This window comes from Sorangium sp. So ce363, from assembly GCF_051520435.1.
Lineage (GTDB): Bacteria > Myxococcota_A > Polyangia > Polyangiales > Polyangiaceae > Sorangium > Sorangium cellulosum_B.
In genome coordinates this window covers 3,072,672-3,485,000 of the sequence record NZ_CP150333.1, presented here as the reverse complement: position 1 = coordinate 3,485,000, position 412,329 = coordinate 3,072,672, and the positions used below count along the sequence as shown (strand labels likewise).

302 protein-coding genes, 3 tRNA genes and 3 pseudogenes (2 of these 308 running past the window's edge) are annotated in these 412,329 nt (G+C 71.8%); 174 read left to right on the top strand and 134 right to left on the bottom strand.

The features are described 5' to 3' along the window. From WMF12_RS13480 to WMF12_RS13455, 6 genes are all read right to left on the bottom strand, one after another. On the bottom strand, nt 1-391 hold the beginning of the coding sequence (locus WMF12_RS13480) for a peptidylprolyl isomerase (protein WP_437871616.1). Its footprint begins 473 nt before the window's first position; 391 of the gene's 864 nt are visible here — the first part of the coding sequence; it begins with the start codon at nt 389-391; the stop codon falls past the left edge of the window. Nucleotides 392-507: 116 nt separating this feature from the next. Beyond that, a complete protein-coding gene (locus tag WMF12_RS13475) occupies nt 508-690 on the bottom strand; it encodes a hypothetical protein (RefSeq protein WP_437871615.1) in 183 nt (60 codons plus the stop codon). 94 nt (nt 691-784) lie between these two features. Further along, nucleotides 785-1,627 (bottom strand): hypothetical protein, encoded by an 843-nt coding sequence (locus WMF12_RS13470; protein ID WP_437871614.1) that lies wholly within the window; start codon nt 1,625-1,627, stop codon nt 785-787. A 9-nt stretch (nt 1,628-1,636) separates the two neighbouring features. Further along, on the bottom strand, nt 1,637-2,488 hold the full coding sequence (ttcA, locus tag WMF12_RS13465; protein WP_437746019.1) for a tRNA 2-thiocytidine(32) synthetase TtcA: 852 nt from the start codon (nt 2,486-2,488) through the stop codon (nt 1,637-1,639). A 3-nt stretch (nt 2,489-2,491) separates the two neighbouring features. Next, on the bottom strand, nt 2,492-3,976 hold the full coding sequence (locus tag WMF12_RS13460; RefSeq protein WP_437871612.1) for a leucyl aminopeptidase: 1,485 nt from the start codon (nt 3,974-3,976) through the stop codon (nt 2,492-2,494). Between the two features lie 301 nt (nt 3,977-4,277). Continuing rightward, nucleotides 4,278-5,204: a class I fructose-bisphosphate aldolase gene (locus tag WMF12_RS13455; protein ID WP_437746017.1), complete on the bottom strand. Its 927-nt coding sequence runs from the start codon at nt 5,202-5,204 to the stop codon at nt 4,278-4,280. Nucleotides 5,205-5,513: 309 nt separating this feature from the next. Between WMF12_RS13455 and fbp the strand changes: the two genes are divergently transcribed. Next, nucleotides 5,514-6,557 (top strand): class 1 fructose-bisphosphatase, encoded by a 1,044-nt coding sequence (gene fbp, locus WMF12_RS13450; RefSeq protein WP_437746016.1) that lies wholly within the window; start codon nt 5,514-5,516, stop codon nt 6,555-6,557. Between the two features lie 64 nt (nt 6,558-6,621). Here the strand turns inward: fbp and WMF12_RS13445 are convergent, their stop codons facing one another. From WMF12_RS13445 to nadC, 3 genes are all read right to left on the bottom strand, one after another. Next, a complete protein-coding gene (locus WMF12_RS13445; protein WP_012235209.1) occupies nt 6,622-7,275 on the bottom strand; it encodes a radical SAM protein in 654 nt (217 codons plus the stop codon). Between the two features lie 117 nt (nt 7,276-7,392). Next, nucleotides 7,393-8,214, bottom strand: coding sequence for a biotin--[acetyl-CoA-carboxylase] ligase (locus tag WMF12_RS13440; protein WP_437871611.1), 822 nt, complete (start codon nt 8,212-8,214; stop codon nt 7,393-7,395). Continuing rightward, on the bottom strand, nt 8,211-9,062 hold the full coding sequence (nadC, locus tag WMF12_RS13435; RefSeq protein WP_437873852.1) for a carboxylating nicotinate-nucleotide diphosphorylase: 852 nt from the start codon (nt 9,060-9,062) through the stop codon (nt 8,211-8,213). Before nadC ends, WMF12_RS13440 begins: the two co-directional genes overlap by 4 nt. A 326-nt stretch (nt 9,063-9,388) precedes the next feature. Between nadC and WMF12_RS13430 the strand changes: the two genes are divergently transcribed. Further along, nucleotides 9,389-11,476 carry a protein kinase domain-containing protein gene (locus tag WMF12_RS13430; RefSeq protein ID WP_437871608.1) on the top strand — a complete coding sequence of 696 codons (2,088 nt, stop codon included), beginning with the start codon at nt 9,389-9,391 and terminating at the stop codon, nt 11,474-11,476. 471 nt (nt 11,477-11,947) lie between these two features. On the opposite strand, the gene WMF12_RS13425 is transcribed toward WMF12_RS13430, so the two are convergent. Continuing rightward, entirely contained in the window at nt 11,948-12,436 is a 489-nt protein-coding gene (locus WMF12_RS13425; RefSeq protein ID WP_437871605.1) for a hypothetical protein, read from the bottom strand. A 183-nt stretch (nt 12,437-12,619) separates the two neighbouring features. Between WMF12_RS13425 and WMF12_RS13420 the strand changes: the two genes are divergently transcribed. Further along, nucleotides 12,620-12,823 (top strand): hypothetical protein, encoded by a 204-nt coding sequence (locus WMF12_RS13420; RefSeq protein ID WP_012235204.1) that lies wholly within the window; start codon nt 12,620-12,622, stop codon nt 12,821-12,823. 45 nt (nt 12,824-12,868) lie between these two features. On the opposite strand, the gene uvrA is transcribed toward WMF12_RS13420, so the two are convergent. The 3 genes from uvrA to WMF12_RS13405 form a co-directional block, all read right to left on the bottom strand. Next, complete coding sequence (uvrA, locus tag WMF12_RS13415; protein WP_437871604.1) at nt 12,869-18,211, bottom strand: excinuclease ABC subunit UvrA; 5,343 nt, start codon at nt 18,209-18,211, stop codon at nt 12,869-12,871. Nucleotides 18,212-18,460: 249 nt separating this feature from the next. Further along, nucleotides 18,461-19,987, bottom strand: a complete 1,527-nt coding sequence (locus WMF12_RS13410) for a collagen-like protein (RefSeq protein ID WP_437871602.1) — start codon at nt 19,985-19,987, stop codon at nt 18,461-18,463. Nucleotides 19,988-20,027: 40 nt separating this feature from the next. Continuing rightward, nucleotides 20,028-20,420 (bottom strand): hypothetical protein, encoded by a 393-nt coding sequence (locus WMF12_RS13405; RefSeq protein WP_437871600.1) that lies wholly within the window; start codon nt 20,418-20,420, stop codon nt 20,028-20,030. A 189-nt stretch (nt 20,421-20,609) separates the two neighbouring features. Here WMF12_RS13405 and smpB (WMF12_RS13400) point away from each other — a divergent pair, with 189 nt between their 5' ends. The 3 genes from smpB (WMF12_RS13400) to WMF12_RS13390 all read left to right on the top strand — a co-directional run bounded on the left by smpB (WMF12_RS13400) (nt 20,610) and on the right by WMF12_RS13390 (nt 23,079). Continuing rightward, nucleotides 20,610-21,134: an SsrA-binding protein SmpB gene (gene smpB / locus WMF12_RS13400; RefSeq protein ID WP_437535436.1), complete on the top strand. Its 525-nt coding sequence runs from the start codon at nt 20,610-20,612 to the stop codon at nt 21,132-21,134. Next, nucleotides 21,131-21,433, top strand: a complete 303-nt coding sequence (locus WMF12_RS13395; protein ID WP_437871599.1) for a hypothetical protein — start codon at nt 21,131-21,133, stop codon at nt 21,431-21,433. Before smpB (WMF12_RS13400) ends, WMF12_RS13395 begins: the two co-directional genes overlap by 4 nt. A gap of 191 nt (nt 21,434-21,624) precedes the next feature. Next, nucleotides 21,625-23,079 (top strand): DUF362 domain-containing protein, encoded by a 1,455-nt coding sequence (locus WMF12_RS13390; RefSeq protein ID WP_437746008.1) that lies wholly within the window; start codon nt 21,625-21,627, stop codon nt 23,077-23,079. On the opposite strand, the gene WMF12_RS13385 is transcribed toward WMF12_RS13390, so the two are convergent. The 7 genes from WMF12_RS13385 to WMF12_RS13355 form a co-directional block, all read right to left on the bottom strand. Continuing rightward, a complete protein-coding gene (locus WMF12_RS13385; protein ID WP_437871598.1) occupies nt 23,057-23,599 on the bottom strand; it encodes a hypothetical protein in 543 nt (180 codons plus the stop codon). The genes WMF12_RS13390 and WMF12_RS13385 overlap by 23 nt on opposite strands. 41 nt (nt 23,600-23,640) lie before the next feature. Then, nucleotides 23,641-24,060, bottom strand: a complete 420-nt coding sequence (locus tag WMF12_RS13380; RefSeq protein ID WP_272103474.1) for a hypothetical protein — start codon at nt 24,058-24,060, stop codon at nt 23,641-23,643. A 125-nt stretch (nt 24,061-24,185) separates the two neighbouring features. After that, entirely contained in the window at nt 24,186-24,950 is a 765-nt protein-coding gene (locus tag WMF12_RS13375) for a hypothetical protein (RefSeq protein ID WP_437871597.1), read from the bottom strand. Further along, a complete protein-coding gene (locus WMF12_RS13370; protein WP_437871594.1) occupies nt 24,940-26,229 on the bottom strand; it encodes an ABC transporter ATP-binding protein in 1,290 nt (429 codons plus the stop codon). Before WMF12_RS13370 ends, WMF12_RS13375 begins: the two co-directional genes overlap by 11 nt. Continuing rightward, nucleotides 26,226-26,966, bottom strand: a complete 741-nt coding sequence (locus WMF12_RS13365; RefSeq protein WP_437871592.1) for a hypothetical protein — start codon at nt 26,964-26,966, stop codon at nt 26,226-26,228. Before WMF12_RS13365 ends, WMF12_RS13370 begins: the two co-directional genes overlap by 4 nt. Before the next feature lie 194 nt (nt 26,967-27,160). Further along, nucleotides 27,161-28,453: a formylglycine-generating enzyme family protein gene (locus tag WMF12_RS13360; protein WP_437871587.1), complete on the bottom strand. Its 1,293-nt coding sequence runs from the start codon at nt 28,451-28,453 to the stop codon at nt 27,161-27,163. A gap of 4 nt (nt 28,454-28,457) precedes the next feature. Next, entirely contained in the window at nt 28,458-29,903 is a 1,446-nt protein-coding gene (locus tag WMF12_RS13355; protein ID WP_437747976.1) for a sigma-54-dependent transcriptional regulator, read from the bottom strand. Nucleotides 29,904-30,288: 385 nt separating this feature from the next. On the opposite strand from WMF12_RS13355, the gene WMF12_RS13350 reads away from it, so the two are divergent. From WMF12_RS13350 to cyaY, 12 genes are all read left to right on the top strand, one after another. After that, nucleotides 30,289-31,068: a tetratricopeptide repeat protein gene (locus WMF12_RS13350; protein ID WP_437871579.1), complete on the top strand. Its 780-nt coding sequence runs from the start codon at nt 30,289-30,291 to the stop codon at nt 31,066-31,068. Between the two features lie 154 nt (nt 31,069-31,222). Then, nucleotides 31,223-32,437 carry a hypothetical protein gene (locus WMF12_RS13345; protein WP_437871574.1) on the top strand — a complete coding sequence of 405 codons (1,215 nt, stop codon included), beginning with the start codon at nt 31,223-31,225 and terminating at the stop codon, nt 32,435-32,437. Then, nucleotides 32,434-33,690 carry a hypothetical protein gene (locus tag WMF12_RS13340; RefSeq protein WP_437871570.1) on the top strand — a complete coding sequence of 419 codons (1,257 nt, stop codon included), beginning with the start codon at nt 32,434-32,436 and terminating at the stop codon, nt 33,688-33,690. Before WMF12_RS13345 ends, WMF12_RS13340 begins: the two co-directional genes overlap by 4 nt. A gap of 11 nt (nt 33,691-33,701) precedes the next feature. After that, nucleotides 33,702-34,286, top strand: a complete 585-nt coding sequence (locus tag WMF12_RS13335; RefSeq protein ID WP_437871567.1) for a hypothetical protein — start codon at nt 33,702-33,704, stop codon at nt 34,284-34,286. A 128-nt stretch (nt 34,287-34,414) separates the two neighbouring features. Next, nucleotides 34,415-35,116: a winged helix-turn-helix domain-containing protein gene (locus WMF12_RS13330; RefSeq protein ID WP_437871562.1), complete on the top strand. Its 702-nt coding sequence runs from the start codon at nt 34,415-34,417 to the stop codon at nt 35,114-35,116. A 3-nt stretch (nt 35,117-35,119) separates the two neighbouring features. After that, complete coding sequence (locus WMF12_RS13325) at nt 35,120-36,496, top strand: histidine kinase dimerization/phospho-acceptor domain-containing protein (protein ID WP_437871557.1); 1,377 nt, start codon at nt 35,120-35,122, stop codon at nt 36,494-36,496. Between the two features lie 291 nt (nt 36,497-36,787). Continuing rightward, complete coding sequence (gene uppS / locus WMF12_RS13320; protein WP_437745996.1) at nt 36,788-37,528, top strand: polyprenyl diphosphate synthase; 741 nt, start codon at nt 36,788-36,790, stop codon at nt 37,526-37,528. A gap of 112 nt (nt 37,529-37,640) precedes the next feature. Next, a tRNA-Arg gene (locus WMF12_RS13315) sits at nt 37,641-37,714 on the top strand. A 64-nt stretch (nt 37,715-37,778) separates the two neighbouring features. Then, nucleotides 37,779-38,060, top strand: a complete 282-nt coding sequence (locus WMF12_RS13310; RefSeq protein WP_012235184.1) for a hypothetical protein — start codon at nt 37,779-37,781, stop codon at nt 38,058-38,060. Between the two features lie 100 nt (nt 38,061-38,160). Continuing rightward, nucleotides 38,161-39,450 (top strand): phosphonoacetate hydrolase, encoded by a 1,290-nt coding sequence (gene phnA / locus WMF12_RS13305; protein ID WP_437871546.1) that lies wholly within the window; start codon nt 38,161-38,163, stop codon nt 39,448-39,450. A gap of 34 nt (nt 39,451-39,484) precedes the next feature. After that, nucleotides 39,485-40,933: a phosphonoacetaldehyde dehydrogenase gene (gene phnY / locus WMF12_RS13300; RefSeq protein WP_437871541.1), complete on the top strand. Its 1,449-nt coding sequence runs from the start codon at nt 39,485-39,487 to the stop codon at nt 40,931-40,933. Nucleotides 40,934-40,990: 57 nt separating this feature from the next. Next, nucleotides 40,991-41,329: an iron donor protein CyaY gene (gene cyaY / locus WMF12_RS13295; protein ID WP_437871536.1), complete on the top strand. Its 339-nt coding sequence runs from the start codon at nt 40,991-40,993 to the stop codon at nt 41,327-41,329. A 27-nt stretch (nt 41,330-41,356) separates the two neighbouring features. Here the strand turns inward: cyaY and WMF12_RS13290 are convergent, their stop codons facing one another. After that, nucleotides 41,357-43,021, bottom strand: a complete 1,665-nt coding sequence (locus WMF12_RS13290; RefSeq protein ID WP_437871529.1) for a hypothetical protein — start codon at nt 43,019-43,021, stop codon at nt 41,357-41,359. Nucleotides 43,022-43,452: 431 nt separating this feature from the next. Between WMF12_RS13290 and WMF12_RS13285 the strand changes: the two genes are divergently transcribed. The 8 genes from WMF12_RS13285 to WMF12_RS13250 all read left to right on the top strand — a co-directional run bounded on the left by WMF12_RS13285 (nt 43,453) and on the right by WMF12_RS13250 (nt 57,402). Beyond that, complete coding sequence (locus tag WMF12_RS13285) at nt 43,453-45,660, top strand: pseudouridine synthase (protein WP_437871526.1); 2,208 nt, start codon at nt 43,453-43,455, stop codon at nt 45,658-45,660. Between the two features lie 111 nt (nt 45,661-45,771). Next, nucleotides 45,772-47,259 (top strand): HD domain-containing phosphohydrolase, encoded by a 1,488-nt coding sequence (locus tag WMF12_RS13280; protein ID WP_437745990.1) that lies wholly within the window; start codon nt 45,772-45,774, stop codon nt 47,257-47,259. A 2-nt stretch (nt 47,260-47,261) separates the two neighbouring features. Further along, nucleotides 47,262-48,110, top strand: coding sequence for a lipoyl(octanoyl) transferase LipB (gene lipB, locus WMF12_RS13275; RefSeq protein ID WP_437871517.1), 849 nt, complete (start codon nt 47,262-47,264; stop codon nt 48,108-48,110). A gap of 148 nt (nt 48,111-48,258) precedes the next feature. Continuing rightward, nucleotides 48,259-50,508, top strand: a complete 2,250-nt coding sequence (locus tag WMF12_RS13270) for a hypothetical protein (protein ID WP_437871513.1) — start codon at nt 48,259-48,261, stop codon at nt 50,506-50,508. Nucleotides 50,509-50,672: 164 nt separating this feature from the next. Beyond that, complete coding sequence (locus WMF12_RS13265; RefSeq protein ID WP_437871509.1) at nt 50,673-51,371, top strand: hypothetical protein; 699 nt, start codon at nt 50,673-50,675, stop codon at nt 51,369-51,371. A gap of 126 nt (nt 51,372-51,497) precedes the next feature. Beyond that, nucleotides 51,498-52,049: a hypothetical protein gene (locus WMF12_RS13260; RefSeq protein WP_437745986.1), complete on the top strand. Its 552-nt coding sequence runs from the start codon at nt 51,498-51,500 to the stop codon at nt 52,047-52,049. 161 nt (nt 52,050-52,210) lie between these two features. After that, on the top strand, nt 52,211-55,243 hold the full coding sequence (locus WMF12_RS13255) for a hypothetical protein (RefSeq protein ID WP_437871504.1): 3,033 nt from the start codon (nt 52,211-52,213) through the stop codon (nt 55,241-55,243). A gap of 65 nt (nt 55,244-55,308) precedes the next feature. Then, complete coding sequence (locus WMF12_RS13250) at nt 55,309-57,402, top strand: S9 family peptidase (protein ID WP_437871501.1); 2,094 nt, start codon at nt 55,309-55,311, stop codon at nt 57,400-57,402. Between the two features lie 78 nt (nt 57,403-57,480). Here WMF12_RS13250 and WMF12_RS13245 read toward each other — a convergent pair whose 3' ends face one another. Beyond that, entirely contained in the window at nt 57,481-58,206 is a 726-nt protein-coding gene (locus WMF12_RS13245; protein ID WP_437871495.1) for a hypothetical protein, read from the bottom strand. A gap of 119 nt (nt 58,207-58,325) precedes the next feature. Here WMF12_RS13245 and WMF12_RS13240 point away from each other — a divergent pair, with 119 nt between their 5' ends. Then, on the top strand, nt 58,326-58,691 hold the full coding sequence (locus WMF12_RS13240) for a hypothetical protein (RefSeq protein ID WP_437871492.1): 366 nt from the start codon (nt 58,326-58,328) through the stop codon (nt 58,689-58,691). On the opposite strand, the gene WMF12_RS13235 is transcribed toward WMF12_RS13240, so the two are convergent. The 4 genes from WMF12_RS13235 to WMF12_RS13220 form a co-directional block, all read right to left on the bottom strand. Continuing rightward, the gene (locus WMF12_RS13235) at nt 58,675-59,970 is read right to left on the bottom strand and encodes a hypothetical protein (protein ID WP_437871490.1); all 1,296 of its coding nucleotides are present in this window, start codon (nt 59,968-59,970) and stop codon (nt 58,675-58,677) included. The genes WMF12_RS13240 and WMF12_RS13235 overlap by 17 nt on opposite strands. Further along, entirely contained in the window at nt 59,967-60,632 is a 666-nt protein-coding gene (locus WMF12_RS13230; RefSeq protein WP_437871488.1) for an RNA polymerase sigma factor, read from the bottom strand. The genes WMF12_RS13235 and WMF12_RS13230 overlap by 4 nt, the downstream gene beginning before the upstream one ends. Before the next feature lie 801 nt (nt 60,633-61,433). Then, nucleotides 61,434-62,447, bottom strand: coding sequence for an alpha/beta hydrolase family esterase (locus tag WMF12_RS13225; protein ID WP_437871485.1), 1,014 nt, complete (start codon nt 62,445-62,447; stop codon nt 61,434-61,436). Between the two features lie 144 nt (nt 62,448-62,591). Beyond that, nucleotides 62,592-63,866, bottom strand: a complete 1,275-nt coding sequence (locus WMF12_RS13220; RefSeq protein ID WP_437871478.1) for a leucine-rich repeat domain-containing protein — start codon at nt 63,864-63,866, stop codon at nt 62,592-62,594. A 345-nt stretch (nt 63,867-64,211) separates the two neighbouring features. Here WMF12_RS13220 and WMF12_RS13215 point away from each other — a divergent pair. The 3 genes from WMF12_RS13215 (at nt 64,212) to WMF12_RS13205 (ending at nt 66,485) form a co-directional block, all read left to right on the top strand. Continuing rightward, a tRNA-Arg gene (locus WMF12_RS13215) sits at nt 64,212-64,349 on the top strand. Nucleotides 64,350-64,514: 165 nt separating this feature from the next. Continuing rightward, complete coding sequence (locus WMF12_RS13210; RefSeq protein ID WP_437871474.1) at nt 64,515-66,146, top strand: TROVE domain-containing protein; 1,632 nt, start codon at nt 64,515-64,517, stop codon at nt 66,144-66,146. 171 nt (nt 66,147-66,317) lie between these two features. Next, nucleotides 66,318-66,485 carry a hypothetical protein gene (locus tag WMF12_RS13205; RefSeq protein ID WP_437871467.1) on the top strand — a complete coding sequence of 56 codons (168 nt, stop codon included), beginning with the start codon at nt 66,318-66,320 and terminating at the stop codon, nt 66,483-66,485. A gap of 577 nt (nt 66,486-67,062) precedes the next feature. Here WMF12_RS13205 and WMF12_RS13200 read toward each other — a convergent pair. Next, nucleotides 67,063-68,310 carry an aspartate kinase gene (locus tag WMF12_RS13200; RefSeq protein WP_437745977.1) on the bottom strand — a complete coding sequence of 416 codons (1,248 nt, stop codon included), beginning with the start codon at nt 68,308-68,310 and terminating at the stop codon, nt 67,063-67,065. Nucleotides 68,311-68,687: 377 nt separating this feature from the next. Between WMF12_RS13200 and WMF12_RS13195 the strand changes: the two genes are divergently transcribed. The 10 genes from WMF12_RS13195 to WMF12_RS13150 all read left to right on the top strand — a co-directional run bounded on the left by WMF12_RS13195 (nt 68,688) and on the right by WMF12_RS13150 (nt 81,571). Beyond that, a complete protein-coding gene (locus WMF12_RS13195; RefSeq protein WP_437871461.1) occupies nt 68,688-69,875 on the top strand; it encodes an ATP-binding cassette domain-containing protein in 1,188 nt (395 codons plus the stop codon). A 5-nt stretch (nt 69,876-69,880) separates the two neighbouring features. Then, entirely contained in the window at nt 69,881-70,615 is a 735-nt protein-coding gene (locus tag WMF12_RS13190; protein ID WP_437535377.1) for an ABC transporter permease, read from the top strand. Between the two features lie 9 nt (nt 70,616-70,624). Beyond that, the gene (locus tag WMF12_RS13185) at nt 70,625-72,469 is read left to right on the top strand and encodes a GldG family protein (protein ID WP_437745975.1); all 1,845 of its coding nucleotides are present in this window, start codon (nt 70,625-70,627) and stop codon (nt 72,467-72,469) included. A 27-nt stretch (nt 72,470-72,496) separates the two neighbouring features. Then, on the top strand, nt 72,497-73,573 hold the full coding sequence (locus WMF12_RS13180; RefSeq protein ID WP_437871449.1) for a DUF4340 domain-containing protein: 1,077 nt from the start codon (nt 72,497-72,499) through the stop codon (nt 73,571-73,573). Nucleotides 73,574-74,165: 592 nt separating this feature from the next. Next, nucleotides 74,166-75,998 carry a fatty acyl-AMP ligase gene (locus tag WMF12_RS13175; RefSeq protein WP_437871445.1) on the top strand — a complete coding sequence of 611 codons (1,833 nt, stop codon included), beginning with the start codon at nt 74,166-74,168 and terminating at the stop codon, nt 75,996-75,998. Beyond that, complete coding sequence (locus WMF12_RS13170) at nt 75,985-76,869, top strand: class I SAM-dependent methyltransferase (RefSeq protein WP_437871439.1); 885 nt, start codon at nt 75,985-75,987, stop codon at nt 76,867-76,869. The genes WMF12_RS13175 and WMF12_RS13170 overlap by 14 nt, the downstream gene beginning before the upstream one ends. A 3-nt stretch (nt 76,870-76,872) precedes the next feature. Next, nucleotides 76,873-77,124, top strand: a complete 252-nt coding sequence (locus WMF12_RS13165) for an acyl carrier protein (RefSeq protein ID WP_012235160.1) — start codon at nt 76,873-76,875, stop codon at nt 77,122-77,124. After that, on the top strand, nt 77,121-77,996 hold the full coding sequence (locus WMF12_RS13160) for an acyl-ACP desaturase (RefSeq protein WP_437871431.1): 876 nt from the start codon (nt 77,121-77,123) through the stop codon (nt 77,994-77,996). Before WMF12_RS13165 ends, WMF12_RS13160 begins: the two co-directional genes overlap by 4 nt. A gap of 36 nt (nt 77,997-78,032) precedes the next feature. Then, nucleotides 78,033-79,361: a beta-ketoacyl-[acyl-carrier-protein] synthase family protein gene (locus tag WMF12_RS13155; protein ID WP_437871427.1), complete on the top strand. Its 1,329-nt coding sequence runs from the start codon at nt 78,033-78,035 to the stop codon at nt 79,359-79,361. Between the two features lie 59 nt (nt 79,362-79,420). Next, on the top strand, nt 79,421-81,571 hold the full coding sequence (locus WMF12_RS13150) for a thioredoxin domain-containing protein (RefSeq protein ID WP_437871421.1): 2,151 nt from the start codon (nt 79,421-79,423) through the stop codon (nt 81,569-81,571). A gap of 278 nt (nt 81,572-81,849) precedes the next feature. Here WMF12_RS13150 and WMF12_RS13145 read toward each other — a convergent pair whose 3' ends face one another. After that, entirely contained in the window at nt 81,850-83,535 is a 1,686-nt protein-coding gene (locus tag WMF12_RS13145) for an OmpA family protein (RefSeq protein WP_437871415.1), read from the bottom strand. 341 nt (nt 83,536-83,876) lie between these two features. Between WMF12_RS13145 and rpmH the strand changes: the two genes are divergently transcribed. The 13 genes from rpmH (at nt 83,877) to WMF12_RS13080 (ending at nt 101,869) form a co-directional block, all read left to right on the top strand. Then, nucleotides 83,877-84,026, top strand: coding sequence for a 50S ribosomal protein L34 (rpmH, locus tag WMF12_RS13140; RefSeq protein WP_012235155.1), 150 nt, complete (start codon nt 83,877-83,879; stop codon nt 84,024-84,026). 10 nt (nt 84,027-84,036) lie between these two features. Continuing rightward, on the top strand, nt 84,037-84,600 hold the full coding sequence (gene rnpA, locus WMF12_RS13135; protein ID WP_437871407.1) for a ribonuclease P protein component: 564 nt from the start codon (nt 84,037-84,039) through the stop codon (nt 84,598-84,600). A 71-nt stretch (nt 84,601-84,671) separates the two neighbouring features. Beyond that, nucleotides 84,672-85,055 (top strand): membrane protein insertion efficiency factor YidD, encoded by a 384-nt coding sequence (yidD, locus tag WMF12_RS13130; RefSeq protein ID WP_276598071.1) that lies wholly within the window; start codon nt 84,672-84,674, stop codon nt 85,053-85,055. A 156-nt stretch (nt 85,056-85,211) separates the two neighbouring features. Then, complete coding sequence (yidC, locus tag WMF12_RS13125; RefSeq protein ID WP_437871398.1) at nt 85,212-86,996, top strand: membrane protein insertase YidC; 1,785 nt, start codon at nt 85,212-85,214, stop codon at nt 86,994-86,996. Continuing rightward, nucleotides 86,989-87,546, top strand: coding sequence for a protein jag (locus tag WMF12_RS13120; protein WP_437745965.1), 558 nt, complete (start codon nt 86,989-86,991; stop codon nt 87,544-87,546). Before yidC ends, WMF12_RS13120 begins: the two co-directional genes overlap by 8 nt. Nucleotides 87,547-87,881: 335 nt before the next feature. Next, nucleotides 87,882-88,235 (top strand): 50S ribosomal protein L19, encoded by a 354-nt coding sequence (gene rplS / locus WMF12_RS13115; protein ID WP_012235149.1) that lies wholly within the window; start codon nt 87,882-87,884, stop codon nt 88,233-88,235. Nucleotides 88,236-88,514: 279 nt separating this feature from the next. Continuing rightward, nucleotides 88,515-89,681 carry an FHA domain-containing protein gene (locus WMF12_RS13110; RefSeq protein ID WP_437871388.1) on the top strand — a complete coding sequence of 389 codons (1,167 nt, stop codon included), beginning with the start codon at nt 88,515-88,517 and terminating at the stop codon, nt 89,679-89,681. A 228-nt stretch (nt 89,682-89,909) separates the two neighbouring features. Continuing rightward, nucleotides 89,910-92,051, top strand: coding sequence for an FHA domain-containing protein (locus WMF12_RS13105; RefSeq protein ID WP_437871380.1), 2,142 nt, complete (start codon nt 89,910-89,912; stop codon nt 92,049-92,051). Between the two features lie 42 nt (nt 92,052-92,093). Then, nucleotides 92,094-94,283, top strand: coding sequence for a protein phosphatase 2C domain-containing protein (locus WMF12_RS13100; RefSeq protein WP_437871375.1), 2,190 nt, complete (start codon nt 92,094-92,096; stop codon nt 94,281-94,283). Nucleotides 94,284-94,492: 209 nt separating this feature from the next. Then, complete coding sequence (locus WMF12_RS13095; protein ID WP_437745961.1) at nt 94,493-94,630, top strand: hypothetical protein; 138 nt, start codon at nt 94,493-94,495, stop codon at nt 94,628-94,630. 220 nt (nt 94,631-94,850) lie between these two features. Further along, nucleotides 94,851-97,922 (top strand): FHA domain-containing protein, encoded by a 3,072-nt coding sequence (locus WMF12_RS13090; protein ID WP_437871373.1) that lies wholly within the window; start codon nt 94,851-94,853, stop codon nt 97,920-97,922. A gap of 4 nt (nt 97,923-97,926) precedes the next feature. After that, nucleotides 97,927-100,734, top strand: a complete 2,808-nt coding sequence (locus tag WMF12_RS13085; protein ID WP_437871371.1) for a TonB-dependent receptor domain-containing protein — start codon at nt 97,927-97,929, stop codon at nt 100,732-100,734. 1 nt (nt 100,735) lies between these two features. Beyond that, a complete protein-coding gene (locus tag WMF12_RS13080; RefSeq protein ID WP_437871370.1) occupies nt 100,736-101,869 on the top strand; it encodes a hypothetical protein in 1,134 nt (377 codons plus the stop codon). Between the two features lie 27 nt (nt 101,870-101,896). Here WMF12_RS13080 and WMF12_RS13075 read toward each other — a convergent pair whose 3' ends face one another. The 3 genes from WMF12_RS13075 to WMF12_RS13065 all read right to left on the bottom strand — a co-directional run bounded on the left by WMF12_RS13075 (nt 101,897) and on the right by WMF12_RS13065 (nt 106,814). Then, on the bottom strand, nt 101,897-102,766 hold the full coding sequence (locus tag WMF12_RS13075; RefSeq protein ID WP_437871369.1) for a PTS sugar transporter subunit IIA: 870 nt from the start codon (nt 102,764-102,766) through the stop codon (nt 101,897-101,899). Between the two features lie 6 nt (nt 102,767-102,772). After that, the gene (locus WMF12_RS13070; protein ID WP_437745956.1) at nt 102,773-104,968 is read right to left on the bottom strand and encodes a cation:proton antiporter domain-containing protein; all 2,196 of its coding nucleotides are present in this window, start codon (nt 104,966-104,968) and stop codon (nt 102,773-102,775) included. A gap of 256 nt (nt 104,969-105,224) precedes the next feature. Beyond that, nucleotides 105,225-106,814 (bottom strand): SDR family NAD(P)-dependent oxidoreductase, encoded by a 1,590-nt coding sequence (locus tag WMF12_RS13065; protein WP_437745955.1) that lies wholly within the window; start codon nt 106,812-106,814, stop codon nt 105,225-105,227. A 273-nt stretch (nt 106,815-107,087) separates the two neighbouring features. Here WMF12_RS13065 and WMF12_RS13060 point away from each other — a divergent pair, with 273 nt between their 5' ends. Next, nucleotides 107,088-108,599 (top strand): PAS domain-containing sensor histidine kinase, encoded by a 1,512-nt coding sequence (locus tag WMF12_RS13060; RefSeq protein WP_437871366.1) that lies wholly within the window; start codon nt 107,088-107,090, stop codon nt 108,597-108,599. Nucleotides 108,600-108,608: 9 nt separating this feature from the next. Beyond that, nucleotides 108,609-108,962, top strand: coding sequence for a response regulator (locus WMF12_RS13055; RefSeq protein WP_012235137.1), 354 nt, complete (start codon nt 108,609-108,611; stop codon nt 108,960-108,962). Nucleotides 108,963-108,989: 27 nt separating this feature from the next. On the opposite strand, the gene WMF12_RS13050 is transcribed toward WMF12_RS13055, so the two are convergent. From WMF12_RS13050 to WMF12_RS13035, 4 genes are all read right to left on the bottom strand, one after another. Beyond that, nucleotides 108,990-109,538 carry a hypothetical protein gene (locus WMF12_RS13050; RefSeq protein ID WP_437871363.1) on the bottom strand — a complete coding sequence of 183 codons (549 nt, stop codon included), beginning with the start codon at nt 109,536-109,538 and terminating at the stop codon, nt 108,990-108,992. Between the two features lie 126 nt (nt 109,539-109,664). After that, nucleotides 109,665-112,742 (bottom strand): DEAD/DEAH box helicase, encoded by a 3,078-nt coding sequence (locus WMF12_RS13045; RefSeq protein ID WP_437871362.1) that lies wholly within the window; start codon nt 112,740-112,742, stop codon nt 109,665-109,667. A gap of 220 nt (nt 112,743-112,962) precedes the next feature. Further along, nucleotides 112,963-113,814 carry a hypothetical protein gene (locus WMF12_RS13040; protein WP_437871360.1) on the bottom strand — a complete coding sequence of 284 codons (852 nt, stop codon included), beginning with the start codon at nt 113,812-113,814 and terminating at the stop codon, nt 112,963-112,965. Nucleotides 113,815-114,659: 845 nt separating this feature from the next. Continuing rightward, on the bottom strand, nt 114,660-114,884 hold the full coding sequence (locus WMF12_RS13035; protein ID WP_437871359.1) for a hypothetical protein: 225 nt from the start codon (nt 114,882-114,884) through the stop codon (nt 114,660-114,662). Between WMF12_RS13035 and WMF12_RS13030 the strand changes: the two genes are divergently transcribed. The 7 genes from WMF12_RS13030 to WMF12_RS13000 all read left to right on the top strand — a co-directional run bounded on the left by WMF12_RS13030 (nt 114,883) and on the right by WMF12_RS13000 (nt 123,331). Beyond that, complete coding sequence (locus WMF12_RS13030) at nt 114,883-115,503, top strand: hypothetical protein (protein ID WP_437871358.1); 621 nt, start codon at nt 114,883-114,885, stop codon at nt 115,501-115,503. The genes WMF12_RS13035 and WMF12_RS13030 overlap by 2 nt on opposite strands. A gap of 555 nt (nt 115,504-116,058) precedes the next feature. Then, on the top strand, nt 116,059-116,556 hold the full coding sequence (locus WMF12_RS13025; RefSeq protein ID WP_437552330.1) for a hypothetical protein: 498 nt from the start codon (nt 116,059-116,061) through the stop codon (nt 116,554-116,556). A 278-nt stretch (nt 116,557-116,834) separates the two neighbouring features. Then, complete coding sequence (locus tag WMF12_RS13020; protein ID WP_437871356.1) at nt 116,835-117,764, top strand: hypothetical protein; 930 nt, start codon at nt 116,835-116,837, stop codon at nt 117,762-117,764. Nucleotides 117,765-117,810: 46 nt separating this feature from the next. Beyond that, the gene (locus WMF12_RS13015; RefSeq protein WP_437871355.1) at nt 117,811-119,169 is read left to right on the top strand and encodes an RNA polymerase sigma factor; all 1,359 of its coding nucleotides are present in this window, start codon (nt 117,811-117,813) and stop codon (nt 119,167-119,169) included. 479 nt (nt 119,170-119,648) lie between these two features. Beyond that, on the top strand, nt 119,649-120,443 hold the full coding sequence (locus WMF12_RS13010) for an RNA polymerase sigma factor (RefSeq protein ID WP_437745947.1): 795 nt from the start codon (nt 119,649-119,651) through the stop codon (nt 120,441-120,443). A 238-nt stretch (nt 120,444-120,681) separates the two neighbouring features. Continuing rightward, a complete protein-coding gene (locus tag WMF12_RS13005; RefSeq protein WP_437871353.1) occupies nt 120,682-121,749 on the top strand; it encodes a 3-deoxy-7-phosphoheptulonate synthase in 1,068 nt (355 codons plus the stop codon). Between the two features lie 205 nt (nt 121,750-121,954). Continuing rightward, nucleotides 121,955-123,331, top strand: a complete 1,377-nt coding sequence (locus tag WMF12_RS13000) for a hemolysin family protein (RefSeq protein WP_437745945.1) — start codon at nt 121,955-121,957, stop codon at nt 123,329-123,331. A gap of 14 nt (nt 123,332-123,345) precedes the next feature. Here WMF12_RS13000 and WMF12_RS12995 read toward each other — a convergent pair whose 3' ends face one another. After that, nucleotides 123,346-124,752 (bottom strand): POT family MFS transporter, encoded by a 1,407-nt coding sequence (locus WMF12_RS12995; protein WP_437871352.1) that lies wholly within the window; start codon nt 124,750-124,752, stop codon nt 123,346-123,348. 315 nt (nt 124,753-125,067) lie between these two features. Between WMF12_RS12995 and WMF12_RS12990 the strand changes: the two genes are divergently transcribed. Beyond that, nucleotides 125,068-126,867 carry an MXAN_6577-like cysteine-rich protein gene (locus WMF12_RS12990; RefSeq protein ID WP_437871350.1) on the top strand — a complete coding sequence of 600 codons (1,800 nt, stop codon included), beginning with the start codon at nt 125,068-125,070 and terminating at the stop codon, nt 126,865-126,867. 47 nt (nt 126,868-126,914) lie between these two features. Further along, nucleotides 126,915-127,871 carry a YheT family hydrolase gene (locus tag WMF12_RS12985; RefSeq protein WP_437871349.1) on the top strand — a complete coding sequence of 319 codons (957 nt, stop codon included), beginning with the start codon at nt 126,915-126,917 and terminating at the stop codon, nt 127,869-127,871. A gap of 110 nt (nt 127,872-127,981) precedes the next feature. Here WMF12_RS12985 and WMF12_RS12980 read toward each other — a convergent pair whose 3' ends face one another. Further along, a complete protein-coding gene (locus tag WMF12_RS12980) occupies nt 127,982-128,725 on the bottom strand; it encodes a YqjF family protein (protein ID WP_437745941.1) in 744 nt (247 codons plus the stop codon). Between the two features lie 106 nt (nt 128,726-128,831). On the opposite strand from WMF12_RS12980, the gene dhaK reads away from it, so the two are divergent. From dhaK to ptsP, 3 genes are read left to right on the top strand one after another with little or no spacing between them, the layout of a single operon-like run. Further along, nucleotides 128,832-129,833, top strand: coding sequence for a dihydroxyacetone kinase subunit DhaK (gene dhaK / locus WMF12_RS12975; protein ID WP_437871348.1), 1,002 nt, complete (start codon nt 128,832-128,834; stop codon nt 129,831-129,833). Between the two features lie 3 nt (nt 129,834-129,836). Further along, entirely contained in the window at nt 129,837-130,496 is a 660-nt protein-coding gene (dhaL, locus tag WMF12_RS12970) for a dihydroxyacetone kinase subunit DhaL (protein WP_437745939.1), read from the top strand. Continuing rightward, the gene (gene ptsP, locus WMF12_RS12965) at nt 130,493-133,039 is read left to right on the top strand and encodes a phosphoenolpyruvate--protein phosphotransferase (protein WP_437871346.1); all 2,547 of its coding nucleotides are present in this window, start codon (nt 130,493-130,495) and stop codon (nt 133,037-133,039) included. The genes dhaL and ptsP overlap by 4 nt, the downstream gene beginning before the upstream one ends. 114 nt (nt 133,040-133,153) lie before the next feature. On the opposite strand, the gene WMF12_RS12960 is transcribed toward ptsP, so the two are convergent. The 7 genes from WMF12_RS12960 to WMF12_RS12930 form a co-directional block, all read right to left on the bottom strand. Continuing rightward, nucleotides 133,154-134,791: a pentapeptide repeat-containing protein gene (locus tag WMF12_RS12960; RefSeq protein WP_437871345.1), complete on the bottom strand. Its 1,638-nt coding sequence runs from the start codon at nt 134,789-134,791 to the stop codon at nt 133,154-133,156. Between the two features lie 11 nt (nt 134,792-134,802). After that, nucleotides 134,803-135,423, bottom strand: coding sequence for a pilin (locus tag WMF12_RS12955; RefSeq protein WP_437871343.1), 621 nt, complete (start codon nt 135,421-135,423; stop codon nt 134,803-134,805). 263 nt (nt 135,424-135,686) lie between these two features. Beyond that, nucleotides 135,687-136,805 carry a non-hydrolyzing UDP-N-acetylglucosamine 2-epimerase gene (gene wecB / locus WMF12_RS12950; RefSeq protein WP_437535334.1) on the bottom strand — a complete coding sequence of 373 codons (1,119 nt, stop codon included), beginning with the start codon at nt 136,803-136,805 and terminating at the stop codon, nt 135,687-135,689. A 116-nt stretch (nt 136,806-136,921) separates the two neighbouring features. Beyond that, nucleotides 136,922-139,759 (bottom strand): cation-translocating P-type ATPase, encoded by a 2,838-nt coding sequence (locus WMF12_RS12945; protein ID WP_437871342.1) that lies wholly within the window; start codon nt 139,757-139,759, stop codon nt 136,922-136,924. A 288-nt stretch (nt 139,760-140,047) separates the two neighbouring features. Next, on the bottom strand, nt 140,048-140,773 hold the full coding sequence (locus WMF12_RS12940; protein ID WP_437871339.1) for a class I SAM-dependent methyltransferase: 726 nt from the start codon (nt 140,771-140,773) through the stop codon (nt 140,048-140,050). A 42-nt stretch (nt 140,774-140,815) separates the two neighbouring features. After that, a complete protein-coding gene (locus WMF12_RS12935) occupies nt 140,816-141,766 on the bottom strand; it encodes a glycosyltransferase family 2 protein (RefSeq protein WP_437745932.1) in 951 nt (316 codons plus the stop codon). A gap of 171 nt (nt 141,767-141,937) precedes the next feature. After that, entirely contained in the window at nt 141,938-143,239 is a 1,302-nt protein-coding gene (locus WMF12_RS12930; protein ID WP_437871335.1) for a glycosyltransferase, read from the bottom strand. A gap of 86 nt (nt 143,240-143,325) precedes the next feature. On the opposite strand from WMF12_RS12930, the gene WMF12_RS12925 reads away from it, so the two are divergent. Both WMF12_RS12925 and WMF12_RS12920 read left to right on the top strand, forming a co-directional pair. Beyond that, a complete protein-coding gene (locus WMF12_RS12925; RefSeq protein WP_437871330.1) occupies nt 143,326-144,933 on the top strand; it encodes an oligosaccharide flippase family protein in 1,608 nt (535 codons plus the stop codon). Between the two features lie 225 nt (nt 144,934-145,158). Then, the gene (locus tag WMF12_RS12920) at nt 145,159-146,082 is read left to right on the top strand and encodes a DUF4123 domain-containing protein (RefSeq protein ID WP_437871324.1); all 924 of its coding nucleotides are present in this window, start codon (nt 145,159-145,161) and stop codon (nt 146,080-146,082) included. Nucleotides 146,083-146,114: 32 nt separating this feature from the next. Here WMF12_RS12920 and WMF12_RS12915 read toward each other — a convergent pair whose 3' ends face one another. From WMF12_RS12915 to xseA, 3 genes are read right to left on the bottom strand one after another with little or no spacing between them, the layout of a single operon-like run. Further along, nucleotides 146,115-148,304 (bottom strand): amylo-alpha-1,6-glucosidase, encoded by a 2,190-nt coding sequence (locus tag WMF12_RS12915; RefSeq protein ID WP_437871320.1) that lies wholly within the window; start codon nt 148,302-148,304, stop codon nt 146,115-146,117. After that, the gene (locus WMF12_RS12910) at nt 148,301-149,287 is read right to left on the bottom strand and encodes a shikimate dehydrogenase family protein (RefSeq protein WP_437871314.1); all 987 of its coding nucleotides are present in this window, start codon (nt 149,285-149,287) and stop codon (nt 148,301-148,303) included. Before WMF12_RS12910 ends, WMF12_RS12915 begins: the two co-directional genes overlap by 4 nt. Then, nucleotides 149,274-150,998, bottom strand: coding sequence for an exodeoxyribonuclease VII large subunit (gene xseA, locus WMF12_RS12905; RefSeq protein ID WP_437871308.1), 1,725 nt, complete (start codon nt 150,996-150,998; stop codon nt 149,274-149,276). The genes WMF12_RS12910 and xseA overlap by 14 nt, the downstream gene beginning before the upstream one ends. Before the next feature lie 157 nt (nt 150,999-151,155). Here xseA and WMF12_RS12900 point away from each other — a divergent pair, with 157 nt between their 5' ends. The 4 genes from WMF12_RS12900 (at nt 151,156) to WMF12_RS12885 (ending at nt 154,776) form a co-directional block, all read left to right on the top strand. Further along, complete coding sequence (locus WMF12_RS12900) at nt 151,156-151,482, top strand: biotin carboxylase N-terminal domain-containing protein (RefSeq protein WP_437871302.1); 327 nt, start codon at nt 151,156-151,158, stop codon at nt 151,480-151,482. A gap of 213 nt (nt 151,483-151,695) precedes the next feature. Further along, nucleotides 151,696-152,853: an IMP dehydrogenase gene (locus WMF12_RS12895; protein ID WP_437871295.1), complete on the top strand. Its 1,158-nt coding sequence runs from the start codon at nt 151,696-151,698 to the stop codon at nt 152,851-152,853. A gap of 199 nt (nt 152,854-153,052) precedes the next feature. Next, complete coding sequence (locus WMF12_RS12890) at nt 153,053-153,397, top strand: SCP2 sterol-binding domain-containing protein (protein WP_012235105.1); 345 nt, start codon at nt 153,053-153,055, stop codon at nt 153,395-153,397. Between the two features lie 191 nt (nt 153,398-153,588). After that, nucleotides 153,589-154,776 carry a CaiB/BaiF CoA transferase family protein gene (locus WMF12_RS12885; RefSeq protein ID WP_437871284.1) on the top strand — a complete coding sequence of 396 codons (1,188 nt, stop codon included), beginning with the start codon at nt 153,589-153,591 and terminating at the stop codon, nt 154,774-154,776. A gap of 84 nt (nt 154,777-154,860) precedes the next feature. Here WMF12_RS12885 and WMF12_RS12880 read toward each other — a convergent pair whose 3' ends face one another. Further along, the gene (locus tag WMF12_RS12880; RefSeq protein WP_437871280.1) at nt 154,861-156,429 is read right to left on the bottom strand and encodes a hypothetical protein; all 1,569 of its coding nucleotides are present in this window, start codon (nt 156,427-156,429) and stop codon (nt 154,861-154,863) included. A 141-nt stretch (nt 156,430-156,570) separates the two neighbouring features. Between WMF12_RS12880 and WMF12_RS12875 the strand changes: the two genes are divergently transcribed. Both WMF12_RS12875 and WMF12_RS12870 read left to right on the top strand, forming a co-directional pair. After that, on the top strand, nt 156,571-159,408 hold the full coding sequence (locus WMF12_RS12875) for a protein kinase domain-containing protein (RefSeq protein ID WP_437745921.1): 2,838 nt from the start codon (nt 156,571-156,573) through the stop codon (nt 159,406-159,408). 10 nt (nt 159,409-159,418) lie between these two features. After that, nucleotides 159,419-160,498 (top strand): hypothetical protein, encoded by a 1,080-nt coding sequence (locus WMF12_RS12870; protein WP_437745920.1) that lies wholly within the window; start codon nt 159,419-159,421, stop codon nt 160,496-160,498. Between the two features lie 37 nt (nt 160,499-160,535). Here WMF12_RS12870 and WMF12_RS12865 read toward each other — a convergent pair whose 3' ends face one another. After that, nucleotides 160,536-161,351 (bottom strand): uracil phosphoribosyltransferase, encoded by an 816-nt coding sequence (locus WMF12_RS12865; protein WP_012235100.1) that lies wholly within the window; start codon nt 161,349-161,351, stop codon nt 160,536-160,538. A 146-nt stretch (nt 161,352-161,497) separates the two neighbouring features. Between WMF12_RS12865 and WMF12_RS12860 the strand changes: the two genes are divergently transcribed. Beyond that, entirely contained in the window at nt 161,498-162,082 is a 585-nt protein-coding gene (locus tag WMF12_RS12860; protein ID WP_437871278.1) for an SMI1/KNR4 family protein, read from the top strand. A 57-nt stretch (nt 162,083-162,139) separates the two neighbouring features. Next, nucleotides 162,140-164,077 carry a protein kinase domain-containing protein gene (locus WMF12_RS12855; protein WP_437871277.1) on the top strand — a complete coding sequence of 646 codons (1,938 nt, stop codon included), beginning with the start codon at nt 162,140-162,142 and terminating at the stop codon, nt 164,075-164,077. Between the two features lie 14 nt (nt 164,078-164,091). Here the strand turns inward: WMF12_RS12855 and WMF12_RS12850 are convergent, their stop codons facing one another. Then, on the bottom strand, nt 164,092-165,084 hold the full coding sequence (locus WMF12_RS12850) for a hypothetical protein (RefSeq protein ID WP_437745917.1): 993 nt from the start codon (nt 165,082-165,084) through the stop codon (nt 164,092-164,094). 194 nt (nt 165,085-165,278) lie between these two features. Here WMF12_RS12850 and hisD point away from each other — a divergent pair, with 194 nt between their 5' ends. Next, nucleotides 165,279-166,661, top strand: a complete 1,383-nt coding sequence (gene hisD / locus WMF12_RS12845; RefSeq protein WP_437871276.1) for a histidinol dehydrogenase — start codon at nt 165,279-165,281, stop codon at nt 166,659-166,661. A 167-nt stretch (nt 166,662-166,828) separates the two neighbouring features. On the opposite strand, the gene WMF12_RS12840 is transcribed toward hisD, so the two are convergent. After that, a complete protein-coding gene (locus WMF12_RS12840) occupies nt 166,829-167,758 on the bottom strand; it encodes a DUF4388 domain-containing protein (RefSeq protein WP_272103306.1) in 930 nt (309 codons plus the stop codon). A 362-nt stretch (nt 167,759-168,120) separates the two neighbouring features. On the opposite strand from WMF12_RS12840, the gene WMF12_RS12835 reads away from it, so the two are divergent. Then, nucleotides 168,121-169,203: an L-erythro-3,5-diaminohexanoate dehydrogenase gene (locus tag WMF12_RS12835; RefSeq protein ID WP_437871275.1), complete on the top strand. Its 1,083-nt coding sequence runs from the start codon at nt 168,121-168,123 to the stop codon at nt 169,201-169,203. A 72-nt stretch (nt 169,204-169,275) separates the two neighbouring features. Here WMF12_RS12835 and WMF12_RS12830 read toward each other — a convergent pair whose 3' ends face one another. The 6 genes from WMF12_RS12830 to WMF12_RS12805 all read right to left on the bottom strand — a co-directional run bounded on the left by WMF12_RS12830 (nt 169,276) and on the right by WMF12_RS12805 (nt 177,903). Further along, nucleotides 169,276-171,492, bottom strand: a complete 2,217-nt coding sequence (locus WMF12_RS12830; protein ID WP_437871274.1) for an ATP-binding protein — start codon at nt 171,490-171,492, stop codon at nt 169,276-169,278. Between the two features lie 107 nt (nt 171,493-171,599). After that, nucleotides 171,600-171,974 (bottom strand): hypothetical protein, encoded by a 375-nt coding sequence (locus tag WMF12_RS12825; protein ID WP_437871272.1) that lies wholly within the window; start codon nt 171,972-171,974, stop codon nt 171,600-171,602. A gap of 4 nt (nt 171,975-171,978) precedes the next feature. After that, nucleotides 171,979-175,494: a sigma 54-interacting transcriptional regulator gene (locus WMF12_RS12820; RefSeq protein WP_437871271.1), complete on the bottom strand. Its 3,516-nt coding sequence runs from the start codon at nt 175,492-175,494 to the stop codon at nt 171,979-171,981. Nucleotides 175,495-175,764: 270 nt separating this feature from the next. After that, a complete protein-coding gene (locus WMF12_RS12815; protein WP_437871270.1) occupies nt 175,765-176,643 on the bottom strand; it encodes a DUF2520 domain-containing protein in 879 nt (292 codons plus the stop codon). Next, the gene (nadD, locus tag WMF12_RS12810) at nt 176,640-177,302 is read right to left on the bottom strand and encodes a nicotinate (nicotinamide) nucleotide adenylyltransferase (RefSeq protein WP_437871269.1); all 663 of its coding nucleotides are present in this window, start codon (nt 177,300-177,302) and stop codon (nt 176,640-176,642) included. The genes WMF12_RS12815 and nadD overlap by 4 nt, the downstream gene beginning before the upstream one ends. Further along, complete coding sequence (locus WMF12_RS12805) at nt 177,286-177,903, bottom strand: hypothetical protein (protein WP_231864811.1); 618 nt, start codon at nt 177,901-177,903, stop codon at nt 177,286-177,288. The genes nadD and WMF12_RS12805 overlap by 17 nt, the downstream gene beginning before the upstream one ends. A gap of 296 nt (nt 177,904-178,199) precedes the next feature. Between WMF12_RS12805 and WMF12_RS12800 the strand changes: the two genes are divergently transcribed. Next, nucleotides 178,200-179,474, top strand: coding sequence for a (2Fe-2S)-binding protein (locus tag WMF12_RS12800; RefSeq protein WP_437871268.1), 1,275 nt, complete (start codon nt 178,200-178,202; stop codon nt 179,472-179,474). A gap of 40 nt (nt 179,475-179,514) precedes the next feature. Here the strand turns inward: WMF12_RS12800 and WMF12_RS12795 are convergent, their stop codons facing one another. From WMF12_RS12795 to WMF12_RS12785, 3 genes are all read right to left on the bottom strand, one after another. Continuing rightward, nucleotides 179,515-180,246 carry a heme exporter protein CcmB gene (locus WMF12_RS12795; protein ID WP_437745909.1) on the bottom strand — a complete coding sequence of 244 codons (732 nt, stop codon included), beginning with the start codon at nt 180,244-180,246 and terminating at the stop codon, nt 179,515-179,517. Further along, entirely contained in the window at nt 180,243-182,186 is a 1,944-nt protein-coding gene (gene speA, locus WMF12_RS12790) for a biosynthetic arginine decarboxylase (protein WP_437871267.1), read from the bottom strand. The genes WMF12_RS12795 and speA overlap by 4 nt, the downstream gene beginning before the upstream one ends. Nucleotides 182,187-182,414: 228 nt before the next feature. Then, nucleotides 182,415-182,783, bottom strand: a complete 369-nt coding sequence (locus tag WMF12_RS12785; RefSeq protein ID WP_012235084.1) for a hypothetical protein — start codon at nt 182,781-182,783, stop codon at nt 182,415-182,417. Nucleotides 182,784-182,990: 207 nt separating this feature from the next. On the opposite strand from WMF12_RS12785, the gene WMF12_RS12780 reads away from it, so the two are divergent. Beyond that, nucleotides 182,991-184,004: a CPBP family glutamic-type intramembrane protease gene (locus tag WMF12_RS12780; protein ID WP_437871266.1), complete on the top strand. Its 1,014-nt coding sequence runs from the start codon at nt 182,991-182,993 to the stop codon at nt 184,002-184,004. Between the two features lie 64 nt (nt 184,005-184,068). Here WMF12_RS12780 and WMF12_RS12775 read toward each other — a convergent pair whose 3' ends face one another. Continuing rightward, nucleotides 184,069-184,554: a hypothetical protein gene (locus WMF12_RS12775; RefSeq protein WP_272103287.1), complete on the bottom strand. Its 486-nt coding sequence runs from the start codon at nt 184,552-184,554 to the stop codon at nt 184,069-184,071. 207 nt (nt 184,555-184,761) lie between these two features. On the opposite strand from WMF12_RS12775, the gene WMF12_RS12770 reads away from it, so the two are divergent. Then, the gene (locus tag WMF12_RS12770) at nt 184,762-185,466 is read left to right on the top strand and encodes a transglycosylase SLT domain-containing protein (RefSeq protein ID WP_437745905.1); all 705 of its coding nucleotides are present in this window, start codon (nt 184,762-184,764) and stop codon (nt 185,464-185,466) included. A 211-nt stretch (nt 185,467-185,677) separates the two neighbouring features. Beyond that, complete coding sequence (locus WMF12_RS12765; protein ID WP_437871264.1) at nt 185,678-187,063, top strand: KamA family radical SAM protein; 1,386 nt, start codon at nt 185,678-185,680, stop codon at nt 187,061-187,063. Nucleotides 187,064-187,117: 54 nt separating this feature from the next. Here WMF12_RS12765 and WMF12_RS12760 read toward each other — a convergent pair whose 3' ends face one another. The 4 genes from WMF12_RS12760 to WMF12_RS12745 all read right to left on the bottom strand — a co-directional run bounded on the left by WMF12_RS12760 (nt 187,118) and on the right by WMF12_RS12745 (nt 193,683). Then, nucleotides 187,118-188,572: a WYL domain-containing protein gene (locus WMF12_RS12760; RefSeq protein WP_437871262.1), complete on the bottom strand. Its 1,455-nt coding sequence runs from the start codon at nt 188,570-188,572 to the stop codon at nt 187,118-187,120. A gap of 237 nt (nt 188,573-188,809) precedes the next feature. Next, nucleotides 188,810-189,454 carry a hypothetical protein gene (locus tag WMF12_RS12755; protein ID WP_437871257.1) on the bottom strand — a complete coding sequence of 215 codons (645 nt, stop codon included), beginning with the start codon at nt 189,452-189,454 and terminating at the stop codon, nt 188,810-188,812. A gap of 269 nt (nt 189,455-189,723) precedes the next feature. After that, complete coding sequence (locus WMF12_RS12750) at nt 189,724-191,721, bottom strand: MopE-related protein (protein ID WP_437871254.1); 1,998 nt, start codon at nt 191,719-191,721, stop codon at nt 189,724-189,726. Nucleotides 191,722-192,015: 294 nt separating this feature from the next. Then, nucleotides 192,016-193,683 (bottom strand): hypothetical protein, encoded by a 1,668-nt coding sequence (locus WMF12_RS12745; protein WP_437871250.1) that lies wholly within the window; start codon nt 193,681-193,683, stop codon nt 192,016-192,018. Nucleotides 193,684-193,894: 211 nt separating this feature from the next. Between WMF12_RS12745 and WMF12_RS12740 the strand changes: the two genes are divergently transcribed. Together WMF12_RS12740 and WMF12_RS12735 are read left to right on the top strand one after the other, a co-directional pair. After that, nucleotides 193,895-195,232 carry a porin gene (locus WMF12_RS12740; RefSeq protein WP_437871244.1) on the top strand — a complete coding sequence of 446 codons (1,338 nt, stop codon included), beginning with the start codon at nt 193,895-193,897 and terminating at the stop codon, nt 195,230-195,232. 11 nt (nt 195,233-195,243) lie between these two features. Next, nucleotides 195,244-198,882: a PHP domain-containing protein gene (locus WMF12_RS12735; RefSeq protein WP_437871239.1), complete on the top strand. Its 3,639-nt coding sequence runs from the start codon at nt 195,244-195,246 to the stop codon at nt 198,880-198,882. A 162-nt stretch (nt 198,883-199,044) separates the two neighbouring features. Here the strand turns inward: WMF12_RS12735 and WMF12_RS12730 are convergent, their stop codons facing one another. After that, entirely contained in the window at nt 199,045-200,775 is a 1,731-nt protein-coding gene (locus WMF12_RS12730) for an OmpA family protein (RefSeq protein ID WP_437873851.1), read from the bottom strand. A 316-nt stretch (nt 200,776-201,091) separates the two neighbouring features. Between WMF12_RS12730 and WMF12_RS12725 the strand changes: the two genes are divergently transcribed. Then, on the top strand, nt 201,092-201,907 hold the full coding sequence (locus WMF12_RS12725) for an SUMF1/EgtB/PvdO family nonheme iron enzyme (RefSeq protein WP_437871236.1): 816 nt from the start codon (nt 201,092-201,094) through the stop codon (nt 201,905-201,907). 170 nt (nt 201,908-202,077) lie between these two features. Here the strand turns inward: WMF12_RS12725 and WMF12_RS12720 are convergent, their stop codons facing one another. The 3 genes from WMF12_RS12720 to WMF12_RS12710 form a co-directional block, all read right to left on the bottom strand. Then, entirely contained in the window at nt 202,078-203,919 is a 1,842-nt protein-coding gene (locus WMF12_RS12720) for an IgGFc-binding protein (RefSeq protein WP_437871232.1), read from the bottom strand. A 301-nt stretch (nt 203,920-204,220) separates the two neighbouring features. Continuing rightward, the gene (locus WMF12_RS12715; protein ID WP_437871228.1) at nt 204,221-205,249 is read right to left on the bottom strand and encodes a cytochrome d ubiquinol oxidase subunit II; all 1,029 of its coding nucleotides are present in this window, start codon (nt 205,247-205,249) and stop codon (nt 204,221-204,223) included. Further along, nucleotides 205,239-206,594 (bottom strand): cytochrome ubiquinol oxidase subunit I, encoded by a 1,356-nt coding sequence (locus tag WMF12_RS12710; protein ID WP_437871223.1) that lies wholly within the window; start codon nt 206,592-206,594, stop codon nt 205,239-205,241. Before WMF12_RS12710 ends, WMF12_RS12715 begins: the two co-directional genes overlap by 11 nt. 146 nt (nt 206,595-206,740) lie before the next feature. Here WMF12_RS12710 and WMF12_RS12705 point away from each other — a divergent pair, with 146 nt between their 5' ends. The 3 genes from WMF12_RS12705 (at nt 206,741) to WMF12_RS12695 (ending at nt 209,897) form a co-directional block, all read left to right on the top strand. After that, a complete protein-coding gene (locus WMF12_RS12705; protein WP_437871218.1) occupies nt 206,741-208,051 on the top strand; it encodes a thymidine phosphorylase in 1,311 nt (436 codons plus the stop codon). A gap of 69 nt (nt 208,052-208,120) precedes the next feature. Next, nucleotides 208,121-209,143, top strand: a complete 1,023-nt coding sequence (locus WMF12_RS12700) for a sensor histidine kinase (protein ID WP_437871214.1) — start codon at nt 208,121-208,123, stop codon at nt 209,141-209,143. A gap of 49 nt (nt 209,144-209,192) precedes the next feature. Further along, entirely contained in the window at nt 209,193-209,897 is a 705-nt protein-coding gene (locus WMF12_RS12695; RefSeq protein ID WP_437871204.1) for a response regulator transcription factor, read from the top strand. Between the two features lie 83 nt (nt 209,898-209,980). On the opposite strand, the gene WMF12_RS12690 is transcribed toward WMF12_RS12695, so the two are convergent. Next, entirely contained in the window at nt 209,981-210,421 is a 441-nt protein-coding gene (locus WMF12_RS12690) for a hypothetical protein (protein WP_437299476.1), read from the bottom strand. Nucleotides 210,422-210,550: 129 nt separating this feature from the next. Beyond that, on the bottom strand, nt 210,551-211,018 hold the full coding sequence (locus WMF12_RS12685; RefSeq protein WP_012235064.1) for a DUF3293 domain-containing protein: 468 nt from the start codon (nt 211,016-211,018) through the stop codon (nt 210,551-210,553). Nucleotides 211,019-211,302: 284 nt separating this feature from the next. On the opposite strand from WMF12_RS12685, the gene WMF12_RS12680 reads away from it, so the two are divergent. The 7 genes from WMF12_RS12680 (at nt 211,303) to WMF12_RS12650 (ending at nt 219,313) form a co-directional block, all read left to right on the top strand. After that, a complete protein-coding gene (locus WMF12_RS12680) occupies nt 211,303-212,382 on the top strand; it encodes an ABC transporter ATP-binding protein (protein ID WP_437745892.1) in 1,080 nt (359 codons plus the stop codon). Next, on the top strand, nt 212,379-213,125 hold the full coding sequence (locus tag WMF12_RS12675) for an ABC transporter permease (protein WP_012235062.1): 747 nt from the start codon (nt 212,379-212,381) through the stop codon (nt 213,123-213,125). Before WMF12_RS12680 ends, WMF12_RS12675 begins: the two co-directional genes overlap by 4 nt. Further along, the gene (locus WMF12_RS12670) at nt 213,125-214,813 is read left to right on the top strand and encodes a GldG family protein (RefSeq protein ID WP_437871189.1); all 1,689 of its coding nucleotides are present in this window, start codon (nt 213,125-213,127) and stop codon (nt 214,811-214,813) included. The genes WMF12_RS12675 and WMF12_RS12670 overlap by 1 nt, the downstream gene beginning before the upstream one ends. After that, a complete protein-coding gene (locus tag WMF12_RS12665; RefSeq protein ID WP_437871188.1) occupies nt 214,813-217,152 on the top strand; it encodes a DUF4340 domain-containing protein in 2,340 nt (779 codons plus the stop codon). Before WMF12_RS12670 ends, WMF12_RS12665 begins: the two co-directional genes overlap by 1 nt. 70 nt (nt 217,153-217,222) lie before the next feature. Further along, nucleotides 217,223-218,137 carry an SH3 domain-containing protein gene (locus WMF12_RS12660; RefSeq protein ID WP_437871186.1) on the top strand — a complete coding sequence of 305 codons (915 nt, stop codon included), beginning with the start codon at nt 217,223-217,225 and terminating at the stop codon, nt 218,135-218,137. A 112-nt stretch (nt 218,138-218,249) separates the two neighbouring features. Continuing rightward, a complete protein-coding gene (locus WMF12_RS12655) occupies nt 218,250-218,831 on the top strand; it encodes a hypothetical protein (protein WP_437871183.1) in 582 nt (193 codons plus the stop codon). A gap of 143 nt (nt 218,832-218,974) precedes the next feature. Next, complete coding sequence (locus WMF12_RS12650; protein WP_437745887.1) at nt 218,975-219,313, top strand: hypothetical protein; 339 nt, start codon at nt 218,975-218,977, stop codon at nt 219,311-219,313. A 231-nt stretch (nt 219,314-219,544) separates the two neighbouring features. Here the strand turns inward: WMF12_RS12650 and WMF12_RS12645 are convergent, their stop codons facing one another. The 10 genes from WMF12_RS12645 to WMF12_RS12600 all read right to left on the bottom strand — a co-directional run bounded on the left by WMF12_RS12645 (nt 219,545) and on the right by WMF12_RS12600 (nt 231,315). Further along, entirely contained in the window at nt 219,545-220,030 is a 486-nt protein-coding gene (locus WMF12_RS12645; RefSeq protein ID WP_437871180.1) for a response regulator, read from the bottom strand. Nucleotides 220,031-220,365: 335 nt separating this feature from the next. Then, a tRNA-Phe gene (locus WMF12_RS12640) sits at nt 220,366-220,438 on the bottom strand. A gap of 275 nt (nt 220,439-220,713) precedes the next feature. Further along, nucleotides 220,714-221,673 carry a hypothetical protein gene (locus tag WMF12_RS12635; RefSeq protein ID WP_437871178.1) on the bottom strand — a complete coding sequence of 320 codons (960 nt, stop codon included), beginning with the start codon at nt 221,671-221,673 and terminating at the stop codon, nt 220,714-220,716. Beyond that, nucleotides 221,670-223,697, bottom strand: a complete 2,028-nt coding sequence (locus WMF12_RS12630) for a M1 family metallopeptidase (RefSeq protein WP_437871177.1) — start codon at nt 223,695-223,697, stop codon at nt 221,670-221,672. The genes WMF12_RS12635 and WMF12_RS12630 overlap by 4 nt, the downstream gene beginning before the upstream one ends. Nucleotides 223,698-223,803: 106 nt before the next feature. Beyond that, nucleotides 223,804-225,138 carry a hypothetical protein gene (locus WMF12_RS12625; RefSeq protein WP_437871170.1) on the bottom strand — a complete coding sequence of 445 codons (1,335 nt, stop codon included), beginning with the start codon at nt 225,136-225,138 and terminating at the stop codon, nt 223,804-223,806. Between the two features lie 34 nt (nt 225,139-225,172). Next, on the bottom strand, nt 225,173-227,002 hold the full coding sequence (gene dnaK, locus WMF12_RS12620) for a molecular chaperone DnaK (RefSeq protein ID WP_272103249.1): 1,830 nt from the start codon (nt 227,000-227,002) through the stop codon (nt 225,173-225,175). A 160-nt stretch (nt 227,003-227,162) separates the two neighbouring features. Continuing rightward, nucleotides 227,163-228,977: a DnaJ domain-containing protein gene (locus WMF12_RS12615; RefSeq protein ID WP_437871158.1), complete on the bottom strand. Its 1,815-nt coding sequence runs from the start codon at nt 228,975-228,977 to the stop codon at nt 227,163-227,165. Between the two features lie 84 nt (nt 228,978-229,061). Then, nucleotides 229,062-229,664, bottom strand: a complete 603-nt coding sequence (locus WMF12_RS12610; RefSeq protein WP_437871150.1) for a hypothetical protein — start codon at nt 229,662-229,664, stop codon at nt 229,062-229,064. Further along, nucleotides 229,664-230,518 carry a hypothetical protein gene (locus tag WMF12_RS12605; protein ID WP_437745881.1) on the bottom strand — a complete coding sequence of 285 codons (855 nt, stop codon included), beginning with the start codon at nt 230,516-230,518 and terminating at the stop codon, nt 229,664-229,666. The genes WMF12_RS12610 and WMF12_RS12605 overlap by 1 nt, the downstream gene beginning before the upstream one ends. After that, a complete protein-coding gene (locus tag WMF12_RS12600; protein WP_437871146.1) occupies nt 230,515-231,315 on the bottom strand; it encodes an RNA polymerase sigma factor in 801 nt (266 codons plus the stop codon). Before WMF12_RS12600 ends, WMF12_RS12605 begins: the two co-directional genes overlap by 4 nt. A 172-nt stretch (nt 231,316-231,487) precedes the next feature. On the opposite strand from WMF12_RS12600, the gene WMF12_RS12595 reads away from it, so the two are divergent. The 3 genes from WMF12_RS12595 (at nt 231,488) to WMF12_RS12585 (ending at nt 234,719) form a co-directional block, all read left to right on the top strand. Continuing rightward, the gene (locus WMF12_RS12595; protein ID WP_437871138.1) at nt 231,488-232,492 is read left to right on the top strand and encodes a rhomboid family intramembrane serine protease; all 1,005 of its coding nucleotides are present in this window, start codon (nt 231,488-231,490) and stop codon (nt 232,490-232,492) included. A gap of 93 nt (nt 232,493-232,585) precedes the next feature. Continuing rightward, complete coding sequence (locus WMF12_RS12590) at nt 232,586-233,287, top strand: PA14 domain-containing protein (protein ID WP_437745878.1); 702 nt, start codon at nt 232,586-232,588, stop codon at nt 233,285-233,287. A gap of 130 nt (nt 233,288-233,417) precedes the next feature. Then, on the top strand, nt 233,418-234,719 hold the full coding sequence (locus WMF12_RS12585; protein ID WP_437871128.1) for an ADP-ribosylation factor-like protein: 1,302 nt from the start codon (nt 233,418-233,420) through the stop codon (nt 234,717-234,719). A 36-nt stretch (nt 234,720-234,755) separates the two neighbouring features. Here the strand turns inward: WMF12_RS12585 and rodA are convergent, their stop codons facing one another. From rodA to WMF12_RS12545, 8 genes are all read right to left on the bottom strand, one after another. After that, on the bottom strand, nt 234,756-235,892 hold the full coding sequence (rodA, locus tag WMF12_RS12580; protein WP_437745876.1) for a rod shape-determining protein RodA: 1,137 nt from the start codon (nt 235,890-235,892) through the stop codon (nt 234,756-234,758). Then, nucleotides 235,889-237,844 carry a penicillin-binding protein 2 gene (gene mrdA / locus WMF12_RS12575; RefSeq protein ID WP_437871118.1) on the bottom strand — a complete coding sequence of 652 codons (1,956 nt, stop codon included), beginning with the start codon at nt 237,842-237,844 and terminating at the stop codon, nt 235,889-235,891. Before mrdA ends, rodA begins: the two co-directional genes overlap by 4 nt. Beyond that, nucleotides 237,841-238,365, bottom strand: a complete 525-nt coding sequence (locus tag WMF12_RS12570; protein WP_272103239.1) for a hypothetical protein — start codon at nt 238,363-238,365, stop codon at nt 237,841-237,843. Before WMF12_RS12570 ends, mrdA begins: the two co-directional genes overlap by 4 nt. A 4-nt stretch (nt 238,366-238,369) precedes the next feature. Further along, entirely contained in the window at nt 238,370-239,227 is an 858-nt protein-coding gene (gene mreC / locus WMF12_RS12565) for a rod shape-determining protein MreC (RefSeq protein WP_437535265.1), read from the bottom strand. A 149-nt stretch (nt 239,228-239,376) separates the two neighbouring features. Further along, nucleotides 239,377-240,411, bottom strand: a complete 1,035-nt coding sequence (locus WMF12_RS12560) for a rod shape-determining protein (RefSeq protein WP_276598056.1) — start codon at nt 240,409-240,411, stop codon at nt 239,377-239,379. A 113-nt stretch (nt 240,412-240,524) separates the two neighbouring features. Then, nucleotides 240,525-240,686, bottom strand: a complete 162-nt coding sequence (rpmG, locus tag WMF12_RS12555) for a 50S ribosomal protein L33 (protein ID WP_012235039.1) — start codon at nt 240,684-240,686, stop codon at nt 240,525-240,527. A 195-nt stretch (nt 240,687-240,881) separates the two neighbouring features. Continuing rightward, the gene (locus tag WMF12_RS12550; RefSeq protein WP_437871110.1) at nt 240,882-241,814 is read right to left on the bottom strand and encodes an RNA recognition motif domain-containing protein; all 933 of its coding nucleotides are present in this window, start codon (nt 241,812-241,814) and stop codon (nt 240,882-240,884) included. 507 nt (nt 241,815-242,321) lie between these two features. Continuing rightward, nucleotides 242,322-243,275 carry a prolipoprotein diacylglyceryl transferase gene (locus WMF12_RS12545; RefSeq protein ID WP_012235037.1) on the bottom strand — a complete coding sequence of 318 codons (954 nt, stop codon included), beginning with the start codon at nt 243,273-243,275 and terminating at the stop codon, nt 242,322-242,324. A gap of 255 nt (nt 243,276-243,530) precedes the next feature. Here WMF12_RS12545 and WMF12_RS12540 point away from each other — a divergent pair, with 255 nt between their 5' ends. The 5 genes from WMF12_RS12540 to carB all read left to right on the top strand — a co-directional run bounded on the left by WMF12_RS12540 (nt 243,531) and on the right by carB (nt 251,962). Continuing rightward, complete coding sequence (locus tag WMF12_RS12540; protein ID WP_437745871.1) at nt 243,531-244,067, top strand: MogA/MoaB family molybdenum cofactor biosynthesis protein; 537 nt, start codon at nt 243,531-243,533, stop codon at nt 244,065-244,067. Continuing rightward, nucleotides 244,064-245,281 (top strand): molybdopterin molybdotransferase MoeA, encoded by a 1,218-nt coding sequence (locus WMF12_RS12535; RefSeq protein ID WP_437871099.1) that lies wholly within the window; start codon nt 244,064-244,066, stop codon nt 245,279-245,281. Before WMF12_RS12540 ends, WMF12_RS12535 begins: the two co-directional genes overlap by 4 nt. 162 nt (nt 245,282-245,443) lie before the next feature. Then, entirely contained in the window at nt 245,444-247,162 is a 1,719-nt protein-coding gene (locus WMF12_RS12530; RefSeq protein WP_437871094.1) for a carbamoyltransferase family protein, read from the top strand. 357 nt (nt 247,163-247,519) lie between these two features. Then, the gene (carA, locus tag WMF12_RS12525) at nt 247,520-248,686 is read left to right on the top strand and encodes a glutamine-hydrolyzing carbamoyl-phosphate synthase small subunit (protein ID WP_437745868.1); all 1,167 of its coding nucleotides are present in this window, start codon (nt 247,520-247,522) and stop codon (nt 248,684-248,686) included. A 3-nt stretch (nt 248,687-248,689) separates the two neighbouring features. Beyond that, the gene (carB, locus tag WMF12_RS12520; protein ID WP_437871082.1) at nt 248,690-251,962 is read left to right on the top strand and encodes a carbamoyl-phosphate synthase (glutamine-hydrolyzing) large subunit; all 3,273 of its coding nucleotides are present in this window, start codon (nt 248,690-248,692) and stop codon (nt 251,960-251,962) included. A 221-nt stretch (nt 251,963-252,183) separates the two neighbouring features. Here the strand turns inward: carB and WMF12_RS12515 are convergent, their stop codons facing one another. The 9 genes from WMF12_RS12515 to treY all read right to left on the bottom strand — a co-directional run bounded on the left by WMF12_RS12515 (nt 252,184) and on the right by treY (nt 267,335). Then, entirely contained in the window at nt 252,184-253,431 is a 1,248-nt protein-coding gene (locus tag WMF12_RS12515; RefSeq protein WP_437871077.1) for a collagen-like protein, read from the bottom strand. Then, entirely contained in the window at nt 253,428-253,604 is a 177-nt protein-coding gene (locus WMF12_RS12510; protein ID WP_437299446.1) for a hypothetical protein, read from the bottom strand. The genes WMF12_RS12515 and WMF12_RS12510 overlap by 4 nt, the downstream gene beginning before the upstream one ends. A 736-nt stretch (nt 253,605-254,340) precedes the next feature. After that, nucleotides 254,341-254,955 carry an HMA2 domain-containing protein gene (locus WMF12_RS12505; protein WP_437871072.1) on the bottom strand — a complete coding sequence of 205 codons (615 nt, stop codon included), beginning with the start codon at nt 254,953-254,955 and terminating at the stop codon, nt 254,341-254,343. Next, nucleotides 254,952-255,236, bottom strand: a complete 285-nt coding sequence (locus WMF12_RS12500; protein WP_437745864.1) for a hypothetical protein — start codon at nt 255,234-255,236, stop codon at nt 254,952-254,954. Before WMF12_RS12500 ends, WMF12_RS12505 begins: the two co-directional genes overlap by 4 nt. Continuing rightward, the gene (locus WMF12_RS12495; protein WP_437871067.1) at nt 255,233-258,685 is read right to left on the bottom strand and encodes an HAD-IC family P-type ATPase; all 3,453 of its coding nucleotides are present in this window, start codon (nt 258,683-258,685) and stop codon (nt 255,233-255,235) included. Before WMF12_RS12495 ends, WMF12_RS12500 begins: the two co-directional genes overlap by 4 nt. 183 nt (nt 258,686-258,868) lie before the next feature. Further along, complete coding sequence (locus WMF12_RS12490; protein ID WP_437871066.1) at nt 258,869-261,265, bottom strand: PAS domain S-box protein; 2,397 nt, start codon at nt 261,263-261,265, stop codon at nt 258,869-258,871. A 238-nt stretch (nt 261,266-261,503) separates the two neighbouring features. Beyond that, nucleotides 261,504-262,313, bottom strand: a complete 810-nt coding sequence (gene tsaA, locus WMF12_RS12485) for a tRNA (N6-threonylcarbamoyladenosine(37)-N6)-methyltransferase TrmO (protein ID WP_437745861.1) — start codon at nt 262,311-262,313, stop codon at nt 261,504-261,506. After that, nucleotides 262,307-264,151, bottom strand: a complete 1,845-nt coding sequence (gene treZ / locus WMF12_RS12480) for a malto-oligosyltrehalose trehalohydrolase (RefSeq protein WP_437871064.1) — start codon at nt 264,149-264,151, stop codon at nt 262,307-262,309. Before treZ ends, tsaA begins: the two co-directional genes overlap by 7 nt. A 1-nt stretch (nt 264,152) precedes the next feature. Beyond that, a complete protein-coding gene (treY, locus tag WMF12_RS12475; RefSeq protein ID WP_437871062.1) occupies nt 264,153-267,335 on the bottom strand; it encodes a malto-oligosyltrehalose synthase in 3,183 nt (1,060 codons plus the stop codon). A gap of 707 nt (nt 267,336-268,042) precedes the next feature. Between treY and WMF12_RS12470 the strand changes: the two genes are divergently transcribed. The 7 genes and pseudogenes from WMF12_RS12470 to WMF12_RS12440 all read left to right on the top strand — a co-directional run bounded on the left by WMF12_RS12470 (nt 268,043) and on the right by WMF12_RS12440 (nt 286,853). Beyond that, on the top strand, nt 268,043-269,017 hold the full coding sequence (locus WMF12_RS12470; RefSeq protein ID WP_437871060.1) for a Gfo/Idh/MocA family protein: 975 nt from the start codon (nt 268,043-268,045) through the stop codon (nt 269,015-269,017). 170 nt (nt 269,018-269,187) lie between these two features. Beyond that, nucleotides 269,188-270,144: a 2,3-diaminopropionate biosynthesis protein SbnA gene (gene sbnA, locus WMF12_RS12465; RefSeq protein WP_437871057.1), complete on the top strand. Its 957-nt coding sequence runs from the start codon at nt 269,188-269,190 to the stop codon at nt 270,142-270,144. Nucleotides 270,145-270,329: 185 nt separating this feature from the next. Beyond that, nucleotides 270,330-271,337, top strand: a complete 1,008-nt coding sequence (gene sbnB, locus WMF12_RS12460; RefSeq protein ID WP_437871056.1) for a 2,3-diaminopropionate biosynthesis protein SbnB — start codon at nt 270,330-270,332, stop codon at nt 271,335-271,337. 121 nt (nt 271,338-271,458) lie between these two features. Beyond that, a pseudogene (locus WMF12_RS12455) lies at nt 271,459-281,757 on the top strand (amino acid adenylation domain-containing protein); the annotation flags it as partial. Nucleotides 281,758-281,939: 182 nt separating this feature from the next. Beyond that, nucleotides 281,940-283,178, top strand: a complete 1,239-nt coding sequence (locus WMF12_RS12450; protein ID WP_437871055.1) for a peptidogalycan biosysnthesis protein — start codon at nt 281,940-281,942, stop codon at nt 283,176-283,178. A 62-nt stretch (nt 283,179-283,240) separates the two neighbouring features. Then, nucleotides 283,241-285,658, top strand: a complete 2,418-nt coding sequence (locus WMF12_RS12445; RefSeq protein WP_437871052.1) for a lantibiotic dehydratase — start codon at nt 283,241-283,243, stop codon at nt 285,656-285,658. 10 nt (nt 285,659-285,668) lie between these two features. Next, nucleotides 285,669-286,853 (top strand): M20 aminoacylase family protein, encoded by a 1,185-nt coding sequence (locus WMF12_RS12440; RefSeq protein WP_437871051.1) that lies wholly within the window; start codon nt 285,669-285,671, stop codon nt 286,851-286,853. Between the two features lie 281 nt (nt 286,854-287,134). Here the strand turns inward: WMF12_RS12440 and WMF12_RS12435 are convergent, their stop codons facing one another. Beyond that, nucleotides 287,135-287,695 carry a dihydrofolate reductase family protein gene (locus tag WMF12_RS12435; protein ID WP_437871046.1) on the bottom strand — a complete coding sequence of 187 codons (561 nt, stop codon included), beginning with the start codon at nt 287,693-287,695 and terminating at the stop codon, nt 287,135-287,137. Between the two features lie 88 nt (nt 287,696-287,783). Between WMF12_RS12435 and WMF12_RS12430 the strand changes: the two genes are divergently transcribed. Further along, on the top strand, nt 287,784-288,434 hold the full coding sequence (locus WMF12_RS12430; RefSeq protein WP_437871045.1) for a winged helix-turn-helix transcriptional regulator: 651 nt from the start codon (nt 287,784-287,786) through the stop codon (nt 288,432-288,434). A gap of 84 nt (nt 288,435-288,518) precedes the next feature. Here WMF12_RS12430 and WMF12_RS12425 read toward each other — a convergent pair whose 3' ends face one another. Next, on the bottom strand, nt 288,519-290,084 hold the full coding sequence (locus tag WMF12_RS12425) for a serine/threonine-protein kinase (protein ID WP_437871043.1): 1,566 nt from the start codon (nt 290,082-290,084) through the stop codon (nt 288,519-288,521). 440 nt (nt 290,085-290,524) lie between these two features. On the opposite strand from WMF12_RS12425, the gene WMF12_RS12420 reads away from it, so the two are divergent. Beyond that, nucleotides 290,525-292,714, top strand: coding sequence for a peptidase M19 (locus WMF12_RS12420; RefSeq protein WP_437871042.1), 2,190 nt, complete (start codon nt 290,525-290,527; stop codon nt 292,712-292,714). Between the two features lie 365 nt (nt 292,715-293,079). Here WMF12_RS12420 and glgX read toward each other — a convergent pair whose 3' ends face one another. Continuing rightward, a complete protein-coding gene (gene glgX, locus WMF12_RS12415; protein WP_437871040.1) occupies nt 293,080-295,419 on the bottom strand; it encodes a glycogen debranching protein GlgX in 2,340 nt (779 codons plus the stop codon). Between the two features lie 300 nt (nt 295,420-295,719). Here glgX and WMF12_RS12410 point away from each other — a divergent pair, with 300 nt between their 5' ends. Beyond that, nucleotides 295,720-297,372: a 4-alpha-glucanotransferase gene (locus tag WMF12_RS12410; protein WP_437871038.1), complete on the top strand. Its 1,653-nt coding sequence runs from the start codon at nt 295,720-295,722 to the stop codon at nt 297,370-297,372. A gap of 180 nt (nt 297,373-297,552) precedes the next feature. Further along, nucleotides 297,553-298,860 carry an ammonium transporter gene (locus WMF12_RS12405; RefSeq protein ID WP_437745847.1) on the top strand — a complete coding sequence of 436 codons (1,308 nt, stop codon included), beginning with the start codon at nt 297,553-297,555 and terminating at the stop codon, nt 298,858-298,860. A gap of 102 nt (nt 298,861-298,962) precedes the next feature. Here WMF12_RS12405 and WMF12_RS12400 read toward each other — a convergent pair whose 3' ends face one another. Continuing rightward, nucleotides 298,963-299,673, bottom strand: coding sequence for a hypothetical protein (locus tag WMF12_RS12400; protein WP_437871037.1), 711 nt, complete (start codon nt 299,671-299,673; stop codon nt 298,963-298,965). A 385-nt stretch (nt 299,674-300,058) separates the two neighbouring features. Beyond that, entirely contained in the window at nt 300,059-302,239 is a 2,181-nt protein-coding gene (locus WMF12_RS12395) for a substrate-binding domain-containing protein (protein WP_437871036.1), read from the bottom strand. 229 nt (nt 302,240-302,468) lie between these two features. On the opposite strand from WMF12_RS12395, the gene WMF12_RS12390 reads away from it, so the two are divergent. Genes WMF12_RS12390 through WMF12_RS12380 form a run of 3 tightly spaced genes read left to right on the top strand, consistent with a single transcriptional unit; the run spans nt 302,469 to nt 304,908 of the window. Beyond that, complete coding sequence (locus WMF12_RS12390) at nt 302,469-303,560, top strand: hypothetical protein (RefSeq protein WP_437871035.1); 1,092 nt, start codon at nt 302,469-302,471, stop codon at nt 303,558-303,560. Then, a complete protein-coding gene (locus WMF12_RS12385; RefSeq protein WP_437871034.1) occupies nt 303,560-304,165 on the top strand; it encodes an RNA polymerase sigma factor in 606 nt (201 codons plus the stop codon). The genes WMF12_RS12390 and WMF12_RS12385 overlap by 1 nt, the downstream gene beginning before the upstream one ends. Beyond that, entirely contained in the window at nt 304,162-304,908 is a 747-nt protein-coding gene (locus WMF12_RS12380; protein WP_437871032.1) for a hypothetical protein, read from the top strand. Before WMF12_RS12385 ends, WMF12_RS12380 begins: the two co-directional genes overlap by 4 nt. A gap of 294 nt (nt 304,909-305,202) precedes the next feature. On the opposite strand, the gene WMF12_RS12375 is transcribed toward WMF12_RS12380, so the two are convergent. Next, entirely contained in the window at nt 305,203-305,415 is a 213-nt protein-coding gene (locus tag WMF12_RS12375; protein WP_437871030.1) for a hypothetical protein, read from the bottom strand. 31 nt (nt 305,416-305,446) lie between these two features. On the opposite strand from WMF12_RS12375, the gene WMF12_RS12370 reads away from it, so the two are divergent. The 4 genes from WMF12_RS12370 to WMF12_RS12355 all read left to right on the top strand — a co-directional run bounded on the left by WMF12_RS12370 (nt 305,447) and on the right by WMF12_RS12355 (nt 310,167). Further along, nucleotides 305,447-307,441 (top strand): hypothetical protein, encoded by a 1,995-nt coding sequence (locus WMF12_RS12370; protein WP_437871029.1) that lies wholly within the window; start codon nt 305,447-305,449, stop codon nt 307,439-307,441. Nucleotides 307,442-307,670: 229 nt separating this feature from the next. Next, nucleotides 307,671-308,237: an NADPH-dependent FMN reductase gene (gene ssuE, locus WMF12_RS12365; RefSeq protein ID WP_437871028.1), complete on the top strand. Its 567-nt coding sequence runs from the start codon at nt 307,671-307,673 to the stop codon at nt 308,235-308,237. A 14-nt stretch (nt 308,238-308,251) separates the two neighbouring features. Continuing rightward, nucleotides 308,252-309,385, top strand: a complete 1,134-nt coding sequence (locus WMF12_RS12360; RefSeq protein WP_437871025.1) for a sigma 54-interacting transcriptional regulator — start codon at nt 308,252-308,254, stop codon at nt 309,383-309,385. 302 nt (nt 309,386-309,687) lie between these two features. Then, entirely contained in the window at nt 309,688-310,167 is a 480-nt protein-coding gene (locus WMF12_RS12355; RefSeq protein ID WP_437871022.1) for a hypothetical protein, read from the top strand. 49 nt (nt 310,168-310,216) lie between these two features. Here the strand turns inward: WMF12_RS12355 and WMF12_RS12350 are convergent, their stop codons facing one another. Further along, nucleotides 310,217-310,720 (bottom strand): hypothetical protein, encoded by a 504-nt coding sequence (locus tag WMF12_RS12350; protein ID WP_437871019.1) that lies wholly within the window; start codon nt 310,718-310,720, stop codon nt 310,217-310,219. Between the two features lie 302 nt (nt 310,721-311,022). Here WMF12_RS12350 and WMF12_RS12345 point away from each other — a divergent pair, with 302 nt between their 5' ends. From WMF12_RS12345 to trxA, 8 genes are all read left to right on the top strand, one after another. Next, the gene (locus tag WMF12_RS12345; protein ID WP_437871015.1) at nt 311,023-313,365 is read left to right on the top strand and encodes a DUF2169 family type VI secretion system accessory protein; all 2,343 of its coding nucleotides are present in this window, start codon (nt 311,023-311,025) and stop codon (nt 313,363-313,365) included. Between the two features lie 97 nt (nt 313,366-313,462). Continuing rightward, complete coding sequence (locus WMF12_RS12340) at nt 313,463-315,886, top strand: type VI secretion system Vgr family protein (protein ID WP_437871011.1); 2,424 nt, start codon at nt 313,463-313,465, stop codon at nt 315,884-315,886. A 110-nt stretch (nt 315,887-315,996) separates the two neighbouring features. Further along, nucleotides 315,997-318,672, top strand: a complete 2,676-nt coding sequence (locus WMF12_RS12335) for a DUF2169 domain-containing protein (protein WP_437871002.1) — start codon at nt 315,997-315,999, stop codon at nt 318,670-318,672. Then, nucleotides 318,669-319,712, top strand: a complete 1,044-nt coding sequence (locus WMF12_RS12330; protein ID WP_437870998.1) for a pentapeptide repeat-containing protein — start codon at nt 318,669-318,671, stop codon at nt 319,710-319,712. The genes WMF12_RS12335 and WMF12_RS12330 overlap by 4 nt, the downstream gene beginning before the upstream one ends. A gap of 33 nt (nt 319,713-319,745) precedes the next feature. Then, the gene (locus tag WMF12_RS12325; protein ID WP_437870996.1) at nt 319,746-320,396 is read left to right on the top strand and encodes a DUF3540 domain-containing protein; all 651 of its coding nucleotides are present in this window, start codon (nt 319,746-319,748) and stop codon (nt 320,394-320,396) included. A 12-nt stretch (nt 320,397-320,408) separates the two neighbouring features. Beyond that, nucleotides 320,409-320,798: a DUF4150 domain-containing protein gene (locus WMF12_RS12320; RefSeq protein ID WP_437745805.1), complete on the top strand. Its 390-nt coding sequence runs from the start codon at nt 320,409-320,411 to the stop codon at nt 320,796-320,798. Nucleotides 320,799-320,805: 7 nt separating this feature from the next. After that, nucleotides 320,806-321,252: a hypothetical protein gene (locus tag WMF12_RS12315; RefSeq protein ID WP_437745804.1), complete on the top strand. Its 447-nt coding sequence runs from the start codon at nt 320,806-320,808 to the stop codon at nt 321,250-321,252. 63 nt (nt 321,253-321,315) lie between these two features. Then, entirely contained in the window at nt 321,316-321,717 is a 402-nt protein-coding gene (gene trxA, locus WMF12_RS12310; protein WP_437745803.1) for a thioredoxin, read from the top strand. 110 nt (nt 321,718-321,827) lie between these two features. On the opposite strand, the gene WMF12_RS12305 is transcribed toward trxA, so the two are convergent. The 5 genes from WMF12_RS12305 to WMF12_RS12285 form a co-directional block, all read right to left on the bottom strand. Further along, the gene (locus WMF12_RS12305; RefSeq protein WP_437870994.1) at nt 321,828-322,244 is read right to left on the bottom strand and encodes a GFA family protein; all 417 of its coding nucleotides are present in this window, start codon (nt 322,242-322,244) and stop codon (nt 321,828-321,830) included. 96 nt (nt 322,245-322,340) lie between these two features. Next, the gene (locus tag WMF12_RS12300) at nt 322,341-322,733 is read right to left on the bottom strand and encodes a DUF2809 domain-containing protein (RefSeq protein ID WP_437870992.1); all 393 of its coding nucleotides are present in this window, start codon (nt 322,731-322,733) and stop codon (nt 322,341-322,343) included. 222 nt (nt 322,734-322,955) lie between these two features. Further along, complete coding sequence (locus WMF12_RS12295; RefSeq protein ID WP_437870991.1) at nt 322,956-323,501, bottom strand: hypothetical protein; 546 nt, start codon at nt 323,499-323,501, stop codon at nt 322,956-322,958. Next, nucleotides 323,491-323,997, bottom strand: a complete 507-nt coding sequence (locus WMF12_RS12290; RefSeq protein WP_437870990.1) for an RNA polymerase sigma factor — start codon at nt 323,995-323,997, stop codon at nt 323,491-323,493. Before WMF12_RS12290 ends, WMF12_RS12295 begins: the two co-directional genes overlap by 11 nt. 49 nt (nt 323,998-324,046) lie before the next feature. Beyond that, nucleotides 324,047-324,178: a hypothetical protein gene (locus tag WMF12_RS12285; RefSeq protein WP_269454239.1), complete on the bottom strand. Its 132-nt coding sequence runs from the start codon at nt 324,176-324,178 to the stop codon at nt 324,047-324,049. A gap of 230 nt (nt 324,179-324,408) precedes the next feature. Here WMF12_RS12285 and WMF12_RS12280 point away from each other — a divergent pair, with 230 nt between their 5' ends. Beyond that, nucleotides 324,409-325,911, top strand: a complete 1,503-nt coding sequence (locus WMF12_RS12280; protein WP_437870989.1) for a L,D-transpeptidase — start codon at nt 324,409-324,411, stop codon at nt 325,909-325,911. 71 nt (nt 325,912-325,982) lie between these two features. Here the strand turns inward: WMF12_RS12280 and WMF12_RS12275 are convergent, their stop codons facing one another. Continuing rightward, nucleotides 325,983-326,858: an STAS domain-containing protein gene (locus WMF12_RS12275; protein ID WP_437870988.1), complete on the bottom strand. Its 876-nt coding sequence runs from the start codon at nt 326,856-326,858 to the stop codon at nt 325,983-325,985. A gap of 322 nt (nt 326,859-327,180) precedes the next feature. Between WMF12_RS12275 and WMF12_RS12270 the strand changes: the two genes are divergently transcribed. The 5 genes from WMF12_RS12270 (at nt 327,181) to WMF12_RS12250 (ending at nt 333,224) form a co-directional block, all read left to right on the top strand. Further along, a complete protein-coding gene (locus WMF12_RS12270; RefSeq protein ID WP_437299385.1) occupies nt 327,181-327,870 on the top strand; it encodes an NUDIX hydrolase in 690 nt (229 codons plus the stop codon). A 498-nt stretch (nt 327,871-328,368) separates the two neighbouring features. After that, entirely contained in the window at nt 328,369-329,229 is an 861-nt protein-coding gene (locus WMF12_RS12265; protein WP_437870985.1) for a protein phosphatase 2C domain-containing protein, read from the top strand. 93 nt (nt 329,230-329,322) lie between these two features. Further along, complete coding sequence (locus WMF12_RS12260) at nt 329,323-331,284, top strand: hypothetical protein (protein WP_437870982.1); 1,962 nt, start codon at nt 329,323-329,325, stop codon at nt 331,282-331,284. 54 nt (nt 331,285-331,338) lie between these two features. Continuing rightward, nucleotides 331,339-332,385, top strand: coding sequence for a nicotinamidase (locus WMF12_RS12255; RefSeq protein ID WP_437870980.1), 1,047 nt, complete (start codon nt 331,339-331,341; stop codon nt 332,383-332,385). Nucleotides 332,386-332,399: 14 nt separating this feature from the next. Then, nucleotides 332,400-333,224, top strand: coding sequence for a hypothetical protein (locus tag WMF12_RS12250; RefSeq protein WP_437745793.1), 825 nt, complete (start codon nt 332,400-332,402; stop codon nt 333,222-333,224). 85 nt (nt 333,225-333,309) lie between these two features. On the opposite strand, the gene WMF12_RS12245 is transcribed toward WMF12_RS12250, so the two are convergent. After that, the gene (locus tag WMF12_RS12245; protein WP_437870979.1) at nt 333,310-334,278 is read right to left on the bottom strand and encodes a hypothetical protein; all 969 of its coding nucleotides are present in this window, start codon (nt 334,276-334,278) and stop codon (nt 333,310-333,312) included. A gap of 97 nt (nt 334,279-334,375) precedes the next feature. On the opposite strand from WMF12_RS12245, the gene WMF12_RS12240 reads away from it, so the two are divergent. After that, a complete protein-coding gene (locus tag WMF12_RS12240; RefSeq protein WP_437717309.1) occupies nt 334,376-334,921 on the top strand; it encodes an NUDIX hydrolase in 546 nt (181 codons plus the stop codon). 86 nt (nt 334,922-335,007) lie between these two features. Beyond that, entirely contained in the window at nt 335,008-335,961 is a 954-nt protein-coding gene (locus WMF12_RS12235; RefSeq protein ID WP_437870976.1) for a Uma2 family endonuclease, read from the top strand. Between the two features lie 53 nt (nt 335,962-336,014). Here WMF12_RS12235 and arfB read toward each other — a convergent pair whose 3' ends face one another. Next, complete coding sequence (arfB, locus tag WMF12_RS12230) at nt 336,015-336,446, bottom strand: alternative ribosome rescue aminoacyl-tRNA hydrolase ArfB (protein WP_012234976.1); 432 nt, start codon at nt 336,444-336,446, stop codon at nt 336,015-336,017. Between the two features lie 135 nt (nt 336,447-336,581). On the opposite strand from arfB, the gene WMF12_RS12225 reads away from it, so the two are divergent. From WMF12_RS12225 to WMF12_RS12215, 3 genes are all read left to right on the top strand, one after another. Continuing rightward, a complete protein-coding gene (locus WMF12_RS12225) occupies nt 336,582-338,141 on the top strand; it encodes an SLC13 family permease (protein WP_437870975.1) in 1,560 nt (519 codons plus the stop codon). 163 nt (nt 338,142-338,304) lie between these two features. Then, nucleotides 338,305-339,492 (top strand): FIST signal transduction protein, encoded by a 1,188-nt coding sequence (locus tag WMF12_RS12220; protein ID WP_437870974.1) that lies wholly within the window; start codon nt 338,305-338,307, stop codon nt 339,490-339,492. A 6-nt stretch (nt 339,493-339,498) separates the two neighbouring features. Continuing rightward, the gene (locus WMF12_RS12215; RefSeq protein ID WP_437870972.1) at nt 339,499-340,482 is read left to right on the top strand and encodes an STAS domain-containing protein; all 984 of its coding nucleotides are present in this window, start codon (nt 339,499-339,501) and stop codon (nt 340,480-340,482) included. A 118-nt stretch (nt 340,483-340,600) separates the two neighbouring features. Here the strand turns inward: WMF12_RS12215 and WMF12_RS12210 are convergent, their stop codons facing one another. The 5 genes from WMF12_RS12210 to WMF12_RS12190 all read right to left on the bottom strand — a co-directional run bounded on the left by WMF12_RS12210 (nt 340,601) and on the right by WMF12_RS12190 (nt 344,211). After that, nucleotides 340,601-341,005, bottom strand: coding sequence for a hypothetical protein (locus tag WMF12_RS12210; protein WP_437870969.1), 405 nt, complete (start codon nt 341,003-341,005; stop codon nt 340,601-340,603). 224 nt (nt 341,006-341,229) lie between these two features. After that, nucleotides 341,230-342,048, bottom strand: a complete 819-nt coding sequence (locus WMF12_RS12205; RefSeq protein WP_437870968.1) for an SRPBCC family protein — start codon at nt 342,046-342,048, stop codon at nt 341,230-341,232. Continuing rightward, nucleotides 342,039-342,653 (bottom strand): helix-turn-helix domain-containing protein, encoded by a 615-nt coding sequence (locus WMF12_RS12200; protein ID WP_437870965.1) that lies wholly within the window; start codon nt 342,651-342,653, stop codon nt 342,039-342,041. The genes WMF12_RS12205 and WMF12_RS12200 overlap by 10 nt, the downstream gene beginning before the upstream one ends. Before the next feature lie 112 nt (nt 342,654-342,765). Then, on the bottom strand, nt 342,766-343,584 hold the full coding sequence (locus WMF12_RS12195; protein ID WP_437870963.1) for an N-formylglutamate amidohydrolase: 819 nt from the start codon (nt 343,582-343,584) through the stop codon (nt 342,766-342,768). A 90-nt stretch (nt 343,585-343,674) separates the two neighbouring features. Beyond that, a complete protein-coding gene (locus tag WMF12_RS12190) occupies nt 343,675-344,211 on the bottom strand; it encodes an RNA polymerase sigma factor (RefSeq protein ID WP_437870961.1) in 537 nt (178 codons plus the stop codon). Nucleotides 344,212-344,311: 100 nt separating this feature from the next. On the opposite strand from WMF12_RS12190, the gene WMF12_RS12185 reads away from it, so the two are divergent. Continuing rightward, the gene (locus WMF12_RS12185) at nt 344,312-344,683 is read left to right on the top strand and encodes a thioredoxin family protein (RefSeq protein ID WP_437870960.1); all 372 of its coding nucleotides are present in this window, start codon (nt 344,312-344,314) and stop codon (nt 344,681-344,683) included. A gap of 100 nt (nt 344,684-344,783) precedes the next feature. On the opposite strand, the gene WMF12_RS12180 is transcribed toward WMF12_RS12185, so the two are convergent. Continuing rightward, a complete protein-coding gene (locus WMF12_RS12180) occupies nt 344,784-345,131 on the bottom strand; it encodes a hypothetical protein (RefSeq protein ID WP_437870957.1) in 348 nt (115 codons plus the stop codon). Nucleotides 345,132-345,466: 335 nt separating this feature from the next. Between WMF12_RS12180 and rarD the strand changes: the two genes are divergently transcribed. The 3 genes and pseudogenes from rarD (at nt 345,467) to WMF12_RS12165 (ending at nt 348,113) form a co-directional block, all read left to right on the top strand. Beyond that, nucleotides 345,467-346,393, top strand: a complete 927-nt coding sequence (gene rarD, locus WMF12_RS12175) for an EamA family transporter RarD (protein ID WP_437870956.1) — start codon at nt 345,467-345,469, stop codon at nt 346,391-346,393. Between the two features lie 59 nt (nt 346,394-346,452). Next, nucleotides 346,453-346,830, top strand: a pseudogene (locus tag WMF12_RS12170) (TauD/TfdA family dioxygenase); the annotation flags it as partial. A 218-nt stretch (nt 346,831-347,048) separates the two neighbouring features. Further along, the gene (locus WMF12_RS12165; RefSeq protein WP_437870953.1) at nt 347,049-348,113 is read left to right on the top strand and encodes a lysylphosphatidylglycerol synthase domain-containing protein; all 1,065 of its coding nucleotides are present in this window, start codon (nt 347,049-347,051) and stop codon (nt 348,111-348,113) included. A 49-nt stretch (nt 348,114-348,162) separates the two neighbouring features. Here the strand turns inward: WMF12_RS12165 and WMF12_RS12160 are convergent, their stop codons facing one another. Then, nucleotides 348,163-348,822: a Uma2 family endonuclease gene (locus tag WMF12_RS12160; protein ID WP_437870952.1), complete on the bottom strand. Its 660-nt coding sequence runs from the start codon at nt 348,820-348,822 to the stop codon at nt 348,163-348,165. A gap of 375 nt (nt 348,823-349,197) precedes the next feature. On the opposite strand from WMF12_RS12160, the gene pepN reads away from it, so the two are divergent. Further along, on the top strand, nt 349,198-351,813 hold the full coding sequence (gene pepN / locus WMF12_RS12155) for an aminopeptidase N (RefSeq protein WP_437870951.1): 2,616 nt from the start codon (nt 349,198-349,200) through the stop codon (nt 351,811-351,813). Between the two features lie 35 nt (nt 351,814-351,848). Further along, nucleotides 351,849-352,496 (top strand): class I SAM-dependent methyltransferase, encoded by a 648-nt coding sequence (locus WMF12_RS12150; protein ID WP_437745773.1) that lies wholly within the window; start codon nt 351,849-351,851, stop codon nt 352,494-352,496. 90 nt (nt 352,497-352,586) lie between these two features. Here WMF12_RS12150 and WMF12_RS12145 read toward each other — a convergent pair whose 3' ends face one another. Beyond that, a complete protein-coding gene (locus WMF12_RS12145) occupies nt 352,587-353,201 on the bottom strand; it encodes a hypothetical protein (protein ID WP_437870948.1) in 615 nt (204 codons plus the stop codon). Between the two features lie 762 nt (nt 353,202-353,963). On the opposite strand from WMF12_RS12145, the gene WMF12_RS12140 reads away from it, so the two are divergent. From WMF12_RS12140 to WMF12_RS12125, 4 genes are all read left to right on the top strand, one after another. Then, nucleotides 353,964-355,769 (top strand): hypothetical protein, encoded by a 1,806-nt coding sequence (locus WMF12_RS12140; RefSeq protein ID WP_437870946.1) that lies wholly within the window; start codon nt 353,964-353,966, stop codon nt 355,767-355,769. A 34-nt stretch (nt 355,770-355,803) separates the two neighbouring features. Then, nucleotides 355,804-357,003 (top strand): phosphatidylserine decarboxylase, encoded by a 1,200-nt coding sequence (locus tag WMF12_RS12135; protein WP_437870945.1) that lies wholly within the window; start codon nt 355,804-355,806, stop codon nt 357,001-357,003. A 231-nt stretch (nt 357,004-357,234) separates the two neighbouring features. Continuing rightward, a complete protein-coding gene (locus tag WMF12_RS12130; protein WP_437870943.1) occupies nt 357,235-357,765 on the top strand; it encodes a hypothetical protein in 531 nt (176 codons plus the stop codon). Nucleotides 357,766-357,851: 86 nt separating this feature from the next. Further along, nucleotides 357,852-359,480 carry a tyrosinase family protein gene (locus tag WMF12_RS12125; RefSeq protein ID WP_437870941.1) on the top strand — a complete coding sequence of 543 codons (1,629 nt, stop codon included), beginning with the start codon at nt 357,852-357,854 and terminating at the stop codon, nt 359,478-359,480. Between the two features lie 322 nt (nt 359,481-359,802). Here WMF12_RS12125 and WMF12_RS12120 read toward each other — a convergent pair whose 3' ends face one another. Beyond that, complete coding sequence (locus WMF12_RS12120; RefSeq protein ID WP_437870939.1) at nt 359,803-360,243, bottom strand: CBS domain-containing protein; 441 nt, start codon at nt 360,241-360,243, stop codon at nt 359,803-359,805. A gap of 203 nt (nt 360,244-360,446) precedes the next feature. Between WMF12_RS12120 and WMF12_RS12115 the strand changes: the two genes are divergently transcribed. Next, the gene (locus tag WMF12_RS12115) at nt 360,447-360,977 is read left to right on the top strand and encodes an N-acetyltransferase family protein (protein ID WP_437870937.1); all 531 of its coding nucleotides are present in this window, start codon (nt 360,447-360,449) and stop codon (nt 360,975-360,977) included. A 76-nt stretch (nt 360,978-361,053) separates the two neighbouring features. Here the strand turns inward: WMF12_RS12115 and WMF12_RS12110 are convergent, their stop codons facing one another. Then, entirely contained in the window at nt 361,054-361,473 is a 420-nt protein-coding gene (locus WMF12_RS12110; RefSeq protein ID WP_437745766.1) for a hypothetical protein, read from the bottom strand. A gap of 468 nt (nt 361,474-361,941) precedes the next feature. Between WMF12_RS12110 and WMF12_RS12105 the strand changes: the two genes are divergently transcribed. Continuing rightward, nucleotides 361,942-365,988 carry a serine/threonine-protein kinase gene (locus WMF12_RS12105; RefSeq protein WP_437870935.1) on the top strand — a complete coding sequence of 1,349 codons (4,047 nt, stop codon included), beginning with the start codon at nt 361,942-361,944 and terminating at the stop codon, nt 365,986-365,988. 21 nt (nt 365,989-366,009) lie between these two features. On the opposite strand, the gene WMF12_RS12100 is transcribed toward WMF12_RS12105, so the two are convergent. Continuing rightward, nucleotides 366,010-369,072, bottom strand: coding sequence for a PQQ-dependent sugar dehydrogenase (locus WMF12_RS12100; RefSeq protein WP_437870933.1), 3,063 nt, complete (start codon nt 369,070-369,072; stop codon nt 366,010-366,012). Between the two features lie 485 nt (nt 369,073-369,557). Here WMF12_RS12100 and WMF12_RS12095 point away from each other — a divergent pair, with 485 nt between their 5' ends. The 3 genes from WMF12_RS12095 to WMF12_RS12085 are packed head-to-tail and all read left to right on the top strand — an operon-like array spanning nt 369,558 to nt 372,917. Beyond that, the gene (locus WMF12_RS12095) at nt 369,558-370,082 is read left to right on the top strand and encodes a hypothetical protein (RefSeq protein WP_437745763.1); all 525 of its coding nucleotides are present in this window, start codon (nt 369,558-369,560) and stop codon (nt 370,080-370,082) included. After that, nucleotides 370,063-370,440 (top strand): hypothetical protein, encoded by a 378-nt coding sequence (locus WMF12_RS12090; protein ID WP_012234954.1) that lies wholly within the window; start codon nt 370,063-370,065, stop codon nt 370,438-370,440. Before WMF12_RS12095 ends, WMF12_RS12090 begins: the two co-directional genes overlap by 20 nt. Before the next feature lie 17 nt (nt 370,441-370,457). After that, nucleotides 370,458-372,917 (top strand): SpoIIE family protein phosphatase, encoded by a 2,460-nt coding sequence (locus WMF12_RS12085; RefSeq protein ID WP_437870931.1) that lies wholly within the window; start codon nt 370,458-370,460, stop codon nt 372,915-372,917. A 19-nt stretch (nt 372,918-372,936) separates the two neighbouring features. On the opposite strand, the gene WMF12_RS12080 is transcribed toward WMF12_RS12085, so the two are convergent. Beyond that, nucleotides 372,937-375,105, bottom strand: coding sequence for a serine/threonine protein kinase (locus tag WMF12_RS12080; protein ID WP_437870929.1), 2,169 nt, complete (start codon nt 375,103-375,105; stop codon nt 372,937-372,939). Here WMF12_RS12080 and WMF12_RS12075 point away from each other — a divergent pair, their 5' ends adjacent. The 4 genes from WMF12_RS12075 to WMF12_RS12060 all read left to right on the top strand — a co-directional run bounded on the left by WMF12_RS12075 (nt 375,106) and on the right by WMF12_RS12060 (nt 378,029). Next, nucleotides 375,106-375,252 (top strand): hypothetical protein, encoded by a 147-nt coding sequence (locus WMF12_RS12075; protein WP_437870928.1) that lies wholly within the window; start codon nt 375,106-375,108, stop codon nt 375,250-375,252. A gap of 30 nt (nt 375,253-375,282) precedes the next feature. Next, entirely contained in the window at nt 375,283-376,206 is a 924-nt protein-coding gene (locus WMF12_RS12070; protein WP_437870926.1) for an SIMPL domain-containing protein, read from the top strand. 150 nt (nt 376,207-376,356) lie between these two features. After that, the gene (locus WMF12_RS12065) at nt 376,357-377,055 is read left to right on the top strand and encodes a hypothetical protein (protein WP_437870925.1); all 699 of its coding nucleotides are present in this window, start codon (nt 376,357-376,359) and stop codon (nt 377,053-377,055) included. Between the two features lie 92 nt (nt 377,056-377,147). Next, nucleotides 377,148-378,029 (top strand): tRNA1(Val) (adenine(37)-N6)-methyltransferase, encoded by an 882-nt coding sequence (locus WMF12_RS12060; RefSeq protein WP_437745757.1) that lies wholly within the window; start codon nt 377,148-377,150, stop codon nt 378,027-378,029. 118 nt (nt 378,030-378,147) lie between these two features. Here WMF12_RS12060 and WMF12_RS12055 read toward each other — a convergent pair whose 3' ends face one another. Beyond that, nucleotides 378,148-378,843, bottom strand: coding sequence for a hypothetical protein (locus WMF12_RS12055; RefSeq protein ID WP_437870923.1), 696 nt, complete (start codon nt 378,841-378,843; stop codon nt 378,148-378,150). Between the two features lie 215 nt (nt 378,844-379,058). On the opposite strand from WMF12_RS12055, the gene WMF12_RS12050 reads away from it, so the two are divergent. Next, the gene (locus WMF12_RS12050) at nt 379,059-379,496 is read left to right on the top strand and encodes a nucleotide triphosphate diphosphatase NUDT15 (protein WP_437745755.1); all 438 of its coding nucleotides are present in this window, start codon (nt 379,059-379,061) and stop codon (nt 379,494-379,496) included. A gap of 8 nt (nt 379,497-379,504) precedes the next feature. On the opposite strand, the gene WMF12_RS12045 is transcribed toward WMF12_RS12050, so the two are convergent. Further along, complete coding sequence (locus WMF12_RS12045; RefSeq protein ID WP_437870917.1) at nt 379,505-379,912, bottom strand: type VI immunity family protein; 408 nt, start codon at nt 379,910-379,912, stop codon at nt 379,505-379,507. Between the two features lie 86 nt (nt 379,913-379,998). After that, complete coding sequence (locus WMF12_RS12040) at nt 379,999-380,355, bottom strand: hypothetical protein (protein WP_437870911.1); 357 nt, start codon at nt 380,353-380,355, stop codon at nt 379,999-380,001. A gap of 958 nt (nt 380,356-381,313) precedes the next feature. Between WMF12_RS12040 and WMF12_RS12035 the strand changes: the two genes are divergently transcribed. After that, on the top strand, nt 381,314-386,779 hold the full coding sequence (locus WMF12_RS12035) for an AAA family ATPase (protein ID WP_437870907.1): 5,466 nt from the start codon (nt 381,314-381,316) through the stop codon (nt 386,777-386,779). Here the strand turns inward: WMF12_RS12035 and WMF12_RS12030 are convergent. Continuing rightward, nucleotides 386,748-387,119 carry a response regulator gene (locus WMF12_RS12030; RefSeq protein WP_437870903.1) on the bottom strand — a complete coding sequence of 124 codons (372 nt, stop codon included), beginning with the start codon at nt 387,117-387,119 and terminating at the stop codon, nt 386,748-386,750. The genes WMF12_RS12035 and WMF12_RS12030 overlap by 32 nt on opposite strands. Before the next feature lie 881 nt (nt 387,120-388,000). Here WMF12_RS12030 and WMF12_RS12025 point away from each other — a divergent pair. The 5 genes from WMF12_RS12025 to WMF12_RS12005 all read left to right on the top strand — a co-directional run bounded on the left by WMF12_RS12025 (nt 388,001) and on the right by WMF12_RS12005 (nt 397,397). Then, entirely contained in the window at nt 388,001-389,503 is a 1,503-nt protein-coding gene (locus tag WMF12_RS12025; protein WP_437870893.1) for a protein kinase domain-containing protein, read from the top strand. Between the two features lie 124 nt (nt 389,504-389,627). After that, the gene (locus WMF12_RS12020) at nt 389,628-390,857 is read left to right on the top strand and encodes an ATP-binding protein (protein WP_437870884.1); all 1,230 of its coding nucleotides are present in this window, start codon (nt 389,628-389,630) and stop codon (nt 390,855-390,857) included. Between the two features lie 495 nt (nt 390,858-391,352). Further along, complete coding sequence (locus WMF12_RS12015) at nt 391,353-394,646, top strand: beta-propeller domain-containing protein (RefSeq protein WP_437870875.1); 3,294 nt, start codon at nt 391,353-391,355, stop codon at nt 394,644-394,646. 198 nt (nt 394,647-394,844) lie between these two features. Then, the gene (locus WMF12_RS12010) at nt 394,845-395,939 is read left to right on the top strand and encodes a hypothetical protein (RefSeq protein ID WP_437870869.1); all 1,095 of its coding nucleotides are present in this window, start codon (nt 394,845-394,847) and stop codon (nt 395,937-395,939) included. A gap of 441 nt (nt 395,940-396,380) precedes the next feature. After that, the gene (locus tag WMF12_RS12005) at nt 396,381-397,397 is read left to right on the top strand and encodes a sugar-binding protein (protein WP_437870865.1); all 1,017 of its coding nucleotides are present in this window, start codon (nt 396,381-396,383) and stop codon (nt 397,395-397,397) included. 48 nt (nt 397,398-397,445) lie between these two features. Here the strand turns inward: WMF12_RS12005 and WMF12_RS12000 are convergent, their stop codons facing one another. From WMF12_RS12000 to WMF12_RS11990, 3 genes are all read right to left on the bottom strand, one after another. After that, nucleotides 397,446-400,004: a substrate-binding domain-containing protein gene (locus tag WMF12_RS12000; RefSeq protein ID WP_437870860.1), complete on the bottom strand. Its 2,559-nt coding sequence runs from the start codon at nt 400,002-400,004 to the stop codon at nt 397,446-397,448. Nucleotides 400,005-400,151: 147 nt separating this feature from the next. Continuing rightward, a complete protein-coding gene (locus WMF12_RS11995; protein ID WP_437870855.1) occupies nt 400,152-400,853 on the bottom strand; it encodes a DUF4336 domain-containing protein in 702 nt (233 codons plus the stop codon). Nucleotides 400,854-400,908: 55 nt separating this feature from the next. Next, a complete protein-coding gene (locus WMF12_RS11990; protein WP_437870850.1) occupies nt 400,909-401,808 on the bottom strand; it encodes a hypothetical protein in 900 nt (299 codons plus the stop codon). A 27-nt stretch (nt 401,809-401,835) separates the two neighbouring features. Here WMF12_RS11990 and WMF12_RS11985 point away from each other — a divergent pair, with 27 nt between their 5' ends. From WMF12_RS11985 to WMF12_RS11955, 7 genes are all read left to right on the top strand, one after another. Continuing rightward, nucleotides 401,836-402,060, top strand: a complete 225-nt coding sequence (locus WMF12_RS11985; RefSeq protein WP_437870846.1) for a pyrroline-5-carboxylate reductase dimerization domain-containing protein — start codon at nt 401,836-401,838, stop codon at nt 402,058-402,060. Between the two features lie 12 nt (nt 402,061-402,072). Continuing rightward, nucleotides 402,073-402,444, top strand: coding sequence for a cupredoxin domain-containing protein (locus tag WMF12_RS11980; RefSeq protein ID WP_437870839.1), 372 nt, complete (start codon nt 402,073-402,075; stop codon nt 402,442-402,444). A gap of 286 nt (nt 402,445-402,730) precedes the next feature. Continuing rightward, nucleotides 402,731-403,573, top strand: a complete 843-nt coding sequence (locus WMF12_RS11975) for a BPTI/Kunitz domain-containing protein (protein ID WP_437870833.1) — start codon at nt 402,731-402,733, stop codon at nt 403,571-403,573. Between the two features lie 307 nt (nt 403,574-403,880). Beyond that, entirely contained in the window at nt 403,881-404,777 is an 897-nt protein-coding gene (locus tag WMF12_RS11970; protein ID WP_437870831.1) for an STAS domain-containing protein, read from the top strand. Between the two features lie 1,142 nt (nt 404,778-405,919). After that, nucleotides 405,920-406,408, top strand: coding sequence for an SsrA-binding protein SmpB (smpB, locus tag WMF12_RS11965; RefSeq protein ID WP_437870829.1), 489 nt, complete (start codon nt 405,920-405,922; stop codon nt 406,406-406,408). A 161-nt stretch (nt 406,409-406,569) separates the two neighbouring features. Then, entirely contained in the window at nt 406,570-408,081 is a 1,512-nt protein-coding gene (locus WMF12_RS11960; protein WP_437870825.1) for a pyridoxal phosphate-dependent decarboxylase family protein, read from the top strand. 162 nt (nt 408,082-408,243) lie between these two features. Beyond that, complete coding sequence (locus tag WMF12_RS11955; protein WP_437870824.1) at nt 408,244-409,125, top strand: hypothetical protein; 882 nt, start codon at nt 408,244-408,246, stop codon at nt 409,123-409,125. An 8-nt stretch (nt 409,126-409,133) separates the two neighbouring features. On the opposite strand, the gene WMF12_RS11950 is transcribed toward WMF12_RS11955, so the two are convergent. Together WMF12_RS11950 and WMF12_RS11945 are read right to left on the bottom strand one after the other, a co-directional pair. After that, nucleotides 409,134-411,140 carry an amylo-alpha-1,6-glucosidase gene (locus WMF12_RS11950; protein ID WP_437870823.1) on the bottom strand — a complete coding sequence of 669 codons (2,007 nt, stop codon included), beginning with the start codon at nt 411,138-411,140 and terminating at the stop codon, nt 409,134-409,136. A 651-nt stretch (nt 411,141-411,791) separates the two neighbouring features. Beyond that, a pseudogene (locus tag WMF12_RS11945) lies at nt 411,792-412,329 on the bottom strand (ferritin-like domain-containing protein); its annotated part runs 572 nt beyond the window's last position; the annotation flags it as partial.

Below are 412,329 nucleotides of genomic sequence, written 5' to 3'. Positions count from 1 at the left end.
ACACGGCCGTCCGGATGGCGTCGGCGATCGCCTTCGCCCTGTCACGGGTAGCCTCGCCAGCGTCTTCCGAGAGCTTCACGACGGCGTGCACGGTGCGGTACCCCTCGGGACGATCGAGATCGAGCCAGTGGCGCTCGGTGGCGACGCGCAGCTCGTCGTCGGTCACCAGGCCGGCGTTCGCCGCCTCTTCTTTCAGGCGGTGGAGCATGCGACGGGCGAGCAGCAGGCTGATCTCGCGCCGCACGTCGGGCTCCTGTTCGAGGCCGCGAGCTCTTGCCTCGGCGGCCCAGAGCGCGTCGCGGACCGCCGCGTCCCGGGCCTGCGCAGGCGGGATCTGCTGCGCCGCCGCGATGCGGGCTACCGAGTCGACGGCGATGTCGCTCGTGCCCACGCGGGCCGCCACGTCGGGCGGCAGCGGCGCCGCCCCCCTCGCGGACGTCGATAGAGCAGCCCATGCCGCGCACGCGCACAGACACGCGACGGCCGCGATCGCTCGGCGCCCAGGGCTCACGCGCTACCCCCGCGGGGACGAAGGATCTCCGTGGACGCCTTGAGCGAGAGGCCGCCGATCACGAGGAGGTAGATCGCCTTGAAATCCTGGCGATCACCGAGCGCGTGAACCCCGAAGGCAAAGGAGAACGCTGCGGCGGCGAGGAGCAGAACCGCGAACACATCGACTGCGCGGGACACGCCCATGAGTGTAACGCGATTTGGTGAGGAACCGGCGGGGATGCGGGGACACCGGGGAGCGGCGGCAGCCGGGAGGCCACGGCCGCGCCGCCGCTCACCGCAGCGTCATCGCCACCGCCCCCAGGACCGCAAAGACGATCAGGACCACCAGGTGCCGAACGGCTCGGTGGGGGAGCCGCCGTCCGCCGCCCGTGTGCCGGCGGCCACGAGCCACCGCGACGCCGGACGCCGCCGTGATCAGCGCGACAGCGCAGGCCACCGCGACGGCCTGGGCCAAGAGGGCGCGCTCCGGGTCCCGGATGCGCCAGGCGAGCACGAGGATCGCGAGGCTCACGAGCGCTCCGAACGCGACGATCGCCGTCGCGAGCGGAGGGAGGTGGGCTCGGGCCTGCAGGAGCGGGGCGTCTGGTTCCGGCTCCGGCTGGCGCCGCACATACCAGCGATCGCGCCAGGAAAGCGCGAAGATGCCCCAGGCGATCGCGCCGATCGCCGCGCGGACCGGGTCGAGGCGGGATGGCTGAAGGGAAGGAGAAGCCAGCAGCCAGGTCAGCGTGACCAGCGCGAGGAAGACGGAGATGCCGAGGTGCCGGGCGACCCGGCGGTGCGTGGCGGCGAGCAGCGGCGCAGCGACGCCGCACAGGAAGGCGAGCGTGGCGGCGATGCTGGCGACCACGGGCGCGCCACGACCGAAACCCGCGGGCGCGACCGTGATCATCCAGGCGACGACCGCGGCGAGCAACGCCTGCGGGGCGCGCCCGCCGCCCGGACCCAGGTCGAAGCGCGCCGCCCCCGGCAGCGGCGCCTCCGGGTGGTCCGAGCCTGACGCCCCGTCGACCCCGCGCGTCAACGCACCGCCGCGACCGACGAAGGCCGACGCGGTGGACTCCTCTTCGCGCGGAGCGCCGATCGAGATGGCGCCGGGGGCATCCGTGCTCATGAGCGAGCGCTAGGCCAGGTTTCTCAGGAGGTTGCCCACGGGCAGCACGTCCGGCGCTGGCGCACCCACGCCCGCCTGGTCGCCTGCGCTCCCCTCTTCCCGGGCGACCTCGAGCCCGAGCCGCTTCCAAAGGCCCGTGTCGAAGAGGTGGCTCGGGCGCACATTGCCGAGGGCTGCGAGCATGTTCTGCCGCGTCCCGGGGTGGCGCGCGTCGAGATCCGCGAGGAGCTGGCTCACCGCCTTGCGCTGGAGGTTGTCCTGGGACCCGCACAGGTCGCAGGGGATGATCGGGAACCGCTCCTCCGCGGCGAACGCGGCGAGCTCGGCCTCGGCGCAGTAGATCAGCGGACGGATCACGATGTTGTCGCCGTCGTCGGAGATGAGCTTCGGCGGCATCGATTTCAGCTGCCCCGCGAAGATCAGGTTCAGCAGCAGCGTCGTCACGGCGTCGTCACGGTGGTGGCCGAGGGCGATCTTCGAGCAGCCGAGCTCGCGCGCGATGCGGTACAGGATGCCCCGGCGCAGGCGGGAGCAGAGGGAGCAGTACGTCTTGTTCTCGGGGATCTTCTCGGTGACGATCGAGTAGGTGTCCTCGGAGATCATCCGGAACTCGTGGCCGCCCGCCGCCATGTAGTCGGTGAGGAGGTGTCCCGGGTAGCCAGGGTGCCCCTGGTCGATGTTGACCGCGATCACGCTGAACCGGACCGGCGCGCGCCGCGCGAGGTCGACGAGCAGCGCGTGCATCGCGTAGCTGTCCTTGCCCCCCGAGACAGCACAGAGGATCCGATCGCCGTCGGCGATCATGTCGAAGTCGGTGATGGCGCGCCCCATGGCGCGCGCGAGCTTGCGGCGGAGTTGCACGGTTTAGCCGGTGAAGCCTTCGATGAGGCGGAGGAAGGTAAGCACGCCGTGGCCCGTCCCGCCCTTGGAGAAGATGCCGTACGGCTTGTTCGCCATGGATGGGCCAGCGATATCCACGTGAACCCAGGGGACATCCCCCACGAACTCGCGCAGGAACAAGGCCGCGGTGATGGCCCCTCCCCAGCGGTCGGCCGTGTGCTTGATGTCGGCCCAGTCGCTCTTGAGGCCGTCGCGGAGCTCTTCGATGAGCGGGAGCTGCCACATCGACTCGCCCGCGGCCTTCGCGGCGCTCCGCAGGCGCTCCGCGAGCTCCTCGCGGTTCGAGAAGAAGCCGGACACGGTCGGCCCGAGGGCCACGACGCACGCGCCCGTGAGGGTCGCGTTATCGACGATGAGGTCCGGCTTCAGCGCGCGCGCATAGGCGAGGCAGTCGGCGAGGACCAGGCGCCCCTCGGCGTCGGTGTTGATGATCTCCACCGTCCTGCCGTCCAGAGAGCCGAAGATGTCGCCGGGCCGGTATGCCGCGCCGTCGGGCATGTTCTCTGCCGCGCCGATGACGCCGTGCACCTCGACGTTCGGCTTGGCGGCCGCGACGGCGGCCATCAGCGCGATCACGTTCGCGGCGCCGCCCATGTCGCCCTTCATTTCTTCCATGCCCGGAGCTGGCTTGATGCAGAGCCCGCCGCTGTCGAAGGTGAGCCCCTTGCCCACGAAGACGAGCTTCCCCTTCGGCTTCCCGGGAGGAGCGTAGACCATGTGGACCAGCCGAGGCTCCCTCGCGCTCCCCTGCCCCACCGCAATGATGAGCTTCATGCCCCGCTTGGTGAGCGCGGCCTTGTCGAGCACCGTCACCTTGAGCTGGTGCTGCTTGCCCACGTCCACCGCGACACGCGCGAGCGCCTCCGGATAAACCTCGTTCGGCGGCTCGTTGACGAGGTCGCGCGCGACGCAGATCGCCTCGCCGACCTGCTGGCCGAGCGCGACGGCATCGCGCGCCGCCTTGCCCCCCTTGCCCTCGATGACCACGGTGCCGCGGGAGAGCTCGACCTTGGGCAGACGATCGCCCGTGAAGTAGCGGGTGAACCGGTAGGCCCCGAGCACGAGCCCCTCCGCGGCAGCCCGCTCCGCGCGCTCGACGCCGGGAGGCACCACGACCGCGACGCTCTCGGCGCGCACGCCGTTCGCGAAGCGCGCCCCCTTCGCCGCGAGCAGCCGGCACTCGACGTCGGTGACCTTGCCCGACCCGAGCCCGAGCAACAGCACCCGGCCGGGCTTCAACGCGCCGTGCGTCGCGAAATCGATGCTCTGATCCCTCTTCCCCGTGAAGTCGTCACGCTTGACCTGGTGAGTCACCGACTCGCCCAGCGCCGCCACGAGCCTCGCCAGCACGCCCTCACCCGTCGAAGCGCCTTCAGGCACGCCGATGACGACGACGTCGACGGCGATGCTCAGCGGGTCGGACGAGGCGAGGTTCACTTTGATCGGCATGCGGTCTCCTGAGCCCGGGATGTGGAGGGTGTCCAGCGCGGCATCTAAACACGAAGGGCTAACCCCGTCGACGTGGACGATGCCCGCAGGCGGTCGGCCCGAGGTGCGGGCGGGAGAGCGCTCCCGCTCCCAGGCGCGTAGTCCCGCACGGTCCCGCACGGTCCCGCACGGTCCCGCACGGTTCCGCGCGGCTCCACGCAGGCTTCGCGCTCGGCGGCCCGCCGTCGGAGCGCCTCGCGCGACGCTGCCCTCCGGACTGCGGGTCCGAGCCGGCCCGGCCCGGGCGCCGGATCCAGCGGCGTCAGCGCGCCGACCCGTAGATCTGGATCACGTCGGCGAGGAGCCGCAGCGCCTCGGCGCGAGGGCGCTGGAACGCGTTGCGCCCCATGATCGACCCGAAGGAGCCGCCTGCGGCCATCTCGCGCACCTCCTCCAGGACGGCGTCGGTCGCCTTGGACTCGCCGCCAGAGAAGATCACCACCCGCTTGCCGCCGAACGTCGCCTGCACGACGTGCCGGGTCCGGTCGGCGAGCGTCTGGATGGGAATGTTGTATTTCTCGTACATCTTTTTCGCCTCCTCCTGCTCGATATGAGCGGTCGGCGGCTTGACCTTGATGATGTGTGCGCCGAGCTGGGCCGCAATCGTCGCCGCATAGGCGCAGACATCGATGGCCGTCTCGCCCTGCTTCGACAGTCCGGCGCCGCGCGGATAACTCCAGACGATGACGACCAGGCCCCTGCGCTTGGCCTCGAGGGCGATCTCGCGAAGGTCCTCGTACATCCTGTTTCTCGCGCCGGACCCCGGGTAGATCGTGTAGCCGACGCCGACGCAGCCGAGGCGGAGCGCGTCCTCGACCGAGCCGGTCACCGCCGACACGGGCTGCTCCACCTTCGCCAGCGTGTCGCTGTTGTTCAGCTTCAGGATCAGGGGCACCTGCCCCGCGAACCTGGCCGCGCCCGCCTCCAGCGATCCGAGCGGCGCCGCGTAGGCGTTGCACCCGGCGTCGATCGCGAGCTGAAAGTGGTAATCGGGGTCGTAGGCCTCGGGGTTCGGAGCGAACGATCGCACCGGACCGTGCTCGAAGCCCTGGTCCACCGGCAGGATCACCATCTTTCCGGTGCCCGCGAGCGCGCCATGGTTGAGCAGCCGGACGAGGTTCGTCAGCGTGCCTGGGTTCTCGGAGGCGTACCAGGAGAGGATCTGCTCTACACGGGTGGTGAGCGCCATGAATCACTCCGTCGAAGGTGCTGCTGCGCCAGGAAGCGCGTGGCCCGCCCGGGGCGTGAACCCACCCCGTCATGCCCGCGGCGCCGTGCCAGGGTGCTCGGGCGAGCGGGCTCGGGCCGCATCTTCAGGACTTGGACGAACGTATCGAGCCCAACGCGCGGGCGGTCCAGCGCCCCGAGGATGTTGTACGAAGCCATCGGATACGCAATTCTCGAAACTGCGCCGGTCCGCCCTCGGGGCCACAGCGGCGGACGCGAGCGCGAGCACGTGGCGGGGCGGTAACGTCCTCGCCGACAACGCGGAGGGATCATGTCGGACCAACGGGATCTGAGCTGGAAGCCGCCGGAGGCGCCGTCACGCATCGGGATCACGCTCGAGACATACATCCTCGAAGGAATGCTCGGGTTCCCCGCGGCGACAGGGGCGTTCACCTCCCTCCTGAACCAGTTCGGCCTGGTGGCGAAGCTCGTGACGTCCAAGGTCCGGCGGGCCGGCCTCGCCAACGTCCTCGGATACACGGGACAGACCAACGTCCAGGGCGAGGTCGTGCAGAAGCTCGACGAGGTCGCCAACGAGACGCTGCTCAGCGTGCTCGGAAGGCGCGGGCACTGCGCGGCCGTGGTGAGCGAGGAGCTCGGTGAAATGAGGCTCCTCTCCACGGACCCACGAGCGAAGTACATCGTCGTCGTGGACCCGCTCGACGGCTCGTCCAACATCGACGTGAACATCTCGATCGGCACGATCTTCGGTGTGCTCCGAAAGAGCGACGCCAAGATGGGCGCCGATCCCTCGGACTTCCTTCGCCCCGGCCGCGATCTGGTCGCGGCCGGCTACGTGCTCTACGGCTCATCGACGCTGCTCGTCATCACGACCGGCCTCGGCGGCGTGCACGGCTTCACCTACGACCCGACCGTGGGAGAGTTCTTTCTCTCTCACGAGAACATCCGGATCCCCGAGCGCGGCTCGACGTACTCCATCAACGAAGGCCACAGCGCGCGATGGCCGGAGGACGTGCGCCGCTGGAACGCGTGGATCAAGGAGGACAGCAAGCACGAGGGGCGGCCGTACGGCGCGCGCTACGTGGGCTCGCTGGTCGCGGACGCGCACCGGACGCTGCTCAAGGGCGGCATCTTCGCGTACCCCGCCGATCGAGGCGGCCAGGGCAAGCTGCGGCTGCTCTACGAGGCGAACCCGTTCGCGTTCATCTTCGAGGCCGCGGGCGGAAAGGCGAGCACGGGAGCCGAGCGCATCCTCGACAAGGTCCCGAGGTCGCTCCACGAGCGCGTGCCGCTCGTCCTCGGCTCGCCCCGCGACGTCGAAGATTTCGAGCAGTTTGTGCGCGGCGAGCGCTGAGGCTGCGAGAGAAGGGCGCCGTCCTCACCGGCACGAGCCGCAGCGCCGGGGGGCGACCGGCGGGTCAGACCCCCTGCGCGTCTGCTCCCCAGATCACCTTGTGGAGCTGGACCTGCACGCGGACGCGGAGGCCATCGTCGAGCACCCACTGGACGAGCTCCTTCGGCGACAGCTTGCCCCACACGCACGAGGCGAGCAGCGTCACGCCGCGCGCGTCGAGGCGCCGCTCGCGGATGGTGTCCCGCATCCACGCATAGTCCGCCCGATCGGCGAGCACGAACTTGATCTCGTCGCGCGGCGTGAGGTGATCCAGGTTCGACCAGCGGTTCCGGTGGGATTCCCCCGAGCCAGGCGCCTTCAGGTCCATGATCTTGTGCACGCGCGGATCGACGCGCGACACGTCTGCCTCGCCGCTGGTCTCGACGAGGACCGTCCGGCCCGCGTCGCAGAGCTCCGCGAGGAGCGGGAACGATCCGGGCTGAAGGAGAGGCTCGCCCCCCGTGAGCTCGACGAGCGGCGTGCCGAGGGCCAGCGCGCGCTCGAGGACCTCGCCGCGGCGGATCCGCTTGCCGCCGTAGAAAGCCTGCGACGTGTCGCACCAGGCGCAGCGCAGGTTGCACCCGGTGAGCCTGACGAAGGTGCACGGCAGCCCGGCGAACGTCGATTCGCCCTGCACGCTGGCGTAGATTTCGTGGACGACGAGGGTGTCTTCTTTCAAGGAAGCGACGCCTCCGAGGAGCCTCGGTCGGCCTCGGCGGCGCAATGCCGCCGGCGACCCGAAGTGGGGCGGGAGCTTTGGCCGCGCCGAGCGCGCAACGCAAGCGGCGCGGGGCGCTCAGCTGGAGATGACGCTGACCTCGCCCGCCGCCACCGCTCGAAGGATGCCGTCCGCGCCGCGGACCAGCAGGTGCCCCTCCGGATCGATCCCCGCCGCGACGCCGACCACGCCGCCGACCTCGACGCGGCGGCCGCGCAGCCAGTCCATCCGGGCGAGATCCTCCGCGAAGGGCGCGAGCCCTCCTGCCTCGAACCTCGCCGCCGCGTCGCCGATCGCCTGGAGCAGCTCCGCGGCGAGGCGCTCGCGCGGGACGTCGTCGATCCCGAGCATCGCGAGCGACGTGGCCCGCGCCGACAGATCCGGCGGGAAGCTCGACGCATGGACGTTGAGCCCGACGCCGACGATCACGCTGCTCACCGACTCGCCGCGCAGCTGGGCCTCGACGAGGATCCCCGCCAGCTTGCGGGCCCCGGCGAGCACGTCGTTGGGCCACTTGAGCCGCACCTCGACGGCGGAGCCGCCGCTCGACGCGCCGCGGGACGGAAGAGGCGCGAGCCGTCGCTCGATGACGGACGCGACGGCGAGCCCCATGACGAGCGCGATGGGGGCCACTCGGCTCGCCGGCAGGCTCGGGCGCAACACCACCGACAGGTAGAGGTTCTCGCCGGGCGGAGAGTGCCAGGAGCGCCCGCCGCGCCCCCGACCCTGGGTCTGCGCGTCGGCCAGGAACGCAGCCCCGTGCGGCGCGCCGGCTGCGGCCGCGCTCCGCGCGTCGTCGTTCGTCGACGCGGTCTCGGCCGCCACGGCGAGCGGCCGCCCGAACGACGCGCCCAGCCGTGAGAGCTCGCGCTCCATCGCCTCCCCGTCGAGCCGCCTCACAGCGAGAGATCCAGCGCGATGTCGGCGGCGCGCGCCGAATGCGTCAGCGCCCCGACGCTGATGACGTCGATGCCCGCCGCGACGAGCTCGGGGATGCGCTCCAGCGTGATGCCGCCGGAGACCTCGAGGAGAGGCCGGCCGTGCTGCGCCGACCGCACGCGCGCGGACGCGGCCTTGACATCGGCCAGCGTGAAGTTGTCGAGCATGATGATGTCCGCGCCGGCGGCCAGCGCCTGATCGAGCTCCTGCAGCGAGGCCACCTCGACCTCGACCTTCGTCGTGTGCGGGGCACGCGCCCGCGCGCGGGCGATGGCGGTCGTGATGCCGCCCGCCGCGACGATGTGGTTGTCCTTGATGAGCACGGCGCTCCCGAGGCTGTCGCGGTGGTTGTGCGCGCCGCCCACGCGCACCGCGTAGCGCTCCAGCCCACGGAGACCGGGCGTCGTCTTGCGGGTGTCGGTGATGCGCACGCTCGACCCAGCCGGGATCGCCTCGGCGTAGCGGCGCGCCTCGGAGGCGACGCCGCTCATCCGCTGCGCGAGGTTGAGCGCGGTGCGCTCCGCGCTGAGGAGCGAGCGCGCGCGGCCACGCACCGTCCACAGCGCCGTGCCGGCGCCGACGGCGGTGCCGTCCGCGACGAGCACCTCGCCCTCCACCTGCCGATCCAGGCGCTGAAAGACGCGCAGGAACACGTCGCCCCCGCACGCGACGAGCGGCTTGCGCGCGACCGCCTTCGCGGTCGCGCGCGCGGAGGCCTCGACACAAGCCTCGGTGGTGAGATCGCCTCCCGCGAGGTCTTCCTCCAGAGAGCGATCGATCAGGGCATCGAGCAACGGCGCAGCCAGCACGGGCATCTCCTCGGCGCCGCTCCCACGCGGCGCTCCCAGGTATACTCGGTCCCGCACGCGCGCATCAGCGCTGTCGCGCCCACACGAAGCGCAACAACGCATTGCGTCATCGCGAATCCTTGTGGTGGCACGTGCACCCTGGTGCGTGCGACCTCAGCCGTATGGGCGCCCTGGACGGGACGCGGGCGGAAATGGATGGGGCTCGCTGCGCCGAAAAGCAGGGCGGTTCGCGATCATCGCGACGCTGTGTCGCACAAATGGGGCTGACGTTCGTCTACCAGCCTGTGAGACTCTCCGAGCAACTCCAGCGCCCTCAACGGAGATCGATGCGTCCGCAGGCAGGCCAGGTCATCAACAACAAGTACCGACTCGTGCGCCTCATCGGCGATGGCGGCATGGGGAGCGTCTACGAAGCCAGCCACGAGGTGCTGGGGACGACGGTCGCCCTCAAGTTTCTCCACCCCGAGCTGTCCCGCCGCTCCGGCCTGGTGCAGCGCTTCCTTCAGGAGGCGCGCGTCTCCGCGCAGATCCAGAGCGCGCACGTGGTTCGCGTCAGCGACGTCGACCAGACGGCGTCCGGCCTGGCGTTCATCGTGATGGAGTACCTGGAGGGGAAGACGCTCCAGACCCTGTACGAGGAGCTCTACCGGGCAGGCATTCGTCTCGGGTACCCCGACGCGCTCGAGTACACGATGCAGATGCTGGAGGGCGTCGAGGCCGCCCATCGCGCGGGCGTCGTCCACCGGGACCTGAAGCCGGACAACGTGATCATCACGAAGTCCGCCAAGGGAGAGCCGCTCATCAAGCTGCTCGACTTCGGCATCGCCAAGCTGAAGGTCACGGGGGAGCTCGATCGCGGGTTGACGCGCCCCGGCGTGATCATGGGCACCCCCGAGTACATGGCGCCCGAGCAGGCCTACTCCGCGGACTCCGTGGACGCGCGCGCCGACATCTTCTCGCTGGGCGTCATCATCTTCGAGATGCTGGCCGGCCGCCGGCCGGTCGGCGGCGATGAGCCCCAGCAGATCGCGGGAGCCTACCTTTCGGGCCAGATCTCGCAGCTCTCCGACCTGGCGCCGGAGCTCGCGCCCGGCCTCTGCGCCGCCGTCCACCGCGCCATGGCGGCCTCGCCGCCGGATCGCTTCGCGACCACCGCCGAGCTCCGCAGCGCCCTGGAGCCGTTCGCCCGAGCCGCCCGCGCCCCGTCGGCGCTCACCCCCGCGCCGTCCGAGGTCAGCCTGGCGCGGTCGTCCGGGGCCGCCCTGGCGGCAGCCCTCGCGGCGCCCGGGATGCTCGCGCCCTCCGCGGCGGCGCCCGCGACCAACGCGATGGGGGACGGTCGCGCCAGCTCCGTTCCCAAGACGATTCCGCCGGAGGACGGCGGCGCGCAGCACGCGTCCAGCGGCCCCCCGGGCGGCCTCGGGCCCTCGACCCCCATGGGCGGCTTTTCCTCGGATTCCCGAGGTCCCTCGGCGTCAGCTCCAGGGTTCACGCCGAGGCCGGAGCCCTCCTCAGGCCCGTACTTCGCCCAAGGGGGCTATCCCCAACAAGGTGGGTATCCCCAGATCGCGCAGCCGGCGACCGTGAGCGCCGCCCCCTACGCTCTCCCCCAGGGGGTGCCCGCCACGAGCCACGAGCCGGGACCCTTCGATGTGTCGCCGCGCCCGGGAGGGACGGCGGTCGGAGGCGCGCCGTTCATGGACAGGAGCGCGGCCCCGGGCGGCGGATTCAACGGCGGCCCAGCGCCCGGGTATGGCGGCGCGTATGGCGGCGGCGCGCAGGGCTACATCCCTGGGACGGCGCCGATGGATCCGCTGCCGAGGATCTCGCAGAGCGCCTCGGCGCACGGCGCGCAGCGGCCCGCGCGAGGCGGGACGTCGCTGTTCGCCATCCTGCTGCTCGCCACGGGGATCACGGGGGCCGTCGTCGGCGGTCTGTACATCGCCAACGAGCTGAGCCGGAAGGAGCAGGCCGACGTGGCGCCGGCCCTGCCGACCCTCCAGCCGGCCAACACGGTGCCTTCGGATCCCAGCCCGCCCGCGACGACGCCGCCCGCCGTGACGCCCCCGGCGGTGACGCCACCTCCTGTCGAGCCGCCCGTGGTCGCCAAGCCGCAGCCCCGGCCGACCACGACGGCGAAGCCGCCGGCGACGCCGAGCACGACGGCGCCGACAACCACGACGGCGCCGACGACACGCCCCAGCGGGACGACGATCATCCCCCAGCTTCCCTGGGTCATCCCGTCGACGCTGCCGCCGTTCCCGTTCCCCGCGCCGCCCAGCGGACAGCCGCCGGCCAACCCACAACCGAACACGACGAGCCCGCCGACGACGAGCCCGCCGACGACGAGCCCGACCACCACCACGCCGTCGGACAGGCCTCGACGGCGCGTGATCATCGTACCCAACAACTGACGCGCCCAGCGCCTACGGTAGGTAGGATGCGATCTCGATGAGCAACCAGAATAGCGGTCCGCCGCCGGGATGGCCTGCGCCCCCGAGCGGCATGTACGGCCCTGGCAAGACAGTGCCCGGCGAGCCTCCGCTCGCAGGGCTCAACTCGCCGCAGGGCGCCTTTCCCGTGCCGCCCGGCACCGCGCCGCACGATCCGAACGCCGCTGGCGCAGCCGTCCCGCGGACCCTCGTCGAAGGCGGGACCAACAGCGCACCTCCCGGAACGCCCGGCCCTTACGGCGCTCCCGCTGGCCCGTACGGCGCGCCGCCACCTGGTGTACCCGGCCCGTACGGGCCCGGTGCGACAGCGAATTACGGCGGGCCACCTGGAGCAGGAGGCGCTTACGGGCAGCCGCCCCAGCCTCCCAGCCCGTACGGCGGCTCGCCGTTCGGGGCCCCAGGTGGCCCCGGGGCCGCCGGAGCGCCGGGGTTTCACGCCGGCGGCGCTCCCCAGCCGCCGGGCAGCGGTGCGCTGTACCCGGCGCCGATCCCCGCGCGGCCTCGCGCGAAGAGCTCCGGCGCGACGCTCGCGCTGATCGGGATCGGCGCGTTCGTGCTCATCGGCGGGCTGACGACCGTCTTCTTCGTGATGCGCAGCCGAGGATCGTCCGAAGATGCTGCAGCGCTGACGCCCATCGAGGCGCCCCCGGCGCCTGCATCGGTCGCCGGCGATCCGGCGCCTCCCCCTCCGACGGCCGCCACCCCCGCGGCGACCGCGCCGGAGCCGCCCGCGCCTGCCCCGGCGGCAGCCCCGAAGCCGACGGCGCAAGCACAACCCAAGCCGACGGCGACGGCCCCTGCGCCCACCGCCACGGGGACGACCCCTGCGCCCACCGCCACGGGGACGACCCCTGCGCCCACCGCCACGGGGACGACCCCTGCACCCACCGCCACGGGGACGACCCCTGCGCCCACCGCCACGGGGACGACCCCTGCGCCGACCCCTTCTACGTCCTCGACGGGCCGTCGAAGGATCGTCTTACCGGGCAGCCACTGAGCTGTCCTGCGCCGCCCGCTGTGCCGCTGGAAGCGGCGCGGCGGGTCCGTGCCGAGGTTCCCCCAGCCCGCTTGACAGGGCGGTCACGGTGATCAGGTTCCGATGCCATGAGCAAATCCGGGATCGCCGCAGTGCTTTCGTTCCTTATTCCGGGCGTTGGGCAGCTCTACAACGGCGCGTTCCTGCGCTGCATTTTCTGGCTGATCGTCACCCCCGGCCTGTGGATCGGCTCGGGCGGCTGGCTCGGCTGGATCTGCCACCTGATCTCCGCCTACACCGCGTACCAGTACGCGAAGCGCGCCGGCGGCTGAGCCGCGCTCCCCGGGACAGCGCGCCGGTTCGCGCGGCGCGCCCGCTCACGTAGCCTTCGCGAAGATCCGCTTCAGCACCTCGCCCGTCGCCGTCGGCTGACGCGCCACCTCGCGCGGGGTGCCCTCCGCCACGATGCGCCCGCCGCCGGAGCCGCCCTCCGGGCCGAGCTCCACCACGTGATCCGCGCACGCGATGACCGCCGGGTGGTGCTCGATGATCACCAGCGTGTCGCCGCGCTCGACGAGACGATCGAGCACGCGGACCAGGCGCGTCACGTCCGCCAGATGCAAGCCGGTCGTGGGCTCATCGAGCACATAGAGCGTGGGCTTCGGCCGCGCGCCGGCCGTCAGCTCCGCCGCGAGCTTGAGCCGCTGGGCTTCGCCGCCCGAGAGCGTGTGCGACCCCTGGCCGATGTGGAGGTAGCCGACGCCGAGATCGCACATCGTCGAGAGCGGGGCGCGGATCTTCGGGTGGGCCGCGAAGACCTCGACAGCCTCCTCCGCGGTGAGGTCCAGGAGCTCGCCGACGGACAGACCGAGGTAGCGCACGTCGAGCGTCGCCGGCTCGAAGCGCGCGCCGCCGCACGCCTCGCACGGCGTGGTCACGTCCGGCAAGAACGACATCTCGTGCGCGATGACGCCCTGCCCCTCGCACGCGGGGCACCGCCCGCCGGAGGCCGTGTTGAAGGAGAACCGCGCAGGGCCGTAGCCGCGCACCTGCGCGTCGGGGCAGGCAGCGTAGAGCTTGCGGACCTCGTCCCAGACGCCCAGGAACGTCGCGGGGATCGAGCGCGGCGTCCGCCCGATGGGCGACTGATCGACGGCCACCGCCCGCAGGATGCTCTTCGGAAGCCGGAGCGCCTTGTGCGGGCCCGGCTCGGGCGCCTCCAGCTTCAGCGCACGGCGCGCGGCGGGGTAGAGCACCTTCTGGATCAGCGTGCTCTTCCCCGAGCCGGACACGCCGGCGACCACCGTCATCCGGCCCGCGGGGATCCGGAGGGTGTCCCCCTGGAGGTTGTGCGCGCGGGCGCCGAGGAGCTCGATGTGCTCGCGCACGGGAGGGCGCGCCGGGCGAGCGCTGAGCAGCGCATCCTCGCCGGCGAGCGCCCGGGCGGTCGGCGAGTCGGGGTTCGCGAGCACCGCGCGCGACGGCCCCGCCGCGACGATCCGGCCGCCTTTACGCCCGCCCGAGGGGCCGAGGTCGATCAGGTGATCCGCCGCGCGGATCGTGTCGGCGTCGTGCTCCACCATCAGCACGGTGCTCCCCATCCCGGCGAGCCTCCGGAGGTTGCCGAGCAGCCGGTCGGTGTCGCGCGGGTGCAGGCCGATGGTCGGCTCGTCGAGGACGTACAGCGCCCCGGTGAGGCCGCTGCCGAGCTGCGCCGCGAGCCGCAGGCGCTGCATCTCGCCGCCCGAGAGGGTGGCCGCGCGCCGATCGAGCGTGAGGTACCCGAGGCCCACCTCGCAGACGAAGTCGAGCCGGCGGCAGAGCTCCTTGTGCGGCGCCTCGGCGATCAGCGCGCGGTCGCCCGTGAACTGTAGCCCCCTCGCCCACGCGGCCGCGGCCGCGACCGACCGGCCCGACGCCTGGTGGTAACGCTCTCCCGCGAGCCGGACCGCCCGCGGGATCGGCGCGAGGCGCGAGCCGCCGCAGGCCTCGCACGGGTCGGGCGTCGCGAGCGCGTCGTCGTCGAAATCCGAGGCGCCCGTCCCCTCGCAAGACTCACACCGGCCCTGCTTCGTGTTGAAAGAGAACCAGCGGGGATCGAGCTCCGGGACACCGACGCCGCAGCGCGGGCAGGTGCGCGTCGTGGAGAGCAGCTGCTCACCGCCGCGGCCGCCGACGAGCTTGACCGCCCCCCGCCCGAACGCGAGGGCGCGATCGAAGAGGGCGCGATCCAGCCCGTCCATGCGCCCCTCGTACATCACGAGATCGATCGAGTGCTCGCGGCGCTTGTCGAGGCGGGGAGGGCTGTCGGTCGCGCACGGCTCGCCGTCGGCGAGCGCGCGGGTGATGCCGGCCCGGGCGGCGGCGGTGAAGACGTCGAGGTACGTCCCCTTGCGCGCCACGACGGCGGGGGCGAGGAGCGTCCGCGCGCCGCGCGTCGAGACGAGCGAGCGGTACACCTCGTCCGGCGAGCGCGCCTCGATCGGCACGTCGCAGTCCGGGCAGCGCGCCTCGCCGACCTTGGCGTAGAGCAGCCGCAGGTAGTGCGCGATCTCGGTCACGGTCGCGACGGTCGAGTTGGCGCCGGAGCGCGTGGTGCGCTGCTCGAGCGCGATCGAGGGGGGGACGCCGGTGACGCGATCGACGTCCGGCCGCGGCAGCGTGGGGAGGAACTGGCGCGCGTAGGGGGTCAGCGTCTCGAGGAAGCGCCGCTGGCCCTCGGCGAAGACCACGTCGAACGCGAGCGTGCTCTTGCCAGAGCCGCTCGGGCCGGTGATGACGACGATCTCGCCGTGCGGGATCACGGTCGAAACCTCGGCGAGGTTGTGCTCGCGGGCGCCCTCGACCTCGATCCGCCCGCGGTCGAGCGACGCGCGCGCGCCACCGCCGCGCTTGCCGGGCTTCAGGGCGGCAGGCGCCGCTGCCGCACCGCGCCGCGGGCGCCGAGCGCCGCCGTCGCCCCGCTGCGCGAACCACTCGGCCAGCGAGACGCCGGTCCGCGTCGCCGTCCGGGCCACCTCCTCGGGCGTCCCCTCCGCGACGACGCTCCCGCCCTCGCTGCCTGCGCCCGGGCCGAGATCGACGACCCAATCCGCCGCCGCGATGACGTCGAGGTCGTGATCGACGACGATCACGGAGGCGCCCTCGGCCACGAGCACGGAGAGCGCGGCGTTGAGGTGCGTCACCTCCGCGGGGTGCAGGCCGGCGCTCGGCTCGTCGAGGAGGAAGATCGCGCCCGCGCAGGGCTCGCCGAGCGCGCGCGCGATCTTCAGCCGCTGCGCCTCACCGCCCGAGAGCGTCGAGAGCGGCTGCCCCAGCGTGAGGTAGCCGAGGCCGAGCTGCTTGAGCGGCGCGAGCGCCCGCCGGATCGCGGGCTGCCCCACGAAGACCTCGAACGCCTCGTCGATCGAGAGGTCGAGCACGTCGGCGACCGAGCGGCCGTCGAGCTTCACCTCGAGCACCTCGTCGCGGAACCGCTTGCCCTTGCAGGTCGGGCAGGTCAGCGACACGTCGGCGAGGAACTGCATCTCGATCGTCTCGCTCCCCTCGCCCGCGCACGCCTCGCAGCGCCCGAGCGCGACGTTGAACGAGAAGTGGCCGGGCCCGAGATCCCGCGCCGACGCCTCCGGCTGCTCGGCGAAGAGCGCGCGGATGCGGTTCCATGCGCCGGTGTAGGTCGCAGGGTTGCCCCGCGAGGTGCGCCCCAGCGGCGCCTGGTCGACGAGCGTGACGGTGCGGATGTCGGCCGTGCCCTCGATGCGCCTGTACAGGCCGGGCGCCTCGACGTCCTTGTAGCCGCGCGCCCTCGCGATGTGCCGGTAGAGCACGTCGTTCACCAGCGTGCTCTTGCCCGAGCCGCTCGGCCCCGTGATCGCCACGACGACGCCGAGCGGCACGTCGACCGTGACGTCGCGGAGGTTGTTCTCGCGCGCGCCGTGGATCGCGATCTTCCCGCTCGGCGCCCGGCGCTCCGCGCGCGCCGACGCCAGCGGGCCGCGCGCGGCGAGCCCGTCGGGCGGGCCGTCGAAGGTGACGCGCCCGCCCTGCTTGCCCGCGCCGGGGCCCAGCTCGACGACGCGATCGCTCGCCCGGATGACGAGGGGCTCGTGCTCGATGACGAGCACGGCGTTGCCGCGATCAGCGAGCTCGCGCATGGCCGCGATGAGCGGCGGGATGTCCGTCGGGTGCAGGCCGACCGTCGGCTCGTCGAGCACGAAGAGCGCGCCCGTCAGCGACGTGCCGAGCGCCGCGGTGAGCGCGACGCGCTGCGCCTCGCCGCCCGAGAGCGTGCGCGCCTGGCGGGCGAGCGAGAGGTATCCCAGCCCGACCCGCTCGAGGTACCCGAGCCGCGCGATGAGCTCGCGACGCGCCATCTCCCCCTGGCCTGTCTGGGGGCGCTCGGCCTCGAGGCGCGCGCGGGCGTCGCGGAGCTCGAGCTCGTGCCACGCGGCGAGATCCAGGCCGCCGACGCGGTAGAGGAGCGACTCGGGGGCGAGCCGCTTGCCGTTGCACGCGCCGCACACGTCGTAGGTGCGGTAACGCGCGAGCAGCACGCGGACGTGCATCTTGTAGGTGCGCGTCTCGAGCCAGCGGAACCAGGCCTTCACGCCGGGGTACTTCCCCTGGGTCCACGAGCCCTCCCCCTCGAGCACGAGCGCGCGCTGCGCGTCGGAGAGGTCGCGCCACGGCTTGTCGGTGCGGATGCCTTTCCGCTCACAGAACGCGCGGAGCAGCTTCCGCTCCCACGTCGTCGAGCGGCCGTTCCAGGGCCGGATCGCGCCGCCTGCGATCGACTTCGAGGGGTCCGGGATCACCTTGTCGTAGTCGATGCCGAGGGTGCGGCCGAAGCCGCGGCACGAGGGGCACGCGCCGGTGGGGGACTGGTACGAGAACAGCCCGGGGCGCGGCGGATCGAAGGCGCGCGCGCACGAGGGGCAGGCGAGCCCGCGCACGAGCCGGAGCCGCGTGGGCCCCGCCCCCTGGCCGCCCTGCTCATCGGCCTTGCGATGCAGGTGGAGCGAGGCGTCGCCCCCGCTGCCCTTCCACGCCTCCTCGATGGCGGCGCCGAGGCGCCGGCGCTCCCGGGGGGCGACCCGGACGCGATCGACGATGACCTCGACCTTGTCCGCGCCGCTCATCGCCTCGGACGGCGCCACGGTGTCGATGTCGCGCGCCTCGCCGCGGACGAGGAGGCGCCGGTAGCCGGCGGCGAGCAGCGACTCGCGCACGTCGAGGAACCGCTCGGTTCCAGCGACCGCGATCGGGTACGTGACGAGCGCTGTCGCCCCCTCGTGCGCGCTCGCGGCGAGGTCGGCCGCGCGCGCCGGGTCCGTCCGCGCGGCCGGCGCCTCGCAGGACGGGCAGACAGGCACCGCCTCGCGCGCGAAGAGCGCACAGAAATACGGCTCGAGGTCGGCCATCGTGGCGACGGTCGACCGCGAGCTCTTGACCGGCGCGCGTCGATCGACGGCGACGCCGGCCGCCACCGGCTCGAGCGCGTCGATCGGCGGCCGCTCGAGCCGCTCGAGGAACTGGCGAGCGTACGGGCTGAAGCTCTCGACGAACCGGCGCTGTCCCTCGGAATAGAGCGTGTCGAGCGCGAGCGACGACTTGCCAGCGCCCGAGACGCCGGCGATGGCCACGAGCTCGCCAGGCCGGAAATCGAGGTCGATGCCCTGGAGGTTGTGCGTGCGGGCGCCGCGGAGACAGATCGAGTGCATAGGACGCGCGGTAGGGTGAACCCGCGGGACGCCGTCCGGAGTGGACACGGCCGCGTGAAAACCGCGAGTGTTTAGCCCCCTTTCAGCCCATCGTCGCGAACGATCGTACGTGGGCGGCGTGCCGACCCAGCGTGCTGCGGCATTGCGTTCCGCGTCGTCGAATTATCACGGTCCGTGGCGAGGGGTGCGCACGACGCTCGGGCGACCCGGCAAGCCGAGCGCGGCGGGCGCGCCCGGCAGGCGCGGCGGCTAGCCGTTGACGAGGAGGATCGAGAGGTAGCCGTAATCGTTGCTGGTCCAGTTCGGGCTCAAGGTCTGGCCGCACATCCCGATGTTGTAGGTGCCCGCGGTGAGATTGGTGATGACGGCGCTGAGCCCGAAGGGGACGCGGGTATCCGCGGGGACCCGGCCGCCGGCCATCCCGAGGCCGACCGCCTGGACCTCGTCGAGCACCGTGCCAGACGGCCCGGAACGAACCCGCTGGTAGCACATGTAGAGCTTGAGGCTGTCCGCAGGCGAGCCGTCCGTGCCCAGGTACCGATGCGCGGTCGCATAGATCGACTGGCTCGTCGACGAGACCGCCACCAACGCTGTCGGCCCGAAAAAGTCGACAGGCCTCCCGACCGGCAGCGCGGCGTGCGGCCCGACGCCCTGGACCGTCAACGTCAGCACGACCCCCTGGGGCCCGGTCGGACCAGCGGGGCCGGTAAACCCGCGTGGCCCCTGCGGACCGGTAGGGCCCACTGGCCCCTGCGGACCGGTAGGGCCCACTGGTCCCATGGGACCGACCGGCCCCTCTGGCCCGAGCGGCCCCATCGGGCCCTCCGGACCGATCGCGCCCACCGGGCCTTCTGGTCCCCTCGGGCCCTCCGGACCGATCGCGCCCACCGGGCCTTCTGGTCCCCTCGGGCCCATCGGGCCCTCCGGTCCGGTCGCGCCCGTCGGGCCCTCTGGTCCCGTCGGGCCCATCGAACCGTCTGGTCCCATCGGGCCCTCCGGCCCGATTGCGCCCACCGGGCCTTCTGGCCCCATGGGTCCTGCCGCGCCTGCGGGCCCTGCCGGGCCCTCCGGCCCCCTAGGTCCAGCCACGCCTTCCGGCCCCGTGGGCCCGGTGGGGCCTGCGGCGCCCGTCGGCCCGATCGCTCCGATCGGCCCGGCCGGCCCTGTCGGACCAGCAGCGCCCGCAGGCCCAGTCGCACCGACCCTCCCCTCCGGCCCCGTCGCACCGGCCGGACCGATCGGTCCAGGCAGCCCCTGTGGGCCCTGAAGTCCCGTCGGCGAGCCGACCCACTCGCCGTTCTCGTCGATCACGAGGACGCCGTTCACGATGACCCCACGCTCGCCGAGCACCAGCGTGTTGCCGCTCGTGGTGTTCACCGTGACCGAGGTCGGCGTGATGTCGCCGTTCACATTGCCGGCGAGCAGCGCGTACGGCACGCTCGCGACCGTCGCGCGCGGCTCCAGCTCGACATCGTCGCCCACGGTGATGCCGAGGTACCGCTCGGCGCCGTCGAAGATCGCCTGCTCGAACGGGACGATCGAGCCGAGGCGCACCGAGAAGAAGCCGTCCTCGAACGTGATCGAATGGACCTCGCTCCACAGGGGCGTCGAAGCGTCGCGCTCGTCGTAAAGGGCGAACACGACATCGAGCGTCGCGCTGATGGGCACATCGCGCTCGTCGTAGAGCCGGCCTTGATGGGTGACGGTCGCCGGGACCGCCGCAGCCGCGGTCCCCGCGAGCACGACCGCGCCCACCGCCAGGGCGGATGCCGTCATGCATCGCGCGATCATCGATGTCCTCATCGCCAGCTCCTCGTCATGGCAAGCTCCCGTCGGCTCCGATGAGCCCTCCTCGCATCCGCACCTTGGGTGAGGTCGACGTCCCCTGGTTCTGCGTCGGCTGCCCGAGCGTGAACACCATGCGGTAGCGCGAGCTCCTCGCGACCTCGCCAGCCGTCACCGTCTCGGTCGCCCCGACGCGCCTGGGAGTCGGCGCGCCCCCGCCGTGCCCATCGCCGCCCTGCCCGCCGCTGCCCTGCCCGCCGCCGCCGTGCCCATCGCCGCCCTGCCCGCCGCCGCCCCACCCCCCATCGCCGTCCACCGTGCCGGAGTCCGTGGCGACGCCGCAGCTGCAGCTGCACGCGGGGAGCAGCGCAGAGCTCACCACCATCGCCCCGAGCCAGGCCGAAAAGCGCAGTCCGCGATTCACTGAGTCCTCCAGGCCGACGGCAGGTCGTGCGAAAGGACCATTGGACGAGCGGCGGCGATCGGCGTCAAGCGAGGACGCCGCCACTGCAGCGGGGCGCGCCGCGCGAGCGGCGCGCAGCAGCAGCGCCGGCGCCGGCGCCGCCCTGTGAAGCGGTGTGGACAGGCGGCGGCGCGCGCGCTATGCGGCCGCGTGAGCCGCGCTGGCAAAGAGAAGGAGCGAGAGGGGGAGAAGCTCATCGTGCGCAACAAGCGCGCGACGTTCGACTACACCCTCGACGATCGGTTCGAGGCAGGGTTGGTGCTGCTCGGCAGCGAGGTGAAGATGCTCCGCGACGGCGCGGCCGAGCTCACCGACAGCTGGTGCGCCATCGAGAACGGAGAGGTGTTCCTGAAAGGGGTCAACATCCCCGTGATGTCCGGCGCTGCCTTCGGGCACGAGGCGAAGCGCCCGCGCAAGCTGCTGCTGCACGAGAGCGAGATCGAGACGATCCGCAAGAGCGTGGAGCGGGAGGGCATGACGGTGATCGCGACGCGCCTCTACTTCAAGAACGGCCGCGTGAAGGCCGAGATCGCCCTCGCGAAGGGGAAGAAGACCGTCGACAAGCGCGAGAGCCTGAAAGAGAAGGACGCCGCCCGCGAAGCCCGCGCGGCGATCGAGCGGGCCCGCGGCGGCGCCGCCCGCGGGCGGAGCGCCGGCCTGCGGAGGCCGGAATGACGTCGCACATCACCTGGTCCAAGGGCGGCGAGGCGGAGCTCGTCGAGATCGACGGCGATCGCGTGCGGCTCCACTCGACCGCCTCCTCGGCGCCCGGAGCGCGCGTGGAGGGCTCGCTGCAAGCGACGGGGACGGCGATCCGGGTGAAGGTCGCCCGGTGCCGCCTGCGCACACCCACCGAGCCCAACGACGCGGCGCCCGGTGAGCGCACCTACGAGCTCGAAGGCCGGCTCATCGATGCGACGCGCGAGGTCCGCGCCGAGCTGGCGCGGCTCGTCGGCGGCGAACGCACGGGCTGAGCCACGACGATCCGTCCAACAGCGAACGCCCAGGCTGTTCTGCAGCGGTAGCGCGGCGCGGCTCGTCCGGCGGCGAGTGTTGCGATGGCTCAGCGCGACCCATACGCTGGCTTTCTATGAAAATTACGTCGCGCCCTCGTGTAATTCTGCGCCGCTGCTCGACGTATGACGTTGCGAAGATCCGCAGCATCGTGCGCAGCGGTCTCGAAGAGCTCTCGCTGCGCCCGCACGGCCGGACGCTCATCAAGCCCAACGTCGTCGCGTCGGGAACGCACTTTCCGCACGCGTACACGCGGCCCGAGTTCGTCGAGGGGGTGATCGGCGCGCTCAAGGATCGCGACGACGGGCGCGTGAGAGAGCTCGCCGTCGGGGAGCGGTGCGGCATCACGCTCCCGACCCGCATGACGTACGAGAGCGCCGGCTACTACCCGATGTTCCGCCGGACCGGGGTCAAGCACTACCACTTCGAGGAAGAGCAGCAGGTCGAGATCCCGCTCACGCACGAGGGCCGGCTGCGCGACTACGTGTTCACGCCGGAGCCCGTCGCGAAGGCCGACTTCTTCGTGAACTGCCCCAAGTTCAAGTCGCATCCCTGGACCACCGTGACCTTCTCGATGAAGAACTACATCGGGATCCAGGACGATCGGCACAGGCTCATCGATCACGATCACCGGCTGAACGAGAAGGTCGCCGATCTGCAGTACATCGTGCAGCCGCAGTTCATCGCGATCGACGCCATCACCGCGGGCGAGGGGCGGATGCTCACGCCCTCGCCGTTCGACCTGGGCCTCATCATCATGGGGAACAACCAGGTCGCGTTCGACTCGGTCTGCTGCCAGATCATCGGCGTCGATCCGAGGAGCGTCGAGCACATCCGCCTGGCGTCGGAGCGCGGCTTCGGCCCGATGGACCTCGGCGAGATCGAGATCACGGGGGACGTGACGCTCGACGAGGCGAAGCACAAGGCCAAGGGGTTCAAGGTGGGCCTCGTCCGCGTCGAGAAGTACTTCGAGGGCACGAACATCACGGCCTACGCGGGCTCGCCGCCCGAGCCCGAGCACACCGATTACTGCTGGGGCGGCTGTCCAGGGGCCATCGAGGAGGCGATCGAGATCCTGCGCGAGTACGACAAGGAGTGCGACGCGAAGATGCCGCGGATGCACGTCGTGTTCGGCGCCTACGAGGGCCCCATCGACGCGAAGCCGGGCGAGAAGGTGATCTTCATCGGCGACTGCGCGACGTACAAGGGGAAGATCGGCGATCAGCTGGTCAGCATCGAGAGCCTGTACCGGGAGCGGAGCGCGCGGGACCCCTACACCGCGAAGCACGATGACGTCCTCGCGAAGATGGTGAAGGTGACGACCAAGCTCGCGATGGCCCGGAACGAGACCGCCCTCCGGCTCGAGGGCTGCCCCGTGAGCGTGGCGGAGCAGGTGCTCACGCTGGTCACGCTGGGCAAGACGAAGAACCCGTACTTCGCCCCTGACCAGCTGCTCGACTTCAACAAGGCGTACGTCGCCTGGCGCGGGGCTTCGCTCGCGAAGCGGCTCGCCGGCAAGCCCTACCAGGTCCACGGCGCCTGCTCGCGCGGCGACGCGGCGCCCGAGCTCCCGTCCGAGCCGCCTAGCCCGCCGGACGCAGAGTGAGCTCGAAGAGGATGTCGAGCTCGTCCCGCACCTTGAAGGCGCCGAGCGGCCCCTTGACCTCGCGCACGCCGAGCGCAGCCATCGACAGCTGACAGGTTCCCGTCACCCCGATCGCGCCGTCGCCGCGATCGCGCGAGGAGAGCCGCGCCACCAGCGAGGCGCTCCCCGAGGCGACCTGGACGCGCACCTCGGCGCGGTCACGCGTGGCCCCCGAGGCGCGCACCGCCACGATCTCGGTCCCCGCGAGCACCTCGCCGCGCAGGCGCCGCTCGATGTCGCCGCGATCTCCCGCGGAGAGCGCGTCGGGATCGACGCGATCGCCGCGCAGGACCCCCGCGACGGAGAGTTTGGCCACGGGGACCTCGAGCTCGGCGCTCCATGACTCGCCGTCGAGCCGCGCCCGACCGCGCAGCTCGGACGCCGTGATCTCGAGGTCGTGCGCCAGGCGCGCGAGCATCCCTACGGCTCGGGTGTGGATCGTCAGGCGGGACGCGTTCGGATCGAGGTGCAGCTCGCTCATCGGATGGAGCTCCTTTTCATCATCATGCAAGGGCGCGCCGGTCAGCGACGCTTGGAGCGGCGGGGACCGTCGGGCACGAGCACGTAACGGCTCGACGACGGCTCGGGCTGCCGGAGGAGCTCGGCTCGGAGCAGCGCCTCCGCGAGCCGCGCCTCGATGACCTCGTCCGTGACGCCTGGCTCGAGGGTCACCACCGCGGCCTGGATGTCGCGCGCCAGGGCGTCGAACTCCGCGCTGTCGAAGGCGTAGATGTCGTCGGGGAACAGGAGCGCGAGCGGCTTCCGCTCCACGGCCGTGTTCGTCAGCGCCGCCAGGTCGCTCTCGACGATGAGCATGACGCGAGCCCGCAGGCACATCCCCCTGCAGCGCGCCGCCAGCGCCTCGGACGAGCCGACGAGCAGGACCGATCGAGGCGCGTTGACCGCCTTGGTGGCCTCGTCGTCCCCGTGCTCCTGAGTCATTCCCTGAAGAGTACGTGAACGAGCGGATGAAGCCATCCCTCTTGCGCCGCTCACGCCATCGCGGTGGACGTCAAGCAGCCGGTCGGGGCAAGGCGAGCCGAGCCACCGCGGCCCCGGCCCGCGCGCTACTCCCTGCAGCGAGCCGCCGCGACGAGCGCGAGGACGAGGGCGCTCGACGCGAGCAGGGCGGCGCTCGCGGCCTGCCCGAGCCCGAGCGGCGGCGGACCGCCGAGGAGGTTGACGGCGTTGCCCCGGGGCAACAGTGCGCCGATCACCCCGGCCGAGCCACCGAGCAGGAGATCGGCCGCGAGCGGCACGAAGCGGCCGAGGCCGCGCCGGAGAAAGGTCGCACCGAGCGAGAACCAGCCAGCGTAGGCGGCTCCGGTGAGCGCGCCGATCCACCCACTGACGAGCATGTCTCGGACGAATGGCGCAGCGCCAGGACCATGGGCGGCGGCGACGACGACGACGGCGAGCAGCGCTCCCACGAGGGCGGAAGCGAGGGCCGTGGCCAGGGCGATGCCGAGCGCGACATGGTGGGACGAGGCGCCGAAGCGGGCCGCCGGCCAGGCCGCGTCGCGCAGCGTGGTGCGATCGGCGGCGTCGGCGGCGAGGGCGAAGATCGTGAGCGGCGTGGCGAGGCGGAACGTGGAGAGCAGCGCCCGGTCCACGGCCCCGGAAGGCCCGAACGCGATCTCGATGACCGCGGCCGCGACCGCGAGCGCGGCGCCGAGCCCCAACGCCAGCAGCGGACGCCGCGCTCGGAGGCGGCTCAGGGTCATCTCCATCCCGAGGCGGACGCCCGTCAGCGCGCGCCCGCCCCGCTCGACCCCCCCTTCCGCGGGAGGAAGCGGCCGCGCTGCGGCGCTCGATGCGCTCTCACCCACCATCGTGGCGTCCTGTCTCCGTGGCGCGCGGCGAACCGTCGGCCCCCGGCGGGTCGGCCCCGATCCGTCCGCCGGCAGCGGCATCGCCGTGCGCCGACAGCGGCTCACCAGCGGGCGCGGACGGACCGTCCGACGGCCGGCTGAGCGGCGCTGCCGGGCCGAGCGGCGTCGGTGCGTCGAACGCCGCCACCGCAAACGGCCCTTCGGGCGCGCCCGGCAGCGGGGCAGCGCCCTCGCTCGCGGGTGCGCCGAAGGGCCGGCGCGAGCGAACGGCGGCCAGGTGCAGCGCGGTCGCCGCCCGCACGTCGTGCATCGACGGGGGCGGCGAGGAGATCGCGAGGAGCGTGACGTCCTCCCTCGCGGCCGCATCCAGGATCGCGAGCGCGGCCGCCTCCCTGTCCGCGGCCCGGATCCGCAGCGTCGACGACGCCTCCGCCGGCCCCTGCTCCCACGCGCCCGCGCGCACGGCGGGAGCGCTCGCGAACGCCGCGGCGAGCGCGCGAGCGCCGGGCGCGTCGGGCGCCCGCTCGTGGACGAGCACGTGGATCTCGACCTCGGGCCGCCCCGCGCCCGGCGGGTCCGCGCCCGGGGCAGCGGCGAGGTGGTCGCCGGCGCCAGGCTCGGTTCGCGCGATGACGCCGCGATCGAGCACGTGGATGCGGTCGGCCAGGGCGCTCGCGTCGACGGTCGAGGACGTGACGAGCACGACGCAGGCGCCAGCTGCAGCGAGGGCGCGCAGGCGCTCTCGAACCGGCTCCGGAGACGGCACGGCGACGTCGGCGAACGGCTCGACGAGGCAGAGCAGGAGCGGCCGCGGCACCCCGAGGGCGAGCGACAGCTCGACCGCCCGGGCCTCGGAGAAGCTCAGCGAGGCCGCGCGGCGGGCGAGGAGCGGCGCGACGCCGAGCGGCTCGAGGAGCGCCGCGGCGCCGCCCGCGGGCGCGCCGCGGGCCCGGAGCGCGACCGACATGCACGACGCCACCGACGCGCCGTCGGGCAGCTCCGGGGTGGCGGCGAGGACGCCGATCCGCGCCCGCGTCGCCGCGCTCCGGCGCGGGTCGCGCCCCGCCACGAGGACGCGGCCGGCGAGGGGGGCTGCGCGCCCTGCGAGCACCTCCGCGAGGGCGAGCGTCCCGTCCTCCGGGGCGCCGAGCACCGCGTGCACGCCCGGGCCGAGCGCCAAGGACAGGCCCGAGAGGCCCCCCCGAGGGCGCCCCTCTTCACCGGCGCCGTCGCGCGCGCGCACGCCCTCGAGCACCACGACAGGAGCGCCCGGGCTCATCCTGCAGGGCCTCCCGCCGAGCGGGCCGCGAAGGAGAGGAACGCGCCGAGCGCTCCCGGGATCGACCACCTCGAGTCGCCGGCGAGATCGGCGAGCCCCCAGGGGACGAGGGTCAGCACCAGGAACAGGGCGCGCCCTCGCGCCCCGGCGACGCGGCCGCTCGCCGCGGCGAGGCCGCCGAGCGTCACACCGGAGACCACGCCGAACAGGGCGAGCGCGGCGCCGTACGCGAGGTGCTGGAGGCCGAGCAGCAGCGAGCCGGAGAGGAGCGCCGCGAGCACCGAGAGCGCGGCCAGCGGGAGCGCGACGACGCGCGCGACCTCGAGCATCGCGGCGAGGCTGCGCACGCCGTGGAGCGAGGCCCGCGAGATCCCCCGCGCGGCGGCGAGCGCCTCGATGCCGTCGCGGCGGTCGGCCCCCGGGCGATCGTGCGCCGCGGCGAGGGCGATGGGGCCAGCGGCCGCCCACGCGAGCCCGCGCGCCGCGGACCCGAGCAGCGCCTCCAGCGAGGTCGTCCCGTCGTCCAGCCGGAGCACGAGCGCCATGACGCCGCACCCCAGCGAGATGAGCGCCGCCATGGCGAGGCCGAGCCGCCCGCCGCGCGCGCCGCGGAGCCGCGCGCAGCCGAGCGCGACGGCTGCGCGCAGCGAGCGCCGCGCGGCCGCGCGCCGCCGCGCGGGATCATCCGGACGCTTGCTCGGCGCGTCGCGCGGTTCGGGGTCGTGCGGGCGGGTCATCGGAGGGAGCGTGCGGACGGCGCGGCGGCGACGCGCGCTGCTAGCGCTGCCCTTCCAGGCGCCCGGGCGCAAGGCGAATGTGCCGCGGACCGGAGCGCGCCGCCGGAATGTGGTGCCGCCGTGCGCCAGCGCCACCCGTTACGACGGCGTCGCGACCGCGAGCCCCTGCGCGCTCGTCGCGACGCCGAGGGGACTCAGTCGTACGAGAGCCCGCGGCGGCCCTTGTGCTTGCGCTTGCGCTCCTTGTCGGCGACGCCGATCTTGCCCCACTCGTAGGTGATTCGACGGCGGAAGGCGCCCAGCGCATCGCCGCCGTACAGGAAGAGCTCGCGCGGCGAGTCCGTCTCGCCGATCGTGGGCTCCCAGAGATCCGACGGGACGAACGCGAGCAGCGCCGGCGCGCTCATGCGCATCCGGCCGATGAGGAGCCCGCACGTCGTCCCGTCGCCCGGGCGCGCCCGCTTCGCGCGCTTGCCGCGGCCGCGCGGCGCCCCGTTCACCCCGGCCGGCCGCGCGCAGCCGCCGCCGAGCACGAGCTCCTCGTTGCCCCGGGGGTGCCAGGTCCACATGCGCTCCACGCTGAACGCCCCCTCGGCCGACCCGGCCCGGGACGCGTTGCGCACCTCCTCCGGCGCGAGCGCCGCGAGCTGCGCCGCCGCGCGCGCGTCGACGAGTGGCTCCAGCCGGAGCGGGCGATCGCGCGTCACCTCGAGCACCACCTCGAAGCTGTTCACCTCGCCGGCACAGCAGCGGACGCCGACCTCGGGGCGGCGCATGTCCGGCTTGGCGCCGCGCCCGTGGGCGCATCGCCCCACGAGCTCGCCCGTCGGCCCGTTGCCTCCGCGCAGCGTGACGAGCCCCGACTTGCCGCTGTCCCGCTGCCACTGGCTCGAGGTCCATGTCCATACGCCGCCATGGAGATCGTGCACCCCGAACGCGCTCACGCACCCGGCGTTCACCCCGTTGGGCGTCAGGACCCGGCTCTGCCCGGTCGCGCAGACCGGCGCCTTGTACGTGTCGCCGTACTCGTACGTGGTGTTGTCCGGCCCCTTGCAGGCCCGCTCGATCTCGAGCTCCGTGCAGAGGCGCTTGCCCTGCGCCTCGCACAGCGCGCGCGCCTCGTCCTGCGCGATGTTCGTGGTCGGGATCGCGCCGACCTCGTTGGGGTACGAGAAGATGTCGATGTAGAAGCCGTGCATCACGACCTGCGCGCCCGCCATCTCCTCGTCGGCGATGCGCGGCAGCCGGTCCGGCGGCGTGCCCGCGATGAGCACGCCCTTCGGGATCCACGCCATGCCGGGGCGCGGCTCCGGCTCGGTCTGGCTCACGTCCCAGGGCGGGGCGGCGTCGAGATCGGCGTCCGTGCCCGGCGAGGCGCCGCCGCGATCGCAGCCGGGAGCGGCCGCGAGGAGGCCTGCGAGCGAGGCGGCGGCGGCGAGGGCCTTCCCCCCCGGCGCGCGGACGGAGCGCTGCTCGCCGAGGCCCACAGGCTCACTCGGCGTCGCGCTCGCGGAGGTTCAGCTCCTTCATCTTGAGCTGGAGCCCCTTGCGCGAGATCTTGAGGAGCCGCGCGGCGTGGGTGACGTTGCCGTGCGTCTGCTTGAGGGCGCGCTCGATGAGGTCGCGCTCGAGCTTGCTCATCGCCGCCTTCACCTGCTCCTTGAGGCCGTCGGGCGTCGACGGCGCGGCGGAGGTGTCCGCGGCGGCGGCCGCGAGCGGCAGCGACGCGCCGGGCGCCGACGTGGCGCCGCCGCGGATCTCCTCCGGCAGGTCGTCGAGGCGGATGCGCGCGCCGTCGGCGAAGAGCAGCGCCCGCTCGACGACGTTCTCGAGCTCGCGGATGTTCCCCGGCCAGGCGTGCGAGGCCAGGCGCTCGAGCGCCTCGGGCTCGATGCTCTCGATGCTCTTCTTGAGGCGCGCGTTGAACTTCGCGACGAAGTGGGTGCAGAGGTGGGGGATGTCGCTCCTCCGGTCGCGCAGCGCGGGGAGCGCGATCGGGACGACGTTGAGCCGATAGAAGAGGTCTTCCCGGAACGTGCCCGCCGCGATCTCCCGCTTGAGGTCGCGGTTGGTGGCGGCGACGAGCCGGACGTCGACGTGGATGGTCTTGATGCCCCCGACCCGCTCGAACTCGCTCTCCTGCAGGACGCGCAGGAGCTTCACCTGCATCTCGTTCGGGATCTCGCCGATCTCGTCGAGGAAGAGCGTCCCGCCGGAGGCGAGCTCGAAGCGCCCCGGCTTGGAGGCGACCGCGCCGGTGAAGGCCCCGCGCTCGTAGCCGAAGAGCTCCGACTCCATGAGGTCCTTCGGGATGGCCGCGCAGTTGACCTTGATGAACGGCCGGTCGCGACGGCCGGAGTTCTCGTGCAGCGCCCGCGCGACGAGCTCCTTCCCGGTGCCGCTCTCGCCGCTGATGAGCACCGTGGTCGGCGTGTCGGCGACCCGCTCGAGGATCGCGTAGAGCTCCTGGATGGGCGGGCTCTCGCCGATGATGCCGAACCGGTCGGAGCCCCCCCGGGGCTGCGCCGCGGAGACGTCCCGCGTCGCGTCCGCGCTCGCGAGATCGCGGGTGCGGAGGGCCTTCTTCACGACGACGCGCACCTCGTTCTGATCGAACGGCTTCGTGATGTAGTCGAACGCGCCCGTCTTGAGCGCCTCGACGGCGTTGTCGACGGTCCCGTGCGCCGTGAGCAGCACCACAGGCCGCGACGGGTCGTCGCGGAGCGCGGCGCGGAGCAGGTCCATGCCGTCGACCTTGGGCATCCGGAGATCGGTGATGACCAGATCGATGTGGTGCTCCTTCAGGAACGCGAGCCCCTCCTCGCCGTCTTCCGCGGTGTGGACCTCGTAGCCATCCCGGCCGAGCTGGGCGCTGAGGACCCGCCGGAGGTTCGCCTCGTCATCCACGACGAGGATCTGCTTCTTTTCGGGGAGCATCACCGGGCGAGACTAGCAGAACCGGAAACCAAGCAAGCGCCGGGACCGTCTCTCGACGCTCCGGCCGGCCGCCCTCGCGCCGCGCGGGCGCGCCGGCGGCGTTCCCGTCCCGCTCCCGCGGCCTCGCTCAGCGCTCCCATGCCGTCCCCCGGCCGTCGCTTCGCTCGGCGCTCCCGTCCCGCTCCCCTGGCCGCCGCTTCGCTCGGCGCTCGCCACGCCGGTCGGCAGGCCGAACGCATTGCCTCGAGGTCCGCAACACTTCCTTTTTCTCGCTGCCGGCGAAGCGGATCAGTATGCTGCGGCCACTTCTCGGAGGGCGGCTCGGATGCGTGTGCTTCGGACTTGGCTGGTCGGTCTCGGCGCGGGGATATTCCTCGCCGCGGGGTTGGCCTTAGCAGGAGATCCGGCCATCGAGTACCCCGAGTGCTACCGCACGGCGACCCCCGCCGACCTGGAAGGCGCCAAGGGGGCGCACAAGGCCGCCACCCAGTTCTACGAGCGCGCTGACTACGATCGCGCCATCCAGTACTGGAAGGACGCTTACCAGCTCGACTGCTCGGCGCACGGCGTGCTGATCAACATCGCCAACGCCTACGAGAAGAAGGGCGAGCGGGCCGAGGCGGTCACGGCGCTGGAGACCTACCTGGCCCGCACGCCGGAAGCGAGCGACGCGCAGACGATCCAGGACAAGATCCAGAACCTCAAGAACGCCCTCCGGCCGGCGCCGAGCGCCAGCGCGAGCGCGTCCGCGTCGGCGCCGGCGGTGCTCCCGACGGCCCCCACCGCCTCGGCGATCCCGGACCGCCCCAAGGAGGAGCCTCCGCCGCAGCCTCCTTACGGCTATTCGCCGTGGGTCGCGACGGGCGCCGGGGTCGTCACGCTGCTGGTCGGCGGGATCCTGACCTCGAGCGGCTTCGCGGACATCGGCGCCGCCGAGGACCGTTGCCCGTCGCGCAAGGGCTGCACGGAGGAGGTGGCCGAGCGGGGCAATCAGGGGCGCACGCACGCGACGGTCGGCGGCGTGCTGCTCGGGTTGGGCGCCGCTGGCGTCGCCGGTGGCCTCATCTGGGAGCTCGGGTTCAACCAGCCCTGGCCCAGCAAGATCCAGCTGACACCGGTCGCTGGACCGGGCGCGGCCGGGCTCGGCATGGCCGGCCGCTTCTGAGGGCCGGCTTCCTGGCGACCCGCTGCCTTTCGCCGGGCGCGACGGCGACGGGGTCGGGCGCCCCGACGGCGCGAAACGGCGGGGAGGCAGAGGCTGGCAAGAGAGCGCCGCCTCGCGAGCGGGCGCTCACCGGCGCATCGTCTACTCTCCTGTCGTGCGTCTCAGCTCCTACGCCCGCTCGCCCCTGACACGGCGCCGTCTGCACAGGATCGCGCTCCCCTGCGCGTTGCTCGCCGCGCTGACGGGCACGATGACGGCGGTGCTCGCTGATGGCGACGCCCCTGCGCCCGCGATCTCGCGGGTCGGCCGTCTCCTCGTGCCCACGGCCGTCGCGGCGCCCGCCGATCCCTCCGCGCCACTCAGCGTCGCGATCCTCGCGACGCCTCCGGGGGCGGCCCGGACCACGCTCCACATCGCGCCGATCGGCGGAGCCAAGGCCGGTCCCGCGCTCGCCACGCTCCGGCACCTGAGCGACGCCGTGGTCCGCGCCCGCGTCGTCCCGCGAACGCGGCTCGTGGTCGCGACCGCCGAGACGAGCCCGTCCAGCGACCGCTCGTTCAACGCGAGCCTCTTCCGGATCCAGCCGGGCGCAGAGCCCGTCGCGCTCTGCGACGGCGTGGTCCACGCGAGCCGCCCGCTCGTCACCGCCGAGGGGCGCGTCTTCGTCTCACGCGGCGTCGCCGGCCCGGAGCCGCAGCCCGACAACGACCCCGCGCAGCTCCGGGTCGATGCGCTCACCATCGACGAGGTCGACCTCGCCACCGGCGCGATCCGCACCGTGCACCGACACACCGGCCACCTCGCCTTCCTCGCCGGCGCGTGGAACGGCGAGCTCGTCCTCTACCGCGTCTCCCCGGCGTCGGCCGACATCGTGCTCGTGGACCCCGACTCCGGCGCGACGCGGGCGATCGCCCCGTCGATCCCGCCGTTCGCGCGCGATTTCTCGATCGACGCCGCGGCGGGCGCGCTCGTGTTCCAGGAGCGACACGAGACCGACCCTGGCATGTGGGTCATCGATCGGATCGATCTCGCCCGGGGCAAGCGCACCCGGCTCGAGGCGAGCGCGAGCCACGGCCTCGCCCCGTACGCCTGGCCGGGCGGCGGGCTCGCGTACACGCCCGAGCGCGCCACCGGCTTATTCGTCGTCGGCGCGCGCGCCACGGTCCGCAGCCCGCTCGGCCCCGGCATCGACGCCATCCAGGCCGTCTCGCAGGACGCGGCGTGGGTGGCGGCGCTGCACACGAACCCGTCCGCGTTCGCCGTCCCCTTCGCGATCCGGGTGGAGAGCGGCGAGGTCGCCGCGATCCCTGCGCCACCCGGAGCGCGCATCGCGGTCGCCGGCTTCACCGCCGCGAAGGAGGAGCCGTGACGGGCCGCCTTCTCCTGATCCCGGCGGCGCTCTCCGCGGCCGCGCTGGTCGCGCCGGCCGCGCGCGCCGCGTACTGCCCCTGCTTCACCGCGTCGAGCGCGTACAACGATCGCGGCTGCGCGATCGAGGCCGTGCCCGGGATCAACCCCTCCGTCGCGGAGTGGAACGCCATCTTCGACCGCGTCTCGCGGGGTCCCGAGGCCTGGGGTGAGGCCGGCCCGCCGGCCTTCAACCTCGGTCAGGGCTGCGACCTGCCCGAGGCGCGGCGCGACGTTCCCGCCACGTTCCCCTGCGAGCTGCTCAAGGCGATCGCCATGCAGGAGTCGGGGTGGCAGCAGTTCTGCGCGCCGGACCGGCCCATGGACCAGGCGGGGGAGAGCTCGCGGACGATCATCTCCTTCGATTGCGGCTACGGCGCCTCGCAGATCACGAGCGGCATGCGGAGCGGCGACAGCCCGGATTTCGATCCGCGCCGCGTGGCCGCGGAGCCGACCTACAACGCGGCCACCGGCACCCAGATCCTGGCCTCGAAGTGGAGGGCCACGCGCTGCGTCGGCGACCGGCAACCCGCGTTCATCGAGCACTGGTACAGCGCCGTGTGGGCCTACAACGGGCTCGCGTACGTCAACAACCCGAACAACCCCAACTACGACGCGGGCCGCGGCGTCTACGACCCGGCGATCGGCGGCGCCGTTCCGTACCAGGAGCGGGTGTTCGGCTGGATGGAGCACACCGCGGGGCGCTGGGAGAGGACCGAGGTCGCCTACCCTGACCTGGGCGAGATCGGCGGCACAGGCGCGCCGCCCGCGCTCTCCGATCCCCGCTGCGCGTCGCCGACGGACTGCACGCGCAAACGTCCCCTCCATCTCACGCGCTGCGCGGACGACGGTGGCGAGACGGGCGGCGGCGGCGCAGGCGGGAGCGGCGGCGCAGGCAGCGGCGGCGGCGCAGGCGGGAGCGGCGGTGAAGGCGGCGGCACGGGCGGCAGCGGCGGCGCAGACGGGAGCGGCGGCGACGCCGGTGACGCCGGCGGCGCGCCCATCACGACCGCAGGCCACGGAGGCGCTGGAGCCCCGCTGGGCAACGACGACGACCACGACGACGAGACGACGGTCGGCATCTACGGCCGATGCTCCTGCGACGCGCCCGGGAACGGCGCGGCCGCGGGTGCGGCGTCCTGGCTCTCGCTCGGCGCCGGGGCGCTCGCGGTCGCATGGCGCCGGAGACTTCCGAGGCGACGCCGCGCCGACTAACCTCGCCATCCATGCCGCCTCCGCTGGGATCCGAGCACATCGCGGCGTGGGCTGCCCGGCGCGGCCTCGCCTTCACCGCGCGCCCCGACGAGGCCTGGTTCCGCCGCTGGGAGCCCTACGACACGATCGCGCCGCCCTCCGCGTACCTCTCCGCGTGCACGTGGACGGCGAACCCCGGGCACGCGGTGATCGCCGAGCCCTGGTACGCCGAGGGCGAAGCCGAGCCCCTCGAGCGGACGCTGCTCGGCTTCGCGGCGCACCCGGCGCTCCAGCGCCGCGCCTCGATGCGCGTCGGCGAGCATTTCCTGACGCGCGTCGCCTTCATCGAGAGCGCTCCCCCGCCCCGGGTCACCCTCGACGATGCGCTCTGGGACGCCCACGTGACGACCTTCGCCGCCTCCCAGCGCGAGGCCGCCGGCGCGTTCCATCCGCGGCTGCGCAAGCTCCTCGCCCGCCGCGGTTTCCAGGGGCACCTCGAGCTCCGCCCTGGCGGCCTCGTGGTCCACTGCGCCGGCCTGCGGCCCATCCCGGAGCACTACGAGCGGCTGCTCGGCGTCGTGCGCGAGCTCGTCAACGCGGCGATCCCGCACGCCTGAGCGCGCACGAACGCGGCGATCGCGACGCCCGCGAGCCCCCGCAGGGGCGGGGCCGGCCAGGTCCGCTGACCAGCCCCGCCGACCAGCCCTGTCGACGCGTCCGCCGCGCCGTTCTAGGCTCACCGACCATGGCCAAGGTCCTGGTCGTCGAGGATGAGCCGGCCATCGCCGAGTCGATCGCCTACTTCCTGCGCCGCGACGGGTTCGCGGCCACCGTCACCACCACGCTCGCGGCCGCGGAGCGGGAGATCGACAAGGCCGACCTCATCATCCTCGATCTCATGCTCCCCGACGGCAGCGGCTTCGACCTGATCGGCCAGGCGCGGCGGAGCGCGGCGCGCGCCGCGATCATCGTCCTGTCGAGCCGCGACAGCGAGGCCGACCGCGTCGCCGCGCTCGAGACCGGCGCCGACGACTACGTGACCAAGCCGTTCTCCCCCCGGGAGATCGTGGCGCGGGTGCGGGCCGTCCTGCGCCGCGCCGCGCGGCCCTCGCCGTCCGCCGCCGCGCCCGCGCCGCTGCCGCTCGTGGTCGACGAGGCCACGCGGCGCGCGTACGTGAGCGGCCAGAAGGTCGACCTCACCCGCGTCGAGTTCGATCTGCTCGCCTGCATGCTCGCCGCGCCGGGCAGGGTCTTCACGCGCGCGCAGCTCATCGATCGCGTCTGGGGCGACGGGTTCGCGATCACCGACCGGACCATCGACTCGCACGTGAAGGGGCTCCGGAAGAAGGTCGTCGAGGCCGGCGGCGACGCCGACCTCATCGAGACGGTGCGCGGCGTCGGCTACCGCGTCGCGGACAAGCCGGGCCCCGCGGAAGGCGGCGGTTGACGCATGCTGCGCCTCGTCGTCACCGCGGCGGCGGCGGTCTCGCTCATCCTGCTCGTCGCGCTGTTCGCCTCGCGCCTCGTCCGCGCCCGGACGGCGGGGATGAGCATCCGGATGCAGATCTTCATCGCGCTCGGCGGCATCGTCGGCGCGTTTGCGTTCGGGCTCGGGCTGCTCGTAATCGATCGCATCGAGGCGCGCGCGACGCTGCTCGCCGAGGGCAGCGCGCGCGACGAGGCGGCCGCGTTCGCCGCCGTGGCCGCGATGGAGATGGAGGTGCGCGGCGTCGATCTCGCGGCGGTGCGCGCGCTCGACGGCGAGGCCGAGGGCCCGACCGCCCAGAGCATCGCGCTGCTCGATCCCGAGGGCCGCGTGCTCCGGGCGCGCGGCGCCTCGCCGGGCGAGCCCGGGACCGTCTTCGTGACCGCGCCCATCCAGGTCCGCGGCCAGCGCGTCGGCAGCGTGCAGGTCGTGAAGCCGACCATCGTCGTGCAGCGGATGGTCGCCGACTTCGCCCCGCCAATCCTCGTGCTCAGCACGGTGCTCGGCGCCGCGGCGGCGATCTCGTCGTTCCTGATCGGCCGCACCATCGCGACGCCGATCGAGGCGCTCACCGAGTTCGCGGTGCGCGTGAGCGAGGGCGAGGTGCGCGCGGCGACGCCGCCGGCGCAGGGCCGCGAGGTCCAGCGGCTGACGCGCGCCATCGACTCGATGCGGCGCCAGATCGAGGGCCGCCCCTTCGTCGAGACGTTCGCCGCGGATCTCTCGCACGAGCTCAAGAACCCCGTCGCCGCGATCCGCGCGAGCGCCGAGGTGCTCTCCGAGGGCGCGCTCGACGACGCCGAGGAGGCCGCCCGCTTCGTCGCGCGCATCCGCGAGGCGACCACGCGGATCGAGGCGCTCCTCGGGGAGCTGCTGTCGCTCGCGCGCCTCGAGGCGCGCGGCGTGGAGCACGCCGCGGTGCTCGACCTGGTCGCGATCGCAGAGGCCGCCGCGGCGCGGGCGCGAGAGCGCGGCAGCCGCGTCGAGCTCGACGCGCCGAGCTCGGCGACGGTGCGCGGCGACGAGCAGTGGCTCTCGCGCGCCGTCGACAACCTGCTCGACAACGCGCACACGCACGGCGACGCCGCAGCCCCCGTCCAGATCGCCGTGTCTCGCGTGGGCGGACAGGTCGCGATCTCGATCCGCAACCGCGGCGAGATCGGGAGGCACGTCGCGGGCCGCCTTTTCCGCCGTTTCGTGACGACCCGCGCCGACCGGGGCGGCACCGGCCTGGGCCTCGCGATCGTCAAGGCGATCGCCGAGGCCCACAGCGGCTCGGCCGAGTGCACCCACCGCGGGCCGCCCGAGGTCGAGTTCAAGCTCTCGCTGCCGGGGGCCTGATCCTGTGAAAGGATGAGCTCTCTCGCCATGCCGCTCCTCCCGGCGACCCTTTTGGTTTCCGGGAGGTTTCCTCGGTTTGACGGCGCACCGGATCGGTGGTGCGAAGGCGCGGCGGTGGTCTTCGGGCGAGCGAGCGCGTGCCAAAGAGCTCGCGCACCCGTCAGCGGCCAGAGCGCCTTGAGCTCTCCCGCGCCATCCTCCACAGAACCTCCACGATCGCACCACCGTCGGCCCCCCTGCCGCGCTCATGCTCGGCGCAGAGTCCGTCGTCGTCCCCACCCAGGAAAGCCCATGACGTCCAGCAATCTCCCCAAGCACGTCGCGATCATCCTCGATGGCAATGGCCGCTGGGCGGCGGCGCGGGGGCTCCCCCGCATGCGGGGGCACCAGCACGGGGCGCAGGCCGTGCGCACCTCGGTGCGCGCTTGCCGCGATCGCGGCATCCCGTACCTCACGCTCTACGCGTTCAGCGTGGCGAACTGGTCGAGGCCCAAGGACGAGATCGACGCGCTGATGCGCATCTGCCAGGAGTTCGCCGAGGGGGAGCACGACGAGCTGATCCGTCGAGGGATCGCGGTTCAGGTGGTCGGCGATCTCGAGGACATCCCGACGCCGACGCGGCGCGCGATGGAGAAGCTCGTGGAGGACACCGCCGGGGGCACCGAGATGACCCTGGCGCTCGCGCTGAGCTACGGCGGTCGCCGCGACATGGCGAACGCCATGCGCGCGCTCGCGGTCCGCGCGCGGGCCGGGCTGGTCATTCCGGAGGAGATCAACGAGAAGTCGCTCCGGAACTTCCTGACGACCAGCGCGATGCCGGATCCCGATCTCATCATCCGCACCGGCGGAGAGAAGCGCCTCAGCGACTTCCTGCTCTTCGAGGCCGCGTACGCGGAGCTGTTCTTCACCGACACGCTCTGGCCCGATTTCACCGAGGCGACCTTCGACGAGGCGGTCGCGACCTACAGCCGGCGACAGCGGCGTTACGGCCGGACCGGCGAGCAGGTCCGCCGCCTGGCCGCGTCGACCTGAGCGGACGTCGCCGGGGCGCTCGCCGCGCCCACGGCGCTGGCGACGCTCGTAACGCTCGTAACGCTCGATTCCGCGTCCGCGATGCAGTACGAGAGATGCGCTTGTCGTCCAAGCGCCCGTAGCTCAGCTGGATAGAGCAGCGGCCTTCTAAGCCGCGGGTCGCAGGTTCGAATCCTGCCGGGCGTGCCGAACGTCCTCGGTGCGTCGCTTGACGGTGCTGCCCGGCGCGGACCACCATGTCCCTGACGCCATGGACAAGAGGGTCGTGCTCGTGCTGGGCGGTCTGGTGCTGGGCGCGGCCGTCGCGCTCGCGGCGGGGCGGGTGCGCGCCCAGGGGCTCACGCCGAGCGTCCCCGCGCCGCGGTGGGAGCAGGACTGCGAGCAGGCGCACGGCGTGGACGAGGCCCGCGCCATCGCGAAGGCGCGGGGCGAGGGCGGCTGGGAGCTCGTGGCGCTCGACGCCGGTGTGATGTGCTTCAAGCGGCCGGTCCCGGCGCCTCCGAAGCCGGCCGATCCCTGGCCGGGCTACTGACGCACCGCCGCTCCCCTGCCCGCCGTTCGAGGCGGAGGAGCGCCCGAGGCGGCGCAGCGACGGCCCTTCTCGGCCGGCGCGCTGCGTGTCAGCGTTCGGCATGATCGAACTCGGCGACCGGCGCTATGCGCTGCCCGCGCGCAAGACGGTGGTGTTCTGCGTCGACGGGTGCGGGCCGGAGTACCTCGACCAGGCGCTCGCGGACGGGCTGATGCCGCGGCTCGCGGGCACGCTCGCCGCCGGCGGCCTGTACGTGCGCGGTCGAGGCCAGATCCCGAGCTTCACGAACCCGAACAACGTGTCGATTGTCACCGGCCAGCCGGCGCGCGTGCACGGCATCTCGGGCAACTATTACCTCGACGCCGCCACGGGGGAGGAGGTGCCGATGAACGATCCTCGGTTCCTGCGCGTCCCGACGCTCTTCGAGAAGATGGAGCAGGCGGGCGTCAGGACCCTCTGCGTCACGGCCAAGGACAAGCTCCGCGCGCTCCTCGGCGCCTGCCGCGAGGGGGGCCCTCGCCCGATCTCGCTGTCGGCGGAGAAGGCGCACGAGCAGGCCATCCCGGAGCACGGGATCGGCTCGATCACCGCCGCGGTCGGCCGCGAGAGCCCGTCGATCTACGACTGGGACATCTCCCACTACGCCATGGAGATGGGCCTCGCGCTGCACGAGCGGCTCTCGGCCACGCTGCTCTACGTGTCGCTGACCGACTACGTGCAGCACAAGGAGCCGCCGCGCGGGCCGATGTCCGATCGGTTCTACGCCCGCTTCGACGCCCTCTTCGGCGAGTACCTCGACGCCGGCTTCGTCTGCGGCATCACCGCGGATCACGGCATGAACGACAAGACCGCGCAGGACGGCTCACCGAACGTGCGCTATCTGGACGACGCGCTGCGCGAGGCCGGCCTCTCGGGCTTCCGCGTGCTCCTGCCGATCACCGACCCGTACGTCGTGCACCACGGCGCGCTCGGGTCGTACGCGACCGTGTACCTCGGCGCGCCGGACGACGGCGCGCGCGCCGCGCAGGTCCTCGAGCGGCTCCCGGGCGTGGAGCTCGTCCTGACCCGGGAGGAGGCCGCGCGGCGCTTCGCGCTGCCGCCGGATCGGATCGGCGACCTCGTCGTCCTCGGCGATCGGAGCACGGTGCTCGGCAAGAGCGCGGCCTACCACGACCTCTCCGCCGTGCAGCGCGGGCTCAGGTCCCACGGCGGCCTGCACGAGGCGGAGGTGCCGATCCTCGCGAGCCACCCGCTCCGGCCCGGGGAGCGCGCCTGGCTCCTCGGCGCGGAGGCAGCCGACGCCGACGCCGCGCGGGGCCGGCCGAGCGCGCTGTCGAACGCGGACGTCTTCGATCTGGTGCTCAACCGACTCTCGACCGCCATGGCCTAGCGCCGACGATCGAGCGCCTGAAGGGGGGACAGGGATGGGCTCGATGCTCTCAATCGATCGACCAGCGTTCCATTTTCCGTGCCTGATCGGGGGAAGACCGGTGAACCGGGACGAGGTCATCCTCGTGCGCTACCCGTTCACGGGGGAGGTGATCGGCAGCGTGCCGAGGCTCGACGAGGGGGCGGTGCTGGAGGCGCTCGCGAGCGCCTCCTCCGGCCCGCCGCGGCTCTCTCGCCACGAGCGCAGCGAGATCCTGCTCCGCGCCGCGGCGCACATCGAGGCGCAGGCGGGGGCGGTGGCGCGGCTCATCACGTGGGAGAGCGGGCTCTGCCTCAAGGACACGGCCTATGAGGTGCGGCGCGCGCTCGACGTGCTCCGCTTCTCCGCGTACGAAGCGCTCCGCGACGACGGCCAGTGCCTCGCGTTCGACATCTCGGCGAACGGCAAGCCCCGGCGGGGGTACACGCTGCGCGAGCCGCTCCGCCTGGTGACGGCGATCACCCCGTTCAACCACCCGCTCAACCAGGTCGCCCACAAGGTCGCGCCGAGCGTCGCGAGCGGCAGCTCCATGGTGCTCAAGCCGTCGGAGAAGACGCCCCTCTCCGCGATCTACCTCGCGGCCGTGCTGCACGAGTCGGGGCTGCCGCCCGGCATGCTCAGCGTCGTGACCGGCGATCCGGCGGAGATCGGGCGCGCGCTCGTGACCCACCCGGCCGTGGAGCTCGTGAGCTTCACCGGCGGGGTCGAGATCGGCAAGCGCATCGCCGGACTGCTCGGCTACCGGCGCGCGGTGCTCGAGCTCGGCGGCAACGACCCGCTCATCGTGCTCGACGACGCCGATCTCGACGAGGCCGTGCGGCTCGCGGCGTACGGCTGTTACAGGAACTCGGGGCAGCGCTGCACGGCGGTGAAGCGGCTCATCGTGAGCGAGCGCGTCGCCGACGAGTTCGCCGGCCGCCTCGCGGCCGCGTCGGCGCAGATCAAGGTGGGCGATCCGCTCGATCCGGCGACCGACATGGGGACGGTGATCTCCGAGGCCGCGGCGCGGCAGCTCGAGGCGGCGGCCGAGGACACGCTCGCGCGCGGCGCCCGGCTGCTGTTCGGAAACGAGCGCCGCGGGGCCCTGTACGGCCCCACCGTGATGGATCATGTCCCGCGGGACGCCCCCTCCGTGCAGCACGAGACCTTCGGCCCGCACGCGCCCATCCTGCGGGTGAGGGACATCGATGAGGCGATCGCGGTGGCGAACGGGACGAGCTACGGCCTCTCCGCCGGCGTCTGCACGAACGACCTGGGGCGCGTCCATAGGCTCGTGCGGGAGCTCCGCTGCGGCACGGTGAACGTGCGCGAGGTGCCGGGGTACCGGTCCGAGCTGTCGCCGTTCGGGGGGATCAAGGACAGCGGCATCGGGATCAAGGAGGGCGTCGTCGAGGCGATGAAGGCGATGACCAACGTGAAGCTCTACACGGTCCCCTGGGAGTGAGGGGGCGCCGGCGCTTCCCCGTACCGCCTCGGCGCGCGCCGTTGTAAGCGGATCGGCATGAGCGGAGAGCCCCTATCGGAGCGAGAGTTCGACGACGTGGCCGATCGGTCGCTGCGCGCGCTGGATCGAGCGATCAACGAGATCCCCGACGGCGTCGAGGCCGACCTGCAGAGCGGCATCCTCACCCTGGAGTTCGAGGACGGCATCAAGTACGTCATCAACAGCCACCGCGCGGCGCGGCAGATCTGGATGGCCGCCGAGCGGGCCGCGTGGCACTTCGACTACCGGCCGTCCGAGGACCGCTGGGTGGCCCAGAAGTCGGGCGAAGACCTCTGGAGCACGCTCGATGCCGTGCTGTCCCGGAAGCTCGGCCGCGCCGTGAAGCTCGCTCGCTGAGCCGCGCGGTCCGCGGCGCGAGGTGCATCACAGGGCGAAGCGGATGCCGAGCCCTCCGAGCAGGCCCGTCACGGAGGCGCCGACCCGGAGGTCGAACGCGACGCGGTCCCACGGGCGAAGCGCGAGCCCGATCTCGGGCAGGACGAGCCACGGATAGACGAGCGGCCGCAGGCCTTGAGGCCGCCCCTTGGGACGGGTGAACCAGCTCGGCTCGACATAGCCTGGGTAGTGATCCGCGTCGTAATCGAGCTCGTTGCAGTACCGGAAGCTCCCGATCGGATTGTTGGGTCCGCGGCATTTCACATAGCGGTACGGGTCCCCCGGCACGAAGGAGCCCGGGTCGCCAGGCACCGCGTCGCCGGGATATGCCTGGGTCCGGTAGAGGTCGCCCATGAACGTCCAGCCCACCCCAAGGCCGGCCCCGACGCGGAAGGCGAACAGCTCGTCTCGATCGAGCGGGATGTTCCAGACCAGGCGGACCCCCGCCTGGAGCGCCTGGAGATCGCTCTCGACGATCTCGTAGTCGGTGTCCGGGTGTCCCTTCGGCTTGAACGGCGTCTCGTCCATCCAGAAGCGCGCGTAGGCGACCGAGAAGACGAGATCGAACCGCCGCCCGAGCCGCGTGGACAGCGAGATGTCTCCGCCGGGGACGAGGACGTCCCGCCCCCCTTCCCCGAGGAGCCCGAACATGAGCTGAGGGATGAAGAAGCCCTGGAATCCTGCGCCGAGCCACACGTCGCGCTGCCTGCGCGGGCTGGGCGGCGTGGGCTCGGGCATCTCGACGGCGGGCTTCGGCCTCTCGTCGGGGCCCGTCGCGACGCGCGGCTTGTCCTCGGCCGGCTTCTCGGCGGCGCGAGGCGGCTTCTTCGCGACCGGCTTCTCGGCGGCGCGAGGCGGCTTCTTCGCGACCGGCTTCTCGGCGGCGCGAGGCGGCTTCTTCGCGACCGGCTTCTCGGCGGCGCGAGGCGGCTTCTTCGCGACCGGCTTCTCGGCGGCGCGAGGCGGCTTCTTCTCCGGCGGCTTCTTCGCGACCGGCTTCTTCGCGACCGGCTTCTCCGCGACCGGCTTCTCCGGCGGCGGCTTCTCCGGTGGCTTCTTCGCGACCGGCTTCTCCGGCGGCTTCTTCCCCCCGGGCTTCGGCTTGAGGCGCAGCTTGATCTCGCGCCGCTGCTTCTCTTTCAGCGTGATCTTCTGCGACGTCTCCTCGTGGCCCTCGGCCCTGGCGACGATCACCAGCACCTCGCCCGGATCGAACCGGTGCGCCGCCGACGGCTCGCTGATCACCTCCCCGTCGATCTCGACCACCAGCCCCTCGTACGGCTCCGCCGGCGTGACGACGAGCGTCGGGATGCGCGCATCGAGCTGAGCTGCCTTCTTCTTGGCCGATGTGATGGCCGCGACATCCCGCGCGTTGTAGCCGGGCGCCTTCTTCTCGCTCGCGACCTTGTGATAGATCTCGCTGGCCTTCAGCAGCTCGCCCTGCTTGACGTAGCAGTCGGCGAGCGGAACCGCCGAGCTCGGGCGATGCCGCTGGCTCTCGGCGGACTCGAGCAGCGGGATCGCCCGCTTGCAGAAGCCGCCTCTGGCTGCGTTCATGCCCTGGTTCGCCTCCTTGTCGCCGGGTCCGGCGAACACCGGAGGGGCGAGCAGCACAGCCAGGAGGCCGAAGAGAGAAGCGATCGGAAGACGCAAGAGGCGCTCAGTCTACCACTGCCCCCCGCGAGGCGCGCGGGACGGACCGGGCGCTGCGACGCTACGACCGCGGATGTCGCGAACGGCGCGGCCCGAGGTAAGGAGCAGCGCCAGGGATCGCCCACATTGGCCCCTGCGTTGCCTGGCGGCTGGCTCGACGGAGCGAGCGGGGCCTGGACCGCCCACCGTCCGGGCAGATAGCGCAGACCCCGGCGAAAGCGCGGGATCTCGTCAGGATCCAAGAGCGCTCCCCGGCGCGCCGAGCGCCGCAGACGAAAAGCTCGACGGATTCCGCTTTACACCTTCGACGCTGGCCGAGAGCCCCTGTAAGCTCCCCCGGAATGGCTTCCGGCGCAGGTATCGAAGGACCGCACGGGCTGGGCGAGAGCACCAGCGCAGAGGGATCGGGCGGCGGTGTTTTGTCCGGGCCCGTGCGACGCACATTGAAGGCGGGCGAGATCCCGAACACGCTGATCGAGTGCACGCACTCGGTCGAGTGCGCGGGCTGTCCGCTCATCGCGGGTGATTACGCGGAGCAGCTCGGCACCAAGCGTGCTCGGGTCGTGTCCGCAGCCGCGCACTACCCATCGCTCGGGCTGCTCCAGACGAGCTCGGTCATCCCGGCCGATCCGATCACCGGCTATCGCGGTCGAGCCAAGCTCATCGTCGCCCCCTCCGGCGCGATCGGGCTGTACGGCCGCACGGGACATCACGAGGTCGTCGACATCCCGGGCTGCCGGGTCCTCACCCCGGCCCTCGCCGCGGTCACCTCGCGGCTGCGCGAGCTGATCGCGTCGCCGCCGCCGGAGGTCCGGCCGCTGCTCCTCCCGTACGACCCGGCGAGGGGCGGCGTGCTCCGCGCCCTCGATCTGCGCGAGGTCCACCTCGCGCCCGGGACGCCGCTCTTCGCGGAGGCGGGAGCGACAGAGGACAACCCGGCGTTCGTGCTGGTCACGTTCGTCCTGCAGCGCGAGCGCGCGTGCACGCGCGACGAGCTGCGGGAGGCCGGCCGCGCCATCCGCCCGATGCTCCCGCGCGTCATCGGCGTCGCGGCGAACTTCCACGACGCGGAGGCGCCGCAGATCCTCGGGCCCGAGACGATCGTGCTCGACGGCGCCGCGCACGCGGAGGACCGGATCGGGCAGACCTACCACATCGCCGCGTTCGGCTCGTTCGTGCAGGCGCACCGCGCGCAGGCCGCGCGCGTGCACGCCCTCCTGCTCCGCGAGATCGCGTCGCTCGAGAACGACGGGCCCGTCATCGAGGGAGAGGCCGCGCTCGGCCCCGCCTCCCGGCGCAAGGAGCCGCCGCGCATCCTGGATCTGTACGGCGGCTCGGGCGCGATCTCGCTCGCCCTCGCGCAGGGCGGCAACCGGGTCCTCATGGTCGAGTCCTTCGCGCCCGCGGCGGCGAACGCCCGCGCCGCGGCCGAGGCCCAGGGCCTCAGCCAGCGCGTGGAGGTGCGCACCGGCGACGTCGCGGAGATCGTCAGCTCCCTCGTCAACAGCTCGGAGAAGTTCGACGGCATCGTGGTCAACCCGCCGCGCCGCGGCGTCTCCCCGACGGCGCGCGAGGCGATCGCGCGCCTCGGCGCGCCGCTGCTCGTCTACGTCTCGTGTGATCCCGACACGCTCGCGCGCGACCTCGATCACTTCTGCCGCCTCGGGTACTCGTCGACGGAGCTCACGCCGCTCGACATGATCCCGCTCACGGAGGAGATCGAGACGATCGCCGCGCTCCGCCGGACGCCCCCGCCCGCGCCGAAGGTCATCTACGACGACGACGGCGTGCTGGTCGTCGAGAAGGGCCCCCACGAGCCGGTGGCCACGCAGCCGGAGTACCTCGGCTCGCTGCTCGCCCGGTGCGCCCGCATCCCGGGCAGCACGACGACGCCCATCATCGTGCACCCGCTGGATCCGGGCACGAGCGGCCTGGTCATGCTCGCGCGGAGCGAGGAGGCGGCCGCGCGCTGGGGCGAGGCGCTCGCGAAGACGGGGCGCCTCATCTACCTCGCCGCGGCCAAGGGCGTCACGCCGGGCAAGGGCGCGATCACCCGCGATCTCCGCGAAGGGACGCGCACGTACACGGCGCGCACGCGGTACCGCCGCCTCGCGGTCGCCTCGGGCCACTCGATCCTCCGCGTCATCCCGGACGGCGGGCGCACGCACCAGATCCGGCGGCACCTCGCCGCGATCGGGCACCCGATCCTCGGCGACGAGCGATACGGTCACGTGCCCACGAACCGGTACTTCGAGGAGAAGCACGGGCTCGATCGCTCGTTCGTGCACCTCGTGCGCATCGAGATCGAGCACCCCCGCACCGGGGTGAAGATGATCATCGAGTCGACGCTGCCCGGCGATCTGCGCTCCGCGCTGGAGCGCTCGACCGGCCCCTCGGTCCTCCGCTTCCTCGAGCAGAAGCACGCACTCGGCGAGCAGCGCGCCGTGCCCGTCCTGACGACCGCGAGCGACGAGCCCGCGCCGAGCAGCAGGATGATCCCGCTCCGCCCCGAGGACGCGGAGTCCGCGCCTCCTCCCTCCATCCGCAGCCCCGGGCCCATCTCGATCCGCGTCCCGGATCTGGACGAGTCGCCCCGGACCATCCGGCACCCCATCATCTCGACCGGCGACGAGGACTGAGCGGCGCGCGCCGCCGCTCGGCCACCCCGGCGAGGCGGGTCCGCTCCTGTGCCCGACCCGCCCACCTTGGTGCGATGCGCTGCGAGCGGATCTGGTAGGCTTACCGGCCGCATGTCCACGTTTCCAGAAGACCGCCCTCGCATCCTCGTCGTGGACGACGAGAAGGTGATCCGCGACATGCTGGCCGACTTCCTCGGCATGGAGGGCTACTACGTCCGCACGGCGGAGGACGGCTCCAGCGCGCTGAACGAGCTCACGAAGGGTCACTACGATCTCGTGATCAGCGATCTCAAGATGCCGCGGATGGGCGGCATCGCGCTGCTGGACGAGATCGGCAAGACGGCGCCGAACGCGCTCACGGTCATCATGACGGGCTTCGGCACCGTCGAGACCGCGATCGACGCGATGAAGCGCGGCGCCTACGACTACGTGCTCAAGCCGTTCAAGCTGGACGAGGTGGTGCACGTCGTCCAGCGCGGGATCGAGAAGCAACGGATGGCTGCCGAGAACATCCGGCTGCGCGAGGCGGTGTCGCTCTACAAGGTGAGCGAGGCCATCGCGGCGAGCCTCTCGCTCGACCAGGTGCTGGAGACCGTCGCCGACAGCTGCCTCCACGAGGTGTGCGGCGATCTCATCTCGACCTGGCTCGACGACGGCGAGGGCGGCTTCTTCGAGCGCCAGCACCTCCGCGGCCCCTCCATCCCGGCGGGCGCCGACCTCGGGCGGCTCGACCCCGCGCTCGTGCTCGATCACTTCCGGCCCGACGCGCAGCTCCTCGAGCAGGGCATGAAGGGGCTCAGGTTCTTCGCGGCGGAGCCGGCGCTCCCGCTCCAGTCGCTCGTCGCCGTGCCGCTCCGCATCCAGAAGCGGCTCATGGGCTTCCTCGCCGTCGCGTCGTTCACGCGGACGAGGCGCTTCGACGAGGGGCAGCGCAAGCTGCTCAGCATCATCGGCTCGCGCGCCGCCGCGGCGATCGAGAACGCGCGCCTTTACCAGGATCTCCAGGCGACGTTCCAGCAGACGATCGAGGGCCTCGCCAAGGCGATCGACAAGATGGACCGCTACACCTCGGGCCACTCGGATCGGGTCGCCGTCTACGCCGTGCTGCTGGCGCAGCGGCTCGGCCTCGGCCCGCACGAGATCGAGATCGTCCGGCAGAGCGCGCTCATGCACGACATCGGCAAGATCGGGTGCGTGCTCAACCTGAACAAGCCGGGCAAGCTCACGAACGACGAGTACGAGGTGTTCAAGCGGCACCCCGCCTACGGGCGCGACATCCTCGACCCGATCAAGTTCCTGCACCCGCTCATCCCCGGCGTGCACCTGCACCACGAGCGCTGGGACGGGCGCGGCTACCCGCTCCGGATGCGGGGTAACGAGATCCCGATCATCGCGCGCATCATCTCCGTGGCCGACACGTACGACGCCATGACGAGCGACCGCTCGTACCGCCGCGCGCTCCCCCACGAGGTCGCGGTGACCGAGATCGAGCGGTGCTCGGGCTCGCAGTTCGACCCCGAGATCGCGGCCACCTTCACGACGCACATCGAGGCCTACCGCGAGGAGCGGCGGGCGCGAGGCGAGAAGGTCCCGGAGTAGCCATGCCGACCACCTCGCTCCGCGACCTCCTCCAGCCCGCGAACGGCCAGACGACGGCCGTCGAGGCGCCCCGGCCGAGGCGCGCGCGCGCCGTGTGGATCGGCCGGCGCCGCTATGCCCCGATCCACGATCTGCAGAAGCAGCTCGTCGAGGCGCGCGCGCAGGGGCGGATCGGCGACACGATCCTGCTCCTCGAGCACGATCCCGTGATCACGCTCGGCCCGCGAGCGAACCCCGAGAACGTGCTCCTCGACGCCCGCGCGCTGGACGAGCGCGACATCGACCTCGTCGCGACGGGGCGCGGGGGCGACGTCACCTACCACGGCCCCGGCCAGCTCGTGTGCTACCCGCTGCTCGATCTCAGGCCGGACCGCTGCGACGTGCGCAGGTACGTGCGCTCGCTCGCGGAGGTGATGATCCTGCTCGCGCGCGAGCACCACGTCGAGGGCGGCGTGGTCGACGGCATGATCGGCGTCTGGGTCGATCGCGCCGCCCCGGAGGCGTGGGGCGGCGCCGAGTGGGCGCGCGAGATCGCGAAGCTCGGCGCGATCGGCGTGCGCCTGTCGCGATGGCTCACGATGCACGGCTTCGCGTTCAACATCGCGGTGGACCTCAAGGCGTTCGAGCTGATCGTGCCCTGCGGCATCCGAGAGCACGGCGTGACGTCGCTCCACCAGCTCACCGGGCGGAAGCTCACCGTCGCCGAGGTCGCCCTCGCCAGCGCGCCGCTGCTCACCCGCGGGCTCGAGCTCGACGTCGCCTGCGTCGAGGATCTGTCGGCGGTCACGGATCTCGCGGGCGCGCTCCTCGCCCCGGAGGCCGGCGCCGCCGAGGGCCGGAGCGCGCCCTAGGCGCGCGCCGGCCTCCGGGGCGAGAGCGCGCCGACGTTGCGCGTCGCACGGCGCGCGCTCCGCGGCTGACGCCGGCGCGCGGGACGTGGAGCACGCTGCGTCGCGGAGGCAGTGTCGCTCGGCCGTGCCGTGGGCTAAAAGCCGTCCCGTGTGCGCGCAGCCCACCCCACGGCCCCGTGAGCGCGACGGGAGCTCCTCGCTCCACCGCGACGCATCGACCGCGCGGCCGCCCTGGCGGCGCCCCCTCGCCCTGGCGCTCGCGGCGGCGGCCGTGGCCGTGCCCGCGCTCGCTCTCCTTGGCCTTGTCGCGGCGATCCTCGTGGGCACGCGCACCGCCGCCGCGTGCCTCGCCTCGATCGAGGCGCCGCGCGGCCCGGCGCTGCCCGACTGCAGGCCCGAGATCCGCTGGTTCGCGCTGCCGTCACGGCTGCCCTGGACCCACAGGGCGGCGAGCGCGCTGGCCGAGGAGCTCGGCGTGCGCGCAGCGATCGCGGACTACACCGACGCCGCGGTCGGCCGGCCGGATGGCGCGGCGCTCGTCGGCGCGACCGAGGCGGTGGCGACGGCCCAGGCCACGGTCGCCGCCGGGACCGGGCGCGTCACGTTCGATGAGCTCGGGCCCGCCTGCGGCGCGCCGAGCCTCGGCCGCGAGGCGGCGAGGCTCGGCGATCGCCGCACGCTCCTCTCGCAGCCGGACCGCTGGACCGACTGGCACGTGCGCGTGCACACCCTCCGGGCGGCGCTCACCGAGGGCGACCTGCAGCGCGCGCTCGCGATCGCCAAGGAGTACGCGGCGATGGAGCCCCGCGACGAGGATCTGCGCACGACCACCGGCGCGATCCTCTGCCTCGGCGCGAGCGCCGAAGCGAAGCGCGGCATCGAGCTCCTGACGCTCAACCAGGACGACCGGGCATCGAGGCGCTACGCCGGCATGGCGCGCAACTGGGGCGAGGTCCGCGCCGTCCTCGTCGCCTGCGCCGCCCGGGCCGGCGTGGAGCCTCCGCCGATGCCAGAAGCCCCCGAGGCCGGCGTGGCCGACGCCGTGGAGGTGCGGCTCGCGCAGCGCGCCCGCCTCGCCGCCGCCCGGAAGGACGCCGCCGAGGCGACGCAGCGCGCGACGCGCGCGATCCGCGACCTGCTCGGCACCTCGGCCGCGCTCGATCCCGAGGCCCGCGGCGATCTGCTCGCCGTCGTGCTGGCGAAGGACGAGGCGCTCGACGCGGCCGAAGCCGCCGCGCTCGCGCGGCCGGACGACGATAGGGACGAGCCCGCGGCCGGAGAGGCAAGCCTCGATGGCGCCCCGGCGCGCGCGGAGCCCCGCGCGCCGACGGCGTTGCCTGCGAGCTCGCTGCGCGCGCTCGACTGGCTCCCGGAGCGTGGGCTCGCGAGGCCCGTGATCGCCGGGTCGTTGCGCGCGCGCGCCGCCGCGCGCGCCGCCGAGCTGGCCGCCGCCCCCCAGCTCTCGCCGTCCCAGGCCGACGCGCTGCGCGCGGCCGCGGGCGCGCTCGCGCTGCGCGCCGCCCGCGAGCTCGCGCTCGAAGGCGACGCGCCTCGGGCGGTCGACGCGCTGGATCGCCTTGGCCCGCTCGCGCCGGAGGCGGCCCGCGCGCTCGCGCGATCGAGCGCGTGGGCCCTCGTCGGCGAGCGCGATCGCGCGCTCGACCTCGTCGAGCGCGTCGATCTCGCCGCCGCGCCGCCAGCGCTCCGCGCGGCCGTGCTCCTGCAGCGCGCCGAGCTCCTCGCCTCGAGCGGGCGCCGGCGCGACGCCGCGCGCGCGGCCGTGCTCGCCGACGAGGAGGCCGCCGCGGCGCGCGCGGCGGTGCCCGCCGGCGAGGCGATGCCTGCCGGCGCGGAGCTCGCCCTGCTCGACGCGCGATCGCGGTGGACCCGGCTCTCCCTCGCGCTCCCTCCGGGCGACTCGCCGCTCCGACAGGGCAGCCCGCCCGCCCAGCTGACCGCGGACCACGCCGCCGCCTGGCCGTGGGTCGGCTTCGCGAGCCTCGACGCACCCTGGGCGCGCGGCGACCAGCCGGCGCTCTCGCGCGCGCTCTCCGCCTGGAGCGCCGCGCGCGACGCGCCGCCGCCCACGCGCCGCGCGCTCCGCTACACCGCCCTCCGCCGGCGCGGCGACGCGCCGCCCGCGCTCGTCCCGTACGCCGCGCTGTCGGCCCAGCTGCTCGGCGACGGCGAGGGCGATCCCGAGGTGTGGCTCGACGCCTTCCTCGCGCTCGACGCCTCGCGCTTCTCTCTCCGGCGCTATGCATTCGCCCGCGCCGAGGCGGCGCGATGGCGTGGAGATGAAGGCAGCGCGGCCGCATGGCAACGCCGGTACGACGCCCTGCGCGCCGTGGCCTCCGACCCGGCCCGCGCCGAGATCGCGCGCTACCTCGGAATCTGACGCTGACCGACGCTGACCGACGCTGACCGACGCCAACCGACGCCGACCCGCGCGGCGGGACCGCGAAAAACCTGGAGATCCCGCGGTCGCACACCTGGCGGCGGAGGGGCTTCATTCCTACGCTACGGCCTGGCTCGCGACGATCTGCTCGCGGGGGAGTCCTCATGTGTCCTCACTGCGGAAAGAACGCGCCCGTCATCCACCGCGGGCTCGCCGCGTACTGCACCGCGTGCGGTCGGGAGCGCCTGCCGTTCGCGGGCAAATCGGTCAGCCTGGCGGGGCAGCCGTCCAGGGTCGGCGGCGCGGTCGCCGGCGTGCTCGGCTGGCTGGTCCTGGTCGGCGGGACCGCGCTGGCGCTCCTCCTCGGGCTGGGCGCGGCCGCGCTGTTCCCGGGGTCGATCGCCGGCCTCGCGATCGGCCTGCCGATCGGCTTCGTCGCCCTCGCCTTCGGCCTGCTCCTCCTGCTGGGCGGACGGAAGCTCTCTCGCTCCGGGGCGAAGGCCTCGCGCGACGCACAGGTTCAGGCGATCTTCTCGCTCGCGTCGCACCGCCGCCGCCCGCTCACGGCGCAGGAGGTCGGCGTCGCGCTCGACCTGCCGGCCCCGGAGGCGGACGCCCTGCTCACCGAGCTCGCCAAGGAGCGCCCCGGCGACGTGGGCGTCGAGATCGGCGAGCGCGGCGAGATCCTCTACACCTTCCCCGGGATCTCGGGGGCGTCCGCCGTCCGCTTTCCCCGGCCGTCGCTCCGCATCGATCCGGGCGAGGGCGCGGCCGACCCCGCGGCGCGCATCTACGCCGACGAGTTCGAGGAGGAGGACGCGGGGGCGTCGCGGGCCCCGCGTCGGCGCGAGCAGCTCCGCTGAACATGTCCTGCGGCGCGCGTGCTAGCCTCGGCCGCGCGCGCCCATCGAGCGCCCGGCGCGCGCCGTCGTCGCCCTCGATCCATGGTTCGCCGCGGGGGCGCTCCGGGCTGCTCGCCGCAACCGACCATGAGATGCTCCCCTGTCGCCCTGCTGACCTCCGCCGCGCTCGCGCTCCTCGCGCTCCTCGCCCCTTCGCGGGCCGACGCCTTTGAACGGCAATGGCATGCCGGCGCCGGCGTCGGGTACGCGCTCCTCGCGGACGGCGGGACGTACCCGGGGATCGGCGGCAGCCTGCACCTCGCCTACGGGCTCACGGACGCCTTCAACGCGGTCGCCGAGGTCAACACCGCGTCCCACCCGGGGGGCGATCTCATGCTCCTCGGCGCATCCGCCGGCGCCACGTACGTCATCGATATTCTGCAGTGGGTCCCCTACGTCGGCCTCATGACCGGCGCATACGACAGTGTGCGCCTCGCGCCCTGCGGCTCGTCTGGCCAGCCGGGCTGCCACCGGGGGCAGTTCGGGGTCTCCATCCCGTTCGGCATCGACTACGCGTTCAATCGCGAGTTCGCCGCCGGCTTCGCCGGCAAGTACACGCTGCTCCTCCCTGGCGCGGGCGACGGTCCGGGGAGCTATTTCACGGCGTTCGCCCGCGCGGAGTTCCTCTGGGGATACTAGAGCAGGGTGCAGGCTCGTAGGATACGGGCTCAGCCGCGAGGCAGGCGAGCGAGGCGTACGAAAGTACGCCGCAGCGAGCCGAACGACGCGGATGATCCCGTAGCGCACGACGATGCGCCCCGCTCTGGGCCGTGTGCGCCTGGAGAGAGGAGGAGCGGACCGTGGAACAGCTCTGGCAGCGCATTTCCGAGGGCCGGCACACGGCCTTGCTGAACATCGTCCCCGGGGATCCGCCGGCACAACTCGGGCTGCGGATCGTGCGCGTGCGCTGCGACGTCCCCGAGATGACGCTCGGACCGCTGCGCGACGCGCGGACCCAGATCGAGCGCCTCGCCGGCGGGGCGCAGCCGACGCTCGATCAGGCGCGCAGCCGCGCCGCCTCGGGGCTCCGGCGCCGCCTCCTCGGCGACGTGCACGAGCTGATGGTGGACGCCGAGTTCATCGAGACCGCCAACCGCCTCGCGCAGCGGGCGGATCGCACGTGGGCCATCGTGTTCGACGCGGTCGAGCACGCCGATCCTGCCACGCTCGACGTGCTGCGCCGGGTGGTGTCCCGCCCCGACGCGCTCCGCGTCGCGCTCGTCCTCTCCTTCCGCCTGCACGCGCCGACCGGCCCCGCAGGCGGCCTGGTCGACGCGATGCGCGCCGCCTGCGGAGCCGACGCGCTCCTCCGGCCGGCCGACGGCGCGATCACGCTGACGAGCGCGACCACGCCCCCGCCGCCGCCGCAGGTCGCGGTGCGCGAGCTGCCCGGCGAGGTGCTCCGGGTGCTCCGAGCCGGCGCGATCGTCGGCTCGGGGTTCGAGAGCGAGCTCGTCGCCGCGCTCCTCCGCGTGGACGCGCTCGACGTGCTCGAGGCGCTGCAGCGCGCCGCGGACGCGGGTGTTCCGGTCGAGGACCGCGGCGACGGGCGCTTCCATCTCCCGCAGGAGACCGTCGATACGCTCCGCGGATCGATCCTCCCGTCGCTCGCCCGCGTGTGGCACCGGCGGCTCGCGACGCTGCTCAGCGAGGAGCGGACCGAGCCGGACGCCCCGGCCGCGCGCGAGCCGCGCGCCGCGCTGGGCGTCGTCGCGGCCGATCACCAGGCGACCCATGCCGCGGCGGCGCCGGCCCATGCCGCGGCGCCGCCGGCTCATGCCGCGGCGCCGCCGACCCAGAGCGCGGCCATCCTCACGTCGACCGTCGAGCGGCACGTCATCGGCGGAGCGAACCTCGGCGTGCCTCGCGGCGACGACCCGACCACGAGGGCCGCCGCTGCGCAGGCAAAGGCCGGGGCGCCGCCGCTCTCGACGGCGCCGCCGTCCGCGTCGTCGCCCGCCATGGCGACGCCGCGCACGATGGCCGCCGCGCCCCCGCCAGCGGGCCCGTGGCCGTCGACGGCGTCACCAGCGGCCGCTTCACCCGGCGTGCCCGTCGCCGGCGGGCCGACCCCCGAGGCCGGCGGCGCGGCGACCGCCGATGAGTGGGAGAAGACCGCCGACCCCACGCTCTCGGTGGTGCGCGGCGGGGTGCCGCGGGCGGCCGAGACGCTGAGGCCGCCGCCAGCCATGGCCCATACGGGCGGTGCGTCCATGAGCAACACGCGCCGCGCGCCGCCGCGCGTCACCCAGGACAGGCCCGCGCCGATGACTTCCGCAGAGCCCGGCAATCCTGCGTGGCCCTACGCCGATCTGTTCCACCGCAGCCCCGAGAGCCGCCGCGTCTCGGAGCCACCCGAGTCCATCATGTTCGACGCCCCGCCCGACTCGCTCGACGCGCCCATCCCGGGGCCGATGCGGGTGCCCCGCGATCTCGCGTCCCTCGGCGGCGCCTTCCCGGACGAGCCGAGCCGCTCGGCCCGCGGGGCCTCGCTGCGCGTCCCTGCCGCGCTGTCCGAGCGATCGTCTTCCGGATCCCGCCACGCCTTCTCCTGGCCGGCAGCGGCCGACTCTGTCGCCGGGCGCGCCGCGGCCGAGTCCCTGCGCGCCGCGGCGCCGCTCGGCGTGTCCATGTACCCGGCGCCCGCGGCGCCCGATCGCGCCGAGGCAGCGGGCGCCGCGGGCGCGGCGGCGCACGGCGCTGGACGCCACCTTCACGACGTCCGCGCGGCGGCGCACCTGACCGAGGCGGGCGAGCACGAGGAAGCGGCGCGGCGCTACTGCGCGGCCGCGGTCGAGGCGGCGGACATGGGCGCGTACGCCCAGGCGCTGAGCTACGGGCGGAAGGCGCTCTCCCTGCTCGACGGCATGCCGGCCACGCCCGCGCGCCGCCGGCTCCGCATCGGCGCGCTCGCGGGCATCGCTCGGGTTCAATGGCAGGCGGCCGGCCCGGACCCCGCCAGCACGCTCGCGGGCGCGCTCGAGGTGCTCGACGCCGCGCGCGCGCTCCTCGCGCAGGGCGACCCGCCGGAGCTGCACGCCGAGGTCGCCACGCTCATCGCCGGCGTCTGTTACGACATGGGCGACGCGCGCTCGCTGGAGCGCGCGCTGGAGGAGCTCGCGACCGCGAGCCGCCAGCTGCTCGACGCCGGGGACGCGCTCGGCGCGGCCCGGCTGCTCAACGATCAGGCGGCGGTCCACGTGCGCATGGGCGATCCCGTCCGCGCGACGCACCTCCTGATCGAGTCGCGCCGGACCTTCGAGGAGCGGGCCCGGGTCGATCCGTCGGCGCGCGTCGAGCTCGCCGAGACCGACCACCTCTTCGCGCGGATCCCGCTCCACGTCCCCGCCCGCCCCGGGCGCGAGTCCGACGCGCTGTCGATGGGCCTCGACCACGCGCTCGCCGCGGAGCGCGCCTACAAGCAGCTCGGCGACACCCGGGAGCTCGCCCGGGTGTGGGAGACGATCGGCCGGCTGGAGCTCCGCAACGGCCGCCTCGACCGCGCGACGCAGCGCCTGACCGCGGCGATCGAGGCCGAGGAGGCGCTCGGCGACCTGCTCGGCCTGGCCCGCTCGACGGCCGCGCTCGCGGAGGTGCTCTCGGCGAAGGGGTTGCACCGGGAGGCGTTGGCGGTGCTGGCCGAGTCGATGGTGATGAACCTCGAGAAGGGCTCGCCGCTCGGGCTCGCGTACAACCGCCGCGCCCTGAACGCGCTCGTCCCGAACATCTCGCTCCAGGGCGAGGAAGCCGAGGAGCTGCGGAAGCTCGCGGCGCAGCTGGCGGCGGCGGAAGCGGCCCTCGGCCGCGCGAAGCTCCCCGGCGAGCCCGACTGAGGCGGGCCCGCGCCCCGCGGCCTTTGACCTTGCCGGCATGCGCCCGCTCCGGCGAAATGCGCCGCATGTCGTCCTCCTCGACGCAGCGCAGGCGCCATGGCGCCGCGCGGCGCTCCTTGCTCGGCTTGCTCGGCTCCCTCGCCCTCTCCGCGGCGTGCGCGCCGGCCCCGCCGGTCCCTCCGGCGGCTGCGCCTCGGCCTGCCGCGTCCGCGCCTCCGGCGCCGCCTTCGCCCGCAGGACCGCCGCGGTCTACGCCCGCGCCGGAGCGGCCCGGGTACGTGGGGCACGGCGCGGCGAGCGTCTCTCCGGAGATCCTGGCGCGCTACGCGCCGCCTCCGCTCCCGGACGACGTCTCGCGCCGGATCCAGGCCATGCTCGACGTGCGCGCTCCTTCCGGAGGCGTCCTCGGGCCGGATGGCAGGGCGCTCTACTTCACGTGGACGATCACGGGGACGAGGCAGGTCTTCCGGCTCGACGGGCCGCAGCGCTTCCCGCTGCAGCTGACAGGCGGCGAGGATCCGACCGTTGTGGCGGACGTCACGCCGGACGGCGCGCGCCTCGTCCTCTCGCGCGACCGCAAGGGCGAGGAGAACCCCGGGCTCTACCTACAGGACGCGAAGGGCGGCCCGCTCGTCGCCATCCAGCACATGCCCGGCGTGCAGACGCAGCTCCAGTTCGTCTCCGACGACGGGCGGCACGTTTACTATCGGGCCAACGACGTCAAGAAGGACGCGTACGTCATCTACCGGTACGACATCGCGTCGAGGCAGCGAGAGGTCGTGTTCGATCGCGAGGGCATCTGGCGCGCCGTGGACGCCACGGGCGACGGCCGCCTGCTGCTCGCGAAGGACGTGGGCTCCAACATGAGCGAGTTCTTCGAGTGGGCGCCTGGCGCGAAGGCCGCTCCGGGCGCCGACGCGCTGACTCCCCTCTTCGGGCAGGGCGAGCGCGAGGACTACAAGGCCCTGTACGGCGCGGCGCCCGGCGAGATCCTCGTGCTCACGCCGCGCCTCGGGGAGCACCGCCGGCTCTACAGCTGGAAGGCGGGGAAGCTCACGCCGATCTCGCCGGAGATCCCGTTCGACGTCAGCGCGTTCTCCATCGATCGGGCGAGGAAGAGGATCCTCTACACGGTGAACGAGCGGGGCTACACGCGGCTCCGCGCGCTCGACGCGAGGTCGCACCGCGAGATCAAGCTGCCCGCGCTCCCGGCGGCGGATCATGTGACCCCGGTCTCGACGACGCGGGACGGCCGGTTCACGACGCTGCTCCTGGAGACCTCGACGTCCCCGGCGACGGCGCATGTCCTCGACTGGACGACTGGCAAGCTTTCGCAGTGGCACGCTCCGAGCATGCCCGAGATGGCGCCGGGCGCGTTCTCGGCGGCCACGCTGGAGTCCTATCCAGCGCGCGACGGGGCGCAGATCCCGATGTTCGTGCGCCGCCCTGCGCGGTGCGAGCGGCCTTGTCCAGTGATCGTCCATTTCCACGGCGGCCCGGAGGTCCAGACCAGGGCTGGGTTCAGCGCGCGGGCGCAGATCTTCGTGGACGCCGGGTTCGTGTTCGTCGAGCCGAACGTCCGCGGGAGCGACGGTTACGGCAAGACGTGGCTGCACGCCGACGACGGCGCGAAGCGGCTCGACGTCATCACGGACATCGAGGACGCCGCGAAGTTCGTCAAGGCGAGCTTCGGCCACGAGGGCCGGCCGCCGAAGGTCGGCATCTTCGGCGGCAGTTATGGCGGCTATTCTTCGCTGATCGGCATGACCATGTTCGCCGGCGCGTACGACGCGGGCGCGGCCGTCGTCGGGATGAGCAACCTCGTGACGTTCCTCCAGAACACGGCGCCTTACCGGCGCATCCTCCGGATCTCCGAGTACGGTGATCCCGAGAAGGATCGGGACGCGTTGCTCAAGCTCTCGCCGATCACGTACCTCGATCGGGTGAAGGCGCCTCTGCTGATCGTGCAGGGCGTGTCGGATCCGCGGGTCCCTGCGGGTGAGTCGGTGCAGATCCAGCAGGCGCTGGAGGCAAGGAAGATCCCGTCCGAGCTCATCCTGTTCGCCGACGAGGGGCACGGCGCGCAGAAGCGGGACAACCAGGTGCTCCAGTATGGGCACCTCGTGCGTTTCTTCCGGGCGCACCTCGGGGGCGGGTAGGAACGACCGTATTCCGGGTGGCCCGGCCCGAGGCCACGTGTCGGCGCGGGTCGAGCTCCGGCGTGAGCAGCGGAATCGTCACGCGTGCGCGGGCGCGCTGGCCGGCGGGCGTCGCGCGGCGGTAGCCACGGCGGCGGCGCGGGGGGCGCGCGGGAGATCGCCGAAGATCTCCGGCATCAACGACGTCTTGCCGTGGAGCCGGAGCACACACTCCACGAGGAGCTTCGCCGCGCGATAGGTGTTGATCCACTCGTCGCGCGCGGCCTTCATCTCCGGGGTCACGGTGCGGCGCGCGAGCCGGGTCTTGCGCACGCTCCGGATGAGCGGCTCGAGGGCGTCCCGGGAGCGCTCGAGGTCGGTCGTCCATGCCTCGCGCTCGGGCAGCTGCCCCTCGTGCTGATCGAGCACCTCGATCGCGTGCGTCAGCGCCGCGGCGAGCGCCGCGGGGCGGCGGCGCAGCACGGTGGCGAGCGTCTGGCCGTGGAGGAGCTCGCGGGCCAGCGCGACCCCGTTGGGCCGCGAGGCGGCGTGCTCCACGAGGCGGCGCAGCAGGCCGCGGCCCGCCGCGACCGGATTGGCCCGGCCGCCCCTCGATCCGCGGGACGCGCCGGGAGACACGGGAGCGGCCGTCGCGTCCAGCTTCGCCTTGCGCAGGGCCTCGGTCGCGGCGTCGAGGCGCGCCGTGACGGTGCGCAGCGCCGTCACGAACCCCGCGTCGACCGGCAGGACCAGCTTCTGTATCTGCGACGCGGTGAGGCGGCCGTACGTCTCGATGTCACGCTGGTAGATGTAGGGTTCGGGCATGAGAGCGACTCCACGGCGCGCGGGCGCGTTCAGGGCGGGCGCCATCATACCTGTCCCCGGCGTTGACGAAAGGAGTCGACCTCGCGAGAGTGGGAACGACGGGGCGGTCGACGACGGCGATGATCACGAAACAGCTCAAGAGCCTGCTGATGATCCCGTCGCCGAACGCGCCGCGACCCCGGCCTGTCGCGCCGACCTCGGCGGCGGCGGCGCGCGCCCCCTCGGACGCAGCCGGCGCTGCTCGCGCGGAGGCGCCTGCGCCGCCCGAGCCGAGCGAGGCGCACGCGCCGCGGCCGACCGGCGAGCCGGCCGCGAGCCGCGCGCCGGCGGTGCCGAGCTACCTGCGCGCAGCGACGGACGCGCCCTCGCCCGCCGCCGCGTCGATTTCACCCGCGGCCGCGTCGCTCTCGCTCGTGCCGGAGGGGATGCGGAACTTCAAGCTCCGCCAGGCAGGCCCGCGACCGCTGCTCACGGGCAGCAGGTGAAGAGCGCGCTCGTGTCGTGCGCCTCGGGGCAGATCGCGGTGCCGGAGTTGTACCAGATGCGGAAGATCCGCTGCCCGACGTCTGCGCACATGGCGCTGGCTTCTTCACCGAGCGTCGACTGCGCCTGGCACACGTCCCCGTGGTCGATCTTGGTCGTCCAGCACAGGCGCGACGGAAGCGGCTCCGCCGCCGGGCAGCACGCATAGACGGCCCCTGTCGTCTCGCTGGGCCCGCACCCAGGGACACCCCGGTCGTACGTGAATTCGGTGAGATCCGCTCCCTGGTTGCTGCACGTGATGTAGGCCTGATCCTTCAGATCGCCGCTGTCATGACAGGTGAGGCCGTCGCCGAGCCGGCCGCGCCAGCACTCGGTCGGCTCGCCGTTGACGCACGTGTGCTCGACGCCGCGGTAGCCGCCGTCTCTGCAGCGATCGAGCAGCTTGACGTCGCCGAGGAGGAGGCCCTGCGCGTCGCACATCGCCTCGACCTCGCTCGTCAAATCCTCCGCCGTCCGGCAGACCGCCTCTTCCTGCGGACCCGTCGGCTTCTCGCGGGGCTCCCCGGTCGCCGCGCCGTCCGCCCCCTCGGCGCTGCTCTCGGCGCTTCGCTCGCCCTTTTGCCCAGCCACCTCCACCGGAGCGCTGGCGCCGCCGGAGCCTCGGCTCCACGCGGGGAGCGGTCCGCGCGACGCGTGGAGCGGCGCCCGTTCCAGGGGGTCGACCCACCCCGGGCTCGGCGGGAGCGCGACGGCCGGCGGCTGGGCGCGCGCGCGCGACGGCGGGGCTGGGGTGCGGCCTTCGGGGAGCTCGCCGCGGCGCTCGTCTACGGGCGCGTCGCGCGCGTCCGGCGGCGCTGCCGAGCTGTGCGGCGCGGGGGGCGAGGTCTTCGGCGGCGGAGCGAGCCGGCGGGGCGGCTCCCGGAGGAGCGGGGCGAGGATCCGGGGCGGCGCCGGTGGGTGGCCCTCGGCCGGCGTGCGCTCCGGGATCCCGCCGTCCGCGCGGGAGCGATCGCCGACGATCCCGATCGCGGGCTCGACGGCCGGGCTTCGCGCGGAGACCTCGGGGGTCGCGGGGCGCTGGAGGGCGGCGCCGAGGGCGACCGCGGCCGTTCCGGCGGCGAGGGCCAGCGCGAGCGGGCGCCCCACGCGCCTGGCGAGGGACGGGCGTTCCCCGCGGAGCCGCGCGCCGAGGCGCGCCGCGAGCCGGGGCGATGGCGTCACCGCCGCGAGCCGCTCGTCGACCTCGCGCAGCAGCGCGAGCAGGTCGCGGTCTCGCGTCATGGCCCCACCTCCCACCCGGCCTCGCGGAGCCGCGCGACGGCCCTTTGAATCAGCTTGCACACGTACCCTTTGGAGTGGCCAAGGACGCTCCCGATCTCCTCCTGCTCCTTGCCGTCGAGATAGAACATCGAGAACGCCACCTGCTCCTTGGGAGGCAGCGTGCCCAGCGCCTTGAACGCCCGACGCAGATCGTCGCGCGCGATGGCCACCTCCTCCAGCATCGGGCGCGGATCGGCCTCGTCCTGCCCGAGCAGCCAGCGGAAGGGCGCGAGGTCGAGGAACCGGTCGCGGCGCAGGCGGTTCAGGCAGCGATTCGAGGTCGCCCGGTACAGCCATCCTTCGAGGTTGTCTCGATCGGTCAGCGTCGCGAGCGCTTTCATGAGGTCGAGAAACACGTCCTGCGTCACATCCTCTGCCCAGGCCACGTTGCCGCGGCCGTAACGGAGGGCCAGGCGGTACACCAGGGGATGGTGGCGGCGGTACAGCGCCTCGGCGTCCAGCGCCGCTGCGGCCGAGGCCCGCACCCTGGACGCCGGGAGGTCCTGGGACGACATGGGAGCGATGTGCTCGGGCGGGTCGTACCGCTCGCCATCCGCGGGACGGGGGAGCAGCTCCTCGGCCCCGGCCTGCGGGCCGAGCCGGGATCGCGCGGCAAGGTTCACGGGAGCCTCGGCGCGAGGGACCCGTCCGCCGCGATGCACCATGAGCCGACCACGAGCGCCGTCATCTCGCACTCTACACAACCGAGATCGCCGCCGGTTTCCTCTCCGCGCGCCGGCGGTGACGATCGCGCCGCCGAACCCCGGGGACGCTCGCGGCGCGCGCCCCGCCGCGGAGCGCGCCTCCGCCTCGCAGCAGCTGACGCCACCCATGGCTCAACCGTCGGCCCGATCGCCGCAACCGCCAAGGTCTCGACCTGGTCGAGCCCTCATCTCTCTCCTGAGCCAGAGGCCTCGACCTGACCAGCCTCTCGTGTCCGACCTGCCGCCAAGATCGCGATCTGGCCGAGCCCTCCTCTGCCGGCCGCCGCCAAGGTCGCGATCTGGCCGAGCCTTCCTCGGCCAGCTGCCGCCGAGGTCGCGATCTGGCCGAGCCCTCCTCTGCACACCTGCCGCCAAGGTCTCGTCCTCGCGGAATCCTCCTCTCGGACCCGCCCCAGAGGTCTCGACCTCCCCGGGACACGCGCCACGACGCAACCCCCAGGTCTGGATCAGGGCGTTGCTTCAAAATTCTACCAAACCCCAGATCGTGACCCTCTCACGCCCACGGTGATGAGCGCCCGCCACGGTCGCGACGTTCCGGATCCCCGCTCTGCACTCGGGCGATGCAGCGCTGGTTCTGGAGCTCCTGCCCGACGCAGCTGACGCCCCCTCCGCACGCGCTCCGATCCCTGCGTCGTGATGCTGTGCGCGCCCCCTGCATCACGCCCCCGCGAGCTCGCCCCAGCAATCGACACAGTGGAGCTACGGCGCAGCAAGCAGAAACTCCCAGATCGTTCTCTGTGAGTCCTCAGGAAGCGTATGACCGAGCTCGTGCTGCCACCACCACGTCGGCCTGGTGCAGCCTTCGTAGGCGACGCACGAGCCCGAGCCTGCGGGCGCAGTGCCGGCCTCGCATTGGTTCAAGGCCACGAACTTGTCCCGGCTCTGGATGCCGGAGTCGAGCGGCTCGGCGGCGTCCGCCGCGCCGTGGACGATGAGAGCGCTCACCGGTCCGGCGCACGTACCTTCGGGCGGCCCGCCTGCGCCCGAGACCAGCGCGCGCACCTGATCGCCCAACGCGCAGCCCGCCTGGGCCGACATCCAGCCACCCCAGCTGAAGCCCACCAGAAAGACGCGCGAACGATCGATGCAGTGCGACTCCGCGGCCTCGTCGATGAGCGCCTTGGTGAACGCGACGTCGGGGGACGTCGTGCTGCGGTTGTCCCATCCCACGGCATCGCCGTACCAATCCTGCGGCACGCCGTCGGGGAACATCAGGACGGCTTGTCCCTCCGTGGTGTCGCGCAAGCCGAAGGTGGACACGTCTCCCTGGCCCGTGCCGCTGTGCCCGTGAAAGCTGATGACGAGCGGCGCGGGCGACTTCGTCGTTGCGGGAACGAGATAGTAGCGGCGGGTCGCGCCGCCCACCTCGATCGACCTGTAACCTTCGGTTGCCTGGTCCGGCGTCGCGCAGCCGTCGCTCGGGTCGCCGCCGCCAGCGCCCGTCGCCGGGCCGCTGCCGGCGCTGCCACCCGAGCCCGTCGAGCCACCGGTCGACGTCCCTTGGCCGCCCGAGCTGCCGTCGCTGCCGCCGCCGCTCTGGCTGCCAGAGCCGCCCTCCGCCCCCGAAGTCCCTCCGGAGGTCGAGCCCCCGCCACCAGCCTCGCCGTCGCCGGCGCTCGCGCCGCCGCTTCCGCTGCACCCGGCCACGCAACCGCCGATGACGGCAGCCAGCGCGATCGCCGAAACGACGCCATCACGACGCTGGTACTTCAAGAGCCACCTCGCCCCTTCCACACGGTGGACATGCCTCGCATCACCCGCAGGCTGCGGAGTGTACCACTGTCCATTCGATGGGGGCCCTGACGTGCGAGGCGGCCGGAGCTCGGCGCCTGGGTCAGCTCCGTCGAGCCGAGGCGCTCAATCGCAGCCCAGGTTCGCGCAAGGGTCGCAAACAGCGGGCAGGCAATAGCCGTCGACCACGACATTCCTCGCGCAGAGGGCGTCCAGCACGCTGCCGAACGAGCTTTCACCGGGGTTCCCCGAGAGAGAGACCTGCGCGCAGTGGTTGAATACGACGTCGTTCAGCGGAGACGCGTCCTCGATCAGGTTGTCCGACAGATCCAGCGTGACGATGAGCGGCACGCCCAGGAGGGGCGTGAGGTCGGTGATGGAGTCGGAGCGCGCCTCGATCCGCTCGAGGCCCGCGAGCCCCGTGACCCAGCTCAGATCCGCGCCGTTCGCTCCGATCTCGCTGATCGTCACCCCCCTCAGCTGCGGGTAGGCGGCGAGCAGGGACGTGTCCGTCAGCGGGTTGCGAGCGAGCCCCAGGTGCTGCAGGCTGGGCACGCTCGCGGGATCGAGCCCTGCGATCGACGCGATGTGATTGCCGCTCAGGTGCAGGTTCGCGAGGGCCGGAAGGACCGCGCCGAGGCTCACGTCCTCGACCTCCGCGTCATCCAGGATCAGCGTCGTCAGGGAGTGGAGGCCCGGCAGCGTCGCGAGGCTCGTCACCTTGGTGTCGGTGAAGTCCGCGTTGTTCAGGCGCGGAAACCTGGAGAGGCTCGAGAGCTCGGCGACGTCGGTGTGGTCAACCGAGAGATGGTACAGGGCGTGTGTACCGTCCAGCCCTTCGAGGGCCTCGAGCGGATTGCCCGACAAGATCAGGTTCTGAAGCTCCGCAAGGTCCTTGAGGTCTCTCGTCGACGAGACGAGATTGTCCTTCGCGTACAGCGAAAAGAGCGCCGGGTGCCCGGAGAGCGCGCCCAGCGAGACGATCCGATTCCCGTTCAGGTGCAGGTTGTAGAGCCGCGGCAGGCGCGCGAGGACCGAGATGTCCTCGATCTGATTGCCCTGGAGGAACAGCTGCTCGACCGATTTGGCGCACTCGAGGCCGCTCAGGTTCTCGATGCCAAGGCCGGCGAGGTCGAGCACTTCAGGCGCGGCGGCGACCGCCGCCCCCGGGATCGGTTCGCCGGCGCCGAGGCCGAGCTGCTCTCGCAAGCCCGCGGCGAGCGCTGGATCTGGCACCTCCAGATACCCGTTGCAGCCCTCCGGAGCTGGCCTGGCGTCGACGCTCGCGCCGCCCGGAGCACCCGTGTCGCTCGACGCGTCCCCATCGTCGACGACGCTGGCACAGCCGAAGAGGGGAAGGCACATGGCCCAGACGAAGGAGCTCCGCATTCTGGTGAGCATGAGGCGGCTCCAGCAAACCCGGTGCCGCCGCCGAGCACAGCCAATTCTGGCCGATCTGGCTCATCGGCCCGCCAAATGAGCCATCCTGCGCCATCTACCCTGTGCCAAGTCGCGTCCTGCTCGCTCGACGGGCGCGTTCCTCGACGGCGCGCCCCTTTCTGACGCGAGGACCACGGCGAGCGCCCCGGCCTATCGGCTCATCTAGGATTTTATCTCATGGGATAGGTCACGTACCGACGGGAGACGTCAGCGGCCCTCGCTCGCGCCCGTTCCCCCGGGGTTTCTGCGGTCGGCCCCGGCCGAGACCACCTTGGCATCCGCCCTGCAATACCCCCCAGCGTCCACGCCAGAGTAGCTCAGCGGTTAGAGCGCGAAAACAACTCCGGACGGTGTTCTCCGGCGCGATGAGCGCCGGCAGTGAGATCCGGGGTTACTTCCCTTCTAAGGACGAGGTCGCGGGTTCGAGTCCCGCCTCTGGCACCAGGGCGCAGCGCGGCAGTGAGCGTCACGGCTCCTTCGTTTGAACACGACCAACCCCGTGACCACCATCCTCCGCGCTGCGCCCGCTTTCTCGAGCGGGGCGCCCCTTCAACCTGCGCCCCGCTCTCGACCCCTCGCCGCGCGTGCGTCGAGGATGGAGGTGTCATCATGGCGTTCTTTCAGCATCTCAAGCGTCAGGACAAGCGCAGCGCCGACTCGCACCTGAACTGGATGGGCGGCCGCTCCTACGACATCGCCGATCCGCTGAAGCGCCTCCGCCTCGCGGCCTCGTCGTGCTTCTTCGGCGAGCCCATGTACTACCACCTCGACCCTGCGGATCCGCGCCCGGCGAAGGCCGTGAACGCGGCGAAGACGAAGGTGTCGGCGAAGGCCGCGAAGAAGGCGGCCGCCCGCGCGCGCCTCTCGGACGCCGAGGTGCGGCGCCTGCGCGAGACGCTCGGCGCCGTGGACCCGGCCGAGTGGCGCAAGCTCTCGCCGGCGGCGCTGATCGAGAAGGCCATCGACGAGGCGCTCGCGGCCGATCCGGAGGCGACGCTCGCCGAGGCGGCGCGGCTGCGCGAGGAGGAGCATATGCGCACGACGCCCCAGGTCATCCTGGTGCGCGCGGCGAACACCGCTTCCGTGCGCGGGACGGGCCTCGTGCGCAGCTACGCGCCGCGCATCCTGAAGCGCGCGGACGAGCCGGCGGTCGCCCTCGCGTACCAGCTCTACCGCTTCGGCAAGCCGGTGCCGAATGCGCTGAAGCGCGCGCTGCGCGACGCCCTCGAGCGCTTCGATGATCACGCCCTCGCGAAGTACCGGCTCGAGGGCAAGGGGAGCAAGACCGTGGACGTCATGAACCTCGTGCACCCGAAGAGCCCCAGCGTGGACCGCCTCGCGAAGGGCGCGCTCCGCGCGACGGGCCGCACCTGGGAGGCGATCGTCTCGGCGCGCGGCTCGAACCGGTGCGCGTGGCGCAAGGCGCTGCCGGTCATGGGCCACATGGCCCTGCTGCGCAACCTGCGCAACCTGATCGAGGCGGGCGTGCCGTTCGACCAGTTCCTGCCGAAGCTCGTCGAGACGGCCGCCGAGGGCAAGCAGCTGCCGTTCCGGTACTACAGCGCTTACCGCGCCGTGAAGGGCTGCGCGCCGGGCGCCGTGCTCGACGCGGTGGAGAAGTGCCTGAACCGATCGCTCGGCCAGGTGCCGTACTTCCCCGGCCGCGTGATGGTGCTCTGCGACAACAGCGGCTCCGCGCAGGGCACGACCACGAGCAGCCTCGGGACGATGCAGATCTCCACGATCGCGAACCTCACGGGGGTCGTGGCCGGGATGCGCGCGAGCGACGGGCACCTCGGCGTGTTCGGCGACCGGCTGGAGACCTTCGCGGTGCGCAAGCAGGAGAGCGTGTTCTCGCAGCTCGAGAAGGCGGAGCACCTCGCCCGCACGATCGGGACGGCGACCGAGAACGGCGTGTGGCTCTTCTGGGATCGCGCGATCCGCGAGCGGCAGCGCTGGGACTCGGTGTTCGTGATGAGCGACATGCAGGCCGGCCACGGCGGCCTGTACGGTACGCGGCCGAAGGACTACGCGGACTTCGCCTGGAACGGGCACTACATCGACGTGGCGAAGCTCGTGGCGACGTACCGCGCGCGGGTGAACCGCGACGTGCGCGTGTTCCTTGTCCAGGTCGCCGGGTACCAGGACACGCTCGTGCCCGAGTTCTACGACCGCACGTACATCCTCGGCGGCTGGGGCGAGGGGCTGCTGCGCTTCGCCGCGGCGATGGCGCAGGACTAGCGTCCCGTCCCTGGAGAGCGCGAACCCAAGGAGCGCAGCAGCGGGCGCCGAGTCCGCTGCTGCGCCAAGGACGGCCGATGGATCTGGGCGTCGGGCGACGACGCGGAGCGCACGGTCACGGCGGCTGACGGCACAACGCATCGCGGGCGCGCCTTCGCGCTCCTCGACGTGGTGAGCCTCGTGGCCTCGCTGTCGCCGGCGAGCGCCGCCTCGGGCTCGCGGGGGGCCCGCCCTTCCCCTCCGGGCCTGCGCCAGCCCGAGACGATCCTCGATCCGGCAGGCGCCGATCAGAAGCTCAAGGCGTTCGTCGCCCGCATCGCGCGCGACGTGCGGCGGTGAAGGTCGGCGCGGGCTGCGCCGTCACTCGCACGCGTAGCCAACTCCGCTGCAGTCGTTCGGGCGCTCGTCGCACGGCACATCGCTTCGATCAACGCTGCGACACACCGCCCCTCGCCTCTCCCGCCGTCGCCGAGCCGGACGCGCGTCGCACAATGGTAACGCGCCGCCCGTGCGGCTCCGCGATCGCACGAGTCCCGTTCCGCGCGAGCGATGTCCGCGCGCTTGTTCGCCGGCTGCAAGCTCAGGATACAGAAGTTGTTTTGAACGAAGCGATCGACCAGCGTGAACACGATATCCACGCTCGAGGAGATCGGCCCCTCGTGCCAGGCGCTCGGCGCTCCGCCCATGGACTAGCCCTTGTTTACCACCCGCGCAGGGCCGCCCTGGAGGTGGACGTTTCCACAGGTGCCGACGGCAACGTCGCTCGGCCCGATGAGCTCATCGCTCGCATGGAGCGACGCCGTGCACCCCTGACGGAGCGATCGCGACACCATAACGCAACGCGCCGCGAGCCGGCTCACCGACCGAGTCGGGGGCCGCTCACGGCGAGCGCGTTACGACGGTAGCGCGGGCTTCGTCAGGCCTTGGCGCCGAGCCCGAAGCCATCGTGCAGCGCACGGACGGCGAGCTCGGCATACTTCGTCGAGACGAGGCACGAGATCTTGATCTCGCTCGTGGAGATCGCCTGGATGTTGATCCCCTCCGCCGCGAGCAGCTGGAACATCCGCGCCGCCACGCCCGCGTGCGTCCGCATCCCGAGGCCGACGATCGACACCTTCACGATGTCCTCCTCGTAACGAATGCTCACGGCGCGCACGCCGCTGGAGACCTTCTCCATCACGAGCTTCGCCCGCGGGAGATCCGCCTTGCCGACGGTGAACGTGACGTCGGCCTTCACCTCGCCGGAGGCGCCGCGCGCCTCCAGGCCGTAGCTCGGCGCGTTCTGGATGATCATGTCGACGCTGATGTTCTCTTCGGCCAGCGCGCCGAAGATCTGCGCCACGACGCCCGGCTTGTCGTCGACGCCGACGAGCATCACCCGCGCCTCGTTCCGGTCGAGCGCCACGCCCGTCACCGTCACGCTCTCGAGAGACTGCTCCTCGCTGACGACCCACGTGCCCGGCACGTCCGAGAACGACGACCGCACATGCACCGGGACACCGTACTTCATCGCAACCTCCACGCTCCGTATCTGAAGGACCTTCGCTCCCAGCGAGGCGAGCTCCAGCATCTCTTCGTAGCTGATCCGCTCGATCTTCCGCGCCGTCTTGCAGATGTTCGGGTCCGTTGTGTAAACGCCGTCGACGTCCGTGTAGATCTCGCACTCGGCGCCCACCGCCGCCGCGATCGCCACGGCGCTCGTGTCGCTGCCGCCTCGGCCGAGCGTCGTGATGTTGCCCGCGTCGTCCACGCCCTGGAACCCGGCGACCACCGCGATCTTCCCCCCGGCCAGCGCCTCGTGCAGCCGCTGGGCGTCGATCGCCTTGATCCGCGCCTTCGTATAGGCGCTGTCGGTCAGGATCTTCAGCTGGTGGCCAAGGAAGCTCCGCGCCTTGCCCCCCTGCGCCTGGATCGCCATCGCCATCAGCGCGGCCGAGACCTGCTCGCCGGTCGCCGCCAGCGCGTCCATCTCCCGCGCGTCGGGCACGGGCGCGATGTCTGACGCCAGCTTGAGCAGCCGGTTCGTCTCGCCGGCCATCGCGCTGACGATGACCACGACGTCATGACCGGCCTGCTGTGTGGCGAGCGCCCGCGCGGCCGCCCGCTGGATGCGCTCGATGGACCCGACGGACGTGCCGCCGAACTTCTGGACGATGAGGCTCACGCGAGGTGTGGCCAACTAGTCCAACACAGACGCCCAGGTCAAGGAGAAATTCGACCGCCGCGCGCGCCCGGCGAGCCCGTCCTGCGCACGACATCTCGCGGAGAAACCGCTGCGACCCCGCCAAACCGGGGACAGCCCGGACAACCGTGCCCGGAGCAGCCCCGATCGCCGGGAATAAACCCCAGGTTCAACCGCTTCGGGTCGGCGCTGTTGACAGAGATCCACCCGCCGCTACGATGGCGCCGCCTTTCGCCTGGGTAATGGGTGATCCAGGGTGCTACAACGGCGCGCCCGCCGGCCATGGCGGGGGGGATCGCCAGGGGCGAACGACGGAGCCGGGCGCTCCGCTTCTCAAGGAACCATCTAAGGAGGTCATTTTGGCTAGCGATGTGATGATCGAGGCGAGCTCGCTGACCAAGCGCTATGGGTCGCTGCGCGCGCTCGACAAGGTGAGCTTCGAGGTCCATCGCGGCGAGGTCGTCGGCTTCCTGGGACCGAACGGGGCCGGCAAGTCGACGACAATGCGCATCCTCACCTGCTTCCTCTCGGCGTCGGCCGGGACGGCGCGGGTCCACGGGTACGACGTCTTCGACGACCCGCTCGATGTCCGGCGCAAGCTCGGGTACCTGCCCCAGCGCGCCCCGCTCTACGGCGAGATGAACGTCTGGGAATACCTCTCGTTCGTCGCCGACATGCGCGGCCTCGATCACTCGCTCTTCAAGAAGCGGATGAAGGGGATCGTCGAGGTGTGCGGCCTCGCCCAGGTGCTCGGCAAGGACATCGGCACGCTCTCCCACGGCTATCGCCAGCGCGTCGGCCTCGGCCAGGCGCTCGTCCACGACCCCCCGATCCTCATCCTCGACGAGCCGACGAGCGATCTCGACCCGAACGAGAAGGCGGAGGTCATCCGCTACATCAAGGAGATCGGCAAGGAGCGGACGATCCTCCTCTCCACCCACAACCTGTCCGAGGTCGAGGCCGCCTGTGCCCGCGCCATCGTCGTCTCCAAGGGGCGCGTCGTCGCCGACGGCCCGCTCGACGACATCCGCGCCAAGAGCGGCAAGGTCCGGTACGTCATCACCGTCCACGAGAAGAAGGTCTTCGAGGGCGGCGACGGTTACCGGTCGGGCGCGCGCAAGCCCCCGACGGCCCAGGAGGTCCAGGAGGCGCTCTCCGGTCTGCCCGGGGTGACCAGCGTCACCGAGCTGCCGACCGGCGACAGCGCCCACAGCTTCCAGCTGCTCGGCGCGCTCGGCGGCGACATCCGGCCCGAGCTCTTCCAGCTCGTCGTGCAGAAGGGCTGGCTCCTCCTCGAGATGCGGCGCGACTCGCAGAGCCTCGAGGACGTGTTCAAGGCGCTCACGCGCGGCGACGAGCGCAAGGACCGCGGCCGCAAGCTGATCACCGACGACCTCGAGGACGAGGACGAGGCGAGCGCGCCGGCCGACGACGAGGACGACGAGGAAGAGGACGACGACAGCGCCGGCGACGAAGCCAAGGACGGCGGCGACGGCGACGAGGACGAAGGCGCAGAGGAAGAAGCGCCCGCCAAGAAGAAGGGCTGAACGGTATGAGCACCACCCTGACCATCGCGAAGCGGGAGTTCCGCTCCAACTTCGATTCCCCCCTGGCCTATGTCGTGATCTGCTTCGGGCTGATCGCGCTCGGCGTCATCTTCTTCCTGATGAACGGCGGCTTCTGGCAGGCGGACCGCGCCTCGCTCGTGCAGCTGTTCAGCTGGGCGCCGATAGGCCTCTCCTTCCTCATCATCCCCGTCATCACGATGCGGCTCCTCGCCGAGGAGAAGCGGAGCGGCACGCTGGAGATGCTGATCACCCTGCCCGTGCAGGATCACGAGGTCGTCCTCGGCAAGTTCCTCGGCGCGTGGGGGCTCGTCCTCGTGCTCGTCTTCTCGACGATCCTCTACCCGCTGATGATGTTCGTGTGGCCCTGGCACCTCGGCGCGCTCGACAGCGGGCCGGTGCTCTCGGGGTACATCGGCCTCGTGCTCTACAGCGCGGCGGCGGTGTCGATCGGCCTCCTCATCTCGTCGCTGACCGACAGCCAGGTGATCGCGTTCTTCATCACCTTCCTGGTGCTCGGCTTCCTGCACGGCGTGGACAACCTCGCCGACTACGCCCCGTCGCTCATCCGCGACGTCCTCTCCTTCATCAGCTTCGACACCCGCCTCACGCCGTTCGCGCGCGGCATGGTGTCCACCCGAGACATCGTCTTCTTCCTCTCGATCACAGCGGGCTGCCTCATGGCCTCGTTCAGGGCGCTCGAGCGCAGGAAGTGGGCGTAAGGACCAACCATGGAACGGAAAGCCAAAGCCGCGACGCAGACAGGCGTCTACCTGGCCATCGTTGCCGCCATCCTCGTGGCGGCCAACGTCATCTCGTACGGCGCCTACAAGCGCTTCGACATGACGAAGACCGAGAGGTTCACCCTCTCGAAGGGCTCGGCCCACCTCGTCCGCGAGGGGCTCAAGCAGGATCTCCAGATCGACGTCTACGTCACCCGGGGGCTCCCGAAGCACGAGGCGTTCATCCAGGACCTCACCGACCTCATGAACGAGTACGAGCAGGCCTCGAACGGCAAGCTCCACTACGCGATCATCGAGGCGAAGACGGACGAGCAGCGCGCCGCCGCCAAGGAGGCGGGCCTGCAGGAGGCCGCCTTCGGCGAGGGGAGCGAGACCGGCCAGGATCAGGCCACGATCACCCGCGGGTTCATGGGCATCGCCTTCAAGTACGGCAGCGAGAAGGAGGCGATCCCGATGCTCTCGCCGGACCAGGCGCAGGGCCTCGAGTTCTGGATCACGAACACCATCCGCGAGATCCGCGACAAGGCGGACGCCATCGACACCAAGATCGGCGTCGTGACCGGCAAGGATGAGATCAAGCTGACGGACCCGAACCTCGTCGCGTCGCAGGGCGGCCGGGGCGGCGGCCCGTCGATGCGCGCGCTGCTCGAGCACCACTTCCCGTTCTACAAGTTCGAGGACGTCGATCTGAAGGGCGGCGACAGCGAGATCAACAAGGAGCTCGCCGGCCTCGTGATCACGCAGCCGGGCAAGGAGTTCACCGAGAAGGAGCTGCGCCGCATCGACCAGTTCATGATGCTGGGCAACAAGGCGCTCGCCGTGTTCGCCGGCGCGGTGAACCTCAAGGCGTCCGACCCGGCGATGAAGGCGTCGCTCAACACCTGGGGCCTCGAGAAGCTGCTCGACGGCTACGGCGTCGAGATGAAGAAGGAGGCGATCCTCGACTGGAGCCGCTCGATGGCCATCCCGGTGCAGACGCAGTCGGGCCAGATGATGTGGTTCCGCGCGCCGGGCATCCTCCAGCTCCAGGAGGACAGCCGCTTCGACGAGAAGGAGCAGATCCTCGACTCGTCGTTCCCCGGCTTCTTCCGCCTCCCCGAGCTCGCCTTCCCCTTCCCGTCGACCCTCGTGCCGCACCCGGAGAAGCAGCCCGAGGCGACGATGAAGGTCGTCGCGCGCTCGACGCCGAAGACGACGGTCGACGTGTCCGAGGCCATCGACATGAAGTTCTCGGCCGACTGGAAGCCGAAGGGCGAGTACGCGCAGCGCGCGATCGCGGTGACGGTCGAGGGCAAGCTCAAGAGCGCCTTCGGCGGCCAGGAGGGGCTCGGCATCAGCGCGCCCGCGGAGAGCGCGGACAAGGGCCGGATCCTCGTGCTCTCGGCGTCGCAGTTCCTCGCGAACCCGTTCGCCCGCTCCGGCAACCCGCCCCCCATGCCGCCGCAGATGGCGATGATGGGCGGGATGGGCGGCGACGAGGATCTCCTGATGCTCTCGCAGCCGTACGCGCAGAAGTACCTGACCGCCACCATCCTGGCGTTCAAGAACACCCTCGACTGGATGGCGGGGGACAGCACGCTGCTCGCCGCGACCGCGAAGATGTTCGGCGAGACGAACCTGACCTACGCGGGCATCGAGAAGCCGAAGCAGGAGGCCACGGACGATGAGGCCACCCTGGCCAAGAAGGCCGAGGAGTACCGGGCGGAGCGCAAGACCGTGCAGCAGCGCGTGCAGTGGACGCTGACGCTCCTGCCGGCGGCGCTCTTCGCCGTGTTCGGCCTCATCCGGTGGCGGCGTCGCGAGAACGCCCGCGAGAACATCACGCTCGACTGAGCCAGAGCCCCATCGGGTGAAAGAGCCATGAAGACCGAGCACAGAATCTACATCGCCCTCGCCGTCCTCGCGCTCCTCGGCCTCGGCGTGTACTTCACGCAGAAGAAGCAGAAGGACGAGCTCGCCGCGCACTCGGCGACCGCCGCCACGGCGGATCTGCCGAAGGTGGGGGTCTCGAAGGAAGACGTCGAGAAGGTCACGAAGATCGCGATCAAGAACGCCGACAAGTCCGACGTGACGCTCGAGAAAAAGGGCGACACGTGGGAGGTCACGAAGCCCGTCAACGCCAAGGCGAACGCGGCGAACGTGCGGAGCCTCCTCGACAACCTGAAGGAGCTCAAGCTGAAGGAGGTCATCGACCGGACGAGCGGCACGTACCCTCAGTACGAGCTCACGGACGAGAAGGCGGTCCATGTCGTCGCGTACAAGGGCGAGGAGAAGGCGCTCGACCTGTACCTCGGCAAGAGCGGCTCGCGCGGGCAGATGGCGCGCGTCGACGGGCAGGACGGCGTCTACGTCGCGGGCGGCTACTCGAGCTACCTCTACACGCGGGAGCCCAAGAACTGGCGCGAGACGTCGATCCTCAAGTTCGAGGACGAGAACGCTATCCAGGTCTCGGTCGAGAACAAGAACGGCCTGTTCAGCTTCTCGAAGAACGGCGACAAGTGGGCCGGCACGTTCGCTCAGCGCGACAAGGGCGGCAAGCTGGGCGCGGCCTCCGCGAAGTGGGAGAAGTTCGACGAGGCCAAGGTGAAGGACCTGCTGCGCGCCTACAAGAACCTCGGCGCGGAGGACTTCGGCGACGAGAAGTCGGACACGGGGCTCGACGCGGCGGCCTCGAACGGCGGCATCATCACGATCAAGCTGAAGGACAACGCGGGCGACTTCACCGTCAAGGTGGGCAAGACCGCGAAGGGCTCGAGCCGCTACGCCACGAAGGAAGGCGGCGACGGCACGATCTACGTGCTGTCGTCGTGGTCGGCCGACTGGGCCATCGCAGAGCCGAAGAGGTTCGAGAAGGCGGAGAAGAAGGACGACAAGAAGGGCGAAGACGCCCATGACGATGAGGCGGCGGGCCACATGGGCCTGGACGACGCCGAGTAGCAGACGACGTCGCGCATGAGAGCGGGAGGCGCTGGGAGACCGGCGCCTCCTTGCATTTTGTGCGCCCGCCTCCCGAAGCCACGTCGGCGTCTCAGCGGCCCAACCAGACACCCTCAACCTGGGTCGGCGCTGGCAACCTCAACCTGGGTCGGCGCTGGCAACCTCAACCTCGGCACCCTCAACCTGGGTCGGCGCTGGCAACCTCAACCTCGGCACCCTCAACCTGGGTCGGCGCCGGCAACCTCAACCTGGGTCGGCGCCGGCAACCTCAACCTGGGTCGGCGCCGGCAACCTCAACCTGGGTCGGTGCAATCGGCCCGGTGTGGCTCTCGAGCCACGCGAACCTCGATTCGCACTCAGGGGCCGATGTGACGAATATTCGACGCACTCTGCGCACGATTTTTCGTCACCTATGACCATGGCGCCCGGTGGGATCAGAGGCGTTCACGGCGGAATCAAGCCCAAACCCTGGATTCCCGTGTTTTCTGTTTGCCCTGGCTCGATTTTCGCTTATGGCTGCGCTCACTCAGGCCCCCGTTGTCCTTATCGGACGGATCACGACATCCGGCCGACCTGAGCCGCCAGAGAGCCTATGCGCACGTTCGTCGAAGTCCTTCAGCAGAATTCGGTGCACGCCGACCGCGCAGTCACGTTCGTTCGCAGCTCCGGGGAGGAGCGAGCGATCAGCTACGCCGAGCTCTGGGTCGAGGCGAGGCGCCGGGCCTACGCCCTTCGCAAGCTCGGGCTCCGCAAGGGCGACCGCGTCGCGCTGATCCTGACGGAGGCCGACGAGTTCGTCCTGACCTTCGTGGGCGCGCTGACGGCAGGCATCGTCGCCGTCCCGATGTACCCGCCGCAGTCGCTGGCCAAGCTCGAGGCGTACGGCGAGACGGTGCAGCACATCCTCGAGGCGTCAGGCGCCAGCGTGCTCGTCACGAACGAGCAGCTCAAGGAGATGATCGACGCCTACCTCGCGGCGAACGGAGAGAGCCGCGAGGCCCTGCCAGGCCTGCGCGTCGTCCTCGAGCGCGACCTGCGCGCGCGCGATGGGTTGGACGCGTTCGACGCATCCGACGCACCGCACGCGGCCGAGCCCTGGCGCGTGTCCCTCGACGACCTCGCGTTCCTGCAGTTCACGTCGGGGAGCACCTCGCGGCCGAAGGGCGTGATGGTGACCCACCGCAACCTGACGGTGAACAGCCACGCCATCATGTTCGACGGGCTGCGCTCCACGCCGGAAGATCGCGGCGTCAGCTGGCTGCCCCTCTACCACGACATGGGGCTCATCGGCTTCGTCATCGCGCCGCTCTACGCGCTCGTGCCGGTGATGTTCCTGCCGACGACGGCGTTCATCCGCCGCCCGTCGCTCTGGCTCGACGCGATCCACAGGTTCCGCGGCACGATCACCTTTGCCCCGAACTTCGCCTTCGCCCTCGCCACGCGCGCCGTCACCGAGGCGCAGGCGGGCAGCTGGGACCTCTCCTGCGTGCGCGCGCTCGGGTGCGGCGCCGAGCCGATCCAGGCCGACGTGCTCCGCGCGTTCCTCCGCCGCTTCAGCGAGCGGGGGCTCCGCCCGGAGAGCATCCTTCCCTCGTACGGCATGGCCGAGGCCACGCTGGCGATCACGTTCAGCGACCTCAAGGCCCCGCTCACCACCGATCGCGTGGACGCGAAGGCGATGCAGGCCGGCAAGGCGTGGCCCACGAACGGCGGCGCGTCGCTGGAGCTCGTCTCCTGCGGTCGCCCCCTCCCCTGCCACGAGCTCATCATCGCGGGCCCTGACGGATCGCCGCTCGGCCCGCGTGAGGTCGGGGAGATCTGGGTGCGCGGCCCGAGCGTCGCCGCCGGCTACTTCAACGAGCCAGAGGCGACCGAGGCGGCGTTCGGAGGGGGCTGGCTGCGGACAGGCGATCTCGGCTATACCGTCGCCGGCGAAGTGTACCTGTGCGGTCGCTCCAAAGACCTCATCATCCTGGGCGGCAAGAACTACTTCCCCCAGGACATCGAGCGCATCGCGTCCTCCGTCGAGGGGGTGCGCGACGGCCACTGCGTCGCGTTCTCGTGCCTCACCGCCGAGGGGGCCGAGCGCGCGATCGTCGTCGCCGAGGCCAGGCGGAGCGTGGCCGGCGTCGCGCAGGCGATCACCCAGGCCGTGCGTGCCCAGCTCGGCGTGCAGCTGTCCGAGGTCGCGCTGATCAAGCGGGGGACGCTGGCGAAGACGTCGAGCGGCAAGGTGCGGCGCCGCGAGATGAAGCGGCGCTTCGAGGCCGGCGAGCTCGAGGTCGCCTCGGATATTGACGAGGGCGCGACGCCCTCTCCCCATGGCGACGCGATCCGCGCGAGCGGACCGGCGTCGCGAACCGAAGGGGGTCGCGCGGGCGGCGCCCCGGCACGTGTCGAAGGAGTCATCGATGGGATCCAGTAAGGCCGAGGTCGAGGTCAGCTACGACGTCTCGAACGAGTTCTTCAGGCTCTGGCTCGACGAGCGCATGAACTACACCTGCGCCGTCTACGAGTCCCCCGAGCAGTCGCTAGAGGCCGCGCAGCTGAACAAGCTCCGGATCCTGTCGGACTTCGCCAAGGCGGGGCCCGGGAGGAAGGTGCTCGACATCGGCTGCGGCTGGGGCGCGGCGCTCGAGTACGTGGCGACGGCGCGCGGCGTGACGCGCGCGGTCGGCGTCACCCTGTCCACCGCGCAGGCCGCCGAGGTGAACGCCCGCAAGATCCCCGGCGTCGAGGTGGTCGGCGGCGACTTCCGGACCTTCGCGACGGCCGAGCGGTTCGACAGCCTCATCTCGATCTGCATGATCGATCACCTGTGCTCGCCGGAGGAGGCGCGCCAGGGCAAGGCGATCGACATCTATCGGGCTTACTTCAAGAAGGCCTGGGAGCTCACGAACAAGGGCGCCTGGTTCGGCCTCCAGACCATCCTCCGCAACCGGACGCCGCGGATGACGCCCTGGGGCGGGCTCCCCGCCGGCACGAGGAAAGAGCTGGAGGACATCTACTTCGTCACGCGGGAGATCTTCCCCGGCGGCCTGAACCCTCGGCTCGAGGACATCATCCAGGCGGCGAACCCCTACTGGGAGGTGATGCAGGTGAACACGCGGCGCGAGCACTACCAGCGCACCACCGCGGAGTGGCTCCGCCGGCTCAGGCTGAACGAGAAGACCATCCGGTCGACGTGGGGGGACAAGGTCTTCGACGACTACGATCGTTACCTGTCGACGTGCGTGAACGCGTTCGACAAGCACTACAGCTCCCTCGCTCAATACGAGCTTCGCAGGATCGACTGAACCATGACGGACAAGACCAATCTGCTCGAGATTTTCAAGACGGTTGCCGCCCGGGTGGACAAGCGCGAGTTCCCCAATGTCACCGCGACGTCTGTGATCACGGAGCTCGGCATCGACTCGCTCTCGATGATGCAGATCGTGGGAGAGATGGAGACCGAGCTCGGGATCATGATTCCGGACGAGGATCTGGTCGAGCTCATCACCGTGGGCGACCTCTGCAAGAAGGTCGGAGAGCGGCTGGAGGCGACCGTATGAGCCAGCTGGAGGAGAAGATCTTCCAGGAGTACATGACGTTCTTCGAGAAGGCGGAGCGCGAGCGCCGCTGGAACGTCTTCCAGGACATCCCGTGGGAGCGCGTGAACAAGGACGCGAGCGAGGAGCTCGCCCTGTGCGCGGAGACCTTCTGCTCGGTCGAGATGTACCTGCCCGACTACGTGGCGAACGGCATCAACCTCGTGCGGAAGTATTTCGGCCAGGCGTGGTTCCAGGCCAACTGGGCCTATGAAGAGTCGAAGCACTCGCTCACGCTGATGCAGTACCTCCTGCGCTCCGGCAAGCGCACGGAGGAGCAGCTCAGCGATCTGCAGCACCAGATCTTCGCGAAGAAGTGGGACCTCCCGTTCCACACGCCGCGGCAGATGACGTTCTACGGCTGCGTGCAGGAGATGGCGACGTTCGTCATCTACGTGAAGCACCGGGAGCGGGCCGCGACGGAGGGCGACGAGTGCCTGCGGACGATCTACGACTACATCGCCCGCGACGAGATCGCCCATTGCCGCTTCTACCAGAGCGTCATCAAGGTGCTGCTCGAGGAGGACCGGCCGGGGACGCTCACGGACATGGCGCACGTGTTCGCGAACTTCGAGATGCCGGGCGTCGGGATCGTCCCCGACTACGACTCGCGCATCCTGAAGATGCGCGAGGCCGGCGTCGACCGGAACGTGTTCATCCAGAAGGTCTACATGCCGATCCTCAAGTACCTCGGCGTGAACCGGCACGAGATGCTTGCCGCCCAGCGCACCGCGCTCGATCTTCGCCGCGGCGGTGAGCGCCGTGACCCCTCGATCGAGGGCCTCGCAAGCGCTCCCAACCTGGACAAGACTGCGCCCCAGGCGCTGTCCGCCTGAACCTTCCACCTCCCCCCAACGAGCAAGAGCAGTCCGATGCGAAGGCGCGTCGTCGTGACCGGGATCGGAGCCGTTTGCCCGCTGGGCAACGACGTCGCGACCACCTGGCAAAACCTCCTCGCCGGCAGATCCGGCGTGGACTACATCCGCGATTTCCCCGTCGACAGGCTCCGCAGCGACATCGCAGCCAGCGTGAAGGGGTTCGATGTCGGGAGGTACCTGTCGCCCAAGGAGGCGGAGATCTATGGCCGCGTGACCCACTTCAGCCTCGCGGCCGCGGTGGAGGCGCTGCGCGAGGCCGGCATCGTGCCGATCGAGCGCGCCTCTGGCGCGGAGGACGAGGCGGCGGAGCGCGCGGGCGCGCGGGCACAGGGCGCGCCGCCGCTCGCCGCCGCAGCGCCGGCGAGCGGCATCGACCGGACCCGCGTCGGGTGCCTGATGTCCACGGGCATGGGGTCGGTCGAGATCTTTGAAGAGCAGGTCGGCAGGAGCGCGGCGCGCGGCCCGCGGGCCGTGTCGCCCTACTTCATCCCGGGGGTCATGCCGAACGGCGCGGCGGCGCTCATCTCCATGCGATACGGGCTCATGGGGCCGTCGTACAACCTCGCGAGCGCGTGCGCGACGGGCACGCACTCGATCGCGACCTCGGCCCTCATGATCGAGGCGGGCGAGGCCGACGTGATGGTCGCGGGTGGCGCCGAGGCCGCGACGCGGCTCAACACCGTCGCGGGGTTCGGCAATGCGAAGGCGCTCGCCAGGGCCGTCGACGGCGACCCGGCGCGCGCGAGCCGCCCGTTCGACCGGCGCCGCCAGGGCTTCGTGATGGGCGAGGGAGCAGGCGCGCTCGTGCTCGAGGAGGAGCAGCACGCGCTCGCGCGCGGCGCGAAGCCGCTCGCCGTCGTGGCCGGCTTCGGGATGACCACGGACGCGGAGCACCTCACGCGGCCACACTCGGGGGGGCTCGGGCTCGCGCTCGCGCTGGAGCGCGCCCTCGCCAGGGCGGGCACGGCGCCGGAGGCGATCGGCTACATCAACCCGCACGCGACCTCGACGCCGCAGGGCGACGCCGCCGAGGTGCTCGCGCTGCGGCGCGTCTTTGGCGAGCGCCTCGCGCGCATCCCGATCTCGGCGACCAAGTCGATGATCGGGCACCTGCTCGGCGGCGCCGGCGCCGTCGAGACGATCGCGGTCGTGTGCTCGCTGCGCGACCAGCTGCTGCACCCGTCGATCAACGTGGATGAGCTCGATCCGGAGTGCTCCCTGGACGTCGTGAGGGAGCGGCGGGCGGTCGATCTGCGTCACGCGGTGAAGTGCTCGGCGGGCTTCGGCGGGCACAACTGCGCGCTGGTGCTGGAGCGGGCGTAGCGCCGGCGACCGCCGCGGGACGGCTGGCGGCCCCACGCGCCCGGCTCTACGTGGGGCTCATGGCAGCCCACAAGAACAGGCTCGCGAGCGAGTCGTCGCCGTACCTCCTGCAGCACGCGCACAACCCGGTCGCGTGGTACCCGTGGGGCGCCGAGGCCCTCGATCTCGCTCGCCGAGAGGACAAGCCGATCCTCCTGTCCATCGGCTACGCCGCCTGCCACTGGTGCCACGTGATGGAGCGCGAGTCGTTCGAGGACGAGGCGATCGCCCGGCACATGAACGACCTCTTCGTGAACATCAAGGTCGACCGGGAAGAGCGGCCCGATCTCGACCACATCTACCAGCTCGTCGTGCAGCTCATGGGCCGGAGCGGCGGCTGGCCGCTGACGGTGTTCCTCACCCCGGATCAGCGCCCCTTCTTCGCGGGCACGTACTTCCCGCCGAAGGACGCGCTCGGCATGCCCGGCTTCCCGAAGGTGCTCGACAAGATCGCCGACGCCTTCAGGAACCGGCGCGACGACGTCGAGCAGCAGGCGCAGGAGATCACCGATGCCATCGAGCGCGCTCAGCGCGCGCCGGCGCGCGCTGCAGGCGTCGTCGCGCCCGCGTCGTCCGATCTGCTCCGGCGCGCGTCGCGGCAGCTGCTCGCGCGCCTCGACCCCCGCCACGGCGGCATCGGATCGCGGCCGAAGTTCCCGAACACGATGGCGCTCGACGTGCTGCTCCGCCGCGGCGTGCTGGAGGGCGATCGCGTCGCGGCGGAGGGCGTCGAGCTCACGCTGGACAGGATGCGGGACGGCGGCATCTGGGATCACCTGCGCGGCGGCTTCCACCGCTACTCGACGGACGAGCGCTGGCTCGTGCCCCACTTCGAGAAGATGCTCTACGACAACGCGCTGCTCCTGCGCCTCTACGCCGACGGGTTCCGCGCGTTCAGGAAGCCGATCTACGCCGAGACGGCGCGCGAGATCGTCGGCTACCTGTTCGCCGAGATGCGCGACCCGGAGGGCGGCTTCTACGCGTCGCAGGACGCCGACTCGGAGGGGCGCGAGGGCAAGTTCTTCGTGTGGACGCTCGAGCAGCTCCGCGACGCCGTCGGCGAGGATCAGCTCGCGTACGACGTGGCCCGCCTCGTCTTCGGCATCAGCGAGGAGGGCAACTTCGAGGACAGCGGCGCGACGGTGCTCTCGCAGCACCGCACGCTCGAGCAGGCCGCGGCGGTCATCGACGACGGCGCGGGAGGTGGCTCCTCGACCCACCTCGATCGGTGCCGCGATGCGCTCGCGCGCGCCAGGGTCGCGATGCTCGCGGCGCGCGACGCGAGGCCTCGGCCGGCGCGCGACGACAAGGTGCTCGCGAGCTGGAACGGGCTGCTCATCGGGGCGCTCGCCGACGCCGGGCGCGCGCTGGACGAGCCCGCCTGGGTCGACGCCGCGGCGCGCGCCTTCGCGCTGCTCGAGCGGAAGCTCATCCGCGGCGGCCGCGTCGGCCGTTATCTCAAGGACGGCGCGCCTGCAGGCGCGAAGAGCGAGCAAGGCGGCTCCGGGGCGGCCGTGGGCGACGTCCGGCCAGGGTTCCTCGACGACCAAGCGTACCTCGGGAACGCGGCCCTCGACCTGTACGAGGCCACCTCCGACCCGCGCTACGTCGACGTCGCGCGCGCGATCGCCGACGCGATGATCGCGCACCACTGGGACGAGGCCGCGCCCGGGTTCTTCTTCACGCCGGACGACGGCGACGCGCTGATCGCGCGCACGCAGGACATCTACGACCAGGCCGCGCCCTCGGCCGCCTCGATGGCGGCGCTCCTCTGCCTGCGCCTCTCCGAGATCGCCGACGAGCGTTACCTCTCACCGGCAGAGCGGCAGCTGGACGTCCTCGCGCCGACGGCGCTCGAGAACTCGTTCGGTCTCGGCCAGACCGTGTGCGTTCTCGACCGCCTGACGCGCGGTGCAGTAACGGTCGTGGTGGTCGGCGAGGCGGGCTCGGCGTCGGCGGCCGAGCTCGCGCGCGAGGCGTTCAAGGCGTACCTGCCGAACCGGGCGATCGTGCTCGTGGATCCGGCTCGGCCGAAGAGCGCCGCGGCGGTGAAGGTCGTCGCCGAAGGCAAGCCCGCGCGCCCTGACGGGGCGGTCGCCTACGCATGTCGCGGGCGGACGTGCTCGGCGCCTGTCACGACGGCGGCCGATCTCAAGGCGCTGCTGGCGTAACGCGGCACGCGCTGAGCTCGCACGGGCCGCGATCCGGGGCGCCTCCGCAGGTGCATCCGGACACCGGGCCCGGAGCGTGGGTCTGCGCGCATCCACGTCCGACGCCTTCGGCGCGGGCGTCGCTCGGAGCGCAGACCTCCACGTCGAGCCTCGAGTCGTCGTCGAAGTCCGTGACGAAGGTGCAGCTGCAGCGGTATGGCGTGCCCTGCTCAGGGCGGCACGCCGGCGAGAGCACCACGCACAGCAGGGCTCCCGCGCGCGCCGTCCGGATGGGCCACCTACGGCGTGACGGTACCGCCACCCTTGTCGCCGCCAGCCTTGTTCCCGCCCGTGTTGCTCTCGCGGATGTGGAACTCGACGCGCCGGTTCTTCTGGCGCCCAGCCTCGGTGTTGTTGTCGTCGATCGGCCGCTTCGGACCAAAGCCCGCCGCCGTGAGCCGGGCGGGATCGATGCCACCCCGCTCGATCAGGTACGTCCTGACCGAGTGAGCGCGATCGTTCGAGAGCTTCTCGTTGAGCTGGTCCGAGCCCCGGTTGTCGGTGTGGCCCTCGATCGCGACGAGCGTGATCTCGGGGTTCACCTTCAAGAGCCGGACGACCTCGTCCAGGATGCTGTAGCTGTTCTGCAGGATCCTCGCGCTGCCGGTCGCGAACTGCACCTGCTTCAGGATCTGGATCTCGCTCGACCCCGTGATGCGACGGATGAACTGCGGGCAGCCGTTCTTCGTCGGCTCGGGGCTCGGCTGGCCCGGCTCCTTGGGGCAGGCGTCCTTCGCGTCCGCGATGCTGTCCTCGTCGGCGTCGTCCTCCGGGCAGCCGTCGGCGTCGTTGATCTTGTCGAAGTCCTCGGGCTGATCCGGGCACTTGTCGCTGATATCGGGGATGCCGTCGCCGTCGCGATCGGGCAGCGCCGGGCAGCCGTCGTCGGGGTTCGGCGGCTTGCCGTCCTCGGGATCGGTCGGGCAGAGATCGATGTCGTCCGGGAGCCCGTCCTTGTCCGTATCCGCGGCGCGCGGCGGGACCGCCTGGAAGCGCCTGCCAGGAGACACAGGCTCGACATCCTTGATGCCGAACGAGTAGCCGACGACCGCGACCATCCGGAAATCCGGCGCGTAGCCGCCCGACAGCCGCGTTCCGGCGCCGACCCCGAGCCACCCCTTCTTCCGCTGATCGAGCGCAAGCCGCCCCTCGGCCATCCACTCCAGCGGCGTGTTGTCGCCGGTGAACGTCGTGCCGCGGCCGAGGCCCGTCGATCCGAAGATCTGCGCGCCGAGCCGCAGCGCCCCGTTCCGCAGCGGGAGGAAGCCGCCGATCCCCCACCTCCACTCGTTCGTCACGGCGAAGTCGTTGAGCGATGAGTACGGACGGAAGTGCACCCCGGTGTTCAGGACGAAGAACATCGACTTGAGATCGATCTCGCCCGAGAGCCCGATCATCGCGCTCGCCGCGTTGTCGCCCGAGAACGAGAGCTTGCTGCCGGTCGGCACCCACGCCGTCGCGTTGGCGCCCAGCTTGAAGAAGCGATCCTCGGTGCGGTACAGGATCGCCCGCCCGTCGAGCCGGATGTCCATGAGCGCGGCGGTCGACGGGCTCGCCGCGTCCTCTGCGCCGGCGACGCTCGGGTCGTTCGTCGGGTTGCTCGTCTGGAGGGCGATGATCGGCAGCCCCACCTGGAACGAGAAGCGGTCGAGCAGCTCGACGCCCCCGTTGAAGTAGCCGATGAGCTGCGAGGACACCGGCGAGCCGTGTTCCCTGCTGAACCGCCCCGCGGCCTGGTCGTCATTCAGCATGTTCTCGACCCGGAAGGGATTGAGGCCGAGGCCGAGCCCGAACTGCCCGAAGAAGCGCGTCTCCGGCGCCACCTGCGGTCGCCAGAGCGCGATCGAGTCGTCGGGAGCACCGGCCATGTAGAGCCGGTCCAGGTAGAACGTCCTCGTCTGCGCGCTCACAGGGAGCGCGCTCAAGAACAAGGCTCCCGCCGCAGCAGCCGCCAGCGCGCGTCGCTTGACGCCCCGTGCGGGCGCGTGCTGCTTTTCCCCCTCATGTCCTCCGGTGCGCGTCAAATTCCCTCCTGTGACCCGCTCTTGAACGACCGTTGCGGTCGATCGGAGGCTACACGCTAACCCAGGCCTCTAGAAAGGTGAGAGAGAACGGCGAACCTGGGCAAGGCGCGTAACCGCGCGCAACCGCGCGTCACCACGTCGTCTGGTGTTGACCTGGGCCAAATGCCGTGCTTTCTTGCGCGCCCGCTTGACGTGCGGCCAGGATGCCGCCGTTCGCGGTCCAGACCGAGGGACCACCAGCCATGAAGCGCACCTACCAGCCCCATAACACCCGCCGCGCCCGGACCCACGGCTTCCGTGCGCGTATGGCGACCGCCGGCGGTCGCAAGGTCATCAACAACCGCCGCCGCAAGGGCCGCGCCCGGCTCGCGCCCACCATCTACAAGAAGTAACGCGGCGGTGATGGCGCCAGCGCGACCGCGCTCGTCGGCGTCCTCCTCCTCGTTCCCGCGCGAGCGCCGCATTCGCAGGCGGGCAGAATTCGTCCGCATCCAGAACGGTGGTCATCGCGTCAGCACCCGCCACCTGCTGTTCCTCGTCGCGGCCCCCACCGAGGGCGCTGCTCACGGCGGGGTCCCCCGCGGCACGAAGAGCGCTGCCGCGCCTGTCCCATCCAGGGCGCCTCGCCTGGGCCTCGTCGCCTCGCGCAAGGTGGGCGGCGCTGTGGCGCGCAACCGCGCGAAGCGCCTGCTCAGGGAGGCGTTCCGGAGATTCCCGGAGCTCTTCCCGGAGCGCGTCGACATCGTGGTGATCCTCCGCACTGGCGCCGGCTCGCTCGGCCTCGATGACGTCCTGGCGGAGCTTCGTGGCGTGGTTCCGGTGCTCCGCCGCCGGGCGAAGGAGGCGCTCACCGCCGCGCCACGCGCGCGAACGGAGGTCATGGCCGAGCGCAGCGCAAGCGATCCACCTGCGCCCGCGCCAGACCAGACTGGCCCGACCGACCCAACCGACCCAACCGACAGCTAGAAGATGGCGCGGCATACCTTGCGCCGTGGTGCGCTGGGCCCCAAGCTCCTCGCTCTCTCACGGCTCACCGCATGCTGGCGACGCTCCTCCTCGCGCTGATCCGCGCCTACCAGATGACGCTCTCCAGGCTCATCGTGGCGTTGATGGGCCCGGTCTGTCGGTTCGAGCCCTCCTGCTCGCGCTACGCCGCCGCCTGCATCGTGGACCACGGGGCGCTCCGGGGGAGCTTGCTTTCGCTCAAGCGACTGTGTAGGTGTCACCCGTTTCATCCAGGCGGGTTCGACCCTCCGCCACCACCTCGTCTTCGCCGTGCCGCGGCTGCTCGGATGCCGCGTCAACGGGACGCTGACCCGCGGGATACGACACGCTGTTCGTCTACTGGCGCGGAGCTCGCCTCGCACGCCTCATCCCCTTGTCGAGCGGGCTTCAGCGGCCGGGTCACCCTCATGGACTAATCCCCCTCGGCCATCGACAAGGCCCCCTGCGGCACGGCGCCCGACACGCCGCGGAGCGAAGCCCGCACGAAGCGACCCTGGGCAGCCTCGTGAGGCGTCACGAGACGCCCGCAGCGAAGGGCGCGGCTCGAGATCCTGGGATCGACGAAGGACTTCATGGAACGCAGCAATATCGCCAAATGGCTGTTCCTCGGCCTCGCCATCATCCTGTTTTTCCAGTTCGGCAAGCCGCTCCTCTTCGGTGAGGGCGCGCCGCAGCTCCAGCCGCTCGACGTCAAGGACAGCACGGCCCCCGCAGAGCGCGCCCCCGAAGAGACGTGCGCCATCGACGGAGATCGCTTCAAGGCTGAGCTGTCCACGCGAGGCGGGTCGCTCCGGCACCTCTGGATGACGGACCCGAAATACATGACGGGGAACGACGAGCGCAGGCCGATGGACCTGGTAACGACCTCGCTCGAGTCGCGGATGCCTCTCAGGACGGACCTGCACCTGCCTGGCGGCAGCGCGCCGCAGGTGCCGTTCGACGACCTCGACTGGAAGCTCTCGGCGCAGGACGGCAAGAGCTGCACGTTCACCTACGCCGACAGCGCGACGAGGCTCACCAAGGTCGTCGCGGCCACGGGGCGTCCCTTCGAGCTCTCGGTGCAGATGACGGTCGAGAACCTCGCGCAGGAGCCGCGCAAGCACCGGCTCGCCGTCGAGCAGACCGCGTGGCGGACCCAGAAGGAGACGGAGGGCCATCTCGGCCTGATCTCGGAGTGGATCACCGAGACGGTCGCCGCGACCGACCAGAAGACCGAGCGCCAGCTCCCCGACGCCTTCGAGCCCGGCGACTTCAAGGACCCGGAGTTCACCGCCGAGCGCTGGCGGCGCACGCCGGGCAACGCGCGGTTCGCCGCCGTCTCGAGCAGCTACTTCAGCAAGATCGCGATCCCGCTGGAAGGGCCAGGGCAGCCCACGGCCGAGACGCAGATCGAGGACGTCTGGGATACATCGAAGTTCCAGGACAAAGGCAAGGACCCGAGCTACGGGCACGTCTATCGCGCGCGGCTCGCCTATCCGGAGCACGAGCTCGCGCCCGGCGGCGCGGTGACCTACAAGCTCCTGTCCTTCACCGGGCCGAAGGAGCGCGAGCTGCTCGCCGCCGTGGACCACGGGGCGAGCGAGGTCATCAACCTCGGCTGGTTCTCGCCGATCGCGAAGCTCCTCGTTTCGTACCTCTATGTCCTCCACCGCGCCGTGGGCAGCTGGGGCTGGGCCATCGTCCTGCTCACCATCACGGTCCGGCTCCTGCTCTTCCCGCTGAGCATCCAGCAGATCAAGAGCGCCGCGGCGATGCGCAAGCTCAAGCCGGAGATGGATGAGATCAACGCGAGGTACAAGGACGACGCCGCCCAGCGCGGCCTCGCGATGCAGGAGCTCTGGCGCAAGAACAAGGTCGCGAACCCGGTCGTCGGCTGCTTCCCGATGCTGCTCCAGATGCCGGTATGGTTCGCCCTCTACACCGCGCTCCAGACCGCGGTGGAGCTCTACCACACCCCGTTCGGCCCCGTGATTCCGGACCTGTCGGCCCCGGGAAAGTACTTCATCATTCCCATCGTCCTCGGCGGCTCGAGCTTCATCCAGCAGAAGCTCATGCCCCCGCAGGGCGACCCGGCGCAGCAGAAGATGATGATGTACCTGATGCCCGGCATCTTCACCGCGATGATGCTCTTCCTCCCGGCCGGCCTCGGCGTTTACATGTTGACGAACACCTGGCTCGGCATCGGGCAGCAGGTGCTCGTCGAGCGCTACCTGAAGGCGAAGAACGAACGGGCCGGCGGCATCCAGGTGCGAGAGATCGCGAGCGCGGAGCCCCAATCCGCGATGAAGAAGACTCCGGGCGACGACGACAAGTCGGCCCCTGCTCTCGGAAAGGGAAAAGCACGTGTCCGTGGATAGTGAAGTTGCCGAAAGGGGAATCGACGCAGCGGATGTCGATGCCGAGGCGCAGGGCGCTGACGACGCGGCCGAGTTCGAGGAGGACGGGCGCGCCGACGTCGCGCTCGACTTCGTCATCGATGTGCTCGCGGCGATGGGCATGGACTGCACCGTCGACCTCCTCGAGAACGAGGAGGAGGATCCGCCCGAGGAGATCCGGCTCGAGATCGAGGGGAAGGACGCGGGCCGCGTGATCGGCAAGAAGGGGCAGACGCTCTCGGCGCTGCAGTTCCTCGCCAACCGCGTGATCAACCGGCCGGGCAAGAAGCGGCGTCATGTGATCATCGACGCCGAGGGCTACCGGCAGCGGCGCGAGGACACGCTCTCTTCCATGGCGCGCAGGCTGGGCAAGCAGGCGGTCGAGGAGGGCAAGATCATCACCTTCGAGCCGATGAACCCGCAGGACCGCCGCGTCGTCCACCTGGCGCTGGCGAAGTTCCCGGGCGTCGTCACCAAGAGCGACGGCGAGGGAGAGGCCCGCCGCGTGCAGATCATCCCCGTCCGCCGCTGAGGCAGAAGGCCCGGCACGAAGCGCGCACCAAACGCGCACCAGACGCGCGCATCAAGAGCGACTGCGCCGCTGCCGGCGTTGACACCGGATCGCCCGCATGCATAATGCCGCACCTCTCCGGTACCCCCCGGGGAGGTGCGCGGGCACGCGCTCGCGCCCATGTTCTCCCGGAACCGCAACCGGGTTCCATCTGCGTTCATCGCGTGAAGCACGAGGGCCGCGCGCGGCCCCCGCTCCGCCGGACGCAGTCCACGAACGGCGGCGGCCCAGCCCCCTTGAGCACGGGCACGGGACCGCGAAGACGGATCCCCGACCCTTTGAAGGATTGACCGACCATGCAGACCTCGAACATCCTCGCGAAGATCGAAGCTCCCCTGTTCCGCGAGGGGATCCCGGATTTCCGGGTCGGCGATACGGTGCGCGTCCACTACCGGATCGTCGAGGGCGAGAAGGAGCGCATCCAGGTGTTCCAGGGTGTCGTTCTGAAGCGCCACCGCGCCGGGGTCCGGAGCACCTTCACCGTGCGCAAGGTGAGCTTCACGGTCGGCGTCGAGCGCATGTTCCTCCTCCACAGCCCCCGCATCGACAAGGTCGAGATCGTCTCGCGTGGCGTGGTCCGGCGTTCGCGGCTCTTCTACCTGCGCAACCTGGCAGGCAAGGCCGCTCGCGTCCGCGACGCAAAGGATTGATCCCGCCGGCCGGCGCCCCGGCCGCGAGGAGAGCGCTCCCGCAGAGCAGATTGCCAGGGGGACAGCCGGCTCCCTGGTTCGATCGCGCGCGCAGGCATCCATGGCACAGCGCGGAAGCAGCTGCGCGCTGGGCGATGACGCCTGCATGCGCGCGCACGCACCGCGTTGCCGGCCTGTAGCAAGGGTTCCCGCATACTTCTTCCTTGATCCTCGGCCGAGCGGCCACGGTATGCTCGCGGCGGCGGTGCCCCAGCGCCGCGAAACCCGAGAAGGATCACCATGCTCTGTCCGCGTTGCGGTGCGCCCGCGACCCCCGCCGATAAATTCTGCGCTGTGTGCGCCTCGCCGCTCACCCCGTCCGGGCCTGGAGCGTTCGGGGCTCCTCCGCCGCCGCCTCCTCCGCCGTTTCCTGCTCCGGGCTTCGGGGCGCCCCCCGAGCCTCCCCCGAACTATGGCTCGCCGAGCGGCGGTTTTGGTCCGCCCCCGCCGGCGCCTTTCGGGGCTCCTCCAGGCTCGCCTCCCGGGTTCCCGCCGGCGCCCGAGGGCGGCCCGGCCGGCTTCGGTCCGCCTCCGCCCTTCGGGCCGCAGCCTGGTGGTTACGGGGCGCCCCAGCCGCCTCCTCCGGTACCGCTGAAACCTCCGCCGTTCCCGCCGGAGCCGCCGATCTACGGCGCGCCGGGCGGCGGCTATGGCTCGGCCCCGAGCTTTCCGGAGCAGCAGGGCAGCTACCCCGGCCCTCCGCTCCCGCGGCCCGGCTTCGGCCCGCCCCCGCAGCCCGGGTTCGGTCCGCCCCCGCAGCCGCAGGGCGCGCGCTGCGTGCAGGGGCACGCGATCCCGGCGGGCGGCTCGTTCTGCATGGAGGGAGGCCACCCGATCGCCCTCGACGGCATCCAGATGAGCGGCGATCCCTTCAACCAGACGGCCTACGCGCCCAACCAGCAAGGGGCATCCGCACCGCCGCCGATGCCGCAGGCGAGCGGCAGCGGAGCCTACGGCGAGCCGCCGCAGCCACAGCAGAACATCGCCCCGCCGGGCCCGCCGCCCGCGTACATCCCGCCTCCTCCCGCGGTGCGCCCGCCGACGCCGGCGCCGCCGAGGGCCGCGGGGCAGGAGAGCCGCCGCACCCTCGCCGGCTTCCTCGTCAGCTTCCAGGACGACGCGCTCGGCAGGTTCTGGCCGCTCTGGCAAGGCAAGAACATCGTCGGCCGCGCCGAGACAGGGCAGAAGGTCGACATCGAGATAGCGCACGGTACGACGTCGACACATCACGCGACGGTCGAGGTCGACGGCGGTCGGCTCGTCCTCGCCGACCTCGGCTCCACCAACGGGACGTTCCACAACGAGGAGGCGATCGGCTTCCAGGGCCGACGCGAGCTGCGCGATGGCGACAAGATCCGCTTCGGCGGGTTCAGCGTCATCCTGCTCAGCGTGTCGGCGCGGGCCTGACGGGCCCATCGCACGAGGAGAGGCGTTGCCGAGCCTGGCCCCCTTCCCCCGCGACGTTCGACCGGCACCTGGCGCCCCGGCCAGGCTGCGTGAAAACCAACCGGATAGCCGTCGCCAGCGCGCGGCGGCCGCCCCGCTCGCGCAGGGAGCGCTCCTCGGCTCCCTCGCGCCCGCTGGAGATCCCCACGCATGACTCCCTCTCATGACGCGACTCGCCCGATCCACTCCATGAGCGCCTCCGCCCGTCGCGGCAGGCGCGAGGGCAAGGCCCTGCGCTGCGCGAGGCTCCTCGCGCTCGCGGCCGCTGTCCTCGCACTCCTCGCCGGACAGCGCCGCGCCGAGGCCGCGCCCGAGGCGCACGTGCTCCGCATCGACCCGCGCGCGAGCACCGTGGACGGCTCGCCCGTGCTCACGACCGTGCTCGAGGTCGTGCAGAACAAGCGCCTCAGCGACCTCACCCGCAACTGCGCCGCGCTCACGGGCAACGCGAACCTCGATTGCGTCGCCGATGCGATCGAGCAGCCGTCGGCGCTCTACTCGTCGTTCGACTTCCCGGACAAGAACGCGATCCTCTCCGTCACGGTCGACGGCACGGATCTGCCGGCGAAGTTCGAGTCGAAGGCGCGGTGGGGCGACAGCGCCGGTCAGCCGGGCGTCGGGACGGCGTGGCTCATCCTGATCGACGCCGCGTCGAGCATGGGCAACCGCTTCGACGAGGCGAAGGCGGTCGCGAGCGCGTTCGTCAACGCGATGCAGCCGAACGACATCGTCGACGTGATGTTCTTCAACGATCGCGGCATCGTCGAGGACTCGAAGTGGGTGAGCAACAAGCAGGCGGCGGCGCAGGCGATCGCCGGCGTCGCGCGCACCTACCCGACGCAGGGCCGCACGCGCCCACTCTTCACGATCATCAAGAACGCCGCGACCGACGCGTTCAAGGAGCTCGGCAACGCAGGTCAGGGCGTCCAGGTGCCGATGCACCAGGCGATGGTGGTCCTCTCGAACGGCTCCGCCGGCGCGGATCCCAGCTCGACGGCCGCCGCGTCGAACCTCCTCCGCGAGTACCTGACGAAGGGGCGGTTCCCCGAGAACAACGACGTCCTGCCGAAGACGCCGGTGCCCGTCATCTCGATCTGGTTCCCGAGCCAGCTCGTCGAGGAGTTCACGGCGAACGCCCGCGAGTTCATGGAAGGGATGGCGAACACCGAGATCGGCGGCTTCTTCAGCGTGGTGCGCGACGGCCAGCAGCGGCGCGCGGCCAACATCGTCAACGCGATCCGCACCCGCTTCAACAAGATGCACATCGTGAAGTGGCGGGTCTCGTGCGTCGCGCCGAGCATCACGCAGACGTTCAAGCTCGCCTTCATCAACACGGATCCGCCGATCGCGGGCGACGCCACCTTCCAGAACGTCCCCGTCGGCATCGATCCGACCGCGTGGCCGATCGACATCGACCGCGACGCGACCGACCGCGCGGCGAAGAAGACGCCGATCTATCCCGGCGGCACGATCAAGATCTTCGGCAACTTCTGCTGGGGTGGCAACGCGCAGCGGGCCGAGATCTACATGGTCCCGAAGAACCAGGCCGCGCCGCAGTCGCTGCAGGGCGGGAACCTCGAGGACGCGAAGAAGGCCCAGCGGACGCTGATCGAGGGCGGGATGCGCGGCAAGGCGATCTCGGCCGGCGACAGCGTCGTCGAGTTCGAGCTCCCGGACACCGACAAGTTCCTCGTCGGCAAGGGCGACCAGATGACGGCGCGCCTCATCGTCTACGACAACCAGGCGCGGCGGACGAGCGCGGTCACGGCCGACAAGATCCTCACGCTGAAGGCGAAGGAGGCGCCGCTGCCGTACCTGCTCATCGGCGGCGTGACCTTCGGCGGGGTCGTCATCGTGCTGCTCCTCGTCTCCATCTTCCGCGGCGGCGGGAAGCGACGCGGCGGCACGGTGGCGGCCGCGCCCCCGAGGCCCATCGTGGCGGGGAGCGGGCCGCCTCCGCCCTACGCGCCCGCGCCGCCGCCTCCGGGCGACTTCGGCTATGGCGGCGGGCCGATGATGGGCCCTCCCATGGGCGGGGCCAGCCGGGCGACGCTCTCGGGCCCGGCGGGCATCTTCACCGTGCTCCCCGGCGCCGAGGTGCGCGCCGGGCGCGACGGCGCCTCGTGCCTGATCGCGCTGTCGGAGCCGCGCGTTTCCGGCACCCATGCGAGCGTGAAGCTCGAGGCCGGCCAGCTGTTCGTGCGGGACGAGAACTCCAACAACGGGACCTACGTGAACGGCCAGCGCATCGCCGCGTCCGTGTGGACGCTCGTGCCACCCGGCGCGTCGTTGCGGTTCGGCCCCGTCGAGTTCAGCGTCCGTTTGGAGTAGCGTGTCCGGGGCCCGTTCTCGCGCCCCGAGCGACGCCCCCCCATGATGCCCCCGACCGAGTCCTCCCCGCACCTCAAGATCGAGTTCGCCCAGGCCAGCGATGCTGGTCGGGACCCGAACAAGCAGGTCAACGAGGATGCCTGCGGCTACGCCGAGACCAAGTTCGGTTACCTGTGCGTCCTGTGCGACGGCATGGGCGGACACTATGGCGGCAGCGAGGCGAGCCGCACCGCCATCCAGACCATCTTCGAGATGATCGAGCGCACGCCCGCCACCGTGGATCCGAGCGGGGCGCTCAAGGCCGCGATCGAGGAAGCGGGGCGCCGCGTCTACCAGCTGGGCGGGCCGCCGGAGAACCGCGTCCGACCCGGCTCGACCGTCGTCGCGATGGTCCTCCACGAGCGCGGCGTCGATGTCGCGCACGTCGGCGACAGCCGCGCGTACGTGATCCGGAGCCACCAGATCTACCCCCTCACGCGCGACCACTCGATGGTGCAGGGGATGATCGACGCGGGCATGCTCACGGAGGCGCAGGCGATCGGCCACCCCGACGCGAACAAGATCACGCGCGCGCTCGGGATGAGGCCGGAGGTGGAGGTCGAGGTTCGACCCGAGCCGATGGAGCTCTACCCGGGAGACGTGCTGATCCAGTCGAGCGACGGGCTCACCGACCTCGTGCTCCCCGGCGACATCCTCGGGTGTACGCGGCAAGCGCTCGCATCGGGCTCGGTCGATCACGCGTGCCGGATGCTCGTGCAGCTCGCGAACCACCGCGGCGGTCACGACAACATCACCGTCCAGATGGTCCGGGTGCTCGAGACGGGCGGCCGCTCGCTGACCATCGCGCACGGGCCACCAGGGACGGCTGGCCCGGGCGACGGCGTCACTCCTGCGCGCGCTTCACGCCCTCAGGAGACCGTCGCGATGACCCGGTCCGAGGCGGCGGCGATCGGCCAGCAGCACGCCACGAGCACGCCGCTCCCCCACGGCCATGGCGCTCCTGCGGCCGCGAGCGGCGCGGCGGCGGGGATGGCGGCCGCAGGAAACGCGCCGGCGCCGTACCCGGCGTCCATCAACAACGCGATCACCGTGGTCCCGACGGGCTCCCCCGACACGCCGCGCCCTGCGCCCACCAGCGACGCGGTCACCGTGGTCCCGGCGGGCTCCACCGGCGCGCCGGGGCTGCGTCCAGCGTCCCCCCGCTCCGCGGCGACCGCGGCCTCGACGGGCTCCGACAACGTGCCGGCCGTCGCGCCGACGGCCACCGACAACGTGCCGGCCGTCGCGCTGACGGCCACCGACAACGTGCCGGCCGTCGCGCTGACAGCCACCGACAACGTGCCGGCCGTCGCGCCGGGCGCTGCCCATGGCGCGCCGGCGCTTCGCTCCACCACCGTCGACAGCGCGCCGGCCGTGAGCCCCACGGCCACCGACGAGCTGCCTCCCGTGGCTCTTGCCGCTGCCCCCAGCGCGAAGGCCGTGAGCCCCACGGCGGCCGATGGCGGGTCGGCCATGACGCCCACGCCGATGGACTCCGCGCTGGCGCTGCCTCCAACCGTGCCAGGCGCCCATCCCCCGGTGGCTTACCCGAACGCGCCCGACGCGCCCGCCGTGCTGTCTCCCCTTCCCCTGAGCGCTCCTGCGCCGTCTCCGATGGGCCGCGCCGCGCCTCATCAGCCTGGTTCGTTCGGAGCGCCGCTTCACCCAGGCGCCGCTTACGGCGCTCCGCCCCACCCCGCCGTCCCCCACGGCGCACCGCCCCCTCCTGGCGCCGCCTACGGCGCGCCGCACCCTGCAGGCGCCGCCTACGGCGCGCCGCCCCCTCCTGGCGTCCCCTACGGTACGCCGCACCATCCTGGCGCCGCGTACGGTGCGCCGCCTCACGTCGGCGCCGCCTATGGTGCGCCTCTTCACGCGACCGAGCAGGATGTTCCGCCGCCTTCGGTGGCCTTCCCGGGGCACAACCCAGCAGCGCCCGGTGGTCCCCCGGTCGCCGCCGCCCCACCCCCCCACCTCGCGCCCGCGCCGCTGCATGCTCACGCGTACGCCGCGACCGGCCCGCGCCCCGCGCCAGCACCGAGCTTCTCAGGACCCGTCTCGTCCTCCGGGGCATCGAGCGTGCCGAGCACCGTGCGCGCCACGCGCGGCGTCTACATCGCCCTCATCGCCTCGGCCGCGGCCGTGATCCTCGCGCTGTTCGTCTTCCTGCTCTGGAAGCTCCTCGGCAGCTGAGCGCGGCGCGGAAAGGCGCGGAAAGGCGCGGAAAGGCCGCCCCCCACCCACCGCCCCGCACGGATGAGCGGAAACCGCGACGGAAACGAGAACGAGGACCGAGCTCGGCTCGCTCAACTCAGACGACCACCGCGCAACGGCCCCGCTCGCGGAATGCGATTGAAGAAAGATCGGATTCCGGATTAGCCTAACTTTCCGGAGGTCCTTCCATGCTTGGCGACCAAGAGCTCGAGCACGGCGACGACATGGATGGCGCGCCTGAGGATCTGGAAGAAGAGGTGCCGGAGTCGACCCGTACACCCTCTCTCGAGGAGGCCCGCGCCGGCTTCATGCTGCTCGATCTGTGACCCGCTGAACCACCTGTTCCCGGAAGTCACGACGCTCCGCGCCGACACTCCGTTCGTCCAGCGGGCGAGAGCCTCTCGCCGAACGGCGCCCATCGCCGCGCGCGTGCAGAAGCGCGCTCCTCTCCCGCGAGCGGCACCGCGCCAGCGTGGCGAGAGGCGGCGCACGGGACGCGCCTCTTCCCTTGCCCTCCCCGACGGCCTGTGGTGAAACGCGGCCCGCATGATCCCGGGGCTAGGCAAAACAAGCATCACGATCGGCAGCGCCCCCACCTGCGATGTGGTGCTCGTCGCTCCCGGCGTCCTGCCCGAGCACGCGCGCATCGTCAACCAGGGGGGTGGCAAGCTGCTCTTCTCCTGCGGGCAAGGGCCGGCGTCGGCGAACGGGCGGCCCCTCTCGCCGGGAGAGCAGGTCCCGTTCGACTTCCGCACCCAGTTCGTGGTCGCGCAGACGCCGGTCCCGCTGAACCATCCGGCCATCACGCTGATGCTGGCGTCGCCCGGGAGCCTCGCGCCCGCGCCCGGCCAGGTCGTGATCGGACGAGACCCCGGGCGCGCCTCCTTGGTGCTCCAGCACCCGAGCGTCTCGAGCCAGCACGCGACCGTCACGCTCGATCGCATGATGGTCATCGACCACAACTCGACGAGCGGCACGTACGTGGGCGCGCAGCGCATCGCCGCTGGCTCGCCGACGCCCATCGATCCGCAAGGCGCCATCGCCTTCGGGCCCGTCCCGGTCCAGATCAGCCTGCTCGTCCAGCTCGCGCAGGCCGCCCGGCAATCCGCGCTGCCGGCCGCCTCCGGCGCCCCGCCCGCGGTGAGCGTCCTGCCGCCGCAGCCTGCCGCTTCCGGCTACGCGCCGCCGCAGCAGCCCGGCGCCGGGGGTTACGCGCCGCCAGGCGTCGCCGGCGGTTACGCGCCGCCGCAGCAGCCCGCGCAACCGGCGTCCTCGGTGCCCGCCGCCGGCGCGCCCGGGAGGAAGAACAAGACGGTCCTCGGGCAGCTCGACTTTTCCGGCGGCGGCTCGAACGTCAAGAAGATCGGCCGCACGCCCGACAACGACATCGTGCTCGCCCACCCCCAGGTGTCGAGCCACCACGCGCTCCTGCACTCGATCAACGGGCAGCTCTACGTCGAGGATAGCGGCAGCGCCAACGGGACCTACGTCCGCGGCAACCGCATCGCGCCCGGCCAGAAGATCGCCGTGCAGAGCGGCGAGAAGATCTACATCGGGCCCATGCCCCTCCAGATCGAGATGGGGGGCGCGGGCGCCGTCGAGGTCGTCCAGGAGGAGTACTCCGCCGATCGGTGGGCAGGGCGCCCGCTCTACGAGATCGAGGCGTGGAGCCTCGCCCTCCAGGTCCCCGACCGGGACAACCCGAACGAGCAGAAGACCCTGCTCGACAACGTGTCGTTCAAGGCGCTGCCGGGCGACATGATCGCGCTCATGGGGCCGTCGGGCGCCGGCAAGACGACGCTCCTGCTCACGCTGAACGGCTACCTGCCGCCGACGAGCGGCGTCGTCCGCATCAACGGCGAGGACCTCTACAACATCTACGACACGCTCCGCGGCTCCATCGGCTACGTGCCGCAGGACGATCTCGTCCACCCGGAGCTCACCGTCTTCGAGGCCGTCCGCTACAGCGCGAAGTTCCGCCTCCCGCCCGACTACACCGAGGCCGAGATCGACGCCCGCGTCGAGCAGACGATCAAGGATCTCGGCCTCGAGGGCGTCAAGAACCTCCAGATCGGCAAGCCCGAGAACAAGATCCTCTCGGGCGGGCAGCGCAAGCGCGTCAACATCGCGCTCGAGCTCGTCACCGATCCGGTCATCCTCTTCCTCGACGAGCCGACCTCGGGCCTCGCCGCCGACGACACGACCGCGCTGATCAGCCTGCTGCATGACCTCACGAAGGCCACCGGCAAGACGATCATCATGACGATCCACCAGCCGGCGAAGGACGAGTTCGAGAAGTTCAGCCACGCGCTCATCCTGGGCTACGGCGGCATCCCGATGTTCTTCGGGCCGACCCGGCCCGACGCGTACCGCTTCTTCGGCAGCTGGAAGGAGCGGCACGGCCAGCAGAACGACGTCGACAACCCGCGCGACATGTTCGAGATGCTCGCGCTCCGGGAGCGGCCCATCTTCGATCAGCTCCGCGCGCGGAACCCGAACGCGTCGCGCGGCGACGCCAGGAAGCTCGCCGCCATCGAGTGGCGCAAGGAGTTCTTCAGCGACGGCAACCCGACGTACCGCCGGATGTACTCCGGCCGGCGCGAGATCGGCACCGGCCAGGGGCAGCGCGGCATCCCGGCCGGGCGCGCCACGACCAAGGGGCAGCTCGGCCTGCTCCTGTCGCGCTACTTCAAGGTGAAGAAGCGCGACATCGGCGGCACCCTGATCATGCTCCTCCAGGCCCCGATCATCGGCATCCTGCTCGCGATCGTCTTCGGCGGGCAGGAGAAGGCGATCCCGGCGTGGTGCCTCGGCGCGCTCCAGGAGCTCGGCCGCCGCGCCGGCGGCGCGGACAAGAGCACCGACGTCATCAAGGGCATGGAGGTCACCACCGACCACACCGCGGCGATCTTCTTCCTCGTCGTCGCCGCGGTCTGGTTCGGGACCTCGAACGCGGCGCGCGAGATCGTCAGCGAGCGGGCCATCTACCTCCGCGAGCGCATGGTCAACCTGGGGCTCGTCAACTACGTGCTCTCCAAGTACCTGCTGCTCGCCGGCTTCTGCCTCGTCCAGTGCACCGTCCTGCTCGCGATCGTGTTCTTCGCCCTCGGCTTCCACGGCGGCATGCAGGCGTTCGGCATGCAGCTCGCCGCGCTGACCGCCACCTCGCTCAGCGCCGTCGCGATGGGGCTCCTCCTCTCCACGGTGGTCGCCTCGTCCGAGGCGGCGATGGCGCTCACGCCGATCGCGCTCATCCCCCAGGTCGTCCTCGGGGGGCTCATGGTGCCGATGACGACCGTGCCGCACCTCCGGCCGCTCATGTACATCATCCCGGCCCGCTGGGGCTTCGAGGGCGCGATCGCGCCGGAGCGGCTCGCGACCGCGGAGGATCCAGCGTGGGTCATCGATCTGCACCGCACCGACACGAGCGCCGCGGACTTCATCGAGGGCGGCAAGTTCAAGTGCGCCATCGCGCAGATGGCGGCCGACAACTACGCGGGCGCGTGGGGCTTCACCACGTACGATCAGACCTGGATGCCCTATGCGGTGCTCGCAGGCATGACGTTCCTCATCCTCGTCACGCTCTGCGCGGTGCTGAAGCGGCGCGACCCGGTGTGACGTCGTGACCACGCAGGAGCCCGCCGCTTCCATCCGCATCGATGACCGGCGCGCGCGCGGCGATCGCAGGCCGGCCGCCGCGGCGCTCCTCTCGCTGCTCGCCGCCCTCTCCCCCTGCCTGGCGCAGGCGCAACAGCAAGGCCAGGAGGGGCAGGCGCCCGAGGGCGGGGCGGCCGTGCCCCGAGGCCCGGGCGGCGCGATCGTCACGCCTCCTGCCTCCACGGCCGCGCCGGCGGGGAAGGCGACGCCGCCGCGGGCGCTCAACTACACGCCCCCGGAGTACCCGCCGGAGGCCGAGAAACAGGGGCGCGAAGCGTCGGTGACCCTGCAGCTCGACATCGACCGCGACGGGCGCGTGAAGCACGCCGTCGTCGTCGAGAGCGCGGGGCACGGGTTCGATGAGTCGGCGCTGGCCGCGGCCCAGAAGCTCGAGTTCGAGCCCGCCCGCCGCGCGGACGGGGCCCCCGCCCCGGCCCGCATCCTGTACCGCTACTCGTTCACCCTGAAGACGGCCTCGCCGCCGCCGGCCGCCGGCGAGCCCGCGAGGCCCGCCGAGAGCCTCCGCGGCACCGTGCTCGCCAGCGGGGGCGACGTCCCGCTCGCCGGCGCCACCGTCTCGGTCGCGCGCATCGCCGGCGCGGGCGCGGGCGCAGCGACGATCGCCGCGCCGCCGGGGCTCACGACCGACGAGGGCGGCACCTTCGCCTTCGCCGCGCTGCCGCCGGGGCGCTACCAGGTCACCATCGCGGCGCCCGGCTTCGAGCCGCTCTCCGTCGAGGAGGCGCTCGCCCCCGGGGAGCAGCTCGAGGTGAAGTACCGGCTCCTGCCGCAAGGCGACGGCCTCGAGGTCACGGTCCGCGGCAAGCGGCCGCCGCGCGAGGTCACGAAGCGCACGATCGAGCAGCGCGAGATCAACCGGATCCCCGGCACGAACGGCGACGCCCTGCGCTCGCTGCAGAACCTGCCGGGCGTCGCCCGCCCGCCCAGCATCGCGGGGCTGCTCATCGTCCGCGGCTCCGGCCCGCAGGACACGCAGACCTTCGTCGACGGCACGCAGGTGCCGCTCATCTACCACTTCGGCGGCCTCTCCTCGGTCGTGCCGACCGAGATGCTGGATCGGATCGACTTCTACCCCGGCAACTTCAGCGCCAAGTACGGCCGGGTGCAGGGCGGCATCGTCGACGTCGCCCTCCGCTCCCCCAAGGAGGACGGCAGGCTCCACGGCCTGGCGCAGATGGACCTCATCGACGCGCGCGTCCTGCTCGAGGGCCCCGTGCCGTTCCTCGACAACACCCGCTTCATGGTGGCGGGACGGCGGAGCTACATCGGCGAGTCGTTCGGCCCGGTGCTCGAGGCCGCGGGCGCAGGTGTAACGCAGGCGCCGGTCTATTACGACTACCAGGTCCTCCTCGAGACCGAGCCCACGCCCTCCGCGCGGGTCCGCCTCACGTTCTTCGGCTCCGACGACGCCCTCGAGCTGCTGCTCAGCGACCCGGCGCCCAACGAGCCGGCCCTCTCCGGCAACGTCGGGCTGCACACGGCGTTTCAGCGGCTCCAGCTCCGCTACGATCACGAGCTCACCGACAAGGACCGGCTCGACGGCGTTCTCGCGATCGCGCGCGACGACGCCGATTTCGGGATCGGGCCGATCTACTTTCAGCTCGATCTCAAGACGATCTCCGGCCGCCTCGAGTACGCGCGGCGCATCTCGAAGGGCACGGTGTTCAACGCGGGGCTCGACGTCTTCGCCGGCCTCTACGCCGTGAACCTCCGCGCCCCCGGGCCGAACCGCCCCGGCGAGCCGCCGAACCAGCCGTTCTCGACGCGCACCCTCCAGGAGGTCTCGCGCGACGGCGAGTTCTTCTACCCCGCTGCGTACGCCGAGCTCGAGCTCGCCCCGACCCCTCGGGCGAAGATCGTCCCGGGCCTGCGCCTCGACTACCAGGACCTGAACCAGCAGGTCACCGTGAGCCCGCGCGTGAACGGGCGCTTCGACGTCGTCCCCGGGTTCCCGCGGACCACGGTGAAGGGCGGCCTCGGGGTGTTCCATCAGCCGCCGCAGTTCCAGGAGGTGATCCCGCCGCTCGGCAACCCCGGCCTGAAGTCGACCCGCGCGCTGCACTATGCGGCCGGCGTCGAGCAGGAGCTGACCCGGCACATCGAGGCGTCGGCGGAGGGGTTCTACAAGCAGCTCGACGAGCTCGTCGTCGGCGTGAACCGACCCGGGTCGATCCAGCTCGACTACCAGAACGTCGGCTCGGGCAGGGTCATCGGCGGCGAGTTCCTGCTCAAGTACAAGCCCGACGATCGCTTCTTCGGCTGGGCCGCGTACACGCTGTCCCGCAGCACGCGGGTGCCGGAGCCCGGCGACCCGGAGCGGCTCGTCCCGTTCGATCAGACCCACATCCTGACGGTGCTCGGCAGCTACCGCCTGGGCGACGGCTGGGAGTTCGGCGCCCGGTTCCGCCTCGTCTCCGGCAACCTGGTCACGCCCAACGTGTGCAACGTCAACGAGCAGAGCTGCGACCCGTACCGCACCAACGCGCTCTTCTACGCGCCCACCGGGACGTATACGCCCATCCCGTTCTCCGGCCCGAACAGCGAGCGGCTCCCGGCGTTCCACCAGCTCGATCTGCGCCTGGACAAGACGTGGAAGTTCAAGACCTGGCGGCTCTCGGCCTACCTCGACGTGCAGAACGTCTACAACAACGCGAACAGCGAGGCGATTCAGTACAACTACAACTACACAGCCCGACAGTACGTCACGGGGCTGCCCATCCTGCCGAGCTTCGGGATGCGAGGAGAGTTCTGAGATGCGCGGGGCGCAGGCGATGAACGGCGCGGCGAAGCGCGACGGCGCGGGCCGCGGGCGCCGGTGGCGGCGCGCGGTGCTGGGGACGCTCGCGCTCGCGGCGATCGCGTCGCCGGCGATCGCCTCGGGCTGCGTCGCGGGCTTCGATCCGCCGAGCCTCGTGGGCGGGCTCCGCGTCCTCGCGGTGGTCGCCGACAAGCCGTACGCCAACCCCGGCGACCAGGTCACCTTCCGGATCCACTACCAGGACGGGCTGGGCGGCTCCGAGGACGGGTCGCGCCCTGTCTCGGTCTACTGGTTCGGCGGGTGCGAGAACCCCGTCGGGGACGACTACTACGGCTGCTACGCGCAGCTCGAAGGCATCGCCTCCGAGATCGAGGCGTGGGTGGAGCGAGGCGACCCGACGGTCCCGCTGCCCGACCTCAACGGCGTGCGCCCCGGCTTCGGGGACACGTACACGATCACGATCAGCGACGACATCCTCGCCGGCCGCAGGCCGCCCGCCACCGGGGGTCCGGCCTTCGGGAGCGCGTTCGTCTTCTTCGTCGCCTGCACCGGGGAGCTCGGTCTCGTGGAGGACCAGGGCACCGGCCGCGCCGGGACGTTCCCCGCCGCCTGCTTCAGCGGCGGGCGCCGGCTCGGCCCGGACAGCTTCGTGCCCGGCTACACGCAGATCTACGCCTTCGAGGGGGGTCGCGAGAACGCGAACCCGGAGGTGCAGGGGCTCACGCTCGACGGCGAGCCCCTGCCAGAGGACTTCGCCGACATCCCCACCGTCCAGCGCTGCCGCGTGAGCGCGGAGGCGCGGCGCGAGGCCGGCTGCAGCGCGGAGGACCCGTTCGTCGAGTGCACGGCCTACGAGCTCGAGGCGATCGTCGATCCCGAGGTAGCGGAGGACGATCCCAGCGCGCAGCAGCAGGCGCTGAAGGAGATCGTCTGGGTCGATTACTTCGCCGATCTGGGCGATCTCGACGGGGGCATCAAGCTCGTGAGCGACGCGAACGAGGGGTACATCGGCGATCACGCCGTGAAGTGGATCCCACCTGCCGAGCCGGGCGTCGCCACGATCACCGCGGTCCTGCGCGACGCGCGCGGCGGCTCGTCCGTGGTGCAGCGCCTCGTCCGCGTCGAGTGACGGGGGCCCCGCGGCCCCCCGCGGCGATCAGCCGCAGCCCGCTTCGATCTGCGAGAGCTGGTCGATGAGCTGCGCGGGGTCGTGGGCTGCGCACAGCGCGTCGGCGGCGCCGAGGCTGGCGAGCCTGGCCGCCTGGGCGAGCAGCTCGAGGTGCGCGCGGCCCCCCTCGCCGCAGACGAGGACGACGAACAGCCGGAGCGGGGCGCCGCCCGGCGTCGGCACCGCGAGCGGCTCGGCCAGGGTCGCGAGCACGGCCGCCTGGCACGCGCCGGGGACGATCGCGTGCGGGACCGCGACGCCGTTGCCGAGCGCCGTGGGCGACTCGATCTCGCGCCGCAGGATCTCCTGGGCGAGCGCGCTCGCCGAAATCGGGCCGCCGGGGGGCGCGAGCCGGGACGCCGCGACGTCGATGACGTCCTCGATGTCCGCGCACGAGAGGTGGAGCACGACCCGCTCTGGCGTGAGCAGGCCGCTGAGCCGCCGCGCGGGCGCCCCCCCGAAGGCCGCGTTCGCCGGGAACTCGGCGTCGATGAACGCCTTGACGCGCGCGAGCTGGGGGGCGCTGAGGTTGCGCCGCGCGAGCTCCGCGCAGAGCGCCTTCGCCGACGGAACGCGCTCGAGGTAGCGCGAGACGAGCGGCTCGACCTGATGGCCTAGCTCGAGGAGCACCGCCGGCGGGAGCTCGAGCGCGCCCGCGATCGCCGTGAGCCGGTCGGGCGTGGGGATGGCGTCGTGCCCATGCTCGACGCGGCTCAGGTAGGCGCTGGAGACGCCGATGCGGTGCGCGAGCGCGCGCAGGCTCAGGCCCGCCTCGACGCGGAGGAGCCGCAGCGCGGCCCCGAACGCGGCGACCGCGCGGGCGCGCGCGGCGCCGTCAGCGTCGGACATCGCTGGCATGGGGCCTCAGGAGCGATCGGGCTCGACCGCGAGGGCGGTCGGGAGGACTTTCGGGACGGGCGCCGCGGCTGGGGCGGACACGGCGGCGGGCTCGTAGTGCCGCACGACGAGCAGCGAGGTCGGGCACCCCTGGATGATGTGCTCGGCGCGGATGCCGAACCGGCGCTGCGCGAGGCCCCACTCGGGACCGACGCCGACGAGGACGAGATCGTAGCCGCGCTTCGCCTCCTCGAGGGCCGCGTCCGCGGGGGAGTCGTGCTCCACCACCTTGAGAAGCACCTTGGACTTCTGCAGCGCGCCGCCCTCCTCGCCCTCGAACACCTCGTCGACCGTCTGCTGCGCGCCGAGCGTGTCGTCGGACCTGCGCTTCGGCTTGACCACGTGGAGGATGGTGACGTCGGCGCCGACCTGCTGCGCGAGCCGGCGGGCGAGCGAGAGCGCCGCCTTGTCGTGCAACGTGCCGTGGAACGGCACGAGCAGCTTGCGGACCGCGGCGAGCCCGCGATCGATGAGCACACCGACGTCGGTGTGGGCGCCGCGCATGACCTCGTAGACGGTGCCGCCGAGCACGGTCTGGCTGAGGATGGGCTTGTGCCAGCCGACCAGCACGAGGTCGGCCTGCTTCACGTCGGCGACGTTGCAGATGTCGTGGCTCGGCTTGGGCGAGACGAAGGAGAGCTGCCGGACCTCGGCGCCCAGCTCCTTGGCCCGCGACAGGAGCGGCGCGAGCGCGGCCGTCCCCTGCCGCTCGAGCCCTTGCTCGAGGTAGAACGAGCCACGATCGGTCGGCGGGATGAGGCGCAGGGCGTAGAGGCGCCTCGCCTCGGGGCCCGTGCCGGCGAGGGCGCTCGCGAGCGTCACCATGCCGGGGCCGGAGCGCTCGTAGGAGACGCACATGAGCACGGTGAACACCTCTGCTGCCGTGGGCAGAGGCGTCCGCTCCGGCACGTCGGCGAGCTCCTTGGCGAGCTCCTCCGGCGGGTAGATCCAGCGCAGGAGCGGCGAGGTCATGAAGGTCGTGACCAGCGCCATGAGCACCATCATCGTGAACAGCTTGGGCGAGATGATGCCCAGATCGAAGCCGAGGTTCAGGACGATGAGCTCCATCAGGCCGCGGGTGTTCATGAGGATGCCGACCGCGCTGGCCTCCCGCCAGCTCTGGCCGGTGAAGCGGGCGGCCACGGCGCTGCCGCCGAACTTGCCGACGCAGGCGATCAGGATGATGAGGCCGCACATCATCCAGCCGTCGGCCGAGTTGAGCAGCCCGATGTGCGTGCGCAGGCCGCTGTAGGCGAAGAACAGCGGGAGCAGGAAGACCACCGCGAAGTCCTCGAGCTTCTCGGCGAGGCTCTGCGCGAAGCCGGTGCCCTTCGGCATGATCGCGCCGAGCATGAAGGCCCCGAACAGCGGGTGGATGCCGATCATCTCGGTCATCCAGCTCGACACGATGAGCAGGAGGAGCGTGACGGCGACGAGGTCCTGCGAGAGCCCTTCCTTGCTGGAGCCGCGCTCGCCGAGCCGGACGAGGAAGGGGCGGACAAGGAACAGCATGCCGGCGATGTACGCGACGGCGAAGACGGTGGTCCAGACGGCGCCCACGAGCCCCGTGGCGCGCGCGATCGAGACGACGAACGCGAGGATGCACCAGGCGGTCACGTCGTCGACGGCGGCGCACGTGATGGTGAGAGCGCCGACCTTCGTGCGCAGCAGGCGCCGCTCGGTGAGGATGCGCGCGAGCACCGGGAACGCCGTGATGCTCATGGCCACGCCCATGAACAGCGTGAACGACGAGAACGGGACGGAGCTGTCGGAGAGCCGGGGGTACAGGTAGAGCGCGAGGAGCCCGCCCAGCGCGAACGGCACGACGATGCTCGTGTGGCTGATGATGACCGAGGCGTGGCCCCGCCCGCGCAAGAGCTTCGGATCGAGCTCCAGCCCGATGAGGAACATGAAGACGATGAGGCCGACCTCGCTCACCAGCTTCAGGAGCGGCAGCGAATCGTTTGCGAACAGGACCGCCGACGCATCGGGGAAGAGCCAGCCGAACAGCGACGGGCCGAGCAGGATGCCCGCCGTGACCTCGGCGATGACCATCGGCTGCTCCATCCGGCGGGCCACCAGGCCCACGAGCCTCGCGCAGGCAATGATCAAGAACGCCTGGATGAGGAAGCGGGTCAGCGGGTTGTGAATCAGGATCTCCATGCGGAGCGCTCCCTCCTGGTGGTAAGTGTTAAGTTATCGCTTATCAGCGGGCTGTCTTGACTGTCAAGAAAGGGATGCGCAGCGTCAAGCGACCTGAACAGGACGTCGGAGGCGCGCAGACGGCGCGTCAGGCAGGCCGAGCGAGCGAGCAGGTGCACAGCGCGAGCGGGCGAGCGGACCCAGCCGGACCAGCTCGTCGCCGGTGCCTCGCGCGGCGGTTGTTGAGGGTAGGAGCGCGCCCTGGCGCGGGCGGCGCCTACCAGTCGGTCGGCATGTAGTCTTTGAAGAACTGGCCGTACGCGTGCTGGCCGCTGAGCAGCCCGGCGAAGATGGGGTCGCAGATGCGGGCGGCGCCGTCGACGATATCGAGCGGCGGATGAAAGCCGTGCTCTTCGAGCTTGCGCGCGGCGAGCGCCGCGGGGTCCTCGTCGGTGACCCACCCGGTATCGACGCTGTTCATGAAGATGCCGTCCTTCACATAATCGGGCGCGGACGTGCGCGTCATCATGTTGAGCGCGGCTTTCGCCATGTTGGTATGAGGGTGCCTGTCCGTCTTGTAGCGGCGGTAGAACTGCCCCTCCATCGCCGAGACGTTGACGATGTGCCTGTCGAACGTGGGCCGTCGCATCATGAGCGGCTTCAGCCGGGAGTTCAGGACGAAGGGGGCGACCGCGTTGACGAGCTGCACCTCGAGCATCTCGACGGTCGGGACCTCGGCGAGGGTGAGCCGCCAGCTGTTCAGCGTCCGGAGATCGACCTGCTGGAGATCGGCGTCGTAGCGCCCCTGAGGGAAGAGCAGCTCGTCGAGGCGCTCATCGCCCGGAGCCGGGATCTGGGAGAGCAAGGCGGGCTCGCGCAGGCCCGCGGTGGGGTCGGCGCCGGCGACGAGGGGGAGCGTGCCGCACGCGCGGAGCGCGTCGTACTCGCGGAGCGGGGGCTGAGCGCCCTGCGGGAGGGAGCGGACGGGCGCGGTCTCGCCCTCGATGAGGTGGCCGTAGAAGCCCGGCGGTCGCCGCACGGTCTGACAGGCGTTGTTGATGATGAAATCGAGCCGGTCGAGCGTGTGGAGGAGGTGGCGCGTGAAGAGCTCGACGCTCGGCGTGTGTCGGAGATCGAGGCCGTAGATCGCGACCCGTGATCCCCAGGCGTCGAAGTCGCGCTCCGCCGAGAAGCGGCGAGCGGCGTCGTGCGGGAAGCGGGTCGTGACGATGACCCGCGCGCCGGCGCGGAGGAGCATGATCGCCGCCTGATAACCGATCTTGACGCGCGCGCCCGTGACGAGCGCGATGCGGCCGTCGAGCGGCGCGGTCTGGCTGCGTTTGCGGTAGTTGAAGTCGCCGCACGCGGCGCACATCGCGTCGTAGAAGAAGTGGACTTTGCGGAACTCGACCTTGCAGACGTAACACTTGCGCGGCCGCGCGAGCTCCGGCGCGCCCGGCTCGGCCGGCGGCCCGGGCTCCTCGGTGGCCTCGGGCGGCGACGCGGGCTCCTCGGCGGGGTCGGCCCACGACAGCGGGGGCGCTGCCTGGGCGAGCGCGTCCGGCGTACGGAACACCGGCTCTCGACGGGCGACGCGGATGCCGACCGCATCGAGCAGGGCGGCGTCGGCGGACTTCTGCGCGTGCCGGTCGCGCTTGCGGAACGCCCTGGCGAGCTCTCGCTGCTCGGCGCGCTCGGGGCGCGAGACGCGGCCAGCGGCCAGGAGAAGCCGGCGGCGGTCCTCGGAGCTGATGGCGGCGAGCTGCGCGCGATCGAGGGCCACGGCCTCCAGCACCTTGAGGCAAGCGTCGAGATCGGCGGCAGTGAACGGCCGGCCTGCGCCGGCGGCTTCGCGGTCGGGACTCATCGAAGCGTGCGTGCATAGCACGCGGGAGGCCGCGCGCGAACCGCAGCGGCGCGTCGGGTCCTGCCGGCACGCTTCTAACCGCTCTGCACCGCGGCGCGCCGCTCCGCTCTGCACCGCGCCGCGCCCAGAGCCCCGTGGACGAGTCGCGCGAGCCGCGTCCTGTTCGCCAGCCAAGGATTGTACACTACGTCCTCACATCACCCTGAGCCCTCGGAAACTCCAGCAGAGGATCTTATGCTCGAGTCGCCACACAGTCTGTTCGCGACGGAATTCATGCCCCATGGCCATTGCTACTTCTGGCAGCCGGGCATGGTCTGGCTGCAGGTCATCACCAACCTGGCGATCGGCTTCGCCTATCTCTCGATCTCCCTGACCCTCGCCCATCTGGTCCGGCGCATCCGGGACATCCCCTTCCAGCGGGTGTACCTCGCGTTCGGCACCTTCATCGTTGCCTGTGGGTTCACGCACTTCATGGATGTGTGGGTCATCTGGCAGCCGTTGTACTGGCTGGATGGGGCCCTCCGGGCCATCACGGCGATCGCCTCCGTCGGCACCGCGATCCTGCTCTTTCCGCTGCTGCCCAAGGTGGTCGCGATGGCGGGCGCGGCGCGTATCACACGCGAGGACGAGCTCCGCAGGGAGGAGCTGAACCGCCAGCTCTCGGCGCTCTACGAGAACACGCGGGAGGCGCTCGCGGAGGCCATTCCCCAGCTCGTATGGACCGCGACGCCGGACGGGGAGTTCGACTACTTCAACCGGCGCTTCGCGGAGTATGTCGGCGAGCGCCTGCCCAGCGGCGCGGCCTGGACGGCCGCCATCCACCCCGAGGACGCGGATCGGGTCGTGGCGCGCTGGAAGGAGAGCTTCGCCAGCGGAGACGCCTACGAGATCGAGTACCGAATGCGGCGCAGCGACGGGGTCTACCGCTGGTTCCTCGTGCGCGGGTTGCCCCTGCACGACACGGCCAGGCGGATCGTGAAGTGGTTCGGCACCTGCACCGACATCCAGGAGCAGAAGATCGCGGCCGAGGAGCGCGAGGTGATGCTCCAGCAGGCGCGAGAGGCCGTGAGGGCGCGAGAGATCTTCCTCGCCGTCGCGGCCCATGAGCTCAAGACACCGATCACGCCGCTGCGCGCCGAGGTGGAGAGCGTGCTGCGCGCTGCGCGCGCCGCGCGCGCAGACCGCCTCACGCCCGAGCGCCTGGTCATCAAGCTATCGGTCGTGGAGCGGCAGATCGACCGCCTGGAACGGCTCGTCTCCGACCTGCTCGACGTCTCGCGCATCGCCGCTGGACGGATCGAGCTTCAGATACAGGAGGTCGACCTCGCGGAGGTCGTGTGCGAGGTGGTCGAGCAGCACAAATACGACCTCGCCAGGAACTCGATGTCGCTCCAGCTCGCCGCCGACGCCACGGGCGGCTGGGATCGCAGGCGCCTCGACCAAGTGGTGAACAACCTCCTCACCAATGCGCTCAAGTACGGCCGTGGACGTCCGATCACGATCACCGTGTGGTCAAGCGATGTCCGCGCGTGGCTCACGATCACGGACCAGGGCATCGGCATCGCGCCCGAGCACCAGGCCATCATCTTCAACCAGTTCGAGCGCGCGGTCTCGGAGCGGCATTACGGCGGGCTCGGCCTCGGGCTGTGGATCGTGCGGCAGGTCGTCGGGGCCATGGGTGGGACGGTGTCCGTCGCGAGTGAACCTGACGTCGGCTCGACCTTTACTGTGGAGTTGCCTCGACAACGTGGGAACCTCGATGACACCGAGACCAAATCTCCTTAAGCTGACACGATGAAGCACATCCTGTTGGTGGAGGACAACGAGGATATTCAGATCTCGCTTCGCGATGCGCTCGAGGAAGACGGCGCTTACAGCGTCATGACGGCTGGAAACGGAGCGGAGGCGCTCGCGCTGCTCGAGCGCGGCGAGCGGCCGAATATGATGCTCGTCGACCTGTTGATGCCCGTCATGGACGGTGTGGAGTTGATCGACCGGATGCGGCGCGACGCGCGGTTCGCGGGCATCCCGGTCGTTGTCCTGTCGGCCGCGTCGATCACGTCCCCGCCGCCCGGAACACCCTTGCTCAGGAAGCCGATCCGCTACGAGGCCCTCCTTGGAGCGGTCCAGAAGGCGTGCGGGTGTTGAGAGCGGTGCGCTCGCGCACAGAGGACTCTACTGGCCGGCGGGCGCGTAGGGGCAGGGAGCGCCGCCTTCTCCGGTCTCGGCGAGGGCGCCCGTCGAAGGATCGATGGTGAGCGTGGTCGGGAACGGGTGAGCGCCCGGCCCCTGCGACCCTTCGGAGACCGAGAGCAGGAGCGTCCTGTCGGCGCGCTTGAACGCCCCCTTGCGATGGACGATGCCCGACCAGACGCACACCGCGCTCGGCGGGCAGGGAGAGACGCGATCCTCGGCGACGAAGCTGCCGTCTTTCGCGAGGGAGAGCCGGCGCTCGTACTTGCGCGGACCGCACGCGGCGGAGCTCCACGTGCCGAACAGCGCTTCCTCGCCGGGCGCGGTCCGCGCTGTCGTGGCCGGCGCCTGGGTCGTCGCGGTGACCGTGGCCGAAGCCTGCGGCGCGGGCGCGCCCGGCGCCGCGGTGGACAGCGGCTCCGGCGGCTCCACGGGTGATGACGGCTCGGGCGCCGGCTCGCGCGGACCGTTGACGGTGCACGCAGCGAGCGGCGCCAGCAGCGCGGCGAGGGGGAGGATGAACGTTCGCATCACACCCGCTCATCCCATGGCGGCTCAACGCGCGCAACGCGTGCACCGCCAGAGTCCGCGGCGATGCGCCCGCCCCGCGAGCGACACGACGGGGAGCGCCGCGCGGAAGGCCGCGATCGATGTGCGCTACCCCAGCAGCGCGAGCAGATCCTCCCGCGTCAGCGAGGCCGCCCTGTCCGCCTCGCCCAGCGCGGCGCCCGCGATCGCGCGCTTCCGCTCCTGCAGCGCGAGGATCCCCTCCTCCACCGTGTCCTTCGCGACGAGCCGGTGGACCATCACCGGCCGGTGCTGTCCGATACGGTGGGCCCGATCGGCCGCCTGATCTTCGACCGCCGGGTTCCACCAGGGATCGAGCAGGAAGACGTGATCCGCCGCGGTCAGGTTCAGGCCGGTGCCGCCCGCCTTGAGCGAGATGAGCATCACCGGCGGGCCGCCCGGCGACTGGAACTCGTTGACCACCCCGGCGCGGTCGCGCGTCCCGCCGTCGAGGCGGCTCCACGGGATCCCCGCCGCGCCGAGGTGCGGCTCGACGAGGTCGAGCAGCGAGGTCCACTGCGAGAACACGAGCGCCTTGTGGCCGTCCGCGACGCACTCCTCGAGCGCCTCGATCAGCCGCGTCACCTTGGAGGAGGGCACGGTCCGCGCCGCCGGCGCCGCGCCGCCGGCGCTCGATCCCGGGATCAGCGCCGGATGGCAGGCCGCCTGGCGCAGGCGGAGCAGCGCCTCCAGCGCCGCCATGACGCTCGCCCCCTCCGCGAGCTTCTCCACCACGTCCTTGCGGGTGGCCGCGCGCACCGCGTCGTAGAGCTCGCGCTCTGCCTCCTCGAGCTCGCAGTAGAGCACCATCTCCGATCGCGGCGGCAGCTCCGGCGCCACCTCGCCCTTCAGCCGCCGCAGCACGAAGGGGCGGATCTTCTGCCGCAGCTCGGCCGCGGCGCCCTGCACGCCCTCGGCGATCGGCCGGCCGTAGCGCTCCTGGAAGGCGCTCCGCCCGCCGAGGAGGCCGCGGTTCGTGAAGTGGAGCAGGCTCCAGAGCTCCTCGAGCCGGTTCTCGACCGGCGTGCCGCTCAGCGCCACGCGCAGCTCGGCGCGGAGCGCGAACGCCGCCCGCGCCGCCTGGCTGTCGGGGTTCTTGATCGCCTGCGCCTCGTCGAGCACCACCGCCTCCCAGGCCTGCGCCGCGAGCAGCTCGGCGTCGTTGCGGAGCACGGCGTAGGTCGTCAGCGTGACGTCGGCCGCAGGATCGAGCGCGCGCCGCGTGCCGTGGTAGATCGCGAACCGGAGGCCCGGGCGGAAGCGCCGGATCTCGTCGGCCCAGTTGTGGACGACGCTGCGCGGGCACACGACGAGCGTCCGCCCGCGCAGCGAGCAGAGCGTCTGCAGCGTCTTGCCGAGCCCCATGTCGTCGGCGAGCACCGCGCCGAGGCCGGCGTCGCGCAGGAACGACAGCCAGTCGACGCCGCGTCGCTGGTAGGGGCGCAGCGTCGCGGTCAGGTCGGAGGGCAGCGGCGCCTCCGGGAGCGACGCGAAGCCGTCGAGCAGCGGCATGAGCTTGTCGAAGCCCGACGGGCGCGGGTACTCGATCTCGTCGCACAGCGCGGCCAGCGCCGGGAGCGCCGCGGGCGGCACCTCCTTGTCTTCGCGCCGCGCCGCGAGCAGATCGGCGACGCGCGCGCCGTACTTGTCGAGCCACGCCGAGGGCAGCGGCGCCCACCCGCCGCCGAGGAGCGGCACGAGCGGCAGGCCGTCCTGCCACGCGCGGATCACGGCCGTCGCGTCCGCGCGCTTCGGGGGCGCGCCGGCGCCGTCGCCCTCGTCGCCCGCGCCGTCGTCGCGCCCCGCCGAGAGCTCGAACTCGACGTCGAAGGCCCGGTCCTGGATGACGAAGCGCGGCACGAGCGCGGCCTTGCCGAAGATCTCGCCGCGCGCGTCGGCGAAGGCGCGGGCGTCCCACGACTCGAGGCGCGAGGCGAAGCGGATCGCCTCGACGCCATCGAAGTCGACCCGGCGTCCCGGGATGAGGTGGAGCTCGTCGCGCAGCCGGATCAGCAACATGCGCTCCGCGGGCTCGTCGCGGACGGGCACGGCGCCGGACAGGTGCACGAGCCGGCCGTTCTCGATGCGCGCCTCGGGCGGGTCGCCGTACACGAGGCTGGGCACGACGGAGAGCGTGTGCTCCTTCTGGCTGAGCTCCAGGAGGATCCGCGGCCGGGACGCGCCGCCCGCGCGGGGCAGGCGCTGGCTCTGGATCGTGACCGGGACGCGCTTGGTCAGCTCCGGCAGGACGTCGGTCACCAGCTTGCCGAGGTCCCCCCGCGGGAACACCCGCCGGAGCGGCAGCCGCTCGAGCTTCGGCCCCGTGAGGTCAATCTCCCGGAGCAGGTGCAGCGTGCCGCCGCACCGCACGACGCCCGACGCGATCACCTCGTCGACGCGCGGGTCCCGCTCCACGACGAGCGCCGCGCCATCGTCGTGATCGCGCACCGCCGCGCGAGGGCCGATCGCCTCGCTGGAGACGCGCACGGGCGCGCCGTCGAGCTCCACGTCCGCGACGCCCGCCAGCGCCGCGAAGAGCTCGGGCTGGCGATCCGAGGGGAAGTAGCCGTGCTGCTTCGTGCCCACGAGGCGGTCGACCGCCAGGTCCTCGTGCGTCGGGTAGAGCTCGGGCAGCCTCGGCCCCGGCCGCTCCGGGCTCGCTGGAGCCCGCACGGCGCGGCCAGCGAGGCTGGCGAGCGAGACCCGGAGCGGCTCCTCGGCGCCGCTCGCGTGCACGATCATCCGCTCGAGCGCGAGCACGAGCCCCTTGCGCCGGAGCCGGTACCGCAGCCGCGCCGGCGGCGCAGCCGCGGCGGTCGCGCCGCCTTGCGCGGCCGGCTGCCCCTGCGCCGCTGGTTGGCCCTGCGCCGCTGGCTGGCCCTGCGCCGCCGGCTGGCCCTGCGCGATCGGTTGCGAGAGCGACAGCGTCGCCGCGACAGCGTGCGCGCAGGGGTCGATTTTTCCACCGCAGTCGCACGTCCACTCGGCGTCCGCTGGGTAGAGGGTGACGGTGGGTGCAACGGGCTGCCCGGCCGCCTTGACGCGGACCACGATGGAATCGCCGCGATCCTCCCGTCCGAAGGCAGCGCCCTCACGGGCGAGCTTGACGCCCTGGGACCAGAGGCCCGGAAGACAGGCTTTCCTGATGGCTTCGAGAAGACCCTGCACTGAGACTCCAGACACCGACGGCTGGCTGCGGTAGCTCGCGCGCTCTCCCGGGACCAGCGCCACTTCTTGGGATGTTCACAGAAAGACGAAGATGACGGAAAGAGGTTCAGGCGTCTTCTTCCTCTTCTTCCGCTGCCTCGCCTTCCAGATTCCGGGAGCTTGCCCGGCATGAGCGGGGCGCTGCTGTAGCAGGTATCCGCGCTGCATCACGCCGCGAGCTTCACCGACGCGTCAGGTGCTCGCGGTAGCGCGTCGTGAGCTCCATCCAGCGCAACGTGAGGATCGGCTCGCGCTCGAGCCGATCCTGCCAGCTGCGATCGACGGCCTTCCACAGGTCGCGGTCGGCGATGCCGTGGCGCAGGAGCGCCTGGTCGAACGACGAGGCCGCTCCGATCGACGACTCGGCGCAGAGGACCGCGTACTGCTGAAGGCTGAGCGAGGGCAGCGCGCTCCGCGCGCCCGGAAGGTCGCTCCGCGAGGCGGGCGCAGGGGCCGCACCGCTCGGCGTCGCCAGCGCCGGCGCGGCCGGCACGGCGCCGCTCGCGTCGAGCTCGCCGGGAGATCGACGGAGGGTGACCCCCGACCGCGCGTTGCCGCCATCGAGCTCGAGCGGCTCGGCCTCCGGCGGGAGCTTGATCGAGGGCAGCGGCAGCGCCCGCGGCACCTCGACGGTCTCGTCGGCCTCGCCCTCCGAGGGGGGGCGTTTTCCGCTCGACATGGGGACGATCACAGACTGCGGCGGCGAGGCCGCGCGCCGCGGCGGCGCGGAGGAGGCGCTCCCCCGGCCGCCTCGCCGTGAACCGGCGCGCTCGCCGTCGGGCGCCGCGAACGACAGCACCGGACCGGCGTCGGTGATCTCCATCTGCAGGACGATCTCACCCGTCCTTCCGCGGACGACGAGCCGATCGCCCGCCGACGTCACCTCCATCTCGTAGCGCCGCCCGGAGGAGAGCGAGACGGTCGCCGAGGGGACCGGCGCGCCGCTCGCCGCCCCCCGCGAGCCCATCTCTTCCTGAGGACGGAGCCCGGCCTGATGCAGCCCGCGCTCGCTATCGGGTGGATCCCCACTCATCAGGATCGGAGCCTAACGCAGCAAGCGCACGCCCCGCGAGCGCTTTCGACGCTTGTGACGCTTGTGACGCTTGTGACGCAGGGTTCAAGCGTCTGAGCCCGGCCCAGTACGCCGCCTGGGAACACGCGGCTCGCCTTCCTGCGATCGGGCGCGGGCGCATCCGAGCCCAACCGACCCCCTCCGACGCGGTGCGCCCGGTCGCCTTGGCTCGCGCCTGAGCGCCGCGGCCTGCGCTCGGTCGCGCACGGTTGCGCAGGAGCACGCTCGGTCACCCAGGAGTTGGGTCGAGGGTGCACTCCGACACCGAGCGCTTACGTGGCCCAGCGTGTCTTCATTTCACGAGGTGCCTCGCTGCGCTCAAGCCCGGGCTGCGCTGACAAAAATCGCCGCGGTTGGCGTTCTCTTGGAATTCCCCGGCGCTGATCGCAATGCGTCGAGAGGGGTCATTCCTGGCGTATCCCGGCCCATCTTCGCTTGAAACGGTCGCGTCTGTAGTAAAGCGGGCTGCGAGCTCTTCCCGGCTGGAGGTCTATGAAGACTACCTTTCTCGCGCTTGCGCTGCTGTTCACCGCGTGCCTCCCAGGCTGCTTTTACACCAGAGAGACTATCGAAACATGCGACACCGAGTGTGAGAACGTGCCCAACCAGGACGCGTGTCTAGCGGAATGCGGGACGTGCGTGGATCAATGTAAAAGCGAGCCCTACGGGCCCGACCGTTGGGATTGCATAGCGGAATGTCGGACATGCGCGAAAGTGTGTAGAAACCAGCCCGACCGCGACGCGTGCATCTCGGCATGCGGCACGTGCAGCGGCGACCAGTGTGTCAAGCCGGCTCCGGAGGGCTTCTATGGCCCGGCGCTGCTCTGGGTCGGCAGAACGGTGGACGAGCCGAAATGCCCCGGCAGCGCCCCGATCAGGGTGTACAGGGGGTACGAGACCGCTGACTTCCCCTTCGCGTGCAGCCCATGTCGGTGCGGCGAGCCAGCCTGCGCCTTGCCCGCCGATCTCAGGACGGCCGCCTCGTTGAAGTGCGGTGGCTCGCCGGTCTCGGTGCATGAGCCCCGGGACATGCTGAACGGCACCTGCGTGGTGCCCAGCGACGCCCTGGTGAACGATCAGCAATCGCTCGTCCTCGGCGCGACCCGAGTGACGCCTTGCGAAGCCAGCATCGAGCCCCCCCCGGTGCCACAGTTCAGCTTGCGGTGGTATCGCTCCGGCCTGGCGTGCGGAGGCATCCCCGAGAAACGCACGTGCGCCTCTCCGTCGAAGACGTGCGTGTCGCCTGATCAGGAACACGGCTTCGCTCAGTGCATCATGCACCTCGGCGAGGGCGAGGTGACCTGCCCGGAAGATTACCCGGAGGACGTCGTCCTCTACGACGGCATGAGGGACGAACGCCACTGCACGCCGTGTGAGTGCGGTCCTCCGACAGGCAGCGAGTGTTCCCTGGCGCTCCTTTCCTTCCGGGACGGCGCGTGCGGCGAGCTGATCACCGCCGGTACCGCTTCGAGCCATGCCCCGGGGTGCGTCGCCGCCAAGCCCGGGGAAACGCCCAAGAGCATGAGGGCTATCTGGCAGGTCAACCAGCCCGGAAGCTGCGAGCCGAGCGGCGGAGAGCTGCGAGGCGAGATCGTCCTCACCGGTCCGAGCACGTTTTGCTGCCAAACACGTCCAGGCGAGAACGGGTGACGGTGACGACCCGCGAAGGGCGGCGCAGCGCCGCCCGAGCCACACGATTCGGGCTTCTCCTGAACCACAGTCGGGCTTGACCAGAACCTGCGATGTCAGGCAAAGGCGCCAAGTAGATGGATCCGTGGGCATGACGGAAAAATCTCTCGATAGGGAGAAATCGACGAACCAAAACGCAATGCGACCCGCGCGCTCGAGAGCGCACACAAAAGCCTTTACGTGCGCTCCAAAGTCAGTATCTACAGGATCACGACGTGGGAGCGGCGACGTCGAGCCGGCCTCCGTCACGCGGCAGAGGTGCACTGTCCTACGGGCGCCGGAGACGGTTGAAGAGGGGGGCCACATGGCGGGGTGTTGCGGCCGGACGGGAGACAGCGGCGTGCATCGGGTCGAGGTGTCCACTCCGCTCCGTACCGCACCGATCCCGCCCTAGCCGGGACGCCGATGCGACGCGCCGGTTGTGCCGCCGTGCTCGTTGTCTTGATGGCGACGACCCCGGTGCACGCGGATACGCCTCGGTCTGAATCGGGACGGGAGACTCAGGAGGACGACCACATGTTCCGCGGCGAGATCTCCGCGTCACCGCTGCTCGCGGTGGGCCTCCTGCCCGCGCTCGGCGGAGGGGCCTCTTTCGCCACGGCGTTCCGCTGGCCCAGCCTGTCGATCGGCGTCGAGGCGCGGATGTTCACCTCCCTGGCGGACACCTTCGCGGACGGCGTCTTGGTCCATGCGAGCCTTGCGATGCCGACGCTCGACATCTGCGGTCATCGCGGGGTCCTGTCGGTGTGCGCCGTCTTCGACGCCGGCGAGCTGCGGATCACGAGCGACCCCGGCGTCAGCATTCAAGCGCGCCAGCCGTGGGTCAGCTCGGTCGGCCTGCGGGTCGCGGGCGACTGGCGCTTCTCCGAGCAGCTGTTCCTGCGCGGGTTCGCCGAGCTGCACACGAACCACAGCCGTCCGTCCCTCTGGGTCAACAACAGAGAGGTATGGCGGGTCCCTCCGCTCTCCGGCGTGGTCGGCGTGGGGCTCGTGCTCCCCGTGGATGCCTTCTGAGCGAGTCACCCTGGCCGCTCCCTGGACGGGAATGCGGCCGATGACACCTGGCCTGAACAAGCGGTCACCACGCCGCGATGAGCACCATGTCAGCAGCATCAGCAAGAGACACCGGGGCTGACGCGGCAACGCAGGACCGACCCAGCTCCACGCGTCGGCAATCCCTGGCCGGACTTCGGGCGAGCGGAGCTAGCGTCCGAGCGCCGTGGTGGCTCGTCGCTGCGGCCGCGGCCCTGCTGTGGCCCTGGCGCGCCGGCGCCGCGCCGCCCCGCGCCGCAGTGCAGCTCGAGTACCGGCGCGCGCCAGGGGCCGAGCGCTGCCCGGGCGAGGCGCTCCTGCGCGAGGAGATGGCCAGGCAGCTCGGCTATGACCCGGTGGAGCCCGAGGCGGCCGCGCAGGCCAAGGCCCTTGTCTTCCGCGGTCCAGGGAGGGAGATACACGCCACCATGGATCTCTACGACGCGGATGGGTCCATCGCATGGTCTCGGCACCTGGTCGTCTATCACGACGACTGCAACGAGCTTGTCATGAACATGGCGCTCTCGCTCCGCGTCGCGCTCGATCCGAGCCTCCACGTGCCGCCCGCCCCGCCCCCACCGCCGCCCTCCCCTGCCCCGCCCCCGCCCGACGCCGCTGCCGCCGCGCCCGCGCGGCGGGCGTGGCCCGACGTCAGGGTCGGCCTTGCGGGGTCCGCGGTGTTCGGAACGCTGCAGGAGACGACCGCCGGGACGGCGCTCCATGTCGCGCTCCGCTATCCATCCTTCACCCTCGGCATGGAAGGCCACGTTCAATTGCCGGTCACGATTCAGCTCGACGAGGCGACGAGCATCTCGACCTGGCTCGCGGCGGCGAACGTGATGCCGTGTTCGCAGCGCCGTCACCTCTTCGCTTGTGCCGTCGCGTCGGTCGGGGTCGTGACCACCTCCAGCACCGACGCCAGGATCATCGACACCTCGTCGCTCTGGCTCGCCACAGGGCCGCGCGCCGGCATCGAAATGCCGATCTCCGATCGGCTCGCCATCCAGTTCTATGGCGACATCGTGCTGCGCCTCTCGGAGTTCCGCGTCGAGAGCCAGGAAGGTGTGCTCTGGACGCCGCCCGCCTACGGCGGGCTCGTGGGCCTCCGTCTGGACGTGAATCTCGATCCGCGGAGCGAGGCGCCCGCGCGTCGCGCTGCCCTCCCTCGGGGTGCCGAGGCAGCGCATTGACAAGCTTCGCGACGACGCCGTCGCCACGCACGAGGGGGGAACAGAGATGGGGTCACAGTCACGCAAGAACACATCCGCAGAGCCTTCCCACGCCCGCATGGCGGAGATCGCCGACGAGCACTTCTCGTTCATCGCCCGCTACCTCGCCCGCCTCGGGGTTCGCGCGCAGGACATCGAGGACGTCGCCCAGGAGGTCCTCGCCGGCGCCTACCGTGCGCTGCCGCGGTTCGATCCCAGCCGGGGCACCGTGCGGTCGTGGCTCATGGGCATCGCGACCCACCAGGCGTCGAATCATTTCCGGCGGGCCCACCGCCGCCACGAGCGCCTCCGGCCGTTCGACGATCTCGCGGCGCTGCCTGACGTCACCCCCGACTCCGAGCAGCACGCCATCGCGAGGGACCGGCGCTGCGTGCTCGACAAGCTGCTCCAGGAGATGCCCATGGAGCGCCGCTGCGTGTTCGTCGCCCATGAGCTCGAGGAAATCGACATGTCCGAGATCGCCCAGCAGCTGTCGATCCCCCTGAGCACCGCGTGGAGCCGGCACCGGCTCGCCTGGGTCGACATCGAGGCGGCGATGCGTCGTTGGCAGGCGCGGCAGCGCGGCCGCGGGCTCGCGCTCATCCCCTTCAGCGCCGGCGCGCTCGTCCAGGAGGCGCGCACGGGAGGCGAGGGCGCGCCAACGTTGCTCACGAGGCTGTACCGCAGCGTCCGCGGGGTGTTCTCTCCGTGGTCATGCAAGCTCCCGATCGAGGGCAGCGCGCCGACGCGGGCAGGCTCGCTCCATATCGCAGCGAGCATCGCAGTCCCGCTTGCGAGCGCCGCCGCCGTCATCGCGCTCACGCTAGGCGCGCTGCGCGCCGCCTCGACGCCGGCCGCCGCCGGAGCGCGCGCCGCGACCGGGCTCGCCATGGCGGTCATCCGGACGCCCCCGCCCGCGCTGCCGCCGCCGTCCCCGGCCACGCTATCGCTGCCGCCCCCGGCTGCGCTGCCGCCGCCGTCCCCGGCTGCGCTGCCGCCGCCGTCCCCGGCCGCGCTGCCGCCGCCGCCCGGCGCAGCTGCAGCGGCGGACGCTCCGCAGGGCGGCCGGATCGCGGGCGCCGGGAGCTCACGAGCGACCAGCGCGGCGCTGCGCGCGCAGAAGGGCGCGCCCCGTCCGGCGGGCGGAGCTACCTTGCCCCACGCGGGACCGTCTGGGGCGTCGAACGATCAGGAGATCGCCGCGGAGCGCACCCTCATCGACGGCGCGATCACGGCGTTGTCGCGCGGTCACTATGCGGAGGCGAAGCGCCGCCTGATCGAGCACCGGATGAGGTTCCCAGCTGGCCGCCTCACCGCCGAGAGGAACGCTGCGCTGCGCGCGCTCCGCGCCAGGACGGCTGCCGCCGGGCCCCGCCCGCTGCTCTAGAGCGACGGTCACCCGCTTCGGATACGGGCCCACCTCGACGTTTTCGGTGCTCAGCGCACCGGAGTGCGCTTGCGCGCCGAAAACGCCGATCTGGGCCCGTCTCCTGTGCGGGAGACCGCCGCTCTACTTGGCATGTAGCTGAGGTGGGCGGAAACCGCTGTAGAGCACTGCTCGGATGGCAAGGCACGACTTCAGTGCTGCTCTCCTGTACAGGACACGACCCATCCCAACCGCCGCCGACTACTGCTCTCCCGCACAGGAGACGGGCCCAGATCGGCGTTTTCGGCGCGCAGGCGTGCTCCAGCACGCCGAGCACCGAAAGCGCCGAGGTGGGCCCGTCTCCGAAGCGGGAGAGCAGCGCTCCCGTCCGCGGCGCTTGGGGGTGAGTTGCGGGGGATCGCGCGCGCACAGAAGATCATTTTTCAGAGCCGATGGTTTTTTTTTGAGATGGGAGATCAGCTCCTCCTAACTAAGCGAGCATGGGACAACCGCATCGCACTCTCGCACCGTCGATGCCGCTGGATAGACAGCGGGCCTTCGTCCGGCTCTTTCGGGGGAAGACCTACGACTCCGTATGGAATTGGCTTAGGCGGCTCGGGGTCCCACGCCGCGATCGGCGAGACATTCTCCAGGATGTGTTCCTCGCCGGATACCAGAGCTTCCCATCCTACGACCCGCTCCGCGCGCGACCGGAGCGGTGGCTCAACAGGATCACGGTCCACGTGGCCGCCCACTACCGCGACCGCGCGCACCACCGGCGCGAAGAGCTGTCTTCCGGCCACGCCCCGCGCCGCGTCGCCGACGAGCGCCCGAACGCCGAGGAGCAGATCGACGCAGAGCAGACGCGCTCCCTCATCCTCTCGCGGCTCAGGTCGCTGCAGGCCGAGGAGCAGCAGATCCTCATCGCGCACGACATCGAAGGCGTGCCGATGGCGACGGTCGCCGAACAACACGGGATCCCGCTGTCGACGGCGTACAAGTGGCGCACGCGCGCGCTCGCGTCCCTGCGCGCGCTGCTCGAGGAGCCCCGCGCAGAGCGCAGGCAGCAACGACCGCCGCGACCGACGGCGAGCGACGTCACCGAGGCGGCGCGCTCGGCGAGCGCCACACGCTCGGCGAACACCCCACGCCGGACGGCGCTGGTAGAGCGACCCGCCCGCTCGACCACGGCGGGCACGAAGCGGCCGGCGGCGCCCTGCCGCACGCAGCCGAAGGGCGCCCCGTTCCTGCGGCGACCGGGCGGGGAGCGGGCGCACTCGCCAGCGCGTATATGACCGGCGGAGGCCGCCAGCGCGGTCGGGCCAGCGCTCGCGCGAACGCCAGCGTGAGCCCGGATCCGACGGCCCCCCATGGCCCGATAGCCCGCCCGCGCCTGCGAGACAAATCTTCAGGCCGATCGCAAGGCGTACGGGATACGGGAGTACGGGGCGCCGTACAACGACCAGAAAGCGCCTCCGGCCCACGCGCGGGTAGTCGGGGCGTATGTCGTCGCGCTATGCTGGAGCCTCAACGATGTACTACTCGACCGACGACCTTCGTATTGCAGGGCTCAGGCCCTTGATCCCCCCCGCGATCCTTATCGAAGAGATCCCCGTCAGCCCCGCGGCCTCCGAGACCGTGGCCTTCACGCGCAAGGCCGCCGAGCGCGTGATCTCGGGCGACGACGACCGGATCATCGTGGTGGTGGGCCCCTGCTCCATCCACGACCCCAAGGCCGCCCTGGAGTACGCCGCGCAGCTCCGGGAGGCGCGCGACCGGCTGAGCGATGATCTGCTCGTGATCATGCGCGTGTACTTCGAGAAGCCGCGCACCACGGTCGGCTGGAAGGGGCTGATCAACGATCCCGACCTCGACGGGAGCTTCTCGATCAACAAGGGGCTCCGCGTCGCCCGCGGGCTGCTCCGCGACATCGCCGAGCTCGGCCTCGCGAGCGCGACCGAGTTCCTGGACACGATCTCGCCGCAGTTCATCGCCGATTTCATCTCCTGGGGCGCGATCGGCGCGCGCACGACCGAGAGCCAGATCCACCGCGAGCTCGCCTCCGGGCTCTCGTGCCCCGTGGGCTTCAAGAACAGCACCGAGGGCGACGTCCAGATCGCGGTCGACGCCGTGCGGGCCGCGCGCGAGGCGCACCATTTCCTTTCCGTGACGAAGCAGGGGATCTCGGCGATCGTGGCGACGCGCGGCAACGCGTCGTGTCACGTGATCCTGCGCGGCTCGCAGCGCGGGCCCAACTACGCGGCCGAGCACGTCCGCGAGGCGGCCGATCGCCTGACCAAGGCGGGCCTGCCGCGCCGGCTGATGGTCGACTGCAGCCACGGCAACAGCCAGAAGGATCCGGCGCGCCAGAGGATCGTGGCCGAGAGCCTGGCCGACCAGCTGCGCTCGGGCTCGCGGGACATCCTCGGCGTGATGATCGAGAGCCACCTCGTGGGAGGCCGGCAGGATCTCGCGCCGGGCAAGCTCCCCACCTACGGCCAGAGCATCACCGACGCCTGCCTCGGCTGGAACGACACCGTTCCGGTGCTCGAGCTGCTCGCGCAGGCGGTGCGGGACCGGCGAGCCAGCAAGGCCGCGTGAGTTTTCCGCGCAGCGCCTGCGGCCGTGCGTGATGGCGCGGCGGCCGCCGCGCCTGGCGACGCGCCGACCCGCCGCGCCTGGCGGATCCCTTCAGAAAATTTCATCACGAGCGCAATTCACGGCCCGCGGCACGCTGCAGCCACGGCCGCCTGGGTTTCGTGCGCCGCGGGCCCGGCGCCGCTGCCGTCCGGGCGAGCGACACGCTATGCCTGCGCCCGGGAACGCCGCGGAGGGAGCCGCCATTCTCTCGGAAATCCTCATCATCCTGGCCCTCGTGCTCGTGAACGGCGTCTTCTCGGGCGCCGAGATCGCGATCGTCACGGTCCGCAAGACGCGGCTCGACCAGCTCGTCCAGTCGGGGAGCCGCCGGGCGTGGGCGGTGAAGCGCTTGCGGAGCAACCCGGAGCGCTTCCTCGCCACCGTGCAGATCGGCATCACCGTCGTCGGCGCGACCGCGAGCGCCTTCGGCGGGTCGACCCTCGCTAAGGACCTCGCGCCGGTCCTCCGCGCGGTGCCGTGGGTCGGGGACGCGGCGGACGAGCTCGCGTTCGCCGCGGTGGTCGCGCTCGTCTCCTTCCTGTCGCTCGTCCTCGGCGAGCTCGTCCCGAAGTCGCTCGCGCTCCGCGCCTCCGAGCGGTACGCGATGCTCGTCGGCCCGCCGCTCCGCGGGCTCTCGTCGCTCGCCCGCCCGCTCGTCTGGCTGCTCACCGCCAGCTCCAACCTGGTGCTGAGGCTCTTCGGCGACCGCACGAACTTCGTCGAGGCGCGCCTCTCCCCCGAGGAGATCCAGCAGATCGTCGACGAGGCCGCCGAGGCGGGCTCGGTCGACAAGCGCGCCGGCGAGATCGCGTCCCGCGCCATCGATTTCGCCTGGCTCACCGCGCTCCAGGTGATGCTCCCCCGCGGCCGCGTCGTGGCGCTCCCGCGCGACGCGGCCGCCCCGGAGGTGCAGCGCGCCGTGCTGGAGCACGGCCACACGCGGATGCCGGTCTACGAGGGGTCGAACGACAACGTGATCGGCTACGTCACGATGCCGGAGGTGCTCGCGCTCCTGTGGGGCGACGGGCAGTTCTCGCTGGAGAGCATCCTGCGCCCGGCGTACTTCGTTGTCGGGTCGATGCCGGCCGTCGATCTCCTCGCCGAGCTGAAGCGGCGCCGGCTCCAGCTCGCCGTCGTCGTGGACGAGCAGGGCGGCATGATCGGCATCATCACGATGGAGGACCTCGTCGAGGAGCTCGTCGGCGAGATCTTCGCCGAGAACGAGGCGCACCCGCCCCACGCAGAGACGATCCGGCGCGAGCCGGACGGGTCGGCGCTCGTGCCCGGCGACATGCCGGTCCACGAGGTCAGCCGACAGCTCGCGATCGCGCTGCCGGACGACGTCCGCTGGTCGACGGTCGCGGGGCTCTGCCTGGGGCTCGCCCGGCGCATCCCCGCGCCCGGCGACGTCGTGACGACCCCGGACGGGGCGGAGCTCCACATCGTCGACGCGAGCCCGCGGCAGATCCGTACGGTGCGGGTCCGCATCCCGCCCGCGCATGCGAGCGAGCCCGAGGACGAGGAGCGGCGCGGCGAGGGCTGAACCGGCGCGACGCGTCAGGACGCAGGGACGGACGCGCCCGGGGGCCTCCGCTGGAAGTAGTCGACCACCACGTAGCGCCGGGCGAGGAGGCCGAAGACGACGGCCGCGATCAGGATGAGCGCCGCGAAGAAGAGGTATTGAAGCGCGCCCGTGAACACGTTGAGCGCCGCCACGCCGGCGGTGATCAGGTTGCCGACCGTCACGGTGAGGTTCCAGAAGCTCATGAGGGTGCTCTTCATCTCCCGCGGCGCCTGGGAGTAGGCGAACTCGAGGCCCGTGGTGGACACCAGCACCTCGGCGAACGTGATGAGCAGGTACGGCCCGGCCTGCCAGAGCACGCTCGGGCGCTCACCCGAGGTCATGGCGAGCTCGATGGCGGCGACCGCCACGAACGAGAGCCCCGCGATCGCCATGCCGGCCGTCATCCGGCCGAGCGCCGCGAGGCGGACGCCGCGCCGCTCGAGGGCGGGGTAGAGGATCATCGTGTTGAAGGGGATGATCAGCATCACGAGGAGCGGGTTCAGCGCCATGAGCTGCGACGGAGCGAGCTTGTAGCCGAGGACCTCGAGATCCATGCGGGTCGCCTGGACGATCCAGGTCGACCCCTTCTGGTCGAACAGCGCCCAGAACACCGGGATGGGGGCGAAGATCGTCACCACCCGCAGGACGGCCTTGGCGCCGTCGATCGCGCCCTCCGGGTGCCTGCCGCGCGCGGCGTCGAGGAAGTGCCCGCGCGCGGCGCTGCCACGCGCGTCGCGCCCCACCCGGACAGCGTCCCAGAGGACGCGAAGGAACGAGTGGGGGTTCTTGCCGGTCGGCGGCACGTGCACATACCGGTCGCGCCCTATCCAGAACACGAGCGTCGCGATGAACATGAGCGCGCCCGGGATCCCGAACGCCACCCTCGGCCCCCACCACTCCAGCGTCTTCGGGATCAGCGCCGACGCGAAGAACGAGCCGAAGTTGATGATCCAGTAGAAGAGGGCGAACACGCTCTTGACGAGGTGCTTGTTCTCCTCGGAGAACTGGTCACCGACGTGCGCCGAGACGCAGGGCTTGATGCCGCCCGAGCCGAGGGCGATGAGCGCGAGCCCCGCGTAGAAGCCGGCCGGACGGCTCTCGAAGACCGCGAGGCACGCGTGCCCCGCGCAATAGACGAGCGAGAGCCAGAGGATCGTCCGATATTTCCCGAGGAAGCGGTCGGACAGGAATCCCCCGAGGAGCGGGAAGAAATAGCAGGCGCTCACGAACAGGTGGTAATTGGCCTTGGCCACATGCTCGTGGATCAACATGATGTTGATCATGAAGAACGTTAGGATGTTCTTCATCCCGTAGAAGCTGAAGCGCTCGCACCCCTCGTTTCCGATGATGTACTTGATCTGAGGGGGGAATCGGTCGGTGCTCGGAGCGGTTTGCGTCATGGCAGGCCCTCGCGCGCGCCATCCATCCGTAGACCGCCTCCCGCGCCAGGGCAATCCGCGCTGCCTCCCGCCCCTCCGGAGAGCGCGGGCTGGCCTAGCCACGCGCGGCTAGGCCAGCCCGAGCAGCGCACCCTGTGGTCAAGGTGTGCGACGGTGGCAAAACGGCGCGCGCACGCGCCGGCGCAGACGACGATCGACGCTCTGCGCGCGGGATTCAGGCTGCAAGCATTGACATCCTGGAAGGCCATCGTCGTATCCTCCCGGTAGCTCCGCGTTACGACCCCCGTCGTCGGCGACTCTGCCGAGGGAAGGTTCATGGAAAAGCTCAAATCGCGCTTCAGGCTCGCGCCGACGTATACCCTGCTCTGGCTCGCTGCGGCGGCGCTCGCCTCCGTGGCATCGTGTTCGGACGGCGGCCCCAGCACGAGCGCGTGCGTCGCGCCGGAGACGGAGTGCGACGGCATCTGTATCAACACGGGCACGAGCACGAGCCACTGCGGCGCGTGCGGCGTGGCGTGCGGCAGCGATCAGACCTGCCGCGACGGCGAGTGCGTGGCCGTGGCCGCGTGCGACGACGGCCTCGCAGCGTGCGGCGACGCCTGCGTCGACCCCCAGAGCGACGAGGCGAACTGCGGCCGCTGTGACAACGCCTGCGAGGCGGGGCAGACCTGCGAGGCCGGCGAGTGCCAGGACCAGGGCGGCTGCGCCGCGGGGCGCACCGACTGCGGCGGCACGTGCGTCGACGTCGCGTCCGATCCGAGCAACTGCGGCGAGTGCGGCGCCGCGTGCACGGACGGCCAGACCTGCGAGTCCGGCGAGTGCCAGGACGGCGAGTGCTCGGAGGGGCTCACCGACTGCAACGGCGCCTGCGTCAACCTCCAGAACGACGCCGGGCATTGCGGCGAGTGCGGCACCGCGTGCACGGACGACCAGACGTGCGTCTCCGGCGAATGCCAGGACGGCTGCGGCTCCGGGCTCACGGCCTGCGACGGCGTCGATGTCTGCGTCGACCTCCAGACCAACGCCGATCACTGCGGCGAGTGCGGCGCCGCGTGCAACGACACGCAGGTCTGCCAGGCCGGGGCGTGCGCGTGCACGGTGAGCCCGGGCAACGATCTCGGCAGCGCCGTGCCGCAGATCGTCAACGGCACGACCGCGGGCCAGGCGAACACCTATTCCCCGACGTGCTCCGCCGCGAGCTCGGGCGAGCGCATCTACTCGTTCACCGCCGCGACCGCGGGCGTCTACTCGTTCGACAGCACGAACTCCGGCTACAGCGTCGTCCTCGCTCTCCTCGACGCGACGGGCTGCTCCGAGCTCGCGTGCAGCGCCGACCCGAGCGCGGTCATCACGGCCGACCTGGCCATGGGCCAGACCGTCTACATCGTGGTCGACGGCGCGGAGGGCCAGGCGGGCACCTTCGAGCTGAGCGTGACGCGGGCGAGCGCGCCGAGCTGCCCGGCGGGGACCCTCGCCTCGTCGGTGCCGCAGACGATCACCGGCAGCACGATCGGCCGGCCCAACAGCGTGCGGCCGACCGTGACGACGGCCTGCCGCCAATCGAGCAGCCCCGACGCGGGATACGCGTTCACGGCGCCGGTCGCCGGCGACTACACCTTCGATACGTTCGGATCGGCGTTCGACACGATGCTCCACGTGCACGACGCGACCTGCAGGGGGGCTCAGCTCGCGTGCAACGACGACACGGACGTCGAGCAGTCGGAGGTCACGGTGACGCTCGCGGCGGGTCAGACCGTCGTGGTCGTGGTGGACGGCTCCACCGACACCAGCGACGGCGCGTTCACGCTCAACGTGAAGCGGGCCGTCCCGCCGCCGGTATGCGACGGCTCGGGCACCTGCGGCGACGGCAGCTCGGGGTGCACCCGGTGCGCGCTCGAGACCAGCTGCGCCGACGAGCTCTCGGCGTGCACGGAGAGCATCCCGTGCATGGAGTACGTGAGCTGCTTCCGTACGTGCGACACGGCCGCCTGCAAGGAGGCCTGCAGGACGGCAGACCCGGCCAGCGCGGCCCTCTACGAAGCGATGCTCCAGTGCGCCCACTGCGACGTGTGCCGGAACGATTGCAGCGGCTCGTCGGAGGTCGTGTGTCGCTGAGAGAGCGGGTGAAATAGAAACGCTGCGTCGCCCGTGTTACGAACGGGATGATGCAGCGCATCCTCCACGGCCACTTCTGGACGGTCGCTCCCTGGCTCAAGCATCAGATTCACGCCCCGCGGCTCGCTCCGTCTTCCCCCTTCTCGGTCCACGTCGATGAGACTCCTGCCGGGCCCGTCCGGTTGCTCGGCAGGATCCGCCACCGGGAAGACGCGGGCTCGATCCTCGTCGTCGTCCACGGGCTCGGCGGTACGAGCGAGAGTTATTATGTGGTCGAGGCCGCCCTGAGGGCCGAGCACGCGGGGCTTGCCTGCCTGCGCATCAACCTGCGCGGCGCCGGGGGCGACGGAGACGACATCTACCACGCTGGCCTGTTCTCCGATCTCCACGCCGCCATCACCTCCCCCGAGCTCGACCGGTACGAGCGCGTGCTCGTCCTCGGCTACTCGCTGGGCGGGCATATCGCCCTCCGTTACGCGGCGTCGGGCTCGCTCGACGGGCGCGTCCGCGCCGTGGCGGCCGTCTGCCCGCCACTCGACCTGGAGCGAGCCGTCGCCGCCATCGATCAGCCCGAACGGTGGGTTTACCGCAGGCACGTGATGGCCGGGCTGAAGGAGATGTACACCGCCGTCGCCTCGCGCCGCGCCGTGCCCGTGCCCCTCGACGAGGCGCTCGCCATTCGCACGATCCGCGAATGGGACCGGCGCATCATGACGCGACGCTTCGGCTACCAGAGCGCGGAGGCCTACTACACGAGCGAGAGCGCCGCCCCGCGCCTCCGCGACATCGCCGTCCCGTCGCTGATCGTCGCGGCGGAGGCCGACCCGATGGTGCCGCTCGACACGGTGCGGCCGGCGATCGATGCCCACCCGCGCTCGCCGCTGCTCGACGTGCAGTGGCTCCGGCACGGCGGGCACGTGGGCTTCCCGCGGACGCTGAGCCTCGGGTTCGGGGCGGCGCCGGGCCTCGAGTCCCAGGTCATCCACTGGCTCACGAGGCATTGACCCGCGGGCGCAGGCGCGGCCGTGTCCGCGGCGCGCTGGCTCCCGGGCTCCCCAGGGCATCGCGGCGCGGGAGCGCGATCGGATCACCGCGCGGCCGCGGCGCGGCGGCGTCACCCGCGCGGCGCGGCGGGCGTCAGCGCATAGACGTCGACGTCCACGCCCGGGCTATAGAGCACGTGCGGCGCCCCCGCCGGGGCGGGCAGGCCAGCCGCGGCGACGACGCTCTCCTCGACGTGGGTCACCTCGGCCCGGTGGAGCGGATAGGGCGCGTGGTGCACCTGCCCGATCTTGAGCGCGCCGCCGCTCGCGGCGAACAGCAGGTAACGCTCGGCCAGGAAGTGCTCGAAGGTCCCCGGCGCCGCGGCGCCGCCGTCGATCGCCGCGCCGACGCGATAGCGCGCCTCGAAGCGCGCAGGCACCGGGCCCGGCCAGCGCCGCTCGCTGCGGTAACGGACCTCCCCGTCCCTCGAGTCGAGATCCATCGAGGCGTGGTGATAGGGCAGGTGCCAGCCGACCCGGGCCGCGACGACCGCGATCGCCTTGGCCGCGTCCAGGCTGAAGAACCAGACGCCCGGCGCTCGCCCCTCGTGGTGAACGTAGGTGCGGACGTTGAGCTCGTGGAAGTTCGAGATCCCGGGCACGCTCGGCGACCACCAGGGGCTGACGTCGCGCATGGTGAAGGCGACGACGCCGACGTAGGCCCTGCCCTCGAAGGTGTCGAGTTCGAGCGCAGGCGGCACGACGGCGCGCAGCGCGGCGATCGGCGTCTCCCAGTGCAGGAAGAGCAGCTCTCTCCAGCGCTGGAAGCCCGCCGGGCGGCCTGGGGGGCGGAGCGTGGGGGCGATTCGATCCACGGCGACCTCATCATAGGACGGCGCGGTCAGAAGATCTCCTCTCGCGGCGGGCAATGGCATGGGGATATCCTGCGCGCGGGCCGAACGGGTACGGAGCGGAGGCAGGATGAAGAAGCTCATCAATGCGCCGGACGATCTCGTCGATGAGGCGCTCGAGGGGATGGCGCTCGCGCACGCCGAGCTCCTCCGGGTGAACGCCGCGCCGCGCTTCGTCACGCGCGCGGAGGCGAAGGGCAAGGGCAAGGTCGCGCTCCTCTCCGGCGGCGGCAGCGGGCACGAGCCGCTGCACGCCGGGTTCGTCGGGCGCGGCATGCTCGACGCCGCCTGCCCCGGCGCCGTGTTCACGAGCCCGACGCCCGACCAGATCTTCGAAGCGACGCGGGCAGTCGACGGCGACGCCGGCGTGCTCCACATCATCAAGAACTACACCGGTGACGTGATGAACTTCGAGATGGCCGCCGAGCTCGCGCGCGAGGCGGGAATCCCGGTGGAAGGCGTGCTCGTGAACGACGACGTGGCGGTCGAGGACAGCCTGTACACGGCCGGACGGCGCGGCGTGGGGACGACCGTCCTCGTCGAGAAGATCTGCGGCGGCGCCGCCGAGGCGGGCCGCCCGCTCGAGGAGGTGGCGGCGCTCGGCCGACGGGTCAACGCGCGCGGCCGCAGCATGGGGGTCGCGCTCTCCGCCTGCACGGTGCCGCACGCCGGCAAGCCGTCGTTCGAGCTCGGCCCAGGCGAGATGGAGGTCGGCATCGGCATCCACGGCGAGCCCGGCCGGCGGCGGGCCATGCTGGAGCCGGCCGACCGGGTGGCCGAGATCCTGATGCAGCCGATCCTCGACGACCTGCCGTTCGAGCCGGGCGACGACGTCCTGCTGTTCGTCAACGGCATGGGCGGGACGCCGCTCCTCGAGCTCTACGTCGTGTACCGCAAGGCGTGCGCGATCGCGCAGGGCCGCGGCCTCAAGGTCGCGCGCAGCCTCGTGGGGTCGTACATCACGTCGCTCGAGATGGCCGGCGCGTCGGCGACCCTGCTCAAGCTCGACGACGAGATGCTCCGCTGGTGGGACGCGCCGGTGCACACGCCGGCGCTGCGCTGGGGGACCTGAGCCATGGACGCCTTGAACGGCGCGCACATCGCGGCGTGGATCGAGCGCGCGGCCGACGTCATGGAGCGCGAGAAGGTGCTCCTGACCGAGCTCGACGCGGCGATCGGCGACAGCGACCACGGCGTCAACATGGCGCGCGGCTTCACGGCGGTGCGCGCCCGGCTCGGCGGCCTCGATCACGGCGACGTCGGCGCGCTGCTGAAGGGCGTCGGGATGATCTTGCTGTCGACCGTCGGCGGGGCGAGCGGCCCGCTCTACGGCACGCTGTTCCGCGATGCGGGCCAGCGGGCGACCGGCGCGGCGGCGCTGGACCTCGCGGCCCTGGCCGGGTGCCTCGAGGCGGGCCTCGACGGCGTGAAGCGGCGAGGCAAGGCGTCGCCCGGCGACAAGACGATGGTCGACGCGCTCTCCCCTGCCGTCGATGCGCTCAAGGCCGCGCTGAGCGCGCCGGCGCCCACGGGCGACCCGGCGCGCTCCCCGCTCATGGACGGGCTCGCTCGCGCCGCCGAGGCGGCGCAGGCCGGCGCGCTTGCGACCGTGCCGCTCATCGCTCGCAAGGGCCGGGCGAGCTACCTCGGTGAGCGCAGCGCTGGGCACCAGGACCCCGGCGCCACGTCGTGTTCGCTCTTGCTGCGGAGCCTGGCCGCGACGGCAGGCGTATGAGCGGGGCGGCGGGCCGCGTCGGGCTCGTCCTGGTCTCGCACAGCCGCGTGCTCGCCGAGGCCACCGAGGCGCTGGCCCGCCAGATGACCGGCGAGGCGGTCACCATCGCGTGCGCGGCGGGCGCGGGCGACGGCGGCGCGGAGCTCGGCACCGACGCGACCGCGATCGCCGCGGCGATCGAGCGCGTCTGCGGGCCGGCCGGCGCCGTCGTGCTGATGGACATCGGCGGCGCGATCCTGAGCGCCGAGACGGCGCTCGAGCTCATCGATCCGGCCATCGCCGCGCGCACGCGCCTCACCGGCGGGCCGATCGTGGAAGGGGCGGTCGCGGCCGCCGTGCGGGCTGCGGCGGGCGGCACGCTCGATCAGGTCACCGCGGAGGCGCGGCAGGCGCTCGTTCCGAAGGCCGAGCAGCTCGGCGAGGCGGAGCGCCCCGCGTCGGCGGTGGTGGCCGCGACCGATGCGGCCGCCGCGGCGGCGGTGGCCGCGACCGATGCGGCCGCCGCGGCGGCGGTGGCCGCGACCGATGCGGCCGCCGCGGCGGCGGTGGCCGCGACCGATGCGGTCGCGCTGGCCGCGACGGTCGAGCTCGCGATCGCCGATCCGGGCGGCCTGCACGCCCGCCCTGCCGCGCGGCTCATCACGCGCGCGGTGGCCTTCGACGCGGCGATCACCCTGGAGAACGTGACGGCCGCGCGCGGTCCGGTGCCGGCCTCGAGCCTGATCGCGCTCGCCTCCCTCGGGGCGCGCCGGGGAGACGTGCTGCGCTTGCGCGGGACCGGGCGGCAGGCGGTCGAGGCGGTCGAGGCGCTCGCTGCGCTCCTGCAGCGCGACGCGCCACCGGCCGCGCCTACGGCGCCCCCCGCCTCGTGCCACGCGATCCCCGTCGCGCCCGGCGTCGCGCTCGGCCCCATGGTCCGGCTGGTGCGGTCGATCCCGGAGGTCCCCGAGACCACGGTCGACGATCCTGCGGCCGAGGCCGAGCGGCTGCGGCGGGCGCTCGATCTGGCAGCGCAGGACCTCGGCAGCGCGCTGCGCGGCACCGACATCCTCGACGCCCATCAGGCGCTGCTCTGCGACCCGGCGCTCGTCGACGAGGCGATCTCCCGCATCGAGCGGGAGCGCTGCAACGCCGCCTGGGCGTTCCGCCAGGCGATCGACGCCGCGGCCGCGATCTACCGGCAGCTCGACGACCCGTACCTGCGGGCGCGCGAGGCCGACGTTCACGACGTGGGCGACGCCGTGGTGCGCGCCCTGCTCGGCGGCGCCGCGGCGGTGCTGCCCGACGGGCCGCCGGCCGTCGTCGTGGCCGAGGACCTCACGCCGTCGGAGGCCGCGCGGCTCGAACCGGGGCGGGTGCTCGGCGTCATCGACCGGCGCGGCGGTCCCACCTCGCACGCGGCCATCCTGCTGCGGAGCGCCGGCATCCCCGCGGTCGCCGGAGCCGCGGCGCTGGTGCCGGACGCGGGCGGCGCGCGCGCCGGCCTCGACGGCGCGACCGGCGAGGTGTGGCTCGACCCGGATCCCGAGACCACGATCGAGCTCCAGCGGCGGCAGGCGGCCCTCCGCGCGTCACGGCGGCCGCCAGGCGCCCGGGACGGCCGGTTGCGCCTCGCCTGCGGTCGCGAGGTCGAGCTCTGGGCGAACGTGGCTGGCCCGTCGGATGCGCGCGTCGCGCGCGAGGCTGGCGCCGTCGGGATCGGGCTCCTGCGCACCGAGATGCTGTTCCTGGACCGCGTGGACGAGCCTGGCGAGGACGAGCAGGCGGAGCTGCTCGCGGAGATCTTCGCGGCGTTCGCCGGCGCTCCGATCGTGGTCCGCACGCTCGACGCCGGCGGGGACAAGGCGCTGCCGTACCTCGATCTCGACGCCGAGGCGAACCCCAGCCTGGGCGTCCGCGGCGTCCGCCTCTCCCTCGCGCGGCCGGCGCTGCTCGAGGCGCAGCTCCGCGCGATCCTGGTCGCGGGGCGCGGCCATGACATCCGGGTGCTGATCCCGATGGTCTCGACCGCCGCGGAGGTGAGCGCCGTGCGCGCCGCGCTGGAGCGCGCGCACGAGGCGCTCGCGGCGACGGGCGCGGCGCACCGCTGGCCCGTGGCCACGGGCATCATGGTCGAGGTGCCGTCGGCGGCGCTCATGGCGGAGCGCCTCGCGCGCCAGGCCGACTTCTTCAGCATCGGGACCAACGATCTGACGCAGCACACGCTGGCGGCCGAGCGCGGTCACCCGCGGCTGCACGCGCTCGCGGATCCGGCGCACCCGGCCGTGCTGCGGCTCGTGCGTGCGGTGGTGGAGGCGGGGCACGCCGCGAAGCGGCCGGTCTCGGTGTGCGGCGAGGCCGCCGGCGATCCCGGCGTCGCGCCGCTCCTTGTCGGGCTCGGGATCACGCGCCTCAGCATGTGCGCCTCCGCGTTCGACGCGGTGGAGGACGCGCTCGCCGGCGCCTCGTTCGCCGATCTCGCCACCATCGCCGAGGAGGCGCTCGCGGTCGACGACGCGGCGGCGGCCCGCGCAACCCACGCGGCCGCGCGGCGTCCGGGCTGACGTCGGTGCGGTGACGGAGCGGCCAGACGCCTGGCCAGGGACCGCCAGACGTCTGGCCAGTCCGGCGCCCGACCTCTCGAGCGATCCGGCCCGCGACCGCCGATGCGCCGCTCGCTACAGCGCCCCCGCCGGCGCGGCGCCCTCGTGCGCGGAGCGCGCGGTGGTGTCGCCCGAGGGCTGACTTGCCCGCACCGGGTGTCCCAGCAGGCACGCGCCTTCGCCGGGCAGCTCCGTCGCCGCGTCGCACGCCGCGAGCTCCCAGCCGGTCGCCTGTTCGGCGTCGGTCCCGGTGAGGTCGGCACCTCGGAGGTTGGCAGCGGTCAGATCGGCGGTCCCGAAGGTCGACTCCATCAGCGCGGCGCCCGAGAGGTCCGCCCCGGCGAGGCGCGCGTTCCGGAAGCTGCTCTGGCTGAGATCGGCTCGGGAGAGATCGAGTCCCGACAGATCCAGCCCGTCGAAGCTGCGGTGACCGCTCCGCGCGAGGAGGCGTACGGCGGTGGACCGTTGCGCGGCGTCGCCCGAGGCGAGCGTGGCGCGCAGCCGGAAGACCGCGAGGCGCGACGGATCGAGGCCATAGACGAGCGTCGCGGCGAACGCGGCGAGCACGAGGCGGGCGCCCAGGGAGCGCGGGGCGTTGCGTTCGGCGCCGACAAGAGGCAGCGCGAAGGTCAAGAGCGCCGCGCCCAGCGCGCTGCCGGCGTGCGCTGCCAGGAGGAGGCCGCGTGGAGGGATCTTCGCCAGAGCGACGGCGACCGCGAGGACGAGCAGCAATGCGCCGCCGGAGAGCGCGAGGCGCAGCTCGGTCGACCGCGCGAGCTGGGGCGCGTCCGGCGCCCTCCGAGGGCCACCGGACACGGCGGCGCGGCGGACCGCCGGAGGCTCGCGCTCACCGGCAGCGCGGCGCGCCACGCCCTGGCGGGGAACGTCGGTCACGGGGGGCATCCGCTGCGACTCGGGTATCCGCTGAGACTCGGGTGGCGCCGAGCTCCGTTGCGATGACCACGCCGCCTCCATCCGCCGCGAGTCCGGCGCCGCCTCCATCCGCCGCGAGTCCGGCGCCGCCTCCATCCGCCGCGAGTCCGGCGCCGCCTCCATCCGCCGCGAGTCCGGCGCCGCCTCCATCCGCCGCGAGTCCGGCGCCGCCTCCATCCGCCGCGAGTCCGGCGCCGCCTCCATCCGCCGCGAGTCCGGCGCCGCCTCCATCCGCCGCGAGTCCGGCGCCGCGGGGCGACGGCTCCGCGCTGCGCTCTCGGGGACCGCGTCGGCGCTCGCGAGGGCGTCGCGCAGCGGCGAAGGGAACGACGCGATGTCGTCGAACGACGCGCCCGCGCTCGCCAGCGCCAAGATGGCCTCCTCGTCGAAGCCGGAGCGCGCGCACGCCGACGGATCGACGCGCGCGCCCACGAGCGAGCCCGCCGAGGAGAGCGAGCGCGGGAGCTTGGCCCCGCGCAGATCCGCGGCCGCGAGCAGCGCCCCGCCGAGCAGCGCCCCCGAGAGATCGGCCCAGCGCAGGTCGGCCCCGGTGAGGTCGGCGTTGACGAGCGACGCGGCGTCGAGCCGCGCCCCCCCGAGGTTCGCGCCGGTGAGCTTGGCCCCGTCGAGGCGCGCGCCCGCGAGGTTCGCGCCCTGGAGGTCGGCGCAGCGCAGGTGCGCGGCCGCGAGGTCCGCGCCGGGGAGCTCGATGGCGGTGCTCTCGCCGCCGCGGCGCGACGAGAGGGCACCGAAGAGCGTGTGGAGAGCTGCGGTGTCCATGGCGGCGCCGCCTACTCGTCCGGGTCGATGGTGCCGATCGTGCTCGCGAACACCACCTGCCCGTCCTTCATGTAGCCGTCCAGCGCGAACCACGCGTGCGTATTATCCCCGTCGAGGTCGCCTCGCGCATAGGCGGCCCACCTGCGCTCCACCGGCACGTCCTCCGGGAAATGGTTGACGGAGACAGGCATGGGAGAGCCACCGAGTCGATATCGATACTGGTACGACTGAGGGTGGCTGACCGAGAACGCAAGGCACTTCCAGCCAACGGTCGGACTCCCGGTGTTGTAGTCCACACCCGGGCTGGGATCGGGCTGATATTTCTTCCCCTGGACACGATAGAACGCGTTGGGCACGGTGACCGCATCGCTGCACAGCGGCTGGACCGCCGCGGTGCCCGACATCGCCTGGAGACGCTCGGCCGAACCGACGACGGCCCTGGCGATGCCACCGACCGTCTGCTTGGCCTCGGCCGATTTGGCGAGCACGAGGTACTTCGACACCCCCTGGGTCCCCAGGGCGGCCAGGATCGCCACGACCCCGCCCGCGACCATCACCTCGACGAGCGAGAAACCTCGTTGACCTCGCCTTCGAGCCGCCCACTCCACGCCAGGTCGAAAATTTCTTGCCACGATACAACTATATACCGGGGCTGTTCATCGATAAACAAGCACAACCCAGAGCGCTCTGGGCCATGGAACGCTGTTTGGTCGGGGGTTGTGGGGAGTGTGGTCGTGCGGCCGGCGCGACTCCCACGTAGGCCACGGAAGAAGCGATGTGGCGGCGCGGTGAGCGCGCGTGGTGCATCCTGCGCTCGGCGTCGCGTCAGTCGCGTCAGTCGCGTCAGTCGCGTCAGTCGCGTCGGCACCGCGGCGAGCGAGGATGGGCGGTGAGCTCAGGCGCGCGGGCCAGCGGTCTTGGGCGGCGGATCACCCGCGAGGAACGCTTCCAGCGCGTCGGCGATGCGCTCGCCGGTCTTGCCGTCCCATCCCTCAGGCACGGAGCCTCGCTTGGCGCGGCCGTCGAGGATGGCGTCGACCTCGCGCGCGATGAGCGCGGCGTCGAGCCCGACGACGATGTTCGTGCCCTGCGTCACGGTGATGGGCCGCTCGGTGCCCTGACGCATCGTGAGGCACGGGATCCCGAGCGCGGTCGTCTCTTCCTGGATGCCGCCGGAGTCGGTGGCGACGAGCAGCGCATTGCCCATCACGGTCACGAAATCGTCGTATCCGAGCGGCTCCATGATCCGGAGCCCCTTCGTCTCGCGGAGGCGCGCCGACAGCCCGAAGGACTCGGCGCGGGCGACGGTGCGCGGGTGGACGGGGAACACGGTCGGCAGGCGCTGCGCGATCGCCTCGAGCGCGTCGAGCGTCTCGGCGAGCCGCTCGGCGCTGTCGACGTTGGCCGGGCGGTGGAGCGTCGCGATCGCGTACTTCTTCGGCTCGAGCCCGAAGCGCGAGAGCGCGTCCGTCTGGCGCTTGAGGGCGTAGTGGACCGAGTCGATCATCACGTTGCCGACGAACCGGATTCGCTCGGGCGGGATGCCCTCCGCGAGCAGGTTGGGGTGGGCGTCGTGAGAGGGGGTGAGCAGGAGATCGGAGAGCTGGTCCGTGAGGATGCGGTTGATCTCCTCGGGCATCGTCCAGTCGCGCGAGCGCAGCCCGGACTCCACGTGGACGACGGGAATTCCGAGCTTGGACGCCGCGAGCGCGCCTGCGAGGGTGCTGGTGACGTCCCCGACGACGACAACCACCTTGGGCCGGTGCTCGATCATGTCGGCCTCGGCGCCGACGAGGACCGCCGCCGTCTGCTGGGCGTGCGAGCCGCCGCCTGCCTTGAGCGTGTGATCCGGCGTCGGCAGGCCGAGATCCCGGAAGAACACATCGCTCATCGTCGTGTCGAAGTGCTGCCCCGTGTGGAGCAGCCGCATCGGTAGACGGCGCGCCTTGAGGGCGCGGCAGATGGGGGCGAGCTTCATGAAGTTCGGGCGCGTCGCGGCGACGAGGTAGATCATCTCGACCGAGGATGATGCCGTGGTACTCGGCGCAGCACCAGCGTTTTGACGGAGCCGCGGGCGCGGCCGGCGCTCGATATCGTCATCGTCATCGTCACGACTTACGATGACGACACCTACGCGCCGCGGTTCGCCATCGCGCCCGCGACGCCGCCCACGTCGGACGCGTCGGACCTGCGCTCGCGATCCGCCGAGCGCCGCGCCCGGCGTGTGCGCCACCACCGCTCGACGCTCATCACCGGCAAGATCGACATCGCCACCAGCGTCGACTTCACCCACGCGTCGAGCGAGAGCGGCGCCGAGCCGAACAGCGTGTGCATGAACGGCACATAGACGAAGCAGAGCTGCAGCGCGAGCAGCGCGCCGATCCCGACGTAGACCCAGGGATTCGAGAAGAGCCCGATCTTCAGCATCGAATCGCGCAGCGACCGGCAGTTGAGCACGTAGAAGATCTGGAACAGCACGACCGTCGTGACCGCCGCGGTCTGGGCCTCGCGGTAGGCGATCTCCGAGACGACGCCGCCGCGCACCTCCGTGAAGTACTCGTAAAAGAACAGCCCGATCGCCCCGGCCGTCATGAGGACCGCGACGATCGCCGTACGCACGAGCACGAACCGGCTCAGGATCGGCTCGCCCGGATCCCGGGGCGGGCGGCTCATCACGTCCTTCTCCATCGCCTCGAACGCGAGCGGCAGGGAGAGCGCCACCGTGGCGACCAGGTTGACCCAGAGGATCTGGACGGCCGTGATCGGCATGAGCGGCGCGCCCCCGACGATCGGGAAGCTCATCACCGCCACGAGCAGGATCAGCGCCTCGCCCAGGTTCGTCGGCAGCACGAACGCGAGCGCCTTGACCAGGTTGTCATAGACGCGGCGCCCCTCCTCGACCGCCGCCCGGATGCTCGCGAAGTTGTCGTCCGTCAGCACGACGTCGGCGGACTCCTTCGACACCGCGGTCCCCGTGATCCCCATGGCCACGCCGATGTCCGCCTGCTTGAGCGCGGGCGCGTCGTTCACGCCGTCGCCGGTCATCGCGACGACCTTCCCCTCGGCCTGCAGCGCCTTCACCAGGCGGAGCTTGTGCTCCGGCGCGACGCGCGCGAACACGTGCGTGGACGTCGCCGCCGCGCGCAGCTCGCCCTCCGAGAGCCGCGAGAGCTCCGTGCCGTTCATCGCGCGCGCCCCGTCCGGCACGAGCCCGAGCTGCCCGCCTATCGCCCGCGCGGTCGCCAGGTGGTCGCCCGTGATCATCTTCACGGTGATCCCGGCCGCGTGGCACGCCTTGATCGCGTCGATCGCCTCGGGCCGCGGCGGGTCGATCATCCCCTCCAGGCCGAGGAGCTCGAACCCCTCCGGGAGGTGCTCCTCGTCGAGCGAGGCCACGTCGCGGCCCGCCGGCCGCGAGGCCACGGCGAGCACGCGCATGCCCTGCGCCGCCATCTGCTCGACCTGCGCCATCACCTGGGCCCGCCCCGCCTCGCCGATCGCGGCGCGGCCGAGCACCGCCTCGGGCGCCCCCTTCATGAAGATCACCCGGTCTCCGCCGGGGGCCTCGTGGAGCGTCGCCATGAGCTGCCGCTCCGACGAGAACGGGACGACATCGACGCGGCGGTGCTCCCGCCGCGTCCCCTCGACGTCCACGCCGAGCTTCTGGGCCGCGACCACGAGCGCGCCCTCCGTCGGGTCGCCCTCGATGCCGCAGGCGTCCCCCTCGCGCGTCATGCGGGCGTCGTTGCAGAGCAGCCCCGCGCGGAGCAGCGCGCGCACCGCCTCGGGCACCTCGCCGACCGGCGCGCCGTCGCGGCGGAGCTCGCCTTCGGGCGCGTAGCCGACGCCGGTCACCTCGATCGCGGCTCCGGCCTGCTCGAGCGCCGCCTCCCCTTGCGCGCCGGCGGCGGGCGTCCACAGGGCCCGGACCGTCATCTCGTTCCGCGTCAGCGTCCCGGTCTTGTCCGAGCAGATGACGCCCGTGCTGCCCAGCGTCTCGACCGCGGGCAGCTTCCGGATCACCGCGCGGCGCCGCGCCATCCGCTGCACGCCGATGGCGAGCGAGATGGTGATGATCGCGGGCAGCCCCTCCGGGATCGCGGCGACCGCGAGCGAGATGCCCGCGAGCATCGCGTCGACCGGCCGGTAGCCCCGGAGCAGCGCGACCCCGACGATGAGCAGCGCGACCGCGACGATCGCGACGGTCAGCACGCGGCCGACCTTGGCCATCGAGCGCGTGAGCGGCGTCTCGATCTCGGTCGCCTCGTGGAGCATCGAGGAGATGCGGCCGAGCTCGGTCGCGGCGCCCGTGGCGACGACCACCGCGGTGGCCGTGCCGCTGGTCACGAGCGTCCCGCCGAAGGCGAGGTTCTTGCGGTCGCCGACGCCGGCGTCCTCGGGGACCGCCGCGACGTGTTTGTCCGACGGCACCGACTCCCCGGTGAGCGCCGACTCGTCCACGTGGAGGTTCTTCACCGAGAGCAGCCGGGCGTCAGCGGGGACCTTGTCGCCGGCGTCGAGCACCACCACGTCGCCGGGGACCACGTCGGCGGCGGGGATCACGCTCCGCTGGCCGCCGCGCACGACCGTGGCCGTCTGGGGCACCATGTCGACGAGCGCCTCGATCGCCTTGCCCGCGCGGAGCTCCTGGACGAAGCCGATCGCCGTGTTGAGCACCACGACCGCCAGCACGACCGCGCCGTCGATCGCCTCGCCCATGGCCATCGCGAGGGCCGCCGACGCGAGCAGCACGTAGATGAGCGGGTCGTTGATCTGACGGAAGAGCAGCTTGAGCGGGCCGTCGCCTTTCGCGCGCTGGATCACGTTGGGCCCGACGTCCTTGAGCCGCCGGGCGGCCTCGTCGCCCGCGAGGCCGGCCTCGGCGCTCTCGATCCTGGAGAGCACATCGGGGGCAGGCAGGCTGTGCCAGGCGATCGCGGCCGACGGGGGGAGGACGCGTTGGGACATGGAGTCATCTCCTGCGGTGGCAGCCGCGCTGTGCGCGCTGAACCGACCGGCTGTGGCTGCTCATCACGTGGCCTTCACGTGCTGGCGCGTGGTTTCCCCTGTCATTCGGCACGTCTCATGCCAGACCGCGCCACAGCGGAACCGGGCTGTTCAGCACACTGAGCGGCTCGCGCGGGCAGGCTGCCGGCGGGACCTTTTCACCCCGGCGGGGAATTTTGCCCCACGACGCTCGCCCCGCGCGTCCGGCGGCGCGTCAGCGGGTGCGGGCTCGCGGCGCTTGCGGGTGGCCTAGCCGCGCGCGTAGGCGAAGGTGCCGTCGATGTTGAGCAGCCGCGTCGCCTGGACGAGCTCGGCCACGGTCACGCCGAAGCGCCGCACGAGCCGGTCGGCGACGTCGCGCCGGAGGATGTCCCTGCGAAAGATGTGCAGCGTGCGGGGGGCGAAATACCCCTCGAGCTCCGCGAACGTGAGGCGCTGGTAATCCGCGCTGCCGGGGACGGGCTGCCGCGACACGACATCGTAAAAGAAGAAGATGCCGCCCGGCCGGAGCAGGCGGAGCGCCTTGTCCATGAGGCCTCGCTTGAGCTCCGTGTTGGTCACCGACGACAGGACCGCAAACATCATCACCACATCGAACGGGCCCCCGACGTCGGCCGTCAAGAAGTCGCCCGCGACGAAGCGGATGCCAGCGAAGCGCGAGCGCGCGAGCTCGGTGCGCTGCGCGACGAGATCGATGCCGGTGAGGCGCGTCGGATCCGCGCCGAGCTCGACCAGCCAGGCCAGGTTGGATCCCGACCCGCAGCCCACGTCGAGCACCGACATCTCGCGCAGCGCCTCGGGCGTGCGCACGCCGCACGCGACGAGCGCGTCGCGCAGGCGGCGCTGCCGCTGCCGCGCGACGAGGTACGGGTGGGCGTTGAGCAGGCTCGCCCAGGGGTTCCCGGGCAGGAAGCGCTCGGTGTAGTGCCGCTTGATCGCCGCGAGATCCCGCTCGAAGCCGCCCTCTTCAGCCATCGGTCCGCCTCCCTCCCCAGCGCGCCCCGCCGGCCCGCTCCATCAAGGCTGCCCCACGGCCCACGCCGGCAGGCGCTGGACCCCCCAGCGCACCACCTTGAGCAGCCCGAGCGCCACCGTTTGCTCCACCGTGAGCCGGCGATGCGGCTTCCGCCGCGCGAGGTACGCGTCGAGGTAGCGCAGGAACTCGGGGTCCGGCTCCATGCCGCCCACCTCGCGCCGGATGCGCCGGTACTTGCGCGTCTTCCAGATGAAGTTCTCCCAGCTGTCGAAGTAGTCGTGCCGCATCAGGAGATCGGGCACGTAGACGACCCGCAGATCAGGGAAGTCCTTCGCGATCCGGTAGACGAGGTAGACCCCCTCGGCGCCGTAGAACTGATCGGGAAAACCCCCGGTCGAGAGGTAGACGCCGCGCCGGATCGCCATGTGCCCCTCGGTCGCGAGGACGTCGTCGACGACGTCGTCGCCGCGGTCGTAGTGCCCCGCGAGCGTGCAGAAATAGGGGTGCTCCTTGGGGATGATCCGGCCGCGCATCGCCGCGATGCGGGGGTCCTGGAAGACACGGCAGACGACCTCGACGAACGTCGGCGCGATCAGCCCGTCGTCGTCGATGAAGGCGACGTACTCGCCCCGCGCCCAGGCGATGGCGGCGTTGCGCGCGGCGTTCAGCGGAATTCCGTCGGTGAGGCGCAGCTCGACGTCGACGAGCGGGGCCGAGCGCGGCCGCAGGTGCTCGATGCCGCCGCTGTCCGCGAGCAGGATCTCGAACGGCACGTCGAGCGCAGCCGTCTGGCCGCGCGCGTGCTGGAGGCACTCGATCAGGTAGTCCTTCGCCTTGTAGGAGATGACGATCAGCGTGAGCTTCGGCGACGGGACCTCGCGCCGCACGATGAGCTCCTTCACCTCGGGCGCGTATTTCGCGCGCCACGCCTCCTGAAGGGCGCGCTCGGCCTCGGGGAGCCCCGCTCGATCCTGGAGAAGATGGTCAGGCATCACGGGCTCGCATGCCACGGGGGCCGCCGCGCAGGCAAGGATGTCGAGCGGGCGCCGCCCGGGGAGCGGCGTCGGCGCGCGCGCTCAGCGCGGAGAGCGCGGCGTCGGCGCGCGCGCTCAGCGCGGAGAGCGCGGCGTCAGGCGCGCGCGCTCAGCGCGGAGAGCGCGGCGTCAGCCCCTCGGGCTCGCCGCGACGTCCTCGAAGAGGCGGGCCAGCGCCCCCGCGCTGGCGCGCGCGCTCAGCGCGGAGAGCGCCGCGTGATCGGGCTCGACGAGCGGCCGACCGGCCGCGCGCGCGTCGAGCGCGTCCTCGATGCGGCGCTCGATCGCCGCGGCGTCGCCGGCCGCGTGCGTCCAGCCGAGGCGGGTCGTCTCGAGGATGCGCTCGATCTCAGGGGACGCGAAGGCCGCGAGCACGGGCGCGCGCGCGAGGAGGTAGTCGTAGAGCTTGCCAGGCAGGAAGTACGGCTCCTCGCCGCAGCCGGCGAGCAGCGCGAGATCGGCGCCCGCGACGAGGCCGAGCCCCTCGGCGTACGGCAGCACCGTGCGGTACTCGAAGAGCCGCGACACCCCGAGCTCCTCGGCGAGGCGGAGGTCGCTCCTCGCGACGCGCCCCAGGTTGAGCAGCCGGATCGCGCCCGGGCCGAGCGATCTGCGGCGCGCGACGGCCGCGAGCGCGCGGACGAACGGCGCGAGCGTGCGCTCGCTGTAGCAGTTGCCGAAGTGCACGAGCGTCACCGCCGCGCCGCGCTGCGGGGCGGCCGCCGCGTCCGGATCGAAGCCGGTCCGGATGCACTCGACGCGGCGCGCGATGCGCCGCTCGGCGTAGGCGTCGCGGGTCATCTCGGACGTCACCGTGAAGGCCGCGGCGGCGCCCACCACGGTCCGCTCGACGAGCGCCGCGGCCGCGCGGCTCCACGCGGGCCGCGTCGCCATCAGCGGGCCGAACGACCACGGATCGCGGAAGTCGACGACGACCGGCCGGCCGATGGCCCTGCCGGCCAGCACGCCCGCGAGCACGGCCTCCCACGGCGGCCCGCTCGCGAAGATCACCTCGGCGCCGACCTCGCGAGCGAGGCGCGCGATGCGGACCGCGAGGGCCGGGACGCGGCCTGCATCCGGGCCGATCACCGGGACGTAGCGGATCTCGGCGGCGACGCGCGCGAAGCCCTTGCGCTGCGCGACCGGCACCGGCGCCTCGGTCGGCGCCTCCAGGGTGCCGTCGGAGCCGAGCGCGCGGCGCGGCATGCGCGCGAGCTCGGCGTCCGTGAGGTAGTCGCGGCGTACATCGCACGCGGGCAGGTCGGCGTCGGTGAACGACGGATCCACCCGCTCGCCGGGAGGCGGCTTGGCCGCGAGCACCGTCGTCTCCCAGCCGTGCTCCGGCAGAAATTTCGCAAAGCGGTACGCGCGCTTACCGCCGATGCTGAACCGCGGGGGGAAGTAGTAGCTCACGAGGAGCGCGCGCTTCATCGCGGGACCTATATCACGGGCTAGCCGGGCGCCGCGCGCACGCCTCGGGAGGCCGCTCCTGCCCGCGCATGTGCTACCGAGCCGCCATGCAGGACGAGCAGCCCGCCCCGGTCGAGCCGAGCGCGCCCTCGCGGGCCCCGGAGGTCGCGCGGGCTGCCAAGGCAGCGCCGGGCCCCGGCGAGGCGCAGGGCACATCGCTGGCCGACCGGATCGGGATGGTCGTCGGCGGGCAGGTCGTCAACACGCTGATCGTCCTCGTGCAGGGCATCGTCGTGGTGCGGCTGCTCGGCAAGGCCGAGTACGGCGTGCTCGCGTTCGCGACGATGCTGTTCGTGACGGGGCGCGATTTCGCGCTGCTCTACCTCCCGGAGTCGTTCCTCTATTTCGCGCCCAAGGTGACCCGCGCCGAGCTCCGTGGGCTGGTGCGGCAGAGCATGCTGCTCCTGGTCGGCCTCGGGGCGCTGTCCGCGCTGGCCTTCTCGGTGTTCGCGCTGGTCCCCAGCGTCTTCCTCGACGGCCGCGAGGGCGTCACGCAGCTCCTCCTGCTCATCGGCCTCATGAGCGTGATCGCCTACCCGGCGAGCGTGTTCGGCCCGCTCTTCATCGCCACGAACAACCACCGCAAGTCGGCGGGGCTCGCGCTGATCGTCACGCTCTCGAACGCCGCAAGCGCGATCGTCCCCGCGGCGCTCGGGTGCTCTATCGCCTGGATCGTGGCCGCCCAGTGCGCCGCGCAGGCCCTCCGGCTCTGGCTCTCGTACCGGCTCTACGCGCGGCTGTTCCAGGACGTCGCCGCGGCCCCGTTCCCTGGCGGCGTCAGGGCGCAGCTCGCCTACGCGCTCCCGCTCTCGGTCACGCGCTTCGCCGGCCTCTTCAACCAGAAGCTCGACAAGTTCGTCATCGGCCTCTTCTTCAGCGCGGGTCTCTACGCCGAGTTCTCCGTCGGCTCGCAGGAGCTCCCGCTCGTCGGCGTCCTCGCCTACTCCGTCGCCTCGACGATGCTCCCCGACCTCGTCGCCCGCGTCGAGAACGGCCGGACGCCGGAGGAGGGCGCGAGGGCGGCGATCGACCTGTGGCACTCGGGCGTCCGCAAGACGACGCTGATCATGCTCCCGATCGCGGTGTTCCTCCTCCTCTTCGCCGAGCCGCTCATGCGCGCCATCTACGGCGACGCCTACGCCGGCGCCGCCGTCCCGTTTCGCATCTACTCCGCGCTCCTGCCGCTGCGCGTGACGGCGTACGCGATCATGCTGATGGCGTTCGGGAAGACGTCGATGATCCTGCGGATCCAGGTGCTCTCGATGGCGTTCAACGCCGCGGCGAACCTGGTCCTCCTGCCGACGGTCGGCATGGTCGGCGCGCCGCTCTCGGCGGTGCTGACCCAGGTGCTCGTGATCGCCTTGACGGTGGCCTGCATCGCGCGCTTCTCCGGCGTCGGCCTCCGCGGCGTCTTCCCGTGGGGCCATTACGGGCGCGTCGCGGCCACCGCGATCGTGGCCGCGGCGCCGCTCGCCGCGTTCCTGCTCACGGGCGCGACCGACAGGCGCCCCGCGCTCTGCCTCGCGCTCTGTGCCCCGCTCTACGCGGGCCTCTACCTCGTGGCCGCGCGGGTCACCGGCGCGCTCGCCCCCGAGGACCGGGCGTTCGTGGCGCGCTGGCTGCGCCTCGAACCGCTGCGGAGTCGCCACGGCTGACGCATCCGCGCGCGTCGCACCCTCGCTGTCTCGGGCGGCGAACGAGGGCTGCCAGCGTGAAATGCGCGCAGGCTGCGCCAAAGGGCCCTCGCCTGGAAGGCGGAAAAGATTGACAGTCGCCGGGTCGTCTCCCGCGCGGCGCCCGCCTTCGGGTGGATTTCCCGCCGATCGGTGTTCTAGGCTTACTTGCCGGCCTCATCGGCGCCTTGTGCGATGGAGACGACCATGAGCGAAGACCAGGAAGCAGGGCTCGTCCTCCGGGTCATCTCGGGCCCCCTGGCCGGGCAGACGGCGCGTATCCCTGGCGACCGTCCGCTGCTCGTCGGCCGCGCGCCTGAGTCGGATCTCTCGATCACGAGCGACGGTGAGCTCTCTGCCCTGCATTTCTCGGTGGAGCAGATCGACGGCAGCTACCTCCTCCGCGACCTGGGGAGCCGCAACGGGACGCAGGTCAACCGGGAGCGGGCGCGCGAGGTGTCGCTCCGGGACGGCGACGAGATCCGCGCGGGGGGGACCGTCTTCGCGGTGGTGCGCCGCGAGGTGAACCGCCGCTACGCGCCGACCGAGCCCGCGCCGCCCTCGCGCCGCGCGCGCAGGGCCGCGGTGCTCGCGACCGGGGCGCCGTTCGCCGCGTCGGCGCGGGCGCGGCTCCGGCAGGAGCGCTCGCCCCTCTTCGCGGTGGTCGACGCCGCCCGCGACCCGCGCATCCGGCTGCTGCTCGGCGACGCGGGCGAGCAGACCGCCTCGCTCTACACCGGCTTCCAGGGCGAGATCCTCGCGGACGTCGGCCCCACGCTCGTGCACCTCCCGCACGGGTCCAGGCTGCTCGACGCGCTGGTCGACGGAGGCTGGGGCGACTGCTGGGGCGTCTTCCTGACGAGCGACCGCGCGTTCGGCGACGTGCGGAAGCACCTCCGCCGGTTTCTCCTTGTCGAGAACGGGACAGGCAAGCAGCAGTATTTCCGGTTCTACGACCCGCGCGTGCTCCGCGGCTTCCTGCCCACGTGCGGTCCTCGAAAGATCGAGGCGCTGTTCGAGGAGATCGAGGCCTTCGCCATGGAGGCCGAGGATCCGGGGAAGCTGCTCCGCTTCACCGCCCGGGGCGGCAAGGCGCTGCGCGAGGAGTCGGCGCTGGAACGCGAAGGCTGAAGGCGCGCGCCGGCCCCGCGGGCCGGCGTGGCTCAGCGCGGCGGCGCGCCCGCGGCGCTGCCTGGGTCCTGGGCGGGCAGGTCCCAGGCGACGAGGCGCAGGAGCTCTGCCACGCTGAAGGCCTGCGCGAAGCTGCCACCAGGGTGGTGCGGCGGCTCGCCGGAGGCGACCTCGGGCACCTGGCCGAGCGCGATCTCGTTCGCGGCCGCGGAGGCCGCGAGCCGGTGCAGCAGCGGGATCACGTGCTCGCCGAGCGTGGAGAAGCGCCGGGCGGCGCGCGCGTAGAACCCGAGCAGGAACGGCCAGGCCGTGCCCTGGTGGTAGGCGCTGTCGCGCGCCTCGGGGCCTCCCTGGTACCGGGGCGCGTAGGCCGGATCGGCCGGCGAGAGCGTGCGCACGCCGGCGGGGGTCACGAGCTCCAGGCGGACCCGGTCGAGCAGCGACGCGGCCCGCTCCGGCGTGAAGCAGGCGGGATCCACGGCGACGGCGATCAGCGCGTTGGGGCGGATCGACGCGTCGCGGAACGCGCCCTCCCCGTCCGCGCGCTCCGAGATGACGTCGTACGGGTAGCCGGTCTCCTCGCACCAGAAGCGGGCGGCGAAGCCCCGGCGCGCCGCGCTCGCGGCCGCCTCCGCCCGCCCCGCGAGGCGGGCGTCGCCGGCGGCCCGCGCGAGGCGCGCGAGCGTCTCCGAGCCCTTCGCCCACAGCGCCGTGAGCTCGACCGGGCAACCGGCGCGCGGGGTCACCGCGCGGCCCGCGACGCGCGCGTCCATCCACGTGAGCCCGTCGATGGCGCCCTCGCCCAGGCGCCCTGCGGCGAAGAGGCCGTCGGCCGTGACGTGGATCCCGTTCCGGGTCCCGCGCATGGCCGCCTCGAAGGCGTCGCGGAGCGCGCCGAGCAGCTCGCCCGCCACGAACGGGTGCGTGTCGCCGACCGCGTCCGCGAGCAGGCGAGCCGCCTCGAACAGCCAGAGGGTCGCGTCGGCCGCGTAGAAGTCCGCCGGCTCGCCCGCGTCGGGGAGCCGGTTCGGCACGAGGCCGTCCTGCATCGCGTCGATCATCGCGCGGAGGACGCGGATCGCGGCCTCGGTCTTGCGGGGCACGAGGTAGAGGCCGGGCAGGGAGATGAGCGCGTCGCGGCCCCACACCTCGAACCAGGGGTAGCCCGCGATGACGCTGGGCCGCGCGGCCGCGTCGGCGCGGAACGCCTCGGCCGCGATGGTGAGCTTCCGCTCCAGGAGCGGGCGCCGGGGCCCCGGGTCCTCGGCGCGGATCGCCGCGCTCGCCGCCGCGAGGAGGTTCTCCGGCTCGTCGTCGGGCAGCGCGCCCACCGCCACGAGCAGGTGAACGGGCTCGGCGCCGATCACCGTCTCGAAATGGCCCGGCGTCCAGAGATCCTCGAGGAAGTCGAGGCCCCGATCCTGCTCGCCGAGGTACTCGAAGCGTCGCCACCAGTCCTGCGAGCCGACGAACGTGCCCTGGTAGCGGAAGCAGATCCTCGGCAGCGCGCGGTTCGGCTGCACCCGGACCTCGCCCATCACGGGGCGGTCGCGCCCCGAGCCGGGCTCGCCGCGCGCCGCCCCTGCGCGCAGCTCGACCTTCTGGGAGATCCCGCCGTTCTCGCGGAGCAGCTGGTGGATGTGGCGGGCGGCGAGGAGCGGGCGCAGCGTCAGCATCACCGGATCCGCCCCGCTCCAGGCATAACGGAGGACGGCGGCGTTCTCGCCGCGCACGAGGCCGAGCGTCACCTCGAGCTCGCCGCCCGGGACGGCGTACGCCCAGCGCGGGAGCGGATCCTGATCGAAGCGCTCGAGGTAGAACGAGCTGCTCTCCGGATCGATGCCCGGGAACTGGTGCTTGGCGAGGTCCCACCGCGGCCACGAGGCGCGGCGCTCGGACGGCGCGCCCTGCTGTCGGACCGGGCGGACGCAGACGTCGACGTGCGAGAGCATGACGTGCCGGCGCCGCGGAGGGTCGAGGGCCGCGACGAGCAGGCCGTGGTAACGGCGGGTGTGCATGCCGGCGATCGTCGAGCTCGCGTAGGCCCCCGCGCCGTTCGTGTGCAGCCACTCCTTGCGCGCGATCGAGAACTGGCCCCGCACCTCGACGTGCGGCCACGGCGAGGCGTGCTCGAGCGCGGCGCCCTGGCCGCGGGGCGCCGCGGGCGTGGACGACAGCGCGTCGTGGGTCGGGGAATTCCGCCGGGATCCGTCCGAGCTCATCGACCGCCGGTTGCCTTCCTGAGCGAATCCTCGGCGGCGGAGCGCATCACCTCGACCGGCGCCGGGAGGCCGGTCCAGAGCGTGAAGGACTGCGCCGCCTGGCCGACCAGCATCCCGAGCCCGCCCTCGGCGCGGAGCCCTCTCTCGCGCGCCGTCCGGAGGAAGGGCGTCACCGGGGGGTTGTAGACGAGGTCGTAGAGGCACACGCTCGGCGAGAGCGCGTCCCACGGGATGATGCCCGTGACTTCCTCCCCGGGCGGCCCCCCGAGCATGCCGGCGCTCGTGGCCTGGATGATCAGGTCGGCGGCGACGGTGAACTCGCTCCAGTTGAGCCGCAGCGCCACGGAGGACTTGCTGCTGATCGACCTGTCGGTCGGGATCGGCCAGGGCGCGGTGAGCGCGCCGAGCTCGGACGCGCGCTGCCCCGCGGGCGACTCGAGCATCGCCTCGGTGCCGGTCCACGAGCGGGTGGTCACGCTGATGAGGTGATAGCCGAGCAGCTTGCACGCGGCGATCGCCGCGAACGCCGCGCCGCCCGCGCCGATGATCACCGCGCGCTGGCGCGGGCTCGAGCGCGCGCCGTACGGCCCCTCCGGATCGTCCCCGCGGGGCGGGGCGGATCCCAGGAGCAGCGTGAGCTCGTCGCGGAGCGCGACCACGTCGGTGTTGTACGCCGTCACGCGCCGCGCTTCCGTCGCGCAGAGGACGTTCGCGGCGCCGACGTCGGCCGCGCTCGCGTCCACGTCGTCGACCATCGACATGATCGCGCGCTTGTGCGGGATCGTGACGTTCGCGCCAGCGATAAGGCCGCTCCGGATGTCGCTGACGAAGCGCGCGAGCTCCGCGCCGGTGGGCACGTCGAACGCGCTGTAGATGTGCGGCAGGTGGTGCGCCCGAAACGCGGCCGAGTGCATCGCCGGCGAGACCGAGTGGCCCACCGGGTGCCCCACAAGACCGAACCTTCGCCGCTCAGCGTTCGACATGGTGCCTCTCCTCAGGGCCGGCCTCCGCGCCGCCCTGCCCCACCGAGACCTGGCCGACGGCGCCCGCGCGACCGACGGCCGGGGCGTGCTCCTCGGCCGCGAAGCCGAGCCCGAGCTGCTCGCACGCGGGCGCGCCGGGCTGCGTCCTCTTGCGCCTCGGCGCGCGGCCGGACGCGGCGCGCGGGCCGCCGCCCTGGCGCGCAGGCGGCGCGGGCGCCGCCGCTGCCACCGCGGCCTCCGCTGCCGGCGCGTGCGCGTGGCCCTCGACGAGCGGCTCGTCCGGACCTGCGGTGACGACGACCCGCGCGAGGAGCGCGCCGTGGTGCACGCGCACCGCGATTGGATCGCCCGGCACGACCTCGCGGTGATCGCGGACCGCGCGCCCCGACGCGTCCGTCGCGATGGCGTAGCCGCGCGCGAGCACGCGGAGCGGCGACATCGCCTCGAGCCGGGCCACGTCGCCCGCGAAGCCCTCCCGCAGGAGGGCGACGTGGCGGTGCGCGGCGGCGGCGAGGCGCACCGACAGCGGCCTGAGCGCCCCGCGGGCGCCCGCGAGCACCGCGCGCGGGTGGCGCGCGGCGAGCCTCCGCTCGAGGCGCTGGAGCGCGGCGCGATCCTCGACGAGGATGCGCTCCATGCGGCGCCGGAGCCTCGCCATGGCGTCGTCGATGCGCTGCTGGGGCTCCGCCAGGATCTGCGCGGGCGAGCCGAGCCGGGCGCGCTGCCGGTCGAGATCGGCCCGAGCGCCCCGGAGCCGGTGGGCGATCGCGCGGCGCATGCGGGCCTCGAGGTGCTCCAGCGCCGCGCGCCGCGCGGCCGCGTCCGCGACGAGCATCTCTGCTGCCTGCGAGGGCGTGGCGGCGCGCGCGTCGGCGGCGAGGTCGGTCAGCGCGACGTCGATCTCGTGCCCCACGGCGCTCACGATCGGCACGCGCGCGGCCGCGACCTTCCGGACGACGATCTCCTCGTTGAACGCGCTGAGGTCGTCGGCCGAGCCGCCCCCGCGCCCCACGATGATCACCTCGATGCCCGGGAACTCCTCGAGCAGCGCGATCGCGCGCACGATCCGCTGCCCTGCGCCGGCGCCCTGCACCGGCGTGCGCGCCAGGATCAGCCGTGCGCCGCCGCGGCGGAACGCGACGGTCACGATGTCGTGGATCGCCGCGCCGTCGCCGCTCGTGACGACGCCGATGATCTGCGGATCGACGGGCAGCTTGCGCTTGCGCTCCGGCGCGAAGAGCCCCTCGGCGGCGAGCTTCTCCTTGAGGCGGAAGAGCGCCTCCAGGAGCGCGCCGCGGCCGGCGAGGCGCGCGTCGTCCGCGGAGAACTGGAGCCGGCCCCGAGGCACGTAGACCGTGGCGCGGCCGGTGAGCACGACGCGCGCGCCGTCGGCGAGCAGCTTCCGCGCGCGCGGCGCCGCGGTCCTGTACATCACGCAGTCGATGGCCGCCTCTTCGCTCTCGTCCTTGAGCGTGAAGTAGGCGTGGCCGCTGCCCACGACGCGCAGGCCCGAGATCTCGCCCTCGACGCGTACGTCCGCGGTCGACCCCTCGAGGATCCGCTTCAGCCGGCGATCCAGCTCCGCGACCGAGACCACCTCCGGCTCGGCGCCCCGCTGGCGGCGCGAGGGCGGCGGGCCCGTGAGCTCGCGAGGCTCGGCGACGGGAAGGGCCGCGAACGAGAGCTCGGGCGGGATATCGCGGCGCTGCACAGGGCAGACGTACCCTTTTGCTCGGCCTGTGGAAAGACTCTCGCGGGCCTGATCCCGCGTCAGGCGAGCCCGCCGTCGGGCGCGCGACGAGGCTCGGCGCGGAGCGGCGGAGCGACGGGCCGTTCGCGGAGGCGGTTCCGTGTGAGAGGGCCGGCTCGTGATCCGCAAGGTCCTCCTCCCCGACCGCGGCGAGATCGCCGTGCGAGTCCTCCGATCGCTGCATGAGGCCGGCCTCCAGGGCATCGCCGTCTGCAGCGACGCAGGCGGCGACAACCTCCATGTCCGCCTCGCGAGCGCGTCGTACGCCATCGGTCCCGCGCCTGCGGCCGAGAGCTACCTCCGCTTCAACCGGATCCGCCGCATCACCAGTCGTTCCGGGGCAGGCGCTATCCATCTCGGGTACGGAAAACCGCGAGTTCGAGGAAGCATGCGAGCGGACCTCGTCGGGTTCCTCGTCGCCGAGGAGGCTCGCAACGCGGCGTGACACGTCGCAGCGCGCGCCATCCGCGACCCGCCGGGGACGTCCTCGGCAGGTCGTAGTCGGTCGTAACCGGTCGTAACCAGTCGTAACCGGTTGTAACAGAGCGGGTCGTCAACAACGCGCAGCACCCTACGCAGCGCGTTGTCCCAAAGTCCCCTCGCTCCGGCCTCGGTCAATGCTATTCTACCGCCAACTTTCGGTCGGGGTGGAGGTGCGATGGGACGCGAGGCGAAGGGCCAGAAGGACCCGCTTGGGTCCGTCGCGATGCTCCCGTCGATCGAGGTCCGAGCCCACGAGCCTCCCTCTGCGACAGGCAGGCCGGCGACGCAGCGCGCGGGCGAGCCGGCGAGCGACGCCGCCGTGACGCCTTTCCCACGGGCCCGGTGGTTCGACGCGACCGCTCCCGACGTGACGCCGGCGGGGGGCACGGACACCCGGCGGCGCTGGGCGATCCCGCTCTTCCTGGCCGCGCTCGTGCTGGTCGTGACCGCGCGCGGCCTGATATTCCGTGCGCTGTTGCCGGTCGCCCTCGTGACGGCGGCGGTCGCGCTGCTCGCGCGGGGACGGCGGCAGTTCGTGCCCCCTCCGCAGGTGAGCCGGCGCGGGCTGAGCCTCGAGGGCGATCAGCTGCTCCTTCGAAGCCAGAGCAGCGCTGCGCAGCACGTGCTGCTCACCACCCGCGAGCGGTTCGGCGTCACGCTCCTCGCGACGCCGCGCCGGGATCGTATCGTCGCCCTGCTCAGCTCCAGCGCCGGGATGTCCTCCATCGGGGCCGGCTTCGACGGCCCCTCGCGGCGCACCTTCGCCGCGCTGCTCGACCACGCGTCCGTCGTGGGCTCCGACGAGGTCGGGCTCGAGGCGATCGGCCCGGACGGCGAGCCGATCTCGCTCAGCCCCGCGGCGCTCGCCGCGCTGCTCGAGGAGCTCACGCTGCGCTCTCCTGGGTGCCTCGAGCGCTTCCTCCTGACCGACGCGCGCGGCGCCGCCCTCGGCCTCGACAGCCGCGAGCTCCGCGCCGGCGGCCGCGTCTTCGATCTGACGGCGCCGCTCGAGTGGCGCGCGTTCGTGTTCCAGGAGGCGCTCGGGCAGGCGATCGCGGTGTACCAGGGAACGTGGGTACGCCAGGGTACCAACGAGCTCTCCCTCGTCTGTCTGCTCCCCGCGATGACGCCGCCGCTCGACGGGCTGGGGACATCGCTCGGCCCGCTCGATCGCGGCGCGCTCCGTGACCTCCGGCTGATGCAAGGCATACCGGAGAGCCCGCCGCCCGCCGATCAGCGCGTCGCCATCGATCGCCTGCTGATGGTCCCGATCCGATCCGCGCTGGACAAGGCGCCCCGGCCCGCCGCGCAGGCGCCGCGCGCGCGTGCATGACGCATCCACGGTGAACCCAGCGCCAGGGTTGTCCTGATGGGTCGACGAGACGGCGCGCCAGGGCTGCCCTGACGGAGCGAGGAGACAGCGCGCGGGCGTCGTGCTTCGCTTGACTCCCGCGCGCGGGCACGGGTAAACCGCGCTCGGTATCCAGGCGATTTCGAGTCACCACGTCCCACACGACATCCGGAGGCGATCCATGGCCGTCGATATCCAGAAACTGTTCAACGAGGAGCTGCCCGCTGCGCTGGTGAAGCATTCGGACGCGGCCAAGCAGATCGGCGGGAAGTACCAGATCAACGTGACGGGCGAGGGCGGCGGCGAGTGGCTGATCGACCTGTCCGACAGCGGGCCCAAGCTCTCCTCGGGCAACCCTGGCAACGCGGATGTCACGATCTCGCTCAGCAGCGAGGATTTCCAGAAGCTGCACGAGAACCCGCAGGCCAACTCGATGCAGCTCTTCTTCGCGGGCAAGCTGAAGGTCACGGGCAACCAGATGCTCGCGATGAAGCTCCCGAAGCTGTTCCAGCTCAACGCGGGCTGATCCGGGCGCCGGCGGAGATCCGGCGAGCCCGCCTGCGCCGCCGCGCGCGGTAACGGCTCGCTGGTGGATCGCAGCCACTGCGTCCGCCCCAGCCAACCTCGTGTGCCTTCTGCGCGCGGCGCGCCCTTCGCTCATCATTCCTCGATCGCTCGATCCCTCGACGGATCTCGCGCAACGACAGGAAAGCCGCCGTGCGCCCTCTCACCGACACGCGCGTCCTCGATCTTTCGAGGCTCTTGCCAGGCCCCTTCGCGACCCTCGTGCTCGCGGATCTCGGCGCGACGGTGGACAAGATCGAGGACGTCGCCGGCGGGGACTTCCTGCGCCAGCTCCCCCCGCAGATCGCCGGAGAATCCGCGGCGTTCCAGCTCTTGAACCGCGGCAAGCGCAGCGCCCTGCTCGACCTGAAGGCGCCTGAGGGTCGCGACGCCTTCCGCCGGCTCGTCGCCGGCTACGACGTGCTCTTCGACCAGTTCCGCCCGGGGGTGCTCGATCGGCTCGGACTCGGTCACGCGGCGCTGCGCGCGGACAACCCGCGGCTCATCGTCTGTGCGCTGACAGGCTACGGTCAGACGGGCGCCCTGGCGTCGCGCGCGGGGCACGATCTCAACTACATCGCGCGCGCGGGGGTCCTCGGCGCGCAGGGGCCCGCCGAGGGGCCGCCGCAGGTGCCGGGCTTCCAGGTCGCCGACATGAGCGGCGGGATGTGGTGCGTGATCGCCATCCTCGCCGCGCTGCGCGAGCGCGAGCGGACCGGGCAGGGCGCGGTGCTCGACATCGCCATGACCGACGGCGTGCTCGGCTTCGCCCTTCCCACGCTCGCCGCCGCGCTCGCGAGCGGCGGAGAAGCGGTCGGGGAGACGGCGCGCGCGGCGGGCGGCGCGCCGCTCACCGGCGGGCTCGCGCCGTACAACACCTACCTCTCGAAGGACGGGCACGCGATGGCCCTCGCCGCGCTGGAGCCGAAGTTCTGGGCCTCGTTCTGCGAGGGCGCCGGGCTCGATCCCGACCCGAGCGCGCTCGTCCCCGGGCCGCACCAGGCCGAGCTCAAGCGCAAGCTGGCCGCCGTCGTTCGGGAGAGGACGCGCGCCGAGTGGGAGACCTTCGCCGCTGAGCGCGACTGCTGCCTCGAGCCGGTCCTCGAGCCGCGGAGCGCCGCGGCGGATCCCCACCTCGCCTCGCGTGATCTCGTGTTCGAGATCGCCTCGCCGCGCGGCCGGATCCCCCAGCTGAGGACGCCGGTCACGCCGGCGGGCGTCGCGTTCGCGCCGGCGCCTCGAGCCGGCGAGCACACGCGCGCCGTGCTCCGCGACGCGGGCTTCTCGGAAGGGGACATCGACGCGCTGATCCGCGCTGGCGCGGCGCGGGAGGCGCGCTGACGGCCGCCGTTCGCGAGCGCGCCGCGCGCCACGTCGAAGATGCGCGCGGCGCGCCGGCAGCGGCGACCGAGCTCCCGCTTCGCGTCAGATCTTCTTCAGCTCGTCGACGAACTCCCAGTCGGCGATGAGGTGCTTCTTGAGCATCAGCGACAGGAGCGCGGCGAACATCGCCTCCCAGCGCACGTTGTTGCCGAGGATCTCGCTCGCGTCGGCGCCGTGAGACACCGCGCGCAGCGCGGAAACCAGATCGCGCGCGGTGAGGCCCGAGTCGTCCGCCGTGGGAGGAGGAGGCGGCTCGGACTGCGCGGTGGCGCGGGGGGACGGGGCTTCTTTTCGCTGCTGCTGCGGCTGCTGCTGGGATTTGGACCCGCGCGCGGGGAGCGTGATCGTCGTCCCGTCGAGCAGGGTGAGCGAGACCATCCGCCGGCGACCGCGGCCTTGCGGCGCGGGGATGTTGCGCACCTCGCGCTCGCTCGGGGGCTCGTCGCCGTAGTCGGGCACGCTCTCCGGGACGGTGCGCGCCGCAGCGCTGGCGCGTCCGAGCACCGCGCCGAGGAGAGCCGCGGCTGGCGTGCTCGACGTCGGCGCCCCGTCCATGCTCGGCGCCGCGTCGCCGGCGGACGCCGCGACGGGCCCCGGTGCGGAGCTCGGGCGCATCGTCTTCCGGCGCTCCTGCTGCGCTGCCTGCGCCTGCGCCGCCTGCGTGGACTGCGCCTGTGCCGCCTGCGTGAACTGCGCCTGCGCTGGCTGCGCAGGTTGCGCGGGCGGGGCGGCTCGTGCTGCCTGCGCCGCCGCGAGCAGCTCGGGCGTCGGCGCGACCTTCAACGTCGGCCGCGACCGCTCGTCCGGTCGGCCGCGGATCTGCCGCTCCTCCGGGGAGCTGCGGACTTCCTTGGCCGCGGAGCGAGGCGGTTCCCACGCCAGCTCGTCATCCATGACGCCCACGTCGGAGGGGTCGACGTCGGAGGTCTCGATCGCCGGCCCCGCGTCCTCGACCAGCCGCGCCCCGGATCGCATGGCGGGCCTGGTGAGCAGCAAGGGCTCCGGCGTCGATGGCGTCAGCGGCGTGTCCTCCGCGTGGCGCGCGGTCTCGGGCGCTCCGGAGAGCTCGGACGAAGGCGGCGGGTCGGCGGGGCGCGCCCGCGACTGCGGCTCGCTCACCTGGGCCTGCTTCGCGGGCGCGGGCGGCGGCGCCGAGCGGGCGCGCGCTCCGTAATAGACCCGGATCGCGTTCCGGATGTCGCTCGGCGGAGCGATCATCGCGCGCACGGGCAGGCCGGAGAACGCCATGCACTCCTTCATGCCGTCCTCGTTCGTCGGATCGTCCATCGCGACGTACAGCGTCTCGCCCTGGTTGCGGACGTGGCGAACGTAGATCGGAACGAGGCAGTAGCGCTCGGCCACGTCGTGCGGGACGAGGTTGAGCAGCTGCCGCGAGAACTCGATGTGCAGGAGCGACACCCAGGGGACAGCGAGCTGGTGCGACAGGATCTGCGTCAGCTGGGTTTCGTTGATGAGCCCTTGCTCGACAAGGAGCGTCCCCAGCCGCCGGCCATCCGTGCGCTGCTGCTCCAGGGTCCTCTCGAGGGCGTCCTGGGTGATCATCCGCGCGTCGACCAGGAGCTGACCGAGACGTAGGCGAGGCGTAACCATCGCGCCCGAGGTTACCCCAAGAAGGATCCAGGACCTAACAGACGGCTGGACGAGCCCCCCCGCCCCCTCCAGACGGCGCCCCCTCGGGCCGAGGGAGACCTCGACTCCAATCGCTATCCCGAACGTGGTAAGGTCCCGCGCGTGTCCACAGTGGTCTGCCCGCAATGCGCGAATCCGTGCGAGCAGGCGCACAAATTCTGTCCGGTGTGCGGCTTCCCGATCTCGGAGTTCAACCGGACGTCCGACGATCCGCTGATCGGGACGACGCTCCCTGGCAACTACGTGATCCTGGAGCTCGTCGGGGTGGGCGGCATGGGCCGCGTGTACAGGGCCGAGCAGAAGGCCCTGGGGCGCACCGTGGCCGTCAAGATCATCCATCCCCACCTGCTCGGCGACGAGAGCGCGTCGGTCCGGTTCATCACCGAGGCGCGCGCCGCGAGCCGCCTCAACCACCCGAACTCGGTCGGGGTCATCGACTTCGGTAAGAACGGCGGGCAGCTCTACCTCGTCATGGAGTTCCTGCGCGGGCGCGACCTCGCCCGCGTCGTCTACGAGGACGGCCCGCTCCCGTTCCGCCGCATCGTCGACATCCTCTGCCAGGTGCTCGCGGCGCTCGCCGAGGCGCACCACCTCGGCATCATCCACCGCGATCTCAAGCCCGAGAACATCGTGCTCGAGCCGATGCGCTCGGGCGGCGACTTCGTGAAGGTCGTCGACTTCGGCCTCGCGAAGCTGAAGGGGGAGGTCGCGACGACGAACATCACGAGCCCCGGCATCGTCTGCGGGACCCCGGACTACATGGCCCCGGAGCAGGGGCGCGGCGATCCGATCGACGCGCGGAGCGACCTCTACGCGTGCGGCGTCATCCTGTTCCAGCTGCTGACCGGCCGGCTCCCGTTCGAGGCGGAATCGCCGACGCAGGTGGTGCTGATGCACCTCTCCTTGCCGCCGCCCGATCCCGCCCTGCTCGCGCCGGAGCGCGAGATCCCCGAGCCGCTCGTCGAGGTCACGCTCCGGGCGCTCGAGAAGGATGCCGCGCGGCGCTACCAGTCGGCGGACGAGTTCGCGGCGGCGCTGCGCGCGGCGCTCGGGACGTTCGACACCCCCTCGGGGCGCTTCTCGTTCTCCGACGCGACGGTCATCTGCGGCTCGTGCCGGGCCATCGTGCCGCGCGGCCAGAAGTTCTGCGGCGAGTGCGGCGCCAGGATCGCGCAGGCGCACTCGCCCGCCCCTGCGCCGCGCGCGGCGCCCCAGGCCGCCCGGCGCGATCGCGCCCCCTCGGCCCCCACGCTCCCGCTCCCGTTCGCGGCGCGCGAGGACGACCTCGCGTGGCTCGACACCTGCCTCGCCGACGTCGAGGGCTCGGTCGTCGCCGCGCGCATCGTCGGCGAGCACGGCGTCGGCAAGACCCGGCTCCTCCGCGAGTTCCTCGACGTCGCCGCGAGCCGGGGCGACATCGTCATCCAGACCGGCCCGGACCCGTGGGGCGCGGAGGTCGGCTACTACGCGCTCCGCTGGGCGATCGCCGGGCTCGCCGAGCTCCCGCCCGACGGCGGCAACGCGTCGAACTGGAGCGGCGCGACGCCGGAGGCGCGGCGCGGGCTGCTCGAGATCTTCGGCAAGGGCGACCGCGGGAGCGACGTGCGCAGGCACGCGTGGAACAAGCCGACGGCGGGGGGCCTGTCGCCCGACGATCGCCGCTTCATCGCCGCGGAGGCCCTGCGCTGGGCGCTCTCTCGCGCGCAGCAGACCGCCTTCCCGCACCGGGTCCTGCTCGCGATCGACGACCTGCACGCCGTCGACGGCGCGAGCCGGAACGCGTTCGCCGACGTGATCGCGGAGCCGCCGCTCGCGGCGCTGCTCATCGTCGCCAGCCACACGCCGGGCTTCGAGCCCGAGTGGGGCGGCGCCGTGCGCGCGCTCGGCGGCCTCCCGAAGGACATCGCGCTCTCGCTCCTCCGCAGCAGCGTGGGCCTGGACCACCGCGCCGCCCGCAAGACGCCGCCGAGCATGGGCGGCCTGCGGCTGTCGCCGCGGCGCGACCCGTCGGACGGCGCCGCCGATCAAACCCCGCTGGCCCTGCCGCCGAGCGCGGCGAGCCCGGCCGTCCTCGGCGGCGAGGCCGCGACGGTGCCGCCGCTCTACATCGACCAGCTGGTGCGCTACACGCTCGAGGGGGGCAGCGACCCGCCCGCGCGGATGGCCGACCTCGTCGCCGCGCGGATCGAGCGGCTCCCGCAGGATGCGCGCCGCACGCTGCAGGCGCTCGCCGTCATCGGCGACGCGGCGGACCGGGCCACGCTGCAGCGCCTGCTCCCGGACATCCGCGCCTTCGACGACCTGCTCGGCAAGCTCGCGGCGGCGGGCATGATCGAGGAGCACTCGAGCGGCATCCGCACGGCGCACCCGCTGCTCCGCGACGTGACGCTCGCGACGATCCCGGCCGGCGTCCGGCGCGATCTGCACGCCAAGGCGACGTTCGACAGCGCGGGCGACCCGCTCGCGCTGCCGCTCGAGGTGCAGGCGATCCACGCCTACCACGCGCAGAACGCGTTCGTCGCGCTGATGCTCCTCGAGCAGGCGGCGGACCGCTCCGCCGCGCGCGGGGACAGCGCCGGCAGCGTGCTCGCGCTGCGCCGCGGCCTCGATCTGGCGCGGCGGGAGATCTTCCGGGGCGAGCTCGACGATCCGGTGCGCGCCGTCCTGATCTTCAGCCGGAAGCTCGGCGAGGCGCTCGCGCGCGCCGGTGATCTGACCGACGCCGACGGCGTGCTGCGCGAGGCGCTCGACCTCGCCGGCCCAGGCGGGCCTGATCGCGCGCTCGTCCTGGGCGCGCTCGCGCACGTGGCGCACCAGCGCGAGCGCACGGGCGAGGCGTCGATGTACCTCCGCGAGGCGATGGACCTCGCCCGGCAGGGCGCCGACAGCGACGTGGTGCAGTCGCTCGACAAGATGCGGCGCGAGTGGATGTCGCGCTGAGCGAGAGACGGTGAACGACGAGGAACGATCGCGAGGGCCCGGATCGCCGGCGAACGCAGCGGCATCGCCGCCGCGCGCGCCGTTCATCGCGCGGTGGGACCTCGACAAGACCTACCTCCGGACCGACTTCGACACGCTGCGCGACCTCGTGCGGACCGCGATCGAGCGGCCGGATCAGAAGCGCACCGTGCCGGGCGCGGGGTCGCTCCTGCGCGAGCTCGGCCGCGCGGGCGTCGAGACCCACATCCTCTCGGGCAGCCCGGAGCAGCTCCGCTCCCGCATCGAGCAGAAGCTGCGGCTCGACGGGGCGCGCTGGGCGTCGCTCACGCTGAAGCCCAACCTGCAGAACATCCTCCGGCTGCGCTTCCGCGCGCTGCGCGGGCAGCTCGGTTACAAGCTGCCCGCGCTGCTCCAGCGGCGCTGCGAGCTCGCGGATCAGCGCGACCAGAGCGGCGCGCTGATCCGCGAGGTGCTGCTCGGGGACGACGCGGAGGCCGACGCGTTCGTCTACTCGCTGTACGCGGACGTCTGCGAGGGCCGGGTCACCCCGCTGGAGCTCGGCGAGGTGATGCGGCTCGGGCACGCGTACGACGACACCATCGTCGATGCGATCCGGTTCGCGAGCTATGTCGAGAAGGGCCCCGTCGTCGAGCGCATCCTGATCCACCTCGACCGCCAGTCCTCGCCCTCGGATTTCCGGATCTTCGGCGACCGGGTCGTCCCCTTCTACAACTACCTGCAGGCGGCGTTCGTCCTCCACGAGGACGGCCGGATCGCGGCGCACGCCGTGCTCCGCGTCGCGCAGTCGCTGGTCGTCGCCCACAACTTCGACAGCGTCGCGCTCGCGCGGAGCTACGTCGATCTGTCGCGCCGCGGGCACGTCTCCGGCAAGGGCATCGCGTCCCTCGCGGCCGCTTACGGCGAGCTCGCGCAACGCAGGGCCGCGGGCGCGAGCGATCTCGGCGCGATGGTCGCGGAGCTCACGCGGCTCTGCAGCGATCTGCGCCCCGCCGTGAGCCGGCCGCACGCGGACATCGACTATCGCGCGCTCGCCGCCGGCCACAACCGCCGCTCGAAGCGCGGCCGCTGACAGCGGGCGGGGCGCCGCCGCGACGACGCCCTCGCGCTCACAGCCAGGCGTTGTTGAGGATCTCGCCGACGCCGCCGGCGCCCGGGACGATGTACTGGATGCTGTTCAGGCCGCGCTCCTCGTCCCAGTGCGTGCCCGGCTCGGTCTTGAGGACGCGCGCCGGCGAGAGGCCGCGATCGAGCCGGAGCGCGTAGATGATGGCGTCCGGGTGAGCCTCGGTGACGCGGCGGATGTACTCGGGCGTGACGATGAGGTGCATGGCGATGCACTTGGCCGGCCGCCCCTCGAGCGCGGTCTTGTAGTACGTCATGGCGCTGACCATGGACGAGCCGGTGGCGCCCATCGGGTCGGGGAAGAGCACGTGGCGCCCCTCGACGTCGCGGCCGATCTTGGCGTCGTGCCAGGTCGCGCCGACGACCTCGCCCTGCTCGTTCGTCTGCCGGCTCATGAACAGGTGATCCTGCCGGACCAGCGCGGGGTCGAGGACCTCGTTCAAGAGCTCGTAGACGACCTGGGAGGGCATCGTCCCGGCGCGCGCGATGCCCACGGTGACGGCCTTGGTCGCGCGCGACAGCGCGGCGCCGCGATACACGGCCTCCGGGTGGGAGGAGATCATCCGGGTCGGGATGTCGACGCGCGCGCGCCCCAGCTCGGCGGCGAGGACGGCGCGCGCCAGGTTCTGGTAGAGAACCCCGACGAGACGCCCGACGTCGGGCTGGACCGTCTCCGGGGAGCAGGCTCGAGCCAGCAGAGTCCATGCGAGCGGGTCATCGAGCAGGTGCACGCACGGACCGTACCGGTGGGCGATTTCGGGGGGCCGGAATCGACTCTCAGCGTACGCAACGTCGACCATCGTTTTTCTGTTACACTACCTGGCCCGGCGCGGGGTATTCCTCCGGTGCGCGCCGGTGCTCTCCCCGGGAGCGGAGTGGTTTCGAAGCGATGAGGGCGCCCGCCCAGCGGGCTGTCCCGGTGGACTTGCAAAGGAAGGGATGTTCGGTGGATAGCGACCTTGCCGAGTCGGTTACGGCGCTCAAGGATGCCTTTGTCCGAAGAGGCATCCCTGCGAGGTTCGGAAAGGCGGCTCCAGCGGCGGTGGAAGAGCTGCGCAAGACGCTGCGGGTGCCCGCGAGGTACCGCGCTTTCCTGCAGGAGGCCGACCCGCTCGACGTCGAGACGGTGACCCCGGTTGAGCGTGTACGCCTCATCCCCTCCGAGAAGCTCGCGGCCGAGCAGCAGGCGAACGGCGGCGACAGCTCCCTCGCAGGCTGGCGCAAGAGCTGGATCCTCATCGCTCGCAGCGCCCTGCTGGGAGATCCCTATTTCCTCGACATCTCGAAGCTCGACGCCGAGGGGGACTGCCCTGTGTTCACCTGTATGACAGGGATCGAGTCGCTCAAGCCAGAGCTCTGCGCGTCGAGCTTCCAGCAGTTCCTGCGCATCCTCGCTACCTCGATGGAGGTCGCGTCCGGCTTCGGAGAGAGCGGCCTCGACGACGACGACGAGGCCATCTTCCGCGAGGCGCTCGCGCCGAAGATCAAGACCATCGACGCCGCGGCGCTCCGCGCGGGCCACTGGACCTGACGTAACCTCCACGGCGCGCTGCTCGCCGGGCGCGCCGCGGATCGAGCTGACCGCGCCATGGCCAGGTGCCTCGTATGCAACGCCGAGAACCCCGGCTCCGCCCGGTTCTGTGTGGCGTGCGGCGCGTCGCTGACCGCGAAGGAGGCGGGCGTCGGCGCGGCGACCTCGGCGCCTCCTGCGCCCGGCCCGCGGACGACCGTCCCTGGGCAGCCGCTGCTGGGCGCGCTGGTGCCCGAGGATCCGGCGCACAGGGCCCGCCTCTCGGCCCTCGCGGCCGGCGGCGCGAACGGGCCCGCAGCGAACGTCCACGCGCCTCACATCGTCCCCGCGCCGCTGGCGGGCTCGCTGCCGCGGCGCGCGCCGGGCGGCCACCTGCCGGCGGGGACGCTCGTCGATCAGAAGTACGTGGTCGAGCGGGTGCTCGGCGAGGGCGGCATGGGCGTCGTCTACCTCGCTCGGGACGTCCACACCGGCCTGCACGTGGTGCTGAAGGCGGTGCGCCAGGAGCTCGGGCACCGGCCGGACGTGCGCGCGCGGACGCTCGCCGAGGGCCGCGCGCTCGCGCAGATCGATCATCCGAACGTCGTCCACCTGAAGGCGGTGGTGGCGGAGCGAGACGACCTCTGGCTCGTCATGCAGTACATCGACGGCGAGAGCCTCGAGCAGACGCTCGCCAGGTACGCCGAGGAGCGCCGGCGGATGCCCCTGCCCGAGGCGCTCTCGATCTTCCGGCAGATCGCCTCTGGCATCGCGGCCGCGCACCGCGAGGGCGTGATCCACCGCGATCTCAAGCCGGCGAACGTGCTCATCCGCGGCAAGGACGGCGTCGCGAAGGTCACCGACTTCGGCATCGCCAAGGCCGAGGCGGACGCGCTCGCGGGGCGCGGGCTGACCAAGGGGATCATCGGCTCTCTCTATTACATGTCGCCGGAGCAGGTCCTCGGGCGCCGCGACCTCGACAAGCGGGTGGACATCTACGCGCTGGGCGTCGTGCTCTACGAGATGCTGGTAGGGCAGGTGCCGTTCGACGCCGAGAGCGACATCGAGATCATGCGGCAGCACGCGGAGGTGCCGCTCCCCCTGGTCAGCGCCGTGCGTCACGACGTCCCTCCGGCGCTCGACGCCTTCCTCCAGAAGGCGTGCGCCAAGGAACGGGCGGATCGCTTTGCCAGCTGCGAGGAGCTGCTCGCCGCGCTCGACGCGATCGCCCACCCTGCGCCTGCCGCGGCCGCCGCGCCGCTCGGCGCGTCGAGCCGCCCGCCGCCGCCCGCGGCCACGACGGTCGACGAGGTCCGCGAGGGGCTGCGGTCGCCGTCGGGCGCTGCGCTGGCCAGCGGGCCTGCGGGGTCGCAGCGCGCGCGTGGCTCGTGGCTCGCGATCGGCGCCGGGGCCCTCGTGATGTTCGGCGGGGCCGCCGCGCTGCTCGGGCTGGGCGTGCTCGACAGGCCGCGCGATGGTCGCCGCCGGGCCGTCTCGTCGAGGGAGCAGCGCCCGGCGGCCAGCGCGAGCAGCACCACCCCGGCGGCGAGCGCGGAGCAGCCGCAGCCGTCGCCGCTCGCCAGCCTGATCGGGCTGTGGGTCGGCAACGGGCGCGAGCTCGAGGCCGTCCTTGCCGGCGAGTCGCTCGAGTTCCGGGTCCGCCGCCCGGAGCAGTTCGCGCCGCAGGACTATGCCGAGGGCGAGGCCCGCTTCTCGCTGCGCGAGATCCCCGGCGAGACCGGGGTGTTCGCCGTCGAGGACCGGCTCCGCTTCATCGCCCCCGAGTCGCGCAAATTCGATCCGGCCCGCTCCAGGGGCACCTGCCAGGACGTCCGCAGCGCGGTGGAGGGCCACCCCCTGCGCGCGAGCTTCGACGGGGCCCGCCTGAGCGTCGAGTTCGCGAAGATCGAGCCCTCGACGAGCAACTTCGTGGTGGAGCGCGGCAAGGTCGTCAGCTGCGTCGGCCTCAGCGCCCTCCCCGCCACGCGCGTCGTGAGCACGCTGTCGCGGCTGTAGCGCGGCACGCCGCGTTACAATCCGCCGACCGCGGGCACCGGCTGCGGCTTTCCGGCGTGGATGACCGCGCAGCGGACGGTCGTCGACGAGGTCGGCGCGCTCGCCCGCCCGCCACCCAGGACGAGCGTGCCGAAGATGTTGCGCGCCGCCGCATCGACCTCCGCGGCGCCGCGCGGCGGCACCGGGTTCCCGCTCGCGTCGAACACCGTCACCGCCTGCACGACGCCGCGGGCGATCTCGCCCTCCGGGAAGGACATCATCACCGTGGCGCGGACGTAGGCCGAGGCCCCCTCGACGATCCCGAAGCTGTACGGCTTCTTCGCGAAAGCGCCGCAGAAGCCGCTCGTGCCCATGCCGCCGTCGGGCCCGTAGTTCGCCGACGCCCACTGCCCGACGTTGACCGTGAGCCCGCTCTCACCCGAGCCCTGCGCGTACTGCACGCACTGGGCGAGCGCGGGATCCCACATCGCGCCCGTTGGGCAGCGCCCTACCTTCGCGCACGCCTGGCCGGTCCAGACCTCGTCGCGCGCGCAGGTCTGCGAGAGCGGTACGCACGCGGCGGTCGGACCGTCGACGATGAGCTCCTGGCCAGGTGGGCACCCGAGCTTCTGCCCGGCGCCGACCGCGACGCCGATGTTGGTCGCCACCTGCTCGCGCGACACACAGTAGCCCGTGCTCTGGTCGATCTCGTCGCCGGGCCGGCAGCGATCGGGAGCGCACCCGCCGGCCTCGTAGTGGCGACCCACGCCGCAGTAGGCGTTCGCCGCCTGGGGCGTGAGGCACTGGCCCGCGACCGAGAGGTAGCCCTTCAGGCATCGGCAGCGGTTCTGCTTCGTGTCGAAGCCGGCGCCATCGCTGCACGACGAGATCGAGCAGCGGCAGCTGCTGCCCTGGCAGATCTTGAGGAAGCAGGAGTTCTCCGGGCAACCGACGAGCACGGCAGGCGCCAGCGCGAGGAGCACGACCGAGAGCGCGGTGGAGGCGAGACCAAACGAGCCGGACCGCATCGGGCGACCCTACTCGATCCGCTCAGGCCCGGGAACTCGGGGAGCGACGCGCGGCAGCCGCCGCGATGCGCTGCTGCGACCGCTGCGCGCGCCGCGGTCGCAGCAGCGCGGCCGACGTACCGGCGGCCGGGGTGGTGTGGTACGGGGTGTCGCCGTCCACGCGGAGATTCCACCGCGCCGGTCCATATCAAGCCATGCTGCCCATCTACATCGAAGGTTCGCCTCAGTTCGAGTCCACCCTGTCAGCCCTGCGCACCCGCGGCACGGGCGACCTCGCGAACGTCACGCCGGCCGTGACCGAGATCATCGACAACGTGCGGCGCGGGGGGACGTCCGCCGTGCTCGGGTACATCGAGAAGTTCGAGCGGAGGACGTCGAAGGCGCTCGTCCGCCACGCAGGCCCCGAGGCGGAGGGCGGATTCGGCGGAGCCGAGGCGCTCGCGAGGCTCTCGCCGGAGGTCCGCGCCGCGCTCGAGACCGCAGCAGCGAGGATCGCGCGTTACCATGAGCGGCAGCGCGACGCGGGCGATCTCGGCCCCGCGAACGTGGCGGCGAACGGCCCCGCGCTGCAGGCCGGCTTCAGCTACGAGGAGGAGGGCGTCCTGCTGGGCATGCGCGTGCGCCCCCTGCGCCGGGTCGGCGTCTACGCGCCGGGCGGCAAGGCCCGCTACCCCTCCAGCGTGCTCATGTCGGCCATCCCCGCGCGCATCGCCGGCGTGCGGGAGATCGTCCTCGCGAGCCCGTCGGCCGACGACGCCACGCTCGCCGCCGCGCACCTCTCCGGCGTGACGACCCTGCTCGACTCGGGCGGCGCGCAGGCGATCGCGGCCATGGCCTACGGGCTCCCGGAGCTCGCGCCGGTCGACAAGATCGTGGGGCCCGGCAACGCGTACGTCGCCTGCGCGAAGAAGCTCGTCTTCGGGGATGTGTCGATCGACGGCATCACCGGGCCGAGCGAGATCCTCGCGCTCGCCGATGAATCCGCGGATCCACGGCTCGTCGCCGCCGATCTCCTCTCGCAGGCCGAGCATGACGAGGCGTCCTACGCCCTGCTCGCGACCACCTCCGCGAAGCTGGCGGAGGCGGTCGCGCGCGAGCTCGACGCGGCGCTCCCCGAGCTCACGCGTCGCACGATCGTGCAGGCGTCGCTCTCGACGCACGCGGCGGCGCTGGTCGTCGGCTCGCGCGCCCGCCTCGCCGAGATCGCCGACCAGCTCGCGGTCGAGCACGTGGCCTTCCACGTCGCCGACGCTGAGGGGTTGTTCTCGGAGATCGGCACGCTCGGCGCCGCGTTGCTCGGCGACCTCACCCCGGTCGCCGCGGGCGACTACCTCGCGGGGCCGTCCCACGTCCTCCCGACCGGCGGCTCAGCGCGCTTCGGTGCGCCGCTCGGGGTCTACGACTTCGTGACGCGCGCGAGCCTCATCCGGTACTCGAGCGCGGCGCTCCGGACGCAAGGCCCGATCATCGAGAAGCTGGCCTTGGCCGAGGGCCTGCAGGCGCACGCCCGCGCCGTGTCGCTCCGCCTCGCGAGCAAGGCGACCGACCCCGCGAAGCGCGGCACGTCGCAGTCCTGACACCGCGCTGCCGCCCGGCGCGCCGCGCCCTCGGGAGCGCGGCGCGCGAGGACGCGCTGTCGACCGCGCTCCCCTGACCTATCGAGCTCGGTTCAGCCGAGCGCTGCGCGCGCCGCCGCGATCGGCCGCCTTGCGCGGCCTCGCGACGCCGTGCGCTCCCGCCAGGCTCACTCGGCGCGGAGGTAGCCCGCGTTGATCATCTTCAACACGGACTGCGCGGTCTCCAGATCCGTCGCGGGGCTCTTGTTGAGGACCATCGCGAGGTGCCCGTGGTTGTAGACGACCTGGAGGACGTCGAGATCGACGGGCGAGAGATCGCGGAGCTGCGGCTTGAGCGGCTGGGGGATGACCAGGCGCGCCGACAGGTCCGGGAGCTGGTGGCGGATGTTGTTCAGCTCGTCGATCTGCCGGAGCCCCTCCATGAGGAGCTCCTGCACCGTCGCGCTGATCTCGCCGGTCATGACCCGCTCCTCGGCCGCCTCGAGGTCGAACGTCCCGCCGGCCCAGGTGAGGATCCGGTAGACGCTCTTCAGCGGCGGGACGTCGGTCAGATCGTTGATGGTCGCAAAGGTCACGATGCCCTTGCGCAGGTAGATCTTGCCGACGTCGTCGTCGGAGCGGACCACGAGGACGCCGCTCTTCTTCGATGTGCCGAAGAGCTGCAGCAGATCCGGGAGCGGGATCTCGTCGATCGACCCGGACATCGACCGGGTCTGACCGCTCCTCAGCGATGGCTCGTCCATCCGTTTCCGCGCCGGCGGCGCGCCCGGGTCGGTGGAGACGACCTTGAGGATGCTGGTGCCGATGAGCACCCGATCGCCCTCCTTCAGGGTCGTCTTCTTGATCTTCTCGCCGTTGACGAACGTTCCGTTCGTCGAGCCGAGATCCTCGATCACAATCGACTGTTCGGTGCAGGCAATCCGGGCATGGCGCCGGGAGACCATGTCCTCGACGAGGACCATGTCGAGGTCGCTGGAGCGACCCACGACGATCTCCTGCTGCTCCCCGAGGGGGAATTCGCCGCCTTGGTACTTCCCGGAGATGAAGCGCAACGCTAGTTGCCGCGTTGCCGACACCTTGGGAGCGTGGTTATCCATCGCAGGGAGTAAAAACCTTCGTGCGCTTACGAGAGCGCCAGCAGGGGGCAAAGCTTAGTTTCACCGAGCAAAGGTGGTCAAGAGATCCGGTCCGTTCTTTCAAATGAGTCGGCTCGTCCGATCCTGACGCAACGCGCCGGCCCCCCTCCCTCGGCCGCCACAGTGGCGCGCCGCGGGGGTAGGGGCCAACGTACTCGGCGCACGCGAGTGTATCCAATTTGAGGGAAAGAGGGCGATTGGCTCCGTCGAAACGGCCGGCATCGCCGGTTTCCGGGGCCCCCGGGCCCCAGGCGGTGCGCCGGGCCGCCTCAGCGAGGAATCCTGCGGTCGCTCGGCTCATTGCCCTTGCTTTCGAGCCCGGCATGTTGAACGGCCTCGACGTGAGCTCCGAAGCGACGCGACCCACCCTCTCCGCAGGCGATCCGCTGGGCACGCACCGCGTGCTCGACCCACCGGGGGCCATGCCCCAGCCGGCAGAGCGGCTGGACGCCGACGCCTCGCGCCGCTTCGAGACCGAGATCGTCGTCGATGTGCAGACGCTGAACATCGACGCCGCGAGCTTCCGCCAGATGGAGGAGGCCTCCGGCGGCAGCCCGGACGGCGTGGCCCAGCTCGTCCTCGAGACGGTGGCGCGCCGGGGCAAGCAGCACAACCCGGTCACCGGCTCGGGCGGCATGCTGCTCGGCGTCGTGCGTCGGGTCGGCTCGCTCGCCGAGCACCGCGGCGTCGCCGTCGGCGATCGCATTGCGACGCTCGCGTCGCTCTCGCTCACGCCGCTCTCGCTTCGCCGGGTCATCGCCGTGAGGCCCGCGTCCGCGCAGATCGACGTCGAGGGCACCGCGATCCTCTTCGGGTCGGCGCCGCTCGCCCGGATGCCGACCGACATGCCCGAGCGGCTCGCCCTCGCGCTGCTCGACGTCGCCGGCGCGGCGCCTCAGGTGGCGCGCCTCGCCGGCCCGCGCGACAGCGTGGTGGTGCTCGGCGCGGGCGGGAAATCGGGCCTCCTGTGCGCGGCCGAGGCGCGGCGCTGCGTCGGCCGCGCCGGGCGCGTCATCGGGATCGAGGCGTCGCCGGGGCTCGCCGCCGATCTGCGCTCGCTCGCGATCTGCGACCACGTCGCGGTCCTCGACGCGCGCGACCCCCTCGCCGTGCGCGACGCCGTGCTGCCGTTCACCGGCGACGCGGGCGCCGACCTCACGCTCTCGTGCGTGAACGTCCCAGGCGTGGAGCTCAGCGCGATCGTCGCCACGCGCGATCGCGGCAAGACGTACTTCTTCGCGATGAGCACGAGCTTCACCGCCGCCGCCCTGGGGGCCGAGGGGATCGGCAAGGACGTGGACCTCTACATCGGCAACGGCTACGCCCACGGACACGCCGAGCACACGCTCGCGCTCGTGCGCGAGCATCCCGCGCTCGAGCGGCTCATGACCTCGCGCTACGGCTGAGCGCTCCGCTCGACGCAACGCGCGCAGCGCGCACGCGCCCGGACGCCGCGGGCGCTTCCGGGGTCACCCGCTTCAGCCGGGCCGCTCCTGAGGGGCCGGCTCGGCGGGCGCCAGCGCCGCGGGCGACGGCTGCGGCGCGCTCAGCTTGTCGACGGCGGCGGGGAGGATCACGGCGAAGGTGCTCCCCTTCCCCTCGTACGACCGGACCTCGATGCGGCCGCCGGCGCTCTGCGCGATGCGCTGGCTGATGGACAGGCCGAGCCCGGTCCCCTTGTCCTTCGTCGTGAAGAACGGCAGGAAGATGTTCGCGAGCACCTTCTGGGAGATCCCGGGGCCGTTGTCGGTGACGTTGAGCTCGACGAACGGCTCGTCCGAGCCCGAGCCGGGCCGCGTGCCGCGGCCGAAGCGGACGCGCGTCGAGATCACCACCTTGCCCCGGCTCTTCATGGCCTGAACGGCGTTGCGGAACAGGTTCATCAGCACCTGCCGCAGCTGCTCTGGATCGATGGCGACGCGGGGGAGATCGGGATCGAGCGTGACCTCGACCTCGAGCTGGTCGTTCCTGCGCTCGATCGAGAGCACCTGCAGGGTGCGGCGCACGATCGCGTTCACGTCGGTCGGGACGACCGAGCCCTGCGCCGGCCGCGCGAGATCGAGCACCGAGCCCACGACGCGATCGAGCCGATCGACCTCCTCGAGGATGATCCCGAGGAACTCGCGCGACGCCGCGTCGATCTGCGCTTCCGGCACGGGATCGGCGAGCAGCTGCGCCGCCCCCTTGATCGCGCCGAGCGGGTTCCTGATCTCGTGCGCGAGCCCGGCCGCCATCTGGCCGAGGAGCGCGAGCCGGTCGCGCTCCTTCATCTGCGCGTAGAGCCGCGAGTTCTCCAGGACGACGCCGATCTGCGCGGCGAGCGTCTCGAGCAGGGTCAGCTCCTCGGGAGAGAACGCGTCGCGCACGCGCGTGTCCGCCACGACCAGGAGCCCGATCGGCTCGCCCTGCTCGTCGCGCGCGCACAGCACCACGCCCGAGCAGAGGCTGCCGAGCACCTCGGCCGCCGCGAGCACCGCGTCCTCGGGGACCTGGGGCCGCACCTCCGTCCGCCGCGCGAAGTTGCCGTCGTCGTCCGCGTCGCTCTGGCTGCGGCGCGCCCGCCGCTCGCGCGCCTCCCGCTCCAGCTCCTCCATCGCGAGCGGCCCCCGGTCGAGGCGATCGAGCAGCGCCCTCGCGGTCGCCACCTCGATCCGCTCGGGGACCCGCGGCCCGAGCGAGGCGAGCCGGTCGAAGCCCGTCCCGTCCTGATCGCGGAGGTAGAGCGCCGCCGCCGTGACCCGGCGCGACTGCTCGAGCGCGCTCATCACGATCGAGCCCATCTCGTCCACCTCGAGCGTGTGCACGAGGCGCCGCCGGGCCTCCGCGAGCGAGCGGTCGAGATCGAACCGCTCCCGCAAGAAGAGGCGCTGGAGCTGCTCCTCGACGCGCTCCCGCAGCGGGTCGAACAGCACCAGGATGACGATCGCGGCGAGCACCGCGTTCAGGTACATCGTGTTGAAGCCGCCGATGAACGTGAGCAGGAGATAGAAGATCAGCGCGATCAGGAACGCGACCGCCGTGGCGACGAGCAGGCGCGCGAGCATCTCGTAAGCGTCGAGCAGGCGCTCGTGACGGAGGGCCTGGGCGAGGACGAACAGGAACACGATCGAGAGCGCCGCGCCCACGGGCGGCGGCTCCGCGCCGAGGAACCAGGCGAAGTCGGCGACGCTGGCGAGCCCGGCGAGCGCGCCGATCACCACGAGGAACCGCACGCGGCGCTGCGTCGCGCGCGAGGAGCTCTGCTTGCCGCGCTGGCCGAGCGTGTACAGCCCCGCGGTGAGCAGCGCGAAGACGTAGAGGAAAATGCAGCCGCGCGTGAGCCAGTCGAGCCACGAGCCCGGCTCCCGGCTCACCAGCACGAGGATGAACAGCGGGATGACGAGCACCCCCGCGAACCGGAGCAGCCGCGAGCGCCGATCCGGGTCATGGGGGATCATCGCCTCGAAGAGCTGCAGCGCGAACTGCGGGAGCAGCACGGCGAGGATCGCCGTGAAGCGCTCCCAGATCGAGGCCTGGAAGAAGCCGAAGAGCGACTGCGAGAGGTACCAGAGCCCGACGTCGGCGGCGAACGCAGCGAAGAAGAGGTGGACGCGGCGGACGCGACCTCGCAGCAGCGTCGACGCCGCGATGGCGAGGGCAAGGGCCCCGCAGACCAGGGTCGTCCGTGTGCGGAGATCGATCCCGAGCGGCGCCACGCGCGAAGGCTACCGCGGAGAGCCGCGCGGCGACCGCAAAACGCGCCGGGGAGCGGGGCCGGGAGGCGCCGGGGCGCAGACGCGCTCAGGCCGCCCGGGCGCGCGGCTCAGCGCGTCCCGTCGCTCTCGGAGGGAGCGGTGTCGTGTCTGTCCGCGCTGCTGGGGCTCCACGGGAGCGGGTCCGGGTTGCAGCGCTCCTGCGATCGCACCTCGATCGTCGTGGGCGCGCCGTCACCGCTGGACGGCGGCGCGACGTCGCGCGGCGGGAGCGACGCAGGCGTGACGAAGTCGGTGACGGGTACGACGACATCGCCGTCGATGCCATCGCTCGATCCGGACGCTTCCTCGGAGATCATCGGGTCGAGATCGCTCCACGCTTCGACGCTCTGCTCCTCGTGCTCCGGGGACGCGATCGCGCAGCCCGCCAGCAGCAGAGGCGCCGCGAAGCCCCCCGACAGCCAACTCCTCCAGCAACCTCGCATCACTTCAATCCTCCGAAGTCCCGCCAAAGCCATACTGTTTGACAAGCTGGGAAAGCCGCGGACGTTTCATGCCCAGGAGCACGGCGGCGCGTGTGATGTTCCCACGACTTTCGTCGAGCGCCCTAGCAACGCACTCGCGCTCGATCTCGCGCTTCATGTCGCTGAGGCTGACCCCTCCGCGGACATGAGCGTACGCGAGCTCCAGCGGCGTGCGATCCACAGGCATCGACGGGGGATGTGCCACCTGCGTCGCCTGATCGGGCGCCGACGCGCGTGGCCCGCTGGACGGCTCTCTGGGCGCGTCTCTGGACGACTCTCTCGACGATTCTCTCGACGATTCTAAAGCAGGGTGCATGCCAGCCCTCGGCGTCATCGGAGCGCTCACCAGCTCCGCGGCGTCGAGCTCCCGCAGCCCTTCGACGTTCGTCGTGAAATCCTCGAGATCGATCACCTCACTGTCCGCGAAGATCGCCGCGGCGCGCAGGGCGTTCTCGAGCTCGCGCACGTTCCCCGGCCAGGAGTGCCGCGACAGCGCCTCGATGGCCCGGCTGGACAGGCGCTTCGGCGCCACGCCACGCTCGCCGCCGATCCTCTCCAGGATCGCGGCCGCGATCGCGGGCAGATCCCGCGGCCGATGGCGCAGCGCGGGGACCTCCAGGACGACCTGCCGGAGCCGGTAATAGAGATCTTCCCGGAACTCGCCCCGGGCAACCATCGCACGCAGGTCGCGGTGGGTCGCGCAGAGGATCCGTACGTTCGCGCGCAGCGGCGTGACACCCCCGACCCGCTCGAAGGTCTTGTCCTGCAGGACGCGGAGCAGCGCGACCTGCGTGCGCGGCGAGATGTCCCCGATCTCGTCGAGGAAGAGCGTTCCCCCCTCGGCGAGCTCGAAGCGCCCGCGACGGCGCGACGCCGCGCCGGTGAACGACCCCTTCTCGTGGCCGAACAGCTCCGAGAGCAGCAGCGTCTCGACCAGGGCGGCACAGTTGACCTTGATCAGCGGGCCCGCGCGCCGCGCGCTCACCTCGTGGATCGCCTCGGCGACGAGCTCCTTCCCGGTGCCGCTCTCGCCGTGGATCAACACGGTCGCGTCGCTCGCGCCGACCTTCTCGATCTGGTGGATGAGGCTGAGCAGCGCCGGCGTCGTCCCGACCATCCGCTTGATCGCGGGGCCCACGCTCGCCGGCCTCGGGGCGCGAGCCGCCCCCCTGGCGCACCCGGCGCACGCGCTGGAGCCGCAGAGCTCGCAGCCCCTCGGCTCCGCCTCGGCGGCGCTGCGCGCGCACGCCTCCAGCCGGGCGAGCTCGGCGAAGCTCCGGCGCGCGAGGAACTTGCGCGAGATCTCGGGCGGGAGCGACTCGGCGATGCGATCGCGGAGGTCGATCGCCGCCTCCAGGTGCGAGCGCGCCGCCGTGGGCTCGTCCTCGGGGGCGCGCGACGCGCGGTCCCCGGCGGACGACGCGTGGTGAAGCAGCACGTGAGCCTCCAGGGCGCACTCGTGGCTGTGGGCCTGGCGCGACAGCGCGAGCGCCTCCGCGGCGATCGGCCCGAACGGCGCGCCGGCGGCGCGCGAGCACATCGCCTCGAGGAGGGCGATCTCGGCGCGGTGCCGGTCGGAGGTCGCCTCGGCGCGCGCCCGCTGGATCATCTGACCGGCCTGCAGGAGGTCGCCGTCGTGCAGCGCGATGCGCGCGGCGATCGCGTAGCACTCGCCGAGCTTCGAGCCGGCGCCGTAGGCGAAGGCGGCCGTGAGCTCGGACCAGGCGTCCACCGTGCGGCGGCACTCGAGGTGGATCTGCGCCGCGACGTAGGCGACGTGCGTGATCCGAACGCCAGGGATGACGTGGCCGCAGGCCTTCCGCGCGAACGCGAGCGCCTGCTCGGCCTCCTCGATCAGCCCGAGCTGTAGCCGGATCTCGGCGAGGTTCGTGATGAGGTTCACGAGCGCGACCTTGTCGCCGATCCTCCGGAAGATCTCGATCGCGCGCTCGAAGAGGCGCAAGGCCTCCGGGTACTCGTGCTTCAGGTGGGCGATGACCGCGAGGTTCGTGAGCGCATAGCCGGTCGCCGCGCGCTCGCCGCGCCGCTCTCCCTCCTCGAGCACGCCGGCGAGCATCGTGCGCGCCTCGTCGAGGCGGCCGCTGGAGAGCAGCGCGATGGCGCGGTTCAGCCGGGCGCGCAGCTCGCTCACGTGCTCGCCCGCGCACGCCGCCTCCCACGCGTCGGCCGCGAAGTGCAGCTCCGCCTCGGCCCAGGCCTGCTGCGCGAGGAGGAGCTTGCCGAGGATGTTGCGCGCCTGGAGGCGCGTCGCGATCTCCCCCGCGCCGGCGAGCCCTTCCTCGGCGCGCGCCTTGGCCGCCGCGAGGTCGCCCGTCTTGCAGCAGAGCTCCGCCATCTCCACAGCGCCGCGCGCCCGCTCCTCGGGCGTGGCGGCGAGCGAGAGCGCCCGCGAGAGCACCATCGCGGCGGTCGTGAGGTCGCCGCGCGCGCTCGTCGCGCGGCCGCGCACGAGCAGCGCGGCGAACGTCTCCCGCTCGCGCTGGGCCGCGGAGGAGAAGTCGATGGCGAACTCGATGTCGCCGAGCCGGAGCGCGAGCGTCGCCGCGCGGAGCAGCCGCTCGCCCGACGCGGCGCTCCCGCCGGAGAGCGCCCGCATCGTCCGGGCCCAGCGCTGCCAGAAATCGGCGCGCGCCGACGGCTCGCCGACCGAGGAGATCGCGAGCATCGCCGCGGCCTCGGCGCGGTCGTCTTGGCCCAGCGAGGCGAGGAGCTCGCTCGCGCGCGAGAGGCTCCACGGGTCGGACGACTGCTCCTCGAGCGCCTCCGCGATCGCGAACACATCCTCGCGGTCGACGTTGGCCGGGTCGACGATCGCGCGCCGCGCGGCGACCCACCCTCGATCGTCGACCTCGATCAGACCGAGGGCGGCGAGCTCCTGGGCGACCCCCTGGCACGCCGCGTCCCCCGGCCCGGGCTCCGCGCGCCGCGCCGCGAGCTGGCGGAGCTGCGCGGACGGCCAGGGCCGCTGGCTCAGCGCGAGCCGGTCGAGCAGGCGCGCGGCCTCGCGGCTCGGCGGCTGCCGCGCGGGGCGCTGCTCGGGCGGCGCGGCCAGCACGGCGGAGCACCAGCCCTCCAGCGCGTCGAGCCGCTCGATCTTCGCGACGACCCGGCGCTCCGCGTCCGCCGCGAACGCCTCCCAGAAGCGGTGCAGATCGTCCGGCGACGCGATGCCGTCGATCGTGAGCGCGCTCGTCCAGGGCCGCATCGCGCCGTCGCTGCACACGATGACCAGCGCGGAGCACGACCCCTCCGCGATGAGGCGCGTGACCTCATCCAGCACCAGGCTCCCCCAGCTGGTGGCCTCTCCCTCGGCGACCAGCAGGATCGCGCCTTGCGCGGCGGCGCTGATGCCCTGCGCGGCCGCGGCCGGATCGGCAGAGGTGACAGCGCAGCGAAGCGCGAGATCGCGCCAGGGATCCCGATCCGCGGCGTGCGCGGCCGAGATCAGCGAGCGTCCCACACCTCGAGCGCGGCGCGCGAGGTGGGAACAAACGGCGTCCAGGACCGACCGCTGTCCATGGACGTGGAGCACCCCACGCGACGCGGCATCACGGACGCGCTCATCGAGCGCCCGGAACCCCCCGGAGTCGCTCGTGATGACAGAAGGAACGCAGGCTGCGGCAACGGATCCCAAGGCAACAAAAGCGTACCTCTCCGCCGGACCTCGCATCAATGGATCCCGCCGTTGAATATAATGAGGCGCCTACCTCACCATTAGAAAATTACAGTCTTATTGCCCTGTTCCGTCCAGGACCCGCTGGATGGCGTCGAACGCATCCGCGGGTGCTTCGCCCAGGACGCGGGCCAGCGGGAGCTGCGTCGCCGCGGCGGCGACGTAGAACGGTACGAGGTGCGGCGCGAGCCGACAGAGCGCTTCGAGGTGCCGCGCGACGCCGGCCGCGTCGCCGCGGCGCACCGGCCCCGTCAGCGCGTCGGGCACGCCGAGGACCTCGACGTTGTCCGCGACCGTGCGGAGCAGCGGGCCGAGCATCTCGGCCGCCGTCCTCCGATCGATGCCCGCGCGCTCGAGCAGGTCGACGCCGGCGGCGGCGAGAGCGGCAGCGCCGTTGGCGACCAGGCCCGCCGCCGCGTGGTAGGCGACGCGGTCGAGGCCGGAGCACGTGCGCGGCGTCATGCCGAGGCACACCCCGAGCGAGCGAGCGGCGCGCACGGCGGTCGGATCGCCGTCAATGTGGAGCTGGCCACGCTCGAGGAAGGGCGCGAACGAGGGCGAGGCGAACGAGATCATCGGGTGCATCTGCGCGACCGAGACGCGGCCGCCTCGCGCCGCCGCGAGCGCCTCCGGGCCGAGCGCGCCGGCGCAGTGCACCACGGCGACGTCCCTGTGGCCGACGAGCCCGCGGTCGCGCAGCGCCTCGGCGCACGGCGCGATATCCCGATCGCGCACGGCGAGGATCACGAAGTTCGCCTCGATGCGCTCCGACGGCAGGCCGTCCCGGGCCGGCCGGAGGGTCACTCGTAGCCCCGCGTCGCGGATCGCGCGCGCGAGCCCGCGGCCCACCTTGCCGCCGCCATAGATGAACACCTCCAGGAGGGCGTTGTCCTCCGGGTGCACCGGCGACGGGCGCGTGCTGTCCATCTCGCTCATGGGCCGCTCCCGTAAAGGCGGTGCGCGAGCACGTAGTCCAGCACGGCGCGCGGCACGCGCTGGTGGACGGCCTCGAGATCGCCCGCCGCGAGCGCCCGACGGATGTCGCTGCTCGAGATCCGAGGGAGCTCCACGTCCGCGGGGCGCAGGTGAGGACGATCATCGGCCGGCTCCGCATCGAGGCGCTCCGCGGCGGGCGCGACGACGCCGGAGCGGCCGAGGACGATCGGCGGGGCGAGCTGCTCGATGCGGTCGAAGCGGTGCCACCTCGGTAGATCGGGGAGCACGTCGGCGCCCACGAGCAGGCGCATCGCCCAGTCCGAGTGCGCCGCAGCGAGGTGCTCCAGCGTGCGCAGCGTGAGGCTCTCGCCGCCGAGATCGCGCTCGACGGGCGACACCGACACGCCCGGGAGCCACCCGAGCGCGAGGTGGCACATCGCCAGACGATGCTCGAACGGCACGAGCTCCTTCGAGAAGGGGTGGCGGTAGACAGGGACGACGAGCACCTCGTCGATCGGCGCGATGGAGATCGCGTAGGTGGCCGCGAGGACATGCGCGACGTGGGGCGGGTTGAAGCTGCCCCCGAAGATGGCGACGCGGCGCGCCTCGGGCGCGCGCGCGGCCGGGGCGCGGGCGGGCGCATCAACCGTGCGAGCCACCTTGAACCCTCAGCCTGGGGCCGGCGGCGGACGGGCCCACGATCTCGCGCGCCGTCACCGCGCCGCTCGCGTTCATCACCTCGATCCGCACGCCGCCCTGCCCGTCGTCGAGGAGCGCCGTGCCGCCGTCGGAGCCGATCGGCCCCGGAGAGAAGAACGTCCGCGAGCCGACCTTCTTGATGAGCGGCTCCGGGCTCTTGCCGAAGACGAGGAGCGACGCCGCCACGATGTCCTCCTCGTCGAGCGCCGCCTTGTCGAACACGAAGAGCGCGACGCGCCCGTCCAGGATCTCGATGGTGCGCCGGCCCGACGGCAGGCTCATCAGCACCCGGAGGCGCAGCCGAGCGCGCTCGGACGCCACGAAGGCGTCGATCTGGTCCGGCGTCGCGGCGGCGCACCGAGCGGCCCGATCGAACAGCGCGCCCTCGGTGGGGTCCGCGCCGACGAGGCGCTGCGCCCAGCCCACGACGACCCGGTCGAGCGCGTCGTCCTCGGCGACGTAGATGACCCGCTCGGCGTGGCCTTCGTCGAGCAGGTGCTGCGCGCCGCGAGCGAGCGCGGGCAGATCACCCTGAGCAGGGCCGAGGACGCCGAGGCGCATCGGACACAGCATAGATCACCGCGCGAAGGTGAGGGCACCTTCTCCACTCCGCCCGCTCTGCGCGCTACCCACGCCTCGGCTGCCTCCCATTGCCTCCCTTTGCCTCCCATGATTCCCGCGCCGCCCGTGCCTCCCGCGCCTCCCGCGCCTCCCGCGATTGCGCGCCTCCGCGCGTCGGGCTCCTGCCGCCGGCGATCGTCTGTCTTTCCCTGCTCCGGCCTCTCTCCGTCTCTCTCCTCCTGCTTGCTCCCGCGCCCTCCTCTGCCGGCGCGGCGCGCGTCTGCTAGCGTCCGCCCATGTTTCGGCGAGCTCGCGCGCTCCAGCATCCGGTCACCATCACCCTCGACGGGGCGGACGTCCCGGCGGAGCGGGGCGAGCCCCTGGCCGTGGCGCTGATCGCCTCCGGGCGCGTGACGCTCGCGCGAAGCCCGAAGCTGCACCGTCCCAGGGCGCCGACCTGCCTGCGCGGAGGCTGCGACGGCTGCCTCGCGCGGGTCGATGGCGTGCCCAACGTGATGACCTGCCTGCGGCCGGCGGCCGGTGGAGAGCGCATCGAGGTGCAGAACGTCGTGGGCTCGCGGCAGGCCGACCTGCTCCAGGTGACCGACTGGTTCTTCCCGCAGGGGATCGACCACCACCACCTGATGGCCGGCGTCCCCGGCCTGTCCGGGGTCATGCAGTCGATCGCGCGCAAGCTGGCGGGGCTCGGGCAGCTGCCGAGCGCGGCGCTCCCCCCCGAGCGCGCCGCGCGGCTCGACGTGGACGCGGCCGTGCTCGGCGCCGGGCCCGCAGGCGTGGCGGCTGCGTCGGCGCTCTCGGCGCGCGGCCTCCGCGTGGCGCTGGTCGACGACGGGCTCGCTCCCGGCGGGTCGCTCGCCGGCGCGCCGCGCCGCGCGGCGGAGCTCCTCGCGCGATACCCGCTCGACGGCGTCCGCGTGCTCCGCCGTCACGTGGCCGCCGGCGTTTACCTCGGCGAGCTCCTGGTCGCCGGCGACGCGGGCGCGACCGTGATCAGGGCGCCCGCCAAGGTCTTCGCCACCGGGGCGCACGACGGCGTCGCGGCGTTCCCGAACAACGATCTGCCCGGGGTCTTCTCGGCGCGCGCGTTCTGCCGGCTCCTCGCGTGCGGCGTCGAGCCGACCGGCCCCGTCGCGCTCGCGGGCGAGGGCCTCTGGGCCGACGAGCTCGCGAGCGCCCTCGGCGACCGCATCGCGGTCCGGATCCCGCTCGCCGCGCTCGCCGCGGTGAACGGGATCTCGCAGGTAAAGAGCGTGACGGTGCGCGACGCGCCGTTCGCCCCCGACAGCCCGACGAGCGACGTCCGGGTCGTGGCCGTCGCGGTGGACGCGCCGGCCGCGCCCGCGTTCGAGGTCGCCGCGCAGGCGGGCGCGCGCGTCGAGATCCACCCGCGCGCGGGGTACGCGGTGCAGGTCGACGCGCGCGGTAAGGCCGGCGACGGCCTGTGGGCGATCGGCGAGTGCACCGGCGCCTCGCTCGATCTGGCCGGCATCGAGCGGGCGGCGACGATCCTCGCCGACGACGTGCTCGCGGCGCGCGGCGCGCCCGCGTGAGCCTGCGGGCGCGCGCGTCGAGATCGACCCGCGCGGCGGCTCAGCCCTCGATGATCAGATCGAAGAGGCCGAGCCCGCCCGCGAGGAACACGACGTCGAACACGCCCATGAGCGCCACGTAGTCGGTGAGCTCGCCGATCGTCGCGCCGCCGAAGAGCTCCCGCGTCCCCGCGACCGCGGCGAGCAATGTGGGCGCGAGCAGCGGGAAGAGCACGCTCGCGAGCACGAGGTCGCGGGCGCGGGTGCGCACGGTCATGGCCCCGAAGAGGGTGCCGCTCGCGGCGATGCCCGGCGTCGCCGCGAGGCAGAAGAGCGCGAGCCCCGGGCCCGTCTTCACGAGATCCACCGCGAAGAGGAGCGCCGCGACCGGGATGATGATCACCTCGACCGCGATCACGAACGCGCAGAGCCCGAGCGCCTTGCCGGCGAAGAGCGCGCTCCTCGCGATGGGCAGCACGAGCAGGCCCGAGAGCGCGCCGTCCTCGCGCTCCCGCTGCCACGTGCGGCTCAGCGCGAGCACCGACGCGAACGCCACGCTCACCCAGATGACCCCGGGCGCGACGCGCTCGGCCGCGTCCTGGCCCGCGTAGAACGCGAGCGACGCGATCACGGCGACGAGCACCGCGAAGAACCCGCTCGTGGTGACGATCTCGCCCGTGGCGAGCTCGATCGCGAGGTCCTTCCGCGCGACGAGCGCCGCCTGGCGCGCCCAGCCGGGCCGGCGCCGGGGGAGCGACGCGCGGACCGTGGGCGCCGTGCTCTCCGAGATCACGGCGCGGAGGTGAGGCTCAGGTACGTCTGGTCCTTGAGCCCCCGCTCGTAGTCGGCGAGGAGGCGCATGCCCTCCGTCGGCTTGAGCAGGTCCTGCTTGATCGCGCCGTCCACCTGGGCCTTCACCTTCCCCACGAGATCGCGGTTGTCGTACTGGGTCAGCGCCAGCACCTCGTGGATCTTGTTCCCGGCGATCGTCTCCTCGATGTAGTACCCGCTCTCCTCGTCCTCATCGAGGAAGACGTGCACCTCGTTGACCCGGCCGAAGAGGTTGTGGATGTCGCCCATGATGTCCTGGTACGCGCCGGTCAGGAAGATGCCGACGTAGTACGGCTGGTCGCCCGAGATCGGGTGCAGCGGGAGCGTGTCCTTCACGTCGTTGAGATCGATGAACTTGCTCACCTTGCCGTCGGAGTCGCAGGTGATGTCGACGAGCGTGCTGTCGGCCGCGGGGCGCTCGTTCAGCCGGTGGATCGGCACGATCGGGAAGAGCGCGCCGAGCGCCCAGTGATCGAGCAGCGACTGGAACACCGAGAAGTTGCAGATGTACTGGTCGGCGAGCTGCTTGCGGAGCTCGCCGAGATCGTCCGGCACCTCCTCCGGCTCGAGCGACGACGCGATCTTCTGCATGGCCTCGGCGATCTCCCAGAAGAGGATCTCGACCCGGGCCTTCACGTCGAGGTTGAGGAGGCCGAGCTCGAACATCTTTTGCGCCTCCTCCTTGATCTGGAGGAGGTCGTGCCACGACTCGCCGAGGTTCGGTCCGGAGATGTTGTCCTTGATGTAGAGGAGGTTCTGGATGAGCTTGTGCTCCTCGGTCTGGATGTCGATCGGCGACATCGGCGTCTTCTCGATCGAGCCGAACGCCTGGACGACCAGCACCGAGTGGTGCGCGACGATCGCTCGCCCGGACTCGGAGACGATGTTGGGGTGAGGCACCCGCTCCTCGTCGCAGATGTCGGCGATGTTGTGCACGATGTCGCGCGCATACTCCTCGACCGAGTAGTTCATCGAGGAGTGGAAGGTCGAGCGCGAGCCGTCGTAGTCGATGGCGAGCCCGCCGCCGACGTCGATGTACTCGATGCGCTGCCCCATCTTGCGGAGCTTCGCGTAGTAGCGCGTCGCCTCGCGCACGGCGCGCTTGATGATCAGGATGTCCGGCACCTGCGAGCCGATATGGAAATGGAGGAGCTTGAACGAGGAGCTCATGCCCGCCTCGTCCATGATCCTGATCGCCGCGAGGATCTCCGCCGTGGAGAGCCCGAACTTCGCGTTCTCTCCGCCCGACGTCTTCCACTTGCCCGCGCCCTCGGTGAGCAGCCGCACCCGGAGCCCGATCATCGGCTCGACGTTCATCTCCTTGGCGACGCGGGTGATCATCCGCACCTCGGAGAGCTTCTCCGCGATGAGGATCACCTTCTTGCCGAGCTTGCGCCCGATCAGCGCCGTGCGGATGAAGTTGTCGTCCTTGTAGCCGTTGCAGACGATCAGCGACTCGGGGTCGGTATGGACCGACAGGCCGGCGAACACCTCGGGCTTGGAGCCGACCTCGACGCCGTAGTGGTAGGTCTTTCCCGCGTCGAGGATCTCCTCCACGACCTCCCGGAGCTGGTTCACCTTGATCGGGAACACGCCGCGGTAGGTCCCGCGGAACTTGCTCTCGGCGATCGCCCTGTTGAAGGCCTCGTTGAGCGCCCGCACCCGGTGATGGAGGAGATCCTGAAAGCGGATGAGCAGCGGCGTGCGGAGCCCTTGCTCGAGCGCCGCGTCGACGACGTCGCGGATCGCGATCTTGCTGCCGCGCTCCTGGAGCGGCGCGACCGTGAGGTTGCCGTCCGGGCTCACGTCGAAGTAGCCACGACCCCAGCGGTCGATCATGTAGAGCGACTTGGCGTCTTCGGTCGTCCAGACGTCGGTCTCGGTCTCGTGCGCGCTGCTCACGGTCGTTCTCCTTGGCGGGGGCCGCGGCCGGCGACACCCACACCTTCTCTGGGAGGGCCCCCACGAGGGGGCTTCTGGCTCATCAGGGGGACGTCAGATCGTCGGTCCGACGCAGGACGGCTGGATGCCGCGCGCTGGCGACGCGGCTCATTACGATAGGAACGCCTGACCTTCAAGGGCAGGCAGCCCGGTCACAACCGGCGGGAGGGGGCTCCGAGCAGCGCGCGCTCAGGCCTGGGCCTTCGAGGCCGCCTTCGCCCGCTTCGAGGCCGACTGGTAGAGATCATAGAGGCGCGGGACGGGGTACGCCTCGAGGCGCTTCCTGTACCCCTGGTCCTTCGACCGGTTCAGGACGGTCAACGTCTCGTCGATGAGCTTCGCCCGCGTCCCGAACTTCTCCTTTACAACGCTGAACGTCGCGTGGAGGCGGAGGAGCTTGGCGTTCGAGACGTGATCCAGGCCCTTCGTGCCGCCCCGATCGGAGCTGACGCGCCCGAGCCAGAGGTCCTCGGTCGCGAACCCTTTCACGGCCTCGACGAGCTTCGCCTTGTCGCCGAAGCGCTCCTTCACGATCGCAAGCGGATTTTTGCTGGCCATTGCTGAGACTCCCACGGGCAGGCGAGGCCTGCGCCGGACATGCGCGAGATGACTCGCGCGGCTTTGAAGAGGGGCGCGATCTAGCAGAGCAGGGCAGGGCGCCGCAAGGCCGCGCTGCGGAGGGGCGGCGCCGGCGGCGGTCGAGATCCCGCGTCGCCCGAGTGTCGCCGCTGTGCTGGGCCGCGGATCGTGGTACACGGCGCGCCGATGCTCAACCTGGGGAGCTGGCTCGTGGCGCACGTCGACCGGCTCCGGCCGCTGCAGCCGCCCCTCTCGGACGTCAGCTCCCGCCTCGCCGGGCCCTCGTCGGCCCTGGGGAGCACCGTCCTCAAGGCCCTGTTCCCGGTCGTCGCGTACATCGCGCTCGCGCCCGTCCTCTGGCTCTTCTTCCGGCGCACCTGGCGGGAGCTCGACGTCGAGGCCCACGAGCACCAGCGGCGCACCCTCGCCGCCGGCGGCTACGACCGCCGCCCCGCGGTCCTGTTCACCATCACCGCCGTCGTGCTCATGCTGCAGCAGTACTACGGCGGCCGCGCTGTCTACGACGAGCACATCCGGCCGTGGCTGCGCGAGCTCGAGCTCGCTCAGGCGCTCTCGCCGACCGGGACGCTGCTGCCCATCTCGATCCGCCGCTACGACGAGCTCTACGGCTACGTCTGGTGGTCGTTCACCCGCGTCTTCGGGTACGTCGCCATCCCGATGGTCGCGTGGAAGGCCTGCTTCCCGAAGGACAGCCTGCTCGACATGGGGCTGCGCGTCCGGGGGCTCGCGAAGCACGCGTGGATCTACCTGCTCTGCCTCGCCGTCGTCGTCCCGGCGGTGTTCGTCGTCGCGAGCGCGCCCGACTTCGGGACCTATTACCCGTTCTACAAGCAGTCCTCCCGCTCCTGGTTCGACCTCATCGCCTGGGAGACGATGTATTTCGCCCAGTTCTTCGCGCTGGAGATCTTCTTCCGCGGCTTCTGGCTCGCCGGCCTGCGGCACACGCTGGGCTCCGGCGCGATCTTCGCGATGATCGTCCCCTACTGCATGATCCACTTCGGCAAGCCGTACCTGGAGGCGGCCGGCGCCGTGGTCGCCGGGATCGCGCTCGGCTCGCTCGCGATGCGCACGAAGAGCATCTACTCGGGCTTCCTGGTCCACGTCACGATCGCGCTGCTCATGGACCTCGTCGCGCTGTCGAACCGCGGCGCGCTGCCGCGATCGTTCTGGGGGACGTGACGTCTCCTGACGTCTTCGCCGGCCGGCCGGCGGCGCGCCCGATGACGCGCCCTCGCGCCTCGGCTCAGCCGAGCGTCCGGGTCAGCTTGCGCATGATCTCCGCCCGGCTGCGGTCACGGATCCCGCGCCGGTAGAGCGCCTCCAGCCCGCCCGCGGCCGCGCGCACCGCGTCGCGGTGCTCGCCGTCCCAGGGGAGCACCGCGAGCCTCCGCCAGAGGATCTTCTCGAGGAGCCGGGGTTTGCGCTTGGCCAGCGCGCCGCTCGCGAGCTCGATGACCCGAGCCGAGGTCGGGTCGGCGCGCATCGCGCGCACGAAGAACCCCACGGCCGCTGTCACGCGGCGGCCGCCGTGCATCGCCTGTACGCCAGCGTCGCACAGGGCCTCGGCCCGCTCGCGCGGGGTCGCCGCGCGCCGCGCGCGCTCCCGCGCGGCCTGCACCTCGGCGCTCAGCGCGTCCCGGCGCCGCCGGGCAGGGCGCATCTTGACGACGAGGAACAGGATGAAGAGGGCCGCAACCCCCGCGAGCACATGCCGCCAGCCGATCTCCATGGCGCCCGCCTTACTACAGCGCCCGGGACGTGCTCACCAGACCGAGCTTCCACGACGGGGGGGCGGCGCGCCGGATCGCCTCACGACGGCGTCCTCGGAATGACGGCGCGTGCCCGAAGCGTTGCTCTCCAATTCAGCTTCCTCCGATTCCACCGGCACGATTTCCGCCGACACGGTGCGGTTTGCGCGAGCGGACGATCGCAACCTATGCTGAACCGAGAGATGCCTGCCCCGTCGACCTCCGGGCCTTCCCTTCGCGTGCCCCTGCGCGCCCTCGCCGCCGCGCTCGGGCTCGCCGTCCTCGCGCTGCACCCGGGCAGCGCGCTCGCCGACATCTTCACGTACACCGACGCGGATGGAACGGTGCACTTCGCGAACCGCCCCACCGGCGACGCGCGGTTCAAGCTGTACATCAAGGGCGACGGGCGCCGCTCTTCGACGACGCGCGCGGGGGTGACGCCCGTCGCGCCGAGCGACAAATCGCTCGAGCGCTTCAGCCGCTACGACGCGTGGATCCGGCAGGCCGCCGCGCTCTATCAGATCCCCGAGGAGCTCGTCCGCGCGGTGATCAAGTGCGAGAGCGACTACGATCCACGGGCCGTCTCGCCCGTCGGCGCGCAGGGGCTGATGCAGCTGATGCCAGAGACCGCGCTCCGCATGCAGGTGCGCGACGCGTTCGACGCGCGAGAGAACATCTTCGGTGGAACGCGGTACCTGCGCATCCTGGCCAACCTCTTCAACGGAGATCTCGATCTCACCATCGCCGGCTACAACGCCGGTGAAGGGGCGGTCATGAGGCACGGCGGCATCCCGCCGTACGAAGAGACCCAGGCCTACGTGACGCGCGTCCGGACCTACTACGCGCGCTACCGCACCACCCGCGACACCACGGTCGCGTCGATCGAACCCTGACCGGCTCGCGCGCCCGCCAACCCCCCGCCCGCCCGCCAGAGGCGCCGCTCGGCGACAAGCGGCGCACATCGCCCCCGACGGGGTACCGCGATGCTACGCTCCCAGGAACCGCTGCCGCAGCCTCTCCCGGGCAGGCCCCGAGACGCGTAGGCGCAGGCACGCGGCCATCCCTCGACGCTCTCTTTGCTCCGCGCGAGCAAGGGTCCACGACATGACGACCACCTCGAGCCTCATCGAACTCAGCAAGCGAAGCCACGACATCGCGCCCCTCAAGCCGCCGGTGGACCCGGCGTCCCTCCAGCACGCGAACCTGCTCGAGCTGCCCGATTTCCGGAGGATCCCGGCCTACGCCGACGTGACCGACGAGCAGTTCATGGACCACCGGTGGCAGGCGAAGAAGTCGATCACCCGCCCCGACAAGCTGCTCGACACGCTGCGCGGGATGGTGTCGGACGACTTCATCCGGGACGCGACCGAGGGCTTCGCGCGCGCGCCGATGAGCGTCCGGGTCTCGCCGTACATGCTCTCTCTGATCGACTGGAACGATCCGTACGGCGATCCGCTCCGTACGCAGTTCATCCCGCTGGCCTCGCGCTTCCTGCCGGATCACCCGAAGCTCGGGCTCGACTCGCTGCACGAGCGCGCGGACGCGCCCGTCCCCGGGCTGACGCACCGCTACGCCGACAAGGCGCTCTTCCTGCCGCTCGACACGTGCCCCGTGTACTGCCGCTTCTGTACGCGCAGCTACGCGGTGGGCATCGACACGGAGGAGGTCGAGAAGACCCACTTCAAGGTCGACGAGGAGCGCTGGAAGCGAGCGTACGCGTACATCGCGTCGCGTCCCGAGCTGGAGGACATCGTCGTCTCCGGCGGAGACGCGTACAACCTGCGGCCGGAGCAGCTCGGCGCGATCGGCGAGACGCTCCTCAGGATGCCGAACATCCAGCGCATCCGCCTCGCCACGAAGGGCCCGGCCGTGATGCCGCAGAAGATCCTGACCGACGACGAGTGGATCGACGCGGTCACGCGCACGGTCGAGCTCGGCCGGAAGCTGCACAAGGAGGTCGTGATCCACACGCACTTCAACCACCCGAACGAGATCACGGGCGTCACCCGCGACGCGATGAACAAGCTCTTCGAGCGGGGGATCACGGTCAGGAACCAATCCGTGCTGCAGCGCGGGGTGAACGACACGCCCGAGACGATGAAGCTGCTCGTGAAGCGCCTGGGGCACGTGCACGTGCACCCCTACTACGTCTACATCCACGACCTCGTCCGCGGCGTGGAGGACCTCCGGACCACGCTGGCGACCGGGCTCACGATCGAGAAGTACGTGCGCGGCTCGACCGCCGGGTTCAACACGCCGACGTTCGTCGTCGACGCGCCCGGCGGCGGAGGCAAGCGCGACGCGCACTCGTTCGAGCACTACGACCGCACGACCGGGATCTCGGTGTTCGAGGCGCCGAGCGTCAAGCCGGGGCAGCGGTACACGTACTTCGATCCGATCGATCAGCTGCCGGCCGAGGGGCGCGCCCGCTGGGCGGACCCGGCGGAGCACCAGAAGATGATCGACGAGGCGCTCCAGGCCTCGCGCTGAGGCGGGCCAGCTCCGCGGGTCAGGGATCCCACCCGGGATCGCTGGACTGCGGAGCTAGGCCTCGGCCGGCGACGGCGGCTCCTCGTAGCGAGCGAGCGCGCCGGCGAGCTCGCGCTTCACGCGGTCCACGAGGTCGGGCGGCTCGACGACGCGCGCGGTCTCGCCGAAGCCGAGGACCCACGTCGCGAGCTCCGTCATGTCGCCGATGAGCATCGTGAGCCGCACGCCGCCGCCGGACAGCGGCGTGATCTCCTGAGACGGATGCACCTTGCGCGTCCGCACGAACTCGGTGACACGCTCGTCGAAGTCGATCACGACGCGCCGGGGCTCGCCCCCGCGCCAGATGCCGAACTGGCCCTGGAAGTAGTCGTCGATGGAGAAATCCGGGGGCAGCTCGAACCGCTCGGTGACCGCGCACTCCGTGTCGCGCATGCGATCGAGCAGGAACGTGCGCACCTCGCCGCGCCCCACGTGGAGGCCCACGCAGTAGATCGCGTCCTTGTAGAGGACGAGCGCGTACGGGTGGATGAGCACCCGCTCCTCGCGCCCGTCCCGCGAGCGGCGGTAACGGCACCGCAGGGGGCGCAGGTCGGCGACGGACTGGAACAGGTCGTCGAGCTCCTCGGTGCGCGCGGCGTAGTCCTTCGGGGCGAACGGGAGATAGAGGAAGCGCTCCTCCAGCCGCGCGTCGGCGACGCCGGCGTTCGGCCCGCGCCCGGGCCTGCGCGCGACGCCGAGGAGGCGCTGCGCGGCGAGGTCGATCTCCTCGAACAGGGTCGAGCCGCGCATCGGCTCGAACAGCCGGCGGGCGGCGAGCAGGGCGTACGCCTGCGTCCGCCGCACCTCGACGCGCCGGGGCGCCTCGCTCGGAGACAGCCGCCAGAGGCGAGGGCCCCCGGGGCGCGTGGCGACCGACACGAGATCGAGCTCGCGCTTGACCTCGACAAGGTAGCGCCGGAGCGAGCGCGGCGTGACGTTGAGCTCGCGCGCGAGATCGTAGATCGTCAGGCCGGCAGGGTGCTTCTGCAGCAGGCTGCGCAGCGAGTCGAGCCGCCGGTGCTGCGTGAACGGGCCGCGCGGCCGGCCGCGCTGCGCGCCGCCCCGCTCGTCGTCCTCGTCGTCGTCGTCGTCGTCGTCCGGCGGAGGAGGCCTCTTCGAGGCGGCCGCAGGAGCACCCGCGTCCGCCCGCGGAGGGCCCGCTGGAGGGCGCACGCTCGGCGCGGACGGGGCCGCTGGAGGGCGCACGCTCGGGGCCGCCGTGCTCGATCTGACGTCGAGGGCCGCGTCCCCGGTGAGCCGCGGCGCCGCGCCCGCGCGCGGCTTCGAGGGCGGCGTCGCGCCGCTCGAGAACGGGTCGGCGGTCTGGCCGGCGCGCGGGCGCGGAGCAGCCGCTGCCCCGCTCGATTTGCCGGCCCCTCGCGCGCGGGTGGACGACGAGGTGGCAGGCGCATGGGCACCCCCAGGGCCTGTGCGAACAGCGCGCGCCATCAGCTCAGCGCTGTATCGCATCACCCCCTCCCGTCCAAGATGTTTGTCCCGCGCCCTGCCGACCGAGCAGCGATCGCCGGCCGGGCGCGCGGCGGCGACGCTCGCGGCGCTCCAGGAAGCGGCGCTCAGCGCTCGCCACGGCGCCGTGAGCCCGCGAAAATGTCGTTAGGTTACGGGAATTTCGCCGCGGCGAGCCGTGGGGACGCAGCGGCGAGCGGCGCGAACCGGAGCGGGTCCGCCGCGCCGCCGGCGGGCGGCTCACCAGGGACGATCGCGCATCGTCTTCTTGTACTGCTCCTTGTAGAGGTCGTGGCACTGCTTGCAGCTCGCCTTCGCGCCGTCGACGTCGCCGGCCTTCGCCTTGGCGATGCCAGCCTTCGTGATCGCCACCCAGCTGCCCATGCCGGGCGGCGGCTTGCTGGCCACGTACTGCAGCGCCGTCGCGATCTTCGCGGCGTCGCCGCTCGAGGTCGCGGAGGCCATCGTGCTCTTCATCCAGGCCTGCATTGGGCACATCTTCTGGCCCTTCGCCCCGCACTCGAACTTCTTCTCGCCCGCCTGCGCGGCGCCGGTCGACGCTGGTCCCGCGGCCGCGGCGGCAGACGCAGCGGCCGTCGCCTTCGGCGCGGCCGTCTCCGCCGGCTCGGCGGTCGCCGCGGCCGTCTCCGCCGGAGCGGCCGACGCAGCGGCCGTCGGCTCGGCGGTCGCCGCGGCCGGCACGGCCGCCGTCGCCGCCGTCGCCGCCGGCGCGGCCGTCGTCGCCGCAGGGGCGGCGCTCTCGGTCGGCTTGCCCTCGGCCACCGCTCCGGGGGCCGTCGCGTCGCTCCCCTTGCTATCGCAGCCGAGCGTGGTGAAAGACAGGCTCGCGAGCAACAGCGCGAGCGGCGTGAGCGTTCTCCTCATGCAGTCTCCTTGGGTGATGAACGGAAGCGCTCCTGACGAGCGCGAGGCCGAGGGATGCGTGCCGCGGTCCTCTGTGCGCCGCGCAGTGTAATCGGGTCGCCGTCCGTCCGCTGCGGTCGCGCGCCTCGGTCGGGGCGCCATTCCTCGAAGCGCCGCGTCCCCACAGCGCCCTCGCCAGGGGCGCCGCCGAGGCCCCCCCATCGGGTGATCGGGCGCCGCGCCCCGACGTGCCCCGGAGCGGCGCCTGCCCTACCGCCCTGCGCGGCGCTTCACTCGCGCGTGCCGGGCGTCGAGGCAAACGTCGACCACTGGAAGTTGTCGAGGAGGGCCACGGAATCGTTCCAGGGATCGCCGGTGTCCCAAAGTACGAAGCGCAGCTCCATGATCTCACCTGGGGTGACATTGCCGTTCATGACCAGCCATCCGGTCCCGCCGCCCGCACGCTCGCTCGAACCGCACCAGCCGGGCTCACCTTCGAACTGGGCGGGCGGCCTCGTGGCATCGAACCCTGTCCCGCGGAGCTGGGTGATGCTCGTGCAGGTCGTCGTCGTGCCGGGGGTGGCGCCGCCGCCGCACCCGGTCGGCCCGTTCACGCACTGGGTGAAGAGCCCGGTGCCGCCGAACGCGAGGTTCGTGCCCAGCGGGTAGACCGGCGCCCCGGCGGGCGGCGGGTCATAGAAGGCGAGGTTCCCGTCCGCCGGGTTCGCCGCCTCGCCTGGAAAGGGCTCGAACGTCGAGTCGAGGAGCGCCAGAAAGAAGTCGTTGAAGCGGCTGCACACCCACTCCGGATACTCGGACGAGAGGAAGAACGTCGAGACGCTGAACGCGCTCGCGTTCGTCGGCACGCGGACGCGCAGCTTCAGCATCACGGGATCGTAGGCCGTCGCGCCGCCCTGCGGGTCAGGGCACCCGGGCGCGTTCGGGAGGTTGTCGCCGTTCGCGTCGAGCCAGTCCGCGGGCACCCTGCTCGACGTCCCCATGTCCTGGCCGCCCTGGAACGGGGCGAAGCTCGGCCTCGTGTCGTTCGGCGCCGCCTCGGCCGCAGCGACGCCGGTCGAGAGCACCGCGAGCCGCGCGCCCTGGAGCGGCGTGATGCCGGAGCCGAAGCCCTGGCGGATCGATCGCTGGGCCGCGGCCGGCGCGCTTGCGCCGTCGGCGCGGTGGAAGCTCGCGGAGAGGACACCCCACGTGCGCTGCGAGCGCGACGGTGGGCTCGCCGTCGTGGTGACGCAGAGGTCGATCGCCTTCGCATAATCGAGCGCGGTCGGCGAGTCGCTCGTGAGCCCGGCGTCGCAAGGCGCGGTGTTGTCTGCCACGCCGTCGCAGTCGTCGTCGATCCCGTTGCCCGCCACCTCGAACGCGCCGCGGTTCACGAGGGCCGGGGTGCCGCACCCGTCCGACGGGGAGTCGCAGCAATCGCCGTCGCAGATCGTCCACCCGTCGCCGTCCTGATCGGGTGGGTTGTCGACGACGCCGTCGCAGTCGTTGTCGACATCGTCGGCGCACACGTCGAGCGCCGGCAGCACCTGGTGGAGGCATGGCCCCCACGAGAGGCCGCTCGGCCTGCAGGTGGAGACCCCGGGGGCGCAGGGAGCGACCCCTTCGGTGCCCGGCGATCCCTCGTAACACACCCTCGTGTCGCCCGGCGTGCACGAGCAGGGCCCGCGCTCTGCTTCGTCGTGCTCGCACCCGTCCGCCGGGTCGTGGTTGCAGTCGAGGAACCCGTCCTCGCAGGCGGTGAGCGCGCACGCTCCCGAGGCGCAGGCGATCCCGGCGTGCGAGAGCTCCGGACAGGCGCGACCGCAGGCGCCGCAGCTCAGCGCGTCCGTCAGGAGATCCCGACAGACACCATCGCAGCACGCCGCGCCGCTCTCACACGGATGCGCCGCCGAGCAGCCCTGGACGCACTCGCCCTCTCCGGTGCACAGCGCGCCCGGGGGACAGTCGCCGTCGACGATACAGGCAACACAGGCGTGCTTCGCGGGATCGCAGGTGAGCGGAGCTGCGCAGTCGGACTCGTCTTCACAGCCCGAAAGGCAGCGCTTCGCCTCGGGATCGCAAACCTGACCGGGCGGGCACGCCAGAGGGCCAGGCAGACAGGCCACGCAGTCGCCCGTCTCCCGGTCGCACAGCGGGGCGCTCGGGTCCGCGGCGCAGTCGGCCGGACAGCCGGAAGCGCCCTCGCCTCCGGCGCCTCGCGGGGTGTCGGGGCCTGCCGCGCCGGCGCAGGACGGCGCCACGCCGGACGCCAGCGCGAGCCCGACCACGGCGGCAAGCCCTCCGCTCCAGGCCAGCGGGCGGCGACGGACTGCGCGGGTTCTTGTCGACATCGGCAAGCGGCTCCCCTCCTCGGCGCGACGCACCCGAGGGGTGGCCGACCGCAAGGATCGTAGACTACCCGGTCGGTGCCTGGAACGACGGCAGATCGGCGGGGATGAGGCGCCTCGCCTGAACGTCACGTCATCGACGCGCCCCCTGCGACCACGGCGCGCTTCGCGACGCGCGACACACGACAGCGGCGCGCTCGGCTGCGCCGAGCGGAGGTGCGACCGGGGCGTCGCTCAACGCGTGTGCTCGTAGAGCGTGAAGGCGCCATCGCGCTCGATCCGGCGAAACGAGGGGTGCGCCGCGGTGAACACCGGCTTATCCGGCCGCTCGTTCCGGAGGATCACGTAATCGTACGCGACGCCATGGACATCCGGCTTGAACCACTCACCGCGGTTCGACGGTGGCGCGGGGAGGCGACGCTTCAGCGTGAAGGGGAAACCCACGTTGTGCCAGCCGTCCGCGCTGAAGCCCCCGTGCATGATCTGCACCCACGAGGAGAAGTGGTTCGTGCCCTCGATGATCAACGATTCATCGGTCCGTGGAGGCAGCGTCAAGAAGAGGACCTCGGCGCCCGGCGGGATGCGCGCCACCATCCGGGCGAACGGCGCGACGCGCTCGTCGAAGCGCGCGTATTTCTCCGAGAGGTGGAGCGGCAGCACGAGCGCGGCCGCCACGGCGGGGGCCATCAGGAGGCGCGAGCGGCCCTGGAGCGGCGCCGTGATGGCCAGGAAGCCGAAGAAGCAGATGAACGGCGAGAAGCGCCCGCTCACGAACCACCAGTCGAAGGGGCGAGCCAGGTGCAGCGGCACGAGAAAATAGCAGATCGCCATCGCAGCGCAGAGGGCGAGAGAGCGATGGCGGTGCAGCCGGTCGAGAAGCGAGCCGGCAGGCGCGGCTGGCTCGCGCGCGGGAAGGCCGCGGCCAAGGAGGAAGCGCCGGGCGACGCCGGAGAGGCCCAGCAGCGACGCCACCGCGAGGAGCACCCAGAAGAGCCGGGTGTCGAGATCGCCCGATACCGAGTCGAGCGTGTACTCGGGGAACGATCGGAGCATCTCGTGCCATGGCACCCAGACGCCCTGGAACCGCGGGCCGCTCCGCAGATCGACCATGGGGCTCTTGAAGGCGACGAGCTGCCACAGGACGAGCGCGACGGCGGGCGCGAAGAGCGGCAGCGCGACGGCGATCCGCGACCACCGGGGCAGGTGGCAGAGCATCAGCACGGCGACGCAGACGTAATAGCCGAAGAGGATCAGCGGATGGCTGAGGCCGCAGCCGACGCTGAGCAGCGCGACGGCAGCCCCGCGCAAGGGGCTCGGCCGATCGAGGTAGGCGTCGAGCGCGAGCACGCCGGCGAGCAGCAGCGCGACGCCGACGAGGAACGGCAGGAAGCCGCACGCCCAGGAGAGGGTGAAGGCCAGCGGGAAGGTGAGGACCGAGAGCCAGGGGCTGCGCCGCGTCCGGCGCGCCCAGCCGAGCGCCGCCGCGGGGATGGAGAGCACATACCCGGAGAGCACGACGCGATTCGCGTTCTCGAGGCCGACGCCATAGGCGATCACGTGCGTCAGGATGTGATAGGCGCCGTAGGGGGCCGGACGGAGGCTGAGCTCGTAGAAGTCCCTGAAGCGCGTCCACGGCTCATCGAAGCTGTGCCAGATATGGACGGCCGCGAGGTGGTTCGGCAGATCGAGCAGCGGCAGGAACCGCACCCGCCATATCGGCACGACGGCTGCGACGGCGAGGAGCACGAACGTCGCGACGAACGCCCTGTCGCAGGGCCAGCGATTCCCGCTCCCGACCGCGGGAGGCGCCTCCGCGCCGGGAGATCGAGGCGGCGAGGCGGCGGACGCGCTGGCCCGGGGCGTGGGATCGCTGTCGGGCGGGCTCGAACCGGGCATTTCCATGAGAAGTGTGGCGCTCCCCTTCCCTCCGCTGCTGCGCGAGGAGCGGGTAGGCCGCGAGCGATAGCACAGCGCGCCGCGCGGATTGCAGCGCCGCGTGTCTTCCTCTAGTTTCCCGGGCACCTCGCCGGGTGGACACGGCACGAGGTGACGACCACTGGCCAGCCGGAGCGGCACGGGGCGCTCCACGCAGCCCTCCAGGAGACCCGAATCCATGAGGCACCTCGCTCGCGTCGCAGGCGGCGCCGCAGTCCTGCTCGCCGCCGCCACGCCGCGCGCGCAGGAGCCCGAGCCCGCGGCAGAGGAGCCCGCCGCCGCGGTCGCGAGCCCTGGCGACGCGCAGGCAGAAGGGGTCGAGGCGGCCGCCGAGCCGGAAGGCGCAGCGGCGCCGGCCGCTCGGGCGAGCGCGCCTGCGCGGGAGCCGCGGCCGCGCGAGGCGCCAGCGCCCGCCTCTCCGGCGCCCGCGAGCGGCGACCGCGGCGACCTCTTGCCGCCGGGCTTCCGGGAGCGGGTGCGGGTCGCGCTCGGGCCGCTCGAGATCGCGCCGATCGCGCTGCTCGCGCTGCAGGCCGCGCCCTACGTGGGCGACGACGCGCTGGGCCAGGCCGGCGACAGCGCCGAGCAGCCCGGCTTCCGGCTGCGCCGGGTCCGCGCCGGGCTGCGCGGCGACGTCGCGGGGCTCGTGCGGTTCGCCATCTCGACGGAGCTCGCCGGGGACGACGAGGGGACGGCGCGCATCCACGAGGCGTGGGCCGGCGTCACGGCGGCGCGCGCGCTCGAGGTGATCGCGGGCGCGCGCACCGTGCCCTTCTCTCGCTCGGCGATGACCGGCGCCGGCGACGGCGCCCTCGCCGAGCGGCCGCTCGCCGTCCGCGCGATCGCCCCGTTCACGCAGGTCGGGATCCAGGCCGAAGGGCACTTCCAGGACCGCGCCTTCAGCTGTCACGCGGGCGTCTACAACGCCTTCCAGCGCTCGGATCAGTTCTACGCAGGTCCCTCCGAGAGCCTCGCTCCCCTCGGCAACCGCTTCGAGGGGATCGCCGTCGCCGGCCGGGTCGCCACCGAGCCGCGGGGCCCGCTCGGCCGTACGCTCCAGGACGTCGCCCGCTCGCCCTTCCGCCTCGGGGTCGGCGCCGACGGCTTCTTCAGCGACGGCGGCGCGCGCACGCTCTACGGCGCGAGCGCCGATGTCCTGGTGCACGCCGCGGGGCTTCACGCGCTCGGCGAGGTGCTCTGGACCGGGGCGAGCCCCAAGGCGGTGCCCACCCAGCCGATCGCGCAGATCACCTCGGTCTCGTCGCTCGCGCTCGTCTTCGAGGCAGGCTACATGCTCATCGCCCGGAAGCTCGGTGTCTCGGGTCGCGTGGAGTGGATCGACCCCAACCTGGATATCGACGATGAAGGGGACAACCTCGTGCTCACCGGCGGCGCGAGCTACCACGCGTACGACGATCTGGTGAAGGCGCAGCTCGAATACACGCACCGGGAGGAGCTCGGCGGGCTGTCGAGCTCGAACGACGTGCTCCTCCTGCAACTCCAACTCTCGCTGTAGGAGAGAGCTCTGTGCGGCGAACCCACCGCTGGCTCACCCGGGTAGCGCTCGTCCCGCTCGCCGCCGCCGCGCTCGCCGCCCCCGCGCTGCCGAGCTGCGGGGGCGATCGGCTGCTCCGCGCCAAGCGGATAGAGCAGCGCGCCGAGCTCGTCGGCGGCCCGGTGGCGATGGCGGACATAGGCGACTTCCTCCTCGAGAACGACCAGATCCGCGTGGCGATCCTGGGCGGGCGGGACTCGCCTGGGCCGGGGATCTTCGGCGGGGCCATCGTCGACGTCGACCGGCGGCGCGGCCGGATCGGCGAGGAGGGCGGACAGGGGCGGGACCGGTTCGCGGAGATGTTCTCGCTCGCCAACCTCATCGTGCCCGACCCGACGGCGACCGACGTCTCCGTGCTCGCGGACGGCTCCGACGGCGCAGAGGCCGGGATCCGCGTCGAGGGAGACGGCGAGTTCCTGTTCGAGGCGATAGGCCTGCTCCGGGCGCAGGAGGATCTGCTCGGCCTCTTCTTCCCCGGCGTCCGCTCCAGGATCCGCTTCCGGACAGACTACCTCCTTCACCCGGGCGATCGGTTCGTGACGGTGCGCACGGTCCTCCTGCTCGACGACAGGCCGCCGCCCGGCTGCGAGCCCCAGAGGAGCTGCGAGCCGTGCCCGAACGGGTATCGGCAGGATCCGGGCGGCTGCCTGACCTGCGCGTGCAGCGACGTCCTGCCGCTGGACAACGCCACGGCCCCGGTCTCGGTGTTCGGCGGCGTCCTCGGCGATCCGCCGGAGGCCGCGCAGGAGGCGTCGTCGCGCCGCGCCGGCATCGTCGCTGGAGATTTCGTGTTCTTCGGCAACCAGAACGACGTCTTCGCGTCCGGCGCGGGCTTCGACGAGGACACGGCGGTCCAGGACGCCTGGAACGCGGGGCGGAACTCCTTCCAGGCGCCGCTCACCTTCGATTTCGTGGCCGCGGCGGGCGGCGACGTCAGCTACGGCTACTTCACGAAGGCAGCGGAGGGCGCGGCGCCGCCTTTGGTCAACGTGCCCCTCTTCGCGAGCGCGGCGACGGCGTTCGTGTCCGCCAGCCGATCGTGCCTGTTCAACGAGGAGGACGACGCGGCGTGCGACGCCCACCGCGCGTTCAGCTACGAGCGCTACCTGGCCGTGGGCGACGGAGACGTCTCGAGCGTGACCGGCGTGATGCACCGGCTCCGCGGGACCGCGACCGGCGCGGTCAGCGGCCACGTGCTGTGGGAGGACACCCTCGAGGCCGCGCCGAACGCCCGGGTGTTCGTCTTCGCCGATCCCGATCCCGCGCGGCCCTTCGCCTCGCTGGACGAGCTCGTGGCGGCCAACCGGGAGGCGCGCGGCGACGTGGGCCTCATCGACGAGATCGACGCGGATCTCGGCCTCGACCCGTCCGAGGACGGCGATTTCCGCGGCGCCCTGCCGCCCGGCAGCTACCTGCTCGTGGCGAGGAACGCGGCGGGGACGGCGATGTCGGCGCCCATCCGGGTGAGCCTGCGGGCGGGACAGGAGGCCGTGGTGTCGCCGCGCCTCCCCGCGCCGGCGAGGGTGCGCTACCGCGTCGCGGACGAGGCGGGCCAGCGGGTGCCGGCCAAGCTCGCCTTCGCCTCGCTCGACGAGGCGGGGCGGAGGCTCCCGGGCGACGGCCGGCGCAGGGTCTACCTCGGCGACGGCCGGCTCGGGAACGGCAACCGCGCCGTCGAGATCACGGCCACCGGCGAGGGAGAGGTCGAGATCGAGCCGGGGCGATACCAGATCACGGTGTCGCGCGGCATCGAGTACGGCATCTACGTGGAGCGCGACGTCACGCTCGCGCCGGGCCGCACGTTGCAGCTCGACGCCACGCTCGTGCGCGAGGTCGACACGAGGGGGTGGATGTCGGCCGACATGCACCTCCACTCCGAGCCGAGCTTCGACAGCGGCATGGCGCTGCCGCGGCGGGTGGCCACGGTGGCGGCGGAGGGCGTGGAGCTCGCGGTGTCGACCGACCACGACGTCGAGACGGACTACCAGCCGACAGCGCGCGCGCTCGGGCTCGCGCCTCACCTCGCCACGGCGATCGGGGCGGAGATCACCACGCTGGAGCAGGGGCATTTCATCGGGTTCCCGCTCGAATACGACGAGCTCGACGTCCCGGGCCACGGGGCGCACGACTGGACGTGCGAGCCCGGCGGGGCGATCCTCGACGCCCTCCGGGCCTCCGGCGACGGCACCGTGGCGCCGCTGACGATCGTCGCGCACCCGCGCGACGGCTTCTTCGGCTACATCGACCAGCTCGGCGTCGACACCTACACGATGGGCCGGACGCCGACGTTCCTCGAGGAGAACAACCCCGTCTTCCGGACCGCGAGCTGCGCGTTCGACGCGATGGAGGTCATCAACGGCAAGCGGTTCGATCTGGTGCGCACGCCGAGCGTGGCCGAGGTCGTCGACTGGAACCGCTGCCTCGCGCGGCTGAACGCCGCCGGGAGCGCCGCCGAGATCGAGGCCGCGTGCCCCGAGGTGGCGGGCTGGCTGCGCGCGCCGTGCGCGGCGACGTCCGCGCCGGGCGGCGCCCCCGGCGCAGGCGCGGCTGCCGCCGCTTTGGCCGTTTCCGATTGCAAGCGTCGCGCCCGCACCGAGCTCGCGTGGGCGCTGATGAAGCGCATCCTCGCCCGGACGCCCGACGAGCAGGCGAACAACTGGGGCTTCTCCGGAACGACCTCCGACAGCCAGGAGCTCTGCGGGCCCGCGGCGCTCGGCGGCGATCCGGTCCCCGAGGACGCGCGCGACGCGCCGTGCACGTACCGCGCGGGCCAGGTGGACGATTATTTCCGCTACCTCGAGCGGGGCTTCGCCCCGGCGCAGATCGCCAGCAGCGACAGCCACGACGGGTCGAAGGAGCCGGGCTTCCCGCGGACCTATTTCCGGAGCGCGACCGACTCCCCGGCCGCCCTCGAGACGCCGGCCGCGGTCGAGAGCTTGCGGGGCGCGCACGCCTTCGCGACGTACGGCCCCTTCATCCGCGCGACGATCCGCGGCAAGACGTATGGTGAGGTGGCGGCGGCGAGCGCCGGAGAGTCGCTCGAGCTCCTGTTCGATGTCCAGACGGCGAGCTGGTTCGGCGTCGATCGGGTGGAGATCTACCTGAACGGCGGGATGGTCCGCTTGCTGGAGCCGGCCATGCCGCCGAGCGCGATCGTGGACGTGCGCGGCAAGGTCACCTTCACGGCGCCGGATCGCGACTCCTGGGTGGTGATCATCGCCATGGGGCTCGAGGACAGGAACCTCATGAGCCCTGTCTCCCTGGACGTCCCCTTCGGTGAGATCCAGCTGTCCCGGCTGGCCGGCGACGCGTTCGGCAGGATCCCCGCGCTCAGCGCCCTGTTCGCGCCCACGCCGACGGTGCCCGACTGGTCGCCGGTCCCGCCCTACGCGATCACCAACCCGATCACCATCGATGTCGACGGCAACGGCCGCTACGACGCCCCGCTGGCGAGGCCCGATTTCTGCTCTCGTCCCTGCGATCCCGGCGCCCTCGATCCGGAGCAGTGTCCCGCGGAGCAGGTTTGCCTGACGGAAGAGGCGGTCTGCGGCTTTCCGATCCCCGGCAAGTGCGACCATCGTCGCCCGGCGCCCACGCACCGCGACGACTGAACGCCGATCCCCGGGAGCGCGCTTGCGTGGGACGCGCCCGCGTGGCCGGGCCGAACCCGGCCGGCGCCCAGGAGATGACGTTTGCGTGCACATGCCGGGGCACGTGCACGCAAACGTCGCTTGATCTCGGGGGGAGGATCGGCCAGCCGCTCCAGCTGGAGCTTACCGGCCCTCGATCGTCTGCGACTTGATATGGAACTCGACGCGCCGGTTGCGCTGCCGGCCTTCGGGCGTGTCGTTGGACAGGAGCGGCCGGCGGGAGCCATAGCCGACGGAGGTGAGCCGCTCCGACTGAACGCCCTTGTTGATCAGGTAGACCCTGACCGCGATGGCGCGGTTGTGCGCGAGCCGGTCGTTGTAGTCGATGGTGCCCTGGTTGTCGGTGTGCCCCTCGATGCTGAGCAGCTTGATCTCGGGGTTCGCCTTGAGCAGGCGCACGACCTCGTCGAGGATCGGATAGCTCTGCGGGAGGATCCTGGAGCTGTCGAACTCGAACTCGACCTGCTTCATGATCTCGATCTCGGCGGAGCCCGTGATCCTGCGGATGTAGAAGGGGCAGCCGTTCTTCTCCGGGTCTTCGACGACGACCTGCCCCGGCTCCTTCGGGCATTTGTCCGTGGCGTCGGGGATGCCGTCCTGATCCGCGTCCTCCTCGGGGCAGCCGTCGCGATCGTCGATGCCGTCCTTGTCCTCGGGGTCGTCCGGGCACTTGTCGACGACGTCGGGGATGCCGTCGCCGTCGCGGTCGGGCATGTCCGGACATCCGTCGCTCGGCTTGGGCTGCTTGCCGTCCTCGGGGTCCTCCGGGCAGAGGTCGATGACGTCGGGGTAGCCGTCGCCGTCGGTGTCCTTCTCCGCGGTGATCACGTAATTGAAGCCGGGCGAGCGGGCGTCGGAGTCGGCGATGCCGAACGAGCCGCCGACGAGGGCGACCCCCCGGAAATCGGGCGCGTAGCCGCCGCTCATGCGGGTGCCGACGCCGGCGCCGACGTAGACCGCCTTGTCCTTGGTGAGGAACATCTTGCTGTTGAGCTGCCACTCGATGGGCGAGGCATCGAGCTCGCCCGCGGTCTCCTTGAGGAGGCCGAACGAGCCGAAGATCTCGGCCCCGAGGCGGAGCTTGCCGTCGAGGAGCGGGACGTAACCGCCGACGCCGTACGTGAGCTCGCTGCCCACGACGAGCTCGTTGAGCGCCACGCGCGGCCGGATGGCGACGCCGGTGTTCAGGGTGACGAAGAAATCCTTGAAGTCGTACTCGGCGCCGAGGCCGAACGAGCTGCTCACGCCCCGGTCGCCGGCGAACGAGTACGTGTTGCCGATGGGCACGAAGACCGCGCCGGTGAGGCCCAGCCGGAAGCGGCGCTCGTCGAGCTCCAGGGCGACGAAGCGCGCGTCGACCCGGAGGTCCATCGGGGTGGCGGTCTTCAGGTCGACGCTCTGGTTCAGGCCGAGCTCGCGGTGGTAGGTCTGGTTGCCGTCCTGGAACAGGACGATGGGGAACGCGACCTGGAGGGCGCCGCGGCCGAGGATCTCGACGCCCGCGTTCAGGTAGGTGATGAGCTGCGAGGTGACGGGCCCGTCGCCCTCGATCCGCTCCTCGATGGCGAGGTTGTCAACGTAGTTGTCGTCGCGGAGCGGGTGGACCGACATCCCCAGCCCGAGCTGCCCGAAGAAGCGCGTCCGTTCCCCCATGTGCGGGCGCCAGACGCCGATTCCGTCGTCGGGGGCGCCGGCCATCCTGAGGCGATCGAGGTAGAAGGTCCGGTCCTGCGCGCGGGCGGCGGAGGGCGCCAGCGCGGCGAGGGCCGGTGCGGCCAGGGCCGCTGCGGTCAGCGCGCAGCGAAGGCGCGACGGGCGTCGCGGCGCACGGCCCGGCAGGTTTCGTCGATCCATCACGGTGAGCTGTCCTCCAAGCAACGCTCGAAAAACGAGGTTGACGCGGGCGTTCCGCCGCATGCGGGCCGGCGTCCGGGCGGGAGACTACTCGGGCCGGGGGAGGATGTCTCCTGGGTCGAACCAGGAGGTGCGAGGACCGCCGCGGAAGCGGGCGGCTGTGTCCGGGGCGCGCGGGGTTGAGGCGGCGGGCTGGCGCGCGGTGCTACCGCGTCCTCGGCACGGTATGTAGCGTGGGCCGCGTGGCGACGGTGAAAAAGCGGCGAACGGGCTACGGCGCGGGTGCGCGGATGGCTCCCTGGCAATTGCGGCCGGGATGACCAGCTGCGGCCTGGTGCTCGGGCTTGACGACTTCAAGGACGCTCCGCGGGCGGGTGCTGGGGGAGGCGGAGCTGGCGGCGACAGCGCCTCGAGCTCGGGCGCCGGGGGTTGCGCGCACGACGAGCGCGACTGCGTCGGCGATACGCCCCGGCAGTGCGCAGATGGGGAGTGGGTTCACCAGCGGCCTTGCAGTGGAGAGACGCGAGTCTGTGCAAAGGGCCGCTGTGTACCGTGCACCGAGGGCGAGCGCGGGTGCGCAGGCGACAAGCCGCGGCGCTGCGAAGGAGGCGCATGGGTCGAGGAGGCGCCCTGCGCGAGGCCGTTCCCGGGGTGCCGCGACGGCGTGTGCGTCCCGACGAGCTGCCAGGGCGGCGACGCGCCTGGCACGGGACTGAGCTGCGGGCCCGACGGGGACGACGATTGCTGCGCCGCTGACGTCGTACCGGGAGGAACGTTCGACCGGAGCAATGATGAGAGCTACCCAGCCACCGTCAGCGACTTCAGGCTCGACAGATACGAGGTCACGGTAGGGCGATTTCGGGCGTTCGTGGCGGCGCTGAAGGGGACGCGCAGGCCCCCCCCGGCGCTACGAGCCGGGGAGCGCCCCGGCGTGACCGATAGCGGGTGGCGCTTCGACTGGACATCCTCGCTCTCTGCAAACACCGAGGAGCTCAACCCACAGCTCGAATGCGACTACTACCCGACATGGACCGCCGCGCCGGGCCCCAACGAACACCGGCCGATCCATTGCGTCACGTGGTATGAGGCCTTCGCATTCTGGAGGACAGTCGGGTCCATCGCCCCAGGTTAGCTTCCTGTTCTTTGGCGAACCTGCAGAATTGCCCATCGTGACCGAGCGGGATTGGCGTCCGGCACGGCAGTCGCCCTGGGACCGCCCTTCACTCCTCGATTTGGGCTCGGACACGGCGTTCACAGGGCAGAGATGCAGGACGCCGGCGGGGGAGTCCACTGCCGCGTTAGCTAGTTGGCAATGGGTGGAATCTCGACCTCGTTGATGGGCAGGAACCCAGCACCGGCAGGGTAAGCGTAAGAAACACGATAATTTTGCTGAATCGCGCCCCACCCCCATACCGTGACCCCGAAGGGAAGATCGCTCCGCATCTCGTGCCGGCCATTGGCACAAGCACCTATCGGTTCGAAGTTCCCCGTGGTAATATCGACGATGGTGTACTCGTAGTCTCCGTCTCCGATCGGTGTCCACCCAGTAAGCTTGCCTGCGCAGTCCAGCTCGACGTCGGCGAACTCGTTATTCACCCTAGAACGGGTACGGACGACGACGAGGCTCGTCTCGGGGTAGGTCGGATCTGTGAAGAACACATAGTAATCCAGGAATTGAGACGGCGGGACCACATTGACCCAATCCGGATCGCCGATGTTCGTGTATGCGCTACCGCCGGTCATGTACTGACCGACATAGAACGGATGATTCACGTCCTGGCTCTTGACGACAAAAGGCCCGCCACTGTCGAACTGATACACTTCACCGAGCTTGACGGTATCCGGCGCGCCCTCTGGTTTGGACGGCTCCCAGGTGAGCTTCGTATCGTCCACCATGCCTACGATCCGCCAGGGCGGCGACTCCTCGCGATCCGCGATGCGGTTCCGGTAGCGGACCGACACGTACTCGCTCCCGGTAGCCCGAACCGGCGCGATTTGCTGTTGACCTGAATCGCAGTCGGCGACACCGTTCGGCACGACCATGCAAGCATGGGCTCCGAAGAGGCCGATGGGCTTCGTCGACTCGATAGGGCTGCCAGTCAGCTCATCCGCCTGGGTAATCTGCAGGAATTCACCGGCGTTCAACCGGTAAGTCTTCGCCACACCTTGTTCGGCTCCCTCTACACCGGTGCTCTCCTGAATATTCACCTTCGGCAAGATGGTCACATCCGTCTCGTCCTGATGGGCAACGATGGCCAGCGAGGGAAACGCACCGCGGTAGGCGGCCGAGTCCGATGACGAGTAGCCGTTGATGGCAACGTAGTTGGTGTGCCAGGCGCTGGTCGGCAGGAGCAAGGTCGCGGAGGTGATGGCGGCCTGCCCTCCGCCGTAGGGCAGCATCTGATAGGCTACGACTGGATAGTCGGTCGTGATGTGAAACGCTGTTCCGCGACCGGTGCCATCGACACCAGTCTCCTCATCCAACGCGCCCGGTTCAGGGCAATCAACGACGCTCGATCCCGCAGAGAGCCTCGAGAGGAACAGGACAGCGACCTCTCCGACGCCGAGCCCAGCGACCGGATCGTAGGGCTTATACTGGATGTCTTCGATGGAACCTTGCCCCTCCGGAATGTAGGCGAAGTTCTCTACATCAAGCGGCTGCCCACCGCGCTCAACATTGATATGGACCGGCAGCTCCCACGTGTTAGCGACAATCGCGGAGAAACAGGCCCCCTGAGCGGTCGGCCGGAGGGCCGTCTTGAGCGCCCAATAGTCGCATCCGTACGAGCTCTTCGACCTCTCCGCCGCCTCGCACGGGTTGGGCACGCACTCCGCGTTGACGCAACCCTCGTCAGGCTTGCACTCCTCGATCGTCGCGCCATTGCAGCTGATGACCTTCTTCAGATCGTTGGAGCACGTGTACTCGCACCGCCCCCCCTCCCCGAAGGTCCCCGTGCTCCCCCCCTCCCCGCCCGCGCCGCCGGTGCCGCCGCCGCCGCCGCCGGTCCCGGTGGGGCCCGAGCCGGAGCCGGTGAGCCCTTGGCGGTACGAGTCCGTGCACGCGGCGAACGAGCCCGTCACACCGGCTGTCGCTGCAAGTAACCCCACAATCGCGTGTCGACGGTATCTAGCCATGTTCGCCATCTCCACAGGGCTCCTTCCCCCACAAGCATCCTGAAAACTTCGCGCCTGCGAGCGTAACACGGTTCGTCCGCCGTGGGGAGGCCCGCGAAAGCGTTCGCATTTTTTCGGGGGTGCCGCGAGAGCGGGTTGCAGGTCCCAGGAATGCAATGCGCGACCGGCATCGCGCCATCGCCCCCTAGCGCCCGGACGGACACAGAGCCACTGTTCAGCCAGCCGTCCTCACGCCTCTCCTGCGGGTAGGTCGAGGTGGTGCATCAAATTTGGCCACCGCGACTTCCACATACGTCGGCCCCACTCCCGCTCAATGGTCGTCGTCGCCGTCCGACGCAGCCCCCGCCCGGCCGCTGCCGAAGACACGGAAGAGCACGTACAGCGATGGGAACAGCAGCACGGATCCGACGCCGAGCACCCAGACAAGCAATCGCAACGTCCTCGGGTTCGCCGCCGCCCCCTCGAGCGTCACGTCGGGCACCACCAGGAACGGGTACTGCGAGGCCGCCCAGCCGAGCAGGATCAGCGTGACCTGCGCCGCCGCCGCGAAGCGCGCCAGACGGAAACGGCGGGTCCACAACGCGAAGAACGCCGCGGTGGCCGCGAGGCCCGTCGTGACGTGGAGCGGCCACGTGATCGGATGATCCGTCAGCCCCTCTCGAATGAGCGGGGCGCCCCGGAACGACGCCGCGAACGACGCCAGCGCGAGCGCCGCCACCACGCAGCCCGAGGCGAGCGCGCGCCGCCGGAAATCGTCGACGAGCGCAGGCTCCTTCGCCTCGTTCGTCAGGTACACCGCCGCGAGAAACGCGAACAGCGCCAGCGCGAACAGCCCCACCACGAACGGAAACAGCGAGAGCCACGGCGCGAAGAAGCCGCTCGTCACCACCCCCGACGCCACCCGGATCCGCCCGGACGCCACCGCGCCGACGATCATGCCGAGCAGCACCGGCGCGATGACGCTCGCGAGCGAGAAGACGAACCCCCAGCGCTTCTGCCGCCGATCCCCCCGGGAGTCATAGCTGCGGAAGCTGAACGCCGAGCCGCGAAACACGACGCCCACGAGGAACAGCGTGAGGGGGACGTGCAGCGCGATCGAGATCGCGGCGAACGCGGGAGGAAACGCGGTGAAGAGCAGCACCACGACCAGGATGAGCCACACGTGGTTGGCCTCCCAGATCGGGCCGATGACCCGCTCGATGAGGGCGCGCTGCTCCCGCTTCCGCGGGCCGGAGGCGAGCAGATCCCACACGCCGCCGCCGAAATCGGCGCCCCCGAGCAGCGCATACAGCACGAGCGCCGTCATCATCACCCCGCCGATGAACCACTCAGTGCGCATCGGGCTCGCCTCCCCCGGACGCACGCGGCGCGCCGCCGCCGCCCGTCACCCCGAGCGGCGCCGCGCGGAGCTGGCGCACGAGCAGGTAGACCACCACCACGCCGAGAAAGACATAGAGCGCCGTGAACGTCCAGAAAGGCGCCGCGAGGTGCGGGAACGGGGTCACCGCGTCGCGCGTGCGCATCGCGCCCCGCACGATCCACGGCTGGCGACCGAGCTCCGTCACCAGCCAGCCCGCCTCCATCGCCACGATGCCGAGCGGGCTCGCCAGGATCGCCGCCCAGAGGAACGGGCGCTGATCCGGGATCCCCCTGCGGCGCCACGCGAGCACCGCCCCGACCACCGCGAGCAGCGCCATCGCGGAGCCCGCGCCCACCATCACCTGAAACGAGAGGTGCGTCGCCGTGACCGGCGGCCACTCGTCCCGCGGGACCGCATCCAGCCCGGGCACCACCGCGTCAGGATCCGCGTGCAGGAACACCGAGAGCCCCGCCGGGATCTCGATCGCGTAGTCGACCTCGCCCCGCTCCACGTCGGGCAGGCCGCCGACGAGGAGCGGCGCGCGGGCCGAGGTCTCGAAGTGCGCCTCCATCGCCGCGAGCTTGGCGGGCTGCCCCGTCCCGACCTCCACCGCCGCGTAGTGACCGACGAGCGGCTGCGCCAGCGCCGTCACCCCGGCGATCGCGAACGTCACCGCGAACGCCTTGCGGAACAGCGGGCTCGACGGATGCCGCAGGAGCACCAGCGCGTGGATCCCCGTCATCACGAACGCCGTCGCCTGATAACACGCGAGGATGCCGTGCAGCGTCTCGTGCTTCCACGGCGGGCTGAACATCGCCGCGACCGGGTCGATGTCCGCGGGGCGCCCGTCGACCATCGTGAACCCGGCAGGGTCGTTCATGCACGCGTTCACCAGGATCACGAAGAACGCCGAGAGCGCGCCGCTCAGCGCGACCAGCGCGCCCGAGAGCAGGTGCAGCCTCGGCGAGAGCTTGCCGCGCCCGTAGAGATAGATGCCGAGGAAGATCGCCTCCGTGAAGAACGCGAACCCCTCGAGCGAGAACGGGAGCCCTATCACCTCTCCGAACGTCCCCATGAAGCTCGGCCACAGGAGCCCGAGCTCGAACGAGAGCACCGTCCCCGACACGGCGCCCACCGCGAACAGGATCGCTGTCCCCTTCGCCATGCGCTTCGAGAACTCGAGGTAGTCTCGATCGCCCGTCCGGTGCCAGAGCGCGTCCGCGATGACCATGATCAGCGGCAGCGCCACCCCGGCGGCGGCGAAGATCATGTGAAATGCCAGCGACAGGCCCATCTGGGCCCGGGCATAGAGGAGGCTGTTCATGAGGCCCAGGTCGGCTCCCTTCTCCCGCGCGACCGCGACCGACGCCGTGTCCGCTCTCCTGCGGGGACGGTCCGCGCGCTCCCGCCGACCATAGGGGGGCCCGCGCCAGGGACAAATAGGGGCGAACCCGGGTAAGCTCGACGCCGATGCAGACCCTTGTCGAGCTCGTCGCGAAGAAGCGCGACGGCGGGCGGCTGTCCGAGGACGAGATCGCGCGGATCGTCCGCGCCCACAGCGACGGCGAGCTCGCCGATTACCAGATGGCCGCGCTGCTCATGGCGATCTTCTTCCGCGGCATGGACGACGCCGAGACGGTCGCGCTCACGCGCGCGATGCTCCACTCGGGCGACGTCCTCGATCTGTCCGGCGTGCCCGGACGGAAGGTCGACAAGCACTCGACCGGCGGCGTCGGCGACAAGGTCTCGATCTGCCTCGCCCCCCTCGTCGCTGCCTGCGGCGTCCCCGTCCCGATGGTGTCCGGCCGCGGCCTCGGCCACACCGGAGGCACCCTCGACAAGCTCGAGGCGATCCCGGGGTTCGACGTCGCGCTCGACGTCGACGCGTTCGCGCGCATCGTCCGCGAGGTGGGGACGTGCATGATCGGGCAGACCGAGCGGATCGCGCCCGCGGACAAGCGCATCTACGCGCTGCGCGACGTGACCGCCACGGTCGAGTCGATCCCGCTCATCGTCGCCAGCATCCTCTCGAAGAAGCTCGCGGAGGGCATCGACGCGCTCGTGCTCGACGTCAAGGTCGGGCGCGGCGCGTTCATGAAGACCCTCGGCGACGCCCGCGCCCTCGCGACCGCGCTCGTGCGCGTCGGGACCGCGGCCGGCAAGCGCGTCTCCGCGCTGCTCACCGACATGAGCGCCCCGCTCGGGCGCGCCGTCGGCAATGCCATCGAGACCCGCGAGGCGATCGAGGTGCTGCACGGCCGCGGGCCGGGCGACCTCGTCGCGTGCACGCTCGCCCTCGGCGAGGAGATGCTGATCGCCGGCGGCGCGGCGGCGAGCGCAGCCGAGGCGCGGCCGAAGCTCGAGGCCGCCATCGCGAGCGGCGCGGCGGCCGAGGTCCTCGCGCGGATGATCGCCGCGCAGAAGGGCGATCCGGCCGTGGTGCAGGACGCCGGCCGGCTGCCCAGCGCCCCCGTCGTGGTCGAGGTCGCCGCGCAGGACGAGGGGTACGTCGCCGCCGTCGATCCGCTGGAGATCGGCCTGTCGGCGGTCGCGCTCGGCGCCGGGCGGACGCGCGCGGACCAGCGCGTGGACCCCGCCGTGGGGATCGAGCTCGCCGCGGTGCGCGGCGATCGCGTGGACCGCGGCGCGCCCCTCGCCCGCATCCACGCGCGCCGGGCGGACGACGCGCGGGCCGCGGCCGATCGCGTCCGCGCCGCCTTCCGGCTCGGCCCGGCGCCCGCCGAGGCGCCCGCGCTCGTGCTGGAGCGGATCGAGGCATAGCCGCGCGCGGGCGCTCGCGGGCGCTCGCGGGCGCTCGCCGGCGGCGCGGGGCCCCACTAAGCTGCCGGCATGCGGACCCCGAGGCGCGACCTCACCACGCTCGGCTACCGGCGGATCATCCAGCTCCTCGTTTACCTGGTCATCATCCCCGGCGTGCTCCTGTCGGGCGTCGGCTTCCTCCTGCTCGTCCTCGGCGAGGCCCAGTACAACCTCATCATGGGGATCATCGTCCTCACGTTCTGCGGGACGCTCGCGACCGGGGTCATCCTCGTGTGGGTCTTCCTCCGGCGCGAGCGCAACCTGTCCGAGCTCCAGGCCGATTTCGTGTCCAAGGTCTCGCACGAGCTGCGCACCCCGCTCACGTCGATCCGGATGTTCACCGAGACCCTCACGCTCCGGCGCGGCGACGCGATCAGCGAGGATCGCTGCATCGAGGCGCTCACCAAGGAGAGCGCCCGCCTCCAGCAGCTCATCGATCGGCTGCTCGACTGGGGGCGGATGGAGAGCGGCCGGCGCGTCTACGAGCTCTCGGAGCACCACCTCGGGGAGATCGCCGACGAGGCGATCCACGCCTTCGAGCCGACCCGCGAGAAGCGCAGCGTCGACCTCGACGTCTCCATCGACGCGAACCTCCCGCCCGTGCTCTGCGATCGCAGCGCGCTCGTCGACGCGATCGTGAACCTCCTGTCGAACGCCTATAAGTACGGCGGCCAGCCGAGGAAGATCAGCGTCTCCGCCCACGTCCTCAAGCGGTCGGCGCTGCTCACGGTCCGCGACAACGGCAAGGGCATCGCCCGCGCGGAGCACAAGCGGATCTTCGAGAAGTTCTACCGGGTCGACGATCTCCTGGCCCGGCAGCAGGAGGGCTCCGGGCTCGGGCTGTCGATCGTCAAGCATGTCATCCGGGCGCACGGCGGCAAGATCCTCGTCGACAGCGAGCCCGGGAAGGGCAGCACGTTCACCCTCGTGCTCCCGCTCCGGAGCATGCCCAAGGCGAGCGCCGAGCGACGCCCGCGGGTTGCGGCGCCCGCGGTCGCCGCGGCGCACAACGACGCGTCGGATCACGGCGCCGACGCGAGCGCGCCGCCGTAGCGCGGCCGCCGCCGGTCAGGACATGAACATGCTAGAGGACCTCCTCAGCATGACCCGAACCCCTCAGACACCCGCGCGGACCGTCCTGCTCGTGGAGGACGACCCCAGCATCGCGATGGGTCTCGAGATGAACCTGACCGCCGAGGGCTACCGCGTCCTCGTGGCCGAGGACGGGGAGCGCGGGCTCGCGCTGGCCCGCGGCGGCGGGATCGATCTCATCATCATCGACGTCATGCTCCCCCGGCTGAACGGCTTCGAGCTGCTCCGCATCCTCCGGAACGAGCGGCGCACCCTGCCGGTGATCATGCTGTCCGCGCGCGGCGCCGAGATGGACAAGGTGATGGGCCTCGAGCTCGGCGCCGAGGACTACATCACGAAGCCGTTCAGCCTGGCCGAGCTGCTCGCGCGCGTGAAGGCCGTGCTCCGGCGCGACGCGATCGCGCGCGCCGACGGGGCGCAGCTGCGCGCCGGCGACATCGTGATCAACGCGGCGACGCGCGAGGTCCGCCGCGGCGACGCGCTGATCGAGCTCACGGCGACCGAGTTCGACGTGCTGCTCTGCCTCGCCGAGGCGGGCGGCAGGGTCCTGTCGAGGGAGCAGATCCAGGCCAAGGTCTGGGGCCCGACGCACCACGGGACCCCGCGGACCATCGACAATTTCATCCTCCAGCTCCGCAACAAGCTGGAAGAGAACGCGACGACGCCGCGCCACCTGCTGACGGTGCGCGGCGTCGGCTATCGCTTCGTCCCCTGATCACAGCCGCGAGGGCCGCGCTGCGGGCGGGACGGCCCCAGCCCGCGGCGATCGGAGCGCGAGCGCTTCGGGGGCGCGCCCCGTCAGGGCGCCTGACAGAACTTGTTGATGTTGTCGACGAGGGGATCTTCCTGCTTGATCGCCTTCTCGATCGACGCCTGGGCGGCGTTGCTCTTCTCCGCGTCGTTGGCGTCCGCCGCCGTCGCGAGATCGCGCGCCGCCTTGGCCACGTCCTTCGCCATGGCCTGGTACTCGCCCGAGAACTTCTGCAGCTCCGGGGTGGTCAGCTTCACCTGCGCCGCGTCGGCCGCCACCTTGTCCATCGCGTCGGCCATCGCCTTCAGCTCGCTCGACCCGCCCTGGTCGGTGCCGGCCTTGGTGCCTTTCTCGATGCTCTGAACGCCCTTGTTGATGACCTCGATGAGCGCGTTGCACTCCGAGACCTTGTTCTGGCCGCAGCCGCCAGCGCCGGCGACGAGCCCGAGCGCAGCGACGAGCGCTGCGAGGGTGACCTGGGTGCGCATTCTGCTGTGTCTCCTCATGTGGTGAGCGAGGCCGGTCCGCCCATCCCTAAACGCCAAGGCATGAACCCACATTTTGCGGGTACGTTTCAACATGGAATCGGCGATCCGCGTCCACGGCCGCCGCGTGGGTCAGGACCGCACCCGCCAGTTCCCCTGGAAAGTTCGGCCGATGTCGTCGGCTGTCGGATCGGTGATGATGAGCTCCGGCCGGCCGCCTTGCGCGAACACGATCGTGTTCTGCCGGAAGACGCGGCCGAAGGCGATCGCCTCGTCCCGGTCCATGCCGTGGACGAGCCACGCCGGCTCGCGCCAGATGCCCTCCGGCTCCGCCTCGGAGCCGACGCACGGCTCCACCCGGTAACAGCCGAGGATCAGGAGATCGCGGAGGACGTGGTGGCGCTGATCGTTGACCCGGCGCGGGATGAGCATCGAGCGCGGGTTGTAGGCGGTGAGCACCGCGAACTTGCGGGTCAGGAGCTCGGGGAGCCCGGCCTGATCCTGGACGATCTCGCCGTCCAGCGAGACGCGCAGCGTCCCCGCCGGGGTGGGGAACTCGTAGATGGTCGAGAAATACGACCGGAGGAGCGTCTGATCCATCGTGCAGCGGTGGGTGTGAGGGGGCCGCGGCGCTCGGCGCACCGGGTGCGTCGCCTCGCAAAGGGGCCCATGGCGTGAGCGCCCGGGCCGCCGGGCGCGACGGCGCAGGGTTACCAGAGACGCGCGGCTCTGGCTACTCGCCGGCGCCGCTCGTCGCCAGACCACCGCCAGAGCCCGGCGCGCGCTTCCCCTGCCCCGCCCGGTGCGCTAAGCGTTCCGCGCGATCGACCGCCTGCCCGCGCGCACCGCGCCGGCGGCCCTGACCCCCTGCGCCCGATGCCACGATGATCGAGGTCGAGCACCTCTCCAAGTCCTACGGCCCCCACCAGGCGGTGAGCGACCTCTCGTTCCAGGTGAGCCAGGGGGAGATCGTCGGGTTCCTCGGGCCGAACGGCGCAGGCAAGAGCACGACCCTCCGCATCCTCGCGGGGTTCCTCGGCGCGACGTCCGGCCGGGTGCGGATCGCGGGCCACGACATCACCGAGGAGCCGATGCGCGCGCGGGCCTCGCTCGGGTACATGCCCGAGACCTCGCCGCTCTACCCGGAGATGCGCGTCTCGGAGTACCTCGCGTTCCGCGCCGAGCTGAAGCTCGTGCCGCGGAGGGCGCGCGGCGAGGCCGTCGCGCGCGCCCTCCGCGACGCGCGCGTCGAGGACGTCGCGAGCGTCCTGATCGGCCACCTCTCGAAGGGCTACCGCCAGCGGGTCGGCCTCGCGGACGCGCTCGTCGGCGACCCGCCGCTGCTCATCCTGGACGAGCCGACGGCGGGCCTCGATCCGAACCAGATCCGCGAGGTGCGCGCGCTCGTGCGCCGGCTCGGCCCGGGCCGTACCGTGCTCCTCTCGACGCACATCCTCTCCGAGGTCGAGGCGACGTGCACGCGGGCGCTCGTGATCGCCCGCGGTAGGCTCGTGGCGGAGGGCTCGATCGACGAGCTCCGCGCGATGCGCCGGTCGTCCGGCGCGCGCGTCGTCGTGCGCGGGGCGGCGGACGCGGCGCTCGCGGTGGCGCGCGGCGCGGCGCAGGTCCGCTCGGCCGAGGCAGAGGACGCCGGCGAAGCGGCGCGGCTCACGGTCGAGTTCGACGCCGGCGCCGACGCGGGCGAGGCCGCCGAGCGCCTCGTCGCCGCGCTGGTCGCCGCGGGCTTCGGGGTGCGCGAGCTCGTCCCCTGGGCTCCTTCGCTGGAGCAGGTCTTCTCCGAGCTGACCGCGGCCGACGACGCCGGCGCGCGGGGCGGCGCCGGAGAGGCGGCCGAGCCCGGGGCGGAGGGCGGCGAGGCGCCTCGGCCGGCGGCCGGGAACCGGAAGAAGAAGGGCAGCGCGGCCCGGCGCGGCGAGGGCGGCGCGGGGAAGGAGCGGCGGTGAGGGGCTTCTGGCCGATCTTCAAGCGGGAGCTCTTCTCGCTCTTCGTGACGCCGCTCGCGTGGGTGCTGATCACCACGTTCCTGCTGGTGCAGGGCGTGCACTTTTTCCTGATCGCGACGCAGTTCGCCGGCGAGGTGGAGCTCTCCGCCGACACGGGCCCGGTGCAGGTCTTCTTCGGCCAGACGATCCTGATCTACCTGCCGCTGCTCTTCGTCTGCCCGCTGCTCACGATGCGGCTCTTCGCGGAGGAGCGCAGGAGCGGCACCATCGAGGCGCTCCTGACGGCGCCGGTCGGCTCCGCCGGCGTGGTGCTGGCGAAGTACGCCGCGGCCCTCGTGACGTACGTCGCGATGTGGGCGCCGACGCTGCTCTACGTCGTGCTCATCGGCAGGACCGGCGAGCTCGACTGGCGGGTCGTGGGCTCGAGCTACCTCGCCGTCTTCGCGGTCGGCGCCGGCTACCTCGCGATCGGGACGATGACCAGCGCGCTCACGAAGAGCCAGCTCATGGCCGCGGTGCTCAGCACGATGGCGGTGATGGGCATGTTCATCCTCGGCATCGGCGAGTTCATCTTCCCGGACGGCCCGGCGCACGACCTCTGCGCCTACGTCTCGGTGTGGACGCAGATGAACGACTTCTCCCGCGGGATCGTCGATCTGCGCCGCCTCGTGTTCGACGGGACGGTGGTCGCGCTGCCGCTGTTCGTGACCGTGCGCGCGGTGGACGCGTGGAGGTGGGGCTGATGTCCGGCGAGCGGCCCGCGCAAGCCGGGGCTCCGCCGCCGGGCACCTCGCTCGGCGAGAAGCTCTCGGCGAGCGTCGGGATCATCGCGGCGATGGTGCTCGCGGTGCTGGTCAACTTGCTCGTCGCCCGCCACTACAGGCGCTGGGACTGGACGCAGGGCGGCCTGTACACGCTGAGCGACGCGACCGTCTCGACGCTGCGCTCGATCGAGGAGCCGATCCGCGTCTACGTCCTGCTCTCGGAGGGCGACCCCCTGACGCTCTCGGTGCGGCACCTGCTCGACGCGTACCGGGCCGAGAACCCGCGGATCGAGGTCGAGGTGACCGATCCCGACCGGCGCCCGGCGGAGTTCCTGGCGGTGCAGCAGCGCTACGGCGTCGTCGCGGGCAAGACGGACGACGGGCGCATCGTCACGGACGCGGCGATCATCGTCGCGCGCGGCGATCGGCCCCATTTCCTGACGGCGAGCGACCTGGTCGAGGTCGAGGACGAGGACGACCTGCGGTCGCGCCCGCGGCTCGAGCAGGCGCTCACCGGCGCGCTCCGGAGCGTCCTGCGCAGCGAGCGGCCGCTGATCTGCTTCGCGGCCGGGCACGGCGAGAAGTCGATCGAGGCCGGCGGCGCCGGCGGGCTCGCGGCGCTGAAGGACCGGCTCAACAAGAACAACTACGAGGTCGTGGCGCTCGGCGGCGGCCGCGGCGCGGACGGCCACGGCGACGAGGAGGAGGCTTTCGCCGCGCCGCCGGAGCCTGCGCCGGAGGTCGATCTCGACCGCTGCCGGGTGCTCGTCCTCGCCGGGCCGAGCCAGCCGGTGCCGGCCAGCGACGTGGCCCGCTACCGCGCGTTCATCGAGAAGGGCGGCAGCGCGCTGATCGCGCTCGGGCCCGTGCCGGACGAGAGCGATCAGCGGTACGTGGACCTCGGGCTCTCGGGCCTGCTCGCCGTGGCGGGGGTCGAGCTCCGGTCGGACTTCGTGTTCGAGCTCGACCCGAAGCTCCGGTCGACGCAGGGCTTCGGCGAGACCTTCGCGCCGATCGTCAGGCCGCACCCGATCACCGAGGGACTCATCAAGGCGGCCGATCAGGGGCTCGGCCCCGTGCTCACGGTGGCGAGCTCGCTCGCGCCCACGGCGAGCGGGCCGGTGGTCCCGGCGCCCCTGCTCGTGACGAGCGACCAGGCCTTCGGCATGGTCGATTTCTTCGGCTGGGCCCGGGATCCGTCCGAGCCGAAGCCGCGCGACGGCGATCACCCGGGTCCGCTCACGGTCGCCTGCGCCTCGGAGCTGCCGAAGCCCGCGGGGTCCAGCGCCGCGCACGGGCCGCGCGTCGTGGTGGTCGGCTCGCCCGGCGTGCTCCACGGCGCGAACTGGCAGAGCCCGGAGCTCCGCGGGACAGCCGTGCTCGTCGAGAGCGCGCTGTCCTGGCTCGCGGCGAGCCCGCCCATGCTCGACATCCCGGACAAGCCGGCGTCCACGGCGGGCCTGCGGATCAGCGAGGACTCGCTCGCCGGGATCTTCCGCTACGTCATCGTGTACATGCCGCTCGCCGCGGCCCTCCTCGGCCTCGCCGTGTACCTGGCGCGGCGCGGCTCCGAGCGCCGCCCCGGCGACAAGGGGGGTCCCGGCGCGCCGGCCGGACGCGGCGCGCGCGGCGCGTCGGCCGGGGCCGAGCGCGAAGGATCGCCGTGATGCGGCCGCTGCGCCGGCACGCGACGACGCTGCTCCTGGTCGCGCTCACCGCCGCGGCGGCCGTCGCGCTGCTCGTCCTCGACCGGGGCTCGGTGTCCACCGACGAGGCCGAGCGCCGCAAGAAGCACCTGATCGAGGCGTGGCGGCCCGACGAGATCACCGAGCTCACCGTGACGATGGCCGCGCCCGGCGCGCCGCAGACCGCGCGGCTCACCCGCGGCGAGGTCGACGACGCCGGCCAGCGCCCCTGGAACGTCGAGATCGACGGGCAGCGCTACCCGGCCGACGAGCCCACGGTCGACCAGCTCCTCGGCACGCTGGAGTTCGCGACCGCGGAGCGGCGCGTCTCCGCGGAGGCGAGCGACCCGGCCGCCCTCGGCCTGGCCTCGCCCAGGCTCTCGATCGCGCTCGCGATGGGCCCGCGCCGCGAGCGCCTGCTGCTCGGCGGCGGCGCCCCGACGCCGCCCGGCGCGGTCTACGCCGAGGTCGCGGGCCGAGGCGTCTTCGTCATCACGAAGCAGCTCGCCTCGGCCCTCGACGTGGCGCCGGATCGCTTCCGCTCGCGGAGCTTCGTCCCCTACGTCGCCGCGGAGCTCTCGGGCCTCACGCTCGACGGCGACGGCGGATCGCGGCGGTTCTCGCGCGCCCCCTGGGGCGGCGGCCGCGGGGCCGGCTTCCGCTTCGCGGAGGGCTCGCCCGAGGGCAGCGGCGTCCGGGTCAGCGCGCCGGCGCTCGACCTCGTGCTCTCGGCGCTCGGCCGCATGCAGGCCGAGGCGTTCCTCTCCGAGGAGGAAGCGCAGCAGGCCGCGTCCTCCGGCGGCCCCCGGGTCACGCTGACGCTGGAGCCGAGCGATCCCGCGGCGAAGCGCGGCGTCATCGACGTGGGGGGCGCCTGCCCGGGCCGGCCCGACCACGTCGTCGCGGCGCGGCGCGAGCCCGCGCGCGCGGCCGCCTGCGTGCCCGCGAGCGTGCTCGATCCGCTCACCGAGGAGGCGTCGCGCTTCGTCGATCTCGCGCTCGTCGCCGCGCCGCTCGACGAGGTCGCCGAGGTGAAGCTCGCCGCCGGCGAGCGTTCGCTGGAGCTCGCGCGCGCCGGCAGCGAGTGGCACCTGCGGGCCCCGCAGGACCGTCCTGTCCCGACGGAGACGGGCCGCGCCCTGGTCCAGGCGATCCTCGACGTCCGCGCCACGCGCCTCCTGCCCGGGGCGCGCGATCTCGCGGCGCTCGGCCTCGCCTCGCCTCGGGCCACCCTCCGCGTCGTCTCGACGCCGCCGGGCGCGGTCGCCGAGGGCGAGCCGCAGGAGCGGATCGAGACGCTCGAGATCGGCGCCGAGCAGGCCGGCGTGGTGCACGTCCGGCGGCTCGAGGACGGCGCGATCGCCGAGATTCCTGCCCAGGCCGTCGGCGCGCTCCTCCCTTCCGAGGTGTCGCTGCGCTCCATGAAGGTCTTCGATTTCACCCCCGATCGGGTCAGCGCGCTGCGGATCGAGCGCCCCGGCCTGGTCCAGCGGCTCCGCCGGACGGGCGAGGGCGCCTGGCGGCTCGTCGAGCCGAGCGGCGAGGGCCTCGCGGCCGACAGCGGACTGGCCGACGAGCTCGCCGAGCTGCTCGCCGGCCTCCAGGCCGAGCGCTGGATCGCCGAGGATGCTGGCCAGAGCTACGGGCTCGGCGCGCCCCGGCTCGTGGTCGAGGCCGAGCTCGACCCCGCGCCGGAGCCCGGCGGTGGAAGCGCCGGCGCGGCGACGCGCGCGGCCCGGGTGGTGCTCGGCGCGCGCAGCGGCGCGGGCTCCTTCGCGCGCGCCGGGGACGGCGCTGCGGTGTTCGTCGCGCCGCCGGCGCTGGAGGCCGCGGCCGGTCGCCTGCTGCTCCGCCGCGACATCTTCCTCGTCCCGCCTCACGAGATCGCCCGGGTGACGCTGGCCCCTCGGGGCGCGAAGCCGGTCGTGATCGAGCGCTCGCCGGAGGGCTTCACGATCGCGGGAGCGGCCGATCAGGCGAGCGCCGCCGCGCTGGCCGCGAGCGTCCGGGACGCGCTGGCCGATCTTCGGGCCGAGGGCGCCGTCGCGCTGGGCGAGCCGGAGCGGCACCATGGCCTCAGCCCGCCGCGCCTCCGGGTCACCGTCGAGCTTTCCCGGCCGCAGGCCGCCCCAGCGGAGGAAAGCGTCGCGGTCCCGCCGCGGGCGCCGGTGGGGTCGTTCACGATCGCGATCGGCGCGGGCGACGCCTTCCGCGGCACGAACGTCGTCTACGCCCGGCGCGACGGCGTGCGCGCGGTCTACGCCATCGCGCAGTCCCGGGTGCGACCGCTCCTCGAGGCGGCGGGCATCGCGGGCGACTGAGCGGTCCGCGGCCCGATCGAACGGACTATTTCGTTCTGATGGCTCACCTGTGCTAGGCGACGTGCTGGACATGGCGAAGGCGGACATGGCGAAGAGGCAGCGCCCGCTGACGGTCGACATCCCCCGTCCCGGCGATGAGCAGCCGGTCTGGTCGCGGATCGGGGTGATCGCGCTGGTGGGGTTTGTCGTCGGCGTCGCGTGGCCCAAGCTCGCCGGCGTCCGCATCGGCCCGACCGTACCTTCCGACGTCAAGGCGACGGCCGAGGCCACGGCGGCGCCGGCGTCCCCTCCCCCCGCGGCAGCGGCGCCCGGGACCGCGGAGCCCGAGGCCAAGCCTCCCGAGGCCGCCGCGAAGAACCAGCAGCAGGTCGTGGTCGGCCCTGGCAGGATCACGCGCTGCTCCGACAAGAAGAACAAGAAGGTCGAGGACTGCGGAGAGCTCCAGTTCGATCCGATCGCGCTGCCCCGGCTGAAGGAGCTCGCCCAGTGTCCGGCGGCGCTCGGCGTGGACGGCAAGCTCCCGATCGGCTTCGAGCTCAACTTCGAGAAGAAGGAGGTCCAGGTCGTCAAGGGGAAGAAGACGAGCCTGCCGGCCTCGACGGTCAGCGGCATTCTCCAGTGCGCAGCGCGGGAGTTCTCGAACGTGTCCCTCGAGGAAGTCCCGCACAAGTACCGCCGGTACTCCCTCGTTTACACTGCCACCTTCTATCCCCCGGGCGCGCAGTCCGACACCGCCAAGGCGGAGGCCGGCGGCGACGACCAGGAGCAGGCCGCCGGCACGACCACGAGCGAGACCGCCGTGAGCGGCCTGGCCACGGTGAGCTGGGATACTGCGCTCGTCCGCGGCGCGCCCAAGGAGGGTGATGTGGTGATGCGGCTGGTGCGTGGCACTCGGGTCAAGCTCGTTGGCCGGCAGAACGATTGGTACAAGATCGAGCACCGCGGCAAGACGGGGTGGATGTACCGCGGCGCCATCGGCCTGTAACCGGGGGCCGCGAGCGTCGGCCTGATTGGAGACACGCAGGCGGCTTCAGGCGCGGATTCCAGGGCCGCGCCCGAGCGAGGGCGCGTCGGTTCGCGTAGAATGGTTGGGGCCGATGACGCGCAAGCTTTCGCTCCCCCTGCTCCACCGGGCCGGCGCCGACCGCGCGACGGCGCCTGCGTCGGCCACGCCCACGGTGGACGCGGTGCGTGAGCGCCTCGGCGGGCGCGCGTCGACCGAGCCCGGCGTGGGCGAGCTGGTCCTGCTGACCACCGCCACGGGCAAGGCGCTCCCTGGCGTGGTCCTGTACAGGGGTGGCACCACCGTCGATGTGTGGATTGACACCACCACAACGGCATCATCCACCCCGGACGAAGCGCGAAGCCTGGGCCTCGCAAGCGCCGTGACCCGCCGGGGCGTGGTTCACCGAGCGCGCCCTGCCGACCTCGCGCCGTTGCGCGTCGCTGCGCCGGAGTCGCTCATCGCCATCGCGGCCGACGCGCGCGTCTTCGCGGCCCTGAGCGAGGGCCAGCGCATCCGGTTTCAAGACGGCGGCGATCTCGCCGAAGGCACGCTGGTGGAGAAGTGCCGCTTCGGCGGCCTGGTGCGGCGCGACGACGGCACCCTCCTCGGCGTCGGCTTCCGCCGGCTCTGGCCGGCGCAGTCGGAAGGGGCCAAACGGGGCCAGCGGAACTGAGAGGGAGGCGGTATCGCACACTGGCCAGCTCCCTGGCGCACGGCTGGCGGCGCACGTGCGGCTTGTGCCTCCTCCGCAGACGCGATAAGAGGGCCACCGTCATCGAAGCTCGCGCGCTGCGCGTCCAAGTCGGAGGATACCCCTTGAAGCTCGCCCCCTCGTTCACGATCGCCCTCGCGCTCGCCATGCTTCCGGGCTGTGGTGCTTCGCTGTCCGGCCTGTGCGAGGACAAGTGCGATTGCACTGGCTCGTGCAGCGAAAGAGACGAGGTGGAGTGCGTGGACGCCCTCGAGGACGCCGAGAGATCCGCGGAGTACGACGGCTGCGAGGACCAGTTCGACGAGGCCATCTCCTGCATCGACGATGAGTTCGTGTGCGACGGCAGAGACGTCGCCATCGCCGGGTGCAACACGGTGATAGAGAACCTGCGCGAATGCGCCGGACTGCCCGTGTCCGGCGCCGTCGTGGCCCAGTTCTTCTGATCGACGGCCGGCGCCGAGGCTGTCGCGCGCGCCGCGTGGCTGCTCTGCGCCCCTCGTGACAGGGCACCTCGCGCGAGGCGCGCTCGCGGCGCTCGCGTATGCGTTGCGGCAGGCCTCGCGCGGCGCGTGCCGTCCCATCTTCCTGCAAGCTGCTCCTGCGCGCGGAGGGCCTTCCGATCGCCAGGGTTCGGTCGAAGCAGCGCCTGGCGCGCGCCGAGAGGGCGAGATCGCTTATTCGCCGAGGTGGGTGCGGACCTTCGTGAGCAGCGTATTGCTGTCGAAAGGCTTGATGAGGTAGTCGGTGCACCCATTCGCGAAGCCGATCTTGATGCTCGTCTGATCGCTCCTCGTCGTCATCATGATGATCGGCACGGTCTTCGTCGCATCGAACGCGCGGAGCCACCTGCAGGCCTGGAAGCCGTCCATCGCCGGCATGACGACGTCCATCAGGATGAGATCGGGGCGCTCCGCAATCGCCTTCGCGATGGCCTCCTTGCCGTTGCGCGCGATGACGATGTCGTAGTCGTCCACGCCGAGCGTCAGCTGCTGTGACAGCAGCGAAGTCAGCGAGTCGTCGACGACGAGGATCTTCTTCTTTCGAACGGTCTCGCTGGCCTGGCTACTTGGCGCAGACGGCCGGCTCCGCGGCGCCGAGTCGGAAGCGGAGGCCGTTTCCGGAGAGCTCTTTCGCGAGGAGTCGACACGACGATCGGCCATGAGGGAGCCTCCATGAGGAGGCGCCGTTCCCTGGGGCGCCTCCGGAGTGTTCAGGTTGCAACGAGTGATCCCCCCGTCACCTTATCAGGATCGCTACCGCACCGGAACCAAGTTCCACTGTCACCCGATGTGGCCAAACCCGCGAAAGTATTCCTGAACAGACCGCTGCGCGCTCACCCGCAGCGAGCCGCCGAGGCCAGCTGGCGAGAGGAGGAGTTACCCGCAAACCTGCGAACCCACGACAAGCGGCTGCGCCGTGCGGAACGGCTGCTCACGCTAGCGTGTGAGGACGGTACGGCGGCGTTTGCTCGCCGGTCGAAGCAAGAGAACGGTAGTGCCCAGGGACGGAATCGAACCGCCCACACGAGGATTTTCAATCCTCTGCTCTACCAACTGAGCTACCTGGGCTTGCTGCGGGCCCCGCGCTTACGCCGGAAGCGTCGGTCACGGGCGGGCTACGTTACGCGGATGTAGCCGAATGTCAAGGAATTCTTCGGCGCGCTCCGCGCTTGCCTGCCTGCTGTCTTGCCTACCCGCGCAGAAGCCGGGGACGCGCACCGGGTCCGCTCCCCCTCCGTTTCACCCTCCGCGCGCCGCCCTCGGCTCGCTCTCGCGTGGGGCCCCGCCCGCTGGACGCACCTCCCCGCGGGCCTCCCGCCTGCCGTGGGCGCGGAGCGGAGCGATCACCCGGCCGCGTCGTCGGGCGCGATGTGCTGGTCGCGCTCGTGCCAGGGCGCGGAGCGATCGAGCAGCCGGAAGGCGGCCGCGAGCCACGAGGCGCGCAGGTAGGCCGCGGCGGCGAACGCCGCGAGCTGCGCGGCGAGCGCGGCCGCGACGCGCGGGCCCGTGCTGACCCCGGCGAGGAGCATGCCCAACGCCCCGCCGGCGAGCGCGACGACCGCGAGGGCGCCCCGGGACGCACAGGCCCAGACAGCCGCGAGCGGAGCACCACGCAGCGCGTCGAGCCCTCTGGAGACGGCGGTGTAGAAGCCCCGCTGCTCGCCGAGCACGGCGACCCGCGCGAGATCGTGGAGAAGGGCGATGGCCGCGACCGGCACCAGCGCGACCACGGCGACGGCGATCGCCGCAAGGTCGCGGCCGCGCGGCAGGATCGGGAGCTCCGCGCAGAGCCTCGTCCCGGGGAGCAGGACGAGCGCCGCAGCGGCGACCTGCGCCGCGAGCGCGACGCCCCAGAGCAGCGCGAGCGGGCCCAGGGCGCGCGCCGCCCGGCCTCCCAGGTCCTGCGCGGAGAGCGGTCCCTTCTGGCTCAGCGCGGCGAGGAGCACCGCGAGCGGGAGCAGCCCGAGCGCGGCGGCCAGCAGGGTGCCCAGGCCGAGCTGCGTGGCGAGGGCAGCGGCGGCGTGCACCGAGAGACGCGCGAGCTCGCTGAGCATCAGGCCGCCGGGGTCGAAGAGGATCGCGTCGCCGCGCGGGTATTCGCCGACGATCTGGGCCACGAAGACGGACAGCGGCGCCGCGACCACGAGCGAGGCGAGGGCCCGGTAGCCGAAGTACAGCGCGACCGCGGCTGGCCGCTCGTGCGCGGCGGGGCGCCCCGCCGCGCGCCGCGCGCACCCTGGCTCGGCCACCGCGGCCCCCTGCGAGCCCGGATCGCTCGCGCCCCGCTCCGCCGGCGCGCTCATGGCCCGAGGAGCGTGAGCGCGAGCCCCACGGCGAAGCTCGCGCGCGAGAGCACGCCGGGCGCGAGGAGGTCGGGGCGCGATCGGCGCGCGTTGTTCGCGAGGTCCTCGTCGAGCAGCACCCGGTGGTCGGGGTCGATCACCACCGCGGCGAGCGGAGCGGCGCCGGCGTAAGGGATCGCGGCGGTGCTCTCACGCGCATCCCACCGCGCCCGCTGCACGCTCCCGTCCTCGCCGTGCAGCGCGACGTCGACGGGGAGCACGAGCGAGCCGCGGCGCCGCACGACGGCGCGGCCGCGGTAGCCCGCCGCCTCGATCCCGGCCTCGCCCGGCGCGGGCGCCGCGCCGTCCGCGGGCCATGCGTCGAACGCCTCGACGGTGTAGTCGACCCACGCGCGCTCGAAGAGCCCGGCTCGGAGAGCCTCGGCCGCCTCGTCGCCCACCTCCCGCCGCACCGCGTCGAGCAGCGCCTCTGGGCCGGGGTGCCGGAACCGGTTCTCGCGCGCGTAGCGGCCGACGGCTTGCCGCACGAGGTCCTCGCCGTACACGCCGGCGAGGGTCGCGAGGAGCACAGCGGGCCTCCCGTACACGAGCCCGAGGTAGTCCTTTCCGTCGACGAAGCCCGCGGCCGGCTGGGCGACGGCGCCGTTGTGGCCCGACGTGAGCGCGTCGGCGCGGTACTGCGCGCGGAGGTCGATCTCGAGCCCGAGCAGGCGCGCCCACGAGCCGTCGCCGTAGCGCGCGCGCAGCGCGTCCGCTTCCGCGTAGGTCGTGAGGCCCTCGTCGAGGAACGGGTAGCGGTGCTCGTTCGTCGCGACGAGGCCGTAGAACCACTGGTGCGCGAGCTCGTGCACCGTGACCGCCTCGACGAGACGCACGCCCACGGCGGGCCAGAGCCAGCTGCCGCCGGTCGTGATGAGCGTCGGATACTCCATGCCGCCCGCCTCCTCGGCGCCCTCCGGCGGGTGCACGATCGTGAGCGTGCCGTACGGGTAGCGGCCGAACGCCGCGCCGAAGCGCTCGAGGCCGAACCGGACCAGGTCGATCTCCAGCGCCGCCTCGCGCTCGCTCCCTTCGGGGAAGAGGCACCGGATCGCGACGCCGTCGCCGGTCGTGGCGCGCAGCTCGCGGAAGCGGTCCCACGCGGCGAAGGCGAAGTCGTGCACGTCCTCCTGCACGAACCGGCGGATCGCTCGCCCGTCGGCCCGCCGCTCCTCCACGAGCCGGCCGGTCGCCCCGACCACGAAGCGCTCCGGGACGTCGACCGTCACGTCGTACGCCCCGAAGTCGGCGTAGAACTCCGAGAGCCGGTGGTAAGGGAAGTGCGCCCAGCGCCCGTCGGGCTCGAGGCGCGCGATCTTCGGGAACCACTGCCCCACCATGTGGAAGCTCCCGTGGTGACCCGTCCTGAGCGCGAGCGACGGGAGGTCCGCGTCCCACGCGAGATCGATCGTGATCGCCTCGCCCGGCGCCACGGCCCGCGGCAGCTCCACCCGGATGTCGGTCGCGTCGTCGGGATCGCCGGGCGTCGTGGGCTTCCCGCGGGGCCAGACGTCCGCGCCCTCCATCTCGCGAACCGCGAAGCGGGCCACCTGGATATGACCGTAATCATACAGTATTTCGCTACCGCGAAAGCCGTCGATGGACGAGCGGAGGAACACGGTGCGCGGGTCCTTGAAGGCGTTCAGGTAGAGGTGGACGAACAGCTCGCGCTGCGGCTCGCGCGACGCGTTCCGCCAGACCAGCGTGCCCTCGCCGTGCATCGTGTGCTGCGCCGGATCGAGGCTCGCGCGCAGCGTGTAGCTCGCGATCGGATCGGCGTGGGCCGCGAGCTCGGCGCCCGGCGGAGGCGCGGGCGCCGGAGCTGCCAGCGCCGGCGCGGCGCTCGCGCCGGAGGGGGCGGCCGGCGACCGCCGCGCCGGAGCGTCGGGCTCGATCGGCTGGACCGTCGAGAGCAGCGACGCGCCCATGCGGCCGGCGAGCAGCGCGAGGAGGAGACCGAGAGCGGCCTGGAGAGCCGTGCGCACCGGTGCAACCTAGCGAGCTTGCGGCATCGCGGAAAGGCGGGTCTTGGGACGCGGCGGTCCGCTCGGAACGATGAGGCGGCGCCGCGACGTCAGGCGAGGCCGGCGCCTAGACGCTGCAGACGATCCCCTCCTGCACGAGCTCGTACAGGAGCCGCAAGGCCTCGAGCGACTGCATGCCCGACACGTCGAGGATCTCGTCGATCGAGCTGTAGCCGTCGATGCACGAGAGCAGGAAGCCCGCGCGGTGATCGAGGTTCAGCGAGCGGAGCTGATCCGGCGACACCGCGAGCCGCAACACCCGCGAGCCGTCTCCGAGGCGCGACTGGTACATCTGCCGGAGCATCTCGACGCAGCTGTCCGCGTACTGCCGCGCCATCCAGTCCTTCGGGTTCTCCTCGAGCAGGCCCTCCGCAAGGATGAGCGCGCCGCCGAAATCGCCCTGATCGAACCGGTGCTGCATCTGCTCCCGCGGCCCCTGGGCGCTCAGGTGGGGCTCGGTTGCGCGTGAATGAACCCCCTTGTCGACCGTCGCGACGGCTGCAGGCGCGCGCTCGGTCTCGGATCGGCGCGGAGCGCGCGCCGCGCCCTGCGCCTCGCCCGATACCCTGTACGAGGTCGAACCGGCGAGCGCCCCCGTCCCGCCGCGGAACGCGGGCTCGTCGTCCTCCACGAGCAGGCCGTAACGGAGCGTGCCGGGCGGCGGCGTGATCGGCGGCTCGTCCATCGGAGGGCCCGGCTCCTCGAACCCGAGATCGAGGCGAAAATCGATGCCCAGCGGCCCGCCGTCGTCCGGACGAGGGACGCGCCCCTTCGCCGCCGGGGGGACGTGGACGTCCCGCGCATCGACCGGCGGACCACCGAAGACGTCGATCTCGCCAAAGCTGCGCGGGTACGACGGGCTCGGCTCGCGCAGGAGATCGTCGTCGAGCTCCGACCCGAAGTCGCGCTCGGCGTCGAGCGATCCGAACCCCATCCGCCCGCCGGGCCGCGACGGGACCCCGGGCTCGTCGCACTCCAGGCCGAGCCTCGCGGTCTCTCGGCCGGGAGCGCCGTGTTTGCCCGAGAACGAGGAGCCGGGCGGCGGCTCCCAGGGGATCGTCCGGCGCGGCGGCGGGACGGGCGGGTACCCCTCCGGCGGAAAGGCCTCCGGAGGGCGCTGCCGCTGGGCGGTGATCTCGGAGCTCGAGTGAGAGCGGCGGGTCATCATCTTTGCCACGTAGTCGCTGACCGGGATCGGCGGCGGGAGCGTGATCTTGCCCTCGCCGTCCGGCTGCAGAGGCGTGCCGGCGGGCGGGGTTTCCATGCGGGGTGAGCCCTTCTCCTCGCGGGCGAGCGCGGCGAGCGCGAGGAGCTCCTTCGAGGCGACCGGTTGGGTGTCCTCGAGCTCGTCCACCTCGTCGAGCCCCCAGGAGGAGTCCAGGGTCTTGGAGTCAGGCGGCACCGACCGCATCGTCTTCCCTCATCGCGGCCACCCCTCACCCCTGTGGCCTGGCTACGACACCCTTGAACATCCGGTGGGTGCGCGAGAGCGCCTCCATCTGCTCCTTGACCGCGGCAGCGTCGCGCCGGCCGATGGCCTGACGCGAGCGGTCCACGATCCCGCGCGCCTTGCCGATGGCGTCGCGGCCGAAGTCGCTGGACGCCACGATCTGCTCGACCTGCGGGAACATCCGCTCGATCTCGGCGATGAGCTTCTCGGCCTCCTGCCGGACGCCCTCGAACTGGTCGCTCGCGCGGCGATCGACGAGGTACTCCTTCGCCGCCTCCATCATCTCGCCGACCTCCTCCTTCGTGAGGCCGCTCGACGCGGTGACCTGGATCGACTGCTGCTGGCCCGTCTCCAGATCCTTCGCGCTCACCGAGACGATGCCGTCGCTGTTGATCTCGAACGTGACCTCGATCTCGACCTGCCCCTTCGGCGCGCGGCGCAGGCCGGTGAGGATGAACTCGCCGAGCAGCTCGTTGTCCGTCGCCTTCTGGTGCTCGCCTTGCATGACCAGGATCTTCACGGCGGTCTGGTTGTCGCGGCTCGTCGTGAAGATCTTCGACCGGCTCGTGGGCACCGTGGTGTTCTGCGGGATGAGCTCCTCGAAGTTCGACCCGAACGTCATGATGCCGAGCGCGTGCGGCGTGACGTCGAGCAGGATCATCTGCTTCGTCTCGTCCACGAGCGCGGCGCCCTGCACCGCCGCGCCGAGCGCGACCACCTCGTCGGGGTGCACCCCCTTGCACGGCTCGCGCTCGAAGAAGTCGCGGACGGCCTCCTGCACCCTCGGCATGCGCGTCATGCCGCCGACGAGCACGACGTCCTCGATCTCGTCGCGGTCGAGCCGCGCATCCTCGAGCGTCTGGCTGCAGATCTCGATGCACCGCTCGACGAGATCCTCGCACAGCTCCTGCAGCGTGGCCCGCGAGAGCGTCCGCTGGAGGTGCAGCGCCTCGTTCCGCGCGCTCGAGATGATGAACGGCAGGTTGATCTCGGTCTCCAGGACGCTGGACAGCTCGCACTTCGCCTTCTCGGCGGCGTCCTTGAGCCGCTGGAGAGCCATCCGGTCCTGCCGCAGATCGACGTCGTGCTGCTCCTTGAAGCCCTGCACAAGCCAGTCGATGACGCGCGCGTCGAAGTCCTCGCCGCCGAGGAACGTGTCCCCCGCCGTGGCGATGACCTTGAAGACCCCGCCCGCGCCGATCTCGAGCACGGAGATGTCGAACGTGCCGCCGCCGAGGTCGAAGACGGCGATCGTCTTCTCGACGTTCTTGCCGAACCCGTACGCGAGCGCTGCAGCCGTCGGCTCGTTGACGATGCGGATGACGTCGAGCCCCGCGATCTGGCCCGCGTCCTTCGTCGCCTGCCGCTGGTTGTCGTTGAAGTAGGCGGGGACCGTGATGACCGCCTTCGAGACCGGTTCGTTGAGGTAGTCCTCGGCGAACAGCTTCATCTCCTGGAGGACCATCGCGCTGATCTCGGGGACCGAGTACGTCTTGTCGCGCAGCTGGATGCGGACGTCGCCGTGCGGCCCCTCGACGATCTTGTACGAGGCGGTCAGGATCGCGTTCTTCACCTGCGGGGACGACCACTTCCGGCCGATCAGCCGCTTCGCGGCGTAGACCGTGTTCTCGGCGTTGGTGATCGCCTGCCGCTTCGCGATGTGCCCGCAGAGCCGCTTGCCGGCCTCGGTGATCGCGACCATGGACGGCGTCGTCTTGTACCCACCGCGATTCGGGATGACGGTCGGGACGCCCTCCTCGACGATGGCAACGCACGAGTTCGTGGTGCCAAGGTCAATGCCGATGACACGCTCCATCGATGCCGCTGCTCCTCTTGTGATCTTCGGCCCGAACGGCCGCTGAGGCCACGATGCTAGACCGTTTCGCGGAGCCGAGCGGGCCAATCGTGCGCCGGCCATGCGGAAGGCGCCGCCCCGGGCCTGCCCGAGGCCGACGCGCCTTCTGTAAGGGCCGGCGCTAGACTTGCTTCCCCTGCTGTTTGGCCTGCTCGCGCGCCTGCGCGACGAGACCGCGCAGCCTACCATCGTTCCCTGCGAGCTCGGCGGCGCGTTCGAGCTCGCCGGCCGCGCTCTTCGCGAGCCCCGCGGCCGCGTACGACAGCGCGAGCGTGATCCGGTACTCCACGGAGGCGGGCACGAGCTCCACCGCCCGCCGCGCAAACTCCACCGCCCGCCGCGAGCTCTCCCCGGCCTGGAGCGTCGCATGCGCGACCCGCTCGTGCGCGCCGGCGTCGTCCGGGCGACCGTTGCACACCTTCACGTAGCTCAGCGCCGCCTCGACCCAGCGGCCGGTCTGTGCCTCGTACTCGGCCTGCTTGAGGTACCCGTCCGCCAGCGCCACCGCCGCGAGGCGCTCCACCTCGGCCGACGCCCTCTGGAGCTCTGCGTCCTCCGGAGCCAGCGACGCGGCGATCCGGTACGCGTTGGCCGCGCTCGCGAACTCGCTCCGCTCGAGCGCGGCCCGAGCCACGTCGGAGTACCGCGCGATCTGGCTCCGGAGCGCCTCGTTGCGGGCGTTCTCGTAACGCGCCTTGAGCGCCTCGACCGCCCGTATCGACTCCGGCGAACGCACGCCGGAAGGGATCTTCGGAGGCGCCGCAGGGGCGCCTGCCGCCGCAGCTGGCACGACGGCCGTTCCAGGCGCAGCGGTCGCCACGGCCGGCGGGGTGGCCGCCCGAGGCGCAGCGGTCACCGCGGCAGGCGTTGCAGCTGCCCCGGACGCAGCGGCCGCCGACGCAGAGGGCGCCCCCGGCGGAGCGCGCCGCAAGCCTCCGGTGAGCTTGCGCGCGAACGTCTCACGCCGATCCTTGGCGGTGGGGGCAGGCGCGACAGGCGTGGCCGGCGCTGCGCTCCGCGCCGGCGCGCCTCCGTTGTCGGGCGAGCCTCCTCCTGCGCGCGGCTGCGCCGGCGACGGCTGAACCGGCGCGGCGGCACCGGAGGACACAGCGGACGCGCCCTGCTCCGCGGGCGCGCGCTCGGAGGAATAACGCCCGGGCGACGCGCCCATGTCGCGCGGATCGGCGAACGCGGCGCGCACCGTGGCGTCGACGGCGGTAGTTATCGTGGCGATGTCGCGCGGCGTCTGCTCGATCAGCGCCGCCATCGTCCGGTTCTTGTGGGTCTGCTCGAGGTACGCGTCGTACTCGGCGCGCCGCTGCTTCGACGTCAGCGTGTCGTGCGCCAGCGTGATGCGCGTGAAGATGGCCTCGATCTTCGGCTTGTAGGAGCCGAGCTGCTTCCGGAAGTAGGTGTCCGGATGGAACTCCGGCGCGAGCTGGTAGTAGGCGCTCTTGATCTGCTTCTTGTCCGCCTGATCCTGGACGCCGAGCAGCGCGTAATAGCTGAGATCCTCGAGGCGGTAGTAGAGGTCGAGGATCCGCCGCTTCCGGTCGGAGGCGAGCTCGACCGGCTCGTCGAGCTCGGCGGGATCGTAGAGCGGCAGGGACTCCATCTGCTGCAGCGCGTCCCGGCCGAGCGGGACGGCCTCGGACCCGGACGGCATCGTCTTCTCCGGATCCACCGCGGCCGCGCGCCGCGCGGCGTCCCGCGGCGGAGGCTGTCCGGACGGCTCCCCATCCAGGAGGATCGCGCCGAGGTCGCGCAAGCGGCGCAGCGCCTCGACGGTATCGCCGTGCGACATTCCCGTGATCAAGGACAGATCCCGATCCGTCAGGACGCCGTCGATGCGGGACAGGAGGAACGCCTCCGCGGGTTTCAGCGGGAGCGATTTGAGATCGTACCCGGGCTTCGGCCTTGGAACACGGAACGTCATCGGGTCGAGCGGCGGCCCCCTCCCGCTCGAGTCTAACGACGAACGCGCGCCCGTCGCAATTGCAGACCACGGCGAGCGCGCCCTTCAGCGCGGCTTTTCCCCGGGGCCCGTCAGGGCCTCGGTGATCACCTGGTCCTGGATCGAGATCGCCCGCTCCAGCAGCCCGACCGCCCGCGCGCGGGCCTGCGTCGCCGCCTCGCGATCCCCCTTCGCTTCGAGCGCCTTCGCGCGGCGCTCCTCGACCACGCCCGCGACCTCGTAGAGGTGGCCTTGATAATGAGAAGGCGCCGGCGCCAACCGGAGGCCCGCGTCGATGTCGCGCGCCGCGGCGTCGAACTCGCCGGCCTCGCTCCGGAGCTCCGCCAGCCGGGCGTACGTGTCCGCCGTCACCTCGGCGACCTCCGGCGGCGCCCCCGGCGGCCTCGGCGCGGCGATGATCCCCTCCAGGGCGCGGAGCGCAGCGGCGCGATCGCCGGCGCCGAGCGCGACGTCGGCGGCATGGTGCGCCGCGCGCGTCCTCGAGAGGAAGGCGAGGAGCGTGGGATCGACGACCTGGGCCGGGGCGCACGCGCACCCCGGATCGCCCGGGCCCCCGGCAGCGCGCGCCCGCTCGTCGCCCGGGGCGCACCCGAGGTGCGCCGCCGCGAAGAGCCCCAGGCAGACGGCGACGAGGTGCGGGCCCCGCATCAGCGCACCCCCCACGCCGCGTAGCGGTTCTGGCGCAGATCGGACGCGCGCGCGGCGGCGATGCGATCGATCCGCTCCGTCTGACCGCCCTCCCGCGGAAAGGGCGCGGCCGGATCGAAGAGCGCGGCGGTCGAGCGCGCCTCGATCAGCAGGGGCCGCGCGGCGAGCGCCGCGGCCGGAGCACCGGCCGCGGGCGCGCGCGCGACGGAGGCGCGCTCCTCCCTGATCTGGCCGACGATCAGCGCCACGGCCGCCGCGGCCGCGGCGAGGGTCGAGAGCGCCGCCATCGTCACCGGCGCGATGCGCCGGGGGCCGCGCGCGGGCGAGGCGCGGAGGGCCTGGTCGATGAGCGCGCGCCCCGGGAGCTCCGGGAGCGCCGCCGGACGCCACGCAGCCCGGAGCGCGACAGCGAGCTCCGCGAGATCGTCGCGTGCATCAGGCGAGCCGAGCGCCCCCTCGCCGCCGGAGCCGCCGCCCCGCCCCGGACCACCGCCGGCAGCGGCGCGGGGCTCGAGCGCCTCCCGCAGGCGCTCGGCGGCGCGCAGCTCGGCCTTGGTCGGCGGCGCGCCCTCGTCGCCGAGCGCGCGCGCGAGCAGCGCCTCGTGGTCCGCCCTGTCGAGCCCGTCGGGGCGGGCCGCCGCCCTGAGCGCGTCCGCGAGCGGGACCTCGCCGCGATCGAGCGCCTCCGCGAGCGCGCGCGCCGCGCCCAGCTCGTCGTCGGACGCAGGCGCGACGGGCTCCGCGACGGGCACGACGAGCGCGAGCCGCCGGCCGCGATCCGCGCCGGCGCGGCGCTCCAGGGGCCCGTCGCCGGTCGGCGGCGAACGCGGATCCGAGGGCAACCGCGGCTTCATCGCGCTCCTTCCTCGCGCTCCGCGCGCGGCGCGGCGATCGCCTTCTTCAACGCGGTCATGGCGCGGTGCAGGACGACATCGAACGTCGCCACGCTGACCCCGAGCGCGAGGGCCACCTCGTCGCGGGGCCGCTCCTCGAGCACCCGTAGCCGGATCGCCTCGGCGTAACGGGGGTTGAGGCGCCCGAGCGCGTCCTCGACGCGCGCCCGCGCGTCCGCGAGATCGCGCTTCTCGCAGAGCTCGGCCTCTCCACGCGCGGTGAGGTCGGTCTCCGCGGCGTCGATCTCGCGCTGGAGATCCTCGGGCTCGAAGAGCGCCTCGCGGCGGCGCGCGCGGAGCATGTCGAGCGCGATGCGCAGCGCGATGACGCGGAGCCAGGGATAGATGCCGCAGCTCTGCCACTGGAACTGGTAGAACCGCTCGATCACGCGCGCGTACGTCTCGGCCAGAGCGTCCTGCGCGGCCGCGTCGGAGCCGAGGCGGGGCAACAGCACCGCGCGGTACAGCGCTGGCCCGTACTTGCGGAGCAGCTGCCCGAGCGCGAGGCGATCGCCCTGCGCCGCGCGCTCGCACAGCAGGCGCTCCGCCTCGAGATCGGGCCTCGCTGCTGCCACCGCCGTCACAGCGGCGACGATACCCGGACGCAGAACGGAGCGCACCGGTGTCCGCCTCGCGCCCCTCTCGGGTCGGCGCGCCCCGCGGTCCAGGAGCGCCTGCGCGCCGCCGGCGAGCCGCCGCGCGCCCCCCGCGAGGAGGGCGCGCGCGCCGGCAGGCGGAACCGAGCGCGGGAGGGCCACGGCATTCACCCCTCGACAACGGCCCAAACCCGTGGACCTTACGGCCAGGAGCCGCCACATTGTGCCGGCCTCCACGCCGAGCGTCCGGCGTGAAAGGAGCCCAGGTGACCCTCGATACAGCGTTCAGGTCCCCCCCACACCCCGGCGCCGGGCAGCGCTTCGGGACCGCCCTGTGACGGCGGGGCCGTCCGGCGAAAGGAGGCGCTCGCTGCACTGCGCGCGCTGCGGCGCCCTCAACGGCGGCGACTTCAGCCGCTGCATCCGCTGCGGCGCGCCGCTCCTCGCGCCTCCTGCCCACGCCGCGCCCACCCGAGGACGCCTCGACGGGCGAAGCCTGCTCGCGACCAAGATCCTGGGCGGGCTCACGGCGTTTGTGTTCGTCGGCCAGCTGATGGCCGCGCACTCCCGCGATCTCGGCCTCCTCTCGGCGTGGGACACGTCGAGCTACCTCCGCTTCGGCGCCCTCCTCCTCGCGCCCGGCGTGCCCTTCGAGCCGTTCCGGCTGCTCTCCGCGGTCTTCGTCCACATGGGCGTCCTCCACTTCGGCATGAACATGGTGACGCTCGGCATGCTCGCCCGCGCCGCCGAGCCCGCCGTCGGCTCGGCGCGGTTCGCGATCGCGTACGTGCTCACGGGCCTGTTCGGCTTCGGCGCGAGCGCCGCATGGAACCTCTTCGTGCAGCCCGAGGTCGTGTGCACCGCGGGCGCGAGCGGCGCCGTGTTCGGCGTGATGGGCCTCCTGCTCGGCTGGCTGCTCCGCCGCCGCGACCCGCGATGGAAGGACCTCGCGCTCCAGGCCGTGTTCTACATCGTCCTCTTCGGCTTCGTCGTGAACGCGTCGAGCACGGGAATCCGCATCAACAACGCCGCGCACATCGGGGGCCTCGTGAGCGGCGCGCTGCTCGGGCTGAGCTACGCGGGCCCCGCGCGGGGCCGGTACGAGGGCGTGATGAACGCCGGCGCGCTCGCCAGCGTGCTCGCCTGCCTCGCCGCGCTCGCGCTCGCCCAGCGCTCGTCGGTCTGGCGCGCCGCAGAATCGCTCGACGGGAACGCGCGGCAGGAGGCGCCCGGGCCCGTGCTGCACGGCCAAGCCAAGGGGTTTCCCGAGGACGCGCTCGAGGCGCTCGGGGCTCGACCGGCGGGCTCGCTCGTGCCGGGGGCCCCTGACGCGACGTGACGCTGATTGCGGCGCACGGCTCGAACGTCTAAGCGCCATCCTCGCATTCACGTGGGGACGGGCCAATCCGTCCGTTCCCTCTCAGGAGACGTCATGGTCCGAACCTCGTCGCACATCGCCTCGTGCGTGCTTGCCGCGTCTCTCCTCAGCGGCTGCCATGTCACCATCCAGAGCGGCAATACGCCGGCAGAGGCCTCGCCGCCGCCCCCGCCGCCCGCCAAGAAGGCCCCCCGGTCGCGCAAGCCGGCCAAGCCCGACCCGGAGCCCGAGCGGCGCAGGACCCCGAAGTGGCGCCTGCCCACGAACAACGCGCCGCGCATCACCGCCCCGAACGCGTTCGGCAACGGGGAGGGCGGCGCCTTCCGGGGGCTCGCGTACGTGATCCCCGAGAACACCCAGAAGCTCCCGACCTTCGACGGGCTCGTGCCGTTCGCGGTGCTGTACACGGACAAGTTCGAGGTGAAGTCGCAGGACTTCTCCGGCGGCTTCCCAGGCGCGCTCGCGCAGAACGAGTGGTTCGCGATCCGGTTCGAGGGCGAGTTCAAGGCGCCCCAGGAAGGCGTGTTCCAGCTCAGGCTCACCTCGGACGACGGCGCGGTCCTCTACATCGACGACAAGCGCGTGGTCGCGAACGACGGAGTCCACAGCGCGAAGACCGTGGACGGCGAGGCCCGCCTCACGGAGGGGACGCACCGGCTGCGGCTCGATTACTTCCAGGCGCAGCGGGGCCAGGTCGCGCTCATGCTCCAGATCGGCCAGAAGGACAAGTTCGAGCCGCTCGTCGGCCTCCGCTGACGGCGCGCCGCGCCGGCCGCACCTCCGGTGCCCCGCCCTTGCGGGCACGCGGGGTGCGCGCCTGGTTTTCATGCGCCCGCGCACACCCCGGCGCTCTCGTTCGCCTTTTCGTGTATCGTCGCCGCCGCCCATGGCGTCGGTGAACCCACTGTCGCGCGAGCTCGTCTTCAAGATCGTCTATTACGGGCCCGGCCTAGGCGGCAAGACGACCACGCTGGAGTACTTGCACGCCACGGCAAAGCCCGAGTACCGCGGCAAGCTCGTCTCCCTCGCGACGCCGGTCGATCGAACGCTCTACTTCGACTTCTTGCCGGTCCGGCTCCCGCAGCTGCGCGGGATGAACGTGAGGCTCCAGCTCTTCACGGTGCCAGGGCAGGTCTACTTCAACGCGACCCGAAAGCTTGTGCTCACGGGCGCCGACGGCATCGTGTTCGTCAGCGATTCGCAGGCCGTTCGCGCCGACGCCAACATGGAGAGCATGGAGAACCTGCGCGAGAACCTCGCCGAGCAGGGACGGGCGCTGGAGCACGTCCCGCACATTTTCCAGCACAACAAGCGCGATTTGCCCGGTTTGCTGCCGCTCTCGGAGCTCGACGCGATGTTGAACCCGTCCCGCGTCTTCTCGCTGGCCACGTCGGCGAAGACGGGGCTCGGGCTCTACGAGGGGCTCGAGGAGATCAGCGCCGCGGTCCTGCGCGCCTTCGAGAGCCGCCTGCCCGACGCGATGGGGAGCGGGCTGGGCGGGTTCGACGCGATCGAGGGCGGGCTCGCCACCGCCCTGCGCGACGCGTCGCCGCCGCCGTCGGCGCCGCTCGACGCGGTGATCTCGCGGCTCGCGCCGCCCAGCAAGCCGTGGTCGACGATGCCACCGGACTCGACGATCGGCGATCCGAGCGAGGGCGCGGCCGCGCCCGGCGTAGCCGCGTCACCTGGCGGCGAGCTCGCGCCGCGCAGCGCCGGCGTCAGGGATCCGGTGAGCCGCGGGCTCCCTTCGTCGCTGCGGCTCGCCGCCCGGAGGCTGGTCGCGCCGGCGGACGCTCCGGCGACCGCGCGCGCGGACGGCCCGTCCGCGGCGACGAGGCACCTCGCCCAGCCGGGCCTCTCGTTCGTCGCGCTCTGGCCGACCGCCGAGCGGGAGGCGATCGCGGAGATCGAGGCGACGATCGCCGCGGAGCGGTATGCCATCGCGCTCGAGCGCTGCGACGCGCTCGTCGCGGGGATCTTCGACAAGGCGGCGGAGCTCGCGGGCTCGAGCGGCACGGCGCGCGATCCAGCGACGGTGCCGGCGCTGCTCGGCCTGGACGGGCGCCGCTACCTCGGCTTTCGCGCCGTGGTCCGCAGAGCGCGCGCTGGCGGCGAGATCACCGAGCGCGACGCGCTCAAGGCCTTCGCGTTCGTCATCGAGGCGCGGCTCGCAGAAAGCGCGATTTGACGCGGTCCCTACGGCGGGAGCACGCCCGCCGCGCCGTCACAGCCGATCGAGCGAGGCGACGCCGGAGTAGCGGCGCATCGACACGCTCATGAGCAGCGAGATCGCCACCATCACCGTGGTCACGCTCGATCCGCCGTACGAGAACAGGGGCAGCCCGACGCCGACGACCGGCAGAACGCCCGAGGTCATGCCGAGGTTGATGACCGCGTGCCAGAAGATGATCGCCGCGCAGCCGACGCCGAGCACCGCGCCGAAGCGGTCCTTCGCCATCGACGCGATGCGGATCCCCCACACGACCAGGAACGCATAGAGGCACACGAGCACCACGCCCCCGACGAACCCCCACTCCTCGGCGAAGACAGGGAACGGGAAGTCGGAGAACTGATCCGGCAGGAAGAGGAACTGGTTCTGCGTGCCCCGGAGGTATCCGTTGCCGAACAGCCCGCCGTTGCCGATCGCCACGCGCGAATGGTGGGCGTGCCAGCCGCGGTGCAGGAGGTCCTCCTCGGGGTGGAGGAACACGAGCACGCGCGCGCGCTGGTAGTCGAGCAGCACGTACTCCCAGATGATCGGGATCGCCACCGCGATGGACACGACGAACAGCGCGGCGCTCCTCCACCGCACGCGCGTGACCGCCGCGATCGTCAGGAACACGAACACGAGGATGGTCGCCGTCCCGAGATCGGGCTGCTTGAGCACGAGGAGCGCAGGGACCGCCGTCAGCGCCGCCGGGATCGCCAGATCGCGGAGGGTGCGGCCCTCGTTGCGCGGATCGTCGTGCAGGAACTTCGCCAGCGCGATGACCAGGAACACCTTCATGAACTCGCTGGGCTGGAACCGGAACGCGCCGAACTCGATCCACCGGGCGGAGCCGCGTACGTCGCGCGCGAGCACGAAGACGAGCGCCAGCGAGAAGACGCCGAACGTGTAGAGCACGTAGCCGAGGCGCTCGAGGTGCCGGTAGTCGAGCGCGATCAGCACGCCGCCGATGATGCCGCCCATGAACAGCCAGTACACCTGGCTGATGTAGAGCTCCGCGCGCGCGCCGGAGTAGACGCTCGTCGCGCTGTAGAGGTTGACGACGCCGAGCACCGCGATGGCCACCGCGGCGATGAAGAGCGGCCAGTCGAAATGATCGCGATCGCGCGAAGAGAGAGAGTCACCCCGGATCATGGCGTGCGCCCCGACGCGGCGGGCGCGCGGCCCGCGCTGCTCTTGCCCGCGCGCGGCCCCTCGTTCGGGCCGCCGCGGCGCTCCTTCGCGAGCTCCTGGTACGCGCGGACGACCTCGAAGGCGACCGGCGCCGCGTGCTTGCCGCCCGTGCCGCCGTGCTCGACGAGCACGACCACGGCGACCTCGGGCGAGCGCGTCGGCGCGTAGCCGGCGAACCAGGCGTGCTCGCGGTTGAAGTACCAGACCCGCTCGGCCTCGACGCCGCGGGTGAGCCGGTGCGAGACCTGCGCGGTCCCCGTCTTGCCCGCCATCTCCACGCCCGCGACGCGCGCCTTGAACGCCGTGCCGCCCTCCTCGTTCACGCCGGCGACCATCGCCCGGTGCACGAGGGAGAGGTTCTCCGGCCGGATGTCGATCTGGCGGCGCACGCGCGGCGTGAACTCCTGGACGACCGTGCCGGCGCTCGTCTCGACAGCCCGCACGATCTGCGGCTGGTACAGCGTGCCGCCGTTCGCGAGCGCCGCGTACGCGAGCGCGAGCTGGAGCACCGTGACCGTCGTCGCGCCCTGGCCGATCGCCGCGTTCAGGCCGAACCCGAGCCGGAACTGGCCCTTGTTCCGGAGCGTCATCCACGCCCGGGTGGGCATCCTGCCCCCCGCCTCGGCGTTGATACCGAGCCCCGTCCGCGCGCCGAGCCCGTAGCGCTGGCCCATCTCCGCGATGACGTCCATGCCGACGCCGTACTCCGCCGCCAGCCGGTAGAAGTAGACGTTGCACGACTCGGCGATCGCCTGCTGCATCGCGACCGGCCCGTGCACGTGCGTGCACCGGAAGGTGCGCTTGCCGAACGTCAGCGCGCCCCGGCACCGCGAGGACTGGCGGGGATCGATGAGCCCCTTCTCGAGCGCCGCGAGCGCGGTGAACGGCTTGAACGTCGAGCCGGGCGGGTACGCCCCGGACAGCGTCTTGTCGAGCGCGGGCTTCAGCGGATCCGAGTAGAGCCTCCGGAACGCGTCGCGGATGACCTGCTTCCCCGAGCCGCCGGAGAGCGCGTTCGGGTTGTAGCCGGGCTTCGAGTACAGCCCGAGGATCCGCCCGGTGCGCACGTCGATGACCGCGACGCCGCCGGCGAGCTCGCCGCGCATCGCCTTGTCGATCGCCTTCTGGATGTCGGCGTCGAGCGTCAGCCGGAGATCGCGGCCGGGGATCGGGTCCACCCGCCGCGGCTCCTCGATGATCCCGTCGCCGCCCGTCCTGCGCCGCCCCTTGGCGTCGACGAGCACCTTCTCCCAGCCGCGCGTGCCGCGCAGGTAGCTCTCCCAGGCGCGCTCGATGCCGGTGACGCCGATGCGATCGCCCTCGATGTACCCGACGCTGCGGAGCGACGCGAGCCGCTCGGCGTCCACCTCGGCCATGTAGCCGAGGACGTGCGAGCCGACCTCCTCGTACGGGTAGTAGCGCACCGGGACGGGCACCACGTCGACCCCCGGCAGCTCGGCGTCGTGCGTCGCCAAGGTCGCCACGGCGTCGCGCGAGATGTCCTCTTTGAGCAGGATCTGCTGGTTCTTGCGCGGGCCCTCGTCGGCGCGGATCGAGGTGATCAGCGCCTCCAGCCGGACGCGCTCCTCGATCCCGATGCCGAGGTACTCGACGAGCTTCGGCCAGATCGTCTCCATGTCGAGGCGCCGCGGGACGACGTAGACGTTGTACGACGGCCGGCTCGCCGCGAGCACCTTGCCGTTCTTGTCCCGGATGATCCCGCGCGTGGTCGCGAGCGTCACGCGCCGAACGATGTTCTCGCGAGCGATGGCCTTGTTCTCGTCGACCTCGAGGATCTGCAGGTAGAACAGGCGCCCGAGCAGCACCATGAATCCGACGACCATGCCGAGCGCGATCCACCGGAAGCGCCGGCGGAACTCGCTCACGTCGGAGCGCTGGACGAGCAGGCTCACCGCGGGCTCTCCCCTGGCCGCGGGACGTTGATCGTCGCCTGGTGCACGCGCTCGGCCAGCCGGAAGACGAACGGCGCGAACAGCGCCGTCGAGACGGCGTGCGGCGCGACGAGCCGGGCGAGCGCGCGGGTGCGCGCCGCGTCGCCCCCGAAGATGGCGGTGAGGATCACGATGAGCACCCCCTCGACGAGGCCGAAGACGAAGGCCAGCGCGATCTTCGTGAGGAGCGTCTGCGCGGCGAGCCGCACGCCGGCCGCCCGCGAGACGACGAAGGTCGCGACGGTGATGAAGGTGAACAGGCCGACCGGCGCGCCGGTGAAGAGATCGAGCAGGTACCCGAGCAGGAACGCGAGCGCGGCGCCCCGCGCGATCGAGTACTCGTGCACCCCCATGAACACGACGAGCGGCAGGAGCAGGCTCGGCGTGGAGCCCGGGATGTTCAGCTTGCCGATGAGCCGGAACAGGTTCGACTGAAGGATCAGCAGGGCGGCCCCCATCGCCAGGAACGCGGAGTTTCTCATCGCGTCACCTCCGCTGCGCCTGGGGGGGCGTCTCCTCCGGAGGTGTCGTCGTCACGATGAGCACCTCCTCCAGCCGGGAGAAATCGACCGCCGGCGCGACGTACACCTGCTGGTAGATGCCGAAGTCGCGACGGACGACCTGCGTCACGGTCCCGACCGGGATCCCCTTCGGGAAGCGCCGGCCGACGCCGCTCGTCACGAGCAGATCGCCGACCTCGATCTCGTCGGTGCGCTGCACGTACTCGACGCTGCAGGAGTACTTGCTCTCGTCGCCCGTGCCGCGGACGAAGCCGCGCGCGCCGGTGCGCTCGACCACCACGTCGACGCCGCTGCCCCCGTCGACGACGAGCCGCACGTCGACCGTGTCGCCGGCGCTCTTCAGCGTGGTGCCGACGACGCCGTCCGCGGAGAGGACCGGCAAGTTGGAGCCGATGTCCCGCGCCTCGCGATCGAGCGTGACGCGAACCACCCGGAAGAAATCGTTGGTGCTCTTACCGACGACCTGGGCGCTCACCACGTCGGTCCGGAGGCTCTGGCGCAGGTCGAGCAGCCTGCGCAGGCGGCGGTTCTCTTCCTCGAGCGCCTCGAGCTTCCGCACCCGCTCTCGGAGGCGGGCGATCTGCGAGGCCTGCCTGGCGTTGTCTTCCTTGACGTCGACCAGGTAGATGTAGTCGCCCCAGAGGTTCGAGATCCCGCGCGCCAGCGTCGCGGCCGCGTACTGGATCGGCGCCGCGATGCTGATGATGATCCGGTCGGCCCCCGTGTTCTGCTTGGGGTCGCGCATGCTGGCGCGCAGGAACCAGAACGGCACCGCGAGCGCCAACAGCACGATCACGAAGTCGCGGTAGCGTTTGAGGTTCACCGTGGCTCCCGGACCCAGGTAGTACGAGGCGCCCCGCGAGGCCACCCCTCTCGACGCCGCGCGCGGCGCCCACCCCGGCGCGGGGCGGCTCGCCGCGCGCCGCAAACACCCCCGCCGGCGTGCTCACGGGCGGGACACGAAGACGACCCTCAGCTGATCGTGACCTCTTTCAAGAGCTCGAGGTGATCCAGCGCCTTGCCGCTGCCGAGCACCACGGCGCTGATCGGGTCATCGCACACCATCACGGGCAACCCCGTCTCCTCGCGGAGGAGCACGTCGAGGTTCTTGAGGAGCGAGCCGCCGCCGGTGAGCACGATGCCCTTGTCGACGATGTCGGCCGCCAGCTCGGGCGGCGTGCGCTCCAGCGCGATGAGCACGGCGTCCACGATGGCGTTCGTCGGCTCGCTCAGCGAGTCGCGGATCTCGTCGGAGTTGACGACGACCGTCTTGGGGATGCCCGCGACCATGTCGCGCCCCTTGACCTCCATCGTGAGCTGCTGCTCGAGCGGGTACGCGTTGCCGATCGTGATCTTGATGCGCTCCGCGGTCTGCTCGCCGATGGCCATGTTGTACTTGCGCTTCATGTAGGCCATGATCGACTCGTCCATCTTGTCGCCGCCGACGCGGACGCTCTGCGAGTAGACGATGCCGGCGAGGGAGATCACGGCGACCTCGGTCGTGCCGCCGCCGATGTCGACGACCATGTTGCCGCTCGGCTCGGTGATCGGCAGCCCGGCGCCGATCGCGGCCGCCATGGGCTCTTCGATGAGGTAGACCTCGCGCGCGCCAGCGCCCTCGGCGCTCTCCTTCACCGCCCGCTTCTCGACCTCGGTGATGCCGAACGGGACGCAGATGATGATGCGCGGCTTGACGAGCGTGCGGCGGTTGTGTGCGCGCGCGATGAAGTACCGGAGCATCGCCTCGGTGATCTCGAAGTCGGCGATGACGCCGTCGCGCAGCGGTCGCACCGCCTGGATGTTGCCGGGGGTGCGACCGAGCATCTCCTTCGCCTCGCGGCCGACGGCGAGCACCTTCTTACCGCCGCGAGCATCGCGCTGGACGGCGACCACCGAGGGCTCGCATGACACGATCCCCTTGCCCTTCACGTAGATGAGGGTGGTTGCGGTGCCGAGATCGATCGCGAGATCGTTCGAGAACAGGCCGTAGAGCCAGTCGAAGATCATCGCTTCGCCCTAGAAAGGAAAAAGGTTAAGCCGAGCACCGCGGAGGACGCAGCAGCCCGACCAGACGCCCGCTTGCGCGGGTCCGGCGGCAGCGGCCAGCGGTGCAGCGTGGCCTAGCCCTTCGAGATCTTGCCTTCTTTGTGCTCGGTGTGCTTGCGCTCGGTCGGGCAGAACTTCTTGATGACGAACTTGTCCGTCATCGTCCGCTTGTTCTTCGTCGTGTGGTAGTTCGCGCGGCCACAGTTGCCGCACGTCAGCTTGATGATGTCGCGCATCGGAGGTCTCCGAAGACAGGGCCGACCTGTTTCCACAGGCGGCCCTGGTTGAACCTAGGCACGGGCAGCACGGGAAGCGCTAGCACCGCAACCGGCGGGGGGCACCAGAGGACGTGTGCCGGATCAGCGACGCCCGACCGCCCGTCTGGAGGGCGCTACCCTACGAGAAACAATGCAGTTGTCAACCGGGAGCGCTCATTCGTCGTCCCAGTCGTCACCGGTGCGACCGCGATCCCAGTTCTTGTTGTTGCTGCGCCGGCCGCCACCACCAGCGCCGCCACCGGCCCCGGGAGGCCCGTCCCCGTCGTGAGCGCCGCGCCGCCGGCGATCATCGAACGTCTTGCGCGCAGGCGGCGGAGGAGCACCACCACCACCACCACCACCGCCGAAGCCGCCGCCGGCGAAGCCGCCGCCGCCGCCGCCGCCGGCGAAGCCGCCGCCACCACCGCCGAAGCCGCCGCCACCGCCGCCGAAGCCGCCCGGACGGTCCTCGCGCGCCGGCCGCTCCCCCTTCGGGTGAGCGAGGTTGACGACGAGCCGTCGACCGCGCACGTCCACGCCGCGCAGGGCATCGATCGCGGCGCGCGCCGCCTCGGCGCTCGCCATCGTCACGAAGCCGAACCCGCGCTTGCGACCGTCAGGATCCATGGGGAGGTGGACCCGCACCACCGGACCGGCGCCGGTCGAACCGATGAGCCCCTCGACTTCCTCGACGCTCGCGTCGTAGGGGAGATTGCCAACGTAGAGGGTGCGATCGGGCGCTGCAGCCAGCCCGCCGCCGCCGCCCATACCGCCACCGCCGCCAGGGCCACCTGGACCGCCGCCGGGGCCACCGCCGGGGCCCATCGGGCGCCCCTCGCGCCGCGGCGGCTCGGCCTGGAAGGGGCGGACCGAGATGGACTTGCCGCCCTGAAATGAACCGTCGAGCGACTCGCGCGCGGCGTTGGCTTCGCCGGTCGTCGAGAGTGTGACGAAGCCGAACCCGCGCGGACGACCCGTCGCGCGATCTTTCGGAAGACTGACCTCGACGACGTTGCCGCCGGTGGCCTCGAAGAGCTGCCGCAAAACGTCTTCGGTGATGGAGTCGGGCAAGCCCGCCACGAACAACTTACGCGAATCTTCAGCCATTGTAGAAAAACCTGGGGTTGGCCCCTGCGTTCCCTCTTATTTGGTCCACTCGCTCCGTGATCGATGTCGATGACGCGGAGCCTTTTGCGAGCGCGCCTCGGTCGCTCCTCCGTCGGCGGAAGGAGCGACCGAGCTCAATCGAGCGAAGGTCGGCGGGCCGACCCTCTGGTGCAAACTCCACCCCACGATATCTGGCGCCCCTGGCGCGTCAAGGGACCCGCCACGGGCGGGCGAGCCAAATGAAGGCCCGGAAGGAGCCGTCCCGGGCCCCTCCGCGCCTTCGCCCCTCACGCGAGCGCCGGTCCGGAGAACCGGGGCGCCGGTCCAGGCGACCAGGGACCCCGCAGAGCGCGCTCCGTCACAGGCGGGCGTCGCCAGACCGGCGCTCGGGAAACCCGGCGCTCGGGAGGGCCGAGCGGTCCAGCGCCGCCCAGCGGATGAGCGCATCGCGCGGCGTGGATCTGCCCGAAACCCGAAACGACCGGTCCAAGGTGCCCAGGTGCGGGATCACCTCTCGGCCCGGGCGCGGGAGGCCCGAGGCGCCTCGGCCTCATCGTCCTCGTCGGACGGATCGTCGTCCGCGACGCGCGAAGCGCCGTCCAGCGGGCTCGCCCCGGCGCTCGACGGCTCGCCGCGCGCCGCCATGCGCAGGAAATAGAGCCCCACCGCGAACAGACCGAAGCATGCCCACTGCGCGGGAGTGAGACCGGCATAACGCGGATCGCCGCCGACGACCGTGCCCTCCCGCTCGCGCAGGAAATCGAGCGCGAACCGCACCGGAGCGTACGCGGTGCACATGATCCCGGTGTAGAAGCCGAGCGGACGATGGGGGTTCCGGCGCCAGAGCACCGCGAACGCGATCGCGAGCGGGATCGCGAGCACACACTCATATAGGCCGAGATCGAACCGGCCGACGTGTCCCGTCCCGAGCGGGTATTGGACCGCGAACCATGCGTCGGAAATACGGCCCGGATGATCGTGGACCGACGCGCAGCCCGCGCGCCCGAACACCCACGCGAGCGGAAACGCGCTGTTGACGACCTCGCAGTAGGGCATGATCCGCTCGCGGCGATAGAAGCGCCACGCGAAGGCGCCGATCAGCGCGCCGGTGAAGCCGCCGAAGCTCGACAGGCCGTCCCAGAGCGCGAAGAGGTAGAGAGGATCTCGGGCGACCCGCTGCGGGTGATAGAAGATCGCGTCGAGGACGTGCCCACCGATGAACCCGGCCGCCACGACCCAGAAGATGAACTCGCTCATCTTCTTCTCGTCGAGGCGCCGCTCGCGCGCGTGCCGCGTGGCGACGACGGCGCCGATGTAGACGCCGAGCGCCACCAGCGTGCCGAACGGCTTGATCGAGGGCGGCTTCGCCGGATCGATGAGCTGCCCCACGAGCGGGATGTGCTCCAGGAAAGCGAGCGGGATCTCGGGGAGCTCGATGTAAGGGATCAGAGGGCCTGACACGTCGCTCCCCTAGCGCAGCGACGAGGCGAAAGCCATCCGCCGTCGATGACGTCGGAGCGACAAGGCCGCGCCACGCGCGGCGGGGGCGCGCCGAGCGCGGCGGGGGCGCCAGGGACGCAGCGAGGCCGCCTTCGCCCGGTCGAGCACCGCGCCGCCGCGCCACGAGGCCACCGCGCCCGCGCGAAGTCCGCCGCGACGCCGCGCCGGTGTCGTCAAGAGTTCGCCAACCGCGGGGGACAGGCGTAAACCTGCCGCATGAGCCGCTCCCCCGTGCGCGTCGCCACGCTGACGCTCAGTGACACCCGCACCCTCGACGATGACGAGGGCGGACAGCTCCTCGGCGAGCTCCTGAAGCGCGCCGGCTTCTCCGTGACCTCCCACGCCGTCATCCGCGAGGAGCCCGAGCTGCTGCGAGCGGCGATCGTTCAGATCGCGGACGCAGGCTCGGCCGACGCGGTCGTCACCACAGGCGGGACCGGGATCGCCCCGCGCGACCGGACCCTCGAGGCGCTCGCGCCGCTCTTCGAGAAGACGCTCGACGGCTTCGGCGAGGCATTCCGGCGCCTGAGCTGGGACGCGATCGGGCCGAACGCCATCCTGTCGCGCGCCGCGGCGGGCGTCGCGCGAGGGCTCGTGGTGATCGCGCTGCCCGGCAGCCCGAAGGCGGTGGAGCTCGCCGTCACGCAGATCATCGGCCCCGTCCTTGCCCACGCGGTCACGCTGGCGTCCGGCAAGGGCGGACACCACCACCGGCACCCGCAGCCCGTGCAGGGCGAGGAGCAGCGCGGATGATCCCCTTCGAAGAGGCGCTCGATCGGCTGCTCGCGACCGCTGCCCCGGTCGGCCCCGAGCGGGTGCCGCTCGACGACGCGGCAGGGCGCGTGCTTGCCGAGGACATCGCGGCCGCCGACGCGATGCCCGCCTTCGACTACAGCGCGATGGACGGCTACGCCATCGCCTCGGCCGACCTCGCGGGCAGCGGGCCCTTCAGGTTGCCCGTCCGCGGCGAGAGCGCGGCCGGCCGCCCGCTGCCGGCGCTCCACCCGGGCACGGCGTGTCGGATCTTCACCGGCGCGCGGCTGCCGCCCGGCGCCGACACGATCGCGCCGCAGGAGGACGCCGTGCGCAGCGGCGACGAGATCACCCTGCAGGAAGCGCCGCGGGCGGGCGCCTGGGTGCGCCGCCGGGGCGCGGACCTCGCGGAGGGCGCCGTCCCGCTGCGCAGAGGAGCGCGGCTCACCCCGGGGAAGGTCGCGCTCGCGGCCGCGCTCGATCGCCCGAGCGTCCTCGTCGCGCGCCGCCCCGTGGTCACGGTGATGTGCTCCGGCGACGAGCTGCGCGCGCCCGGCTCGCCCGGCCCCGCCGGCACGATCCCGGAGTCGAACAGCTACTTCATCGCCGCGACCGCGCGCGCGGCGGGCGCTGCGGTCCGCATCGCGCCGTTCGTCCCCGACGACGCGGCGCGCGCCGCCGAGGCGGTGTCGACGGCGCTGCGCGGGTCCGATCTCGTGGTGACCGTCGGCGGCGTGAGCGTCGGCGACCACGACATCGTTCGCCCCGCGCTCGAGGCAGCCGGCGTGTCGCTCGATTTCTGGCGCGTCGCCATCAAGCCGGGCAAGCCGCTCGCGGTGGGGCGCGCCGAGCTCTCGCGGTGTGGCGTCGTCCACGTGCTCGGGCTGCCAGGCAATCCGGCCTCGGCCTCGCTCACGTTCGTCCTCTTCGGCGTGCCGCTGCTCCGCGCGCTCCAGGGCGACGCGGCGCCGCGGCCGCCCCGCGTGATCGTCCGCGCGGACAGCGCGCTCAGGCGCCAGACCGGTCGCGCCGAGTTCCTCCGCACCCGCCTCGACGCCTCGAGCGGCGAGCTCGTCGCCCGCATCGCCGCGAACCAGGCGTCGGGCGCCGTCACGAGCTTCGCCGAGGCCGACGCGCTCGTCCTCGTGCCGGCCGATCGGGAGCGCATCGACGAGGGCGATCGCCTCGAGGCCATCCGCCTCGCGGAGATCTGACCGCGCGCTGCGCATTGCCCACAGCGCGAGGCATTGCCTCCAGCGCGCAGCATTGCCACGCGGCCGGCGAATTTACGTCACGAACCCACGCTCGATCCCACCGCGCTCGGGCGGAGGGCTCACCTTGACCCTCGCGCGGGGGCACCGGAAGATGGCGGAGCGATGCTCATCCTCGGGATCAACGCCTACCACGGCGATGCGTCGGCCGCCCTGCTCGTCGACGGCCAGCTCGTGGCGGCGGCGGAGGAGGAGCGGTTCAGCAGGATCAAGCACTGCGCGGGCTTCCCGCGGCTGGCGGTCGAGTACTGCCTCGGCGCCGCGGGCGCGCGGGTCGAGGACATCGATCACATCGCGATCAGCCGCGACACGAGGGCGCACCTCGGCGACAAGCTCCTCTACGCGCTGACGCGGCGCTCACCGGCGGGGCTCCTCAAGGGCTCGCTCGGCGCGAGCGACCCGAAGGTGCACCTCGGCGCCGCGCTCGGCGTCGACCCGAAGCGCATCCGCGCCGCGTCGCACAACGTCGAGCACCACCGCGCGCACCTCGCCTCCGCGTTCTTCCCCTCGGGCTTCGACGAGGCGGCGGTCCTGTCCATCGACGCCTTCGGCGACTTCGTCAGCACGATGTGGGCGCGCGGCCGCGGCAACAAGCTGGAGATCCTCCGGCACGTCGGCTTCCCCCACTCGCTCGGGCTATTCTACTCGGGCCTGACGCAGTACCTTGGGTTCCCCAAGTTCGGCGACGAGTACAAGGTCATGGGGCTGTCGGCCTACGGCCAGCCGGATCTGCTCGACAAGCTCCGGCAGGTGGTGCGCGTCAAGGACGGGGCGTTCGAGCTCGGGCTAGAGTACTTCCAGCACCACACGAAGGGCATCGCGATGACCTGGGAGGGCGAGCCCCGCTACGGCCCCATCCACTCCGAGCGCCTGATCGACCTGCTCGGCCCCGCCCGCAGCCCGAAGAGCCGGATGGAAGATCGCTTCATGGCCGTCGCCGCCTCGACGCAGGCGGCGTTCGAGGAGGTCTACTTCGAGCTGCTCGCGACGGCGAAGCACCTCACCGGCTCGCCGCGCCTCGCCCTCGCGGGCGGCTGCGCCTACAACAGCGTGGCCGCCGGGAAGATCCGGCCGAAGGGGCTGTTCGACGACGTCTTCATCCAGCCAGCGGCCGGCGACGCGGGCACGTCGTTCGGGGCGGCGCTCTACGTCCACCACCACAAGCTCGACAACCCGCGCGGCTTCCACCAGACGCACAGCTACTTCGGCCCGGCCTTCTCGCAGGAGACCATCGACGAGCTGCTCCGGAAGGAGCAGGTCGCGTTCGAGACCCTCCCCGACGAGGACCTGATCCCCCGCGTCGCCAGGGCGATCAGCGAGGGCAAGGTGGTCGGCTGGTTCCAGGGGCGGATGGAGTACGGCCCGCGCGCGCTCGGCAACCGCAGCATCCTCTGCGACCCGCGGCGGCCGGACATCAAGGACGCGATGAACGAGCGGATCAAGCGCCGCGAGATGTTCCGCCCCTTCGCGCCGGCGCTGCCCCTCGAGCGCGTCGGCGACTACTTCGAGCAGACCTCGCCGGACCCGTTCATGGTCAAGGTCTACAAGATCAAGCCCGAGCGCCGCGCCGAGATCCCCGCCGTGACCCACGTCGACGGCACGGGGCGCCTCCAGACGGTGACCGCCCAGGAGAACCCGCGCTACCACGCGCTCCTCAGCGAGTTCGGCCGGCAGACTGGCACGCCCGTCCTCCTGAACACCTCCTTCAACGCGAGCGAGCCGATCGTTTGCACCCCAAAGGAAGCGCTCGACTGCTTCCTCCGGACCAAGATGGACGTGCTCGTGCTCGAGCGGGCCTACCTGGAGCGCGCGCCGGCCCTCTAGGCAGACCGCGCGCGCTCCTGGCAGGCCGCGAAAAGCCCGCCGGAAGCGGCCGTGGAGGCCCGGCCGAAAGTTCGTGGTTGACGTGGAGCGAGGGGACGGCAAATGGGCGTCCCCGGCATGTGGAAGAACGGGACGCCGGGCGCCCTGCCCCACCTCGACGGAGCGCCGGAGCAACCGGTTCCGACGACCGGGGGTGCTTGGACGCCTTGCCTCGAGCATGATGCCGGCCCGCCGCGCGGCGTGCGCGCGGACCTGGTACCCCATGGGCCCACGGCGCTGCATGCGCTCACGGCCCCCCCTGCGTAAGGGTCCGCGCCGCGGCGGCCCAGGCGGTCAAAGAGGATGGATGCGAATCGGATGAAGCTCGTACTCGAAGACGGCACGACCATGACGGGCCGGTGCTTCGGCGCCCCGCGCGCGGTGAGCGGCGAGGTCGTCTTCAACACCGGCATGACGGGGTACGTCGAGACGCTCACGGATCCCTCGTACAGAGGCCAGATCCTGACGATCACGTACCCGCTCGTGGGCAGCTACGGCGTGCCCGCGCCGCGCAAAGCAGGCAGCGTCGACGGGCCCTACGAGGCCGACCGCATCCAGCTGCAGGGGCTCGTGGTCCAGAGCTACGTGGAGCGCTACAGCCACCACGCCGCGGTCCGCTCGCTCGGCGCCTGGCTCGCCAGCGAGGGCATCCCGGCGATCACGGGGATCGACACGCGCACGCTGACGCGGCGGCTCCGGGAGGTCGGGACGATGAAAGGCTGGCTGTTCCCGGCCGAGATGGACCTGGAGCGGGTGAAGCGCTCGGCCGAGGCCGTGGACATGCGCGAGGAGGTGTTCCGCCTCGTTTCGCCCCGCGAGCCCATCACGTACGAGGGCGGCCCCCTGAAGGTGCTCCTCATCGACGCGGGCGCGAAGGACAACATCGTCCGCTCGCTCCTGCGGCGCGGGGTCACCGTCATCCGCGCCCCCTACCACGCGCCCATCGCCGAGCTCGCCGAGAGCGCCGACGGCGTCCTCATCGGCAACGGCCCTGGCGACCCCAAGGACCTCGGCCAGCTGGTCGCCGCGGTGCGCGGCCTGCTCGGGACCTACACGAAGCCGATCTTCGGCATCTGCCTCGGCAACCAGATCCTCGCGCTGGCCGCCGGCGGCGACACCTTCAAGCTGCCGTACGGCCACCGCGGCGTGAACCAGCCGGTGCAGGACCTCCTGAGCCGCCGCTGTTACGTCACGAGCCAGAACCACGGGTACGCGGTGAAGCACGAGTCGCTGCCCGCCGAGTGGGAGCCCTGGTTCGTCAACATCAACGACGGCACCAACGAGGGCATCCGCTCGCGGCTCCGCCCCTTCTTCAGCGTCCAGTTCCACCCCGAGGCGACGCCCGGGCCCGAGGACGCAGGCTACCTGTTCGACGACTTCCTCCGCCTCTGCGGCGCGATGAAGGGGTCCTCCGATTCGCGACTCAAGACCGCGGGGACCGCTGCCGCGGATCCCCGCGCCACCCCCACCGCAGGAAGGAGCTGAGCCATGTACGGCGCGTATCTCCCCAAGAAACCCCGGCGCGTCCTCGTGCTCGGCTCCGGCGCGCTCCAGATCGGTCAGGCCGGCGAGTTCGACTACTCGGGGTCGCAGGCGATCAAGGCCCTCAAGGAAGAGGGGATCGCCACCGTCCTCGTGAACCCCAACATCGCCACCATCCAGACGAGCGAGGGGCTCGCAGACCGCATCCACCTCTGCGCGGTCACCCCGGAGTTCGTCGAGCGGATCATCGTCAAGGAGGAGGTCGACGCGATCGCCCTCTCCTTCGGCGGGCAGACGGCGCTCAACTGCGGGCTCGAGCTCCACGACTCGGGCATCCTCGACAAGTACGGCGTGCGGGTGCTCGGCACGCCGATCAAGGCGATCCGCGACACCGAGGACCGGCGGCTCTTCATCGAGCGCCTCGACGAGATCGGCGTGAAGACCGCCCGCAGCCGCGCCTGCCGCTCGGCGGCCGAGGCCATGGCGGCGGCGCGCGAGATCGGGTTCCCCGTGATGCTCCGCGGCGGCTACGCGCTCGGCGGCAAGGGCAGCGGCATCGTCGAGAGCGAGCGCGACCTCGAGGACGCCGTGCGCCGCGGCTTCGCCGGCGGCGTGCCCCAGGTGCTCGTCGAGGAGTGCCTCCGCGGCTGGAAGGAGATCGAGTACGAGGTCGTCCGCGACGGGCGCGACAACTGCATCACCGTCTGCAACATGGAGAACCTCGACCCGATGGGGATCCATACCGGGGAGTCGATCGTCGTCGCCCCGTCGCAGACGCTGAACGACGAGGAGTACCAGCTCCTCCGCTCGGTCGCGCTGAAGACGATCCGCCACCTCGGCATCGTGGGCGAGTGCAACATCCAGTACGCGCTCGACCCGCACAGCGCCGATTACCGGGTCATCGAGGTGAACGCGCGCCTCTCCCGGTCGAGCGCCCTCGCCAGCAAGGCGACGGGCTACCCGCTCGCCTACGTCGCCGCGAAGATCGCCGTCGGCTACACCATGCCGGAGATCGCCAACGCGATCACCCGCAGGACGACCGCGTTCTTCGAGCCGGCGCTCGACTACCTCGTCTGCAAGGTCCCGCGCTGGGACCTCGGCAAGTTCCGCGGCGCGTCGATGCGGATCGGCAGCGAGATGAAGAGCGTCGGCGAGGTCATGGCCATCGGCAGGACGTTCCCCGAGGTCATCCAGAAGGCGCTCCGCATGCTCGACATCGGGGTGAAGGGGCTCGACCCCGACGCGTTCACCTTCAAGGACCTCCGCGACGAGCTGCAGAACGCGACGCCGCTCCGGATCTTCGCCGTGGCCCGCGCGCTCCAGGAGGGGATGTCGGTCGACGAGATCCACAACCTCACCAAGATCGACCGGTGGTTCTTGAACCAGATCGAGCCGATCGTCCGGATGCACCGGGACCTGAAGACGCTCAAGGTCGCCGTCCCCGCGCAGGCCGACAAGGCCGCTGCCGCGCAGGAGCCGGCGCTCGAGGAGGTGACCCTCCGGGAGGCGAAGCAGCTCGGCTTCAGCGACCGGATGATCGGCACGCTGACCGGCGCGCCGCGGGGCTCGATCCGGGAGGCCAGGAAGCGGCACGGCATCGTGCCGCACCTCGCGCAGATCGACACGCTCGCGGCCGAGTTCCCCGCCGAGACGAACTACCTTTATTCGAGCTATCACGCGTCGGCCACGGACGTCGCGCCGTCCTGGCGGAAGAAGATCATGGTGCTCGGCTCCGGCGCCTACCGCATCGGCTCGAGCGTCGAGTTCGACTGGTGCTGCGTCAACGCGATCCGCGCGGCCTCGGAGCTCGGCTACGAGACCATGATGCTGAACTACAACCCGGAGACGGTCAGCACCGATTACGACACGTGCGACAAGCTGGTCTTCGACGAGATCAGCTTCGAGACGGTGCTCGACATCTACGAGCGGGAGCAGCCCTACGGCATCGTGGTCAGCATGGGCGGGCAGGTCCCGAACAACCTGGCGCTCCGGCTGCACGAGGCGGGGGCGCGCATCCTCGGCACGAGCCCGGGGAGCATCGACACCGCCGAGGACCGGAAGAAGTTCAGCGATCTGCTCGACCGGCTGGAGATCGACCAGCCGCGCTGGGCGCACGTCGTCGACGCGGGCCAGGCGGGCGAGATCGTGAACAAGCTCGGCGGCTTCCCCGTCCTCGTGCGGCCGAGCTACGTGCTGAGCGGCGCGGCCATGAGCGTGGCGCACGAGCCCAACGAGCTCGATCGCATCCTCGCCCGGGCCAAGGCCGTCTCCCCCACCTACCCCGTTGTCGTGTCCAAGTTCGAGACCCACGCCCGCGAGGTGGAGATCGACGCGGTCGCCGATCGCGGGGAGATCATCCTCTGGGCGATCAGCGAGCACATCGAGAACGCCGGCGTCCACAGCGGCGACGCGACGCTCGTCCTGCCCCCGCAGTCGCTCTACATCGCGACGATCCGCAGGATCAAGCAGATCGCCCAGCAGGTGGCGCGGTCGCTCTCGATCACCGGGCCGTTCAACATGCAGTTCTTGGCCAAGCACAACACGGTCAAGGTGATCGAGTGCAACCTGCGCGCGTCGCGGAGCTTCCCCTTCGTGTCGAAGGTCACGGGGAACAACTTCGTCCGGGAGGCGATGCGCAGGATGCTTGGCGTGTCGCAGCCGGTCGAGAACCGCGGGCTCGACCTCGATTACGTCGGGGTGAAGGCGCCGATGTTCTCGTTCTCGCGCCTCGTGGGGGCCGATCCGATGCTCGGCGTCGAGATGGCGAGCACCGGCGAGGTCGGCTGCTTCGGCGACGACATGCACGAGGCGCTCCTGCACTCGCTGCTCGCGACCGGCTTCAGGTTCCCCAAGAAGGGTGTGCTGCTGTCGCTCGGGCCGCTCGAGGACAAGTACTGGTTCGCCGACGAGGCCCGCGTCATCGCCGAGCACCTGAAGCTCCCCATCTTCGCGACGCCGGGCACGGCCGAGGCGCTCCGGGCGCTCGGGCTCGCGTGCACGAGCCTCGCGAAGCAGCCCGACGAGGGGGAGACGGCGATGAGCGCCATCGAGCAGGGGAAGGTGGATCTCGTGATCAACATCCCCCGCGAGTACGACCAGTTCGGCCGTCCGGACGGCTACCTGATCCGGCGGCGCGCGGTCGACGCGAACATCCCGCTCCTCACGGACCTCCAGCTCGCGCGGGCGGTCATCGGGGCGATGCGCGCGAAGAGGATCGAGGATCTGCGGACCCTGTCCTACGACGAGTACCTCGCGCGGAGCCCGGTGGCGCTCAGGTGATCTGAGACGCCGACGCGGCGAGGAGAGGCTCCGGGCGGCTCGGGAGGTTGTGCCGAGCCGCCCGGCCCCGCGACGGACACCCCCGCACGGGGCCGGCTGCCCTCCCGAGAGCAGAACCAACACCGGCCCTCTCCGCGCCCGGCGACGGATGCCCCCGCACGGGGCCTGCCGACTTCATGGGAGCGGAGGCGGGCTCACGAACCCGGACGGCGGGCTCGCCCTCAGTCGTTCGTGACGATGAACCAGCCGTTCACCATGCCGTTGCCGGTCGACGTGGTCGATCCCTGGATCGCGCTGGTCCCCTCATTGCGGACGCACATGCCGACATTCCATTCGCCCTCTGGCAGCACCGTCGTGGCAGAGACCGAGTAGGTTGTGCGGGTCGGCGTGAAGTAGTGGCTCGCGAAGGTGCCGCCGAAGAAGTTGACGAGATCGCCGGTGCCGCCGCGCCGCTGATAACAGAGGCCGAGCGGGGCGACGAACGCAGCGCGGGACGGCTGCAGCCCGAGCGGCGCAGAGACAGATCCGGTCACGCGCTGGCTGCCGGTGATGGTCACCGACCCCGGGGGGCCGACGAAGACATACGCGGCGCTGCCACCCTCAAAAAGGGGAGCAACGTTGCCCGCAATCGCGATCGTCGCGACCACACCCGTCGGCCCCTGGGGCCCTGTTGCGCCCACGGGCCCCGTCGGTCCCTCGGGTCCCATCGGTCCCTCGGGCCCCATCGGTCCCTCGGGTCCCATCGGTCCCTGGGGCCCCATCGGCCCCTCGGGCCCCATTGGCCCCTCGGGCCCCATCGGTCCCCTCTCGCCGGGCAGGCCAGCCGGCCCCGCCGGCCCCTCGGGCCCTGTCGCGCCCACGGGCCCCGTCGGCCCCTCAGGCCCCGTCGGCCCCTCAGGCCCCTTCGGCCCCTGGGGCCCTGTCGGTCCCTCCGGCCCCGCCGGTCCCTGGGGCCCTGTCGGACCCGTCGGTCCCATCGGCCCCGCGATGCCGCTCGAGTTGCCCACCCAGTTGCCGCTCTCGTCGATGACGACCCTGCCGCCGATCTTCACCAGCTTCGGCGTGATCTCACCAACAGCGTTGTTCGCGACCATCGCATACGGGACGCTCCCGATCGAAGCGCGAGGCTCCATCTCCTGATCGTCCCCGACCGTGATTCCGATGTAGCGAACCGAGCCGTCGAAGACCTTCGCGGATTGCTCCTCGGTGAAGTCGAGCACGGTGGAGAAAAAGCCTTCGTCGAACGAGAGCGCGATCACCTCGCTCCAGAGCGGCTCGTCGTCGTCCTCGGCGGCGTAGATGGCGAACGTCACCGAGAGGACGTCATTGACCGGCTCGCCGTTGGCCGTGAAGAGCCGCCCCTGATGCGAGATCTGCATCGGCACGGCGGCGGCCGCGCCGCGCACGAGGCCGACGGAGGCGGCGAGAAGAACACCCATCGCGAGGACACGCCGTCCCATCCCGTTCATGGCACGCTCCCGTTCGCCCCGACCAGACCGCCCTGCACGCGGTAACTCGGTGAGGTCGTCTTTCCCTGATTCTGCGTCGGCTGACCGAGCGTGAAGACCATGCGATAGCTCGGGCTCCTCACGACCTTCCCCGCGCTGACCATCTCGCCCGCGGCGATGCCCCGATCCCCCACCTCGGGACGCCCACCTGCGCCACCCCCGCCCGCCGAAGCCACAGGATCGCCTGCACCAGCCCCGCCGGCCCCCCCGGGCCCCTCACCCCCCGACCCGGCCCCAGCCACGGACACGTCGGGACTGCCACAGCTACAGCCCGGAGACACGGCGAGCGATGCAACAGTCAGGCCTAGCCACACCGGGAATTGCAGTCGCGCCATCAACGTGTTCCCCTCTGCTTCCGGGGCTTACGATCCGGACCAGGAAGGTACGCGCCCGGCCACCAAGGTTCAATCTATTCCCGAGCCATTGTGATACATCGCCGCTTTACGTCGGGGTCGACAGGCGGCGCCACGAGCTCGGAAGCGCGCCGACACGCTCACGCCGCGATCGCAAGGAGATGTCCGAGGCGAGGAGAACGCCGAGAATCCTGGCCCCGCCGGCGGAATGCCCTCGTCCCACGCTCTCCTGCCCTCCGCGCGAGCGCGCGGGGGCATCTCCGCCGAGCGCTGCCCCCGCGCGCCGCGCCGACGGGCCACCTTCGGCCGCGCCCGGAGCGCCCCGACCGGCGGTGCGTCCGCGGAGGGACCATGCCTTTCCACAGCGGTTTCCGCCCACCTCTGCCACGTGCAGAGCGGCGGTCACCCGCACAGAAGACGGGCCCAGATCGGCGTTTTCGGCGCGCAAGCGCACTCCGGTGCGCTGAGCACCGAAAACGCCGAGGTGGGCCCGTATCCGAAGCGGGTGACCGTCGCTCTAGAGATCGTCGCACACTGGGCCCGCCTCGCCAGGCCCCTCGCCCGCGACGCCCGGCTGGCCCTGCGCCCCGCCGCCGCTGTGCAGCTCCTCCGAGATCGCCCCGGGGTTGAACGTCATGAACCACCGGAGCGACCACCAGAGCAGGTTGAACCAGGCCGGCACAGGCAGCCTGCGCGTCGCCCCGACCTCGGCGAGCCCCGCCGCCGCGAAGACGACCGGCAAGATGGTGCCCAGATCCGCGCGGTAATCCATCGCCTCGCGCACATCGGCGTTGATCCCGGCAAATGCGTGCGCGACCGCGCGGGCGACGCGCGTTGGACCAGGATGCCCCTCGGGCCGCGGCGCGCCGAGCGGGTGGCCGTCGTCCTCGCGCGCCCCGTCGACCAGCCCGGCGAGCCGGGCGCGGAGCCGCTCCGGATCGAGCCCGCCCTCGGAGCGCTCGACGATCACCGAGCCCGTCATCGGACGGATCGAGACGACCTCGCAGGCGGGATCGGCCGCGAGCTGCTCCGCGATCCGCTCGCACACCCGACGATGGCCGGCCAGCGCCGGCGCGCGCAGGCGGACGCGCCGCTCCAGGGCGTGGACGACGAGGACCGCCGGCGACGTCATGACGACGGCTCGCCGTGGAGCTCCGAGGCGCCGTTGCTCTTGCGCGCAGCCCGCTCGCCGCGCGCCCCGCCCGCGGCCTTCTGGCGCACCCGCTCGGCGACCTCGGCGAAGAGATCCTCGACGTGCTCCCGCTGGCGCTCGAGCAAGCCGAGGCCCAGCCTGCCCAGGTGGAGCCCGAGCGCCGCGATCTCGACGACCACCGGCCGGAGGTGCTGCTTCTTGCCCATCAGGAGGACGGCCGTGCCGACCCCCAGGGCGAACGACGGTGGATGGAACTTCATGATGCCATGTCTCCCTTGCGCAGCCCGGCGACGCGCGCGGCGCGCACGCCTTGCTTGCGTCTCGCGGCCGCCCCCGCATCGTCGCCTGCGCCCTGGTCCGTTTCCGCTTCCGCTCTCATGTCTGCTGCTTCCGCTTCTGCTGACGCGTCCGATTCCGCTTCTGACCCCGAGCCCGACTCCGACTCCGATTCCGACTCCGAGTCCGACTCCGAGTCCGACTCCGATTCCAATCCCAATTCCGCTTCCGCGCGCCTGCCGTTGACGATCACGATCTCGCGGCCAGCGCTCGCGGAGCGCCCCAGAGGACCGCGGAGCAGCGCGGGCAGCGCGCCCACGGCCACGGCGAGCGCGAGCTCCCCGGCGCGGAGGCGCTGCGCCCCCAGCAGGCGGCCCAGGGACCTGGAGCCGAGCGCGAGCGCCTGGAGCGCGGACGTGGCGGCGAGCGCGCGGGCCACGTGCGGGCTGTCCCGGCGGAGCGCGGCCGCCGCAGCGCCCTCCCCGGCGCCGGCGCGGCAGGCCAGGATGTGGAGCAGCTGCGCGGTCACCAGCGCCGTGAACGCCCTCGTCCCCGCGGTGGCCCGGCCGCCGAGCGCGTACGCCGACAGCGACGCGCCGGACATCGCGGCCGCGTCCACGCCCAGCGCGCGGAGATCGGCCGCGCCGAGCAGCCGCGCCGCAGGGTCGCGCGGGGGGCGCCGCATGACGCCGGCCTCGGCCGGCTCGAGCGCGAGCGCGAGCGCCGGCGCCACGTCGGTGAGCAGGTTGATCCAGAGCAGCTGCAGCGGCGTGAGCGGCGAGGCGCCGCAGAGGGCGCCGACCAGCATCGTGAGGACCTCGCTCGCGTTCGTCGCGACGAAGTAGGCGATCGCCCGGCGGACGTTGTCGTGCAGCCGCCGCCCCTCGCGGACCGCCTCGGTGAGGCTCGGCAGATCGTCCTCGGCGAGGACCACGTCGGCCACGGCCCGCGCGATGTCCGTGCCGCGCTTGCCCATGGCCACGCCGACGTCGGCCGCCTTGAGCGCGGGCCCGTCGTTCACGCCGTCGCCCGTCATCGCCACGATCGCGCCGCCCTGCTGGAGCGCCCGCACGATGTCGAGCTTGGCCTCCGGGGTGACCCGGCTGTGCACGGCGTCCGGCGGGATGCCGAGCTCGACGCCGATCGCGCGCGCGGTCCGCTCCTGGTCGCCCGTGAGCATCAGGGTGCGGATGCCGGCGCCAGAGAGGGCCTCGAGCGCCTCCCGCACGCCGGGGCGCGGCGGGTCGCGGAGGCCGACGAGGCCGGCGAACTCGAGAGGAGCGTCGTTGTCCGGCCGGCCGTTCTGCCGCCACGCGAGCGCGAGCACGCGCAGCCCCCGCGAGGCCATCGCGTCGTTGTGCCGGAGCACCTCGCCGCGCTCGTCGCCGGCCCCCTCGCGCGGAGGCGGCGCGTCGCAGCGCGCGACGACCTGCTCGGGCGCGCCCTTCACGAGCTCGATGTGCCCGAGCTCCGGGTGGTCGTGGACCGTCACCATGAACGCGCGCTCGGCCGAGCGTCGCGCCTCGCTCACGCGCCGCGCCGCGAGGCGCCGCGCCGACACGGGGTAGCCGGCGGCGAGCGCGAACTCCACGAGGGCGCGCTCGGTGCCGCTGCCCTGGACGACCTTGCCCGCCTCGCTCAGCTCGACGTCGGCGTTGAGGGCGGCGATGCGCGCGAGCGCGTGCACGCGCGGGGCGGCGGCGTCGACCTCGCGCCCGTCCTCGCCGATCAGCGCGATCCCGCGCCCAGGCCCCGCGCCGCCGCGGCGCGCGGCGCGCTCCACCCGCAGCGCGCCCTCGCCGGGGAGGAAGATCTCGGCCACCTGCATCCGGTTCTCGGTGAGCGTGCCGGTCTTGTCGGCGCAGACGACGCTCACCGCGCCGAGCGTCTCGGCCGCGGCGAGGCGGCGGATCACGATGCCGGAGCCGCGCAGGCGGCGGCTCGCGAGCGCGAGCGCCGTGGTGCCCACGGTGGGGAACCCTTCGGGGATGGCGGCGACGCCGAGCGCGACGGCGCTCCGCAAGAGCGCGCGGAGCGGCCTCCGGCGCGCGAGGCCGACGACCATCACCGCCGACGAGCTCGCGAGCGCGAAGGTCGCGAGGCGCCGGCCGATCCAGGCGAGCTCCTGCTCGAGCGGCGGGGTGCGCTCGGACTCGCGGGAGAGCGCGCGCTGGATGTCCCCGAGCGCGGTCCACCGGCCCGTCGCGACGACCACCGCCGCCCCCTCGCCCGAGGCGATGGTGGTGCCCGCGTACACCATGCCGCGGCGCTCGGCGAGCGGCGCGCCGCCGTCGACCCTCGCGGCGCACTTCTCGGCGGGCTCGCTCTCGCCGGTCAGCGTGCTCTCGTCGGCGGCGAGGGCGCGCGAGGTCAGGACGCGCGCGTCCGCCGCGACCGGCTCGCCCGCGCGCAGCGCGAGCACGTCGCCCGGCACGATCTCCGACGCGGCGAGCCGCTGCTCGCGCCCGTCGCGCACGACGCGCGCCCACCCGACGCGGAGGTCGCCCCACGCGTGCAGGAGCTCCTCGGCGCGCGACTCCGTGTACGTGCCGATCGCGGCGTTCGCGCCGACGACGAGGAGGACGGCGCCGGCGTCGAGCATGTCGCCGAGCGCGAGCGACACGCCCGCCGCGCCGAGGAGCATCGCCGTGGGCACCGTGAAGATCTGCCCGGCGAGGATCTCGATCGACGAGCGGGTCGCGACGCCGGCGAGCTCGTTCGAGCCGACCGCGCGGAGGCGGCGGCGCGCCTCGGCGGCGGGGAGCCCCTCGCGCGGATCGACGCCGAGCGCGCGGGCGACCTCGCCCGCGTCCTCCGCGTGGGCGCAGAGCGCCACGTCGACGCGGCGGGCGCGCTGGCCTCCGCCCTGCCCGGCCGGCGCGCCCTCACCCTGCCCGGCCGGCGCGCCCTCACCCTGCCCGGCCGGCGCGCCCTCACCCTGCCCGGCCGGCGCGATCTGGCTCCCCCAGGCCCGCGCCTGCCACGCGCGGCGCTCGCCCTCGCCCGCCGCGCCCTCGCGAGGGCGCGCGCAGCGGCGCGCCGCGCGCACGAGCGCGCCCACGCCCTCGGCCATGGCCCGCACGGCGCGGCGCGCGGACGGCGGCGGCGGGGCGCCGGGCACGGCGTAGGCGCCAAGCACGAGCGCGGCCTCGTCGGCCGCGTCCTCCCCCACGCGCACGAGCACCCGCCCGGTGCGCGCGCTCGCCCGCGCGGACACAACGCCGGGGATCGCCGCGAGGTCGCGCTCGATGCGCGCGGCGCGCGCAGCGTCTCCGAAGAGGCCGGCCACCTCCGCGCGCACCCGCGCGATCCCGGCGGGCCCGTGCAGATCGCGCGCAGGCGTGCGATCTGCGCGAGCGCGCCGCCGCGCGCCGCCGCCGCGGCCCCTGCGCCCGCCACGAAGATCGATCCAGCCCGCGCCCCGACGCTCCATGATCCTCCGCGCTGAGGCGGAGGCCTTTTCAAAGGTCGAGCCAGCGCCTGTGTGCGAGCGAGCCACATCGAGCCGCCGGGCCGGCGCGGCGGCGCGCCAGCGCCCTCGTCGCCGTCACGCCCGCGCCCTCGTCGCCGTCACGCCCGCGCCCTCGTTGCCGTCACGCCCGCGCCCTCGTTGCCGTCACGCCCGCGTCGCCACGGAGGCCAGGAGGCTCTGCAGCGAGCCCGGATCGATCGGCTTGACGAAGTGCATATCGAAGCCGGCCTCGCGGACCCGGCGCTGGTCCCGCTCCTGGCCGTAACCCGTCAGCGCGATCATCAGCGACGGGGCGACGTCCGCGCTCTCCTCCAAGGCCTTCAAGGTCCTCGCCACGCCGCAGCCATCCATCCCGCCGGGGAGGCCGATGTCGCACAGGATGACCTCCGGCCGGAACGAGCGGGCCGCTTCCACCCCCGCGGCCCCGGACAGGGCCACCTCGACCTGATGGCCGTTCATCGCGAGGAGCGCCTGCAGCATCTCCGCGGCGTCCTCGTTGTCCTCGATGATCAGGACGCGCAGCGACCTCGCGGCGCCCGCCGAGCTCGAGTCGGCGCGCGGCGACGGCGCGGCGCGCTCCGGGGACGCCTCGGGCCCGCGCGCGAGCGGCAGGCGGAGGACGATCTCCGTCCCGTGGCCGACGCCCGCGCTCTCGGCCGACGCCGTGCCGCCGTGGAGTTCGACAAGACCCTTTACGAGCGCCAGCCCCAGGCCGAGCCCACCCCGGTTGCGGTCGAGGCTGCGCTCGGCCTGGCTGAACGGCTCGAACATGCGCGCCAGCGTCGCCGGCTCCACGCCGATGCCGGTGTCGCGGACGCGGATCACGGCGGAGCCGTCCGGCGTCGCCGACAGCGCGACCGTCACCCGACCGCCGGCGTCGGTGAACTTGTTGGCGTTGTGCAGCACGTTGCTGACCGCCTGCGACAGGCGCGTGGGATCGCCGGAGACCCAGAGCGGCTCGATCGGCAGATCCAGCCGGAGCTCCAGACCGCTCGCTTCCAGCGTGCTGCGGTAGTCCTCCGCGGTCTGTCGGAGCAGCCGGGGCAGGTCGCAGCGCTCCTTCCTCAGCTGGATCCTCCCGCGCGCCACGCGGGACACGTCGAGGAGGTCGTCCACCAGCCGGGCCATGTGCGCGACCTGCCGCTCGATCACACCGCACGCCCGCAGGAGCGAAGGCTCCTCGATCCCGGTGCTCCGCAGGATCTCCACCGCATTGCGGATGGGCCCGAGCGGATTGCGCAGCTCGTGCGCCAGCATCGCCAGGAAAGCATCTTTGCGCTGGTCCGCTTCCCTCAGCGTCGCCTCCCAGGCGTCGCCGGCCCGCTTCCGCTCGGTGATGTCGTAGGCGATGGTGACCAGAAGCCGCCGGCCTGCCGCGTCCCTCCCCAGCCGAGCGGAGCTGAAGACCCACGTGCGCTCGGCGCCGCTCGCCGTGGTGAGGGTGAGCTCGTTCTCGCCCAAGGCCCCCTCCCGATCGAACAGCGACGCCACCCGGGCGGCGATGGCAGCGCTCATCGACCCGTACGCCCTGTCGAGCCACGCCGTCACCGTGGGGATCTGCTCGCGGGTGTAGCCGCTGATGTCCGTCCACGCGCTGTTGACGCAGACGACGTGCCCGTCCTCGGCGTAGATCATGATGGGGAACGAGGTCGCCATGATGGCGCGGCGCAGCCCCTCCTCCCGCTCCTGTAGCTGGAGCTCCGCCTCCTTGCGCTCGGTGATGTCGATGATCGAGCCGACATAGCCGAGGAACTCGCCGCCCGGGCCGAGCCGCGGAGCGGCCGAGTCGATGCACCAGCGGTACACGCCGTCGCGGCGGCGCACGCGGAAATCGATCCTGTAGTCCTCGCGCCGCTCGTTGGCCCGCAGGAACGCCTCCATGGCCGCCGAGCGGTCCTCGGGGTGCACCGCCTCGATCCAGCCGAAGCCCAGGGCGGCCGCCTCGGTCTGGCCCGAGAAGTCCAGCCAGCCCCGGCTCGCGTATGTGCAGCCGCCGTCGGCGCCGGTGACCCAGATCATGACGGGCGCGTGATCGGCCATGTTGCGGAAGCGCGCCTCGCTGTCGCGCAGGGCCTCCTCGGCGCGCCGCTGGGCGGTGATCTCGCGCCCGGTCTCCAGGACAATCCGCCGGCGCTCCGCCCCTTCCACGAGCCGCAGGCGGCTCTCGACGAGGATCTCCCGGCCGTCGCGGGTCGTGCGCCGGATCTCGCCGTCCCAGAGGCCGTCGCGCAGGAGCGCCGCCTCGATCTGCGCGAGCGGCGCCGGCAGGGCGGTGCGCAGGAGATCGTGGCTCGACCGCCCCAGGGCGTCGCGCGCCGGGAAGCCGTAGAGCTGCTCCGCCCCGGCGCCGAAGTACACGATGGCGCTCGCGCCGCCGAGCTCCCACGCGAGGGCCGCCTCGCCGAGCCGATCCAGGAGGGCCGCCTTCAGCTGCAGCTCCCCCGCGACCTGCCCCCTGCCGCTGCGGCCGTCCGCCGGCGAGGCCGCGTACGGGACCGGCGAGGGGGCGCAGAGGAGGGGGCGCACCGCCTGGTCAGCCAACCCGCAGCAACGCTCCGACCGCACCGTCAGCAGGCGTCTCCGTCGAGCGCGCCGGCTCGAAACCCAGGCCAGATGTCCCCGATGAACACACTCAGCATTTGTCCGCCTCGAGCGCATGCTGCAAGCGGCGCGAGCGTGAATCGTCACGCGAGATCCGAGGAATACCAGGCGATCTGCGCGTACCTGGCGAGCGCGAGCAGGCGGCGCGCTGGTCGCTCGCCGGCCGCTAGCCGCGCTGCTAGCCGCGGCCGAACCGCTCCACGAACCGCCGGTGCGCCTCGAGATCGGGGCCCTCGCCGCCGACGAGCTCCTTCTCGCGGTAGCCCGTCGCCACCGACAGCACGTCGATCCGCCGCCCCTCGGCCCTGAACCGCACCCGCCACGACGTCACGGCGAGGCGCATCGCGTCCCCGTCGGCGCGGATCCGGCGGTAGGGGTGCGGCTGCGGGCCGAGCGCGAGCACACGGTCCACGCGCTCCCGCAGCGCGAAGCCGTGCGCCTCCTCGATCCACGCGGCCTGCTCGGCGGCGCGCGCGCCCCACGCGACCTCGAAGCCGGGCTCGGGGTCGACCGGCGCCCCCCCGCCCGGCTCCTCCGCGAGAGGCGTGAGCCAGCCGGTGCGCGCGTGCGGGTGGGCGTCCGCGTACGGCACGTAGGGCTTGAGATCGAGCACCGGCGTGCCGTCGATCATGTCCACGCCGCCGACGCGCAGGGTGAGCCCGTCCACCGCGAGGAGCCTCACCGCGCTGAGGCCGATGGGGTTCGGGCGGTGCGGCGAGCGCGTCGACAGCACGCCGCGCCGCTTGCCGGCGCTCCGCGGGGGCAGCACCTTCGGGCGCCATCCCTCGTTGAGGTGGAACCAGAAGACCACCCAGAGGTAGTCCCACCCCTCGATGTCCGAGAGCGCGTGCTCCAGCCCGAGGCCCGGCACGAGCTCGATGGTCCCCTCCGCGCTGCCCGCCGCGTGGGGCTGCCGCGGCGCGCTCACCTTGTCGGAGAACGGCGTGCGCACCACGCCGATGGGCGTGAACGTGACGGGCTTCAGCATCGCGCCCCGGAGGCGTCGGGCACCTCGACGATCAGGACCGCCGGCCCCTCGATCTCCACCCAGCCGCGCTCGATCGGGGGCCGCCGCGCCGCGCCGCCGAACCGCGGCTCCTCGCTGAACGCGAGCGCCCGCGCCTCGGGGCGGCCGAGGTCGAGCGAGAGCGCGCCCCGGAGCGCGCAGAGCGCGATCACGGCGGCCCCGCCGCCGCGGCGCTCGATGCAGATCGCGTCCGGCGAGAGCGCGTCGGCCGAGAAGGCGCCGCGCGCGCGGCTGCGCAGCGCGGGGTGCGAGGCGCGGAGGCGGAGGAGCTCGCGGTACCACGCGAGCACGCCGGCGTGCTCGGGCCGCTGCCGCTCGGCGTGGTCGAGCTTCGAGCGCTGGAACGTCCGCGGATCCTGCGGATCCGGCACCTCCGCGCCCGCGAACGCCGCGAAGTACTGGAACTCGCGCCGGCGGCCCTCGGTCACGAGCCGGCCGAGCTCGGCCTCGTGATCGGTGAAGTACTGGAACGGCGTCCGCGCGTTCCACTCCTGGCCCATGAACAGCAGCGGCGTGTACGGCGTGAGCAGGAGCAGCGCCGACATCGTCCGGAAGGCCGCCGGGCTCACCTTGTTCCCGAGCCGATCGCCGACGGCGCGGTTGCCGATCTGATCGTGGTTCTGGATGCAGTGGACGAAGCGCGGCGGCGGCACCGGATCCGCGGGCGTGCCCCGCGGCTTGCCCGTGTGCTTCGAGATCTGCCCCTCGTAGAGCCACCCCTTGCGGATCGTCGCCGCGATGTCCTCCGCGGTGCCCGTGTGATCCTCGAAGTAGCCGTCGCGATCCCCGGCGAACAGGACGCGCAGCTCGTGGTGGAAGTCGTCGGACCACACCGCGTCGAGGCCGTACCCGCCCTGCTCGACGGGCGTCACGAGGCGCGCGTCGTTGTGGCTGTCCTCGGCGATCACGAGGACGCGCCGCCCCTCGCCGGCCGCCCGCGCGCGCTCGCCGATCTCCCGGAGGATGTGGGGCTCGGAGTCGTCGACGATCGCGTGGGTCGCGTCGAGGCGGAGGCCGTCGATGTGGAAGTCGCGGATCCACATCTCGACGTTCTCTAGGACGAGCGCGCGGACCTGCTCGGCGCCCGCGCCGTCGTAGTTCACCGCGTCGCCCCAGGGCGTCTCGTGCCGATCGGTGAAGTAGCGCCCCGCGTAGGCGCGGAGGTAGTTCCCGTCGGGGCCGAAGTGGTTGTAGACGCAGTCGAGGATCACGCCGATCCCCGCGGCGTGGGCCGCGTCGACCAGGCGGCGCAGGCCCGCCGGGCCGCCGTAGGCCGCGAGCGGCGCGAAGAGGTCGACCCCGTCGTACCCCCACCCGCGCTCGCCCGGGAAGCTCGCGACCGGCATGAGCTCGATCGCCGTGATCCCGAGCTCCCGGAGCTCGGCGAGCCGCCCGATGAGCGCGTCGAACGTGCCCTCCGGCGTCGCCGCGCCGACGTGGACCTCGTAGAGGACGAGATCCTCGAGCGCGACGCCCCGCCACCCCGCGTCGGTCCACGCGAACGAGGGGTCAAAGACCGCCGACGGGCCGTGGACCCCGAGCGGCTGCGCGCGGGAGTACGGGTCCGGGAACGGCCCCTCGCCGTCGATCCGCACCTTGTAGAGCGCGCCGGCCCCGAGGCCCGGCGCCGTCGCCTCGAAGTAGCCGCCGCCGGTCGGGGCCGCAGGCAGCGCGCCCGTGACCTCCTGGCCGTCGGCCCCGTAGGTGACGATCTCGATCCGATCGTGGTCGGGCGCCCAGACGCGGAAGCGGACCGCGCCGCCCTCGAGCCACGCGCCCATCGTGCGCATCGCCTTCATGTCACTGGCCTCGCTGCGCCGCCCGCAGGAGCAGGGCGACGGGGAAATCGGAGAGCACCCGGTCGAGCGGGAGCGACGCGCCGTCGCCCGGCTCGGCCGCGTCGCGCGGCGGAGCGGCGGACGGCGACGCCTCGAGCTCGGCGCCGGTGAAGAGATCCGTGTAGAGGCCGGGCTCCACGTCGACCGAGGTGCCGGCCCACGCCGCGCCGATCGGCGGGGAGCAGGCGCCGCCGAGCAGCCGCGCGCTGAACCGGGGCGCGACGACGACGATCGAGCGCCCGTCCGGCGCGCGGCGCGCGAAGGAGACGACGTGGGCCTCGCGCTCGCCGATCACGGCGCGCGGCACATAGCCCCCGTCGGCCCCGAAGAGCGCCGGGTGGCGCCGGCGCAGCTCGAGCGCGACGTGCGTGACGAACAGCTTGACGCGGCCGTCGCGCGCCTCGGCGCAGAGCTCGCGCGCGAGCGCGCGGCCCCCGCCGCTCGACCGCCAGCGCGCGCGGATCTCCGCGAGCGCCCGCTCGCGCACGGCGTAGTCGACCGGGCGGCGGTTGTCCGGGTCGACGAGGCTGAAGTCCCACACCTCGTTGCCCTGGTAGATGTCGGGCACGCCCGGCGAGGTGAGCTTCAGGAGCGTCTGCGAGAGCGAGCCCCACATGCCGTGGTACGCGACCACGCGCGCGAGCGGCAGGAGCGCCCCCACGACCTCCGCGGACGAGAGCGCCTTGCGGACGAACGCCTCGACGGCGGCGTCGTACTCGGGCTGCGCGTCGATCCAGGACGTGTTGACCTTCGCCTCCTTCGTGGCCTTGCGCATGTAGTCCACGAGGCGGTCGGCGTACGCCGAGAGCGCGTCGCCCTCGGGCGCGCGCCGGTCGTCGGCAGCGCCGAGCAGCGGCTCGATCGGCAGGCTGCCGAGGAGGGTCTGGTAGAAGAGGTACTCCTCGTTGCTGTCCGGCGCGAGGCGGCCCTCGATCTCGGCCTTGAGCGGCGCGGCGGCGGCGGCGGCGCGGTGGAGCGCCTCCTCCCAGGCCGACGGCAGCTCCGAGAGCACGCTGATGCGCGCCCGCACGTCCTCGCTCCGCTTCGTGTCGTGCGTCGACGTCGCGAGCATCGAGTACGGCCACGCCCTGTGCCGCTGCACGTTGCCGCGGTGGAACGCGAGGACGCTCGATCCGTACCGCTCGGGCTCGCCCCCGACCTCGTTCAGCGACACGAGCCGGTTGTAGATGTAGAACGACGTGTCCTCGAGCCCCTTGGCCATCACCGGCCCGGTGAGCTGCTGGAACTTCATCACGAAGTCGCAGAAGAGGTGCCTGTCCTCGTCAGGGAAGAGATCCGTGCCGTCGAGCATGAGGACCGAGCGCACGAACGTGAAGATGGAGCCCTCCATCGTCGGGTTCTGCCGGCGCGCGAGGGCGACGGCGCGGCCGATGGCGACGCGGTCGTGATCGGAGATCGCCGGCGTCCGATCGTTGATGTAGGTGCGGTAGACCGGGAAGCACGCGATGACCTCGCGCAGCGCCTCGTTGAGCGAGCCCAGGGTGAAGTCGCGGAAGCGGCGGTCGCGCTCGGTGAGCCGGTTCAGGGCGTGGGTGAGCACGTTGAGCTCGCTCGCCAGGGCCGTCCGGAGGATCACCTTCTTCTTCTCGTAGACGAGCGCCTCGAACGGCATGTGCTCGCCGATGAACCGCTCGTAGATCGCGGTCATCTGCCCCTCGCTCGAGGCGTCGACGAAGAGGTCGCCCACCGAACCGGTGAAGTCGTAGCCGCTCGTCCCGTGGACGGGCCAGGCCTCGGGCAGCGTCTCGCCGCGCGCGAGGATCTTCTCGACGACGACGTAGAGCGGCCGCGTGTTCAGCGAGCCGCGCGCGGCGCGCTCCGAGATGGCCGCGCGGAGGGCCGGCTCCAGCCGGGCGAAGCGGGCTTCGGGGCGGCGGCGCGGGTCGAGGAAGCTCTTCTGCTCGGGCTCGTCCGAGGCCTCGGCGAGGAAGCGTCGCCGGCAGCGCTCGATCAGGTAGCCCTGCTGCAGCTCGTCGAAGTAGCCGATCGGGTCCCAGAGGCCGTCGGGGTGGTCGATGCGCAGCCCCGTGACCTGACCCCGCTCGCAGAGCTCGAAGACGAGGCGGTGCGCCTCGGCGAACACCGGCCGGTGCTCCATCCGGATCGCGGCGAGGTCGTTGATGTCGAAGAACCGGCGGTAGTTGATCTCCTCGGCGGCGGTGCGCCAGAAGCTGAGGCGGTAGGCCTGCTCCTCGAGCAGCGCCTCGATCGGGTCGAAGCTCCGCGGATCGCCCGCCTTGCCGTTGATGCGCAGGACGCCCTCGGCCACCGCCGCCGCGATGTCGGGCGAGTCCGCGACGAGCGACGCGAGCCGCCGCCTGAGGATCTCCTTCTCCCGACGCCGCTCGATCACCTTGGCCCGCTGCGTCTCGGTCCGCGGCGGCATGTTGCGGAGCCCGGTCAGGATGCTCTGCAGCTCGAGGAGCGCGTCGTGCTCCTCGCCGAGCGCGGCGACGAGCCCGGACACGAGCGGCCCGATGATCATGCTGTACGTCCGCGGGTTCACCGGGAAGACGTGATCGAAGTACCGCAGGACGAACGCGCCGTTGTCGAACTCGATCTTGAGCTCGCCGCGCTCGAGCACGCGCCCGAAGTGGTCGCCGAGCACGGGGAGCAGCACCTTGTGCCTGAGCTCCGTCTTGAGCGGCGCCCAGTCGATGTCGAAGAACGGCGCGTAGAGCGAGCTCGGGCCGTTCTGGAGGACGTCGTTCCACCAGGCGTTGTCGGAGGTGCCGATGCCCATGTGGTTGGGGACGAAGTCGAGCAGGAGGCCCATGCCGCGCGCCGCGAGCTCGCCGGTGAGCCGGTCGAGGTCGGCGCGCTCGCCGATCTCGGGGTTGAGCGCGTTGTGGTCGACGAGGTCGTAGCCGTGCATGCTCTCTGGCCGCGCCTTGAAGAACGGCGACGAGTAGAGATCGCTGACGCCGAGGGCGTCGAGGTAGGCGACGACGCGCCGCGCCTGCTCGAAGGTAAAGTCCTTGTTGAGCTGCACGCGGTAGGTGGCGCGCGGCAGCCGAGGCGCCACGCCCTCGCACGCCGCGCCGGCGAGCCGCGCTGCCATCACCTGCAGGCCAGCGCCGTCCGCATGGCCGCCCGTCTGCTGTTCGTCCGACGTTCCGGTCATCCCTCGGTTGCCTCCGGCGGCAGAATCTACTGCGAACGAAGCGATGAGCATCCGCGGATCTGCGCAGCTCGCGCGGCTCCTGTCGTTTCGGCGTGCGGCACGAAGGAATGGCCTGATGCGCCTAGGGGGAACGCAGCAGCGATGAGGCTGGCGCCATGGATCACGCCGGGGTCATGCGCAGCTGCGGAGGACGGGTGACGGGCTCAGCCGCCATCGAAGGCACGCCGGGCTCAGCCGTCGTCGAAACGACGCGCCGCGAGGAGCCTGCAAAGCGCCGTTCAGGTTGCCCTGCTGCGAGTTTCGCACGTTCGACTCGAGAGAAGCTTTCCTGCGAAGAGCGCGCTCGCACATCAAAGGCATCTGCGAACAGGCGCGCCGACACGAGCAGAGAACGTAAATTTCAATGTACGTAGGAGGGAGGTCCCCGCCGCGCGCTCGTCTGCGTGGTTCCTGACCTCTGGAGCGTTCGGCTTCCTGTTGCATTCCCGATCATCGCCGGCGCCAGCCAGGCATTCTGGCAACGCGTCGTTCCACCCGAACCGGACGATGCGGATGCGCGGCGCACCCCGCATGACGTTCGCATGACATTCATCGTGCGGCATGACGGGACGCGAGGATCGAAGACGCGTGGGTCACGCTTGCTTTGTGAGGCGGCTCCGTAGTATACCCCACCGGCGTCCGTCGAAATTCAGGATGGACGGCTGAGTATGCGCAAGATCGGCGTTGGAATCATCGGCTTCGGCACGATCGGCGAGCGGATCGCTCGCCTCCTCGCGCAGCGCCCTGATTTCCAGGTCGTCGCTGCGTGGGACCCATCCGCCGAGGCGACTCAGCGCATCGAGGCGTTCGACCGGGCTTGCCGGCGGAGGACCGCCGAGGAGGTGGTCGCTACTCCGGTTGAACTTATCTACATCGCCTCGCCGCCGGCGACCCACCTCGAGCACCTGCGCCTCGCCGCAGGGGCGGGCAAGGCCATCCTGTGCGAGAAGCCGCTCGCGGTCGACGTCGAAGCTGCAGCGGCGACCGTGGATCGGCTCGAGCGGGCCGGCGTGCGCGCCGCCGTCAACTTCGGCTTCGCCGTCTCGCCGCCGGTGCAGGCGCTCGGGGACGCGCTGCGCGCCGGGCGCATCGGCGAGGTGCGGCAGGCGCGCATCGACGCCTCGTTTCGGGTGTGGCCCCGACCGTGGCAGCCCGCCAGCGGCTGGCTCGCCGGCCGGCAGGAGGGCGGCTTTGTCCGCGAGGTGCTGTCGCATTTCGTGTTCCTGGCGCAGCGCCTGCTCGGGACGCTGCGCGTCGAGCGCTCGCGCGTCGATTTCCCGGCGGACGGCATCGGGTCGGAGACAGCGATTCAGGCCCGGCTGACCGCGGGGGCCATTCCCCTCGAGGTGAGCGCCTGCGTGGGCGGAGAGGAGGACGACTTCAACGCCTTCACCCTGATCGGCGAGCGTGGGGCGGGCCGCACCCACCACTGGTACAACGCCGAGATCCAGGACGGCGCGAGCTGGGTCGATCTCTGCCCCGCGACGCCGGAGCAGGCCCTCGCGCGCAACCGGACGGCGCTGCTCGACCATCTCGCGGCGATGATTCAGGGCGGCTCGCACACCCTCGCCAGCTTGCGTGAAGCGCTCTCGGTCCAGAGCTGTATCGAGCGCCTCCTCGCTGGTGGGGCGACGGGCCTGTAATTCGAAGCCGTCCCTCGTCGTCAGTCGCGATCAGTTTTCATCAGTCACCGTCAGTCTCCGTCAATCACCGTCAAATACAGTCATTCGCCGCCCGTTCAGCCAGCGGAACGGAGCTCGCTCAGGTCGCCCCGTGGAATGGACTTCACGTTAGCTCACGAGAGTGGTCTCCCATGGCTGAAAAACTCTTGACGAAGGTCACCTCGCTCCTGGGGACCCTTCGAGAAACGACCGTGCTCCCCCTCGAGTGCGATGGGGTCAAGCTCTTCGCCAAGCTCGAGGGGCACAACGCGGTAGGGAGCTTGAAGGATCGTCCCGCGCTCTGGATCCTCCACCAGGCGATCAAGCGGGGTGAGATCCACGACAAGACCGTCCTCATCGAGTCCTCCTCGGGGAACTTCGCCGTCGCGCTCGCGTTCTACGCGCGCCAGCTCGGCCTCGAGTTCATCCCGGTGATCGATCCAAACACCACGGAGGCCTACGAGTCCCTCTTGCGAAGGCTCTGCCCGAACGTCGTCAAGGTGACCGAGCCGGACGACATGGGCGGCTTCTTGAAGGCGCGGCTCCAGAAGCTCCGGGAGCTGCGGGAGAGCATCGCCGATTCGTACTGGACCAACCAGTACGGCAACATGGACGCTGTCGGGGCCCACTACCGCTTCACGGGCGAGGAGATCTGCTCGGCCTTCTCCGAGCTTCACTACGTCTTCGTGGGCGTGAGCACAGGAGCGACGATCGCCGGCATTTCCCGGCGAGTGAAGGAGGCGTTCCCGAACGCACGTATCATCGCCGTCGACGCGCAGGGCTCGGTCATCTTCGGGGGCGCTCCAGGGCCGCGGCACATCGCCGGCATCGGCGCCAGCGTCCGATCCAAGCTGGTCGACGAGGCGAAGATCGACGACGTCGTCCTCGTCTCGGAGGTCGAGACCGTGCGCGCCTGCCGCGAGCTCCTCACGCGGCATGGGCTGCTCGTCGGGGGCTCGTCCGGCTCGTGCTACGCCGCGGTGAAGAAGCTCCTCCCGAGGATGCGCTCCACGAGCCCCCCATCGGTGCTGTTCGTCTGCGCTGACCGCGGCATCTCGTACGCGGACACCATCTTCAATGACGCCTGGGCGTCCAGGCTCGGCGCCTAAGGAACGCATCCCGGAGGATCTGGTCCAAGGGGATCTCCTGGCGCGCCTCGTGGCGAGCGAGGCAGAGCGGAGCCCGGGCGGCCGACCACCATCTTTCAACCCATGTCTCTGACCGGCGATCGCGCTGCCTCGGAGGAGCGACGCCAGGCTCGGGGCCAGCGTGAGACAACGGAGATCGCATCAAAATGGATTTCTCGATCATTACGGGCAAGGTGATCCACGAGATCATCCATGCCGACATCCCCGCCTGCGTGGAGCGCGTCAAGAGCGCCTACCTGATGCACGAGGACGGGCAGACAGTGAACCCGGACAGCTATTTCCTGCGGTTCCCGGAGCAGCCGAAGAATCGCATCATCGCGCTGCCCGCGTTCCTCGGGGGAGACGTCGGCGTCTCGGGCATCAAGTGGATCGCGAGCTACCCCGACAACATTCGCCGCGGGATCCCGCGGGCCTCGGCCGCGCTCCTCCTGAACAGCTACGAGACGGGCTACCCCTTCGCCTGCCTCGAGAGCTCGATCATCTCCGCCGCCCGCACGGCCGGCTCGGCGGCGCTGGCGGCCGAGTGGATGAACGGCGGCAAGCGCGCGGTGAGCAGGCTGAGCATCATCGGCAACGGCCTCATCGCGAGGTACATCTACGCCTTCCTCCTCGCGCTCGGCTGGGAGATCGGGTCGGTGCTGCTGCACGATCTGGATAAGGCGGAGTCGCAGCGGTTCGCGACCCAGGTGTGCAAGCCGGATCGCCACGGCGCGATCGACTGCGTTTCAAGCTTCGAGGCCGCGATCACGGGCAGCGATCTCATCGTCCTCGCCACGGTCGCGGGCGAGCCCTACATCCTGGATCCGGCGCTGTTCGCGCATAACCCGCTGGTGCTCAACATCTCTCTCCGAGATCTCGCGCCGGAGATCCTGCTCGGGTCCTACAACATCGTGGATGACGTCGAGCACGTGATGAAGGCGAACACGTCGCCGCACCTCGCGGAGAGGCTGAGCGGCGGCCGGAGCTTCGTGACCGGGACCCTCGCCCAGCTCATGCGCGGCGAGCGCCGGATCGGCCGCGACAAGCCGGCGATCTTCTCGCCCTTCGGGCTCGGGGTGCTCGACCTCGCGGTCGGCCGATGGGTCTACGACGTCGCGAGCGCGCGAGGCCAGCGCGTCGTGGTCGACGATTTTTTCTTCGAGATGGCGCGCTGAGGCAAGTGAACCGTGCGCGAACCGCGCGCCTCGCGTGGCGCGTCCGTCCGGTGGCGGCGGCGATCAGGAAGCTCGATGTCGCCGGCGTGACCATGCCGTCTGTAACAGAGGTAGCTTGTAGATGACGACGCTCGAACAGCAACCGCGGTACGCCACACTGATCGATCTGCTCGAGGCGCGGAGCGCCGAGACGTGCGGATACAGCTTCCGCGACGACAGCGGGAAGATCGTGGCTCGCATGAGCTACGCCGACCTCGCCCGCCGCGCCCGCCAGGTCGCCTCCGCGCTCCGCCAGGTCGCGGAGCCCGGAGAGCGGGCGATCCTGCTCTACGAGCCTGGGCTCGAGTACATCGTCGCCTTCTTCGGCTGCGTCTATGCGGGGCTCGTCGCCGTGCCGGCGTACCCGCCGGATCCGGCGCGCATCGAGCGGACGCTGCCGCGGCTGAGCGCCATCCTGAAGGACGCGCGGGCCGGGCTGGTGCTCTCCACGGGCGCGATCACGTCGATGGCCGTGCACCTGTTCGAGCGCGCGCCGGAGCTCGGCGCGGCGCGCTGGGTCGCGACCGACGAGCTGCCGGCGGAGGGCCAGGGCGCCTTTCGGCCGCCGGCGCTCGGCCCGGCGTCGCTCGCTTTCCTCCAGTACACGTCGGGATCCACGGGCACCCCGAAGGGGGTGATGCTGAGCCACCGCAACCTGCTGCACAACCTGGAGAGCATCTCACGGTGCTTCGGCGCGCACCGGGGCAGCACAGGGGTGATATGGCTGCCGCCCTACCACGATATGGGGCTCATCGGCGGCATCCTCGAGCCTCTGTATCACGGGTTCAACGTGGCGCTGATGTCCCCGCTGACGTTCCTGCGGCACCCGTTGCGGTGGCTGCAGGCCATCTCGGAGGAAGGAGCCACCATCAGCGGCGGACCGAACTTCGCCTTCGAGCTGTGCGTTCGCAAGAGCTCGCCCGAGGAGCGGCGCTCGCTCGATCTGCGCTCGTGGGAGGTCGCCTTCTGCGGCGCGGAGCCGGTGCGGCCGGAGACCCTCGATCGGTTCGCGGCGGCCTTCGGGCCGTGCGGGTTCAGGAGGACGGCCTTCTATCCCTGCTACGGGCTCGCGGAGGGGACGCTCATCGTCTCCGGCGGGAAAGCGGGAAGCGGCCCCCTCGTGGGCGCCTCGAGCGCGGCGGCGCTCGAGCAGGGGCGCGCCAAGGAGGCGGCCGCCGGTGAGGCGGGGGCGCGGCTGCTCGTCGGCTGCGGCCGCTCGCTGCCGGACCAGGAGCTCGTCGTCGTGCACCCCGAGGCGCTCACCGCCTGCCCCGCTGGGCACGTGGGCGAGATCTGGCTCCGTGGTCCCAGCGTGGCCCAGGGCTACTGGGGTCGCGCCGAGGAGACGAAGGGCACCTTCCGCGCGCGGCTCGCGACCGGCGAGCCGGGCGAGTTCCTCCGCACGGGCGACCTGGGCTTCCTGAAGGACGGAGAGCTCTTCGTCACAGGGCGGCGCAAGGACCTGATCATCCTCCGCGGCCGCAACCACTACCCGCAGGACATCGAGCTCACCGTCGAGCAGAGCCACCCGGCGATCCGGTCGGGGTGCTCGGCGGCGTTCGCGGTGGAGATCGACGGCGAGGAGCGGCTCGCCCTCGCGCTGGAGATCGACGTCCGGAAGGAGCGAGACCTGCGCGCGCGCCTCTCGGCCTGCGAGGCGGCGATCGGGGCGATCCGGGAGCGGCTGGCCATGGAGCACGACCTGCAGCCGCATGCGGTGGCGCTCCTCCCGCCGGGCAGCATTCCCAAGACCTCCAGCGGCAAGATCCAGCGACACGCGTGCCGCGCGGCGTTCCTCGGCGGAGAGCTCCAGACCGAGCTGCTCTGGCGCGCCGACGAGGTGAGGAGCGGCGCGCGCCTGGACGCGGACGCGGACGCGGCGCCCGCGATCCAGCCGGCGCCGCCGCGCGCGGCGCCCCGAGGCGACGCGGCGACCGTGGAGGAGTTGCGCTCGTGGCTCTGCGGTTACCTCGCGAGGGCGCTCGGCGGGCCCGCGGGCGGGCTCGATCCGGAGGCGCCGATCACCCGCTACGGCCTGGATTCGCTGCGCGCTGTCGAGCTGTCCTCGAGCCTCGAGCAGGAGCTCGGCGCGCCGGTGCCGCTCGACGTGCTCCTGCGGGGTCCGAGCCCGGACGCGCTCGCGCGGCACGTGGCCGCGCAGCGCGCGGCGGCGTCGCGGCCGGCGGGAGGGCTGACGCCCGCGCTGACGGCCGCGCTTACGTCCCACCGAGCGCCGGGCCCGCTGCCGCTCGCGCCCGTGCAGCAGCGCCTGTGGTTCCTGGCGCAGCTCGATCCCGACAACCCCGTCTACAACATCCCTGTCGCCGTGGATCTCTCGGGCGAGCTCGACGTGGCGGCGCTGCAGCGCGCGCTCGACGCGATCGCGCGCCGCCACGAGCCGCTGCGCGCGAGCATCGAGGAGCGAGACGGGAAGCCGGTCCAGGTGATCGCGGCGGAGGGGGCGCTGCCGCTCGAGATCGTGGACCTGACGGGCCTGCCCCTGTCCGCCCGGGAGGTCGAGGCGCAGCGGCGGTCGCGCGAGGAGGCGCGGCGCCCGTTCCAGCTCGCGCGCGGCCCGCTCGCGCGCGCCACGCTCCTGCGCATCGAGCCGCGGCGGCACGTGCTCCTCGTCGTGGCCCACCACCTCGTGGCGGACGGCTGGTCCTTCGGGGTCCTCGCCCGGGAGCTGTCGGCGTTTTACGGGGCCTTCTCGCGAGGGCTTCCGCCCGGGCTCGCGGATCTGCCGCTGGGGTACGCCGACTACGTCCTCTGGAAGCACGAGCGCCTCGACGGCGGCGTCGCCGCAGATCAGCTCACGCGCTGGGGCGCGAGGCTGGCCGGCGCGCCAGAGCTGCTCGAGCTGCCGACGGACCGCCCTCGACCCGCGGCGCAGACCTACCGGGGCGCGAGGTTGCCGGTGCGCTTCCCCCGCGCTCTCCGCGAGGCCCTGGAGGCGATCTGCCGGCAGGAGGGCGTCACCCCGTACATGGCGCTGCTCGCCGGCTTCGCGCTCTTGCTGGGGCGCTGCTCGGGCCAGGAGGACGTGTGCGTCGGCTCCGCCGTCGCCGGCCGCCCGCCGGAGCTGAGCGGGCTGTTCGGCATGTTCACGAACACCGTCGTCCTGCGGGTCGATCTGTCCCGCGCCCGGACCTTCCGGGAGCTGCTCTCGCAGGTGCGCGACGTCGCGGTCGAGGCCTACGCGGACCAGGACGTGCCCTTCGAGCGGGTCGTCGAGCACCTGCGGCCGGCGCGCAGCCAGAGCTTCTCGCCGCTGTTCCAGGCGATGTTGATCTTGCTCCCGGACCGGGAGGTCGATCTCCCGGCGCTGCCGGGGCTCGAGGCGCGCCCGGCCGAGATCGATCCGGGCACCTCGATGGTGGACCTCACCCTCTCCCTGAGGAGCGGCGAGGACGGGTTCGAGGGGTACTTCGAGTACAGCGCCGATCTCTTCGACGGCGCGTCGATCGCCCGGATGGCCTCGCGCCTCGGCGCGCTGCTGCTGTCGGCGGCGTCGAGCCCCGATCGCCGCCTGTCCGAGGCCACCGTGATGGACGAGGACGAGCTGCGGCTCGTCACGTCGGGCTGGAACGCGACGCGCGCGGCGTGGACCGACGCGTGCATTCATGAGCAATTCAGCGCCCAGGTCCGCCGGACACCGGACGCGACCGCGTGCGTCTTCGAGGGCGAAGAGATCACGTACCGCGAGCTCGACGCGCGGGCGGGCGCGCTCGCGGGCGAGCTGCGATCGCTCGGCGTCGGGCCCGAGGTGATCGTGGGCCTGTGCGCGGAGCGGTCGATCGACATGCTCGTGGGGCTGCTCGGCGTCCTGAAGGCGGGCGGCGCTTACCTGCCGCTCGATCCCTCGTACCCCTCGGACCGCATCGGCTACATGCTCGACGACGCCGGCGCGCCGGTGGTCGTGACCGAAGAGCACCTCACGACGCGGCTCGCGGGCTCGAAGGCGCGCGCGGTGATGCTCGGCAGGGGCCAGGGCCGGCCGGAGACGGGCGCGCCGCCCGCGGCCGGCGCGCGCCCGGGCAACGCCGCGTACGTCATCTACACGTCGGGCTCGACGGGAAAGCCCAAGGGCGTCGTCGTGCCCCACCGGAGCGTCGCGAACTTCTTCAGCGCGATGGATCGAGCGCTCGGGCCAGTCGCTCCCGTCGCTCCGGGGGCGCGCTGGCTCGCGGTCACGAGCATCTCCTTCGATATCTCCGTGCTGGAGCTCCTGTGGACGCTCACACGCGGCCTGACGGTGATCCTCCAGGGCGAGCAGCGGCACCGGGCGCCGCGGCGGCAGGCGAAGGGCCGCCCCGGCGCGCGCCGGCCGCTCGGCTTCAGCCTCTTCTACTTCGCCGATGACGCCGACCAGGGCGGCGGCGACCGGTATCGGCTCCTCTGGGAAGGAGCCAAGTTCGCGGACCGCCACGGCTTCATGGCCGTGTGGACGCCCGAGCGCCACTTCCACGCGTTCGGCGGTCTGTACCCCAATCCATCGGTCGTCGGCGCGGCGATAGCGGCCATGACGGAGCGGGTCGCGATCCGCGCCGGCAGCGTCGTCCTCCCGCTGCACCACCCGGTCAGGATCGCGGAGGAGTGGGCGCTCCTCGACAACATCTCGCGCGGCCGCGTCGGCGTCTCCTTCGCGTCAGGCTGGCACGCGCGCGACTTCATCCTGGCCCCGGAGCGGTACGCGGACCGGAAGCGGATCATGCTGGAAGGCATCGACGCTGTCCGCAGGCTCTGGCGCGGCGAGCGGCTGACGTTCCCGGACGGCGCGGGGACACCGACGGAGATCCAGATCCGGCCGCAGCCGGTGCAGCGCGAGCTGCCCGTCTGGCTGACGGCGGCGGGCAACCCGGAGACCTTCGAGGCCGCGGGCCGGGGCGGGATGAACATCCTCACGCACCTGCTCGGCCAGAGCATCGATGATCTCGCGGAGCGGATCGCGATCTACCGCGAGGCGCGCCGCCGCGCGGGGCACGAGGGCGAGGGGCACGTCACGCTCATGCTCCACACCTTCGTCGAGCGGGACGCCGATCTGGTGCGCGCCCGGATCAGCGCGCCGTTCCGCAGCTACCTGCGCAGCTCGGCCGATCTGATGAGGGGGCTCGGCCGCAGCCTGGGCATCGATCTGGACAGCGCTGTCCGCGAGGAGGACCTGGACCTGCTCGTCTCCCACGCCTTCGAGCGGTACGTCGAGACGAGCGGCCTGTTCGGGACGCCGAGCGACTGCCTGGAGCGGGTCGCCCAGCTCAAGGAGATCGGGGTCGACGAGATCGGCTGCCTCATCGACTTCGGCGTCGAACCCGACGCCGTGCTGGCGAGCCTGCCGTACCTCGACGAGCTGAAGCGCCTGAGCGAGCGAGAGGACCGGCGGAGCCTGGAGGACACCTCGGCGCCGCGGCAGATCGAGCGTTATCAGGTGGATTACCTCCAGTGCACGCCGTCGCTGCTGCGCGGCATGATGCTGGAGCCCTCGGCGCCAGCTGCCCTGTCCAGCCTGCGCGCGCTGCTCCTCGGCGGTGAGCCGCTGCCTTTCGATCTCGTCGAGGAGATCCGCAAGACGTTTCCGGGCGCGCTGCTCAACATGTACGGCCCCACGGAGACGACGATCTGGTCCTCCACGCACCTCGTCGAGCGGGCGGCCGGGACGGGGTGGGCGTCCATCGGGCGGCCCATCGACAACACAGCGCTGTACATCTGCGATCGCCACCTCCAGCTGGTGCCTGTCGGCGTGCAGGGGGAGCTGTACATCGGCGGCGAGGGCGTCACGCGAGGTTACCTGTCACGCCCGGCGCTGACCGCGGAGCGGTTCCTGCCGGATCCTTTCTCCGGCGACGCGGGGGCGCGCATGTACCGGACGGGGGATCGGGTGCGATGGCTGCCGGACGGCACCGTCGAGTTCCTCGGCCGCACGGACCATCAGGTCAAGCTGCGGGGCTTCCGCATCGAGCTCGGCGAGATCGAGGCGATGCTCGCGCAGCACGAGGCGGTCGCGCTCGCGGTGGTCTCGGTCCGTGAGGACACCCCTGGGGACCGGCGGCTCGTGGCCTACGTCGTTCCCGCGCCGGAGCGGTCCGTGGACGAGGCGGAGATCAAGCGCTTCGTGCGCGATCGGCTGCCGGACTACATGGTCCCGTCGGTTGTCGTGGTGCTGAGCTCGCTCCCGCTCACGGCGAACGGCAAGATCGATCGCAAGGCGCTCCCGCGGCCCTCGGGGGAGCACGCGATGGCCAGCTCGACCTTCGTCGCGCCGCGCACCGAGGTCGAGGGCCGCGTCGCGCAGATCTGGGCCGAGGCGCTCGGCGTGGCCGGGGTGGGCGTCGAGGACGACTTCTTCGCGCTCGGCGGGCACTCGCTCCTCGCCACCCAGGTGGTGGCCCGGCTGAGGAGCGCCTTCGGCGTCGATCTGCCGCTCGGGCTCATCTTCCAGTCGCCCACCGTGGCGGCGATCGCCCGGCACATCGAGGCGAGCGCCGGCGCCGCCGAGCTCCTGCCGCTCCGGCGCGTCGAGCGAGCGGGGCCGCTCCCCCTCTCGCTCGCGCAGGAGCGCATGTGGTTCCTGCACCAGCTGAGCCCCGAGAGCGTCGCGCAGAACGTGGCGTGGAGCGTGCGCTTCTCGTCGGCCATCGATCCGGCCGCCCTCGAGCGGAGCGTGACCGAGCTGTCGAGGAGGCACGAGATCCTGCGCACGAGCTTCCCGAGCGTCGACGGGCGGCCGGTCCAGCGCATCGCCCCGCCGGCGAAGGTCCCGGTGCCGGTCACCGATCTGCGGGGCTTGCGGCCGGACGCGCGGATGGACGCGGCCCGCGAGCGGCACCTCCGGCTGGCGCTCGAGCCGTTCGATCTCGACGAGGGGCCGCTCCTGCGCGTCGAGCTGCTGCGCCTCCGCGACGCCGAGGACGTGCTGGTCGTGGCGCTCCACCACATCATCACCGACGGCTGGTCGCTCGGGGTGCTCGCCCGCGAGATCACGGCGCTCTATCAGGCGTTCTCCAGCGGCCGGCCCTCTCCCCTGCCCGAGCTGCCGATTCAGTACGCCGACTTCGCCGTGAGCCAGCGGCAGTGGCTGAGCGAGGAGTCGCTCGCGGCGCAGCTCTCCTACTGGAAACAGGCGCTCGCCGGCGTCCCCGCCGTGCTCGAGCTGCCGTCCGACCGCCCGCGGCCGCCGGTGCTGAGCTACCGCGGCGGACGGCACGCGATCCGCGTCTCCGCCGCGATGACCGAGGCGCTCAAGGCGCTCAGCCGGCGCGAGGCGGTGACGCTGTTCATGACGCTCCTTGCGGCCTTCCAGGTGCTGCTCCACCGCTATTCAGGGCAGCAGGACATCGTCGTGGGCTCCCCGGTGGCCGGGCGGAGCAGGCAGGAGCTCGACGGGCTCATCGGCTTCTTCCTCAACACCGTCGCGCTGCGCGTGGACCTCTCCGGCGATCCGAGCTTCCTCGATCTGCTCAAGCGGGTGCACCGGACAGCGCTGGAGGCGTACGCGCATCAAGATCTGCCGTTCGACAAGCTGGTGGAGGAGCTGAACCCGGCGCGGAGCCGCGCCCACGCCCCCCTCTTCCAGGTCATGTTCATCCTGCAGGATCCCACCGGCGCCTCGCGGGCCGAGGCGCTGGAGACCGAGGAGGTCTTCACCGGAACAGCGATGTTCGACCTGACCCTGGCGCTGACGGAGGCGGATCAGCAGCTCGGGGGGCACATCGAGTACAACGCCGATCTCTTCGATCCGCCCACGATCGCCCGGATGGCGGCGCACCTCGAGCAGCTGCTCGAGGGGATCGTGCGCGACCCGACCCGCCCGATCTCGTCGCTGCCGCTCTTGCCCGCCGACGAGCGGCGGACCCTCCTCGACGACTGGACCCGCACCGAGATGCCGTTCCCCGAGGAGGAGTGCTTCACGACGCTCTTCGAGGCCCAGGTGGAGCGGACGCCGGGCGCGATCGCCGCGGTGGGCGAGGGCGGCGCCTCGTTGAGCTACCGGGCCCTCGACGAGCGCGCGGACGCCCTCGCCCGCACGCTCGTGCGTCACGGCGCGGGGCCGGACGAGGTGATCGCGCTGCTCGCGGAGCGCGGCCTCGACTTCCTCGGCGGGATGCTCGGCGTGTGGAAGGCCGGGAGCGCCTACCTGCCGCTCGATCCGTTCCACCCGCCTCACAGGATCGCTCAGGTGCTGGAGAGCAGCGGCGCGCGGCGCGTGCTCGTCTCAGGGCCGCTCGAGGCCGCGCTGCGGCGCGCCCTAGAGGGGATGGCGGCCGCGCCGCAGGTCATTCACCTCGAGGAGGCGCTCACGCCGGGCGCCGAGATAGCGCGAGCTCCGCTGCCGCACGCTCGCCCGTCGAACCTCGCCTATGTCATCTATACGTCGGGCTCGACGGGAGCGCCCAAGGGGGCGATGGTCGAGCACCGCGGCATGCTCAACCACCTCTTCGCGAAGGTGCAAGATCTCGAGCTCACCGCGGAGGACTGCGTCGCGGAGACCGCCTCTCAGTGCTTCGACATCTCGGTCTGGCAGTTCCTCGTCGCGCTCCTCCTCGGTGGTCGCGTTCACATCCTGGGAGAGGAGGTCGTCCGGGATCCCGCCCGGCTGCTCGCCGCGATCGAGGAGCATGGCATCTCGATCGTGGAGCTGGTCCCTTCCATGCTTCGCGCGGTGCTGGCGGAGGCGCGGTCGATGGAGCGCGCGCCGCTGCTGGCGGGGCTCCGGTGGATGGTGGCCACCGGAGAGGCGCTGCCGCCGGAGCTGTGCGCGCAGTGGATCGACGCCTATCCCGGGGTCCCGCTCCTCAACGCGTACGGTCCCACCGAGTGCTCCGACGACGTGACGCATCACCGCGTGCGGGAGGTGCCCACCGCGGCGCACGTCCCCATCGGGCGCTCGGTCGCGAACATGCGCCTCTACCTCCTCGATCGGCGGGGTCAGCCCGCGCCGATCGGGGTTCCGGGCGAGCTGTTCGTTGGCGGTGTCGGCGTGGGGCGCGGCTACCTGCGGGATCCCCGGCGTACGGCCGACGTGTTCCTGCCCGATCCGTTCTCCCCCCTGCCCGGGGCCCGCATGTACAAGACCGGCGACCTCGCGCGGTACCTGCCGAGCGGCGAGCTCCAGTTCCTCGGCCGGCTGGACCACCAGGTCAAGGTGAGGGGTTTCAGGATCGAGCTTGCCGAGATCGAGTCGGCGCTCAAGCGGCATCCCGGCGTGGCCGAGGCGGTCGTCGTGGCCAGGGAGGACCGGCCAGGGGACAAGCAGCTCGTGGCGTACGTGGTGCCGGCCGCGGGCTCGCCGAGCTCCGCCGCCCTGCTGAAGGAGCACGCAAGGGAGCTCCTGCCCGAGTACATGGTGCCCGCGTTCGTCATGCTGCTCGACGCGCTGCCGCTCAACGCGAACGGCAAGGTCGATCGCAAGGCGCTCCCTCCGCCCGATCGGAGCGGCGCGGCGGAGAGCTTCGTCGCGCCGAGGGACGCGCTGGAGCGAGATCTCGCGGCGATCTGGGCCGCGGTGCTGGGCGCGGAGCGCGTGGGCGTCCGAGACGACTTCTTCGATCTCGGCGGCCACTCGCTCCTGGCCGTGCGGCTCATGGCGGAGATCCAGGCGCGCATCGGCCAGCGGCTGCCGCTCGCGGCGCTGTTCCAGGGGGGGACGGTGGAGCGCCTCGCCGCGCTCCTCCGCGATGAGCGGCGCCTCGATCCGAGCTCGCCGCTCGTGACGATCACGCCCGGCGCCGAGCGGCGGCCGTTCTTCTGCGTCCACCCCGTGGGGGGTAACGTCCTGTGCTACCGCGAGCTCGCGCGGCAGCTCGGCGCGGAGCAGCCGTTCTACGGGCTGCAGTCCCCGGGGCTGGACGGGGCCCAGGCGCCGCCGGCCAGCGTGGAGGAGATGGCGGCGCTCTACGTGAGCGCTGTGCGGTCGGTGCAGCCATCGGGGCCTTACCTGCTCGGCGGCTGGTCGATGGGAGGCGTCGTCGCGTTCGAGATGGCGCGGCAGCTCGAGCGCAGCGAGCAGCGCGTGGAGGTGCTCGCGCTCATCGACGCGCAGGTCGAGGGCATCCGGCCCGGGGCGCCGCCTGCGGACACGGATCACCTCCTTCACGCCCTGTTCGACCACGATCTGGCCCGGGTCGCCGGCGGCAGCCCGCCCCCCGAGGAGGCGCTGCCGGCGCTGCGCCGTGTCTTCATGAGCAACATGAAGGCGCTCCATCGCTATGACCCCGGACCGTACGGCGGGGCGATCACGGTCTTCCAGGCCATCGACGGGCGGGCTTCGTCGCCGGACGCGATGGACGCCTGGCGGCGGCTAGCGCCCTCGGGCGTCGAGGTCGAGCGCGTGCGGGGCGACCACTATTCGATCCTGCAGGCGCCCGGCGTCGAGCCTGTCGCCCGGAAGCTCCGCGCGCTCATCGAGCGGGCCCGGCGCGAGGCGCCCTGAGCGGGCCGGCGCCGGGCACGGACCGGCCCCATGCCGGCCCCGCGCGGGGCCGGCGCGCCTCTTCGCGGCGCTCGGGTGCAACGAAAGGAACGCCATCGGTGAGATTGACGACGACCATCTGCACATCCCTCGACTCCGTGGACGACGCGGAGCTCGACAACGTCACGGCGGACGCCGACGTGTTCCTCGATCGCCGTTGGCTGCGGATGCTCGACGCGCTGGATCTGGCGCCGCTCGTCCGGGGGGAGCTGTCCCTGCGTTATGTGCTGGTGCGCGAGGGGACTCGCCTCATCGCCGTTTGCCCGTTCCTCGTCACGCGCAGCCGCTCGATCTACTATCATTATTCGCTGGAGAAGTTCTTCTTCGTCTCCTGGCAGGACGAGCTCGTCAGGATGAACCCCGAGAGCGCGCGCTGGAGCCAGTGGGTCGTCCGGGCGGTCAACGCCTACCGGGCGTTCGCGCGGGCGGCCCGCTCGGGGATCGACGGGTGGGTGCTCGCCGCGAGCCCGCTCAGCTACCGTGGGGGCATCGCCGTGGCGCCGGTCGATCCGGCGGCGGTGCAGGAGGTGCACAGCGCGGTGCTCGACGCGCTCAAGGAGGAGGCGCGCAGAGAGCGGCTGCCGCTCTGCTTCTATGGCGTCGACGCCGAGCGCGCCGAGCTCAGGAGATCGCTTCGTGGGAGCGGGTTCGAGGAGGTCTTCCTCGTCTATGACAACCGGCTGGACACCGAGTTCAAGGCCTTCGACGACTACCTCGCGCGCTTCCAGAGCAAGGAGCGAAAGTCCTTCAGGCGCGACATGAGAAAGGTCGGCGAGGCCGGTGTCCAATTCACCGTGACGCCGAATTTTGGCTCCCTGGGCGGCGATCTCGATCGCCTCTACGAGACGACGTACTCGAAATACGGAGAGGAGCACTTCCGTCACCCGGAATCGTTCTGGGCTCAGCTCGAGCGCCACCTCGGCCCGAGGGCGGAGGCGATCGTGGCGCGCAACGGCTCCACCGTCGTCGGCTTCGCCTCGATCCTCCACAAGGGGGACGACCTCTGGGTCTACCGCGTAGGCCGCACCGAGGATCAGGGGCTGGACGACTCGCTGCTGTATTTCAGCCTCGTCTTCTACGAGCCGATCAAGCGCGCCGTGGCGCTCGGCGCCAAGCGGATATGGCTCAGCGGCGGCACGTGGAAGACGAAGCGACGCCGCGGCGCGGTGGGTCACCCCCTGTACAGCTACATGTGGTTCCCCTCCTCGTGGTCACGAGCGCTCCTCATGCCCTACCTGTCCCTGTTCTCGCAGATAAGTCATGCCGAGATGACCAAGGTCGTCGCCCCGCCGAGCACCCCGGAGACGGGATCCCCGGAGGCCGCGGGCGACGCGTGAGACACGCGCGGCGCCGCTCGCACCAGGCTCCATGCCACGGATGAGAAATCATGTCTGTCACGATGAAACTCGCCGCCGAAGCGCCTGCTCCAGCCGTCGAGGGCCACGCGCGCCGCCCGTCCGAGCGAGACGTTGAAGCCGGCGCATCGCGCCACCTGGTGCCGCTGGCCGGGGGACCGTTCGGGTTGTGGCCTGTCGCGTGTGTTCGCGGCGCGGGGTTCGCAGCGCAAACCATCCTGTCGCTCGCGGCCCCCGGGACCGCCGCCCTGCTCGACAGGGTGCTCGACGCCGAAGGGGCCGCCCCGGCGAAGAGCGTGATCCACGCGGATCTGCCGCGCTCGTTCGAGGTGGAGACCGCGCGCGTCAGCGAGGCGCTGCGCGCGGCGGTGCAGGACGACCGGTTCCGCGAGGCGGTGGTCTGGCAGAACCGGCGCGCCCTGCACACGGGGCTCGACGGCCTCCTGCGCAAGCCGCCCGGCCACCGGGACAAGAAGACGCGGCAGAGAGAGGCGCTCGTCGCCTCCTACCTGCAACGCTACTGCGTCAAGAACGACTCCATCGGCTTCTTCGGGCCCATCGGCTGGTGCCGGATCGGCCTCGGCCCCGAGGCGATCGCCGCCCGGCCCGGGCCAGGCCTGCTCGCCGCGCGGAAGGTCTACTTCGAGAGCTGGGCCATCGACGCGATCGCGTCGCGGTTGAGCTCGGACCCGGAGCTCAGGCCGTTCGCGGCGCCCCGGCTGCTCCCCTACATCCGCGTCGATGGGGGCGCTCTGCAGGTGCCGTCCGTCGGGGCCATGCCGCTCACGCCGGCGCAGGCTGCGGTCCTGGAGGGCTGCGACGGCGTGACGACCGCGAGGGCGCTCGCGCGGCGGCTCGCCAGCGACCCGTCGCTCGGGCTCAGCGGTGAAGCGGAGGTGTTCGAGATCCTCGACAGGGCGTGCGCGATGAGCGTCACCGCCTGGGACTTCGAGGTCGCGCTCCAGCTGTCGCCGGAAGAGGCGCTGCGGCGCGCGCTCGCGGGGATCGAGGATCAGGCGCTCCGCGAGCGCGCGCTCATGCCCCTCGACGAGATCGAGCGGGCGCGCGACGAGGTCGCCGCCGCGGCCGGCGACTCCCGGGCGCTCGACGCCGCCATGACGCGCCTGGAGGACACGTTCCACCGGCTGACCGGCGCGGCCGCGACGCGCTCCGATGGAGAGATGTACGCGGCGCGCACGCTCGTCTACGAGGATTGCAGGCGCGACCTGGACCTGGAGATCGGCGCTCCGCTGCTCCAGAAGCTCGCTCCGCCGCTGTCGCTCCTGCTGCTCAGCGGCCGCTGGGTGACCTACGAGGTCGGGCGCCGTTACCTCGGGGTGCTGCGGGACCTGTTCGAGCGGCTCTCGGCGCAGCAGGGCGGCGGCCCGGTCGAGCTCACGGTGTTCCACAAGGCGCTCGCGGAGATCGAGCCGTGGATGCGGGAGATGCGCGGCATGCCTGAGTGGGTCATGCAGGTGCAGCACGAGCTGCAGCGCCGCTGGGCCGAGATCCTCGACGTGCCGGCCGGCGCGCGCTCCGTCGAGCGGGATCCGGCCGCGCTGCTGCCGGACGTGCAGCGCGCGTTCGACGTGCCGCGCCCGGGCTGGGCCAGGGCTCGTTATATGTGCCCGGATCTGATGATCGCGGCAAAGGACGTGGAGGCCCTACGCCGGGGGGAGTGCGAGCTGGTCATGGGCGAGATGCACCTGACGCACACGCTGACGGCGTCCTGCTTCGCTTTCCAGCACCCGTCGATGCGCGAGCTCATCGATCTCTGGGAGCTCGACAACCCGGCCCCGAGCGTCATCCCCGTGCTGCCCAAGGCGCAGTGGTGCCAGCGCATCAACGAGATCGCCCTGGGCTCCGGGGACTTCCGTTATGCGTTCTCGCGGGAGCCTTCTCCCGCGCCTCCGGCGCGGACGCTGCGCGTGGCGGATCTCGTCGTGGTGGACCAGGACGGGGCGCTGGAGGTCCACGCCCGGAGCGGCGGTTACCGCGGCGGCCTCCTCGATTTCATGGGCATGATGCTCTCGTCGATGGTCACCAACGCGCTGGACGTCCTGCCGGCCGAGGACCACACGCCGCGGCTCAAGATCGGCGATCTCGTGGTCGCGCGAGAGCGCTGGCGCTTCGTCGCGTCGCAGGTGACCTTCGCGCGCGAGGAGGAGCCGCTCGCTCGCTGGCTCGCGGCGCGGCGCTGGAAGCGCGCGCACGGGCTGCCGCGGTTCATCTTCCTCAAGTCGCCCTTCGAGGCCAAGCCGTACTACGCGGACCTCGACAGCCCGATCTTCGTGGACACCATCGCCAAGATCCTCCGGCGCGCCAGCGAGCTGGACGCGTCGGCGAAGGTGAGCGTCGCCGAGATGCTGCCGTGCATCGATGAGCTCTGGCTGACGGACGCGGACGGCGAGCGGTATACATGCGAGCTCCGGCTCGTCACCTTCGACGCCAAGGGGCTCTAGGACCTCCGCCATGCCCACCATCCATCGACTCAACGCCCTCCACGCCGAAATGACCGCGTGGCGCCGTGACCTCCACGCCCACCCCGAGACCGCGTTCGAGGAGGCCCGCACCTCGGACTTCGTGGCGGAGAAGCTCTCGTCCTTCGGCGTGGAGGTCCACCGCGGCCTCGCGAAGACCGGCGTCGTGGGCACGCTGAGGGCCGGGTCGGGCCGCCGCGCCATCGGGCTCCGGGCGGACATGGACGCGCTGCATGTCCACGAGGCCAACACGTTCGCCCATCGCTCGCGGAACGAAGGGAGGATGCACGCCTGCGGCCACGACGGACACACGACGATGCTCCTCGGCGCCGCCAGGCACCTCGCCGAGACGAGGGCCTTTGACGGCACCGTCCACTTCATCTTCCAGCCCGCCGAGGAGAACGAGGGGGGCGGCCGCGTGATGGTCGAAGACGGCCTGTTCGAGAGGTTCCCGGTGGAGGCCGTCTTCGGCATGCACAACTGGCCTGGCATTCCCGCCGGCCAGTTCGCCGTGATGCCCGGGATCATGATGGCGAGCTTCGATATCTTCGAGATCAAGATCACGGGCCGCGGCGCCCACGCGGGGATGCCTCACCACGGCGTCGATGCGATCGTCGCGGGGAGCGCGCTCGTGCAGGCGCTGCAGGCGATCGTGAGCCGCGGCGTGAGCCCGGTCGACGCGGCGGTGGTCAGCGTCACGCAGTTCCACGCCGGCGACACGTGGAACGTGCTCCCGGATGAGGTCACGCTGCGCGGCTCGGCGCGGGCGCTCAAGCCCGAGGTGCAGGCGCTCGTCGAGGGGGCCATACGCCGCGTCTGCGACGGCATCGCCGCCGCTCATGGCTGCAAGGTCACGGTGCGGTACGAGCGCCGCTACCCGCCCATCATCAACACACCGAAGGAGGTCGCCATGGCGATCGCGGCGATGACGCAGGTGATCGGCGGTGACAAGGTGCTCACCGACATTCAACCCACGATGGGCGCCGAGGACTTCGCGTTCATGCTGCGCGAGAGGCCCGGCGCCTATGTCTGGCTCGGCAACGGCGTCGCCGGCGAGAGCCGCATGCTGCACAACCCTGGTTACGACTTCAACGACGAGATCCTGCCCATCGGCGCGAGCTACTGGGTGACGCTCGTCGAGCAGACGCTGTCGAAGGTGTCCCTCGCCTCGCCGTGAGCGTCGACTCGACGGTGGTGCCTTTGCGCGCGTGGTCCCCGAACGCCGCGCCGTCGTCCGGCACGAGCGCTCCGACATAACACGTGCCGCCTTCGAGCGCCGGTCCGCCGCCACGCGCGATATCCAGGGCGCAACGAGCGGCGGCGCCTCCACCCTCGACGGAGGCTGACGCCACAGCGGCCCTCCGTAGGTGAGTTGATGTCGCGTCGCCTACCCTGGCGGGCATTGTGATGGCGCGATCGCCGCGAGTGTTCGCGACGATGCGCCGCCGCGAGGAGCTGTCACTCCGTCGCATCGTACCAGAGCACGACATTCCCGTTGCTGAAGCTGCGCGTCTTCTTCAGTCGGAGGTTCGCCCTCTCCTTGACCCCCTCGAACAGCGTCCTTCCGCTGCCGAGGACGATCCCGTTCACCACGAGCTGGTACTCGTCGACAAGACGCGCGTCGGTCAGCTGGGCGACGATGCTGCCGCTCCCCATGACGACCATGTTCGGCCCGGGCTCCGCCTTCAGCTTGCGCACCTCCTCCGCGAGATCGCCCTTGATGAGCCTCGTGTTGTTCCACGACGCCCTGTCGAGGGTCCTCGAGAAGACGACCTTCGGCAGGCTGTTCATCCGCTCGGCGACGGCGGGAGCCCGCTCCAGCGCCGCGGGGGTGGGCCAGAAGCTCGCCATGAGCTCGTAGGTGACCCGGCCGAAGACGAGCTCGCCCCCGCCGCGCGCGTTCTCCGCGGCGAACGCGCCCCACTCCGCGTCCCCTTTGTGCGCCCAGCTCATGTCGCCGTGGCCGTCCGAGAAATAACCGTCCAGCGAGATCTGGTTGAAGACGGTGAGCTTGCGCATGCTGTTCCTCCTGATGTCCGCGTCGTCTGTCAGTCCTAATTTAGGACCATTTGGTACTCCTTCGCAAGTGCTGTAGGATGCGGCCGCCATGACCGGTCTGAGAAGCTACGGGGATCCCTGCGGCATCGCGCGAGCGCTCGATCTCGTCGGCGAGCGGTGGGCGCTCCTCATCGTGCGCGAGCTCCTGCTCGGTCCGAAGCGGTTCACGGATCTCCGCGACGGGCTTGCCGGCGCGAGCCCCAACGTGCTGTCGCAGCGGCTCCGCGAGCTCGAGGGCGGCGGCGTCGTGCGGCGGCACAAGGTCGGCGCGCCGACGTACGAGCTCACGGACTGGGGCCGCGAGCTCCATCCGCTGCTCGTGCAGCTCGGCCGGTGGGGCGCGCGATCGCCCGTCCGGCCCGCGGGCGCCCTGAGCGTCGACGCGCTGATGATCGCGCTCGAGGCGACGTTCGTCGCGGGCGAGGCAGCTGACCTCCGCGCGACCTACGAGCTCCGGCTCGGCGAAGAGCGGTTCTCGATCGAGGTCGATCGCGCGACCATCACCATCGCGCGGGGCGCTCCGCGCGCGCCGGACGCCGTGATCGCGACCGACCCGGCCACGCTTCGGGCGGTCGTCTTCGGGGACCAGAAGCTCGCCGAGGCGCCGGTCGAGCTCCAGGGCGACAGGCGCATGGCCCGAACGTTCTTCCGCCTCTTCGCTCGGCCGCGGTCGACCCCTCGCAGCCCGCCCGCTGGATGACGGGCCGGCCCGGCGATCACGGCGCGCCGGAGGCCCCCGCGGGGATCGACCAGCGGGCGCCGACGCGCCCTTCGCGGCCGACGCTCAGAAGATCGCGCTCTTCTGTTTGCCTGCGTCTCGCTTCCGCGCGGGCGCTTTGCCGGTGCTCGCCGGCGCGCCGGGCGCACGAACGGTGCGCGCCGCGGCTGGCTGCGGCGCGGGCGCCGGAGACGTCGGGACGGCGCGCGCCGCGGCTGACCGCAGCGTGGACGCCGGAGGCGTCGGGACGGTACGCGCCGCGGCTGCCAGCGGCGCGGGCTCCGGAGGCGGCGGAACGGGGGACGGCGCTGTCGTCGCGGGCCCGGCCGCGGGAACCGTCGAGGTCGCGCCCGCCTGGGGTGCCGCGGACGCTTGCGCCACGAGAGCGCCGCGGGCGGCGGCGAGCACCTCGCCGCTGATCACCCGCAGCTCGGCGGCGGCCTCCAGGCGCTGCGAGGGCAGCGCGGTGGTGAGCGAAAGCCCCAGCCCGAGCGCCACGACGAGGCCAGCCGCCGCGAGGTGCAGCCTGCTCCGTCGCGCCGGCGCGGCGGGCGCCGGCGCGATCGGCGCAGCCGACGGGCCGACCGCGGCCACGAAGGCGGAGATCATCGGCCCGATGGAGGGGAATCGCTCCGCCGGATCCAGCGCGAAGGCGCGCGCGAACCACGTCTCCAGCGCCGGCGGCGCGCCGGGGCACAGCGTCGACAGCGGGGGGCGCGCGCCCGCGAGGATGGAGGAGAGCACATCGGCGATGGTGCGGCCGGCGAACGGCTGCTGGCCGGTGAGCGCAACGTGCGCGACGACCGCGAGGGCCCACATGTCGAGCTGCGGGTCCGCGTGCCCGTCGCACGTGTGCTCCGGGCTGAGGTATCCCGGCGTGCCCAGCACCACGCCCTCCGCGGTCTGGCGGGGGAAATCGGCCGCCAGATCCTGGCGGATCCACTTGGCGATCCCGAAGTCGGCGACCTTGGCGCGCAGGCGCCCGTCGCGCCCCTCGCGGAGCAGGATATTCGACGGCTTGATGTCGCGGTGCACGATCCCGAGGCCGTGCGCCACCGAGAGGGCCTCTCCGATCTGACGGAGGAGCGCGGCCAGCTCGGCCGCGGGCACCGGCCCTCGCTCGTGGATCAGCTGCCGGAGGGACCGGCCGCGCACGCACTCCATGACGAGGTACGGGCCCGCCTCGGAATCCTCACCGGCGTCGTGCACCGTGACGATGAAATCGGTCTTCCGCCCGAGCTGGGCGGCGACCTGCGCCTCGAAGCGGAAGCGCTCCATCGCGTCGATGGCCAGGTTCTGGCGCGGGAGCACGAGGAACTTGAGCGCGACCTCGAAGCGCCGGACGCTGTCGTGCGCGCACCACACCTCGCCCATCGCGCCCTGGCCGAGCGGATGCACGAGCCGGTACCGCCCGGCCACGACGCGGCCCGGAAGGAGCGCGGCGTGCGCCTCGTCCCGCCCTGCGCCGCTCGGAGGAGGAAGATCGAGCGGCGCGGGCTGCCCGCCCAGCGTGGTGGCGTCGCGCGCGGCGTCTCTCGCCGAGGAATCGGGCGGTCGACCCAGAGAGGGCGGCTGCAGCACGCCGGTGATCTTCGTGCCGCCACCGTTTCCCGGACCGGTCGATGCGTCCATGGGACAACGACCTGAGGAGAGCGGCGACGACATGCCCTCAGCGTATCGCGAATGCGGATGCCTTAGAACGGCGAACACCCCGCCCTCCTCGCGCACGTGCACCTGAAGGCCCACGCGGCAGCGTCGCGAGGCGCAGCGCTGCTGTACTTGTTGATCGCTGGCGCCGAGGACGCGGGCCGCCGGACGCCGCGCCACACCGACGCCGCGGCGCCCCCTCATGCACCCCGGTCCGCCGCCGATGTGCGCGTCCAGGCCGCGACACGACACCGGATGCACCGCACGACACCCGTTGCGCGACACCGGTTGCGCGACACGGATTCGCGTGGCGACGACGGGTTCGAAGAGCACGTCACCGATGACATGATATCATCGCCGTCTGCGGGCAGCGGCGGAGCACGCATCCGCGTGCAGACGCAGCTCCAACCCTCCTGGAGAACACGATGGCGATGCGATCGAGCGCCGGAATCCGCTTGCTGGCCGCCCTGTCCATCTTCCCGGTGCTCGCGGGCTGCAATGACCCGGGTTCCGCCGCATTGATCGACGCGCCACGCGCCGCGGGCGACGGCAGCAGCGCGCTCGCGCTCGGCCTCCTCCCCACCCGACGTTACGACCTCGCCAACGGATGTTACGCGCTCAGGTCGGTGGCAAGGAATGCCTACGTCGCCAGGGGTCTCGGCGGCTACGGCGCGCGCGCCGCGACCCTCGGCAGCGCCGATCCGTTCTTCATGAAGCCGACGGCGCTCGGCAAGTACCTCATTTACAACAAGGAGGCATCCTTCCTCGCGGCCGGCAGCCTCCTCACCCTCGGCGGCCTCCTTGGCGTCGCGACCGTCTCTGCGCCCACCGAGGCTGCAGACTGGACGGTCGACACCGACGCTGCCGGTCGCTTCATGGTGGTCTCTGCCGCCTCCGCGAGGGCGCTGGCCGTCCATCCTGTGGACGGCCGCCTCGTGCTGGTCGACGCGGCGAGCGCCGGCGAGGCGGCGAGGTTCACCTTCGAGGCCACGAGCGGCTGCGCGGCGTTCCCGGAGATCACGACGAGCAGCGCCGGCGCGCCGTTCAGGGGCAGCGGCGTCGCCGGGCCCGTGCTCGGCTTCGCGGACGTGCACGCCCACGTGAGCGCCACGAGCTTCTTAGGCGGCGCGCATCACGGCTTGCCCTTCCACCGCTTCGGCGTCCTCCGCGCGCTCGGCGACTGCGCCGTGTCGCACGGGCCCGGCGGCATCAAGGACGTGGTCGGCAATTTCCTTGGCGAGATCCCCGTGTCCCTGCACGACACCCGCGGCTGGCCCACGTTCGTGGACTGGCCGGCGGCGCGCTCGCTCACCCACGAGGGAATGTACTACAAGTGGATGGAACGCGCGTGGCGTGCCGGCCAGCGGATCATGGTCAACAACCTGGTCGAGAACGAGACGCTGTGTACGCTCCAGCGCGTCGCCTCGGGCAGGCCGCTCCAGAACTGCAACGAGATGGACAGCGCGATGGATCAGGCGCGGTTCATGCGCGACCTCGAGGCGTACATCGACGCGCAGGAAGGCGGCCCAGGACGGGGCTGGTTCCGGCTCGTGGAGAGCCCCGCCGAGGCGCGCCAGGTGATAAGCGACGGCAAGATGGCCGTGGTGCTGGGCATCGAGATCTCCCACCTCTTCAACTGCGACGTCCAGAACGGCGTCTCCGGGTGCAACGAGGCCAGCATCGACGCGCAGCTCGATCGGCTCCACGCCGCCGGCGTCCGTCAGATGTTCCCGGTCCACGAGTTCGACAACGCGCTCGGCGGCAACGGCATCTTCAACGACTTCGCGCTCAACCTCGGCAACAAGGTCGACACCGGCCGGTTCTGGCAGACCTACGATTGCCCGGAGCAGGATTACTTCTACGATGCCGGGGCGAATCTGCAGATCTCGATCCCCCCGGGCGTGGGCGGCGATCCCTTGACCGAAGCGCTGGTAGCGCACGCGGGCGGCGCGCTCCCGCTCTATCCGCAGGGCAGGAAGCAGTGCAACGCGCGCGGGCTGACCGCGCTCGGCCGCTACGCGATCCAGAGGATGATGGAGAAGCGGATCATCATCGAGGTCGACCATCTCGAGCTCTCCAACAAGGCCGAGGTGATCGCGCTCGCCGAGCAGCAGGCGCCGGTGTACCCGCTCGTCTCGACGCACGGCGGCCACGGCGGCCTCACCATGGATCAGGCGCGCCGCATCATGGCGCTCGGGGGGCTGATCTATCCGTACAAGGGGAACGGCGAGGAGTTCAAGGAGACGCTCGACAAGCTCACCCCGCTCAGGAGCGACGCCTATTATTTCGGGATGGGCTATGGCGCCGACATGAACGGGCTAGGCCCCCAGGCCGGCCCGCGAGGCGGGGGCGCGACGCCGGTGAGTTATCCCTTCACCCTGTTCCAGGGACCGGGCTGGGGACCGCAGTTCGCCGGGATTGCCCCCGTGACCTTCGATCGCCAGGTGAGCGGCGAGCGCGTCTACGACACGGACGTCGACGGCATGGCGCACTACGGCATGGTCGCAGACTGGGTCGAAGAGGTCCGCCTCGAGGGCGGCGAAGCTGCGTTGACCGCGCTCTACAGCTCCGCCGAGGCCTATCTGCAGATGTGGGAGCGCACGCTCGCCCGCTGACCGGGTGGCTCCCTGACAAATCCCCTCATTTCGTTGGCATTTTGGCGAAGAAAAAGAAGAAAATTCGAGGAGATGCTTCCGGCTGGCTACAGCAGCCGACTCTGACCCAGGCGGCGGAGCGCAAACGCCACGGTCCCGATGAGGGGCATCACCATGACCCGACGCGCGGGCTCTCGGGCGAGACATCGTGCGGAGGGAGGGACCTCCGCGCGATATGGCTGTGGACGAGCTCCACCGGATCCGTGGACTGGAAGGGGCCAGCGCGGCGCGCCGTGCGCCGCGTGAAAGGGTATCGACGTGGTCGGGAACGTGTGCGGGAGAGCGCCCGCGCGGAGCGCGGGCCTGGGTCAACGGCGTCGGGACAGCTACGCCCGCTGCGCCTTCACCCGCTTGACCTTCTTCTTCTCCTTGCGCTCCAGGAGCCGCAGCACCGCCACGGACCGGTCGACGAGCAGGTAGCGCTCTCCCCCTGCCCTCGCGGGCACCGTGCGCGCCGGCTCCCCGGCGGTGCGGGTGTCGATGAGCACCTCCCACCGCTCGCCGAACTCGATCGCAGGCAGCACGAACTCCAGCGGCGAGTGGTTCGCGTTGATGAGCACGAGCAGCGTGTCGCCGGAGATCGGCTCGGCGCGCGGACCGAGCGCCGAGAGGGCGTCGCCCCCGAGCAGGTAGCCGACCGCCCGGGCGTTCGGGTGGGTCCAGTCCTCCGGCGTCATCTCGGCGCCGTCGGGGCGGAACCACACGATGTCCTTGAGCCCGCTCCCGTGCACGTAACCGCCCGAGAAGAACATCCGCCGGCGCAGCACGGGCTGGCTGCGGCGCAGGGCGATGAGGCGGCAGGTGAACTCGAAGAGCTGCTTCCGCCGCTCGTCGAGGTCCCAGTCGTGCCAGGAGAGCTCGTTGTCCTGGCAGTAGGCGTTGTTGTTGCCGAGCTGCGTCTTTCCGATCTCGTCGCCGGCGTTGATCATCGGCACGCCCTGCGAGAGGAGGAGCGTCGCGAGGAGGTTGCGCTTCTGGCGCTCGCGCAGCTCGACGACCGCGGGGTCGCTGGAGGGGCCCTCGACGCCGTGGTTGTAGCTGTGGTTGTTGTTCGTGCCGTCCCGGTTGCCCTCGCCGTTCGCCTCGTTGTGCTTCTCGTTGTACGAGACGAGATCGTTCAGCGTGAAGCCGTCGTGCGCCGTCACGAAATTGATGCTCGCGTAAGGGCGGCGCCCGCTGGACGCGTACAGATCGCTCGACCCGGTGAGCCGATAGCCGAGGTCGGCCGCCAGCAGATCCCCCTTCCAGAAGCGGCGCACCGAGTCGCGGTAACGATCGTTCCACTCCGTCCAGAGGACCGGGAAGTTGCCGACCTGATAGCCGCCCTCGCCCACGTCCCACGGCTCCGAGATGAGCTTCGTGCGCGAGAGGACGGGATCCTGATGGATGATGTCGAAGAACGAGCTCAGGCGGTCGAAGTCATGGTGACCGCGGGCGAGGGCCGACGCGAGATCGAAGCGGAAGCCGTCGACGTGCATCTCGGTCACCCAGTACCGCAGGCTGTCCATCACCAGCTGGAGCGTCTGGTAATGACGCGTGTTCACCGTGTTCCCGCAGCCCGTGAAGTCCATGTAGTAGCGCGGGTTGTGCGGCACGAGCCGGTAGTAGGTCCAGTTGTCGATCCCCTTCAGGGAGAGCGTCGGGCCGAGGTGGTTCCCCTCCGCTGTGTGGTTGTACACGACGTCGAGGATCACCTCGATGCCGGCGGCGTGGAGCGCCTTCACCATCGCCTTGAACTCGGTCACCTGCTGGCCGAGCCGCCCGCTCGACGAGTAGCGGCCCGCGGGCGCGAGGTACGCGAGGGTGTTGTAGCCCCAGTAGTTGACGAGGCCGCGCTCCCAGATCTCGCGCTCGCTCGCCATCTCGTGCACGGGGAGCAGCTCGATCGCCGTCACGCCGAGCTTCTTGAAGTGGGCGATCGCCGCCTCGGAGGCGAGCCCGGCGTAGGTGCCGCGCAGCTCCTTCGGGATGCCCGGGTGCCGCTGGGTGAAGCCCTTGACGTGGACCTCGTAGATGATCGTGTCCTGCCAGCGCGTCGCCGGCGGCCGGTCGCCGTCCCATGCGAAGCGGTGGTCGACGACGACGGACTTCGGCGCGCCCCAGGCGCTGTCGCGGTGGCAGATCTCCAGGTCGTCGAGCGGGGCCGGCGGGGGCGGCGGCGTGGAGTCCTTCCCGCGCGCCTCGGCGGCGCGGCGATCGCTCGCCGTCTTGCCCGCGCGCCCGCCCTCGCCCTTCTCGGGCGCCGCGCCGTCCCGGCCCGCCTCCTTGGGCCGGCCAGCGCCGCCCTCGCCGCGCTCGGGGTGCCCCCCGCGGTCGTAGGCGAAGAGCGGCGCCTTCCAGTTCGGCTCGCTGGAGAGCGCGTACGCGTAGGGATCGACGAGGAGCTTCGCCGGGTTGAAGCGCTGCCCGGAGCGCGGGTCGTAGGGCCCGTGCACCCGGTAGCCGTAAAGCTGGCCGGGCTTGAGCCCCGGCACGTAGCCATGGAAGATGTGGGCCGTCCGCTCGGGGAGCTCGATGCGCTCGCGCTCCACGACATCGTCGACGGCCTCGAAGAGGCAGAGCTCGACCTTGGTGGCGGACTGGGAGAACAGCGTGAAGTTGACCCCTTCGCCGTCAAAGACGGCGCCGAGTGGGGTGGGCGTGCCGGGCCATATGCGTCTGGTCATCTGAAAAACCTGTGAAGCCGCCCTATTCGCGAGATCGGCGCCGCTGTCGAGACACAAGCGCGCGCGGCCTGATTTTTCGGTCGCCGCCCCCGGGATCGCCCGCCGTTCGGCCGCTCGGCGGGCCCGCCCTCGCGCCGCGCGCGATGTCGCGGCCCTCCTCGCGAGCTCGGCAGCGGCCGCGGCCGCGGCCTCGACGGAGGCGCGGCGGTGCTACCGCACGGTCGCAGAAGGAGCATCCAGGGCGGCGCGACCCGGGATAGACTTCGCCCCCGAACGCCTGGAGCCAAGCGAAAAACGCCCATGTCTTCCCCCTCTGCTGAAAATCAGTCCCAGAGCTCATCGTCCCCTTCCGGTCCCGGTTCCGGCGCGCGCCGCCGCATCGCCGGCGTGACGGTGCCGCTCTTCTCCCTGCGCAGCGATCGCTCGTGGGGCATCGGCGAGATCGGCGATCTCCCCGAGTTCGCCGCGTGGATGCGCGCCGCGGGCCTGCGCCTCGTGCAGCTCTTGCCGCTCGGCGAGGTGTCGGGGGGCGAGACGTCGCCGTACATGGCGCTCTCCGCGTTCGGCATCGATCCGATGTTCATCTCGCTGTCCGCCGTGCCCGAGCTCCCGGCGGAGCGCCTCGGCGAGGCGCTCGGCGACGACCTCGGGGCGCTCGATCGCGCGCGGAACAGCGCGCGCGTCGACTACGATCTCGTGCGCCGCGTGAAGGGGCGGGCGCTGCGCTTCGCCTTCGACGTGTTCGAGCGCGAGCACCACGCGAAGCAGACGCCGCGCGCGGCCGAGCTCGGCGAGTTCGTGAAGCGGCAGTCGGACTGGCTGCCCGACTACGCGCAGTTCCGCGCGTTCAAGGACGCCTTCGAGGGCAGGGCGTGGTGGGACTGGCCCGAGGCGATCCGCGAGCGCAGGCCGGAGGCGCTCGAGGCGCTGCGGCGCGAGCGCGCGCGGGACATCCTCTATTACGAGTACGTCCAGTGGCTCGCGCACGCGCAGTGGGAGGCGGCGCGCGCGGATCTCCGGGGCAAGGGCGTGGAGATCATGGGGGATCTCCCGTTCATGGTGTCGCGCGACAGCGCCGACGTGTGGGCGCACCAGGGCGAGTTCCGGCACGACATGACGGTCGGCGCGCCTCCCGACCAGTTCGACACGGAGGGGCAGCGGTGGGGGCTCCCGCCGTACTTCTGGGCCCGGATGCGCGAGAACGACTTCGCGTGGCTCAGGCGGCGCTGCCGCTACACGGGGCTGCTCTACGACCGGTTCCGGATCGATCACCTGGTCGGCTTCTACCGGACGTACATCTTCCCGGAGCAAGGGAGCCAGGGCCAGGGGGGCGAGCGGCCCAAGGCGACCTTCGATCCGGCGGAGGAGCCGGAGCAGCGCGAGCACGGCAATCGGGTCGTGGGGGCGATGCTGGCGGGGGCGGCGGAGACCGGGGCGCAGCTCGTGGCGGAGGATCTCGGCGCGGTGCCGGGGTGGGTCCGGGAGTCGCTCACGGAGCTCGGGGTGCCGGGCTACAAGGTGCTGATCTGGGAAAAGGATGACGTCGTGTTCAAGGATCCGTCGCAGTATCCGGCGCTCTCGGTGGCCTGCTTCGGGACGCACGACACCGACTCGGTGGTGGTGTGGTGGGAGTCGCGGGACGACCGGGAGCGCGCCGGGGTCCTCGATCTGCCGCAGCTGGCGCCGCGCCGGCAGGAGCTCGGCCGGGAGTTCACGAAGGAGACCCACCGCGCGCTGCTCGACCTGATCCTCGGCTCGAAGAGCGAGCTCGTGCTGCTGCTCCTCCAGGACGTGCTCGCCACGCGCGATCGGATCAACGTCCCGGGGACCGTGGGGCCGCAGAACTGGTCGCTCCGGCTGCCGGCGCCGCCCGCTGCGCTCGATCGGGATCCCGAGGTGCGGGCCGCGCTCGATCGGGTGCGCGAGAGCATCGAGGCCAGCGGGCGCGGATAGTCTCACTGCAAATCCATCGACGCGCTGTAGGAGCGAGTCGGCCAGCGCGCTGACCGCGGAGGCGCCCGCGCGCTGACTCGCTGCGTCGTCGCGGTATGTTTCGTGCTGTCGCGAAGTATATGCCGACGAAACATTCCGGAAAACTGCCTTCTCTTAGTGTCGCCGTCGAGGAGGCCACCAGTGAACGAAATCAACGCCTCGGACACCACCTGGCTCCTGGTCTCGTCGGCAATGGTTCTGCTGATGACGCCAGCGCTGGCCCTGTTTTACGGGGGCATGGTCCGAACGAAGAACACGCTCAGCACATTCATGCACAGCTTTTTCGCCATGGGGATCGTGACCCTGGCGTGGGTGACGCTCGGGTACTCGATGGCGTTCGCTGAATCCAAGGGCGGGTTCATTGGCGGCTTCGACTACGCGTTCCTGAACGGCGTTGGCACCGAGCCGCGCGCCGGGACGACGGTGCCTCACCTCCTGTTCATGGCGTTCCAGATGATGTTCGCCATCATCACGCCGGCGCTGATCTCGGGCGCCTATGCGGAGCGCATCAAGTTCTCATCGTATGTGGTGTTCACGCTGCTCTGGTCGCTCCTTGTCTACAGCCCGATCTGCCACTGGGTCTGGAACCCGGGCGGGTGGCTCCTCGCGCGCGGCGCGCTCGACTTCGCCGGCGGCACCGTCGTTCACCTGGCCTCGGGCGCGAGCGCGCTCGTGATCGCGATCGCGATCGGCAAGCGCAAGGGGTACCCGACGCGCAAGATCGTGCCGCACAACCTCACCATGACGCTGCTCGGCGCCGGCCTCCTGTGGTTCGGCTGGTTCGGCTTCAACGGCGGCTCCTCGCTCGCCGCGAACGGGCTCGCCTCCGTGGCGTTCGTGAACACGCACATCGCCGCGGCGATCGCGGCGCTCGCGTGGGCCCTGATCGAGGCCGTGCGCTTCGGCAAGCCGTCGCTCCTCGGCGTGGCGTCGGGGCTCGTCGCGGGCCTCGTCGCCATCACCCCGGCGGCGGGCTTCGTCGGCCCGATGGCGTCTGTCGCGATCGGGCTCGCGGCGGGCGCTGTGTGTTACGGCGCCGTGATGCTGAAGGGCAAGCTGGGTTATGACGACAGCCTGGACGCGTTCGGCATCCACGGCGTCGGCGGGCTGCTCGGCGCGCTGCTCACCGGCGTGTTCGCCTCCAAGGTGTGGAATTCGGCCGGCCAGGATGGCCTCATCAAGGGCAACTCGGCGCTGCTCACCGAGCAGGCGATCGCGGCCGCGGTCGCGGCGGCTTACGCGGCGGTGGTCACCTTCGTGCTCGTGAAGGGGATCAGCGCGGTGATGGGCTTCCGGGTCGACGAGGAAACGGAAGACGAGGGCCTCGACGGCGTCCTCCACGGCGAGGAGGCCTACTCGCTCGGCGAGGGCGGCGCCCACGCCGCCGAGAGCGTGCCCCCGAGCCCCAGGCCGGCGGCGGCACCCGTCCTCGTGCGCGAGAGCGCCTGATCCAGCGCAGCAGAGGCTCGCTCGCGGAGGCCGCCTGGCGGGTGCCAGGCGGCCTTCGTCGTTTTGTCCCCTTGGCCCCCTGCCCTTCCCGGCAGGGAGCGGTCACCTGCACGTGAAGGCGGGCTCGGCGGTCTCCTCGCAGCCGTGCTCGCACGTGACCTTGGCGCACCCGCAGCGGCGCAGCCCTCCGCGGTCGCCGTCAGCGCGCCGACCGCAGTCCTCGCTCAACGTGCGGCACTCGTCCTGGCAGCGCTCCTTCTGGGCGGGCGACGGCGCGCAATCGACGACCGCCGCCCCGCCGGAGGAGCCCGCGCTGCTGCACAGCTCGACGGACGCGACCTGCTCCAGCAGCGGGATGATCCCCCCGATCATGCATTGAGCGTGCGGCTCGCAGACGTGGTCGCGCAGCACCGCCAGCACGCGGACGCGCTGCCCGGTCAGCGCACGCCACTCGGGGCCGAGCCAGCGCTCGGCGTCCTCGCTCGACAGGATCCTCCCAGCGATGAGGGGCTGCGAGCCCTTCGTCAGCGTCAGCGTACCGACCCAGCGCTCGCGCACCGGCGCATCGCCAGGTCGCTCCCCCTCGGCCGGCGGAGACGCCGCCGACGTGCCGGCGGGCGCGGCGCTCGCGGCGGGCGCCGGCGCAGCGGCCCGCGCCGTCGAGGCGACCCGCGCCGCCGGAGCCGTCGAGGAGGGCGCGCTCTCCGCGCAGCCCATCGCCCAGGCGCAGCACGCGCCGACCAGCGCCCGGGGAAGCCATCGTCGCAATCCCGCCGAGACGGAGTGGAGCCGAGGGGAACGCACCGGGTTCATGGAAGGCACAGGACATTTTTACCATACGCCGGCGTGCCTGCGCGCCAGGGCGCGGCGGTCCGGCAGAGCGGGCCGCCCGCCGGCCGCTGCTTGGCGCCCGCGGCGAGCGGGATCGAGGACAGCAGCGCCTTCGCCCACCTGCTCCAGGCTGCTTGGCGCCCGCGGCGAGCGGGCTCGAGGACAACAGCGCCTTCGCCCACCTGCTCCAGAATACGTCGCCGAACGCGCTCGCCGCGCGCAGCACCTTGCGCGCCTCGCCGTCCAGCCGTGGGAGACGACATGCACCTTCGAGACGTGCTCAGCGCCAGACGAGACCACCGCGGGCGACGCGCAGTGGGTGGGGGGGTCCACTGCGCTGCGCGCGCTCAGCGCGGCGCGTGGAGCGTCACTCCGATCCTCCGCGACGCCTCGTATCCGAGATCGCGTTGCGCGACGACCGCAGCGGCGCTTCCGCCGCGTCATTCCGTCTCGTGCGGAGCGAGGGGACCTCGGTCGACACGAGGTCCTCGAGCGCCGACGCCAGCGACTGGTGGCTGGACAGATCGCCCAGCTGGATATCGAGGGCGACGAGGCGCATCGCGAGCTCGGGGCGCACGCCGACGAGGCGGACGCGGGCGCCGAGCAGGGAGGCCGCGCGCTGCGTCTGCCCGAGCGCGTGGGCCACCTGGGCGTCGATGCTCGGGACGCCGGTGATATCGAGCAGCACGCAGCGCGCCCCGTGTCGGCCCACCCCCTCGACCACCCGCTCGAGCATGTGCCGGGCGCGATCTCCATCGAGCTCGCCGACGAGCGGGACGAGCAGCACGCCAGGCATGAGCGGGAGGAGCGGGCAACCGAGCTCGCGCACCGCGGCCGAGAGGGTGCGCTCGCGCTGATAGGCCTCCTGGAGGCTCGCGTGCTGCTCGGAGAGCGACTGCACGAGCGCGTCCCGCTCGAGGGCGGCGCCGAGGAGCGCCCCCCAGATGGAGATGGTGCCCTCGTCGCCGGCGACCTCGATCGAGCTCGGGCCGACGATCGCGAGGACCCCCCAGTCGTGGCGGAGCGTGCGGATCGGCAGGAGCGTCACCATGAACGGGCCGCCGGCGGTCGACGCTGGCAAGCGCTCGGCGGGCGGGAAATCCTCCCGCGCGCAGACGGCGCCGAGCGAGGGAGTCGGGCTGCCATCGCGGCTGTAGGCGCCGGCGATGACGAGGCGCGCGCGGGTCGCCGGGTCTTCCCAGAGCGCGAGGCAGCCCCAGACGGCGGCGGTCGAGTCGAGCCAGGAGAGCGAGCGCGAGTCTTCCTGGGTGCCGCCGAGCAGCGCGAGGCTCACCTCATGATCGGACCGCGTGAGCGCCCCGAGCTCGTCGACGAACTGCCGCTCGGTCTCGACGCGAGCCAGCATGAGCGAGAGGCGCAGCCGCTCCAGGAACTCCTCGGCTCGCTCCTCCGCGGACTCCGCTGCTTCCCTGTCCAGGCGCGCGCGGCGTCGCTTTCCGGACCGGCCGAGGAGGCGGACGATCCCCATGAGGCTCTCCACGTCAGGCGTGAGGCGGACGGCCTGCTGACAGGCCTCGTCGATCTCGGCCGCGGGCGGGGGCGCGGCGCCCTCGAGCGCCGCGGTATATCCAGCGATCACGGCGGCGACGCCGGGCCACACGGCCGTCGGGGGCGTCTCGGGCGGGAGCGGCAGGCGGAGGAGCAGCTCGACCATCTGCCGCTCGAGGTCGTCGTCCGGCGCCGCGCCCTTCCCGTGGAGCAAGCCAAGGAGCGGGTCGCACCCGCACGTCCGCCGCCTGACGAACGTGGTCGGCGCGAGCACGGGCCCGGACGGCACGACCTGGCCTGCGAGCCGCGCCAGCACGAGCTCGTACGCGAGCGCCCCGATGGCGTCGAAGCGCTGGCGCACGGTCGTCAGCGGAGGGGTCGACCACTGCGCATCGGTGATGTCGTCGAAGCCGATGATCGCCAGATCGTCGGGGATGCGGTATCCGGCGGCCTGGAGGGCCGACATCATCCCGAGCGCGTTCTTGTCCGTGGCGACGACCGCGGCCGTGAGCTCTCCCCTGCGCGCGATGAGCGCCTCTGCGGCGCGCTGGCCGCCGGAGTGCCAGTTGTTGTCGGCGTCGAAGACGAGGCCGGGATCGAAGGGGATCCCGCTCTCGATGAGCGTCTCCATGTAACCGTCGAAGCGCGCGCGGATGTCGTCCTGATCCATGCAACCGACGAACGCGATGCGCCTGTGTCCATGCTCGATCAGGTGGCGCACCGCGCTCCGGACGCCCTCGCGGTTGTCCGGCATGACGGTCGGACAGCCCGCCTCGGGGGCGCAGGAGCTGACCGTGACGAGCGGGACACCCGCCTGCGCGAGGAGCTCGATGCCATCCGTGGCGAGCACGACGATCCACCCGTCCACCTGATCTCGGGCGAGCGAGGGCGCCTGGACGTACGCTGGCGTGCCGCGTACCACCAGGACACGATGGCCTCGCTCCTGCGCCGCCTGATGGATCCCCCTGAGGACCGAGGTGAAATAGAAACCGTCGAGGAAGGGCGTGAGGACGCCGATGGTGGTCGGGCGGGAGTGCATGGGCTGCGGGCTCGCGAATGGATGAATACCGGATCTACGTCTCGCTCACCGACGGCGTTCACCGCCACCCGCCAGAAATTCCTGTGACTCGCGAATCGTCCGGGTGTACAGCATCGCCGATCCGTTTGGTCATCGATCGAACCCTTCTCGCCGTCATGGCGCGCCCGCCGTACGAGCCCGCCTCTTTCCCCGCAGAGGGATCGTTCGGGCGAGAGGAAGGGAGCGGACGGTGAGCGCGCCGGCCGCACGTGCGCTCGTCTCGGCGCTGGGCGCCTGCGCGGCGCTCGCGCTCACCGGCGTGCCGCGCGCGCGGGCGGAGTGCGATCGCGCGGCCGCGGACGTGTCGTGGGTGCGCCTCGCGGGCGCGGAGGGGCGGTGCCCGTCGGCGTCCCGGTTCCGCGCCGAGATCTCGCGGCGGCTCGGGCGGGAGCTCGTCACGACGGGCAAGGCCGCCTCGATCGAGGCCGTGGTGCAGGGGCAGCCCGGGGCCTGGTCGGCCACGATCCGGACGGAGCTGTGCGACGGCGCCCCGCCGACGGTCCGCGAGCTCTCCGACGACCGGCAAAGCTGCGACGGGATCGTGGCCGCTGCGGCGGTGCACATCCTGCTCGCGACCGATCCCGAGGCCGGCCTCGCCCCCCCGACCGCCGAGGCGCCGCGCCCCCCGCAGGCCCCCGAGGCGCCGCGTCCCCCGCCGCTGCCTGCGCGCCCTCCGGCGGCGGAGCGGGCGCCGGAGCCGCCGTTCCCCTGGCCGGCGCAGGCCCAGACCACGCCGCCCCCGGCCGAGGGCGCGCCGCCGCCCCGGCTCTCGATCTCCTGGCGCGGGTTCGCTTCCACGGGCATCGTCCCCTCGCCCGGGTTCGGCGTCGCCTTGTCGGGCGAGTGGTCGATCCTGCCGCGGTGGACGCTCGAGACGGGCGCGCTGTGGCTTCCGGAGCAGCACGCGGCCCAGCGGACGTTCGCCTTCGGGCTCACGGCGGGCTGGCTCGGCGCGTGCGTTGAAATGGTCCGGAGCGGCTCGGTCGCCTTCGGGCTCTGCGGCCGGGCGGTGGCGGGCGCCATCTACGCCGTCATCCACGGGGACGACGACGTCCCCCCGACGATCCTGCCGACCGACGTCGGCTCCCGCGCGTGGCTCAGCCTCGGGGCCGGCACGCGGCTCGGCGTCCGTGTCATCGGGCCGCTGCGGCTCGAGACAGGCATCGATCTCTTCGTTCCAGTGACACGGTACGATTTCCAGCTCGAGGGCGGGCTGCCGACGGGTCTGGAGCAGGCCGCGCTCGCCGCCGCGGTGTTCGGGGGGGTCGGCCTCACATTTTGATGAAGGATCCCCGGGCTGCCGGCATTCAGTTTTCCGTGGAGCAGTGCTTACGAGCCGACGTCCTGCGCGACGCCAAGCAGCCGCCGCGGAGCCTCGTCGCCCTGCACGCCGAGCACGGCAACTTCGTCTGGGCGACCCTCCAGCGGTTCGGCATCCAGCACCCTGACCTGGAGGATGCCTTCCAGGACGTCTTCGTGGTCGTCCAGCAGCGGCTCCCGTCCTTCGACTGGGCTTGCCCGATCACGACCTGGCTCTTCGCCATCTGCCGCCGCGTCGCCTCGTCTCACCGCCGCCGCGCCCACACGCGCCGCGAGCGGCTCGGCGAGGTGGTGGACGACGTGCCGGACTCCGCGCGCGGCCCGGAAGAGATCACCTCCAGCCGCGAGGCGCGGCTGCAGCTCGAGGGCATCCTCGAGGCCATGGATCTCGATCGCCGGGCCGTGTTCGTCATGTTCGAGATCGAAGAGATGCCGTGCGACGAGATCGCGCGCCTCGTCGGCGTCCCCGTGGGGACCGTCTACTCGCGGCTCCACGCGGCGCGGAAGGAGTTCGCGACGCTCCTGAAGAAGTCCGAGGCCGAGCGCGCGCGCAGGGGGGCCAGATGAGCGATCCGAAGCGATGGAACCAGGAAGGAGGAGGCGCCCCGCCCGGCGCACGCGAGCTGCTCCGCGCCGCCGCGCCGATCCGGCAGATGACCTCCGCCGAGCTCGCGCGCACCGCGGCCCGGGTGGCGCCGCTCGAGACGGCCGCGGGCGCGGCCGCCGGCGCGACGATGCCGGCATGGATCAAGGGGATCTTCCTCGCGGCGGGCATCGGGGCGGGCGGGGCAGGGCTCCACGCCGTCCTGGGCGAGGCCCCGAGCGCCGCCGCGCCGATCGCGCCGCCTCCGGTGCTCACCGATCTGCCGCTGGAGCGGCTGCTCTCCCACGCGGAAGGCCGCGTGGCGGCCGGGTCGCCGGCGGCCGAAGCGCCGTCGGCCGAGGCGCCGCGCCCGACCCCCTCCGCCCTCCGCCGCGAGGCGCCGCGGAGCCCCCGACCGGCCGCGCCAGCGCCGGAGGCGAGCGCCGCGGCGGACGGCGACGACCTGGTCCGGGAGTCCAACCTCGTCGACGCGTCCAGAGCGGCGCTCGCGCAGGATCCGGAGGCCGCCCTCGCCGCGCTGGAGAGGCACCAGGCCGAGTTCCCGAAGGGGCGGCTCGCGGAAGAGCGGGAGTTCATCGCGATCCGCGCGCTGGTGCGCCTCGGGCGCGCCGACGAGGCGCGGGCGCGCGCGGCGGCGTTCTTCGCGCGGTATCCATCGAGCTCCTTCGCCGAGCCGCTGCGCCGGATCGTCGGCGCGGCTCGGTGATTGCCTCCACGACCGCGGCTCCGCCAGCAAACAGCAAACTCCACACCACGTTCGAGCACACGAGCGGGATCTCCTCGCTTGCGCCAGCGGCGACGACATCGACGCTCGCCCGGACGACATGAAATGGACATGAAAACGACGCTCGCACGGACCGCGAAAAATTAACGCGAGTACAAACACGAGCGTTCATATCGCTTGCCCTGTACGTAAACAGCATTAACATACGTCCCGCGTTCACGGGCGGCCGCGCCGAGAGGCGGCGGCGCCCTGACGTTTCATCGCAGAACGGTGGATTCAGCGGCTCGATGAGGCCAGGCTGCCGTGGCAGCGCTGGCCTCGGCGAGGCACGTCGCCCATGCGGCGCGCGCCGGGCGTCGTCTCTTTGCGGACCGACGCGGGCGCTCGCCGGCGGTCGTCCTCCTCGGGCCGCCCCGTCCATCCGCGAGCGCGCACCTCGTGCTCTCGCGCGGCTCCGCCGTTCTTCGGGGTCATTTCAGGAGGTTTCATGTCGTCGAAGCTATCGAGTTCGAGCAGTCCGGTGCGCTCTCATTCTGATCCTGCCTCCCCCGGCGCGTGGCAGGGGGCGCGGCGCGCCGCGCTGGCCGCGCTCGCGATACTGCCGGTTTCTTGCGCGGATCTCGGGCCCACGGACGGCGCTCCGGCCGATCTCGCCGAGGGGGAGATCGCGGAGGCCGGCCAGGCGCTCTCGCTTCCTTTCCCCATCAACGAGCGGAGGTCGCTCGTCGTCACGAACACCGACATCCTCGGCGCCTTCAAGCTGAAGGACGTGCTCCAGCAGCTCATCGATCAGGCGGGCGTCAGCCTGACGCCCCTCCAGCTCTTCCGGCAGTTCATGGACACGAACCGGAAGGCCGCGGACGGGATCGGCCTCGGCCCGCACTGCGATGACGTGGTGATCCCCGGCTCGGCCGGGTCCATCAACGGGTGGCCGATCGACTGCCCCCGCGTCGTGGGCGAGGAGGCCGACAGGGATCCTTTCGCCGACGAGGAAGCCCCGAACGCGTACGTCGCCACGACCCTGGCGAACCGCTTCGACCTCGCCCCGCCGGACGGCGCCAACTGCGGTGAGTACCGCGTCGTCTTCGCCAGGCGCTCGGGCATCCCGGAGAGCGCGTTCCAGATGCGCAACTTCATCATCTTCGAGGGCCGGCTGCCCAACCCGACGCCGAGCCTTGGCCGGGAAGGATGCCGCCCGGTCGTCGACTTCTGGTACCACCTGTCGGATCCGGCGAAGAGCCTCGAGACGCGGCGGGACGAGCTGCTCGCCTTCTATTTCGACGGCCTGCCTGGGGGGTTCGAGCCCGTCCTCCACATCGATCACTACGGCCAGAACGCGGGGCCGTACGGCGGCCAGATCCGGACCAACGAGTTCCTCTTCGCCCCCGAGGTCGACGGCGATCCGCCCGAGCCCTTCACCACGTGGAACCTGCGGGAGTTCAGGCTCCTTCACAGCGGCTCGGGGAGCAGCGCCACGCTGGTCGTGACCCCGTCGTTCGTGAAGGACAACCCGGCCGCGCCGCTCTTCGATCCTGCCTCGACCGACGCGCGCGCCGTCGCCTTCAGGAGCACGTCGTTCCCGGGCCTCGTGGAGCGGCTCGCCGCGGCCGACGACATCAACCGCTTCGCCCTGGAGCCGAGCTATCCGACGACGATGAACGCCGGAGAGAGCCAGATGATCGGCCTCCAGAACAACTACTTCGCGACGTTCGGCGCCGGGCCCTCGGCCCTCAGGACCAGCATCCAGAGCAAGCTCACCGCGATGGGCAGCGCGCTCACCCCGGATCAGGTCGTGGGGCGCGCGTTCTCCCTATCGTGCAGCGGGTGCCATGAGCCGATCGGCGACGCCACGGGCTCCCCGAGCGTCGAGCTCGATCTCGGCACGACCGCGACGCTGGCGAAGCTGAGGCCGTTCACGCAGACCTCGGAGCAGCTGGAGGCCGATCCGGACGAGCCGGGCGGGCAGCGCTTCAAGATCTCGGAGGCCCTCACGGGCGTGTTCATCCCGTTCCGGAAGAACGTGATGGCGGAGTTCCTCCTCAACGACCCGATCCTCGGGTTCGAGAAGCCGGGCGCGTGGACGTCGGCGCAGGCCCAGCTGTCGCTCCACTCGGGCCGCGTCGTGGAGGGCATCTCGTCGCTCCAGGTGAAGACGCCCTCCTCGTTCAACGAGATCGTCAGCCCGAGCTTCAGCTCGGCGAACCTCGCGCCGGTGGGCAACAAGATCACGCTCGATCTCTTCGTGTCTCCCGTCCAGCCGAACCCGAGCTGGGTCGGGAACATCGAAGTGCTGATCTCGATCCCTTCGGCCGGCATCCACAACCAGTGGGCCGGCAACGTCCCGCTCACCCCGCTCCCCCGGGGCCAGTTCGTGAGGATCCAGTTCGCCCAGCTGCCGACGGCCACCAAGAACGCGCTGAACGCAGGGGCCAGCGACGTGAAGCTGCAGTTCAACCTCAACGTGACCAGCAACGCCGGTCCGTACTACCTCGACAACGTGCGGTTCGAGAACTGACCGCGAGCGAGTGATCGCGAGAGCGAGCGTTCGCTCATGAAGAGGGCGCCGGCCCCCCACGGGCGCCCTCTTCTTCTCTTGTTCTCTTGCGCTCGGATACCGATCCTCCCACGCGCGCCCACACACGGCCCCTCCCCCGGGCCGACCCCCCGCGGCAGTGCGATCCGTCTCGACGGATGATTCATCCGCTATAGTAGACATCACTCTCGGGCCTTGGTATGCTGCGCTCATGTCAGGCATTGCCATCATCACCGGAAGTGTCTCTGCGCGCTCGAAGACCTCGGCGCTCGCGGCCCGCATCGCTGCGCGGCTCGTGCGCGAGGGGTTTCGCGTCACCACCATCCACGTCCGCGAGCTCCCGGCCGAGGATCTCCTGCTCGGGCGCGTCGACTCCCCCGCCCTGGCGGACGCGGCGCGGGTCGTCGCGGAGGCGGCCGGGGTCGTCATCGCGACGCCCATTTACAAGGCCTCGTACACGGGGGCGCTCAAGGCCTTCCTCGACCTCTTGCCGCAGTTCGGGCTCGCGGGGAAGGCAGCTCTCCCCCTCGCGACGGGCGGGACGCTCGCGCACGTGCTGGCCATCGATTACGCGCTCCGTCCGGTGCTCCAGTCGCTCGGGGCGCGGCACGTCGTCGCGGGGCTGTTCCTGCTCGACAAGGCGCTGCGGCTCGGGGAGGACGGGCTGCTCGACGTCGATGACGAGCTCGGGAGCAAGCTGGAAGAGATCGTGAGGCCCTTCATCGACAGCGTGATCCGGGAAGGCCTCCCGCTGCCGGCGCGCGAGGTGGCTGCCTGAGAGCCGGTACACCCATGCGCTTGCTCACGCTCCCCACCCCCGAGTCGACCACGGCGCCGACAGAGCGCGCCAAGGCGCTCCTCTTCGAGGACCCCAGATCGCAAGAGCTGCTCCGCCGCGCGAGGCAGGTCGCAGCCGGCGACGCGCCCGCGGTCATCACCGGCGAGATCGGCACCGGCAAGGAGATCATCGCGCGGCACGTGCACGAGCTCAGCGCGCGCCGCGGCCGGCCCTTCCTCGCCGTGAGCTGCGCGGCGCTGTCGCCCGCGCTCGCGGAGAGCGAGCTCTTCGGCCACGAGCAGGGGGCGTCCCCGAAGGCGCTCACCAGGAAGCACGGCCTGCTCGAGGCCGCCGAGGGCGGCACGCTCTACCTCGACGAGATCGGGGATCTCCCGCTCGGCGTGCAGGTCAAGCTGCTGCGCGCGCTGGAGGACCGCGAGGTGGTCCGGCTCGGCTCACGGACCCCGGTGCCGGTCGACGTGCGCGTCATCGCGGCCACGAACGTCCCGCTGAACGACGTGGTCGCCGTCGGCGGGTTCCGTGAGGACCTGCTCTCCAGGCTGAGCGGCGCGGCGATCGCGGTCCCCGCCCTGCGCGAGCGGCCGGGCGACATCCTGCCGCTCGCGCGCTATTTCCTGGGCATGTACGGGCGCCGCCTGGGGCCCACGCCGTGCGTGCTCACGTCGTCCGCGGTGGACCGCCTGCTCGCGCACACGTGGCCGGGCAACATCCGCGAGCTCGAGAACGTCATTCACCAGGCGCTCCTCGTCTGCCGCGCAGGCCGCGTGACAGGGAAGGATCTGCGGTTCACGAGCCTCCGCCCGAAGGCGGCCGCGCTCGAGCCGCCGAGCCGCGTCGACGGGCTGATGGCCACGCTCGAGAACACCATCGCCGCCCTCTTCGACGCCAACCTCCCGAACGTGCACGAGCGGGTCGAGGAGATCGTGATCCGCACCGCCTACCGCCGCTGCGACCGCAACCTGGGGCTGACGGCGGCGCGCCTCGGCGTCAGCCGCGATCTCGTGCGCGCGCGCCTCCTGCAATCCGGCGAGATCGCGCAGCCCTCCACGCCGGAGCCCCCGGCCGCCCCGTCGAGGCCCGGAGACGCGCGAGCGGCGGCGACGGCACTCCCGATCTCCCTGCCCTGATGGACGCCGCCGCGTCCCTCCGCCCCGCCAAGAGAGCCCGCGCCTCGCGCCAGACCAACGAAGGTGCGATATAGAGCGACAAGCCCCCCTGCGCCCCCGGCGCGAGCAAACCTCGAGCGGCACGGGCCGATTGCGTGTTCTGCACAACAGATGCACCGATTGCGTGTCCTGCACAACAGATGCGCACGCGATGCGTGCTCCAGACTCGCCGAGCACGTCGGGTCGCTCTTTTCATGTTGGCGCGCAACGTGCGAGCCTGGGGATCGTGCAGGGCCGGACGGCAAGGCGAGGAGGGTGTTTGTATGAGCTCAATCCATCCCGGTGCGGCAACGAAGGCAGTCGCAGCGACCCTGGCGCGCCCCGCGGCGAGCGCCGGCGCGACCGTTAATCCCGGCGCAGGGGCGCCGGAGCTCTCCGGAGGGGAGCTCGAGCCGCCACCCAGCGTGACGCGCGCGCTGGCCGCCACGGCGGAGTCGGAGGGCACCGAGCGCGCCGCGTCCTGGGAGCTCTGTACCGCGATGCTCGCGATCGCCACCGGCTGGCTCGCGTGGACGCTGCCGGAGCCGAGCGCCCGCGACGTGCTGCTCGTCGCGCTCTGCCTGGCGCTCGTCGCGATCGAGCGCCGCAGGGCCGGCGCGCACTTCAGAAAGGCGATCGCCGCAGCCGCGGGCGCGCGCGGCGCGACGGCGGGCGAGGCGTCGCGCGCGGCGTTGCGGCTGGACGCGGCCTTCTGCGCGGCCCGCGCCACGGGGCGCGGCGCGATGGGCGACAGGCGCCGCTGAGCGAGCTCGCCCGCCGGAGAGGCCTCGCGCGGCCAGGATCACCGGCACATCACGAGCACGTCTCCCCTGGCGCTGACCCGCGCGCTCCTCCGGGCTCGGCGTCGAACGGCGAGCCGGCCTGTCCGCACCGCGGGCGCCATCCTCCACCGACGTCGCGCTCGCGGAACTCGGGGCGCAGCTCGCTGCGCGCGTCGGCCGCGAGCAGCTCGCACGGATCGAAGTAGTGCGACGTCCGCGCCTGCGCGGCGATGGACGGCAGCTCGCCAGAGAACTCCGGCACCCCGGGGCAGCGATGGTGCCAGAGGGCATAACGCTCCGGGACGTCGCCGAAGCAGAGCACTTCCTTTACGCCACCGTTGCAGTTCGTGCTCACGACGAGCACCGGCGCCGGCAGCGGCGCGAAGCGGTGCACCCGGAGGACCACGTCGTGGTGGAACTCGCCCTGCTTCCAGTGGGCGAGGAGATCGAACTCACCATGTCGATCCCGGATTTCCTGCAGCAACGATCCGAGATCCATCGCATCGGCGAGGGCTTGAACAGACGCATCGGTCATGGCGGGCGCTCCTTCGACGGTGAGCTTCGCCGATGGTGTAGCACGGCGCCCGCGCGGCGCCGTGACGCGGGGCTCTCCGTCGGTGGCGGAGCACTCGTGTCCTTGCACCGCACCAGCGAGCACGCCCGACGCGTCGCTCGCCGGGAGATCTTCACAGCGACATGGTCGAGTGAGAAGACTCGACACGAGGGGTCGTCACCGCCGACTCCCGCGCTTGCGCCCGAGCGACGCGACGCGTATCGTCCGTTGCCTGAGAGCCCTCCGCGGCGGTGAAGGCGCGCGGGCCAGTCGAGCTCACGCCCGTGCAATCGTCCTGGCCTGTCTCCGTCGTCGCCCTGACACCGGCCTCCTGCGGGGCCGTCCTGTGGCGCGCGCAGGGCGCAGAGCGGCTCACGGTCGTGGTCAAGGCCACGTTTGCCCTCGTCCACGACACGAGCGCCGAGCTCGCCGCCCCGTCGGGCCTGATCCGCGCCGATCGGCTCCGAGACGGCTGGGGCAGCCTGGAGGAGGCGTGCGAGACAGCCCCTTACCTGCCGTGCGCAGGGGTCCTCGTGCGCGGGCACGCGGCCGCGCCGGCGGGGACGACCGCCACGGCGCTCTCGGTGCGGGTCGCGCTCTTCCGCGAGGATCGCTGGGTCCTCGACAAGGTGCTCCACGTCTACGGCGACCGCACGCGAGAGGCCCCGGATCCGCGTCCGTTCGGCCTCATGCCGCTCGCGTACGAGCGCGCTTACGGCGGCCCCCACGTCGACGCGAACCCGGTGGGCGTCGGCGCCGGGACGGCGCTCCCGAACATCGTCGATCCGGCCGATCCCACGAGGCCCGCGGGCGTCGGGCCGGTCGCGGGGCACTGGGCCCCGAGGAGAGCCTTCCTCGCGCGGGATCAGGCGCCCGATCTCCCGGCTCCGGAGCTCGGGGGCAGCTTCGACTTCCGCTATTTCGTCGCCGCCCCCGCGGACCAGCAGCTCGAGTTCCTCCGCGGCGACGAGTGGATCCTCCTGGAGGGGCTGCACCCGCACTGCCCGCGGATCCAGTCCTGCCTGCCTTCGGCCCGCGGGCTCGCGCGGCTCCACCGGCTCGGGCCTGGAGGCGACGACCACGGGCAGCCGATCGAGCTCGTCGCCGACACGCTGACCATCGACGCGGACCGCCTGCTCTGCTGGCTGATCTTTCGCGGGAACGTCGCGCTGCTGCCGGGCGACGAGCCGGCGCGGATGCGGGTGGTCGCGGGCGTCGAGATGGCAGGGCGCCCCGTCCTGTGGCCCCCGGCGGCGGAGGGCTCTCTCGCGGTCGCGGCGCCGGAAGGCGCGCCCGCCGCCGGGGGGACGGCGCTCCCGGCGGGGCACTGGAGCGCCGTCACGCAGCGGGTCACGCCGCTGCTCTCGCCGCCTCCGCTGCCCTCCTCGCGGCCCCAGGAGGCGCACTGGAGCGTCGTCACACAGCAGGTCGCGCCGCTGCTCGCGCCGCCTCCGCTGCCCTTCTCGCGGCCCCAGGAGGCGCACTGGAGCGTCGTCACACAGCAGGTCGCGCCGCTGCTCGCGCCGCCTCCCCTGCCCTTCCTGCCGGCGCCGGAGCCGCCGCCGCGCGCGGCGCCTCCCCCGGGGTCGGTGCCGTTTGCGATGCCCTTCGCCCATGCCGGGCCCGAGGCCTCTCCGCCCGAGCCGCCGGCGCGCGTGCAGCCCCCGCTCGGCGGGCTTGACGAGGCGCCCCCCGCGGTCGACCCGCCTCCCGCGGTCGACCCGCCCCCCGTGGTCGACCCGCCCCCCGTGGTCGACCCGCCACCCGTGGTCGACCCGCCTCCCGCGGTCGACCCGCCTCCCGCGGTCGACCCGCCACCCCCGCACACGCAGCCGCCGCCGACCGCACCCGAAGAGGCCGCCGCCGTCGTGGAGCTGCCGCCTCCTCCGGAGCTGCCGCCTCCTCCGGCCGCCGCGTCGCCCGAGCCGGAGCCGGAGGCTCGCGGCCTGCGCGCGGCGGTGCTCGCCCGCCTGAGGAGCGGCCAGCCGCTCTACGACCTCGATCTCGCGGGCGCCGATCTCGAGGGGATCGACTGGAGCGGCGCCTCGCTCGAGCGCGTCAACCTCGCCGGCGCGGGGCTCGCCCGGTGCAACTTCGCGTCCGCGCGCCTCGCCCGGGCGAACCTGAGCGGCGCGGATCTCACCGACGCGAGCTTCCAGGCGGCCGACCTGACGCGCGCCGATCTCTCCCGCGCCACGCTCGACCGCGCGGCGCTCTCGTCGGCGATCCTCACGAGCGCGGACCTCACCTCGGCCAGAGGCTCGCACGCGCGCTTCGACGGCGCGGCGCTCGACGGCGCCGACCTGCGGCAGGCGCGCCTGCTCGAGGCGGTCTTCGACCGGGCGAGCCTCACCGACGTCAACGGGAGCAAGGCGGACATCTCGCGATCGAGCTTCGCGAACGCCAACCTCGCCGGCGCCATCCTCCGCGCGGCGAAGCTCAAGGAAGCGAGGCTCCCCTGCGCCAACGTCGATGGCGCCGATCTGCGCGAAGCGGATCTCGCGGGCGCCAACCTCCACGGCGTCAGGCTCGCAAACGCGAAGTCGAGCGGCGCGATCTTGCGCGACATCGTCGAGACCCCACCGCCGGAGCCCGAAGAGGACATTAACGTTTCTTCACAGGGTTGACGCCCAGGCTCTCTTTTGTCTAACTCCACAGGACGGGCCGCCTCGGGATGGTCAAGGCGGATTGATTCACCTCCTCGCGCCAGGAAGAGACACCACCATGAGCGACCTCATCAGCTTCTCTTCGAGCATCCTGGAGGGCCCGGCGCGCGTCGTCGGATTTCGCGGCGTGGAGGCGATCTCGCGCCCGTACAGGTTCGAGATCTTCCTGTCCATCCCGAGCGAAGGCGACGATGACACGGACTTTGCGGAGATGGTCGGGGCCAAGGCGCGGCTCTGGATCGATCGCCAGTCCGACACGACCCCGCCCTACGTGTTCGCCGGCGTGCTCGCCGGCGTCGATCTCCTGCACGAGTTCGGCGGGCGCGCGCTGCTGCGCGCGGTGCTGGTGCCGCGGCTCTGGGGGCTCACCCTGTCGAAGCACAGCCGCATCTTCACGAAGAAGAGCGTGCCCGACGTGATCAGGCTCGTTCTCGAGGAGAACGGCATCGCGGGCGGCGATGTCGAGCTCAACCTCGGCAGCTACGAGGCCGAGGAGCACATCTGCCAGTACCGCGAGAGCGACTTCGATTTCATCTCGCGCTGGATGGAGCGGGAGGGGATCTTTTATTACTTCGAACACACCGAGGACGGAGAGAAGCTCGTCCTCTGCGACGACAAGAGCTACCCGGCCGAGGTGCTCGGCGCGCCGGTCCGCTACCACCCGCAGACCGGCGAGGACCGCAGCGCCTCCGCCTCGTTCCGCACCTTCTCCTGCCAGCACGGGGCGCTGCCGTCGCGGGTGAAGCTCAAGGACTACGACTATGTCCGGCCGCAGTTCCCCCTCGCCGGCGCGGCCCCGGTGTCCCAGTACGGCACCGGGGAGATCAGCCTCCACGGCGAGCGCTTCTTCAGCGCCGACGCCGGCAAGCGGCTGGCCCAGCTGCGCGCCGAGGAGTACCTCGCCCGGGAGGCGGTCTACCAGGCCGCCGGCGCGCGGCTCCACCTGCGCTCGGGGTACACGTTCGAGCTCGAGGACCACCCGCGCGCGCGGTTCAACGCGAAGTACCTCGCTGTCGAGCTGCGCCACCACGGCAACCAGTCCGCCGGGCACAGCGACTTCGCGGAGCTCGCCGGGCTCGCGCACGAGGAGGTCTATTTCGTCGAGGTCTCGGCCATCCCGGCGGCGACGCAGTTCCGTGCGGAGTCGCGGACGGCGTGGCCGCGCATCTACGGTTACGAGAACGGCGCGGTCGACGGCTCCGCGTCGAGCGAGTACGCGCAGATCGACGAGCACGGGCGCTACCTGGTGAAGCTCAAGTTCGACGAGGCGAGCCCGCGCGACGGCAGCGGGTCCACGTACGTGCGCATGATGCAGCCGCACGGCGGCGGCGTCGAAGGGTTCCATTTCCCGCTGCGGCGGGGGACCGAGGTCGTGCTGAGCTTCCTCGGCGGCGACCCGGATCGGCCCGTGATCTCCGGCGTCGTGCCCAACGTGCTCACGCCGAGCCCGGTGACGAGCGGCAACCACACGAAGAACGTCATCCAGACCGGCGGCAGGAACCGCCTCGAGCTCGAGGACCAGGCCGGAGCGCAGCGCATCACGCTCTCGACGCCGCACTCGAACACGTACCTGCGCATGGGATCGCCCAACAAGGGGCACGAGTTCATCGGCAAGACCGATGGCAGGATCCTGCTCGACGCCGGGCAGAACATGGATTTCGAGGTGGGCGCGAGCTGGAGGAGCCATGTCGAGAACGACATCACGACGACCTCCGACTCGGGCCACATCACGACGACCGCGACAGCGGGCAACATCATGACGACGGCCGTCGCAGGCACCCTCACCGAGACGGCCAAGGGGGATGTGTCGATCACCTCGACCACGGGCAAGGTCGTCGTCAAGGCCCTCGGGAACGACGTCGAGATCTCGGCGAAGGGCAAGCTGTGGCTCGAGGCCGAGGGCGACAAGAAGGAGATCCTGAAGGCCAATCACCACGTCGAGAGGACCGGCGACTACAGCGTCACCACGTTGGGGAGCGCGCGAGCCCACGTGTTCGGGGCCAGCTCGTCGACCGTGGTGGGCGGCTCGCTCGACGCCAAGCTGGGCGCGTTCCGCTCGATCGTGGTCGGCGCCACGAGCGATTTCAAGCTCACGAACGCCACGTCGGTGACCGCCGGCAAATCGCTCGACGTGAAGGTCGGCAACTTCACGTCGATCAACGTCTCCCGCTCGCTCGACATCAAGCTGGCGAACACGACGGAGCTCAAGGTGACGAACGCGCAGGAGCTCACGGTGGGGAGCAAGCAGTCGCTCTCGTGCAGCAGGACCCAGGAGCTCGTCATGGGCCAGAAGCTCTCGTTCAACCTCAGCAGCGCCGTGGAGTTCAAGCTCGGCGCGACGGTGTCCGTGAAGAACGGTCCGGAGCTGACGATCCAGGGTCCGAAGTTCACGACGAAGACCGTCGAGCTCAAGAACGGGAGCTTCACCCTGGAGAGCGTCGCGGCCGAGATCAGGAAACACGGCATCTTCGTGGTCAGCTAGCGGCGAGGCGCGCCGCGCGCTCGCGGTCGCCGCTCCGGAGAGACATCGGCCTCGGCCACACCAGGGCGCGCGCGAGGCGCCCCCCCGCCACAACCGGTCATTCGAACTCCATGCGTGTCATCAAGCCTCTCCGCCTCTCCGTCCTCCAGCGCGTGCTCACCGTCCGGCGCAATCATCACCTGAGCATCGGGCTCCTCGTGTTCTTCCCGCTCGACGCCCCCGAGATCCCGCTGCCCGAGGTCTCGATGTGGCAGCGGGTGATGCCCGCGCTCGGCAAGGACGGCCTCCTCGACGAGGGCATGCCCAAGCCGCGCGGCGAGGTCCTCGTCTTCGGCAAGGCGTTCTCGCCGGGAGGCGAGCCCCGGCCGGCGTTCGCGGCGGGCCTGCAGGTCGGCCCGGTCGACAAGCCCCTCGTCGACAAGTCCGTCGCCGTCGTCGGCAAGCGGCGATGGCACCTCGGCGCGCCGACGGAGCCAGAGCCGATCACCGAGATGCCGCTCACCTGGGAAAACGCCTTTGGAGGACCGGATTACGCGCTGAACCCGAAGGGGATGGGGCTCGGGCCCATCGAGGAAGAAGGGGTCAAGGCGCATTACCTGCCCCACCTCGAAGACCCGCGACAGCTCCTCATGTCGCCGGGCGACAGGCCGCCGCCCGCGGGCTTCGGGGCCCTCGACCCCACGCTCGCGTCGCGGGTGGCCAAGCTCGGCACGTACGGCGGCGAGTGGCTCCAGAACGACTTTCCCGGCTTCGCCCGGGATCTCGACCCCGAGTACTTCCAGGTCGCCCCGGAGGATCAGCGGCTGCCCGAGGTTCTCGAGGGCGGCGAGGCCATCCGCCTGAAGAACCTGCACCCGGCGCGGCCGCTCATCGAGACCCACGCCCCGAGGCTCCGCGCCCGGTGCTTCGTGCGGCAGCGGGGCGAGGCGGGCGAGACGGTGACCGACGGCGAGGAGCCCCTCCGGGAGGTCGCGACGCGCCTGGAGACGGTGCTCCTGTTTCCCAACATCGAGCGCGGCGTCGCCATCTTCCGCGGCGTCGTCCCCGTCGCCGAGGACGACGCCGCGGACGTGCGCCTGCTGCTCGCCGGCCTCGAGCGGGCCGACGCGCCGAGGCCGATCGAGCACTACCGCGGCGCGCTGGAGCGGCGGCTCGACAAGGAGAAGGGGCACCTCCACGCGCTGCGCGAGCAGGAGCTCCTCCCGGAGCCCGACCCCGACGCCCCGTCGTTCCCGGACGAGGCGATCAGCGACATGGACGAGCTCATCCGGCGCGAGCGGGCGATGGAGCGGCGGTCGATCTCGCGAGCGCAGCGCGAGCTCGACCAGGCGCGGCTCACCTTGCTCGTGCTCGGGATGAACCCGGACGAGAAGCTCCCGCGGGAGATCAAGCTCCCGGAGGAGCCGAGGCCGGACGAGCTCGCGGACTACGCCGAGCGGATGGAGCGCGAGGGCGCGGCGCTCCAGAAGGACGCCGAGGAGCAGCGCAAGGCCGCCGAGGAGGAGGCGCGCGAGCTCTGCGCCGAGCAGGGGCTCGACTTCGACGAGGCGGTCGCGAAGGGCAAGCGCGAGGGCGGCGGCCCGCCGAAATTCAGCGCCGACGAGGAGCTGGCCCGCCTGCGCGAGCTCGCGGAGGTGGGGCGCACGGCGGGCGCGCCGATGGAGGACCTCGAGGCGAAGCTCGCGGACCCGGCGTTCGCCGCAGGCCTCCGCAAGGCCGAGGAGAACGTCCTCTTCGCGTACCGCGCCTTCGCTCACTTCCACCCGCCGGCGGATCCGGCGCCCGAGGGGAAGCGGTCCGAGCTGCGCGCCGAGGTCGAGCGGGCGCTCGCCGCCGGCGAGTCGCTCGCGCGGCGCGATCTGACGGGCGCCGATCTGCGCGAGCTCCGCCTCGCGGGCGCCGATCTCCGCGAGGCGCTCCTCGAGGGCGCGGATCTCTCGGCGTGTGATCTGAGCGGGGCCGATCTGACCGGCGCGGTGCTCACGCGCGCGAAGCTCGAGGGCGCGCGGCTCGGGAAGGCCACGCTGCGCGGGGCGAACCTCGGCGAGGCGCGCGCCTCGCGCGCGAGCTTCGACGGGGTCGACCTCCGCGAGGCGGTGCTCCACAAGGCGTGGCTCGAGGAGGCGCGGCTCTCGGGCGCCGACCTCGCCGGGGCCGACTTCCTGGAGGCCAGGGTCGCGGGCGCGGACTTCAGCGGCGCCGCGGCGGACGACGTCCTCTTCTTCCAGCTCGACCTGACGGGCGCGCGCTTCACCGGCGCGAGCCTGCGCAAGGCGACGTTCTTCCAGTGCACGGGGGCGGGCGCGGACTTCGGCGAGGCCGAGCTCGAGGACGCGGCCCTCGTCGACTTCAAGGGCGAGAAGGCCTCGTTCCGGAAGGCGAGGGCCGCGGCCCTGCGCGTCGTCTCCGCCTCCGCGCTGCCGGGCGCGGACTTCTCCGGCGCCGAGCTCGCGCGGGCGAACCTCCGCGGGGTCGATCTGGAGGGCGCGATCTTCGAGGGCGCCTCGGCGGACGGCGCGGACTTCAGCGAGGCGAACCTCCGGAGGGCGCGCCTCGCGCAGCTCTCGGGCAAGGGCGCGCGCTTCATGCGTTCGGACCTGGCCGAGGCGGATCTGACCGGCGCGAACCTCATGGACGCCATGCTCCAGAAGGCGAAGGTGCCGGGCGCCCGCCTCGACAACACGAACCTCTTCCGCGCCAACCTGCTCGACGCCAAGGGCGATGAGCGGACCACCTTCTCCGACGCGCACATCAAGAACGTCGTGTTCACGGGGCAGAGCAAGTGACGCGCGAAGAGCTGCTCGCGAAGGTCGACGAGGGCGAGGTCATCGCCGGGGAGGACCTGTCGGGGCTCGATCTATCGGGGCTCGACCTGTCGGGCGTCGTGTTCGAGAAGACGAGCTTCCGCGGCGCCAGGCTGAAGGGCGCGAAGCTCAGCGAGTCCATGTTCAACGGGTGCGATCTCTCGAGCGCCGACCTCTCCGGCGCGCGGGCCCGCCACGCCGTGTGGAGCCGGTGCGCGCTCCTCCACGCGCGCCTCGACGGCGGCGATCTCGTGGCTGCGAGCTTCGCCGAGTGCGACGCCTCGCGGGCCAGCTTCGACCGCGTGAACCTCACGATCGGGAGCATGGTCAAGGGGCGCGCCGACGAGGCGAGCTTCCGCGAGGCCAACCTGGACCGGTTCTCGCTCGTGGAGACCGAGGCCGCGCGCCTCGCGCTCGACGGGGCGCAGCTCAAGCAGGCCTGCCTCATCAAGGCGGACCTGTCGACCGCGAGCCTGCGCGGCGCGACGCTCCACCTCGCGGTGCTGGTCGGCGCCCGCCTCCGCGGGCAGGACCTGTCGGGCATGGACCTGACCCTCTCGCAGCTCACCGACGCCGATCTCGCGGGGTGCGACCTGCGCGGGGCCCGGCTCGTCCAGGCGAATTTCAAGGGCGCGGACCTCACCGCGGCGAAGCTCGACGGCGCGGACGCCGAGCGCGGCCTGTTCCTCGGCGCGCGGCTCGCCGGCGTGTCGGCCGCGGGCCTCAAGGCGCGGCAGGCGATCTTCTCCGAGGCCGACCTCGAGGCCGCGGACCTCGCCGGCGCCGACCTCTACCAGGCCATCTTCCAGCGGGCGGCGTGCCCGACGGCGAGCTTCCGCGACGCGGACCTCACGTATGCCGATTTCTCGCACGCGAGCGTCGAGAAGGCGGATCTTTCCGGCGCGAAGCTCTTCCGCGCCCGCTTCCACCAGACGCGCGACGCGGGCGCGACCTTCACGAGCCGGTCCGCCGCGCTCGGCGACGACCCGGAGCTGCTCGAAGCCGAGCGCTGGACGCCCTGAGGGGATGCCCCTCCCGACAGCAGGAGAGACACGATGCGAGACAATCTGGCCAGACAGCGGGTGGAGACCTTCGCGATCCAGGAGGTCGGCGCGGTGATCGGAGCGACGGACGGGTCGTTCCAGGTGCGCGTCGGGTCGGGCGACTACGCGGCGAAGCGCGCGGTGAGCTGCCTTGTCGAGCCGGCGCTCGGCGACCGGGTGCTCGTCGCGCTGCACGACGCGGGGTGCCACGTGCTCGCGGTGCTCGACCGCGAGGGCGACGCGCCGACGCGCCTCGTGGCCGAGGGGGACCTCGAGGTGAGCGCCCCGCGCGGCCGCGTCACGGTGGCCGCGGCCGAGGGTGTGCGCCTCGTGACGCCGGCCGAGGCCGCGGTGGCCGCGGGCAAGGTGCGCGTCGCGGCGAGCGAGGGGTCGCTCGCGGTCGGGGCGATGACGTACGTGGGCGAGCGGCTCGTCGCGCAGGTGGACCGCGTGAAGACGGTCGCGCGGTCGGTCGAGTCGATCGCGGAGCGCTGGGTGCAGCGGCTCGACCGGGCGTACCGGTTCATCGCCGAGTCGGAGCAGGTGCGGGCGCAGTACTACGAGGTCACCGCGAAGGCCGCGGTGAACATCAAGGCGCAGGCGACGCTCGTCTCGAGCGGCGAGCTGACCAAGATCGACGGCGGGCAGATCCACCTCGGCTGACGGGAGGCACAGATGTTCGCGAACACGCAGATGGGAGGCATGGCCCTGGGCGGACCCGACGTGTGCCTCACGCCGCCGGCGCACCTGCCGGTGCCCTACCCCAACCTGGCGGCGCAGCCCATGGGGGTGCCGGCGGTCTACAACGTCCTGTTCATGTGCACGCCGGCGCACAACATGACGACCCAGGTGCCGCTGACGAACGGCGACAACGCCGGCCTGGAGACGGGCGTCGTCTCGCACACGGTGATGGGCCCCTCGCGGCACGTCACGGCGGCCTTCACCGTGCTCGTCGGCGGCGCGCCGGCCACGCGGATGACGAGCGTCACGATGCAGAACTCCGTCAACGCGCCCGGGGTCAGCATCGTCCCGAGCCAGCTCAAGGTGCTCCTTCTCGCCCCGTAGGCGGCCCTTGAAAGAGCACAACCGGCTCCGCATCGAGCGCCTCGCGGCCCGCTATGCGCGGCGCCTCGAGGAGGCGCGCGCCCCCGCGGAGGCGGATTTCCTCCGCGAGTTCGACGACCTGCGCGAGCGCCTGCTCCGCCCTCAGATGGAGGAGTTCGCCGCCGAGCTCCGCAAGGCGGGGCACGCGCCGCGCATCGTGCTCGACGAGGGGCACGACACGCCGAGCGTCGAGCTCGCCCTCGGCCTGCGCGAGGCCAGGGCCAGCCGCAACGTGGTCGGCTTCTGCGTCATCCGCTGGGCCGGCCACCCGCTCCAGATCCTCGCCTACCTCGAGGTCAACCCCACGCCGTTCGATCTGGAGCGGTTCGCCCGCGCCGCCGACGTCGGGCCCGAGCGCGTCGAGCAGCTCCTCGTCGAGGCGATCGAGCACATCATGGTCTGCAACGCGCCCTGAGCGCCGGCGGCGCCTGGCCGCTCGCTCGGCGACAAGGGCGGGTCTCGGGGGTATGCTCCGCGGATGAGTACCATCGAGCTCAGCGCGGAGAATTTCGAGAAGACGGTCGAGTCGAACGGCATCGTCCTCGTCGACTGGTGGGCGCCCTGGTGCGGCCCCTGCCGTGTCTTCGGGCCCGTCTTCGAGAAGGCCTCCGAGAAGCACGCGGACATCGTGTTCGGGAAGATCAACACGGACGACCAGAAGGACCTGGCGCAGGCTTTCAACATCCGCTCGATCCCGACGCTCTTCATCTTCCGCGAGAAGGTCCTCCTGTTCGCGGAGGCGGGCTCGCTGCCCGCTTCGGCGCTCGATCAGGTGATCGAGAAGGTGCGCTCGCTCGACATGGACGAGGTGCGGGCGAAGATCGCCGAGGAGGAAGCGAAGGAGGCCGCCGGCGGAGACAGCGCCGGCGAAGGCCCCTGAGGAGAGCGCGGCCCCCGGGGCGGCCCTCCGGCGGGGCGCCCTGCCAGCGCGGGTGAGCCGCGGCTCGGCTGCTCATGACCGCCGACAGCCGTCCGCTCGGCGACGTCGGGTCAGCTCTGGCTGCCGGCCTTGTCCCCGCGATAGTCGGTGGCCCCCTGGATGGCGGGCAGCCAGGGCACGCGGTGCACGGTCCAGAGCTGGAAGGTAGGCGGAGGCACGTCGCCGGGTCGGTCCATCGTACCGAGGAAGATGTCGAGTTCCCGCGCCCCGTCACGGCGCCAGAACAGCGACGATCCGCAGGTCGCGCAGAACTGGCGGACCGCGGAGCTCGATGAGCGATAGGTCGCGGGCGCGCCGGAGAGCAGCTCGAACTGCTCGTCAGAAAAGGACGCGAACGCCGGCATCGGCGCGCCGGTCTGGCGCCGGCACTGGCTGCAGTAGCAGACATTGACGCTCACCGGCGCGCCGCGCGCTCGGTAGCGGATCGCGCCGCACAAACAGCCGCCGTTGTGCTGAGCCTCGGACATGGCCGTCGCCTCCTGGTTCCTGGATCTCGCGATCGCCAGCCTGGCCCCTCGCGGCGTTTGCCGCAACCGGCGCGCGCGCTCGGCGCGGCGCGGGCCTCATGCGGAGGCCCGGAGCGGCCGGCAGAGCCCATAACCCAGGACGCATCCGAGGCCATACAGCGCGAAGTCCGCCGGATCGAAGCCGCCGTTCGCGCCGAGCAGGAGCCGCCCCGGGGTGGTGCTGCGCGCGGCCCACAGCCACGGGGCCTGGCTCAGCTGGAGCAGCTCGATCCCACACGTCGCGGCGAAGACCGCGAGCGCCAGCCGGTGCGTGCGCGCGGAGATCCACACGATCTGCGCCGCGGCGATCCACACGACCTCATAGAGCACCGCGCCGGCGCCGTTGCGCAGCCAGGCTGGGCCGCCGTGGAACCGGGTGATCAAGCCGACCGGGATGACCGCGACGATCAGGAGGGCCAGCGCGAGGCGCTTGCGAGCGGCTTCCGGCATGCGGAGAGCCTACAGCGGTTTCCGCCCCCCTCTGCACCAAGCAGAGCGGCAGCAGAGCGGCAGCAGAGCGGCAGCAGAGCGGCAGCAGAGCGGCAGCAGAGCGGCGGTCACCCGCACAGGAGACGGGCCCAGATCGGCGTTTTCGGCGCGCAAGCGCACTCCGGTGCGCTGAGCACCGAAAACGCCGAGGTGGGCCCGTATCCGAAGCGGGTGACCGTCGCTCTAGCGCGCAGGGCGGAGCGCGAGCGGCGCGGTGCCGGTGAGCAGCCCCGCCGCGAGGGCGACCACGCCGCCGAAGCCGACGCAGGCGCAGCCGAGCGCGCCCGTCAGGGCGGCGACGCCGCACGCCGAGGCCCAGGACGCCCCGAGCCGCTCCGACCGGCGCAGCACCCGCGAGAGCAGCACGCCGGCGGCGACCCCGCCCGCCAGGCAGGCAGGGACGCAGATGGATACGCACCCTTCCGGGGTGCACAGGTGACCGTAAATGCGCGCCGCGTGCGCCGCTGCGAAGGGCACGAGGCCCGCGGCGACGCCCGGGAGCACGCCTCGCCCGAGCTGCTGCCCGCGCCACGAGAGCAGCGCCGCCGCGACGTAGAGCGCCGCGCCGAGGATCGCGGTGGTGACCGGACGGTCGCTCATCAGCGCCGCCACGAGCGCCACGGCGATCGTCGGCGCCGCTGCCCAGGCGGCCCTCCTCGCCCTCCCCCGCTCGTACGCGCGATAGGCCCTCTCCTTCAGGCTCAGGCCCGCAAGCGCCTCACGTTCCATAGATCCTCCTCCACGCCTCCCGCAGGCGCGCAAACGCGCGCTCGCGGCGCTTGCGCAGCGCCGCGCTCGACACCGACGGATCGCGATCGACCTCCAGCAGGGTCGCCCTCAGCGTGTCGCGATCCGCCTCGGCCAGCGTGCCGAGCACCTCGCGCGCCGCGTCGTCCAGATCCCGGGCGATCGCCGCCTCCTCCGGCGTGGGCACGTCGGCCGCGATCGACGGGACATGCTCGTCCGGAGCCTCCCTCGACCGGGACCGCCGCCGCCGCGTCGTGCGGCACTCCCACGTCGCGATGGCGAGCGCCCAGGTCAGCGCGTCCCCGTCGGGATCGAACGAGCTGGCGCGGTCGAACACCTTGAGCAGCGCCTGCTGGGCCGCGTCCTCCGCGTCCGCGCCGCCCCCGAGCATGCGGCGGCAGAACGCGCCGATCGCCGGCCAGAGGGCGGCATAGACAGGCTCGAACGCCGCGCGATCGCCGTCGGCGAGGCGTCTCATCGACGCGTTGAGCAGCGATCGCGCGCGCGGTTCCAAGGGCGCTGGGTGCTCAGCCGCAGGGGCAGTCCGGACACGGGCAATCCGCGCACGGACAGCCGCCCGTGAGCTGCGTCCCAGCATAGGCCACCGCCGGGATTCCGAGGACGGCCGCGATCAGGGTCACCTTGAGCCAACGACGCATGGGATCTCTCCTTGTCTTCTCTGGCCGGCTGTCCTCGCCGGCCTTCCTCGGCTCTAGGCGCGAGCGGGGCGAGCGTGACACCCCCGGCGATCGAAATCCGGCGGCCAGGCGCCATCGCCGCAGATCGCCGCACGAGCGACGATCTCCGCTCCGCTCGCGGCGCAGGCGCCTTCGTCCAGCCTGGCGCGTCGTTCCGCCGGGCAGGCTCGACGTGCTAGGGTCTCGTGCCTATGTCTGGCCGCTCGTGGTTTGCTGCCCTCGGCGCCCTCTGGCTCGGGTGCACGCCGTCGCGGCAAGACGCCGGCTCGCGCGCAGACGCGGCCGGGAGCGCGGGCGTGGCGGTCGCGGAGCCCTCGCCCTCCAGCGCGCCCTCCGCGCGCTCCAGCGCGCCGGAGCCGCCGCCGGAGGCGCTGGCCGCCTCGGCCCCGGCCGCGCCGGTCCCGGAGGTGGAGGCGGCGCGGGCGCGATCCGCGCGCGTGTACTCCAAGGGCCGCGAGGTGTGGATCCGGTCCGCGCCGCGGCCCAAGGCCCAGTGGATCGGCATGCTCTCGATCGGCGGCTCGGTCCGCCTGAAGAGCGTCGAGCCCATCCGCGGCGCCGGCGGCTGCCCGGCGTTCTACGCGGTGGAGCCGCGCGGTTACGTGTGCGTCGACGGCGAGCGCGCCACCCTGGACACCGCCGATCCCGTGCGCCAGGCGCTGATCCCCCATGCCCCGCGCGCCGATCTGCCGCTCCCGTACCGCTACGGCGAGTCGCTCGGCCTCAAGCGCCTCCTCCGCGTGGACGGCATCGACGCGCCGGCGTGGCCCGAGGGGCTCCACGATCTGCGGCACATGCAGGTCCGCCCGCGCTCGTCGGTCGCCTGGATCGAGGAGGTCGAGGCCGGCGGGGCGACATGGCTCTGGGCATCGGATCTGACGTTCATACCGAAGGACAAGGTCAAGCCCTACGAGCCCGCCACCTTCGAGGGGGTGTACCTCGGCGCCGAGGCGCGCCTGCCGATGGCCTTCTTTCGCCGCAAGGCGCGCCCGAAGTACCGCCTCACGGAGGGAGGCCCGCCCGCGAAGACGGACGCCGTGTGGGAGCGCCTCGCCCGGGTCGGGCTGACGGGCCGATCGAAGCGGGTCGGCGAGCTGACGTATCTCGAGACCCGGGACGACGGGCACTGGGTGCTCGAGCGAGACGCGGTGGTCGTCCGGCCGCGGAAGGCGCGGAACCCGTGGGGCCGCCCGATCCAGCTCGGCGGCGAGCCGCCCTCGGCGCCGGCGGACGGGCGCAGGAACACGTGGGTCGAGATCGCCGCCCTCGACGGCTGGCTCATCGCCTACGAGGACGACCGCCCCGTGTTCGCGACGCTGATCTCGGCCGGGCGCAACGGGGCCGAGGAGCCGGAGAAGGCCGAGCCGTTCGTGCCGCCTTCGACGACCCCGCTCGGCCAGTACAGCATCGGCCGCAAATGGGTGACGAAGACGCTCATCACGCCCCACGTCGACGCGGACGACTGGATCGAGGCGGAGGTGCCGTGGAGCCAGCACTTCTTCAGCAAGTACCTCCTTCACGCGGCCTACTGGCACGACCGCTGGGGCGAGGGGCAGAGCGGCGGGTGCGTGAACCTCTCGCCGGTCGACGCGAAATGGCTCTTCCACTGGACCGAGCCCGCCGTGCCCGATGAGTGGTACGCGGTCCAGGCCACGCGCGACGACCCGTCCACGCGCGTCGTGATCCATCGCTGAGCCGCCGCCGCCCGGCGCGGGGGTGCGGGAGCGCGCCCGCGCCGCGCCTCGCGCGCGCCTGCCGGAAGCCGCTATTTCGCCGGCGCGCTGGCCGCCTCGGCGCGCTCGCCCCCCTCGCCCGCCGCGGCCATGCGCCGCATGCAGAGCTTGAGTCCGGCGCGGAGGTTGCCGACGGTCGTGACGCCGGAGAGATCGAGTCCGAGCGCGATCATCGTCTGCGCCACGTTCGCCCGGATCCCCGTGATGATCCCCTCCGCGCCGAGGAGCCGGATGGCCTTGATCATCTCGATGAGGTACCCGGCCGTCCGCGTGTCGACCGCGTCGACGCCGGTGAGATCGAGGATCGCGTACCGCGCGTCCTTGCTCACGATCGCCGAGAGCAGGTTGTCCATCGCCTCGGAGATCCGCAGGCTGTCCACCACGCCCACCATGGGGAGGGTCAGCACCTTGTCCCAGACCTCGATGATGGGCGTCGAGAGATCGCGGATGACCTCCTGCTGCGTCTCGATGAGCTCGACCTTCGCCCGGAGCTCCTGCTCGCGCCGCTTCGCCGCGGAGCCGTCCAGGCTGATGGTGATCATGCCGTCGGGCTCCCCGTTCCCGTCGCGCACGGGGACATGCCATGACTCCCAGGCGGCGCCGTACGCCTCGTAGACGTTGTACGCGGCTTTGCCCGCGAGGGCCTGCCTGTTGGTCTCCAGGGTCTCCGGGTCGTTCGCGAAGAGCTCGAGCACGTTCGCTCCGAGGAACTGCCCCGGCTTCGCGCCGACGGCCTCGAGCCCCTTGCCGTCGTGAAACGTGAAGACGCCCGTGCGGTCGTACCTGCACACGGTGATCGGAACATGGTCGAGGATGGCGCGGAGAAGCAGCTGCGCCTCACGGAGCTTCGCCTCGAGCTCCTCCCGCGTATCCGCCCCCGCCGTGCTCGACTCCGCATCTCCCTTCATGGGAGCCTTCTACGCGCACGCGCGCTGGCCGTCGAGTGGTCGTCAGCCCGTCGATGACGTTTCGCTTGGCCGGTCATGCGGACAACATCGCACCGCATTGTCGAGGCCGCGTCTCTCGTCGATCCGCCGGCACACGACGCTTCGGCTGTGGCTGTGGGAAGGGGGGGCACGGATGGGCGATGGGCGATGCGCGATGGGCGCGGGCCTCCGCTCCGCGCGCCCGCCCTCGCGCCGAGGAGCCGAGGAGCCGAGCTCCGCGGCGCTGGTTGACGTGGTGTCCGATCGACACCAAGATTCGTGTACAGATTACACGGAGGGTTGAATGTCCGTCTCCTACGAGCACCCGCGGCCGGCGCTGACGGTGGATTGTGTCGTGTTCGGCCTCGATGAGGAGGACCTCAAGGTCCTCCTCATCCGGCGGGAGCTCGATCCGTTCCGCGGCCGGTGGGCGCTCCCGGGCGGCTTCGTGCGCGTCGACGAGGCGCTCGACGACGCCGCGCGGCGGGAGCTCGCGGAGGAGACGGGGCTCTCGGGGGTGTTCCTGGAGCAGCTCTACACGTTCGGCGCCCTCGGGCGGGACCCGCGCGAGCGCGTGGTCTCGGTGGCGTACTACGCGCTGGTGAAGCTCGGGGATCACCGGGTCAAGGCCGCGACCGACGCGCGCGAGGCGGCGTGGTTCGCGGTGGACGACACCCCGGCGCTCGCCTTCGATCACGACGAGATCCTCCCGGTCGCGCTGGAGCGGCTCAAGGGCAAGGTGCGATACCGGCCGATCGGGTTCGAGCTCCTGCCGCCGAAGTTCACGCTGTCGCAGCTCCAGCGCCTCTACGAGGCGATCCTCGAGCGCCCGCTCGACAAGCGCAATTTCCGGAAGAAGGCGCTCGGCACCGGGCTGCTCGTGGAGCTCGACGAGGTCGAGCAGGACGTCGCGCACCGCGCGGCGCGGCTCTACCGGTTCGACCGTCGGAAGTACGAGCGGCTCGAGAAGGACGGCTTCAGCTTCGAGATCTAGCCGCCTGCCGCAGCCCGGCGGCCCTCGTGCGTCCGATCCCTCCTCGCCCCTGCTCCGGGGCGGACCGAGCGCCTACCGGACGAGATCGCAGGCATGCGAGGCTCGGAGGAACCAGGGTCACGACCGCAACGAACGCCCACCGCCGCTTCATCGACTCGCCCCTCTCCCGTCGCGGGCCCACTGGACGTCGCGAATCTTACGCCCCCGGGCGCCAGCGCGCGGCGCCCGGGGGCGCTCGCGCGTCCGTCGCGGAGCGCGCTCCACCCGAGGAGGGCGGCCGGCTCGCCAGCGCCCGGGTTGACAATGTGTATTACGAACACTAAGCTTGGTGTGTAGTACACACGAACGATCGGGTGCTCGCCGGGCGCGGGCGCTGACGGTCGGCGTTGACCGCCGAGCGGACGGTGGAGCTCCGGCGCCGGGAGGACCGCGCGCCCCGGCCTCCGTCTGCCCGGGTCCGGCCGCAGCGCGCCCTCGCCGGGCGCAGAAGGGAACTCCATGCTTCGCGACGTCGCTTTCTTGGCTGACATGGGAGGGGGCTCGGCCTTCGAGGTCGCCGGAGGGACGGTGACCGGGACCGATCACCTCGTCGCGGGGCGGCCCAACCAGGACGCCTATGCCTTCCGGGCCGAGGGCGGCTCTCTCGCCGCGGTGGTCTGCGACGGCTGCGGCAGCGGCGCGCGCAGCGAGGTGGGCGCGGCGCTCGGGGCGCGGATCGTGACCGAGCAGGTGCTCGGCGCGCTCCGGCGCGGCGGAGACATCGATTCGCCCGCGACGTGGGAAGAGGTGCGGCGCGGGGCGCTCGCGCCGCTCCGCGACGTGGCCGCCGGGATGGGCGGCAGCTTCACCGAGGTCGTGTCGACCTTCTTCCTCTTCACCGTGGTCGGCCTCGCGATCTCCGGCGACAGCGCGTGCGCGTTTTCCCTCGGCGACGGCCTCATCGCGCTCGGCGACGAGCTCCTGCGGCTCGGCCCCTTCCCGAGGGACGAGCCCCCGTACCTCGCGTATGGCCTGCTCGATCGGCCGCCCGGCGGCGAGGCGCCGCGCTTCACCGTGCACCGCGCCTTCCCGTCGAGCGCGCTCCGGACTGCCCTGCTCGGGACCGACGGCGCGATCGATCTGCTGGAGTCGTCGTCACGGCAGATCCCGGGGGGCGGCGAGGTCGGCCCGCTGTCGAGGTTCTGGGAAGATGACCGATATTTCCGGAACCCCGACGCGGTGAGGCGGCGGCTCGCGCTCATCAACCGATCGGTGACGCGGCCCGTGTGGAAGGAAGAGCGGATGGAGCGCGAAGGCGGGCTGCTCCGCGACGACACGACGGTGGTCGTCGTGCGGAGGGCGCAGGGCGCCTGCGATTGAGGGGCGGCCCTGCGCGGAGGCGCAGGAGTCGCGGAGGGAAACGACAGGGCGTCTGCGCTTGATTGCGCTCGATTGCGTCCGGAGGAGGCGACTGTGGACGTTTATCTTGGTTCAAAGCGGGTTCGGCTCGACCCCCGGGCCTCGATCGGCAAAGGCGGGGAGGCGGACGTGTTCGACCTCGGAGACGGCCGCGCGCTCAAGGTCTGGAAGACGCCCGATCACCCGGATTACGCCGGGCAGGACGCCGAGCAGCGCGCCGCCGAGGTGCGCATCGAGCGCCACCAGGACAAGCTGCGCGCGTTCCCGCCGGCGCTGCCCGACCAGGTGATCGCGCCCCTCGATCTCGCGACCGACAGGACCAGGAAGCGCGTCGTGGGCTACGCCATGCGCCTCGTGCGCGGCGCGGAGCCGCTCCTGCGCTACGGCGAGCCGTCGATGCGCCACGGCGGGCTCTCGTCGGCCGCGGTCTCCGAGGTGCTCGCGCGGCTCCACCGGGCGGTCGCGGCGATCCACGACCGGGGCGTGGTGATCGGCGACTTCAACGATCTCAACGTGCTCGTCGCCGGCGGCGAGGTGTTCGTCATCGACGCCGACAGCTTCCAGTTCGGCCCGTACCTCTGCCAGGTGTTCACCGAGCGCTTCGTGGATCCGCTGCTCTGCGACCCTTCGCTCCCCCGGCCGCTCCTGTCGAGGCCGTATTCGCAGGACTCCGACTGGTACGCGTTCGCCGTGATGGTCATGCAGAGCCTGCTCTGCGTGGGGCCTTACGGCGGCGTCTTCCGGCCGCGGTCCGCGTCGGCGCGGGTGCCCGAGAGCGCGAGGCCGCTCCGCCGCATCACCGTGTTCGACCGCGAGGTGCGGTATCCGAAGCCGGCCATCCCGTACCGCGTCCTGCCGGACGATCTCCTGGACGCGCTCTACCGCGTCTTCGTCGAGGACCGGCGCGGCGTGTTCCCGCGCCGGCTGCTCGACGCGCTCGCCTGGACGAGGTGCCCTTCGTGCGGCGTCGAGCACGCGCGCCCTGCCTGCCCGGACTGCGCGGGCGCCGCGCCGGCCGCCGTGAAGGAGTCGACGGTCGTCCACGGCGAGGTGCTGGCGACGCGGATCCTGAGCACGCGCGGGGTGATCCTGGCCGCGGCCCTCGGCCCGGGCGGGCTCTCCTACCTCGTGAACGAGGGAGGCCGCTTCCTGCGGGAGGACCGGTCCGTCGTGATGTCCGGCGCGCCGCACCCCGCGACGCGCTTCGCGGTGCACGGGAGCGCCACGTTGATCGGCCGGGGCGGCGATCTCGTGGTGCTCTCGCCGGGGGCCGCGCCCGAGCGGATCCAGGTGGACTGCGTCGGGACGAGGCCCATCTTCGACGTCAACGCGCGCGCCCGCTACTGGACGCGCGGCGGGCAGCTCCTGCGCAGCGGGAGGCCGGGCGCCGCCGCGCTCTCGGGCGAGGCGGACGCCGTGCCGATGGGCGAGGTGCTCGCCGGGCAAACGCTGTTCTGGGTGGGCCAAAGCTTCGGGCTCGGCTTCTACCGCGCCGGGAACGTCTCGATAGCCTTCGTCTTCGACGCCGATCGGCCCGGCCTCAAGGACACGGTCAAGCTGCCTTTCCCGGGCGGCAAGCTCACCGCGGCGACCTGCGTCTTCGACGCCGGCCCGAGCTCGCGGTCCGACGAAGGCCGCGGGCGCCCGAACGACGGCCGCGGGCGCTCCCGCGCCGGGCGCGCATGGCTGTTCCTCGCCGCCGAGCAAGCCGGCCGGACCGTGCACCGGTGCGTCGTCGTGCGCGAGGACGGCGCGGTCGAGGCGGTCGCCGACGGCGACGGGGAAGGCGGCTCGTGGCTCGGCGCGCTGACCGGCAAGTGCGCGGCTTCCGGGTTCCTGCTCTCGGCGACCGACAGCGGCGTCGTCCGCGTCGAGGTCCGCGGGGGCGCGCTCGTCGAGACGCGGCAGTTCCCCGGCACCGAGCCGTTCGTCACCCAGGCTTCCCGGCTGCTCGTCGGCCCAGAGGGCCTGTTCGTCGTCGACGCACAGGCGATCACCTTGCTTCGTATCTCATGAATCCACGCTGAGCTGGCGGCCCGCGCTCGCGGGCCGATCGAGAGGAGAGAGACCATGAAATCGACAGAGCTCCCCCTGCCCGCCTTCTATGACGCCAAGAACGCCGAGCGGTGGGGCTTTCACCCCAATGAAGAGGCGCTGCACGGCGCCGCCGCCGCGTGGCGGAAGGCGCATGGCGTGAAGCCGTCGGCCGCGGACGCGCAGAACGTCCACCTCCTGCTCATCGACGTGCAGAAGGACTTCTGCTTCCCGCAGGGCTCGCTCTACGTCGCCGGCAGGAGCGGCACGGGCGCGGTCGACGACAGCCGCCGCATCGCCGAGTTCATCTACAGGAACCTCGCGTCGATCACGAACATGACGGTCACGATGGACACCCACTTCGCTTACCAGATCTTCTTCCCGGCCTTCTGGGTGGATCGCGAGGACCGCCCGCTGAGCGCGCACCGCGAGATCACGACGGCGCAGATCGACGCGGGGGAGGTGCGGCCGAACCCCGCGGTGGCGAAGTGGCTCTGCGGCGGGAGCTACCCGTGGCTCATGAAGCAGGTCCGGTATTACTGCGAGGAGCTCGAGAAGGCAGGGAAATACAAGCTCTACCTGTGGCCGCCGCACTGCATCCTCGGGAGCGACGGCCACGCGCTCGCGGGCGTCGTGCACGAGGCGCGGATGTTCCACGCGTTCGCGCGCGGGGTGCAGTCGTGGGTCGAGGTCAAGGGCGGCAACCCGCTCACCGAGAACTACTCGGTGATGCAGCCCGAGGTGCTGACGCGGCACGACGGCCAGCCGCTCGCGCAGCGGAGCACGGGCTTCCTGAGGACGCTGCTCCACGCCGACGCGGTGATCATCGCCGGCCAGGCCGCGAGCCACTGCGTCCGCAGCTCGATCGAGGACATCTTGACGGAGATCGCGCTCACCGACCGCGCGCTCGCCAAGAAGATCTACGTGATGACCGACTGCATGTCGCCGGTCACCGTGCCCGACGGCAAGGGGGGCTTCGCCGTCGATTTCACCGCCGAGGCGGACAAGGCGCTCGCCCGCTTCGCCGCCGCCGGCATGAACCTCGTGAAGAGCACCGACCCGATTCCGTGCCTGGGCGCATGACCGTGGAGGATCCGATGAGCAAGAACAAGGAGAACAACAGCGGAACCAGCCGCGATGGCTCGCTCGACATCGAGCAGCTCTTCGAGGCAGCGCGGGACGATGGCGCGCTCTCGCCCGAGGCGATGCAGGCGCTGCACATCACCGACCTGGGCGCGCAGATCCAGGCCGGCTTCGGCGTGCAGGTGGACGACGTCGCGTCGTCGGAGGTGGTGCTGGTCACGGTGATGCCCGACGACTCGGGATCCATCAAATTCGCCGGCAACGCCCCGTCGGTGAGGGACGGGCACAACCTCGTGGTGGGCGCCCTCTCCGACTCCAGGCAGCGCGACTCGATCCTGGCGCACAACCGTTACCTGAACGGGGCGGTGCTGTATCCGTACTGCCCTATCGCCCAGGCCGTGAAGATGGACACGAAGAACTACGATCCCATGCTCGGCACGCCCCTCTACGATCAGACGGTGGTCTTGCTCGGAACGGTGATCGCGAAGGCGCAGGAGTTCGCGCTGAGCGGCGTCCCGGCGCGCACCGTCACGCTGATCATCTCGGACGGCGCCGACGCGGGCTCGACGTGGGCCAAGGCCAGGGACGTGTGCGCCCTCGTCCGTGACATGCGGCGGGCCGAGGCCCACATCGTGGCGGCGATCGGCATCGACGACGGGAACACCGATTTCCGCGCCGTCTTCCGCGACATGGGGATCGAGGACCGCTGGATCCTGACGCCGAAGAGCGACGCGGCGGACATCCGCAAGGCGTTCGCGCTGTTCTCCCAGTCGGCGGTGCGCGCCAGCCAGGGCGGCGCGTCGTTCTCGAAGACGGTCGCGGGCGGCTTCGGCGGGTGAAGCGCGCGCCCCCGGCTCGCCGCGCGCCCCCCCGCGCGGCGGCGAGCCCTCCACACCTCTCGGCTGCTTCGGCGGAGGACCCGGATCAGGCCGCGGCCTCCCAGGGGACGACGCCGTAGCGGCGGCGCAGCTCGTCGAGCTCCACCGCCATGTCGGACCAGAAGTCCCAGTCGTCCATCAGGTCGATGCTCATCTTCGTTCCGCGAACGAACGATCGCACGAGCTCGTCGGCGAGCCCGGGCGTCGCGAGCATCCCCTGTTGCGACGGCGCCAGCACGGTGAGCTGGACGCCCTGCTGGAGCTGCACCAGCAGGAACACGAGGATGCCGAACGGGTTCTCGCGGCGATACCCCGCCTGAAAGGCGATCGTCATCGCCTCTCCGCGCAGATCCGTGCCGTAACCGGCGAGGATGTGGCTCAGGTCGTGCGTGAGCACGCCCTCGGGCACGCCGCGCTTCTCGCCGGGGAACGAGAAGCCGTTCTCTCGATAGAAGGTGAAGAGCGCCTTGCCGAGGGTGCCCTCTCTGTACGCCTCGAGCGAGCGGTAGCGCGCGGCGACTGGCTCGTTCTCCAGGATGCCCGCGAAGCTCGCGACGTTCCTGGCGAGCCCATAAAGGCCGCCCTCATCGAGCATGCGCCGCACGTTCTTGCCGAGCAGCGAGCTCCGGCTGATGTCGATGCGCAGGAGGAGCAGCCGCTGCTCGTAGAGGTGGTGGAGCTGGCGGACCGCGTGCGGCCGCGCCCCGAGCGCCGCGGCGAAGCGCTCGACCTCGAGCAGCTCGCGCTCGTCGACGCGCTCGCCGCACAGGGTCATCGCGCAGAGACCGTTGATGAGCTGCTCGCGCAGCGCGGGATCCTCGACGGCGCGCGCGAGCTCCTCGGGCGCTATCGGGGCGAGCGCGTCGATGTCGAGGTCGGTGTGAAGGAGGTGCCGTTGCACCGCGGCGATCGCGTCGCGCCGCGACCCGTCGAGGGGGCCGGCCGAGGTAAGGACGACCTTGATGGCACGCAGACCCGCGTGCGCCTGTTCTTGGCTCGGGATGAGGTAGGTCATGCAAGAGAGCATGAGACCGAGCGCGCGTCCCGTCCTTGACCGGCGGCGCCAATGTCTTGACCGGGCGCGCCGCCTGGGCGGACGATGTGGGTTGATCATGACGGTCGTACGGTGGAAGGCATTGGAGCGGCGCGTGGTCCAGCACTCGCCGTGGCGGAGGATCGAGGACGTCACCTTCGAGCTCCCGGACGGGCAGGTCCGCACGTTCTCGCTCAAGAAAGAGGGGCGAGTCGTCTGCGTCCTCGCCATCTCCCGCGAGAAGAGGGTGATCCTGGCGCGCCAGTACAGGCCGGGGCCCGATCGGATCCTCGACGAGCTCCCAGGCGGCGGCGTCGAGCCTGGCGAGGCCCCGGAGGCGGCGGCGGCGCGCGAGCTCCTCGAGGAGACGGGGTATGTCGCCGGGCGGCTCGTGCCGCTCGGCCGCCCGCTGGAGTGCGCTTACTCGACCATCGAGCGACACGCGTTCCTGGCCGTGGACTGCGCGCGCGACAGGGCGCAAGCGCTGGATGAGACGGAGTTCATCGACGTGGTAGAGAAGCCGATCGAGGACTTCGTGGAGCAGCTGAGGGAGGGCGCATGCACCGACCCGGAGGTCGGGTGGATGGGGCTTTACGAGCTGGGCTGTCTGAGAGCGAGCGCCTGAGCCTCGCCACGCGGCAGCGCGGCGGAGGCGCGCGGACGCCGGCGCCGCGATGCCCGCCGGTCGCTGGCCGCGCTATGATGGAGCTCATGCGCAGGCACGATCACGTCCTCCTCGCTCCCGGTGCCGGCGCCTCCGGTCGCACGGTCCACGCGCCTCCGGCCGGCAGGGCGCGCCCGCACGTGCCGCACGTGGACGACCGGCTGGCGCCGCCCGAGACGCGGGTGGAGTACCTCCACGGCGTCGAGGTCTACGCCGCCCCGGCCGATCCGCCGCACGCGACGCAGCATTTCGATCTGACCTACGTCCTCGGCGCCCACGTCGCCGAGGGCTACCGGGGCGCCGTGGACATGCTGACCCGGACCGATCTCGGCAGCGACTATGCGGCCGACGCCAGCGTCTTCGCGCAGAAGCCCGACCGCGCGGGCCGGCGGCGGCTGGAGGAGCTGGCGTTCGAGGTCAGCGACAAGCAGGCCCTCGCCGTTCCGACCACCAAGGCGCGCCTGCTGATCGCTCGCGGCGTGCGGCGGGTGTTCTGCATCCTGGTGAAGCAGCGCCGGGTGATGGAGTGGTCGCGCGAGACCGACGGCTGGCGCCCGCTGCCGAAGGATGCGGTCATCGAGGATCCCTGCCTCGTGCGCCCGCTGCCGATCCAGGCGCTCCTCGAGGCCGCGTCCTCGGACGACGCCGTGGCGCGCGCGCTGCTCGACAAGCGCGTGCCCGCGCTCGAGGCAGCGCTCGCGGAAGGCGAGGCGCGCGGCGAGGCCCGCGGTGAAGCGCGCGGCGAGGCCCGCGGTGAAGCGCGCGGCGAGGCCCGCGGTGAAGCGCGCGGCGAGGCCCGCGGCGAGGCCCGCGGCGAGATCAGGATGGCGCAGGAGGCCATCCTCACAGTGCTGGAGTCGCGCGGGGTCGCCACGCCGGCCGAGGTGGCCCGCGCGATCGCCGGCTGCGAGGATCTGGGGAAGCTACGGCGATGGATCAAGCGCGCGGCGACCGCGACGACCGCCGCCCAGGTCGTCGCCGGCTCCCGGCGCAAGCGCTGAGCGAGGGCCGCCGCGGCGCGGGCGCGCGCTGGACGCCCTCCCCCCGCGCCCCGTTACTCGTGATCGCCCCCGCCGCGGCGCACGTGCTTCTTCTCGCCCGTGCGCCGCTTCTCGTCGAGCCGCCGCGCCTTCGACGCACGCGTCGGCCGCGTCGGCCTTCGCTGCACCGGCACCTCGAGCGCGCGCAGGATCAGCGCGCGCAGCTTCTCGCGCGCGTCGTCCAGGTTGCGCAGCTGGTCGCGAGTCAGCTGGCTCACGATGAACAGCCGCCCCTCGGCGTCGAGCCGGCCGCGCGCGAGCACGCGCAGCCTCGCCTTGGCGTCGTCGGCGAGCTCCGGCCACGCGCCGAAGTCGAAGCGCAGCTCCACCTTGGAGGCGACCTTGTTGACGTTCTGACCGCCGGGCCCCGACGCGCGAACGGCGCTCCAGCTGAGGAGCGCGGCCGGGGCGGTCAGCGCATCGTTGACGACGAGGGGATCGGACACGGCGGCTCTCCTGCCCTGCGGGCGGCGCGAGCGCCGTGCGGAGCGGCTGACGCCTAGCACGCGCGCGCCGCGCCCGCCGCGCTGCGCGCAGGGCGCGGCCTGCCGGCGAGGAGGCGCGTGTGCGATAGAGTCGCCATGCAGGGCCCCCCTGATCACGCCGCCGCGCCGCCGGGCGCCCCTCACCGAGGCCGCCCGCCGCCTGCGCGGCTCCGCCTGCTTCGCTGCCTCGGCGTCGCCTCCGGTCCGGCCGCAGCCCTCGCGATCGCGCTCGTCCCGAGCGGGCTCCACGCCGTCCCTGGTTATGGCCACCGCCCTGCGTACGCGGCCGCGGTCGCGGCGTGGATGGCGCTGTGGTGGCTCTTCGAGGTGCTCCCCGTCGCGCTCACCGCCTGCTTGCCGCTCGTGCTCTTCCCGCTGCTCGGCGTCTTCGGCCGCGGGCTCGCGGGCGACGCGGCCCGCGCCGCCGCGCCGTTCGTCGACGCATACATCTTCCTCTTCCTCGGCGGCATGGCGATCGGGGCCGCCATGGAGCAGTGGAGCCTTCACCGCCGGGTGGCGCTCCACATCATGCGGGCCGTCGGCACGGACCCGAAGCGCCTCCTGCTCGGCATGCTGGTCGCGACGAGCTCCATCTCGCTCTGGATCTCCAACACAGCGACCGCCGTGATGATGGTCCCTATCGGGCTCGCCCTGCTCGCGCAGCTGGAGTCGGCCGCCGGGGGGCGCAGGCTCACGCACTACGGGACGGCCATCATGCTGGCGGTGGCCTACGCCTCCAACGTCGGCGGGATCGGCACGAAGATCGGCACCGGGACGAACTCCATCTTCTGCGGCTTCCTCGCCGACAAGCTGGGCCACGATCTCGGTTTTCTGCGGTACATGGCGATCGCCCTGCCGTTCGTTGTCCTCTTCGTCCCGCTGCTCTGGCTCGCCCTGTGGCGCGTCGGCAAGCGGGACGGGCTCGGCCCCGGCCGTGCGCGCGACGCGATCGACCGCGAGCTCGCGGCCATGGGCCCGATGAGCCGCGGCGAGAAGACCGTCGCCGCCATCTTCGCGGCGGCCAGCGCGCTCTGGATTCTCGGCGATCCGCTGCGCGCCGCGCTCGCGCCCCCCCTCCAGGCCGCGCTCAGGGGCCTGGGCGCCGCGCTCGGCTCGGGCGCCGCGGCCGGCTTCAAGGTGCAGGGCAAGCACTACGAGGCGACCGTGGCCGTCCTGGCGGCGCTCGGCCTGCTCGCCCTGCGCGCCCTCTCGCTCGCCTCCGTGCGCAGGATGCCCTGGGGCACGCTCGCCTTGCTCGGCGGCAGCTTCGCGATGGCGGCCGGCATCGAGGGCGGCGGGCTCTCGGCGTGGATGGCCGCGAAGCTCGCGGTCGTCGCCGAGGCGCCGCTGCTCGCGCAGCTCGGGCTCGCCAGCGCCGGCACGATCGCCCTGTCGGCGCTGGCCTCCAACACCGCCACGGTGAACGTGGCGCTCAACGTGCTCCCGCAGGACCTCGGCGTGCTGTTCGCGGCCACGATCGCCGCGTCCTGCGACTTCATGCTGCCGACGGGCACGCCGCCCAACGCCATCGTGTTCGGCAGCGGGTACGTGCGGCTCCCGGTGATGATCCGGACAGGCTTCCTGCTCAACGTGGCTGCCGCCGCGATCATCACGGTCTACGTGTACGGCTACGCGCGGCACCTTATCGGCGGCTGAGCGCAGGGGCGGCGTGGTGCGGTTTTGTGTATAAGCGCCGGCGCAGGGGATCACCGGGCGCCTCGCAAGCGGAAAGAACGCCGATGAAGGAAAAGGTCATGAACGCGACAGACGGCCTGTGGAGCGCACAGGCGCCGGCCGCGGGCACGGGAGGGCCGCGGGGATGAAGATCGCCACGTCGTCGTCGACCGCTGCGGGGGCGAGCGCCGCGTTCGCCGAGGCCATGTCGGCGCTGCGCGCGGGCCTCGGCGCGGAGCCAGATCACGTCTTCCTGAGCTACACGGCCTCCTATGACGTCGACGAGCTCGCGCGCGCCACCGCGGCGCTGCCGCCGTCGGTTCGCGTCCACGGATCGAGCTCGTGCCAGTCGGTCATGACCGCTGCCGGCGTTCATGGCGCCCCCGGCCCCGGCCTCGCCCTGCTCGGGGTCGCCGACGCGCAGGGCGCCTATGGCGTCGCGGCCGAGCGGATCGACGGCGCCCCGCGGGCCGCCGGCGCGCGCGCCGCGGCGCGTGCGATCGAGGACGCCGGGCGCTCCGGCGAGCTCCCGGCCCTGCTCTGGCTCAGCGTGCAGACCGGCGCGGAGGAGGACGTCCTGCTCGGCATCGAGGACGTCGTGGGCCCCAACGTGCCCGTGTTCGGCGGCTCCACCGCGGCGGACTCGATCGTCGGCAGGCAATCGCAGATGGAGCGCGGGCTGGCCCACGAGGGCGCGGTGCTGCTGACCGCCCTCTACCCGTCCGGGGAGATCTCCTATGCGTTCAGCAGCGGCTATGCCCCCACCGAGCACCGCTGTCGCGTGACCCGCGCCGAGGGCAGGCGCCTGCCCGAGATCGACGGGCTCCCGGCCGCCGAGGTCTACAACCGCTGGACCGGAGGCCTGATCTCCGCGCAGCTCGGCGGCGGGACGATCCTGGAGCACACGGCGCTCCACCCCCTCGGGCGGCCCTCGGGCTGGATCGGCAAGGTCCCCCAGTTCTTGCTCATCCACCCGGACACCGTGCAGGAGGACAACTCCATGACGCTCGGCGCCAACATCAACGAGGGCGACGAGCTCGTGCTCATGCAGGGATCGCGCGAGAGCGTGATCGGCCGGGTCCGCTCCGTGGTCGACGCCGCGCTGGGGGCCGCGCCGCCCTCCTTCCGCGCGCAGGGCGCGCTCGTGATCTTCTGCGCGGGGTGCATGCTCGCCGTGCGCGGCGAGCTCGATCGCGTCGTGCAGGGAGTGGCCGCGTCGCTCGGGGAGACGCCGTTCCTCGGCAGGTTCACCTTCGGCGAGCAGGGGTGCTTCACCCGGGGCAAGAACCAGCACGCGAACCTCTCCATCAGCGTCGTCCTGCTCGGAGACTGAGATGTGATGGACGAGGCTGCCCACGAGACGATCGCCGAGCTTCGACGCGCGCATGAAGAGGAGCGAGCGCTCCGGCTGGAGGCCGAAGGGCTGGCGGAGGTGCTCCTGCGCTTCACGGAGCCGGGCAGCTTCACGGAGACGCTGGCGCGCGTCGTCGAGGCGACCGCGCAGCGGCTCGGGGCCTCCGCCGGGCTCGTGATCGCGTTCGATGAGGGGGCGGACGGCCGCGCCCTCGTCGCGACCGATCCGGGCCTCTCGGCGACCGAATGGGAGGCCGGGCCCGCGTTCTCGCGCGCGCTCGAGGGCCGGCCGGTCGCCAGCTTCGACCTCCGCCAGCTCGCCGAGTGGCAGCGCCAGCCGGAGCCCGTGCTCGCGCGCTACGGCTCCGCGCTCCACGCGCCGCTCCACGCCGGCCCCCTGCGGTCGCTGCTCGTGCTGGTCCATCCGGACCGCGCCTTCTTCGACGCGCGCCACGTCAGCCTCGTGCGCCGCCTCCTGCCCGCGGCGTCGCAGGCGCTCGCGCGCGCCCGCGCCGAGGAGGAGCTCGCGCGGGCGCGCGACCTCGCGTACGAGCGGGAGATCACCGAGAAGCTGACGCTCATCGAGCACCAGCGCGCCGCGATCCGGGCGCTATCCATGCCCATCATCGAGGTCTGGAGCCGGATCCTCTGCGTCCCCGTGATCGGCTTCGTCGACGAGGAGCGGTGCGCGCTCCTCATGGAGCGGCTCCTCGCCGCCGTGACGGCCAGGCGGGCGCGCGCCGTGGTCATCGATGTCACCGGGCTCGACAGGATGGAGGCGAGCGCGCTCGCGCTCTTCCTGCGCGTGGCGACGGCGGTGCGACTGCTCGGCAGCACCTGCGTGCTCGCCGGCATCGGCCCGGACGTCGCCCGGGATCTCGTCCGGGAGGGCGTGGCGCGGGGCGACGTCGTGACGTACCGCCGCCTGCACGACGCGCTGAGGGAGCTGCTCCCGCCGTCGAGGCGGTGATCCGGTCGAGGACCGCCGGCGCCTCCTCCGGACCTGGCAGCGGCGTCCCGCGCGCCGTCGCCGGCCTGGGCGCCCGCGCCTCGCTGCCGGGTCCGGCGCCCGCGCGCCCGGGCGCGGCTCAGGAGACCTTGCGCCGCGCCGAATCCCACCCGCGCCGCACGGCGCTCTTCGCCTCGTCCCAGGTGCGCCCGCTCTTGAGGTCGTTCCACTCCTCCCTGAGCTTGCTCTCGACCCGATCGTCCCAGTCGGTGTGATCGCTGTAATGGCTCGCCGCGCCCCAGCCGTAGCGCAGCCCCGGCTCGACCTGGTCCCAGTCGGTGTTCGGCACGTAGCGCGGCGGGATCGGCTGCTTGCCGAGCGCCTGCTTCACCGTATCGCCGACGTCCTGGTTGAGCTCCTGCCCCTTGGTGTTGGTGAAGTCCGCCTTGGTCTGCTCCCAGTCGCGGCGCAGCGCCTCCTTCACGCGGTCCCAGCCGGACGTCTTGTGATCATCCCACCACCTCGGATTGACTGCATGGTTCATCGGTACCTCCATCGACTCCGTTGAACGAGCGCCGGCGCGAGGGCCGAGCGCTGCCATGAGCCTGGCGATACACGAACGGTGCCGCCCCGAGCCTTTGCCGGAAACCGATGGGAATCGGGCTGTTCGCAGCGATGTGCGCCGTCCCGGAGTGACGCTCTCCGCCGCCCCCGGCGGAGGCTCGCCTGCGTCAGGCCGTCACACGTGAGACAAGGTGCCTCGGAGGGTCAACCGGGCGCGCGCACTGGAAAGCGCTCGGCCATCCACGCCTGCCACGCGGGCTCGTCGCGCGCCGCCGCGGCGGGCGCCCGGTCGCCGTACAGGTACAGCCGGATCGGCAGGAAGATCTGCCCGGCCATGGGAAGGGCGAACAGGTGGGCGATGCCCGGCGCCGGCTCCTCGAGCCGGAGGAGCAGCTCCGGGTGCTCGCTCGGACCGACGCGCTCGACCACGCCGGCGAACGGCGGCGCGCCGGCGGCGGAGCTCACCCGCTGGCCCTCCGCGGCGGAAGCGAGCCCGAGCGGGCCGATGAGCGCGCCCCATGTCGCGGCTTTGGGCTCGGATCCGGCGCCCATCAGCTGGAACGCCGCGCAGGGCTGCCCACGGAAATGGGCCAGATAGAGCCGAAGGATGCGGAAGAAGGCCGCCCAGCCGTGCATGTGGCCCTCGAACTGGTTGTCCCAGTCGTCGGTGCTCGCGAACCAGCTGTGCACCACGCGCACGACGCACGTCCCGCCGGACCGCGCCTCCACGATCCACTCCGTGGCGACCTTGGGGCCGCCGGGTCCCATGTCCTCCGGGGCCTCGGCGGAGAACCGGCGAGGCGGCTCCCAGGCCGTGATGGTCGCGACCGAATCCATGCTCGTGCCCGGGCCGAAGTGAGAGACGGTCGTGCCGCCTTCGCGCTCCTCGAGCTCGCTCGGCACGAACCACGATGAGATCCCAGGCCCGGTCGCGATGGCGCGCCACACCTCTTCGGGGCTGCCGGGGACCTCGACTTCAGCCTCGACGATGCGACGGCCGGACGCGTCTTTTCTCACGGGCATGATGACTCCTTTCGTGGTGCTTCGTTCGGTGTGGGTGTGGGGTGAGCGACGATCACCAGGCGGTGCGATCGCCCGCCTGGCGCCGCGTCGTCGTGGTAGCGCGCGACGAGCGCCGTCACCGCGCGGGTGAGCTCGCCGGTGAAGGCGGCGCGCTCCGCCGGCGATCGGAAGCGGACCTCGGCGTCGATCGACAGCGACGCGAGGCGCTTGTCGGCCTCCCGCGAGCGCCGCAGGAGCTCGCTGACCTCGCGCACGACGCGCGCGCCCAGGGCGATGAGGTAGGTCGCGGAGAGGCGGTCCGAGGCGCGCTCCGGATCCGCGGCGACAGGCCCGAGCGCGCCGGGCGACACGACGTAGGAAGCCGCGCTCGCGACCAGCAGGCGCTCCGTCAGCCCACCCCATTTGCGCGTCCCGGCCATGCGCACGAGCCCGTGCGCCTCGAGGGCGCGCAGGTGGTAGTTGATCTTCTGGCGCGCGATCCCGAGGCGCGCGGCCAGCGTCGCGGCGGACGCGGGCGCCGAGAGCTCCGAGAGCAGCCGGCTCCTGACAGGCTCGAGCGCTGCCGCAGCCGCGGCCGGATCCTCGATGACGTCGACGTCGAGCACACCGCCGTGGGTATCATTGACAATTTTTTTTGTCAATGACCGCAGGCCGTACTTTCCCCGCCATGGCGAGGGGCCCGATCCCCGCGCCGTCGGGCCCCGAGCCCCGCCTACGTCACCGACCGGCGGCGGCGTCCGGGGAGAGGGCGTTCAGGTCGACGCCGCTTGCCTCGATGGCCCGGTAGCTCGCCGCGAGGCGCTGGGCCCAGGCCTCCACGCCCTCGTCGCTCAGCAGGCCGTCCTGGCGGATCTCGAGGAGCACGCAGGGCAGGCCGCGGGCCTCGCCGTGCGTGGGGATCCCGTAGTCGCCGCCCTCGGTCACGCGGTAGGGCTCGTTGTCGCCGACGCAGAGCCCGGGCTCGCGCCGCAGCGCCTCGAGGAACGGCGCGGCGAGCCTGCGGTCGCGCCCGTAGAGGACGGCCGCGTGCCACGGCCGGTCCTGGCCGGGCATCGCGGGCGTGAAGCTGTGCATGCTGAGGATCGCCGTGCGCCTCCGGCGGTCCCGCCGCGCGTCGAGGAGCGCGGTGATCGCGCGGTGGTAGGGCCAGAAGCACGCGTCAGCCCGCGCGCGGGCCTCCGCGGCGTCGATGGCGTTGCCGGGGATGGACACGCCGCAGCTGATCTCGGGGATGGACGTCGGCGAGCCCAGCGGCCGGTTGCAGTCGATGACGAGCCGCGAGTAGCCGGAGAGCACGAGCGGCGCGTCGAGGAGCGCGGACAGGCGGCGCGAGAGGGGCGCCGCGCCGATGTCCCAGCCGGTGTGCTCGCGGAGCGCCTCGTGCTGCCTGCCCAGCTCGGGGAGGCTCCTCGGAACCGCGTTGGACGCGTGGTCGCAGAGCAGGACCGCGCTGGAGCGGCCCTCGGGGTTCACCACCTCGAACGCGGGCGGCTCATCGGGCGCGAGGATACGCAAGGCTGGCGAAGGAGGGCTCATGACGTCTCGCCCAAGACATAGCAGACACCGGCGCGCCGGCGCCGCGCGCGCGCTCGCGAGGGCGCGCGGCAGCACGCGCGGCGCGCTGGCTCAGTGCGGCGACGTCATGCACGCGCGCAGCGCGAGCTTGGCCCGGTGCAGGAGCACCGCGACGTGGCCGGCCGAGATGCCCAGCGCGCGCGCCACGTCCTCTCCGGGTTGCTCCTCGAGCATGCGCAGCGTCACGACGGCCTTCTGGATCTCGCAGAGCTCCTCGACGCACGCGCGCAGGCGGACGTGCTCCTCGGCGCGCGCGATCGCCTCGTCGGTCGCCGGGACGTCCCCCGCGGCATCCGGGTGCGCGTCCACGTCGTCGTGCGGCCGGGCGCGGAAATGACGGCGGCGCCGGTTGCGCGCGGCGTTCCGCACCGTCCCGGCGAGCACGCCCCCCCACGCGCCGACGTCCTCCGGGAGGGCGCCCCGCTGCGCGAGCGTGAGCAGCGTGCAGAGGCCCTCCTGCACGCAGTCGACCGCATCTTCTGGTGTCACCCCCTCCGCGCGCGCCAGCGCCGCGAGCGCCGAACGCTCGGAGCGCACAAGGTGCGACACATGGTTGAGGAGATCGTCCGCGTCCTTGATGGCGCCCATGGTCCAGGAGGTCAGGTGTCGAGCCGCGCCCACATTACAACGGGCGAGGGCTGTAATGGATGCCGCCCTCGAGACCTGCCAGGGCATGGAGGTTCACGCCATGTCCATGAATCCTGTCCGCGAGATCGATGAGGCGAGCTTCGACGCCGAGGTGCTGGAGGCCGGGGTGCCCGTCCTCGTCGAGCTCACCGCGCAGTGGTGCCCGCCGTGCCGCGCGCTCGCGCCCATCCTGCACAAGCTGGCGGAGGAAGGCGCAGGGCGCCTGAAGGTGGTGGCGGTCGACGGCGATCGGTGCCCGGCGATCGCCCGCCGCCTCGGCATCCGCGCGTTCCCGACCGTCGTCGCGTTCGTCGGGGGCAAGGAGGTGGCTCGTCACGTGGGGCTGACCACGAAGGACAAGCTCCTCCGGCTGATCGAAGGGGGCGGGCTCCCCGGCGGCGCGGGGAGGGACCGAGCGCCCTCGCCGCCGTGAGGGCGGCGCGATCGCGCGCCTCCGCGGGCAGGCGGCCGCGATCGGCCCGCGATCGGCGCGTGAAGGGGCTCGGGCGCGCCCGGCGCGATCCGCCTGTGGCTTACCGCCGTGGCCTTTCGGGCTGCCGGTGCGTACCGCGCTGCCTCTCGGCGGCGGGGAAGCTGACCTTGCGGGTCGTCGACTCGTCCCCGGAGACATCGAACGGCCCCACCGCCTGCGGGTCGCTGACCGGCCTGCCGTCCTCGTCGACGAGCGAGAGCGTCCCGACATAGTCGTCGGCGACGAGCTGCACGCTCGCGTCGAACCGCTCGCAGGGGACCACCTGCCGCGTGACCTCGTTATTCTTCGTGTTGATGAGGACCAGCTCGACCGCGGTCGCGCCGCGCGCCTTGCACTGAGCGGCGTCGGTCTTGTCCTCGATGGACCACTGGACGGTCACGAACCCCATGTCTTCAGGCTGTGCGCCTCCTGGCCGCGTCTCGCCGGTCGTTTCTCCCGTGCACGCGACCATCATCGCTGCACATAGCCCTGCTGAAGCGTAGACACTTCGCATACCTACCTCGCTGTGCTCGCTGCGGACTCCAGCGCCGCGCCCCGCATCCAGCAACGCGGATGCCACGCGGCCTCGCGGCGAGCCTGCGAGCCGGCGCTCTCAGGCAGGGCTTGAAATGGCCGAGCAGGTTCGCCATGTTCGCCGTCCGATCGAACGCGAGCGGCGCCTCGCAGCAGCGGCGCCGGGCGGCGGGCGGCGTCGAGCGACGCCGCCGAGGAAGCACGACCCCGATGCGCACGCCCGAAGATGCTCGCGACAGCCGCCAGGAGGCCGCGTGGGGCGTCGCCTACGGGATCGCGGCCTACAGCTCCTGGGGCCTCGTCCCCGTCTTCTGGAAGCAGCTCCGTCATGTCGGCGCGGTCGAGCTCCTGGCCCATCGCACCGTGTGGAGCCTGCTCTCGTTCGTGGCGCTCACGCTGGCCGCAGGGCAGCTCCGCGCGCTCGGCGCTGCGCTGCGCGACCGGCGCGTCGTCGCGGCGATGGCGGCGACCGGCGCGCTCGTGTCGGCGAACTGGGTCCTCTTCATCTACGCCGTCGCGGTGGGGCGCGTGCTCGACGCCAGCCTCGGCTACTTCATCAACCCGCTGCTCAGCGTGCTCCTCGGCATGCTCTTCCTGCGCGAGCGGCTGCGGCCCGCCCAGTGGCTCGCGCTCGGCCTCGCCGCCTCGGGCGTCGTGTACCTGGCGGTGCGCGCCGGCTCGATCCCCTGGATCGCCCTGGGCCTGGCGAGCACGTTCGGGGTGTACGGCCTGCTGCGGAAGGTCGCCGCCGTCGGCTCGCTCCCCGGCTCCACCCTGGAGACGTCGTTCATCGCCCCGCTCGGCGCGGCCTACCTGGCCGCCCTCCACGTCGAGGGCGCCGGCGCCGCGGGCCGCGCCGATCTGCGGACCCACCTCCTCCTCGCCGCGACGGGCATCATCACGGCCCTGCCGCTCGTCTGGTTCACGAACGCGGCGCGCCGCCTGTCGCTGACCACCGTCGGCTTCCTCCAGTACCTCGCGCCGAGCGGCCAGTTCCTGCTGGCCGTGCTGGTCTATGACGAGCCGTTCACCACGGCCCAGGCCGTGAGCTTCGCCTGCATCTGGACGGGGCTCGCGGTGTTCAGCGCCGACGCCGTGCTTCGCGCGCGCCGCTCGGGAAGGACGAGCGCGTCCTGAGCGCACCGGAGGCGAGGCAGGACGAATTTGAACCGCCGAATGAGCTCCGAAGAGACCGCACCGGCATCTACCAGCGGCAGTATATCGAGTCGGCCCGCCGCTTTCCCGACGTCCCGCCGCTCAGCGCGCGGCAGATCGAGGCGCTCGACCTGTTCGATGCCCTCGCCAACGACCCCGCGCTCCACATGATCATGGAGCTCCGCCCGGGCGACATCCAGCTCGTGCACAACCACACGCTGCTCCACGATCGCACGGCCTTCGAGGACTGGCCCGACCCGGATCGCAAGCGGCACCTGCTCCGCCTCTGGCTCGCTCCGCCCGGGGCGCGGCCGCTGCCGCCGGTGTTCCGCGAGCGCTACGGCGCGCTGACCCCCGGCGACCGCGGGGGCATCGTCGTACCCGGCACGCGGCTCCACGCCCCGCTCGATCCGGCGTGAGCGGCCGCGCCCGCGAGCACCGGGGCGCTCACCGCTGCTCATCCGTAGGTGTCCCCACGTGAGCTCCTGCTCGCCGAGAAGCTCGAAGCCCCAGCCTCACCGCCGCGTGCGCGCGCTGCATGCCCATGGCGCGTGCGCTCCGCGAGGCAGCTCACCGCCGCGTGCGCACGCCGCACCCACACGGCGCCGGCACGCTCCTCGCAGCACATCCCCTTCCCATGGCTCCCTTGCCTCCGGCCCGAGCGGCAGAGGAATGCGCCGGCAGCGATGCCAGTCCCGCGCCCGGCGGCGAGGCGCGCGTCCCGGCCGCTCCGCCCGCCGCCCCGGACGCGCCCGCCGCCCGCCGCGCGCGACGAAAGGCCCTGCTCCACGCGGCGCTCGGCGGCCTCGGCCTGGCCGCGCTGGCCGCGCTCATCCGCCACGTCGGCGCGGCGGAAATGCTCGCCGCGGTGACCCGCGCCGCGCCGTTCGTGCCTTTCCTGATCGCGCTGGAGGCGGCGCGCATCGGCTGCGAGGCGCTCGCGACCGGCGTGCTCTGCGCGCCGCGCCGCGTCCCGGCCGCGGAGCTCCTTCGCATCCACGTCGTCACCTATCCGGTCATCACGCTGATGCCGGCCGGCCGCCCCGCGGGCGAGGCGGTCAAGGCCGCGCTGCTCTCCCCCCACGTCGGCGCCGCGCGCGCGGCCGCGATCGCCACGGCGAACCAGTCGCTCGCGCTCCTGTCCTCGGCCCCGCTGTCGCTCCTCGCGGCCATCGCCCTCTTCCACATCGGCGGCGCCTCTCCGCTCGCCCTCGGCGTGCTCGCGCACGCCGCCCTCCTGGTCGCGAGCGGCCTCGGCGTCGCCTTCGCCGCGCGGCAGCGCGCCGCCTCGGCGTGGATCACCCGGCGGTTCGCTCGCGCCGGCCAGCTCGCCACCGCCTTCCAGGAGGCCGTCCTCGAGCGCCCGCCCGTCCCGGCCTGGCCGTTCGCCGCCTGCCTCGCGGGCCGCGCGCTCCAGGCGGTGCAGTACGGCGTGCTGCTCGCCGTCGTCGGCGCCGAGAGCGGCCCCCTCCGCGCGCTCGCCGCGTACGGCGTGGGCGCCGCCGGCACGGCCGCCGGCGACCTCATCCCGGGCCAGATCGGCGCCACCGACGGGGCGTTCACGCTCGCCGCCTCGCTGCTCGGCCTCACCGCGAGCTCCGCCGTCGCGATCTCGCTGCTCGTCCACCTCCTCCAGGCGGCCTTCGCGCTCGCGGGGATCGCCGTCGCGCTCGTGTGGCGCCGCAGCCCTCCGGCGCCCTGAGCCGAGCTCGGCTGGGACCAGGGGAGTCGCTCGCGCCTCCGGCGTGCGCTCAGCCGCGCTCGCGCTTGATGCGCTCCAGCTCCGCCAGGGCCTCGGCCAGCCGCCGCTCGGCCTCGTCGGCGCGCAGCCGCTCCGCATCGAGGCGGCGCCGCTCTTCGTCGAGGCTCGTCTCGGTCTCCTCGATGCGCGCCTCGAGGTCGCCCACCATCGAGCCGAGCCGGGCGAGCAGCTCGTGCGTCTCCGGCAGCGGCGCCAGCCCGTGGAAGAAGCGCAGCCGGTCTCCCTCCAGGCTCAGGTCGAGATCGAGCACCGTGCTCGCGAGCCGGCCCTCCTGCGGGACGATCGGCTGGTACCGCGCGCTGCCCTCGGCGAGCCGGAAGCCGCGCAGCCGCCTTCGCCTGCGGTCGAAGACGAAGTACTCGGAGATGCCCAGCGACGCGTAGCGGGTGACGTTGTCCTCGAGGTCCTTCTTGCTCTTCCCGCGCCAGAGGATCTCCAGCGCGAAGTCGATCCCCTTGCCCTCGGCGCTCACCGACCAGTGGGCGCGCTCCTTCACCTCGACGTCGAGCACCGCGATGACGTCGGGAGCGACCATCCGCTCGGCCGGGTAGTACACCGGCAGCTCCAGGCCAAGGGACGCTTCCAGGCCACGCCGAGCCGCGCTGCGCTCCCCCGCTCGCGCTCCTTTACGCCCGGGGGGATCCGGCACCCCGCGCGCGCTCTGCTCTGCGGTCCGGAGGGGTGCGGCACCGCCTTCTGGCACAACGAGGAGGGTGCATGCTGGGTTGTTGGCACAGAATTTCGCCGAAAACGCGTTTTCCGGCACAAATTTGCCCCAAAAATCGCTCGACCCAGCGTTTTCGAGAGGGGTCCGGACCCCGGTGTGTCGCCCGTGCAGGACGGCTCACTTGCCCGGTCGTCCGCTCCCTCGCCCGGCCGCCTGGCAGGCGCCCGCTCGTGCGCCTCGCGGCCACGCGGCAGCGGCAGCCGGACGCGCGGCGCGGCGGTCGCCCGACGGCGCAGCGACCGCGATCGCGGCAGATCGCTGGCCACCCTCCGGCGGTTCGTCCTACGGTGTGCAGTCATGACGGAGACGACCGGCGGCCCTGGACGGGACGTGCTCACCCAGAAGGAGGCCGAGGAGCGCGCCGCGCGCATCGGCAACGCGCGCTACGAGCTCTCCCTCGACCTCTCGCGCGGCGCCCGCGGCTACCGCGGCGAGGCGATCGCCTACTTCGACGTCCGCGGCCGCGGCGACACCTTCATCGACTTCCGCGGCCGGCACATCGAGCGGCTCGAGATCAACGGCGTCGAGGTCGAGCCCGCGTGGTCCGACTGCCGCATCCTCCTCCCGGGGAAGCTGCTCGACCCGGAGACGCGCGTGCGCGTCGTCTACGAGAACGACTACGATCACACGGGCGACGGCTTCCATCACTTCCGCGACCCGGAGGACGGCGAGGACTACCTCTACTCGGACCTCGAGCCGTTCAGCGCGCACCGCGTGTTCCCCTGCTTCGATCAGCCGGACATCAAGGCGAGCTACCGGCTCTCCGTCACCGCGCCCGAGGACTGGGAGGTCATCGGCAACGCCCGCGTCACCCGCACGTTCGGCGCGGGCCTCGGGCGCACGACGCGGGTGTTCGAGGAGACGACCCGGTTCAGCACCTACATCTTCGCGCTGATCGCCGGCCCGTACAGCGGCGTCCGCGACGAGCACCGCGGCATCCCCCTCGGCCTCTACTGCCGCAGGTCGCTCGCGAGGCACCTCGACGCCGAGGAGCTCTTCGCGATCACGAAGCAGGGCTTCGACTTCTACCCGGAGTTCTTCGACTACCCCTACCCCTTCACCAAGTACGATCAGGTCTTCGTCCCGGAGTTCAACGCCGGCGCCATGGAGAACGTCGGCGCCGTGACCCACAGCGAGCGCATGATCTTCCGGGACCCGCCGACGGACCACCAGCGCCTCACGCGCGCGGAGGTGCTCCTCCACGAGATGGCCCACATGTGGTTCGGCAACCTCGTGACCATGCGGTGGTGGAACGATCTCTGGCTGAACGAGAGCTTCGCCACGTACATGGCCTTCCTCGCGATGGAACAGGCGACCCGGTTCCAGCCGGCCGTGTGGAAGGCGTTCAACGTCATGAAGAGCTGGGCCTACCGGCAGGACCAGCTCGTGACGACGCACCCCATCGCCGGGGAGCTCGCCGACACGGAGCACACGTTCCTGAACTTCGATGGCATCACGTACGGCAAGGGCGCCGCCGCGATGAAGCAGCTCGTCGCGGCGATCGGCCTCCCGGCCTTCCGCGAGGGGATGCGCCGGTACTTCAAGCGCTACCAGTACGGCAACGCGACGCTGCGCGAGTTCCTGTCCGCGCTGGAGGAGGGCTGCGGCCGCGACCTCGGCGCGTGGTCGCGCCTCTGGCTCGAGCAGGCGTCCCTCAACACGCTGACGGCCGAGTGGGAGCCCGAGGGCGACCGCATCGGCCGGCTCCGCGTGCTGCAGACGGCGCCGGCCGACTACCCGACCCTCCGGCCGCACCGCATCGACGTCGCGCTCGCGCGCGAGGAGGACGGCGCGCTCGTCGTCGACTCGGTGCCCGCGGAGATCGACGGCGCGGCGACCGAGGTCGCCGCCGCGCGGGGGCAGCGGGCGCCGCTCCTCGTGTTCCCCAACCACAACGACCTCACGTTCGCGAAGATCGCGCTCGACCCGGCCTCGCTCGCGTTCGTGCGCGAGCACATGGGCCGCGTGGACGATCCGCTCCTGCGACAGCTGCTCTGGTCGTCGCTCTGGAGCATGGTGCGCGACCAGAAGCTCGCCTCCCCCGCGTACCTCGCGCTGGTGAGGGACAAGCTGCCCGCCGAGCCGGACCTCTCGCTCGTCGACCCGGTGCTCACGAACGCGGTGACGGCGCTCGCGCGCTACGTGCCGGATCCCCTGCGCGAGGCCGAGGCGAGCGCGTTCACCGGCCTCGCCCTCGCGGCCCTGCGGTCGGCCCCCCGCGGCGACGCGCAGATCGTGTGGGCGCGGGCGCTCTTCAACGCGGCGTACTCCGCGCCGGATCTCGCGCTGGCCGCGCGCCTCGTGGACGGCGAGATCGAGGTGGACGGCCTCGCGATCGACCAGGAGATGCGCTGGACGGTCGCCGTGAAGTGGATCGCGCGCGGCATGAAGGGCGCGGAGGAGCGGCTCGCGGCCGAGCGCGAGCGCGACCCGTCGGACCGCGGCCAGCGCGCCGCGCTGCGCGCCGAGACGGCGCGCCCGGATCCGGCGGTGAAGGCCGCGGCGTGGGCGCGCTTCCACGAGGACGGGTACGGCTCGCTGCACCTCACCAGCGCGGCGATGTCGGGCTTCAACTGGTCGTTCCAGCGCGCGCTGCTCGAGCCGTACGCGCAGGCGTTCTTCGAGCGGGTGCAGCAGGTCTTCGAGACGCGGACGCACGAGCTCGCGTCCGCGTATTTCACGCATCTGTTCCCCTCGTACCGCGTCGATCGGGACCTCGTCGCCCGCGCGGAGGCGCGGACCGCGGCGCTCGGGCGGGCCCCGGACGGCGCGCCGGCGGCGCCGCGGCTGCCGATGCTGGTCCGGATGCTCCGCGAGGCGAGCGACGACCTCGTGCGGGCGCTCGCCTGCCGGGAGCTGGCGGCGGCGAGCGCCGAGGGGCACCGCCCGGGGGGCGGGGACGCCCCCGGCTGAGCGAGGAACCAGGGAGAGCGGCGCTCGAGGCGACGATGATCGTGCAGCTCGGGAAGACGTCCCACACGTGGACGCGCGCGGACCTCGAGGCGAAGCTCGCCGGCCACGCGCGCGTCCTCATCGACGTCGGCACAGGCGACGGCCGCTTCGTGTACCGCTCGGCCGGCGCCCACGCCGATACGTACTGCATCGGCATCGACCCCGCGGGGGAGCGGATGCGCGAGGTGTCATGGCGCGCCAGCCGCAAGGTCGCCCGGGGCGGCCGGCCGAACGCGCTCTTCGTCGTCGCGTCCGTGCAGGCGCTGCCCGAGGAGCTCACCGGGCTCGCCCACACCCTCACCCTCAATTTCCCCTGGGCCTCGCTGCTCTCGGCCCTCGTGCTGCCCGAGGCGCCGGTGCTCGAGGCGCTGCGCCGGCTCGTCCGACCGGGCGGGGAGCTCATCGCGCTGCTCAACCAGAGCGTCTTCGACGACCGGCCCTACGCGGCGCGGCTCGGGCTCCCCGAGCTCTCGGACGCGTGGGTCGATGACACGCTGCGCCCCGCCTACCGCGCGGCGGGCTTCGAGATCCGGGCGAGCGAGCTCGTCGAGGGGGACATGCCGCACCAGACCAGCTGGGGACAGCACCTCACGCTCGCCTCGGGCCGGAGGACGCGCCTGCTCACGGCCGAGGCGATCGGCTGAGCTCGTCGGTCGACCAGGCCAGTTCCGTGCGCCAGCGATCCCTGGCGGGACTGTTCCGCGGCGGCGAACCGTGGACGCCGGCGCCCGTGGTCACTGCGGTGCTGCGATCGTGATCGAGGGATCGAACCAGTAGTTACCGATATATTCTCCGCCGATCGCGCAATAGAACTCGAGGCCGTACTGGAGCGTGCCCGGAGTGGCGAGCGCCGGAACAAGGATGTACGGGTTGCGCTTCACCGGCGAAGTCAGGCTGGCGTCATGGCGGGTAACCAGGTAACTGGTGTTGTCATTCTCCGGCGCCCACGGAGAGTTCGAACCGGCGACATAGTCGTAACCATACGAATTGACGCGAGTGTCCCGGAAGCTGATGTCTCCGATGACCGCATCCCCGCCGGTGAGGTCATCGAGGGTAATCGGGCTTTGCTCCCAGCTCATCGCGACGAACCCCACCGGGGCGCAAGCCACACCGATGTTGGAGTTCGAGTCCTGGACGTAGATGAGGACCTCCTCGTTGAAGTACACAGTCACGGGAGTGTCCCCGCTCTGGTTGGTGTAGGTGCTGGGGTCGTCTCCTCTCCCGTACTTGAGAGGAGGGTGCGGGCCCGGATAATTGTTGGGATTACCAAACTGCCCTCCAGGATTCTGCTTGAGAGCATTGCTATCGATCAGAAAAATGATGTGCATTGTCATGTTGTTCTCTTCCATCCGTGGGCGTTTACCGCGCAGACCTGGGACGCAGGCGCGGCAGCAGCGCTCCCCTCGGTCAGCTAGCAGCGCTTGAGCGCCTCGCTTCTCTGGCGAAGCGTCACAGCAAGCGACGTGCCACCAGGACCGGCCCTTCGGTCCCCCAGCGCAAGGGCGCTTCCTCCCCAGGACCCCCCCACAGGCGCCTGGGCGTCCGACCTTCCGGCACGCCTCGCCGCCCCCGTCGCGCTGCAGGCCTTGTTTCCCGCCGGGAAGCGCCGCTTCATTTCGAGACGCAAGGCCTCGTCGCCCCCGCGCGGGTTTCGCCCGACGCGCCTGCCGCAGGTCCGACTGGATCTCCGCCGGCGCTCCACCGGTCGGCTCGGTCCGAGATCGCCCTGAAGCCTCACCGAGAGCAGCGCCGAGCCGTCCAATGGCGGCTGGCATCGTCATTGCAACATTCGCATCACGGTGGTTGCCCTCGGCCAGGCCCCGGACCTCGGCCAATCCGAACCCGGAACGTCAACTCCTCCAAATGCAGGAAGCGCAGCGATCATGACAAGATTCTCTCGAATGCTCAGGGCGGCGGCGGCCTTTCCATTCATCGCGGGTGGAGCGATGGCTACGATGGATTGCTCTTCGAGCGGCCTGACGAAAGACCCTCAGCGACCGCCGCAGACGGATGCGGCGGCACAGTCGGGCGCTCATGCAGATCTGGCGAAAAACGTCCTTGCGGCGGCTCAAAATGGCTTGCCTCAGTCGCTGCCGCGGCCAAGCAGCCTGGTGTACAGCGCCCAGTTTGCCTGGCAACAGTTCCTCGCATTGAACCGCGTCGCTGCGCAGCCGGACGGCCAGACCATCCGGCGAGGGACCCCCCAGGGCGAGGCTCTCGGTCAATCGAATGATCTCCTGGTCTGGCAGACCTATGCCCACAAGACCGAGCTCCGGCCCAATGGACCGCTCACGCTCCCCTGGGACAAGCTGGGCACGCCCACGTACACGAATGCTTACCAGGTGGCGCTCTCCAAGGGGACCAGCGACGCAGAGCTGGGCCTCTGGAACAACCTCGACGAGGATAGCGAGATCGCCTCCTGCCAGATCTTCGGCCAGTACGCGCGACAGCCGCGCGCTCGGAGGCAAGATTCGCTGATCTTGTTCGAGGCGAAGGTGAACCGGGACGAGTACGAGTACATCCGCAACAAGTACCCTGATCAGAACACGGGCAACGTCGGCGATATCGCGAAGTGCGACGGGACCGGAGCCCACGGGAGCCTGTGCGCGGCCCAGCTCAGCGCGCGGAACGACATACGGAATGGGAAGTACGACCATGCGGCTCAATGCAGCTGCCCGCCGAGTCAAGCGATCTGCCTCCCCTGCGGCGACGGTACGAACGAGGGGGCCATCGAGATCAAGGCCGCATGGCGAAAGCTGCTCCCGTCCGAGGACGCCACCCAATATTACACCTCCAAGGCCCTCTACTATCAAGACGAATACGATCCGGAGTCACAGACCTACAAGTACAAGTACTACAACGACACGTTCGCGCTGATAGGGCTTCATATCATCAGAAAGCTGCAGAATTACCCGGACTTCGTCTTCACCTCGTTCGAGCACGTCGGAGAGGCCAATGCAGGCGATGAGTACGTCACGCTCGACGGCGACGGAGCGGAGACGTCAGCGCCGGCGCCCGCGACGCGGCAGAGCCCTGACCCCAACACGGACCGCAAGAAGAACCACGCGATCCCAGCGGACATCCAGAAGGTGAACGATCTCATGCGCCAGCAGCTGCAAGGTTTCCGCTCGGTCTGGGCGAACTACCAGCTCATCGGCGTGCAGGCCGACGTGACCGACTGCGGCATCATCGGCGCCCCTCCCCCGAAAGCGAATCCCACCGATTCGGATTCCATCAAAATGGAGGCTGGGCTCGCCTGCATCAGCGCGCAGGACGGCAACGTGGGCAAGTGCCTGCAGGATGATGCCAATTACTACATGGCCAACCTGTTCGTCGAGTCGGACAAGTTCCTCAACAACTTCAGCGGCCCAGGCTTCGGCGGCAACACGTTCGGGAGCTGCGACAACATCGTATACAACAAAGCGACGTACAACATGGGGGGCTGCAAGGGATGCCACGGCGTCGCGCAGACCGCGTTCGGGACTGACTTCAGCTTCCTGCTCGACTTTGACAACGGCAAGCCGGGCACGGCGCCGGATACGCTCCAGCCCCCCTATGCCGACATCAAAGGGTTGAGGGTCTCCTCGAGCAAGGTCAGCGTCACGCCCGTACCAGGCTCCGGGCAGGCGTGCGCGTCCTTGACCGACTCCTTGACCGACCCCTCGACCGAGAGGTGCATCGACTATTGCAGACACCAGTGCGAGACGAAGGCTTGCATCGCTTACAACGCCAGCAAGGCGGGTTGCGAGCTCTTCACCCCGGACGTGCCGATGTCGTCGCTGTCGCTGGCTGACGCTCAGGGATACTATGCCCTCCTCGCGCCGGGGACGATCCGTCCTCCTACGATCAAGACTGGGCAACCGCAGAAGGCGGTCTTCCCCGGGGGGTATCTCCACCGCTCCAGTCGTAAACACTGAGTTCAATCTCAACAACGAGCCCGAGGAGCCAGCCATGGCAATCCAGCAGACCTGTCAGCAGATCCCGCTCACGCCCGCGATGCGTGAATTGATCGACGAGCTCAAGCGCCTCATGGCCAATCCTGTGGTCGAGGCGGCGTTCAACGAGGCCGTCGCGCACGTGCGGCCCTTCGTGGAGGACGGGTCGAAGAACCCGTGGGTCGGAGCGACCGCCGAGTACTTCGTGAGCTACTTCGAGCAGTGGTTCACGTTTCTGCCCGAGCCCACTGGAGGCCTGGGGAAGATCGTACCTTTCACCTACTTCTACCTCGACAACAAGTCCGCGTTCGCCTTCCTGAACACGTTCAAGAGCCGCACGATCAGCAAGGAGTACACGACCGAGATCTTCAACTGGACCGTCAAATTCATCAAGGAGCGGGGGCGGTTCATGGACTCTCCGGAGTCGCTCAAGTTCATCGAGGCCTGGCTGAAGGATCCCGGGACTCACATCGAGGACTTCATCGTCCCCGAGGGCGGCTTCAAGTCGTTCAACGACTTCTTCACGCGCAGGCTCAACCCAGCGAGAAATCCCCGGCCCGTCGCGGCGCCCGATGACGATTCGGTGCTCGTGGCGTCCGCCGACTCGGAGATCAACTTCATCCTCTCGGACCTCACGCTGACGAAGAAGCTCGACGTGAAGTCACGTCAGCTCAACATCACGCAGCTCCTGAACGGGTCGAAATACGCAGCGAAGTTCGAGGGCGGCACGGCCGTCTCCTGCGTCCTCATGCCCCCCAACTACCATCGCTACCACGCTCCTGCCTCCGGCCGGATCGTCGAGGGGGTGGAGGTGCCTGGAATTTACAATGGCATCATGGACGGGGATCACTGGTTCAACACCATCTTCAACGTCGGCGAGAGCACGACGGACTTCAGCATCTTCGAGGACTTTCATCGCTCCTACTTCGTCATCAGGACCGAAAAGCACGGGTACGTCGCCGTGATCCCGGTTGGTCTGAACACGATCAGCGCGATGTATCCGTCGCTCGTCAACAACCGGTCGACCCTGGTCCCGGTCGGAGGCGAGCCGGTCCCGGTCAAGAAGGGCGACGAGCTCGGGCACTTCGCGTACGGCGGCTCCCTGAACATCCTGCTCTTCCAGAGAGGCGTGTTCAACGCCGTTTCGGTCCTGATGGGGAGCCGCCTTGGTTCCCTTGGCATGCCATCCACCCCTGAGGCATTCCCGAGGACTTGAGGAGTCGAGCAGCGCCGCGCTCTCACGACGGCACGCGTGAGACAAACGAACTCCAGCGCGGCCCCAGGGCGGTTTCGGGGCTGTCGAGCAGGACATCGAAGATCGAGGGCGTTTGAGCGCGTTCTTTGCGGGACGTGGCGCAGCGCACGGCGAAGCCCTTGCGCTCGACTCGCACCGGAAGGTCGCCTCGCGACGCTGGACCATCCGCGAAGCACTACCGGGAGACCCACGATGGCGATCAATGAGAAGCCGATCCTCACGGACTCCTCGCCCCCGGGGTGCACCTGCGGGTGCGCTGCTCCTTCGCTGCGCTCGGCCGGCGTCTCCACGCTGGCCAAGCGCGCCGGCCGGCACCTCCCGCTCTTACCCGCCATCGCGCTGGTGCTGCTCCCGAAGTGCCCGTTGTGCGTGGCGGCCTATCTCGGGATCCTGGGCTCGCTGGGCGCCAGCGCCTGGCTGCGCGACGCATGGGGGCTGCCGCTCGGCGCAGGGCTGCTCGCCTTCGCGCTCGGCGCGCTCGTGCTGCGCGCGCTGGCGAGCCAGGACTACCGCCCCATGCTTGCAGGCCTCGCGGGCGCGTCGGCCCTGCTCGGGGGCAAGTTCGTGCTCGACGCGCCGCCTCTCCTCTGCGCGGGCGCTTTGCTCCTCATCGGCGCCTCGCTCTGGAGCGTACGCCTCGCCTCCCGGAGGACGGGGCCGTCCCCCTCGCAAGACCGTGCGGCGAAGGGAGCGCAGGGCTCGTCGCTGCCCTCGCCGCCGTGAAGCACGGGGCGCGCGGAGAGCCCCGCGCCGCCCTGAGACCGTACAGGTCAAGCTCGCTCTGACAGAAGAAAAGGAAACGCGCTGACATGACCACAGGGATACGGCGGTCCATCTATGTCCTCCAGCAAGAATACGCGGAGGGCAACACGAAACCACTTGAAGACGTGCTCTATGCCTGGAGGGGCATCCAGCGGCTCGACCCGCATGAATGGAACTCGTTCTTCGCCTTGGGGGGCCTCCACGGAGAGCCTTTCTTGCTGCGACGCGCGGTCGATCGACTGCCGCCGGAGGATACATACGCATACTGGGGAGGGTACTGCAACCACGGCAACATCCTGTTCCCGACCTGGCACAGAGCATACCTTTACTGTCTCGAGAAGGCGCTGCAAAGCGTCGTACCGGGCGTGACGCTGCCTTTCTGGGACGAGACGGACGACCACTCTCGCCACAACGGCGTCCCGGCTATCTTCACTCGACCGACGGTCGACCTCCCGAGCTACGGCCTGATGGGTATCCCCAACCCGCTGCGGTCGTTCACCCTGCCCATCTCGGTCTCCGACAACTACTGGGGGGACCAGAACGCAAACGCCGACGAGGCGCACCCGTACTACAAGCGGGCCGGCTACACGACGGTGCGGTACCCGCTCTCGGGGCTGGTGGGCAACTTCGGGGACTCCGAACTGACGTACGCCCACAACCAGAAGTATCCCGACCAGAACACGAACGACACGCTGCTCAATAACAACATCATGGCTTGGCTGAACGGCCCCGAGCCCACGGACCCACCTCCTCCCGAGGGCGCCAGCCTCTACGCATCGTACAGGGCGTGTCTATTCGCGCCGAACTACGCGGTCTTCTCCAACACGACCTCGGCGGCCGCCTGGAACGCGGATATCCCCCCCGATCAGCCCATGGTGGTGTCGCTGGAGGAGCCCCACAACGACCTCCACCTGGCCGTCGGCGGGTTCGACGCGCCGCAGATAGCTGCTGGTAGCATGGGGCTGGTCAGCGGCTCGAACGGGGACATGGGAGAGAACAACACGTCCTCCTTCGATCCGATCTTCTTTTTTCACCACTGCAACATCGACCGCATGTTCTGGCTCTGGCAGAAGCTGCATGGCCAAACCACGACGCTCGAAGTCTCCGACGACATGACAGACTACCCGGGCACCAGCTCGAATGACCTGCAAGGGCCGACCCCCGGCGTCCCGCCCGGCACTCAGCTGACCCTCGATGGAACCGCGCTCAAACCGTTCAAGAACCCGCGCACGAGCAAGCCCTACGTCAGCACGGCCTGCGTGGACATCGAGAACCAGCTCGGCTACACGTATGGACCGGGCTCATTCGACGATCTATCCATCGATGACCAGCCCAGCGCGGCGGCGGTAGAGCCCGGGTTCAGCGCCAGGAAGCTCATGGTCAGGGGCATCGATCGCGCCCTGTTCCAGGGGTCGTTCCTGCTGACGGCGCACGCGACCGTCACGGACGACGGCGGCAAGGCCAAGGAATACTACCTGGGCTATCACTCTGTCTTGAGCCGCTATAGCGTGAGCAGCTGCGCGAACTGCCGCGCTCACCTGGAGGTCATCGCCCACTTCTCCCTGAAAAACATGCCGGAGGACGAGGTCGATCGCGCCATCTTCACCGTGAAGGTTCACCATCGCGGGTCGGTGCTGCCTGCCGGCTTGAAGATCGTTCTCAGGGTCCGCGGCTGACGGCCGGCGCCGGCGCGCGTGGTGAGGATAGGCGCCTGGGCCTGCGTCAATCCGCGGTGCCCCCTGCGTCGGCGATAGCCCTCTCGCGGCGCGACGGTGAGGGCGCGCTCCAGGCTGGACGATGGCGCTGCTCTGGCCGCCCGCCGGAAGTCTTGACCCGGGGCGGGCAGGCAGAGCGGGGTAAAGGCGCCGCGAGGCGCGCCGGCGGCGCCGCGGCGCGAGCGGCCGCCGCGGCGGGCGACGGCGCGGAGCGCGGGCGAACGCCGCAGGTTCGTCGCCCGCGCCGCGGCGGCGCGCGGCGCTCAGGCGAGCGCCCGGCGAGCTATCGCGTGCTCTCGTGCTGCACCGCCTCCCGCTCGGTCACCCGGCGGATGGTCTGCGCGGTGTGCCTGTCGTCCTCGCTCTGCGCGATATCCGACAGGCTGATGATGCCGACCAGGCGGCCGTCCGCCTCGGTGCACAGGACGCGCGACTTGTGGTGCTGCCCCATCAGCTGCTCCGCTCGCTGCACGTCGTCGTCGGGCCGGCACGCGACCACCCCGCGCGTCATGACGTCGCCCGCCTTCGTGTTCAGCGGCCGGTTGTGAGCCAGCACCCGGATGGCGAGGTCGCGGTCCGTCAGCGCCCCGAGCACCCTCCCGGCGCTGTCGCAGACAGGAAGGAAGCCGATGTTCGCGTCGCGCATCTTGCACGCGGCCGTCTGGATGGTGTCGTCGGCCAGGACGCTCTGGATGTCTTGCTTCATGATCTCCTTGCACAGCATGGTTCCCTCCTTCGGTTCCGTTGCAGCGCTCGGCAGCGTCACCGCGCACAAAAGGACCTTAGGGGACCATCGCGGGCGAGGGATGGAGCATCATGATGAATGCGGCGTCGGGCACCGCTTGATCGCGCCTCCGGCCGGCGAGCGCGGCAGGCGGCGTCATGGCGGTGCGCCGCGGCGCCGGCCAACCTGGGGTGCGAGACACCATGTCAGAGCGGATCACAGGGGCGGTCATCCGCCGGGCGCAGCCGGCCGACGCGGCCGCCATCGCGCGCATCGAGGTCGACTCCTGGCAGGCGGCCTACCTCGGCCTGGTGCCGGCGGCCGATCTCAACGCCCTCTCCGTGCCGGCGCGCGAGGTGAGCTGGCGGCACATCCTGAGCCGCGACGCCGCGACCGGGACGCGGACCTGGGTGCTCTGCGCCGAGGGCGCCGGGCTCGGCTTCGCGAGCGCCGGACCGACGCGCGACGACGACCCGGGTGACGTCGGCGAGCTCTACACGATCTACCTCCTGCCCGCCGCGTGGGGGCGCGGGCTCGGCGCCGCGCTGCTCGACACGGCGCAGGCCGACCTGGCCCGGCGCCGCCACAGGACCATGACGATCTGGGTCCTCGAGGGGAACACCCGCGCGCGCCGCTTCTACGAGCTCTCCGGCTTCAGCCGCGACGGCGCGCGGCGGTGGGCGCGGGTCGGCGCCGGCAGCCTCCCGGAGATCCGCTACCGGCGAGCGCTGTAGCGCCCCGCATCCCACGCCGAGGGCGGCGCCGGCCCGTGCACCCAGCGCCGGCATCGAGCCCCAGCGCCCCGGCACGCTAGCCGAAGCGCACGACGATGCTGCTGTAACCGCCCCGCGGGTCGTACTGGGAGGTGATCTTTCCCCAGGGATACTCGTACGGCGGCGCGCCGAGGATCGACACCAGCCAGGCGTCGTGGCTGGCCTTGCGCTCCGCCTCCTCCTTCTCGGACCAGTCGTTCCAGAACGCCTTCGACTCGGCGCCCACCTCGAACAGCTCGACCCACGCGATCTTGCCGCTGCAGAAGTGCAGCGTGATGCGGAAGGTCCGGAAGCCGATGCGCTGGCGCGACGTCCGGTATCCGCTCCACGGCTGCGACTGGCTCAGGGCGTTGGCCATCCGCGCGAGCGGCGACGACAAGAACTGCGCTTCCGAGTACGAAGGCCCGATGCGAAGCCCGGATGTGAGCTCGATCTCGCCCGTCTGTCGATGGATCATCCAGCCCTCCGACCGCTCGGAACAGCATACACCACAGCTCGCGGACCGGCGCGGCTCAGCCGAGCCCCGCCGGCGTCCGTGCGCCACAGCCGCGCGAAGACCCGACCCCGCCTCTCCGAAGGTGGGTGTTCGACCGAGATTCACCCCTGTCGATCGCTCGCCCGGCTGCTCGGAGGACAACAGCCGCGGTCCCTCTCGCGCAGCGCGAGGGACGCCGCCGCTGTCCTCCGGTGTCGACACGACACCCACGATGTCGCGGGTGACCGAACAGACCGAGCAGACCGAGCAGACCGAGCAGACCGAGCACGCACTTTCGCCATGGGCATAAGGCGGTGTCGCGCAATGCGGTTTTCCTGCTCGTGACAACCCGCATAACCGGTAATATCGGTCACGGATCGCGCCGGGCCCCACCCGAGGTCATCCGAGGTCTTCTTGCCGCGTTGCCCTTCCTGCCATCGCCGACTCGCAGTGCTCACCTCCTGCCCGACGGACGGAGCCACGGCGCCGTCCCGCCCAGCGCCGGTCGATCTCGACGCCGAGACGCCGCCGTCCGTCGCGGGCTTCCTCGTCGGCCCGCCGCTCGCGGCGGGCGCCTTCTCGGTCCTCTGGGCCGCGACGCGGGCGGAGGACGGCGCTCCCGCCGTGCTCAAGATCAGCAGGGCCCACTCGCTGCTCGCGCGCGAGCGGTTCCGCAGCGAGGCGTGGGCGCTCGAGCAGCTCGGTCCCCCGGCCTCGCCTCGCCTGTTCCAGAACGGCGTGCTCGAGGACGGCCGCGCGTACATCGCGATGGAGCGGCTCCGCGGCGAGACGCTGGCGGCCCACCTCGAGGGAATGCCCGCCGCGCCCGACCTGCGCTCCGCCCTCGACGTCGCGCTCGGCGTGCTGAGCTGCCTCCAGGTGGTGCACGAGCGCGGCCTGGTCCACCTGGATCTCGCGCCCGAGAACGTCTTCCTCGAGCCCGACGGCGGCGTGCGGCTCCTCGACTTCGGCCTCACGCAGCGCGAGCGCGGCGTCGTCTGCCACCCGGCGGACAGCGCGCTCACCACGCTGGGCGCCATGCTCGGGACGCCCGAGGTCGCGTCCCCCGAGCGGCTCCGGGGCGAGCCGCTCGACGCGCGCGCGGACCTCTACGCCTTCGGCGCGCTCCTCTTCGAGCTGCTCACGCTGCGCCCTCCGTTCGCCGGCGATCCCGCGGACGTCGCGCAGGGGCACCTCGGCCGGCTCCCCCCCAGGCCGAGCGAGATCGCCCCGGTCCCGCCGTCCATCGAGGCCCTCGTCCTCGCCTGCCTCGCCAAGGAGCGCGCGCGGCGCCCGGCCGACGCCGCGGGCCTCCGGGCCGCGCTCGCGTCGGCGGGCGCCGAGGCGCTCGCCCTGATCGGCGGCGCCGCCGGCGCCGCGGCGACCACGGGAGACGACGCCGCCACCGGCTCCACGGACCGGCACGACACGGTGGTGCTCGCCCTGGAGGCCCGCGGCGCCGAGGCCGAGGTCCGCGCCGCCGTGGCCCGCCACGACGGGCACCTCGCGCGGCAGCGCGGCTACCGCTTCGTCGCGATCTTCCCCGGCCCGAAAGAGGCGGCCGCGGAGCGCGCGCTCCTCGCGGGGCGGGAGATCGTCGCTTCGGTCGGCGCGCCCCTCGCGATCCACATCGCGCCGTTGAAGCTCCGCCGCGACGCCGAGGGCGTCCACGCCGCCGGCATCGCCGTGGAGCGGCCCGAGTCGTGGCTCCCCTCGGATGCGTGGCGCGGCATCGCGCTCAGCGCCGAGCTCGTCACCGCCCATGCCGGGTTCGACGTCGCCGCGGCGAGCGAGGACGGCCGCTACTTCTTCGCCCCGGACGCGCCCCCGCCCTCGGGCCATCGCGGCGCCACGCGCGCCGCGCCGCCGCTCGTCGGGCGCGGCGAGGCCCAGAGCGCCGCCGAGGAGAGCCGCGAGCGCGCGCTCGCGGGCCTCGGGCCCGGCCTCTGCGCGCTGATCGGCGAGCGCGGCGCCGGCAAGTCGCGCCTCGCCGAGGAGATCGCCGAGAGCAGCCGGCGCGCGCACCCCGGCGCGCTCGTGATCTCGCTGCGCGCCGAGCCGGAGCTCGGCGCGCGCCCCGGGGGCGGCCACGGCCGGATCGCGGCCGCCTTGCTCGCCGAGGTGCTCGGCGCGAGGGACGGCGCCCTCGCGGCGCCCGGCGACCCGCGCGCGTTCTGCGTCGAGCGGCTCGGAGAGCCGCTCGGCGGCGAGGTGTGGCCCGCCGTGGCCGCGATCCTCGGCTGGCCGGGCGGCTCCGCAGGCCGGCCGCTGCCGCGCCGCGGGAGCGTGATCCGGGCGCTCGCCGAGGGGCTCCGCCGGAGGGCGATGGAGCGGCCCGTCGTCGTGATCGTCGACGACGCGCACCTCGCCGACAGCGCCACGCTCGACGCGCTCGACCTCGCGACGCGGCGCGAGGCGTCGGTCTCGCTCTGGGTGCTGCTCGCCGGCGCCCCGGCGCGCTGCTCGCCGACGCCGCGGCGCCACGCGCTGAGCGCCCGCGGCCACGCGCGCGATCACGTCGCGCTCCCGCCGCTCGACGACGCCGCGGGGCTCCTGCTCTGCGCGGAGCTCCTCCGGCCCGCGGAGCCTCCGCCGAGCGCGACGCTCCGGCGCATCTGCGCGTGGGCCGGCTACAACCCCCGCGCCCTCGTGGAGCTCACCCGGGCGATCAAGCGCGCGGGCCTCGTGCGGCTGCGGGCGAGATCGAGCGGCCACCAGCTCGCGACCGCCGAGCTGGAGAGGCTCCCGCCGTCGCCCGCGTGGCAGTGGTTCGCCGCGGGGCAGCTGGAGGCGCTCCCGCCGGAGCTCGCCGCGTGCGCGAGGCTCTGCGCGGTGCTCGGCTTCGAGCTCTCGGAGGACGTGGCGGCGAGCGTGCAACGCGCGCTCGAACACGAGGACGCGGCGGCGGCGGGCGTCGACCGCGTCGACGTCCCGAGCGCGCGCATCGACGTCCCGAGCGCGCTTCGCGCGCTCGTGGCGCGGGGGCTCCTCGTCCCCCGCGGCGCGCACGGCGCCGCGCACGGCGAGGGCACCCTCTGCGGCGGCGCCAGCTACGCCTTCCGGAGCGCGCTCTTGCAGGAGGCCATCTACGCGCTGCTCGCGGAGGACCAGCGCGCGGCGATGCACCGGCACGCGCTCGCCGTCTGGGAGCTCATGGCCGAGGCCCGGCCGAGGGCGCCGGATCTGCTCGAGCCGATCGCGCGCCACGCCGCGGCCGCCGGGGCGCGCGCGCGCGCGGCGCACGCGTACCTGCTCCTCGGCGATCTCCAGCGCGACCGGCACAACAACGCGGTGGCGGAGGGCCACTACGCGTCCGCGCTCCTCTGGGCCGACGGCGACGATCAGCGCCAGCGGTACCTCGCGCTCCTCGGCCGCGCGCGCGTGCGCTACCGCGTCCTGCGCACCGGCGAGGCGCTCGACGATCTCCGCTCCGCGGGGGCGCTGGCCCGGACGATGAAGGACCCGCGGATGATCGCGGAGGCGCTGCTCGAGGAGGCGACCGCGCTCGACTGGGCGGGCGCCTGGGAGGAGTCGGCGGCGCGCGTCGAGGAGGTGATCCCGCTGCTCGACGCCCGCGAGGGCCGCGCCGACGCCGCGCTCGCCGCGCGCTTCGAGGTCGCGGCCGGCCGCTCGGCGTTCCGCAAGGGCAACCTGGACGACGCCCTCGAGCGGCTCACGCACGGCGTGGAGCGCGTCCGCGAGGCCGATCACGACACGCACGTGACCGGGCTCACGCTGCTGGCCTGCGTGCTCGCGCGGTCCGGCCAGCTCGAGGAGGCGGAGCGGCGCTTCGACGACGCCGTGCGCAGCTGCGAGGAGCGCGGCGACCGGGGCCACCTCTGCGCGGCGCTCGTCCGCCGCGCGGAGCTCTGGCCGGCGCTCGACGCCCCGGATCGCGCGATGGCGGACCTCCGGCGCGCGGTCCAGCTGGCCCGCGAGGAGGCGAGCGCCCTGGCGGAGCGCGACGCGACGATCAAGCTCGCGGAGCTGCTCTACCTCTGGGGGCACGAGGACGAGGCGCTGCCCCTGGTGCGGCAGGCGCGCTCGCTCGACGAGCAGCTCAAGGACAGGCCGGCCTACAGGAGCGCGCTCCTGCTCGCGCGGATCCACGCGATGCGCGACGAGCACGCGGACGCGAGCCGGCAGCTCCGGTGGCTCAGGGCGCAGGGGGCGGTCGCGGATCTGCCGCCGTACGCCCAGGCCCTCCTCGGCGTCATGCAGCTCGCCGTGAAGGACCCGAGGTCCGGCATGGAGAGCACGCGCACGCGGGCGACGGCGCGCGAGGAGGGGGAGCCGCCCGGCGAGCTGAGCGGCGGCCTCAGCGCCGATCAGCGGATCGAGCTCCTCTACTGGCGAGCGCGCGCCCTGCTCGACGCCGGCCGCCCCGAGGATCTGGCGCTGCTCCTCGCGCGCACCGCGCCGCTGCTCGCCCAGAGCCGGGCCTGGCGCCCGCGCTTCGCGAAGCTCCGGGCGGGCGACGGGCAGCTCGCGGGATAGCGCCGCCGGGGCGCTGGGCCTTCACCTCGGATCGACGCGGAGCACCTCGCCGGTCAGCATGACGACATAGAGCTCGCCCGCGGCATCCTCGCCGAACGAGGCCGCGGGCAGGCGCGACTCGAGGTCCGCCGTGATCTCGACGTGATCCCGCACCCTCGAGCCGTCCCACCGCAGCGTCCAGAAGCGGTGCGTCCCGTAGTCGCCGTAAACGTACCTTCCCTGGAGGCACGGAATCGCCGAGCCGCGATAGACGTAGCCGCCGGTGATCGAGCCGCCCTCTCCGCTCGAGTGGCTGTGCTCCACGGCGGGCGCGACGCCGACGCGGGAGCACCCGGCGGCGACGCAGTGGTCGCCCTCCATCGCCGGCCACCCGTAATCGCGCCGCCCGGCGCGCGCCGGCTCGATGTCGAGCTCCTCCCAGGCGTTCTGTCCCACGTCGGCGATGTAGAGATCCCCCGTGCCCCGGTCGAAGCTGATGCGCCACGGATTGCGTAGGCCGTAGTCCCAGACGAGCGGGTTCACGCCCGGGCCGGAGAGGTTGCCTGGCGGGCCGAGCCCGCTGTCCACGTCGATCCGCAGGATCTTGCCGAGCGGAGACGAGAGATCCTTCGCTGGAGAGGCCGAATACGGCGTGACGGCCGCGTCGCCGACCGACGCGTAGAGGTAGCCGTCGGGGCCGAACGCGAGCGTGCCGCCCGCGTGGTTCCAGCCGCCGTGCCTCGCGTCGAGGAGCGTCCGGACAGGCACGCTCCCCGCCGACGTGTCGGCGACATCGGGGTTCGAGGCCGAGCGGCGGAACTCGGCGATCGTGACGTTGCCCCTGGGCGCGGCGGTGTAGAAGAGCCAGAACCTGCCGTTCTCCGCGTAGCGCGGGTGAAACGCCATCCCGAGCAGCCCGCCCTCCGCGGTCGGGCTGGGCGCGCACACGAGCGGGTTCGCGCTCGCCGGCGGCGAGGGCGGGCACGATGTCCCGCCGCGGAGATCGAGGAACGGGGTGGACCGGAGGACACCGTCCTTGATCAGGCGGACGACGCCGTCCTTTTCGAGGACGAACATCCTCGATCGGTCGCCCGGCGGGCTCGCGAGGAAGACGGGCGTCGCCAGGCCGGCCGCGACCTGCGTGAGCTTCAGGCGCGGCACCCCGGCGCACGCGGCGCCGGAGCCGATGCTGCCGCTGCCGCTGCCGGCGCTAGAGCCGACGCTGCCGGCGCCGTCGCTGCCGCTGGTACCGCTGCCGGAGCTCGCGCTCGTGCTGCTGACGCCAACGCTCGCGCCGCCTGCGGCGCCGCCCCCGCTGCCGCCGCCGCTCCCTGCCTCGGGCGGCGGCCCGAGGCCCTCGATCCAGGAGCGGACAGCCGCGAGGCCCGCCGCGTCGGCGGCGTCCGACGCGATCGGGGGCATCTGCGCCCTGGAGCCGCGGTGATCCATCCGCCGCACGACGGCGCTCGACTCGGGATCTCCCGGCGTGATCCGGTAGAGCGCGCCAGGCTCCCAGAAGCTGGGTGTCACGCCCACGCCGGTCGTGTAGGTATCGGTGCTCTCCACCGTGGTGTTCGCCGCGAGGAGGCGTGTCCGCAGGGTCGCGACGCCGGTGCTGTTGTGGCAATTGCCGCAGTTCGCATGGAGATAGCCGAGCGCCGCGGCCGCCCGGGCGTCGCCCGGCGGGCGCACCCCTCCCCGCATCGGGACGGTGAGCCACCCGGCGTCGCTCAGGGACGCCATCGTCTCGCCCGGTCCATCGTGGCTCAGCTGCAGCGCGCTGAAGCCGAGGACGCGCTCCGGGAGCTTTCCGTGGCACTCCCAGCAGTCCGCGGTCCGCGGGATGTCGTGCGCGGTCCCGCGCGCGTCCTCGACGCCCGCCTCGACGAGGAACGCGTCGTTCCTCGCCGGATCCCACGCGTACGCGGCGAACAGCCAGTCGTCGATGCCCGGCCCGAAACGGTGGATGAACCGCGTCTCCACGGCCACGCCCTCCGCGCGGAGCTCCTTCCAGAAGCGCGCGCCGACCGGCAGCGACCAGTGATCCATGTCGCTCGTGTCAACCGTGGAGCAGGGCGGCAGGTACACGAAGCGCCGCTTCGCCGCCCCGTCCGACCAGAGCTCGTAAGCAGGACGAAACTCGCGCGTGCCCGCTGCCCGCGATCGCGTCGTGATGTCGGCGTAGAGCCCGGTCTCGGAGAGCCGCGCGGGCGGCAGCGGATCGGGCGGCAGCGCGGCCGCGTCGGCGCAGGGATCACCCGCCGCGCCCGACGCGCCGGTCGAGCTCGACGCGGCGGCGCTCGACGTGGCCGCCGCCGGGCCCGCGCAGGGAGCGCAGCGCGGCCCTCCGCAGTCGAGGCCCACCTCGAGGCCGTTCATCACCCCGTCCGAGCAGGTCACGTAACAGACGTCGAGCCTCGGGCGCTCCTGCGTGCTGCCGATCTCGCTGCTCCTCAGGTACGTCGTGTGCGCGCGCTCCTCGTCGAGCAGCACGCCGTCGTTCCGCGCCGTCCCGAGCGCCCACGACTGCACGAGCGCCGACACGTCCGTCGCGCGGGCGCCGACGCCGGCCTCGGCCGCGAGGGTCGCCGCGCTCTCGCCTTCAAAGCCGCTGTCCCCGATGCTCCACCAGGTGACGGTGCGCTCGTCCCACGGGACCGTGACGCGGTGCACGCTCACAGCGCTGCTCTCCACCGCGTACGTCTGATGGAAGACCAGCGAGGCAGAGAGGACCGTCGCGCCGACGGGCACGGGAGAGAGCCCGAAGTACACGACAGACCGGCGGCGGCCGGCGCCCGCGGCCCACCCCGTCGAGAGGTTCGGAGATGCGGAGTCGTTCCACCCCGGAGCGTTTTGCCACAGTGTCGCATCTCTCACCGTGCCGAGAGTTCCACGCTGGATGGTGACGCACACCGCACCATCGCTCGACAGCGCCGCCGAGGCCGCTCCGAGCGCCGCCGAATCGCCCTCTCCGACACCGTGACTCGCGCCGGCGGGGCGCCCGAGCTCGCCCTCCGTCCCGGGCGCGGTGCTGCAGCCGATCGCCGCCGCCGCGGCGGCGCCGGCCAGGACGCCGCGCATCACGAGAAAAGGGACGCCCGTCATCGCCGCCAAGCGATGTAGGCGGCGGCGCGACGGCCCGAGTGGCCAGGGCGGCCCGAGCGAGAAGCATCGTTGTTCCATACAGCAATACCCTCCTTGCTGGGTCGCCCGGCCGGATGTTTCCCTCAGGTGAAGGCGTATGTGCGCGAGGCGCGCGGTGACCGCACCGGATCCATGGACACACCTGGGCACCGATGGACGCCACGTTCGTCATCAACGAGCATGCCACTCCGCCGCGGGCGACGCGTCGCGTTATGCCCTGGAGCAAAGCGCGCCATCGCGCGAACTGCGAAGCGCATCACATTCCGAGGTGAGGACCGCATCACATCGGAAGCTCGATGGCGGAGGCGGAGCTCGCTCCGGGTGCCCTCTCCGTTCAGCGCTCGCCCGCGCTCTCACGAGAGCGAAACGAGAGCGAAACGAGAAGCCGCGCGGCCCGCGGAACTAGTGGTTGGATCCTGCGCGAGGGCGGCGTAACATAACAGATTGTGTCATCCCCCGAACCGACGCAGAGCGCCTCGCTATTCCTCTGCATCACCTTCTTTCCGAGCGAGCGTCTGGCGACGGCGGTGCTGCGGCTGGTGTCCAGCTTCTGCGGCGCCGTGCTGGACGACGCGAATGTGAGCTCGCGGTTCTACATGGCCGCGCACGAGCTCGCCGAGAACATCACCAAATACTCCACCGGCCCTCGCGTCAGCCTCGAGCTCGCGCTGGAGGAGGACGAGACGTCGCACATCATGAAGATCCGCGCGCGCAACGAGGCGTCGCCGGAGCGGCTGCGAGAGGTCGAGAAGCGGCTGCTCGACCTGAAGACCGCGAGCGACCCGCTGAAGCACTACGACGACCTCATCACGGAGACAGCGATGGTCGAGGGCGTCTCCGGCCTCGGCCTCGCGCGCGTCCGCGCCGAGGGAGGGCTCGACGTCGACTACAAGATCGAGGGCAACGAGCTCACGATCATCGCGCACGCGCCGCTCGAGCGGTGGAGGATGAATGGACAGCCTAAGGGTTGATCGCATCACCACGGACAGCTTCGGCATCGAGCCGGCGCTGCTCGGCGATCGCCTGAGTATCAAGCTCACCGGGACGGGCGACATGGCGGCGGCCGCGCCGCTCGGCGCCTATTGCAAGGAGGTCCAGCACGAGGTCCGGCGCCTCTCGCTCGCAGCCGTCGAGTTCGACATACGCGCGCTGTACTTCCTGAACTCCAGCTGCCTGAAGGCGTTCATCGCCTTCATCTCCGGCGTCACCGGCCAGGGCCCCAGCTGCAAGATCCGGTTCGTCACGGACGCGAGGCTCGGGTGGCAGCGGCGGAGCCTGGCGGCCCTGGAGCGCATGTCCCCCGGCCTCGTCTCCATCCACGACAAGTGAACGGGGAGCGATAGATCATGGCGGCGAAGCGCCACACGATCGCCCTCCTGACCGACTACCTTTGCGGCGAGTACCAGTCCGAGGCGCGCTTCGGGGTCGAGCGCGCGGCCGAGGCGCACGACGTCAACCTCATCGTGGCCTTCGGCGAGACGCGCGCCCGCCAGGGCTACACGCTGGACGCCCGGGGCGGGATCTATTCGCTCATCGGCGCGACGACGGTCGATGGGGCGGTGATCATGTCGTCGGCGCTCACGAACCACGTCGGCCCCGAGGGAGCGCACGAGTTCAGCCGATCGCTCGCGCCCTTGCCCGTGTGCAGCGTGGGGCTCGCGCTGGACGGCGTCCCGAGCGTCATCGTCGACAACGCGGTCGGGGGGGAGGCGGCGGTCGCGCACGTGCTCGACGACCACGCGTGCAAGCGCGTCGCCTACATCAGCGGGCCGGCCAACAACGAGGAGGCGAAGCTGCGCGCCGTGGCGTACCGGAGGGCCCTCGCGGCGCGCGCGCTCCCCTATGACGAGCGCCTCTTCGTGTACGGCGATTTTCTGATCGACGGCGGCCGCCGCGCGATGCGCGAGCTCCTCGGGCGCAGGGTCGAGTTCGATGCCGTCGTCGCCGGCAACGACAACATGGCCCTCGGCGCGATGGACACGCTGAAGGCGCACGGCATCGACGTCCCTGGCGACGTCCTCGTGTGCGGGTTCGATGACGTCGCCGTCTCGCGCGTCACCAGGCCGTCGTTGACGACCGTCCGCCATCCGATCAAGGACCTCGGGGCGCTCGCCGTCGAGACGGTCGTGCGCCAGCTCCGCGGCGAGCGTGTGCCGGAGTGCAGCCTCCTTCCCGTCGAGCTCACGCGGCGCGAGTCGTGCGGCTGCGGCTACTACGCTGCCCTCCCGCGCGCGACCGGGGCGCCTCCGCGCCGCGAGCCGCTCTCCATCGCCGCGCAGCAGGAGCCGCTGGAGCGCGCGCTCGCGCGGTGCGTGACCGTCCCGGCGGCGTCGCGTGAGGCCTGGCCGCGAGAGCTGCTCTCCGCGCTCGAGGAGGAGCTGAGCGGGCGGGAGGGCCGCTTCCTGACGGCGCTCCAGGACCTCCTCGACGCGGCGGGGCGCGAGGGCGTCGCCCTCGACCAGTTCCAGGGCGCGATCACGCTGCTCCGCGCGAAGATCGGCCGGGCGCCCGGCGGCGCCTCCGAGGACCGCCTCGAGCGGCTCTGGCACACGTGCCGCATCCTGATCAGCCACGCCTCCGCCCGCGCCGAGGGCGAGAAGCGGCTGTACCTGGAGCGCGCGTCGGTCAACCTCAGCTGGACCGGCATGTTCTTCTCGACCTGCCTCGGCATGCCCACCCTCCGGCGCACGCTCGCGGCGGAGCTGCCGAAGCTGGATCTCACGCACGTCGCCATATCGCTCTTCGACGATCCCGAGCGCGCCACCCTGCAGTCGCTGTTTCTGATGGAGAACAGCCGCGAGGTGGAGCCGCCGCCCGCGAGCTTCGCGTCCTCGTGCCTCGCGCCGCCCGGATTCCTGAGCTCGTCGGAGCGCTGGAGCGTCGTCGCGATGCCGCTCACGTTCGGCGAGACGGAGCACTACGGCATCGCGCTCGTCAACAGCGGCGCGAACGAGATGGTCTACGACGCGGCGCGCCTCCAGATCGGCTCTGCGATGAAGGCGGTGTCGATGCACCGGGAGATCGTCCGGCACGTGGAGGTACGCGAGCGGCTGGAGCAGGAGAGGGTCCACCAGGAGACCCTCGTCGCGAAGCACATCCAGACCACGCTCGTCCCGGCGCACCTGCATGTGGAGGGGCTCGAGCTCTCCGCGATGATGCGGCCGGCCGCGGAGGTCGGCGGCGACTACTACGACGTGCTCCCCACGCGGGACGGCGGGTGGCTCGGGATCGGCGACGTGGCGGGGCACGGGCTCGTGGCGGGCCTCGTCATGTTGATGATCCAGAGCATGGTCGCCGCCATGACGCGCAGGGATCCGGGCGCCCGCCCGGGCGAGGTCGTCTCGGCGCTCAACCGGGCGATCTACGACAACATCCGCGACCGGTTGAAGCGCGACGAGCACGCGACCCTGCTGCTGCTGCGCTACGAGCGCGGCGGGCGGGTGACGTTCGCGGGCGCGCACGACGACATCATCGTGTGCCGCGCGAGGACGGGGAGGAGCGAGTGCATCCCGAGCTCCGGCGTGTGGGTCGGCGTCCTGCCGTCCATCGACGCGTTGACCACGGACGCCGAGCTCCTCCTCGAGGACGGCGACCTGCTCGTGCTCTACAGCGACGGGGTGACGGAGGCCCGCAACGCGCACCGGGAGCAGTTCGGGCTCTCGCGGCTCTGCGCCACCGTCGAAGCCGCCCAGGACGCGCCGGTCGACGACATCCGCGACCGGATCCTGCGGGAGGTCGACAGCTGGTGCCCGAGCCCGGACGACGACATCACGATCGTCGTGGGCAGGTACCGCGCGCCGCGGTGATGGCGGCTCACCGGGCTCGTCAGCCGGTGACGCGGCCCTCGATGATGCCGCCGTCCGCGGTGATGGCGACGACCACTTCGCCGTCGACGAACAGCGACACCACCGGGCCGACCCAGGCGTCGTTCTCCCAGACGCACTCCCACACCCCGGCCATGGGCGGGATGCCGCCGCGCCGCACCCAGATGCGCCCCGCGCTGCCCGCCCAGGCGCGCCCCTCCGCGTCGATCGTCGCGGCCGACAGGGCGCGCCGCGGCTCGATGATCTCCGTGAAGACGCTCTGCCCGTACCGCCAGACGACGCTGCCCTCCGCGCCGACGGCGATGCCCACGCCGAGATCGGGCCGCCCGGCGCACGCGACGAACGCCCGCGCCGGCGGCGCCGGGATGCGCTCCAGGTGCCAGTCGAGCGGCGCGTAGAGCGCGACCAGCCCCTCGCCCTTGGTCGACCGGCCGACGACCAGCCACCGCTCGTCCTCGACGCGCGCGACCGCGGCGAGCAGCGCGACGCCGTCGGCCGGCATCGGCCGCAGCCAGCGCTTGGCGATGAACGCGTGGAGGAGCGGCCGCGGATCGTTCGGCGTCGTCGAGACGAGGATGCCCATGTCCTCGAGGTCGCCGCTCAGCGCGACGTGGCTCTGCGGCTCTCCCGGCAGCTGGAAGACGCCCGTCACGCCGCCCGTCGTGTACACCGCGAGCGTCGAGGCGTCGCCGCCGATGAGCCACCGGCCGGGCCCGATCCGGTGCACGAAGCGCACGCCCTGCGGGCTCGGGAGGCCGCCGGACGACGCCTCGCTCCAGCTCGTCCCGTTCCAGAAGAGCAGCCCCCCCGTGGCCGCCGCGAGGCACCGGCCATAGCCGTCCCAGGCCACGCTCCGGATGACCGAATCGAGGCTCGGGTGGTGGAGCACGCTCCACGTCCAGCGCTCGACGACCGCCGACAGGCGCGGCGCGGGCTCCCGCGAGGCGCGCGGGGGCGCGCTGATGATCTCGGCCTCGATCGGGCGGTCCTGGCTCGGGCGCTCGGCGGCCTTGGCGTTTCGCGGCGACAGCAGCGTCTGGCCGAGCTCCCCCTTGAGCAGGACCGGCGCCTTCAGGTGCGTGGACGGGACGGTCATCGGACCGACCTCCTCCGCGGCGCGCACGCGCTGCTCCCCCGCGCTCGCCACGATCCGCTGCTCCAGCGCGGAGATCGGCGACGCGGGGCGGAGGTACGGCGAGAGCATCGCGGCCACGGCCACCGCCTCCTGGAGGCGCTCCTGCGCCTCGCCGGTGGACGCCCAGCGGAGCGCGAAGTCGATCGACTTGCACGCCTGGTCGTTGCCGCGCAGCGCCGGGTGGAGCCACCGCGTCTCGACGATGCTCCGGCGCGTGCGCGCCATGGCGGCCATGAGCGCCTGCGCCTGCGACTCCGCGATGATGTACTCCTCGCCCGTCAGCAGGAAGAAGATGACGGACGCGAGGTTGAAGATGTCGGTCCACGGGCCGATCGTGCTCGGATCGGCGGACAGCATCTCCGGCGGCGCGACCCCGGCGTTGCCCACGACGCCGGCCATGATCGTCTCGCGGATGCCGCGCGGCCGCGCCATGCCGAAGTCGCTGATCTTGAACAGCTCGTCGTCGCCGGAGCCGCAGCAGAGGATGCTCTCCGGCGTGAGCTGCCGGTGGACGACGCCGACGTCGTGCACGGCCGATAGCCCGCTCGCGATGCACTCGATGGCGCGCGTCGCGCGCGCCGGATCGAACGCGTGGCCCGTGGCCTGGATGGTCCCCTGGACCCGCTGCCGGAGCGTCACGCCCTGGACGCCGCCGTGCACGTACTCGATGGTGATCCAGGGGAGATTGAGCGCCTTCGTGCCGCGGCGGACCTCGAACGTGCCGGTGTCGATGAGCCGGACCACGAAGGGGGTCGGAGGGACCTGCTCGTTGAGGCGGCCGAGGGACACCGCCTCTTTCTTCACGATGACGGCCGCTGACGGACCCATCTGCCTGAAGAGCGACGGCCGGAGGATCTTGACGACCACGGGCGTCTCGCCTTCGGGCGCGGTGCGGACCGCGTAGAACGAGACGAACATCGTCCCGGAGCCGGCGCGCGACACGATCCGGTAGCCGATGCTTGGCGAGAGGTCGCTGGCGATCGTGGCACCCTGCAGACCTCCGAGGGCCTCTTCATCGCTGGGTATTGTGAGCACGTGAACGACCATAGCGCACCCGGCGCGGCGTGGAACAACTTGCCGAGGGGGAGCAACGCCGCCGCCTCGGGCGTCGCCGGCGCGCCGCCGAAGCGGCCCGTCGATCTGCTCGCGGCGGCGAGCGCCGAGGGGCGCGCCCCCCTGTAAGCCGGCCTGGGCGGCGCGCGTTGCACGGGCATGAAGAACCAGCGCTCCCTGTCCCGCGCGTACCTCGCCGGGCTCATGCTTTCCGTCACACCGCTGCTCGCCGCGTGCGCGGCGCAGGCGACGCCGCCCGTGGCCGCCGCTCCGGAGGTCAACACCATCACGGTCGTCGGCCGCGGCGACGTCAGCGCGAGGCCTGACATCGCCCGGGCCCAGATGGGCATCGAGGTGATGGCGCCGACGGTGCACGAGGCGACGAAGCTCGCCGCAGCGCGCATGACCGAGATCCTCGCCGCGCTCAAGAACGCCGGCCTGGCCGAGAAGGATATCCAGACCAGCAACTACTCCATCCAGCTCGTGCGGCAGCCCGACGTGCCGCCCTGGATGGCCATGGGCCACGCGCAGCCCGCCCCGGCGGTCGCGCCGGCGCCGGCGGCCCCGGCCGCGGCGCCCGCGGCTCCCGCGGGGCGCGGACCGAAGGCGCCTCAGCCGCCGGCGCCGAAGCCGCCGCCCGCCGACCTGGCGCCGGCAGCGCCGCCTCCGCCGTCGCACGTTTATCAGGTGAGCAACACGGTGATGGTCGTCATCCGCAACCTCGATCAGGTCGGGGCGGTGCTCGACGCCGCCGTGGCCGCCGGCGCGAACAACGTCTGGGGCGTCTCGTTCGGCCTCGACGAGACCGACCCGCTCGAGGCGCGCGCGCGGGAGAAGGCGATCGCGGACGCGCGGGCTCGCGCCGGGGCGCTCGCCAGGCTCCAGGGCGTCTCGCTCGGCCGCGTCGTCTCGATCAGCGAGGTCGTCGAGCACGGCCCCATCTACGCCCCCCGCCCCGCGCTCGCCTCCGGCGGGTACTCCGCGGACATGGGCACGCCCGTGTCGTCCGGCGAGGTCCCGTTCGGCACGCAGGTGAAGGTCGTCTACGCGCTGGAGAGCGCGCCGGCGAGCCCGCGCAAGTGACGCCGCGGCGCGGAGGGAGGGGCCGCGGGCGCGCCTGCCCGCGCGGCGGCGGTCGGATTCCAGCTAGATCCACCGCGCGTCGCCCCAGTGGGTAAAGTTCCAGCACCCAGCACGGACCCCACCCCCCATCGGCCCCTGCACAGCGCCACCATGATCGCTCCGTCCCGCCCTTCCCTTCGCCGCGCCGCCGTCCTCGCGGCGCGCCCGCGCTGCTCCGCCGCGCTCGCTCGCTCGTTCGCGGCGGCAGCGCTCGCCGCCTCGACCACGGGCTGCCTCGTGCTCGAGCCGCCGACGTACGAGCATCCCGAGCAGACCGCGCCGGTGCTCACGGCGGTCTTCCCTCCCCCGCACAGGCCCATACACATCACCCCCGACGACAAGACCAACGACAAACCCAAGGAATTCGTCGCGACGGTGCTGTCCGAGGACAGCGGTGATCCCGTGCAGATCGCCCTGTACGTCGACTACGGGAGCCGCACATCGGAAGACTACCCGTACCCGTACCGGAGGTTCGCGGAATCGCCCTCGTTCCCGGCCGGGACCATCGCCGACGGACAGCGCCTCATCACGGCCAAGTTGAACTTCGGCCTCGTGACTCTCCCGAACGACGGAGCGACGCCCGTGCGGGAGTGTCATACGGTCACCATGGTGGCAACACACGCCTTGAACGCGAACAAGTGCAATTGTCCGGACGACCCGGACGACATGGGCTCGCTCACCTGGCAGATCATCGACTGCGACCCGAGCGAGCCGACATGCCCCGAGTCGTGCCCCCCGCTGGATTGCGAGACCATCCCGTGCCTCTTCTGCGATGATCCCTCGCTCGCGGATCGCTGCGCGAACCTCTGACGCCGCGGGGCCGCCGCGCTCCACGCGGGGCCGCGCGCTCGCGGGGATCGCGCGCGCCCCTGGCGCCGGGGGGGCGTGGTACATGGGGGTCGATGATCGCTCCCCCTGATGTCCAGCCCTCTCTCGCGCCGCGCGGCGGGGTCGTGCGCCCTGCGCGCCGGCCGCCCGGGTGGATCGCCCCTGGGCCGCCGCCGGTGACGCCGGATCGCCCGGAGGTCTGGCCCGGCCCCGGCGAGGACCTCTGCTATCTCTCGGGTGATTTCCGGATCCTGCAGCGGCTCGACGGGCACCGCTGGTCGGCCGACGACCTCGTGACCGCCTGGTTCGCGGCCGAGCGGGTCGCGAGCACGCCCCCGCGCCGCACGGTCGACCTCGGCTGCGGCATCGGCACGGTGCTCCTGTTCACCGCGTGGCGCTTCCCGGACGCGCGCTGCGCGGGCGTGGAGGCGCAGGAGGTGAGCGCCTCGATGGCGGGGCGCTCGGTCGCGTGGAACGGCGTCGACGCGCGCGGCGAGGTCCGGTGGGGGGACCTGCGCGATCCGGCGGTGCTCGACGGGCTCGCGCCTGCGGAGCTCGTGACGGGGACGCCGCCGTACCTGCCGGTCGGCACCGGCATCGAGTCCTATCGGGTCCAGTGCGGGCCGTGCCGCTTCGAGCACCGCGGCGGCGTGGAGGACTACTGCCTCGCGGCCGCGCGGCTGCTCGCTCCCGGCGCGCCGTTCGTGGCCTGCGCGGCGGCGTGGCAGCGGCCTCGCGTCGAGGCGGCGGCGGCGGCGGCCGGGCTCGCGCTCGAGGCGTGGCGCGACGTCATGCCCAAGGAGGGCAAGGCGGCCTTGTTCTCGGTCTATGCCCTGCGCCACGCCGAGGCCGTGGCGTCGTGCCATGACGAGCCGCCGCTCGTGTTGCGGGGCGGGAACGGGCGCTTCACCGAGGAGTTCGACGCGCTCCGCCGGACGATGGGAATGCCGGTATGACCCGGGCTCCTGCGCGGGTGTGTCGGCGGGGGCTCACCGCCTTGTCGCGGAGCGCACGAACCTGCACTCCGCGATAGGACAGCCTCCTTGCCGGCGGATCCGCCTCGTTCGCCGGCCGTCAGCTCGGCTGTGACACGAGCGGAAGGGTCATGGTCTGCGCGCGGAGCAGCGGCCGTCCGTCGCGCGACAGGAGCGCATCCTTCGCTTGCTGGCCCTGTGCCGTGCGCGGTCGCGCCGGGCGCGCCGGCTTGTCTCCGGGCTCGGGTACAGGCGCAGGCGCAGGCTCGGCGGACACCGTCTCGACCGGGGCCTCCCATGCGTGTCGGGTCCCGCCGGCCTCGTTGGCCTGGAAGAACACGGCACGGAGCGCCCTCCCCTCGACGTCCGTCTCCACGGCCATCATCCAGAACCACGGGCCATCCGGCTCGGTTTCCTGCCCCATGAACGAGAAGGCCATCTGTCGCGACTCCGCGCGGCGACCGTGCTCGCTGCGCGCGGCCTCGAGGTGCCGCTGCGAGGGTTTGTCGGCCGGACCGCGGTACACGCGCACGGCGACGCCCTCGATGTGCGGCATGAAGTACAGCCCGTCTCGATGGACGGACAGCCAGGGGTGTTTTCCGCTCTCTGCCAGCTTGCAGAGGGAATGACCGAACCGCTCGTGCGCCTTGCAGCCGATGCCCCAGCTGGTGTCGCCCTCGTCGCGGTTCGCCTCGTTGAACGCCTTGTTGCGGACATCGACGGCCGTCTGCGCCAGGAGGACGAGCCGGCTCTGCTGGAGGACGGGGTTCAGCTCCCAGGGCAAGGACGCATCCATCGCGCCTGGCACGGTACGCGTGTTCACTGAAAAGTCAATCGGTACCGGCGCTTGCACGTGCGCGAGGTGGCTCCGTGCGCCGCGCGGGCGGCGCGGCTGGCGCGGCTGGCGCAGCGGGCGCGGCGGGTCGACCCGACGCCTCCCGAGCGGCACCGCTGCGCGCCGTGCTACAGCGCGCTCCACGCACGACGGCGTCGCGTGCGGGGGAGGTGTCCTTGGGAGAGGCGATCGTCGGAGGGAACGCCGCGGAGCGACCGCTGGTGGGTGTGGGCGTGATGCTGGTGCGCGACGGGCACGTGCTGCTCGCGCGGCGACGCGGGAGCCACGGCGACGGCAGCTACTCGTGGTGCGGCGGCCACCTCGAGCTCGGCGAGTCGTTCGAGGACTGCGCCGTCCGCGAGGTGCGCGAGGAGAGCGGCCTTGTCGTCAGGAAGCTCTCCTTCCTGTGCCTCAGCAACATCCTCGCCTACGGCAAGCACTATGTGGACATCCAGCTCCTCGCGGAGGAGTTCGACGGCGAGCCCGAGGAGCGCGAGCCCCACAAGATCGCCGGCTGGGGCTGGTACCCGCTCGACGCGCTGCCCACCCCGCTGTTCCGCCCGGTGGAGCTGGCCATCGCGAGCTACCGCAGCGGCCGCCGCTACAATCCCTGATCCCGGCCTCATGCGCGCGCAGGACGGCGCCGCCCCGCGCCGGTGCGTGGTCTCGTCCTGGGGTCCTGGGTGAGCCAGTTGACACCCTTGATCCCACCGCCACTTCTTCCTCTGCGCAGCCAGATAGAATGAGAGGTCGGACAATCGGCTTCCGACCCGGGAAACTTCTGGGCCCAATCATAGACGACGGGCTCGTACCGGCTGCTGATTGAGCTATCAGGCGACTCGACCGCGCCGATACCTCCATAACCGCTCACCGGCTTCAGCTTCCGGCACCCCTCGAGCATCACCTCCGGGAACGACTCCGACGAGCCCGCAAACCAGAGCAACGGGAATGCTATCCGGAAGAATCCGAGCTCGACAGCTCGTCGACAAGACGAGCCGAGCCATGGCGCGCCGCACACGGCGGCGCGCATTTCCCTGGGTGTGATCAGGCCGCGCTATGCGCGCCTGTTCGCTACGTTGCTACTTCGTCACGGCGCGGCGCCGCTGCTTCGCTGCGTCAGCGCAGCCACACGAGCGCGATCACCGCGCCGCACAGGACCGCCAGCGCCAAGACCACCGCGCCGATCCGCGCGCCCGACCAGCGCTTCTCGACTCCGCCCTCCACCATCGCCGCGCTCATCCATACCCCGGCAACCTCTTGCTCCATGGCCTCCATCGCCTCCGCCTGGGCCTCGATCTGAGCGAGCTCCTTCCGCACGTCCTCGCCCTGCGCTATCCGAAACAGCAGCGAGCCTCGCGCCCGTGCTCTCTTCAGGATCCGGAGCTGCTCCTCTCTCGCCTCCGGCGTGTCCGAGTACCAAACCGGATCGAGCCCCGGGGGCGGCCCCTCCGGCGGCTTCTTCGGCGATGCCATCGCGTCATCCTCCGCACGACGACTGACCTGCGAAGCCCCAGCAGCTCCCTTCGCTCCCTGGCGCGCCGGCGTTTTCCGGGGCGCCTCCGGGTCCGGCGTTGCCGCCGGCGCCGGGTGTGCCGGCGGTGAATTGCACCGCCGACGCTTCGCTTGGCGTCACCGCATACGCAACGCCTACGGCATAGCCGCCCCGGCCGCCACCTCCAGCGCCACCGGGACCGCCTGCACAACCCTTTCCGCCGTCGCAGCCGGCTTTGCTGGGCGGCGTCGTCGATGCCGTCCCGGTCAGCTTCAGCCGGTTGCCCAGGCTCACGATCCCGATGCTCGAACCGCCCGCCTGCCCGCCCCCGCCTCCCTTGCCTCCGCAGCCCCCGGCTCCGCCGCCTCCGCCACCGGCCCCGACGCCGTCAACGGTGTCCGGTCCGACCTGGCAGAACAGCCTCGCCTTCGCTCCGCCGCCTCCACCGCCGCCTTGACCACGGCCGCCGGTTGTGCGCGGGGCCCCGTCGCCGCCGCTCAGGCCCGTCAGCGCGAGCGTCGCACGGTCCCCCCAGCGCCGGCGGGACCGGCGGCCACCCAGCACGGCGTTGTCTGCAACGCACGCGTTCGACGCGCTCCCAGCCTCCGCGCTCGCCTGGTTGGCTGCATTTCCTTTTTTGGAACGCAGACTCATGACGCCTGCGACGTGAGGCACAAGATCCACACTCATGTCGAGAGCGCATGGCATCACGGTCCGTCACGCCTTCACAGGATCCTGCCGGCACGGGGCGCTGAGCCCGGCTGGTATGGATTCGAGCCCGCGTGATGCGCTCAATCACGTTCTCGGTCCGGCTCGGCGGCCCGGCCGACGATGCCCGAGCCCTGTGGAGCACCGCGCGCGCGGCCTCATCGTCCTCGCCGAGCGTGTCGCGCATCAGGAACCCTCTCCATGCCCCTCGCCTCCCCGTACACGATCACCATGCCTCTCTCCCTCGATGGCAGAGCCGTCGTCTATCGTGCGGTCAGGAGCGCCGATCGCTGCCCGGTAATCCTCAAGGTGCTCGATCCGCGGCGCAGCCGCCCGAAGGACCGCGAGCGGCTGAAGCACGAGTATGAGCTCGGACAGCTGCTCGACGCCCGGGCCGTCATCAAGCCGCTCGCCCTCGAGACGTACCAGGGCATGCCGGCCCTCATCCTGGAGGACTTCGGCGGCCAGTCCCTCGATCACCTGCTCGGGACGCCCATGGGGATCGAGCGCTTCCTCCCCCTCGCGATCCGCATCGCGGCGGCGGTCGCGGACGTTCACCAGCAGGACATCATCCACAAGGACCTGAAACCCGGCAACATCCTCGTCAACCCCGCCTCCGGCGAGGTCAGGATCGCCGACTTCGGGTTCGCGTCCCGCCTCCCCCGCGAGCAGCAGCGCGCGCAGCCCCCCCGGCTCATCGAGGGCTCCTTGCCCTATCTATCGCCGGAGCAGACAGGTCGGACGAGCCGGGCCATCGACAACCGCACCGATCTCTACTCGCTCGGCGTGACGTTCAATCAAATGCTCACCGGCAGGCTCCCCTTCGAGGCGCGCGACCCGGTCGAATGGGTCCATTGCCACGTGGCCCGCGTCCCCACGTCGCCGTCGGAGCTCGTCCCCGAGGTGCCCGAGACGATCTCGCGCATCACCCTGAAGCTCCTCTCCAAGATGCCCGAGGATCGCTACCAGAGCGCTCGCGGCCTCCAGCGCGACCTGGAGAGGTGCCTCGCAGAGTGGAGCGCGAGCGGGCGGGTGGAGCCGTTTGCGCTGGGCGAGCGAGACACGACAGGCCGGCTCCAGATCCCGCAGAAGCTCTATGGCAGAGAGGCGGAGGTCGCCACCTTGCTGCAGGCCTTCGGCCGCGTGGTCGCCACGGGGACGCCGGAGCTCCTGCTCATCTCCGGATACCCCGGGATCGGCAAGAGCGCGCTCGTCCATGAGCTGCACAAGCCGATCATTCGGGAGCGGGCCTTCTTCCTTTCGGGCAAGTTCGATCAATACAAGCGCGACATCCCCTACGCCACGCTCGTCCAGGCCTTCCAGGAGCTCGCGATCGAGCTCCTTGCCGAGAGCGAGGAGCGGATCGCGGCGTGGAGACGGCAGCTGCTCGACGTCCTCGGGGTCAACGCCCAGCTCATCGTGGAGGTGATCCCGCAGGTCGAGCTGATCGTCGGACGGCAACCGCCGGTCCCCGAGCTGCCGCCGACCGAGGCGCAGAACCGCTTCCGCATGGTGCTCCGGCACTTCATCGGGGTGTTCGCCCAGAAGGAGCACCCCCTCGCGCTCTTTCTCGACGATCTCCAGTGGGTCGATGCGGCCAGCCTCGGGCTGCTCAAGGACCTCTTGGCCCACCCTGAGATGCGCTATCTCCTCATCATCGGCGCCTACCGCGACAACGAGGTGTCCCCCACCCACCCGCTCCTGGTGACGTTGGACGAGGTGCGGAGAGACGGCGCGCGCGTCTCGGACATCGTTCTCGGCCCGATACCGCGCGAGCACCTCGCCGCGTTCGTCGGCGAGGCGCTCCGCTGCCGCCTCGAAGACGGCGCGCCGCTCTCCGATCTCGCCTATGAGAAGACGGCCGGCAACCCCTTCTTCGCCATTCAGTTCCTCCTCTCGCTCCATGAAGAGCGCCTGATCGAGTTCGACGAGCGCACGGAAGCCTTTCGGTGGGACGTCGCGAAGATCCGCGAAAAGGGCTACACCGACAACGTGGTCGACCTGATGCTCGGCAAGCTCAGGCGGCTGCCCGCGAAGACCCAGGAAGCGCTGAAGCAGCTCGCCTGTCTGGGAAATACCGCCGAGGTCGCCCTCCTGGCGATGGTTCGCGGCAGTGTGGAGCACGACGTGCACGCGGACCTCTGGGAGGCCGTCCGCGCGGGCCTCGTCATCCGCGTGGACAGCACATACAAGTTCCTCCACGACCGCATCCAGGAAGCGGCCTATTCGCTCATCCCGGAGGAGCTGCGCGCCGAGATGCATCTTCAGCTCGGCCGGCTCCTCTTGTCTCGGTTGCCAGAGCAGGGGATCGCAGAGCGGGCCTTCGACGTCGCAAACCAGCTCAATCACGGCGCCCACCTCCTCACCGACCCGCGCGAGAAGGAGGCGCTCTGCCGGCTCAACTTCCTGGCGGGGACCAAGGCAAAAGCCTCGGTGGCCTACGCGTCGGCTCGCAGCTACCTGGCCCAGGCGACATCCCTGCTGCCACCGGACGCCTGGAGCGCACGGAACGAGGATGCATTCACGCTCCACCTGGAGCTCGCCGAATGCGAGTACCTCGTCGGCCGCTTCCAGCAGGCCGACGAGCTGTTCGACCTGATTCTCCAGAACGCCCGCTCCAGGCCCGACCGATCCAGGGCGTACCGATCGCGCCTGCGGCTCTACCAGATCGCCGGACGGCACCGCGACGCCGTGGCGGTCATGATCCAGGCCCTGCAGCTCTACGGGGTGATGCTCCCGGAGTCCGACGAGGAGATCCGGATGGCCGCGGAGGCCGAGATCCGGCAGGTCTCGATCAACCTGCAGGGGCGCCCCATCGCCGACCTCGTCGATGCGCCTGTAGCCACCGACGAGAGCGCGCGGGCGCTCATCGGCCTGATCGCCGAATCGTTCCCCATCGTATACACCTCGCGACCAGCGCTCTGGGTCCTGCTCACCGCCAAGGGGGTGAGCGTCTCCCTGCAGCGCGGGCACGCCGAAGAGTCCTCTTTCATCTATAGTAACTACGGCATGGTGCTGGTCTCGTTCTACCGCGACATCCCGCGCGCGCTCCAGTTCTCCGAGATGGCGCTCAGGCTGAATGAAAAATTCAAGAGCGCCACGGCAAAACTGAAAGGGAAGCTGCTCTTCCAGAACGCAAGCGTCATCAAGGTCTGGTGCGGGCGCTTCGCGGCGAGCCTCCCGCTCATGGAGCAGGCCTTCCTCGCTTGCCTCGACATCGGAGATCTCGTCTTTGCCGGCTACTTGACCTACAACATGACATGGCTCGTTCTGGAGAGCGGAGAGCCGCTCGTTCACGTCATCGATGTCGCGCGGAAGCACATCGCGTTCGCCCGGCAGACCCACAATGACGTGGTGTACCATGTCCTCCGGCTCGAAGAGCAGTTTGCAGCGAGCCTGAGGGGAGCGACGCAGGCGCCCACGAGCTTCAGCGACGGCACCTTCGACGAGGAGAGCTGTATCGCGGCCCTCAAGAAGGCGGGCTTCGGCCTTGGAGTTACATACTACCACGTCATGAAGCAGATCGCGACATTCACCCATGAACGCTATGCCGAAGCGCTGGAGTCCGCGACCAGCGCCACGTCGATGCTGCACCAGGTGGCATCCATGGCGATCGAGGCGATGCATCACTTCTACCACGCGCTCACGCTGACGGCGCTCTATGCGCAGGCCCCTGCCGAGCAGCAGCGGCAGTTCGCGCAGACGCTCGAGAAGCAATTGCAGAAGCTGGAGCTCTGGGCCGACAACTGCCCCGAGAACTTCCGGGCCCGCTACGCCCTGGTATCAGCCGAGGTCGCCCGCATCGAGGGCCGGGACCTCGACGCCATGCGCTTCTATGAAGAGGCCGTCCACTCGGCGCGCGACAGCGGCTTCGTCCACGTTGAGGCGCTCGCCTACGAGCTCGCATCTCGATTTTACCGGGCACGAGGGTTCGCGCGCTTCGCCGACACCTACTTGCGCGAGGCCCGCTCCTGCTATGTCCGCTGGGGCGCCGACGGCAAAGTCCAGAGCCTCGACCGATGCTACCCCGAGCTCGTCGAGCGACCATCGGCCGCGCTCACCGCCACGTTCGTGGCCGCGCCCGAGCAGCTCGACCTGTTCTCGGTGGTCAAAGCCTTGCAGAGCATCTCGTCCGAGATCCTCTTGCCGAAGCTCAGCGAGACGCTGCTGCAGATCGTGCTCCAGCAGGCGGGCGGGCAGAGAGGGGCGCTGATCCTGGTCCGCGACGGCGAGCTCGCCGTCTACGCCGAGGCCACGACCGACGGGACGGAGATCCGCGTCGCGAGCCACAAGGGCGTCCCGGCGTCGGCGGCGGCGTTCCCGATGTCGATCCTCCACTACGTCGCGCGGACGCGTGAGCCCGTCATCCTGGACGAGGCCGCCGTGGCGACGCGGTTCGCTTCGGACGAGCACCTCACCCGGAGACGGCCGCACTCGCTTCTGTGCCTCCCCATCGTACGGCAGGCGCGCCTGAGCGGCCTTGTCTACCTGGAGAACAACGTCGCGACGGGGGCGTTCACGGCCGGCACGATCCGGGTGCTCGAGCTGCTCGGCGCGCAGACGGCCATCTCGCTCGACAATGCCATGCTCTACGCCGACCTCGAACGGAGCCAGATGGAGATCAAAGCGGTGCTCGACAACATGGTCGACAGCGTCTTCGTCGTCGACCGGAACGGGCGCGTCACCCTGGCCAACCATGCGGCGGCGCGCCTCGCAGGGCTCGCGAGCCCGGACGAGGCGCGCGGGCCCATCGCGGACCTGGTGCGGCGGCTCCGCTTCGACCGCCCGAACGGGACGCCCTACGAAGCGGAGCAAACGCCGCTCGTGCGCGCGCTCGGCGGCGAGACGGTGGCCCTGGATGAGGGGACGATCTCGCTCCCCGGCGCGGAGCGGACCCGCTACGTGCACACGAGCGCGTCGCCCATGCGCGATGCGGGGGGGCAGGTGGTGGGCGCGGTGGCGGTCGTGCGGGACGTCACCGAGCTCGTGGAGCTCGACCGGCTCAAGGACCAGTTTCTCCGCGTGGCCGCGCACGAGCTCAAGACGCCCGTGACGGTGATCATGGGCTATGCCGAGATGCTCTTGCGCACGGCGACGGAGCTGCCGCCGAGTCAGCGCCGGATCCTGGACGGGCTGCTGCGGGGCGCCGACCGAATCGAGCGGATCGTGGCCGATCTGCTGTTCCTTTCGCAAGTCCAGCTCGGCCGGCTGGATCTGGTGCTCGAGCGCGTGGATCTCGGGGAGCTGGTCGACCGCATGGCGGCGCGCCTGGAGCAGGGGTCGCGGTCGCGCCGCATCCGGGTCACGTGCGCCGAGCCCGTGGTGCTCCAAGGGGACCGCGAGCTCTTGGAGCGGGTCGTGGCGCACCTGCTCGACAACGCCCTGCGGTACTCACCGGACGGCGGCGAGGTGGAGCTGGACGTGCGGATGGCGGACGCGCTCGACGCCCTGGTGTCCGTGCGCGATCAGGGGGTGGGGATCCCCGTGGAGAAGCGGGCGCGGATCTTCGAGCGCTTCCATCGCGCCCACACCGATACGCCCCACGATTACGGAGGGATGGGGACGGGGCTGTACCTGTCGCGCGCGATCGTGGTGCGCCACGGAGGCGAGATGTGGTTCGAGAGTGAGGAAGGCCGTGGCAGCACGTTCCACGTCCGCCTGCCCCTTACATGCGAAGGTGCGACCGTACCATCCTGACCAGCTGGTCGCAGTGAAAGGGCTTCGCGATCCACCCTGCGGCGCCGATCTCCTGGGCTCGAAGGGCGGCGTGCTCGGCGGCGGTCAGGACCATGATGGGCACCGACCGGCCGTATCGGTTCTGAAACTCCCGCGCGAAGGTCCGGCCGTCCATGACCGGCATCTTCATGTCGAGCAGGATGAGGTCGGGCATGTGTTCACCTATCCTCTCCAGAGCCTCTTGTCCGTGCCGCGCTGTCTGCACATGGAATCCCTCCACCGAGAGCGTCATTGCCACGAGCTCGCGCAGGTCGTCGTCATCTTCCGCAACGAGAATATTCATCGTCACCTTGATCTCCATGGCCCCCAGAGTGACCGATAAGGCGCAGGCCACCTTTCCGTTCACTCAGCGCGGGAGCCCGATGACCCCGTCGAGCTCTCTTCAATATCGATCCGCTAGCCGTTAGCCATCAACGCTCATTTCCTATACTGTACTGTACAGCCGTTCCTCGCTCCTGGCGCGCCGGTACAGACGGACTCGACCGAGAGCATCCTCATGGCCATTCGAGTATAGCCATTCCGATTCACGTCGGCCTTCAGAAAACCCCTCATCGCCGGATGGTTACTCCGTCGGCAACCGCCTTTCCGCCGACAGGCAGGTCCGACGGCAGGCATGCGGCCTGGCTCTGCCTGCAAGCCCACGACCGAGGTGATCGTGACGACCCCGCCGCCCTGCTGGCTCGCCCGTCGCTATGCTCGGCGGGGAAAAGGCGAAGCTCGCCATGGATTGACGAGAGGGATCGCCGCTGGACGGCTGAAACAATCGAGGCCTGCGACACGCGTCAAGGCCATCGCTTCTTCGGCGTGCCCCGAGCAGCGTGAGCCAGCCACCCGCCCGGCCCCCCGCCTCGCCGCGGCATGATTGACCCCAGTTCAATAGCTCTGGTATGAACGCGGATCGGCGCCCGTGCCCCGCGCCGCGCTGCCGCGCGCCCGGGACGGGCTCCCCAGGCCCCGCGCACGCGAAGGCGCACCAGCGGTTCTGAGCGCGCGACGGCCTGGCCGACCGGCGAGCGCGGCGCAAAGCCACGCTCGCCGCGCAGCGTGGCATCCTGCCACAGCTGCGACATCCCGCCCGACCGTGACGCGCCCGCGAGACGCCGTCAGACCGCCGCGTGCACCGCGCTTCGCAGCTGGAGCGCGTGTCGCTCTCCGTTGATAGGCATGCGCAGGACACGTATCATGCGCACCATGGCAGACGCGGCGGACGGCTCGCCCGGCTTCAGCTCTGGAAGCGCGAACGGCGGCGATCCCCCCGCGCCGCTCGCGCCCGACGTCGCGGATACGCTGCAGGGCGTCGACACCGTGGTGCGCGACCGTCCCCCCACGCGGGCGGAGCCGCCGGCCGAGCGGAACGGCGACGGCTCCACGCTGAGCGACGAGGACCTCTGGCAGGCCGCGGCGCGCTCGAGCCTGCACGAGGGAGGCAGCTCGGTTCAGGTGCCGCCCGAGGGCACGTTGCTCGGAGGGGTCTACCGCATCGTCGGTCGCCTCGGAGAGGGGGCGATGGGCGTCATCCTCCTGGCGCGCGACGAGCAGCTCCAGCGGGACGTCGCCATCAAGCTGCTCCGGCCAGAGCAGCTCGACAACGCGCAGATGCAGGCCCGCCTGCTGGCGGAGGCGCGGGCGATGGCGCGCGTCCACCACCCGAACGTCGTCGAGATCTATGCGTTCGGCGAGTACGAAAACGCGCCGTATTTCGTCATGCAGTACGTGCCTGGGGTCACGCTCGACACGCATGTCCACAGCAAGGGGGGCCGGCTCGGCCTCGACGAGGCGCTGAGCGTCCTCGACCAGGCCTGCCTCGGCGTCGCGGCGATCCACGCCTCGGGCATCGCCCACCGCGACGTGAAGCCGAGCAACATCCTCGTCGGCCAGGCCCTCCGCGTCGTGGTGGCCGATCTCGGGCTCGCGAAGCGGATCCCCCGCGGCGATCGGGTCGAGCTCGCCTTCTCCGGCACCCCGGCGTACCTGGCGCCGGAGGTGGCGCTGGGCCGGCAGCTCGATCCCGCGCTGCTGCCGCGCATCGACGTCTACGCCCTCGGGGTGGTCGCGTACTACCTGCTCGCCGGACGCCTGCCGTTCCAGAGCACGAGCACGGTGGATCTGGTCATGCAGCACGCGTATCAGCCCCCGATCCCGCCGAGCGAGATCTGCCCTGATCTGCCGCCGTCGTTCGACGCGCCGGTGCTCGCGGCGCTGGCCAAGGAGCCCGACCAGCGCACGGCGAGCGCGGAGGCGCTGCGCGAGGCGCTGCTCGACGCGCGCGGCGCCCTGCCGGCGTACGCGCGCACGACGCGCGTCGTGGTCGCCGACGACAGCCCGTCGTTCCGCAGCTTCCTCGCCAGCGTCCTCGCGGAGGCGCTGCCCGGCGCGGCCATCGAGACAGCGCCCGACGGCGCCGCGGCGCTGGCGGCCATCGAGGCGAACCGCCCGTCGCTCGGCGTGTTCGACCTCGACATGCCAGGGCTGGACGGCATCGCGCTCACGGCGGCGGTGCGCGGGCTCCCACAAGGGGATTTCCCGATCATCGTGGCGACCGGGACCGGGGGCGCGGCCGACTGGCAGTGCCTGTCGCGCCTCGGCGCGTCGGCGTTCCTCGTCAAGCCGTTCGACGCGGGGCAGCTCATCACCCTGGCGCGCGCGCTCGTGGGCGTCGCCGAAGAGCAGAAGCGCCGGCCATGAGGGGCGGGGCGAAGACCCTGGCCTCCGCCGCGGCGGGGGTGGAGCACGCGGCGTGGCGCGAAGCTTGCCGGCGGGAGAGCGCCGATGTCCGGCGTGGTCGAGGCTCCCGATGAACGACAGCGCGATGAAGGTCCTTCTTGTGGATGACGACGAGGTCGACCACCTCGTCACACGGCGGCTCCTCCGCGACGTTCCCCGCACCCGGTACGACGTGACGTGGCTGAGCAGCTCGGACGAGGCGATCCAGGCGCTGCGCGCCGGCGGCTACGACGTGTGCCTCCTCGACTTCCGGCTCGACGCCCGGACGGGCCTCGACGTCGTGCGTGAGGCCAACCACCTCGGCTGCGCGATCCCCATCATCATGCTGACGGGGGTCGGCGACGAGGAGATCGACATGGCCGCGATGAGCGCGGGCGTCGCGGATTACCTGGTGAAGGGGAGGTTCGACGCGCAAAACCTCGAGCGCACGATCCGCTATGCGATCGAGCACAAGAGGTGCCAGCTCAAGCTCAAGCAGTACGCCGACACGCTGGAGGAGAGCAACCGGCAGCTCGTCCAGATGCACGAGGAGCTCGCGGCGAAGAACGCGGAGCTGGTCCGGCTGAACGAGGAGAAGAACCGCTTCGTCGGCATGGCGGCCCACGACCTCAGGAACCCGCTCGGCGTCATCCTGGGCTACAGCGATTTCATGCTGATGAGCCACCGGCGCGGGGAGCCGTCGTCGCTGCTCAAAGAGGGCGGCGTCGAGATCGTCAACATGATCAGGAGCTCGAGCAAATTCATGCTCTCGCTCATCAACGATCTGCTCGACGTGTCGATGATCGAGCTCGGCAAGCTGAACCTCGACAGGAAGAGCACCGATATCGTCCAGCTCGTCGAGTCCAACGTGGCGCTCAACATGGTGCTGGCGGGGCAGAAGAACATGAAGCTCGTCGTCGAGAGCGACGAGGGCGTCCCGCGGGTCGAGGTCGACGTCCACAAGCTGGAGCAGGTGCTCAACAACCTCATCAGCAACGCCATCCACTACGCGCCTCCGGGCACGACCATCCGCGTCCGGGTCCACGGCGGCCGGGGGGAGGACGCCGGCGGGGGGGCCGAGGTGCTCCTGTCGGTGAAGGACGAGGGGCCCGGGATCGCGGCGGAGGACCTCGGGAAGCTCTTCCGGCCGTTCGGGCGGGCGAGGACGGTCAGCACCGGGGGGGAGCGCTCGACGGGCCTCGGGCTGGCGATCGCGCAGCGGGTCGTCGAGGGCCATGGCGGGCGGATCTGGGTGGAGAGCGTGGTCTCGAAGGGGTCGACGTTCTTCGTGGCGCTGCCGGTGGCGCGGGCGGAGGAGAAGGAAGAGGCCGCGTGACCGGCGCGCGACGAGCGCGGGCCCCGCGCCGCTCGACGTCACGATAGAAGGCGTCGAGCGCCCCGCAGACCGGCAAGAGCCGACGGCAACCAGCGCTGTCCGAACCGTCGTGTGGGCAGACGCCGCCAACTGTGAGCTTTCGGCGCTCCGCTCCACCAAGAACCCATCCTGCGCCACGCAGAGCAATCCGCTCTGCCGCCGTTCCGTAACAGCATTCCACATTGAGGAGCCACTCCAGAAGGTGGATACTCCGCTGGATGCAAGCTCACGGTCCGCGGTAGCGCGAAGCCGCGAAGACCGGCTCGATCGCGGGCTGCGCCGTGCCGGACGCGCCCTCGACCGCTCGCCGGAGACTCGCCGCACCGCCGCCCTCGGATCGCGACGTTCCGACCACGTTGAACCGTGTAGGACACATCGATGTGCGCAGTCTCCGCACCTCATGCGAGGTGCCAGGGAGGAGTAGCTGTGGCGAAGAGAAGAGCACTATTCAGAGGTGTGCTGTCAGCGCAGGCCAGCGTGATGGCCGCGCTGCTCTTGCTGCTCGGACAGGGATGCGGGAGCGACGACAACAAGCCCGAGCCCCAGGAGCAGACCCCACCCGAAGAAGAGAACGAGAACCCTCCGCCCGAGGAGGAGGAGCCGGATCCTCCCAAGGAAGAGCCCGAGGAGCCCGAGGAGCCCGAGGAGCCCGAGACCCCGGAGGGGCCCACCGACTTCGTGTCGGCCGATGATCCGTTCACCGAGGGGTACCTCGGCGAGGAGGAAGAAGAAGAGGAAGAGGAGGAGGAGGAAGAGGAAGAGAGCCGCGAGCTCGAGGAAGGCGACATCTACCGCGTCCTCGGCGGCGGGCAGATCCTCAACCTCAACACCTTCCGCGGCCTGCAGGTCATCGACATCCAGGACCCGTCGGACCCGAAGTTCCTCGGCCAGATGCAGATCGCCGGCACCCCGGTCGAGATGTACGTCGTCGGCGACCGCGCGGTCGTGCTCCTGAACGACTGGGCCGGCTACCAGCTCAAGGCCGACGGCCTCACCGTGGAGCGGCGGACCGGCGGGACCGTGCTGTTCATCGACATCGCCGACCGCGCCGCGCCGAAGCTCTTGTCGCAATACCCGGTCACGGGCGCCATCATGACGAGCCGCCTCGCGCGCGGCGAGAGCGCGAGCTCGCTCTACATCGCCTCGAACGGCTCGGAGCTCGAGGAGATCAACCCCGGGCAGTTCCAGTGGGTCAACAAGACCCTCGTCCGGAGCTTCGACGTCGGCGCCGACGCGCTCGCCCCGCGCAGCGAGATCGAGCTCGGCGACACCGTGACCGCCATCCACGCGGAGGCGGACGTGCTCCTCGTGGCGCGCAACGGCGGCAGCTGGTCGCAGGATCCCAGCGAGATCTCGATCATCGACATCTCGAACCGCGACGGGTCGATGGTGCTGCGCGACAGCGTGAGCACGGCCAGCTACGTGCGCTCCCAGTTCCACATGGACTTCCGCGACAACATGCTTCGGGTCTTCTCCGGTCCGCAGTGGGCCGACGGGACGCCCAGCTACCTCGAGACGTGGAACGCGGCCGATCCCGACAACATCGTGCCGATCGACAGCGAGGAGTTCGGCGCCGAACAGTCGCTCTACGGCGCCATCTTCCTGGACGACAGGGCGTTCGCGGTCACCTACCGGCGCCAGGATCCCTTCCACGCCTTCTCCATCGATCCGAGCGGGAACGTCACCGAGGAGAGCGAGTTCATCGTGTCCGGGTGGAACAACTTCTTCCGCCCGGTCCTCGGCGCGACCCGCCTGATCGGGATCGGCGTGAACGACCAGAACGGCCGGCAGCTCGCGGCCAGCCTCTACGACATCACCGATCTGACGAGCCAGGATCCCCTGGTGGCGCGCGCCGAGATCGACGGCGGCGCCCAGGGCTGGAGCTGGTCCGAGGCCGACTGGGATCACCGCGCGTTCACCGTGCTCGACGACGCGGTGGACGCCGTGGCGGCGACCGGAGAGCCCGAGACGGGCCTCGTGCTGCTCCCGTTCTCCGCGAGCAGGGTCGTGGACAACACCCGGCGGCCGTTCTCCGGCGTGCAGATCTTCACCTTCTCGGACACCACGCTGACCCGCCGCGGCGTGATGGAGCACGGGACCCCCGCGCGCCGCACGTTCCGCGCCGAGGACATCGCCACCGCGAACGTCTCCGATGAGGAGCTCACCCTCTACGCGCAGGACAAGCTCGACACGCCCGAGAAGCTCGGACACCTCGATCTCGCCCCGGATTATGTGAAGGTCTTCGCGTTCGGCGAGCACCGCGTCCGCGTGAAGATGCCTTACGATCTCTACTGGACCCCCGCCGAGAACCGGAAGGTCAAGGCGGAGGTCGTGCCGAGCGCCGGGCTCACCCAGCTCGCGCAGCCGATCGCCACCTTCGATCTGCCGGCCGACGCAGAGCTCCATCAGGTGGGCGATCTGCTCGTGTCGCTGACCACCACCTTCGAGAACTGGGTGGGCAAGGTGACCCACCTCGAGGTGATCGACCTGTCCGACCCGACCGCGCCGCGGCGGGCGGGCACGCTCGACACGAGCGATCTCCCCGCCACGGGCGGCTACTACGGCGGGGGGAGCTCGTTCTCGACCGTGCACCCCGCGCGCGATGCCCTCGCCTTCCTGCGCGTCATCGGCCACTCCGAGGACCTCGGGGTCGGCTGGGCGTGCCGGACCAACTCGGTCGAGGATCCGGGCTGCTTCGGGCAGGAAGGCTGCACGTACATGGCCGGAGAGCGGACGTGCCGCAACATCGGCGGCGAGGAGTACTGCAACGGCGGGTTCGCCGAGTGCACGGACCACCCCGGCGCGGACACGAGCTGCACGCCGGTCGAGGTCGACCGGAACGACATCGTGGGGATCACGTCGACGTATTGTTATGAGTACGTCCCGCGCCGCAGCTGGGCACAGATCGAGATCCACGTGGTCGACCTCTCCGACCCGGACCACCCGACCGTGGCGCCGGCCGTCGCGCTGCCGGACGACAACGAGACCGTGAACGTCCTCAACGACGACGGGGAGCTCTACTTCAACATCAAGCGCTCGATCAGCGGCCGCGCGCCGGACGATCCGCGCCCGCGCACGCAGTACTTCCTCACGCACCTCGACCTGACCAACCCGTCGCAGCCGGCGCTCGATCCGGGGATCAACGTGCCCGGCGAGGTGCTCGCGATCCAGGGCGCGTCGATCTACGCGAGCGACAGGGTGTGGGGCCAGCAGTTCATCGAGACGGCGATCGCGCGGCTCGAGGTGCACGAGGGGCTCGCGTACCTGCAGGAGTACCAGAAGTTCCCGGACCGCCAGGTCAACGCGATCTCCATCGATGGCCGCGGGCTGCCCGTCCTGTCCCACAGCCTGATCTGGCGTCCGAGCAGCGGGTGGTACGCTGGCTGGGATCCCAACCAGAAGCTGACCACGCTCTCGCCGGCGGGTGAGGCGCCGCCGCCCGAGCCGGAGAACGAGAACGAGGACCCCGCGATCCCCGAGTTCGACGTGCTCTCCACCGTCCGACTCGCCTCGTGGGCGTCGCTGCGCCACACGGCCGACATGCGGGCGCTCTTCGAGGTGCCCGGCGGCGCCCTGGCGATCTCCCTCGAGGAGCCCGAGGCGCCGAAGGCACAGGCGTTCTTCCCGCTCTGGGGCTGGCCCGAGAGGTTCGTGACCAGCGGCGAGGAGGTCCTGTTCGCCGCCGGCCGCTTCGGGATTCACCAGCTCGATCGCGAGACCGTCAACCTCGTCCCCTACCTGGGCGAGTAGCCGGGCCGCTGGGCAAGCCGGCCGGGGCCGAGCGCACCGGGCCGGCTTGCCGCAATGGCACGCGGCGCGCAGCTTCGCGCGGCGCGGCCGCCTCATCCCTCTTTTCCCTCTTCGAACGCTACGCACCGCGCAGGCCGCGCGTGCGAGGCGGTGAGATCCGGTTTCGCGGAGCGCCCGACAACGCTATGGAGGAGCCCCATGGTCGAGCAAAGCACAGCGGAAAACGGGGAGGGGCAACCGGAGAGCCCGGAGCCCATCGAGGATCGCGCGACGGAAGCCGCCGGAGAGCCGGCGGAGGCGGGCGCTGAGGCCTCTTCCGGCGGCACGACGACGACCACGACGGCGGGCGCAGCGAGCGCGGAAGACGCCGTGGCAGCGCCGGCCGCCGCTGCGCCCGCCGCCGCTGCGCCGGCTCGATCGCGGCCGCCGCGGGTCATCGACATGCGCCGGCCGCGCACGCCAGCGCCCGCGCAGGAGCCGCCGCCGCGGCGCTCGGCGCGGCCAGCGGAGCGCGGACCTGCCGACCGTGGAGCGCGCGAGCGCGGGCCGGCGGAGCGCGCAGGACGCGACAGCGGCCCGGCCGAGCGCGGGGCGCGCGACGGCATCGCGGCCGAGCGCCGCTCGCCGGACAAGCCCAGGGGGGCGCGGGATGGGGCGACGCCGCGCGGCCGGACAGGCGCCGGGGGCGCTACCCAGACCCGCGCGCCCGCGGCCCATCCAGCGCCGGGCGCCGCCACGCGAGAGCAGCGCGCTGCCGCCGCCGCGGACCCCGCGCAGAGCGAGGCGGAGCGCAACGCCGCGCTCGCCGAGGCGAAGCGCGCGCCCGCCGCGGGAGAGGCCAACGCCTCCAGGGCGTCGCGGCAGCCGCAGCCCGCCGAGACGCGCGGCGTGGCGCCGGCGCCGGAGACGACGGCGACCCCCGAGCCGCGCCGGGACGCCGTGTGGGTGCCTCCGCCGAGCGCCGCATTCCCGCGGAAGAAGAAGCCCGCGCTCACCGCCAAGGAGGCAATGAAGGCCAGAGTCCAGGCGCGGGCCGAAAAGAAGGCAGCGAAGCAGGCACCGAGCCGCGCGGCCGAGCCCACCGCGGACCAGGGCGTGGAGGCCGGCCGTGAGGAGCCCGGAGCGCCTCCCGCTGCAGCAAAGCCCCGTGACGCCGCCGTGGCGAAGCCCCGCGATGCGGCGCCGAGGTCAGCACGCCGCGACCAGGCGGCGCCGGCGCCGGCGGCGAACGCGCCGACCGCGAAGCCGGGGCTGCTCAGGCGGTTGCTGAGCCTGTTCGGGCGCTCCGGCTAGTATCGGTTCACGAGGCGCTCGGTCGGCTGCTCGGGCTACCGGTGGCACCGGAGAGGTGAGCAAGCTCAGGCCGAACGTCGAGCCCGCCGCTCGCGTCGGCTCGCTGCCGGGGAACAGCGAATCATCCCCAAAGCGATCGATTCAGCATCACCGCGGCCGGATCCCCCCGCGAGCAGACGGCCCGCAAAAGCATCCACCTGGTTTGTAGGCACAATGTGCCTCGCCTCACTCGTTATCCAGATCTGGTGGACTCGCACACGCTCGCACCGTGCCGGAACCGATGAACCTGCGCGTCACCTCGGTGCTCGGCCCGGGTCGTTCACGCGAGGCGCGACATCGGCGAGGTGAGTCGCTAACATCGCTCCGGGGCATCACCGCTGTCGCGGAGCAGCGACGTCGTCTCGACGCACGCTTCGCGCGGACGAACCGAGGAGAGCTGCCGTGAAGCATCAGAAGGGTCTCTGGAAGCTCGCATGTGCGGCGTTCACCATGCTGTCGATGGCGTCGATCGCAGGCTGCGATCAGGGAGGTCGGGGCGAGGTCAGCAGCAAAGGCAACGGCAAAGAAGCCACGGCCAAGGTAATCAAGGTCGCGTTCGTGACGAACGGCTCCAGCGACTTCTGGAAGATCGCGTTCGCCGGCGTGCACAAGTACGAGCAAGAGGCCAAGATCCAAGTTGACCTCAAGGTGCCGCAGGTCAGCACGCCCACGGAGCAGAACCAGATCCTCGAGAGCCTCGCCAGCCAGGGCTACGACGCCGTCGGCGTGAGCGTCCTGGCGCCGGACGATCAGGTGACCGTGCTCAACAAGGTCGCGGAGAAGGTCAAGCTGATCACGTTCGACTCCGACGCCCCGAAATCGAACCGGCTGCTCTACATCGGCACGAACAACTACGAGGCCGGCAAGGTGCTCGGCAACGAGATCGTGAAGCTCTTGCCGAACGGCGGGAAGATGGCCGCCTTCGTCGGCATGTTCGCTGTCGACAACGCGGCCCAGCGCCTCAAGGGCATTCAGGACGTGGTCACACCCCACAACATCCAGCTCGTCGACAAGCGCGAGGACAACACCGATCTCGCCAAGGCGCGCACGAACGTGGAGGACATCATCAACGCCCACCCGGACCTCGACGTCGCGACCGGCCTCTGGTCGTACAATGGGCCGGCCATCGTCGCCGCCGTCGAGGCGCTCGGGAAGAAGGGCAAGGTCAAGCCGGCCGTGTTCGACGAGGAGGACGCGACGCTCGCCGGCATCGAGAACGGCACTGTCGCCTGCACCGTCGTGCAGAAGCCGTTCCAGTTCGGTTATCTGGGGAGCAAGTGGCTCCACCGCCTCGCGACCGAGGGCGACGCGGCCATCGCCGCCATCCCCCCGAGCAAGGTGATCGACACCGGGGTCGACGTGATCAACAAGGAGAACGTCGCGCAGTTCAGGGCCACGCTCGCCAAGATGAAGAAGTAGCCCGGTCCCCCGGCGGTCCGACTCCTCGCCGCCCCGTATCGGCTCGGCTCAGAAGGGCTGAGGGTGCGGTGAGCGGCGATAGACGATCTGGCCGCCGGTCTTCGACAGCGCGTAAGCGAACCCGAGCTCCAGGGTCGAGCGGGTGATGACGCTCCCGAGGTCCACCCCCTGCTCCACCATCAGCCGCGCCGCCGCCGGCGTGACGCCGACGAGCACGACCTCGGCGCCGAGCAGCCGCGCCGCCCGCGCCGCCCGCAGGAGGTGCTCCACCGACGCGGCGTCGACGACCGCCATCCCCGTGACGTCGACCAGCACCACGCGCGCGTGGTGCTCGGTGATGTCCTGCAGCATCGACTCGATGAAGCGGCCCGACCGCTGCGCGTCCATCGTCCCGACGATCGGCATCACGAGGATGTTCCGCGCGATGGGCACGACCGGGCTCGAGAGCTCGCGGATCGTGTCGAGCAGCGACTCCTGGTGCCGGTTCGCGCGCTCGAGCTCATGGGTCCGCTCGGTGATCCGGTGGACGAGCCGCGCGTTCTCGATCGCCACGGCCATCGTGTCGACGATGCGCTCGATCATCGTGAGATCGTCGAGCGAGCACGCCGCCCGGCGCCCGCTCTCCAGGACCAGGGCGCCGAAGGCGGACCCGCCGGCGAGCAGCGGGACGCCGACCAGGGTATGCGCCCCCTTCCCGCGCGCCTCGACGACATCGGGCGCGTCGTGGAGCTCGCTCGAGTGCGTGTCGACGATGATCGGCCGGGCGGTGCTCAGCACCCGCCCGACCATCGACCTCGCGTCGAGGGGGGCTCGCTCCTCGCGGTACCCCTCGTTCCCCGCGTCCACCGTGACGAGGAGGAGCTCCTTCGCGCGGCTCTCGTAGGGGAGCTGCTCCCTCCGCTTCGCCGCCTTGCGGTTCGCGTCCAGAGGCAGGTAGTCGGAGAGGGGGAGCGACCAGGGCGTGCGCTCGATGGTCACGACGTCGATGCCGGTGTCGATGAAGCGCAGCGCGGACCCTCCCCCGGAGCCGGCGCGCGCGGGCAGCCCGGCCAGGGCCGCCTCGACGCCCTTCGATATTATGTCGTGGAGCACCCGCACCGCGCGGTAGCCCATCTCGTGCTCGCGCTGGACCAGGACGGCGTGGATGGTCCCTTCCCGGAGCATCTCGAGCGTGTCCGTGAGCAGATCGAAGGCGACGATCTTGAGCTCCCCCGCCCGCCCCAGCGCCCTCGCGGCCGCGCCCCACGACAGGCCGTTCTCGGCGCAGACGCCGAAGGCGCCGGCGATTCCTCCGGTCTGCACGGCTTCCCGGGCGATCCGCATCCCGAGCTCGATGTCGAACCGGTCCTCTGCCGGCGGCTGCAGGTCGAAGGGCGCGCGCGTGCCCGAAACCGCCGCACGGAACGCCTCGATGCGCTCGCGGCTGTTCATGGCGCTGAGCCAGAACGTCAGCGCGCCGATCTTGCCTCCGCCCGGGAGCAGCCGGGCCATCATCTCCGCGGCGAGCCGCCCTGCCGCCACGTTGTCGGTGCCGATATAGGCCTGAGCGCAGCTGCCCTCGGCGGGCGGCGTGTCGATCGTGACCACCGGGACCCCGGCCTGCGCCGCCCGGCGGATCGCCGGCTCGAGGACCTCCGGGGTGATCGGCGCCACGGCGATACCGTGCACGCCCCGGTCGATGGCGTCCTCGAGGATCCCGCGCTGCTCGACGGCGCTGTGGGCGGGGGCGTTGCGGACGTCTACGTGGATGCCGACGCTGCGCCCAGCGATGAGGGCGCCGTCACGCACGTTGTTCCAGAACGCCAGCGGCGATCGGTGGGGGACGTGGTAGACGCGGATCTCGCGGGCCGCGGCGTCGCCGCGCGCGCCCCCGGAGGGAGCGTCGCTCAGCAGGACGAGGTGCACGGAGCGCCATTGCGGCCCGAGCTGCACGCTCTTGATGCCTTTCGAGATCATCTCGACGAGCTCGTGCGTGCTGGTCCGCGCGGCCACCGCGTTCAGCACCCCCTCGAGCACGCGCACCTCCTGGGCCGACCGCGCCTTGTCGTTGTAGAGCTCTCGCCGCTCCAGCGCCGCGCCGGCGCTCGCGGCCAGCGCGCGGAGCCGCGCCCAGCCCTCGCCGGAAGGCGCCTGCCCGCCCGGCTGCTCGACGGCGAGCACGCCGATCGTCTGTCCCTGCACGTGCACCGGGGTGAGGACCACGACCGCGCCCGCGGGCACGAGGTGCAGCGCCGACGCGCCCGGCAGGAGCTCGCGGTACCAGTCGGCGGCCGCGATGACCCGAGGGCTGTCCGCGGAATCAGGCGTCGAGAGCGTCGAGAGCGTCGAGAGCGTCGAGAGCGTCGAGAGCGTCGAGAGCGTCGAGAGCGTCGAGAGCGTCGAGAGCGTCGAGAGCGTCGAGAGCGTCGCGATCACGGTGGCCGGCACCGCGCCGCCGGCGACCTCCTGCGGGCTCGCCAGCACGCCAGCGAGGCCGACAGAGGCCTTGTAGACCAGCTGCTCCCCGTCCCGGGCCAGGAGGCTCGCTCGCTGCGCGGAGGGCACGGCGCCCACGGCGTCCGTCACGATGCGATGCAGCGTTGCATGAAGATCGAGACCGGTGACCATGCGCCTCACGTCCCCGCAACACCCCCACGACGGCGCGGACGTACACCAGTGGGCGTGATCGAACGGCACCTTGTCAAGGGATGACCGAGCCGCCTCGGACGCCGCTCGTCCGCGCGTGGGCTCGCTAACGGAGCGTTGCCGCCCGACTTACACCTCCACGCCCTCCAGTCGCCAGGCTCCTGCGAGGCCGTCGCGCCAACCTTCTTCGATGACCTCGGCATGCCCCACGATGAGACGCTGGGCCGGTCGCTCCAGCATGGCGCGGATGGAGCGCGCGGCCGCGGTCTTATCCGGGATCTTCTTTCTGGCGTCGGGAGGAACGCGCACCCGCTCGTAGAAGCCAGTGAGGCGCGCGGCATAACGCAAAGTCCAGTGGTCCTTGGCGCAGGCGCAAAGGACGATGTCTGCGCCCAGCAGGGTTTGCGTCGGCCGATGGTAGAGCACTGTCTCGTCCCAGAACGGCACGCCCCGAAGCGGCAAGGCCTCGAGCTCGGGGACCTGCTCGCCGAACTGGGCGTCGTGGATATCCATGTGGAGTCTCAGCGCCTTGTTCCTGCTCCGCGCCGACGCCGGTCCCACGACGCGCGCCTCGGGGAAATAGGCCGCCGCCGCGGGTGTCCCGAGATGATGCCAGCAGTTGGGTACCAAGAGCCAGCGCACGGGGCCCAGGGCGCGTAGCTGCTCTGCCAGCGCATCGGTGGGAGGGGCCGGGGTGTGCAGGAGCAAACTGCCGTCCTCGAGGCGTACGACCGTTGTGCGGGCGCGCATCCGTACCCCGCTGAACCACACGGGGCGGTCCAGGGTCCAGATCGTGTCATCGACGACGGCGGTGAGAGCGCTGTCAGGCATGCGGGCGACATCCTCCAAGCGGCCAAGGCGTTCGAGGGGCAAGGGCCGTTCGTCCTCACCCGGCGGCGCCGGCTGGCCGATTCTTCCTTCTCTTCTTCTTCTCGCCCTCGCGCGCCCGGTCCGCCGCCCGCAGCGCGCTGAGCTCGCGCCGGAAATCCGCGGCCGCCGCGTGGTGCTCGTCAGCCGACCGAACGACGCCGGCGATGGCGCCGCCGCAGCGCGGGCACTCGCTCCGATCGGACGTCAGCGCCGTGCGGCAGCCCGGCTCGGAGCAGAGATCGTACTGCCACCAGTGACCGACGGCCCAGCCGACAAAGGGCGCCCCGAGGAGCACGGCGAAGGCGAGCTCCCCACCGGCGCCGCGCGGCAGGGCGGCCGCGACCAGGATCGCCCCGCAGAAGCCCGCGAGCAGGCCGAGGAACAGGCCCATGCCCGAGTGCGCGCGCCGCAGGCGGAAGACCGGCCGCGGATCGCCCTCCTCGAGCTTCGTCATCGCGGCGGGCCCTTCCTTCGGATCGTCCCAGACATGACCGCACTTGTGGCAGTGCCAGCGCCTCGGCAGGAACAGCATGAGCGGCGCGGCGAGGATCGAGAGCGCCGTGGCGGCGCTCGAGCCCTCGAGGCGCAGGCGCTCGTGGAAGCAGTAGGGGAGCTCGCAGCGCGGGCAGCGGACCCCGGCGGCCTCCTCGTCGTCGTTGCTGGCCGACTCCCCGGGGTGGACCTCGAGGAGCCTCTCCACGCGCTGGAGATCGCCCTCGCGCACCTGCAGCTGCGTGCCGCCGGCGGCGCCGCTCAGCATCGGGTTGTAGCTCGCCGCCTCGAACACGTGGGACTCGATGCCGTTGGCCGAGAGCAGCGTGCTGTCCATCTGGGCCGCGACCGGATCGAGGTAGCGGCGGACCGTGATCAGCTTCCCCGTGCCCGAAGCAGCATCCAGCTTGTCGCGGTACGGCAAGACGTCGCCTCCCCCTGGGTCGGGACAGTGTCGCCCGGCTATGGGGCCAGGAAACCCAAACGCGCTCCGAAAGTCAATCTCCCCGACGAGGGCCCGGCGCAGCTGCGCGAGCGCGTGACGCCCAGGGGCGGCACCACCGCCGCGACGATCGAGACGCTCGGCCGCCACGCAATGCAGGCCGCCTTCGTCGAGCCCATCGGCGTCGCCCGCTGTAATGCGACGGAGACCCGCGCGTCTTCCCGCGGCACCTGAAAGGAGCTTCTCATGAAGGTCACGCACGCAATCTTCTCGATCGCGCTCGGCATCACCTCGGTCGCCTCCGCGCTCGGCTGCTCTCAGCCCGCGAGCGCCGAGCCACAGAAGGGCCCTCGCGTGGTCGAGATCATGGTCCACGGCGCCTTCGTGCCCGACAAGATCGCCGCGATCGAGGGGGAGCGGCTGCAGCTCCGGCTCGTCCGACACGACAGCGGCGGCTGCACCAAGGAGGTCGTCTTCCCGAGCCTCGGTATCCGCAAGGAGCTGCCGACCGGACAGCCGGTGACCATCGACCTCCCCGAGCTGAAGGCAGGGGAGCTCCAATTCCAGTGCGGCATGGGGATGATCAAGGGCACGATCGCCGTCGCGCCGAGGAAGTGAGCAGCAGAGGGAAGCGATCTCTGGCTCACCGCGAGCGAGCCCTCAGGCCGGCGGGTCGGTCGACAGGTGGGACACGGTACCTCCACGTAGGCGGCGCTCCGGAGAGGGGCGCGCCGCACCTCGATCACGTCGTCACGGCGCGCAGCGTCGCCTGGCACACCACCGCCTGACATGCCATCGACTCCGGATGCAACTCCTACGATCGATTGTCTTATGCTCAGGTGACCGACGGCGCGCCGATTGCGATGTCCTTGGAATGTACCGGCGCTTGTCCCTCGGTCTGGGCTTGCTCACTTCTCTCCTGCTCGCGGCGGGCTGCAGCGGCGCGGGGAACGACGGCGGATTGGGCGGCGGGGGCCCGGGCGGCGGGGGCCCGGTCGCGGGCAGCGGCGGCGGCTCCAGCAGCTCGGTCGCTGGCAGCGGCGGCGGCTCGGCCGCGAGCAGCGGCGCCGGCGGCGAATCGCCGGACCGTTGCACGCTGCCGCAGGAGACCGGCCCCTGCGACGCGGCGATCCCGAGCTACTGGCACGACCCCAGCACCGGCGAGTGTGTTCCGTTCACCTATGGTGGTTGCGAGGGCAACGCGAACCGCTTCGAGTCGCTCGCGGCGTGCCTGGAGACCTGTCAGGGCACCACCACGGACATGGATGCATGCTCGGCGCCGGGCGATTGCGTCCTCGCGCCGCCGCGCTGCTGCGCCTCCTGCGACCCGGTCGACGCCAGCGCGTTCGTCGCCCTCCACCGCGACGCGGTGTCGGATTTCTGGAATGCCAGCGGGTGCGGGGACACGCAGTGCGAGCGATGCCCGGAGGTCGGCGAGGCCGAGAGCACCTCCCAGTACTTCGCCGCCACATGCGATGGCGGGCGCTGCGTCGTCGTCGACGTGCGCGAATCCCCGCTGACGGAATGCACGAAAGACGCGGACTGCGCCCTGCGCGACGGCGTCGGGTGCTGCGAGTCGTGCGACGGGAAAGGCATCGTCGCGCTCAACCAGAGCGGGGATCTCGGCGCCCTCGTTTGCCCCGAAGAGATCGTCGCGTGCCCTCCCTGCGCGCCCGTGTATCCGGAGGGAATGACGGCGGTGTGCTCGGAGGGCAGGTGTACGCCGCGGCTCTCCGAGACGCCCTGATCGGCCGGTATTCGTTCATCTCCTTCGCGCCCCGTGCTCACCGCCAGCGGCGTGCCGCAACGGGACCGCGCCGATGTGGACCAGCAGGCTCCGGCGTTGAGCCCGCCGGCGCGTGTCAGCGCCCGGCCAGGGAGGAGGCAGGCGCGCAGCTCCTCGGCGCACGCGGGGTGGCGTCCTGGGTCAGGTCGTCGATCAGGGCGCCCCCCACGCCGCTCCGTCCGGCGAGCGCCTGCTGCTGGCCTCCGCGCACGACCTGTGAGGTTCCACTGCTTTTGGTATACAGGTCAGGAGAGAGCAAGGGGCACGGATGAACTGTGAATCGGATCACAAGGATGTCATTGCAGAGAACGAGCGCCTGAGGCAGCGCATCCGGGAGCTGGAGGAGGCGGACAAAGAGCGGGATCACCTCCGCGCTGCGCTGGGCCGGAGCGAGGAGCATGTGCGCCTCTTCGTCACCTACACACCGGCCGCGTTTGCCATGTTCGATCGGGATATGCGTTACATCCTGGTCAGTCACCGCCACCTGGCGGATTTCGGCTTGCGCGAAGAAGATGTCCTCGGTCGGAGCCATTACGAGATCTTCCCCGACATGCCCGAGCACTGGAAAGCGATCCACCAGCGCTGCCTCGCAGGGGCCTCGGAAGGGAATGACGAGGAGCCCTTCCCGCGGGCCGACGGGCACGTCGAATGGGGGAGCTGGAGGATCTTCCCGTGGCACACGACGACCGGCGAGATCGGCGGGATCGTGCTGTTCTCGGAGGTGATCACCAAGCGAAAGCAGCTCGAGGACAAGCTCCGGATGCAGGCGAAGACGCTCCTGGAGCTGTCGGCGCCCATCGTGCCCATCCGCCAGGGCGTCCTCGTGCTGCCGCTGGTGGGCGCGCTGGACGCGGCGCGGGCGCAGCAGATGATGGAGAACCTGCTGGGCAAGGTGGTCGAGCGGCAGGCGCGGGTGGCGATCATCGACGTCACGGGCGTGCCGGACATCGACACAGGCTCGGCGAGCGCCCTCCTGCAGGTGGCGCGGGCGGTCCGGCTGCTCGGGGCGCAGGTCGTCCTGACAGGCATCCGGCCCGAGGTGTCCCAGGCGATCGTCCGCCTCGACATCGATCTCGCAGGCATCGTGACCCGCCGCGATCTGCAGAGCGGGATCGCGTTCGCCACCGCGACGAGCCCGGGAGCCTCGTCGCCGTCCCCGCCATGACGCCCCCTGCTAGCCTCGACCCGATGTCGCACGGCTCCTCGACATGAACGGCAACGGCTGGGACGGCGCAGACCGCGCCCTCCAGTTCGGCCTCCGGCGACGTCCCCCTCACCGGCGTGTGGTGATCGCTGGGAGGGCGCGCGCGTAGCCGCGCCACGGCCCGGTAGTGGTCACATTGGCCCGGAGAGAGCTCACATGAAGGCGAGAAAGCAGGAAGATCATTGTTCTTTTCTTCCCGCCTTCTCGCCTTCTCGCCTTCATGTTCAAATTCGACCACTCCCCTCGGCAACGGTCGCCCCCGAGGCGAAAGTCGTCGGTGAACGCTCAGCGGGGAGCCGTGGCGCTTGGTGCCAGGGCGCTGGCGCGGCGCTCGGCGGCCGGTTCTGAACTTCGACATCGAGCTGCCCGAGCCGGGCGTGATCACCTCGCTTTGCGCGAATGAGGAAGCGAGCGACGCTGAGGTTGCGCTGTGGCATCGCCAATTTGCGACAAATGGTCCGCGTGGTTCCTCCCTGTCTTCCCGGCGGAGCCCTTTTGCCCTCTCGATCCGCGCTCGGACCCCCTCCGCGCTCGCGCGGTCACTTGCGGCCAGGGAGCCATCGCTCAATTTGCTAAGCGTCGATGAGGCGCGCTCGTCGCTGAAATGCGGCATTTATCGACGTTTCCCATCGCGCACACCGATGAGCGACAAACGCCGTGCGCAGGAGATTTGACCATGAACAATCGATGGATCATCTCAATTGTGGCGCTTCTCTCCTCGATAGGGATGGGCGCCGCGGGCCGCGCAGCACACATGGAGGAGCCGGCGGCGAACAACCTGGCATCCGCCCAAGCTCCGGCGAACGGCGCATCGGCGGACACCCCGAGCGTTGATTCGCCGTTCGAAGCGCCAGACCAGTCGTGCAAGCTGGACAACTGTCTCCGCCCTCATGACCCCTGCACGTGCAGCAATACCGGGTGGGCTGGATATTGCGGAACCGGTCCGCACCACCCTGGGTGCCTCTACTGCCGCTGCGATTGACAGGGGCCGCCGAAATGGGGGCGCTCCGGTGCGCGCAGCGCTGTTCGAGGCAGCCGCGCAGGGTGGCGTGCGCGGCTCCGTGATCGCCGGGGCGCGGGCGGTGTCGTGTTAAGATGCCCTCGTGCCGAAGGAAAAGGCCAGGCCTGGCGAGACCCTCATCGCGCGCAACAAGCGCGCAGGCTTCAATTACGACCTCGGCGACCGCTTCGAGGCGGGGATCGTCCTGAAAGGGAGCGAGGTGAAGATGCTTCGCGCCGGCAAGGCCGACTTGACCGACTCGTTCTGCACGGTCCTCCGGGGCGAGGTGTTCTTGCACGGCGTGAGCATCGCCGCGATGGCCAGCGCCGCCTTCGGCCACGTGCCGAAGGGCGCGCGCAAGCTCCTCCTCCACCGGCGCGAGATCGAGCGCATCGACCTGTCGATCGCCCGCGAGGGGATGACCGCCGTCGCCACCCGGCTCTACTTCAAGAGCGGTCTGGCCAAGGTCGAGATCGCGCTGGCGAGGGGGAAGAAGAGCCACGACAAGCGCGAGACCATCAAGGAGCAAGACGCCGAGCGCGAGATGCGCGCCGTGGAGGTGCACGGGCAGCGGTGGTACGGACGCGCGTGACGCTCCGGCGAGCTCGCAGAGGACCCAGCTCAGGCGTCGATCGCAGCCGGCGCCCCCTGACGAGGCGGCTCGCCTCGCTGGACGTCTCTGAACGTTTTCGCGACGTTTTCGCCCGAAACGCCGCCCGCCGTGGAGCGCGCGATGACGTAGGATGGCGCGCGTTGGCCCGCCCGAAACGCCCGCCGTCAGGCCCCCACCCGCTCGAGCTGCCGGGCGACGCCATGCGCGAGATGGTCGAGCTCGCGATGGACCGCATCGTCCAGCACATCGAGAGCCTGCCGGAGCAGCCGATGCACGCGACGCGGGGAGGCAAGCGGGTCGCGCGCTCGCTCCGCGAGCCGCTGCCGGAGCGCGGCGTGCCTTATGAAAAGCTCCTCCGGAAGCTCTTCGGCAAGCTCATCCCGATGAGCCTGAACACGGCGTCCCCCGGTTACATGGGGTACATCCCGGGCGGCGGGCTCTTTCACGCGGCCGTGGCCGATCTGATCGCGGACGCGGTGAACAGGTACGTGGGCGTCTTCCAGGCCGCCCCCCTGCTCGTGCAGATCGAGGCGAACGTGATCGCCTGGTTCTGCGCCATGCTCGGCCTGCCCGAGGGCTCCGGGGGGATCCTCACGACGGGCGGCTCGCTCGCGAACCTCGTCGCGGTGATCACCGCGCGCCGCGAGCGCCTCCCGCCGGACTTCCTGCGAGGGACCCTCTATGCCTCGGAGGAAGCGCACCACTCGGTGACGAAGGCCGCGCTCCTCGCCGGCTTTCCGCCGGAGGCGGTGCGCGAGATCCCGGTGGACGGGCGCTTTCGCATGCGGACCGACGCGGCGGCGGAGGCGGTCGCGCGCGACCGGGCGCGCGGCCTCTCGCCTTTCCTCCTCGTCGCCTCCGCGGGCACGACCGGCACCGGCGCGATCGACGATCTGCCCGCCCTCGCCGGCCTCGCCGAGGCCGAGCGCCTCTGGCTGCACGTCGACGCGGCGTACGGCGGCTTCTTCGCGCTCACCGAGCGAGGGCGCGCGGCGATGCGGGGGATCGAGCGCGCCGATTCGGTGACGCTGGACCCGCACAAGAGCCTCTTCTTGCCGTACGGGACAGGCTGCCTCGCGGTGCGCGATCGCGAGGCGCTGCGGCGCGCGCACGCGCTCTCGGCGTCGTACATGCCGCCGATGCAGTCAGAGGACGATCTCGTGGATTTCTGCGAGATCAGCCCCGAGCTGTCGCGCGACGCGCGCGGGATGCGGGTGTGGCTGCCGCTGAAGATGCATGGAGCCTCCGTCTTCCGGGCCGAGCTCGACGAGAAGCTCACGCTCGCGCGCGGCGCCGCCGACGCGCTCCGGCAGATGGCGCAGCTCGAGGTCGTGGCGGAGCCCGAGCTGTCGCTCCTCGCCTTCAGGGCGCGCCCGCCCGGCGTCGACGACGGGCCGGCGCTCGACGCGTTGAACCGGCGCCTCCTCGCGCGGGTGAACGCGAAGCAGCGGGTGCTGCTCACGGGGGTGGTGGCCGGGGGGCGGTTCCTGCTGCGGATGTGCATCCTGAGCTTCAGGACGCACGCGGACCGGGTGAACGCGGGGCTCGCCGACATTGCGTCGAGCCTCGCCGAGGTGCTGGAAGAGCTCCGCGACGGGCCGCTTTCGCCCGCGCGCGGCGGCGATCAGCGCGGAGGAGCGGACGACGACTGAAGGGGCGCAACAGACGCGCTCGCCCGGCGCTGGCTCAGCTCGGTCTCGTGTAACAGCCAACCATCTCGACACCCACCGGCGAGAAGATTCCGAAGCTTGTCATGGCACTCACGCTGGCTTGGCTCCGGCGATCCCTTTACGATCGGGCCAAGGAGGTTCTTCATGCGCAAGCATCGATCTGTCTTGCTCGCAACGCTCCTATCGGCCGTCGCCGTCGCGATGTCCGCCGCGCCCGGATGCGGGGACGACGAGGCGCCGGCGCGGACAGGAAGCGATTTCCTCTCCAGCTATGCGAAGGCCCTCTGCGACCGCACGTTCGCGTGCTGCGACGCGGCGACCCGGGCCGCGCATGGCCTGGACGCGAGCTCCGCCGACGCGTGCGCCTCGCAGCTCGAAGCGATCCTCGTCGCCGTCAGCAGCGGAGGCGAGGTGAAGGGCACCTTCGTCCCGGAGAAGGCGGAGGCGTGCCTCGCCGAGGTGCACGCGGCCCCCTGTGCCGAAATTGAAGTACTGGGCGTGCTTCTGGGGGTGAACGCCGAGTTCACGCCGTCCTGCCGCGATGCGTGGGACGGCTCCGTGCCCGAGGGCGGGACGTGCGGCAACAACTGGGACTGCGCCCGGGACCGCTGCGTGCACACCGTCGACGCGAGCGGGCAGTCGACGTCGGCGTGCAAAGCGAGGGCGGCGGCCGGAGAGCCATGCTCGTCAAGATTCGACTGCGACGAGGCGCTCCGGTGCGACCAGCCCTCACCGCCCGACGCCGGGACGTGCGCACCACGGCTCGCCATGGGGGAGTCGTGCAAGGGAAGCCTCGACTGCCAGGAGGAGCTTCGCTGTAGCCAGGACGGGACGTGCCAGGCGCGCGAGCAGGCGGGCGGCCTATGCGCGTCGGACGAAGACTGCGCGGCCGGCACGGCGTGCGAGGGCGCCGCGTGCGCGCCGCTCGGCGCCGCCGGCGCGCCCTGCTCCGCCGATTCGGACTGCGCGTCCTTCACGTGCAGTGATGCGACGGGCACCTGCGCCGACGTCTGCAAGGGCGACTAATCAAGATCTCACGGGGATAGAGCTCTGGGCGACGCCGCCTGGTCGAGGAGCGTGAAGGCGCGGAGCACCTCGCTGACACTCCACGCCTGAGCGATGCAGCCGCGCGGCGCGAAGGGGGCGTCACCATCGAAGATCTCGCTGATCGAGCCGAGGCCGGCGGCATTGATGTGGTCGCCCATCGGCGCGAGCAGCCGGCGGGCTGCGTCGGGATCGCCATAAACGCGGAGGTGCGCCTCGATGAACGGGCCGATGAGCCAGGCCCACACCATGCCCTGATGGTAAGCGGAATCGCGGCGCTCCTGATCGCCGCCGTAGAACCCGTGATACGCGGGATCCGACGGGGCGAGCGAGCGCAGCCCATGTGAGGTCAGGAGCGCCCGCGCGCACGCGTCGACCACGGCGCGCTGTCGCTCGGGGGAGAGCGGGCTCTGGGGGAGCGACACGGCGAAGAGCTGGTTCGGCCGGAGCGCCGCCTCGGCGCCGGCGGGCCCGTCGAGGACATCGTAGCAGTAGCCCGCGGCGGCGTTCCAGAAGCGCTCGAAGGACGCGAGGGCCCTCGCCGCCATCCCCTGATACGGCTCGGCGGGCTCTCCGAGGCGGGCGGCGAAGGCGACCATCGCCCGCAGCGCGTTGTACCAGAGGGCGTTGATCTCGACCGGCTTGCCGATGCGCGGCGTGATCACGCGATCGCCGACCTTGGCATCCATCCAGGTGAGCTGGACGCCATCCTGCCCGCCGCGGAGCAGGCCATCGCCCGGGTCAACCTGGATCCCATAACGCGTGCCCTGGATATGCCAGTCGACGATCTCCCGCAGCACCGGGAACAGATCGCGCAGGAGCCCGTCGTCGCCGGTCGCCTCGTGACAGGCGCGGATGGCCTGGAAGTACCAGAGCGTGGCGTCCATCGTGTTGTATTCGGGGTGCGCGGCGCCGTCGGGGAACCGGTTGGGCAACATCCCCTGATCCACGAAGGCGGCGAACGTGCGGAGGATCGGCGCGGCGATGCTCGCCTGTCCTGTCGAGAGCGCGAGGCCGGGGAGGCTGATCATCGTGTCGCGGCCCCAGTCCTCGAACCAAGGATAACCGGCGATGACGCTCTTGCCGGGGCTGCCGCCGGGGGTCTGCGCGCGGTCCACGACGAACTGGTCGGCGGCGAGGACGAGCTGCGAGACCCAGCCGGGGGCGGCGGCCGTGCCCGACGGCCGCGCCCCGCTCCACGCCGAGAGGAGGGCCCGATCGCGCGCGCGGCGGCGCGGGAGGGCCTCCCGATCGACAGCGGTGGTGTCATCTCCGGCGGCGGCGAGGAACACCACCGTCTCGCCGGGCAGGAGGGTCGCCTCGAAGGTCGCGACGTGGAGGTGGTCGTCGCGGTCGAGGAGCCCGCGCGCCGTCTCGGCCGGGAGCGCGAAGCCGCGGTAGAGCTCCGTCGCGGGGGTGGCCGCGCCGCCTTCCAGCTTGAGGAACAGCGGCAGCGCGTCGCCGGCCGTGACGACGCGGACGCCGCCCGAAGCGGCGCTGACCTCGGCCGGCCACGCGACGGTGCCTGTGTTGTGGAAGACGCGGTTGTTGGCGATGGCGCGCGCGGTGAGGCGCAACGGCTCGCGCGCCTGGAGCGCGGTGTAAGCGACGTAGGTCGTGTTCTGGCCGTGCTCCATCCAGACGCGCTTTTCGAGCAGCGCGTCGGCGCAGGCGTAGCGCCAGCAAGGGATCGAGCCCTCGAGCGCGAAGTGCTCGATGTTGACGAAGCCGCTCGGCGCGACGGCGCCGCTCGCCCAGCGGTTGGTCGCGAGGTCCCACGCCGCGCCGCGGTAGGTGACGGTCTCGTCGAGCTTGACCAGCATCAGCCGCCGATCGACGGGCGGCCGGAGGGCGGCGACGAGCAGCCCGTGGTAGCCGCGCGTGAGCGAGCCGGCCACCGTCCCGGAGCCATAGCCGCCGATGCCGTTGGTGACGAGCCACTCGCGCTCTTCGGCGATCCCCAGGTCGCCGCAGATCTCCCTCCCCATCCCGACCATGCGCTCCTCCTCCGGGACTTCTATCGCCTACCGAACCGGCTCGACGCAACCCTCGAATTCGCCGACGGACCCTCGGTCGGCCTCGCTATCGGCCGATCCCTCCCGACACCATGTTGCCCCCCCCGCGACGCGCTATCGCTCGCCGACGACAGGCAGCGACCGGCGCGCCGGCGTGTCCTCGGAGGACGGGATGCGCGGCGGATCGGCCCACGACCCGAACCCCTGCGGCTTGGCTCCGGCGGGGTGACCGCCGATCGCCGTCCACAGCAGCCCCTCCACGTACGAGGACGGCGAGACAACGAACGTCACGTCCTTCGGCGCGGGGCCGTAGGCCTCGGTCCAGGCCGTGGGCAGCTCGTACCAGACGCCGGAATACCACATCTTGATGATGTTGCGGGCGATCGGCCCGAGCTTCTCGTGGCCGAAGATCTCCCGGCGCAGGAAGGCATCACGCGCCTGGCGGTCGCTCCCCTGCCCCGCCCCGCCGTGGATGGCGAGCAGCTCGTCCACCACGGCGGCGCCGACGACATCATCGGCGGCCTTCAGATACGCCTCGGCCTGCCCGGTCCCATGCAGGTCGAACACGGCAAAGGCGGTCACCTCCGCGGAGAAGGCGAGGAATCGATCGAGGCGGCTCGACGCCGCGCTCGCGCCGGCGACCGCGGCAGGGGCGTCCGCGGCAGGGTAGAGCTCGAAGGTCGGCGCCGCGGTGAACTCGCTGTTCGGCAGCGGGTTGCGGATCAGCTGGGTGATCAGGTTGCGGAACTCGAACATCTGCGGCACGGCGCTCATCAGCAGCGCCGGCTCGCCGTTGTAGGCCCGCGTCAGCGTCTCGAGGAACTTCGCGTAAGCGCGGTTGAAGGCGACCGCCATGTCATACAGCTCGGAGCCGGCCGGCAGCTCGGCCAGCTTGACATCCGTCTTGATGGGATACGCGCCCTTCCAGTCGACGGTGAACGCCGGCCCTGTCGGCTGGCCCGGCTGGTCACCCGGCTGGTAGTAGCGACCCTGGGTGAGCTGTTCGAAGCGGTAATAGTGCGACAGCTCCTTTTCCCGGTCGTAGATGCTGGACTCGGTGCCCTCGCCCTGCTCCATGATCAGGGTGATGGCCCGGCGCGCGCTGGCCAGATCGATCACGGGCAGCAGCTCGCCGCCGCCGGAATAGTAGTACTCCGGGGTGATCTGCCGC

Excerpts from the sequence above, each read along its gene's own strand:
- WMF12_RS13470 (WP_437871614.1), bottom strand. The coding sequence starts at position 1,627 with ATGAGCACGGATGCCCCCGGCGCCATCTCGATCGGCGCTCCGCGCGAA.
- WMF12_RS13460 (WP_437871612.1), bottom strand. The coding sequence starts at position 3,976 with ATGCCGATCAAAGTGAACCTCGCCTCGTCCGACCCGCTGAGCATCGCC.
- WMF12_RS13455 (WP_437746017.1), bottom strand. The coding sequence starts at position 5,204 with ATGGCGCTCACCACCCGTGTAGAGCAGATCCTCTCCTGGTACGCCTCC.
- fbp (WP_437746016.1), top strand. The coding sequence starts at position 5,514 with ATGTCGGACCAACGGGATCTGAGCTGGAAGCCGCCGGAGGCGCCGTCA.
- WMF12_RS13430 (WP_437871608.1), top strand. The coding sequence starts at position 9,389 with ATGCGTCCGCAGGCAGGCCAGGTCATCAACAACAAGTACCGACTCGTG.
- WMF12_RS13420 (WP_012235204.1), top strand. The coding sequence starts at position 12,620 with ATGAGCAAATCCGGGATCGCCGCAGTGCTTTCGTTCCTTATTCCGGGC.
- uvrA (WP_437871604.1), bottom strand. The coding sequence starts at position 18,211 with ATGCACTCGATCTGTCTCCGCGGCGCCCGCACGCACAACCTCCAGGGC.
- WMF12_RS13410 (WP_437871602.1), bottom strand. The coding sequence starts at position 19,987 with ATGACGGCATCCGCCCTGGCGGTGGGCGCGGTCGTGCTCGCGGGGACC.
- WMF12_RS13395 (WP_437871599.1), top strand. The coding sequence starts at position 21,131 with ATGACGTCGCACATCACCTGGTCCAAGGGCGGCGAGGCGGAGCTCGTC.
- WMF12_RS13385 (WP_437871598.1), bottom strand. The coding sequence starts at position 23,599 with ATGAGCGAGCTGCACCTCGATCCGAACGCGTCCCGCCTGACGATCCAC.
- WMF12_RS13380 (WP_272103474.1), bottom strand. The coding sequence starts at position 24,060 with ATGACTCAGGAGCACGGGGACGACGAGGCCACCAAGGCGGTCAACGCG.
- WMF12_RS13375 (WP_437871597.1), bottom strand. The coding sequence starts at position 24,950 with ATGGTGGGTGAGAGCGCATCGAGCGCCGCAGCGCGGCCGCTTCCTCCC.
- WMF12_RS13370 (WP_437871594.1), bottom strand. The coding sequence starts at position 26,229 with ATGAGCCCGGGCGCTCCTGTCGTGGTGCTCGAGGGCGTGCGCGCGCGC.
- WMF12_RS13365 (WP_437871592.1), bottom strand. The coding sequence starts at position 26,966 with ATGACCCGCCCGCACGACCCCGAACCGCGCGACGCGCCGAGCAAGCGT.
- WMF12_RS13355 (WP_437747976.1), bottom strand. The coding sequence starts at position 29,903 with ATGCTCCCCGAAAAGAAGCAGATCCTCGTCGTGGATGACGAGGCGAAC.
- WMF12_RS13335 (WP_437871567.1), top strand. The coding sequence starts at position 33,702 with ATGCCGCCTCCGCTGGGATCCGAGCACATCGCGGCGTGGGCTGCCCGG.
- WMF12_RS13330 (WP_437871562.1), top strand. The coding sequence starts at position 34,415 with ATGGCCAAGGTCCTGGTCGTCGAGGATGAGCCGGCCATCGCCGAGTCG.
- WMF12_RS13325 (WP_437871557.1), top strand. The coding sequence starts at position 35,120 with ATGCTGCGCCTCGTCGTCACCGCGGCGGCGGCGGTCTCGCTCATCCTG.
- uppS (WP_437745996.1), top strand. The coding sequence starts at position 36,788 with ATGACGTCCAGCAATCTCCCCAAGCACGTCGCGATCATCCTCGATGGC.
- WMF12_RS13310 (WP_012235184.1), top strand. The coding sequence starts at position 37,779 with ATGGACAAGAGGGTCGTGCTCGTGCTGGGCGGTCTGGTGCTGGGCGCG.
- phnA (WP_437871546.1), top strand. The coding sequence starts at position 38,161 with ATGATCGAACTCGGCGACCGGCGCTATGCGCTGCCCGCGCGCAAGACG.
- phnY (WP_437871541.1), top strand. The coding sequence starts at position 39,485 with ATGGGCTCGATGCTCTCAATCGATCGACCAGCGTTCCATTTTCCGTGC.
- cyaY (WP_437871536.1), top strand. The coding sequence starts at position 40,991 with ATGAGCGGAGAGCCCCTATCGGAGCGAGAGTTCGACGACGTGGCCGAT.
- WMF12_RS13280 (WP_437745990.1), top strand. The coding sequence starts at position 45,772 with ATGTCCACGTTTCCAGAAGACCGCCCTCGCATCCTCGTCGTGGACGAC.
- lipB (WP_437871517.1), top strand. The coding sequence starts at position 47,262 with ATGCCGACCACCTCGCTCCGCGACCTCCTCCAGCCCGCGAACGGCCAG.
- WMF12_RS13265 (WP_437871509.1), top strand. The coding sequence starts at position 50,673 with ATGTGTCCTCACTGCGGAAAGAACGCGCCCGTCATCCACCGCGGGCTC.
- WMF12_RS13260 (WP_437745986.1), top strand. The coding sequence starts at position 51,498 with ATGAGATGCTCCCCTGTCGCCCTGCTGACCTCCGCCGCGCTCGCGCTC.
- WMF12_RS13250 (WP_437871501.1), top strand. The coding sequence starts at position 55,309 with ATGTCGTCCTCCTCGACGCAGCGCAGGCGCCATGGCGCCGCGCGGCGC.
- WMF12_RS13245 (WP_437871495.1), bottom strand. The coding sequence starts at position 58,206 with ATGCCCGAACCCTACATCTACCAGCGTGACATCGAGACGTACGGCCGC.
- WMF12_RS13240 (WP_437871492.1), top strand. The coding sequence starts at position 58,326 with ATGATCACGAAACAGCTCAAGAGCCTGCTGATGATCCCGTCGCCGAAC.
- WMF12_RS13235 (WP_437871490.1), bottom strand. The coding sequence starts at position 59,970 with ATGACGCGAGACCGCGACCTGCTCGCGCTGCTGCGCGAGGTCGACGAG.
- WMF12_RS13220 (WP_437871478.1), bottom strand. The coding sequence starts at position 63,866 with ATGCTCACCAGAATGCGGAGCTCCTTCGTCTGGGCCATGTGCCTTCCC.
- WMF12_RS13210 (WP_437871474.1), top strand. The coding sequence starts at position 64,515 with ATGGCGTTCTTTCAGCATCTCAAGCGTCAGGACAAGCGCAGCGCCGAC.
- WMF12_RS13190 (WP_437535377.1), top strand. The coding sequence starts at position 69,881 with ATGAGCACCACCCTGACCATCGCGAAGCGGGAGTTCCGCTCCAACTTC.
- WMF12_RS13185 (WP_437745975.1), top strand. The coding sequence starts at position 70,625 with ATGGAACGGAAAGCCAAAGCCGCGACGCAGACAGGCGTCTACCTGGCC.
- WMF12_RS13180 (WP_437871449.1), top strand. The coding sequence starts at position 72,497 with ATGAAGACCGAGCACAGAATCTACATCGCCCTCGCCGTCCTCGCGCTC.
- WMF12_RS13175 (WP_437871445.1), top strand. The coding sequence starts at position 74,166 with ATGCGCACGTTCGTCGAAGTCCTTCAGCAGAATTCGGTGCACGCCGAC.
- WMF12_RS13170 (WP_437871439.1), top strand. The coding sequence starts at position 75,985 with ATGGGATCCAGTAAGGCCGAGGTCGAGGTCAGCTACGACGTCTCGAAC.
- WMF12_RS13165 (WP_012235160.1), top strand. The coding sequence starts at position 76,873 with ATGACGGACAAGACCAATCTGCTCGAGATTTTCAAGACGGTTGCCGCC.
- WMF12_RS13160 (WP_437871431.1), top strand. The coding sequence starts at position 77,121 with ATGAGCCAGCTGGAGGAGAAGATCTTCCAGGAGTACATGACGTTCTTC.
- WMF12_RS13155 (WP_437871427.1), top strand. The coding sequence starts at position 78,033 with ATGCGAAGGCGCGTCGTCGTGACCGGGATCGGAGCCGTTTGCCCGCTG.
- WMF12_RS13150 (WP_437871421.1), top strand. The coding sequence starts at position 79,421 with ATGGCAGCCCACAAGAACAGGCTCGCGAGCGAGTCGTCGCCGTACCTC.
- rpmH (WP_012235155.1), top strand. The coding sequence starts at position 83,877 with ATGAAGCGCACCTACCAGCCCCATAACACCCGCCGCGCCCGGACCCAC.
- rnpA (WP_437871407.1), top strand. The coding sequence starts at position 84,037 with ATGGCGCCAGCGCGACCGCGCTCGTCGGCGTCCTCCTCCTCGTTCCCG.
- yidD (WP_276598071.1), top strand. The coding sequence starts at position 84,672 with ATGCTGGCGACGCTCCTCCTCGCGCTGATCCGCGCCTACCAGATGACG.
- yidC (WP_437871398.1), top strand. The coding sequence starts at position 85,212 with ATGGAACGCAGCAATATCGCCAAATGGCTGTTCCTCGGCCTCGCCATC.
- rplS (WP_012235149.1), top strand. The coding sequence starts at position 87,882 with ATGCAGACCTCGAACATCCTCGCGAAGATCGAAGCTCCCCTGTTCCGC.
- WMF12_RS13110 (WP_437871388.1), top strand. The coding sequence starts at position 88,515 with ATGCTCTGTCCGCGTTGCGGTGCGCCCGCGACCCCCGCCGATAAATTC.
- WMF12_RS13105 (WP_437871380.1), top strand. The coding sequence starts at position 89,910 with ATGAGCGCCTCCGCCCGTCGCGGCAGGCGCGAGGGCAAGGCCCTGCGC.
- WMF12_RS13100 (WP_437871375.1), top strand. The coding sequence starts at position 92,094 with ATGATGCCCCCGACCGAGTCCTCCCCGCACCTCAAGATCGAGTTCGCC.
- WMF12_RS13095 (WP_437745961.1), top strand. The coding sequence starts at position 94,493 with ATGCTTGGCGACCAAGAGCTCGAGCACGGCGACGACATGGATGGCGCG.
- WMF12_RS13090 (WP_437871373.1), top strand. The coding sequence starts at position 94,851 with ATGATCCCGGGGCTAGGCAAAACAAGCATCACGATCGGCAGCGCCCCC.
- WMF12_RS13080 (WP_437871370.1), top strand. The coding sequence starts at position 100,736 with ATGCGCGGGGCGCAGGCGATGAACGGCGCGGCGAAGCGCGACGGCGCG.
- WMF12_RS13075 (WP_437871369.1), bottom strand. The coding sequence starts at position 102,766 with ATGCCAGCGATGTCCGACGCTGACGGCGCCGCGCGCGCCCGCGCGGTC.
- WMF12_RS13070 (WP_437745956.1), bottom strand. The coding sequence starts at position 104,968 with ATGGAGATCCTGATTCACAACCCGCTGACCCGCTTCCTCATCCAGGCG.
- WMF12_RS13065 (WP_437745955.1), bottom strand. The coding sequence starts at position 106,814 with ATGAGTCCCGACCGCGAAGCCGCCGGCGCAGGCCGGCCGTTCACTGCC.
- WMF12_RS13060 (WP_437871366.1), top strand. The coding sequence starts at position 107,088 with ATGCCCCATGGCCATTGCTACTTCTGGCAGCCGGGCATGGTCTGGCTG.
- WMF12_RS13055 (WP_012235137.1), top strand. The coding sequence starts at position 108,609 with ATGAAGCACATCCTGTTGGTGGAGGACAACGAGGATATTCAGATCTCG.
- WMF12_RS13050 (WP_437871363.1), bottom strand. The coding sequence starts at position 109,538 with ATGCGAACGTTCATCCTCCCCCTCGCCGCGCTGCTGGCGCCGCTCGCT.
- WMF12_RS13040 (WP_437871360.1), bottom strand. The coding sequence starts at position 113,814 with ATGAGTGGGGATCCACCCGATAGCGAGCGCGGGCTGCATCAGGCCGGG.
- WMF12_RS13030 (WP_437871358.1), top strand. The coding sequence starts at position 114,883 with ATGCTGAACGGCACCTGCGTGGTGCCCAGCGACGCCCTGGTGAACGAT.
- WMF12_RS13035 (WP_437871359.1), bottom strand. The coding sequence starts at position 114,884 with ATGTCCCGGGGCTCATGCACCGAGACCGGCGAGCCACCGCACTTCAAC.
- WMF12_RS13025 (WP_437552330.1), top strand. The coding sequence starts at position 116,059 with ATGTTCCGCGGCGAGATCTCCGCGTCACCGCTGCTCGCGGTGGGCCTC.
- WMF12_RS13015 (WP_437871355.1), top strand. The coding sequence starts at position 117,811 with ATGGGGTCACAGTCACGCAAGAACACATCCGCAGAGCCTTCCCACGCC.
- WMF12_RS13010 (WP_437745947.1), top strand. The coding sequence starts at position 119,649 with ATGGGACAACCGCATCGCACTCTCGCACCGTCGATGCCGCTGGATAGA.
- WMF12_RS13005 (WP_437871353.1), top strand. The coding sequence starts at position 120,682 with ATGTACTACTCGACCGACGACCTTCGTATTGCAGGGCTCAGGCCCTTG.
- WMF12_RS13000 (WP_437745945.1), top strand. The coding sequence starts at position 121,955 with ATGCCTGCGCCCGGGAACGCCGCGGAGGGAGCCGCCATTCTCTCGGAA.
- WMF12_RS12995 (WP_437871352.1), bottom strand. The coding sequence starts at position 124,752 with ATGACGCAAACCGCTCCGAGCACCGACCGATTCCCCCCTCAGATCAAG.
- WMF12_RS12990 (WP_437871350.1), top strand. The coding sequence starts at position 125,068 with ATGGAAAAGCTCAAATCGCGCTTCAGGCTCGCGCCGACGTATACCCTG.
- WMF12_RS12985 (WP_437871349.1), top strand. The coding sequence starts at position 126,915 with ATGATGCAGCGCATCCTCCACGGCCACTTCTGGACGGTCGCTCCCTGG.
- dhaK (WP_437871348.1), top strand. The coding sequence starts at position 128,832 with ATGAAGAAGCTCATCAATGCGCCGGACGATCTCGTCGATGAGGCGCTC.
- dhaL (WP_437745939.1), top strand. The coding sequence starts at position 129,837 with ATGGACGCCTTGAACGGCGCGCACATCGCGGCGTGGATCGAGCGCGCG.
- ptsP (WP_437871346.1), top strand. The coding sequence starts at position 130,493 with ATGAGCGGGGCGGCGGGCCGCGTCGGGCTCGTCCTGGTCTCGCACAGC.
- WMF12_RS12960 (WP_437871345.1), bottom strand. The coding sequence starts at position 134,791 with ATGGACACCGCAGCTCTCCACACGCTCTTCGGTGCCCTCTCGTCGCGC.
- wecB (WP_437535334.1), bottom strand. The coding sequence starts at position 136,805 with ATGATCTACCTCGTCGCCGCGACGCGCCCGAACTTCATGAAGCTCGCC.
- WMF12_RS12945 (WP_437871342.1), bottom strand. The coding sequence starts at position 139,759 with ATGTCCCAACGCGTCCTCCCCCCGTCGGCCGCGATCGCCTGGCACAGC.
- WMF12_RS12940 (WP_437871339.1), bottom strand. The coding sequence starts at position 140,773 with ATGGCTGAAGAGGGCGGCTTCGAGCGGGATCTCGCGGCGATCAAGCGG.
- WMF12_RS12935 (WP_437745932.1), bottom strand. The coding sequence starts at position 141,766 with ATGCCTGACCATCTTCTCCAGGATCGAGCGGGGCTCCCCGAGGCCGAG.
- WMF12_RS12930 (WP_437871335.1), bottom strand. The coding sequence starts at position 143,239 with ATGAAGCGCGCGCTCCTCGTGAGCTACTACTTCCCCCCGCGGTTCAGC.
- WMF12_RS12925 (WP_437871330.1), top strand. The coding sequence starts at position 143,326 with ATGCAGGACGAGCAGCCCGCCCCGGTCGAGCCGAGCGCGCCCTCGCGG.
- WMF12_RS12920 (WP_437871324.1), top strand. The coding sequence starts at position 145,159 with ATGAGCGAAGACCAGGAAGCAGGGCTCGTCCTCCGGGTCATCTCGGGC.
- WMF12_RS12915 (WP_437871320.1), bottom strand. The coding sequence starts at position 148,304 with ATGAGCTCGGACGGATCCCGGCGGAATTCCCCGACCCACGACGCGCTG.
- WMF12_RS12910 (WP_437871314.1), bottom strand. The coding sequence starts at position 149,287 with ATGTCGAACGCTGAGCGGCGAAGGTTCGGTCTTGTGGGGCACCCGGTG.
- WMF12_RS12895 (WP_437871295.1), top strand. The coding sequence starts at position 151,696 with ATGGGACGCGAGGCGAAGGGCCAGAAGGACCCGCTTGGGTCCGTCGCG.
- WMF12_RS12890 (WP_012235105.1), top strand. The coding sequence starts at position 153,053 with ATGGCCGTCGATATCCAGAAACTGTTCAACGAGGAGCTGCCCGCTGCG.
- WMF12_RS12880 (WP_437871280.1), bottom strand. The coding sequence starts at position 156,429 with ATGGTTACGCCTCGCCTACGTCTCGGTCAGCTCCTGGTCGACGCGCGG.
- WMF12_RS12865 (WP_012235100.1), bottom strand. The coding sequence starts at position 161,351 with ATGGTCGACGTTGCGTACGCTGAGAGTCGATTCCGGCCCCCCGAAATC.
- WMF12_RS12855 (WP_437871277.1), top strand. The coding sequence starts at position 162,140 with ATGGCCAGGTGCCTCGTATGCAACGCCGAGAACCCCGGCTCCGCCCGG.
- WMF12_RS12850 (WP_437745917.1), bottom strand. The coding sequence starts at position 165,084 with ATGCGGTCCGGCTCGTTTGGTCTCGCCTCCACCGCGCTCTCGGTCGTG.
- hisD (WP_437871276.1), top strand. The coding sequence starts at position 165,279 with ATGCTGCCCATCTACATCGAAGGTTCGCCTCAGTTCGAGTCCACCCTG.
- WMF12_RS12840 (WP_272103306.1), bottom strand. The coding sequence starts at position 167,758 with ATGGATAACCACGCTCCCAAGGTGTCGGCAACGCGGCAACTAGCGTTG.
- WMF12_RS12835 (WP_437871275.1), top strand. The coding sequence starts at position 168,121 with ATGTTGAACGGCCTCGACGTGAGCTCCGAAGCGACGCGACCCACCCTC.
- WMF12_RS12825 (WP_437871272.1), bottom strand. The coding sequence starts at position 171,974 with ATGCGAGGTTGCTGGAGGAGTTGGCTGTCGGGGGGCTTCGCGGCGCCT.
- WMF12_RS12815 (WP_437871270.1), bottom strand. The coding sequence starts at position 176,643 with ATGAGCGAGATGGACAGCACGCGCCCGTCGCCGGTGCACCCGGAGGAC.
- WMF12_RS12805 (WP_231864811.1), bottom strand. The coding sequence starts at position 177,903 with ATGCGCCTCGGCGTCCTCGGCCCTGCTCAGGGTGATCTGCCCGCGCTC.
- WMF12_RS12800 (WP_437871268.1), top strand. The coding sequence starts at position 178,200 with ATGTTTCGGCGAGCTCGCGCGCTCCAGCATCCGGTCACCATCACCCTC.
- WMF12_RS12785 (WP_012235084.1), bottom strand. The coding sequence starts at position 182,783 with ATGGCCAGCAAAAATCCGCTTGCGATCGTGAAGGAGCGCTTCGGCGAC.
- WMF12_RS12780 (WP_437871266.1), top strand. The coding sequence starts at position 182,991 with ATGCTCAACCTGGGGAGCTGGCTCGTGGCGCACGTCGACCGGCTCCGG.
- WMF12_RS12775 (WP_272103287.1), bottom strand. The coding sequence starts at position 184,554 with ATGGAGATCGGCTGGCGGCATGTGCTCGCGGGGGTTGCGGCCCTCTTC.
- WMF12_RS12770 (WP_437745905.1), top strand. The coding sequence starts at position 184,762 with ATGCTGAACCGAGAGATGCCTGCCCCGTCGACCTCCGGGCCTTCCCTT.
- WMF12_RS12765 (WP_437871264.1), top strand. The coding sequence starts at position 185,678 with ATGACGACCACCTCGAGCCTCATCGAACTCAGCAAGCGAAGCCACGAC.
- WMF12_RS12760 (WP_437871262.1), bottom strand. The coding sequence starts at position 188,572 with ATGCGATACAGCGCTGAGCTGATGGCGCGCGCTGTTCGCACAGGCCCT.
- WMF12_RS12755 (WP_437871257.1), bottom strand. The coding sequence starts at position 189,454 with ATGAGGAGAACGCTCACGCCGCTCGCGCTGTTGCTCGCGAGCCTGTCT.
- WMF12_RS12745 (WP_437871250.1), bottom strand. The coding sequence starts at position 193,683 with ATGGAAATGCCCGGTTCGAGCCCGCCCGACAGCGATCCCACGCCCCGG.
- WMF12_RS12740 (WP_437871244.1), top strand. The coding sequence starts at position 193,895 with ATGAGGCACCTCGCTCGCGTCGCAGGCGGCGCCGCAGTCCTGCTCGCC.
- WMF12_RS12730 (WP_437873851.1), bottom strand. The coding sequence starts at position 200,775 with ATGGATCGACGAAACCTGCCGGGCCGTGCGCCGCGACGCCCGTCGCGC.
- WMF12_RS12725 (WP_437871236.1), top strand. The coding sequence starts at position 201,092 with ATGACCAGCTGCGGCCTGGTGCTCGGGCTTGACGACTTCAAGGACGCT.
- WMF12_RS12720 (WP_437871232.1), bottom strand. The coding sequence starts at position 203,919 with ATGGCGAACATGGCTAGATACCGTCGACACGCGATTGTGGGGTTACTT.
- WMF12_RS12715 (WP_437871228.1), bottom strand. The coding sequence starts at position 205,249 with ATGCGCACTGAGTGGTTCATCGGCGGGGTGATGATGACGGCGCTCGTG.
- WMF12_RS12710 (WP_437871223.1), bottom strand. The coding sequence starts at position 206,594 with ATGAACAGCCTCCTCTATGCCCGGGCCCAGATGGGCCTGTCGCTGGCA.
- WMF12_RS12705 (WP_437871218.1), top strand. The coding sequence starts at position 206,741 with ATGCAGACCCTTGTCGAGCTCGTCGCGAAGAAGCGCGACGGCGGGCGG.
- WMF12_RS12700 (WP_437871214.1), top strand. The coding sequence starts at position 208,121 with ATGCGGACCCCGAGGCGCGACCTCACCACGCTCGGCTACCGGCGGATC.
- WMF12_RS12695 (WP_437871204.1), top strand. The coding sequence starts at position 209,193 with ATGACCCGAACCCCTCAGACACCCGCGCGGACCGTCCTGCTCGTGGAG.
- WMF12_RS12690 (WP_437299476.1), bottom strand. The coding sequence starts at position 210,421 with ATGCGCACCCAGGTCACCCTCGCAGCGCTCGTCGCTGCGCTCGGGCTC.
- WMF12_RS12685 (WP_012235064.1), bottom strand. The coding sequence starts at position 211,018 with ATGGATCAGACGCTCCTCCGGTCGTATTTCTCGACCATCTACGAGTTC.
- WMF12_RS12680 (WP_437745892.1), top strand. The coding sequence starts at position 211,303 with ATGATCGAGGTCGAGCACCTCTCCAAGTCCTACGGCCCCCACCAGGCG.
- WMF12_RS12670 (WP_437871189.1), top strand. The coding sequence starts at position 213,125 with ATGTCCGGCGAGCGGCCCGCGCAAGCCGGGGCTCCGCCGCCGGGCACC.
- WMF12_RS12665 (WP_437871188.1), top strand. The coding sequence starts at position 214,813 with ATGCGGCCGCTGCGCCGGCACGCGACGACGCTGCTCCTGGTCGCGCTC.
- WMF12_RS12660 (WP_437871186.1), top strand. The coding sequence starts at position 217,223 with ATGGCGAAGGCGGACATGGCGAAGAGGCAGCGCCCGCTGACGGTCGAC.
- WMF12_RS12655 (WP_437871183.1), top strand. The coding sequence starts at position 218,250 with ATGACGCGCAAGCTTTCGCTCCCCCTGCTCCACCGGGCCGGCGCCGAC.
- WMF12_RS12645 (WP_437871180.1), bottom strand. The coding sequence starts at position 220,030 with ATGGCCGATCGTCGTGTCGACTCCTCGCGAAAGAGCTCTCCGGAAACG.
- WMF12_RS12635 (WP_437871178.1), bottom strand. The coding sequence starts at position 221,673 with ATGAGCGCGCCGGCGGAGCGGGGCGCGAGCGATCCGGGCTCGCAGGGG.
- dnaK (WP_272103249.1), bottom strand. The coding sequence starts at position 227,002 with ATGGAGCGTGTCATCGGCATTGACCTTGGCACCACGAACTCGTGCGTT.
- WMF12_RS12615 (WP_437871158.1), bottom strand. The coding sequence starts at position 228,977 with ATGACGTTCCGTGTTCCAAGGCCGAAGCCCGGGTACGATCTCAAATCG.
- WMF12_RS12610 (WP_437871150.1), bottom strand. The coding sequence starts at position 229,664 with ATGCGGGGCCCGCACCTCGTCGCCGTCTGCCTGGGGCTCTTCGCGGCG.
- WMF12_RS12605 (WP_437745881.1), bottom strand. The coding sequence starts at position 230,518 with ATGAAGCCGCGGTTGCCCTCGGATCCGCGTTCGCCGCCGACCGGCGAC.
- WMF12_RS12590 (WP_437745878.1), top strand. The coding sequence starts at position 232,586 with ATGGTCCGAACCTCGTCGCACATCGCCTCGTGCGTGCTTGCCGCGTCT.
- WMF12_RS12585 (WP_437871128.1), top strand. The coding sequence starts at position 233,418 with ATGGCGTCGGTGAACCCACTGTCGCGCGAGCTCGTCTTCAAGATCGTC.
- rodA (WP_437745876.1), bottom strand. The coding sequence starts at position 235,892 with ATGATCCGGGGTGACTCTCTCTCTTCGCGCGATCGCGATCATTTCGAC.
- WMF12_RS12570 (WP_272103239.1), bottom strand. The coding sequence starts at position 238,365 with ATGAGAAACTCCGCGTTCCTGGCGATGGGGGCCGCCCTGCTGATCCTT.
- WMF12_RS12560 (WP_276598056.1), bottom strand. The coding sequence starts at position 240,411 with ATGATCTTCGACTGGCTCTACGGCCTGTTCTCGAACGATCTCGCGATC.
- rpmG (WP_012235039.1), bottom strand. The coding sequence starts at position 240,686 with ATGCGCGACATCATCAAGCTGACGTGCGGCAACTGTGGCCGCGCGAAC.
- WMF12_RS12550 (WP_437871110.1), bottom strand. The coding sequence starts at position 241,814 with ATGGCTGAAGATTCGCGTAAGTTGTTCGTGGCGGGCTTGCCCGACTCC.
- WMF12_RS12540 (WP_437745871.1), top strand. The coding sequence starts at position 243,531 with ATGAGCCGCTCCCCCGTGCGCGTCGCCACGCTGACGCTCAGTGACACC.
- WMF12_RS12535 (WP_437871099.1), top strand. The coding sequence starts at position 244,064 with ATGATCCCCTTCGAAGAGGCGCTCGATCGGCTGCTCGCGACCGCTGCC.
- WMF12_RS12530 (WP_437871094.1), top strand. The coding sequence starts at position 245,444 with ATGCTCATCCTCGGGATCAACGCCTACCACGGCGATGCGTCGGCCGCC.
- carA (WP_437745868.1), top strand. The coding sequence starts at position 247,520 with ATGAAGCTCGTACTCGAAGACGGCACGACCATGACGGGCCGGTGCTTC.
- carB (WP_437871082.1), top strand. The coding sequence starts at position 248,690 with ATGTACGGCGCGTATCTCCCCAAGAAACCCCGGCGCGTCCTCGTGCTC.
- WMF12_RS12515 (WP_437871077.1), bottom strand. The coding sequence starts at position 253,431 with ATGAACGGGATGGGACGGCGTGTCCTCGCGATGGGTGTTCTTCTCGCC.
- WMF12_RS12505 (WP_437871072.1), bottom strand. The coding sequence starts at position 254,955 with ATGACGTCGCCGGCGGTCCTCGTCGTCCACGCCCTGGAGCGGCGCGTC.
- WMF12_RS12500 (WP_437745864.1), bottom strand. The coding sequence starts at position 255,236 with ATGAAGTTCCATCCACCGTCGTTCGCCCTGGGGGTCGGCACGGCCGTC.
- WMF12_RS12495 (WP_437871067.1), bottom strand. The coding sequence starts at position 258,685 with ATGGAGCGTCGGGGCGCGGGCTGGATCGATCTTCGTGGCGGGCGCAGG.
- tsaA (WP_437745861.1), bottom strand. The coding sequence starts at position 262,313 with ATGCTGAAGCCCGTCACGTTCACGCCCATCGGCGTGGTGCGCACGCCG.
- treZ (WP_437871064.1), bottom strand. The coding sequence starts at position 264,151 with ATGAAGGCGATGCGCACGATGGGCGCGTGGCTCGAGGGCGGCGCGGTC.
- treY (WP_437871062.1), bottom strand. The coding sequence starts at position 267,335 with ATGACCGGAACGTCGGACGAACAGCAGACGGGCGGCCATGCGGACGGC.
- WMF12_RS12470 (WP_437871060.1), top strand. The coding sequence starts at position 268,043 with ATGCGCAAGATCGGCGTTGGAATCATCGGCTTCGGCACGATCGGCGAG.
- sbnA (WP_437871057.1), top strand. The coding sequence starts at position 269,188 with ATGGCTGAAAAACTCTTGACGAAGGTCACCTCGCTCCTGGGGACCCTT.
- sbnB (WP_437871056.1), top strand. The coding sequence starts at position 270,330 with ATGGATTTCTCGATCATTACGGGCAAGGTGATCCACGAGATCATCCAT.
- WMF12_RS12445 (WP_437871052.1), top strand. The coding sequence starts at position 283,241 with ATGAAACTCGCCGCCGAAGCGCCTGCTCCAGCCGTCGAGGGCCACGCG.
- WMF12_RS12440 (WP_437871051.1), top strand. The coding sequence starts at position 285,669 with ATGCCCACCATCCATCGACTCAACGCCCTCCACGCCGAAATGACCGCG.
- WMF12_RS12435 (WP_437871046.1), bottom strand. The coding sequence starts at position 287,695 with ATGCGCAAGCTCACCGTCTTCAACCAGATCTCGCTGGACGGTTATTTC.
- WMF12_RS12430 (WP_437871045.1), top strand. The coding sequence starts at position 287,784 with ATGACCGGTCTGAGAAGCTACGGGGATCCCTGCGGCATCGCGCGAGCG.
- WMF12_RS12425 (WP_437871043.1), bottom strand. The coding sequence starts at position 290,084 with ATGGACGCATCGACCGGTCCGGGAAACGGTGGCGGCACGAAGATCACC.
- WMF12_RS12420 (WP_437871042.1), top strand. The coding sequence starts at position 290,525 with ATGGCGATGCGATCGAGCGCCGGAATCCGCTTGCTGGCCGCCCTGTCC.
- glgX (WP_437871040.1), bottom strand. The coding sequence starts at position 295,419 with ATGACCAGACGCATATGGCCCGGCACGCCCACCCCACTCGGCGCCGTC.
- WMF12_RS12410 (WP_437871038.1), top strand. The coding sequence starts at position 295,720 with ATGTCTTCCCCCTCTGCTGAAAATCAGTCCCAGAGCTCATCGTCCCCT.
- WMF12_RS12400 (WP_437871037.1), bottom strand. The coding sequence starts at position 299,673 with ATGAACCCGGTGCGTTCCCCTCGGCTCCACTCCGTCTCGGCGGGATTG.
- WMF12_RS12395 (WP_437871036.1), bottom strand. The coding sequence starts at position 302,239 with ATGCACTCCCGCCCGACCACCATCGGCGTCCTCACGCCCTTCCTCGAC.
- WMF12_RS12385 (WP_437871034.1), top strand. The coding sequence starts at position 303,560 with ATGAAGGATCCCCGGGCTGCCGGCATTCAGTTTTCCGTGGAGCAGTGC.
- WMF12_RS12380 (WP_437871032.1), top strand. The coding sequence starts at position 304,162 with ATGAGCGATCCGAAGCGATGGAACCAGGAAGGAGGAGGCGCCCCGCCC.
- WMF12_RS12375 (WP_437871030.1), bottom strand. The coding sequence starts at position 305,415 with ATGAAACCTCCTGAAATGACCCCGAAGAACGGCGGAGCCGCGCGAGAG.
- ssuE (WP_437871028.1), top strand. The coding sequence starts at position 307,671 with ATGTCAGGCATTGCCATCATCACCGGAAGTGTCTCTGCGCGCTCGAAG.
- WMF12_RS12360 (WP_437871025.1), top strand. The coding sequence starts at position 308,252 with ATGCGCTTGCTCACGCTCCCCACCCCCGAGTCGACCACGGCGCCGACA.
- WMF12_RS12355 (WP_437871022.1), top strand. The coding sequence starts at position 309,688 with ATGAGCTCAATCCATCCCGGTGCGGCAACGAAGGCAGTCGCAGCGACC.
- WMF12_RS12350 (WP_437871019.1), bottom strand. The coding sequence starts at position 310,720 with ATGACCGATGCGTCTGTTCAAGCCCTCGCCGATGCGATGGATCTCGGA.
- WMF12_RS12340 (WP_437871011.1), top strand. The coding sequence starts at position 313,463 with ATGAGCGACCTCATCAGCTTCTCTTCGAGCATCCTGGAGGGCCCGGCG.
- WMF12_RS12335 (WP_437871002.1), top strand. The coding sequence starts at position 315,997 with ATGCGTGTCATCAAGCCTCTCCGCCTCTCCGTCCTCCAGCGCGTGCTC.
- WMF12_RS12325 (WP_437870996.1), top strand. The coding sequence starts at position 319,746 with ATGCGAGACAATCTGGCCAGACAGCGGGTGGAGACCTTCGCGATCCAG.
- WMF12_RS12320 (WP_437745805.1), top strand. The coding sequence starts at position 320,409 with ATGTTCGCGAACACGCAGATGGGAGGCATGGCCCTGGGCGGACCCGAC.
- trxA (WP_437745803.1), top strand. The coding sequence starts at position 321,316 with ATGAGTACCATCGAGCTCAGCGCGGAGAATTTCGAGAAGACGGTCGAG.
- WMF12_RS12305 (WP_437870994.1), bottom strand. The coding sequence starts at position 322,244 with ATGTCCGAGGCTCAGCACAACGGCGGCTGTTTGTGCGGCGCGATCCGC.
- WMF12_RS12300 (WP_437870992.1), bottom strand. The coding sequence starts at position 322,733 with ATGCCGGAAGCCGCTCGCAAGCGCCTCGCGCTGGCCCTCCTGATCGTC.
- WMF12_RS12295 (WP_437870991.1), bottom strand. The coding sequence starts at position 323,501 with ATGGAACGTGAGGCGCTTGCGGGCCTGAGCCTGAAGGAGAGGGCCTAT.
- WMF12_RS12290 (WP_437870990.1), bottom strand. The coding sequence starts at position 323,997 with ATGAGACGCCTCGCCGACGGCGATCGCGCGGCGTTCGAGCCTGTCTAT.
- WMF12_RS12285 (WP_269454239.1), bottom strand. The coding sequence starts at position 324,178 with ATGCGTCGTTGGCTCAAGGTGACCCTGATCGCGGCCGTCCTCGGAATC.
- WMF12_RS12280 (WP_437870989.1), top strand. The coding sequence starts at position 324,409 with ATGTCTGGCCGCTCGTGGTTTGCTGCCCTCGGCGCCCTCTGGCTCGGG.
- WMF12_RS12275 (WP_437870988.1), bottom strand. The coding sequence starts at position 326,858 with ATGAAGGGAGATGCGGAGTCGAGCACGGCGGGGGCGGATACGCGGGAG.
- WMF12_RS12270 (WP_437299385.1), top strand. The coding sequence starts at position 327,181 with ATGTCCGTCTCCTACGAGCACCCGCGGCCGGCGCTGACGGTGGATTGT.
- WMF12_RS12265 (WP_437870985.1), top strand. The coding sequence starts at position 328,369 with ATGCTTCGCGACGTCGCTTTCTTGGCTGACATGGGAGGGGGCTCGGCC.
- WMF12_RS12255 (WP_437870980.1), top strand. The coding sequence starts at position 331,339 with ATGAAATCGACAGAGCTCCCCCTGCCCGCCTTCTATGACGCCAAGAAC.
- WMF12_RS12250 (WP_437745793.1), top strand. The coding sequence starts at position 332,400 with ATGAGCAAGAACAAGGAGAACAACAGCGGAACCAGCCGCGATGGCTCG.
- WMF12_RS12245 (WP_437870979.1), bottom strand. The coding sequence starts at position 334,278 with ATGACCTACCTCATCCCGAGCCAAGAACAGGCGCACGCGGGTCTGCGT.
- WMF12_RS12240 (WP_437717309.1), top strand. The coding sequence starts at position 334,376 with ATGACGGTCGTACGGTGGAAGGCATTGGAGCGGCGCGTGGTCCAGCAC.
- WMF12_RS12235 (WP_437870976.1), top strand. The coding sequence starts at position 335,008 with ATGCGCAGGCACGATCACGTCCTCCTCGCTCCCGGTGCCGGCGCCTCC.
- WMF12_RS12225 (WP_437870975.1), top strand. The coding sequence starts at position 336,582 with ATGCAGGGCCCCCCTGATCACGCCGCCGCGCCGCCGGGCGCCCCTCAC.
- WMF12_RS12220 (WP_437870974.1), top strand. The coding sequence starts at position 338,305 with ATGAAGATCGCCACGTCGTCGTCGACCGCTGCGGGGGCGAGCGCCGCG.
- WMF12_RS12215 (WP_437870972.1), top strand. The coding sequence starts at position 339,499 with ATGGACGAGGCTGCCCACGAGACGATCGCCGAGCTTCGACGCGCGCAT.
- WMF12_RS12210 (WP_437870969.1), bottom strand. The coding sequence starts at position 341,005 with ATGAACCATGCAGTCAATCCGAGGTGGTGGGATGATCACAAGACGTCC.
- WMF12_RS12205 (WP_437870968.1), bottom strand. The coding sequence starts at position 342,048 with ATGCCCGTGAGAAAAGACGCGTCCGGCCGTCGCATCGTCGAGGCTGAA.
- WMF12_RS12195 (WP_437870963.1), bottom strand. The coding sequence starts at position 343,584 with ATGAGCCCTCCTTCGCCAGCCTTGCGTATCCTCGCGCCCGATGAGCCG.
- WMF12_RS12190 (WP_437870961.1), bottom strand. The coding sequence starts at position 344,211 with ATGGGCGCCATCAAGGACGCGGACGATCTCCTCAACCATGTGTCGCAC.
- WMF12_RS12185 (WP_437870960.1), top strand. The coding sequence starts at position 344,312 with ATGTCCATGAATCCTGTCCGCGAGATCGATGAGGCGAGCTTCGACGCC.
- WMF12_RS12180 (WP_437870957.1), bottom strand. The coding sequence starts at position 345,131 with ATGGGGTTCGTGACCGTCCAGTGGTCCATCGAGGACAAGACCGACGCC.
- rarD (WP_437870956.1), top strand. The coding sequence starts at position 345,467 with ATGCGCACGCCCGAAGATGCTCGCGACAGCCGCCAGGAGGCCGCGTGG.
- WMF12_RS12165 (WP_437870953.1), top strand. The coding sequence starts at position 347,049 with ATGGCTCCCTTGCCTCCGGCCCGAGCGGCAGAGGAATGCGCCGGCAGC.
- pepN (WP_437870951.1), top strand. The coding sequence starts at position 349,198 with ATGACGGAGACGACCGGCGGCCCTGGACGGGACGTGCTCACCCAGAAG.
- WMF12_RS12150 (WP_437745773.1), top strand. The coding sequence starts at position 351,849 with ATGATCGTGCAGCTCGGGAAGACGTCCCACACGTGGACGCGCGCGGAC.
- WMF12_RS12145 (WP_437870948.1), bottom strand. The coding sequence starts at position 353,201 with ATGGAAGAGAACAACATGACAATGCACATCATTTTTCTGATCGATAGC.
- WMF12_RS12135 (WP_437870945.1), top strand. The coding sequence starts at position 355,804 with ATGGCAATCCAGCAGACCTGTCAGCAGATCCCGCTCACGCCCGCGATG.
- WMF12_RS12130 (WP_437870943.1), top strand. The coding sequence starts at position 357,235 with ATGGCGATCAATGAGAAGCCGATCCTCACGGACTCCTCGCCCCCGGGG.
- WMF12_RS12125 (WP_437870941.1), top strand. The coding sequence starts at position 357,852 with ATGACCACAGGGATACGGCGGTCCATCTATGTCCTCCAGCAAGAATAC.
- WMF12_RS12120 (WP_437870939.1), bottom strand. The coding sequence starts at position 360,243 with ATGCTGTGCAAGGAGATCATGAAGCAAGACATCCAGAGCGTCCTGGCC.
- WMF12_RS12115 (WP_437870937.1), top strand. The coding sequence starts at position 360,447 with ATGTCAGAGCGGATCACAGGGGCGGTCATCCGCCGGGCGCAGCCGGCC.
- WMF12_RS12110 (WP_437745766.1), bottom strand. The coding sequence starts at position 361,473 with ATGATCCATCGACAGACGGGCGAGATCGAGCTCACATCCGGGCTTCGC.
- WMF12_RS12100 (WP_437870933.1), bottom strand. The coding sequence starts at position 369,072 with ATGACGGGCGTCCCTTTTCTCGTGATGCGCGGCGTCCTGGCCGGCGCC.
- WMF12_RS12090 (WP_012234954.1), top strand. The coding sequence starts at position 370,063 with ATGGACAGCCTAAGGGTTGATCGCATCACCACGGACAGCTTCGGCATC.
- WMF12_RS12085 (WP_437870931.1), top strand. The coding sequence starts at position 370,458 with ATGGCGGCGAAGCGCCACACGATCGCCCTCCTGACCGACTACCTTTGC.
- WMF12_RS12070 (WP_437870926.1), top strand. The coding sequence starts at position 375,283 with ATGAAGAACCAGCGCTCCCTGTCCCGCGCGTACCTCGCCGGGCTCATG.
- WMF12_RS12065 (WP_437870925.1), top strand. The coding sequence starts at position 376,357 with ATGATCGCTCCGTCCCGCCCTTCCCTTCGCCGCGCCGCCGTCCTCGCG.
- WMF12_RS12060 (WP_437745757.1), top strand. The coding sequence starts at position 377,148 with ATGATCGCTCCCCCTGATGTCCAGCCCTCTCTCGCGCCGCGCGGCGGG.
- WMF12_RS12055 (WP_437870923.1), bottom strand. The coding sequence starts at position 378,843 with ATGGATGCGTCCTTGCCCTGGGAGCTGAACCCCGTCCTCCAGCAGAGC.
- WMF12_RS12045 (WP_437870917.1), bottom strand. The coding sequence starts at position 379,912 with ATGCGCGCCGCCGTGTGCGGCGCGCCATGGCTCGGCTCGTCTTGTCGA.
- WMF12_RS12040 (WP_437870911.1), bottom strand. The coding sequence starts at position 380,355 with ATGGCATCGCCGAAGAAGCCGCCGGAGGGGCCGCCCCCGGGGCTCGAT.
- WMF12_RS12035 (WP_437870907.1), top strand. The coding sequence starts at position 381,314 with ATGCCTCTCTCCCTCGATGGCAGAGCCGTCGTCTATCGTGCGGTCAGG.
- WMF12_RS12030 (WP_437870903.1), bottom strand. The coding sequence starts at position 387,119 with ATGGAGATCAAGGTGACGATGAATATTCTCGTTGCGGAAGATGACGAC.
- WMF12_RS12025 (WP_437870893.1), top strand. The coding sequence starts at position 388,001 with ATGCGCACCATGGCAGACGCGGCGGACGGCTCGCCCGGCTTCAGCTCT.
- WMF12_RS12020 (WP_437870884.1), top strand. The coding sequence starts at position 389,628 with ATGAAGGTCCTTCTTGTGGATGACGACGAGGTCGACCACCTCGTCACA.
- WMF12_RS12010 (WP_437870869.1), top strand. The coding sequence starts at position 394,845 with ATGGTCGAGCAAAGCACAGCGGAAAACGGGGAGGGGCAACCGGAGAGC.
- WMF12_RS12000 (WP_437870860.1), bottom strand. The coding sequence starts at position 400,004 with ATGGTCACCGGTCTCGATCTTCATGCAACGCTGCATCGCATCGTGACG.
- WMF12_RS11995 (WP_437870855.1), bottom strand. The coding sequence starts at position 400,853 with ATGCCTGACAGCGCTCTCACCGCCGTCGTCGATGACACGATCTGGACC.
- WMF12_RS11980 (WP_437870839.1), top strand. The coding sequence starts at position 402,073 with ATGAAGGTCACGCACGCAATCTTCTCGATCGCGCTCGGCATCACCTCG.
- WMF12_RS11970 (WP_437870831.1), top strand. The coding sequence starts at position 403,881 with ATGAACTGTGAATCGGATCACAAGGATGTCATTGCAGAGAACGAGCGC.
- WMF12_RS11955 (WP_437870824.1), top strand. The coding sequence starts at position 408,244 with ATGCGCAAGCATCGATCTGTCTTGCTCGCAACGCTCCTATCGGCCGTC.
- WMF12_RS11950 (WP_437870823.1), bottom strand. The coding sequence starts at position 411,140 with ATGGTCGGGATGGGGAGGGAGATCTGCGGCGACCTGGGGATCGCCGAA.